The sequence below is a fragment of the Mucilaginibacter daejeonensis genome, assembly GCF_020783335.1.
Lineage (GTDB): Bacteria > Bacteroidota > Bacteroidia > Sphingobacteriales > Sphingobacteriaceae > Mucilaginibacter > Mucilaginibacter daejeonensis.
Window position 1 is genome coordinate 1,209,065 of the sequence record NZ_CP086068.1, and the last position, 461,373, is coordinate 1,670,437.

A 461,373-nucleotide genomic window follows, 5' to 3' on the forward strand; every position below is an offset into this window, starting at 1 on the left:
TGCTGCGGGTAAGATCCTGGCCGAAAAAGGTGTAAGCCCTCAGTCGGTAAGTGGTACCGGCGTAGGTGGCCGCATTACTAAAGAGGACGCACAGAACGCGCAAAAACCAGCTGCACCTGCTCCGGCAAAACCAGCTGCTTCAAGTGCTCCTGCTGCTGCACCAGCCCCGGCCGGTGCCCGCGATGAGAAACGCGAAAAAATGTCGAACCTGCGCAAGACCGTTGCCAAACGTTTGGTAGCTGTTAAAAACGAGACCGCCATGCTGACCACCTTTAACGAGGTAGATATGCAGCCGATCATGGAGTTGCGTGGTAAATACAAAGATAAATTTAAAGAGAAACACGGTGTAGGCTTAGGCTTCATGTCATTCTTCACCAAAGCGGTTTGCGTTGCCCTGCAAGAGTGGCCTGCCGTTGGTGCCCGCATAGAAGGCGAAGAGGTAGTATACAGCAACTATGCTGACATCTCGATCGCTGTATCGGCTCCTAAAGGTTTAGTGGTACCTGTTATCCGTAATGCTGAGAGCATGACCCTGGCCGAGATCGAGAAAGCTGTGGTTACGCTGGCCGGTAAGGCCCGCGAGAACAAGCTGACCATTGAGGACATGACCGGTGGTACCTTCACCATCACCAATGGTGGTATCTTCGGATCCATGATGTCGACACCGATCATCAATGCACCGCAGTCGGCTATTTTGGGTATGCACAACATTATCGAGCGCCCGGTGGCTGTTAACGGCCAGGTGGTAATCCGCCCAATGATGTACCTTGCCCTGTCATACGATCACCGCATCGTTGACGGTCGCGAGTCGGTAAGCTTCCTGGTACGCGTTAAGCAATTACTGGAAGATCCAGCACGTTTACTGTTAGGCGTTTAATACAAGCCTGTATAGATATGAAAAGCCTCCGAGTGATCGGAGGCTTTCTTGTTCTGAGGGGTCTGTAAATGATCATCCCGTCATGCCGATGCATATCGGCATCTCTCAGGACAAGTGAACGAATGGCTTACTTAGAGTGGGGGATGCTGAAAAAAGTTCAGCATGACATTGAATTTTTTATTTACTGCCAATTCACCACCCCTTCACGCCGATGCACATTGGCATCTCTCAGGACAAGCGAACGAGGAGTCATGACCGCTTCACTACTTAGCATGAGTGATGCTGAACCAAGTTCTGGATGACCGGATGGGTTAGATGTCAACCGAACCGCTCTCTCCAGCCCGTCATGCCGATGTATATCGGCATCTCTCAGGACAAGTGAACATTACGTCGCGACCGCTTTATTACTTTGCATGAGGGATGCCGATATGCATCGGCATGACAGCGCTGGGAATAATATGCTATATCTTCTCCAATCTCTCCAACAACAACCTGATCGCATTTTCCATGGAGCGCTGAGGCTGTTGGCTAAACTGATGCGTGGCGCGATTGGCTAGTATCACATTGAACGAGATGGTCTTGTGCCCCAGGTTTCCACCCAGGCCGTATATCCCGGCGGTCTCCATTTCCAGGTTGGTAATGCGTTGCCCATGCAGGCTAAAATTTTGGATGATAGACATAAGCTCGGGCGTAGAGGTACGGGTTCGCACTTGACGTCCCTGCGGCGTGTAAAAGCCCGGTGCGGTCACCGTGATGCCCTGTTGCAGATCAGCGGCAAGGCCGTTCAGTAGTTCGGCACTGGCCGAGGCGATGTATGGATGCAGCAGATAGGTGTCAGGCAGTCGGTCTTTGAACGCCTGAAGCAGTTCGTCCTCATCGGGGGTGAGCTCATGCTCGCAATAATGCATCAGCGGATCTAACCCGAATGCCGCTGCCGATACCAGCACACTGTCTAAAGGTATATCGGCCTGTACCGCGCCAGAGGTACCGATGCGGATGATATCAAGGCTCCGTAGCTCTTTATTTACCTTGCGGGTGCTTAGGTCAATGTTCACCAGGGCGTCCAGCTCATTGATCACAATGTCGATATTATCTGTACCGATGCCGGTAGATATCACCGTGATGCGCTTGTTGCCCAGGTAGCCGGTATGGGTAACGAATTCACGCTTTCCCTTTTGTAACTCTATGAGGTCAAAGTGCTTACTGATCTCGGCCACGCGGTCCTGGTCGCCAACGGTGATCACCGTGTCAGCTATCTCATGCGGTAACAGGTTCAGGTGGTAGGCACTGCCATCGGCATTGAGGATCAGGTCGGTCTCTGATATTTGCTCTGGATCGATCATATCGTTAGGTTCCATTGATGAACAAATATCGTGGATATTTTATGAGTTCAAGCAGCAGAAACTTTTATTACGATTCGCTATTTTCGTACAAGGAAAATATGATCTTCTCCTGAGTTTATGCGCGGCTTTATTGGCAAACTGTTTCCAGTTGCTGACCTCAGATCCTTCGGTAAGATTTTCTGTTACCGCACGTAACAAAATACAACTAAATAGAGTAGAAGATCATTACTACCCACTGCGCAATTGTCGTTTATGTTTTTATTCAATTTGCATTCGCTATGGCTCGGTCACCAGAACTATGTCAGGGAAGCTATGCCCACACCTGTTTATGATCGCGTAAAAAGTATCGAGTATTGGCAGGACCGCTTGTTCATTAACGTGATCATTTACGCGTTGCCCCTTAGCCTGCTTGCATTGATCCCAAGTGTGTACATTGAATATAAGGCCGGCGAAACTTCCCTCATCATTTTAGATCTGTTGGCCTTATTGGCCGTGACCTTTGTTGCCCTGAAAAAAGGTATTTCGCTACATACCCGTAAGGTGATCATTGTGGTGGTGATGCTGGTATTTACGGTGGTGGTAACGGCTATGATCGGAGCGTTCACTATGGGTTGCATATACCTTTTTGCGCTCAGTGTTTTCGTGGCCTTGCAGTTCCCCGATCGGGCAGCTTATGGTATGGTGATCTTCAACGTATTGTTCTGCGCGGGTTTCGAAATGGTGATCCGCTACCGGCTCATGAATATCCCATTGATACAGCACATCACGGCCGATCGCTGGCTCATCTTTTCCGTCAACTTCATTTTTATGGATATGGTAGTGGTGGGGCTGATCCGGCAGATACTGAACGGTCTGCAGCATACCATCCATAAAGAGGGTTGGCTGCATTCGGAACTCAGGAAAGAAATGGCTCACAAAGCCTCCTTGAACGATGACCTTAAGAACTCAGAAGAGGACCATCGCACATTGTTTTATAAAAGTCCGCTTTCCAAGGTAATTTTAGATACCGATACCTTGCAGATCCTACAGGTGAATTATGCGGCTACGCTCATCTACGGCTATACACAACAAGAGTTCACAAGGCTGAAACTGACCGATATATACGATGTCAACGAAGTGGAGCGTATGCTGAGCCACATGCATGAGGCCGAACAATCAGAACCTTACCGCAGCCAACACATTGATAAGGACGGCCGCACGATCCATACCGAGATACTGCACAGCAACATGACCTACCAGGGCAGAAAGGCGCGCATGATCGTGGTATCTGACATTACGCAACGCGTACAGCACCTGGCCGCTATTCAAGCTCAAAACGATAAGTTAAGAGAGATCGCTTACATGCAGTCGCACGTGATCAGGCTGCCGCTTGCCCGCATCATGTCACTTACCGAATTGATGGATATCGAATACGATGGCAAGTTCGACCGGCAACTGCTGGATCACCTGGTCACATCGGCTAATGAACTTGACCAGGTGGTGCGTGAGGTAGTGAACCGCAGCGCGGAGATCCTGGCCGATCAACATGCAGCGCGCTAAACCAGTGTGAGCCCTTCGGCGCCTAATACCGGCTGAGCCAACGGGAGTTCTACAAAAAAGGTGGTACCACTCTCGGCATCGCATTCGAACCAGATCTGGCCCTGCATGGCCTCCGTAAATTCCTTACAAAGCACAAGCCCGAGGCCCACGCCCTTTTCGTTGGAGGTGCCAGCGGTAGTGCCGCTATTGAGATAGAAGATGTTGGTCGGCAATTTCACCGGAGAGCCATTGCCGCTGTCGCGTACGGAGAATATGCAGCTTTCACCCATCACAGAGGCTACCACCTCTATGCGGCCGCCGACAGCAGTGAACTTGATGGCGTTGTTGATCAGGTTACGAACGATGAGCTGCACCATATTCTCGTTACCCACTATCCTGATGTCATGATCGATCGTGATCACTACGCTGATGCTCTTATTACTGGCAATATTAGTGAACAGCAGTAACTGCGGCATCAGCACATCATAGGCGTTCAGATCGGTCAGCTTGAACTTGAGACCTGTCATTTGCCCCTGCGACCACGACAGCACGTTGTTCAACATATCAAGCGTGGAGCGTGTGGAATCGAGCAGCTTACGTTTGATGTCGAGAGATTCCTCTTTGCTGATCTCCAGTTCGGTTAGCAACTCCAGGTAATTTTGAACGTTGGTGAGCGGCGCGCGCAGGTCATGCGAGATGATGGAGAACAGCTTGTTCTTCTCTTCATTCAATACCTTCATCAATTCGGCCTTTTGCTCGGCCGAGCGGCGCTCTATCTCATAATTGCGCCGCACGAAATAAAAGTTGAACAGTACCAATCCCATCACCACCCAATACGCCGACGTGATATCGATATAGCGGTTCTGCAGGTTGGTATACGAGTGCGGCACCAATTCGGGCGATAGATACTGCACCAAATGCAGTCCTGTCACTAAGAGCAGATTGACACTTACCAGTATCCAGTATTGCTTTACCGGTGCCACCGTGATCATGATCACCATCGTGAGCAGGAAGAACAGGTCGGTAGGTCCGTCGATCCCCGAATTGAGGAAGTAGTTGATCGTGAACAATAAGTTACCAGCGATCACAAAAAGGCCGAAGGCAAGCGAAGTAAGCCCTTTAAAGCGTGAAAGGTAATAGATCAGGATGTACAACAGTACATAACAGGCGCTCAGCAGCGCGATATCCTTCAAGCCCACCAGGTAATTGAACGGAACATTGTAAGCCAGAGCCACTATAATGATCAGGCACACCGAATGGAATACCCTCACATTTAGCGGGAGATCAGACGATCGCCCGGTGAGCCGGTACCACGCCCGCATCAAAAGTCTACTGTAACTCAAGGTTCAATTAATAGTGGTACAAATTACGCGATCGCGATAAAATAAGTTACAACAATTATACTAATTTAACCGTGATGTACAGTACTTATAGGTTATTGTGCTATACAAAAGTTGATGGTACGCTTTTTCGACAAGTGACGTGACCGTTCATCGGCGTTTGGCCAGATAGTAAATGGCCAGCCCGAGTGCAAAAGCACCTAAGCAAACCACGGTAGCATGAGGCGTAGCCATGAACACGCTGATGGTCACGAACCAGTATACCGCTATAAAGAATATAGGTACCAGCGGATACAATTTGATGGTATAGATGCCGGTGCCATCAAGCTCCTGCGTACGCTTGCGGAGTATAAAGATAGCGATAGCGGCCGTACTCAAACCAATGCACTCAAAGAACATGGCATAGTTAAGTACCTCCCCAAAGGAGCCTGCAAAAAAGAGGATGACGATAATGGCCGCCACAAAAAAGGTCATCCCGAATTCCTGAGCCTGGGTGCGCGGGTTTACCCGTTTAAATATCGGTGGAAGCACACCATCATCAGCCATGGCGTAAAACACCCGTGGTACTGACATGATGTTCACATTCACATAGGCAAGCACCGAGATGAACATCAGTACCGAGGTGATACGCGCACCCACATCGCCGAACACTACCGAAGCCATTTTGGCGGCCAGCCCGGTGTTCTGTTGCAGGCCACCCATGCCCAATACATGATAATAAGCAAAATTGACCGCCATGTAGACTGCGATCACAATGCTCATTCCCATCAATAGTCCGCGGGGTATATTGCGGCGGGCATCTACCACATCGCCCCCAAAGTTGATGGTTTGCTGGTAGCCGGTAAAGGTAAAAAAGACCGCCACCAAACTTAGGCCGAACGAGGCGATCGGCGAGCCGCCGGGCAAAACGGCCTGCGTGATCACAGTATGCCCGTTGCTTTTAAATATGGCCAGACAAAGGATCACGATCATGGTCACCTTAAATATGGTGAGCAGGTTTTGCACCCGGGCGCTCATTTTGATCCCTAAAAAATTGATCACGTACACAATGGCCACCAAGCCTATGGTGGTAATGCGGGTACCTGTTATGTTCTGCATGTGGGCAGGTAATAGCAACGGGTTCAGGTACTCGGCCCCGATGAGCGATACCGCCGCTACTGATGCGGTGGTGGCAATAATAGACGCCCAGTTGATCATGAATGCAAAGGCCGGGTGATAGCAATAAGAGAAGAGCTTGTAAAAGCCACCGGTATTTGGATACCGTGCACCGATCTCGGCAAAGGTAAGTGCTCCGCAAAGGGTAACCAATCCGCCAACCACCCACGCGGCAAAGAACAGGGCAGGAGTTCCCGTACGCAAGGCCACTTCGCCAGGTATCTTGAATATGCCGGTACCGATGATAAGGCTGATCACGATCATGGTAAGATCGAACCGGCTCAACTTGGGCTTAATGCTCATGCGTAGTAAGTTGGAATTTTGAATAATAATATTAGATTTGCTATGGCCATGTATTGGTGAGTAAGCAGATCAGTGTGCTAATATACACCACGGCCTCAACAATGAACCCCATCGCTAAGCAGTTCGAACGGTCCTTCTTAATTGTTTTAGGTGTATTATGCCTGAACTGTGCCGCCGTACACGCCCAGCGGCAAAGATATAAAAGGCCGCCGGCCTTAAAACCTGTTGAACAGACCAGTCGCCAACTGACCGATTTCTCGAAAGAGGCAGAGGAAGCAGGCATCGATTTTAACATGCCCGAGGATTTTAAGGAAGTGCCGATCACGGGGAACGATACCTTTTCATTTGATCATGCCATGGCCCTGCCCGGCCAGGACCTGGAGATATGGTTACAGGTGCGCTCGCTCAAGCAAAGTTGGGCCAGTTATGAACAGGTAAAGACCATCACCGGCAAAAATCTGCCTAATCCTGACTCTACCTACGTGGAAGCTGCCCGTGCGCATGCATCGGCCATGAGCGATGACGGTCGTTTTTTTACCCGCCCGCTCTCGCCCAAATTGCTGGATGCCTACAATGCCGATGCGGGCAAGACCTACATGTTCAGCCTGGCCGATACCCCCGAGACCAAGCATTACCGCTACGCCTTACTTTTCGCTTTACAAAAGGACCATACCGGCTACATGTTGGCCGTTTGTCTCACCAATGAAAAGGGTCCCGAGTTCTTCCGCAAGATCAGCAAAGTGCGCGACTGCATGAGGTTCAGGTAGGTACGTTTCACCGCTTGACGGTTGCCAATAATTTTAGTATGTTTGATCAGCCCCACCCCGACCCTCCCCGGAAGGGAGGGTGTTGGCTTTCGTTTCCTCCCTTCCGGGGAGGATCAAGGAGGGGCTACATGTTTGACACTTATGGCAGAAGTAAATTATAGTGAAGATAGTATCCGGTCGCTCGACTGGAAGGAACACATCCGCTTACGCCCGGGTATGTACATCGGTAAACTGGGCGATGGCTCAGCCTATGACGATGGTATATACGTGTTGCTGAAAGAGATCGTGGATAACTCGATCGATGAGTTCGTGATGGGAGCGGGGCGCAGTATCGATATCAGCATGAACGATCACCGCGTTACCGTACGCGATTACGGCCGCGGCATACCGTTGGGCAAGGTGATCGATTGCGTGTCCAAGATCAACACCGGTGGTAAGTACGATAGTAAGGCCTTTCAAAAATCGGTAGGTTTGAATGGTGTGGGTACCAAGGCGGTGAATGCTTTGTCTACCTCGTTCACCGTACAATCATACCGTGATGGCCGTACTAAGATCGCCGAATTTGCTAAAGGCGAGATCGTGCGCGATGAGGCCGAAAAAGAGACCACTCAGCGTAACGGTACCTCGATCAACTTTTACCCCGACGATACCATTTTCCGCAACTACCGGTTCATACCCGAATTTGTGCAGAACATGATCTGGAACTACGTGTTCCTGAACGCCGGCCTGACGATCAACTTCAACGGCGAAAAGTTCTTCTCACAAAATGGTTTGAAGGACCTGCTCGAGCGTAAGACCGATGCTGAGAATATTCGTTACCCGATCATTCACCTCAAGGGTGAAGATATCGAGATATCCATGACCCACGGCCAGCAATATGGTGAAGAGTATTATTCCTTTGTGAACGGTCAGCACACCACACAGGGAGGTACGCACCAGGCTTCCTTCCGTGAGGCTGTGGTCAAGACCATCCGTGAATTCTACAAAAAGGAGTTCGATGCTTCGGATATCCGGGCTTCTATTGTGGCCGCCATCGCCATCAAGGTGCAGGAGCCGGTGTTCGAATCGCAAACCAAGACCAAACTGGGTTCACAGAACGTAGGTCCTGATGGGCCTACCGTGCGTACCTTCATCAACGATTTTTTAAAGACCGAACTGGATAACTACCTGCATAAGAATCCGGCCACCGCCGATGCTTTGCTGAAACGTATCCTGCAATCGGAACGGGAGCGTAAGGACATTGCGGGTATCAAGAAACTGGCTAACGAGCGCGCCAAAAAGGCATCGTTACACAATCGCAAATTGCGCGATTGCAAGGTGCATTTTGACGATAATCACGAGCGCAAGCAAGAGACCACGCTATTTATCACCGAAGGTGACTCGGCCAGTGGCTCGATCACCAAATCGCGCGATGTGGCCACCCAGGCGGTATTCAGCTTAAAAGGTAAGCCCCTCAACTGCTTTGGCCTGACCAAAAAGGTAGTTTACGAGAACGAAGAGTTCAACCTGCTACAACACGCCCTTAACATTGAGGACGGTATCGACGGTTTGCGTTACAACAACATCGTTATCGCTACCGATGCCGATGTGGACGGTATGCACATCCGCCTGCTGATCATGACCTTCTTTTTGCAGTTCTTCCCCGATGTGGTAAAGGCTGGTCACGTATCCATTTTACAAACCCCATTATTTAGGGTGCGTAATAAAAAGGAGACCATTTATTGCTACAGTGATGAAGAACGCCGTAATGCCATTGCCAAATTAGGCAACAAGCCCGAGATCACCCGATTTAAAGGCTTGGGTGAGATATCGCCCGATGAGTTCGGACTATTCATCGGCAAGGACATGCGCCTGGATCCAGTGATCCTGAAAGATGCCAACATCAAAGGCTTGTTAGAGTATTTTATGGGCAAGAACACCCCGACCCGCCAGCAGCATATCGTACAGAACCTGCGCGTGGAAAAGGACGACGAGACCATCAACCCAACACTCACCGAAGCGGAAGCACTGGTGGCGTAAAGGTATATGACGGGATCAAGAATGATCTCTTATGTGATCCTGTAGCGTCGCGAAGCAAGATCTTACCATATCTATTTTATATATATAAAAAGAGCGCTCATCTGATCAGCAGATGAGCGCTCTTTTTTTTATTCAATGATCAGAACAGAGCAGGTGTGATAATGAATTTTTCCCAAGGGCCTGGAGACAGTCCTTGGCAATTGATCACTCCACCTCCATTGTCGTTATACTGGTTCACGCCACGAGCGTCCATGCGTAAATGCGTGCTGCCAAAATATGCTGAACTGATGGTGAAAGTACCATCACTTTGCTTATTGATGTTGAAGCGCTCATAATTACCCGCCGGGTTCTGCAAATTAACTGTTCCTCCGCCCGAGTTGTTATTGTGTGGAACATTGGTTCCATCCATGCGTAGGTAAAGATTAGGAAAATAATTAGATGATATAGTGTAAGTTCCATCATTTTGCTTTCTGAACACCATTTGCTCATAAGGGCCGGCAGAATACTGGCAATTTACGGTACCTGATCCGCTTGAGTTAGGAGAATAGTAGCGGCCATCCATCCTCAAGAATACATTATAAAAATTACTTGATTGTATGGTCGCCACGATCTCTGTCAAAAAGATCTGGTTAGCTTGTAGATACTGGATGATATAGCTTTCCAAAGCCGACTTCTTTGCTGGATCATCCACCAGATCAGACAACAGTACCAAGCCATTCTCTCCAATATCGATCAGCTCAGCGTTTTGAGGTGTCGAGCTGTTTTGCCATGCATCAGTATTTAACGTAGGTGCAGTGTTGGAGCCAAGTGTGACCTGCCCGATAAGGCTCAAGGCCGGATTTCCGCCAACTGTTTTGTAACGTAGGGTTTGAGAGAAGTTATTTTGGTTACTGGTAGTGTTGCTATTATAACCTGAGTTAAGATTAAATACTGTTGACACTCCAAGGTCTAAGCCCACGTTAGCTGCGGTTTTACGGTCCTGCTCCGTTGTTTCTGAACGGTATACTACGTCAAACTTTGCGCCAAGTGTCACGTCTAATAATACGTGGGTTCCATAGTGACTTACGATATATTCAGGACTGTAATTTTGTAGGTCTGATAGAAATTCTGGTGTTAGGTAGCTTTTTAGCAACGAGATAGATGAATTTATCTTAAGTCGCTTTTGCTTAATGATCCTGCTATAATTACCATAAACGTATTTGGAAGAAAATCTTGAAGAATCTGTATAATTTGCAGTGATAGTCGCTTTGAATAGTGGCAAAACGCTTGTGCTTATTGTAGTTTTCGTTCTTAATGACAAGCCTTTAGCAAAGCTCACAGCATCTTCGCCGGTCACAAAAAGATTGGTTTGAACCTTTGACTGGTCTAAGTCGATTCGACTTGGATAATCAGCTCTCAAACGTCCTACATCTATAACTTTAAAAGTTGCGGCGCTCGAATTGCCATACTCACCAAGTATGTCGTAACCATAGCCCAGAACGTCAAGGTCGCCGTCACCGGCTGAACTTGCTTTTTTTGTAGATTTTTGAATAGTGGCAGATCTGTCTTCAACGATCTCCTGCTTTTTACAGGACATAGCAAACGCTAAGAAACCACTCAATAGTAGTAGAGTTTTTTTCATGATAAGGTTTTATTTTCCTGCAAGTTTAGGATAAAATAACCGGTATTTCAAACATGTACATAACAATTAATATTTTATTAATTAATTAATCTTTAATATATAAAATTTCTTAATGTGGGTGGTGACCTGAAGTGTTATTATCGGTATTTCTTTTATTATGAAAAAGGATACGATAGAGAGCAAAATATTTAAAATAAACAGATCTTTGCATTCCCATTTCTTTTGATTATATTGTACGCCCCGCTTTTTGCGGGATCACCATATGATCAACCACGAGATAAAGATCGCTTTTGAAGAGTACAACACTTTTGAGGAGCTCAATGATCAAGATAAACACCTATGCCTGGAAGCGGTAAAAGCACTAAAGGGTTCACATTCACCATACTCAAACTTTAGTGTGGGTGCCGCGCTGCGCCTGAAAAGTGGCCGCGTACTGTATGGCAGCAACCAGGAGAACGCTGCCTATCCGTCAGGACTATGTGCCGAACGGGTAGCCCTCTTCAACTGGGGAGCCAACTATGCCGACGACCCCATAGAGGCGCTGGCCGTTACTGCGCATACCGCCAAGTTCCAGATCAGCAAACCGATCACCCCGTGCGGCGGGTGCCTGCAGGTATTGGCCGAGTATGAGAAGAAACAAGAGCAGCCTATCCGTACCATATTGTACTGCCAGGGCGGTGCGGCCTGGGTAACCAATGGTATCGAAAGCTTTTTGCCTTTCCTATTCTTTGAAGACAGGCTGGTGACCGTGCCGGTGTAAGTATCAAGCGTCCATGTCATGCTGATGTATATCAGCACCTCTCTTGCTCAGCCAACCGAGGTTTAGGACGATCACACCGCCGCGAGAATAAATTTGCACTTCTAACTCCTACAAAAACAAGCAACATCTACACTTGCTTGACAATATTAGTTTGAATTAAAACTATCAAGTATTTAACTTTGTTATGAAGTTGAATAACTGATACCAATGCAACCTGCAAATTCATTAGTGGAGTACGGCGCCCGGCGCGTGATCATTACCATTACGGCGGTGTTCTGTGCCCTGCTCGAGATCATCGATACAACCATTGTTAACGTGGCCCTCAATGATATGCGCGGCAACCTGGGCGCCACGCTGAACGAGATCAGCTGGGTCATCACTGCCTACTCACTGGCCAACGTGATCATCGTGCCTATGACCAGTTGGCTTTCGCAGCAGTTCGGGCGGCGTAACTATTTTGCCGCCTCTGTGGTGCTGTTCACTATCTGCTCATTTCTGTGCGGTAACGCTACCAATATATGGGAGCTGGTGGTGTTCAGGTTCATTCAGGGTTTGGGCGGTGGTGCCTTACTGGTCACCTCGCAAACCATCATTACCGAGAGCTGGCCTACCGAAAAGCGGGCCATGGCACAGGCCATTTACACACTGGGTGTGATCGTGGGCCCAACGCTCGGTCCGCCGCTGGGTGGATACATCGTCGATAACTTTTCGTGGCCCTTCATCTTTTACATCAACATACCTGTAGGTATCGTAGCGGCGATCCTGACCTTGCAATTCGTACGCAGCCCGCAATACGATGAGAAACGCCCCGCAAGCCAGGTCGACTGGTGGGGAATTGGTCTGCTCACCGTCGGTATATCATCCTTACAATACGTGCTCGAGAAAGGCCAGGAGGAGGATTGGTACAGCAGCGAGGTGATCACCATCCTGACCGTTACCGCGGTGTTGGGCATCCTGCTTTTCATCTGGCGTGAGCTGGAGTACGAGTATCCTATCGTGGAGCTGCGGGTGCTCAAGAATAGCAATCTACGCATTGGCGTGCTGCTGTCGTTCATTATGGGCTTCGGCCTGTTCGGGTCAACCTTTGTGATACCGTTATATACACAATCTTTGTTGGGGTGGACGGCCCAGCAGTCGGGTATGTTGCAGCTGCCCAGCACGCTCTTCGTGGCGTTCATGATGCCGGTGGTGGCGCAACTGATCCAGCGCGGGGTGGCGCAAAAATACCTGATCGCCATTGGTATGGTGGTGTTCTTCATCTATAGCTACCTGTCGTACGCGGTGATCACGCCTCACACCAGCAGCGGCGATTTCTTTTGGCCGCTCATCATCCGTGGTTTCGGCTTAGGCTTATTGTCAGTGCCGGTGAGCACGATGTCATTATCGACCTTGAAGGGTAAAGAGATCGGCCAGGGGGCGGCCTTTTCGGGAATGATGCGGCAATTGGGCGGCTCGTTCGGGGTGGCGCTGATCTCGACCTTTGTATCGAGGCAAACGCAGGTGCACCGCAGCAATTTGGTAAGCCACCTCAACGTGAATGACCTTAACGTACAGCAGCGTGTAGCGCAAATGGCAGGCAGTTTCAGAGGACGCGGCATAGATAGCCTCACCGCCACCAAAATGGCCTACACGGCGCTCGATGGCTCGGTGAACAAGCAGGCCACCCTGCTGTCATACATGGACGTTTTTTTGTGGGTAGGGGTGATGTTCCTGCTGTGTGTACCTGTAGTACTGCTGTTCATCAAAACAGCTAAGAACAAAGTGAGCCTGGCCGATGCCGCGCACTAACATTTATCATAGATTTGTTACTGATGGCACAACCAACTCTATCCAAAGCTGATCTGGCGCTCGAACTCGGGCGCTCCATGGCCGAACTGCGCAACATACTGAGGCAGCACATTCAGGTGAGGCTCAAAGAGAACGATATCAACCTCACCTTCGAGATGCTGGAGGTATTATCAGCCTTGTGGAAAAAGGACGGCGTTAACCAGCAGGAACTGGCCGACCTGACCATGCGCGACAAATCGAGCATGACCTACCTGATCGATAACCTGGTGAAGCGCGGCATGGTGAAACGGGTAGAGGACGATAACGACCGCCGCAACAAACTGATCCATATGACCGATGAGTGCATGGCGCTCAAAGAACGGTTATACCCCTGGGTGGCCGAGGTTTATGACAAAGCCACCCATGATATAGCGGCCGAACGCCTGCAAAGCGGCGTTGACCTGATCAATCAAATGGTCACTAACCTTAACACAGTCCAATAATTTAAAATGTGTGAATCATGAAGAACATTTTGATCCTTGCCGACCTGTCTGACACCTGTAACAACACCTTGCGCTATGCGGCCGATCTGGCCTGCGCGGCCAATGCCGAGCGCATTATCCTCCTGAAAAGTCAATATGTGTCATTATATGCGCAGCTGCTGCCCTCGGCAGATTTTGTGCAGCTAAGCGCCGATGCCATTGACGAGGAACGCCGTAAAGACGACGCTGCATTAAAGCAGATGGCCGATCGATTGACGACGAGTTGCGGAGCCAACATCAAAATAGAGGTGGCCACCAGCAGCGAACCTTTGTTACGCGCCGTGCGCCAAGTGATCGCCGACCACCAACCCGACCTGATCATGGTAGGTAGCGATGTGCCGGGCGGCGAGGAAAGTATAGTGGGGCAGCAGGTAGTGGCCGTGGCCAAGATCAGTACGGTGCCTGTGCTGGTGATACCGTGCGGTGCATCGCGCAAGCCGCTGAAGCGGGTGCTGGTGCCTGTGGACCCTAACGCCATCGAGCGCCTCAGCCTGATCGATCAGTTGAAACAGTTGCAGTTCACCACTGAGCCCGAGATATTGGTGCTATGCGTTGATCCTGAAGGCAAGCGCGTAGGCCACGAGGCTGAGAATGCGGGTAGCTTTAAACAGTTTCTGCAAGAATATGAATACGATGTGCAGTACACCGATGATGACGACACCGTAAAAAGCATCCTCAACTATGCATCGCAGAACGAGGTGCAGCTGATCGTTGCCCTGCCGGGCAAACACAGCTTTTTTTATAACCTTACCCACAGCAGTATCACCGAGGCGCTCACCACCAATTCGAGGTTGCCGGTGCTCATCCTTAAATAGCAACAAAAAAGGGCAGCCTGACGGTTCAGGCTGCCCTTTTTTGTGTATGATGAGCGAGGTGCTTACACCGCGTCAGACAATGAGCTGAATGTAAAGTCGCGGATACGCATCGGTGGGATTAGGGCGTTTTGGCCACTCTCGCCGCTTACGGTGCGTTCAGGTTTGCCCAAAGCATCCAGGTTGTTGAGCATGATCACCGGGCTTTCATTGAACCTGAAGTTCTTGACCGGGAACTTAATCTTACCATTCTCGATGTAGAACGTACCATCGCGGGTAAGGCCGGTGTAGAGCAGGGTTTGAGGGTCAACGGCGCGTATGTACCACAGGCGCGTTACCAGTATGCCTTTTTCGGTGCCTTTGATCAGGTCCTCCAGACTTTGGTCGGTGCCATCCATGATGATGCCATCAGGGCCAGGTATCGCCTTTACACCTTTCTTTTGGGCCCAATAGCGCGAGTAGCTCAGGTTCTTCACCACACCCTTTTCTATCCAGTTCACCTTTTCCTGCGGGCGGCCATCGCCGTTCCAGCGCGAAGTGGGCAGTTCGGGGTTGGCTGGGTCTGAGTATATGTTCACGCGTTCGTCAACCAGCTTTTCGCCCAGGCGTGTTTTGCCGCCCGGCATACTCAAAAAGCTACGGCCTTCGTCTGCGCTCCGGGCGTCAAGGCTGCCGTAAAGTTGCTCCAACAATACGATGCCTGCCGCAGGTTCCAGGATCACGGTGTATTTGCCGGGCTCCAGCGCCCTGGCCGTAGCCGAGCCCGATGCCTTTTGAGCCGCCACTTTAGATAGTTTCAGCGTGTCGAGTTTAGATGCATCGTTGTACGCCTTGGTGGCATAGCCTGAGCCTTTGCCATCATCGGTACGTAGTGTTACCGAAAAATTGATGTCGGTAGAGGTATTGTACGCGAACAGGCCTTTGGAGTTCATCATGGCCGAATAGCCGGCGCTGTTCTCCAAAAAGCCGGCAGCGGTCAGTTTGTTATCCTTGGCTACCTGCAGGCTTTGCGCCACCATATCGGCACGTTGCTTGGGGGTAAGGTCGGCCGTGGCCTTGACAAAGGTCGGCGTGTCTGGTCCGTAGGTTTGCGGGCCCAGGTAGGGCATAAATTCGGGATTCTCGGGAGCCAGCTGGGCCAGTTCCTCTGAGCGGCGAACGGCTTTCTCCAGCGAGGCATCATCAAACTCGTTGATGGTTGCCACGCCTTGCTTTTTGCCGAATGCCGATGAGATCACCATGCTGTTGCGGCTCACCGCACCACTGGTAGATACCGAATTGCGGGCGTAACGAATGTTAGATGAATCGCCGCCGCTTATGTTTATCTCGCACTGCTCGGCCTTTGAAAAGCTTAGGGCCTTTTTAAGTAGTGCGCGTGCTTGTTCTTCTGTTAAGATCGCCATGTCAGGTCTTATTATATCTTGCGTGATGTATTTAGTACGTTAACTCCATTGAAGCGTGCGGTGGCCGAACCGTGTGATACGGCGCTCACCTGTGTTGGCTGGCCCTTACCGTCAAAAAAGGATCCGCCCAAACGGTAATCGCTTTGATCGCATACTGCGGTGCACGAGTTCCAGAACTCCTGGGTGTTGGATTGATAGGCCACATCGTTAAGCATGCCCACGATCTTGCCGTTCCGTATCTCATAGTACAACTGCCCGCTGAACTGGAAGTTGTAGCGCTGCTGATCGATCGAGAACGAGCTGTCGCCGATGATGTAGATGCCTTTTTCCACGTTCTTGATCATGTCCATCGGTTTCATTGGTGTTTTGCCGGCCTGCAGACTCACGTTAGGCATGCGCTGGAACTGCACGCTCGCCCAACTGTCGGCGTAGCAGCAACCCTGCGATTCGTTCAGGCCAATGATCTTGCCCTGGTCGCGTATGGATTGATAGTTCACCAGCACACCATCCTTGATCAGGTCCCACTGCTTGGTCTTCACGCCCTCATCATCATAACCTACAGCACCTAATGAGCCGGGCTGTAACTTATCGGCCACGATGTTGACGTTCTTGCTGCCGAACTGGAATTTCTTACTTTCCCACTTGTCGAGCGTTAAAAAGCTGGTGCCTGCAAAGTTGGCCTCATAGCCCAGTACACGGTCAAGCTCCGTTGGGTGACCTACCGACTCATGTATGGTAAGCCACAGGTGCGATGGGTCCAGGATCAGGTCGTACTTGCCAGCCTCTACCGATTTGGCCTTTAATTTTTGACCAGCCTGCACGGCCGCCGCTTTGGCATCCTCGATCATATCATAACGGCCACGGTACAGCGTGGTAGGCAGTCCGTGTATCTTATCGCTCTCGCGCGGCGACAGGTACTCGTAACCCATGCCGCTTGGTGCACTCAGGGATTGGCGGGTCTCAAATTTGCCGGTCTTCTCATCGATCTTGGTCACGTAAAAGATCGGCCATATGCGGTGCACATCCTGATCGATGTATGACCCATCGGTGCTGGCAAAGTATTTTTGCTCGTTCACCAGGAACATGATCGAGTTCACGTAGTTGGCACCGGCCTTCATGGCGGCATCGTTCACGCCCAGTAATAATTCGGCCTTTTCTTTGATCGGCACCTCAAAGGCGTTCTTTTCGATCGGTGTTTTCCAGCTTACCTCGCCATAACCTTTTTGAGGCAGCAGTTGTACCGGCTCGCTTTGCAGGCGGGCGTTCTCTTTGGCAATGGCCACGGCCTGTGCGGCCGCTTTGGCAATGCTGTCGTTGTCCAGCTTATCGGTAGCGGCAAAGCCCCAGCAGCCATTGGCGATCACGCGGATGCCCATCCCGTACGATTCGGTGTTCACCACGTTCTGCACCTTTTCCTCACGGGTGACCACGTATTGGTTCAGGTAACGGCCTATGCGGCAATCGGCGTAAGTGGCGCCCTTGCTGCGAGCCGCGTTGAGCACCACATCGGCCATCCGTTTCTTCAAGGCCACATCAATGCCGCCTTCCAGCAACGCCTCGGGCGTTACCGGCGAGCCAAATACCGGTACCTGGCTCAGCATGGCCCCACCGATACCCATACCGGTGAGGTAAAGAAAGTTCTTTCTGTTCAATTGAGTGATGGTTTAGCCCCCCGCCCCCTAAAGGGGGAGTGGCGGTCAAGTTATATTAGTTTATCTGTTACTTTCGTCACGTCATCGCAAGGAACGAAGCGATCTCTGGACAGGTGCAGTGTTCGCTATGCCTCCGCAGGGTTTGCTTCGTTCCTCGCAATGACGGGTTGCTTTTCGTGCTCCCCCTTCAGGGGGCTGGGGGGTCATATCCTCCTCGCCGTACTGATCACATTCACCTTATCGAACTTGGTCGTTGAGCAGCCGTGCGACACGGAGCTGGCCTGTGAGGGTTCGCCTTTACCGTCGGAGAAGGACCCGCCAAAACGGAAGTCGCTTTCATCACAAATGGCCGAGCACGAGTTCCAGAACTCCTGGGTGTTGGCTTGGTAGGCCGCGCCTTTGGCCATGCCCACGATCTTGCCGTTACGTATCTCGTAACACAGCTGACTGCTGAACTGGAAGTTATAGCGCTGCTGATCGATAGAGTAGGAGTTACGCCCGAACATGTATAGGCCTTTCTCGGTGTTCTTGATCAGTTCGGCCGTTTTAAGCGGCACCTTGCCCGGTACCAGGTTCACGTTAGGCATGCGCTGAAATTGCACGCTGGCCCAGTTTTGCGCGTAGCAGCAACCGTGCGATGCCGTGTGGCCTAATATATGTGCCTGATCGCGTGTGGCCTGGTAATCTACCAGTACACCATCTTTAATAATGTCCCATTGTTTGGTCTTCACGCCTTCATCGTCATAGCCAACAGCGCCTAAGGAGCCTGGGGTTACCTTATCGCCCATAAAGTTGACGATGTTGCTGCCAAAGTTGAACTTTTTGCTTTGCCATTTATCCAGCGTTAAAAAGCTGGTACCGGCAAAGTTTGCCTCATAACCCAGCACACGGTCTAGCTCGGTAGGGTGACCTACCGATTCATGTATGGTAAGGAACAGGTTGGTAGGGTCCAGGATCAGGTCATACTTACCCGGCTCGATCGGTTTGGCTTTTAACTTTTCATCCAACTGGGCGGTGCCAATGCGCACATCCTCCATCAGGTCGTAGCGCTTTTTATAAAGCGGGAAAATGCCTTGTATCTTTTCTTTTTCGCTCGGCATCAGGTACTCATAACCCATACCCATTGGGGCGCTCAGCGCGTTGCGGGTCTCAAAGCCTCCTGCGCTGGGGTTAGTTTTGGTGATGGTGAAGGTAGGCCAAATGCGGTGCACATCCTGATCGATGTATGAGCCCTCGGTACTGGCAAAATACTTTTGCTCATTGATCATGAACAGGTTATTGCTGATGAAATTGGCCCCGGCCTTAAGTGCCAAGGCATTGGCGGCCAGTAGCAGGTCCACCTTTTCCTTTACCGGTACCTCAAAAGCGTTCTTTTCGATGGGTGTTTTCCAGCTGACCTCGCCGTAACCTTTTTGCGGGGCCAGCTTTACCGGCTCGCTTTGCAGGCGGGCGTTCTCTTTAGCTATGCTCACGGCAGTGGCCGCGGCACGGGCAATGCTATCGTTATCCAACCTATCGGTGGCGGCAAAGCCCCAGCAGCCGTTGGCCAGCACACGCACTCCCATCCCGTACGATTCGGAATTGACGATGTTCTGCACGCGGGTCTCCCGGGTGCTGATCACCTGGTTAAGGTAGCGGCCAAGCCTCACATCGGCATAAGTGGCGCCCTTGCTGCGGGCAGCGTTAAGTGCCACATCGGCCATTTTTTTTTGCAAAGCCACATCGATCGGCTTCAAGGCCTCCTCGGGTGTAATGGTTTTGGCCATGCCCGGCATACCCTGCAACATAGCAGCGCTCACACCCATACCGGTGAGGTATAAAAAGTCTTTACGTTTCAAGATAGTTAGAATTGATGGTTGTAATATAATGAACATCCACTAAAACATCACCCTGAAAGCACGCCTATTTTATCAAAAAGTGGCGTTTGTTGAGAAATGGTGAGGGTTGTTGACAATTGCGCCGAACACATCGGTTGCATCGATACTAATGATAAAGAAAGCTTACTGCTCGCTGATCACGCTATCGGGAGCGGCCTGCCGCCTTTCGGGCGATAGTTTCATGAACTTTTTGTATGACGTATTGATGTGATCGGTCATGGAAAAGGCATTGGACCGGTATTGGGCCAATGTGGGCCGGTAAAGGCTGACAAAGTTTTGCAACTCGACGCCTTGTAGGGGAGCTACCTGTGCTACCTTTTCGGGACTAAAAGCCTTGTCGATCTGAGCCAGGGTCTGTTGGTCGGCCAGCATGCGTTCACGCTTTTGGCGTTTGCGCTCATCTTTTTTCCAGTACCAAAAGCGGAACGACACACCGCCCTTAAAGTTGCCGTCCTTGTCGGTTTGGTAAGCGGTGGTTTGCCCATGAAAGTAGGGATCGTAAAAGACCATGCTGGGACCATCCATGCTTTTTACCTTCACATCTTTCAGCATGTGCTGCTGCGGCAATAGGAACACCTCAAAGCCGCTCAGGTTAGTGACCAGCATGGTATCAGGCTGGTAAGCAAAGCCGGTGAACACCAGCAGATCATTCAGTTTGGCGTTGATGATGAACTTGCCATTATTATCGCTCACGGTGGTTTGTTTGCCGGTCAGGTTCTGTATCCTGATATTGACCAGCCCCACGCGTGTCTTGTCCTCATAAATGCGCCCTTTGACCGGCTGCTGACCGAACGCCAGCAGAGGCCCGCAAAACAGCATCAGTAGAACAAGGTAAACGCGCATGGCTAAAGATATACAATGCGCATTGGACGGATCGTTAAATAATGTTAAATAAGCGAGGCGCTTGTTTTAAAAAGGGGGGGGCCATGGCAGACGATCATAGCTTGATAAGATCCGTATCGACCGGTCGAAAATACCGCCATCAAAATGCCCGTTTCACAACTTCAGGGAGTTACACGGGTGTAACACAATTCCCCAAATTTCCCCACTTTTTAGCGTTGCGAGATTCGTAAAAACCTAACTTTTTCCAGAAAAAACTGCATTTTCTCGTTTTGTAACACTAAATGTAACACCTGAAACGACAAATGTAACACCGTACCGGTCGCGTGTAAGGGTGGTCATAAAACAAAAAGATCTCATCACGGCCATTTTTACAAATTTGGCAATGATGAGATCTGGCAGCTGTTGAACGGTAGCTTACAGCTTTGGTGTTAGTATCTCTTCACGTTAAAGTCAGACACGCCGCCTTTCAGGTGGATGTAGATCTTGTTGGCAGCCTGCTCAAAACCCGGAGTGGTGTAGTGATCGCTGCTCACCTTGGTGAAGCTGTCAAAGTCGTTAGATGACAAGCCGCTTGATACCTTGATATCGCAGGCGGCGTTCTTAGGTACGCTGATCTCGACCTCTGACGCACCGGTGGCCACACTTACTTCGGTGACAGGCAGGTTGCTGGCCAGTTTGACCTTGGTAGAAGTTGCACCACCGCTGATGTTCAAACTGCGGATCTTGAACGGGGTCAGGTCGAACTTGGTCTCGGCCGCACCGCTTTTCAGGTTAATATCCCAAACAGGTATGGGGTTCAGGCTAATGCGGGCCTCGTTGTCATAGTCGCTGTTCCATTTAAAGTTGCGGTTATGGTTACGCATGCTGAAGTTCAGCGTGGTCAACGAGTCTTGCCTGTCCCAGGTCAGGTCATACTTTGAGAACGTTTCGTGAGTAGTGGCCCTGAACAGGCTGTCGGTAGTACTATCCAATATATAGGTGGTGGCACCGCCTTCGATGTTCAATTTGGCGCGTTTGATATCAGGATAATAAAGCTGCTGATAAACGTCGCTTTGTGCCTTGCGGTCATTCACGGTGATGTCGCCATCCTGATCGTTGTCATCATAGTCATCACCATTATCATCGGACCGATAGGTGAGGAACGGCAAGTTAGAGCGGTGACGATCGCCCGTACTGGCGAACAGTACGAACGCTATACCTGCTGCCAGCACGATCACCTTTACGGCCGTTGCCCATGCTGCCCGGGTGTTAGACAGGAGCAGATTCACGCCACCCACCACCAGGAACACCGGCCACAGGCGGAAGAGGTTGCCCCAGTGAAAATCGATCAAGCCGTAGTTATTTAGTAAAAATATCACGCCTATGCTTACCAGCACAAGGCCTGGAATTAGTCTGTCGCTTCTCATAACGTTTATTCAATAGGGTTCTTAGGTTCAGTTGGGTTCTTTTTAGCTGAGGTAAAGATCAGCACCAGGCCGATCACTACCAGTGGTATAGGCCACAGGTGCTCAAAGTCCCAATCGGGGATAAAGTCGAATTCATCTATCAGTAGTATGCCGCCAAAAAAGATGAGCAGGGCACCGGCGATCACCGCAGTGTTGCTTTTACGCGGAGGTACCGGTTGAAATGGCTGCTGCACAAATGGCTGTGATGCATCGGTTTGGAACGGTGGCACGTTAGGGTCAACACCCGGGGTGCGCATGCTCCATGGTTTTTTAGGCATCACGATCAATAACACGATGTAGATCAGTACACCGCCACCCTTTAAGATCAGGGTGAGCAGGAACAGGGCCCTTACCAGGGTAACATCTATCTCGAAGTAATCGGCTAAGCCTTTACATACACCGCCAATGACCTTGTTGAATTCATCGCGGTAAAGTTTTTTATCTTGGTACATTGTTTTAGTGGTTAAGTTATGTGTTATAACTGACCCAGAACCGGCTTGATCACTATCTCATCAACATTGGCGCCTATGCTCATGTTATATGCGCTAAGTACGGCGTTGGCTACATCGGTGGTACTTACAAAACGGTCGGGCGGTATGTCAGTTCCGGCCCATGACTCGGTGTAAGTTGATCCCGGCAGCACGGCAGTTACTTTTACGCTGTAAGCCTGCATTTCGAGCTTCATTACAATATTAAGACTACGCAGCGCAGCTTTTGTTACACTATATGTACCAGCATTTGCAGCAGGGTGTATAGCCGCCGCCGAGCAGATGTTAAAAATGTGCCCGCTGCGCTGCTCCTGCATGCTTTTTCCAAAAAAACGGTATAAATTGTAGGCAGGCCTCAGGTTGGTATCCATCAGCACATCATAGGTATCGTCGGCATCATCCAGCGTGGTGGAGGGGATAAATGTGCCGGCATTGTTAACCACTACTTTGATGAAGCCCAGCGCGGCCTGGGCCTGGCGTGCAAATTCGAGTAATTGTGCCTGATCGCTTACATCGGTGGCCAGGTGAAATACCCTGATCTGGGGGGCAATGGCCCTGAGCTCATCAGCCAGCGCTAACAGATCTTCATTATTGCGCGAACAAATTGCCATGTTCAATCCTTGTTTAGCAAAACCAAAGGCGATCGCACGGCCTATGCCTTGAGTGGCACCCGTTATCAGAGCGTTTTCCATAAGGTTTAAAAGTATTCAAATTGGCTTTGGCTGCAAAGCTTTAGTATAAAAATGTATTTTTAACGCACTTATTTATCACATCGCATGTTTGAGACCCTGGGACGGTATATCCTGCTTATACGTTTAAGTTTTAAAAGACCTGAGAAATTTTCGGTGTACTGGGCCGAGGTAATGCGCGAGATGGTATCCATCGGCGTAGGTTCGTTAGGGATCATCAGTATCATATCGGTGTTCATTGGTGCCGCCACCACCATTCAGGTCGCCTTCCAGTTGTCAAGCCCATTGGTACCCCGCAGTATAGCCGGCAGTATCGCGCGCGATTCAACTATCTTGGAATTCAGTCCCACCATCTCGTCATTGGTATTAGCCGGTAGGGTAGGATCGAGCATTGCCTCACAAATCGGTACCATGCGGGTCACCGAGCAGATCGATGCGTTGGAGATCATGGGGGTTAATGCCCCTGGGTACCTGATCGCTCCAAAGCTGATCGCCAGCATGATCATGGTGCCTATCCTGGTCATCTTCTCTATAGCACTGGCCATCACTGGTGGTTATATCGCTTGCTTAGCCAGTGGCGATGTTACTCCTGCCGATTACCTGAACGGTGTGCACGACGGTTTTATGCCGATCACCATTCAGGTGGCTTTGGTAAAGGCTTTTGTGTTCGGATTCCTGATCTCATCGATATGTGCTTACCAGGGTTTTTATACCTCGGGTGGCGCGCTTGAAGTAGGCCAATCGGCCACTAAAGGCGTGGTGTACAGTTGCGTGATGATCCTTTTTGCCGACCTTATGATAACCCGTTTAATGCTATGATCCAGATCAACGACATTTATAAGACCTTTGGCGATAACGAGGTACTCAAAGGCATCACCGCTACTTTTGAGCCGGGCAAAAATAACCTGATCATCGGTGGTTCGGGGTCAGGTAAAACAACACTTTTAAAGTGTATAGTGGGTTTGCACGAACCTACAAAAGGTACCGTGCAATTCGATGGCGAGGAGTTTACCGCCATGGACTTTGAACAACGCGTACCTATCCGTAAGCAGATCGGGATGCTGTTCCAAAACTCGGCCTTGTTCGATTCCATGACCGTAGAGCAGAATATCATCTTCCCGCTGAACCTGTTCAGCGACATGAGCGCGTCGGAAAAAAAGGACCGCGCCAACTTTTGTCTGGAACGGGTGAACCTGACCGGCAAGAACGACCTGTTCCCGGCTGAACTTTCGGGCGGTATGAAAAAACGTGTGGGCATTGCCCGTGCCATTGCCATGGAGCCTAAGTATCTGTTCGTGGATGAGCCGAACTCTGGTCTGGATCCCAAGACCTCGATCGTGATCGATGAGCTGATCAACGAGTTGACCCAGGAATATCAGATCACTACCGTGATCGTGACGCATGATATGAACTCCGTGATGGGTATCGGCGATCACATCATCTTCTTACATCAAGGTAAAAAAGCTTGGGAGGGCTCCAACAAAGAGATCGCCCATACCGATAACCAAGAGCTCAACGACTTTGTGTTCGCCAGCAAGTTCACGCAGGCGGCTAAGGAGAAGTTGTAGGTTGGTTGAATGGTGAATGGTTGAATGGTGAGAAGTTGGTTATGTGATCGCATGGTCTTCAAACTTCTATAAATAGTTATCTTTGCCGATCATTGATATTTAGGCATCCACTATTAACTATTCACCACTGACCATATGATCCAGCTTTTGACCCCTACACATTGGAAAGATTACGAACTGATCGATAGCGGTGATTTTGAAAAGCTGGAACGTTTTGGCAACGTGATCCTGATCCGTCCTGAGCCTCAGGCCGTATGGAGCAAGGCCCTGCCCGAAAGTGAGTGGCAAAAACAACATCATATCAAGTTCAAAGGCCGTTCGGCCACGGCGGGGGAGTGGGTTAAAAAGAACGCTAAAACACCTGACCGCTGGCACATCGAATACCAGAACGATGACGTGGCCATCAAACTGCGTTTAGGACTGACCTCCTTTAAACATCTTGGCGTGTTCCCTGAGCAGGCCGTTAACTGGGATTACATCGCCCAAAATATCAAGCGTTTTAAGACCCCTGAACCTAAGGTGCTCAACCTGTTCGCGTATACCGGCGGCGCCTCGCTGATCGCCCGTGCGGCCGGTGCCGATACCACCCACGTTGACTCGATCAAACAGGTGGTGACATGGGCCAACGAGAACCAGGAGCTGTCGGGCCTCAACAACATCCGCTGGATGGTTGAGGATGCGTTAAAGTTCGTGAAGCGCGAGATCAAGCGCGGTAAAAAGTATAACGGTATCATTTTGGATCCGCCAGCCTATGGCCACGGCCCTAACGGCGAAAAATGGAAACTGGAAGACCATATCAACGAGATGGTACATGATGTGGTCCAGTTGCTTGACCCTCAAGAGCATTTCCTGATACTGAACACGTATTCGCTTGGCTTTTCGTCAGTGATCGTCGAGAATTTGATCAGGAGCGCTTACCCACAGGTGCAAAATCTCGAGATAGGCGAATTATACCTTCAGGCCACTGCAGGCGGCAAGCTGCCACTGGGCGTTTTTGGTAAGTTCTACAAAATTTAAGGAATTTTTGGAGTTGCTATTATTATCGTAATAGTTATATTTACGAACGCTTGAACGCGCAAAATATTTTGATCTGACGTTTAAATATCTTACTATTCAAAAGTTGTACGCCTTGTTTTAAGGCATTCTGCCCTATATGATGAAATTAAAGACCCTGATGCTTACCTCTACCATGTTAGCATCATCATTGGTTCTGTTCGTGAACTGTACCGGTAACACCAAAGCAGGCGAGGCTAAAGGTAGTGGCAGCGCTGCCAAAGGTACTGATACCGCGCAGACCGATACCATAGCTAAAAAAGACCTTACCCCGATAGATACTGCCAAGTACGATAGCCTGCTGAAAAAGCTGGCCAATGGCGATACCACTGGCCGCTGGCCGGTAAAAAAACAACCTTACCCTGTTGCTGGTGCTATATTACCTTACAACCGCGTAGTGGCCTTTTATGGTAACCTATTCAGTAAACGGATGGGTATATTAGGTGAGTTACCACCGGCTCAAATGCTGGCTAAACTCGAAGGAGAGGTAAAAGCGTGGGAAAAGGCCGACCCGGGCATGCCGGTCAAACCGGCACTGCACTACATAGCTGTGGTAGCACAGGGCGATGGTGGTGCCGACGGTAAGTATCGTTACCGCATGCCGTTCAAACAGATCGATACCGTGCTGTCGATGGCTAAAAAGATAGATGCATTGGTGTTCTTGGATGTGCAGGTGGCCTTAAGTAATATCAGGGCCGAGTTGCCTTTGTTAGAAAAATACCTGGTGATGCCGCAGGTGCACTTTGGTATGGATCCCGAGTTCTCGATGAAGGACGGTACCAAACCGGGCAAAAAGATCGGTACTTATGATGCTGATGATGTGAACTACGTGTCGGACTATCTGGCCAAGCTGGTGAAAAAGAATAACCTGCCACCTAAGATATTGGTGGTGCACCGCTTTACCCGTAAAATGCTGACCAACTATAATAAGATCAAATTGCACCCTGAAGTGCAGGTAGTTATCGATATGGATGGCTGGGGCGAACCTGACCTTAAATTGGGTACTTATCGTAACTTTTTGTTCCCTGAACCGGTACAATTCACCGGCTTTAAATTATTTTATAAGAACGACCTGAAGAAGCCGCCGCACCGCATGCTAACGCCTCAAGATGTGTTGAAATACAAACCGCAACCTATTTATATACAGTACCAGTAAGATATTCTAAAAACAAACACTACTGGACGTGGCAAAGCCTGACCCTTAAAAGGTCGGGCTTTTGTTTTAATTGCCCTTGATGCGGCTTTGCTCGGCCGATGAGCCGTTGTCGCGTTCGCGTATGGCTTTGATCGTGCTGCTGCCGAAGTTGTAGCTGAAGGTGAGCCTGAATACTCTGGTCTCCTGCTTTTGCGATAGTTTGTAATCCTGCTGGGCAATGGCGCTGCGCACCTTGATGATCTGGTTATTGAACACATCACTTATCGCGAATTTCAGGTTGGCCCTTTTATTGGCGAACGACCGGCTGACGCCCATGTCAATGGAGTAGATGGGCTGGGCTACATACGTACCAAATACCTGCGCCGATGCATAATTGGCGGCCAGTTCGGCATTGGTAGATCCGTTGATAGTGAACGTTTGATCGCTCCTGAAATTCAATGTCGTTTTGCCGCTGTTGAAGGGCTGGCCCATCAAATTGGGCGACGAGAACTTGCTGTAGTAAAGGGTAACATCGTTACTGGTATTCCACCATTTGGTGATGGCCAATGGCCGGTTAAAGTTGATACTGGCGGTGCTGCGTGATGCCAGATTCTTTTCGTACAGGGTCAGGGTCTTCCTGATGGTGTCGGTCAATAAGGCCGCGGTGATCACATCGGTGGTGCGGCTGTACGAGAAGGTGAAATTATTTGACTTTTTGAAGCCGTACGAAAGCTCGATAGCATTGGTGTATTGCGGCCGTAGATTCGGGTTGCCCTGATTCAGGGTGTAAATATCCGCATAGTAAACGAACGGGTTGAGCGAGCCGTAATCTGGCCGCTGTATCCTGCGGCTGTAAGTAAGCCCCAGCTCATGGTCGGCGCCTAAATGCTGATTAACGCTAAAGCTCGGGAACAGGTCCAGGTACCGGCGGTCATTGATGCTTTGCAGAGTTACAGAGTTACCTGTAGACCGGGTAAGTTCGGCCCGTAAGCCAGCCTGTAAGGTAGTGGCGCCAAAGCTGTGTTGCAGGTTGGCGTAAGCCGCATTCACGTTCTCTTTATAAATAAAGCGGTTACTGCGCTGGAGGTTATTCACCCAATCGTTGTTCTTTCGGTCCTCAAATATCAGGTCGTTATCGGTATTCACAAAGCTGGTCTTGAGCCCGGTCTCAAGCTTAGTATGCGTATTAAAGGGATAAGTATGATCGATCTTAGCCGTGAAGATATTAACGTTGGACGGCATGGTATTACGGAAGATATACGTTAACGTGTTGACCGTACCCATGCCGTTAAAATACAGGTTGTTATAAGTGGTCTGTTGCTGGTTACGCACCCGCGAGTGGTCAACGTCGATGTTGAGTTCATGACCAGACGTATCGAGCACGGCTTTGTAATTGAGATTATAGGTGACGCTCTGGTTGGTGTGATAGGCAGGGTTCTGTGCCCGTACAATAGAATCTATCTTTTGCGGCTGGCTACCGATCAGGGTATTCACCTGGCTATTGGACTTGTACTCATTGTTGTACCCGCTTAACATGGCACCCAACACATGGTTCTCATCAAAGTAATAATCCATACCCACTTTGTAATTGCGGTTCTTGGATAGGTTCACGTCGCGTCCCTGCTGGTCAAAGTAGGTGTTCTCGGTACCGTTACTTGTGCTGCGGTCAAGCAGTAAGGTCTCGCGGCTTTTATCATTGCTCAGATCATAATTACCGTAAAGGTTCACGTGCTTGCTGCGGTTGTTGAGCATTAGTCCGCCGTTGGCCTTGTAGCCGTTGCCGTAACCAGTTCCTGCGGTAAGCGTGCCGTTGGTGCCGAAGGTGGTATTCTTTTTAAGTTTGATGTTGATGATACCACCACTGCCCGAGGCATCATAACGGGCCGATGGCTGCGAGATGATCTCGATACTTTGGATGGTATTGCCATCGGTAGAGCGCAGCAGGTTGGCCAGTTGCTGCCCCGACAGGTAGGTGAGCTTACCATCGATCATGATGCTTACGCCCGGCCGACCGCGAAGGTTCACATTACCTTCATTGTCAACCGTAATGCCGGGTGCTTTAGACAGGATCTGCAGCGCATTATTGCCTGCGGCCAGGGTGCTGCCAGCCACGTTGACGATCAGTTTATCATTACGCCGCTCGATCAAAGGCTTCTTTGCCGTAACGTTGACCGCTTTGAGCTGCCGGGTGCTTGGCTTCAAAGCTATGGTCTCTGCAGGAAAGTTGGGGTGGCTGGCATCGATGGTGAAGGCTTTGGTAAAAGTACTGTCGTAACCTATTGCCTGCACGCCGATGAGATAGGTACCGTATGGCACTTGTTCAAAACTGAACAAGCCGCTTTCATCCGTCAGGGTCGACCTGATGAGTGAGGTGTCTTTAGCTTGATAAATGCCAACGGTGGTATAGGAGAGGGCTATTTGCTTAAGATCAGTGAGCTTGCCTTTAACGCTACCGGTGGGCTGGGCTTGTGCAAATGAATACAAGTGCATCAAGCAAAGGCAAATGATGGTACAGCCCGATAGGCGCAGGTTGCTCATGAGTTAGGTTCAGTGTGCGTGGTTGAAGTATGGTACTAAATTAACCACCCCATGCATGACCGCCCCTATATTTAACATTGTTTAACCAAAGCGTTAAAAGATGTTAAATGCCTGAACTTTGTATAAACAAAAAGGCCGCCTTTTTTACAAGGCGGCCTTCGGTCATCATTATGATGAATATTATTGCTGCGTAGGAGCTGGGGTTGGCGTAGTACCGGTGGCACCAGGTGCTTTTTCAGGAGCCTTCTCGATCAGGTCCATGAACTGATCCAGTTTAGGCGTAATAATGATCTGGGTACGGCGGTTCTTTACCCTGCCGGCTTCAGTGCTGTTGTCAGCTATTGGGTTGTACTCGCCACGGCCACCAGCGGTCAAACGCTTAGGATCAACTCTGAACTGGTTCTGCAACGTTTGCACCACTGACGATGCCCGCAGGGCGCTCAGGTCCCAGTTGTTACGGATGTTGTTCGATTTGATCGGCACGTTATCGGTGTTACCTTCAACCAATACCTCGTAGTCTTTATAGTCGGTAATGATCTTAGCGATCTTGGTCAGGGTCGCATTAGCTTTGTCAGATATCTCGTAGCTGCCCGATTTATAAAGCATGTTGTCAGACAAAGAGATGTAAACCACACCTTTTAATACCTGTACGTTAACATCCTTCATTTCCGACTGACTTAACGAGCGAGTCAGGTTGTTGGTCAGTACCATGTTCAACGAGTCGCTCTTGTTCTTGCTATTCACCAGTTGCTGGATGTATTTGTTAGAAGAGTTGATCTCATCTACCAGTTTGCCGATGTTAGCATTACCCTGGCCCGAAGAGGTCAAACATTTATCCAATGCGTTCTGCAGGGCCTGCAGGTTGGCACGGCCGGCGCTGATCTGGTCCTCTAAACTCTTCACACGGTTATTGGCAACAGCCAGTTCTTGTTGACTGTTCAAAAATCTTACGTTAAGATCTTTGTTCTTGGCTTGCAAATCGTTGTGCTGGGTCTGTAATTCCTGGTACTTCTTATTGCTTACGCAACTTTGGGTAAGCAACAGTACTGCGCCTAAAGCCACAGGTAAAATGGTAAATTTCATTTGGTTAATGTTTAATTGAAAAAGGCTAAATCACGCTGCTAATGTATACAACTCAACGTTGTTTTGCGGTGGATATGGCCTTTTATTTAAAAAAATTCACACAACTTTAACAAAAGCAGTGCCGTTTGGTTTAATTGGGTCGGATCGATCGAACGGCATATGCACCTAAAAGTGCCCTGCGAGCGCTCAGACAATACAATTGCTTGGCTGACGGGCAGTGTTCCAGGTTTTAAGATGGATGCCATGCAAGTATCGAACTGTACGTTGTACGCTACGATCGTTCCTCGATAATGATGGCGGGGTTGATGGCCTTTAAGGCCGCAATAAACGCTGGCTTGTCTTTGGGCGACAGATATATCTCGTCGTAGGTATTGTAATGGATCACACAGCCATTGGTGCCTAATGCCGGTTTCAGTCCAACGAATTTGGTCTTGCCCACCTCGATCTTGCGGATGGTGCCGATATCGATCGAGCCATTTACCGGTCCCGAACGGTAGCGCAGCTCATCTCCGTCAATATCATAATAAGTGCCGAACCACATCCATAGCATAAAGGCACTCACGCCAGCCATTATCAGGATGTTCCATTGCTCCGCGCCGCCGTTACTTACCATTTGATAGCACAACACTGCCATCAACACCAATGCACCGAACAGGAGCAGCGTAACGAATGGGTTTTTATCTGACGAGTATCTCATATCCGTTTAAAAGCTGAAGCTGGCATTGGCATCAGGGTTATCGAGCTTGGTGCTCTGGCGTTTGCCGTTAACGGTCACGTGCAGCATGTTGATCTGCTCGGCATGTTCACTATACAGTAACTCATCATGTACTTCTATCTTTTGAACTTTCGGGATGCCCTTGACCTCGAGGTAGGCCCACGCGCCATCCTCTTGTATCTCGTAACCTAAGTAAGCCGGGTTCAGCACCTTGCCATCTACCTTAATGGTGAGGTGCTTGCGCACATAATCGGCAATGAACTGGTTAAGTTGCTCCTTGTTCTTGGGCTTAACGATATCCAGTTGAGTGTGGTACTGTTTCTCCAGCACATGCTCCAGGTCATCATAGAACATGCGGCAGCTGATCTGCACCGTGCGTTCTTTGGCGTTATGGTCGATCTCGGTCACGCTTACATAGAACGGGTGCAGCAAACTCAGGCAGGCCGCTGCCCAAAAGTGTAACATACTTATTAAGGTTGGTACCATGTGTACACAAAATAAGCTATTTTATCGCTAATTCAATAACTTGCGGGCCATGCATGACTTTCCACTATACTTTGAACTGGGATGGAAGCACATTTGCGATTGGCAGGGTTACGATCATATCCTATTTGTAACGGTGCTGTGCGGTACTTACCTGTTGGCTGATTGGCGTAAGGTGCTGATCCTGGTCACGGCCTTTACCATCGGGCATTCGGTGACCCTGGCCCTGAGTGCGCTCAATATCATCCGCGTTAATACCTCGCTCATCGAGTTCCTGATACCGGTCACGATCGTGATCACGGCGCTGATCAATATCCTTAAAAAGAAACGTTCGCCATCCACCGCCAAGATCATTTATGGTATGGCTTTGTTCTTTGGGTTGATACACGGGTTGGGCTTCTCCAACTACCTTAAAAGCTTATTGGGCAAAAGTACCAACATCACCTGGCAACTGCTGGCCTTTAACCTGGGCCTCGAGTTTGGGCAGGTGCTGATCGTCCTGGCTATCCTTATTTTGTCGTTCATTCTGCTTAATATCCTTAAATTACAGCGGCGGGAGTGGGTTTTATTCCTGTCTTCTGCTATATTTGGTATCGCATTGATCATGTGCATCGAACGTTTTACGCTCATCCATTTTAAATGAAAAAACTGAACTATTTATTGGCAGCCGCCATGCTGCTTGGGCATGCCGTTAGTGCCCAGCAGATCCAGTACAACCCGGGATCCAACCATGGTAACAAATTTGAGCAGTTGGGCAGTACTTACCTGGCCGACCCTAACATGTATCGGTCGGCATCGGGCGCACCTGGCCCTAAGTACTGGCAGCAAAAGGCCGACTATGTGATCAACGCCAAGCTGGATGACGACAAACAACGGTTAGATGGCACCGAGACCATCACCTACTACAATAACTCGCCCGACCCACTGACCTACCTGTGGTTACAGTTGGACGAGAACCAGCATAAAAAGGACGCCGAAAGCGCCAAATTTGATGAGAGCAAAATGCAGGACAAGATGACCCTGCGCCAACTGCAAACCATCATGGGCCATAACCTCGACCTGGGCAATCACATCGTGAGCGTGAAGGATGCTGCGGGCAACCCTTTAAAATATACCATTAACGAGACCATGATGCGTATCGAGCTGCCGCAAACGCTGGCAGCCGGTGCAAAATTCGCGTTCAAGATCGTGTGGTGGTACAACATATCTGACCGTTTGACCATTGGTGGTCGTGGTGGTTACGAGTACTTCCCGGAGGATAAGAACTACCTGTACACCATGGCGCAGTGGTATCCGCGCATGGCCGTTTACAGCGATTTTCAGGGCTGGCAAAACAAGCAGTTCACCGGTAGGGGAGAGTTCGCCCTGACCTTCGGCGATTTCAAAGTGAACATTGATGTGCCTGCCGACCATGTGGTAGATGGTACAGGCCAGTGCAGCAACTACGCCAGTGTGCTTACCGCCGCCCAGTACAAACGCTGGCAGCAGGCCCAAAATTCATACAAAGAACCGGTAGAAGTGGTGACGCTTGCCGAAGCTAAGAACGCTTTGAAAGGTCACGCTACTGCCCGCAAGACCTGGAGCTGGCATGCCGAGAACGTACGCGACTTTGCCTGGGTATCATCGCGCCGGGTGGTGTGGGATGCCATGGCCACCCAGATAGAGGGCGGCCGCAAGGTGATGGCCATGTCGGTATATGGTCCGGAAGCTTATGGCTTGTACCGCCGTTACAGCACCAAGGTGGTGGCGCATACCGTCAAGACCTATTCAAAATACACCATTCCGTACCCTTACCCATGTGCTACCTCGGTGGAGGCCAGCAACGGTATGGAGTACCCGATGATCTGCTTTAACTATGGCCGTACCGAAAAGGATGGTACTTATAGTGAGGCCACCAAGAACGGGATGATCGGCGTGATCATTCACGAAGTGGGGCACAACTTTTTCCCCATGATCGTGAACTCTGACGAACGCCAGTGGACCTGGATGGATGAAGGCCTGAACACCTTTTGCCAGTACTTGACCGAGCAGGAGTGGGACCCGGCATTCCCTTCTAATCGTGGTCCGGCTTACAAGATCGTTGATTACATGAAGCTGCCTAAGAACGAGCTTGAACCGATCATGACCAACTCAGAGAATATCCAGCGCTTTGGACCGAACGCTTACGCCAAGCCAGCCACTGCGCTGAATATCCTTCGTGAAACGGTGATGGGCCGGGAGTTGTTCGACTACGCCTTCAAGACTTACGCCAAGCGCTGGGCCTTCCATCACCCAACACCTACCGACTTTTTCCGCACCATGGAAGATGCCTCGGCCGTTGATCTTGACTGGTTTTGGAGAGGCTGGTTCTACGGCACCGACCCGGTAGATATATCGATCGATAGCGTGAAGTACTACCGCATGAACACCAAGAACCCGCAAGTGGAGGGTAATTACGACCGTGCGCAGTTCGACCGTAACCTGACCAACATCAGCACCACACGTAACAAGGCTGCGGGTACCCGTTTTGCCGTGGAAGCCGACACCGCCCTGCAGGATTTTTACAGCAAGTGGGATCGCTTTGCCGCCACACCGATCACCGAGCAAAGCTATAAGGCCATGTACAGCGCACTTACGCCAGAGGAGCGCAAAATTTACGAGAGCAAGAATTACTTTTACGAGATCAGCCTGAGCAATAAAGGTGGCCTGCCTATGCCGTTGTTCATCGAGTGGAACTATGCCGACGGTTCAAAAGAGCTGGAAAAGATATCGGCCTACATATGGCGCCACAATGAGTTGAACGTGACCAAGGTATTTGCTAAGACCAAAGAAGTGAAAAGCATTAAGCTTGACCCTTACCGCGAGACCGCCGACATTAACGAAGGCAACAACAGCTGGCCAAGAGAGTACACGCCAACCCGCTTCGAGCTCTTCAAACAGCAAAGCACCATACGCGGCGCCAGCACCGGAGGCAACCCCATGCAGGACGCAAGGAAAACGAATCCATGATCAAAAGAGCCGGTCGACAGACCGGCTTTTTTTGTTTAGATTTATGAGGTACCACAATAGCGGTTTTAAAAGATCAAACTATGTTTAACGGATGGAAGCTAACTAAATTTAATGCTATAAAAAGTATTATAAGTCTTGTACTGATTATTGGATTACTTATATGGCGCAAGCATGATCGTACAACAGGCGCGCAATTGGTCTTAGATGGTATTAAAGAAGACGAATTTTACGGCAGGGTCGATTCTGTTTTCAGAGATGCACGTGATCATAATATTCAGAAAGTAAAGTTGACCACTGGATATCAATATGGTCTTTATCCGGAATGGGAATCAATAGTTGAGAAAGGGGATTCTCTATCGAAGCCAAAGGGTTCTGTGATAGTTGTGGTATTCAAAAAAAATGGGACTAAGGTCAATTTTGATTATAGGGAATTAGTGAAGGATTGGAAAGATTAGTAAGCACAAGTGCTGACGCACGCGTGCCGCGTGTGACTCAATAACAGCGAACAAAACCCGCTTTCCTAACTCAATAATACAAACTTGAAATATATAGTAAAAAAGTGCGCCAGTGACACCTAACCACGAACAAACAATAAACAAGTGGAATGAGCTTGGCTTTTACTACGAATATGACAATGATTTAGGTCAATGGAGATTCATCGGAAGTAAAGATGGTCTTACTAAATTGGTCGATGTACTAATATTATATTCAAGCGATCCTAAAAATGGTGGTACGTCAGAACACTTGCATTTAGGACCCTATAGCTATTTAAAAATTATGACGTGGCACGAACCGGTTTTAACTTCGAGTCATATAGGGGGGACGCTTAAAGATCTGATGAGTCTTGGTAAATCGATCTCAGCGAAATTAGAGATTTGCAAGGTCGGGCAAATATTCAAAATAGGCAGAGAGTACTCACCATCCACTAAAACATCTCTGCTTTTTATTATTATGTCGAATGACTTTTTGCCGTCAAGCATAGAATTTGAAGGTTAGCTCCCAACGCTCCCGCAAGCATTCCGCTTGTGTAACTAGCTAAGTTTATAGTCGGTCCTGACCAGCCGGGCTATTGCTTTACCATCTATGTTGTACATTAAAGCACGAATTGTAAGCCAATCAAACCACAAGCGGGAAGCTTGAGGAGTGATGGTATCTCTAACTTAACAATGAAGATAGGTCCTAAAAGATAGGACAGATAAAACATGAAACTAAGTAAAGCAACTCTAATACGGTTGACCAGATCTGGTTTAGAAAGACTAGGATATAAAGCAATTAAAGATACAATTACTCCTGCCGAGGGATTATATCTCAAAGTGATCAACAATGACTATTATATTTCCCTTGGATTGACGATTTCTAGAAATTATGATCATCTTTTCACGGGTGCTTACTACCTATCAAGGAATACGACTTGGGCTACGATTGGGGCTGATGTTCCAAAAATGTCTTATCAAAGGATAGGTAATTTTTTAACTGAAGAGGAAAGACAAATGCTTTTAGGTGGTGAATATGCACAGCAAAAGAACGGAGATGCATGGTGGTGTTCCAACAGCGAAGCCAATTTGCTTGAATTTTTTGAAGCAGTGAGGCTAACTGAAAATCGATTTCTTAGACAACCGAATCTGATAGAACAGATCAACAGTAGTAACTTTATTAATGAGTTGTCTGATATGGCCAAAAAGACGATTTTGAGTGTTGAAGTAGTAGCGAAAAATAGCAACGAAGCATATCAATTTTCTCCTTCACGTCCAATTGATGGTATTCCAATAGCGTGGTTTAACGCAGCCGAAAAAGTAATAAGAGAAAGGAACGCTGTATTAAATGTTGATACGGTAAAGCGCTTAGCTGCTGATGCTTATCGTCAACATATACTTAACAGTTAAGTTCAGTTTTAAAAATTGTCGTTTACAAGGTAGCATCTTATTCATATATAATATTAAATTATATTTCGCTCCTGGTGATGGCGCACGCGGGCCGCGTGTGTCTTCTCTCATCGGCCGGCAACAATAAATAACCTTCCATGTTATGATATACGCAAGCGCCTCTATCTGACGGCACTGCAAGTATCACCATGAACATGAGCTTCAAAAAGATCCATTACACCTTTTTCGCGCTTTGGGCGGTTGTATGGGTGTTTATGGCTTTTCGTTTTGTGGCGATCATTAACGAGGTGAAGCCGCTAACCATTCATGATGTATATACAGATAGTTCGGGACCCAGTGGAGTGGTGAAAGGCTATTACATCAAACAGTATCATCACGGTGGGCCTGCACTGATCAGGCGCGGGTCAGACACCACACGCGATTATGCCGGTTTCACTTTAGCACGGCTATTATACCCAACCAGCCGGATCAACAACGCGCGCACCGTTACCTTCTATGCGGAGATCGCCGCTGATCATAAAAGCATCACACACTTCGCCGCAAAGGCAGGGACCAAACCCGCATCTAAACTGAGGCTGGTCATCGATATCATTGATCACTTATTGCTCAAGTTTAGTTTACTGAATACCGCATTCTTCATCGGCTCAACCTTGCTGGGCGACATTTACAAGCGGTTTAAAAAAGGGCAGGATGTGGGTGCTGAGGTGAAGGAAGTTTATGACCGATCTAATTTACAAATAGTAGGAATGTTTGCCTTACTAATGATGATCGTTATTTAAGCCTTTCTTGTTTTTGTATGCTGCAAGTTGGTTTTGCCATGTTCCAAGGAGGTTGTAAAATTTTCTGAAGAGATCTTTTACTATCTCGTCTTAGCAGTTTGTAGGAACGTGTACCTCTGATCGAGACGCATTACGTTTTGTAGATAGTTTCGCTTGTAATCGCAAAGCCATTCCTTTTAGTCATTCATATAAACAAAGGTCTTAGGTAATATTGATCTCAAGCGTGCTTTGTCTACCGCGCTAAAATTATTCCCATATATGTACAGTTGTGTTAGTACATCTGCTAAACCACTGAATTCTGTAGGAATGGTGCTAAGTTTGTTGTATGATAGCCAAAGTTTACTCAATTTGGGTAGTTTGAAGAGGCCTAAGGGGAGTGCTTGTAATTGGTTTTGATTTAAATTGATCTCGGTCAAGTTAGATAGATCTCCTATACTTTCAGGTAGTTCATTCAAACTCGAAAATTGGATGTCTAAGTAGGTCAGGGACTTGAGTCTTCCAAAATCTTTCGGTAGTTGCTCTATATGTCCACCAAGTATCAGATACTTGAGTGCGGTCAATTGAGAAAAAGAATTAGGCAATGTTTTGAATGTTCCACCTACCGTCAAGGTTATAAGTTCCTTCATATTACCAAAACTCTCGGGCAAAGAGGAAAGTTGAGGTGTAGTTAAAAGTAGTTGCTTTAACCTTAGATTTCCGAAGTTGGATGGTAGGCTCGTATATTTTCCGATCAGTGATAAAGTGTCTAATGAGGCCAAATTGCCGAAATCGTCCGGTAGCTTCACCGAGGTCGCGCCGCAATCCCATTCCATTCGGCGCAACTTGGAGAGTTTAGAGACCGACGCTGGTATACTCTCCTGTGTTGTTACCGTGATAAATTCCAAGTTCTCCATATTACCTAAATTGGCAGGTAGCTTTTCAACTGAATTGAGAGAGCAATCAAAGACCTTTAATTTTTTTAATCTGCTTATGCTTTCTGGGACATATTTAAGGCCGATAGAACTCAATTTCCAATATTCAAGACTTTCCAGATCACCTACACTTTCGGGTAGGGAATAGATCTGAGCCCCATACTGTGTATTACTCATTAACAATTTTTTTAGCTTTTTCAAGTTCCCGATGTTAGATGCAACAGATGATATACCAGTACCGTCGACATTCAAATATTCAAGATTCCGATATATTTCTCCAATAACTTCAGGAAATTTATTAATTGAGCTGCCTTGTAATCGCAATTCCTTTAAATGCTTCAAGGCTTGTACTGACGGGAAGGCTGCAGTATCTTGTAGTATCCAGCCAAATTTACTTGAGCTAAGGTCAAGTTTTGTAATGTGGCCATTTTCATAACTTACACGGTATGAACGAGAATCTAATTGTAATGCATCTAATGCTTCGCTCTCTAAATAGTCGCCGGTTTTTATGTTTAAAGTGGTTGAAGCATGTTTGCTGCCATAATAAGTGGTCCATGTGATCTTGTAGTTACGATTAGCGTAGCATTGCAATAGAATATTAGGTGAATTGATATCAGGTATCACAGTCCCACCAAAGTTCTGGGTATTTAGTGATGCATACTTACCATCTATTGACCATACACCTCCTTCATAATTTTTTGCGGTCAAATAAAGTCGGGTGGAAGTACCCGGCGCAGCATTACTTATTGACGCTTGAAGGGGCTTAAAACTAACCTTTACTGTTGATTCAGAGTATTTAGTGGTTCCTGACGTTACTGTCCATCGTAGTTCATAACTCTCCCCCGGCATACCATTGAATTTTGAATCAGGTCTGGTATCATTAGAGAAATAAACCTTACTTTCTATCAATCCTTTTGATATCGTCCATTTTCCATTTTGCCCGTCTTTGAGGGCATCTGCATTCAAGGTCACTTGAAAATCTTCTACATCAGTTTGATTAGTTCCAGCGGTCGAAAAAGGTTGAGCTGGCTTCTCGGTATGTAGGATCTCTTTTTTGCATGAAAAGAACATACATAGCGCCACCGAAAGAAATAGGTTCCTAAAAATGATCATGATAACTGCGATACGGTTTTGTGTATAAAAATACAAAGTCTATTTTAATATGGCCATTAAGGATCCGGCTGATTTTTCTACATAAAGAATTTGTTCGTATAGAATGATCACATATTTTTACAAGAATGACCGGCCGTATGAGACCTATTTTACTCTTATTAGTTATATTAATAATTTTCTCTGGCTGTAAAAAAACGCAGGTCATTGCAGATATTGAGCCTAGCTCGTTCAGAATTTCGATATTACCGATACGAACGGTAAGCTTGAATCAGTATAAAATTACTGGAACTTTAGAAGTTAGGAATGCTACAGCGGATATAAGTTACGGAGTATTGGTTGGTACAACGATCGATCCGACCATTGACAACGCAGTTAAATATCCAATAGGTAATGCTAAGAATTCAGTCGACTTCACACGCGACCTATCTGACCTGAACCCGAGTAATTTTTATTATGTCAGAGCCTACGCACAGATAGGGAAATTTGTAGAGTATTCTGCAAATCAAACTATCACCAAAAAGTCCCCCTGATATATGTATGGCTGTTATTATATAGATCATCTGCTATTTTATTGCTCGAACTAATACACTCGTTAACTTCATTACCTCGGGGTAGACTAGGGTATTTTGTAATGCTCCTTAAGCAAATAAAACTAGGTTATAATACCCTCGATTCATATGTCCTGAGTAGCACTGTAGTTAATTAGTTGCGACGTTGTTAAAATGTAAGCCTCTCCTGCATAAACGCCAGCATATAGGCGATATGTCAGAAGGCATTGATTATCAAATTGCAGCAAATAAAAGGAACTTAAAAGCAGTGTTGCGGGTAGGGCGGCTAAAATCAAAGTACAGGAACAGGTAGCAACAGGGCTTGGCCGCAAATTTTCTTATGCGTTGCTTTTTTTGTATGGAACTGACGTTCACAGGCGGACGTATACTCACTTCACCAAGCCTACTCGGCGCTGGAGGAGGTTACAGCACTGATAAAAGTCTGAATTTCCTCCGCAGAGGTTGCTTCGTGCCTCGCAATGACGAAAGTGGTGATACGTATCGCTGGTATAAATTAGTATAGGTCTGCCAAGCTATCGCTCGCAATGCCATGAGAAGTGGGCAGGTCAGCAAAAAGCCGGTGATCAACCGGCTTTTTGTAGGTCATATGGGTAACGTACGTTTTGGCTAATGGTATCTACCACGTTGCGGTCAAAAGGGACTCCCCATTTGATGCTGCCATGGCCGCTGTTGGGCTCGATGTTGAGCTGGGCCAGGTAAATGCCGTCAAAATATACTTTGTATTCGTTGTTGCCTTGAGGCTCTACGGTGCAATCTCTATGTTTACCGCCCCATTCCATCTGGAATCGTGTGGCGTTGTGGTTAGTTGTCGTTTCCATGCTTCAATCTATACAACAAATTTGCCAATAGGTATTCACATGGTTCAATAGCTATCGCTCAGGTCAGTGAGTGTTCATTGTAGCGATCAGTGAACGTTTTAATATCCCCATTTTTAGGATAGTAAAGTGTACACTGATCAGCGTACCTTGTTGAATACGAGGTATGACTGCCCGCAAAGTGCATTAGGTGGACAAAGGTAACCCATGGTTAGCACTGATGCATTATTAGTGACCGAGTAGGGGATGCTGGCCTCGGCAAAGGTGCCCTGTTGTAAGGTAAGTTCCTTTTCGTCGCGGTAATTGTCGGGACCCGTGTAATTGCCGTACTCCCTGATCTCGGTCAACTCCAGTATGTAAACGTATACTCAGATACCCAGGTCTGTGAGGGGGACGTCTTTAGTTCAGCTACCCAGGTGCCGGTAAGCGGCTCGTTTTGTAAAGGGTTCTACCTTGTCGTTGTGGCAGGCGCCAATGATCAGGCATGTAATGATGCTTAGGTACAGGTATGAGGTTCTCAGGTGTTGTTGTGATATACCGCCCATGAGTTGGATCGCCAAATGTTATAACACATCACAAAAACTTAATATTGATCACCGCCGCCACAACAAAAGCCGGCATTTGCCCAGCTTTAATTACTTTTGATCACACATTGTAAGTAACATGAAAAAGTATCTTTTCATTTCGCTGCTGGCATTGGCTGCCTGCAGCATCAATAAGCAGATGGCAAATACGGCACATACCTCTACCGTGAACAACGGTAAAGTGTGGGCATCGGTGTGGCAGCAACGTTCGGCAGAGTATAAGGCATTGTGCTTTCAGGCTTATAACACGGCTCGCTGGCATCTGGATGATGTGTTGAAGACCCCGTCATCAAAGCCTTTGGCCATCGTGACCGATATCGATGAGACCGTGTTAGACAATAGTCCGCATGATGCGCAGCGCGCCATCCATGATCAGGACTATGAGCTGGCCGCCTGGAAGGCCTGGACCGCTAAAGCTGCCTGCGATACCGTTGCCGGTGCACCGGCGTTCTTCAAGTATGCCGCCAGCAAAGGCGTCACCATATTCTACATCACCAACCGTGATGAGGACGAACGCCCTGGCACGTTACGTAACCTGCAAAAGTACGCCCTGCCCAATGCCGATAACGAGCATTTGTTGTTACGTACCAGTGGCTCGAGTAAGGAGGCCCGTCGCCAGCAGGTGTTGAGTAAGTATAACATCGTAATGCTTTGCGGGGATAACCTGGCCGATCTGGATAAAATGTATGATAACCACCCTGCCGAGGCCGGTCGCGATAACACCACGCGTCAGCTGGCTGGCCAGTTCGGTGCGCGATACATCGTGCTGCCTAACCCAAGCTACGGCGATTGGGAAGGCGCTTTATTCAACTTCAATTATAAGCTTACCCCTGCTCAAAAGGATTCGGTGATCAAAGCCAAAATGCGCTTTGATGATAAATAATTGTTAAGTTTTTGTTGGCGCCGAAATGCCCGGCTACTAAGGGTTATTTTTGGATGAACTTATGAAACGGACATCCATTAATAGAACTTTACGCCTGGGCATGGCGCTGCTCGTATGCTCATTGCCGGTGCTGGCGCAGCAACTGCCGGGCAAGTTACCTACAGGGCAGGTGTTGCTCCCCAACGGTTGGAAGCTGAGCCCCGCCGGCCGTGCGTTACCCTTGGGCGATCTGCCGTTAAATATTCAATTATCATCATCAGGGCATCTGCTGGCCGTTACCAACAACGGTCAAAGCAAGCAATCGGTACAACTGATCGATCCGCGCACCGAGAAACTGCTCGACCAGCAGGTGGTGGCCAAGTCATGGTATGGGTTAGCTTTCAGCAATGATGAAAAGCATCTTTATGCTTCAGGCGGCAACGATAACTGGATCTACCGTTTCAACATACATGATAACAAATTGGGCAAGCCTGATACCCTGCGCTTGGGTAAACCCTGGCCCAATAAGGTTTGCCCCACCGGCATAGCCGTCAATAAGGCCGATACGCGCCTGTATACCGTTACCAAAGAGGATAGCACTTTGTATGTGCTCGACCCCGCCGCCGGTAAGATCTTAAGTAAGACCAAACTTGCGTCCGAAGCCTACAGCTGCATCTTATCGGCCGATGAACGCACGCTGTATGTTTCCTTATGGGGCAGGGCACAGGTAGCTGTGTATGATGTGGCGTCGGGAAAGGTGGTCAGGACCATCGCCACCGGCAGCCACCCTAACGAGTTACTATTGAACAAGAAGAACACGCTGCTGTACGTGGCTAACGCTAACGACAACAGCGTATCGGTGATCGATACCCGCACCAACAAGGTGATCGAGACCATATCGGTAGCGCTTTACCCCACCAAACTTACCGGTGCCACCACCAACGGGCTCGCGCTATCGCCCGATAATAAGACGCTTTACATTGCCAATGCCGATAATAATTGCCTGGCCGTATTGGATGTGACCATGCCGGGCAACAGTAAAAGCCGTGGATTCATCCCGGTGGGTTGGTATCCCACTAATCTGAAAACGTTAGGCAACAAGATACTGGTGGCCAATGGTAAGGGTTTCACCTCTATGGCCAACCCTAACGGCCCGCAGCCTGTGCTCAAGACCGACGATAGCGGCCATCATATCGGCTCTACCAATAGCCGCAGCCAGTACATTGGCGGGTTGTTCAAGGGTACTTTATCATTCATCGATAGGCCCGATGCGGACAAATTAAAGACCTACACCAAACAGGTTTACGCCAACACGCCGTTCAACAACACCACAGAGAAGATAGCGCCGGGCGAGACCGATAACCCGATCCCGCGCAAGCTGGGTGATAGGTCGCCGATCAAATATGTGTTCTATATCATTAAAGAGAACCGTACATACGACCAGGTGCTGGGCGATGTGCCGCAGGGCAACGGTGACACCTCGTTATGCATCTTCGGTAAAAAGGTGACACCTAATCATCATGCCATTGCGGGCGACTACGTGCTGCTCGATAACTTTTACGTGAACGCCGAGGTAAGTGCCGACGGCCATAATTGGAGCACCGCCGCCTACGCTACCGACTATACCGAAAAGACCTGGCCTACCAGCTATGGTGGCCGTGGCGGAACTTACGACTACGAAGGCTCGCGCCAGGTAGCTTACCCGCGCGATGGTTACATATGGGACTACTGCAAACGCGCCGGTATCAGCTACCGCACCTATGGCGAGTTCGGCGCGTACGGCAAAACCGAGCTTAAGTCGCTTAAAGGGCATGTGGCGCCTAAGTCGCCGGGTTTTGATATGGACATCAAGGATGTGCTGCGTGCCCAGCTTTGGGCGCAAGACCTCGATTCGTTGCTGAAGATCGATGCGGTGCCGCGTTTCAACACGATCCGTATCTCTAATGATCATACCAGCGGCCAAAAAAAGGGAAAGATATCACCCATAGCTGCCGTGGCCGATAACGACCAGGGCATCGGCATGATCCTTGAACATTTGTCGCACACGCCCATATGGAAGGAATCGGTGGTGTTCATACTGGAAGATGACGCCCAGAACGGCCCTGACCATGTGGATGCGCACAGGTCGCCGGTATTTGTGGCCGGGCCATACGTGAAGCGTAACGCCGTTGTCCATCAGATGTACTCTACCTCTGGCGTACTCCGCACCATCGAGCTTATACTGGGCCTTCCGCCTATGAGCCAGTACGATGCCGCCTCTATACCGTTGTTCGAGTGCTTCACCTCAAAGCCTGATCTTACACCGTACACGTTGCGCCCAGCCCAGGTAGACCTGGAGCGCCGCAACGTGTCTAACAATGAAAGTAGCCGCCGTTCGGAGCTGTTCAACTTCGCAAGGGAGGACGCCATCCCTGACCTTGACCTTAACGAGGTGGTGTGGAAATATGTAAAAGGAGAAAATTCGGTGATGCCCGCACCAAAACGCAGTGCGTTTGTTATACTCGAAGCCAAAAAGAAACGCGACGATGATGATGACTGAGAAGTTGCTAACTTAGAGGCATAACCTTTTACACATAAACCATTATGATCATTATCGAGAACGATCGCCTTCGCGTGGCGATCAGCGGTAAAGGAGCGCAGCTAAGTTCGTTGTACAATAAAGGCACCCACATTGAGCATATGTGGCAGGCCGATCCCAATGTGTGGCCTTGGCATGCGCCTAACCTGTTCCCCATCGTAGGTGGGTTATACAATAACCAGTTGAATGTTGATGGCCAAAGCTATGAGCTGCCCCGCCATGGCTTTGCCCGGCAATCTGAATTTGAGCTGATCGGCTGCTCGGCAACGCATGCCGTGTTCCAGCTAACGGCCGATGAGGAAACATTGGCTGTGTACCCTTACCAGTTCGCATTCCAGGTGCTGTACGACCTTTTCGATAATACCCTGCGTGTTACCTACAAAGTGATCAACCTTGATGATAAGACCATTTACTTTTCGGTAGGGGGGCACCCGGCGTTCAACGTGCCTTTTGGCGTAGGCGAAAGATATGAGGATTACTACCTCGAATTTGAGGTGGACGAAGCGCTGCATACGCACATGCTATCGCCAGCCGGCTACTTCAATGGCGAGACCCGTCCGGTGATGACCGAAGGCGGCAAGCTGAAACTGACGCGCTCGCTCTTCAACGCCGATGCGCTGGTACTTAAAGACCTGAAAAGCCGTAAGGTGACCATTCGGTCGGCTCATAGTGAGCATTCACTTTCGGTGGAGTTCCCACACTTTAAACAGTTAGGCATATGGGCAAAACCCGGAGCTGATTTCGTTTGCATCGAACCTTGGCTGGGCTACGCCGATGCTGATGGCAGCGCTGTAGATATCAAAGATAAAGAAGGCATCCAAAAGGTAGACCACGGTCACGTTTTCGAAGCCGCTTACACCATCAGCGTGAGCTGATCATAGTATATACCATTTTCTTCAAAAGCCGTTCGGATAAACCTGAACGGCTTTTTTTAATTAATAATATTGCCTTTACGTTCAATACGATATCTTAGGGCTTTAAACCTTACACATTCCTATGCGGGTATTCTTCCTCTATGTCACGTTGTTGTTAAGCATCAACACCTACGGCCAAAAGATCAAATTTTACGATAACATCGATGCCGGTTTGGCCAAAGCTCGGCAAACCAAAAAGCCCCTATTTGTGATGGTAGGTCCGCTCGGACTGACCACTGAATTCAAACCTACAGGCACGGTCAAGTTTGAGCCGGGTTTCAATAACAAGGAAGTGGTGGAGCTGTATAACAGCAAATTTGTGAATGTCAACATTAACATAGCCGACTCCACCATTGTCGCCTTCCGCAAATTTTATCCGCAAAAGATCGACCCGTATCCCGCCTATCTGTTCTTCGATCACAAAGGCGGGCTTTTATATAAGGGCACTCCCGTTATCACCTCAACGGCAAAGCCCTATATCGATATGGCTAATGCCGCTTTGGCGGCCATATCAGGCAACACCATTAGCAAATATGAAGAATTGCGCAGCGCCGGTAAACTCACTAAGCAGGGTTTGAAGGATTACATACTGCTTAAAGAAAAGTTAGGGTTGTTCGATAACGCCAAACTGATTGACGAGTATGTGGAGCAAATGACCATTAAGGAGTTCGATAACTATAACGAGATCCTATTTATCATGAACGCCGGGCCTATCGCTTACGGAAAGACCTACAATTTATGCTATACCAATAGCCGCAAGTTGGTGGACAGCTTGTATAAAACTGAACCATTAGCAGCAAGAGTGGCGATAAACAACCATATCATGAGCAACACCCGCGCCGAGGCGATACGCACCAAGAACGTGAGCCTGGCACAGCAGTTGGCTGGTTTCAGTAGCCGCACTGTAAGGGCTATCAAGAATTATGACGTGATCAACAAGCGTTACTCATGGGAAATGGTGAATTACTATTACGAGGTGAAGGATACTGCCAATTACTTTAGGGAGGCCATACGATACTGCGATAACTTTTATATGCGTATCACTGCCGATTCGATCAAGAAACTGCGCGATAAAAGCATGGAGGATAGCCGAAAAGCAAGTATGGATCGACTAAGGTCGATGAACCCCAACGCCAAGGTAGGGACGGTAGTGACGGCCGATACGCAAGGTAAGGTGCGCCGCACCGTGGTGACCAGCATTGTTAGTACTGGCACGGTGGCTAATGATGTGCCCAGCGTGCTTAACAATGTGGCCTACAACTTTTATACACTGGGTACACGTGACCCGGCAAACCTCACCAAGGCATTATTGTGGGTAAAGCGCGCCATCAACCTGTCGCCCGGCAACCATGCCTATTATGATACCATGGCCCACCTGCTATACCGTTTAGACCTGATAGACGAGGCCATTATCAACCAAAATAAAGCGGTGCAATTAGCCCAAGATCAAAAGCCTGCCATGCCGGCAAGCTACGTAAGCAGGCTACGCCAGGAGCTTGACAAAATGAGGACGCACACCCTGTAAGTAATAGAAAAAGGGAGCTGATCTACACATCCTTCTTTATTCAGCGACTGAAGAATTTATAGCCTGGATAAAATAATGAATATTGTCATATGATATTACGTGTTGATGGTCAGTATGGAATGGGATTCTCGCTGCTTTATTACGGGTTGATCATCTTATTATATATTGCCTTTATGATCTTCATCATGAGCTATGTTATCCAATGGCTATTTTTTAAGTATAATAAGGTTGAGTATCTACGAGCAGCTCTTTTCTGTCTCATATTCGCTATTATACTTCATCTGAGCTATCCCAGTATGTTTAAGCTGTTCTGTAATTTTTAATAGGTTCTTTTCTGCCTGAGGTTGAGTTCCCCATTAGCCTGTGGTTGGTGTTGTCACCAACTACTTCAACAACAAAAAGGGAACCCGATGAAGCGTTCCCTTTTGTATGGTTTAGAACAGGCCCAGTTGTGGGCTGTCGTCGATATCGGTCTTGGAGTCTGAACGTTTGTTCTTGATCTCGATCTCGTTTGGGTCGTTGGTGATCTCGAAGCCTACATCCTTGGCGGCCTTTTCGGGCGTGGCATCAGGGATGGGTTTGGGTTCATTAGGTTCGGTCACATCGGCAATGAGCTGCGTGTCGGCCACCGAATCGGGTGCCGGGTCGGGTACATCTTCGGCGTCGTCATGCTCGGCGATCAGCTCAATGGTCTTCACCGTATGGGCCGATAGGCGGTTGCCCATAGCCTTCATGCCTTTCACGTCGATCAGGTCGGTCAGGTTGAGTTCTACCAATTCCTGGGTCTCGGCCTTGCCTTTCAATTGTTCCACCTTGACCACTGGCTGCGCCGCACCTGATATGATCATCAGTTTAGATCCGGGCTCCTCGCTAATAAAGCTCACCTGCTTGCCGATCACGATGTTCTCGAACACAAAGCGCTTCACCAAATAGTTCTTCGACTTACCATCGTAATGGATCACCGAGTATACTTTTTCGGGGTCATACTTCTCGATGATCTGCATACGGTCGTCAAAGTGGTTGCTCAGGTCAAAGCTCGTAAGCTCGTACGTACCGTTCGATAGGATGGTGATGATCTTGTCCTCGCCGTCAAATTCGCCCAGGTAACGGCCACGGCTATCGGCATTGAGGCGTTTGAGCACATCATCATACCAGATCTTGCGGCCCGCCAGGGTCGATACCCCTTTTGATTTGAGCACAATTTTTTTAACCGGGTACTTGGTCACCTGGTTACCCATTGATCCGCGACCCTTAATGGCTATATCGGCAAAGTTCTCATCGAACTGTAGTTTCTTGAGTTTAGAGTGTGGTTTCAATTGGATGTTCACCACTTCGGCCTCGCCGTTAGGATTGGCCGAGAAGTACGATACCCGGGTGCCTTTGGTACCCTTGGTTAGGTCGTACTCCTTATCGCGCGTAACGCCCACTACCGAGAAACGCTTGATGTAGGTGGTACCGCTTTCGCCGTCCTTGTACATCATGTTGTAAACGGTACGCTCGTCGTTCTTTTTAAACACGGCCACGTGCAGGATGTCCTTACCCACAAATACCTTGTCCTGCATTTTAGTGATCATACACTTGCCATCCTCGCGGAAAACGATGATCTCGTCAATGTCCGAACAGTCGCACACGTACTCCACGTTCTCATCACGTTTAATGCCCGAGCCAATAAAGCCGTCGCGGCGGTTCACGTACAGTTTAACGTTGGCCAGGGCTACCTGGGTAGCTTCTACCTTATCAAAGGTGCGCAGCTCGGTCTTACGTTCGCGGCCCTTGCCATATTTTTCCTTTAGCCTGGTGTACCAGCTAATGGCATAGTCGGTCAGGTGTTTCAGGTTGTGGTTCACCTCCTTGATCTCGGCCTCCAGGGCTTTCATCTGCTCGTCGGCCTTTTTAACGTCAAAGCGGGTGATGCTGCTCATCGGCTTATCGATCAGCTTCTTGTAGTCCTCAGGCATGATCGTGCGGTAGAACTGCGGGAAGAACGGCTCGAACAAGCGGTTCAACACCTCTACCACCGCATCAAAGTTACCCGAGCTCTCGTAGTCAGGGTGCTTGTACATGCCTTCCTGAATAAAGATCTTGAGCAGCGAACTGAAGAATATCTTTTCCTTTAATTCGAGCAAACGGATGTCCAGCTCCATTTTGAGCAACCCTTTGGTGTGGTTGGCGCTATGGATCAGGATGTCGTTCACACTCATAAAGTGTGGTTTATCATCTAAAATGATACAAGTATTGGGCGATATGGATACCTCGCAATCGGTAAAGGCGTAAAGCGCATCGATCGTCACATCGGGCGATATGCCGGGTGCCAGGTGTATCACGATCTCGACACTGGCCGCCGTGTTATCCTCGATCTTTTTGATCTTGATCTTGCCCTTATCGTTAGCGCTGATCACACTATCGATCAAACTGCCGGTGGTGGTGTTGTACGGTATCTCGGTAATGGCCAGCGTTTTTTTATCACGCTCAATGATCTTGGCGCGTACGCGTACCTTACCGCCGCGCTGCCCTTCGTTATAATTTGTGGCATCGGCCATGCCGCCGGTCAAAAAGTCGGGCAACAGGTTGGGGCGGTTACCGCGCAAGGCCTCAATGGAGGCATCGATCAGTTCGATAAAATTGTGCGGTAATATCTTGGTGGCCAAACCTACGGCTATACCATCGGCACCCTGAGCCAGCAACAGCGGGAACTTGACCGGAAGGGTGATGGGCTCGCGGTTACGACCATCATAACTGGCCTGCCATATGGTGGTGTCAGGATTGAATACCACATCGAGCGCAAATTTAGATAAACGCGCCTCTATATAACGTGGTGCAGCGGCCGCATCGCCGGTCACTGGGTCGCCCCAGTTTCCCTGGCGATCGATCAGCAGGTCCTTTTGGCCGATCTGTACCATGGCATCCCCAATGGAGGCATCACCATGCGGGTGATACTTCATGGTATTACCGATCACGTTGGCAGCTTTGTTAAAGCGCCCGTCGTCCATCTCTTTAAGCGAGTGCAATATGCGTCGCTGTACGGGTTTTAACCCGTCATTAATATGCGGAACGGCACGGTCAAGTATAACGTACGACGCATAATCAAGGAACCAGTTCTCGTAAAGCCCGTCGAGCGGGATCACGTTATGCATCGTTTCGTTAGGGTCTAAATTCTCTGACATATCTGTTCATCAAAAAGATAGAGCTATCTCTTATTATCAAGCTGGCACATAAAAGAAGTGTGCTAAAAATATTAGTCAAATATAGTAAAAACTACGCAAAAATGGATGCTCATGCGCCCACAGCGTTCCTATAAAGATGAAATAATTATGCAACATGGTCAAATGCATCGTCCCGTTCGCAACGGTCAGGATAGGGGGGGAGTTGGATAGGAAGCTTGATATGCCCGGCCGGCGCAGCGCGGATCACCACTTTTAGGAGTTACACAGATGTAACACAATTCCCCAACTTTCCCCACTTTTTAGCGTTGCGAAATTCGTAAAAACCCACCTTTTTCCAGAAAAAACCACAAAAAGCTAAAATGTAACACCAAGTGTAACACGGAAACAGCGAAATGTAACATCTGAACAGCAGCATGATATATCCGCTAAACCTAAAAGATCTGATCGTTCGCTTTTTTGCAAATTTGGTGATCGGCGCCGGTCACGATTCTGGTGCTACTTATTATCGCGTGCATGCCTGATCATTTGGCCGTAGTCCATCCGGTTAGCCATGGCGTGGCAGATCATGGCAATGCGTTTGGCGCGGGTCTCTACCGTTTTGGCGCTGTTAAGCCAGTTGACAAAGTACCGCCGGTGCGATTCCAGCAGGCTTTCAAAGAATTGCAAAGCGTCGGGGTCGTCGGCCAGGCAATCCAGCAGGTCATCAGGTACCACCAGTTTGAAGTCGGTATCCTCTTCAAGGCTTACCTTTATCATGGCGCCTTCGCCTTTGCGTACACCCTTACGTAAGGCAGCATTAAGGGTGAGGATGAAGTTACCTTGGCCCATGGGCATCACGGCTATGCCGGCAATGGCAAAATTATCGAGAGTACCCCTAACCCTGAACGAGCGGCGGTTATCAGGCTTGATCTGTTGGGCAACATCCGCCGGAATATCAATGTAGGTCCAGCCGGTCTTTTCGCCCTGGTCGCCAAATTTGAAGATCACCGCCGTGAATGTTACCATAATGCAAAGTATTGTGATGGTTAAGCTACCGATCCTGTATTTAAAGCGGTCAAATGTTAACGACTTGTTAAATAGTACAATTAATTAAAAATAGTTGTAACGTTTCGTGTAATGCCTGTGTCTTATGGATATAAAACAAAATAATTAACCACATACATTAACACTTAGTCCTTACCAATATGAAAACTTTAAGATCGATCGTAGCAGGCTTAGCCTTATTAGTAGTATCAAATGTAGTTAAAGCTGACGAACCAAAAGCAGTGAAACTGACCAAGAACCACGCCGTTGAGACCTACGTTAGCAGCATGACCCTTGGCAAAAGCGCCGGTTTAAGCGATGTGCTTGACCAGTCGGCCAAATTCAGCATCCTGCGCGGCAACAAAGTAATGAGCTTCGACAGAACACAGATGCTGGAGTTCGCAAAACAGAATAAAGACATCCAACAGGCATGTTCTACCTCAACATCAGTAGTTGAAAGTAACGATGATGTTAGTGTTGTGAAAGTTGACATGAAATATGAGAACTTTACCCGCACAAATTATGTGACCGTTGCTAACACCGGCGATGGCTGGAAGATAACCAACGTTTATTCTGTATTTAAATAAGAGTTTTTTTTATAAATAGTTTAGTTAGTCCAAGGAAGCGGTCGCTGCGAGAGAGACCGCTTTTTATCTTACTGTTGAAATTAAAACCTTTTTAAATAGATAAGCCCCCTCCAAAACGAGGGGGCTTCATCATTTATAGCCATTTATACGGCGTCAGACAGTGACGAGAAGGTGAAATCGCGGATCTTCATCGGCGGTATCATATAGCTGCGGTAGCTCTCCACGCTTATGGCGCGCTCGGGTTTACCCAAAGCCTCCACGTTATTAAGCATGATCACCGGGCTCTCGTTGAAGCGCATGTTCTTGATCGGGAACTTGATCTTACCATTCTCGATGTAGAACGTACCATCACGGGTGAGCCCCGTAAGGGCCAATACCTGAGGGTCTACCATGCGGATATACCACAGGCGCGATACCAATATGCCACGCTCGGTACTCTTGATCATATCCTCCAGGCTCATGTTGCCGCCTTCCATAATGATGTTGCTTGGGCCGGGCTGCGGTTTAACGCCTTTCTTCTCGGCCCAATAGCGCGAGTAGCTTAAGGTCTTTACCACACCTTTGTCGATCCAGTAAGTCTTTTCCAATGGCAAACCGTCGCCATTCCAGGTACCTGAAGGCAGGTCGGGGTTGAAAGGGTCAGAGTAGATGGTCACTTTGTCATCCATCAGTTTTTCGCCTAAACGGGTGCCGCCGCCTTTTTTGCTCATAAAGCTGCGGCCTTCATCGGCACTGCGGGCATCAAAACCTCTGAACATGTTCTCCATCATGTAAGCCGCAGCAGTAGGCTCCAGGATCACGGTGTATTTGCCGGGCTCGATCGCGCGTGCACCTACTGATCCGGTAGCTTTTTGAGCGGCTATCTTGGTAGCGGCGTAAGTATCCAGCTTGCTCACATCAGTGAAACCACGTGCGGCATAGCCTGATCCGGTACCTTCGGCGTTACGGGTGGTCACCGAAAAGGTCACGTCAGTGGACTTGTTATAGGCGAACAACCCTTTAGAGTTCATGACCGAACGGAAATCCGTAGAGTTCTCCAGGAATCCCGCTGCGCTCAGATTGGCCGCTTTGGTCACGTCCAAACTTTTGGCTACCAGGTCGGCGCGTACCTCGGGTGTCATGGCGGCGGTCTTTTCGTTATAGGTAGTAGCCTCTTTAAAGGTTTGCGGACCTAACAGCGGCATATACTCAGGATTAGCCGGCGCCAGTTGTGCCAGTTCCTCCGAACGGCGAACCACTTTTTCTAACGAAGCGTCATCGAACTCGTTGATGGTGGCCGTGCCGGTCTTTTTACCGTAGGTAGAACTTACGGCCAGGCTTAAGGTGCCGATATCGCCCGCGGTAGATACCGCATTGAGTGCATAACGGATGTTACCGCCTTCGCTCCCGCCGAGGCTGATCTCGCATTCGTCGGCTTTTGAATAACTAAGCACCTTCTTTAATAAAGCCTGTGCTTCTTCTTTACTAAGTATTGGCATATAATTATCCTATTCTTCGTTTGGTATTGATCACGTTAACTCCTGTAAATTTAGTGGTGGCCGATCCGTGCGACACGGCGTTCGACTGGCCTGGCTGGCCTTTGCCATCATTGAACGCTCCGCCTAAACGGTAATCGCGCTCATCACATACGGCAGCGCATGAGTTCCAGAACTCCTGGTTGGTGGCCTGGTAAGCTACATCGTTCAGCATACCTACGATCTTGCCGTTCTTGATCTCATAGAACAGCTGACCGCCGAACTGGAAGTTGTAGCGTTGCTGATCGATCGAGAACGAGCCGTTACCGATGATGTAAATGCCTTTTTCGACACCTTTGATCATGTCGTCCACGCTCATTGGGGTTTTGCCTGGTTTTAACGATACGTTTGGCATACGCTGGAACTGTACGTCAGACCAGGTTTGCGCGTAGCAGCAGCCTTGCGATTCTTTTAAGCCGATCACATGCGCCTGGTCACGAATGGTTTGGAAGTTAGTGAGCACGCCATCTTTAACGATATCGAACTGTTTAGGTGCAACGCCTTCGTCATCATAACCTACGGCACCCAAGGAACCTTTTTGGTTACGATCGGCTACGATGTTCATATTCTTGCTGCCGAACTTAAAGTTGCCCGATTTGAGTTTATCTACTGATAAGAAGCTGGTACCGGCATAGTTGGCCTCGTAACCCAGTACACGGTCAAGCTCGGTGGGGTGAGCTACCGACTCGTGAATAGTGAGCCACAAGTGCGACGGATCCAACACCAGGTCATACTTGCCCGGCTCTACCGACTTGGCCGATACCTTCTCGGTAGCGTTGCGGGTGGCGTTCTTCACGTCCTCCAGCATATCGTAGCGGTCCTTATACCGGGTCACCACGCCTTGTACCTTCTCACTTTCTGACGGGATCAGGTACTCATAACCCATACCCACTGGCGAGCTTAAAGCAGCGCGGGTCTCGAAAGCGCCTTTTGAGGCATCGATCTTGGTCACACCAAAGTTAGGGTACAGGCGGTGGATGTCCTGGTCAATGTAAGATCCATCGGTAGAAGCAAAGTATTTTTGCTCATTGATGGCCAGTATCATGGAGTTCACAAAGTTGGCTCCGCCAGCTAAAGCAGCACCGTTCACGCTCATGAGCAAGTCTACTTTTTCCTTGATAGGCACCTCGAAGGCATTCTTTTCGATCGGTGTTTTCCAGCTCACCTCGCCGTATCCTTTTTGCGGGGCCAGTTGTACTGGCTTGCCGCCGATCTTGGCGTTGGCCTTGGCAACTGCTACTGCACGTTCGGCGGTCTTGGCAATGCCATCCTTGGTCACATTGTTAGTAGCGGCAAAGCCCCAGCAACCGTTCACTAATACACGGATGCCTACTCCGTATGACTCGGCGTTGGCAATGTTCTGTACGCGGGTCTCGCGGGTGATCACCGCCTGATTTAGGTAGCGGCCAATGCGAATGTCGGCATAAGTGGCGCCTTTGGCTTTAGCCGTGTTGAGTGCCACATCGGCCAGTTCCTTTTTGATCCGTACATCCACCTGCTCCAGCGCCTGCGCCGGATCGATCGGTGTACCGAACGAAGGCAGGTTGGGTAGCATCATGGCTCCCGCACCTACACCCGACAGGTAAATAAAATTTCTGCGTTTCAAGGTTCGATCCTCCTTTTGGTTGGTAATAGTTCAGTTATAATTCGAGTTAGTTAAATTTTTAAGCTACGAACTTGCGTTCGACCCATAGGAATGTACAAGATGCCAAAAAGATCAAATAAAACCATGCTTCTGGCACCCGCATTTTGGTCGTTTGCTGTATTTGTTTTGTTACAACCGTATTTTTTAAGCTTTTTGATGCAAAAAGTAAGGTTTGTTTGGATCTATGCTGATCTTTTAAGCTTTTCCATTGATCTTTTGGATGAACATACCACTCGGAATGCTGGTCATTGCCCCATTGAACAGTTTGCCAGCCAGGGTTTGATGGGATGTAGGTCGTTCGCCATTCAAAAGGCAGGGAAGGGTCTTGTAGTGGCGATACTTTTACGCCGTTGATCATAATTCCGGTGGGAGGTGTCGAGCTCCTTAAGGTAAGCTCTGCCTTATCGTTAACTGATGTTAATGGTGAGTTGACATTCCACCTGGATGTGTAATTATTGTTCTTAACGGCTTTGCTGATCAGTAATGACCATAGGGCCGAATGGTCGCGCTCATTGCCGGCCAATACCCAGTTGTAGGTATGGTCAAGAGTGGTGAACACCAACTTGCCTGCGCCCGCCAGCGTGGTTGCCGATAATGTATGTTTCTGCGCATCGGTCACCAATGTTTGCGTATTACTTCGTGACGTAATGAACGATGGGGTAATACTAAGTTTTGAAGTGCGTGCTGTTTTGCCTTGCAACGATAAAGCCACTGAAAGCTCAGCTTTACTTGATGGCGAAGTTACCAGGAAGGCCGTTTGCAGCCAAGACGGCGCACTTTCAGAACTATCTGCACGAATGATCACACCCAGCCCTTTCTGCGTCACCTGCTGTCGCAAGGCCGATCCCTCGGCAGGTGTAAACGCCTTCAGTGCCGATAGGTCGCCGATCACCACATCGAACTTTTGCAGCACATTGCCCTGCAAGCGTTGAAGGTCCATTTTGTCCACGTTCACGAACTCCTGGCTGAACTTGTTCTTACTGATGAGCGCGCGTGAGGCTACGGCGTAACCATTTTTACCCAGCCAGTCCTTTAAAAAACGTGTCTCAAAATTGGGCGAGGCATTCAGCATCAGTACCTTCAATGGTCGTGAAGGCTCGATCCTGAACGGCACGTCATCGTTCGATAGCGTATCGCTCCCGCTAAGTGCTAACAGATGGTATACAAGAGCACCTGAACCTTTTGGGATGGTACTTAATTTGAATGGTAAGGTCTGGTTCGGCGCGACATTTACAGAATCGAGACCAGTACCGGCGCTTTTTAAGAACAGTTTGACAGCCTTGCTTTGGGTGTTATGATAGGTGCCTTGAAGCTCCAGCGGCTCACCGGACCGCACCTGATCCGGCCAACTGGCAGACGTGAATCCCGCAGGAGCAGGTGGCGCATTATAGCGTACCCTCACGTTGCCTAATTGCGAAAGTTGATATTGATCCAGACCGTAACCCAGTACCTTTATCTCGGCAATGGCCGGATCAGCCTTTGATGCTTGCGCAGTGCTGCTCCACCAAATGGCCTTGGGGTGGCTTTTTTGAATATCACGGTCGGTTGTGAACACACGGCTGCCTGCAGGAATGCTGTCTTTATCAAATCCGGTGGTGAGTAAAATAGCGGGATGGTCGGCAGGAGTGTAGGCGCTGCCGGTATAGTAGATCGGCAAGATGATGCACGCCAGTGACGCCACCAAGACCCAAACAGCGATGATGCGCCATGCCAAACGGGAGCGGTCGGCGCGCGTTACCTCTTGCCAGGTAAATAATATACCCGCCACGATGCAGATCACGATCACTATAATGGTCCAGTTCATGGTCAGATCACCTGTTCAAATTTTGATAATATCGTTGCGCCAGGCCCATATCTGCTGTGGTGCTACCGGCCGCAGGCATGGTCTTGTTTTGTGGCAATGTGCGTTGTATGGCTTGTTCTACGGCCACCCGGTCAGCAGGCGAGGGTATGCCATTCCCTGAAATGATGCGGCGCAGGGCACTCAATGCCTTTAAATACATGCCCGGGCGTGCCGAAGCCTGAGCGGCTAACTGTGGCGCAGATTGTTGTAATATCTTTTTGTCAGCCGCGTTCAATGATGCATATCGCGCACGTTGCAACACTACAGTAGCCTTTGTAAGGGCAGCGTATCGGTCGGCCGCAGGCTTGATGTCCTGCTGGCTGGTCGGGTTGCCGATCTTATCCAATTCGCCGGTAAGGCGTTTTTCAGGTTTGATGGGTGGCGGGTTGTAGTTGGTCTTGGCCACATATGAGCGCGACTTTTGCTGCAGATCTTTCAATAAACGGAGCGCCTTATATTCAAAAGGCAAGGCCTCCTGTGGTTTGTACAAACGCAACCGGAGTTCAGCCTTCCACATTTCGTTTAAGGTGGCCTTAAGCTGAGCTTTTACCGATGGCTCTAAGAACGTGGCATCCTCGGCATTGTCATGCTTATCAGTAAAGGCATCCATCACCATTTTGGCGTTGCCAAAGTTCTCGGCCTTACCGATCTCTTCGTTGCCCTCGGTCTCGTGGCCGCTTTCGTCCTCTTCGCCCAGGAACTTACCATAACGCAGGCGCAAGAGCTTTTGATCAGTACCCAGTTCATTAGCCCGGTTCTTGAAGGCGGTGGCACTGATGGTATCTTTTTCTTTCAGCAGTTTCTCGGTATCTAAAATGATCTGGCGCTCGCTCCTGAAATATTCGGGCTTGATGTTGGCCGCAGCCACCAGGCCATCCATGCTTAGCAGTTGAGCAGTATCCTGTATGGAAACGATCAGCACATCAGTGCGGCTTTTTTGCTGATGCGTATCCTGCGCCTGCACGTATAAGTAAAGTTCATCGCCAGGTTCCATACCCAGTTTAGGCAGGTCGATGGTGCGTTGCAGGTCATACTTCAGGCTACGAGAGCCAAAGGATGTGCCGAAGCTGAACGTGGTATCCTTGAACTTGACCGATTCGCCGCTGCCCTTGGCCACCGTGGCAAAGATCTGTGCGTTCGTGATGCCATGGTCGTCGGTTATGGTAGCGTTAACGTTCACACGCTGTGCTTCGCCGGCATCGATGTGAGTATACTGTTTTGGCGTTTTGACACGGATAACAGGTATAGCATCCTTGATCACCTGTACCTGGTACAGGTCAGATAATTTACCATCGATACTGACCTGGTAAAAGCCCGGCTTGGTGATCACCTTGCTGGTACTCCATTCAGTGCCTCGGCTGCCCTTCAGCGTGGTCTTTTCACCTTCATTAAATATAAGAGATACCTTATCCACAGGTACGTTCGTGCTGATCTTCCAGGTAACGGTGGCGCCTTCCTCGGCGTCGATTGTAAAGCGGTCCTGTGTGCGAGCAGGTCTACCAATGTAGGCCGGCGGGGCGATGGTGAGCGATACGCCATCGATCTGCGGCAGTATCTTTTCGGGAGGTGAACTGCTTTTAGAAGACACCGATCCTGCCTGTGTTGTATTTGCGATGCCATGTTTCCACCGCTGACCGAACATCAACAAAACAGCACCGATGAGGAGAGCCGCACCACAGACCCAAGCTGCCTTTTTCAAGCGTTGCGTAAAAACAGGTGGCTGTGCAGGGACCGATGTAAGTGCTGTCTCGATCTTTTGCAGCTGCAAGCGTTCCAGCAAATTGAGCTCATGCTCTGAGCGTAAGGTCAGTTGGCTGCTCTCTTCCAACTGCGGATACGAGATATTCAACGCGCGGCATACCGCATCCAGCGAAATACTCCACGGGCGACCGATCAGGGTAAACGCCCCGAACGCGATCACAAAGATGATCACAGCTGCCAGTAGCATAGTGACCGGCCAGATCAAATGGACAAGGCTACCCAGTATGATGGCACAACCCAGTGCCAGTAACGCATTGGCCAACATCTGCATGGCAATGTAACGGTGCCTTAGCTGTTGTATCTTGATGTTTCCGTTGGTCATATCACGAGTTGCTAAGGTTAGAAGTCCGGTGCGATAGCCAGCGTTCGGCCACGATCAGCAGTACCAAGGCAAGCCAAAAGTATCGGCTCAGATCTTGGTGATGAATGGGCGTCTTCTCGGCGATCGCTTTCTTGCCAGCGATCATTTGAGGCATGTATTGAGCAGGAGAGAGGATGCGTTGGTCGTAGCGGTCATTGTTCGCGCCGGCTGGTTCTTTTATTAGGTCAAGTAACCATGCCGGGAACTGATCGCTCCAAACCAGGTCGTTCCATTTAGGATCAAAGTGTGTGTACAGATCGTACACTCGTGTCTTCCCTTGTTGGGCGGACGTCAATATCGGTTGGCCATTGCCGTTGGTCCACAGTGCCTCCGCTTTATTGCTGGTAGAGCTGACCTGTTCGTAAAGCTTCACACGCTGTTCATCAGGCAACGCGGTACTTAATGGGCCTGCGTTACTGATCCAACTATCATTTTTAACGGCTTTACCTGGTCGATAAGCGACGATATTCGAAGTCTTATTGATGACAGAAACACCCGCGTTCTTGTCAGATAACCAGAAAAGCCGATCAACATTGGCTGGTATGGCCGATGGTGAACTTACTGTACGCAAGGTGAATTTACGCTGTCCAAATTGAGCTGCCGCCTGCAGGGCCGCTTTCAAGTATCTAGCATCCAAAGCATATTTCGCATCGGCATAGATCACCATATCGTTCACCGTGGTGTCGATGGTGACAGGCGTTTGGCCGTTACCTTTCAAGCTGATCTGTGCCAGGCCGTTGGTAGTGCTGATATTAAATGATGAATTGCCTGCGTCATCAGGCTTGATGTTGCTGTAAATATAAGTGGTGCCAGATGGGGTAGCCGTGCCTTTTTGAACCCTTACATCGCCGCTCGGAGTGAACCACGCATCCTGAATAAACGAGGTGACGGAGTCGGCGGTGGTGTAGGTCCTCCATTTAAGGTCGAGTGCCAATTGGGGGCGGCTGCCTTTAAAGTATTTGGCTTTGTTGGTCGTGAATAGGTATACCGGCATATCAGCAGGTAAACGCTGGTCAAGCTCGCGCACCAGTGCCCAATGGTCTGGCGATGTTGATGCGGTATCGCGTTTCAATGAATCGGTAGGGTGAAGAAATATCTGTTTCAGGTCAGATCTCTTAAAGCCATCGTTAAAGTAATGGAACTCGTAGCCTGCTTTGGTAAGGGAGTCGATCTGGGGCTTGAAAAGGTCATGAACGGTCTTTAATTCTTGTTCGGCTATCAGTATCCAGCCTTTGGCTTTTTTTGATCGCTGGTATTCTTTCCATACGGGGAGGGCCAGCAGCGCGGCCACTAAAAGCAGGAGCAAGCAACGTAGGATGAAAAGCAGTATATCCAGCAGCTTAAAGCTGCGGCTGCTTTTGCGCGATGCCGCATCCACCAGCGAGATACTGCCCACCTTGAGTACCTTGCCCGGCCTGATATTCCATAGGTGTATCAGTACCGGTATGATCAAAGCGGCAGCACCAAAAAGCCATATGGGGTTTAAAAAACTAAACATAATGCCCCACCCAAACCCTCCCCGGGAGGGAGGGCTTTTGATACACATGGTCAATATTGAAATTCGCGATCATTCTCATTTCATAAACTCCCTCCCTACCGGGGAGGGTCGGGGTTGGACTTTACTTGCTCCTTTGTACTAAAAACGCCCGCAACGCCTCATCCAAGGGTTGGGCGGTACTGATCATGCGGTGAACGATGTGTTTGCCCAGCAGTTGCATCCTGATATTTTCCTGGTGTGCGTGCAGCACTTCTTTGTAACGTTGTTTGGTTTGTGCACCTAATTGTATCACTTCGCCGGTCTCCAGGTCCTCTAAGGCCGAATAACCTTTAAAGTCGAGATCCAGTTCGTTCTGTGCCATCAGTTGAAATACGATGATCTCGTGCCTTAACGCGGCCAGCTGATCAAGCAGTTGCATGATCTCGCCGTTGGGCTGATACATATCGGTGATGAACACCAATAGTTCCTTACGCCCTGAGCCGCTGAACAATTCTTTGTAATGCGTAGGCTGGGTGAACCTACCCGCCGGATCGATGTTGGCCAGTTGATGGTAAAAGCGCTGTAAATGTTGCGGGTCCGGACGTGAGGCGAGCGAGAATAGTCCGCTATCCTTTAGCACATATAAGCCTACCGCATCGCCTTGTAAGTTGGCCAGGTAGCCCAACGAAGCGGCCAAAAAGCGCGCGTAGTCGATCTTGCTCAGCGTGCCGTCATGATGGTTCATGGAGTTGCTGGCATCGATCACGAACCTAACCGATATGCTGGTCTCGATCTCGCTTTCGCGGATATAGTATCTGTCGCTTCGGGCATACATGCGCCAATCAAGCCAGCGCAGGTCATCGCCCGGCTGGTAACTCCGGTACTGGCTGAACTCCAATCCCGGTCCCTTAACAGTGCTTTTGTTAAAGCCGTTCATAAATCCATCTATAACCGTTTTAGCCAGTAACGGCAGGTTCTTGATGGTCATGAGTACTTTAGGGTCGAGCATATCTTTGGGTTGCGGGGGTTTCGAATTACGGGTTTTGAGTTGCGGGTGGTGGGTTTGAGTTTGGGGGCTTTTGTCGTCAAGTCAGTCGCCTGGCAATATCACGCAACCCGCAACACAGAACCCGCAACCAACTAAACCTTCGGTCTTTCTATCAACTTGATCAGTTCGGCGGTGGCTTTGTCGGAGGTGATGCCTTCTGCCTCAGCCTTAAAATTCATTAATACGCGGTGACGCAGTACCGGGGTGGCCATGGCGTGTATATCCTCCATGATCACAGCAAAGCGGCCCTTCAGTAACGCGCGTGCCTTCGCGGTAAGGATCAGTGCTTGCCCGGCCCTTGGACCAGCACCCCAGCGTACCCATTCCTTTACATAGCTCAGCGTGGTAGTATCAGGGCGGGTGGCGCGGATCAGTTGGCTTACGTAACGTACGAGGTCTTCGCTTATGCTTACCTGCCTTACCAAGGCTTGTGCCTGTTGTATCTCTTCGGCGCTGATCACCGGGTTAACGGTGGCCTTGGCGGTACCCGTGGTGCGGTTCAGTATCGCAAATTCTTCCTGTTCGGTCGGGTACCCGATCTGCACCAGTAATAAAAAGCGGTCAAGCTGTGCCTCGGGCAGGGGGTAGGTTCCCGCCTGTTCGATCGGGTTCTGGGTGGCCAGGATAAAGAACGGCCTGTCCAACGGGTAGGTCTGCCCGCCGTAGGTCACCTCAAACTCCTGCATGGCCTCTAACAGCGCCGACTGCGTTTTAGGTGGCGTACGGTTGATCTCATCTGCCAGGATGATATTGGCAAATAAAGGTCCTTTATTGAACTTGAAGAAACGCTTGCCGGTAACATGGTCCTCCTCCAGTATCTCGGTGCCAACAATGTCGGTAGGCATCAGGTCGGGGGTGAACTGTATACGCCTGAACGACAGGTGCAGCGCTTGCGACATGGTTTTGACCAGGAGCGTTTTGGCAAGGCCCGGAACGCCTTCCAGCAGGCAATGGCCACCAGCCAAAAAAGCTACCAGTAGTTCGTCAAGAATATGTTCCTGCCCTACGATCACCTTTTGTATCTCGGTTTTGAGCTGCGGAAGCTTGCTCAGTATCGATCTAACGTGGGTCTCTGTTAATTCCAATGGTTAAAATTTGATCAGGTGTGCGTTATTCTATAAATATGCCCGTCCAGAATATGTGTTTTGGTTAAAAACGTTAAAAATGTTCCGTCGGGCATCCCAATATAGGGGCATTTGGCGTTAAAAAGTGTGGTTGATCGCAAAATATTGGATCAGGTATTCAAAAAATTACAAAACTGATAAGCGCTGCATCTATTAACCCATGTAATTTATACTACTTTTAGTTTTTCATTCATTATGTCATTCAGTTCAAAGTTCACGTTCACACGCTTCAGCTACCATTCAGGCGATTGGGATACCGATCAGCGTATGCCGTCGAACATCCTGAACTCATTGATGGAGTACACCACCATCCCTATCGATACCAAAGAAAAGGTAGTGGCCCTGAGCGGGCCCGATGTATTTAATTCACCTTTCTCGTACCTGAGCGGCCATAAACTGGTGCAGTTTGATGCACAGGAGCGCAACAACTTTAAAAAGTATGTGCAAAACGGCGGTTTCGTTTTTGTGGATGATTGTAACCATGATATCGACGGGCTTTTTGCCAAGAGCTTTGAAACGCAGATGTCGCAATTGTTCGGTCCGCAGGCTTTGAAAAAGATCCCCAACGACCATGAGTTGTACCGCTCATTCTTCACGTTCGAGAAGGGACCGCCCAACACGTCTTTTGAGTTGAACGGCTGGGGTGATGACCTTGTGCATGATTACCTGAAGGCGATCACCATCAATGGGCGCATCGCAGTGTTATACAGCAATAAGGATTACGGCTGTGAGTGGGATTACGATTTCAGGAACAAGCGTTTTTTGGCAGAAGATAATACCAAGTTCGGTATCAATATCATCATGTATGCTATGGGCTCCTGAGCTCAAATAGCTGTTTTGTATGGTTTAAAAACCACTATCTTTGCCATGCTGTCCCCGCAGTTATATATTCATGAACGACGAATTTTACGTTAAGGTCGACGACGAGGAAAAAGGTCCATACACCTTTGATCAACTGACCGATGGTAGGCTGGAGCCTGACGACGAGGTACGCACCCCTTTTAGCGACTGGCAAAAGGCAAGTGAGATACCCGACTTTTTAGAATATTTCAAATACGAAGGTTACTATTTTCCTACTGAAGAAACATTGGCCGGGTTTGGCATTCGCCTGGCAGCATACGTGATCGATTATGTGATCCTTGTGTTCTTGCTGGTGATCGGTTTGGCCACATATGTCAGTGTTACCGCGCCGGGATCTGATGTCAATGAGTTCATCCTCAAAAACGAAGAGCTGATCCGCACCATCGTAGCGCCGGTTTCGCTCATCGCTTACTTTGTGATCACCGCCATGCTTCCAATGAGCGCCAGCATCGGTCAGTATGCCTGCAAGCTGATCATCGTGAATGCCGAAGGGCAAAAGATCGGTCCGGGGCAAGCATTCCTGCGCGGGGTGTTCAAGTTCTTGTCAGGCGCGTTCCTGGGTGTTGGCTTCTTGGGCGTGATCTTTAGCAAGTATAAACAAGGCTTTCATGATGTGATGTCGCGCACTTATGTGGTGCGTAAAGACGTTTACTAGCATTATAATATTCAATATCCTGTGTAATGAAGATCCTGATCATGGGCGCTTCAAGTGCCGGTTCCACTACTTTAGGCAAAGCGCTATCGGCGCGTACAGGTTATCCATATTTTGATTCTGACGACTACTTTTGGCTGAGGTCGGCCGTTCCGTACACGTTAAGGCGCGACCGCGAGGAACGCGTGCAAATGCTCATTGATGACGTGAAAGCTACCCCTTGCCATATCGTTGGCGGGTCATTGGTGGGCTGGGGCGATCAGTGGACGGATCATTTTGACCTGGTGGTGTTCTTGCACCTTCCGCCTGAGGTGCGCATGCAGCGCTTAAAGGACCGTGAATACGAACGTTATGGCGATCTGATCTACACGGATCCCGAACGGATCAGGTTATATAACGAATTTGTGGCCTGGGCCGAATCATATGATACCGTGGCTCACACTGGCCGCTCCATTAAAGTGCATGAGGAATGGCTCAGCCGGGTGACCTGCCCGGTACTCCGGATCAACGGCGATACCACTGTGCAGGAAAGGGTGGACAGGGTATTGGAAAAGATCAGCGACATGGGTACTTTATACGCATGATCGATCACCCGGCTAAACCTATTCGGTTCGCGCTCAACTTTTGCCTTCTTATCTTATGTTTATGGATGAGTGCCTGCCAGCGGCACGACATCAAGCTTGAAGTGGTACACCATACATCCGACCAACTGGAATGTGACCGCGTTTTTGCTGAAAGCCGTAAAGCAATTATCGAGCTTAATGAAATCCTGATCCAAACGGGTGCATTAGATAGCAATGATCATATGGTAAGGGCCTGCATTATTCATGTGGGTGGCAAGGAGGTGGTATTGAAGTTGGAGAGGTCGGCCAAGCAGGATACTGACAAGATAGAGGAATTCGCAGGCGAGGGGTACGCATTAAAACTCACTTACCATCCACAACAAGCAGGCACTGACACCGTGTACCTGGGCAAAGCACACATCAGCTACGGCGCCGAGGTTACCGATATGGCGGTGGAAGGCGTCCGTAACCGGCTTTGATGAGCGTTGCCAGCTTACCTTTTATTAACGTTACGCTAAAACAAGGATAAGCCAATAATGCTTAACTTTGCAGTTCAATATTCTGGTGCATCATGATGATCAATGCTGAAGCTGCAAAAGCACTCCCCGGGCTTTACTGTAATTCGTTAACTCAATATTCGCGTTTTGTTACCCGTGAAGTGAAGATCGGCGATGTGCCAATGGGCGGTAGTAACCCCATCCGGATCCAAAGTATGACCACTACCGATACCATGGACACCATTGGTACCGTAGAGCAGACCATTCGCATGGTAGATGCAGGTTGCGAGTATGTACGGATCACGGCTCCCAGCATAAAAGAGGCCCAGAACCTGGCCGAGATCAAGAAGCAACTTCGTGCACGTGGATACACCGTGCCCTTAGTGGCCGATATCCATTTTACACCGAACGCTGCCGAAGTGGCCGCACGCATTGTTGAAAAGGTGCGGGTGAATCCAGGCAACTATGCCGATAAGAAGAAGTTTGACGAGATAGAATATACCGACAGCAAATACCAGGGTGAGCTGGACCGCATCTTCCAAAAGTTCACTCCGCTGGTGAATATTTGCAAGGAGTACGGAACGGCTATGCGTATCGGCACTAATCATGGATCGCTTAGCGATCGCATTATGAGCCGTTATGGCGATACCCCTCAAGGCATGGTGGAATCAGCCATGGAGTTCATTCGTATGTGCGAGGCACTGAACTATTATAACCTGTGCATATCGATGAAATCGAGCAATCCGCAGGTGATGGTTCAGGCTTATCGTTTATTGGTACAGACCATGGTAGCCGAAGGCATGAACTACCCGTTGCACCTTGGCGTTACCGAGGCCGGCGACGGCGAGGATGGTCGCATTAAATCGGCCGTGGGCATAGGCACCTTACTGGAAGACGGCCTGGGCGATACCGTTCGCGTGTCCCTGACCGAAGAACCTGAGGCCGAAGCCCCAGTAGCCATCGCCTTGGTGAACCGTTATAGCGCGCGGGGGGTGAGTGAGGCGTTGAGAGGTCTGAGTGGAGATACGGGAGATCAGAGGTCAGAGGCCGGAACCGATGTGCAAATTAGCTCCAATGAGCATCCCGCGACCCGCAACCCGCAACCCGCCACCCAACACTCACCTTATGAATACCAAAAACGCCACACCACCGAGGCCAACGCTTTTATAGGTGGCCACATGGTACCGCGTGTGGTGCTTGACCTGAGTAAAGCGAATCTGAAAGATCCGTCGGTTTTGAATGCTGCGGGCTATTTATATTCGCCCATACTGGACAAATATAACATGGCCGATCAGTCGGTGGATTTTGTGTACATGGCCGATACACTGCCCTCATTCACTTTCCCGGGCAACCTGAAACAACTATATAATTACAACACCTGGTTCACGTTGGCCAATAAAAAGAATTGTCACCCGGTATTCACGCTGGCACAATACACTGACTCGTCAGCTGATCGTTCGTCGGCACTTAGCCTGGTGACCATTGATGCCGCACAAGTGGATATGTCGCAGATCAAGCAATTGGCGCAAGACCCGAACTTGGTGCTGGTGTTAGAGACGACCGCTGCGCATGGCATGGCCCAGCAACGCAGTTTCTTTTTTGAGCTGATGCAAGCTGGTATAGAAACGCCTGTTATCATCAAAAGGTCATATGACCTTGGTGATGAAGGCAGCGAGCTGATCACTACCTCTACCGACTTGCGCCCTGAGGCTTCTGAACTTACGACGAAACTGCAACTTTATGCGGCAACCGATATGGGTGCGTTGTTGGTGGATGGTTTTGGCGATGGCGTTTGGATAGATGCGCCAGGTATGCCGGCCGCCGTGATCACCTCTACCGCGTTCGGGATATTGCAGGCCACCAGGTCGCGAATCTCCAAAACAGAATACATTAGCTGCCCGAGCTGCGGCCGTACGCTGTTCGACCTGCAGGAGACCACTCAAATGATCCGTAGCCGTACCAGTCACCTGAAGGGATTAAAGATCGGTATCATGGGCTGTATCGTTAACGGTCCGGGCGAAATGGCCGATGCCGATTACGGTTATGTGGGCGCTGGTCCGGGTAAGATCACGCTGTATCGTGGCAAAGAAGTGGTAAAGAAGAACGTGAACACCGCCAACGCATTGGACGAGCTCATCGGTATCATTCAAGAAGATGGTAACTGGGTCGAGCCGGCCGTTGTTGCATGAACATTTACACAGTATTCTCAAAAATAAAGAGCGGGACCTGCCTCGCGCAAGCCCCGCTCAACGTTCATAAAAAAAAAATTCTTACGGCTTCAGCTTGAATGAAGCGGCTAATACATTCTTGTTGTAGCTGCCCGGCTCGGCCTTAAGCAGGTTAGCCAACAGGCTATTCAGCGTCTTTTGCACCTTGCGTTTACTGATGTTAAGTCGCTTGTTAATGGTCTCGCTATAGATGAGCTGATTTTGGTCATTGTAAAAATTGATGGTCTGCACTTTTGGGGTGCGTTCGTTGCTCTCTACCACCCAGGTAGGTTGAGTTGAAGCTTCAACGGTTTGTGCTTGTGTGCTCAGAAAACTTACAGTGATCAAAGCAAAGGTCAATAAGGTCTTTTTCATGGTATGGGTTCTTTAGCGCTGTGTTATTCGTGTTGTGTTAATTTGTTGATCAAAAGTACCTGCTCGATTGACGCCTAAATAACACGTTCGTTGCATAGCGCTGAAGGAGTGTTCAGTGGTAGTTATCAGCCATCCAATTGCTTTCAAGGTCGTTTTTTTGCTAATAGGACATCGTGCGGTGACGTTCGTCGTCAAAACCCGGTAGTTGGTCTACAGGGTGTAGGTGATCTTGCTGCATTTAACTGTAGTGCAGTATATTAGTACAATGTTTCAGGACGGGGTAATGAAGTTGAAAAAGGTGATCAGCAACAGGGTGGTACAGCATGTGCTATTTTGGGCGATCGTCTTTGTGCTTTATACATTTTTGTACTCAGTAAAAAGCAGTTTTTGGATAGCGTTCCGGAATAACCTGTTCTACACACCGCTTCATATCACCTTTTATTATTTCATCACTGGCTATCTGATCCCCATTTACCTTTTTGAGGGGAGGTATGTCAGTTTCCTATCGTTATTGGTGCTGGTTATGCTCTTCTTGAGCTTCATCAGCAGGGTGATGGACATCTATATCGCTATTCCTTATATTATTAAATACATGCCGCTTGACAGCTGGGAAAAAGCTGAATTGACTCGTTCCGCTGTTTTTGACCGATTGTTCGATCTGGTGTTCTTCATGAACGCCCTCAAGGCCATGAACATGATCGTGTGGTTCGCGGTGGTGATCAAAATGTTCAAGCTGTGGTATGAGCGTAAGCAGGCTGCCCTGCAAGCCGAACTTAACGCGCTGAAGGGGCAGGTACACCCGCATTTTCTGTTCAATACGCTCAATAACCTTTATGCGTTAACGCTGGCCAACTCGCCGCGGTCATCAGAGGTGGTGCTGGGTCTGTCGGATCTGCTTCGGTATATGTTGTACGAATGTGATACAGACCTGGTGAGCCTGCAAAAAGAGGTGCAGATGCTGCAACGCTACATCACCCTGGAGCGCCTGCGTTACGAGGAACGCCTCGACCTGAATTTTACCATCAGCGGTAGGTTGGAGGATAAGCTGGTGACGCCGCTTATTATGCTCACCTTTATCGAGAACGCCTTTAAGCATGGTGCCAGTGATACCGTGGGAGAGGCCTGGGTCACGATCGATCTGCAAGTAGTGGGCGATAACATGAAGTTGAAAGTAGCTAATAGCAAGCCTGCCTCAAATGCTCTGAACGCCGGAAAGCATTTCGGTAACATCGGTCTCCAGAATGCCCGTAAACGCCTGGAGTTACTGTATCCTGCCGCCCACGAACTCAAGATCATGGACGACGAGGACACCTTCCTGGTGGTACTGGAATTAAAATTACAGACCGACCCCATATCCTCACCTAATCTTGCGTTGATCACCACATGAAGATACGTACCCTGATCGTTGATGATGAGCCTCACGCCATTGAGGTGATCGATACCTTCTTGCAGCAATTTACCGACTTGGAAGTGCTTGGGCGATGCAACAGCGCTATTCAAGCCTTCCAACTGCTGCAACAAAAACAGGTCGACCTCATGTTCCTTGATATCAAGATGCCAGGCCTCAACGGTAATGACCTGCTCCGAAGCTTGAAGAACCCGCCCAAGGTGATCTTCACCACCGCTTATAGTGAATACGCCCTCGAAGGCTTTGAGCTGAACGCGGTGGACTATCTACTGAAACCTATAGCATTCGATCGCTTTTTGCGCGCCATGGATAAGGTCTACCAAAGTTTCGATCAAAAGCATGCCTCGGCAGTACTGAGCCATGAGGCGCCAATAGGTGATAGCGAGACTTTCCTGTATCTGAAGGTTGAACGGAAAACGATCAAGCTCAACATCAATGACATTCTATGGATCGAGAGCCTGCGCGACTATGTGAAGGTCGTGACGGCCGACCAGGTGCACATCAGTAAGCAAAAGATCAGCTTTTTGGAGGAGATGCTCCCGGAGCGACGCTTCGTGCGCATACATCGCTCATTCATCGTGTCGTTACCAAAGATCGATTCTTTTTATGGAGCGGTGGTCGAGGTTAGCGGACACGAGTTGCCCATTGGCCGTAACTATAAACAGGATCTGCAAAAAAAGCTGAAGACGGAGAACCTGCATTTTAGCTGATCTGTCAACTTTATCCGGCCGTTGTGGTTTGTTAAAATATGAATAATATCAACAAACTCCTGTTAGCGATAGTGATCATGATAGCCACAACGGCCGCGGGTGCCCGTGCGCAAACTCAAGGTGCACTGACCGCCAACGCTGGTGCGGCCTACCAAAAGGCCGACAAGGAACTGAACCGCGTTTACCAAAAGATCTTGAAGGAATATGCGTCACAGCCGTTGTTCATCAAAAAGTTCAAGGTAGCCCAGCGGCTTTGGGTACAGCTACGCGATGCCGAACTGGCCGCGCGTTACCCTGCAAGAGGAAGTTACGGTTCTGCAGGCCCCATGTGCGAGAATATTTACCTCGAAGACCTGACCAAACAACGCACCAAGTTTTTAAAGCAATGGCTCGATGGTATTCCGGAGGGGGATGTATGTACAGGGTCGGTAAAGGTTAAGCGGTAGTTATTTGAAGATGATGGGTATCACATATGATATAGCTGCTGGTCTACCTGCTCTAACCCCTGGTCTAAACTTTGGCAGGATGCTTACAACTCTCACGGCTTCATCAGAGGCACCTTGATCACTGATACGGCCTATGGCTTTAACATCTGTCAAAGATCCGCCTCTGTCAATAATTACCGAAACGTTGATCCTGCAAGGAGCTTTAGCTTTACTTTGGTCAAGATACTTATCAATATAAGCCTTCATTTTTTCAGGTCCACCAATGAATTGTGGGTCCATATCTGACATAACGATGCCGAGTGTTACATTGGTGTCAGTAATTGCCTTAGGTTCTTCTATTACAGGGATATCGTTATGTGTAGTATCTATGCCTCTTACAAATTTTAGTGGATACCTGGCCTTCTGTTGTTTGGTCGGTTTCGGACTTTTTTGAGCATGTGTGGGTTCGTTCCACAAATTGATACCGATCACTAAAAGGGCCGCCGACAACCATTTTTTCCAGGATGGCAATGTAGGAGTATTTGTGATCAATTGGTCTTGCCTGAAACGGCCACATATAATGCCACCATTTTCAGCCAGTATCCTCCTGAATTCATCCGCCTTACTGTTGGTCAGGTCATACACGGTCTTGCTGCATTTAACACAATGCCGACCGCCCTCGGTTGAATGCATGTTGTTCCATTCCTCAGAACAGGCAAAGCTAAGGTTCACATCCTTGATAGGTTCACTCATATCATTTGAATACGATCGTTGTAGAAGCTTTAGATCCATAGGCGACCCCACTCTGCTTTGATGGTGTGAATTTGTAAGGATAAGACCTTACCGCTTTAACTACCTCAGCGTCGATCTGTTTATTTAAGCTTTTAAGTATCCTGACGTTCGATAGTGCACCATGCTCGTCTATAACAAACCCAACTTCAACGTTGCCCTTTGGTCCGGCTGAATGTTTTACATGCTTATGTACGTACTTTTCTAACGCGTCCATGTCGTCTAAAAAAGTATCGTCATCCATATCCACGGTTCGGGTCATAACCACTTCTTTGGTGGTCTTGTCGCCTTTACGTACGTTGGTCACCTTGGTGGTTACCTTGGGTTGGTACTGAGCGTGAGCGTTGTTGATAATAAGTATTAGCGAGAATGCAAAAAGAATAAGGTAGGGCATGGCAATGTTCTTGTAAGGTCGGTCAAAGGTCATTTACTAACTGCAATATAGAAAATTTAAAACTGCAACCATACAGCTTGGTTATGCAATAAACGATTTGACCATGGCTAAAAATGTAGCAGAACAACTGGTGGATATGCTGATCGCCGCCGGTATAAAAAGAATATATGCCGTTACCGGTGACAGTTTGAATGAAGTGAATGATGCGGTGCGCCGCAGCGAGGGGAAGATACATTGGATACATGTACGCCATGAAGAGGCCGGGGCCTATGCCGCAGCGGCAGAGGCCGAGTTGAACGGTTTAGCATGTTGTGCAGGCAGCAGCGGGCCCGGCCACGTGCACCTGATCAATGGCCTGTATGATGCTCACCGTTCGGGCGCACCGGTGATCGCTATCGCATCCACCTGTGCCACTATCGAGTTCGGCACCGAGTATTTTCAGGAGACCAATACCATCAAGTTATTTGATGATTGCAGCCACTATAATCAGATCGCCACCACGCCGGCGCAATTGCCGCGTATGTTGCAGGCGGGGATCCAGAATGCCTTAAGCAAAAAGGGTGTGTCAGTTATCGGTCTTCCGGGCGACTTGACCAAGATGGATTCAGAAGAGATCACCACATCGACCATCAATTATGCACCGACCCCGGTGATCCGCCCTACGGACTCTGACCTGCACCAATTGGCCGCTTTATTGAATGCCCATGAAAAGATCACCATCTTTTGCGGTATAGGCGCCAAAAAAGCACATGACGAGGTGGTGGAACTCTCCAAACGCTTGCAAGCCACCGTGGGCTACTCGTTCCGCGGTAAAATGAGCATTCAACATGATAACCCTAACGAGGTGGGCATGACCGGTCTGTTAGGATTACCATCTGCCTACCACAGCATGCACGAGAGCGACCTGATCCTGCTTTTAGGTACCGATTTCCCATATACCCAATTTGTCCCTACCGACTGCAAGATCGTGCAGATCGATACCAAGCCCGAGCGCATTGGCCGCCGCGCCAAGGTTGATATGGGTTTGTGCGGTACTGTCGAAGATACGCTACAGGCGCTGTTGCCACTCATCACCCAGAAGACAGACGATAGCTTTTTACAAGGCCAACTGGAGTTATACAAAAATGTAAAGGACAGCCTGCAAACCTACGTGGACGACAGGGGAGAGATGAACGCTATTCACCCAGAATTTGTTGCTGCCACCATTGATGCGCTGGCCAACCAGGATGCCATTTTTACGGTAGATACCGGTATGTGCTGTGTTTGGGGAGCACGTTACATCAGGAGTACCGGCAAGCGTGAGATGCTGGGCTCGTTCAATCATGGCTCAATGGCCAATGCTATGCCACAGGCCATTGGCGCAGCCTTGAGCAGCCCGGGCAGGCAGGTGATCGCTTTAGCGGGTGATGGTGGTATATCGATGTTGCTGGGCGATCTGGCTACCATCGTTCAATACAAGTTGCCGGTAAAGATCGTGGTGTTCAATAACCGCTCATTAGGTATGGTAAAGCTGGAGATGGAGGTGGCCGGCCTTCCTGATTGGCAAACCGAAATGCAGAATCCTGATTTTGCGTTGGTAGCCCAGGCCATGGGCATGAAAGGCATCACCATTGCCGATCCTGATCAGGTAGAGCAGGGCTTGCGCGAGGCACTGGCTTTCAATGGTCCGGTACTCATCAACGTCATGACCGACCCTAATGCTTTGGCCATGCCGCCAAAGATCGAATTTGAGCAGGTGAAAGGCATGACCGTTGCCATGAGCAAGCTGATCCTGAACGGACGCATGGGCGATGTATGGGATACCATCAAAGCCAACTACAAGCACATCAAAGATGTGATATAAGGCCATTAGGAGCTATCAGATAAAAAGGCAAAAAGCGCCGTCACAAGCATCGCTAAGATGATCTTTGACGGCGCTTTGCTTTTCATTCCTTTTTAAACTTCAGGGCCAGCATCACCGCTACCGATATCATGATGATCACAAAGTAGCTGTAAGCCAGGTTATGTGCGTCCTTTGCCGGAAAAGCTGCCACCACGCTGTAGCTCAGGAATGAGACGATCACATAGTTGATACCGCCGGTAAGTCCGCTGGCTATTCCCGCATTTTTAGGAAAGCGGCTCAGGCAAAAGGTAAAGAAGTTGTTGAACGTAAAGCCGGCGCAAACATGAATGATGAACGCGAAGAAGATGAGCGTGTACAACCCGGTGATGAACTTGAGGCAGGCCAGCATGATCAGTACAAAGGCTACTTGTACGCCCACATTAAGTGCTATACGGCTAAAGAAAGGCTTATTGATACTGGCCTTGCCGATCAGTCCGCCCACCATCCAGGCAAAGCCCAGAACCAGTGAACTATAACCTGCAGTAACAGGTGTAAGGTGCAAGCTATGCTCGATGATGAAAGGGCCGGTCATGTTGTACATCATCACCATGCTGTAAGCCAGCCCAAGCATCACGATTCCTAACGTAAAACTGGCCGTACCGATCATGGTAGCATATATGCCGGTGATCTTTTTGATCGCGAACTCTGAAAAATGCTGTAATGATTCGCCACTGTAAAGCATCTCTAACACGAGCACTAAAGCGCCAAAAAAGGCGAGGAAGTAGAAGTTGGACCTCCAGCCAAAGGCTTCCTGGAAATAACCACCTATAAAAGGTGCTACGATAGGCCCGGTACTCCAGATGATGCTGAACATGCTCAGGTAGTGCTTCAGCTTATCGCCGGTGAACATATCGACAAAGTAGGCTCGCTTGGCCACAATGATGGCCCCAACGGTGATGCCGTGAACTACCCGCATGGCATAAATGGTGTAAATGTTGCTGCTCATGGCAACGGCCAGGCTGGCCAGTATGAACAGGAAGGTGGCGATGAGGCTGATCTTGTAACGGCCAAAGCTATCGAGCAGGCTGCCCACAAAAAGCTGTGCCACGCCATAGCTGATAAGGAACACTGTAAGGGTAAATTGTACCTGCATACTGCCCACATGCAGCGATGAGGCCATGGAGGGTAACGATGGTATATAAATGTCGGTGGCAAAGCCCGACAAGGGAAGCAAAGCGAAGGCAAGCGTAGTGGCCATGCCCTGGTTCTCGGGCTTAATGGTTTTGGTTGATGTTATGGAATATAACATGATATATGAGGATAGTAAAGGTGGATAATGGTCCGCCAAAGCCGGTATTGACCGGTATCAGGAGTAGCGGACGGAAAAAAGAGAAGCATGTGTCCGGTGAAAACGGACGAACAGCCAAAATAGAAAAGTAGCTACAGAGTGCTAAATGAACACGGTGCCGTGAAGCAACAACATACAGGGCCTTTTACCAAATTTGCTCATTGCTGTGTGTATAGATGTGATCTTGCTATATGCGGATCAGTTGGTTTGGATCATGATCTCTTTGGCCATCACCATGGGTACGCTGATGTACTTCTTTTCCATATAATTGATCACCTTTTCCAGTATCTCTCTTGATTGATCATCTAACGACTGCACCTCGTCGGCAAATACCGAGTTCAACGCCTTTTCGCGGATCTGTTTGATCGCTTCAGGCACCTGGCGCATAGCTACCTCAATGCGGCGTTGTTTCAACAGAGGGACGAATTCGCCAATGTTCTGGTGAATGATGCGCTCGGCATGTACCAATTCCTGGTAGCGCTCTTGCAGGTTCTTCTTGGCGATCTCGTTCAAGGAGTTTACCTCGATGTATTGCACCTGGAACTGTTCCAGCACCTCAGGGGCGGTATCGTTAGGTACGGCAAGGTCAACAATGGTCTTGCGGCCTTCTTCGCCATTTAGTAAGGTCTTGTATATCTCGGCCGTAATGATCGGCTGTGTGGCCGATGTACAGGTGATGATCACATCAAAGCCCTTGTTATAGGTCTTCAAGGCCTCCAAATCGTATGCTTGTCCGTTAAGGTCGGCGGCGAGCGTTTCGGCATTGGCCAGCGTACGGTTGAACACGGCAAAGTTGGAGTACTTATGTTTTTGAAGATATTTGGAGATGTTGCGGTTGGTCTCGCCGGCGCCAATGATCAGCACACGTGAGTTGGAGCACTGCTTAAGATCTTTAAGCTTACGGTAGGCCAATGATACCACCGATATAGGATTGCGTGAGATGTTGGTATGAGTATAAACCTCTTTAGCGGTCTTGACCACGCAGTTCATCACCATGCGCAGGTAATCGCCGGTGAGGCCGGCCTCGCGGCATTCCTCGTAAGCGCGACGTAACTGGGCTAGGATCTCTTTTTCGCCAACCACCAGGCTCTCTAACGAGCATGAGGTACGCAGCAGGTGATTCAGGGCATCGTGGTCCTCATAAATAGAGGCAGCATCGATCATGGTATCCATATAGTAAGGACACAAACCCATACCGAACGACTGCAATAACTGCTGGGCGAATACCTTATCTACGTCTTGCGAAGTGGCCAGTACGAACTCTACGCGGTTACAGGTAGAGAGGTAGAACAATTCAGGTATATTGAACTGATCTTTGACCTGCTGGAGTTTCTCGGTCAAGTTCTCCTGGCACATCACCAGTTTACCAAGTTCTTTCAGCTCAATTTGCTTGTGCGTAAAGGCTATAACTTTTAAAAACTTCAAAGCCGTAGTTTTAATACAAAATTCCTATCCCACAAAAGTAGCATCTAAATAGCTGCGTATCTGTCAATCCTTTGTCAAACACCGCAATTTAGAATGAGTATAAATTGAATAGTAAATAGTGAATGGTGAGTGGTTGGATGGTGAGTGGTTATCAAATTAAATAAAGACCGGTTAGTTGCCTAACCATAATTTTATAATAGCTTTAGCCAACAACTAATCACTATTCAACCACTCTCTAGTCACCACTCACTTACTCACTATCATGCTCAGAAATATCAGTCTGGCTATCCTGGTGATCGCCTATGTGGCCGCCGGGGTCAACCATTTCATCCATCCCGAGGGCTATATCGACATCATTCCTGATTACTTACCTTACCCGGTACAGCTTAATTACGCGGCCGGCGTGTGCGAGGTCGTGTTTGGGTTGATGCTTATTTTCCCTACCACCCGTAACTGGGGCGCCTCGCTGCTCATCCTGATGCTGGCCGCCTTCCTGATCGTGCACGTCCGTATGGTACAGATCGCGCCGCTTCGGGTCGGTGGTTACTTTATTACGCCTTTCATCGCCTGGGTACGCTTGCTGTTGCAGCCGGTGCTGATGCTATGGCTGTACTGGCATATCAGGCGCGAACACTAATTTCGCCTTTTATTGTTAGCCACCTATGATCGTTACGCAACATTATACCTTGCCGGGCGCAAAAGGCCGCGTTATGGCCATCGATCTTACCTTCGATAATGCGCAGCCATACGCGCCACTCATCATATTTGCTCACGGGTTCAAGGGTTTTAAGGACTGGGGTTCACACCACTTGTTGGCCAAGTACTTTGCCGAACATGGCTTCCGCTTCCTGAAATTCAATTTCTCACATAACGGCATCACCGACCAGCCGCAAGAGCTGACCGATATGATCGCCTTTAGTGAGAACACGTTCTCGATCGAGTTGGAAGACCTGGGTTACGTGATCGATCTGGTGTGCGGTGGCTCAGTGATACCGGCCGCACGCAAAGTGATCCTGATCGGGCACAGCATGGGCGGGGGCATCAGCATCATTAAGGCCTCTGAGGACCCACGGGTAAGCCACCTGATCACCCTGGCCTCGGTGGCTACCTTCCGCAACCTGTGGCCGCCCGAGATCGAACCGCAATGGCGGTTAAGCGGCGTACTCAACTTTCCAAACCGTCGTACCGGGCAAAAGATGCCCGTGAAGGCCACGCTGCTGGATGATATAGAGCGCAACGCCGGCCGATTGAACGTGATGGCCCGGGCCGCATTCGTTACCCAGCCATGGTTGTTGGTTCATGGCACCGATGATATGGTGGTGCCGATCAGCCAGGCGCACGACCTCAAGAGCATGCAACCGAACGCGCAGTTACTGATATTACCGAACGCTGACCATGTTTTTGGTTCCACGCATCCATATTTGCAACACGAGCTCCCGCCTGATCTGCAACTATTATGCAGGAAAGCGGTGGAGTTCCTGAACCCCTCCTCGGTCCTCCCCGGTGGAGAGGAGAGTAAGTAATGATCTTCTACTTCGGAGAGGGTTAGGGGGAGGTTAACAACTTTACACTATGCAACTTAAAGGTTCCCGCAAGATCGGGAAAAAATTCCAGAACCCTATACCTACCGAAGAAGCCACCGCCGGTAAAATGCCGGCCATATTGTGGGAGTACATCATCAATAAGGCCGAAAGTGTGCCGCTTAAAAAGCTTGGCCCGTTCCATACCGATGCAAAAGTTTATGACACCCCACCGGCCAGTGGTTTGCGGGTGACCTGGATCGGTCACTCCAACCTGCTGATAGAGGTTGATGGTAAACGGCTGCTAACCGACCCGGTGTGGAGCCAGCGCGTATCCTTTACTCAACTAATGGGGCCGAAACGTTTTTTTGACGCACCGCTGCCCTTGGATCAGTTGCCTAAGTTGGATGGCGTGATCCTGTCGCATGATCATTATGATCATTGTGATATGAACACCATTAAATTTCTCGCCAAAAAGAACGTTCCCTTTTACACCTCTTTAGGGGTGGGCCAATACCTTAAAAAATGGGGTGTGCAGCCTCATCTGATCAATGAGATGGACTGGGGCGATACCGTTAGTTTAGGTGATCTAAGCATCACCACTGCGCCTACGCGCCATTTTTCGGGCAGGGGCATCACCAACCGTAACGAGACCTTGTGGAGCGCCTTTGTGATCAAGGGGCATACGCACAATATATTTTTTGGAGCCGATTCGGGCTGGTTCAATGGTTTTACCGACATCGGCGAAGCTTATGGCCCGTTCAATCTTACCATGCTGGAGATCGGCGCTTACGGCAAGAACTGGCCCGACATACACATGGGTCCGCTCAGCGCCATGAACGCCCACATCGCCCTTAAGGGCAAACAAATGATGCCGATCCACTGGGGTACCTTTAACCTGGCCCTGCATGCCTGGCGCGAACCGATAGAGATACTGCTTGAACTGGCCAAGAAACAGAACGTCACGCTATTTGCTCCTGAACCTGGCAAACCTACCGAGGTGACAGGCGAAAGTTCGATATCAAGATGGTGGGAAAGGTAATAGCAGCGATGCAACAGATCGGTTCAGCCGTCTGGTCAGCACATTGACCACCATGCTCTTTCGTCGATCTATCCTCACATTCCAATAAAAATTTAGGCAGGTAGGCTTTAAAAGTTAAATTTGCGTGCAGATCAAAAAAATACATTGGACAGGACAGTTATCATTGGTACTCGCGGCAGCGAATTGGCCTTATGGCAGGCAAATTTTGTAAAGGATAGTTTAGCCGCTATAGGCGTTACCGCCCAGTTAAAGATCATCAAAACACAGGGCGACCGCATCCTTAATCTCAGCTTGGATAAGTTAGAAGGCAAAGGTTTCTTTACCAAAGAGTTAGAGGAAGAATTGCTGGCCGGTACCATCGATATCGCCGTGCACTCGCACAAGGATCTTCCTACCGAGCATCCGGCCGGTTTGATCATCGCAGCTGTTTCGGAACGTGAAGACCCATCTGAACTGTTGATCATCCTGAAAGATTGTGTGGACGTTCATCAACGTTTGTCGGTCAAATTCGGTGGCCTGGTGGGTACCTCATCTAACCGTCGTAAGGCGCAATTACGTGCCCTGCGCCCTGATCTGGAAATGGATGATCTTCGTGGTAACGTGCCTACCCGTATCGATAAGTTACGTAAAGAGAATTACCATGCCATTATGCTGGCCAAGGCCGGTGTGGCACGTTTAGGCATTGACTTGAGTGAGTTCCATGTAGAGGAACTAACCCCGACTGAATTTGTGCCGGCGCCTGCACAGGGTGCACTGGCCATCCAGATACGGGAGACCAATACTGACCTGTACGAAGTATTGCAAAAACTGCATCACCCGGAGGTGGCCGAATCATTGGCTATCGAGCGGTCGGTATTAAAGACCTTTGGCGGCGGTTGCCATATGCCACTGGGTTGTTTTTGCCGTAAGCACGAGGGTAAATACCAGGTGTTCACCTCTAAGGCCGATACCGAGAATGACCTGCCAGATCGTTTCTTCATTAGTGCTGACAGCACTGAAGGACTGGTCGATCGCATCATAGCCAAATTTGATAAGCAACGTAAGCTCGCCGGCAAGGTGTTCATCTCACGTGAGTTGCCAGCTTCAAGTTATTTCCGCAGAGTGTTGGAGAAGCATGGTGTTGAGGTGGAGGCGCGTTCATTGATCCGTACTGTACCGGTGATGACCATACTGAACCCTTACGTGTTACAAGGGGTCGATTGGATCTTTTTCACCAGCAAAAATGCCGTCGAATACTTCTTTCAGCTTAAGCCACAATTCCCGCATCCGGTAAAATTTGGGGTGATGGGTAGTGGAAGCGAGGATATGCTGCGCCGCAACGGTCAATTTGCCGATTTTGTGGGCGAAAGTGGCGATACCACCGAGGTGGGCCGCGAGTTTGCCAAGCTGGCCAATGGCTATCACGTATTGTTCCCTGGTGCCGAAGGTGCCATGAAGAGCATACACCGGTCGCTATCGGCCGAGACCAAGATCGTGGACCTGCCGGTGTACGAGACCGTAATTGAAGAGAATGCAGAAGGTACCGACGCCAATGTGCTGGTATTTACCAGCCCAAGCAATGTGGAGGCCTATTTTAATATGAACTTATTAGACCCTGATCAAAAAGTGATCGCCATAGGTAATTCTACAGGCAATAAACTTAAAGAAGTGGGTGCCGCATACACGCTGCCGTTCTCGCCCGATGAGGTAGGACTGGCCGAGGCGGTGTTCGGGCTTGAATGATCCATGGTTAATGGGTCATAGTTCATAGCAGTGATAAATGATCGGTCGGTAATGAAAGGCATCAAAAGCCATGAACCAAATTACTGACCATGAACTAAACATATGTTACAACGACCAAGAAGGAATAGAAAAAGTGAAGTGATCCGCCAAATGGTACAGGAAACTCACGTGAGTGCGGCTAACCTGATCTTCCCGCTATTTATTGTAGAGGGTAACGATCAGAAGACAGAAGTGTCGTCAATGCCGGGTATCTTCCGGTATTCTATCGATCATTTGCTTCGCGAGGTAGAAAGCTGTATGAAGCTTGGGTTAAGGTCGTTCGATCTTTTCCCTAACATCGATGAAGCGCTTAAAGATAAATACGCCACCGAGAGCCATCGTGACGAGAGCCTTTACCTGCGTGCTATACGCGAGGTAAAAAAAGAGTTCCCTGAATCATGCGTGATCACCGATGTGGCTATGGATCCTTACAGCAGTGACGGTCATGACGGTATCGTTGAGAATGGCGAGATCCTGAACGATGAAACGCTGGAGGTACTGGGTAAAATGGCCCTGGCCCATGCGCGCCACGGTGCCGATATCATTGCCCCGTCAGACATGATGGACGGCCGAGTGGGTTACATACGCCAAGTGCTGGATGATGCAGGCTTTAGCCATGTATCCATCATGTCGTACACCGCTAAGTATGCCAGCGCGTTCTACGGTCCGTTCCGTGATGCGCTGAACTCGGCGCCAAAGTTCGGCGATAAAAAATCATACCAGATGAATCCCGCCAACCAGCGCGAGGCCCTGATCGAGGCCGGGCTGGACGAGGCCGAAGGTGCCGACTTTTTGATGGTGAAACCGGGCTTGCCATACCTGGATGTGATCAAACTATTAAAAGATAATACTGAATTGCCTATAGCTGCCTACAATGTAAGCGGCGAATACGCCATGATCAAAGCCGCCGTTCGCAACGGCTGGCTTAACGAACAGCGCTCGGTAACTGAGGTGCTCACCAGTTTCCGCCGTGCAGGAGCCTCAGCCATATTGACCTACCACGCTAAAGAAGTGTTGGAGAATAAGTGGTTGTAGTAAATTAGACGTCATTGCGAGGAACGAAGCAATCTCTGCGGAGGCCAGCCAGTTTGGTAGGCATAGTCCAGAGATTGCTTCGTTCCTCGCAATGACGATTTGAAACAAATAACAATGTCAGAGATAAAAGAAATAAGCCGCGAAAGATCGAATGAGTTATACGCTAAGGCTAAAACTTTCTTTCCGGGTGGTGTCAACTCGCCGGTAAGGGCTTTTAAGTCGGTATATGGCACGCCGCTGTTCATCAAAAAAGGAGATGGCGCTTACCTTTGGGATGCTGATGATAACCAGTTCATTGATTTTTGCTGCTCATGGGGACCACTTATTTTAGGGCACAACCACCCGGCCGTACGCGAAAAGGTGATCGAGGTGATGCAGAACGGGATGTCGTTCGGGGCGCCTACCGCCTTGGAGAACGAATTGGCCGAGCTCATCCTCAGCAATAACCCTTTTATTGAAAAGATACGTTTCACCAGCTCGGGTACCGAGGCGGTGATGTCAGCCATCAGGCTGGCCCGCGGTTACACTGGCCGCAACAAGATCCTTAAATTTGAGGGTTGCTACCACGGCCATACCGATGCTTTGCTGGTGAAAGCAGGTTCGGGCTTGGTCACTTTCGGCGAGACCTCATCGGCTGGTGTGCCTAAGTCGTTCGCCGAGGAGACCATCGTGATCGCTCTTGACGATCGCGAGGCGCTCACCAAAGCCTTTACCGATTTTAAGGACCAGATCGCTGCCGTGATCATTGAGCCGGTGCCGGCCAATAATGGTCTGCTATTGCAGCATAAAGAGTTCCTGCAGTTCCTGCGTGACGAGTGTACGGCCAATGGTACGCTGCTCATCTTTGATGAAGTGATCTCGGGTTTCCGGGTATCATTCACTGGAGCGGCAGGTCACTACCAGATCCAGCCCGATATCATTACCTACGGTAAGATCATTGGCGGTGGCTTGCCGGTAGGTGCTTATGGTGCATCGGCACAGATCATGAGCAACATATCGCCCGAGGGCCCCGTATACCAGGCAGGAACCTTATCGGGCAACCCGGTGGCCATGGCAGCAGGTATAGCTCAATTGAGCCAGCTGTTAAAACCCGGCTTTTATGAAGAATTAGCACAAAAGACCACGTCTTTTGTGAACGATATAGTAGCTTTTGCCAGCGAGCGCGGTTACCCTGTGCACCTGACTCAAATAGGTTCGATCTTCTGGTTCGCGTTCGATACCAAAGATATCACCCGTAAGGCCGAGGACATCGACCCAAAAAGCATGGACAAGTTCAAGCAGATGCACTTTGAATTGCTGAACCGTGGTGTGTATTTTGGCCCGTCGGGTTACGAGGTTGGCTTTGTATCAGCCGCTCACACAACGGAGATACTGGATCAGGCGAAACAAGCTATATTTGATAGTTTGGATGTGGTGTTCAACCCCACCCAACCCTCCCCGGGAGGGAGGGCTTTAGAAAGCCAAAACGACTTTAGAGAATAATCACTTAATTAAGGTCTCCCCTCCCGGGGGAGATCCAGAGGGGGCTTATGAAACGACCGTTCGTGATATTTTACGCGCTCATCATCTACACGCTGATGGAGCTGATCTGGTGGGGTTACATGCTGATGAGGCTGCAGCCCGATCGCACAGGCATGATCCTGGGCGAGGGTTCCATGTTCATTATCATCATCGCAACGGGAGCGATCTTGTTCCACCGTTCGTTGAATAAGGAACGCCGTTTGGTGCACCAGAAGAAGAACTTCCTGTTGTCGGTCACCCATGAGCTGAAATCGCCACTGGCCTCGATCAAACTATACCTCGAGACCATCCAAAAGCGCAGCCTCACCAAGCAACAGGTAGATGATTTTGTGGGCAAATGCTTACTGGATGTTGACCGCCTGAACGACATGGTGGAAAATATGCTACTGGCCGCCAAGATCGAGAACCAGTCGTACACGTTCCCTAAGCAGCAGTTCAACATGTCGGTACTGGTGGATGGTATCGTGAATCGTTTGCAGATCAACCGCTGCGACATGCACCAGCAACTGATCAACGCCGAGATAGAGCCTAAGGTAGAGGTGACCGGCGATAAATTTGCGCTTACGTCAGTGGTCACCAACCTGATCGAGAACGCCATCAAGTACTCTAAACCTTGCGAAACGGTCAACGTAAAGTTATACAGCAAGGCCGGCAAGACCTACCTTGAAGTGGCCGACCATGGCATCGGTATAGCAGATGCAGAAAAAAGCCGTATTTTTGAACGTTTCTACCGTGTAGGAAGTGAAGAGACCCGTAACACAAAAGGCACGGGCTTAGGTTTATACATAGTGAAACAAGTACTTGATAAACACCAGGCCGTGATCAGCGTGCGCGATAACCGCCCTGCAGGCAGTGTTTTTGAAGTTATATTTGGGTAAACCTAACATCTTAACGATACCTGTAATGACAAAAAAAAGGATACTACTGGCCGAGGACGAAGAACATTTGTTAGAGGCCATCAAATTGAACCTGGAGCTTGAAGGCTACAAGGTGACCACCGCTAACAATGGTAAAAAAGCGCTTCAAAAGTTCAAAGAGGAGCGTTTTAACCTGGTGATCCTGGATGTGATGATGCCAGAGGTTGACGGCTTTGTGGTGGCCGAGACCATCCGTCTGGAGAACTCGGAGGTGCCGATCATGTTCCTGACCGCTAAAAATACCAACGAGGACAAGATACAAGGCCTTAAAAAAGGTGCCGACGATTACCTGACCAAACCGTTCAATCTGGAGGAGCTGATCCTGCGCGTGAACAACCTGGTAAAACGCGGCCTTAAAGGTGAAGAACTGAAAGAGTTCAATAGCTATAAGATAGGCGAAAAGACCATCCATTTTAACTCGTTCGAGCTGATCAATGAGGATGGTTCGGTAACACCGCTCACCAAGAAAGAGACCATGCTGCTCAAATTGCTGATCGAGCGCCGCAACGAGGCCGTATCACGTGAGCAGATCCTCGAGACCGTTTGGAACTACGATGTGTACCCATCTACCCGTACCATCGATAACTTTATCCTCACGTTCCGTAAATATTTTGAACCAGACCCTAAGAACCCGGTATATTTTCACTCGATCCGTGGTGTGGGTTACAAGTTCACCGATAATCATTAATGTTCACTAACAAGGCACGTATAGGCGTGGCGCTGGCCTTCGGGATCATGGTGCTGTTCTTCATCTATCAGCGCAGCTATGAATTGGCTGCCGTTGCCTTTGTGTTCGTGGCCATGCTGGTGTGGGGCTACTTTAAAGAGGGTACCATCATTTTGGCAGCCAAACAGTTCCACGTTAAGGATTACGACAAAGCCGAGGACCTGCTGCTCCAGATCAGGAACCCGGAATGGCTGAGCAAGAACCGTCGTGGCTTTTATGAGTTCATGATGGGAGGGGTAAGCCTGCACAAGCAGGACTTTGCCGCTGCCGAGCAGCACTATGAGGCCGCTACCCAATACCCGCTACGCTCGGCGAACGATCACGTGGCCGCATTGGTGCACATCGTTAACATTAGCATACGCCAGGGTAATTATCAAAAGGCGCAGGCCTACCTGCAACTGGCCAAAGCCAAAGGTGATCAGGTGAACGCCAAGATGCGTGCAGTGATCCAAAAGCTGGAACAGGAGTTAGAGACCAACAACAAGTAAGCTATAGCAGGCCGCGGAGGTCATGCTTTTTTATATGGAAAATTCATTATTTATTAAAGCCGCATTCTCACAGCTTACCGAGCGCCCGCCGGTATGGATGATGCGCCAGGCCGGCCGTTTTATGCCGCAATACTGGGAGATCAAGAACAAGTACTCTTTTTTGGAGATGTGCAAAACTCCCGAGATAGCGGCCGATGTGACCATGCTGCCCGTTGACCTGCTCGACATCGATGCGGCGATCCTGTTCTCCGACATATTGGTAACCGGTGAGGCTATGGGTGGCGATCTGAGCTTTACCCAGGGTGTTGGTCCTAAATTCGCTAACCCTGTGCGCACCCAGGCCGATGTTGACCGACTGGAGGTAGATGTACAACCACGCTTACAATATGTGGCCGATGCGATCAAGGTGATCCAGCAACGCCTGAACGGCCGTATACCGCTGATCGGCTTTGCCGGTGCGCCATTTACCGTAATGAGTTACCTGGTGGAGGGTGGGTCATCACGTGATTTTAAGCTTACCAAGCTTATGCTGCACAACCAGCCTGAGCTGGCGCACCAGTTGCTGAGCAAGATCGCCAAAGTAACGGCCGATTACCTGAACCTGCAGATCGAGGCCGGCGTGAATGCCGTGCAGATATTTGATAGCTGGGCGCAGGCTCTTGCTTGGGATGATTACAAAGAATTTTCACATAACTACATCGCGCAGATCATTAGCCAATTGAAACGTAAGGATATCCCGGTGATATCGTTCTGCAAAGGCAGTTCGGTCTTCGCGCCGCTGATGGCCGAGGCCAAACCTGATGTGGTATCGATCGACTGGAACGTTGACTTACTGGATATGAAACATCGCCTGCCGCAAGGTGTGGCCGTGCAGGGTAACCTGGATCCGCACATCCTTTATGCCGATAAGCCGGTGATCAAAGAGCGTATACACCGCCTGTTCGAGCGTATGCGCAATGAGCCGGGCTTCATCTTCAACCTGGGCCACGGCATCATGCCTGATATCCCTTTCGACAACGTTAAGTACGCGGTCGAGGTGATCAAAGAGTTCAGGTATTAACCCTCAGGCCCCCTAAAGGGGGAGTGGGAAGAGTTAACTAACATACTCCGTTATCTCAAATTTTAACTTGAGATAACGGAGTTCATATTAAATAAAACATTTAAAAACTCCCCCTTTAGGGGGCTGGGGGTCATGTACTTCTACATCAAAGCCATACATATCATATTCGTGGTCAGCTGGATGGCGGGGCTTTTTTATGCTGTGCGCCTGTTCATTTACCATACCGAGGCACAAGACAAGCCCGAGGTAGAGCGTAACATCCTCACTGCCGAGTATGAGCGCATCGAGAAACGCCTGTGGAACATTATTGCCACCCCGGCCATGGTGCTTACCCTGGCGGCCGGTATCACCATGATGTTCCTCGATGGCTCACTGGTGCATGCTCATTGGTTGATGGTGAAGCTGAGCTTTGTGGTGGGCCTCATTGCCTATCACCTTAAATGTGCCAGCATGATGGAGGAGATGCGCAAAGGCGTTTTCAAATGGACCTCCTTCCAACTCCGCTTATGGAACGAGGTAGCCACCATTTTGCTATTTGCCATCGTGTTCCTTGCCGTACTTAAAGATGCTCTGAGCTGGATCTATGGCGTGATCGGCCTCATCGCCTTCGCCATGATCATTATGTCGGCCGTAAAGATTTACAAGAACTATCGCGTTAAGAAAGGCATCAAATAGTCTGTAAATTGCTTTTTAAGATCCCCTCTCGAGAGGGGCAGGGGTGTGTCTCTCAAAGCGAAAAGTTGATCATTACACACCCCCATCACATATCCCGGCCCGCCCCCTCTCAAAAGGCGAGTGAATTCCGTTGGCGCCGGCTACTTCCGATCACGAACATTCAATAAAGTCATGCTAAATTTGTTAGTATAGCTTATCTTTATTAATTTTCGGGCCATCGTTCCCATGTCGGCCAAGATCACTTTAAATGAAGAGCAGGAGCAGGCTTTTAAGGCCATCAAAAAGTTCCTGGAACATCCCGCTGCTAACACTTTTATACTAAAAGGCTATGCCGGCACCGGCAAGACCTTCCTGATGCAGCACCTGGGCAAGTGGCTCGAAGAGAACAACCTGTCTTTCCGTATGCTGGCCACTACCGGCCGTGCCGCCACCGTGCTACGTGGTAAAACAGGCTTCACCACCAAGACGGTCCATAGCGAAGTGTATAACTTTAGTAAGGTGGAAGGCATAGATGGCCCCGACTACAAGGCCGTGAAACCGGTAGACCGCAACATTAACCAAATGTTGTTACAGTTCCTCACCCGCCCACCCGATAATGAGGACCTTAAGGTGGTCTACATCGTCGATGAAGCTTCCATGCTCTCGGGGCACCAAAGCGCTGATAATAAATTTGCCACTTACGGCTCCGGTGTGCTGCTTGATGACTTGTTCGAGGTGGCGGGTAACAACAAAGTGATCTTTGTGGGTGATCCATGCCAGTTACCGCCGGTGAGACAAAGCATCAGCCCTGCGCTCGATGTTAACTGGCTGGCACAGCAACAACGGGTGGCCATAAGCTTTAGCCTCCAAAAGATCGAACGCACCGATGCTGGTAATGACATCCTTAAGCTGGCCACCGCCGTGCGGGAGATGAGTATGAAGCCGCAGTTAGATAAGTTGAAGCTGCCTGCTGCAGGATTGAGCAACGTTAACCTGTATCCGTCAGATAAAGAGTTGTTCCGCGAGTACCTGCAACGGTACCGCACCAAGGGCACTGATCACACGCTGGCCATTGCCCGCAGTAACAAAATGGTGCAGTACATCAACCGGGCCGTTAGGCGCGAGTTGTATGGTTCCTCGAAAAAGCCATTGCAGGAAGGTGATGTGCTGCTGGTAACGCAGAACAATTACTTTGTCCCGCTTACTAACGGCGATATGGTGAAGGTGATCTACCTGGGCGAGTTTCGCACGTCTATCGGTTACCGTTTTCAGGAGGCCATCGTAAAAGCTTTTGCTACTGGTAATGAGTATAAGGTGATGCTATCGCTCGATAGTATGGATCATGCCGGTACCGACCTGAACGACAAGATGCAGAACGAACTGCTGGCCGGCTTCAACATCCGCATGCGCGATGACAAGATCAAACCCAACGGCGAGGTATATCGCAAACGGATGCGCGAGGATCAGTTCCTGAATAGCTTACGCGTCAATTATGGTTACGCCGTTACCTGCCACAAGGCCCAGGGCGGCGAATGGGATGATGTATTCCTCTTCCTCGAGCACAACATGTACAGCATGAAACACCCCGAACTATGCAAATGGTGGTACACCTCGATCACCCGCGCCCGCAAGGAGCTTAATTTGGTAGAGCGGTGGTGTGAATGAGTTAGTGAGTAGTGAGTAGTGAGCAGTGACTGTTTTTTGCCTGATGTATCGCCTCCCCGTCATGCCGAGCTTGATTCGGCATCCCACGGATAGGTGAAGGCTTTGGTTACTTTGCAAGAGAGGTGCTGAAACGAGTTCAGCATGACAGTGGATGATAAGGCGGGCGTGTCCCACACTTACCAACCTGTCATGTTGAACGCAGTGAAATATCCTGTACAAGCGATGAGTCTGATCAGGGGCGTATAAGATCCTTCGCTATCGCTCAGGATGACAGGTTGGGAGGCATAATTGCCTACCCGTCATGCCGAACTTGTTTCGGCATCCCACTGATAGGTGAACCCTTTGGTTACTTTGCAAGAGAGATGCTGAAACGAGTTCAGCATGACAGTGGATGATAAGGCAGGGATGTCTCACGCTAACCAACCTGTCATGTTGAACGCAGTGAAACATCCTGTACAAGCGATGCGCTTAGCAAAGCGTATAGAATCCTTCGCTATCGCTCAGGATGACAGGTTGAGAGGCATAATTATCCTAACTGTCATGCCGCACTTGTTTCGGCATAGCACAGATAGGTAAACGCTTTGGTTACTTTGCATGAGGGATGCTGAAACGAGTTCAGCATGACAGGGCTCGTGAATAGGCATCATTTAAAAATATCAACCTGTCATGTTGAACGCAGTGAAACATCCTGTACAAGCGATGAGCATAGTAAGTTGTATAGGATCCTTCGCTGTCGCTCAGGATGACAGGTTGGGAGACATAATTAACCTCCCCGTCATGCCGAACTTGATTCGGCATCCCACGGATAGGTGAACGCTTTGGTTACTTTGCAAGAGAGGTGCTGAAACGAGTTCAGCATGACAGCCTCGTTAATAAGTACCACAGAAAAATATCAACCTGTCATGTTGAACGCAGTGAGACATCCTGTACAAGCGATGCGCTTAGCAAGGTGTATAGGATCCTTCGCTGTCGCTCAGGATGACAAAATGGGTATCAATTATTTAAAACTCCAGAAACTTCTTTACCCTTACGTTAATGTGGCTGTAGTGGTCGTACATGCCCAGTTCGTGGTTAATGAGATGTATCTCGATGGGGCCATACTCTAAGTGTATCTCTTCGTAAGCACCTTTGAACAGGATCTCTTTAACGGTCCAATCCAGGCTTTCGCCGGCGGTGGTGAGCGGGGTGATCCACTCAGGGTATATCACAACACGTTCCTTAGTACCTTTTATACGCAGTGCACGGGCCTCCTCGTTGAGTAGAATGTTGCAATGCGCCAGCAGGCGGGCGGTGTACAGGTTCTGCGGGTCGTTGTACATAGCCTTGGGGGCGTTGCGTTCCAGTATCGAGCCATCTTTTACCACGATCAGGTCGTCGGCCATCGAAAGTACCTCTGTAGGATCGTGCGATACGATGATCACCGTCAAGCCGCTTTCCTTAACGATCCGGCGAATATCTTGCTGTAAGCCGTCCCTAAAGGTGGTATCTACTTGGTTAAAGGGCTCATCTAACAAAAGTAGCTTAGGCTGCGTCACTAAGGCGCGGGCAATAGCGGTACGTTGTTTCTCGCCACCGCTCAGGTCGGCCACACGCTTATCGGCCAGGTGCATCATGTTGAGCTGGCGTAATATCTTCTCCGGGCGTTCTTGCTTGGCCTGCAGGTCGGTGTTGGGTAGTAGAATGGCTAAGTTATCCCACACCTTGGCGTACAGATTCAGGTCGTCGGTGTGCTGGGTCACCATCTTCATGGCATCATGACCGGGGATGAGTTTCTCATCCGGCCCCCAAACGCGTACCCCTTCAAAGATCACTTTGCCTTCATCGGGCGTAAGCAAACCAAATATGGAACGCAGGAGGGTGCTTTTACCACTACCGCTTTCACCAATGATCGCGGTGATCTTGCCCTGTTCAATATTCAGGTTGATATCCTGAATGCCTGAACGATGTTTGCCGGGATAGATCTTGGTAAGCCCAACGACCTCAATGAAGGGGGGAGTAGTTGCCATTGGGACAAATATACAGAGCCCCCTCTAAATCTCCCCCGGGAGGGGAGACTTTAATTACAACAGTTTTAAAGTTCAGCCTGCTAAAACTATCGAGATCTGTGCAAAAAGAAAATGCCTGTGATCCCACAGGCATTTTCTTTTTAAGCCCTCCCTCCCGGGGAGGGTTTGGGCGGGGCTGTTTAGAACCCGAACATCAATCCAAAGGAGAAGTTACGCAGACCCTCTTGTGCGGCGGTATCGAACATGTCGTTAAAGTAGTATTTGGCAAATACACCCAGCGCGCCGTAACCTAAACGGCCGGTAACGCCGTAGCGTACTTTGGCAAAGTGGTAGGTGTTGTTGAATTTTTCCTTACCGTTCTCGCCACTGATCTGTTTCACACGGCCATTGTACAGGAAGCCAACCATTGGTCCGCCAGTGATGTGGAAACGTTTGCCGGCGTCGTTCTGGCGGCTTCTCCAGTCAAAGGTAAGCGGTATACGGATGTAGCTCGAGGTAAAGCGGTTCTTGCTATAATTGATATTGTCCTGAGTGTAGCGCAGCGCATCATCTGGTCCATCCTGTTGTATGGTGATATTTTCGCGCAGGCGCAGGTGCGTCCAATCCAGACCGGCCGATACATAGATGCGGAATGCACTGTCAAAACGGTAGCCTGCCTGTAAGACGTCAAAACCCACGTTGCTGCTCTTCCATGAGCGGTAACGCAAAAAGTTGTTGGTAGGTGATAGGTTGAAGCTGCCATTATCCACCAGTGTGGCCAAACCCAGATCAAAGCGGGCAAAGGTGATACCCCATGAAAACCCCGGAGCTTTTGACGGCATTTCCTTTTCCGAACTATCGCTTTTGGCCGATGTACGCTCGCCGGTGTTGAGGCTGAACTTGATCAGCTTTTTGCGGGTACGTACGGTATCGGTACGCACCTCAACGGTGTCGCCCTTATCGTTAACGGTAACGGTGGTTTGGGTAGTGGTAGTAGTGGTTTTGGTTTGTGCGAATACAACTGCGGTTGCCGCACAAAGTATGGCGGTAAATATGTAGCGTTTCATGTTCGTATATGTAAAGGTCTGAATGTGTTATTTGTTCTCTTTTTTTACCCGAACGATGCCCAGGTTAAGGCCCGTTACGTTCGAGTCCTCATCGGTCTCGGTAAATTCGATCAATTTATCTTCGCGTTTATCCACTTTGGCTACCACCACGTTGATCAGATCACCCAAAGAGTGGATGCCGTGGCGCTTCTTTTGAACGGGACGATTGGCCGCCATCACCACCGGAGCCGTGGTGATCGGTTTGATCGCCGCAGGGGTAGTATCTATGCTGCGAATGGCGATCTGTCCATCAGGTACCACCGGCGTTAATACCGGCTGATCATTCACAGCTGCCAATACCGGCTGGCTTTCTATGGCGGTCTCTACAGCTGATCCAGAAGCGATTTCGTTGGCGGGCGTTTCGTTAGCTTCAGGGGTAAGTGACCTTGAACGGTCTTTATGCGTTTCGGCTAGTTGCGAGGATTGAGGTATAATAGCTGGTGATCCCACGTTAACCGCTACTCGCTGCTTCTCAACTTCTTTATGCTGATCTTTGGTTGTAAAAAAGTGGCCTTTCCCCGGTCTTTTAGTAGCCATCTGCTGTTCAACTTTGGCTGGCTTATCCATCAGGAACCATACGCCTGCGGTAAGCAAGATCAATACGGCGGCTGCTATGCGCATCACCGGTGCCCATGATCTTTTTTTAGTATCGATGTTGGCAGCGATGTTGTCCCAAACGTGCGCAGATGGTTCCATCTCCATGCCCGACAGCCGTGAGCGGAATAATTCATCTAATTCGTTATCCTGCATATTCATAATGCTTTCCCTCCAGTTGTTCGATCTTTTGTTTTAAAATGCCCCTTGCTCGTGATAGTTGCGATTTAGAGGCGCCCTCGGTGATGCCCGCTATATCGGCTATCTCCTTATGGCTGTAGCCCTCAATGGCATAAAGGTTAAATACCATGCGGTAGCCTGCGGGCAACTCGTGTATCAGTTTTAACAGGTCCTTGGTCTCCAGGCTTGATGATGCTATACCGTTCACCGGTGGCTCGTAGCCGCTATCGTCCATATCCACCTGTATCATTTTATGATGTTTGCGGTAGTACTCGATCGAGCTGTGCACCATGATGCGGCGCATCCAGCCTTCAAAACTCCCTTCGCCCCGGTACTCAGTGATCTTATTGAACACCCTGATAAAGCCATTCTGCAACATATCTTCGGCCTCCATCTTGTCCACCGCGTAGCGCATGCACACGGCCAGCATCTTTGGCGCGAACTGCTTATAAAGCAATTCCTGCGCTTTGCCGTGCCCTGATCTGCATTTGGTGATGAGTTCTTCGGTCGAATATTTATGTTTCAGGAACATCATTTGTAAGGTAGATGATGCTCCGGCTAAAATGGTTGCATGGCTTTATAAAAAAAAGTTCAAATGGGTCAATTACCGACTTTGATCAGGTATGTGTGGCCGGATTTAAGTTCGTTTCAAAGTGTTTCATCGATGTAACAAGATACCCCGTTTCACGGTGATATTGGTTGCTACAGATTTAAGAAAAACCTGACTTTTTCAAGAAATATCAAGAATTATCAATATAACGACTTCACGTCGAAGCCAGAAGTACGAAATGTAACACCATTTTTAACAGCGTTCAAGCGTAGCCAAATACTACTCGGGGGTGAGTATCTCTTCACCTTTCAGGTCGATCGATCCTGTGTCGGGTTCAAGCCTAAGGTCCCAATCAATGGTATCGAACGACCGGTTGTGAACATCCGAACAGGTGAAATGGTACTTCACTTCAAAACGGCACCTGAACCTGCCTTTCAGCTGGTCGGCATCGAAATTAAAGTTCTGTAATTCAAAGTTATGGACCTCTGGTGAACCACCGTCGTTACGGTGATATTCCCACAGAGCGGTGCACATCTGGCTGCGGTTGGTAGATATCTGAAATATATCGGTCAGAAACTGCTCATAGCTGATCTGTCCGTTCAGCAAAGAGGCAATGTGGTCAGGTTCGGTATGTAGTTGAAGTCTTTCGGCCATGATAGAAAATGTATATCGGTATTCAGCAAATATCTGGCCTGTGGACTGACTTTCAGCAAAAAAAGAAACGGCTCACTACTTATGGTAACGAGCCGTTGCTTATCTCAAAGAAAGGAAAATGCTTTTAAACCAGGTATTCGAACAGCGTTTGGTCGCGGTTCACCTCGATCACATCAAACTTGTGTTCTTCCATGCGTTGCAGCAGGGCAGGGTAGTCCTCTGCATTTTTAAGTTCGATGCCTACCAGGGCCGGTCCGCGTTCGCGTTCGGTCTTTTTAATGAACTCAAAACGGGTGATATCATCACCAGGACCTAATACTTCACTCACAAACAGTTTCAAGGCTCCCGGACGCTGCGGGAAACGTACAATGAAATAGTGCTTCAAGCCTTCATACAGTAATGATTGCTCCTTGATCTCGCCCATGCGGTCGATATCATTATTACCACCACTGATCACGCAAACCACCTTTTTACCGGCTATTTGATCTTTGATGAGGTCAAGTACCGCTACCGATAGTGCGCCTGCAGGCTCCACCACTATGGCGTCCTCGTTGTAAAGCTTCAATATAGTAGTACAAACCTTACCTTCAGGTACCGAGAGCATATCATCCAGCACCTCATTGCAGATCTGGTAGGTAAAATGGCCTACGCGCTTCACCGCCGCACCATCAACGAAACGGTTAATTTGCGACAGGGTATACGGCTGTCCACGACGTATGGCCTCGATCATAGAAGGTGCACCTTCAGGTTCAACACCGATCAGTTGGATGTTGGGGTTAAGCTGCTTGAAAAAGCTGCCTACACCAGCAGCCAAACCGCCGCCACCCACCGGCATCACGATCACCTCAGCATCCGGCAGGTCCTCATTGATCTCGATACCTACGGTACCCTGACCTTCAATGATCCGGTGATCATCAAAAGGGGGGATGAAGGTCATACCATTAGCCTCGGTGTACTTCAGGGCTTCCTGTAAGCAGTCATCAAAGGTGTCACCTACGAGCACGATCTCCACGTTGCCATTGCCGAACATTTCGGTCTGCTTCACTTTTTGGCGGGGTGTAATTCCCGGCATAAAGATCACGCCTTTGATGTCAAGTCGCTTGCAAGAAAAGGCTACGCCCTGAGCATGGTTACCTGCACTGGCGCAAACCACGCCTTTAGCTAACTGCTCGTGAGGTAACTGGCTGATCATGTTGTAGGCACCGCGCAATTTGTACGAACGTACCACCTGCAGGTCCTCACGTTTGAAATATATCTCGCAGCCGTACTTGTCCGACAGCCCCTGATTAAATTCCAGCGGCGTACGGCGTACCACTTTGCGCAGCCTTTCGCGGGCCGTAGCAAAGTCTAGCTGCATGTTGGTTTCGGTATCCATTATTGTTGTTTGACCAACCGGTGTGCCACTAACGACAGCAGGTCGGCATCATTTATATCCAATTTACTATCGGCCAGTTTCAAGAAGTTCTGGTAAACCACGGCTAACTCTTCTTTGTCCAGGTTATGGCCTAAGCGATCCAGGTGGAACTTCAATGCGTGGCGGCCACTGCGCGCGGTCAATACGATGGTGGCGCTTGGGAAACCCACATCCTCTGGGCGAATGATCTCATAGTTCTCGCGGTTCTTTAAAAAACCGTCCTGGTGAATACCTGAGCTATGGGCAAAGGCATTGGCACCCACGATAGCTTTATTAGGCTGTACCGGCATGCGCATTTGGCTGCTGATCATGCGACTCAGCTCGTAAAAGCTTTGGGTGTTGATGTTGGTATGCAGGCCAAGGCTTTGATGCGTTTTCAAGATCATGACGACCTCCTCGATAGAGGTATTGCCTGCACGCTCGCCGATACCGTTGATGGTGCCTTCGATCTGGCGGGCACCATTCTGCAAACCAGCTACCGAGTTGGCTGTGGCCAAACCCAGATCATTATGGCAATGTACCGAAATGATGGCCTTATCAATATTCTTAACGTTCTCTTTCAGGAAACGGATCTTGCTGCCATATTGGTCAGGTAGGCAGTATCCGTTCGTATCGGGGATGTTCACTACGGTTGCACCTGCACCGATCACGGCTTCTACCATTTTAGCAAGGTATTCGATATCGGCACGGCCGGCATCTTCAGCATAGAACTCGATGTCCTCTACCGACTTTTTAGCATACTTTACCGCTTCAACGGCACGCTCCAAAATCTCTTCGCGGGTGCTGTTGAATTTGGTCTTGATGTGCATATCTGATGAGCCAATGCCGGTATGGATACGCGGACGTTTGGCAAATTTCAATGCTTCTACAGCAGCATCGATGTCACCTTTGTGCGCACGGGTAAGCGCACACACGGTAGGGTTATTTACTGCTTTGGCGATCTCCACAACGCTTTGGAAATCGCCCGGACTTGAGGCCGGAAAGCCAGCCTCTATGATGTCAACGCCCAGCGCTTCCAGTTCGCGCGCTATCTCTATCTTTTCAGGCGTGGTCAACTGGCAGCCCGGTACCTGCTCACCATCACGCAAGGTGGTGTCAAATACATAAACTCGGTTTGGATCGTGTAACATATGTTTTATTTTTAGTATCAAGTAGTTAGTATCAAGTATCAAGACGAGACCCTTTTTGAGGTCTTACTACTTGATACTGTATACTTGCTACTATTCTTTTATCGCTATAAATCTTAATCTTTTATAATCGGCGTACCATTGGCCGTTCTCGTTGTAGGCGGGTTCGAGCAGGTCGGTCACCTCTTGCAGTATATCTGCCTGTTCGGCTTCAGGTATGCCTTTAAAGTATTGGCTGCCGAACATTTTGATCCACTTGGCTACGCCCTGGTCGCCGTCTTGCAGCGGTGTTTTGCGGTCAAAATGAGCCGCGTAGGTCACTCTGAAACCGCCACGTTCGAGCAGGTTGGTATACTCGCCCAATGAAGGGAAGTACCAGATCTGCGTTTCGGCCTGCATGGTGTAGCCGCGTTGTTGTAACACTTGTTTAAGCGCGGCTCGTAGTTTACCGACATTGCCCTTACCGCCCATTTCGGCCACAAAGCGGCCGCCTGGTTTGAGTGCCTCGAATACCGAACGGATCACGCCGGCTGAGTTGTGGATCCAGTGTAGCGCCGCGTTCGAGAATACGGCATCACAAGGATACTCTACTGTAAAGTTAGCGGCATCCTCCACCTCGAATCTCACATCAGGGTATTTAAAACGTGCCTGTGCGATCATTTCGGGTGAGTTGTCGGTCCCTATCACATCGGCGCCCTGTTCTTTGATCAATTTGGTGAGGTCGCCGGTGCCGCAGCCAATATCCAATATGGATTCGCCGGCTTTTACGTCCAGTAGCTCCAGCACGTTCTCGCCAAATTGCGATACAAAGCTGTGTTTATCGTCGTATAGATCTGCGTTCCATTTCATGATCGTTATTCGCTATGATTCGTTTGTAATTATTTCAATTCAGGTTTACCCAGGAACTGCAAGACCATCTCACCCATTTCTTTGGTGCCTAATATCTTTTCAGGCTGGGTCTGGCTGTCGGCAATGTCGCCGGTGCGGTAGCCTGCTTTAAGTACCTGGTCAATGGCCGAGGTCACACGCTTGGCTTCTTCTTTGAGGCCAAAGCTGATCTCGAGCATCAGAGCCACCGATAGGATAGAGGCAAGCGGGTTAGCCTTGTTCTGACCGGCAATGTCATGTGCCGAACCGTGGATTGGCTCAAAGAAGCCTGTACCATCGCCAACGGAAGCTGATGCCAGCATACCCATCGATCCCGCGATCTGAGAGGCCTCGTCGGTTAGGATGTCACCGAACAGGTTAGCGGTCAGAACCACGTCGAACTTTTTAGGGTTCTTCACCAGTTGCATGGCGGCATTGTCAATGAACATGTGCTCGGTCTCTACATCTGGATACTCAGGTGCCAGACCTTGTACCACTTCGCGCCATAAGCGTGATGATTCCAGCACGTTGGCCTTATCTACCGAGCAAAGACGTTTACTGCGTGCCTGAGCGGCCTCAAAAGCCTTGCGCGCTATACGCTCTACCTCATAACGATGGTAGATCATCAGGTCAGATGCCGTGTTACGGTCCTCGCTGCGGATCTTCTCACCAAAGTAAACGTCGCCGGTCAATTCGCGGAAGAAAAGGATATCAGTACCGCGCAGTACGGCCGGTTTTAGGCTCGATGCATCCAGCAGCTCATCGAACAGCATGATCGGGCGCAGGTTAGCATACAGGCCAAGTTCCTTCCGGATCTTCAATAAGCCTTGCTCCGGGCGTACCTTGGCCGATGGGTCATTATCATATTTGATGTGACCTATGGCACCGAACAGTATCGCATCGCTGGCTTTTGCTTTTTCAAGTGTTTCATCGGGCAGTGGGTTGCCTGTGGCTTCAATGCCGGCGTGGCCCATCAGCGCTTCGTCGTAAGTGAACTCGTGCTCATATGCCGAAGCGATGTGCTCCAGAACTGCTTTACCCCAGGTAGTTACCTCGGGGCCGATGCCATCACCAGGGATGACCAGGATATGTTTTTTGATTCCCATGTTTTATCAGTATCGTCATTGCGAGGCACGAAGCAATCTCTGAACGCGTTCGTCAGTTCGTCTCCGCAGGGATCGCTTCGTGCCTCGCAATGACGCGTGGGTAGTTAATTACTTATTTTCGTATTCCTCTACTAATTGTTTGTTGCTCAGGATGTAGTCGATATCATCATACCCGTTCAGGAGGCAGGCCTTTTTGTACGGATTGATCTCGAAGCTCTCCTGCTCGCCTGTGCTGGCGATCTTGATGAACTGGTTGTCCAGGTCTACCTCGATCTGGGCGTGTGCATCCTCGTAAACGGTATCGAATATCTTTTTCAAGAACTCGTCGCTCACCTGGATAGGCAGCAGGCCGTTGTTCAGGGCGTTGCCTTTAAATATGTCGGCAAAAAAGCTGCTCACTACCACATCAAAACCATAGTCAGATATGGCCCAGGCGGCATGCTCACGACTACTTCCGCAGCCAAAGTTCTTGCCTGCTACCAGGATCTTACCCGAGTAGGTAGGGTGATTGAGCACGAAATCGGCCTTAGGCTGATCATTCTCATCAAAGCGCCAGTCGCGGAACAAGTTGTTGCCAAAACCTTCACGAGTGGTGGCCTTCAGGAACCTTGCCGGAATGATCTGGTCGGTATCAATATTTTCGATAGGCAAAGGCACTACCGAGGTTTGTAAGTGTTTAAATATCTTGGTCGCCATGTCTTGAACCGGAATTTTAGGAATTTATAGAATTTACAGAATTCATTAAATTCGGGTTTATCTTTTTATTAAATAATCTTTTGAATTGAAGGCTGTTGCTGCCGAAGTTTATCAGCAAGCCCGTCCTAACCTGATAGGCCTCTAAATAGTTGATGGCTTGTGCCAAGTGAATATCCTCTAACTGACTCAGAGCTTTGAGCTCGACCATGATCTCACCTTCTACAAAGAAATCTACTCTTCTGGTGCCGATACATTCATCTCTATAAACGATCGGCATTGCCATTTCTCTTTCAAAGATCAATCCAGCCAATTTCATTTCTATCTCTAAAGCTCGTTGGTAGATGACTTCTTGAAATCCATTACCTAATGTAGCATGAACACGCATCGCACAACCAATGATCAGCCCAGTGCAGTCATTAAATTGTGTTGGAGTTATGTTCGCTGTAATCATCAGTTTCAGAAAGTCAATTCTGGTAATTTTATCAATTCTTAAAATTCCGGTTCAGATATTAACTCGCGTATATCGGTTATTTTGCCGGTAACGGCCGCTGCTGCTGCAGTGAGCGGACTGGCCAGGAAAGTGCGTGAGTTGGGGCCTTGGCGGCCTTCAAAGTTGCGGTTAGAGGTAGATACGCAGTACTTGCCTGCCGGTATCTTGTCCTCGTTCATGCCTAAGCAGGCACTGCAACCTGGTTCGCGCAGTGGGAAACCTGCTGCTTCAAATACTTTGTCCAAACCTTCTTCAATGGCTTGTAATTGTACTTGTTTACTGCCGGGTACTACCCAAACGGTCACATTCTCGGCTTTTTGCTTGCCTTTGATGAAGGCGGCCACCTCGCGCAGGTCTTCGATACGCGAGTTGGTGCAGCTACCGATAAACACGTAGTCGATAGGCTTGCCCAGCATCAGCTGATCATCATGCAGGCCCATGTAGTTCAGGGCTTTGGCATATGATCCCTGCTCCTTCGCCTCGAAGCTTGAGGTTTCGGGTACGTGTTGAGTGATACCTATACCCATACCAGGGTTGGTACCATATGTTATCATGGGCTCGATGTCGGCAGCGTCAAAGTAAAGTTCGCTGTCGAACTGAGCGTCTTGGTCAGAGTAAAGGGTTTGCCAATAAGCTACGGCTTTGTCCCACTCTTCGCCTTTAGGGGCAAATTCGCGGCCTTTTACGTAGTCGATGGTGGTTTGGTCAGGAGCGATGAGTCCGCCACGGGCACCCATCTCGATGCTCATGTTGCAGATGGTCATGCGGCCTTCCATGCTCAGGGAGCGGATGGTGTCGCCTGCATACTCCACAAAATAACCGGTACCGCCTGCGGCCGATATTTTGGAGATGATGTACAGGATAATGTCTTTTGCGCCTACGCCTTTTTGAAGTTGTCCGTTCACTTCGATCTTCATGCGTTTAGGGCGTTGCTGTAACAAGCACTGGGTAGCCAGTACCTGCTCAACTTGTGAGGTGCCTATACCAAAGGCTATAGCGCCGAATGCGCCATGGGTAGAGGTATGGCTATCACCGCACACATAAGTGCAGCCAGGGCGGGTGATGCCCAACTCAGGACCGATCACGTGCACGATACCCTGGTAGGGGTGACCTAAACCGTAAAGTTCGATACCGAACTCAGCACAGTTCTTGGTCAGCATATCTACCTGGTAACGTGAAAGCTCTTCCCTGATCGGCAGGTGCTGATCCCAGGTAGGTACGTTATGATCGGCAGTGGCCACGGTTTGTTTTGGCCTGAAAACTGGTAAACCACGCTCGCGCAAACCATCAAAGGCCTGCGGGCTGGTCACCTCATGAATAAAATGTGTGTCGATATATAAAATATCAGGGAAGCCTTCTTTGCTGCTCACCACGTGCGCATCCCAGATCTTATCGAATAATGTTTGTCCCATAAAAAATAACTATGTCATTGCGAGCGATAGCGTGGCAATCTTGCCGCTTTTAGATCTAAACGCGATGAGATTGCCACGTCGCTACGCTCCTCGCAATGACATATTTTAAAGTGTTTATCTTATGCTTCTACTTCCTGGTTCTCAGGGCGTAAGCTGCGTACAGTTTTGCCGGCTTGCCACAATTCACTTTCGCGAAGTTCACGCAGTTCTTCGTTCAGTTTTTCGCGGTAGTCAGGCTGGCTGTTGCTATCGATCGAGCGTTGCGACTCTTTACCGGTAGCTACGCTGTCGTACAGTTCTTCAAATACTGGTTTAGTGGCATCACGGAATTTTTTCCACCAATCTAAAGCACCGCGTTGTGCAGTGGTAGAGCAGTTGGCGTACATCCAGTCCATACCGTTCTCAGCAACCAGTGGCATTAATGATTGGGTAAGCTCTTCAACGGTCTCGTTGAATGCTTCAGATGGAGAGTGACCTTTTGCACGCAGTACCTCAAATTGTGCAGCGAAGATACCCTGGATACAACCCATCAAAGTACCACGCTCACCGGTAAGGTCGCTGTATACTTCTTTACGGAAATCGGTCTCGAACAGGTAACCGCTACCTACAGCGATACCTAAAGCGATCACACGCTCAAATGCTTTACCGGTAGCATCCTGGAAGATCGCGTAGCTTGAGTTCAAACCACGGCCTTGCAGGAACATACGGCGCAGTGAGGTACCCGAACCTTTAGGGGCAACCAGGAACACGTCAACATCGGCAGGAGGGATGATACCGGTCTGCTCGTTAAAGGTGATACCGAAACCGTGAGAGAAATAAAGGGCTTTGCCAGCAGTTAAATGTTTTTTAACGGTTGGCCACAGTTCGATCTGGGCGGCGTCACTTAACAGGTAGCAAATGATGGTACCTTTTTCAAGTGCTTCTTCGATCTCGAACAGGGTCTCGCCAGGTACAAAGCCGTCAGCAACAGCCTTATCCCAGGTCTTTGAGTTCTTGCGCTGACCAACGATCACGTTAATGCCGTTGTCTTTTTGGTTAAGCGCCTGGCCCGGACCTTGTACACCGTAGCCGATCACCGCTACAACTTCATTTTTAAGCACTTCCTGTGCTTTTGATAATGGAAATTCGTCGCGGGTAACTACGTTCTCTTCAGTACCGCCAAAATTTAATTGTGCCATTTCTATGTTATTAGTTATTGGGTTATTTGTATGTTTTAGTTTTTAAGTCTGTTAGACGGCCAGTCGGTTAGATGATCGTTATTAGTATTCACATTTAACTACTCACTACTCACTATTCACCTCGTTCAGCACCGCTCTTCTTAGCGCCAATGCATAGCCCAGGTGCAGGTTGTCATGCGTTGTAAAGTAATCTACCGCATGATCGATATTGCTCAGCGTTACCCCGAACATGGTGGTCACCGGCTCATAGTTGCTGAACAGGTCGGCAGCTATGTCGGCCTTCAGGTCATCAAGCAGGGTGAAGGCTTTGTCTTTGTAAAATGCCAGCTCTTCGGTGCTGATGAACGCTTCGGGGCGGGTGCCGCGTTGGTACTTGGTCACCTTCTCCAGGTCGATGCGGGTGGGTACCTGCCCCCTGATGTAGCAAAGCGTTTGTTGCGCCGCCACGATGTGGGCAAAGTTCCAGGCTATGTTATTGCTATACCCTTGCGGTATATGATTCAGCTGTTCGATGCTCAATCCATCCATCATTTTGATGAAATTCGAGCGGGTATATCGTGCTATCTCAAGTATGTTATCCATATCGCCCTTAAGCCTACATGGTAAATACCTTGTCGCGCTGATTCAGGTATTCATTCTCGATCACATCCTCGCCAGGCTCCATCTGCTCAAATTCGCGCAGCTTGCGGTTAAAGCCTTCGCTATCTTTAATGATGGCTATACGTGCACTACGCACAAATTCGATCAAGCCGAACGGTTGCAATACGCTGATCAGGTTATCGGTCTCTTCGCGGTGACCGGTGGTCTCAAATACGATGTAATCTTTACGGATCACCACCGCACGGGCACCGTTCTCGCGCAGTAAACGCTCTACCGAGGCTTTCTCGGCAATGATATCGGCCGGTACCTTGTACAGGGCCATCTCCTGCCAGATCACGTCGGCATTGGTATGGTAGTACACTTTCAGCACCTCTACCTGTTTCTCGATCTGACGGCAAAGTTTGCGCACCACATCCTCGGTCTCGTTGATCACGATGTTGAAGCGGTGGATGCTCTCGATCTCAGAAGGTGAGGTGTTCAGGCTGTCGATATTAATCTTACGACGGGTGAAAATGATAGCTATACGGTTCAGCAGACCGATCTGGTTCTCGGTATACACCGTGATGTTGAACTCTTGTTTACCCTCAGGTAATGTATTTTGATCACTCATGTTGATTTGTCTTTATACTCCCCCTCTAGGGGGCTGGGGGGTTATTTTAATCTGATCTCGCTTACACTGCAACCTTGTGGCACCATCGGGAACACGTTGTTCTCTTTGGTCACCATTACCTCTAATAAGAAGCTGCCTTTTGAGTTCAGCATCTCTTCAAGAGCGCCTTTAAGGTCGGCGCGCTCTTTGATCGAGCGGCCAGCGATGCCGTAACCTTTGGCTACCTGCACAAAATCAGGGCTCTGGATATCAACGAACGAATAACGACGCTCATTGAACAACTCCTGCCACTGGCGTACCATGCCCAGGAACTGGTTGTTCAGGATCAGGATCTTGACGTCGATGCCGGTCTGCATGATGGTCCCCATTTCCTGCAAGGTCATTTGGAAACCACCATCGCCGATCACGGCTACCACCGGGCGGTCCTTAGCGCCATACTTAGCGCCAATGGCTGCCGGCAGGGCGAAGCCCATGGTACCTAAGCCACCGCTGGTCACATTACTACGGGTCTTGTTGAACTTAGCGTAACGGCAACCCACCATTTGATGCTGGCCAACGTCGGTCACGATCACGGCGTCGCCGTTGGTCAAACCGTTCAGTTGATCGATCACCTCGCCCATGGTCATCTCGCCGGTTTGCGGATGTAGTTCCGCATTGATCACCTGCTCTTCTTCCTGGCGGGTAAATTCATTGAATTTGGCCAGCCATTCAGTATGTTGTTTAGCCTCTACGAATTGGGTAAGCAGCGGGAGGGTCTCTTTACAATCGCCCCAAACGGCCACATGTGTCTTTACGTTCTTGTCGATCTCGGCAGGGTCTATATCCAGGTGGATCACCTTGGCTTGCTTGGCGTATTTGTCTAAACGGCCGGTAACACGGTCGTCAAAACGCATACCTATGGCGATCAGTACGTCACACTCATTGGTAAGCACGTTAGGGCCGTAGTTGCCATGCATGCCTAACATGCCCACGTTCTGTGGGTGATCGGTAGGGATAGCGCCTGCACCTAAAATGGTCCATGCCGCCGGGATGCCGCTTTTTTCAACAAAAGCTTTGAACTCCTGCTCGGCCTTGCCCAAAAGCACGCCCTGTCCCCAAAGGATGAACGGCTTTTTAGCCTCATTGATCACCTGTGCCGCACGCTCGATGAAGCTTGGGCGGATGATCGGTTTTGGCCTGTAGCTACGGATATGGTTACAAGGTGTATAGCCCTTGAACTGGAACTTCTGTATCTGAGCGTTCTTGGTGATATCGATCAGTACCGGGCCGGGCCTGCCGCTACGGGCAATGTAAAAGGCCTTAGCGATCACTTCGGGTATCTCGTTAGCATCAGTGATCTGGTAGTTCCATTTGGTCACTGGGGTGGTAATGTTGATCACGTCGGTCTCCTGGAAGGCATCGGTACCCAAAAGGTGAGCGAATACCTGACCAGTGATACACACCAATGGCGTGCTATCGATCTGCGCATCGGCCAAACCGGTGACCAGGTTGGTAGCGCCTGGGCCGCTTGTTGCAAAGACGACACCGACCTTACCTGAGGTACGGGCATAGCCCTGACCTGCGTGAATGCCGCCTTGTTCGTGGCGGACCAGGATGTGGTCAAGCTTTTCTTTGTAATCATACAAAGCATCATAAATAGGCATGATAGCGCCACCCGGATAACCGAAAATGGTCTCAGTGCCTTCCACGATCAAAGCTTCCAGCAGTGCTGCCGAACCTGTAAGTTCTACGGCTGCCTGTTGTTCTGGTGCGGTTAGTACGTCTTGCTGTGCAACTTCCATTATTAGTATAATTAGTATTTGTTGTAGGTTTCGGGTTGTCTGTTGCCTATGATCTGTGCTGCATGATCAGGCACGCCACTGGCAACCCTTCACTCGTAACTATTGGTTTATTCTTCGTCGGTAACGCAGCCTTGGCTGGCGTCCTTAACGCTTTTGAAATATTTAAATAACAGGCCTTTGGTAACTGGTGGCTTAGGCTGTACCCATTGGGCGCGGCGCTGAGCCAGTTCCTCATCACTGATCTTGACATCAATGGTATTGGTGATGGCGTCGATAACGATCGTGTCGTTATCTTTCACCAGGCCAATGTTGCCACCGTCAAATGCTTCAGGGGTAATGTGGCCTACCACGAAACCGTGCGTGCCTCCTGAAAAGCGGCCGTCGGTGATCAGTGCTACCGAACTGCCTAAACCGGCGCCAAATATGGCCGAAGTTGGTTTCAGCATCTCGGGCATACCAGGAGCGCCTTTTGGACCTACGTTGCGGATCACTACCACGTCGCCAGCCTTAACACGGCCGCTCATGATACCGTTGATCAGCTCGTACTCACCATCGAACACACGGGCAGGGCCTTCAAAGCGTTCGCCCTCCTTACCGGTGATCTTGGCAACACTACCGCCGGTGGCCAGGTTACCGTATAATATCTGTAAGTGACCGGTAGCCTTGATAGCCTTTTCTACCGGCATAATGATGTCTTGTTTATCAAAGTCAAAGTCAGGAACATTGGCCAGGTTCTGGGCAAGGGTCTCACCGGTAACGGTCAAACAATCACCATGTAACCAACCTAACTTTAACAGGTATTTCATTACCGCCGGGATACCGCCAATGTTGTGGAGGTCTTCCATCATGTACTTGCCGCTTGGTTTCATATCAGCCAGTAACGGTATGCGGTTACTCACTTCCTGAAAATCATCCTGGCTGAGTGGAACACCAACGCTTTTCGCTATGGCGATCATGTGCAACACAGCATTGGTCGATCCGCCCATTACCATAATGGTGATAATGGCGTTCTCGAAAGCTTCGCGGGTCATGATGTCGCTCGGTTTGATGTCGCGCTCCAATAATTTATGGATAGCTTTACCTGCTGCTAAGCACTCATCCTGTTTTTCCTGGCTTAAAGCAGGGTTCGATGATGAATATGGCAAACTCATCCCCAAAGCCTCAATGGCTGCGGCCATAGTGTTGGCCGTATACACACCACCGCAGGCACCGGCACTTGGACAAGCATTTTTTACCACGCCCATGAAATCTTCAGGGGTAATAGTGCCGGCTATCTTTTTACCTAACGCCTCAAATGCTGAAACGATATTAAGATCCTCGCCTTTATAATGGCCAGGTTTAATGGTGCCACCATATACCATGATCGAAGGGCGGTTCAAACGACCCATCGCGATCAGCGAGCCTGGCATGTTCTTGTCGCAGCCTGGCAGGGTGATCAGTGCGTCATAATATTGAGCGCCACATACCGCTTCTATCGAGTCGGCGATCACGTCGCGGCTTACTAAGGAGTAACGCATACCTTCGGTACCGTTGCTCATGCCGTCGCTTACGCCAATGGTGTTGAATATCAAACCTACCAGGTTCTCGTCCCATACGCCTTTTTTAACCACCTTGGCCAAGTCGTTAAGGTGCATGTTACAAGTATTACCATCGTAACCCATACTGGCTATACCTACCTGTGCCTTCTTCATGTCCTCGTCGGTGAGGCCAATACCGTAAAGCATGGCCTGTGCAGCAGGTTGAGTTGGGTCCTGGGTAAGTGTCTTGCTGTATTTATTCATCTCTACAGCCGTGTTGGTATCAGTATGAGCACTCATTAGTTGTATATTGTACGGTTATGTTCCTGTTTCCGATCAGCCTTTTCAAAGTTGGCCGATGCTGTTGTTACCAGGTCGGGCTTTGTAAGGTTCAGCTTGAATAGGCTATTGGTCGGGTTAACAATTGTAAGGTAGGGATAAGGCCTTTAACCGACAATAAGGCAAATGAAAATTTTCATTTAGTTTATTATTTTATAAAATAGTTTTAAACAGAATTTTATTTCGTTTAATTTATTAATCAAAGAATAATATATGTATCGTTGTATACCAAAGTTGAAATCGGTATTTGGTATCGATGTTATGCATGCATAGCATCAGCTCGCATTTTCGGCGTAAAATGGATTGATAGCAGTGAAAAGCTCCACCCAAACCCTCCTCGGGAGGGAGGGCTTTAAGTAACTGAAATGGTGTTTAAAGCAGCTCTTATCAGAATTTAGTTATGGTCGGTTTTCTGTCGCGTTGGGTGTCTGCCTATCAAAGTTTGAATGGCTTGCAAGATCTCCTCCCCGTGGGAAATATGGAGGGGGTAAACGCAGAACGCCCGACCAAGTGGCCGGGCGTTCTGCGTTGTATATTATGTTGCAGCGAACTACGAACGGGTGGTAATGCCTTCGGCCAGTACCATCACTTTATTGTTATTCACTTCAACCACACCACCTTTGATAAAGAAATGCTCACTTTTGGCACCGCGAACGGTCAGTTTGCCATCCTCCAGTGTAGAGATGATAGGGGCGTGGTTATTCAATATCTCGAAAGAGCCCATAGTGCCCGGTACGGTAACCGAGGTCACCTCGCCTTCGAACACTTTTTTATCGGGGGTAAGAATTTCTAAGGTCATTTTCTTGTTGTGTGTTGTTATTTGCGGGTTGCGGGTTCATCAGGTGGATCTTCCATCTGGGTAACTCGCAACACGCAACTGACAACAATTTTAGTTATTGGCTTCAGCTAACAGTTTCTTACCTTTTTCGATAGCATCTTCGATGGTACCTACCAGGTTGAACGCCGCTTCCGGATATTCATCCACTGCGCCATCCATGATCATGTTAAAGCCTTTAATGGTATCTTTAATGTCAACCAGAACACCTTTTAAGCCGGTGAACTGCTCAGCCACGTGGAACGGCTGTGACAGGAAACGTTGTACACGACGGGCACGTGATACGGTCAGTTTATCTTCTTCAGATAACTCGTCCATACCCAGGATCGCGATGATATCCTGTAACTCTTTGTAACGTTGCAGGGTCTCTTTAACGCGTTGAGCAGTATCATAGTGCTCGTTACCTAAAACAGCAGCGCTCAGGATACGTGAGGTAGAATCCAGTGGATCCACCGCAGGATAGATACCCAACTCGGCGATCTTACGTGAAAGTACGGTGGTAGCATCCAAGTGAGCGAAGGTAGTGGCCGGCGCAGGGTCGGTCAAGTCATCCGCAGGTACGTAAACGGCCTGTACCGAAGTGATCGAACCACGTTTGGTAGAGGTGATACGCTCTTGCATGATACCCATCTCGGTGGCCAGTGTTGGCTGGTAACCTACGGCTGATGGCATACGGCCTAACAGAGCCGATACTTCAGAACCTGCCTGGGTAAAGCGGAAGATGTTATCGATAAAGAACAGGATGTCGCGGCCTTTACCGTCAGCATCACCGTCACGGAAATACTCAGCAATGGTCAAACCTGAAAGCGCAACACGTGCACGTGCACCTGGCGGCTCGTTCATCTGGCCAAACACGAAGGTAGCTTTCGAATCTTTAAGCTCCTCGGCGTTCACTTTTGAAAGGTCCCAGCCGCCGGCTTCCATCGAGTGCATGAACTCTTCGCCATATTTAATAATGCCTGATTCCAACATCTCACGTAAAAGGTCATTACCTTCACGGGTACGCTCACCTACACCGGCAAATACCGATAAGCCTGAGTATGCTTTAGCGATGTTGTTGATCAGCTCCTGGATCAATACGGTCTTGCCTACACCGGCACCACCGAACAGACCGATCTTACCACCTTTTGCGTAAGGCTCTAAAAGGTCGATAACCTTGATACCGGTGAACAGTACTTCGGTTTCGGTAGATAGATCTTCAAATCGTGGAGGAGTAGCGTGGATAGGACGACCAGTGGTAGTGTCAAGGTTAGCCAGACCATCGATAGCCTCACCCACCACGTTGAACACGCGGCCTTTGATATCGTCGCCGATAGGCATACGGATAGGTGCTTCAAGGTCAGTTACTGGCATACCACGCAGAAGGCCATCTGTAGAATCCATGGCGATGGCGCGTACGCGGTCCTCACCTAAATGCTGCTGTACTTCTAAAACAACCTTTTGTCCGTTGTTCTTGGTGATCTCCAGCGCGTGGTAAATTTTAGGAAGATGTGCATCATCGCTAAAGCTTACGTCAACTACCGGACCAATGATCTGAGAGATTTTTCCAATGTTTGGCATATATACCCTACGTAATTTTTAAAGAATTCTTTATTGTGCGAAATAGCAATGTAACAAGAACATGACGCTATTTCGGAGCGCAAAGTTAAGATATTTAATGACATTTTAATTGTATCTATGAAAGATCTTTTTAGTAAATATCATTTGATATTCAATACGCTTTATCGGGGGTATACGGTAGCATGAACCGTATGAATGATATATGTCGCAACAGTTGTCGCACCGGTCAGATATCGCTTGGGTCTACACGTCCCAATTCAATACGATCTTACCGGTGTGTGATCCTTCTTCCATGAGTTGATGCGCCTTAGCTGCGTCATGCGCACTTAAGGTGCGGTAGATCACCGGGCGAATGGTGCCGTCGGCCAACAGTGGCCATACGCGTTGTTCTAATGCACGGGCTATATCAGCCTTAAAACTTTCTTCGCGCGAGCGCAGCATGGATCCGGTGATGTATATGCGCTTACGCATCACTATGGAAAGGTCTATCTGCACATCTTTGCCCTGCATGGTATTGATCATCACCAGCCTGCCTTCGGTAGCCAGGGCCTGTAGATTGCGTGGTGTATATGAACCGCCGATCATGTCAAGTATCACGTCAACGCCTTTGCCGCCGGTCAGTTGGTCGATCCCCTCCACAAAGTCAGCATTTTTATAATTGACAGCTATAGTAGCGCCTAGCTGCTCGCACATACGGCATTTATCATCACTACCGGCAGTGGCGTATACCGTGCTGCCTAAAGCTTTTGCTATTTGAATGGCGGCCACGCCAATGCCGCTGCTGCCACCATGCACCAGCAAGCTCTCGCCGGGGCGCAGCCAGGCCCGTCCGAACACATTGCTCCATACGGTAAAAAAGGTCTCGGGTAATGAGGCGGCCTCAACAAAGCTCAGCTCACCGGGTATGGGCAGGCACTGACCCTCAGGAGCGGTGCAATATTCAGCATATCCGCCACCGCTAAGCAGTGCGCAAACACGGTCGCCCGGTCGCCAGCGGGTCACCTCTTCGCCAATGGCTTCAATGATGCCTGCCACCTCCAGCCCCGGAATATCTGGTGATGCACCGGGCGGCGGCGGGTAGTTGCCTTTGCGTTGAAATACATCGGGCCGGTTAATGCCCGATGCATGTACCCTGATCAGCACCTCATGGGCAGCAGGTGTTGGGGTGGGGCGGTCGGTAGGTTGCAATACCTCGGGCGCACCGGGGCGGGTGATCACTATGGCTTTCATCATCATTATCAACCTGTATTACGGCTTACGGTTTGTAAGTTGTAGATCATTTGATCGCCATTGGCTGAAATTTATGTGTTTGACCAAATAAACCGGTAGCTTTGAAAAAAAACGAACACATATGTCATTACAATCAGGCCAGCCTGCACCGCAGTTCACACTGGTATCATCAGAACTTAAAGAAGTATCATTGGCCGACCTGAAAGGCCAGAAAGTAGTGCTGCACTTTTTCCCGATGGCATTCACCGGGGTATGCACTACACAGCTTTGCACGTTGCGTGATCATTTTAGTTTTTACGAAGGGATCAACGCTCAAGTATTGGGTGTATCGGTAGATTCGCCGTTCACACTGGCCAAGTTCAAAGAAGAGAACGGCTACCAATTTCCGTTGTTGTCGGATTTCAATAAGACGGTATCAACCGCGTATGGCGCTATCTATGATGAATTCGTGCTCGGGTTAAAGGGCGTATCTAAAAGAGCGGCCTTTGTGATCGACGAAGAACAGAACATCATCTATGCTGAAGTGCTGGAGTCGGCCGGTGACCTGCCTAACTTCGAGGCTATAGAGGAACTGCTGAAATAAACGCTAAAAATTAATGCGCTGATAATGAATGCAGGTAGCTGTTGAACGTAACGATACCTGCATTTTTTTTCAAAAAATATTTGAGGGTAAAAGAGTAAATACTATCTTTGCACTCCGTTCAGGAAAGGACTTGTAGCTCAATTGGATAGAGCATCTGACTACGGATCAGAAGGTTAGGGGTTCGACTCCCTTCAAGTCCACTTTTAAATCTGAAAGCCTTTCCGTATCATTGCAGAAAGGCTTTTTTAATTTCATCACGATCACAAGGATGCTGAATTTAGTTCTGTTCGGTCCTCCCGGCGCTGGGAAGGGCACACAATCACAAAAACTTATCGAAAAATGTGGTCTGATCCACTTATCCACCGGCGATATATTGCGCGGCGAGATAGCACAGGGCACCACGCTGGGTTTAGAGGCTAAAAAGCTGATGGACGATGGCAAACTGGTACCTGATGAAGTGGTGATCGGTATGATCAGCAACAAACTGGACGCTAATCCAGAAGCTCCGGGCTTTATTTTTGATGGTTTCCCGCGCACAGTAGCTCAGGCCGAGGCCTTAGATACTTTATTGGAGGGTAAGAACACCGCTATCTCAAGCATGGTCGCTTTAGTGGTAGATGATGAAGAACTGGAAAAACGCTTGTTAGAGCGTGGCAAGACCTCTGGCCGTCCTGATGACGCCAACCCCGAGATCATCCGCAAGCGCATACACGAGTACAACAGCAAGACCACCCCGGTGGCCGAGTTCTACAAACAGCAGAATAAATACACCAGCATCAATGGCATTGGCCCGATCGATCAGATCTTTGCCGATATCGTTGAGGTGGTGGATGCTTGTTGAGTAATAAAGTAATTAATTACACGATTTCGGACCTGAGCAGATCGCCAAAGAACTGTTCAGGCCCGAAATTGTCGTTTTATAGAGTGAGTAAATAATTATCGTCATCTCTGTTCAGCCATTTGGCCGTTCTTGTTGGGTTGAGCTTGTGGAGGTCAGTCGAGGCAGCAGAGAGGATAAAGGACGTGATCTTGAAGTTAACTTTCGGGATCTGAAATACAACACTAATGAGTCAAGGGTCAAATTTCGTTGATTACGTAAAGATATGTTGCCGTTCAGGCAAGGGTGGGGCGGGTTCGGCTCACTTGCACCGTGATAAGCATACGGCCAAAGGTGGCCCCGATGGGGGCGACGGCGGTCGTGGCGGACACGTGATCGTAAAGGGTAATGCCCAATTATGGACATTGCTGCACCTGAAGTATCGTAAGCACGTGATCGCCGGCGACGGTGAGCGTGGCGGTAGCGCACTTTGCACCGGCAAGACCGGCCGCGACGAGATATTGGAAGTTCCACTGGGTACCATTGCCAAGGATGCTGAGACCGGCGAAGTGATCTTTGAGATCACTGAAGACGGCGAGACCAAGATCCTAACCGATGGTGGTCGTGGTGGTTTGGGCAACTGGCATTTTAAGTCGGCCACGCAGCAAACGCCACGCTTCGCACAGCCAGGCGAACCTGGCCAAGAGCACTGGAATATTCTGGAGTTGAAATTACTGGCTGATGTTGGTCTGGTAGGCTTTCCTAATGCAGGTAAGTCGACGTTATTATCCGTAGTATCGGCGGCCAAGCCTGAGATCGCAGATTACGCGTTCACTACGATCGTTCCTAACCTGGGCATTGTGGCTTACCGTAATAGCCGCTCATTTGTGATGGCTGATATTCCGGGTATCATTGAGGGGGCATCAAAGGGTAAGGGATTGGGGTTCCGTTTCCTGCGCCACATCGAGCGTAACTCGGTTTTACTATTCATGATCCCGGCCGATACCAACCGTACTATTAAGCAGGAGTACGAGATACTATTGCACGAGTTAAAAGAATACAATCCCGAACTGGTACACAAACCACGTGTATTGGCCATCACTAAAAGTGATCTTCTAGATGATGAGTTGCAGCAGGAAATGAAAGCTGAGCTACCTGAAGGCATCCCGGCGGTATTCATCTCAGCGGTAGCTCAACAGGGACTGGACCCATTGAAGGACCTGCTCTGGAAAGAGATCAACCAGCAATAAGCACTTATTCCATTTTATCTTTAGGCGGTACCTCGTCGTCGTTCTTAACGACGCCTTCTTTGGTCACCGCCTTTTTGTTGCGCTTTTGCCACATGTATGATATGCTGTGGGTAGGGATGTTATCGCCCAGTAATTTGCCCCATGGTTTCAACTCATCTATACGATCGAACACGATCTTAAGCACCGCAATGAATGGTATGGACAAGAACATACCCGATACGCCCCATAATGCATTACCCAATAATACCACCACGATCGATATCAGCGCATTGATCTGCACTTTGGATGATACGATACGCGGCACCAGAATATTATTATCAATGAACTGAATGAACAGGTAAGCGGCAACCACACCTAATTGGGTGCCGTAGCCATCGTGTGTTACAGTGGCCATTAAGATAGGTAAGGCAATGGCCACCAAACCACCGATGTAAGGGATCAGGTTCAATAAAGCGCCGATCACCCCGATCAGTATGGCGTAAGGCACGCCCAATAACAGTAAGGCTACCGAATTCATGATCGCTACCACCAGCGTTTCGGTTAGCAGGCCAATGATATAACTTTGAATAGCTGCCTTGGTCTCCTGCAGGATCTCGGCCACCTGGGCGGTCTTTTCTTCCGAAAATACCTCGAAAAGAAAATTCACGATCAGTGTTTTATACAACAACATCAGGAACACATACACCGGTATTAGGAAGATGATGCTCAAGGTGCCTAATACCGTATTGATGGTTCGGCCCACCAGCGCTTTACTGCTGTTCAACGCATCGTTGATGAACTTGACCTGCTTTTGTGTGTCTATGCCAAAATGCTGGTAGATCCATATTTTAAGGTCGTTGGTGATGTGGGCGAACTTGGCCTTAAGTGTAGGCAGCGTATCACCGAACGATACGATCTGTGATGATAAGAAGTAAAATATACCCGCCACCACGATCACCGCTAATAGCATAGATATGATAATGGCCGGGATCTGTGGTATCCTGGCCTTCATTAACCGGTTGCACAAGCGGTTAAGCAGCACCGCAATGAATGCGGCAAAAGCCAGGGGTATCAGTATATCGGCAAGCGAGTTAAGCACATATACCGACAGGATGAGCCCGAACAGTACAACGGTTGCCTGCAGGTAAAAGGGGTATTGTTTTTCTTTTTGCATGTAGATGGTTGAGCGATATTATCATAAGCAAAAATATATGGGAATGTTTCAAAACGCTCAACATAGATGTTGGCGCTGAGCCCCTCACGTCCCTTTGTTAAAAAACAAAAGCCCCGAACTCTTAATTCGGGGCTTCTTATGCTAACTCCTTCCCTTCAGGGGAGGGCCAGGGTGAGGCTGCTTATTTTAACACGTTCCTCCAGCTTACAAGATCACCAATGATCTTGTCGAGCTGGTCGGCTGGCACACGCTCTTGTGCCATGGTATCACGGTGACGAATGGTCACGGTGTTATCTTCCAGGGTCTGGTGATCCACAGTGATACAGAACGGCGTACCGATCGCATCCTGGCGGCGGTAACGTTTACCGATCGCGTCCTTCTCCTCGTATTGCAGGTTGAACTCCGTTTTCAGGCCATCCATGATCTCGCGTGCTTTTTCAGGCAGGCCATCCTTTTTGGTGAGCGGGAAGATGGCCGCTTTTACCGGTGCCAGGCAAGGATGCAGGCGCAACACGGTACGGCTATCCTGTTTCTCTTCAGTGCTCAGGTCCTCTTCCTCGTAAGCGTTGATCAACGTTAACAAAAACATACGGTCCAGACCGATCGAGGTCTCGATCACGTATGGCACATAGTTGCCATAAGGCTTATTGGTCTCAGGATCGACCTCAGGGTCAAAGTATTGCATCTTTTTGCCCGAGAACTGCTGATGCTGGCTCAGGTCAAAATCGGTACGGCTGTGTATACCTTCCACTTCTTTAAAGCCGAACGGGAAGTTATATTCGATATCATAAGCGGCATCAGCATAGTGTGCCAGCTTAGTGTGTTCATGGTAACGGTATTTTTCAGGAGCGGTACCCAGGGCAAGGTGCCATTTTAAACGGGTCTCTTTCCATTTATCGAACCACTCTTTTTGCGTACCAGGGCGCACGAAGTATTGCATCTCCATTTGTTCGAATTCGCGCATACGGATAATGAACTGGCGGGCGATCACCTCGTTGCGGAACGCCTTACCGATCTGTGCTATACCGAATGGGATCTTCATCCGGCCTGATTTCTGCACGTTCAGGTAGTTCACAAAGATGCCTTGAGCGGTCTCCGGGCGCAGGTATACCACATCGGCATCATCGGCCACGGCGCCCATCTGGGTGCTGAACATCAGGTTAAATTGGCGTACCTCGGTCCAGTTGCGGGTGCCACTGACCGGGCAGGCGATCTCGTGCTCGATCACCAGTTCGCGCAGGCGGGTCAGGTCATCGGCCTTCATGGCGTTGTCCAGTTCGGTCTGTAGTTGCTCGGCCTTGTCGGTCTTGCCGTCGGTATCATATTTGGCTATACGGTCTTCCAGTAACTGGTCGGCGCGGTAGCGTTTCTTCGAATCTTTGTTATCGATCATGGGGTCGCTAAAGCCGTCAACGTGACCGCTTGCTTTCCAGATCTTAGGGTGCATGAATATGGCCGAATCTATACCTACGATGTTCTCGTGCAGTTGCACCATGCTTTTCCACCAGTAGGTCTTGATGTTGTTCTTTAACTCGGCACCGTTCTGGCCGTAATCGTAAACGGCGCTTAGTCCGTCATATATCTCGCTCGATGGGAACACAAAGCCGTATTCTTTGGCATGTGCGATCACATTCTTGAACAATTCGTCGGTATTTTTACTCATAGCGCGTCAAAGATAAAATTTTTAGTTGTTTGTTCATGGTCCATCGTCGATGCAGCTAAGGTTCTGCCATGAACTATGAACTCACGAACTATCAGCCGAATAACTATCTTTGCCGGCGCTATGATAGAGCAGCAGATCAAGAACGCTATACGCGATATACCCGACTTCCCGAAACCGGGTATCGTTTTTAAAGATATCACACCCATACTAAAGGATCCCGGCCTGTGCGAGGCCATCGTTAACTCCTTTGCCCTGCATTTCCAGAATGTGAAGATCGATGCCGTGGCAGGTGTAGAAAGCCGTGGTTTCCTGTTCGGCCTGCAGTTGGCCGGTAAGCTGGGCGTGCCTTTTGTGCCGGTGCGCAAGGCGGGTAAACTGCCGTTCACCGTTCATCAGAAAGAGTACGATCTTGAGTATGGCTCGGCCACTATTGAGGTGCATACCGATGCCTTTAAACCCGGTCAGCACATATTACTGCATGACGACCTGCTGGCCACCGGCGGTACCGTTTTGGCCGCGGCCGACCTGATCCGCGAGATGGGCGGCATAGTTGCCGGTTTTAGCTTCATTGTTGACCTCAACTTTTTAGGCGGACGCAAAAAGATCGAACCTATTTGCAACAGGGTCGTGGTACTGGCCGAATACAAATAAGCCACGGATATCGATCGTCTGCACGTCGGGTATCAAAACACTTTGGGCTTTTTGTTGGTTATGAATAGCGTAGCACGAACATCATGCTGCATCAACGAACGCTAAATACAACCGCCATGAAGAACTACGAGACCTTAGTGGATGCCACTAATGACCTGATGAAAAGAGGATATACTGCCAACCTTAGTTTTGAGGATAACGGCGAGACCATTGACGATAAAAGTAATAACGTACATATGCACGCCGACGATTTTGAGGTAGATGAGTTCTTCCGTTTCGAAGGACCCAGCAACCCGTCAGATATGTCTATCGTGTACGCCATATCATCGGCCAAGTACAACCTTAAAGGTGTGTTGGTAGATGCTTACGGTACCTATGCTAACACAAGCACCTCGGCTATAGAAGCCAAATTGCATCACCACCAGGTAAGCGATAACCTACACGGAGAGGATCGCCCAAGCGCTAACTAAACGATATTGGGCTTCTTACTTCTGTAAGACCTTTAACAGGCGGCAGCCGGCCGATAATATCGCCGGGCTGCCGTTTTGCATTAGAGCCTTTAACTGAGTGATCAGTGGAGAGGTGATGAAAGGGTATCGACCGGTCAAATGGCAGAGCGTCTCGCCGGCACAAACCTTTACCGCTACTCTGGTGAGCGGGTCGTCCAGTTTTTCAAAGCACAAGCTGATCAACGGTTCCATATCGGTGTCTGCCAATTGCTCTTTCACTGATGCTGGGGCTTTGGGCCTGGTCAGGCAACTGAATATCTTCATATAGTGCCTGTGGCAACTGGGGTTAGTGGCCAGCGCACCGTAACGTAAAAGGTCAGGTAAATGCTCAATGAATTCCTCAGGATGCCGCGTTAATGCGATCTCCAATAGCCAGGCGGCATGAAAGGATACCTTTCTGTCACGATGCAGGGTAAGTTGTATTAGCTCGGTCGTGTCGATCTCGCCATTGCGCAACAGCAAAATAAGTTGCTCCATATTGCGGCGGAAGTCGGCCGCTTTGAGGTCATTGATCAAGGGACTGAGCAAAAGCATGATGAAGTTGTGATAAAGGACAGCTGATCAATTAACTGACGATCAACTGCCACGATGATACGAAATTATTGATCGGAACGCGATCTGTTATACAACTACCTATGGATAACGAACAAAAAAAACAATATAACGAGCTTACCCCGCAAGAGGAGTGGGTGATCTTACATAAAGGTACCGAACGCCCTTTCACCGGTGAGCTGTTGAACAACAAGGCACAAGGTGTTTATGTATGCCGTCGTTGCGATGCGCCGCTGTACCGCAGCGAGGATAAATTTGAATCGTTTTGTGGCTGGCCAAGTTTTGATGACGAGATACCGGGAGCCGTACACCGCGAAACGGATGCCGATGGTCGCCGGGTAGAGATACTCTGTTCGAACTGTGGAGCTCACCTGGGGCACGTGTTCACGGGCGAACGTTTTACTGCCAAAAATACCCGTCATTGTGTGAACTCAGTTTCGATGAAGTTCGTGCCGATAGACGAGTACGCTCAGCAAAAGTGATCCTTATAAACTAATAAAATATCGGTGAAGTGACCTTATTTCCACCGATAATTTTAAGGTTAAAGTTACCAACATTAAGGCCCGTTATCCACGGGCTTTTTTTATGATTTTCTTTATCAGTGTTTTAACGTTCACGAGGATGTCATTAAAGCTCATCCCCACAAAGCATCACTTGGTGTGAGTATGACGATCGAACACCGTTAAATATCTCAACCGGCTGTTTATCAATTGATTGTGTGTTAACTTATAGTAAACAAATTATTCAGAAAAAGTTTGATGTGGATAACTTTTACGGGGTGTGGAGAATGATCGCATGGTAGTTTAGGGCGTGCTCTGTACATTTGTTCATAGGCTTTTCGAACCCTGATGAGAGGGCCTTTACGGTAGCCCAAAACGATCTTTTTGAGCTGGCCACGAACAGGTGAGGTGGATGAACCCTAACCCGATACAGTGAATTATTGAGCCATTGCTTGCGCCCCGTCCGTATGGATCGGGTGGTTAGCGTGTCTCTAATGGTGTGCATATAACAAAACGATATAAAGTATTTTACTTATGAGCCAGGAAAACGAATTATTACTACGAGAGAACAAAGACCGCTTTGTTATTCTGCCGATCAATTATCCGGCTATTTGGGAGATGTACAAAAAGCATGAAGCCAGCTTTTGGACAGCCGAAGAGATCGACCTTAGCGATGACCTGAAACATTGGAACAGCCTAAATGATGGTGAAAGGCACTTTATATCGCACGTACTGGCGTTTTTTGCCGCCAGCGACGGTATAGTTAACGAGAACCTGGCCGTTAACTTTATGAGCGAGGTGCAGGTGCCCGAGGCCCGTTGTTTCTATGGTTTCCAGATCATGATGGAGAACATCCACTCAGAGACCTATGCGCTCCTGATCGATACTTATGTGAAGGACCCAGCCGAGAAGGACCGTTTGTTCCATGCCATTGATACCGTACCATGCGTAGGTAAAAAAGCTGAGTGGGCATTGAAATGGATCGATAACGGTACGTTCGCACAGCGTTTGGTGGCCTTTGCTGCGGTAGAGGGTATCTTCTTTTCGGGTAGCTTTTGCTCTATCTTCTGGCTTAAAAAACGCGGCCTGATGCCAGGTCTGACCTTCAGCAATGAGTTGATCTCACGTGATGAGGGTATGCACTGCGAGTTCGCTTGCTTGCTGTACAGCATGTTGGAGAACAAGCTGAGCAAAGAAGAAGCGACCGGTATTATCACCGACGCGGTAGAGATCGAAAAGGAGTTCATCACCGATGCGTTACCGGTAAAACTGATCGGTATGAACGCCGACCTGATGGGGCAATACATCGAATTTGTGGCCGACCGCTGGTTAGTGGAGCTGGGTTACGACAAAGTGTACAACACCTCTAATCCGTTCGATTTCATGGAAATGATCTCGTTACAAGGCAAGACCAACTTTTTTGAGAAGCGCGTAGGCGACTACCAAAAGAGCGGGGTACTGAACGCACAACCTGCAAGCCAGGCGTTCTCTCTTGACGAAGACTTTTAAGCTTCGATAGCATCATACATACTACCTACTGAAAACATATAATCAACAAGATCACTATTAACTACTCACGAAGATGTTTGTAATAAAAAGAGACGGCAGAACAGAGTCGGTGAAATTTGACAAGATCACCGCACGTATAGAGAAATTATGCTACGGACTTAACCCACACCTGGTGGACCCGGTGGACGTAGCTAAAAAAGTAATTGAAGGTTTGTATGATGGCGTGACCACCTCGGAGCTGGATAACCTGGCCGCTGAGACCGCTGCATCATTGACCACCAAGCACCCCGATTATGCTTTGCTGGCCTCACGCATAGCCGTGTCTAACCTGCACAAGAATACCGTAAAGTCGTTTAGCGAGACCATGCGTAAGCTGTATCACTATAAAGATCCCAAGACCGGTCGTAACGCGTCTCTGCTTGCGGATGATGTTTGGGAAGTGATCGAAGCTAACGCCGATATCCTGGATAGCAGTATCATTTACGATCGCGACTTCGGTTTTGATTACTTCGGTTTCAAGACCTTGGAGAAATCATACCTGTTGAAACTGGATGGCCGCATTGCCGAGCGTCCGCAACACCTGTTCATGCGTGTATCGGTAGGTATCCACAAAGAGGATATCGAGAGCGCCATCAAGACCTATAACCTGATGAGCGAGCGTTGGTTCACCCACGCTACCCCGACCTTGTTCAACGCCGGTACACCAAAACCTCAAATGTCGTCATGCTTCCTGTTGACCATGAAGGATGACAGCATCGAAGGTATCTATGACACCCTGAAACAAACCGCACAGATATCTCAAAGTGCCGGTGGTATCGGTCTGAGCATTCATAACGTGCGTGCTACAGGTTCATATATCAGCGGTACTAACGGTACCAGCAACGGTATCATCCCAATGCTGCGTGTGTTCAACGATACTGCCCGTTACGTGGATCAGGGTGGTGGCAAGCGTAAAGGCGCTTTCGCTATCTACCTAGAGCCATGGCATGCCGATATCTTCGAATTCCTGGATCTGCGTAAGAACCACGGTAAAGAAGAGATGCGCGCCCGTGACCTGTTCTATGCCCTTTGGGTGTGCGACCTGTTCATGCAGCGTGTGGAAGCCAATGAGGACTGGAGCTTGTTTTGCCCGCATGAGGCACCGGGCCTTGCCGATTGCTTTGGCAAAGAGTTCGAAGAATTGTACATCAAATATGAGAATGAAGGCCGCGCCCGCCGCAAGGTGAAAGCGCAGGAGCTTTGGTTCGCTATACTGGATGCCCAGGTAGAGACCGGTACTCCATACCTGTTGTATAAAGATGCTGCCAACAGCAAATCCAACCAGCAGAACTTAGGTACCATCAAGAGCTCGAACCTGTGCACCGAGATCATGGAGTACACCTCGGCCGATGAGGTGGCGGTTTGTAACCTGGCCTCGTTAGCGTTGCCACGTTTTGTGATCAACGGTCAGTTCGACCACCAAAAATTATACGAGGTGACCTACCAGGCTACCCTCAACCTGAACAAGATCATTGATGGTAACTTTTACCCGGTAAAAGAGGCCGAATACTCTAACCTGCGTCACCGCCCGATCGGTTTAGGTGTACAAGGTTTGGCCGATACCTTTATTTGCCTGCGCATGCCGTTCGAAAGTGACGAAGCCAAGCAACTTAACAAAGAGATATTCGAGACCATTTACTTTGCGGCCATGACCGCCTCTAAGGATCTGGCCGTTAAGGACGGACCTTACGAAACTTTCAAAGGTTCGCCACTGTCTGAAGGTAAATTCCAGTTCGACCTGTGGAATGAAAAACCAGCCAGCACCCGTTGGGATTGGGAGAACCTGCGCCTTGACGTCATGAACCACGGTGTTCGTAACTCGTTATTGGTAGCACCGATGCCTACTGCATCAACCTCGCAGATATTAGGTAACAATGAGTGCTTTGAACCATATACCTCTAACATTTACACCCGCCGTGTACTGAGTGGCGAGTTCGTGATCGTGAACAAACACCTGTTGCGCGACCTGGTGGATCTAGGCTTGTGGAACAGCCGCATGAAGGATATGATCATCAGCGCTAACGGTTCGGTACAGGATATTGCCGAGATACCACAGAACATCAAAGATCTGTACAAGACCGTTTGGGAGATCAAGATGCGTAACATCATTGACATGGCTGCCGACCGTGGGGCATACATTTGCCAGTCGCAGTCGCTTAACCTGTTCATCAACTCACCTAACGCTTCTAAACTGACCTCGATGCACTTCTACGCCTGGAAAAAGGGCTTGAAGACCGGTATGTACTACCTGCGTACCCAGGCAGCCTCACAAGCGGTTAAGTTCACCGTTGAGAATCAGGCCGGCAAGAACATGGATCCTGTTATCCCGGCTGAGGTAGCCCAAATGGCCGATGACGTGCCAGCAGGACCAAGCTGCTCAATGGAAGAAGGTTGTGTGACCTGCTCAGCATAAGCAAGCGCATTCCTTACCGGTATAAAAATTAATGACCAAGCCCTGAAGTTTCCTGCTTCAGGGCTTTTTATATTTGTACATGTCAACGCCACTCCAAAAGCATGAGACCGTAATGTGCGACCGCTGCCGGTCAACTTTTGAGTGCAAGGCCAACTCGTACACCAAATGCCAGTGCAGCGAGGTACACCTCACCATCAACGAGGTGCAATACGTAAGCGAGCTGTACGATGGTTGCCTTTGCGTGAATTGTCTGCGCGAGTTACAGAAAGAGTACCAGGAGCAATAAGATCAGGATAGCTCAGCTGTTTGTTATGATCCAGATGATGATGGGCCGTACCAGAGTGGGCTCAGTAAAAAGAAGGCGCGCCAGCGGCTCTTTCTGATCAAGGTAAAGTTCAAGCGCCGTTGAGCCGTTCGCAAGAACGTTTTTAGCATCAAGGCTTTTTCGGGATCTTTACTTTCGACAAAAGTAGCTTCCTGCAAGATCAGCGTTCCCCCGTCCCTAAAAAAGAACTTGATCGAGGTCATTGTCTTGGCACCGTTACGCTCGTAGTCGTAACTGTAGAAGCCTACCACATCACGGTTCAGGATCCTCTCGAACGCACCATTCCCTTTTTTAACATGCATCGAATCTCTGTCAAAGTAAATGGTGACCGTTTTGGAGAAAAGCGTAAGAATACCCAGTACAAGCGCAAAAGTAAGTACGGCGACCAAGGGTTTGCCGCCATACCCGAAGCGTGCATGCCAGTCGCCGGTGAACAATATGAACGCCGGTACGAACGCCAACAACGTGATCAAATAGGTCACATACGTTGGCCAGGTATTCACCTTTTTGAACGCGAACTCCGGCGTTTGATACTTTTGCATGATAGGATAACCAACGTACCCGGCACTTGGTTGTCAGGCCCTGTTGTTAGGTCGCCTACTTCTGATATTTCCAGTGTCTCGACTTACCTTCGTTCAGCCATTCCACGGCGGTGTTCATGCGTTTTTGACGGGTGGCTTCCGTCTTGGCTTCGGTTATCCATTCCACGTATTCTTTTTTGTGCGAGTAACCATACTCATTGAATTGCTTTTGAGCACGGGGATGCCGTTCGAGAAACTCTATTAAATAATCGGGGATGATCAATGCAACTTTATCGGATGTGGTGGGCTTGGCTTTTTGTACCTTGATGCCTTTATCGTTCAGGTCTGCCGCCTCGAGCAGGTAACGGATCAGCACGTCATTAGCTGGCAGATCGTTCAGGGAAGTGATGCGGCCCAGGCTGCCCATAGCATCGTTCACCTTCAAAATGCCATCCGGGTCGGCCAATAACGAACCCTTCCAAAATCCGAACGTGCAGTGCTGCTTAAAGGCGGCCATCTGGCATATCGGTCCTTTATACTCGTAAAAAGGCATGCTCCATTTCACGGTCTCCTCCACCTGAGGTAAGGTGTCATGTATCAGCTGACGCAAATGGATCAGGATAGGCTGCGCGAAATCGGCTGCTTTAGCGATGTACTCATCGTGTCGGGGATCAAAATGTGGCATGATCGATAGGTTATTGGTGAACCAAGTTAATGATCGGTATCGATAAGTACAAGAGGGTAGGTGCTATCAAAATGCTCGTCATCGCGAGGAACGAAGCGAATTCTGGTATAGTTCTTTGTGATCCTAAAGATGGAAATAGTTTTCGAGAGCTATCTATAATGTCCTCTCAGCGATAGGATATCAAGTACAATGATCTGGTTTCGTTCATTTACCTCGTACACCAGCCTGTGCTCCTGGTCGATCCGGCGCGACCATGCGCCTGAAAGGCCATACTTTAGAGGTTCTGGTTTGCCAATGCCTTTAAAAGGGTCTTGTTGAATAGCGACCAGCAGAGTAGTTATCTTTTTCTGTATAGCCTTGTTGCCGGAGCGTTTCCAGTATTCGAGATCTTCGATAGCCTTAGGGCTGAAGATCATTTCCATAGGTCGTCAACATTGATCTTTACGCCTTTTCCGTCCTGAATGTCCTTGCGGCCTTGTTCGATCTTTTTCACGAACTCAGGATCATAACCGTCTCTTTCGGAACGAAAATCGATCTTCAGCGCTTTTATCACTGCTTTTAATGCCGCCAGTTGTTCTTTGGTCTTTGGCTGTACGATCAGTGTTTCCATGTAGATATAAACTTACGAAGATCTATAATGTTGTGCAAGCAACTTTGCAACGGCAGGCTACGCATCAAATTTCCTATGTCCCTAAAAGGAAAGGCTGTTAGCCCCTACAACACATGCCCCAGCCTGTTCGAGTCCAATTTGATCAGGATGAACAGGAGGATGGTAAAGCTCCATAACGATGATCCGCCGTAGCTGATGAAGGGCAGCGGGATGCCGATCACCGGCACGAGGCCAATGGTCATCCCGATGTTGATCATCACGTGGAAGAAGATGATGGAGGCCACTCCATAGCCATACACCCGCGAGAAGGGCGATCGCTGTCGTTCGGCCATCATGATCACGCGTAGCAATAATAAGATGAACAGACCGATCACCACTACGGATCCAACAAAGCCCCATTCTTCGCCTATGGTGCAGAATATAAAGTCGGTACTTTGAGCTGGTACAAAGGAATACTTGGTTTGGGTACCCTGCAAATAACCCTTACCCCAAAGCTTGCCCGAGCCGATCGCGATCTTACTTTGGTTCACGTTATAGCCTGCACCTCTAAGATCTGATGATATACCCAGCAGTTCGTCCACACGTGATTTTTGGTGTGGCTTAAGCACGTGGCCGTAAATGAAGCCCACGCTGAAGATATAGCCGATGCATAATACCAACCCCACAACAAGGCCCACCATGGTATCGCGCCGTACCCTGAACAAAAAGATAATGCCCACGGTAATGATCACCAGTGCAGCGATCACATAGAACTGATTATACAGGAGCGAGGTGACGAACAAGGCCACCATCAAACCGGCAACGATCAAAAAGTATGGCGAAAGCCCTTCACGATAAAGTACGAAAATGAGCGAACAAAATACCAGCGTAGAGCCGGTATCGGGCTGCAGCATGATCAGCATCATGGGTAGTATGATAATGCCGGCAGCGGTCAGGAACGATCGTAATTCGGTGATGCGGATATTAACGCCGCTGAGGTAACGTGCCAACAACAAACAGGTACTGAACTTGGCAAATTCAGACGGTTGCAGCCTGAACGTACCCAACGGTATCCAGGCCTGGTTACCTCCTACGTTACGGCCGATCACCAATACCACCATGAGCAGCAGCACCGTGACCACATACAGCACCGGCGCAAGCCCGAAAAAGAAGCGGCTATCAAGCAATAGGATCACCCCGCCCAATATCACCGATGAGATAATGAAGATGAACTGTTTACCATAATTGGTATCCAGGTCGATGATGTGTGGATGCGTTTCATCAAATACCGCCGCATGGATGTTGAACCAGCCAATGGTACACAAGCACAGGTAAATGAACACCGTTAGCCAGTCCACATTAAAGAAAAAGCTGCGCTGGTTATTCATCTTCTTTGCGTTTAGGCTGGTAAGCTAATATGTGCTTCAGGGCGGTGTCCTTCGGGCTTTGGCGCGACGCTGACCTGAGTTCGGTACGTTTGCGGGTAGTATCGGCTTTGTACTTACGTGCACTGTCGCGGCGTATGCTGTCCAGTTTGGTGCTGTCCTTGCGGGTCAGTTTACGGGGCGGTTTGTATCCCGGAGGTGGCGGCAACAGGTTGGCATCTAAAATATATTGTACCTGAGCCTTTGGTTTGGTGATGGTATCGCGCAGATACTTCTCTACCAGATAGCTGGCAATGGGGGCCGCCCATGATGATCCGAACCCTGCGTTCTCTACCACCACCGCAATGGCTATGCGCGGTGTATCGCGCGGGGCAAAGGCCACAAATACCGAGTGGTTCTTGCCATGCGGGTTCTGTACGGTGCCGGTCTTGCCGCACATGATGATGCCCGGTATGCGTGCCTGTACGGCCGTACCGCGGTCCACAACATCCTGCATGCCATCGATAACCGGTTCGAAGTATTGCGGATCGATGCCGACCTCGTTCCGGACGGTATATTCTTTTTTGATCACCTTTTGATCGCCTATAGACTTGATCAGGTGGGGTTTGTAATAATAGCCTCGGTTGGCAATGATCGCCTCGATATTGGCCAGCTGCAATGGAGTGGCCAGTAACTCACCCTGACCAATGGCCAGCGATATGATAGATGATGACCGCCAGCGGTTCTTACCAAAAACGCGATCGTAGCGCAGGGGGGTAGGTACGTTACCTTTGTACTCAAAGGGTAGCTCGACATCCAGTTTGGTACCGAAGCCGAACTTATTCACTTTCACCTTCCAGTCCACCAGGGTTTGCCTGATATTTTTGGCCCCGCGCGCGTTCATCAGCTTGTCGAACACGTTACAGAAGTAGGTATTGCACGATTGTGATATACCCTTACGCAGGTCGGTGACACCGTCAAAGTGCTCACAATTCACCCGGTGATTACCCGCCATGTAATAGTGCGGACAAAAATAAGTGGTTTGCGGGGTAATGATCCCTTCCTGCAAAGCGATCAACGCATCCAACGGTTTAAAGGACGAGCCAGGAGGGTAGGTAGCCTGAATAGGCCTCACAAAGGTAGGCTTATAAGGGTCCTTATACATTTTGGCAATGTTGTTACCGCGCTCACGGCCTACCATGAGGTTAGGATCATATGTAGGGCTGCTCACGAAAGTGAGTATCTCGCCTGTAGAAGGCTCAATAGCCACGATACTGCCCACTTTGTTGCGCATGAGCTTTTCGCCCAGCTTTTGTAAACGCAGGTCCAGCGATGAGGTCAAACGCTCACCCGAGACGGCCAGCGTGTCAAATTCGCCGTTGGCGAAGCTGCCTTTGGCTACGTTGCGCGAATCCACCATCTCGTACCTCACACCTCGTTGACCACGCAGCACGGTCTCGTAAGATCGTTCAACGCCCGATATACCGATGTAATCGCCCCGGTTGTAAAAACCGTTCGACTTCTCGATCATTTTATCGTTCACCTCACCAATGTAGCCCAAAAAGTGAGCGGCCACCGAGTCGGGATACGTACGCACGGTACGGGGCTGTGCGGTAAAGCCGGGAAACTCATCCTGCAAGCGTTCCTGCAAAGGGGCATATACTTCTACCGATATTTGCTTTTCAAATATGGATGGACGGTAAGGAGAGTATTTTTTGGCTTTATCGAAGCGCTTGTCGAAGCCTGCTTTATCGATGCCCAGCATGCGGCAAAATTCAAGCGTGTCAAAAGGCTTTACCTTTTTAGGGGTCACCAATATATCGTACACAGGTACGTTCTGCACCAGTACCTTGCCATTACGGTCAAATATGGCCCCACGGGCCGGGTAAATCACCGTTTTACGGAGTACGTTCTTGTTGGCGAACAGCGCATAACGGTCATCAACGATCTGGATATAGTAAAGCCTGCCCAGCAATACCAACGCAATAACGATGAAGATGGTGGTAATGACGTATCGGCGCTCAAAAAAATTATTCATTTATCGTTCTTTCCTTCTGTAAAAAACAAAGCTGGAGATCAGTATCAAAAATAAGGTAAAAACCGAACTTGACAGAAAACGCAGCAAAGTAAATCGGATCTCAGTAAGGCTGAAAACTTCGAGGTTGAATAAAAAGAAGTGGTGGATGAGTGTCAGGATAAGCGAGTAGGTGAAGAACCAGCGAAAGCCCATGTTACCCAGCGTAGGGTCGGCCTCGTTGTCAAAACCATCGCGCTGTACGGTAACGCTAATGAAAAGCACGCGCACAAAGGCCAATAGGGTACAAGCCGCCGCATGCAGGCCAGGCGTATCATAAAAGGCATCGATAGTGAGACCCAGTATGAACGACAGCACGAATAGCACCAGGTTTGGTGTTTCGAGCGGTAGCAGCAGGATAAACAGGATGTACGGATATGGCAACGAGATGTTGTACAGCGATATGTTCTTTAACAAGAACACCTGCACCAGTACCAGTACCACAAAACGGATCAGGTTATAGATAAGTGTTCTACTCATCGTGTTTTTCCTGGGCCTCCAGTCCCGCCCGCTCCTGGGCCAGTTTATTGTTCACTACGTAAACGTATTGCAGTTTAGCAAAATCTACCGATAGATTCACTTCCATATTGAGGAAGAAACCGCCGCCTTTGGCATGCAGGTTACTTACCTTGCCCAGCGGTATGCCGGCAGGGTAAAGGTCAGAGTAAGTAGAGGTGACCACCCACTCGCCAATACGAGGCTTCACGTGATTGGGGACATCCATCAGCAAGCCTTTATGCGGGTCCATTTCTTCGCTCCACATCAAGCTGCCAATGTCTTTAGTGTCAGCCAGCATGGCACTCACTTTGGCATCTTTATGTAACAATGATTGTACGATGGCCAAATGGTCAGATACCAGCACCACCTTGCCTACCACACCACTGCCGCAGATCACGCCCATGCCTTTTTCGATACCGTCCTTACTGCCTTTTTGTATGGTGATGTAATTGCTGCGCCTGTTCACCGAGTTATTGATCACCCGGGCTTCGGTATAAGTATATTGTTGTTTGTAAACGGTATCGATCACTACATGACGGCCTACCGTATCTGCATAAAATGAGGTGCGCAACTGGTTGCGTAACCGGGCATTTTCGCGGGCAAGGCTATCGTTCACCTCGTTAAGGCGCAGGTAACTGTTCAGCTCATTGGCGCGGGCATACATAGTGCCGGTCACCTCGTTGGCGGTGTTCAGGTAAGTGGCCTTCTGGAAAGAGTTGTATTTAACGTAGATGATCAGCGCCGATATCTCAAATATCAGGAACAGGAAGAATGCGTTGTACTTACTGATAAATATCAAAAGGTTACGCATACTGTGAGTAGTGAATAAGTGAGTGGTGAGTAGTTAAGTAGTGAATAGTGAGTGGTGGGATCTGTTGGTCGTTCGACCGCTCACTATTCACCACTCACTGCTCACTAACCTATTGCATTAAGAACTTATAATTACCGATATTCTTGAGGGCGGTGCCGGTGCCGCGTACTACGGCGCGAAGCGGATCTTCGGCCACGTGTACAGGTAGCTTGGTTTTGGCGGCCACACGTTTATCTAAGCCGCGCAGTAAGGCACCACCACCGGTCAGGTATATACCGGTCTGGTAAATATCGGCCGATAGCTCAGGAGGAGTGATCTCCAATGCCTTCAGGATAGCTTCCTCTATTTTAGAGATGGATTTGTCCAGACAATGCGCGATCTCGGTGTATGATACGGTGATCTGTTTAGGCACACCGGTCATCAGATCACGGCCTTGTACGGCAAAATCAGCCGGTGGGTCTACCAGTTCAGGCAATGCCGAACCTACCTCGATCTTGATCTTCTCGGCGGTACGGTCACCGATCATGATATTGTGCTGACGGCGGATGTATTGTACGATATCAGAGTCAAAGTTATCACCGGCCACACGGATCGACTGATCACAAACGATACCCGAAAGTGCGATAACCGCGATCTCGGTAGTACCACCACCGATGTCGATGATCATGTTACCCATTGGCTCCTCCACATCGATACCGATACCTACCGCAGCGGCCATAGGCTCGTGGATCAGGTATACCTCTTTGGCGCCGGCGATCTCGGCACTTTGATGTACGGCACGTTTCTCCACCTCGGTAATGCCCGAAGGGATACAGATCACCATACGCAATGACGGGAAGAACCAGCCTTTGCCTTTGTTGATCATTTTGATCATGCCGCGTATCATATGCTCGGCCGCATCAAAGTCGGCGATCACGCCGTCCTTCAGCGGGCGTACGGTACGTATATTTTCGTGGGTCTTACCTTCCATTTGCATAGCCTGACGGCCGATCGCGATCACCTTGTTGGTCTTGCGGTCAAATGCTACAATGGATGGTTCATCGACCACCACTTTATCGTTATGTATGATGAGGGTATTAGCAGTGCCTAAGTCAATAGCAACTTCCTGCGTAAAAAAATTAAATAGACCCATTTATGTTCAGTTCAAATGATCTGCAAATATCAAAAAAATATATATAACCCTCTCTATAAGTCCACTTAACGGCGAAACTTTTTTGCAAGTTTCGCAATATTCAGCCCTCCCTTGCAGGGACGGGCCGGGATCAGGTGTTAGTGTTTAAAGTGCCTTACGCCGGTGGTCACCATGGCTATGCCTTTAGCGTTGGCCATATCGATCGAGTCCTGATCTTTGATCGATCCGCCCGGTTGCAATACGGCAGTTACGCCTGCATCGGCCGCTATCTCCACACAGTCAGGGAACGGGAAGAAGGCATCCGATGCCATTACCGATCCCTTAACATCAAAGCCAAAGCTGGCGGCCTTTTCAATGGCCTGGCGCAGGGCGTCAACCCGTGAGGTCTGTCCTACACCGCTGGCCACTAACTGGCCATTTTTCGCCAACACCACCGTGTTGCTCTTGGTGTGTTTCACCACTTTATTGGCAAAGTACAGATCCTTTAATTCCTGCTCGGTAGCGTGTTTGCTGGTCACGGCGGTCATTTGCGCCGGGCCTTCGATCACCAGATCCTTATCCTGCTCGATCACACCGTTCAGTAACGTCTTGAACTGTTTGTTAGACAACTCAACGTTTTGACGTATCAATATGATACGGTTCTTTTTGGCTTTTAGTATATCGATGGCCTCATTGGTGTAGGCCGGAGCGATCAGTACCTCGAAGAAAAGTTTGCTGATCTCGACAGCGGTCTCGGCGTTGATCTCGTCATTGGCAATGATCACACCGCCAAAGGCCGATACCGGGTCGCAGGCCAAAGCATCGATCCAGGCCTCTTTGATGAACGAACGTGTTGCGATGCCGCAGGCGTTGGTATGTTTTAGTATGGCAACGGTAGGCTCGGTGAACTCATCGATCAGGGCAACGGCGGCGTCAACGTCTACCAGGTTGTTGTATGATAGCTCTTTACCCGCCAGTTTGGTGAACATGGCATCCAGGTTGCCATAGAAGGTGCCCTTTTGGTGGGGATTCTCGCCATAACGCAGGCTCTGGCTGGTTTGTATGCTTTGTTTGAATACCGGCAGCGGTTCTTCCTGCTCGGTGTTGAAGTAGTTAAAGATGGCGCTATCGTAGTGCGATGAGATGTTGAAAGCTTTTTGTGCAAAGCTGCGGCGCTGATCATAGGTGGTGGTGCCTTCCTGCGTGCGCAGTAGCTCCTCAAGTAATTGATAGTCGTCCTTAGAGGCCACGATCACCACATCTTTGTGGTTCTTGGCCGCTGCGCGGATGAGTGATATACCACCGATGTCGATCTTCTCGATCACATCGTCCTGACCTGCGCCTGAGCGTACGGTCTCTTCAAATGGATAAAGGTCAACGATCACCAGGTCGATCTCAGGTATTTCATATTGGCTCAGCTGCTGCTCGTCGCTCTCGAAGTTGCGGCGGGCCAGTATGCCACCAAAAACCTTGGGGTGAAGGGTCTTTACACGGCCTCCTAAGATAGAAGGATATGAAGTAAGGTCCTCAACGGCTATAACATCGGCACTCAGGCTGCGGATGAAGGTCTCGGTACCCCCGGTCGAATAGATGTTTACCCCTAAACGCTTTAATTGGTGAATAACAGGCTCTAAATGGTCCTTATAATATACCGATATCAATGCGTTCTTGATCTTTACAGACTGGCTCATGTGACTTTATTTTTTGAGCCGCAAAGGTAGTCATTTTAGCGTACAGTAATGCCCGGCAAATGAAGTTGATATGTGGAGAACTCACAAACTTTTCAACCATTGGTCCATCACTCATTGCGCAAGCTCCTGACCGGAGTGTCAAGCGCTGCCTTTAACGTTTGCAAACCGATCAGCATGATGGTAAGCAAGGTGAGCAACCCGATCGATACCACGAAAGGAACGAATGTGATGTGGATACGGTACGCATAATCGGCCAACCACTTTTGCATGAGCAGATAAGCTATAGGACAGGCGATCAGTCCTGATAACAATACCGTCTTCAGGAAGTCTTTCACGAACAGCCCCATGATGGCCCGGACCGATGAGCCCAGTACCTTACGGATGCCTATCTCTTTGGTGCGTTGTTGAACACTTTGCGATATCAGCCCTAACACGCCCAGGAACGAGATAACAATGGCTAACGTAGTGGCAATGAACGACGCCTGTTTGAGCTGGATCTCGGTGCGATACAGTTTCTCAAGTGCGGTATCCATAAAGTTATATTCGAACGGCGCATCGGGCATGAGGGTCTTCCATTTGGTTTGAAGGGCCGCTAAGGTGCGTTCGGTATCGCCAGGGCGCAGCTTGAATGATAAGTAACGGTACAGGTGGATGTTATTGACGTTCAGGAAGGTGATAGGCTGTATCTGTTTTTGCATCGACCCTAAATGAAAATCGGCCGTTACGCCAATAACGTTCAGTACATCAGTAGAGCCCGGTGTATGCAGTTGGGCTCCTATGGCTTGTTCAGCGGACTTGAACCCAAGCGCTTTTGCATTGGCCTCATTGATGACCACATTGTTGGAATCAGCCTGAGTGTAAAGATCATTAAAGAACCTACCCGCTTTAAGCGATATGTTATACGTGGATGTGTAATGAGCATCCGTTGCCATTTGTTGGGTAGGGATGGCCACCGATGGGTCACCGCCGGTCTTGTAGATGGACAGGGTACCGGCGTTAGCGCCATTGGGGATCTCCCATGACAAGGTCACGTTACTGACGCCTGGCACTTGCGCCAATTGCTGGCGTATGCTTTCCATTTTTTGTACGCCCTCCTGGCTCCAGTTGCGCGGGGCCTGCGCGTATACTACGTGCTCCTTATCATACCCCAACCGTTTACTAAAGAACAGGTCGATCTGTCCTGAAACGACTATAGCTGTTATTAGGGCTACTGCCGCCAAGCCGAATTGAAATGACACCAGCACCTTGCGCAGCAAGGCGCTGCCTTTTACGCCGATGATCTTACCTTTTATAGAGTCGATAGCGTTCAGAGAGGATAGTACCAACGCCGGATAGATACCCGTTAACAGGCCAATGATCAGCGCTAAAGCTACCGGGATAACCCAATACCAAAGCGGGAAAGCGAACAGCGAACTGATCGGCATGCCCACCGTTTGGCTGATGTAGGGGCGCGCTGCGGCATAGAGCATCAATGCTACCGCAGTGGCCAGCAGCGTCATGATCACCGATTCGGTCAGGAACTGGTAGATGAGCTGCTTTTTGATGCCGCCCAAAACCTTGCGTATACCCATCTCCTTGACCCGCCCGGCCGACTGACTAATGCAGAGATTAATAAAGTTGATGGCGGCCATGATAAGGATAAAGAAGGCAACGGCCGAAAGGGTGAAAAGCATCTCTTTCACCAGCCCGTTATTGGCTTCCAGGTAATACGTCTTGAGCGGTCGCAGGTAAGGGGTCAGGTTCCTGGCGATCTGTTCGGGAGCGTTGCTCCTGATCAGCTGGCGCATGGGCGCATCAAGGTCCTCCGGTTTTACACCGGGCCGCAATTCGAGGTTGCCTACGATGTAGGCGTTATTCCAGCCGTCCATCACACGGCCCATAAATTTGGTGGCACTTGTGGGAATGAAAATACCTACATTGTTATCCTCGGTAAAATTGGTGATGGAGTTGCGCGGCTGATCGGCCAGCACGGCGGTAACGGTAAAGTCGTGCTTGGTGCCCGAAAAGTTTTGGATGGTAAGTGTTTGGCCCACCACATTGGTACTGCCAAAATATTTGTTGGCCGTAGCGGTGGTGATCACAGCCGTAAAGGGCTCATCGAGTGCCCTTGGCGTGCCGTAAAGCAGTTTGAGGCCGTACATGTTGATCAGCGTGCTATCGCCCAGTTGGATGCTTTCCCTGAATTGGGCACCGCCTTTGCTCACAATTGAGGTCACGCCGTCCCAGTGGTAGTAATTCGCCACCAGGTGGGGGTAATTTTCTTTAAGCGCTTGCGGCAATTGTGCAACAGTGGTAAAATCGATGCCCATGTCAGGATCTTTCCACTTGCTCGAGATCAGGTATTGCTGATCAACGTTACGCAGTCGGCTATTAACTTGTAACTCGCTCCAAACGTATGACGCCATGAGCAGCGTAAATGCTATCCCCACCGACAGGCCGGTGATGTTCAGCAACGTGTAGAGCTTGTTTTTGCCGATGTTGCGCCAGGCAATGATGATATAGTTCTTGAGCATGATAGCGGCAGTGGTATGATGTATTTCATACTACAATAGTTCAGCCACCTGTATATCGTATCATTAAGGTCTCAATAACGCGGTGATCCGCCAATGGATCGTCCGTTACCGAACGTGGAGGTGTTCGGTTTTGATACACGGGTCGTTGTTTTTTGCTAATAACCGTAGCCGACGTTATTAATCGCGGCATTGGTGGTCACTTTGCCTTTTACCGATACCGTGCTGGCCACCGCTTTGCCGTTAATGGTGGCCGGGATAAAGTGCGTGTAGTCCTGAGGCAGATCCTTGTCATCGGCTTTTACCGACAGCAGGTGTCCGTTCAAAGTATAAACGATCTGGTGGCTGGTGAGGTTGCCCTGGGCATCGATGTTGAACAGGTGAAGCAGGTCATAATTTCCATTGCCCATGCCGTTGGCGCGGTATAGGTGCGTTAAGGCAGGCCGGGCGCCCGACATAAGCGGAAAGATTGTATAAGCCTTCCCGCCCATTTTCACCGGTGGTACCACCACATCGCCGGGGTTAATATCCTGACCAAAGCTATAACCATCAAATTTGGCGTCCGTTGTATCGCTAAAGGTGAGCGACCGCTTGGTGTGGTCATAGATCTGGACCAGATCGCCTTTCAGGTTATAGAACTTCCATTCGCCCACCGGCTGTCCATTCTCATAATTGCCCGAGGCCAGCAACCTTTCATGGTTCTTAGCCTCATAAAGTCCGTGTTTAACGCTCTTTTGGCTTTTAAGCACCTGGTACTGCTCTTCGAACCAATTTCCCACTTTTTTCTTGCGGGTAACGGTCTCTTGAGCGTTCGCGTTCAGGAAAAGGAATAAGCTCAATACAGGGCAAAGCAGGGAGGCGGTAATGTTTTTCATGGTGAGGGTGTAGGGTTGACGTGTATTTAGACCGGTTGTGCCGGGAAAGGTTTAACCGAATTGATAGCTAAATGTATCAGATCAACAAGAGCACCGTTCCTTCGCCTTTGAAGGTCTAAGATGGCTCTTCATCACAGGCAAAGCAAAAGGAGACGAGCAGTGATCCTTTGATGTAGAATAGCATAGTGATAGGTCGGTTAACAGGTGTGATCGGATGATGGATGTTTAGTCGAAAGTAGCGATAATGGTCTCTACCGAAACTTTACACTCGGCAGGTTTGCCGTTTATAGTGCCTGGAATGAAACGCTTGTACTCGTCGGCGATATTATTATCGTTCAATTCGTACATCTTTTTTTGACCGCCCTGATCTACCAATACCTCGTGTTTCTTGATCTGTCCCTCTGTGCCCACGGTGAAAATGTGAAGGCAGCTGAATTTATTGCGGCCCGGTGATGATGCGTAAAGCGTGCGGGCCAACGCATCTACATTCAAGGTAAGTGGGCTAATGCCATACTGGAGACCGCCAATTTTAACGGGATACCGTATCTTGTCACCTACGGCCACGCTATCTGTGAACTCGTAGCCTAACTTAGCCACGTTGGCGGTGTCCTGATAGATCAATTGGTGGCGTGTATTATTGTAGGCCTGCACCATTTTATGGGTATGGTCATAAAATACCCAATGGCCTGAACGTTCGCCGTTTCGGTAATAGCCGTTGGCCAGCGTCGATGTATCACGATAGGCCTGATAGCTTCCGTGCTTTTTACGTTTGTCGTTCTTAAGCACCTCAAACTTTTCCTTGATACTCATACCAACGCTACTGGTGCGCATAGCCGTCTCCTGTGCGAAGCACCACGAAGTTAAGCAACCAAAGAGCAAGAAAGTGATCCAATGTTTACAGGTCAGCATGGCTAGGTGTGATCGTGGTATGATACAATAATAAGCATATGCATCCATGCTGGCAATGGTCAAAACACGGTTTGGATCAAAACCGGGGAGCTTTAGCTGGTCACGGGTTATATACGGCCACGCCGCTCAGGTAGGTGCTGATCCACTTGCGGCCATCGGCATCGGCCGTCATGCCTGAGATGTAGAGGTCTTTCACGGGGACCTCCACCAACGGGAGATCCTTGGCGCCAAAGCGCGAGAGCGTACTGCCACCCACCCAAACATCATCGTCCTGTAAGAGTAATGATCGTAGCCCGCGTGCCTTTTCAGGGCGTTCTAATTCGGTCCAACCTGAACCATCGAAGCGGATCACCGCCTTCACCACCGTGCCGGCCAGCACCGCCACCGGCCTGCCTTGGCGATCGATCTTGATATCATAAGGAAAGGCCGACGTATAGCCCAGCTGATCTAACCGGTAAGTGGTCCATTGCCCGTTAGCATACTTTTTGATCATGCCTATAAAGGCAAAGTCGTTAAAAAGGCCCATCCACAAAGCACCGCTGGCATCAGCGGCCATAGATAGTACGGTGTGGATGGTCTCCAGGTGTTCCCAACGGCCATTGCTGATCTTCACGATACCATCTTCGGTACCCACCCAGGTAGTGCCGTGCGCAGCGTCATGAATGAGGCATTTAATGCGATCATCGGTGAGTGCACTGTTCGTGGTGTTGTATATTGTCCAGTTGCCCGCAGCAAAACGCGCCAGTCCTTTATCGGTGCCTGCCCATACCGTGCCGTTCACTTCCACGGTAACGGCCTGTATATTGTTTGATGGGAGGGGAGAGTTAGCCATATTATATACCTTCCAATGGTCGCCCTCCAAACGGGCCAGTCCGTTGGTGGTGGCCATCCATTTGATATTGCTGCTGCTGATGGCCAGGGCGTTCACCTGGTCGGCAGGCAGGGCCGAATTGGTGGTGTTATAGGTGACCCATTCTGGGAATACCGGCTTGGGTGTTTCAGGTGACGGAGCCTGCGTTCGGTCCTTTTTGCAAGCACAGAGCGTGATGGCGAGTGCCGATAAAGTAACAAGGTGTTTCATGTTGATGATAAAGTTCAAGGTCATTGATGCAGACGTGACCATCGACCAAAACGTTACACTGGTAGTGTCTTTTGACCACAGGGAGTTGGGAAGGTAGGTGTATACTGGCGATGATAAGCTGAAACAACTTTCGGGATATAGGAACACTGAACGCCCGAAAGCCCTAAAAACAGCACGACCAGCTATCCGTTCAGGGAGCTGGTCGTACTGTTATAGGAGTGATATAAGCGGAATTAACCCTTAACGCCGCCTCTCATCTTTTCGGTCAGTTGCTCTACCACCTTGGGGAAGTACTGGTGCTCGAGGTGTTGTCCTTTAAGTTTGATGGCGTCCAGGGTATCGTCAGGTTCGATCTTGAAGCGGGCCTGTTGTATGATCTCGCCTTCGTCAAAGTTCTCGTTCACAAAATGGATCGTGATACCCGATTCGGCCTCGCCGTTGGCCAGTACCGCTTTGTGTACGTTATCGCCGTACATACCCTTGCCGCCATATTTAGGCAACAAGGATGGGTGTATGTTAATGATCTGGTTAGGAAAGGCCTTGAGCAGCGATGCCGGTACCAGCCATAAAAAGCCGGCCAGTACGATCAGGTCGATCTCCATCTTTTTCAGCAGCTTCACCACCTCATCGGTGTCAAAAAACTCCTGGCGGGTAAACACGTGCGTAGGGATCTCGAAATTGTCGGCCCGTTGCAGCACGTAGGCCTGCGGGTTATTAGTGAGCACCAGCGCCACTTCGGTTTGGCTGTGATGCTTAAAATGTTCCATGATCTTTTGGGCGTTAGATCCCGAACCCGAAGCAAAGATGGCGATCTTGGTCTTCAAAATAGCAGTAGCGTTTAAATAAGTGGGTAAATATATAGCTTTTTGCCTATGCCGCAAACCATTGGGAAAGCATGACCAGGCAACCAACGGACTTGATCTTAACGGAGGGTGTGCTTAATGCAGGAAACCGTAGCGGCTAACACGGCGCCTGATCAACAGTGGCCTGAGGCGTAGCGTGTCGCGTTTCACGGTCTGTAACACCAACGAGTTTTGGCCTAAGTTGACCACCTGCGTGTAGGCGAATGGGCGTATCTTAACCCCGTTTATATCGTCCAATAGAGCAATATTAGTACGGATGATCACCGAATCGCGATCGGTAATGGTCCAGTTGGCTGATTCGGTTTGTTTTATACAATAAAAGTTCTCGTAGGTGCACATGCCGCTCTTGTCGAAGATGAATTGCTGGCGTTCATTGCAATTCAGATTAAGCGTATCGGTCTTTTTCAACGTATCGCCGTTGTAAGTGGCCACTTGTAAGGAGGCAAGCGTCCAGGTACCGTTCGTTAAAAAGGTGTTCACGTACGATAGGTCGGCGTTCTTTTTACAGGAACCCATGAACATGGCCACCAGCATGATAGCCGGTATGACAAGTAGTATAGATCTTTTGCAATATGGATGCACGGCGTAAAAATACAATATCCGGTGATCAATCCGACCGGTCAGGTAAAAGTATAACGGCGGTGGGTGAAAAGTATTGCGGTTACCTTAGGTTCGGGGAGTTTTGAGTGGGCCGAGGGACGAGCAATGATTGGGTGGTCTTTGGATCAAAAAGCCGAACCTTAGTGTACTGAAGTTCTGTTACATCGGTGTAACAAAATTCCCCAAATTTCCCCACTTTTCAGCATTGCGAAATTCGTAAAAACCCAACTTTTTCCAGAAAAAACATACAAAAAACCGGAATGTAACACCAGATGTAACACTTTTACATCAAAATGTAACACCTGAAACAGTGGGTATTCGTGTTTCGGGAGGCATTAAAAGATGCTTTCTGTCCAAAAATTGCGAATTTGATAATAGCTGGATCGGCATGTGTTTCGCACCTTTGCTATCCAACATCTCTATCTATGCGTATACCATTTGAAACCCTCCGGGCCGAGTTCGAGCGTGTGCTCCTCAGTATCGGCTTCAGCGCCGATCGTGCCCGTCAATGTGCCGATATCTTCGCCAGCAACAGCCGCGATGGCGTCCACACCCACGGACTTAACCGTTTTCCGGTATTTGTACAATATGTAAAGGACGGCCTCATCGACCCCAATGCCACTGCAGAGCAAGTAGGCGGCTTTGGTGCCCTGGAGCAGTGGGATGGCCATTTGGCGCCGGGTATGCTCAGCGCTACCACTTGTATGGAAAGAGCTATGGCGTTGGCTGGGCAGCATGGCATCGGCTGTGTGGCCATCCGCAACACCAACCACTGGATGCGCGGTGGTACCTATGGATGGCAGGCGGCCAATGTGGGTTATATCGGTATCTGTTTTACCAACACCATAGCCAATGTGCCGCCTTGGGGTGGTACACAACCACGGTTAGGTAACAACCCGCTGGTGATCGCCGTGCCACGTAAAGATGGGCATGTGGTGCTGGATATGGCCATATCGCAATACAGCTTTGGTAAACTAATGCAATATGAGGCAGCAGGGGAGGAACTTCCATTTGCCGGCGGCTACAGTAAGGCCGGCAAACTGACCACCAAGCCTGGCGAGATCACCGAGTCGTGGCGGTTGCTGCCTATCGGTTTTTGGAAGGGTTCGGGCTTGTCGATGATGCTGGACCTGCTGGCCACAGTGTTGAGCCAGGGCCGCTCCACGGCCGAGATCACCAAAAGCAAGGCAGAATATGGCGTATCGCAGGTGTTCATCTGCATCAAACCAACCCAAGGGAACACGGAGCAGCTTATTGAACAGATATTGGAATTCTCACGGAGCAGCGAGTTGGTGGATGCCGAACAACCTATACGTTATCCGGGCGAAAGCACGCTCAGGACCCGTCAACGCAGCTTAAAGGAAGGCATACCCGTTGACGAGAAGATATGGGAGAAAGTAAAGGGGCTGTGATCTGTAAAGAGATGAGGTCAGCGCTTGTCGTTCAGTACCACCTCATCATCCTTTTCCTTTACCAGGTGATCGAACTTTTCCCAGAAACCATCTTTAGGTAGCGGTGCCAGAATATCGATAGGTTCTTTCTTGACCGGGTGGATAAACTGTAAACGACGGGCGTGCAGGCAAATGCTCTTCTTCAGGCTTCCGCGAGGATATCCATATTTGTTATCACCCACGATAGGGCAGTTCAAGGTAGATAACTGCACCCGTATCTGGTGCGGACGGCCGGTGATCGGGTTCACTTGGATCAGGTAGTATCCGTTGAGTTCACCTGCCAAACGGTAATGTAATTCGGAGCGCAGGCTGCCCTGCACCTCGCGGTCGTGCGCCTTGGTCACGTTCTTTTGCGGGTTCTTGACCAGCCAGTGGACCAGGTCGCCATAGGGCGGCTGCGGGCGATTGCGTACCACGGCATAATAGGTCTTGCGCATCTCGCGGGTCTTGAACATCTCGTTCACCCGCTCTAAGGCCTTGCTGGTCTTAGCGAATAAGATCACCCCACTCACCGGACGATCCAAACGGTGTACCACCCCTAAAAATGCGCCGTTGGGTTTATTGTATTTAGCGGTCAGATAACGCTTTACTTTCTCATCCAACGGCTCATCACCGGTGTCATCGATCTGCACGATATCGCCCGCTCGCTTGTTGATAGCGATCAGGTGATTATCCTCATATAATACGTCGTGGTCGGTAATGTCAGTATTGGCCATTGTTGATGTCGTTTGTCGGATGTTCTACTTAAGATCAAGAACAGCCGAACGCTGATCATAGTTTGAAAGAAGCGTTGAAGAGATGATGTGTTTAATATTGTTCTTTCTCATTAGGGAAATCGCTGGCTTTCACATCGCTTACGTAACCTTGTACCGCGCCGTGCATCACCTCATATAACGAAGCGTACTGACGCAGGAACCTTGGGCGGAAACCTTTGTTCATACCCAGCATATCGTGGATCACCAGTACCTGTCCGTCGCAATATTGCCCGGCACCGATACCAATGGTCGGTATCTGAAGGCTTTCGGTAACCTCTTTGGCCAGCATGGCTGGAATCTTTTCCAGTACTACGGCAAAGCAGCCCAACTCCTGCAGTTTGGCGGCATCCTCACGCAGCTTCTGAGCCTCGGCCTCTTCTTTGGCCCGAACGGTGTAGGTGCCAAATTTGTAGATCGATTGCGGCGTAAGACCTAAGTGACCCATCACTGGTATACCCGCGGTCAGGATACGGCTTACTGATTCGGCTATCTCGATGCCACCTTCCAGCTTAACAGCATGAGCGCCACTCTCTTTCATGATGCGGATGGCCGAACTCAATGCTTCCTTAGAATTGCCCTGATACGAACCGAACGGAAGGTCCACCACCACCAGCGACCGGTTAGCAGCCCGTACTACTGACGATGCATGGTAGATCATTTGATCCAGCGTGATGGGTAAGGTGGTCTCATGGCCAGCCATCACGTTCGAAGCGGAATCGCCCACCAGGATAACGTCCATACCCGCCTCATCAACGATCTTGGCCATGGTATAATCATAGGCGGTAAGCATGGCTATCTTTTCGCCCTGACCTTTCATGGCCTGTATGCTGTGTGTGGTTACGCGTTTGATCTCTTTATTTACTGACATGCCGTTAGTTTTAAGGTCGACAAAGTTAGGATATTTTTAATGACGATCAGGAGTAACAATTTTGACGCTTTGCCTCCAATTTATGATCAGGTAAAGTAAGGTGGCCATGGTCAGGGCGGTTATTATAGAAACTAACACACCGAAAGGATAGTTGGGCATTTGCCCGTCAAAAGCAAGCGTGTAAACAGCATTGCCTGCACCATCTAACCCTGTTATAGTGTGCAGTAGTACGTTTAGGGTCGCGTGCAAAAATATCGCGGTCCATAAGGAGCCCGTAAGTACCAAGGACAGGCCGAATATAAAGGAGAAGATAGTGGTACTTGCTACCAAACTCATACCTCCCGCTAAATGATAAAGACCAAATGGCAACGCCATGATCAAAAGGCCTGCACGCCATCCGAAGCGCTTTGTGAATATCAAAAATAGGAAACCCCTGAAAAGCAGTTCTTCCAGTATGGCGCCAAGGAAATAGGAATAACTTTCCTTTATAACGTACCCTACGCCCAGCGATCTGTATACAAAATGATAGGGTACGAACAGGTAAAGTACGACGGCCATTGTGGTGATCGTCGCTATGGCTATAGCCACTCCAATGAGTGCATCTGTAAATAAGCGCTTTTTAATATTAAGCCCCAAAGCCGCGGTTGGGATGTCGGTGCGCTTGAAAGAAGTGTAAGTAACGTAAAGCACCAGGGCATCAGCGATCAGTATAAAGGTGGTGCGGGGCCAAAAATGCATCAACGGTCCCCCGAGCATTTGCGGTGCTAAGTTGATCGCCCATGCTACAACGCCGGTAAGCAGGAAGATGACCATCGAACGAATATCAAGCTTGAGATTGGTCTCTTTCTGTAAATGTACCGTGTGTTCGGGATGCGCCATAAGGTTGGAGGGATGCTCATTCAGGTTGGCCTAATTTATCATAATTATGACTATTTGCAGATACAAGAAATTCAAAGATATAGGTCGTGGATACAAAATTAATGATTACTTTTGCGCCGTGAATACAGACGCACCATTCATGCTGCACCACTGCTTTTTTCACGGAGTTCCCCAAACGGCCGACCGGCTTAATTTTCATCCTTTTAATTTTTTCGTAAAATGACCAACTACACCAAATTACCGGCTGTATTGCTGCTTGCTGATGGTACCGTTTTTCATGGCAAGGCTGCCGGAAAGATCGGCACTACCACCGGCGAGATCTGTTTCAATACAGGGATGACCGGCTACCAGGAAATTTTTACCGACCCATCATACTTTGGGCAGATCATGGTGACCACCAACGCACACATCGGTAATTATGGTATCACTGGCGAAGAGGTGGAATCAGATAAGATACAGATCGCCGGTCTGGTTTGTAAGAACTATAACATCGCTTACAGCCGTAAACAGGCCGATGAGAGCATCCAGGACTACTTCCAACAGCAGAACATCACCTGTATCTCTGATATCGACACCCGTCAGTTGGTGCGTCACATCCGTGATAAAGGCGCTATGAATGCCATCATCTCTTCAGAGATACTGGATATCGAAGAATTGAAGACACGTTTGGCCGCTGTACCATCTATGGATGGTTTGGAGCTGTCATCGCAGGTATCTACCACCGAGACCTATACCTTTGGTAACGAGGACGCTAAGTACCGTGTTGCTGTGCTCGACCTGGGTGTTAAAAAGAATATCCTACGCAACTTTAGCGATCGTGATGTTTATGCCAAGGTATACCCGGCCAAAACCACATTCGCCGAAATGGAGGCTGACTTGAAGCCTAACGGTTTCTTTATCTCTAACGGCCCTGGCGATCCATCGGCCATGCCTTATGCTGTAGAGACCGTAAAAGACATCCTGGCTGCTGATAAGCCAATGTTCGGTATATGCTTGGGTCACCAATTGCTGGCTTTGGCCAATGATATCCCTACCAAAAAGATGTTCAACGGTCACCGTGGTTTGAACCACCCGGTAAAGAACATTTTAAAAGATCATTGCGAAGTGACCTCACAGAACCATGGCTTCGGTGTAGTACCGGAGGCTGTTCATGCGTCAGATAAGGTAGAGATCACTCACGTGAACTTGAACGATAAATCGATCGAGGGTATCCGTGTGAAAGGTAAAAAAGCCTTTTCCGTACAGTATCACCCTGAATCATCACCAGGCCCGCACGATAGCCGCTACCTGTTCGATGATTTTGTTGACCTGATGAAATAAGCTTTCAACATCTCTATATATAACTAAAAGCCGGTACCTGATCAGGTCACCGGCTTTTTATTTAGTGCTGCTGTCAGCACAAGGCAACTTTATAGATACAATGTGAACTAATGGCGCCCCGCCGGTTGCTATTATCAGAGCAGTAAGTTAGCTTTGTATCAAGCAAATAATAACGGCCCTTGAACAATGATCGTTAATTGTTGACGTTATAACGCTGATACCATGAATAAACGCTTATCTGTATTGATCTTATCACTTTCTATTATAGCTGCGTCTTGTCAAAAGTCGGAGCTGAAGGATGTGGTGAATACAGATAACTTTAAGACCGTTCAGCAAGCCAGTATCTCCAGTATCGATGGCCCAACCACCGCAGCGGCAGGCGAGGAGATCAATATCACCGTTTCATGGCCTTACAATGGCAACTGCGAGAAATTCAACAACTTTAAGATCGATACCCTGAGCGATACCACGCAGGTCAGGCTGTTCACCTCTACCAATACTGCTGAGGATTGCACCGGTAAGGAGGTAAAACATTCGCAGGTGTTCAAGTTCAAGCCGGCCAAGGCAGGTACTTACTATATTAAGTTCGCTGGCTCCAAAAATTCACGTGCCATAGTGGATACCTTGACCGTTAAATAAGCCGCTTTTCTTTCATTATCATTTTCATAATTTTTAGGCAAAAGTGCTGGTGCGCGGCTTGTTCCTGCGCTCCTGATACACGATAACAGTGTTACATATACGTGTTTCAGTGTTACATTTACTGTTACATATTGATCTTTTGTATGCTTTTTCTGGAAAAAGTTGGGTTTTTACGAATTTCGCAACGCTGAAAAGTGGGGAAATTTGGGGAATTCTGTTACATGGATGTAACACGTTTCAGTACACTAAGGTGCAGCTGGTCCGTCGATTTCAGGCATGCTGGCGCATACCTAATACAAGAAAGGCCTGCTGATCAGCAGGCCTTTCTTGTTCTTATCTTTTAAAGATCACTGCGCCTAACGGTGGCAGGGTGATATTGATCGAGTTGGCCTGGCCGTGCCAGCTATGAGCCTCTGATCGCAACGGGTAGGGATTATCCACACCGCTACCCCAGTACTCTTTACGGTCCGAGTTGTATATCTCTTTCCATTCGCCCTCACCGGGTACGCCTATGCGGTAATCGTAACGTACCACCGGGGTCATGTTCAATGCGATAACCACATCGTTCTCGCGGTCGTGGCCTTTGCGGGCATATACCAGTATCGAATCCTTGGCGTTTCCGCCGTCTATCCACTCAAAACCTTCGCCACTGAACGCTTTTTCGTACAGGGCAGGCTCGCTGCGGTATAAATGGTTAAGGCCTTTTACCGCTTCCTGCATACCGGAGTGGCAATCAAACTGCGTTACCCACCAATCTAACGACTTGCCAAAGTTCCATTCAGACGTTTGGCCAAATTCGGCACCCATGAACAGCAGCTTGGTACCCGGATGGGTGAACATGTAGCTGTACAGCAAGCGCAGGTTGGCATATTTTTGCCACTCGTCGCCCGGCATCTTGGTGAGCATGGAGCCTTTGCCGTATACCACCTCATCGTGCGAGAAAGGTAGCATGAAGTTCTCGGTAAAGGCGTAAATCAGGCTAAAGGTCAGCTGCTCATGATGGTATTGGCGATGGATAGGGTCAAGCTTAAAGTAATTGATGCTATCGTGCATCCAACCCATCATCCACTTCATACCAAAGCCTAAACCACCGTTGTATATGGGGCGGCTAACGCCCGGGAACGAGGTGGACTCTTCGGCAATGGTCTGAACATCAGGGAAGTGGCTGTATACCGCGGCGTTGAACTCCTTCAGGAAGTCTATCGCCTCCAGATTCTGGTTGCCACCGTATTTGTTCGGTATCCATTCGCCTTCCTTGCGCGAATAGTCGAGGTACAGCATCGAGGCCACTCCATCCACCCGCAGACCATCGGCATGGTAACGTTCCAGCCAGAACAACGCACTGCTGATCAGAAACGCTTTGACCTCGTTACGGCCGTAGTTAAATATATATGACGTCCAGTCAGGGTGATAGCCCTGGCGCATATCCTCGTGTTCATAAAGGTGCGAACCATCGAACTTGTAAAGCCCGTGCGCATCGCCGGGGAAGTGTGACGGTACCCAATCCAGGATCACGCCAATGCCGTTCTGGTGAAAACGGTCGATCAGCTCCATCAACTGCTGTGGCGTGCCGTAGCGCGATGTGGCGGCAAAATAGCCGGTAAGCTGATAGCCCCAGCTTGGGTAGTAAGGGTGCTCCATTACCGGCATGAACTCCACATGTGTAAAGCCCATTTCCTTCACGTAAGGCACCAGTTTATCGGCCAGTTGGCTGTAGGTCAAAAAGCTATCAGGACTTTCGTTATCACGCGCCCATGAGCCTAAATGCACCTCGTATACCGAGTACGGCTTATCTAAACCGTTGCGCTGGTAGCGGTCCATCATCCAGTTCTGGTCGGTCCACTCATAAAATGTGTGGGCCACTATGGATGCCGTGCGCGGAGCTTCTTCCCAACGCAAAGCGAACGGGTCGCTTTTTTCCAGCTTATCGTTATTATGTGATTCGATAAAGTATTTATATACCTCGCCATGGCCAATGTTGGGGATGAAACCTTCCCAAATACCCGAGCCATCCCAGCGGTGGTTCAGGGCATGACTGCCTTTATCCCAGCCGTTAAAGTTACCTATAACCGATACGTACTTGGCGTTTGGTGCCCATACGGCAAAGTAAGTGCCCACCACGTTCTGGTGTGTTACCACGTGTGATCCTAGCTTTTCGTACAGCTTAAAGTGCTTGCCCGACCGGAACAGGCTGATATCAAAATCAGTGAAACGGCTATATGGCTCAACCGCTTTCATCTGTTGCGGTAGGGCACTAACGGCCGGTGTATCAGGTATCACTGGTAAGGCATCGGCCTTTTTAGCTTTTGTTTTTTTGACGGCCGATACAGCGGCTTTGGCAGTTACGGCAGGCTCAGCCTTAGCTTTTACCTTACCCGATGCAGCTTTGGCCACCTTTACGGGTACCTGGGCCGGTATGGTCAGTTCCTCTTCGGCTGTCGTTGCCGATGATGCCGCGATCGGTTCAGATCCATTGATGATGTTAGCAGGAGCAGTTGATGCCGCAACACTTGTTTCGGCTGCGCCGGTCAAGGGTCGTTCCTCCGCTTTCTTTTTTCCCTTGGCCTTCATGGCCTTTACCGGCACCGACTCAGGGAATGGTTCATCGGCCTTCTTCTCTTTTTTTGACGATGCTTTTTTTGCCTTTACAGGTTTCGATTCGGGGAATGTTCCGGTCGATGCATCCGCCGGCGTTAATGCCGGGTCGGACGATACCGAAGCTTTGGAACTTTTATTTTTTTGGGCCATGTTTTGGAAGCCTTTTCAGGCGATAGATGTTATAATGAGTTAGTGCAAGCAATAATTCAGGCGAATGTTGAAGGCAGTATATTATGGTGCAACACGCCTGAGCCCTGCTTGTTTTGCTGTACGCAATACTAACTATTTTTGATCAAGTAATATGGACGTATCTTATCATCACATAAAAAAAGAGGCGCACCTGGCGCCTCTTTTTTAACATCGTGACATTGAACGCACTGACAATGGCGTTCGCTTTGATCAAATGATCTCGATCTGTTTAAAGTTCTTGGTGAATTTGAACTCCAGTACCTGGTCATTTAACTCCAGATCGGTGATCTCTTTACCGTCGGCAATGATCTTGGTAGGGGTGAACGGCAAGCCAGCCACCTTCATATGATAGTTCTCGTAACGTGGGGTGTACAGGCCTTCCATCGTTTGCTGTATGGTGAGCGATGTAGGTTTGCCAGTGACCACGAATTTCTTTTCAGAGTAGATGTCCTGCTCGTAGGCAAAGGTCTCGCCGTAATCTTCAAAAAAGAACGAGTTGGCAATGCTGTCGGTGTAATACACGTTCATGATCACCTCTTGTATCTCCTTTTCGCCTACGTACTGCATCACCTCGTACTCTGGGATCACCGAGCCCGCTTTCACGAACAAAGGTATGGTCTCCAGCGGGGTGCTTACTTCCACCTCGCGGCCACCCTCGGTAAGGGCGTTATCCCAATAGTAATACCAGTTGCCTTTTGGCAAGTATACTCTGCGGCTTTTTTGGCCGGGTTCCATTACCGGGCACACCAATATCTTGTCGCCATAGGTGAACTCGTCCTGGCGGGCCTGGTTGTTGATCTCGTCCTGTTCCTGCATCACTACCGGGCGCAGGATCGGGAAACCATATCGGTGGTGCTCCCAAAACGTAGAGTACAGGTAAGGAAGCAGTTTATAACGTAGCTCGATGAATTTACGGTTGATGGCGGTAAACGGCTCGCCAAAGCTCCAGGGCTCGCGCTCCTTGGTATCACCGGCCGAGTGGGCACGCATGAAAGGGGAGAAGGTACCCATCTGGATCCAACGGGTGAACAGTTCGCCATCAGGCTCGCCGCTAAAGCCGCCTATATCGGTTCCGCAGAATGGTACGCCCGACATGGATAAACGCTGGCACTGTACGTTACCTAAACGCAGGTGCTCCCATGAGGCCACGTTGTCACCGGTCCACATCGAAGTGAAGCGCTGAACGCCCGAGTACCCCGCACGGGTGATGGTGAAGGGGCGCTTGTTCTTCATCAGCTTGCGCATACCCTCGTAGGTGGCGCGTACCATTTGCATGCCGTACACATTGTGTGCCTTGCGGTGCGATCCGCGGTAGCCATCATACTGGTGGCGTACATCATCAGGGAAGGTGCCTGCACCAAATACGGCCGGCTCGTTCATGTCGTTCCACACGCCGGCCACGCCTAATTGCACCAGTTCGTCAAAAAGAGTTCCCCACCATTCGCGTACCTCAGGGTTGGTAAAGTCAGGGAACTGGCAGCGGCCCGGCCAAACGTGGCCTTCCATAAAGTAATCGTCGCTTCGGCGGCAAAAATAATGCTTATCCTTACCCTCTTTAAATACCCAGTAATTATCATCCACCCTGATGCCCGGGTCAATGATCACCACGGTCTTAAAGCCATCGGCCTTCAGTTCCTTGATCATCTTTTTAGGGTCGGGGAAATACTTGCGGTTCCAGGTAAAGCAGCGGTAACCGTCCATGTAGTCAATGTCCAGGTAGATACCGTCGCAAGGGATCTGGTTCTCGCGGAAACCCTTGGCCACCTTCATCACCTTCGATTCGGGGTAATAGCTCCAGCGGCACTGGTGGTAACCCAGGGCCCAAAGCGGTGGCATAGGGTGGGTGCCGGTAAGTAGGTGATAACGTTTCACTACATCCATCATGTTAGGGCCGTGGATGTAATAGTATTGCAGCTCGCCGCCATCAGCCCAAAAGCTCGTCTTGGTGCGGTCCTCTGAGCCAAAGTCGAAATGGGCTTTAAAAGTATTGTCGAAGAAGATGCCGTGAGCGATACCCTCGTTCAAACTGATGTAGAACGGGATGCTGCGGTAGATCGGATCTTGATCCCAGGCAAAGGAGTACGCATCAGTGTTCCAGTTCACAAAACGCTTACCACGCAGGTTCAGGTTGGTAGGCTTGTCGCCCAGGCCAAAAAAGGCCTCGGCGGGGTGGCATTCCTTGGTACCGAACACATAGTAACCGCCAAATTGCACGTTCTCTTCCCAGTGCATAGGGGTGGCATCCGCACTGGTCACGTGGTTCTGGCTGTCAGAGAACGAGATCAGGAAATCCTTTTTGCTCACATGGCAGTTCACGGTGCTGGTGCTGATCCGGAATTCGTTCTCATCTTCATGCAGATGAAAAACGGTGACCCTTTGCTCCAGCTTAGGCACCGCGTACGAGAATTCCTCAAGAAATACGCCGTGCGGTGCCAAACGAACGCGGATCACCTCATCGGTCACCACGATCACTTCTACACGGGCCACGTCGTCATAAAAATAAAAGCGGTTGCCTTTTTGCTCTACCCTTTGCGGGGCGTTCAGGTATTTTTTAACGATAGGTTTGAGGCCCAGCACCGGGTTATTAACGTGTTGAAATACCTCTTCTTCCTGTTCGATCAGTTTTACGGCAGGCGACCCGATGGTTGGGTCGGTGGGTGGAGTGTTTTGTTCCATTCAGCTAAAATGACTGTCTATTTGCGATACGTATCGAGCCCGATACGGCGATGTGTTACCGTTAAAGCATCAATTGTGAGACCACAATAAGGGCCTGCATATCCTTGAGACCGTTATACGTTAGTTATGTTGGAAAAGTAGCAAGAAATTTCTCAACACGGTAAAGTAATTCCAATTTTGCTGCCATTTAAGCTATAAAAGTTGCGTTTTATTGCTTTAATTAAATTCAAAGTGAAATTTTTGTTAATTTAAAAATAAAAAGGCCCCGCGATCGCGAGGCCTTTTTATAAAACATATCGTGGCGCACGCTACTTAAAGCGTGGATTTATATTCGCAGTTCGCGATCGCGCGTTTGTAATCTTCTATCGAATCAAAATTAAGGCAAAGTTTGATCGCTTGTTTGTAGAACTTGATCGCATCCTCAAAATTTTGTGCGTACTCTTCAATGATGCCCAGTCGGTAATGAACCAAAGCCTTATCTACAAGTGGGCGCATCAGGGCCTTGGCGGCAATATCGCGTGCTTTGTCCCACTGTTCAAGGTTGGTATACAGCACGATCAGGTTAATGTACGCGTGCGGGTATTTAGGGTCGCTTTTAATGGCGGCCTTGTAGTGGTTCTCGGCCCGGTGGTAATCATCAAATTGGGTGCGGTAAAGCCAGCCCAGTGAGTTGTGGGCCTGGGCGGTGCTGGGCTCTTCTAAAATGATGTTCTCCAGTAATTGCTTAGCCTGTAAATAGTTGGCATTGCGTATGGCCTCCTCGGCCTCCAGATAGATATCTTCCCAGTTGTGCATGTTGTTAAAGATCGGCATTGGTATATCAATGCAGTGAGCAAATATACGCCGTTATATATTAAGGTATATAACGATCGCCCAAACATAAATAGCATTGGCCCGGTTAAATTATTTCACTTAAAGCCCTGCGTCATGACACCAAAATTCTTTTACCTGTACCTGCTGGCTGGCACCGTGGCCCTGACCTTGGTGATCTACCAGCTGGCCACCGCGCCACAGCCGGTAAGCGCCGTAACGGTACTGTTGTACCTGATCCCTGCGCTGTTGCTGTATTATATGGCCTATAAAGTGTACCATGTAAAAAAGGATAATGAGCTCATGTAGGGCCACTAAATGCGGATGGTCTCAAAACAATACGCCGAGCTTGCAGGTTAGCTATATAACACCATTAACAACAGAACTTATGTTAGCATTTGATCAAGACACCTGGACCACGGAACAGGAGATACCGACCCAGCTGCGCCGCAACGCCGGTGCCGACGAACTGGAACGCAACAGGATATCAAGGGCTGCTGCTCCTGATCCGGAGGATGAAGATATTGAGGATGATGACCTGGATCTTGACGATGAGGATCTGGATTATGATGAAGAGGACGAAGATGATCTGGATGCCGACGTGGTACCTGATTATGATGAGGACCTTGATGATGAGGACGACGCTGATCTGAACGACCCGATCCGCGCGGAGATAGACGAGGATGACGACCTGTTAGACGGCGACACCGAATATGATCCTGCCAGCGTACCCGGTCGTGAAGAAGCAGCTGACGAACAATTAGGTGCCCCAAGCGAGCAGGAAGTGAACCCGCCGCAGGAAGGCAATGATGCCTCATACAGCGAGCAAACCGATGTAACGCCACCACGCCCGCACGAGTTCCCGTCAGAAGGTAGTCCGAAAACCGACTTTACCAGCCGCGACCACGGCCGTACTACCGGCCGCATGATCGGCCACGAGCCAGGTACCGAGGGTATCTAAAAATAAAGACCATAAAACAAGAACGGCCGCTAAGTAAGCGGCCGTTCTTGTTTTGGTCAAAATATCGTGTAGCTTTAAGATATGGATGTTCGTGCTCTCATGCCTAAAGATAAATTTGATGACAGTGGCATTGCTGACCTTAAGAAACTTTCATTTGATGACGTGAAGGATATGATCCCCGATCTGCTGGTGTGGCTTCAGGACATGAATTGGCCGGTGGCATTTTCGGTGGCGGAAGTATTAAGACCATTCACCGATAAAATAACCCCGCAGATCGTCGACATCCTCAGATCAAATGATGAAATGTGGGTCTATTGGATTTTGAACAATATCGCAAGATACTCATCAGATCCACTGGTGGTCGCGGAAATTGAGCGTATTAGGAAATTTCCTACCAAAGGCGAAATAGAGAATGGCATAGATGAACTCGCTACAGAGATTTTATTGGAATTAGATACTCGTGGGCTTGATCAAAAAATTGATAAGGTGGTGGCAGAATTAGGGTGTAATAAATAAGATCTTGATGACATGTTCAATGACGAAGGCTTAAGCACCCTCCCTGCACTTCAAATTAAACTGCTGCTTTTTACGGCATTTTTCTAATTTTGCGCTTTCATTCCATCAAAACATAAAATAGTGGAGCAAAACCAACTGACCACCGTTGAAACGGCCAAAGATCTGGGCCTGTTACCTGAAGAATTCGATCGTATCAAAGAGATACTGGGCCGCACGCCCAACTTTACCGAGCTGTCTATCTTCTCGGTGATGTGGAGCGAGCACTGCTCATACAAGAACTCGATCAAATGGTTAAAGACCCTTCCGCGCGATGGTTCACGTATGCTGGCCAAGGCCGGTGAAGAGAACGCCGGTGTGGTGGATCTGGGCGATGGTATCGGTTGTGCTTTTAAGATTGAATCACATAACCACCCTTCGGCACTGGAGCCTTACCAAGGTGCAGCAACTGGTGTGGGCGGTATCAACCGCGACATCTTTACCATGGGTGCCCGCCCGATCGCGCAGCTGAACTCATTGCGTTTCGGCAGCCTTGATCTTGACCGCACCAAATGGCTGATCAAAGGTGTGGTAAAAGGTATCGGTGATTATGGTAATGCTTTCGGCATCCCTACTGTGGGTGGCGAGCTGTTCTTTGATGAATGTTATAACGTTAATCCTTTGGTGAACGCCATGTCGGCCGGTATTTTGAAAGCTGGTGATATGGTGTCAGCCACCTCATATGGCGTGGGTAACCCGGTATACATCGTAGGATCGGCAACGGGTAAGGATGGTATACACGGTGCGGCCTTTGCTTCAAAAGATATCACCGAAGATTCGGTGAACGATCTGCCGGCCGTACAGGTGGGCGATCCATTCCAGGAAAAATTATTATTAGAAGCCAGCCTTGAGGTGATCAAGACCGGCGCTGTGGTAGGTATGCAGGATATGGGCGCCGCCGGTATCATTTGCTCCAACTCAGAGATGTCGGCCAAGGGCGAGCACGGCATGGTGATCTGGTTAGATAAGGTACCTACCCGACAGGAGAACATGAAACCGTTCGAGATCCTGTTGTCAGAATCGCAAGAGCGTATGCTGATCGTGGTGCACAAAGGCCGTGAGGCCGATGTACAGGCCGTATTTGATAAATGGGACCTAAACTGCGTACAGATCGGTGAGGTGACCGATACCAAACGCCTGGAATACTTCATGAACGGCGAGAAGGTGGCCGATGTACCTGCCGATGATCTGGTATTGGGTGGCGGTGCGCCGGTTTATGAGCGCGAGTACCGCGAGCCTGCTTACTACCAAGAATACCAAAAATTCAACATCAATGATGTGGCCGTTCCGCAAGATCTGGTGGCTGTTGCCGAACACCTGATATCGCACCCCAACATCGCCTCAAAACGTTGGGTGACCGATCAGTACGATAGCATGGTGGGTACCGCCAATATGACCACCAACCGCCCGAGTGATGCCGCCATCGTTGCCGTTAAAGGCACTAATAAGGCCATCGCCCTGACCGTTGATTGCAACTCACGTTACGTGAACGCCGACCCGCAAAAAGGCTGTGCTATTGCCGTAGCCGAAGCTGCCCGTAACATCACCTGTTCAGGTGGTGAGCCGGTGGCTATCACCAATTGCCTTAACTTTGGTAACCCATACGTGCCGGAGGTGTTCTGGCAATTCGTGGGCGCGATCAAAGGTATGGGCGAGGCCTGCCGCAAGTTCGATACCCCGGTCACTGGTGGTAATGTAAGTTTCTATAACCAATCGAGCGATGAAGGTCCGGTGTTCCCAACGCCTACTATCGGTATGCTGGGTGTGCTGGATGATATCGATACCATCATGACAGCCGACCTGAAACAACCGGGCGACCTGATCTACCTGGTAGGCGAATCACAAAACGATATCGCATCGTCACAATACCTGGCCTCATACCATAAGATACAAGCTTCGCCGGCACCATATTTTGACCTGGACAAAGAGTATGATATGCAGCAGGTGATCAAAGAGCTTATCCGCTCGAAGGCTATCCAGTCTGCACATGACGTGGCCGATGGTGGTCTGTACATCGCCTTGTTGGAGGCAGCCATGCCATTAGGCCTGGGCTTCGAGATATCTACCGATGCCGACATCCGTAAGGATGCCTTCCTGTTCGGTGAGGCACAGGGCAGGGTAGTGGTAAGCGTGTCGCCTGAAGAGCAGGAGCGCTTTACCGAGATCATGGCCACCAGCAATGTTGAGTACACCTTGTTGGGTAACGTTACCGGCGATGGTAACCTGACCGTTGACGAAGAATTGTACGGCAACGTGACCGACATTAAACTGGTTTACGATAACGTACTGCACGTAGCCCTGGGCGAATAATGCTTGCCCTGAAGCACATACACCACATTGCCATCATTTGCGCTAATTACGAGCAAAGCAAGATGTTCTATGTTGATGTGCTGGGCTTGCAGGTAGAACAAGAGATATACCGCGCCGAAAGGCGCTCATACAAGCTTGATCTGATGGTGGGCGACCGCTACCAGATCGAGCTTTTTTCATTTCCTGACCCGCCGACCCGTCCTTCGGGTCCTGAGGCGGCAGGCTTGCGTCACCTGGCCTTCGCCGTGGATGATATCGAAGCGGCTATTGCCCACTTGAACGCGCATGGAGTGGTCACCGAGCCCATCCGCGTGGATGAGCATACCCAAAAACGCTTTACCTTTTTTGCCGACCCCGATGGGTTGCCTCTTGAACTGTACGAGGAGTAGGCAGCATGTCGGTGTTCCGTTTCAAACAGTTCGACGTTGACCAAACGGGTTGCGCCATGAAGGTGAATACTGACGGCGTGCTGTTAGGCGCGATCACTGATGCCGCAAATGCTCAGCGCGTGCTGGATATCGGGGCCGGTACGGGCGTGATCGCCCTCATGCTGGCGCAGCGCTTCTCCAACTTAAGTGTCGATGCCGTTGAACTGGACGAGGTTGCCAGCAGAACGGCCACGACCAATTTTGCCGGATCGCCATTTGCCGATCGGTTACATAGTTATCATCAAAGTTTTCAAGACCATTTTAAGGATAACGCTGCAGAGAAGTACGACCTTATCGTATCTAACCCGCCGTTCTATATCAATTCTCTCCACTCTCCAGGCGCTACCCGCAAACTTGCCAAACATGCCGATCACGGCTTTTTTGAACAACTGATCACCCTGTGCCCGCAGCACTTGACCCATGAGGGCCAACTATGGCTTGTTTTGCCGATCGATACGGCTGCCCATGTAAAACGGTTGTTGAAAGACAGTAAGCTGAACGTACAACAAGTGTTCAATATCAGATCATTCCCTCATTCGGACCCTCACCGTGAGGTATTGTGTTTGGGTTTTACCAACGGCCAGATCGCTACGAGCGATCTGGCTATATATGCTGAACCAAAAGTGTATACTGATGCCTATCGCCAGTTGTTGAAAGAGTTTCTGACGATATTTTAAGCTTACTATCTCCGCTCACGATCCTAACTGCCTACTCAACACAGTAAAGTGTCTTATGGGCCGAAAAGATCGCCACCGTGCATGCGTACAGGATGCTTCACTCCGTTCAGCATGACAAGTTGGTTTAAAGAAGGCTTGTTTAAAATTTCTTATCGATCAAAGGGATCTTAATGTCTTTTCCTCTTACTGTCATACTGAGTGAAACGAAGTATCCTATACTCAATAACGGTCGCTACCATGCATGCATTCCAGATCCGATCAACCGGATAAAAGCAAAAGGCTTCCCCATGCAAGGAAGCCTTCAATATGCAGATCAAAAATGATCAGGCTTGCGGCATGGCCGACATATCCATGTACGAATATTCCCAAATATGGCCATCAAGATCGGTAAAGCCGTGTCCGTACATAAAGCCATGGTCTTGCGGGGCGCTCGGGGTGGTGGCCCCTGCGGCAACAGCCTTAGCCACTATGGCATCCACCGCCTCACGGCTATCGGCCGATAGGCAAGTGATACATTCATTGCACTTACTGGTATCGGCTATCTCGGCCTTGGTAAAGCCTTTAAAAAAAGGTTCTACCAGTAGCATCACATAAATGGTATCGCTAATGATCATGCAGGTGGCCTGCTCGTTAGTGAATTGCGGGTTAAAGGTATAACCCAGTGCAGTGAAGAAAGCCACGCTGCGGTCAAGGTCCTTTACCGGAAGATTTAAGAAGATAAGCTGTGCCATAATGTTCGGTGTTTTAGTATGATACAAACATACAGCACATTTACCGATGGTGTACTGTCCGCTACCGACAAACTAAAGGGTGTATTGCGACGATCATAACCATGATAATTTCGACATACACTTGTAGCTGACACGATCCAAAATATCCAATAGGTATTGACAGGAAGAATATTTTATATTTACTTTGTATTTGAAAGTACTTTCTAAAATTTAAAAATCAAATGTGATATGATAACAAGTAAGAATTGGATAGCATATTTTAAAGTGAACGCCGGCAAGCTGAGGATAGATTGGAGCATAGCGCCGCAATTGAGCATGAATGAGCGCTGTACCATTATCACGTCTATGCAGGCTTGGCAATTAGGAGAAACGTCGGAAGGGCGGAGCCTCATCAAAGCCGCTACACGCCACGCCGAAATGATAGGCGATGACCATTATATTGAAGCAGTACGCTTGTTCATGAAAGAGGAACAAAAGCACGGCGAGAATTTGGGCAGGTACCTGGACGCTATTGGCGAGCAGCGCATCAAAAAAAATTGGGATGATAGCTTGTTCAGGTGGGCAAGGCACATCAACACGAGTATGGAAAGCTTTACTTTGGCCGTGTTGCTGGCCGAAAGCACCGCACAGATCTATTACCAGGCTTTAAAAGATGCTACGCAGTGTACGCTTTTGAAGCAGATATGTACGGATATATTGATCGATGAAGCGCGGCACATTACTTTTCAAACCGAGCGTTTAGGCATCCTTTATGATAGCCGCAGCACTGTTGGCCGCCTATGGAGGCGTTCATTTTATCAGTTATTCTTTTACGGGGCGGCCGCATTGGTCTGGATTGCGCATCGGAAGGTTTTTAGCGCAGGAGGCAATACGTTCAAAGGGTATATGCGCAAGATCCATTATAAATATTTGCGTACGTTGCATGTGATCACTGCACCAAAGGTTTTGGCAACGCACATTAGTTTTTAGGGTCAGTAATTATGGAAAGATATTTTGTAGATGAGCGTTCGATCGTAAGGGAGATATGGGGCAAGGCCGATACCGTGCTGTTCATCTTTGCGGCTTCGGCGGCAGAGTTCGCCCTGAACAAGGCGGTGGATTGGTTGTATTTTACCGGCAAGCTGCCTGCTGATCCCTTGGGACGTTTGTTCAGCACGGTGACCTACTCAAGGCAGATCCTCTTTTCTGAATATACTGAAGCCCTTACAGCGATCGACCGTATAAGTAAGATACATGGGGCAGTGGAGCAGGCGCGTGGCAGCCAGATACCGCAATGGGCTTACCGCGATGTGCTTTTCATGCTTATCGACCATTCTATACGATCGTTTGAGGCGTTGGAGCGTAAACTTACCGATGAGGAGAAGGCTGAGGTGTTCAGCGTGTTTTACCGGGTAGGCCATCGTATGGGTATCACCGGCTTGCCTACCACCTACAGCCATTGGCGTACTATGCGAGAGGAACATTTGCAACAGAACATGATCCGCAGCCATTTTACAGTAGATCTGTACCGGCAATACCGCAAGCACTTAGGCTGGGTGCGTTACTTTTTATTGAAACAGGTACAGGTGATCATTTGCCCGCCGAGAGTGAAACAGCTACTGGGTTTACGGTCGGTCCCCATGATGAGGACGCTGCTTTGGTTGTACAAGGCAGGGCGGCAGTTCAGGTTCGATAGGCCGGTCAAACTGGTGCTATTGCCATCGGCCTATAAAGCGCAGATCGCGGCTATTGACAGTTCGCTTTAATGGAAGCTAAAGCTTTTGCATGCACCAGGTGGTCATGCAGCGCAGGTTCTGTACGTTGGTGGTCTTGATGGGTTCGTGCAAATAGGCGCCCAATTCGAGGGTATATTGCAGCAACATATCCTGGTCTACCAAATAACGTTCAGAGCCATCGGGCAACAGATAGCGTCCGTGGCCCAGATGTTCGATCAGCGGCTCGATACCCATGCTGGAGGCCAGCCGCGCAAAAAAGAAGCCGCCCCGCTTGAGCACACGCCACATGGAGCGCAACATGGCATCAAAGTGATCGTGTCCTTTGGCAAAGTGCAGCACGGCACTGCTGATCACCAGGTCAAAAGATGCGTCGGGGTAGGGTAGGTCCTCGGCATAAGCTACCTTAAAACGGTCGGCCGGGGCTTGGGGCGCTAACTGTGCGGCCAAGCCGCGCACAGCATCGATGGCCTCGGGGTTAGGGTCAATGCCATGCACCTCGAACTCGTTCTGCAAAAGATAGAACACATTGCGGCCTCCACCACAGCCTACGTCCAATACCTTGTGGCAACCTGCGTAGGTGCCTTTAAGCAACTGGTCGAACAGATAAATGTCGATGTTGCCGAACTGGTATTGGAGGCGGTTATCCATCACTACGGCTTACTGCACTTTGTAACGATACACGGTGCGGCCTACGTTGCCGTCCTTATCAAAACCTTCGATCACCACGCGATAGTTGCCTTTTCCATCAGCATTATAAAATTCAACAGATGTTGCCCCGGTGGCTTTGTCGGTCACCACACGCGGGTTCCAGTAAATGGTACTGCGCAGATCCTGACCTACCGGCTTAGGCACATCATATTTGGGCGAATAGAACTCCCGGGTGATATCATATCCTTTAGGAGTAAGCTTGGCCACACTCGGTTGCGGAAGCAGGTCCTGAAGCTCGGCCAAGCTGATCTTGTTGCCTTTTGGAGGGGTCTTGGTGTTCACCACCAGTACACCGTTGGTTTGGTTGGCGTTGTTGATCAAGCCAAGTTCGTCCTTCAAAAATATCTCTACCGATTCGATATCCTTTGCCGTAAGGCTGTTCAGGTAATTCACATCCACCGGCATACCACCAACAAATAGCGCCATCGGTACCTTACGTCCCTGGTTGTAATCGCGCGATACATAGAAGTTACCCTGGTCATAGGTAACGCCCATTAACTGTCCCTGAAAGCACATGAACAGGTTGGCGCAGGCTGAGAACCGATCGGCAGCCATCATGTGGTCAGGTATGTTGCTCAAACCCGTAAGCGCAGGATATTTGGAGTGGTCTACTGTTAAAGACGGTTTCTGCGCCTTCACGATGACCTCCTTCAGCACATGCATGGCCCCGAACTGTTTTTTGCTGTTGAGCAGGTATGGGCGCAGCGTGCTGTCGATATTGGCTACCTCGTCAGGATACAGCTTGTTCTTGTCGATCTTGGGGTATTTGTCGCCGTCCATCATCAGCATCAGGTTACGGGAGTTATAGTTGTTCTTGGCGGTGGCCACTACTTTCATCGAATCGGGGAACACCAGGTTGGTGAACTTGAAACGTCCCTCAGGATCGCTAATGGCGTTGGCCGAAAAGTATTTATCAGGGATCAGCAAGCGCACGTTACCACCTTTGAACGGCATCCCGTTGGTGGTACGCAAGGTGCCGCTGATCTCGATGCCTTGCTCGGGCAATGATTCGATAGCGGGCAGCTGACCGGCCAACACCTGGGTGTAGCTGAAACGGCGGTAGCCTTGGGTAAGCATCAATAGGTCGAGGTCGGCGTTGGTCTTGTCGCTTGGCTTGACAAAATAGTAGTTAGGCTTCTCAATGTAGCCTTTAAGGTCGGAGGTAAGCAGCAGGCTGCTCAGGATAGTGGTCTCGTTATTTTCATCCACAGGTACCTTGCTTTCATCGATCACGGCAACGGACAGGTCACCATCGACCGGTGCACCTTTTGACTTGGCGGTCACGTTCAGTTTCACCTTTTGACGGACTCCGTAGCTTGGCTTGTCGCTGGCGAGTGTCAGATTCAACGCATCATTACGGTTAACGAACACCAGGCGCTCGCTCAGCGGCAACCCAGCCGACGAGAACAGCGTGAATTGCACCACACCGGTAGGGAACTTGCTGGCCGGAATGTTGGCCGAATATACCTGCTCCCTTAAAGCGGTCTGTGCAGCAAAGCACACGGTACCCACGCTTTGCGCCATGATATAGAACGAGCGGCCTTTATTGGCCTCAAAGAACGCCGGCGAAGCCAGCATTTTGATGTTCAGGTTTTGCGGATCGATATTGCTCACACTGATGTTAAAGCCAGACGTCTGCGCTTTAGGCAGGTCATAGCTTCCTTTGGTACCATTGGCAAAGGTGAGGTTGGCCTTATAGGTCTTGCCCGCTTCGGCGGTTAACACGAATAAGCTCATACCTGCGTTCTGTGAGGTCAGTTTGGCTATCTCGGCGCCTGCATTATCTACTACAGATCCGGTATAGGCCATACCCAGGCCGCTTGAGGCTACCGCTTTGATCGCGATCTTTTGCCTTACCCCGGCCAGCAGTTCGCCCCCCTCAGGGAAGAATTGTACATCAGTATTACCCAGCACCGACCGCAAGGGAAAGGAGCGGCCCACACTTTTCTTATTCCCCAGATCGATCACCGCATTGATGTTGGCGCCGGTAAGGTCGGCCTGTTTACTGTTGGTAAAGCTGATGGTGAGCGCACCTGAGGCATCCGTAGTGCCACGGCCTTTAGCTATATCATCTGAGATGGTGGAGACCGTCCAGCTCACTTTTTTGCCGGCCTGCGGTACGCCATCCACATCTTTATAAACGATGCGCGAAGTGATCTGCAGTTGCTTGTCGGCACCGGTCTTGCTTGAGGTGATGTTCACATTCACCTCCTTATCGATTGCGCTGCCCACGGTAATGGTCTTGCTGAAAAAGTAGTCGGTGTCAAAGTTCGACATCCACTTGGTATACGCCCGCAGGTGATAATTGTCTTGGCGATAATTCAATTCTGGCAAGGGGAAGCTACCATAGGCCACACCATTACGTACAGGTAGTTTAAGCAGCTTGGTCAATGAATCGCGGCTGTTCATCAATTCCACGTAAACGACCTTACTCAACTGCGAAGGCTGCTTGAAATTATCGGTCACGTAGGCCTTGAACCAAATGGTGTCATCCACTGCATAATAAGGCTTATCAAAGTGCAGGTATACTTTTTCGACCGGCCGCGTTTTGGCCAGGTTGGATGTCTTTTCGATGATGCTGTTCAAGCTCACGCTATCGCGCTGTGCAAAAGCAGTTGAGCCAAATATAACGGACAGTAAAAGGGCAACGGTGTAACGGTATATCATTTAAAACAGTTATAGGGTGCGGTAAATATAGCATACCTGCGCATAGCAAGCCATAGGCAAGGCCCATGTTAACATATTTTTACATTAACCCTAAAGTGACAGGATTTATTGTGAGCAGAAATGATATCTGTTCGAAGGTGAGAAGCTTAGTGCACACCACGTTCGCATAAATGAAAAAAGCATGCATCTTCAGATACATGCTTTTTGTGCCCAAGACGAGATTCGAACTCGTACAACCTTACGGATGCCACCCCCTCAAGATGGTGCGTCTACCAATTTCGCCACCTGGGCTTTTTAATGCTCTTCAGCATCGGTGAAACTAAAACAGCACCCTGAAGTGCTGCTTTCTTATTCGGCGTTAACCAAGTTATAAACTTGTTTGGTGTGCCCAGGGAGAGACTCGAACTCTCAAGAGACAATTCTCAACGGCTTCTGAGACCGCAACGTTTACCAATTTCGCCACCTGGGCCGATGTTAGCTATGCTTCATTGCTGCTACACTGCTATCGGTATCGGGCTGCAAATATAGCAGTTTAGGGATACACTCCTAAATAAAAAATAAATTTTATTGGACACTGCCGATTACCTTTAATTTACGTTAAGTAACCAAAAGAAAACATGAGATACATCTTATTACTGATAGTTGGCAGCTTACTGAGCACTTCCAGCTTAAAGGCACAAACAGCTGATGCTATTTTAGGTAAATGGACCAACCCCACCGGAGAAGCACACATACTTATTTACCGCACCGGCAATACTTACAGTGGTAAACTCAACTGGTTAAAACCTTCGAACAATGAGAACCGACCGATAAACGATGTGAACAATCCAGATAAGAACCTGCGAAACAAACCGCTGCTTGGGTTGGAGCTACTGAAAGGTTTAGAGCACAAAGGGGGCGGCAGCTATGAGGAGGGCACCATTTATGACCCCAAGAACGGAAAGACCTACAGCTGCAAAATGACCCTTAACGGCGATAAGCTGAAGATCAGGGGCTACATTGGCGTATCGTTATTAGGCAGGAGTGAGGTTTGGACACGCGTTAAATAAATGGTTATGAAGCAGATCTTTCTTCTTGCGTTTATGCTCATCGCCCTCTCATTGAACGCACAAACGATCACGGTGACCGAGCAAAGCCGGTCGACCAGCATACGCGGGCTATCGGTAGTTGACGACCGTGTAGCTTGGGTAAGTGGCAGTAAAGGCAACATAGGTATCAGTACTGATGGAGGCACTACCTGGCAATGGCAGCAGGTCAAAGGATTTGAGCAAAGTGATCTTCGCGATATTGAGGCATTCTCTGACAAGGATGCCGTGGTCATGAGTTCGGGCACTCCGGCGGTGATCTTAAAGACCACTGATGGCGGCAAGACCTGGAAGGAGTGTTTCAGGAATAGTGACCAAGCTTGGTTTTTGGATGGTTTGGACTTTTACGATTCTAAGAACGGAATCGTAATGGGTGACCCGATCGATGGCAAGTTCGTGATCATGAGTACTACTGATGGTGGCGATACCTGGACGTCGCTAGATCACCGTCCCGAAGCACGGAAAGATGAAGCGGCCTTTGCCGCCAGCGGAACCACCATCAAAATGACCGGCAAGCGTTCCATTGCCATGATATCAGGAGGCTCATCGTCCAGGCTGTTCACTACTAAAGACCAGCAACATTGGTCGGTCAAAGAATTGCCTATCCTTCAGGGCCGTTCTACCACCGGAGCCTTTTCTTTCATTACGGTTAAAGACAAGTTCGTGTTCGTGGGGGGTGATTACCAGAAGAACATGCGCAAAGATTCGACAGCTTGTTACCTGCTTAAGGATGGTTCTATGCAGCTGTCCCAGCAAATGCCGGCTGGATTTCAATCGTGCGTGGAGAACTTAGATAAGAACATCCTTTTATCTACCGGTACCTCCGGCACCAACCTTAGCACAGATGGAGGCATAACTTGGAAACCGATCGACACCAATAGCTACAACGTTTGCCGGAAGGCCAAACATGGAAAACTTGTGTTGTTAGCTGGCGATAAAGGGAAGATCGCCCGGTTGAAACCATAGCATGCTGACAATAAAGTGCTTATGGTAAGTATTAAAATTTTTTGATCTTTGACTTGTACACAAAGGTTAAAAATTCTATATTTGCACCACTTTAAAGGAAACGGCAACGTTCCAATAAATGTGATGATTCCGTAGCTCAGCCGGTAGAGCATAACACTTTTAATGTTGGGGTCCTGGGTTCGAGTCCCAGCGGGATCACAAAGCCAACCCCAAGGCAGGTCAACAGCCCTTTAAAGTTATCGTTTAAAGGGCTTTTTCGTTCGGTAACTCTTCGAAGTATGTAGTTGAGCGTACGTACATAAATATGTCGCAAATAAGTTCACCACATAATTAAGATCACATAAGATCAGTGGTGGATCTTCTTTCGGGCTAAAAGCAGGTCTTCTTTATTTTCTATTGGTTTGTGGACCCAGGATCAGAGCAGCGAACAGCATCACCGGTCATAAAGAAGGAACTGCTATAAGGTCATTTGGATGACTAACGCGTACTCTCCACGGTGTAAACAAAACTACTGGCCTTGTAATATCCCAAGTTATATTCGATAGGGCGCTCTCCCTGGTCAAATACGAAGCGCTTGCGGAACAGTAGCGGACCCCCAGCGGTTATCCTTAGTTTCTCGGCAATGAAGGCATCTGAAGCCACCGCACTTATCTCTTCTTTTGATAAGGTCGCGACCACAGAATGTTCCTGCTCAAGCATCTCGTAAAGTGGACGTTTAAAATCTTCGTCACCGGTCAATCCCACACGTGGGTGAAAATAGGATACAAAGTAAACGAATGGTTCGTCAGGCCTACCTCTCACCCGTTCCATCTTGAGCACTTTACGGTCAGGCTTGATCTCGAAAAAATTGGCCAACTCCTCAGATGGATCCACCCAGGTGACATGCAATTCAAAATTACGAATGGGTATGCCTCGCAGTTTCATCTCTTGCGAGAACGATAGCCAGTTGTTCGACTTGGAACTTACCGCATTTTGAGCCACACGGGTGCCCGAGCGTTTTTTGCGGACCAGCAAGCCTTCAAAAACCAATTTGTTAAGCGACTGCCTCAATGTAGTGCGTGATATGGCAAGTTTCTTGGCCAGTTCTACTTCGTTAGGCAATACTTTACCGTTGCGATACTCATCCTCCTGGATAAGTTGTCTCAACAACATTTCTGCCTGTGCATGCAAAGGCATTGGACTTTTATGATCAATGCTGTAGTTCTTCATCATTTCGGAACACAAGTATAGCAAATTTATCTAAAAATCAATTGTACATACATAACTCAGGCATTAAGGTGCGTTCGGTCGTTAATGGTAGTAAATTAAATGTTTAAATAAATTTGTTTTATTATAAATTTATTTATGTTTGTACATATAAACTTAGCCAATTATTGACTTCTGTCAAAGTTTATAAACCGATATGCATCATGTTTGCCGATGTGTATTATGTACATACATTATAACAATATAAAATGAGTATATCTACTATCATTAGTGACACTGAGCGATCCGGCGTTTTGAACAGGAAGACCACCCAGTACCTGATGCCGCAACGCATACAAGCCGAAGAACTTGCTTCACATACCTATAATATATACCCGACCTATTCGCTGGGTAAGGGTAACATACATAACGGATATAAGACCCTTGCAGCATGGATAGCCGATCACAAAGCGGTAGTTATAGATGGTTACGTTGGGGTGCTCTGGGATGCGGTGAAGACTGGGCTGCAGCAAAACCTGGAAGCGATGGGGCTTAAGGTGAACTGGATCGAGACCGCAGACCATCTGAAAGAAGTTCAAGAAGTTGATCGCTTAGTGGAGCCCTTTATGGGTACTTATGAGTCGGTTTGGGGCACACGTTGCACCCTAAAATTGGCTGATCTTTACAACATAGATAGCTTGCAGCAGCAAGTGCCTGACGATAACGCCGATATCACTATCATATTGGGCACCGCAGCTGCACTGGCCGGTTGGGACGCGCCGCTGTTATACATCGATATGCCCAAAAATGAACTGCAGTTCAGGATGCGGGCAGGTTCCATCACCAACCTCGGTGCCGACAAGGTATTTGAGCCATTTTACATGTATAAGCGCTTTTATTTTGTGGACTGGGTACTGCTTAACGAGCACAAAAGATCCATTTTGCCGAGTGTAGCCGTGATGGCAGACGGCCAATGGCCTGACAGTATCAACTGGATGTTGGGCGAGACACTGCGCAGCGGATTGTATCGGTTAAGCCATAGCCCAGTGCGTGTGCGGCCATGGTTCGAGCCCGGTGCCTGGGGTGGGCAATGGATCAAGTCGAATATCAAAGGCGTAAATTCCGACGCGGTCAATTACGCTTGGTCCTTTGAGTTGATCGTTCCCGAGAATGGGTTAGTATTCGAAAGCGATGGTTGGTTGCTGGAGGTATCATTTGATACACTGATGTTCGGGCATGCAAAAGAAATGCTCGGCCGTCACGCGGCCGTCTTTGGCGAAGAGTTCCCGATCCGCTTCGATTTTCTCGATACGGTAAAGGGTGGAAATCTATCGATCCAATGCCATCCATCGCTTAACTACATACAAAAGCATTTTGGCGAACGGATCACGCAGGATGAGACCTATTACATTTTAGACTGTGAACCCGGTGCGCAGGTTTACCTGGGTTTTCAGGAAACGATCGATCCGGAAGAGTTCAGAAAGGCATTAGAGACCAGTCAAGCGCAAGAACAAGCATTGGTGATCGAGGACTATGTGCAGGCTCACGCCGCTCAAAAGCACGACCTGTTCCTCATCCCTAATCAAACCATTCATAGTGCCGGCGCAGGCAACCTGGTGCTCGAGATCAGTGCCACGCCTTACATATTCACCTTTAAAATGTACGATTGGCTAAGGCTTGACCTTGAGGGTAACCCACGGCCGATCAATATAGACCACGCTTTCAATAACCTTGATCTTACACGTAAAGGAGAGAAGGTGAAGGACGAGCTTATCTCAAAACAGGTGGTCATAAGTCAAGATATCGGAGCTACCGTTGTGCATTTACCTACCCACGAGCAGCATTTTTATGACGTACACCGCCTTGAGTTCGACCACCAGGTAGTGGTGAATTGTGAGGATAGCTGCCATGTGCTGATGGTGGTGGAAGGGAGGTCGGTGACCGTAAAAACGGCCGAAGGAGCAAAACAGACCTTTGCCTATGCTGAAACCTTTGTGATACCTGCCGCATGCGGCTCGTACACCCTTACCAACGACGGTCAGGAACCTGTTAAAGTGATCAAAGCATTTTTAAAATAGCGATAGGTCACTACCGGCTTGAGCTGAGGGGACGCCTGTTGTGATGCTGATATATAAGCATATAACCACCAATTATATTAACCATATGAGACCAAAATTACTTCAGAAGCTGTCGCCGCTCAAGCTGCGGGGACGTCCATCAGGCGTCGGGCTGCTCCTCTTACTGGCTTGTTGCGGCGCCAACGATGCAAGCGCGTTCAACATATCCGGCCGCACACCGATCGTAGTGACCAAAGTATTTGATACGGTGATCACGGGTCAGGTGAACGATGAAAAAGGCCAGCCTTTGCCGGGCGTTACCGTGCGGCTGCAAAACTCCCAATTAGGTACAGTGACCGATGTGAACGGCAAGTTCAGGATATCGATACCTGATGGACAGACCAACAGGAGCTTGACCTTTACTTTTATTGGCTTTGTCACGCAAACCGTGAACATTGGGCAGCAGGCGCAGGTCACGGTCACTCTTAAAGCTGATATGTCCAAAGCACTTAATGAGGTAGTGGTGGTAGGCTACGGTACACAGCGCCGCGCGACCATCAACGGAGCGATCGGTACGGTGGGCGCCCGAGACATCAATGAGAAGCCGGTGCTCAATGCAGTTCAGGCACTCCAAGGCGAATCGCCCAATCTGATCATTCAGCAAAGCACACTCGATCCGGGGGCAACACCGCTCATTAACATCAGAGGTGTGTCCACCACCGGTAACAACGATCCGTTATTGGTCATTGATGGTATCATCTCTCAATCACCGGCCGACCTTAGTTTACTTAACCCCAATGACATAGCCAGTGTTACGGTTTTGAAGGATGCTGGTGCAGCGGCCATTTATGGTTCACGTGGTGCCAATGGGGTATTGCTGGTGACCACTAAAAGCGGTAAACTCAATCAAAAGCCTACCGTTAATTACAACGGCAATTATGGATGGCAAAAGCCTAACGTATTGGTCAAAAAGGTGAACGCTGCTGATAATGCTTATTACAAGAACGAATCGCTGATCAATTCGGGGCTTCCGCCTTCGTTCACACCGGCGCAGATACAGGAATTGGCCGCTCAAGGCAACGGGACCTGGGATGTGAACCATTTGTTGTATGATGCTCCTCAACTTTCGCAGAATGTGAGTGTAAGCGGCGGGGGAGAGACCAGCACCTACTTTTTGTCGGCCGGCTACCTGAACCAGTTAAGCAACTTTATTGGTAACGGCGGCAGTGGTAACAAGTTCGGGTTTCAAAAATATAACCTGAGGTTGAACCAGTCAACTATCATTGGCCGTTTCAAATTGACGGGCATACTCGAGTACACCAAATCACGCAACAAGACGAACAGCGTAGGCAACAATAACATTTTTGCTGATGCCAACCGTGTTCCTTATAACTACAATTGGCAAGACGAGAACGGCAACTACCTGACCAACCCCATCGCATCGCAGTATAACGAGTATGGTGTATTAGAGAAAGGTGGTTTCAACCAGGCAGATAATGACCGTATTTTCGGTAACCTTACCGGTGCACTCAATATCACCAAAGCACTCACGTTAACCGGTGTGTTCGGCGGTACCATCCAAAACAACGGCAACTTTTTCAGAAGGACGCAGGTCAACTATTTGCCTGCAGGTGTTTACGGTAACGATCTTACTACGTTCGATAATAACTCCAAATCACATTCTTTCAATACACAGTTATATTTGAACTATAACAGATCGTTCCAGCAGCATAATTTAAGCGCAACGCTGGGCGTATCGAGCGAGATCAATAGCCAGCGCGGATTTCAGCTACAAAAAACGTTGACCGACCCATTCTTTGGCAACGCAACTACCGGTACGCTGATCGATGCTACCAACTCCTACAACAGTATAGCCATCCAGGCCAACAGCCTTCAATCAGCTTTCGGCAGGGTGAGTTATGATTATAAGAGCCGCTACTTCCTCGACTTCGTCTTCCGTAATGACGTATCGTCCAAATTTGCCAAAGGCGAGCGCAGTGGCTTCTTCCCGTCGGTCAATGCAGGTTACCTCATATCTGACGAGGATTTTATGGAGCCATTACGCAAAACGTTGAACAGTTTAAAGATAAGGGCCACCTACGGTGTAGTGGGTAACAACCAAACAGCTGGGAATTATACCTACCTGACCACATACTTTAATTACCCCGGAGCTTATGGTTATAATGGCGTTATCCAAGGCGGTGCAGGTACCAATCTATCCAATCCGATATTGACCTGGGAGCGGGCCGCTACCATTAACGCAGGTGTCGACTTTGGGTTGTTCCAAAATAAGTTGACAGGTTCCTTTGACTATTTTGATAAGACCACCCGCGATATACAGCAAACCCCACTTGATGTGCCCAGCATTTTTGGCGCAGCGCCACCTACGGCTAATGTTGCCAAGGTACAGAACCGGGGATGGGAAGCGCAATTGACCTATACTTTGAGGTCGGCCAAGGTGGTACAAAGTTTTAGTGCCAACATTGGTAATACCCAGAACAAGTTGCTGCAACTTACCGGAAACACTCAACAGATCATTTATAACCAGGATGTTTACCAGTTGATACGCCGTGTTGGTGAACCTCTCACCCAATACTACGGCTATCAGACCGACGGTTATTTCCAGAATCAGGCCGATGTGAACAATTTGCCTAAGCCCGCAGGCGCGATCGTAGGTCCTGGCGATATCAAGTTCAAAGACCTTAATGGCGATGGTAAGATAGATGATAATGATAAAAAGGTGATCGGTAACCCGTTCCCGCACTACACTTTTGGCTTTACTTACCGTATCGCCGTGGCCGGATTTGATGCGACCGTATTCATACAAGGTGTGGGTCAGCGTGATGCATTCATCAGGGGCGAACTGGTAGAGCCCTTCCATTACAATTACGGCCAAACGCTTTACGAGCACATGACCAACTATTGGACCCCTTCTAACACCGATGCACGGTATCCGCGACTGGCCGCCATCGGGTCACCGTCGAACACGAATAACTGGCGCAACGGGTCAGACGTGTATCGGTACAATGCTGCTTATGCAAGACTTAAGAACGTAAATATCGGGTACACATTACCGGCCGAGTTGACCCGTAAAGCTGGCATACAGCGCGTAAGGGTGTCTGCCATTGGCCAGAACCTGTTCACGCTGTCAAAGCTCAAATTCATCGACCCTGAGACCACTGAGTTCGGGAACAGTGTAAGCCCGACCACCAACAACGGTACCACAGGCTCTAATAGTGCAAGAAACTACCTGCTGCCAATATTCATAGGAGCCGGTCTTGACATCACCTTCTAACTATTACAAAAAGGATCATGAAACACCTTACAAAATACTTTGCGATCACAACACTGATATTGGTCAGCAGTTGCCGCAAGCTGGATGTAGCACCAACTGACGCCTACTCGATACTTAATTTCTGGACGGCCGATGCCAACGTTTATAATGCCTTGAACAACAACTACAGCCTCATGTACAACAGCGGTCTGTACTTTGGTGCCGAAGGCCTGTCAGATAACGCTTACTCGCAGAACAATAACGACCTGATACAGATCGCCAGTGGCAATGCCAATTCGTTGACATCTAAATTTGCCGGCGATTGGGCCTATTACTACAGCACCATCAAATCATGTAACCAATTTCTGGCCAATGTTGATCAGAACACCACACTTGGAGCGGCCACCCTTGACCGCCTGAAAGCCGAGACCCGATTCATTCGTGCTTTCGAGCACTTCAATCTGACCAAATGGTATGGTGATGTGCCGCTCGTAACCAAAGATATTACCCAAGAGGAGGCCAAGACCATCAGTAAAACGCCAAAAGCGCAAGTGATCGAGTTCGTGCTGAACGAGCTCAAAGCCATCGTACCAGCGCTACCATCTAAAGATCAATTACCTGCGGCAGAGAATGGGCGCATCACCAAGGGTGCCGCACTGGCGCTTCAAGCACGCGTGTTGCTATACCAAGGCAACCGTATGGCCGAAGTGGTCACTGCTTGCGAAGCCTTGATGAATAACGCGGGCACTAACGGCACTTATTCACTGGCATCTAATTACGGCAGCATTTTTAGCGATCCCAACGTTAGTCGCAATAATTCGGAAACCATACTGTCCCTTCAATATGTGCCAGCGACCACCCGCACCTGGACCGACTTTTGGGACTTTGCGCCTAACAGTGTGGGCGGTCGTGTGAATGCGCTTGCACCTACGCAAGAACTGGTAGATGATTACATTATGCTCAACGGCCGTGGGATCACCGAGGCTGGTTCGGGTTATGATGAGAATAACCCTTATGCCAACCGTGACCCTCGATTGACCGCTACCGTGGTGTACGACCGTTACAATTGGAACAATGGCGGTGGGGTAAATGGCACCAGTAAGGTGATCTACATCAAGCCTGGAAGCGATCCCACCCGTCCGGGTCCCGACGAATATTCGGCCGGGAGGCAAAGCTCATCGCCTACGGGGTATTACTGGCGCAAATATTTTGACCCGTCAGCATTGACCGGCTTTACATCAGGTAATAACCTGCATCTATTCCGTTACGCCGAAATATTGCTTGACTATGCCGAAGCCAAGAACAGCTTAGGACAAATGACCGCCACCGTATGGAACCAGACCATTGGCGCGTTACGCACCCGGGCAGGTTTCACAGATCCGGGCGCTTTAAGTTATCCGGGTGGAGATGTTACCAACATCATCAGGCGTGAACGCCGTGCTGAGTTAGCCTTAGAAGGCATCCGTATAGATGACATTCGCCGCTGGCGTACTGCCGAGACGGTGTTGAACAGGTATGTGCATGGCGCTAAATTTTCGGGTGACCCTACTACCGATAACGGTTACATCAGGGTACAGCTACGGCGCTTCAACCCAAGCCGCGATTACTTATGGGCCATACCCAGCGGTGATCAGAGCCTGAACGCACAACTCACCCAAAACCCAGGGTACTAAACTTGAACCACCAATTACCTAAAACCAAAAATGAGAAGAATAAGCTTTACCACCATGATGGCCTTGCTGGCCGTCATGGCTATCGTATCCTGTAAAAAGGATACCCGTGCGCTGGATGATCAGCTTACCGCAGTAGGCACGCTATCTGCTCCGGCTAACGCCACAACGCTTAAGTTACAACCCGGCGGCAGCAGTGTTCCATTCAGTTGGAGCGCTGCGAGTGCGGCCAGCGGTGGCGTAGTGCTATATGAAGTGGTGTTTGATAAGGCCGATGGCAACTTCAGCAAACCTGTGTACCGGATACTCGCCGATGGCTCGGGCGCGCAAACGCAGGCCACCATCCCCCAAGATACATTGAACAAGATCGCCTCACTGGCCGGGATCGGTTCTTTAGGTACGGGCACGCTCAAATGGACCATTATGGCGTCAAAAGCCACCAACGTACAGGTCACTGGAAGTGCCAATACAATCCAGATCACAAGGCCCGCCGGTTTTGCCGTACCACCCAATACCTTATACTTAACAGGCTCGGGTACCGAAGCAGGCGCGACCGACCTGTCGAAGGCAATTACCTTTAAACAAACCGCTCCGGGAGTGTTCGAACTGTACACCTCACTACAAGCCGGTACATACCAGTTCAGTGACAAGGCGGCCGATGCTGGTGCGCGTTATTATCTTGATGCAAGCGGTACCATACAACAGGGTAACCAAACTATCACTGTCGGCACGGCAGGCCCTTATCGCATCAGATTGAATTTTAACGTGGCTACAAGTAACGTTGTAAGTATCCAGTCGATGGGGTTATTCATGTCGGCTTATAATACCGAGATAGGGCAGCTAACATACACTGGTAACAGTACCTGGAGCAACGCCCGTATCCCGGTCGAGTTCTACCAGTTCTCGTGGGGACGTGACGAGCGTTACAAGTTCGTGATGCACACATCAGCCGGGTTAGAATACTTTGGAAGTGTTAACGTCAACAACGTAGCGCCATCAGGTCAGCCTGCCAGCTATTTCAACCTGCTTCCGGTCAGTAACGCACAATGGGATAATACTTTCAAATTCGATCCATCTATTGATAAGCGTAACGCAAAGGTGGATGTTTATTTTAAACCGAACAGTACTTACACCCACACCGCGACAGCGGTCAATTGATACAGCTATCTGATCTTTAAACAACAGCATGATGCTTACAATTGCCTTATGGTGATGGTAAGCATTGATCAATATCTTAACCTATGAGAACAAAGTATTACAACTGGGTCTTGGCGCTAAGCCTGCTATTGGCATCGTGCAGCAAGTCAGATAATGGCGCGCCCGAAGGCAGTGGGAACGGAAGTGGCAACAATGGCGGTTCAGGGGGCAACCCGGTCACCGAGTCGGTATATCTGACCAATGCAAAAGCTACCCGCGCATATATAAAAGCGGGTTATGCTACATCCTTTGGTAGCTACCGGGTAAACACCACTACTAATACCAACAGCGCTTTCGAATGGTATGTGGCCAGTCACTTATATGCTGATGCGTCCATGGTAGCCGCCGGCGATGCAAGTTACCTTGAGCCGATGAACGGTACCTTCGCCTGGCTGACCAAATTGGAAGACAAGGCCGACCCCAATGGCGGATACTTTGCTTACGCCAACCTGGATGGTTCAGGGGCGGCAGGCGTAAAATATGTTGATGATAACGCATTGACAGGTATGGCGTACTTAGACGCCTATAATGTGACGACAGGAACCACCAAAGCCAGTTATTTAAGCGCTGCTGAAGCCTGTGCCCGATGGTTGATCAAAAGCGGACAGTGGGACAACACCTTTAACGGTGGATTTTGGTGGACCACCGAAAAGACCGTGAAGCCGACCCAATCGAATGCGCTGGCCATGCAGCTTTTTGCGCGGTTATATAAACTTACTGGCATCGCGCAATACAAAGAATGGGCAGTAATGGTGGATAATTGGCTTAACGCGCAGATGTACGATAGCACAACAGGGCTTTACATTTGGCAGATCGAAAAGAACGGCGTGAAGAACGCTGTAAAATTCACTTACGATAACGCCATCATGGTAGAAGCCGAATTACTTTTTGCAGATGCCATGAATGATAACACGTACAAGACCAAAGCCCAGGCTTTGGGTAATGCCATGATCAGGGGGCTTTGGGACAAAAGCTACAACGTATTCATCTTCAATACCAGCGACCTGCGCGTTAACGGTTGTTACAGCAGTTGGGCTACGCAAGCCATGATCAAGCTCTATGAGCTGGACAATAACAGCAATTGGCTTACCTATGCCAAGGCGAACGTTGATGCCATCAATGTGATCTTGAAGAATACCGCCTCCAATGGTTATTATCAGTATGCAGGCCTCAACGGTGCCGGTAGGTATACCAATTTAGAAGGGGTAGATCAGGCATGGATGCAACGCGTACAGGTCATGTTATCAAAATACAGATAGTCACATCAGGAAATTCATAGTAATTATTGCACAAATAAATGGTTCAAAGATATTTTCAAAAGGCCGCTCTGGTCGTTGCTCTATTAGCTGGTGGCCGGGCAAAGGCGCAAGATGTTTTGCAGTACGTTGACCCGGGGATCGGCACCGCGCACAGCCGTTGGTTCTTTTTTACGCCGGCCGCTGTACCGGGTGGTATGGCCAAACTGGCACCATCAACTAATGGGCATTATGGAAATGCCCAAGGGTGGGAGGCTGTAGGATATGATGTAAGGCACAAGTCAATTGAGGGCTTTGTACACTTTCATGAGTGGCAGGTAGGCGGTGTCAGCTTTATGCCCACCACCGGCCCGCTAAAGGTTGTTCCCGGGCAACTGGACGAGCCTGGAAGTGGATACCGTTCGGCTTTTGATCATAAAAATGAGATAGCGCAAGCAGGTTATTACAAGGTAAAGCTTGATGATCACCAGATCACAGCAGAATTGACCGCCACCAAGCGTGTCGGTTTTCACCGCTACACTTTTCCAAGTTCAACTCAGGCGCACGTGATCTTAGATATCGGACGTAAGCAAGGGGAAAGTGGCGAGGTCACTGATGCGAAGGTTCGCATGGTCGACGCTACCCATTTTGCGGGCTATGTGATCACCTATCCAAAATACGTTGCCAGCTATGACCCGCAAGGGAAGGTGGCCATGTACTTTTACGGTCAGTTAGATAAGGCTCCTGCATCGGTAACGGCCTTTACAAAGGAAGGTACGCGTGCAGGTGAAAGAACAGCAAAAGGTGAAGGCGCAGGTTTAGCATTGAATTACAGCACCTGGTCAGGCGAAAAGTTGGAGATCAAGGTAGGCTTGAGCTATACCTCTATCGCTAACGCCAGGACGAACCTGGCGGCCGAAGCGGCTAACCTCAACTTTGACGGCGCATTACAACAGGCGCGCACGGTTTGGCGCAGAGAGCTTGGCAAATTACAGGTAGAAAGCCCGGTAAAAGCTAACAAGATGAAATTTTATACCGGATTGTATCATGCCTTGTTAGGACGTGGCCTGGCCAGTGATGTGAACGGCGCTTATCCTAAACATCCCGCAACGGTTGGTCAGCTTGATAAACAAGAGCAGAGATACGGCTATATTAACACGGATGCTATCTGGGGCGGATATTGGAACCTTACTCAGCTATGGTCATTATCCTACCCTGAGTGGTACGCACGTTTTGTGACCACGCAACTACGGCTTTATAAAGACAAAGGGTGGTTCGGAGATGGTTTAGCCAACAGCGAATACGCATCGGGTGTGGGTACCAACTTTGTAGGCTTGGCCATAGCTGGCGCCTATCAGGCAGGTATACGCGACTATGATGTGTCATTAGCCTACGAGTCAGTGAAGAACAATGAGTTAGGATGGAAAGGCAGGCCGGTAGGGTCAGGTAAAATGGATACCAAAGCGTTCATTCGCTACGGCTATATCCCGCACCTCGATGGTGATGGAAGGAACTTTGTAACAGACTCAACAGGTTCCAATTTTTCGGCCTCACATACATTGGAATACAGTTTCAGCGCGTTTGCAGCCGCTCAAATGGCCAAAGCATTGGGCAAGAACAATGAGTACCAAGAACTTATCAAGTATGCCAGCGGTTGGCAGCACTTGTTCAACCCTGCCAACAAACTAATTCAACCCAAAACCGCCGAAGGTAAATTCATTGACAAATTTGATCCGTTACAGCCGTGGCGTGGTTTCCAGGAGGGAAATGCCACACAGTATACCTTTTATGTACCTCAAAACCCCAAAGCACTGATCAAGGCGGTAGGCGATTCAAGTTTTAATAACAAGCTCAACAGCATATTTGAAGCATCTTCAAAAAATGATTTTGGCGGTGGTAAAACGATCGATGCTTTTGCCGGGATCAACGCGCTGTATAATCAAGGTAATCAACCTAACCTTCATATAGGCTGGCTATTTAACTTTTCGGGCAAACCGTGGCTAACGCAAAAGTGGATACGCCAGATCTGTGACAACTTTTACGGCACCGAACCTATTCACGGTTATGGCTATGGGCAGGATGAAGACCAGGGGCAGTTAGGCTCATGGTATGTACTGGCCTCGCTTGGGCTGTTCGATGTTAAAGGCTTTACCGACCTGCGCCCGATCGTTCAATTTGGGGGGCCACTGTTCAGCCGGGCAACGATACGATTAGGCAACGGTAAGGTGTTGCAGATCGAAGCGACAAATACCTCTGAAAAGAACTGTTACGTACAGAGCCTCACCTTTAACGGAAAGCCCATAAAAAACTGTTGGATGTACCTTGATCAGCTTAAAAATGGTGGCAAGCTGACCTTTGTAATGGGCAGCCGACCCAATAAGAACTGGGGAGTTGCCGAACCGCCACCATCGATACAATAACCTATGAAGCATCACCTATCGTAAAACCATATTGATCATTTGATATGCTTTATAAAAAATTAGGCTTTGTATTGTGTTTGAGCGTTGGTTTAGCACTTTTCAACTACGCTAAAGCGCAGCAGGCAGATGGGGAAAAGTACCTTCAACGCGCTGAGCAAATATATCATATCGTGTGGCAGCGCTACCGCGTTCCGGCTTACACAGGTTTGTTCAAAGAGAATTATCCGGATAATAAAAGGGATTCGTTAAGCTATATGCAGGGTGGTGGCGTAGCTGAAAAGAGGGTGAGTTTTTTATGGCCTCTTTCAGGCGTACTATCATCCACTAATGCACTTATGCATGTTTCGGAAAGTTTCCGTAGCAAGTACAAAAAGCATCTGGATACCTTGATACAAGGTGTTGAGTTGTACGGCGATGCCAAGCGGCAGCCTTTCGGTTATCAGGCCTATCCCACCCAGTTCGAAAAAGCTGACCGTTATTATGATGACAACGGGTTGGTAGGCATCGATTATATGGAGGCTTTTTTTGTTACACACAACCCAACTTATCTTGAACGTGCCAAGCAGGTGTTCAAATTTATTGAAAGCGGCTGGAACAACGAAGCAGGTGGTGGTGTGACCTGGCTGGAGGGTCATAAAGACCAAAAGCCGGCCTGTTCTAACGGCATGGCTACTTTAACGGCACTGAAGATCTATCAAGGCTGTAAGGAGAAAGCATACCTGGACGCAGGTAGGCGCTATTATAATTGGATGTACACGGCCCTAAGGGATACCAACGGCATCATCGCCAACGATATCAAAACCAAGGATGGTAAGATCAACCCTGTTTACTGGACGTATAACACCGGGTCGATGATCGAGGCCGCAATTCTGCTTTACAGATTTACCGGCGATAAAAAGTATCTCATGCAAGGTAAGCAGCTGGCGGCCGACAGTTACAGATACTTTTCTGCACGGTCAAAAGATGCCAATTTACCTATCGCTATCGACCTGCCATGGTTCGTTACGGTACTGTTTAGAGGGTATGCTGCCCTTTATCAAATTGATAGTGACTATCGATATATCGGCGCCATCGAGAAGGCGTTGAACTATGCCTGGGAACACTCACGTGACCAGTATGGATTGCTCACGCATACTTGGCTACCCGATGCAGAAGGTCTCAGGAAACCCAAGTGGCTACTCGATGAAGCTTGTATCGCCGAATTATATACCCGGCTCGGTATGCTTAGGCCGAAGGTAAGTGGTCACAAAGCTCACAACTAATACGAACGATAATGAAAGATAAACGCATAAGCCTTACGGCGATAACCATAGTAGCATCACTTGGTGGGTTCTTATTTGGCTTTGATATGGCCGTGATATCAGGTGTCCTGCCGCTCATTAAGGTACAGTTCGGTCTATCGGCGGTACAGGAGGGGTGGTTCGTATCGTCAGCACTCATAGGTTGTATATTGGGCGTGGCCTTATCAGGCGAGCTAAGTGACAGGTTCGGTCGTCGTAAGCTGATGTTGCTCTCGGCAACGCTATTCCTGCTGTCTGCCTTGGGTTGCGCTTTAATGCCTAATTTATCGCTCATTGTTGTCTCACGGTTGATCGGCGGGACAGGCATTGGTATCGCCAGCAATGTTGTTCCTTTATATATCTCCGAAATAGCGCCGGCCAACATTCGCGGCCGGCTGGTCACCTATTATCAACTGGCCATAACCCTTGGCATACTGGTGGCATATTTGACCAACGCCTTGCTGGTCAACTATGCCGCCGATAGTGTAACACAGACATTATTGATCAGGGAAACATGGCGTGCCATGCTCGGATTAGGCGCTATACCAGCCGTTGCTTTCTTAAGTGGTTTGTTCACGGTACCTGAAAGTCCTCGATGGCTTATGCAAAAGGGCCGAACCCATGAAGCGCTGCAGATATTGAACGCAATTGCGGGTCATGAACCCAGCGAAGCCCAAGGGAATAAAGGTGACGTATCGCCTCAAGGCACTTATAAAGAATTGTTCGCGCCTGGTATGCGGAAAGCATTGCTGATCGGCATTTTGTTACCATTGTTCTCACAATTCAGTGGCATCAATGCGATAGTGTATTATGGCCCGAGTATATTAAGTAGTGCAGGGATCTCATTAAGTAACTCATTGATCAGCCAGATCATTTTTGGAGCTGCTAATATGTTATTCACCTTATTCGCGATATGGAAGGTGGATAGCTGGGGGAGAAGGCCCTTATACCTGTACGGAACGGCCGGTGCTGCTATTACGCTAGCTGCAACGGGTTATTGTTTTTATGCTGGCCACACCAACAGTGTCTGGTTGTTGATATGCGTGTTATCATTCCTTGCCTTCTTTGCTTTCTCGATAGGCCCGTTGAAATTTGTAGTGGCCTCAGAGATATTTCCTAACGCTATTCGTGGCCGTGCCTTAGCGATAAGTATCATGACCATGTGGATAGCCGACACCATCGTAGGCCAGCTAACGCCCGTCTTACTTAAGGATCTTGGCAGCGCAGGCACGTTCTGGTTCTTTGCCTTTTTCTGTATAGTTGCTTTTATGGTAGTTTATAAATTACTGCCTGAAACAAAAGGACGGTCACTTGAGCACATCGAGAACTACTGGAGATCAAAAGGACTGAACGCCAGTGAACAACAAAGCCCTGACCAGCACATTCCTATACATTGATGGCAATATTCGGTTATTAGCCTTTGCTAACATGTATATTCTTATTATTCAAGTATTCGGAATCTTTAAACACCATACTTGATCGTTTTACCGCGAATTATTCAGTAGTAAACTAGAATAACGCATGATCAGGTCGTTATTAATACAACGTTATAATTACGGAATGATCACTGCGTCACCTGATCTTGATATGGTCTAAGCTTCATTTCCGACCCACCTCACTCAAACTCCTCTTTTTTCATTATCATTGTATACCAATATTTGAACTGACCGTTCGGTGTACCCCTGATGATGAGAGTTTTGAGGCTCGTGCTTTTCCTTTGGCTGATCAGCTTTTGGCTGTCGGGTGGTTATTGTTTCGCTACGCAAGCTGTAAAATATCTGGGTATCGAACAGGGGCTGTCTAATAATGCGGTTACCTGTATCTACAAAGATCATTATGGTTTCATGTGGTTCGGCACATATGATGGACTGAACAGGTATGATGGCGAAAAATTTAAAGTGTTCCGCGGTCAATGGGGAAACCCAAATTCGCTCAATTCTGACCATATCACTGCTATTACCGAGGGCTTTAACAAGATCTTTGTAGGGACCTTTAAAGGGGTGGTCTTTTACGACGAAACATCTGCCAACTTCACTTCTCTATATTATAAAGATACAAAAGGGCAATATCGCAAGGTTAGCTCGGGCATCAATGCATTAGTTACTTCAAATGCAGGAACGGTATTCATTGCAACGGAGAGCAATGGCTTGTTGGCCTATAAGGGACAACGTAACCTTTGTGATCAGGTCCAATTTGCCGGCACTACATCGTATACGGTACAAGCATTGACCGTTGGTAAGGATGGTCAACTATGGCTTTTCATCAAGGATGTGGGGCTTTGCAGGTATGACAAGCGCAATGGCAGGATCCAATTGGTCAACGCTCAATTAAAATTAGCCAATTGCCTATCGCTAACCGAAGATGCAGATATGCTGATCGGGACCGAGGGGGGGCTGTTCGTTTATCATAGTAACACTGGGAAGCTTGAAAAGGCATTCAACGGTACACTTAAATTATCTAACAATAATGTATTTGATCTGAAGGCGGATAAAAGTGGCGACCTCTGGATCGCTACTAACGGAGGTGGGGTCAACATCAGGAACAAGCGCACCGGCAATATCACTTATTTGACGCCAGGGCAGGGGCAGGGCTCCTTACGCAGTGGCGCTATCAGTGCCATTTACGAGGATGAGATGTCGAGGAAGTGGGTCGCTACGTTGCGTGGCGGGGTGAACATGATCGAAAGTAATGATGATCACCCGTTCGAGGTATACCGTCATGACCCCTTCAATAACAACAGCGTGATCAACAACTTTATCATTTCCTTTTGTCAGGATGGGCCCAACGGTGTGTGGATCGGTACTGATGGAGGAGGTATGAGCTATTGGGGCCGCCAAGCTAATACATACAAGAGTTATGTTCACACCGGCTCGGCTAATTCATTGAGCAGCAACTTTGTAGTAAGTGTATTGAAAGATTATACGGGTAAGCTTTGGGTAGCAAGTTATAATGGTGGCATTGATCTGCTTGATAAAGCTTCAGGAACTTTCAAACATTACACCTGCTACAACACCGCTGCCCGAACCGTAGATAAGAACTTATGGAAGCTGTATGAAGATCAGCAAGGAGAGCTGTGGGCAGGCACCACCAGGGGAGGGGCGCTGTACCGTTACGACCGGACCGCTGATCAGTTCGAACTTTTTGATAAGAACATCACGAACATCCATGCGCTTGTAGCGGATAAAAATACATTGTGGGCAGGTAATTACACTCAACTGTTCAAGATCGACCTACAGAGCCATAAATACCGAACGATCCCTATCGGCAATGCGATACGTACGCTGGCTATTGACAAGCGAGATCGATTATGGATAGGTACAGAAGGAGGAGGCTTACTACTTTATAACACAGGCACAAATACAAGTAAACGCTATACACAGGCCGACGGCTTGCCGAGTAATGCCATACTCAATATCCTGATCGATGACAACGATGATCTTTGGTGCAGCACCTACAATGGCTTGAGCCAATTTAAGCAAAGGACCGGCAAATTTGTTAATTACAAAGCCTCCGATGGGTTGCAAAGCGATCAGTTCAACTATAATGCTGCACTCAAACTAAGTTCGGGCGATATGCTTTTTGGTGGGATCAATGGGTTCAACCTATTCAACCCTGACAGCGTAAGCTCGGTGAGTCACACGCCATCCTTACGGCTTACTGAACTAAAGATCAACAATACGGTGGTCAGCGGGAACAGCCGGTATACCCACGGTCGACCGATAGCTGATGTTCAGCAGATCAACATTCCTTACAATGAGGCTACGCTTGCGGTAGATTACAGTGCGTTGGAGTATTCACTCCCCGATAAGATCAACTACGCTTATTTTTTAGAAGGATGGGATAATGGATGGAACGAGGTAGGGAAGCTGAAGACGGCTTATTATACGCGTTTGAACGAAGGACACTACACCTTGAAGATCAAGGCTACCAACACACAAGGCGTGTGGGATGGCAAAATGTTGATCATCCAGGTGAACGTGCTGCCGCCATGGTATCGTACATGGTGGGCTTATTTGTTGTACGTCACTTTCGCTTCCTTATTAGGATATAAGTTATGGTCGTACCGTTCAAGGCAGGCAAGGCTGAAATTCGAGATCGAGGTGGCCAATATGGCGATCGAACGCGAAAAGGAGTTGAATGAGAAGAAGCTATCTTTTTTCACCAATGTCTCTCACGAGTTCCGCACTCCGCTTACACTGATCATCAACCCGATAAAGGACCTTTTGAATAAAAGTAAGGAAGGAACCGAGGAGCTTAATGTGGTATATCGCAACGCCAGGCGTTTGTTAGGGTTGGTAGATCACCTTCTGTTGTTTAGAAAGGCCGAAAGCGACAACGCACAAATGAAGATAAGCAAGGTCGACTTCGTGACCCTTTGCAACGAGGTCTTTCTGTGTTTTACTCAGCAGCTTAAAGCTAAACGACTGACCTACGAGCTAAAATGTGACAAAGACGACATCGAACTCTACCTCGACCATGAAAAGATCGAGATCGCGTTATTTAACCTGATCTCAAATGCTGTCAAGTTCACTCCGGAAGGTGGGAACATCAGTATCATGATCGAGGAGGACGAGCAGAATGCATTTTTCAAGATAACGGATAATGGTATCGGTATAGCTATTGATGTAGGCGATAAGCTGTTCAGTAAGTTTTATCAGGTGAGGGAGAAGAACTACTTCAAGACAGGTTTCGGCATTGGCCTTTACTTGGTGAAAGTGTTCATCGATCAGCACAAGGGGAATATTAGCTATCATAACAATCCGACAGGCGGTACAACATTCGTATTGTCGATACCCAAAGGTAAGGCGCATTTTGCTGGAGAGCAAGTATGTACGGATATCTCCTTTGATAAAGAACATGTGACCGCTTTAATAGATCAGGATCAGAAAGAAGTGGTCACCAAAGAGGAGGAGATGATAGACCTTGGCTTGATGCTTTCCAACAAACGTTCGGTAGTGATCATTGATGATAACGATCAGATGCGTACGTACATTAAAAAGCTCTTCTCATCAGACTACAAGGTATTCGAAGCTAATACTGCGTTAAAAGGCCTGGAGCTGATAAGAGCGCATTTGCCAGACGTCATTATTAGCGATATCGTGATGGAGGAGATGGACGGGTTGGAGCTTTGTAAAGCTGTAAAAGGAGATATGACGATCAATCATATCCCGATCATATTGCTAACTGGCGACGCCACGCCTGAGATCATGCTGCAAAGTATGGAGGGAGGTGCGGTAGACTTCATCAGTAAGCCATTCCAAAGCGAGGTGCTGATGGCGCGTGTTAAGAGTGTGCTCAGGAGCAGATCAGAGCTACAAAACTACTTCTATAAGGAGGTAACGCTCAATAACACGACTCGTAACGTATCAGAAGAGAACAAAGATTTCCTATATCATTGTATTAGTATCATCGAGGCGCATTTGACCAATGAAAGATTTGATGTAGAGACCCTGGCCAAACAGGTCAATATGAGTTATCCTACGCTTTTGAAAAAGATCAAGGGGATAACCGGTCAATCGGTCAATCATTTCATACGCTTTGTGAGATTGCGCAAAGCAGCGGAGCTATTGATCCATACCAATTGCAACGTAAATGATGCAGCCTATCGTACTGGTTTTGTCGATATCAAATATTTTAGAGAGCACTTCAACAAGCAGTTCGGCGTCAATCCTTCCGAGTTCATTAAGAAGCATCGCTATAACTTTCAGACCGCCTATAAGCTTCAAAAATAAGGCCCCGGTCGTCATGTTGACTTGACATAAATAGCGTCTCATCGCATTCTTCGCTGTGATTCTTCTAAACCTCAAAAAAGCCTGTTTTTGAGCCGAATTAAAGTATGCTGATGAAAATACACCCCTTAAATTAACAATTTAGCCCCCTACTACGGGTGCCATTTTCAGCGTTCTTTGTTGCTGTCCGGCAGGTATTCAAGCTGATCGGTCAACTGATCTTAAACCCAATTTAATTCATGAGAAACACTGAACGCAGCTGCCCGCCCCGGGTCGGCATTACCCTGTATTGCTACGGATAAACCACATCCGTCCCCCAGCACCATTTAAAGACCAATAACAAACCAATTCATTATTATGAGTAAAAAATTTACCCTGATCATTTATTTGATACTAATCTTCACTGCTGTAATGAGCGGCGCCAGTATCGATCTGCAAGCCCAAACTACGTCCTATACCGTTAAAGGTACCGTTACGGATGACAAGGGTGCCGCATTACCAGGAGCCACTGTAAAGGTCAACGGATCATCATCGGGCTCTGTAACAGATGTTAACGGCGTATTTAGCATCAACTTGAACGGTCCGGCCACACTGACCGTATCGTTCATTGGCCTTGCTTCAAAAGAGGTACAAGTTACCAGTGCTACCAAGACCATCACCGTGGCCTTGTCTGACAATGGCAAGCAATTGAACGATGTAGTGGTAGTAGGTTACGGTACACAGAAAAGATCTGATATCACCGGTTCGGTAGCTTCAGTGCCTAAGCAACGTTTAGGACAATTACCTGTAACCAACGTACTGCAAGCCATCGAGGGTACAGTGCCAGGTGTGAACATCACCACAACCTCTTCTGTTCCTGGCAGGCAGCCATCTGTGACCATCCGTGGCCAGAACTCGATAACGGCTTCATCTGGTCCGTTCATCGTAGTGGATGGTATACCACTAAGCAAGAGCGGTGGCTCGTTGAATGATATCAACCCTAATGACATCGCGTCTGTCGAGGTGTTGAAAGATGCGTCGGCCGCAGCTATTTACGGTGCTAACGGTTCGCAAGGTGTTATCTTAGTGACCACCAAACGTGGTACTACCGGTAAGCCAGTGATCAGGTACACCGGATATGCAGGTTTCGAGAACCTTGGCCACATCCTTACGCCACGTGACCCGGCTTCATTCACTCAAAAATATCTTGATTACCTGTCGCAGAACAAGTTGCCTCAGCAGTTCCCGGAGCCTGTGTATAACAACACCGAAAGAGCGAATTATGCCGCAGGACGTACCATTGATTGGGTAAAAGAGACCACCCAACAAGGTATCATGCAAGATCACAACTTAAGCGTAAGTGGTGGTTCGCCAGACGTGAAATATTTTGTATCCGCCGATTACCTGAAACAAAAAGGTGTGATCAAAGGCTATCAATACAACCGGGTGAGCGTTAGATCTAATCTTGATGTGAACGTAACGGACTTTTTGACCGTAGGCACTAACCTTTATTTGGCTAATAACAACTACGACGGTGGCCGTGCTAATTTGCTTAATGCTACAGCGATGAGTCCTTACGGTAACTTGTACAATGCCGATGGCACCTACGTGATCTACCCGATGGCGCCAGAGCAACTGTACGTAAATCCATTGTTAGGTTTGACCACCAGCCAGATCAACCGTAGTGTGAACCTAAGCGGTAATGGCTATGCTGATGTGAAATTTGGTGGAATCTTTAAAGGACTTAGATATCGTTTGAACGCAGGTTATAATTACATTCCTACTCGCGTTAATAGTTATAGCGGTCGTTTGGCCAATACCCCTCTTGGTGCAGCTACAGCTTCCAACTCAGAGACCAATAGCTACACCATCGATAACCTGCTTTATTACACCCGTGATTTTGGTAAACACCACATCGACTTCACTGGTCTTTATACAGCTACGCAACGTAAATACTACGTTTCAGGTATCTCAGGTGTAGGTTACATCAACGATGAGCTATTATACAACCAGATCGGTATCGGTGCTACAGTATCAGGTTTGACCGTTAACAATAGCTATTCAGGCAGCTATGCAGATCGTTACGGCCTAAACTCTCAAATGGCCCGTTTGCTATACTCTTATGACGGTCGTTATGTGTTCACTGGTACCATCCGTCGTGATGGTTCATCAGTTTTCGGATCGAACACCTCAAAAACTGGTTACTTCCCTGCAGCAGCCTTAGCGTGGAATGTGAGCAACGAAGGCTTTATGAAAGGCTCTAACTTATTCAGCAACCTGAAGTTGCGTGCATCGTTCGGTAGAACAGGTAACGAGGCGATCGGTGTATATAGCACCATCACCACCGACGGTACCGTGCGCTTTCCATTCAATGGCACCAGCTATGTTGGTGTAGTGGCCAGCAACCTGGGTAACGGGAACTTACACTGGGAATCAACCTTACAGACCAACCTGGCCGCTGAGTTCGGTATTTTGAAGGACCGCATTAGTGGTGTGATCGAGGTTTATGACTCACGCACTTCAGGCCTGTTATTGAACAGGGCACTGCCACGCATCACTGGTTATGGTAGCATTGTTGACAACTTGGGTAAAGTAGGCAACAAAGGTATCGAGGTTACCCTGAACACCCGTAACGTTAACGGTCGTGATTTTAAGTGGGAGAGTGCCATCGTTTTCGCATCTAACAAGAACCGTATCATTGATCTTTATGGCGATGGTAAAGACGACCTGGGTAACAGATGGTTCATTGGCAAACCGATCAGTGTGATCTATGATTACAAAATGACCGGTGTTTGGCAAACAGGTGAGGATGTTTCTAAACAAGATCCTACAGCCAAACCAGGCGATCTTAAATTTGCCGACCTTAATGGAGATGGCAAGATAAGTGCAGAGTCTGACCGTATGATATTAGGGCAAACAGCTCCAAAATGGACCGGTGGCTTTACCAACACCTTCCGTTACAAGGACCTGAGCCTGGTAGTGTTCATACAGACCGCACAAGGCATGTTAAAGAACAACCCAGACTATAACTATGCTGATGAGTCGGGTCGTAGAAATACACCTGCCGCTATCGGTTACTGGACCCCGACCAATGGCAATAACGAATTTCAATCATTATCTTATACCAACACACGTGGTTACGGCTATCCGCACAATGCAAGCTATACCAGGCTGAAGGACGTCACGCTGACCTATAATGTACCGGTAAGGTTCATTGAAAAGGCCCACATCTCTGGCCTGAGCGTTTACTTGAGCGGTCGTAACTTGAAGACCTTCACCAATTGGATCGGCTGGGACCCAGAGAATAACTTCTCGACCAGGGGTTCAGGCGATTGGGTGAACAACTATCCACAAACACGCACCATTGTGTTCGGTGCTAACATTTCTTTAAAATAAGATAAACTGAAAAGACATGAAAAAATACTCGATCATATCCATATCAGCTATACTGGCCATATCGGCGTTCACTTCTTGTAAAAAGAGCTTTTTGGATGAAAAACCATATTCTTCTTATACTCCGCTTACACTATCCGATTCGTTGGGTGTGGAAGCTTCTGAAATAGGATTATATAATTTAACTACGGGTACGCTCACTTATTCGAGTGCACAAGGCTGGCCAAGTGTATGGCAGGTAGGTACCGACGTTGCCAACGCCACCGCCCAGCAACAAGGTATCGAGGTGCCTTACTATGATTATAATCAGCTGGGTTCTAACGATGGTGCAGCATCATTTATATGGCAACGTAATTATTCACTGATCAATAACACCAACGCGATCATTAGTGTGACCAGTAACTCGGCCAATACTAAGTTAGGTCCGGTGGGTAAAAGGCAAGCTGAGGCCGAAGCCAAGTTCTTCAGGGCTTATGCTTATAACAGTTTGGCTACACTTTTCGGACGTGTGCCGATCATCACGCAGCCATTGACCACGCCAAAGCTTGATTTTACCAGGGCATCTCTTGATGAGGTCAACACTCTCATCGTAAATGACCTTACCTATTCCATCACCAATCTGGCTGATCTTAATGCAGGTACTGGTCGCACCAACACGCAGGGCAGACCAGTGAGCAGAGCTAATAAGTATATGGCCATGCAATTACTGGCAGAGGCCTACCTGCGTATGGGCAAAAATGATCTGGCCGAAGCTCAGGCACAGGCGGTGATCAACAGCGGTAAGTTCAGCCTGATCAGGAACCGTTACGGCGTACGCGCCACTGGTGCCGGTGATTACTACTCAGACATGTTCGTATATGGTAATCAACGCAGATGGCAAGGTAACTCAGAAGCGATCTGGGTACTGGAGCAAGAGAACCCATCTACCGTGGTTGGTGGTAACGTTGATGCCGCTCAACAGCGTCGCGTTTGGACACCTGCTTACTACGCGATCCCAGGCATGCTTCCAGTGGATTCGTTAGGTGGACGCGGCATTGGTCGTTTGCGTTTGAGCAACTGGGTGTTGTACCGATTATATCAAAGCGGTGACATTCGTAACTCCCAATACAGCATCAGAAGGCGTTACTATTACAATGACCCCGCATTCCCGGCCTTGCTGGGCAAGCAGGTGCCATTCTCGGGTGCCGATACCTTGTTCCGGATCTGCCCGGCAACCACCAAATGGGGCGCTTTTGACCCGAACGATACATTTGGTTATGCCATGATCAAAGATTTTATCATGATGCGTTTAGGCGAGACCTACTTGTTACTGGCAGAGGCGCAGATCAAACAAGGTAAAACAGCTGAGGCTGCTAACACCATTAATGTACTGCGTACTCGTGCCAACGCACCACAAGTGACCGCCGCACAAATGAATCTGGACTTTTTGCTGGATGAGCGTGCACGTGAGCTGATCGGCGAAGAGAACCGCAGGATGACGCTAATGCGTACCGGTACGCTGGTGGATCGTGCGTTAAGACTTAACTCCAACGATGCGGCACGTCCTATAGCAGGTCTCACCTCAAAGAACTTGTTATTACCTATACCGCTTAGCGAGATACAGTTGAATAAGGACGCTGTTCTTGAACAAAATCCAGGTTATTGATAATACTTTATAAAGAAGGGGCAATGCCCCTTCTTTATATTTGATAAATGAAAGCATACCAACGATCCTTCTTTTTCTTCATGGCGTTACAGTTCTACGTAACGTCGTTGTGGGCTCAATCCGTAAGCACCATAGCCAGTGATGGCTGGGCCAATAACTCCGTCAATACGGTCATCTTTCGTCGTAATTCATTGGATACATTTGGTGGATGGCAGTATGCGGCCTATTATGACAAAGATCAGTATGTGATTTTAGCAAAAAGACGTACAGGTAGTAACAAGTGGACCGTTTCACGCACCAGTTACCAAGGTAATGCTACTGATGCACATCGCTCGATCAGTATGATCGTGGATGGGCATGGGTACATACATGTGGCCTGGGGACATCACAACGATCCGCTTAATTATGCTGTAAGCGTGGCGCCCGGTTCATTAAAGTTGAGTGCAAAGCGCGCTATGACCGGTGTTAGAGAAAACAAGCTGACCTATCCTGAATTTTACCATTTGGCGAACGGTGATGTATTGTTCACCTACCGTGACGGAGGTTCAGGCAATGGCAATTACTTGATGAATAAGTATAGCGTGGGCGCAAGGAAATGGAGCCGTGTGCAAGAAGACCTTATAGACGGTGAGGGGAAGCGAAATGCTTACTGTCAATTAGCGGTCGATCATAAAGGCGTTATAAACCTATCGTGGGTATGGCGTGAATCGCCTGATGTAGCCAGTAATCATGACCTGGCTTACGCTTGCTCAAAAGACGGGGGAAGGACCTGGCAACGCAGTAACGGTGAGAAATATCAGTTGCCTATCACGGCAGCCAATGCCGAGTATGCCTGTAAGATACCTCAACGTAGCGAGCTGATCAATCAAACCTCTATGACCACCGATGGTGATGGACATCCTTACATCGCTACCTATTGGCGTGATAGTGCTCGTACAATACCGCAGTATCATTTGGTATATCACGATGGGATGAAATGGAATATTAAGGATTTGACATTCCGTAGGTCCGCGTTCTCTCTAAGTGGTGGCGGTACCAAAAGCATACCCATTTCGAGGCCGCAGATCATTGCTTGGAAAAGGGGTAAGACCACAGCAGCGGCATTGATCTTCAGGGATGAAGAACGCGGCAGTAAGGTCTCATTGGCGGTAAATAAAGATCTGAAGAAAGATGTATGGAAGTTAGAGGATCTTGGCGGCGGGTCAGTAGGAGCATGGGAGCCTACCTACGATACCCGACTTTGGGATAATGATCGTATATTGAACCTTTTTGTACAAAAGGTTACCCAGATCGATGGTGAGGGTGTGGCCAATAGTACAGTTGAACCAGTACAGGTATGGCAGTGGATGCCACCTAAAACTAATTGACCGATCATGTTGAAAAGAAAAGTTTTATGGGTAGCTGGTATAGCTGCCTTCGCAATGGTGACCCTTGCCAATGCACAAACCAAACCGACGTTCAAGGCAGACAAGGCCTTACTAAAGACCATTGCGGCCGACATCCGTTTGGGTGATGAGCAGTACAAGCTGATGGCAAAAGAACTTGGACCCGACCGTTTCCCGAAGACCTATGACCCGAAGACCGACAGTTTAAAAACAAGCGGATCTGACTGGTGGTGCAGTGGTTTTTATCCTGGAACTTTATTGTACTTGTATAAGGAGACAAAGGATGAGGTACTGCTAACTGAGGCGGAGCGCATCATGAAAGTGCTTGAAAAGGAACAGTACAACAAAACTACCCATGACTTGGGCTTTATGATGTATTGTAGTTTTGGCAATGCACAAAAGATCGCGCCCAAGGCGGAATATAAGGATATCCTGTTGAATAGTGCCAGGTCACTGGCCAGCCGCTTCGACCCCAAGGTGGGGTGTATCAGATCGTGGGATTCCAAGCGTTCGGAGTACCTGGTCATCATCGATAACATGATGAATTTGGAACTGCTGTTCTGGGCAAGCAAAGTATCCGGTGATCCCACTTTCCGCAACATCGCGATCACGCACGCCAACACCACCATGAAACATCACTTCCGTCCTGACTTCAGCTCATACCATGTCATCAACTATGACCCGCAAACAGGCGCGGTACAGCAAAAGCGTACCGCTCAGGGTTATTCAGATGCATCAGCCTGGGCGCGTGGACAAGCTTGGGGGCTTTACGGTTACACCGTTATGTATCGCGAAACAAAGGACAAAAAATATTTGGATCAGGCACAACACATCGCTGAGTTCATCTTAACCAATCCCAACCTTCCAAAAGATAAGATACCGTACTGGGACTTCAACGCGCCTAATATACCTAATGCCTTACGGGATGCTTCGGCAGGTGCGGTGATGGCATCGGCGTTATTGGAGCTTTGTACTTATGTTCCAAAGGCGTCAGGTCAAAAATACTTCAATACTGCACAAACCATGGTACGTTCGTTGTCAGGTGCGCCGTATATATCCAAGCCGGGTACTAATGGAGGCTTTTTGTTAGGGCATAGCGTGGGTCACATTCCGCAAGGAACCGAAGTGGATGTGCCCCTTACTTATGCTGATTATTACTTTGTGGAATCAATGATCCGCTATAAAGCATTTGCCAAATAGATGAATAACGCTTTTAAAAGCTTATTGGTGATAGGGTGGTTGAGTTGTGTTTTAGTGCAACAAGGGGTCGCGCAAAATAAGAAAGGAAGTGTCGCAGCCACTCGCAAGATCTGGTTGAACTACCTAGATAAAGTAGCCAGACCAGTGATGCAAAATATCGCTGAAGGCAAATTAAAAGCAAATATGCCTGTATCGGTCGCGGCCAATTCTGATAACAAGGATGGTCGAAGCAAGGTAGCGTACTTAGAGGCATTCGGACGTACCATGAGTGGCATTGCTCCTTGGCTTCAGTTGGAAGGTGGTAATAAAGAGGAGATCAAGCTCAGGAACCAATATCGTGAATGGACATTGAGGGGTTTAGCCAATGCCACTGACCCGTCGAGTAAAGATTTTTTGGAGTGGAACGGCGGACAGCCTTTAGTGGATGCTTCGTTCCTGGCCATAGGGCTGATCAGATCGCCCTGGCTGTGGGAAAATTTAAATGATAAAGTGAGGCAACAGGTAGTCAACGCGTTTTTGATCACCCGTAATACACTCCCTGTTTACAGTAATTGGTTGCTGTTTAGCGGAGCTATTGAAGCTTTTTTTGATAGGTATGATATCCCCTATGATAAGCTCCGTATCGATTATGGTATAAAGGAGTTCACCCAGCACTGGTATGTGGGCGATGGTATGTACTCTGACGGCAATAGCTTTCACCTGGATTATTACAACAGTATCGTGATCCAGCCCTACTTAAGCGACATTTTAGGTGTTTTGGTGCTTAAACAAAAGGCTTATCAACGTGAGTCTGAAGATGTCAAGTTGATCGGTCAGCGCTACGCTCAGATATTGGAACGAATGATCAATGCCGATGGCTCTTATCCAGCTATCGGTCGCTCGATCGTTTATAGGGGAGGCGTTTTCCATCACCTCGCCAACGTCGCCTACAAAAAGCAGTTACCGGCGTCGTTGACTCCGGCACAGGTAAGAGATGGGCTTACTGCAGTGATCGAACGTACACTAAGTTCGACCACCACATTTACAAAAGAAGGATGGTTGAACGTAGGCCTTTACGGTCAGCAACCTGGTCTGGCCGATTTTTACATCACCACCGGGAGTTTGTACATCTGTGCCGACATTTTTCTACCGCTTGGACTTCCTGAAACCGATGAGTTCTGGTCGGCCGCACCACAACCCTGGACGGCTGTAAAGATCTGGAGTGGTCAGGATGTTGCCGCGGATCATGCACTCGAACTGAAAAAATAATATCCTGATATCAATGAGAACGTCAAAGCTGTTAGCCCTGCAACTCCTGATCTTAGTAAGCCTGTTCACAAGCGTTCGCATCGCATGTGCGCAACAGGCTCCTGCTAAGTTTACTCAATTTACGCCGGGCGCTATTTGGCCTGATAATAATGGTGTGCATATCAACGCTCATGGCGGCGGTATACTATATCAAAAAGGGAAGTATTATTGGTTCGGCGAACATAAGATAGAAAGTGGTGCGGGTAACCGGGCTATGGTGGGGGTACACTGCTATTCATCCAATGATCTTTATAACTGGAAGGATGAAGGTATAGCGCTGAAAGTATCGAACGATACCACTAGTGATATTGCTAAGGGTTGCATACTGGAGAGACCCAAAGTGATCTATAATGTCAAAACCAAAAAATATGTAATGTGGTTTCACCTCGAATTGCGTGGAAAGGGCTACAGTGCAGCCCGTGCTGGTGTGGCTACAGCCGATAAGGTTACCGGACCGTACACATTTATAAAAAGCTATAGACCGAACGCCGGGCGGATGCCCTTCTACCCAGCTGAAACGCTGGATAATGAAAGAGTCGATTGCACGCATCCAGCAAACAAGAGCGATGGCTTCTTCTGCCGAGACCTCCCAGGTGGACAAATGGCTCGGGACATGACCGTGTTCGTGGATGATGACCAGAAAGCTTACCATGTTTTCTCGTCTGAGGAGAACTTTACACTGCATTTGGCTGAACTGACAGATGATTATACCGGGCATACCGGCAAATTCATTCGTATCTACATCAACCACCAAACTGAAGCTCCTGCATTGTTCAAGCGTAAAGGACTTTATTACATGGTGGGTTCTGGTTGTACAGGTTGGGATCCCAACGCGGCACGCTGGTTCACCGCAAAGTCAATTTGGGGGCCATGGACCTTTCATGGTAATCCATGCAAAGGCGCTGGTGCCGATATCACTTATGGCGGCCAGAGCACACACGTGCTACCCGTAGCCGGCAAAAAGAACGCTTTCATTTTTATGGCCGACAAGTGGACACCTAAAAATGCCATCGACGGGAGGTATCTCTGGTTGCCGATCACCTTTAAAGGGGATGAAATGGAGATTAATTGGTCAGATAAATGGGGACTTAATGTTTTTGATAAGTAATATGAAGAAGATCCTTACGGTCGTCGCTTTAGCATTCACGTGTTCTTGCTCGTACGCGCAGGACAGCCTCATTACCAACGTTGGTGCACGAAAGAGTATAAGCTTAAACGGAACGTGGCAATATATCGTAGACCCATACGAGACGGGTTTTTACGACTATCGTTATAAAGAATTGAAGGAAGATAATGCTGAGGCATATTGGAATACTGATAAACAAGCTGATAAGACGGAGAAGAAGGAGCATGGTTACACTGCTAAGTATAGCATACAAGTACCTGGCGACTGGAACCATCAGAAGCCTGAATTCACTTATTATGAGGGAACGCTGTGGTACAAGAGGTCGTTCGATCATGAACTTGTATCTCCTGACAGAAGATACTTCCTATACTTCGGTGCAGTAAATTATCGTGCTGATGTGTATCTGAATGGCAAGAAGCTTGGAATGCATAAAGGTGGATTCACACCGTTCAACTTTGAGGTGCCTGCTGGTCTGTTGAAGCAAAAAGATAATTTCCTGGTGGTGAAAGTTGACAATAAACGTCACGCCGATGAGGTCCCGACACTCAATACAGATTGGTGGAACTATGGAGGTATCACTCGTGATGTCAAGTTGATAGAGGTGCCACAGAGCTTTATTCAGGATAAGATGATCCAGCTGAAAAGACCAACGCCGGGAAAAGCTCCATCTGCAACGCCTGAAGCCGGAGGATGGGTCAGGATAAACAACTTTAAACAAGGAGATGTGATCTACATCGAGATACCTGAATTAAAGTTCAAGAAGCAAGTACCAGCTTCAGGTACGATGACCAACATCGGTTTCAAGCTACCAAAAGTTCAGTTATGGGATACCGAACACCCGAAGCTGTATAAAGTGATTGTGTCGACCCGTACCGACAGGGTAGAGGATAAGATCGGGTTTCGTACTATCGAGGCCTTTGGCAAACAGGTATTGCTAAATGGTAAACCTATATTTATGCGAGGCATCAGCGTACACGGAGAGATAGCTCAGGAAGTGCGACGTGCAGCAGGATCGGAAGATGCCAAGAAATTAATCGGCGAGGCGCGTGAGTTAGGTTGCAACATGGTGCGTTTGGCTCACTACCCGCATGACGAGGCCATGACACGACTTACTGACTCTTTAGGAGTGCTGGTTTGGTCAGAGATACCGGTGTATTGGACCATCGATTTCAAGAATAAAGCAGTATTAGAAAAGGCTAAAGTTCAATTGAATGAAATGATCACTCGCGATCATGACCGGGCAAGCGTAATCATCTGGTCGGTAGGAAATGAGACACCGATCAGTCAAACCCGTACTGATTTCATGCACGAACTCATCAATGAGGCGCATAAGCTTGACCCAACACGGATGGTATCAGCGGCTTTGGAGGTCAATTACGCAGCGCTGAATAATGAGAATGTTATTGATGATCCGTTGGGCGCCTTTGTTGATCTGGTAGCCTTTAACGAATATTTAGGATGGTACGGTGGTTTACCCGATAAATGTAGAACTACTAATTGGAGTACTCCATATAATAAACCCTTGTTCATTAGTGAAACAGGAGCCGGTGCAAAAGGTGGGTTCCATGCTGACTCACTGACACGTTTTAGTGAGGAGTATCAAGAATGGTATTACAAGGAGCAGGTGGCCATGCTGAAGCGTATGCCTGACAATTACGTTGGTATCTCACCTTGGGTTCTCACCGACTTTAGGTCGCCTAAACGGAATAATCCGCTTTACCAAGAGGGGTGGAACCGTAAAGGTCTATATGACGATAAAGGAAATAAAAAGAAGGCATTTTATATCCTTCAGTCTTATTATAACGAGATCAAAAGAGCAAAGGCAATAAAGAAAAAATAACAGTTCTATAATATGCAAATTAAAATGAAATGGGTGTTGCTTTTAGCAGGTGCACTTGCATCGAACGTATTCAATAGCAACGCACAGACCAAACATGAGTTCAGCCTGGGAGATAATGCTTTCATGCTGGATGGAAAGCCGTTCCAAATGATCTCGGGCGAGATCCACTATCCTCGTGTACCTCGCGAAGCTTGGCGCTCACGATTGAAGATGGCGAAAGCAATGGGTTTAAATACGATAGGTACCTACGTGTTCTGGAATCTACACGAGCCACAAAAAGGAAAGTTCGATTTCACCGGTAACAATGATATCGTAGAATTCGTGAAGATCGCTCAGCAAGAAGGCTTATGGGTCATCCTTCGCCCCAGTCCTTACGTTTGTGCCGAATGGGAGTTCGGGGGCTATCCGTACTGGCTGTTAACTGAAAAAGGTTTAGTTGTGCGTAGCAAAGAGCAGCAGTACTTAAAAGAGTATGAAAGCTATATTAAAGAGGTGGGTAAACGATTAGCCCCGCTACAGGTCAATCACGGCGGTAATGTACTTATGGTACAGATCGAGAATGAGTATGGATCTTACGGTAGCGACAAGGAGTATTTAGCCATCAATCAGCGAATGTTCAAAGATGCCGGTTTCGATGGTCTATTATACACTTGTGACCCAGCGGACGACGCTAAGAATGGTCATTTGCCTGGCTTGCTTCCGGCTATCAACGGCTTAGATGATCCGAAGAAGGTAAAAGAACTTGTTAATAGCCTGCACAATGGCAAGGGTCCCTATTACATTGCTGAATGGTATCCGGCCTGGTTCGATTGGTGGGGAGCACCCCATCATACCATACCTGCCGAAAAATATGCTGGCCGTTTAGATTCGGTACTGTCAGCTGGTATATCTATCAACATGTACATGTTCCATGGTGGCACCACCCGCGGTTTTATGAACGGTGCGAATTATAAAGATACTTCCCCTTATGAACCACAGATCAGTAGCTACGATTATGACGCTCCACTGGATGAGGCTGGTAATCCTACTCCAAAGTTCATGAGCTTCAGAGACGTGATCGCCAAGCACTTGCCGGCAGGCGTCAAACTTCCACAAGTGCCTGCGAGTAAACCATCAATGAGTATTCCAACTATCAGTATGGGTCGTTCCATATCATTGATGAGTGTGCTACCTAAACCGGTAACAAATGTCACTCCACTTACGTTTGAAGATCTGAAGCAAGATTATGGTTACGTTCTGTACCGTACGAGGATCACAGGTGGTCGCAAAGGAATGCTCAAGTTAAGTGAACTTCGCGATTACGCCGTTGTGATGGTCAACGGAAAGATGATCGGCACGCTCGACCGTCGTTTGAAGCAAGATAGCCTCGAAGTTACTCTACCTAAAGGACCGGTGACGCTTGACCTTATGGTGGAAAATATGGGTCGGATAAACTTTGGCAAATATCTGCTGCAAAACAAAAAAGGTATAACCGAAAAAGTATTATTCAATCATAAAGAACTGAAAGGTTGGGAAATGTTCAGCTTGCCATTCGCAGACACGAAAGCTATCAAATTCAATTCACCATCCAAAATTATCGAAGGGCCGAGTATAAAGAAGGGAACTTTCACAGTGACCAAGCTTGACGATACCTATCTGGATATGACCAAATGGGGTAAAGGGGTTATTTGGGTGAACGGACATAACTTAGGTAAGTATTGGAGCATCGGTCCTCAACAGACCCTTTACCTGCCCGCTGAATGGCTTAAGAAGGGTGCGAATGAAATAATTGTTCTCGAGCTTTTGAAACCAGAAGCATCAATATTATCCGGCATCGAAAAGCCGATACTTGGCAAGCTTCAATGATCCAATTCGCCAGGCGATCATGAGAGAGTTATGATCTCATCATGATCGCCTGGCGGATCAATTATAATAATTCGGGGTCAGTTCCGCCCGAGTTTGGAACTGTGATCTTACTCAGGTCGTATGTGACCTCGCCGTCTTGTTCAGAGCCTTTGATAAGTCCTTTCTCATAAAGGCCTGTCAAAATTTGTTCAGCATGCCGATGCAACTCTTGAGGAGCTGTGTCTGGCTCGTATTCCATAAGTTTTGCAGCCACATCAGGTGCGGTGCCGCTTCCTAGCTGTGCGAGCACATATAGAACCTTATCCTGCCATTCACCGTCTGAACTATATGAGCCCGGGGGCGCTATCGGTTTGAAATCCTCATTGAAGGGTTGATCTGCTTTGTTCATAGTTCATGAATAACATGAACAGAAAGCCGAAAGTTTGGACATCTTCCAGACTATTATCGTAATGATAAATTTATCTTGTTTATCATTGCATATGATCAAAGCATATAAGCTATATACCGGTCCGGACGGACACTCTTATTTTAAAGTTGGCAATGTGTCAGAGGCGGTCATCACACGTGCAGAGTCGATCAGGTTTCAGGAATCAGCGCCCGGGTCTGTTTACGATTGGCATCCGGCTCCAACTCATCAGTTCGTTATTAACTTAAAAGGCACTTTAGAATTCACGACCTTCAAAGGCGAAACCTTTATACTTGAACCAGGCCAGGTGCTGGTCGCTCAGGACACCGCTGGTACAGGCCACAAATGGAGATTACTTGGCTCAGACCCGTGGCAACGAGCGTACGTTGTCTTCAGCGATATTACGGACGTCAACTTCATACCAGATTCGATAAAGGATGTATGAGTTTTAAGAAAGATATGATGACGGATGTGGCGCCTATCATGTTTTTGTACCTTTAAATTTTTTTTGATAGTACCATTCGATCACATAAGCGCCATCATCCCAAGTTAAACGCCCGTCTGACGCGATATTTGCAATTAAAACCGAGAGGCTGTGAAAGAAAGCATTTTTAGAGTTTTTGGTCAATGTCCCCAAGGTTTGAATACCTTGTAACGTTATCTCCTCGGGGGTCGATCGTTCTGATGCGACATCGATCAGCCTCAATTCGGCGAGAATTTTAGGTATAGCAGAGCGAAGAATGATCTTTATGCGATCGTCTATCTCCCCTGGAATAATCGCTGTTAACACATCCGCCACAGGTGAGTCGATAAATCGTTTGATATTCTCTGTGATCGATACGCCGGTATGTATTGCACTTTGAAGTTCGGCAGGTATCTTACTGAATATGGACTGTAGCGCTTTCCATATTTTTTTTAACCAATTAGGTATTTGTATCATTGTTTTTAGATTTATTAATAAAAGACTTAACCCAGTAAATAGCTCTGACCATCCAAGACAGAGCCGTAGCACAACCAACAAAGCAACCAGCCAATGAAGAAACAGCCGCTATAGCTTTAAGAGATTCGTCTGTTAGCATCAAGCCGGTGATGGCTATAATATAGCTACCTAATGAAGATAATATGCCAAGTTGAGAATTACAGCTAAGATCTTTTAAAAAGTGTTTGTTCATAATGGGGCCGTTTTTGACTACATTCTATAGCATTATTATTTTAATTACATAAGGCCTTATTAGGAAAGCCATAATTCAAGTTGCTCGGTATGCCCATAAATGATTATATTGATTGACCAGCACCCATATCTTTTCGCGGTGAGTGGCCGGGTTGCCGTTACTTGAACCTTGCACGTAAGGTTGTGATAGGGTCGCCGATGCAGCTGCTCCAATAGCACTGGTGTCGGCTTGATCGGGCGTGAACACGATTGTTGGCACTGAGCCATAATCATAACCGCTGTAGGTCAGCGTGATCGCGGTGACCTTGCCTCCTGATACTACCGCCGTGGCCGTGGCCGATGTGCCGTTAGTGTTCAAGCCACCATTAAAACTGACAGTTGGAGCCTTGGTGTACCCGCTGCCGCCATTGGTAAGGGTGATGGTTTGCACGTTCACCTTTGGGTCGCGGTAAACACCCTGGGCTATGGCATTAGCGTTACCACCCACAGACGATGACGCATCGATAGTAAGGTTCCTGAACTTTGTCGCGCCCGGCACCATCGATGCATTGGCCTGTATGAACAGAAAAAAATTATTGATAAAGTTGCTCAGCTTCGCATCAGTGCTTAATGACCCTTGAAAACTCATGGTTTGCAATAGGGTGCAATTTTGCAAGCCGACCGGCACTTCACCTTGCCACCCAGTCACGTTGTTGAAGTTCATTGCCTTTAGGTTTACGTTCGCTGAAATATCGCCGGTACGGTTATAGCTCGTAGCATACGAAATATCATAGCGCTCAATGGATGCCATAGCCCTGATCACAGCAGGAAGCTGGCTATAGGTGCCACCCACGTTGTAGTGCCCGAACATCTTAAGGCCCGTCAGCAACGAGAAATTTGAGGGCAACCCTTGCGCATCGGTGAACGCTATCTGCATAGTAAATGAAGTTAGCGCAGCTCCGAACACCGGCCCAATCCTATCAAATTTTGACTCCGCAAAGGTCTTTTGATGATGGTTACCACCCAACCCGAGACTTGTAAGCGGCATCGTAAATACCACATCCGGTATCACCGTGTTATAGATAGATGCTGTGACAAATACCGTAACCGCGCTGAACGTGGTCAGGTTAGATGGTACAAAGTTGTTAAAGTCGATACCTGTCAATGCGCCTGAAAGCTGACTTGCCGCATTGCTCAAATTTGAAAGGTTCAGATTAGCCAGGTTCGGCGCATTAGCCAATGCAAGGCTCTGCGTATTGATCTTGATCGTACTTATCTCCAATCCTACCAACAGGTTGGTGTCAAAGTAAAAGATCACCGTGCGCAAAAGGCTGCTATTATTGTCCGCGTAAGCTTTTCTGTTCGTCCAACCTGCCGGTACTGTAAAACTGGTCGACGGGCCTTTCTTGTAAAGGGTGAACGAATGAACGCCACTATCCAAGAACGTGTTGTAAGTATCGAACGACCCATCACCCCAACTGATCCGCACAGTAGTGGCCTGTGAGAACCTCAACGTAAGTGTACTCACGTTGTTGGAATAGATATTCTCCGGGAAGTTATTACCCGTATGAAGTATCCTTAACGAGTAGATGCTACCCACTATCTTGTTATTGACATTGCGGGTCATCCACCCGTTAACGGCCCTCCTGATCGACATGCCTATTTTATTTTAAAAATGTAATTGTCAGCGATGGCCACATATAGCGCACCACTTGCCGGGTTAGCGAACTGACCCTCATAAAATATCTTGTTATTAGCAGGCGTGATGCTTGCCAAACCGCTTGATGGGAATGTGGTAGCGTTAAGCGCATTCGCCACATCAGTATCAACGTTCATGAACGGGATAATACCAGTAGAGGTATTGAGCGTACCGTCATCAACGACCGAAACGACACGTTCACCCGAGCCAATGAATGAAGGGTTGGTCTGAACTGTGAGTAGCGTTTTAGTCAAGCCGTTGATCCTTGCCCGTAAAGTATTAAGCGTGCTGTTATACCATACATCGCCGTTCGATGGTGTTCCAGGATCAGCTCCTGGTACAAGGTTCAATAAGCTGAAATTCCAACGGGTAGTAATGCTTTGCGCCTGCCCTTTTATCCAGGTAAACCAGTTTTTGATCCGTAATGGTGTAGCTGCATTGGTGTTATTAGCACCTGCTTGCATCTCCTCATCAGTAGTTATATTGACTGGGCCGGGAATGCCTTGTATGCCCTGAATCCCCTGGTCTCCTTTAGCACCTTGAATACCTTGATCTCCCTTTACCCCTTGTGCACCGGTCGCTCCTGTATCTCCCTTGACGCCTTGAATACCTTGTATGCCTTGGTCTCCTTTTGGCCCCTGCGCACCATCAACTCCGGGGTCTCCTTTATCACCCTTCGCGCCGGTCGGGCCTTGCATGCCTTGAACTCCCTGATCACCTTTTGGCCCCTGTGCGCCGTCAACTCCGGGGTCTCCTTTATCACCCTTCGCGCCGATTGGGCCTTGTATGCCCTGGTCTCCTTTCGGGCCGGTGGAACCCGGAGGCCCCAACACCGGCTTTTTGACCAGTCCAGAATTGCTCGTATCCATATGCCATATATACTCTACAATCTCTCCATTTTCCCAAACCCCGACCGTCTTACCCTCTCTGATGGCCAACGGCACGAATGCGCAGGCCGCTGCAGGGCTTGCATAGGCAACTGAGCCACCTCCGTAGTATTCATCAACGTTGCCTTTCTCTGTGCGTTTATGCGCGCCCGCTATCTCTAATGGTGCTCCCATGGTTAATTCAATGCTATTTGATGACGGTGATTGGCGGTGTAGGGCACACCCATTTGCTTGACGTAGATCTTGAAGCCTGCTACAGCTACGCCGTCCGCGTCGTTAACGCTCATAGTGCCCTGATAAACGTACTCTGAGGTGATGACCGCGTTGAGCGCGTCAAGGTCAATTACGCTGGCCAGTGAACGGTTCGGTGCGGTGATGATCACCAGCGTGGTCTGCGCTGTTCCACTGTTCAACACGAACGAATTGCCCGAGCTCGTCAGTTGCTTTCCTGAAAGCGAACGTGGCGCGGCAGCGGTGGATGGTACCGAAGCGGCAGGTCCGTACCAGGTTGCATAGGTGCCGCTGAAGCTGATGATATTTGAATCCTTGCTACCGGCCGATATACGGCCTACCGGGTCATCTAGAAAGATGATGTTCTTTTGTATCGGCCCTTGCTCATAGCCCACGGTGCCTTGATAACTGATGGACGCGATAGCTAGCTTAATAGTATCGTTATAAGACGCCGTGTTTGTCACCTGTGTTCCGTTCTTGCGAATGCTGTAGGCGTTAGCCAGACCTGCACTTTTCTGATTAAAACTGAGGGTTATTGTGAGCAATCTTGATTCACCCACCTCGCCGGTCGTTGTTACATTGGGCGTCAAGGTCGCTACTGGTTGGTCATAAGTAGGATGCGGCACTAATGCGCCCACCAGAACATCGAAGTCCGTACGTGATGTCACCTTCATAAGGTTTACACCTAGCTTCTCATCCGTGTTAATTTTTAGAGTATCGTCTATATCACCCGCATCGATACCATTATCGGCCAGTTCTTTGATAGCTGCAACTATGTTGATCTTATTGGTAGTAGGTAGGTCGTTCAGGTCGCCAATAACTTCTTCTCCAGGTACCATGTCAACTCCTGCTCCCCAGTCGCCGTTGGTTTTGGGGCCAAATAGTTTGTGTGTGCTGGTATTGATGTAATGGTCGCCGTTCGATCCATCGCTCTGATTGGATGGATTTAAAGGGCCGCTAAGTATCGTTCGTCCATTTACGCCAGGGGAACCTGGGTCGCCTTTAGGTCCGGGGGGACCCGCTGGGCCATTAAGCATCGAAAAGACGAGACGCCAACCTGACGGGCCTTTCTGATAGAAATTACCATTAGCAGTATCTACATAGCTGGCGTTTAGTGTTCCGCTTGAGGCAGCAGGGATGCCGACACCATAGATGATTTCACTTCCTGAGGCACTTGTTGCAGGCGTATAGGCTTCCGTCCAGGTCCCGCTGCGCTTTTGATACAACTTTCCGTTAGTGCTGTTGATCGCTACATCGAGGTCCTTGCCAGTAAGGTCTTGGGGCTTGTCGGTCACGAAAGTGATCTGGGCGCCAGTAGATATTTGATCTGCGATAAAGCTTCTCAGTTGGGAGAAATTGAATTGCTGGTCGGTGCCGTTCCTTACCAAAACGCTCACGTCGTCGCCATTGACCGAGGTCACGGCAGGAAGCTCACTTATTCTTTTATCGGGCATGCTTAATATAAATTGTCAAAGGGTAAATAGTTGTCGATCTCTGCGATGCCGGTAGGCCCATTAAATTCGGTACGATCCACAGCTCGTATCCGTGGCCCTGATTGGCGGGCACTTTTATTGCGCTCATTGTAACGCCATAATGGGTAGTCGACCTGCTTTTCCTGTAAGAACTTTTCTACTTCGTTAGCATGAGCATTGGCGATACTGCGCTGCTGCTGCACCAACCTGATCACGTCTTGCGTATTCACGGCTTGGGCATTGTCATATTGCTTGATCACCGGACCGGTCGCTGTGTAATGAACACCATTGCCTTCAATGAAACGTGCAAAGGTGAAATATGCCAATGTGGGTATCAGTCCCTCGTATACTAAGCTGTAACCGTAGCTGTCGGTATACTCACAGCCGTTGAATAGCTTTTTATAAACTTGAGGAGCGTCGGCTGTCATCGCTCCATCTGTATCGAAATATTTGATCAACTGGTAGTAAAGCGGGTAGCCTAAAAAGGGCTTGAGGTCCAGCTCCTGAGCTTTTTTAATGTATACCTGCAGGCGTTCAGGTTTTACGTTGATCGAGATATCTTCAAATTGCTGTAAAAGGGAAGGAGTAAGCATTAACGAGGTGCTGGCCGGAGGTGTGGAGGTTATATTTTCAGACATAGCTGTTAAGCGAAATAGATGTTAGTTATTGAATGCGACCATGGCCTCCGCTTCGGCTTGCTTGAAACCATAAGCATGTACCAGGACGGCTGTTTTGTTGACTGACGGCAGGTCAGAAAGTAGGATCTGATTGATACTGCTTCCGGCCGACATGCCCGCGCTATCATCGGCCACGTTGCCGGGTACAGGTAGTATGTTCCAATTTTCCGCAGGGTTCAGTGTGATGTGATAATGGCTAAAGATCTCTTTGAATATCTCGCTTAGTTCAAGCCTGTCAGGTGCAGTGTTATCGTTAAACTCTCGTATGGCCTCTTTCTTTTCACCTCCATTGCTTAAACCTGACGCTTTATCAGCATTGATCAGTTCCTTTGGGACAGAGAAGCCTTTGATGATCCGGGCTTCTACCGATCGTTCAGTGGTCTCAAAAAGCTTGTCATTGTTTTGGATGGCGTAGGGTTTGAACTCTGGCTTGGAGGCCTCATCCTCATATTCGATCACGATAATTTTTTGAGCGCTTTTTGCACCTTGAAATGCTCCCAGGTCCTTTTCCAGTTGTGAAGGAGCGTTGCTTAGGCCTAACGGACCGTTGTCCGGTGTCGAGTTATCGGCCTCCTCACGTCGGGCCTGCATGAATAACATGGTGGATGGAAGAAAGCCGGTCGTTACCTCACGATTGTTGAAGGTCTTGATGCCGGCTTCGGTCTCGAAATCCTCCCAAACGCTGTCGGCCTCGATCAGTGGATAGTCATCAACCTCCGGATTGAAGTAATAAAGCTGGCCTTTGTATTGGTCCCATCCGCCGGCTTTGATCACTTGTTGATCGATCACCTCGGGGGTAGGGTCATACGAATCAATGAAGTGTATCTTCGAGCGCATGACATGCTTCCAGCTTTTGCGCCCCCAATCATTGTAGATCGCGTACTGGCCAGCGGTCTCGGCAATGTCGGTGTTACCCATGCGGATGTCCTCAAATCTTACATAATGAGCAGAGCATATCTGGTAGTTAGCATTGTAGTTCACGTGGATGCCAAAGCCTGAGAACAAGGCCTTATCGGTAGCTACGGCTTTGAGCAGCTTGGCAAGGGTCAGTCCTTTGCTGTTGATCACCTTGGAAGCAAGTTCGGCACATTCAAAGCCGTTGCCGGCTATAAATTTGGCGCGTTTGTTCCAGCAATCTTTTGCCGTTGGCGATGCGGCCACCAACTCCAGCATACGTTGTGGATAGGCATTGTCGCTATCATAATTCAGTATACCGTAAGTTTGGTTGGGCCGCACCTTTATACGGCGTTCTATTTGTGGTAGGTAGGTCTTCATTATTATCACCTCATCCCAAGCCCTCCCGCGTAAGTGGGGGCTGTAAGGGTAGCTTGTTAGATAGTTAAAAGGTCAGTGTAAGCCCTCCTTTGAGCAGGAGGGTTGGGAGGGATGTTTTAAGCGGTCAACGCTTCCAGGGCTGCTAACGTGCTGTCATAGGTAGCTGAGCCGCCACCTTCAGGAGCGATGGACACAGCACGTGGTGGATACGGCTCACGAAGTTTATCAGGGTTGGTAAGCTTCAGTTTATAGCCACCTTCCAGACCCTCGTCGGCCGCGTTACGCTCCGCCTCGGTCAAGATCAGGCTATTCACGGCGCCGAACAACTCGATGGCCGAGTCGCTGCCTTTGTAATTGTTGACCACCACGGCTTTAACACGACCGTAACCCATGGCTCGTAGTTGCGCTTTCACGTCCACCGACAGACCGGCGATGTTGAAATCGATCTCCTCGGTGTAGCGTGGACCTACCTGCGTTTTGGCCAGTTTAGACATGGCGTTGAAGCTGTTATTGGTGCCTTCAAATTTGAACACCTTGCCGCTACCCACTTTGTCCAGGTCGTCGATGATCAATGGATTTGCGGTGTTGTAAGTGATCTTGATCTCATCTTCATTGAAGATATAGATCACATCTTCGATACCGGAAGTAACGGGCGTTGCTGTACCGAGACTGAACCCGGCGTTTATCTTATTAAAAACAGATGTTGGCATATTTGATTATTTGTTTGATCGGTATAATGCAGTTTTGCGATCGGATAAAGAATAGAGTTTATGCTGAATATGCTTTTTGGCATATAAGTTAGCATGTATTATACAGCTGACAGGTAAAATATCTCGTTAAAGAATTTGGCGTTGACCGCGGCCTTCATACGTGCTTTCATGCGCACCACGTTGTCGTTAGTGTAAGGCTTCATGTATACGGTCGATAGTTCGCTCTGATCGCCCAGCAGATCCACACCCAGGAACAGGTTAGATGACCTTGCACCGAGGATGGTATTGGCTTGCCAATGGTTCATCAGTTGAAGTGGTACGCCCAGGTAGTCCATCTTCTTTTTGTCGGTAAAGGCGTTCAGTACGTTAGTAGCACTGTTGGCTTGTGCCTGAGCATAAGCGTAGCCCACGTGTAACGGGATCTGCAGGTTGAAATCTTCCTGAGCACGGTCGGCCGGGTCAAGTTGGGAGAACACGCCGCTCAATACACCTAATACGTTGCTGGCATTGATAAAGCTGATGGTCGCGGTGCCCGATGTGCCGCTGAATGTTGCTGCCTTGCGGGTATTGATCTCGTTATAGTTACGCACCAACTGGAAGGTTGTGGCATTAAGCACCTTGATAAAGTAAGATTGACCTACGATGCTTACACCAGCGCCATTGGTAGTATCGGTGATGCTACCTGCAGCTGATACGGTCACCACGTCCCCATCGCTTAGTGCTGAAGTACTTGTGACGGTCACCACGCCGGTATTGCTAATGGCTGCGGCCGACATGGAGGTGCTGCTTTTGCCAAGCCCAACTTTATAAGTGCCTGAATTGGCTGCGATAGTTGGTAACAGACCACTGAACGCTGAAGTGAAAGTTGCCTCTTTAGTGGCGCCTTTGCCCAACCAGTATAAACGCTCGTTGGCGATCTGGATCTTGGTAAGGTAGCGTTGTACCATAAAGTCTGATAGGTCCACCACGCCTTCATAATCGCTGAACGCGCCCGGTGCCAGTCGCTGTGATTCCCAGCTTTGTACCAGTTTGTCCCATTGTTCCTGCTTCATGAACTCGTAAGTAACAGGATCAAGATACATCTCATCTTGTTTGGCGGTGGTGCCCTGGTCATTGAAAATGCCCGATGGGTCTTGTAGCTTCACGTCGTCGTCAACATCAAGGATCACGCGTTTTGATTTTACATCGTTGATCACCGTGAGCAGACCACGTTTCACTGAGTCGGCCTCAAGCAACGTGCTGGCCATGAACCCGGCCAGCGCTTCGCCGGCGTAGGTGTTGTTGGTAAAAGTAAATTGAGCCATAGATTGGTACCCCTCAGCCCCCTAAAGGAGGAGTGATCGATAGGTTGTGACTTTTTTTAGGGATAAAAGTGCCCTGACGGACGGTTAAGTAGTGATAAGGTTGAGGTGCGACCGGTAGTTGGCCGGCCGTATCGTATGATATGTGTTGTGAGGTTATTTGTTGGAGATGGCCTGCTTTACCGCATTTTTAGCAACTGTACTTTGCGGGGCAAAAAAGGCTTGTGATTCGGCCTGTGCTTTATGGCTGCGTTTGGATCCCTCAGGAACGAAGGTCGAACGGATCTCATTCTTGACCTCGGTGCGGGTACGTTGCAAACGGTCTTGAGCATTTTGCAGCGCAGTTCGGGCCTCCGCAAGCAAATTGTTCTGAGCATGTATCTTGGCCTTTAAAGTCGCGATCTGGTTCTGTACCTCGCGTGGCGCTTTTTTGGTCTTTGAACTTACTTCCTGCTCGTCTGCCTGCTCATCATCTGACTCTGCAGCATCTGCATCAACTTTCTTTACTTTGCCTTTTTCAACGGTGAGCTGTTTACCATCGGAGGTAGTGTAAACATCATCCACCGCTGGTGTGGTGAGTTCTTCATCCTGGTAAACCTCAGTGTCACGGTCCAGCTCGCCGGTGTGATGCAGGGCACCTTTATCGGTCACGGTCTGTTTGTTCATTACCTTTTTGAAAAAATTCATCATCTTATCCAGTACGGATGTTGTACGCTCGATGAGGTCGTTGTTTTGCATGTTCATTGGTTTTTTTGATGATCTGTTATGGTCCATTAATAGTTTGTTGATGCAGCGTTGGTATACGGCAGGGGCAGTGTTGGTGCACTTCTTCAGCAGGTCGCCGTTGGTCACCATGGCTTGGTGGTCCTCGATCCGGTCAATAAAGCCCAGCGAAAGGGCCTGATCGGCGGTCATCCAGGTCACGGCATTGATCAGGCTGTTGATGGTCACCTCGTCAAGGCCGGTGCGGTCGGTGTAGATCTGTGCCAAACGTTCCTGAACGGTGTTGAGCATTTGTACATCCTTAAGCAATTGATCAGCGTTACCGCCATTCCCGGCCATTGGCTTGTGGATCATGAGTAAGGCATACTTGCTCATTACGATCTGGTGGCCACCCATGGCTACGATGGAAGCAGCTGAGGCAGCCAATGCGTCGATGTAGGTGATCACCTGGCCCGGATATCTTTTCAGAAGATCGTAAATGGCTATGGCATCAAAAGCTGAGCCCCCGGCCGAGCTGATGTGCAGTTCCACATCCTGACCGGCAGCCTGTACCAGTTGTTGCTGCAGATAAGCAGATGACAGGCTGCCCGAACCGATACCATCATGTTCGGTATCATATAGATAGATGTTGTAAGGCATTATAAATTGTAGGTATTAAAGTGAAGCATGGGAGATGCCTAGTGCATCTTGTGTAGTGGGCAGATGGCAGAGTGTACTTTTTGATCAATGCCTTGGTCTGCAATTGACCTTGATATCATCGTAGCGAAGAAGACCTTCTCTGAATGGGCGTTGTAACGCTTGAAACCTAATGTGCGACCAGTAGTAGGCTTGGTGAAAGTGATACCAATATCGGCAATTTTATGATCGCCGATGGTGGCGTTGGCGTGTCAGTAGGTTATAAATCTGCTTGAAAGCAATGCCGATCGGCATAGAACAAAGGTGCATTATTTTATTGGTTCATTTGGTGACAACGCTGTGTCAGTGCCTGAAAAACTATTTAGTGCACGCCAAATAGTGCGCTCATCCTTGCCAAATTTTACTTCGGCCTCCAACACCGCTTTGTTCTTGGTCACGCCTCGGGTGTTGATCTGGATGTTCACCCAAAGGTATATTTCGCGGTAAGTGAATATCTTATCGGTAATAAAACCCGAACGGTACATTTCGCTGAAGGTGCCATTGTTAAACAAGGCGTTAACGGTCTCGATGTTCATGACTTAGAAAAAGTTGTTTTATTGAAGATGCGGTCCAATGGCATCATGCTTAAGCATTAAATTGATCGGTATGCGAAAGAAAGTGATCTTTACAGCGTTACCCGGTTCACGGTTTGAGCAAGGATATTTTGCTGATTGTTCACGTCCTTCACATCCACGTAGATAGGAGGGAAGTTGTTGATCATTTGATACGCCAAGGTGTTGGCCAGGTCCTTTTGATCATTCACCGGAGCGCTATAATACCGGTTAGCATTGCCACCATCAGTGAATATACCGCCGATAGCATAGCCACGCCCACCATTAGGCACCGAAAAATCGCGCCCACCATGCGCCACATTGATTGCGCTTACCAGATTACGCGCCCAGGGGTTACGCATAGCCTCACTCACTACCACGGCCTCACCTGATCGCAAGTAAGCGTTAGTATCATCAGTACGGCTATAACCTGGCAGCACTGCACCCCTTCCGTCCGAAATGAACTGCCCACCACGGGCCATACCAGGTTTTTGTTTAACAATGCTGGCAATAGACGACGCACCTTGTGCGGCCATAAAGGCCGCTTGTGCTATGCCGAGTGCTTGCCCTATAAAAGGAAATCCAGAATAAGCACCGAAAGACTTCATAACGGCTTCGCTTGTCGTGACTATGGTGTCAGATATCGCTGTCGCTTTCTTCGCAATGAACGCAGCCTTATAGATAGCAGACTCTTTTTTGGTGTTTTTCAGTACCGCATCTATGAATCCGTCGGCCTTGTGCATCTTCGCACTGATCAACTGAGCCTCTAAATTTATCTTCATCACTGCAAATTTGGCCTCCACATCGAATAGCGATTGATGCTTAGCTGTAGCGGCTTCAACTGCTAAACGCTTTTCTTCTTTCCAGTTTTTTTGCTGTTGAAGGATCTTTGCTATCGCAGGGTCAGTTTCAGAATTATTTGCCTCATTTGTATTTTTATTTTCTTCATTGTTGCTGACCACGCCAGGGTCTTTACCGTCCTTAATAGCTTGCTCTTTCTTACGCTGTTGGATTTCGAACGCTATTCTGGTGTCTCCTGCTTTTTGAAGTATAAGTTGCTGTAATTTTATCGAATTTTCCAATGACCGAATCTCTTCAATGCTACCGGTCTTTCTCAACTCCATAAGTTGAAGCTCTTGAAACTTTATTTTATCCGTGATCGCCCCTTGTTCTTCGTCCATCTGGGCAAGTTTCTGCCTAGTATCTTCTTGTAATTGAAGAATGGCTTTTTCTTTGGCGTCAGCAGTATTATCGATAGCGATCTGATTTAGTTCGTGTGTATACCGCTCCAATTTGGCTTTATCTTCATTTTGGTACTTTTCAGACAATTGCCTTAAGGCGCTCAAGCGAGCCTCCTCTATTGCCTCGAGCTCTTTAGCAGAATTCTGATGCTTTTGCTTCAAAGCATTGAAGTATCGCTCCGTGATATTTACGTTCTTGTTGTACTCGTTAAAAATTGTCTGTGAGTCCTGTGCAATGATGTTCACTTCCAATTCGGAATTGACGGTGGTGCTTCCAGAAGTCCTTCGACGAGAACTCCTTGGCCTTTTTGTTTTTGGCTTTTCTGTAGGCTTGCCCTTTCCTGCTACATCATCACCAGTTTTTATTGGCTTATCATAGCCTTCCTGATAGATCTTTTGCACGTTGCCGATCACTTCTTTAGTCAAGCTTTTCGCTTTCGACATCAGGTTCTCTGCACTCTTTGTAACCTTATCCGTTACATTAGTTATACCCATCCCCACCTGAGCTACGCCATCAGTCATCTTTCTAAAATCAAGATGAAAAACGCCGTCCAATAAAATTTTTATTCCTTTGAACCGGGTGACTAAATTATCAATGATCAGGTTCCAAATCTTCTTTAACGCCTCGCCAGGATTTTTAAATGCATTACTGATGGTATCACTGATTGTGGTGAACACAGCGAACTTGTCTTGGATGTACCCGCTCAACGCACCCCAGATCTTTTTTGCAGTATCTACCGGATTCATTAAAGCGTCTATAATGACGTCTTTTACCGCGCTTAGAGCATCTTTTATAAAACCAATAACCTTTTGCACGACAGCCAAACCACCTTGGAACTGCCTTATGCCTTCTTCATTTTTAGTGAAATATTCATACACCTTTTCTAAAACCATCTGCAACAACCACAGTCCTGAACTTTTGATGGCTTGGCCGATACCGGTAAAGCCAGTCTTAACTACGTCAAAGCCTGACCTCATCATGTTAAATCCGGTGGTCACATCGGAAACGGCGCCAGCTAGATCGCCGTTACTTTTCTCAAGATCTTCGAAAGTCTTTCCTATCGCTTTACTAGCCTCCGCAACGAGATCAATGTCACCTGCACTTTTTTGCGTTCTCTCGCCCGAGTCGGTGATAGTATCCGCTAGATCTTTTGTAGAGGCTTTTAAGTCCTCGGTAACCTTTGCACTTTCGGTCTCGGCCTTTGCTTGTTCTTTCAATGCCTTCGTACCAGACCTTGTTTTTTCAGCCAAACTTTCCTGGGACTTGGCTAGGCTTGCAAGCCGATCGTCAAGTTCTTTTGCCGTTGAGGCACTCTTTTCAGATTTTGCTTCAACTGTGTCCACATCGCTTTCAACACTTTCTTTCTTCTTTCTTTTTGCCGGTTTTTTACCTTCGTCTGCTGTCGCGCTCAGCTCTTTATTCTCTTTTAGTTTTTTGTTGGCAGCATCGATCTTTTTTGCTAGGGTTTCGTAAGCTTTCGCATTGTCAGTAATAGCTTTTTTGTTTTTGGTATATGTGGTCGTTAGCTCTTTTAATCCCTTGCTTAGCTCTTTTACCTTCGTAGAAGCTTCCTTGATCTTTGATGCAAGTTCTTTTGCTTGTTCGCTTAATTTTGAGATCTTTTCTTCGCTCTTCTCCGCCTTTTTCTCAGTCGCCTCAAGAGCTTTGTTGAACTCTTTGATCTTTTTATTGATCTCGCCAAAACGTTTATTCAACGCTTTTACTTTGTCATCATTTTTCTTTAAAGTATCTGTGGTCTTCTTGCCACTTTTTATCAATTCCTCTTGCTCCTTGACAATGCCCGCAATGGCGTCTGCTAATTTTACGGCTTCGCTCTGGAGCTCGGTCACCTCTTTGGTTACTACCCCTATATTTTCCTGTGTTAAATTTAAAGCACTCATGAAATTCGTGTGTAATGCCTTGGTTTAAAGTGTTTTGTTTCTCTTGGTATATTATTCGAGATCACCCTAGCCTAATCAGCTCAACCTTAGTGGGTTGTCCTTTGCGCCAGCTGTCGATCTTGTTGATGTAGTAGTAGCAGCCGTCTTGCTTTAGGTAAACCGGAACCAGCAGGTCAAGCTCGAGAATGTCGCGTGGGCTGAGCATGAACCAGCGCACCACTTTTTTACAGTTCTTAAGTATGCGTTGCAACTCGCTGTAGTACTGTAAGCGTAGCTTATCGAAGTTTAGGCTGAAGGTGCCGTTGTTCTTCTCAAAGTAGGGTACGCAGATCACATCGTTCACCTTGCGCTCCTTACCTGCACCATCTATAAATTTGACGCTACGGCCGTTCTGAAGCAAGTTATAGGTGTCATGAATAAGCAGGCGGGGTTGCGTGCTTACGCTCATGTCGACAGCGGCCGCATCGCCGCTGGTGTCGATCTTTTTGATCTGGGCAATGCTGCCGCCAATGTAGGGCCGGTTAAGCGTAGCCGCAAATTGGCTTTCAATTAGGGTGCCAGTAACCGGCAGTGTTTTATCTTCGACCAATAGCTGACCATCGCCAAAGCCCTTGGGTAGTATGCCATCGTCCTCTTTATACTTCAGGTAATTGATCTGTGCATATTCACCCAGCTTGAAGGTAATATTCTTCCCTTGGTCGAGGCAGCGCGATGTCCAGTCGTGAGCACGGGGGATGTTGTTCACAATGTCATTGAATGACGCAAAGGTGACCTGCTTGCGGGTTGCATCGGTTTGGCAAATGATCCCAAAGCGTTGTAAGGTGTCTTTAAGCAGGTCTTTCAAGCCAATGTCGGGGAATATTCTCTCGCATTGTACCTTTTGGCCGTAGATCACATTCCCTTTCTTTTCGGTGACCGTGAATGTGGCGCCACGACGTAATTGAAACTCTACGTTTTTCTTTACCCCTTGGTCAATATCGTAACAAAATCTTACACTCTGTCCGGTGGTAAGTGATTGCGAAAAGTTCATCTGACCTGTATAGGTCTGCGTCCAATTTCCATTTTGCTTGGGAAGGTTCTCTGCGCTATACACCTGGCTGGTAAGTACCTCACCGATACTATTACCCGGCTTAAATAGCTTAAGTGATATCGTTACAGCGCCGTTCGACTTATCCGACTTGAAATAAAGAGTGTAATTCATCGCAATATCAATGTCCAGGTCGGTCTTGGCTATGTACGCCCTTCCGTCAAATACATCATGCGAGCCTTTGATGAGGTTCGTGAAGCTCATATCCTCATTGGCACCATTTTCCCTGTATTTGTAACCCTGATCGAACGTGCTCACGGCTGATGACGAGTAGGTGCTGCTACTGTAGTCGTAATTGGGGCCATGCTCAAAATTATCGTTGGCGAACTGCACGATCAGCTTTTTATAAAGGTCTTGCTTCAACAAAAAGCTATCAGGGTTAATGGTGTAGCCCGTGGGTTTAATGAAAAGATCCATGGCCGTATGCAGGAAGAAGCCTGGACGCAGGTAGCGCACATCTATCTCTGGGGTGCCAGAAAAGTCTTCGGGTATGCGACCGTAGTCGATCACTGGCCAGATCCAACCTTCGGTATGTGTTTGGGAGGCTACGATGCTGTCCAGGGTCCAGGCGTGCTCATAGTTGGTCCAATCTTTATTGTACCAGGTTTGTTGCTTGCTGTCACCGGTATCGTATATCTTGCCATCAATGGCATCAAAAAAGTCAACATTGCCCGATAGTACGGTGATGGCCGCTGTATCCTGCTCCACGCCATTGATCTCTGCCACGCCATACGGAATGATCTCCATGCCATCCTGCACCACCTTGGCCGTATATTGCTGGTAGGGGAGGTTATTGGTAAAGGCAATATCATCCGGAAAGCCAAGCACTTGCCGGTTGAGTTGTGTGAGCGGCAGTTTGAACTGGTTACTGGTATTGCCCTGCTGGTTCTTGACATCAGCCAGGTTGTTGATCTGGAACGTCAGCGCGATCGGACTATCGTCGGTTAAGTCGACCAGTGTATCGTTAAGGAAAAGTTGAAGCATAGTTTTTGAGGGGAGGGATTTGAGTTCTGAGGTGGGAGAGAGACGCCTCGTTCGGTTGGAGTCAATAAACATCGGCCGTCGCATCACAGACCTCACACCTCATATATCACTGCGTTTGTATGTTGATACCCGGCAGGTTAAAGGTGATGCTGAAAGGTGCCTGGCCATTACGCGTTTCATATTCGGCAAAGGTGGCGCTGTTGATCACGATGGTTTGCCACTTGGCAGGGTTGCGGGCCATAAGCATCTGCACCTTGGGCGAGAACTTGATCGACCGTAATCCGTTGATATCGGACACGCTCAGGTCTTCGGCCATCACCTTCATTTTCAAGCCTGCACTTTTGCTGATCACATCTTCCATGCTGTCCTGGTCGGCCCAGTTCAGGATATGGTTCTTCACTATCACGGCGTTCTGCACATCAAGCGTCACCTCTTGGTTATACACAAAGCGGTAGTAGTTCCATGATCCGTTAAGACCGATCCAGCGCAGGTATACCGAATTTTCATCACCGGTATGATCAACCCTCACGGTCTGCTTTTGGGTCACGGTGTGTGTCACGCCCGCACTGTCCTTATACTTGATCTCGAGGTCAAGGTAGTGCACCTCATCATTCAATTCGGTATCGATCTTTAGTCGGTTAAGCCCGATGTGTTGCGCCAAACCTGTTGTTACAGTACCACTGCTCACCGGCGAGCGGTAGATGACAAATTTACTGCTATCTTGCTGCAAAAGGAACGAACGGTCCTCTTTGAGTAAATAGGTGGTTCGTAAGCTATCGGCCAGCGGCTGCCGGTTAATATCCAGCAGGGTCATTTCCGCATAAAGATCAAGGCCGGCAAGGTTCTCACTGTAAATGAACCCAATGTCGAATGGATAACCTACGCTGTATGCAGGTTCAGTAAGGTCGGTTATCCAGCGGGCCCGTTTGCTCGGTGCGTCAACGGTCTTGAAGGGCACGTAAGCGGCCATGTTGCCACCATAGGCATCGCCCAATTGCCGGGCCGAGTAGGTAACGTAGTACGGGTGTTGGATATTGATATAAGACGGCGGCACATCTTTACCGGTAGCGGTGTCATACCAGGTCTCGGCATAACTTACGGTATAGCTGGCACTCAGGTCATCATCACGATAGTTCACCTGTGATCCGTCGCTACTGTCCTTTGCCCTTAATAGGCTTTGTAAAAAGCTGGAAAGGTCGGCTTGGGTCAAACCCTTTTGATTTGGCCGATGCGTGCACGTGATGGTGCTGTTGATGCCGGTCAGCTTATCCTGATAAGCGATCTTGGTACAGATCTGATAGTAGGGGCGTAATTTGTTGATGTTGGTGAAGCCGGTATGGTTAGTTGAACTGACATACGGCTGATCAATAGTGAAGGTTCGGTTACTTATATCCACACTCTCCACATCATACACGCCGTTGTAAGCGCCGGCGTTGACATACACCTTATCTTTAGCAGCGAGTGCTACGCTGCCGCTGCTGAGCGTTCCATTCACGGCAAAGGTGGTCTTGGCCCAAAAAGCATCGGCAGTGATGTTAGTGATGCTCATATCGCGTCGTTGATAGCTGAACACGATCGGGTTGAACGCAGCGCTCCAGCGGCTTAAGCGGCCGTTGCCTAGGTCAATGGTAGGGTCATCTACCAACAGGTCGATCACCGTTTCAACCGTGAATATCATTTGACGACCGCCATTGTAAGCATCACGTATGTAAGCCGTATAGGTTCCGCCTGCAAGGCCGCTGAAATTAGCAGAGTCCTGCCACGGGCCATCGTTGATCTTATACTGGATATAGCCATAGCTCGATACCGCATTGATCGTGATCTTTCCATCGGCAGCACCCATGCCACTTTCCTTTTGGTCAATGGTAACAGATGTGATCTGTAGGGAAGGGTCGGTTATCGGTGCGGTAGGAACATCACCTGCACCTGGCTGCACGATCTCGCCGGTCAGGAATATGGCGAAGGTATAGCTATTCCCATAGCCATTGACACCTTCTATAGGCTGCTGATACCTGATCTGTGCCCTGGCACCGGTCATGACCTGCGAATATTCTGTAGTATCTAGTTGGCCGTTGATCACCTCGTTATATTTGACCGATACGTTACTACCGTACACTAGCTCATTGTTTTCATCGGTGATCTCTATGTAGATGTCGGCATATCTGGTGTAGTTCCATACGGTTGGGTCTGTAGGGTCATATACCGGCATGTCAACAGCATATGGAGGCAGGATGTTGCTTATAAGTCTGGCGTGTAAGCCCATGATAATGGTTTTTTAAAATGTTTTCGTCAGTTGCCGTAGGTCTCGAAGTTGAGTGCTTGTAAATTGAGGGTAAGCCCCACTCCGGTGGTGTTCACATCATATTTGTTGTACACCGGCAGGCACTTGGCCTTGCTTCCACCCATCACCCTGAAATATCTTGATGGCCCTTCAGTGTATTTTGACGCTTTGACAATGAACTCATTCGCCAGGCGTAGGGCCTTGCCTATATACACCTCGTTGTCGGAAGTGTATTGTCCAAAATCCGTCCTGAATAAAAATTCGAGGTAGATGCTGAACGTATTGGTGACGGAGCCGTTCACTGCGGGCGATAGCTCGATGTTTTGAAGCGGGTACATGAACACGCACGGGAACGAGCCATCATCGGCCAGTTGATTAAGTTCGTTAGCGGTACCGTACACAAAGCCGGGGGCTCCGTTCAAGGTTCGGGTGATATTATGGATATGATCGCTGATGGGCATAAGCAAAGTGAGTTTGGACCATCACAAGTGGTCAGGTGTGTTAATAAAGCGTACCTTCCGCAAGGTGAATTGTAGGGGATCGATCCTTGCCTTTATCGTTGAGCCTGCAATAGGTCGGAGTAACGTTTTTGGAATGCGGCCTCTGTTTTGTTAAGCAGTAGCTTGGTAAGTACACGTTGGTAGGGGAGGTTGAGTATCGTGTCCCATTTGGTCACATCACCCCCTGCCAATGCGTTAACAGTGTTGATATATCTGAACTTCTGGAACTCGGCGATACCGGCCCTTTTCTCCAGCTCCGAAACAGGCGACGCCAAAAGCCGGTCCTCGGTTTGGATAAGCTTGGATAGCTCAAAAAAAAACACTTGGCAATGGGCAGCGCTTGGGTGATCGGCAGCTTTTCTACCTCTTCGGCAAAAGCGGTGGCTTTTTCTTCGTTGTAAAGCTCGCCGGTGGCCCTGCAATAAAAGTAATGGGCAAGTATTTGGCTGCAGATCCGTAGCGATGGGTCAAAATGCTCCTGCCAGTCGTCACCGTAAAGTTCGGCGTGGCGGGCTACCTCTTCGGCAATAATGTCGCGGGCGGCCATGAACGCGCCGGCCGGCTCCATCGATAGGTTGGCGCTCACATTCACTTTTCTTGTTTTGCCCTTGATGTGGAAGCTGACCGTCTTAGGCACGTTGTCGCTGTTATAAAGCGAACGGATCTGTTGGGCCAGGGCAAGGATATGATCATTGAAGACCTGCAATTCATGAAAGCTCCTGACCTGTTGTAACTCGGCCATGGGCACACCCGATAGTATCTGAATGGCCTGAATGTCGGTCATATTGTCGGTGGCCTGCATGGCCATCAATTGACCGAGGGTGAGTTCATGAAGGTCTTGCGGAATGCTTACCTGTAGTTTGCCGTTTAAGGTCGATAGGGTCTTTTGGATCATTATAGCTTTACAGTTATTTGATGAGATGTATGAAAATGCGTGATATTTGAAGAATTGGGTGCGCCGGTCGAGCAGCTTATCGATTATATCAGTTCAGCCATCGGGTCGCCACTGGCTTTCTGGCTTTTCCAGGGCATGCGCGAGCGGGTGGTACCTGTGCTATTGATCTGCAACTTATTGAGCGCCACATAGCGTAACGGGTCGATCAGGTGGTTCCAGGTATCAGTAGGCTGGTTGGTGGACCGGCCTGCAGCATCGGTACGCCACTGATAACGTTCCAGTTCGCGGCGCAAATGAACGCTGTTGCGGGTCACGTTGATATGGTAACGCCGCAGAATATCGATAGAGTGTTTGATACTGTCGGCTCCCTTTTTAGCGGGAGTGATGTACCAACCCATCCGCCTTAATTCCTCAATAGATTTGGGTTCGGCACTGTCAGCTATGATCTCGCTTTTTTTGCTTACTCGTGCGGCCTGCATATATTCTGAAAGGTCGGTATTGGTAAGCCCGGTGCGATAGAGCAATTCGTTCACCCATAGTTGGCCGTTTTGCAGGTATACTTCCAGTAAGCCGGTCTCGTCATTGCTAAAGCCAAAGTCAAGTCCGTAAGCCAGCCTTTTGGCTTCGGGGGGTATGGCGTCACAAACAGACCAATCGCTCAGTACCTGCCCGGTCACCTTGCCGGTAATGCCGCGGGCATACACTTTCCAACGCTCCGGGTCAGTGTCGCTCAATTCCTCGATCTTTTGCCGCGTTCGGTCGTCAACAAAAGGGTTGTGGCGGTGATCTGATATGATCAGTTGAACATCGGGCCGGCCGATCAGCTGATCATGCACCCAAAAGGCAGCATTTGGATTGTAGTCGAGGAACACCCGCTTACGTGTTCTTAAGGCAAGCTCATGGTAGATCTCTACCGCTATGCCATTGGCCTCGTTGATGAAAAGATAGTCGCGTTTGCCACTCTTGGCGTCCTGCGCGCTTTCGTAACTTTTAAACTCGATCAGTGATCCATTCAATAGCTTGTATACCCGGTCGGTATTGTTGAATGAACTCAGCATGGCCTGCAATTCAGGTGCGCTGCTCATGATATTGTGTGCGTCGCGCATGGCGCCGGCCTTTAAATTAGGGATGTCTTGCCCAACAACGGTGATCACTTGCTTAGCCTCTGCACAAGCCAGTGTGAAAAGCACTTGTAATATGGCGTAGGTCTTCCCGCTGCTGGTACCACCCTGATTGACCACCACATTGGCGGTGGAGTTGTAGTTATGTTGGAATAGTACAGAAGTTCGCATGGTGCTGAGTGTTGTTAAAAGCGCTAAGTTTTATACTGGGCCGACCTGTGCATCAGGTTATGCCAAAGCCAAGTTGATGGATCGATCAGGCATACCCCTTCCTGACCATCCGGCGAGGAGGTTAGACACGAAGGCTAAAAAAAATTGATACGGCCGCTAATGATCCGGGCTTACAAAGCCACTTGTTGTTCGCTACCGGCAGGAGAAGGGCCGGTACTGATGATCTCGATCTTTAGTGTGGTGTCCGTAGCGGGCGGTTCCACGGTTTTGCTGCCGGTGGCGCGGTCGGTCCAACCCAGGCATTTCAGCGCAAAGATGGCCCCAGTAGAAGGTTGCGATAAGAGCAGCTTTTCATATTCTGACTCGATCTTTAATCGAGCACGTTTAAGGGTCTTTTTAAAAGCGCCATCGATCTCATACGCTTCGAATGCCTCCCGGCTATCGAACCCCAGGTAGTGAGCCAACCCGGTAAGCGTTGCAGGTTGAGGTTCGCGGTCCCAAACGCGTTGCTCGCGCATTTCAGGTGGTGCTTTGGCGGTCGGTTTAAATGGTAGAACTTCGGTATGGTATACGCCTTGTATCCATTCAAAATACTCGGCAATGCGGGTCTTGATCTCGCCCACGTTTCTAAATAAGGCGTGTTTATTCTTCATTATGATAGGTTTGCCGGTTGGCATATCGGAAGTATAAAGATAGGAATAAATTCTGAGGATTGCAAATATTTTTAGCATTTTGAAGCCCTCGGCACCGGAGGTATGGGATGGGTATTTTTAAGGCAGCTATACAACGCTGAACATTAGTAGCGAAGATCTTTAAGCACTCTATCAACGATGAGCGCTCCAAAATAAATAAGATCCTGTGTATACCATTCGCTTTTGCCATATTTGCACTCATGAGACCGGGAGATAAAGTGATCTGCATTAATGATAAGATCGATGCCGATAAAGCCGAAGAGATACGCCGCGACTTTGAGATCTGGGTGACCAAGGACAAGGAGTACACCATACGCGAGATATTGGACAATAACGGCATCGTTACCGGACTTTTACTGGAGGAGATACACAATTTTCCTAAATTCTTTCACCTCATCAACCGCCATCAAGAACCGGCTTTTGCTACCTGGCGTTTCCGCAAGCTGAGCTACGCCACCAACGAGCAGGCTGAAGAGCATAGCGAGGAGCTGGCGGAGGTTGGGCAAGCCGGTAAAGAGGACGAAGGTACTTTTTAACCATTGACCGTTCATGGCTTAATGTGTTGAGGTCTTTGTATCGCTCATCATTGTATCTTTTAATTTGTCCTTTACTATGATCCAAAATAATGTTAGCGTGCGTAAGGCTATCCAAACCGATGTGGATGCCATCATGGCACTTATTGCTGAAGTGGTGCCTGTTATGCAGCAGCAGGGTAACTTCCAGTGGGCGGCCGACTACCCTAACGCACAAATATTCACTACCGACATACAACACGAACGCCTATGGGTGGCCGTGTACGATGAACAGGTCGTTGGCGTGATCGCCATTTGCGAGGGACAAGAACCCGAATATGCGCAGATCACTGATTGGGATGTTACTGAGCCGGCCATCGTGGCGCACCGCCTTGCGGTAAGTCCGCATATGCAGGGTAAGGGTATAGCTGCAGCCCTGTTACATCAATGTGAGGTGGTGGCCGCTGAACGGAACGTCGGTTTAGTACGTCTGGATACCAATTCGGTTAACCGTCCTATGCAAAATCTATTTTTGAAGATCGGTTATAACCTTGGCGGAGAGATATTGCTTCCTAAGCGCCCGGGCCTTACTTTCTTGGCATTCGAGAAGCGCCTGAATTTGTCCTGATCAACTCGTTCGATATGCTCACGACTGCAAGCACAGGTCATGCGCATGTACGTCGGTCTCTACCAATTGAGTGAGTAGCTGCTTTAACAAAGCCTCGCGTGCCCAGTGTTGCTCGTTAGGCGTGGCATCGTACAGGTACCATTGCAAAGGCTCATTGATGTTTATGCGCGTATTGTAAACGTACTTTTTCTGCGGATGTACGCGAGTGCCTTCGTAGCTGTTCAAGCCCTCTTTCTTGATCAGTCGGGTAAAGTGTTTTACCGGTATGTGCAACTGTAAGCACTCGTCAAGTGTGTTCTTGAAATCCTGCTTGTCTTCCAGCCATAGGGTAAGGGTCTGTCCGTTCAGGTCATGGTCGGCTATCGCAATGCGGCTGTAATTGTAATCTACCGATATAATGAGCCACCAAAGCTCATTACGTGTTTTAAGGTTCATCGGGATCATATATGGTCAATAATTAAGTGTTGTGGGGGTATGGTCGATCAAAGGCAGGCATCCATCCGGGGATGTACCTTTGTATGGCCGCGATCTCGGCTTGGTACTTTTGACAGGCTGCCCGGTATCCTTTATACCGTAAGCGTTGCCTTTTGCCATTACGCTTTTGAGATGCCTGCTGTTGTGTAGCGGAGTTCAGGGATGAATGTGCAATGTACATGGTGTTGGATTATCTTTCGGTCGTATTGGTTTTAAAGCGTCTTGAGATGCTGTGATTTGTAAAATTCAAAACTTTTGTATTTCTTTGTATTTATTACAGAACAAAAATACAGAAATATCTGTATTAATCAAGAGAAAGTTATCCACAACTTATTGACAAATGGAAAACATCAAAGCATCGAAGATAAAAAGTATACGTCCTGAAACGCTGGAGTTCATTATCTTATATAATCAGCTTAAAGGTAGGGCCTTCAATGGAAATGCTGAATTAGCGGAAGCGCTTGGTTTCAATTCGCCTAGTTCCATTACAGAAATAATCAAGAGTAGGCAGAATATTGATACAGAAAAACTGCGTATCTTTAAAGAAACGTACGCGTCGTTTCTTGCCAAAAAGGACGTTTCTTCTACGCAAACGTCGCCTGCCGCTGCTGCGAGCAAGCCTTACTTAGGTATACCCATGTATGAGGTCACGGCAACGGCATCAGGTGTGGAAGTGTATAATGATATTAACGACTCAACCCCAATTGGACATATGTATTTCCCGGGTATAGAGGACTGTGATTTTGCGCTACCTGTATGGGGACACTCTATGTATCCTTATTTAGAGAATGGCTGCTGGGTGGCCCTAAAGATCATCAAGGACAATAAGATATTGCCAGGGGAGGTATATTATATTGAATGGGGTGACTACCGCATGTATAAGCGTTTGTTACTTACCGATAATGCTGACGAGGTCCTAGCCCACTCTGACAATACCACCGAGATGGTGGCCGGCCGACCTAAGTATGCTCCTTTTACCATTAAAAAGGAAGAGATCAAACGCTTGTGCCTGGTAAAGGACATCCATAAAAAGCACAACCACTAACTCCTGTAGGGTAACAGGCAGTTAATGGTCGTTCATAAAGTTCTGTAAATTTCTTACTTGTTGCAGTCTGCCGGTTTCAAGGCTATGTTATAAGCTGCACTCTCATCGGTCATTTGTCTGCCCGTCTTTTCATCAAATTTGAATGGTTTGATCAGTAGACCGGTATGGTCCATTTTGAGGGCCACGCTCATGGTGTCGGTCATACCTTCCTGCATAAAGGTCCATACAGCTTTTATGGTCTTATTCGGCAGCAAGGTTCCTTTAATATCTCCTTTGCGGCTATCCTTTTCCCAAATGGCGTCGATCATTTTGCCGGTCACCTGATCTTTTTCCACATGCAGTTTCACGTATAGGGTGTCACGCAGGTCCTTGCCGCTTACATGAACGTAGCAGCCGTCTTGGGTGCGTTTGGTGATGTTACCGCGCTTAGGCTTGCGATTAGACGTGTCTGCGCCTTCAGTATTTTCCTTAGGCGTTGAACTTTGGCAGGCTGTGAATGAGGCCAGTATGATGGCTAAAAACCCAGTATAGAGTGGTTGTTTCATTTTGATCATGGTTGATGAAAGGAACCATGATCAATGAGATTTGTTCTGTTAAGCAACTGAAAAAAAGATACTTGACCTTTTACAGCTCCGTACTATTACTTGCGAAGTTTTTCAGCGAAGTCCTTGATCAGTGCGCTTAAACTACTGATATTGAACGGTTTTTCTAAGAAACCATCAGCGCCGCTCTTTTCGGCAAGTTGCTCCAAATTAGGCATGGTCGATACCAGGATCACCGGGATGTGTTTGATCGCATCGTTATCTTTGATGCTTCTGCACAATTCACTTCCACGTTTGCCAGGGAGAAGCTCGTCCATCAGCACCAGATCTGGTTTGATGTCGACGAACTTGTTCGTTATCGAACCGTCCTCTGATGAGATGACCTCGTAGCCATCGTCCTTTAAGATATAATCCATGATCTCTGTTATCTCCGGATTATCTTCTATTACTACGATCTTCACCCTTTATTATTAATTAAATAATTATTATGCAAGGACAAAGATAAACTTAATTCTTTGAGTTTCGAATTGTGTATGAAGTATTACAAAATTGTAGATCTTATGCATCGAGCTTCGTCACTTCGATCTTTAATGGGTTGTCGTTTTAATTAATATTTGGTTTAACGTTTTAAGAAATAAAAAAGGCCATTGCATTAATGCAATGGCCTTTTTGGGTGATCGTTGTGCTGTGATCTTTATTTAATATCAGCCGACTTTTTCTTTGAAAAGTCGCCAGCCTTAACTATGCTGATCTTGCTATTATCATAATATTTTTTTGCAGCAGCATTGATCTGAGCGGTGGTCAGCTTGCTAATGGCATCGTCTAACTTTTGCCAAAACGCGATGTTCTCACCGTAATAATTATAAGTGTTAAGCGTGCTTGCCAGGGATTGATCCTGTGCAAGGGTCACACTGCGCGATTGTAGGTAGCCCTTTTTAGCTTCAGCCACTTCTTGGTCGGTAAAGCCTTGCTTGATCACTTTGTCTATCTCTTCCTTGAAAGCCACGTCTAATTTGCCCACGTTCTCTGGTGCATATATCGCATAGAACTGGAACAGACCGGTGTTCTGGTCAAAGTAGCCTGCACTCATACCCGAACCTACGCCATAACTGATACCCTCTTTTTGACGGATACGGCTGGCTAATCTTGAGTTCAGGAAGCCGCCACCTACAATGTAATCAGCCATGAGCAATGCCGGATAATCGGCATCCTTCATGCTTAATTTAAGCGGTTGTATACCAATAAAGAAGGCATTGGCTTTGTCCGGGGTCTCGATGTTCTTGTTGATCGCGGCCACATCCTTGCGCTTAGGGATCAAGCGAGAGAACTCTTTAGGGCTTTTCCAGCTGCCATACTCTTCGGTGAGAAGTGTTTTGGCTTGAGTGGCATCAAAGTCGCCAATGATGCTGATGTATGCGTTAGATGCGCCATAGAAGTCCTTATAGAAGCTTTTTACGTCACCATCGCTCACGGCCTTGGTCATCTCGATGGATTCGTCAATGGTAGGGGTGTAGCGTGGGTCGGTCTTGTCGTATGCGTTCAGGTAACGTTGCAATTCGTTCACCGCTATGCTGGTAGGTTCGCTACGGCCTTGTTCGATGCCGGCGATACGTTGTTGCTTCAATTTCTCCAACTCGTCAGAAGGGAAGGTGGCCTCTTTCAGTATCTCGTTCACCAGTTTTAAAACGGCCGGGAAGTTGGCTTTTGTGGTCTTGATGCTTACTGACAAAGAGTTAGCACTGCCGCTGAAGCCCAAGTTGGCTTTCAGTTTATCCAACTCGTCTTGGATCTGTTGGCGTGTCTTGTCTTTGGTGCCTTTGTTAAGCATCGCAGCTGTAAGGGATGCCGTGGTTCCTTTGCCTTGTAATGAAGCCTCATTACCAAAGAAGAAGATCATGTTAGCCACCACTTCTTCGCCGCGGGTTTGCTTGGCAAGCATGTTCAAGGTAACGCCACCCACCTTGGTGGTGGTCAACCGTTTTTGAATGTTGGTCGGGGTGGCATCAAATGCTTCGCCCTGAGCTATCGTTTGTGAGCCGGTGTAGCCCTTCAGCATAGCGGCCAGATCAGGCGTTGCGGGTACTTCGGCACGGTCAGGTTTATCGGTAGGGATGAACAGACCTAAAGTACGGTTGCTTGATTTGAAGTATTTATTGGCTACGCGTACCACATCTCCAGGGGTCACCTTTTTAAGCTGGTCACGCTGATAGAACAGCAACCGCCAGTCGCCTTGTGCGATGTATTCGCTCAGTTCCAAACCTACACGTTCAGACGAGTTAAGGCCCAGTTCAATGTTCTTTAACTGTTTGTTGATGATGCGCTCAACCTCTGGTGCAGTAGGTTTCTCTTCAGAGAAGGTTTCCACCGTACCGATCATGATGTCCTTTGCTTCGTTCAGGTTCTTATCTTTAGGCACTTCGATACCAAAGAAAGCCATGCCTGGGTCGGCGGTCTCATAGTCGTAACCATACACCTCGGTAGCCTTTTTGGTCTCCACCAGTTTTTTATATAAACGGCCCGACGGCTGATCTGTAAGCAGACCGATCAGTACATTGGTAGGCTGGGTGTCAGGGTGAGGGCCAGACGGTACGTGATAACCGGCAATAGCGGCTTGCACATCGCCTACGCGGCGAAGGGTCACCTGGCGCTCGCCATCTTGTGTAGGTTCAACGGTGTACACCGGAGGCAGCACACGGGTAGGTTTAGGAATAGCGCCGAACTTCTCGTTGATCTTAGCCAATACCTTAGCCGGGTCAAATTTTCCGGATACCGTAAGCACGGAATTATCAGGCTGATAGTATTTATGGTAGAAAGCTTGCAGGCGATCGATAGGCACTTTCTCCACGTCGGCACGGTTACCAATGGTCGATTTACCGTAGTTGTGCCACAGGAACATGGTCGAGGTAACGCGCTCGTTCAGGATGCCGGTCGGGTCATTCTCGCCGCTTTCCATCTCGTTACGTACCACGCTGAACTCTTTATCCAGTTCTGCTTTGGCAATGTAAGAGTTCACCATACGGTCGGATTCCAGGTCCAATGCCCAATCCATGTTCTCGTCGGTGGCCGCAAAGGTCTCATAATAGTTGGTACGATCCAGCCAGGTGGTGCCGTTAGGGCGCGCACCGTGCGCTGTTAGTTCCTGAGGGATATTTTTGTGCTTTGGCGAACCCTTGAACACCATGTGCTCAAGCAAGTGGGCCATACCGGTCTCACCATAATTCTCGAACTTGGAACCCACCAGGTAAGTGATGTTCACCGTAGCGGTCTGTTTGGTTTGATCAGGGAATAACAGCACTCTGAGGCCGTTAGCAAGTTTGTATTCGGTGATACCTTCAACGGTGGTCACTTTTACCGGGGCGGGTAAGGTTTTGGTGGCAGATCTTTTGGCGGGCGCTTTTTGAGCAAGCACGGGGCTTACGCAAAAGGCCGACAATGCACAGATCAGCATCGTTCTTTTGATTGTTACCATAGTATTGTTAGGGAATAGATCTTTTTGTGCACCTAATATAATAGTTATTACATCAATAAATGGTCAGGTGCCCTGCTCTGTAACAATTATGTGTCTTTATAAAAGGTATGTAGCTGACCAGTAGTATCAATAGCGTTATAAAAAACGCATCTGAATGCTCTCATTTGATGTGTTTGTTAACGAAATGATAATATTTATACCTGATTAGCATTCATGTGCTGGTTTATTTAGTGGTAATTAAATTTATTTTTTTTTACCGCATTAAATATTGGATAAATGCAGAATATTTTATGTTAATTGCGATGCTAAGCAACTATGCTTAAAATGATAATTTAAAATTGATGAATATTTTTGTTGGAAGCCTTCCTTATCGCTTACAGGAAGCAGAATTAAAAGAACTCTTTGAAGCATACGGAGAAGTAAGCTCAGTAAAATTGATCATTGACAGAGAGACCGGCAGAAGCAAAGGTTTCGGCTTCGTAGAAATGGAAGACGACGAGGCTGCTCAAAAAGCTATCGCTGGCCTTAACGGTGTTGAAGTTGCCGGCAGAAGCATCGCTGTAAGCCAGGCCGAAGAAAGAAAACCAAGCGGGGGTGGCCGTAGCGGCGGCTTCGGTGGTGGTAACCGTGGTGGCGGTGGTTTCGGTGGCGGTAACCGCGGTGGCGGTGGCGGCGGTTATCAGCGTGATAACAACCGTGGCGGCGGCCGTTGGAACTAAGATATATAAGATAACGCCGGGTAATCATTGATCACCCGGCGTTACTTTTTTATAGCATAGGTGTACCTGTGCTCCTGAGCTTCTTTCTCCTTTACAGCTTTAACAGCTGATCATATTTTCAGACGTTCCTGATGTCTGTCAGGCTTTTTATTGGCCTTCTTTCACCTTATTTTCTTCCTCAAAATTTCAGCGATAGCGGAAGCCTAACTCATTCTTGTGCGCTTTTGTAACGTAATTGTTAATCGCTAATGTAACGGTCGGTTAAACCCGGCATCGTTTTGGTCGTCTCATCATTATAAAGCCGGTATCGATATGCCGGCCAACAAAAATGAGCACAACTATGAAACGTATTACATTTTTAGCGGCATTTATACTTGCCATCGCCACATTCGATACTGCAAAAGCACAGGTAGGGGTACACATTGGTGTTAACGTGGGTGCACCGGTACGCCATTATTATGCACCGGCACCGGCCTATTACGCACCAGCCCCTGTTTACTACGCCCCGCGCAGAGCGTACTACGGACCACGCCGCGTGATCGTTGAACGCCGTTACCGTCCGGTTCCGCCAAGAGTGGTAGTGGTGCGCGACCGTTATTATGGTGGCAGAGGCCACGGTTGGGGTCATGGTCATGGCCGCGGCAGATGGTAGTTAACCGATACATACCGTATTGATATGATAACTAAAAGGCCTGCGGGGTTTATCCGTAGGCCTTTTGTTGGTTATAGTGATAGCCGCCCGTAACGCGCGCATTTTGGCTTTAATGATAAATCGCTACCTTAGCCCACTTTAAAGCCATTTACCATGATACGATACCGTTCCCTTATATTAGGCCTTGCTGTGGCGGCCACTTTTTCGGCCTGCCAGTCTTCAACTCAAAAACAGGAGAGTAGCGCCGCTACCGAAAACACATCCTCAACTGCCCTGTCTGACACGGCAAAGGTGTATAATGCTTACCTGAAGGTAAAAGATGACCTGGTGAGAACGGACGGTAAAGCAGCCAAGGCATCTTCGGCCGATCTGGCTAAAGAGTTGGGCGCCATTAATGGATGTACCGAAGCTGCCGGGGTTGCAGGCAAGATGGCCGCCACTGACGACATCGCCGCACAGCGTAACCTTTTCCTGCAATTGAGTCACGACCTGATCCCGTTAGTTAAAGGCATGAAAGTTAAACAAGCACCTATATATGTGGCTTATTGCCCAATGGCAGGTGATGGCAAAGGCGGTTACTGGCTGTCAGCCCAAAAAGAGATCCGCAATCCCTACTATGGTGATCAGATGATGGAATGCGGTGAAGTAAAAGAAGAATTAAAATAAACAGTTAACACTCCTTTGGAGTTACTCATGACACCACATTTGATACCTGATCAATATAGTATTAAAATTTGGTAAATTTTGAGTTATATGGTACGCCGCAAATGTGATCAATGAGATATTTAATTACATTTGTTGCAGATACAACTAATCATTTCTATGTCGGAGACAGCACAACTTAAGATCGGCGATAAGACCTACGACCTTCCTGTAATTGAGGGTACGGAAAATGAAAAGGCCCTCGATATCTCTAAACTTCGCGACCTTACCGGTTACATAACTTTAGACATTGGATACAAGAACACCGGCGCTACCAAAAGCGCGATCACCTTTTTAGATGGTGAGGTGGGTATCCTTAAATATCGTGGCTATCCGATCGAACAGTTGGCCGAAAGATCTACCTTCATCGAGGTGGCTTACCTGCTGATCTACGGCGAATTACCAACTCAAGAACAGTTGGCCAAGTTCCAGGCCGATATCAACAAGCACACACTGGTGCACGAGGATATGAAGAAATTCTTTGACGGTTTCCCGTCAAGGTCACATCCTATGGGCCAGTTGTCATCACTGATCGGTGCTTTGGCGGCTTTCAACCCTGAATCATTAGAGCCAGGCTTGAGCCCCGAGATCGTTGATCTGGAGATCCATAAGCTGATCGCCAAAATGAGCACGATCGTATCATGGATCTACAAAAAGTCACTGGGTCACCCGGTGAACTATCCGCAAAATAAGTATGATTACGTGACCAACTTCATGTACATGACCTTTGGTCAGCGTACTGAAGAATATCAGGTGAACCCAGTGGTGATCAGCGCCATGAACAAGTTGCTGATCCTGCATGCCGATCACGAGCAAAATTGCTCGGCCTCTACCGTACGTATCGTAGGTTCATCAGATGCTAACCTGTACGCTTCTATCTCGGCAGGTATCTCGGCACTTTGGGGCCCGCTGCATGGCGGTGCTAACCAGGCAGTTATCGAAATGCTTGAAAAGATCAAAGCTGATGGTGGCGATACCGACAAATGGATCGCGAAGGCTAAAGATAAAAATGACCCTTTCCGTTTAATGGGCTTTGGTCACCGCGTGTACAAAAACTTTGATCCACGTGCCAAGATCATCAAAAAAGCTTGCGACGATATTTTAGAAAGCTTAGGCGTAGAGGACGAAGTGTTGGCGATAGCTAAACGCCTGGAAGAAGTTGCGTTGAAAGACCCTTACTTTGTAGAGCGTAAACTGTATCCTAACGTCGATTTCTATTCAGGTATCATTTACCGCGCATTAGGTTTCCCTACCGATATGTTCACCGTGTTGTTCGCATTAGGCCGTTTACCGGGCTGGATCGCACAGTGGAAAGAAATGAAAGAGAACAAAGAGCCGATCGGCCGCCCGCGTCAGATCTACACTGGTGCTACCGATAGAGATTATACCGACATCAGCAGCCGCTAAGCCGTTGCGTACATACTTAAAGGCCGATAGAGATATCGGCCTTTTTTGTTACCTTGCTCATAACATCAACACACAACCTCAACTTCGGCCGTTCGTAATGGAAAGGGCCTTCATCCAATACCTATGCGTTCTATCCCAAACTATCTTTACATCCTTCTGTTAGCGCTGATCACAAGGTCGGCCGCTGCGCAGCATAACCCGGTGATCAGTGGTTATTACGCCGATCCTGAAGGCATCAAGTATGGCGATACCTACTGGATATACCCGACGTACTCGGCCAAATATGAGGATCAGATATTTATGGATGCTTTTTCGTCAACGGACCTTAAGACCTGGACCAAGCATCCACGCATCATTGATACCAGTGCGGTGAAATGGGCTAAGAAAGCCATGTGGGCGCCAGCGGTATTGAAAAAGGATAGTAAATATTACCTGTTCTTTGGTGCCAATGATGTGCACCAGGGCGAGGTAGGTGGTATAGGTGTTGCCGTTGCTGACAAGCCGCAAGGGCCTTACAAAGACCTGATCGGCAAGCCGCTCATTAATGAAATCGTTAACGGCGCACAACCGATAGATCAATTCGTTTTTAAAGATAAGGATGGCAGCTACTACATGTATTATGGAGGCTGGGGCCATTGCAACATGGTAAAACTCAAGGATGATCTGACCGGTATTGAACCCATGGCCGACGGCACCCTGTATAAAGAGATCACGCCCGAAAAGTATGTAGAAGGTCCTTATATGTTCATCCGCAACGGCAAGTACTACTTCATGTGGTCAGAAGGAGGGTGGACCGGACCGGACTATAAAGTTGCTTACGCCATTGCCGATTCGCCTTTCGGGCCATTCAAGCGTTTATCTACCGTTCTGGAGCAGGATAAGGACATTGCTACCGGTGCCGGTCATCATTCGGTGATCTACTCCAAAAAGGATGACAAGTATTACATCGTTTATCATCGTCGTCCGTTGGGTAAGACCAGCGCTCACGACCGTGTGGTATGCATCGATGAAATGAAGTTTGATGCAAACGGACATATCCTTCCTGTTAAGATGACCAAATAAACCGTCACAGCTACCGCATCGGTATATAAGATATCAGGCGTTTATAATACGCAAGGTGCGCTCATCTTCCTGGCCGTTATAGAACTTGTTTAACACCTCGCTGAAAACAGGATCCGCACCGGGAACTTTGGAGAAAAGCGTCATACATGACCGAAGTTTCATGTCATCTGGACTTCCCAGTATGGTATATGCATCGTTACCGGGCAGGGACAGCATCGCTTTGCTGATCTGCATCAATCGAGGGCCAAGCGTGGGATGGGCGAGGTAAGCTTTGGCTTCTTCCAGGTCGGCTATGGCATAACGGCGAGCCATCTCGCTATTGCCCAAACCCTGTACCTGCGGAAATACATACCACATCCAATGCGTGGTCTTCCTTCCGTTCTGTATCTCCTTTAGCGCATCATCGTAGTTGATCGCTTGTGCGCTAACAAATCTTTCTAAGTTCTTATTCTGTGACATGATCTTACTTGATGATCTGTTTGACTACTAACATCTCTTACTTCAATACTGCTTTGATAACGGGCTCCAATAGGTACCTGATGATCACTGTCCTGGCCGATGGTGATCTGCTGATCAAAGTGGCGATAGATGGTGAAACGAAATAATATGCTTTGACGAATGCCCGTCCATAAGGCGAGCTTAGCAAGCGCTCATCACGGTATTGGCGTAGCAGCCATACCTCCGGTGCATCATAACTTTTGTAACAGGCTGTGGCAATGAAGCACCCTGATCCTAGTTTAGTATCGCCTTGCTGTTGTAGCATCTCATCAATGGAGGTTTGCCGCTTATCTTTCGCTGCATCGGTGCCACCACTTCCTGATCGTTCCAAATTATCGATATAAGCCTTGCAGGTGGCCAGGTCCTGACCTGTGGTGTCCTTGTACAGTTTGATCGCTTCTAACTTGCGGTCAGCGGCTAAAAGCATCAGTAATTCGTTATCGATAAGCAACGGAACTTTACCGCGTGCGGATGGGGCCTGTACCGGCATTTGTTCCGGGTCGTCAGGAAAGTTGTCGATATGGTCTTTCGCTTCCTGAAGACTACAACCAGTAGCATCCCTGAGCTTCTTGATGGCCTCTATTTTGCGATTCTGTAAAATGAGTACTTGTAGAGCGGCTTCCAGTTCGTTAGAGATGTTCATTTGAAAAGCATTGGATACCAATTATTACAGGCCGGTCATCGCTTTTGTTTGGCGTCAAGGTACCAGTCATGCGTAGTGTTTGCATCGCAGTAGAACCCCTCGAATCTATAGCGGGCAACAATGTGGGCTAACAGATCATGGTCAGCACATATCAAAAAGAAAAAGCTATCCCATTCTATTGTGAAGAGTACCGTCCGGTCTTCGGTAAAGTAATACATGTAGCCATGCACCTCAGTAACGAACTGGGTCAAAGACATTAGCCCGATGTCTATGACCTTTCGGTCCTCAAAGAACTCGTCAGTTACAACGAGTGTCGTTTTATGGAGGTCTTTCAGGCATTCATACATCTGCATTAGGGAAAGTACGTTGATCCGGCCTTCGATCGGGTGGTACACGGATAGATCGGACGTCTGATCTATCAAGATGTCTCGAAGGTCGGTTCGCTCGTATTCTCTCCTCAGTGCGCCTATGGATGTTCGTAAGGCCAGGCTCATCTCGGCAAAGTTGCTGATCAAGGTATGGTCAATGATCTGCTGCCATTTAACGGGTTTGGCTGAACTGACGATCGCTGTATTATCAGGATACTGTGGGTCTCTCACATAAATGGCCCGGTTCTCATTGGGTGACAGTTCAACAGCTTCAGGTAACAGCCTGTACTCTTCATCGCTTACAAGTTTGGCACTCGATACACTATTGAAAGCATCGCTGTTAGCGATGGTGAAAAATGGTGAAAAGCTGACATATACGCTGTCAAAATACCCTTTGAAGTGATCTTTGATCGGCTCTTCGTAATCTGGATATAGTTGGTTAGTGTCAAAGATGTTCTCCATGGTGGTGGTAGAGATGTCAAGATAGCTTTTGGGCAAACATTTATGTGGCCTTTATTGATCCACCCTCAACTGTTTGGCTTAATTCTCCCCATCACTGGTACCGAACAGATAAGTTTCGGTGCTGCCCACCGGCAAGCTCACCATCTCTCCGCGGTTAAGCTGCCACCAAAAGCGCATACGTGGCTTTTCGGTGTTGCCGATCTGGTTCATGGAGTCGGAGTCGTACAAACGGCCGTTCACCATCACATATTTGATGTTGTCACTATGTCGGATATCGTCCAGCGGGTTTTGGTTCAGGATCACCAGGTCGGCCAGTTTGCCAACCTCTAATGAGCCGATCTCTTTATCCATGCCTAAGTAAGCCGCACCGTTAATGGTTGCACAGCGCAGTGCCTGCATGGGAGTAAAGCCGCCCTGTCCCAGCATCCACAGTTCCCAATGCGCACCCAATCCTTGCAGTTGACCGTGTGCACCTAAGTTGACACGTGTGCCACCATCGGCAATGTATTTGGTGGCTTTAGCCGCATCGATGTGGCCGTAGTCACCATACTCGGAGGTACTGCGCCTGCGCGACCTTGCATCAATGATGGACGGCGGTGTAAAGCTTAGTAAATGTTCATTCTTCCAGACCTCATTGCGGTCGTACCAATAATTCTCACCGAACTGGCTGCCGTAGGTCACGATCAGCGTAGGCGTGTAACCGGTTCGGCTGGCGTTCCAAAAGCTTTTCACATCCTTATAGACCGGCCAAACGGGTATATTGTGTTCGATGCCGGTATGGCCGTCGGCGATCATACTCATATTGGTAAAAAAGGTAGAACCGCCCTCGGGCACCACTTCCATTTGCAGTTGGCGGGCCGCCTCAATGATCTGCTGGCGCTGTTCGCGTCGTGGTTGATTATAACTTTTCACAGAGAACGCGCCTACTGCCTTGAGCCGGCGCAAATGTGATAACGCGTCGTCAACGCTATTGATCACCGCTTTAAAGTCGCCATCGGCGCCGTAAAGTATCGTACCTGTCGAGTATACCCTTGGGCCCACCATATTGCCCGCCTTCAACATTTCCGACTGGCTGAACACCATCTCGGTGTTACTGGATGGGTCGTGCGAGGTGGTCACACCATAGGCCAGGTTGGCAAAGTAATGCCAGTCCTGCTGGGGCGATATGCCGTCAGGACTTACCCCTAAATGCCCGTGCACGTCCACCAAGCCAGGGATGATGGTCTTGCCTTGCATATTGTACACCTTAGCATCAGCAGGTGGTGTCACATCCTTGCCCAATGCCATGATCACGTTCTGATCGATCACAATGGTACCTTTGTCGATCACTTCTTCGCCCTTCATGGTAATGATACGCACGTTCGTGAACGCTATCTTCCCGGCCGGTACATCGGTCCTCAGCCTCAGGCCAATATCGGTCCCGGCGGTATCGGTCGATGGCTTTTCCTTATCGTTATCCATGTCAGTGAACGGAAACGCCTGGCGAATGCTGCGTTTGTAATATTTTGGGCCAAGGGTCCACATCAATTGCTCACTGTTACGGCTCCAATGCAGGTAGGTTCCGGCATCTCGCGTAAGACGGCTTAGGGGCAGTGCTTTGTTGGTAGACGATAGCTCCTGCGCATTACCGGTCATCGTCATGGGTGTGATATAGCAGTTGTACAGCTCAGTAAAGGCCATCCACTTACCATCAGGACTCGGGCTGAACTGCGTAGCATACTGCGATGTATATAATGTCTTTGGCGAAATTCCCGGCTTTAACAGGTCAAGCATCTTAAAGGCCTTTTTATCGGCTTCGGTGCTCTGGTAAAATATCTTGCTGTCGTCACTGCTGAACTGTGGACGCACCCCGTTATTCAGGATCAATTGAGGCGAACCGCCGGTAGCAGGTGCGATATAGATGCCCGGTTCTTTTCCAAAAGCATAGCCTAACACATCATTGCCCTCACCTTTGCGGTAAATGATCTTATCACCCTTGTTGGAGAACTTGGGTGAGTAATACAAGCCCCTTTCAGTAGTAACGCGGGTAATGCGTTTGGTGGTTAGGTCTACCATGCTGACGGTCCCTTTGTTCTCATCGCTCCAGGTGGTGTAAACCAATTGCTTACCATCGGGGCTGAAGGATGGCTCATACTCGAATTCGCGCGAGGTGGTGACACGTTCAGGCTTGCCTGAAGGAAGGTCTTTCAGATAGATATAGCCGGCGGCGTTGAACGCCACGCGCTTACCATCGGGCGAGGTGGTAAGCTGCCTGATCATCTTTACCGTGAACTCTTCTTGAAATACCTTTTGCTGGAAGTGCAGCGCATCGGTTATGCTTTGCTGCGAGGTGACCTCGAATGGGATATTGGTGGCATTAAGCGTGGAGATGTCCACATTCCAGATCTTGCCGTTAGCGTAAAAGATGATATGCTGATCATCGGGCAGCCAGTTGAAATTCGGATAAGTGCCGAAGATCGCCCAGGTCTCTTGCTGGTCATGCGACAAGTTGTTATAAACCGGCCATTCCTCGCCTGTGCCAAGGTTATGGATGTACAGCACTGACTTTAACCGAACGCGTTTCACAAATGCTAACAGTTTGCCATCATGTGATAGCTGCGGACGACAGGCGCCGCCTGCACCTCCGGTCACGGTCTCGGTCTCGCCGGTGTTGCGGTTCAGCCTTTTAATGGCGTAGATGCCTTGATTAGGGTCTTTATTGTATTGAAAGTTAGGCCCCGGCGTAACATCCTCGCTCCAGTAAACAAAGGTGCCTTTGGGCGATACCACCGGTTCGCCTGCATCCTGCTGGTCGTTCTTGCGTTTGGTGAGTTGTACGCCTTCGCCACCAATTTTATGGTACATCCACAACTCTCCCGCACCCAGTGAACGAGTGGCGGTAAAGTGCTTACGTGCTACGATGTACTGGCCATCCGGCGTCCAGGCTGGATTGTTGAGTAGTCTGAAGTTCTCCTTAGTGACCGGATGTCGGGCGCCACCGTCGGCATTCATGATCCAGATATTGTCGCCACCATCGCGATCACTGGTAAAAGCGATCTGCTTACCATCTGGGCTAAAGCGGGGCTGTACCTCCCAGGCCTTACCGCCGCTGATCAATGTGGCCTTGCCGCCAGTTATAGGCATGATGTATATGTCGCCAAGCAGGTCGAAAGCGATGGTCTTGCCATCTGGGCTAACATCAAGATTCATCCAGGTACCTTCGTTGGTATTGATGGTCACTTTTTTGGTATTGCCTTGCGAGGTCTCTACATTCCAACGCTGCGCCCATAGTGGTATGGTGATCAGCGTAAAGAGCACGCCTAAGTAAGCTTTTTTCATAGTAGTTCAGTAGCTGGCTAAAATAACGAAAAAAGCGCCGAAGAGTTGGCTGAGCCGCAGTACCGGACCAAGCCAAGCGTCTTTTGACGTTACGTTGATCTTAGCATGCCACGATCACTATGGCTCCTTTACCCGGCCGCTTTTTTTCTTACTTTTAACTTTTACCCATGAAAGATCTTTACAAGAATTACAGCGGCATTATCTGGCTTTTGACCGGCATCCTGTTAGGCAGCCTGGCCGGGTCCATTTTCGGCAAAAAGATAGAAGTGCTGAAACCCATCGGCGACATCTTTCTCAACCTGCTGTTCACCGCGGTGATACCCTTGGTCTTCTTTGCCATCGCATCGGCTATAGCCGGGCTGGAGAGGGGCAACAAGCTGACCAGGATCATGGGAGTGATGTGCGCCGTGTTCTTAGGAACAGTCTTGGTATCGGCCATGGTGACGATCATAGCAGTATGGCTTTTCCCGATACATGAAACGCTTACGGGTGTTAAGCTTATAGAAGCTACCAGCGATCGATCGGTCGGTGATCAGATCACCAATATATTCACCACGGGGGAGTTCTATCAGCTTTTATCGCGTAAAAGCATGTTGGCCATGATCATCTTTTCCGTTATCATTGGTTTTGCCACCTTACGGGCGGGGGAGAAGGGAGAGGCGTTCCGTCGGTTCCTGCAAGCCGGTAACGAGGTGTTCAAACAAGTGTTCATCCTGATCATGAAGATGGGGCCGTTGGGCTTGGGCGCTTACTTCGCTTACCAGGTGGGCGTGTTCGGCCCACAATTATTTGGCGCTTATGCGCGGTCGTTAGGCTTATATTACAGCGTTGGTGCCGTTTATTTTGTGGTGGGATTTAGTGCCTACGCGTTCATAGCCGGTGGCATCAAAGGAGTTCGTAAATTCTGGAAGAACAATATCGTGCCATCGGCCACGGCCGTGGGCACTTGCAGCAGCATAGCCACCATCCCGGCAAATATGGATGCGGCCAAGAACATCGGCATCCCCGACGTGATCACCAACGTGACCATTCCTTTAGGGGCGACCTTGCACAAAGACGGCTCCAGCATATCATCCATCATCAAAATGGCGGTAGTATTTGCCCTGTTCGGCAAGAGTTTTAATAGTGTGGATGTGATCGTGCTCGCTTTGGGCATGACCGTGCTGGTAAGCCTGGTGGAAGGTGGTATACCGAATGGCGGTTATGTAGGCGAGTTGCTATTTATATCGGCTTATGGTTTCCCGCCCGAGGCATTGCCACCGGCCATGATCATTGGTACCTTAGTGGATCCCATGGCCACCCTGTTGAACGCAACAGGTGACACGGTAGCGGCTATGCTCATTGCCCGTTTTACCGAAGGAAGGGGTTGGATGGATAGGGCAAATGAACCGCTGACCTCGCCAAGCGTAAGCACTGCCTAAGCGCTAAATATGCTCATTATGATATCATTGAGCGGTTTTTTGCCATGATCGATGTATATTTAGCCATCAATACGCTGCCCCGACCATGTTGATGACCTGCCGCTCCGAAAATCGCTATCGTGTGATCAATTGCTTAGTGATCGCTATACTCATAACGTCATGCCGGCCCGCTCAAAGGCCAGATCATGACGCTTACTTCGCTCGGCATATCGCCCATGCACGTGAAATACGGTCCAGCCGCGTTCACCCTAAGGCCATAGCTTATATCGACTCTGTATACCGCAACGTTGATCGGCCCGGGATAGGTGACCTGGCGCAGGTATATGACTTTAAAAGCAACTATTACTTATATGAGCAGGCCAATTACGAAAAGGCAGAGCTATATGCCGATAGCCTGCTTGACCTGCTAAGGCCTTATTATGGGCATGACCGTTACCGTGAGCAGTATGTGATGGCCTACATAGATAAGGCAAGCGCCTTGTATAAGCAAAAGTATTATTCATCGGCCTATGAATGGTACTTTCTGGGTAAGAACATGCTGAATGGTAGTGATACGGCTTCCTGCAACAAGTACATGGCGCGCTTGAACAACAGCCTCGCCCAGGTAAGCTACGAACAGGGACGCTACAAAGCGGCCATACGTTGTTACCACGAATGCCTGAACAGAATAAGAGATCATCACGACCGCGAATCGTTCAAACTCAAGCAAGGTCTACTCGATAATATCGGCATCTGCTATAGCAAACTTGACCGCCCCGATGACGCGATCAAATATTTTGAACAAGCGCTAAATGTGCTCGAGGCAGGTCATAAAAAGCACCCACAAATGGAGCTGTTCATCAATTCCGCCATCGGTATCGTACAGGGGAATGAGGGAGACGCGTATCTGCAAAAGAAGGATTTTCAAGAGGCGGAAAGGTTGTATCGTTCAAGTATAGCGATCAACTCACAAAAAGACCACTTTAACATAGATGCACGTTACACCAAGGTCAAGTTGGCTGCGCTGTACATCATAGCCAGGCGCTATGCCGAAGCCCGAAGGCTGCTTGATGAGGTTCGGCCTGATATAGACAAGAATTATAAGCCTGAAATGATGCGCTGGTTAATGACCAACGCCGAATATTATCGCCATGCACCCGACGGTAACATGGTAAAGGCCTTTGATGATCTGCGCCGATATGTTGCGATAAATGATTCTGCACAGGCTGAGGTCAGGGTAGCTGCCAATGCCAATTACAACGAACAATTTGCCCTGCTGCAAAGACAATATGAGTTAAAGGCCGATGAAAAGCGCGATAAACTTAATGACCTTATTATTTTCTCGATAGCGCTGATCGGGGTGCTCATTGCAGCCATCACCGGGTCCATACTCTTGAAACGAACACTGAGCGGCAGATCCACTATGGTGCGCAAAGCGGCTGACCTTCCCTGACACTTTTAATTTAACATACCGATCACTATATTACACTCCTCAACACGTTCAACATGAAAAAGATAGCACTATTTATCATCGCCATGGTCATAGCGACCGTGACCTTCGCCCAAATCAACATCACGCCTGCGGCCCCAGGCGTTAGCTACGGCAAAAAGATCACTAAAGACCACGCTATAGACCTGGCATCGTTAAATAAGCATCTGGCTAAGGACACCGTTTATAGTGGCAAGATCACTGGCCAGGTGGTAGAGGTTTGTAAGAAAAAAGGCTGCTTCATGACGCTTAAGCAGGCTAATGGCGAGGACATTATGGTACGCTTCACTGACTACGCCTACTTTATGCCGCAGAACATCGTGGGTAAAAAAGTAGTAGTTGAGGGCACCGCAAAAGTGAAAGAGACCTCGGTAGAACGCTTACGCCACTATGCTGCTGATGCGGGTAAAACCAAAAGCGAGATCGCCAAGATCAGCAAGCCAAAAAAAGATATCAGCATTATGGCTGATGGCGTGCTGGTGACAGAGTAACCTCGAGTCCATCTTAACAACGATCACTTATTGATCATACGACAAAGCGCCATGACCGATCGGTCATGGCGCTTTGTCGTAAATTAGACCTGGACGAGCGTTTATTCATTTACACCGTACAGCTAGGGCTGCATGGTGGCACATGAACAATTGGTGGTGTCCTTTACGCCCAATTTGCCCAGGAAGTATTGGTAGAACTTCATGCGGTCCTTCATACTATAGTTGTTCTCGCCTTTATTGCACTCTACCTCACCGTTCACGATATTGATGGTCATACCGAAGCCCGGCGCTCTGCCTTTTGCTTTGTCTTTAGGCTTAGGTTGCCAAACGCCTATCATCACATCATGTGCCGATGGTTTGTGCGTTTGCGGTGTCATCCAAAAATAAATAGCGGTCTTGAAGGCCAGCACCGCATCGGTCTGGATGAGGTCGGGGTTCTTTAATAAGATGTTGTGGTCACCCAATATCACATCGCCTGCATAACCATAATTACCATTATAGCTTAACTGTACCGGTCCGCGGCCGTAATATTTTTTGCCGGGCACAGGTGGGTACTCGTCATTCTCGGCCACATAAGCATTGGTAGTATCCTTTTCATGGATGTACATTAATCCATCGGTAAAGGTGTCATCCTCGCCGCCGCGTGTTTCATGAGCGATATTGGCAAAAAAGGCTGCCAGTTCTTTTTTATTGGTGGCCGGGTCCTTTTCAGCGCAAAATTTGCCAAAGTCCACCTCGTAAACACTGTCGGGCTTTACCTTGGCCCAGCTTTCGTTCCAGTCCACGTCCTGGCGTACCACTTTGCTTTGTCCGGTACGTTTATCGGTACGAGTGATCTGATACACTGAGGTGGCCCTGCGTGCTACCCTGATCTTAATATCGCCTAACTCTTTAATTGCCCTTACAAAGCTTTGGTAGGTATAGAATTTTTGGCGTTGGGGGAATAGTTCATTGAATTGTTTTTCGCCGATCAGGCTTGATGCGTCGGCTGCAGGTCTCATTGCGCTTGCTTGGGTTTGGACACTATCAGCGCTATTGTCGGCATGGCCCGCATTAGTGTTGCCACAGCTTAGGCTCAGTAGGGCCGAGGCGAATAGTATACTTAAAGTTATTTTGGAGCGGGTACGTATTTTACTGGATATGTGCGCAGACATGTTGGTTATTTTAGGTATCAATGTATATAACGGTAAACATCAAAATTTATTCACAATGCCGCAAACACCATTCATAATTATTTAATTGCAGGCCAATGAAGATATATACTAAAACCGGGGATAAAGGTTTTACCTCGCTCATAGGCGGCAGTCGGGTGCCTAAGTACCATATCCGCATCGAAAGCTATGGCACTGTTGATGAGCTGAACAGCTGCCTGGGCATGATCGCCTGCCAGCCCGATGTTGACCTGCATGACCGCGAGGTGCTTAAGCAAGTACAGGACCGGCTTTTTGATATGGGGGCCGTACTGGCCGCTGATTCGCAACGCTTGGTAATGGAACTACCCGGTATCATACCTGCCGATATAACCTTGTTGGAGGCGGAAATGGATGCAATGGAGAAAGAATTGCCGGCATTGAAACATTTTATACTGCCCGGTGGTAATACCACTATATCGTACTGTCACCTGGCGCGCTGCGTATGCCGCCGGGCCGAAAGGTTAACCGTACAATTGGCGCAGGATGCACCCGTTGATGAGCACATCCTCATCTATTTGAACCGGTTGAGCGATCACCTGTTCATGCTGGCCCGTAAGATCGGTCATCAGCAAAATATAGAAGAGATCAGGTGGATGCCGCGGCGCGATACCGTTTGAAAAAATAATTGGCCCTTGCGAAAAAAAATGTTATATTTTTGCGAAAATTGATAAATTAACAACAATAACAAAAATCACAAATATGTACTGGACCCTTGAATTGGCTTCACATCTGGAAGATGCACCATGGCCTGCCACCAAAGACGAACTGATCGATTATGCTATACGTTCTGGTGCACCTGTTGAGGTGATCGAGAATCTCCAAGCCTTAGAGGACGACGGAGAGCCATACGAGAGCATTGAAGAGATATGGCCTGATTACCCTACTAAAGACGACTTCTTTTTTAACGAAGACGAATACTAAGCATAATGAAAAGACCCGCCATCAAGCGGGTCTTTTTGTTTCTGATCTTCACCTTGTCCGCTAAGCAGGCCGCCATTTAGTATGTTGACCATGCCTCCGTGGTGTTATTTGCGTGTCCCCATCTAATATTAATAAGGTCGTATTAGTCGTGCGCATGCCGCTTCTAAAGCACAATTGAGCGTGCTATAACGCAGGTTTTTTAATTTTATTACAACATTTTAGAATTGCGTTGGTTAGCATATTAATAAATAACTCAACTAACACACTACTATTATGAGAGGGCTATTATACATTATCGCCGTTATCCTGGTCATCGGCTGGGTGCTTGGATTCTTTATGTACAATGCAGGCGGCATCATTCATATTCTCCTTGTGATCGCGATCATAGCATTGCTGCTTGGCGTTATCCGCAGGGCTTAACTGAACTTAATTTTTCATCATTTACCTTAAAAACAAATTACCATGAGAGGCTTATTGTATCTTGTAGCAGTGATCTTAGTGATCCTTTGGGTTGTCGGATTCTTATTCCACGGTTTAGGCTCGTTCGGCGATGGTGGTATCATCCACGTATTACTGGTTATCGCTATTGTAGCTATACTATTGGGCGTGATACGCCGCGCATAAGTAGCACCGCTACCATATCATTAGCCGCTTGTTATGTTAACAAGCGGCTTTTTGCTTTAACAACAATTCGGCTATAGCTATATCCTCAGGGAAGGTTATCTTGAAATTTTGGTAGCTGCCGTCAACCACATGCACCGACTGCCCGGCATGCTCCACTACGCTGGCATCGTCAGTAAAGCTTTCGTGATAAGCGCTTTCATAAGCCTGCTTTAACAAGCTTGAACGGAAGGTTTGCGGGGTCTGCACCAGATAGATCTCGTCGCGCAAAAGTGCTTTGGTGTGTACGCCCTGTACCTGTCGTATGGAATCTCTGCTTTTTACAGCAACAACAACAGCGCCCTGTCGAGAAGCGTGCAGGTACGCTTCATCAATGATCGCAGTGCTTACCAATGGCCTTACCGCGTCATGTACGGCCACCAGTGCATCAGCAGGCACAAGCTTCAATCCGTTTTTGACCGAGTGGAACCGGGTAGGACCGCCACTAACTAATTGATGCGGTAATTCAAAGTTATGTTGAACGCACAGCTGCTGCCAATACTCATGGTGAGTATCAGGCAGTACCACTATCAATTCAGGATGTCCGCTGCTATCATGAAAGGCTTGTAACGTGTGCATCAGCACCGGTAAACCATTCAACAGCAGAAACTGTTTAGGAACTGCGCTACCCATTCGTGTGCCTGATCCGCCGGCAACAATAATGGCATACTTGGGTAGTGAGTGGTGAGGAGTGAATGGTGAGTAGTGAGTAGTTGTATCGCTAATGCCTGACATGGGTTCAAATATCTGCAAAATAGTATTTAACAAAAAACGCCCTGCATATCGCAAGGGCGTTCTCTATAATAGTTTATCGATCTAATATTATCATCAACTACTTAACTGCTCACCATTCAACCATTCACTAAATGATCAGCATGGCATCGCCGTAGCTGTAAAAGCGGTATTTCTCTTTTACAGCGATCTCATAGGCATTCATCACGTTCTCATAACCACCAAATGCACAGATCATCATCAATAAGGTCGACTCTGGTGTGTGGAAGTTAGTGATCATGCTGTTAGCGATGCTGAACTCGTATGGAGGGAAGATGAACTTGCTGGTCCAGTCGTTAGCAGCTTTCAAGGTCTTATTGGCCGATACTGCAGACTCGATGGTGCGCATTGAAGTGGTACCTACCGCACAAACGCGTTTTTTACGCTCGATGGCACGGTTCACGATATCGGCTTGTTTCTGCTCGATAATGAATTGCTCCGAATCCATTTTATGTTTGGTCAGGTCCTCAACCTCTACCTGGCGAAAGGTTCCTAAACCTACGTGCAGTGTAACCTCCGCAAATTCAACACCTTTTAGCTCAAGGCGTTTCATCAGCTCACGGCTAAAGTGCAGGCCGGCAGTGGGAGCAGCAACAGCACCTTCATTTTTGGCGAAGATGGTTTGGTAGCGCTCTTTATCGTTAGCGGTAGCTTTACGTTTGATGTATTTTGGAAGTGGCGTCTCACCCAAGATCTCCACATTACGGCGGAATTCCTCGTCGGTGCCATCGAACAGGAAGCGGATGGTACGTCCACGTGATGTAGTGTTATCTACAACCTCAGCCACCAGCAGGTCGTCATCGCCAAAGTATAACTTGTTGCCTACGCGGATCTTACGGGCGGGATCTACCAGCACGTCCCAAAGGCGTAGTTCTTTATTCAACTCGCGCAGCAGGAAGACCTCGATGGTAGCACCGGTCTTTTCCTTGTTGCCGTACATACGGGCAGGGAATACCTTGGTGTTGTTCAGGATCATCACGTCCTTATCATCAAAATAATCCAATACGTCCTTGAATATCTTATGCTCTATCTTGCCCGAATCGCGGTGAAGCACCATCAGGCGCGACTCGTCACGAACGTCAGAAGGATCATGAGCAATGAGTGATTCGGGAAGATCGAACTTAAATTGAGATAATTTCATATTTTCTTCAAATAGAATTTTAGGGCGCAAATGTACGTATTAATTGCGGTAATTAACAACAGATTAGCTTGCGTTTTGTGTCAGTGCAAAGCAAACAAATTTAGCCGGAGGCCTGCTCATTAGGCAAGTTGAACAGGACCGGTTAGGTATATCGAATGCTAAGTGCCTTGCCTAATGTTGTGGCAGCGCCGAACACTGATCGTTCGGAATCGTACGGTGGATGAATGTGAATTGAGTTTAAGATATTGATAATCAATTAATTAAATAAACGGCATATTTTTCTCTGTATTTACAGAAATTTGTACTGTAAATGCTGAAAAATCATCTAATAATTGCCTGGCGTAACCTGTTTCGGAACAGGTCGTTCACCATCATCAACATTTTGGGCTTGGCAGTAGGTATGGCCGGCACCATACTGATCTACACCTGGATCCAGCGGCAATATAGCTACGATGATTTTCATGCCAACAAGGACGTTTTGTTCGAGGCCTGGCAAACGGCAAGTGACCAGGCGGGCAACACCTGGTCGTTCGAGGAAACGCCCGGCCCACTGGCCGCTACCTTGAAAGATGAATACCCGGAGGTTCAGGACGCCGCGCGGATCTATTGGCCGGTGCAGCGCCTGTTCAACTACCAGGGCAAGCTCATCAAGGCCGACGGCCGCGATGTGGACAAACCTTTCCTGACCATGTTCAGTTTTCCGCTTATTGAGGGTGATGCCAAACATGCGCTTGATGGCGTGAACGATATCGTGATCACACGTGCATTGGCAGACAAATTATTTGGCCATGAGAGTGCGCTCAACAAAATGGTATCCATCGACAGTAAGCAAAATTACCGCATTACCGGTGTGATGGATGATCTGCCGTCCAATTCGGTGTTCCAGTTCGATTACTTGGTGTCACTGGCCGCTAACGAGAAGTATTATACCGCAGGCAACACCTGGAATAATTTCAGCTATCATACTTACGTGCAATTAAAGCCAGGTGTAGACGTCGCCCAGTTCGATCAGAAGTTGCAAGATCTGTACGCCCGCCACACTAAGGACAGTAAGACCGAAGTGTTTCTACATCCTCTAAGCAAATGGCATCTATATAACAAATTCAACAAAACGCAGCCGACCGGCGGACTGATCGATGTTGTGCACCTCGTCACGCTGATCGCCGCACTGATCCTGTTGGTGGCCTGTATCAACTTCATGAATTTAAGCACCGCCCGCAGCGAGAAACGCGCCCGCGAGGTCGGGGTACGCAAGGTGATGGGAGCAGGCAGATTGAGCCTCGTTTGGCAATTCCTGAGCGAGTCGGTACTGATCGCTTTTTTGGCCGGGCTGCTTTCACTGGTCATTGTTCAGTTATGTTTGCCTGCCTTCAATAGCTTTACTCACGAGCATTTATCCATCAGGTACACTGACCCGGTGTTTGTGATAGGTTTCATCGCCTTCATTCTGATCACCGGGGTCCTGGCCGGAAGTTATCCCGCGTTCTTTTTATCGGCGTTCAGGCCGGTAAAAGTATTGAAGGGTAGCTTAGGCAGTGGTGGGCGTAGCCTTTTCACACCACGTAAGGCGTTGGTGGTGGTGCAATTCAGCGTAGCGATCGTGATGGTGGTGGCCACAGTGGTGATCTACCGGCAGATCATGCATGCACAACAACGTGATAGCGGTTACAGCATGAACGGGCTCATTGATGTGGCCATAGAAGGGAATATCAATAAGGACTTCAACGCCATCCGTAGCGAGTTGGTGAGCACAGGGGCGGCAACCTCGGCCGCTAAGCTGGCGTTCTCTGTCACTCAGCAGGTGAGTACGTCGTCCAATTACCGGTGGCCCAATGGTCAGGGGAAACCACCAGAGGTGTCGTTCACTCGTTTCAATACCACGGGCGACTTTGTGCGTACTGTAGATGCCGGTCTGTTGAGTGGCCGCGACATCGACTTGGAGCGTCATCCGACCGATACGAACGCTGTGATGTTGAACGAGGCCGCTGTAAAACGTATGCAGCTTAAAGACCCGGTAGGGGCCACCATTTACTATAACGATAAGCCGCTCACTGTGGTGGGCGTGTTCAAAGATTTGATCATCGGGTCGCCGTACAGCCCGGTCGAGCCTATGGTGATCCACGGTTACCGCGACTGGAATTATAACATGGTGATCAGGTTGAACCCGCAGCTACCAGTAAAGGAAAGCTTACAGCGTACCGAGGAAGTATTCAAAAAATATAATCCTCAATATCCGTTCGAATACAAATTTGTTGATGAGCGTTATACCGAGAAATTTGCCGACGAGGTAAGAACAGGCACACTGGCGGCATTATTTGCCGGTCTTACCATCTTTATCTCTTGTTTAGGTCTGTTCGGACTGGCCGCATACATGGCAGAGAGCCGCGCCAAAGAGATCAGCATACGCCGTGTGCTGGGCGCCAGTATTGGCAATGTGATCAGGCTGCTTACTTCAGAGTTCGTGATGTTGGTGGTCATTGCCTTAGCTATTGCCACACCTATAGGTTGGTGGCTGATGGATAATTGGTTGCAAGGTTACACTTACCGTATTAACCTGAGCTGGGTAACCTTTGTACTGGCAGGCTGCATCGCCTTGATGTTAGCGGTGCTCACGGTTAGCGCACAGGCCTTTAAAGCGGCCAGGGCAAACCCGGCCAGGAACATGCGCAGCGATCAATAGCGCTCTCAGTAGGTGATTAAAAAGCAAAGGCCGGGTCTCGCACCCGGCCTTTGTGATCTAATATACTTATGAAAACAACAACCCAAGGCTGCTATTTCAAGCACTAATATATTCTTATTAGTTTTAAAAACCAAATTCCTTACGTGTTTTGAACTTGGATCGACACGGGCGTGTGGCCATGACTTGGACGCCTGCATCAGCTCTTTTTGTTATAATTGCATCAAATTGAGGTAGTGATGAAAAACGTAAAAGTTATCGCTTTTGACGCCGATGACACGCTTTGGGTGAACGAGCCCTATTTCAGGCGAGCCGAAGAGCGTTTCTGCAATATGTTCAGCGATTTTATGTCGGTACATGATGTTGAGCGCGAATTGTTCAAGACCGAGATCGATAACCTTAAGTTGTATGGATATGGCATCAAGGGGTTCGTACTCTCACTCATCGAGACCGCTTTGCGGATCACTGACCACCGGATCGATGTATCGGCCATTGATAAGATCCTTGAGATCGGCAAAGAGATGCTCAATGAGCCGATCGAGCTGCTGGACGGGGTAGAGGAAGTGTTACAAGCTTTACAGGGGCATTACCGTTTGGTGGTGGCCACTAAAGGTGATCTGCTTGACCAGGAACGGAAACTTAAACGCTCGGGCCTTGCCAAATACTTCCACCACATCGAGATCATGAGCGAAAAGGATGAGGCTGCTTACAGCAAGCTGGTCAAGCATCTTGACATCCACCCTGATGAGTTGTTAATGATCGGTAACACGCTTCGGTCTGACGTGCTGCCGGTGCTGGCCATAGGCGGGCATGCCATTCATATCCCATATCACATCACCTGGATACATGAGACCGTTGAACACCAGGTAGAGCATCCTAATTTTATAAGTGCCGTACACGTGAAAGATGTACTGCCGCATTTGTTACCATGAAACACCAACTTGACCTTGAAAAGTGGCCGCGCAAGCACCACTTTAACTTTTTTAAGCAATTTGAGGAGCCATACTTCGGCGTTACCGTCAACGTTGACCTTACACTCGCCTACGAGCACGCCAAGGCCAGCGGAGTATCGTTGTTCATATACTACCTTTATCAATCACTCAATGCCGCCAACTTGGTGGAGCCGTTCCGGTACCGGATTGAGGATGATGGTGTGATGGTGTATGATGTGGTGAATGCTTCGCCTACCATAAACCGGCCTGACGGCACCTTTGGCTTTGGATACTTTAGCTACAGTGCCGATTTTGAGACCTTTTTAGAAGGTGCCGAAAAAGAGATCGAGCTGGTACGCTCTACCACCGATCTGATGCCTACTGCCGAAGGTACCGCGCAAAATACGATCCATTACTCGGCTTTGCCGTGGTTAAATTTCACCAGTATGTCGCACGCCCGCATGTTCAGTTACCGCGACAGTGTACCTAAGATCAGCTTCGGACGCATAACCGACGTTGATGGCCAAAAGATCATGGCCGTTTCTATCCACGTTCACCATGCCTTGATGGATGGTATGCATGTAGGGCAATACGTACAGGTTTACCAGGACCTGCTGAACATGGGGTTGTGAGGTTAATTGAGGGGTGAGTGGTTGAATGGTTGAGTAGTTGAATGGTTAATAAGTGAGTAGTTGAATAGTCAAGCAGTAGCGATAACGGCCGAAGCAGGTCACTCGAACTCATCAATCACTTTACTTAGTCAACCATTCAACTTACTCAACTACTCAACCAGTCAAAACCTACTCATTCCGTAAACTTTTCACCGGGTTAGCTACGGCAGCTTTGACGGTTTGGAAGCTCATGGTCAATACGGCGATGCCAACAGTGATCACAATGGTGCCAACAAAAAGCCAGATGTTGATCGTGGTGTGATAAGCAAAGTTCTGTAGCCACTGGTTCATGGCGTACCACGCAATGGGCATGGCGATCACGAAGGCCAGTACGATAAGTTTGACCATATCCATGCTCAGTAACGATACGATCTGGGTAACCGTGGCACCCATCACCTTGCGTACACCTATCTCCTTGGTGCGTTGGTTGGTGGTGTAAATGGCTAAACCTAACAACCCCAAACAACTGATCAGCACCGAGAGGCCGGTAGCCCAGTTCAATAGCTTGCCGGTGTTCTGCTCCGCTTCGTAGAACCGGGCAACGGAGTCATCCACAAAATTGTATTCAAATTCTTGCTCGGGGTAAAGCATTTTCCAATCTTTTTGCATTTGGGCTATGGCCGTGCTCCACTTTGTGCTCTGATCCGCATCGCTCCTTAAAGCCACGTGGATCACCCGGTTGTAATTAGGGTCAGTACTGCACACCAGCGCCAATGGCATGATGCCGGCATGTAACGATAAAGCATGAAAATCATGTACCACACCTATGATCTGTACCTGCTTGTCGTTGGCGTTAGAGAACACGCTTTTACCCACGGCCCGTGCCGGGTCTTGAAAGCCCAACTCATGGGCATAGGTCTCATTGATGATGATCGCGCTGGATGAATCGCTGTTTTGCAGAGGTCTGCCTGCTACCAGTTTAAAGCCATACAGTTTAAAGTAGTTGTCATCACCATACTTCAGGAATACGCGGCTTTCGATCTCTTTTTTGCCATCCATATATTTCATCAAGGTAGACATGCTGCCCTTGGAAGATGGCGCTGCCGACCCAAGGCTCACATTAGCTACCTGTGGTAATTGCCTGATCTTGTTCAGCAATACGCTGGCGGTGGCGCCTTGCGGGTGCGTTCTGGGTGTCTCGATCGTTAGTACCGCGTCCTTTTTAAATCCCAGGTCTTTACGAAGCAGGTACCGCATTTGGCCGGCAACGAGCAAAGTGCCCATCACAAATATTTGGGCGATCACAAATTGAGCCACCGTTAGGCCTTTGCGCAGGTATTGTTTATTGCCTTTGCCCGTCGTAATGACGGCCTGACCCTTGATAATCTGCACCGGCTGATAACGCGACATCACCACTGCCGGATACAGACCTGACAACAGCGTGATAGCGATCACCAAAAGCACGATAAATATGAATACCGGCAGCGTGAACATGCTGGCATAAGTAACGCCCGGCGGAATAAAGCTGACAAATAATTTGAGCAAGATGTTGACCATGAACACCGATAGGATGGTAGCGGCCACGGTAAGCAAAAGTGTTTCGGTCAGGAACTGGCTGATGAGTTGACCGCGGGTGCCGCCAATGGTCTTGCGTATCCCTATCTCTTTGGCACGCTGTACCGACTGTGCAGTACTCAAGTTGATGAAATTGATGCAGGCCAGTAAAAGCAGGAACGCCCCAATCCCTAACAGTCCGTAGAGTACTTTTTTGTTGGCCAGCCGTTGGTCAAAGTTGTCATAGTTAGCATTGAAGTGCACATCGCTCAAGGGTTGCAGGTTAAATGACTGGCTGTTGCTCCATTCACCTTTACTATGACCGAGGTATACCGCTTTGATCTTTTTGGCGATCGCATCAGGTGATGCTTTTGGATCGAGCCTGATAAAGAGTTGGTGAGATGAGTAGGTACTATTCCAACTGTTTGCATCATAATAAGCTATCGGGTCGCGATCGCGGTAGGCAGTGGCAAAGCTGATGAAATCGTGAAAGGTAAGGTCGGTGTTCTCTTTAAGGTCCTGAACGATGCCAGACACAGTAGCGCGCAAAGTGTCGGCATAGATCACCTGTTTGCCGATCACATCGGTATATGATAGCGTAGGGAAGTATAGCTTTGCACGGCTTTCCGTTAACACCACCCGGTCGGGCTGATCAAAGGCCGTCTTTGCCGAACCGGCGAGCCACTTGTACTGGAACAGGTCAAAGTACGAACCATCAGTGATCATGATCTGGTTCTGTTTGCGCAACACGGCACTTTCCTTTGAAGGCTGAGGTATCTTTACGGTAACATTGGGTCCATAAATATAAAATGGGGCCGATAGTTCTATCCCAGGCACCGTTTTGCGGATAGCCTGCCCCAAGGGTGCTTCTACACCTGAATTATAGGCCACCTGTCCTTTAAGATCAAGCTGCCCCACCACGCGGTAGATCCGGTCACCATCGGCATGGAACTTATCAAAACTCAGATCGTACTGCACCACCAAATAGATCACGATCGCGGCACTGATGCCAATGGCGAGGCCGATGATGTTGATCAGGGTGAACGCCTTATTCTTGAGCAGGCTTCTGAAAGCGGTCTTGAAATGATTTTTTAACATGACGGCAAAGTGGGTGTTCTACCTGGTCTAAACATCATGCCATGTGTTCAAGTAATTGTTATTCAGTGTTTTGTGTAAATATAGTGAAGGTGAAATGTTCATATTCGTACACCTGATGTTCGGTATGGATCAATGTGCTTTGAGGAACGCGAACGGAACGGGCTTCACCACAAAGCCTTTTTTACGCAGTAAGGTGATCAGGCCGTCCTTGCCACCCAAATGTCCTGCCCCTACGGCGAACATGGTGCTTTGCGAACCCATGGCCTTGCTCATACGGTCGGCCATTACCTTGTTGCGATCAATGAGCAAGGCCTTGTTAAAGTCGGCATCAAGCGGTGCTCCTTCATTCATCTCCTCCAGTAAGTGGTCCGTATCCTGCTTCACATAGGTGGCGGTCATTTTTTTGATCAGTGGATCAGCCCCGGTATAGGTCTTTAAAAAGTCGGTAAGCATTTGTGCCTGCTTGGTTATGGTCACGGTATTGATCGCGTTCATCTGTTCGGCGACCGTCTCCAGGCCCTCTATCGCGATCTTTTGTGCCGCCGCTTGCTTGTACATCTCCATATCAATGGTCACGGTCTTTCCGTTATTCAGGAACATTGGCATAATGAACATGGGCTTGAACCGGTAAAGGGCACCATTCATGGCCAGTAACGATAGCGTAGGTTGATCTTTAGCGGCACGCTTCAGTTTGGCCAGCATAACGGTATCCAGTAATTTGTTCAGTTGTTGGGCCGAGTCGGTCACCATGGCGTACTTAACGATCTCGGCAGGGTTCAAATGGCCAAAGTCGAGCTCAAAATATACCTTTTTCACCTGAGCCAGTTTAGCCATTACCGGCGCAGGCAGCTTGTACAAGGAAGTATCATAGATATGAATGGTACCGAATAGGTAGGTCGGCTGCTTGATGTTCTTGCCGCTTATTTGCCAAAGAAGCCCCTTATTTTGTGCATTGGAAACAGTAGGGTAAAGCAATAGGAAAAGACCCTGTAAAAGGCAGATCAAAAGCATCGAGAACTTACGCATGGTGAAATTGTTATAGAGTTAAGATTATGCAAGGTAGATAAACAACGGCTCAATTGTAAAATAATTGACACTACCGGCCTTGCGGTTCACTATATTTGAGATCGATGCTTACACCCACCACTCATACGCTCGAAAAACTTGAAACACTGCTTAAAAGTGCAGGGTACAAGGTGAGGTATGAAAAAGGCAACTTTAAAACCGGTGCCTGTTTGTTACAGAACAGCCAGATGATCGTGGTGAACAAATTCTCGAACATCGAAAGCAAGATACGATCAGTGGCCGAACTGATCAGGCAGTTGGAGATAGATGCCCGTCATCTTGATGATAAACAACTGGCCTTTTACCACCAGATCAAACAAACCGAACTGCAATTGTGATCATTACTTTTTTAGGCACCGGAACATCACAGGGCGTACCCGTTATTGCCTGCGAGTGCGAGGTATGTACCTCCACTGATAAGCATGACAAGCGCCTGCGCACCTCTATCATGATAGAGGATGAGGGTAAGGTGATCGTGATCGACAGTGGACCCGATTTCAGATACCAGATGCTGCGCGAGAAGGTGATGCACCTCGATGCGGTGGTATTCACTCATGCGCATAAGGATCACACCGCTGGTTTGGACGATGTGCGCGCGTTCAATTACAAACAGCAGGAAGCGATGTCGGTGTATGCCACCGAGCAGGTGCAGGAGTCGCTTAAACGGGAGTTCGAGTACATCTTCGCAGCGTACAAATATCCGGGTATCCCGCAACTGGATCTGCATACCATCACCACAGATCCTTTCCACATAGGTCCGGTAGCGTTCACGCCAATACCCGTGTTGCATTACCGGTTGCCGGTCATGGGCTTCAGGGTAAAGGATGTGAGTTACATAACCGATGCCAAGACCATAACGCCTTTGGGTATGGAGCGCATTAAAGGTAGCCGCATCCTGATCGTTAACGCGCTGCAAAAAGAACCGCACATCTCTCACTTGACATTTGACGAGGCTATCGCCCTGGCCAACGAGGTAGGCGCCGAGACCACTTACTTCACCCACATCAGTCACCGTTTGGGTAAACACGCCGATGTATCAAAGGAGTTGCCTGCCAACATCCAGTTGGCATACGACGGTTTGAAGATGGTGCTCTGATCATACCTTAGCGGTATTATTGTAACTATTCCGTGAAAGCAGATGGTCGTATCTGCCCTTCCGTGCGGTGCCGTTCTCATTAACTTTTAATGAAAATATCTTTACCTTGCGGCCATCTACACTACTTTATGGAAAACACAGACGTACTGATCATTGGAGCAGGTGCGGCGGGTTTAATGGCAGCCTATACGCTTGCCAAGGCAGGTAAAAAGGTCACCGTGCTTGAAGCGCGCGACCGTACCGGTGGCCGCACGAACACCATCTACCGTTCACATTTTTTTGAGCGTGCCGAATTAGGTGCCGAGTTCATTCACGGCAACGTACCGATCACCTTAGGCTTGGTGGCCGAGGCCGGCCTGAGCTATCATCATGCGGGTGGTGAGATGTGGCGATTTGACGGAGGTAAGTTTCAAAAGGACACCGGCATGATCGAGGGCTGGGATGAACTGATGCAAAAATTGGATGAGCAGCAGGAGGAGGTTACGCTGAACCAGTTCCTGGATACTCATTTTGTTAATGAAAGCTACAAGGAACTTAAAGATCAGGTACGCCGCTATGCTTCAGGCTATGACACCAGTGACCCCGACCGCGTAAGCGTGCTGTCCTTGCGCAAGGAATGGCAAGCCGAGGACGATGACGCTCAATACCGCATTGATGACGGCTACTGCGCATTGATCAGGTATTTGACCGGCGCGATCAAGGCAGCCGGGGGCGTGATATATCTTAATGCCGCGCTTCAGCGCCTACAGTGGGAAAAAGGTAGCGTGACGGCTCATACGGCCGACGGTAGCGTTTATGAGGCTAAACAGCTATTGTTCGCTGTACCGTTGGGCGTTTGGCAAGCGCCCGAAAAGGCCCACGGCAAGTTCCAGATCGAGCCGCCGATCACTGAACAGGCGGCCGCGCTGGATAGGATGGGCTTCGGCTCGGTCATCAAAGTTTTGCTGCAATTCAAAGAAGCTTTTTGGGTGGACCAGCCCACCGGAGATGCGGACCAGGGGAGCATGCGCGATATGGGCTTCCTGTTCACCGAAGAGGTCATACCCACCTGGTGGACCCAAGCTCCCGCGACATCGGAGTTGCTTACCGGCTGGTTAGGCGGACCGGCTGCTGATGATTGGAAAGATAGGACCGACGAGGAGATATTGATGCAGGCCCTCACCTCGCTCGGTAACGTCTTTTCCCATGATGCGGAAGGATTAAAGAATGATCTTATTGCCTGGCATGTGGCCAATTGGTCGGCCGAACCTTACACTTACGGATCTTATGCTTATGATACAGTAGATACTGTTCGTTCACAGCAAATATTGAATACGCCGGTACAGGAAACTTTGTATTTTGCAGGAGAATTTATGTACCAGGGCACTGCCATGGGTACGGTAGAAGCAGCCCTAACGAGCGGCAAGCTCGCCGCTGAAAAAATGATCTGACACATTAAAAAGAGACCTGACCTTTATGACAATGACGTATCGTCCCATGTGTATCATCATGGCCTTAGCGGCTATGGTGTCCACCTCCAATATCTATGCTCAAAGTTCGCCAAGTATCGACTTCAGTGTCAGGTATACGCCCGAAACCACGTATGCTATGAGTAACGTGACCATCAATACGATGAGCATGACCAGTACCGGTACCACGTCTGAGGCTAAAAAGAGATTGGGCGCCAACAATGGGAAAACGGTGACCACTACCAGCACCAAGGAGATGACCGGCAAGATCATTATTGGTAAGCGCGGCAGCGATCAGCAATGCCCGCTGGAATTCAATATCGAAAAGATCGCTGCCCGGCAGGGTGCTACCACGCCATCTGCCGCTAATATCCTGCAGGATATTAGAATGACCGGTAAATACACGGCCAATGATAAGATCGTGTTGGACTCGGTAATGAGCACTTCATTGCCGGCCAATGCACGGACGATGATGCTTAACATGATGAATACCGTGCTGGCACAGGTGCAGGTGCCAGGCAAAACGCTAAGCATCGGCGATTCGGTGGTTCAAAACAATACGCTCAACATGCCGATCGGGGCCACCACCATGACGGTGGCCATGCAGATCAGTTACACCCTCCGGAGGGTGGAAGGGAAGCTGGCTTATCTGGATATCCATACTAACGCCAAATTCAGCTATGAGGGTGGAGCAGTGGACGGGTTGAAGGCAACAGGCGGGGGCAACGGGAAAATGGTGTACAATGTTGACACTCATTATCCCGAAAACGCCGATAACGAGCTGAACATTGGCATTGACCGGATGCAGGACAAGGTCAAGACACATCTCAAAGTGACCGTGCACAGCTTGCAAAAGGTGACCGTAACACACTGACCTCATCACATCAATAGGTAAATACTTACCTATTTGTCACGGCAGCGTCTGCTACAAGCAACATTACCATTACATTAGATATTAAACTGTTATCGGGTTTTTAAATATTATAATAGAACTTACATTTGTCTATCTCTATCGTAATATTTCCTCCTGATGTTTAGCAGAATATCGATCAGCGTATATGTATTTGCCGCCTGCATGGCCTCTGCCATACCCGCCCTTGCGCAACAGACCGTTGCGCTGAGTATGAAAGAGGCTGTTGATCTGGGGGTGAAAAACTACCCGGCCATCCTGGCCAAAAAGAATCAGGTCAACTCTTCGAAAGCCTCGTTGCAGGCAGCCCGAAATGAATATCTGCCCGATGTGACCTTTTCGGCACAGAACGCCTATGGAACGATCAATGGGCAGAACGGTCCGCTGGTAGGTTACCGAGGTCTGGCCGTTTCGTCATCTGGCCCGGCCTTGCCTAACCAAAGCTGGGATGCGGCCTTCGGTGCCTTATATCTAACCAACGTCAACTGGGACTTTTTTGCGTTCGGCCGTGCTAAAGAACGCATTAAAGTGCAGAAGCAAACGGTAGGGCGCGATGAGGCCGACCTTGGTCAGCAGGAGTTTCAGCATAAGATCAGGGTGGCATCGGCTTACCTGGGTGTACTGGCTGCTCAACGGCTGGTCAAGGTGCAGCAAGACAATTTGAACCGCACCATGGAGATCCGCCGCGTGATACGGGCGCGTGTCACCAATGGGCTAAACCCTGGCGTTGATTCGTCGTTAGCTTTAAGCGAGGTTTCCAACGCCCGCATCCAGCTGACCAATGCTCAGCAGAACGAGAAGGAGCAGGTGAACCAGCTTTCGCAGTATCTGGGTTATGATACCCCGCCTGCTGATTTTGTGCTCGATAGCACCTTCGTGATCCGTAACCCAACAAATCCTAACCCGTCCACTACGCTTGCACAGGGCGATCACCCATACCTACGGTTCTATAAGGACCGCATACAGGTAAGCGACGAGCAGGCGAGGTATCAAAAGACCTTCGCGTTGCCTACCTTCTCGCTCATCGGCGTTTTTCAGGGTAGGGGTTCTGGATTTGGCTTGCCGCCTGCCATTAACAGGCCTGTGGCGGTCAATAGCAGTTATATCGATGGCATCAACCCTACACGGGCCAATTACCTGGTAGGGGTGGCAACCTCATGGAACTTTGCCAGCCTGTTTCGCACCAAGCAACAGGTGCGTGCCCAAAAGTTCATCTCGGCGCAATATCAAAATGAATATGATCTGGTTGATCAGCAATTGCGCAATCAACAGGCACTTGCCGACAGTCGTATCACCAATGCGCTTAAGAACTCGCAGGAAGCACCCATACAAATAAAGACGGCCAATGAGGCCTACATCCAAAAGGTGACCCTTTACAAAAATGGGCTGGCCACCATCACCGATTTCCAACAGGCATTATACACCCTTTACCGGGCCGAGACCAATAATTACATCGCCTACAACAATGTATGGCAAGCCCTGCTGTTCAAAGCGGCCTCCACCGGTGATTTCGACCTGTTCATCAATAATTTTTAAGCTATTCATTAGCCACATCCATAAATGGGACTTATAAGATTCGCACTCCGCAAACCCATCACCATCCTGGTACTCGTAGCCGGGCTGTTCTTCTTTGGCCTGAATGCCATCCGCAGTATCAAGATCGATATATTTCCCGATCTAAACCTGCCGGTGATCTATGTATCGCATCCGTACGGCGGTTACACCCCTACGCAAATGGAATCGTACTTTGGTAAGCAGTACGTTAACCTGCTGTTGTACGTGTCGGGCGTAAAAAGTATCGAAACAAGGAACATCCAGGGTCTTACGCTGATCAAGCTTTCCTTTTACGAGGGCACCAATATGGCACAGGCCGCTGCGGAGGTGTCGGCCTATACTAACCGTGCACAGGCGATATTTCCGCCGGGTTCGCAGCCACCGTTCATTTTGCGTTTTGATGCCTCTACTTTGCCGGTAGGGCAGTTGGTACTCACCAGCCCCAAACGTACCAATAACGAATTGCTCGATCTGGCCAACGTTTACGTGCGGTCGTCGTTCACCTCGGTACCTGGATTGGTCTCTCCGGCACCGTTCGGCGGTAACACCCGTTCGATCCTGATCAAAGTAGATCCGTCATTATTACGCTCGCACAACCTTACTCCCGACCAGGTGGTTACAGCCATCCGCGAGAACAACCTGAACTCGCCCGCCGGTAACGTGCGCATAGGCGACCTCAATTACCTGACGCCTGCCAATACCTCTATCAAAAAGGTGCCCGAATTTGGCGATATACCTTTGTACCGAAACGGCATACAGACCGTGTTTTTGCGAGACGTGGCCACGGTGGAGGATGGTGCCGACATTACCAGCAGTTATGCGCTCGTGAACGGCAAGCGTTCGGTATACCTGCCCATCACCAAATCGGCCGATGCGTCGACCTGGGAAGTGGTGCAAAACCTTAAAAAAGCGATCCCGCGTTTCCAGGCACTGTTACCTGAAGATGTCAAGCTGTCATACGTGTTCGACCAGTCGGTATATGTGATCAACGCGGTAAAAAGTTTGGCCGAAGAAGGGGCCATTGGCGCTGTACTGACCGGCCTGATGGTACTCCTGTTCCTGGGCGACAGGCGTGGCGCTTTGATCGTGATCCTGACCATTCCTGCATCGATCGTTTCAGGTATCTTGTTCCTTTCACTGTTCCATCAAACGATCAACATCATGACGCTGAGCGGCCTGTCACTGGCCATTGGCATCCTGGTGGATGAATCGACGGTAACGATCGAGAACATTCACCAGCATTTTGCTATGGGTAAACCCAAGGCCCTGGCCATTTGGGATGCCTGTAAGGAGATAGCCTTCCCTAAGTTGCTCATCCTATTCTGTATACTCGCCGTATTCGCTCCGGCATTTACCATGAAGGGCATACCGGGTGCATTGTTCCTGCCGTTGGCACTGGCCATAGGTTTCAGCATGATCACATCATACTTTTTAGCGCAAACCTTTGTGCCGATCATGGCCAACTGGCTCATGAAGAACGACCATGAGAAGCCTGGTTTTGCCCGCGATGATGACAACCCCGATGAAATGAAGGAGATGGCCGCTCATGCTGCTTTAGAGGAGCATGGTGCTAACGAAACCAAGTTCGACAAGTTCAGGCATAAATTCATGCACCTGATGGACAGCATGCTGCCCAAAAGTAAATGGATAGTAGGTGTATACGCGATCGTGGCCTTAGGCCTGGCCTTTTGGATGTTCAACACCATCGGGCGCGACGTTCTGCCTAAGGTGGAGTCAGGCGCGTTCCAGGTGCGGCTACGCTCACCCGATGGCACCCGTTTGGAACGTACCGAGGTAGTGACCATTAAAGCCCTGGATGTACTAAAGAAGATCATCGGGCAGGACAAGATCGCGGTAACATCGGCCTTTGTGGGTAGTCACCCTTCGCAGTTCTCCACCAGCCCGATATACCTGTTCATGGCCGGCCCGCACGAGAGTGTGATCCAAGCCGCCGTTACCGAGGAGTACAAAGGCAAATTGGATGACCTGAAGGATGAGTTTAGGCACGAGATGAAAAAGATATTGCCCAACGTGCGCGTGTCTTTCGAGCCGATAGACCTTACCGATAAGATCCTGAGCCAAGGATCACCAACGCCGGTAGAGGTGGCCATCACCAGTAAGAATAAGAAGCAGAACGTTGTTTATGCCTACAAGATATTGCGCGAGCTGAACAAGGTAGGGTATATGCGCGATGTGCAGATCGCACAATCGTTCAAGTATCCGGCCATCAACATCAACATCGATCGTATACGTGCGGCGCAGTTGGGCGTAGGGGTGGGAGATATATCGAGGTCGCTTACGGCATCTACCTCATCATCACGTTTCACCGAAAAGAACGTTTGGCTTGATGAGAAGGTAGGGTTGAGCTATAACGTACAGGTACAAGTTCCTGAATACCAGATGGCCAGCATAGATGACATCAAAGAGATACCGATCATGGCTAACCAGCGTCGGCCGGTATTGAGCGATGTGGCCAGCATCAAGATGGATACCACCTATGGCGAGAACGACAATATTGGCGCCATCCCGACCATATCGGTAACGGCCAACCTGGACCATAAAGATCTTGGTTCGGCCAACAAAGACGTACGCAAGGCCATCGCCTCATTAGGCGAGTTACCGCGGGGTTTGAACATTGAGCAACGCGGCCTGGGCCAAACGCTTGATGATACACTGGACAGTTTGCAGACAGGCCTTTTGGTGGCCATTGTAGTGATATTCCTGATGCTTACCGCCAATTTCCAATCGTTCAAGGTGTCGTTCGTGGTGCTGTCTACCGTTCCGGCGGTGATCTTTGGTTCCCTGTTCGTGGTGTGGGCCACGGGTGCTACGCTTAACCTGCAATCTTACATGGGTATGATCATGGCAGTAGGGGTGGCCATATCCAACTCGGTATTGCTCATCACCAACGCTGAGGAATTACGTTTGTACAATGGCGATGCGCTTAAAGCGGCACGTGAGGCTACGGCTCTACGTTTACGCCCGATCTTGATGACCAGTTTGGCCATGATCGTGGGCATGATCCCTATGGCATCAGGCTTGGGCGAAGGTGGCGATCAAACCTCTCCACTGGGACGTGCGGTGATCGGCGGACTGATCTTCTCTACCTTTGCATCATTGCTTATACTACCACTGGTATTCGCCTGGGTACAAGGTAAGACCGGTACCGCATCCGTATCACTTGACCCTGAAGATGAGGAGAGCAAATACTTTGTACCGCAACACCACACTAATAACTGATCACTATCATTCATATAGCTATCGAATAATACCCAATGAGAACGCTTAAACATCATATCACCATAAATGTATCATTGATCGGCCTGGCTGGCGTACTGGCCCTGAGTGCCTGCCATAACGAAGAAAAAGAGAAAGAAGAAAAGGCTCGCGCACAACAAGAACAGGCCGACATTGAGGTGCCGCCTGTAGAGACGGTAGCCTTGGAAAAAGCTAAGTTGGCGTCGGTGCTGCGGATACCCGGCGAATTGCAGCCTTATCAGCAAGTGAGCCTTTATGCCAAGGTGAACAGTTATGTAAAAAAATACCTGGTGGATGTGGGCTCTGAGGTGCATGCCGGTCAATTGATGATCATTTTAGAAGCACCCGAGATCAACTCGCAACTGGCATCAGCTCAAGCACGTATCAAGCAACAGGAAGCGATATACCTGGCCAGCAAGGCCACTTATGACCGCTTGTTCAATACCGCTAAAACGCCGGGTACCATCGCTCAGAATGACATTGACCAGGCCGAGGCACGAATGAAGGCCGATAAGGCCAACATGCAGGCGGCAAAGGCATCGTATCAGGAGGTATCCTCGACCTTGCAATACTTACAGATACGCGCCCCCTTTGACGGCGTGGTGAGCGAACGTAACGCCAGTATGGGTGCTTATGTGGGTCCGGGTGGAGGTGGCGCACAGCCGCCGTTATTTGTGGTCCAGCAGCAAAAGAAGTTACGTTTGGTGATATCGGTACCTGAACTGAATACCGGTGCGCTTAACGGCAAGGAGGAAGTTGATTTTACCGTTCGTGCTTTACCTAATGAGCAGTTCAAAGCACGTGTAGTACGTTCGGCAGGTGCACTTGACGCCCGCTTGCGCTCAGAGCGTTTAGAGATGGACGTGCAGAACCCTAAGAAGATCTTATTACCGGGCATGTACGCGGAGGTGAGCGTGCCCATGCGATCACATGACAGCACATTTGTGATCCCGCAAACGGCACTGGTACAATCGACCGAAAAGGTATTTGTGATCCGGGTGACCAACGACCATAAGGCTCAATGGGTAGATGTGCAAAAAGGCATGCAGGGGAAAGAAGGAGTGGAGGTGTACAGCAAAGAGCTTGCCCTGGGCGATAAGCTGATCAAAGTAGCCACTGACGAGATCCGCGACGGACAGCCTGTTAAAGACGCTGTGGCCAAGAAGGAAGAGGAAAAGAACTGAGTAACCCTCAGTTCGTGTGTGTTGTGTGTATGAAAGACGGTCAAGAAGGCCGTCTTTTTATTTGGTAGGCTCGATGTTATTGAGCACGCTGATCAGCCCGTCCTTTAAAGCCTTCGCATCTATACTTCCCACGTTCTGCTCCTTCACCCAAATACTGATCTGATCGTTGGTCTTGCTGATCTGCAGGCGGCCTTTGAACAATTGTTCGTCCTTACTGTAAAGAAACTCGAGCAGTTGATTGATACCTTCTTTGCGGCATACCAATTCTTTACCCATTTGCTTCACGATAAGGCGCACACGGCTTGGCCTGAACTTTTCGGGCTCGATCTTTAATACATGGTTATCCTGTAGCCTGAACTGCATAGCTTAATTTTGACCGGCCAGCAAGTAAAGCACGGCCATACGCACGGCCACGCCATTCTCTACCTGGTCCAATATGATCGATTGTTTACTATCAGCCACATCGCTGGTGATCTCGACACCTCTATTGATAGGTCCAGGGTGCATCACCACGATCTCTTTGTCAAGGTTGTCCAGTATCTCTTTATTGAGGCCATACAACATCGTATACTCACGCAGCGACGGAAAATACTTGATGTCCTGACGCTCTAACTGGATGCGCAGCATGTTGGCCACATCGCACCAGTTCAAAGCTTTCTTAAGATCGTGTTCCACCTTAACACCTAATGAACTGATGTATTTTGGGATAAGTGTGGTAGGGCCGCAAACCATCACCTCGGCACCCAGTTGCTTTAAGCAAAGTATATTAGATAAAGCCACACGTGAGTGCAGGATATCGCCAACGATAGCCACTTTCTTGCCTTCAACACTACCCAGTCTTTCACGGATGGAGAATGCATCTAACAAAGCCTGTGTCGGGTGCTCGTGCGCACCGTCTCCGGCGTTCACGATCTGCGCTTTAACATGTTTGGAAAGGAACACACCGGCACCGGCATAGGGATGACGCATCACTACCATATCCACCTTCATGGCTAATATATTGTTCACGGTGTCGATTAACGTTTCGCCTTTGCTTACCGATGACGACGAGGCGGCAAAGTTCAAAGTATCAGCAGATAGGCGGCGCTCGGCCAATTCGAACGACAAGCGGGTACGGGTAGAGTTCTCGAAGAAAACGTTAGCTATGGTCACATCGCGCAATGAAGGCACTTTCTTGATCGGACGGTTGATCACATCCTTAAAGGTATCAGCCGTGGTGAATATCTCTTCGATATCGTTCCGGTTCAGATCTTTAATTCCCAATAAGTGTCGTGTGCTTAGTGCCATATTTTATTTACGGTATCGAATTTTGATTTCGAATTAATACTTTTTTAGCTATTCAGGGATGTTCGGTATAAGTCATCAGACATCCGAACTGCGGCATCATTCAATTCTCTGAAATCAGGACCACTTTGTCTTCACCATCTGTTTCTTTCCAGCTTACCACCACTTTTTGCGAGGCAATGGAATCGACCTCGATACCGGTGTAGTTAGCATTCACTGGCAAGTGGCGCGAGTAGCGGCGATCCACCAGCGCTAGCAGCTCAACCTTTGCAGGGCGCCCAAAAGCCAGTAATGCATCCATAGACGCGCGGATGGTGCGGCCTGTCCATAACACGTCGTCCATGAGGATCACGTTCTTGCCTTCTACAATAAAATCGATACGGGTCTGGTTAGGTACCAGCGGACCTTCACGCCTCCTGAAGTCATCACGGTAAAAGGTGATGTCAAGGTCGCCCTGCATAATGGAACTGTCCAAAATAGCTCTGAGCTCCTCAGCTATACGACGAGCCAAATAGATACCACGCGGTTGTATACCGATCAATATGGCATCCTTAAAGTCGTTATGATTTTCGATCAACTGCCTGCACAGGCGTTGTATGGTTATTTGGAATTTTGGACCGTCAAGCAAAGTGAGATCTTGCATCGCATCAGTAGGTTTGGGCAAAGTTAAAAAAACTTTCGAAAAATTGCCGGTCACGAGTAGTTACAAGCGGTATTCAGTCGAACTTACTTTCATGGATTATTTATACTGAACTAACAATATCGCACAAAAAAGGCAGATACTGGTATATCTGCCTCGGATCTTACACGCTTTGCGGGGTGAGTATATTGTTGTAGTTCCACTCGGGTTTGTAACCTTTCATACGCCCTATAGCGGCCAATAATTTGAATCCTGCTTTTTTAAGTAAGGTCCATTTTCCGGCCACTACATAAATGTCGCTATAGTGATCGATCATGACCGCCAAATGCAACAGGTTGGGTGCTTCGGGCGAGTCAGAAGTTCGGGCTTGGGCAAGTGCGCAGGCCGCTTCATAAAGCTTCTGAGTGCTTAAAGCTGGCCTTATCTCTGTGGTCACATGTAACTGTTCTTTCTTGCTGGCATTCCACCACTGGTGCGCATCACCCGGTTTGATCACGATCATTTCGCCAGCCTCATAGCGCACTTTTTTTCCGTTCACCACGGTCATCATGCTTCCTGATATCACGTTGATGATCTCGGTTTGGGTAGGGTGCTTATGAACGAATCCACTTTTTTGATCACTGTCCACGTCTGCTACACATTTCATTCTCACATACTCACCATCAGTATCTTCAGCAGTATTTAAAAAGATAAAGGTTTTTTTGGTCAGCGGGTTGTGGATCTGCTCTCCTGCTTTTCTCATAAATGTATTATCAATAAGGATAGGTCGCTTAGTACTTAAATGGTACTACGGCGACAAAGTTATACTTATAATACGTTAAAACCATCCCTGTTGATACAATGTTTTGAACCATTATAAATAAAAAAAGCCCTGTGCTTTGATACACAGGGCTTTAAAAGGAAATTATTTAATGTATTATTTGGTCTCCTCGTTAGACTTGCGCGCTTTGTTCTCAGCACCTTCCATCTGCTCTTTCAATTGGGCCAATACGCTCAGGTCGCCAAGGGTCGATCTTTCAACCGAATCTTTAACTTTCTTCACCGCGCTGTTAGCAGCTTTCGCTTCTTTCTTACGGTTCTCAAAGTCTTGAACTCTTGCTTCTGCACGTACATCTTCCCAAATGCGAGAGTGAGAGATAACGATACGTTTGTTGTCCTTACCGAACTCAATGATCTTGAAGTCAGCGGTCTCTTCGGCTTTCAAAGATTTGCCGTCCTCTTTAACCAGGTGTTTGGTTGGCGCAAAGCCTTCAACACCGTATGGAAGGGCAACAACAGCACCTTTATCGGTCACTTTCAATACAGTACCTTCGTGTACCGAATCAACAGTGAAGATAGTCTCGAAAGTATCCCAAGGGTTCTCTTCCAGTTGTTTGTGACCTAAGCTCAGTTTGCGGTTATCAACGTCAAGTTCTAAAACGATAACGTCAAGTTTCTCGCCAACTTTAGTGAACTCGTTAGGGTGGTTCACTTTCTTAGACCATGAAAGGTCAGAGATGTGGATCAAACCATCGATGCCGTCTTCCAGTTCAACGAACACACCAAAGTTGGTCATGTTCTTAACGGTAGCAACATGCTGAGTGCCTACAGCGTAACGCTCGGCAGCATTTTGCCATGGATCAGGAGTAAGTTGTTTGATACCTAATGACATTTTGCGCTCTTCGCGATCCAATGTCAATACTTGAGCTTGAACCTCGTCGCCAACTTTCAGGAATTCCTGAGGGTTGCGCAGGTTTTGTGACCATGACATTTCTGATACGTGGATCAGGCCTTCAACACCAGGAGTGATCTCCAGGAATGCGCCATAATCAGCCACAGTAACGATCTTACCTTTGACGATCGATCCAACCTGGATGTTCTCGTCAAGGCTTTGCCAAGGGTGTGGAGTAAGTTGTTTCAAGCCCAGAGCGATACGTTTTTTCTCGTCATCGAAGTCAAGAACAACAACGTTGATCTTTTGATCCAATGCCAATACTTCTTTCGGATGCTCGATACGGCCCCAAGAGATATCAGTGATGTGCAGTAAGCCGTCAACGCCACCAAGGTCGATGAATACACCGAAGTCAGTGATGTTCTTAACGGTACCTTCCAATACCTGACCTTTTTCAAGGCGAGCAACGATCTCGATCTTTTGGTTCTCCAGGTCGTCCTCGATAAGTACTTTGTGAGATACCACAACGTTCTTGAATTCGTGGTTGATCTTAACAACTTTGAATTCCATGGTCTTACCTACATAGATATCGTAATCGCGGATAGGCTTGATATCGATCTGTGAACCAGGTAAAAAGGCTTCTACGCCCATTATATCTACGATCAAACCACCTTTGGTACGGCTCTTTACAAAACCGGTGATGATCTCATCGTTAGTTAATGCATTATTGATGCGCTCCCATGATTTTTGAGTTTTTGCACGTTTGCGCGATAATACTAACTGACCGTTAGCATCCTCTTGCGATTCAACGAATACGTCAACCTCATCGCCGATCTTCAGATCAGGCATGTCACGGAACTCTGACAATGATACCATACCATCAGATTTGAAACCGATGTTCAATACCACGTCCTTGTTATTGATGTTCACTACGGTACCGGTAATGATCTCGCCTTGGTTGATCGAGTTAAAGGTACCATCGTACATTTGCTCGAATTTAGCGCGATCAGCATCGCTGTAGTTACCAAATTTCTTGTCGTCAGCATCCCAATCGAAATCGGCGTTGCTTGCTGCAATCTTAGATTTGATCTCATCAATAGATATCGAATCAGCTTCTGATTCAATGTTCTCTTTCTCTTTTCCAGCGCTAACTGTCCCCAGTTCAGCCTGTTTAGATTTTAATTCTTTTTCTGCTTCTTGTTTTTTTGCCATTAAATAATGTGTCTCCTTTTCCCAATTAATTGGGACTGCAAAGGTAAGGATAAATATTTTGGAAATAAAAATAAAATAGGTTCATTTTTAGCAAGATGTGGTTTAATTATCAGGATGTTGGATGATCTCAAGGCTATTTTGCAAGTGAAAAAACAATGTTCCGGCCAACGAAGTTGCACCTCACACCTCACACCTCACACCTCACACCTCACACCTCACACCTCACACCTCACACTAGCGCCCGCTCTATCTCATCGAACACTTCCATAAAGGTTTCACTGGTCTTGTTGCGGTAATTGATGATCACGTTGGTCATTGCTGCTTCTTGCTCAGGAGTGAACGGGGAAGGCCATATGCGCATACAGATGCGCTTGAGCGCGTAAGCTACCTTGGAGGCATCGGCATAGGTGTGCAAATAGCGCTCGGTCCGGAATTTGTCGAAAAAGCGGCTGAACACCTCGGGCTCGGTCATGCCACTAACGGCCAGGAACTCATTGATCGACTGGTGATCGCATGAGCTTAAGTGGTCATAAAAGTCATCGGCCTTCACGCGCCCCGTGGTGAGTAATAAGCTGTCAAGAATAAGCTCAATAGCGATGTGCCCTAAAAAGAATGGCTTCACCGGCGAACCGCTGATCACTTCACGCAGTTCGAGCTTGAGTTGATGGGAGTGGGTCTTAAAGAAGTCGGAATTGTGGAAGTGCCTATCGATCTCTAAATGTTTGAGCCATCCATTATAAATGTGATGGGTATCGCCGTCGGGGTAATGATGCTTTTCGGGATGGAGAATGATCGACTTATCGGCATTTTTTAGCAGGTCGGGCAATACCGTGCCCAACACATGATAACAGTTGCTGGTATGACGATCAAAATAATAGTGCGATAGAAAATTCATAGGAGCGATGTACTGCAAAATACATAACATCGGCCGTAAGCCGAAATCATTTCGGCCGTTCAGGTCAAATTTGTAGAGTTGTGATCAATTGAATGGTCTACGAACCAGCTACATTTTAGAGAAGAGCGTTACATGCAAAGAGATGTACAAGCAGCCAATAAGCATGGTGACGGCGATGGTGTAAGGAATAAGGTCCGGCCATTCAAATGGTTTGAATAGCACGAACGTGCGCGGCTCGATAACAGGTCTGTCCATATGTGTCAATATACGCAACGGTCGTTTTAAAGGAGAATATCGTTACAGTATACCATTACTTTTGTAGCATCATGAGCGATCATCGTTACGGTCATTTCGATACACTTGAATATTTAGCCAATGGCAACCCGAGGCAACAGGATGCCTATACCGTGTTAAGCCATCATTGTGTTTTCCAAAAGTTAACCAGGTACGGGCCGATATTGGTAGGTACCGTACCCATATGTGTAGACATTGAAGGCAGCGATCTGGACATAATTTGTTGCTTTGAGGATGCCGTGCGATTCAGTGAGGAAGTGAAGGCAGCCTTTGGCCAATACCAGGCGTTCAATGTGGAGACGGTGGTCGTTAACGATCAGTCATCGGTAGTGGCTAACTTTACATTAGGTGGCCAGCTGATCGAAGTGTTCGGCCAGGCAATGTCTGTTAAAGAGCAGAACGGTTACCGGCATATGATCGCCGAGTATGAGTTGCTTCGCGTGCATGGTGAGTCGCTTAAGCAGCAGGTCGTCCATTTGAAGCGTCAGGGCATCAAGACAGAACCTGCTTTTGCCCAAGCGCTCGGCCTGTCTGGCGATCCATACCAGGCCTTGCTTGACCTTTATCCGCTGTAACAGATAAACGGTTAATAAAAGTCTTTTTAGCAGATCTTAACTGATCTGCTATCTTTGCCAACCTTAAAATATTGTATCAAAATGAGTTTTGTTGAAGAATTACGCTGGCGCGGCATGCTGCACGATATTATGCCCGGTACTGAAGAGTTACTGAATAAAGGCATGACATCGGGCTATATCGGTTTCGATCCAACGGCCGATTCATTGCACGTTGGCCACCTGACCCAGATCATGACGCTGATCCATTTTCAGCAGGCGGGTCATAAGCCATATGCCTTAGTAGGAGGTGCTACCGGTATGGTGGGCGATCCTTCTGGCAAATCGGCCGAGCGTAATCTGCTTTCAGAAGAGGTACTGCAGCACAACCTGCAAAGCATAAAAGTGCAATTAGAGCAATTCCTTGATTTTGATCGTGGTGCCAACAGTGCGCAAATGGTCAATAACTATGATTGGTTCAAGGATTTTTCGTTCCTTGATTTTATACGCGAGGTAGGTAAGCACATCACCGTGAATTACATGATGGCCAAAGACTCCGTAAAGAACCGTTTAAGCGGCGATACGGGTATGTCATTCACTGAGTTCACCTACCAATTGGTTCAGGGTTTTGATTTTTATTACTTGTGGAAACATCACAACTGTACCCTGCAAATGGGCGGCAGCGATCAGTGGGGTAACATCGTTACCGGTACGGAGCTGATCCGTCGTAAAGATGGGGGAGAGGCTTTTGCGCTGACCACTCAGCTGATCAAAAAGGCCGACGGTACCAAGTTCGGTAAAACCGAGAGCGGCGCCGTATGGTTAGATCCTGCCCGCACCACACCTTACCAGTTCTACCAGTTCTGGCTTAACGCCAGCGACGAGGATGTGAAGAAATTCATCCGCATATTCACTTTGCTTGACCGTGCCACCATTGAAGCGTTAGAAGTTGAGCATGATGCTGCTCCACATCAGCGTGCTCTACAAAAGGCGTTAGCCAAGGATATCACCATACGTGTACACGGCGAGGATGCTTACAATAAGTCCATCCGTTCGTCAGAGTTCCTGTTCGGTAACACAGGCATCGAGTTCCTGAACGAGTTGACCGACGCTGAGGTATTAGGCATATTTGAAGGGGTGCCCAACTATGCGATCGCTCGTGCTGATCTGGAAGCCGGTATAGGCGTACAGGATCTTTTGGCGGTCAAAACATCGGTGTTCTCATCAAAAGGCGAAGCTAAAAAGATGATCCAGGGCGGTGGCACGGCGATCAACAAAGCCAAGATCGCAACTGCTGATGATAGCTATAGCAGCGACAACCTGATCAATGGCCGTTTTTTGGTAGTGCAGAAAGGTAAAAAGAATTACTTTTTGATCATTGCCGAATAATTTGGAAATACGACAAATGTGTTGTATTTTTGGATAAATGTCGTACAGTAAAAAACAAAATATAGTAAATGAGGTTCATGAACCAATGGCTGCTTATATAGCCACTGATCATGTGGCCTCATTTTTTCATTTACTGGCCGGTGTAGAACCTGGCCGCTCATCTTCTGATTTTGACATCGTGAGGTTGGCTCGTCAGGGCTTGCCTAAGCGGGTATTAACCACGCTTGCGCAAAAGATATCCTTAACGCTACAGGAGCTTGCAGGCATTATGCACATGAGCGAGCGTACCTTGCAACGCTACGAGGATGATGCCCTGGTAAAAACCGAATATGCCGAAAAGGCGGTGGAGTTGGCTCGTTTGTATACACGGGGCGAGGAAGTGTTCGGCTCGCTTGATAAGTTCAAGCTTTGGATGAAAACGCCAAGCCATGCTTTTAAAGGCGAAACGCCCGTTTCATTACTGGATACCTCCATTGGTTTTGATCTGGTGCTGCGTGAGCTTGGCCGTATGGAACACGGTATATTTGCCTGACGTTATGCAGCTTTACCGCATCGCCAAATGCCAGTACATTGAAGACCTGAGCGGTACCGGTGCACGTTTATACGGGGGCCGTTGGAATAACGTTGGTAAACCGATGGTTTACATGGCCTCATCGCGTTCGTTGGCCGTACTGGAGGTGCTGGTACATTTGCCGCCGACCCTCATACCCGATCAGTTTTGCCAGGCCACTTTTGAAGTGCCTGACGACGTCAAAGTACTTGACGTAAAAAAGCTACCTACCAACTGGCAGGAATACCCTGAACCTTCCATCCTTAAGACCCTTGGTGACACGTTTTTGAAAGCCAGTAAGCACTTATTACTAAGAGTGCCATCGGCCATCGTTACTGACGAGTATAACTATCTGCTCAACCCTTTGCACCCGCTCGCGGCTTCCGTAAAAAAGATCGAACGCAAGAAGTTCAGCTTTGATGAGCGATTGCTTTGATAGATGTATTTGACCGACACTCGTATCAGACCAAACTTCCTCCTGCCTACGCACTAAAAATTATAATAACTTGTCAATGAGTGTTTTATTGATTTGAATTTTAACGTAAGCCTTTTATTTTGTCCTGCTTATCCTCCCCAATACTGTTAAATTTTGTTAAATAACTAATTTATTAGTTTTAAAACTAAATAGTTAGTTATATTTGTGTCGTTGAAGATGCATGCGGCGTCGTGCATACGAACGAATACCTTAACTCAATTTAACGTTATGAAACTTAAAGCTTACTTAGCCGCCTTTTTACTCATCTCTGCATCAACTGTTCAGGCTCAAAAGGCCGACACTGCTCAGGCTATCATTCACTACAAATTTACCCACGTACGCGATACACTGAACCGAGATCAGCCACTGGTGGAGAATATGATGCTATCGGTAGGGCGTAGCGCCAGTTGGTACCGCAGTTATGACCGTAAACAACGCGAGGAGCAGGTGCGCAAGGCCGCTATGGCTCAGCTTAACTCAGGGATGACCAACCTCAATCTTCAGGGTTTGGGAGCAGCCAAATTCGGTCCCAACATCGAATATTACCAATTTCCTAATGAGAACAAGTTCTTCAGCAAAGAGCGCTTGTTCACTAACTATCTTGTTGAGGAAAAGATGCCGGCCATTGCCTGGAAGATCAGCACCGATACCATGACCATCAAAGGGCTGGCCTGCCAAAAAGCAACTGCACATTTTAAAGGAAGAGATTATACCGCCTGGTTCTGCGCTGACCTGCCTTATCGCGTAGGTCCATGGAAGTTGGGCGGTTTGCCCGGCCTCATCGTAGAAGCATATGATGCTAAAAAGGACGTGATATTCCAATTTGACGGGGTAGAAAAGATCGACCCAAGCGAGCGCAACAAACCGGCAGACGCTGCACCGTCACCAGCCAGCGGACGCACCATGGTATTGATGGGGCCTGGTGGCGATAGCAATGCTAACCCTTACGTGATCGAGCTGCCTAAAAGCGCCGTAAAGGTGAGTGTAAAAGAATTGGATGATCTGAAAGAGATCCAACGCAAAGATCCGGAGGCATTTTTACAAGCGCAAATGGCCTCTATGCGTGCTCAGGCACCTGCAGGAGCAAATGTATCGTTCAAAATGAACGTCGGTAGCGCCACTGCCAGCGGTAACGGCATCTCCAGCGTAAATATACAAAGTAGTGGCGGTCCGGCTAAAGTGGTGACCAATAACCCGATCGAGCTTCCTGAAAAGAATGCTAAAAAATGAAGCAGTTGATCATAGCGGTCGCTGTTGGTATAGCCGCCTTGCTGTGTTCTGGCAGGATGACCGCTCAAACCATAAAGGGGGCCGTTACTGATAGCACGGGCAAACCGGTGGCTTATGCCAGTGCCAAATTACTTTCGCAGGCGAACCTGATCGTCGCCTTCAGCACTACTGACCCCAAAGGTAATTACAGCTTGTCGGTGCCCGCAGGCACTGATCAGAACGGCCTAAAGGTGGAAGTTAGCTCAGTAGGGTATAAAAAGGACAGCAAAGTAATCACCAGCCTGTCGGTACCTTACGATTTCAAACTGCATTCATCTACCAACCAGTTGCAGGCCGTGACGGTGAAGAACACCACGCCACGCCTCAAAGTGCGCGGCGACACACTGGCGTATAGCGTGGCCGAGTTCAGCGCACCGCAAGATCGGGTGATCGGCGATGTGATCAAGCGTTTGCCTGGTGTTGATGTGGACGCCAATGGCAAGATATCTTACAATGGCAAGGCGATATCCAACTTGTACATTGGTGGTGATAACTTATTGGATGATAAGTACAACATCGCCACCAAGACCATACCCAACGGCGTGGTGGATAAGGTAGAGATCATGGAGAACCATCAGCCGGTAAAAATGCTGCAGGATAAAGTGGTGAGCGATGATGTGGCTATTAACCTGACCATTAAGGATGGCGCCAAGCTGCAGATGAGTGGGCAGGGTAACGCAGGCGGAGGTTTGCCGGGCAAGTACGATGGCGAAGTGAACTCGATGATGTTCAAAGATAAGTACAAGGCCATCAATTACCTGAAAGGCAACAACACAGGTGTGGAGGTGCAGAACGACCTGATATCGCACAATCTGAGCACTTATTTGACCCGTTTGGATAACAATAAACCCGACGAACTACTTTCATTAGGGGCAGCAGGAAATCCTAACCTGCCTACCAACCGATATTTGTTCAACCAGTCGGCCCTGTTAAATTTGAATAACCTGGTGAATGTTAAAAAGGATGTACAGGTGAAGGCCAATGTATCATACCTACGCGACAGGCAGCTGCAAAATTACACCAAGATACGTGAGACCTATTTGCCAAATGATACCATAAGATTGTTGGAGATTCAGGATAATCGCCGCAGGCCTGACCTGTTGCACGCGCAAGCCACGTTGAATATCAATAAGCCTAAATACTACCTCAATAATATCTTCATGAGCGACTACGAGCACAACTCGTCTTACTCCGGGCTGAACGCTAACGGCGTTGGCTCTGATCAAACCTTGAAGAACAGCAGGTTCGATATCTCCAATGAGTTCAACATCATGAAGACCTCCGGTTCAGGAAATATCTTTGAAGGGTACTCGTATATCGACCGCATCAATAACCCCGAGAACCGCCTGCTACAGCCGGGGATCAATCAAGATGTTTTCAACGGTAACCAACCTTATGCACAGCTGATCCAAACGGCCAATATACCAACGTTATTCACTAACAACTACGTGTCGTTCAGGCACCCGGGTAACAAGGTCACCCAGTCGTACAAGGCTGGTTTCAGTTTGCAGTCGCAGCAGTTAAGGTCAGCTTTGTCGGTGGTGCAGAACAGTGGTAGCACCGTTGCCGCCAGTAGTACCGCTGCTAATGATCTGGATTGGTTCAAGTCGAAGATATTTACCGAGGCGGCTTATGATATACCGGGCGACAACTTCAAATTGAACATCCGCCTGCCGCTAAGCTGGCAGCATATCAATTATAATGACCCATTATACGCTTTGGATAAGTCGCTGACGCGCGTTTACTTCGACCCATACATCAGCGCACGATATAATACGGCACCTGAGCAATACATTGCCGCCAACTACACACTCAGAAATACCATCGGCAGTATCACCGAAGCATATCGCGGCGATATACTCACCAATTACCGCACGCTTATGGCCAACAACGCCGACCTAAGTGAACGCCGGACACAGAACGTGGGTTTGGGCTACAACTATCGCCGGGCTATCAAAATGTTCTTTTGGGGCGTGAACGCTTCTTACTCGCACGTGAACATGAACAACATCACCTCGGGTGTGATCACCGATAATTTTCAACGCCAGATCGTGTTGCCATACGCTAACGAGATGAACACGTGGATGGTGAACGGCAGCATTAGTAAGTATGTGTACAGCTTGCATACCACCTTTGGGGCGGGCTATTCATGGCAAAGTACCAAGCTCAATCAGTTCTTGAACGGCCAGTTGTTGCCATACACTACCAATGCCAACAGTGCCAACGGTAGTGCCGAGACCAAGATCAGCAACAGGGTGAATACCAGCTATCGCATCACCGCCACGCATACCAACAGCCGTAGTTCAGTGAACAACGCGGCGAGTGCCGGCATCTTACAATTACAGCACCAGTTAGCGATCAACTACAACCCAAGTAATAACCTGTTCCTGAAATTATCGGGCGACCATTACTATACTGATCAGGCCATCGGTAATGATCTCAACTATTCCTTCGCCGACCTGTCGGCCCGTTACAAGATCAACAGCGCCAAGACCGATATAGAATTGAACGTGCTAAACATGCTCAACACTAAAGATTACAGCGCACCATACCTGACCGCTAACAACTTTACCAACAGCGTTTACCGTTTGCCCGGACGCATGGTGACCATGAAAGTTTCCTTTACGTTTTAACAAGATATTTGAACCTGAACCTTTATTAGCAAATAGTTTAGTTAAGTGCAAAAGGACGTCTACGCGAGGTAGGTGTCCTTTTTTATTCAGATATCAGGGTGAGGTATGACCTTGCCGGTAGTTTAAATCTTACCTGGCCATTCTCCACTTTTTTTACTTCCAACTCCTTATTGCTGTGCTCGGCATTGGTGATGTAAACGCGGAATTTGGTCACGCCGGCAGGGATGCCTTTAATAGTGGTCTGTCTTTCAGCACTGTTATTGACCACATGCAAAGCGTATTTGTTCAACTCTTTATCACCCAAGGCAGCAAAGGTGACGCCTGGGCGGTCAGCGCTGGTGGACAATGCCGAAAGGCCGGCAGGGGAAGAGGCCAGTTGTTTTAAATTGAAAAAGCGTTGCGTAGGTCGTAAGGTCGAATTATCACCAAAGATGCCACCGCCCGCTAAAGGCGAATAGTCGGCGGTCAGTTGCCACTGCAGGATGGATGCCGGTTGGCAAACGTTAAGCAACTTGGTGTAAAGGTCTATCTCATGCAGGGCATAGCTGGTCTCCTGGAACACCGCAGGGTACTGCCATGCTGCCGCATCTATGCTTCCCTCGGTCACCAATAGTGGTACTTGCAACTGATCAGCTGCCTTTGCCCATTTTTGAAGGGTCTCGGTCTCCCAACCCCGCCATGAGTGGAACGATATGGCACCGATGTACGGCTTGCAAGCTGGGTCGGCCATGGCTGGCTTAATGAAGTCGAAGCTGTTGGCGTCGGAGTTGTCGCCCAGCAGGAGCTGCGTTTTAAGGCCTTTGCTGGCCATGTACGAGCCAAAACCTTTAATGAAGTTGGCATGTTCCTGTGCGGTCATGCGCACGTTAATGCCGAGGTCCGATTCGTTGAAGGAAAAGTACTTCACCTCCACACCGTAAGCATCTTTTAAATGCAAAAGATACCTCGCCAGCGAGCGGTATATATCGGTTGACAGATCATTGTTCAGCGGGTTACCCCAAACGTTGTTCACCGGTTCGGGATGGTATTCGCCCTGAATGGCCCAATCAGGTGCCGTCCATGCCGAAACGATCACAGGCATGCCGGTCTTGTACAGGCGTTGAGCCATCAGCAGCGCCTCAGTTACCGCTTTTGGCAGTTGGTTCTGCTGGGCGATGTCGAGCGGATTGGTGTCCTTTTGTGGCTGCCATAAGCGCCATGGCATCTCTACCCGCCCCCAGGCCACGCGCAGATTGCTCAAGCTATAGTCGATCACCTGCGGGTCGGTCGTTGGATTCTGTAAACGGAAATTGCCACCCAAGCCATCGAACTTATGTCCTTGCTGGGTCGCATCTATGGTTAGCGTTACAGGGGCCTTATCAACTGGGCCATGAGCTTCCAGTTCGTAGCTCCGTTGGATGATCTCACCTTTTTTGAGCTCACCTGCACGGATGGTAAAGTACACCAGTACTTCGCCCGTGTTCTCGTCCTTGCGCAATAAGATACTGTCAGACTGTTCGGTCCTGATCTTAACTTCCAGACCGGCCGACCGGTAATCAAAACCTTGGGACATCACGCCGACCAAACCTTTCACCGGGGCGGTTGTCAGGGTGGCAATATCGACCGGTGTTTTATTGCCATCCAGTTTAAGCTGGGTTTGGCTGTCAAAGGTCTTAGGAAGCTTGACCACAAAGTAGGAGCCAACCAAAGTAGTATCGCTATGGGCTGTCAGCTTGATGTCGATTTTAGCCTTGCCGCCCGTACCTGTCAGCGTTTTCTCAAAATACAGGCTATCCAGGTTGGTGTTCACGATCTGCTGATCGCCGTTGCGCTTAAAGTTGGGGCGTTGGCGCTCATGTGCCGTGGTGAGGATCTGTACCCCATCGCTTTTCACATATTGGAGGGCGGTCTCAAATGGTAATAATTGCCCCTGTTTACGAACGCCGGTGATGTTGCCCCAAGGCGCCAGTTCGGCCTGACCAAAAACCTCTCCACCGAACATTGTGATCGCCACCATCACCATAAAGATATATCTCATAAACGCCCTAAAAATATGAATTCTGAGACACTTATACGGAAGGGGAGTTTAATGGGTTGTGAAGCGGGTGAAGCAGATCTTAAAGAGTGAGTGAAGCTATTAAAACAATATTATCTGTTTCAATAGCGTTAACGCAAGGCTCTGCCTTGTGTGATAACCTCGTGGCATTAAGGTAAGGTTAGCCACAAGGCAGAGCCTTGCGGCAGCAGGGTTATTAATATGAAAGTTACTCAGATGAAAAGATTTCAATAAATACACTTTCAATTTCATCTTGAACATTCTTAGGCAACCCATCTTCTTTTAAGAATCATATAGTTGCAGAACCGTCGTGTCGCCCATCTATAATAAAGTAATTATAAATTTTTGCAGGGTATTCTGTGCTGTACCTATTATCGATATTGGAAAATAAATCAATATACTTGAGTTCTATTTCTGCTACGCGTTCATAGAACTGTTTTCTTTTGTCCAAACTTTGACTACTCATGACACTAATTTACAGTTCTAATGAAGTTCAGAAGAATCATTGTGATTTTTCGTTTAGAGTGTAACTGGCCAAAGTTGATACCGATGGGATTTTCTACATATAAAAAGTGGCTGGTGAAACTCCTTTGCTGGCGCAAGCGTGTCGCGTGTGCCTTACCCCATCTTCAAAAGATCGTGTTCCAACTAATAATAAACTTTTATGAATCAAGCTACTCATAAGGTGCTTACCTTGCTAGAGTGACACACGCGGCATGCATGGGCACGCAAGACAAAGCCTTGCGGAGTTAGATGTAACCTATTCAGCCTAAGGTTGGTGTTATCACCAACCTTAGGCTGAATATAAGATGAAGTACTGTAGCAAAAGATGACTAAGACCTTGACATAGCACGGTCGAACACAAGGCAAAGACTTATCGTAGATGCTTGCTTGAGTTCCATCTGGAAAGGTGGTCGGTGACAACACCAACCACAAGCTTCAAAAGTGCAGTGTCAAAAGATCACTACGACCTTAACATAGCACGGTCAACACAAGGCAGAGCCTTGCGGTAGCCGCTTGCTCGAGTTCGTTAATTCTTCGCTTCCGTTGATTCCGGTTTAGACAACTTTTCCAGTCTTTTCTCCTCACGTTTGCTTTCGCGCCAGCCGCTGTAGAGCAGGTTGCGGTCGAGGTCGGGTTTGGGGAAGAATAGGCTGGCCAGTGAGCCTACCACGATCACTACCACATGGCTGTAAACGCCCAGCATTAATTTGTCGTGGGTAAAGTTAAAGCGACCCAGATCAAGCAGTAAGGTCTTGTGATCACCTAAGCCGATAGGGGTGGAGGTCAGGAAAGCGTACGAGGTGAAGATCACGCATACTACAATAGCGATATTGATGCCCTGGCGGTTAGCGCGGGCATTGAACAAGCCCAGCAGAAAGATACCGACTATGCCGCCCGAAAAGATGGCGTAAAGCGTAAAGATCACACCCAGCACACCCTCGTTACCTAAACTGGTATACAGTATACCAATGCCCATGGAGAGCAGGCCGGATAAGATCACGGTAATGCGTCCGCTTTTTAGGTATTCGCTGTCGGGGCGGTTGGGACGCAACTTTTTGTAATAATCCTCCACACATACCGCAGCTAAGGAATTAAGATCAGCACTAAGGCTACATACTGCGGCCGATATCATGGCCGAAAGAATAAAGCCTACTACGCCCACCGGTAGTTGGGTAATGATGAAGTAGGGGAAAACCCCGTTGGCGGTGATACCTTCAGGAAGAGGATTCTGCTTATAAAATACGAACAAGGCGGTACCGATCAGCATAAAGATGGTCCAGGCCGGCACAGTGAGGATGATGCCCAATAACGAGGCGCGGATGGCGGCCTTATCGCTGCGGGCGGTCAGGTAACGTTGCACCACGGTTTGGTCGGTTCCATATTTTTGAATGGCGTAGAACGCGCCGTTGATGGCCATCACGATAAAGGTGAGCTTGGTGAAGTCCACATCATACGGACCAAAGCCGGTATGGCCGCCTTCGGAAGCCACCCGCCATATCTCGGGCAGTCCGCCCTTGATCGAAAAGTAGAGGACGCCAATACAAATGATCCCGCTGGCAAAAAGCATAAAGCCCTGGAACACATCGAGCCAGATCACGGCCTCTATACCGCCCATCAAATTCACGGCAATGATAATGAGCCCTACCACCACAATGATCATGGTGGTGTTGCCACCGGTCATGCTGCTCAAAGCCACCGCCAGCAAAAAGAACACGGTACCCATGCCCGAGAACTGCCTCAACACAAAGGCTATAGAACTGTAGTAGCGGGCCAGCGAACCAAAACGTTTCTCGAAATATTCATAAGTGCTAAGCCCGATAACCTTTCGGTAGAGTGGTACGATGAACCATATCGCACCTAACAGAACGATGGGGACCATAAGTCCCTGCACCAGTTTTAGCCAGTTGGAGGCATAGCCCTCACCGGGGTAGCCTAAAAAAGTGACACTGCTAATGAGCGTGGCCAGTAATGACATACCGATAGCCCATGCAGGAACACGGCCCTTGGCGGCAAAGTATTCTTGTGTACTGTTCTGGTTACGGGCGTAGCGTAAGCCAAAGTATAGCGTAAGCAGCAGAACAGCAATAATGATCGAATAATCGATCACACCTAATACCGGCTTCATCATTTAAATTGGTTTATAACGGTTCAAAACGCCCACACCTCATTGCTCCACTTATAGCTGCCGGGCTTAAGGGTGATGTGCAGGTCGGGATAGGTAGGTGCCGCATTGCGTATCACACCCGCCGTCAATTCCTGGGTCGGAAAAATAGAATTAATATTCAACTCTTCCAAAATGGCCGCCGCAGTTGATCCTCCCTCGATCACCAGTTCACGAACGATCATTTGATCGAATACCGCTTTTACCGCAAGCGCCATTTGTATGCGCAATTGTTTGGCGCTGTAAATTTCTTCGCCGGTTTGCGGTATGGCCATTACTGCCTTGCCATGTTGTTGCAGCATGACGGCTACTTCGCTGGTCCATTCCTGTAGTAGATCAGTGTTCGTATCGCCGTGGTTGTGCATCAAAGCAGCTGGCATGTAACAAACCAAGCCTTTGTCGGCGTGCAGCTGGCTGATCAGCTGGGCGCTTTGCTCAAAAGTGCTCCCGCTTACATATAATATTGGCGACCGTAGGGCTGCTGGTTCCGTGTCGTTAACGGTCTTCTCACCGAACGATTGGTCCATGCAGGCGGTAAAAAAAGCCGCGGCCCCTGCCAGCAACACATCATTCTGCATATGGTGTGTCCACTTATCTATATCATCCATCGTGGCTGCTTCACCTACCACTACGCCTGTTGAGGGCAGTGGTTCGGTATAAGACTGCACGATCACTTCATTATTGAAACGGCTTGCCACATGCGCATCCGTAACCGGGAACTCAGGATCATACCCAAAGCTGGTGCTATGCAAAGGCTCACCATGCACATAGTAATGACCGCCTACCAGCGTACGGCCCAAGGCCGGGTTAGCCGGAACGACCAATGTTTTTTGTAGCTGCATGGCCTCGCATTGTGCCTTGATCTCGGCCAGTACGTGCCCGCGCATCACCGAATCTATCTTTTTGTACCATAACTGCGGATGCAGGGCCTTCAATGCGTGGCTAACCTCGCTAACCTTGGCAACCGCCTCGGCTTGAGTGATAGAGCGTGCATCGGTATCGATCACCACCATGTCGGCCTTGGTATCGGGGTCAACTGTTTTGGCTATCTCTACCTTGAGGCCGTAACGCAAACCAATGCCGCCGATCTCGGCCGCGCCGGTCAGGTCATCCGCGATCACGGCTACCTTCATGCAGTAGCGGTGGTTTTATGGTGAGCCAGTTGTACGGCCGACTCAATGGCCAGCACCATAGCATCGGCACTGGCAATGCCTTTGCCGGCTATCTCGAAGGCGGTACCATGATCCACCGAGGTACGAATGATCGGTAATCCCATGGTGATGTTCACGCCTTTCACGCTGTCCATTTGTTTCTTTTCCGGATTCCATTTAAAGCCTGAAAGCTTGAACGGAATGTGGCCCTGGTCATGGTACATGGCCACCACACCACCGTAATAACCGGTGGCCGCTTTGGAGAACATGGTATCGGCCGGTACGGGGCCTTCCACATCATAACCCAAAGCTAAAGCCTCTTGTACGGCTGGTAGGATCTCCATATCGTCTTCGGTACCGAACAGGCCGGAATCGCCGGCGTGCGGGTTCAAACCGGCGATGCCGATCTTTAGATTCGTCTCGCCCAGGCTTTTCATGCCATTGTATAGCAGTTCGGTAACTTCAAGAATGCGCTCTTTTTTCACCAGATCACAAGCCTGGCGCAACGATACGTGGGTAGATACGTGGATCACTTTCATGTTATCCTCCACCAGCAGCATGGCGTATTTCTTGGTGCCGGTGTATTCAGCATATATCTCGGTGTGGCCGGCGTAATGGTGCCCGGCCTCGTTCATCGATTTTTTGTTAAGCGGACCAGTGACCGTAGCATCGATCTCGCCTTTCATGGCCAGCTCGATCACTTTGGTAACCGAGGTAAAGGCCGCATTACCCGCCATGGCCGATACTACGCCGAACTCCAAATTCTCGAGGTCAACGTTCTTGAGATCGTATACATCGATATTGCCGTACTCAAAACGAGCTTCCTGCACGCTTTGGATCGGGTTGATGGTCACGTCCAAATTCAGTTTCTGGATGATGTGCTCAAAGGTAGCAGCATCGCCCACCAGCAGGGGCTGGCATATATCGTAAATATGTTTATCGGTAAGCGCTTTGATCGCGATCTCGGGACCAATGCTGGCCGGATCGCCCATGGTGATACCTATAACGGGTCTGTTAGACATGACTTGGTTGATTAAGTGATGATCTTTCTTGTTGTAGCAATTTATGATAGGCCAGGATGATGTTCTTCTCATCCTGCTCATGCATGGCGGTAAGCGGCGGCATCATGTGATGTTCGCATAAGCCCTGATCGTGCATTAAGGTCTTTAACGCAGCCAATGATTCACCCAGTGTGCGGCCTGATTGATAGAGGTTGCCTACGGCATCACTCAGGTGCTGATAATGGTCGGCCTTTTTCGTATCGCCTGCGTTAACGGCCTTTGCCATTTCGCAATAGATCTCGGGGGCCAGGTTGCCGGTGCTTGGGATCAGTCCGTCGCCACCGTTGAACAGGGCATGAGCCGATCGCGCTGCCCAACCTAAAAAGTGACTAAAATCCGCACGGCCCGACCATAGTTGCAACGAACGGTCGAGGCGGCTCTCGCTGCGCTCCGAATCTTTGGTGCCCACGATGTGTTCATGATGGCTTAACTCATCGATCAGCTCGAGAGGGATCGACATATGCGTGGTGGCCGGTATGTTGTAAATGATGAGCGGACCTTGTATGACATCGGCCAGTTGGATGAAATAGGTCTTCATCTGCTCCTCGCTCAAATGGTAGTACGTTGGCAGGGTGGCGGCCACGGCATCGGCGCCGGCATCAAATGCACGTTTGGCCAACTCCACACTCACGCTGAACACGTTGCTGGAAATGCCCACGTACAGGTGCGAGGCCGGGTTACGGGTGGCTGCGGCCTTTTTGATATAAGCCTGTTTAATATCGGCCGAAATGGAGGCCGACTCGCCTGTGGTACCTAATATAAAAGGCAACGCCTGGTTCTTTTCAAGGTTGGCGAAGATCCGCTCCACCGCGCCTTCATCTAACTGATGGCGGGCCGTTAACGGCGTGATCACCGGAACAATGGTGCCTTTATATTTCTTCTGTATCTTCATTGATATGTTTTGTTCCGGCAAGGGCCGGTAGTGTTCGTTCTAATCTCCGTAAGCTGCGGTAAAAATGGCCACAGCATCATCGAGCGTTACAGGGCGTGGGTTGTTGACCAGTAAGCGCTGGATCAGCATGGCCTCCTGCGCCATTTGTGGTATCGAGTCTTTGGATATACCAACCTCTTTCAGGGTCGATGGGATGTTACAGGCCGCAATGATCTCCCGGATCTTTTCGATGCCTGCTTTGGCCGTGCTTAAATGATCGGCCTGGCGCTCGCAACCTAAGGCTACCGCCACACCGGCATATTTTTCTGGCGCTGCCGGTACGTTAAATTCCATCACATAAGGCAGCAGCAAGGCGTTCGATAGCCCGTGTGCTAAATGGAAGGTACTACCCAGCGGGTATGATAAGGCATGCACCGCGGCCGTATTCACCGGGCCTAAACAAAAGCCACCCAGCATACTACCCATGGCCACCTTTTCGCGGGCATCGGCGTTGCTGCCATTGGTCACGGCCTCGATCAGATTATCGGCAATAAGGCGCATACCTTCAAAGGCATACATGTCGATGAATGGCTGCGCAAACTTATTGGTATAAGCTTCAAGGCAGTGCGTTAGGGCATCTAACCCCGTAGCGGCGGTGATGGCCGGTGGCACGCTGATGGTCAGCATAGGATCCACATAAACCACATCAGGTACTAAGTAAGGGCTGATGATACCTTTCTTTTGATGCTCATCATCTACCAAAATAGCGTTGGGTGATACCTCGCTACCTGTGCCCGAAGTGGCCGGCACACAGATCAGTTTGATGTTGCGGCCTTTCAACAACCCGTTACCCACGATCTGTTCAAGGGTTTGGTCATTGTCCAATTGAGCGGCCACCAGTTTAGCGATGTCCAGCACGCTTCCTCCACCAATACCTAAAACCACTTGTGGGATGGTGGTACTAAGTTGGTTCAGTAAATTCTTGAGGTCGGCAAATGAAGGTTCAGCTACGATGCTGGTATCGGTACGTACGGTGATGCCCGCACTTTGCAATTGGCCTATGAATGGTGCCAAAGCATCAAGCAGCGGCGTGATGGTGATCACCAGCACTTCCTGAACGCCGGGGCCGATCACCTCGGTGGCCAGATCGTTCAGGCAGCCGTTACCAAATACCAGTTTACCCGGGAAGTGGATCTTTAAATGTTGAAGTTGAGCCATATATCAAGTATAAGCGTACAGGATCTGCTTTGCGGCACCCTTTAATGGATCAAAGGGCAGCGCTGCAGTACATGGCCATAGCATATCCATCAAAAAGCGGCCGCCAGCGTTATTGGGGCGCTTTGTAACTTATATCATGTACGGTGTGTAGTTAGACCTATTGGTTACGCTTACCACAAAACTATCAAAGGTTGAGGCTTGAACTTTGTATTATTTTTTCTACAAATGATAGCATTTTAGCATAGATCAGCGCTTAGAGTTCGATTTAATGAATAATTTATATAATATTGACTTTTATTTGTAGTTAAAGGTTTTAACAGCACCAGTTATGAAACCCCTGTACCGGAAACTTCCTGGAAAGATAGAAAGTTCGTTCAGCGTAAGGCACGATGTTGCGCCCAACTATGGCAATATATGGCATTACCATGCCGAGTTAGAACTGCACTATAATATACAGGGGGAGGGGGTACGCTTTATCGGGGACAACATCGGCAACTTTGCCCCGGGCGAACTTATTTTATTGGGCGAGAACCTGCCGCATGCCTGGCGCTGTCGTGAAGAATATTATCAGGCTAACGCGGGCCTTAACATCGAGGCGGTGGTGATGCACTTTTTACCTACCTGCCTGGGCAAGGATATACTGGCCTTACCCGAGACCTATATGATCCCCAAGCTTTTCGAGCGGGCTAAAAGCGGCATGATCATTACCGGGCAAACCAAGGAGCGGGTGGTCGACCTGATGAAGGCGGCTCTTGATGCCACCAACATTGACCGGCTGATCATTATGATGAGCATCCTGAAGCAGTTGGCCGAGACCCAAGAGTACAAGCCGATCGTTAATGAGATCAGCGCCTTTCAACAAAATACCGATCTTGATGATAAGCGTTTAAGCAATATATACACTTACACGCTGTCAAATTACAAGCGCGATATCACTCTTAAAGAGATATCGGCCCTGAGCAATTTGAGCGTCACCTCGTTTTGCAGGTACTTCAAGCTCATGACCAACAAAACGTATTACGACTTTTTGACCGAGATACGCATCAGCCATGCCTGCAGGCAACTGGTTGAGAACAAGCTCACCACCGAGCTCATCTGCTTCAACTGCGGCTTCAACAACATCTCCAATTTTTATCGCCACTTTAAGAAGATAAAAGGTGTTACACCGGTGGAGTACAAGCGCAAGTATTTAAATTATTGATCAAGATCTTTAAACATCCAGTCATGCCGAACTCGTTTCGGCATCTCACATGCTAAGTGGCCAGTCGTTCACTTGTCCAGATAGATGCCGATATGCATCGGCATGACGTGGGATAAGGTGTTTTAATATAGTCAATTGTCATGCTGAGCGTAGGCGAAGCATCCTATAAGACTGGCTGGCTCATCGCGTATTGAAGATGTTTCGACTACGCTCAACATGACAGGATTAGGGGATGAATTCAAACAGTACCGTCATGCTGAACTTGTTTCAGCATCTCACATGCTAAGTGGTCCGCGTGCTCACTTGTACTGAAAGATGTCGATATGCTCAACATGACAGGGGCGAGTTGATGACGATACTACATGCAAATAATATGCAAGGTCCACTTGTCCAGAGAGATGCCGATATACATCGGCATGACAGGAGGGCGCAAGATCCAAGTGTAACTTTACTCACCCCAAACCGTTACCATCACACTTCTGCTGCCGCCATGGTCGCGGTGCTCGCATAGGTAAATGCCCTGCCAGGTGCCTAAGGCCAATCGGCCGTTGGCGATGGGGATCATCACGCTAAAACCCAATAATGAAGCTTTCAGGTGGGCCGGCATATCATCCGAGCCTTCATAGTCATGCAGATAATCGGGGTCATTCTCTGGTACCACTTTGTTAAAGTACATCTCAAAGTCCTGCCTTACGGTAGGGTCAGCATTTTCGTTAATGGTAAGCGATGCCGAAGTATGCTGAATGAATACCTGGCACATGCCCGTGCGGATATCATGAACGGGTAATGCTTGCAGCACCTCGCTGGTAATGAGATGAAAACCTCTTGAACGGGCTCGTAACTGTATTTGACGCTGATAGATCTTCATCATTTTTTTGCAAAGTTTAAAAATAGCGAATTCTGGAGTTGAAAATATGAAACCTTTTTACTGATCTTTAAGTAAACAGCCTCGACTATTTTTGTAACCCTTTTAATTATTAGCTAAATTATGAACGGTGTAATGCCCATGCCTGCCAACGAGTTAGAAAGGCTTAAAGCGCTGGCCGACCTGGATCTTGATTATTCAAGTTTGAATGACAATCTGAAAAATCTGAGTAAACTGGCGGCTAAAATAGCCGGAACGGATATCTCCATGATCAACCTGATCGACTCGTTCACCCAATGGACGGTTTCGAATTACGGGCTCGATCTTGACCAGATGGACCGCGAAGACTCCATATGTCAATATGTAGTAGCCGGTGGTCAGGACGTGGAGGTACCTGATCTGCAATTGGACGAGCGCTTCCGTGAGAAGGACTACGTAACAGGCGACCCACAGGTGCGTTTCTATTATGGCGTGCCTTTACAGGCGGGTAACGGCGTGCATTTGGGTGCATTATGTGTCATGAACAAACAGCTGCACCAGCTATCGCCCGAAAAGATCGAGATGCTGCGCATCATAGCCGACGAGATAGTGAACCGCCTGAAGGCCATGAAAGTGATCGAGAATATGCGCGTGAAGATCAGCGAGGCCAATGAGAATCAGCGTCGTGTCGCACATGACATTCGTGGTCCGTTGGGTGGCATTATTGGCTTGGCGCGCATCATTAGCGAGCAGGGCGATGAGAATACCATGGACGAGGTGTTGGAATTTATTGACCTGATCCAAAAAAGCGGTCACTCGATATTGGAACTGGCCGACGAGATACTGAGTATAGATGCCAAAGCCAACGAGACCAAACTGGCGGCCAACGAGTTCAATCAGATCACACTGAAAGAGAAACTGATCAAACTTTATACACCGCAGGCGGTCAACAAAAAGATCAATTTTTCGGTTGGCACTTGTGCCAATACGCAAACCATACCATTCCTTAAAAATAAGCTGTTGCAGATCGTGGGTAACCTGGTTTCCAACGCGATCAAGTTCACCCCGGCTGATGGTTTTGTGAAAGTAGAATTACTGATCGGCGGGCAGGAAGGGAAGCAGGATCTCAAGATAGCCGTCACCGATTCGGGGGTGGGTATAGGCAACGAGAAGATACAACAGATCCTGAGCGGTAAAGGCGAATCGACCGATGGTACAGGGGGTGAAAAGGGTTACGGGTTTGGCCTGGCGCTGGTGAAACACCTGGTTGAAGGACTTAAAGGCGAACTTACCATCATATCGCAGCCTGGTACAGGCACTACCTTTGAGGTGAGCCTCCCTCAGGGGGCAAAGCCTGCGAAATAATATACATAGCTAACGCCAGCTGTGACCACCCTGCATCAGGCGGGGAGGAGGTCATAGCTGGCGTTATTCTTTAACTGATCAGGCCTCATCATAGGCACGTTGCAGTTCTGCAATGTCCAGTTTAACCATTTTCATCATGGCCTGCGTGGCCGCCGCAGCTTTCTTAGGATCTTTAGCGCCTATCGCACTTAACAGCATTTTAGGCGTGATCTGCCAGGTCACCCCGAACTTATCGGTAAGCCAACCGCATTGCATGGCCTTGCCACCGTCCAGCAAATGATCCCAGTAATGATCGATCTCGTCCTGTGTTTCGCACTCGATCATGAACGATACTGCGGGCGTGAATTGTGTATATGGACCGCCGTTCATGGCAATAAAGTCCATCTCATTAAGCCTGAAACTGACAGTGAGCACCGTGCCGGCTGGTAAGGGCATGTTCTCGCCATAACGTTGTATGTGTTTGATCTGCGAATCCTTGAAAATAGACACATAATAGTTGACCGCCTCTTCGGCGTTTTGGTCGAACCATAAAAAAGTGGTGATCTTTTGCATATCCCTGTGTGTTTGGTCGGTGTTTGGTATATCACAAATATACCTTGACGAGGCTTATAGCGTATGGGTCGATCGCGACAATGTGTAGGGCAAAATGCGAAGTGAACATGCCTTTTGGTGATAAGGGCGCTATAAATAGGGTGTTTTAACGGTGATAGCCCAACACCCTCAAGGTGTATCTTTACGGCACCAACCTAATTCTTACACAGTATGTGAACACGAGCTTAAGCGTAATGCTTAGGCTTTGTTTTTTTATACCAGTACCGCCCCGCCATCCACAATGATCACCTGCCCGGTGCCAAAGCGCTGTTTCATCAGGTACAAGTAGGTCAACGCGATATCATCGGCTTCGCCCACACGCTCTACTAACAGAGAATTGCCCACCGTGTTGTAATATCGCTCACGTTCATCTTCTGGTATGCTATCCCACAAATTGGTACGAACCACACCTGGCGATACGGCGTTCACTCTTAACGGGGCCAGCTCCACCGCCATGGCCCTCATATAGCCTTCCATTGCGCTTGTGATGCTTGATCCCAACCACCATCCTTTACCCGGCCTGCAACTGGCTATACCACTGGTGAGGGTTATCGACCCGGCTTTATCCAGATAAGGTGTTGCATACTTTACGGCGGCAACAGCTCCCCAATAGCGGATCATAAAATACCGCTGCGCCCTTTTAAGGTCTGTATCCTTTAGCTGATCAAGTACGATGTTCTCACCGGCGGTGTACACAAGGTGGTCAAAGGCCCCGTTCTGCTCAAAGAATGTTTTGATATGCTCTTCATTACTCAGGTCGACCACTTGCGCTGCGCTATTTGCGGGCAGTTGTGTCAAGGCCTCATTGAGGCGTTGTGCATTGCTGGATACGATGGTCACTTGCGCGCCCTCATTGGCCACGGCTTTAGCGGTGGCCAAGCCTATGCCTGAGCTTCCGCCCATGATCACTACCTTTTGGTTCGTCAATGTGTTCTCTGTTTGCTCTTTCATCATGTTATATTATATATATCGATGATGCAAAATTGCGGCGGAGCAGAGGCACATCAACTTAACAAATGGTAAATACGAACGCGGCTAACGCAAATTTTTGCGAATGCGGCTGAGCGACTGTGGCGTGATGCCCAGGTAGGAGGCGGTATCGGCCATTGACACGCGTTGAGCGATGTCAGTTTGCCGTTCTACGAATAAGCGGTAACGCTGGGCCGAAGGGTGACCAAGGTACAAATTGCGTATGGCGATCTTATCGATCAGCGCTTGCTGCGTGATCTGGTCGATCAGCGTTCGCAGGTATGGCAACTGTTCGTAAAGCTTCAGCAGCGCCGTGCGGCCAATGGCCAATACTTCAGCATCACATGCGGCCTGTATGCTTTCCATTGCGATCACCTGGTTATGAAAGCTGTTGAGGATGGTGCAAAATTGATCCTCTTTCAAAAAGTAATGCGTGATCTCGACACCCTTTTCATTGGTCACCATGATGCGTAGCACGCCCTTTACAATGAAGAACAAGTTGTTACTGATATGACCAGGTTTCAACAGTACCGATCCTTCGGGATATACATGCTGCTCAAAAGCACCGTTGATCAGCTCCTGATCAGGTAACGGGATGTGGCGATAATGCTGCAAAAAAGCGATCAAAGCGTTGGCGGCCATGGCGCTAAATTAATCATACTCACTTTCATAACATTGTCATCTATCAAATGATCATAGGTATATCGGGAAATCCCGATATATATTTGCATCATGGAGCAACACCTAGAGGTCTTCAAGGCCCTATCCAACAAGACCCGCTTGCAGATCCTGTGCTGGTTAAAAGATCCTGAACTGAACTTTCCGGATCAAAAGCAATATGGCTTTGATCACGGCGTATGCGTGGGGCAGATACAGAACAAGGCCGGAGTAACGCAATCTACCGTGTCGGAGTACCTGTCGGTGTTGCAACGCGCCGGGTTGGTCAAGTCTACCCGCGTTGGGCAGTGGACCTACTACCAGCGCAACCCCGAAGCATTTGAAACAATCGGCCAACTGATCGCCCACGAACTTTAATTATAACAACTACTACAAATGGAAACTAATAGCTTATTCAGGCCGTTCAGCCTCAAAACATTGAACATACGTAACCGCATCGTGATGGCGCCCATGACGCGTTCATTTTCACCCAATGGGGTGCCTACCGATCAGGTGGCGGCCTACTATCAAAAACGTGCCGAAGGCGAGGTGGGTCTCATCCTGTCTGAAGGTACCGTGATCGATCGCCCGGCATCATCCAACGACCCTAATGTACCTCACTTTTATGGTGAACAGGCTTTGGCCGGATGGCAAAAAGTGATCAACGGTGTACACCATGCAGGTGGCGCCATGGGCCCGCAGATCTGGCATATGGGCGTGATGGACGGACATGCATCAGGCTGGGTACCGCCAACACCTTTTGAAGGTCCGTCGGGTTTAAATGCGCCCGGCTCACGCAAAGGTGTGGCCATGTCCGATTCTGACATAGCCGATACGATCGCTGCTTTTGGCCGTGCTGCTGCGGATGCCAAACGTTTGGGTTTTGATACCGTTGAGTTACATGGTGCCCACGGTTATTTGATCGATCAGTTCTTTTGGGACGGTACCAACGAGCGTACCGATAGCTGGGGCGGCAATACACTGGCCGAGCGTACGCGCTTTGGCGTAGAAGTGATCAAAGAGGTGCGCAGGCAGGCCGGCGACGACCTGGCGCTGATCATCCGCCTGTCGCAGTTCAAGCCATCTAATTACGAGAATAAAACGGCTAAAACACCTCAGGAAATGGAAGAGTGGCTTACCCCGTTAATCGATGCGGGTGTTGACATTTTGCACTGCTCACAGCGCCGTTTCTGGGAACCGGAGTTTGAGGGTTCGGACCTTAACTTTGCGGGTTGGGCTAAAAAGCTCACAGGTAAGGCCACCATCACTGTGGGTTCGGTAGGCTTAAGTAACGATTTCTTTAACGCCTTTGCCGGCCAAAGCGCCGAGCCAAGCTCGCTTGACGAGTTGCTGCGCCGCATGGACCGTGGCGATTTTGACCTGGTGGCCGTTGGCCGTCCGTTGCTGTCAGACCCGTCATGGGCCCAAAAGATCAAGGCCGGACAAATGGATGATCTTAAAGGCTTCAGCAAGGAAGCCCTGAGTGAATTGGTTTTAGGATAACGCTTTAACTATACAAATAAAACCAAGAACGGCCACCCGAAAAGGTGGCCGTTCTTGTTTAGTTCAGCCTGTGCAAGTTCTCTAATCAATGATCTGTTTCACATGATGCTGCAAATGGTCCACATAATCAGTGAATAAATACTCGAGCGTTAATTCCTCATTATGGCTACCAATGTAGATCTTACTCCAGGTATCCTTATCAGCATGTAGGGCTAAATGCAAGAGGTGTTTGTTCAGCGAGTGCCATAGGGTGACCAGTTCCTGCATATCATAGCTTTGATATTGCTGTATCGCTACAAATCGGTCCTGATCGTAACTGATGCGAGGTGGAACGTCGGCTTGCGCACGTACGAACCTTTGTATGTTCACCATAGCTGAATCACACAAATGACCAAGTATCTCCAACTTTGACCATTTGCCTTCCGGTCTGTCCAAAAGCAACGATTGGGGCACGTTATTCAGCTCATTGGGCAATTGATGACAGATCGATCTTAGGGTGTTGATCACCTTTTCCATGCTGGGAACTAAATGTATATGTCACCTTTCAAATAGGTCACCGCTTTTCCACTCATGAGCACGCGGTCGCCCTTAAGTTGGCACCACAGCTCGCCGCGGCGGGCTGATACCTGGTAAGCATGCAACTCGGTCTTACCCAGTTTATCGGCCCAGTAGGGGATGAGGTTACAATGTGCCGAACCGGTCACCGGGTCTTCGGCTATGCCGGCTGACGGGGCAAAAAAGCGGGATACAAAGTCGGCCTGATCACCGGGTGCGGTAACGATAACGCCTACTGTATCAACCTTGGCAAGGGCCATAAAGTCGGGCTTCATGGTAGTGATATCATCCTCGCTACCGTAAACCAGCATATAATCACGGCCACGCAGCACATCGATCGGGCGTTGATCGCCCAAAGCCTCGAATAAACCCTCCGGCAGTTCGGCAGGGTTGGCTGGGCGCGATGGAAAGTCGAGCGTGTAGCGATCACCTTCACGGCTTATCACCAGGGTTCCGGCTTTTTCGGTGCTGAAGTGTATCTCTTGTTCTTTGTAATTCAGTTCAGTGAACAGGATATGGGCGCTGGCCAGCGTTGCATGGCCGCAAAGGTCGATCTCATATTCAGGGGTGAACCAGCGCAGGTGATAGCCTTGGTCGGTCTTGACGAAAAAAGCGGTCTCGGCCAGGTTGTTCTCGGCGGCTATCTTTTGCATCAGGGTATCAGGCAGCCATTCGGTAAGCGGACAAACAGCCGCCGGGTTGCCGCCGAACAACTGATCGGTAAAGGCATCGGCCTGATAAATGGATATTGTGGTCATATAAAGTAAGGTAAATGTGGGTTACTTACCGCTAATATAGCCATATGTGATCAACTCGTCCGCATCGGTCACTGATCTTGTGGCACCATTTTGCAGTAATACGAGTTGGTCGCTGATCTCGAGTATGTTCTGGTATTGGTGGTCGGTCACGATAAAACCTTTGATTCGGCAGCGTTCACGGATAATCGCCTTGATCTCGTCGGCCTGTATGGGTGATACGTGAGTGAACGGCTCATCGAGCAGTATGTACGGCGCTTTGCTGTACAATATCATCAGCGTTTCCAACTTGCGGAGCTCACCGCCGGAGAGTTGCCCCGGCTTATTAAGTCGGAATTTTTGATACACCTCGTGCCGGGCAAAGTTGTCCCAGTCATTCACATCCACCAGCATGCGGGCCGATCGCTCGATGGTCTGGTGTGTTGGTAAATAACCATGCTGTGGCAAGTAGGCGATGTGCCCACCGGCGTAGCCCTTTTTTACATGCTGACCATCTATATTGATGTATTTATAATGCGGTTCCAGCGTGCCAAAGATCACCTTTAACAGGCTTGATTTACCACTGCCATTGCGCCCCAAAAGTCCCGTTACCTTGCCCGGTTCTGCTTCAATGTAAATGCTTTGCAGCACCTTGCGGCCATCGAACTCGAGGTATATACTATCGGCCTTAAGCATTATTTGGTGAGGAGGAGACAAACGGTAGCCACTGTGACGAACGCCAATAGGTCGGCCGCTAAGGCCAAGGCGTATACCCTGCGCATGGACGTGCCGGCATTACGGTAATAAAAGTATTCCTGCGGATGAAGATAGTGCTGGTAGAATACCATGCCGCCATAGCTTAATAATTTAGTAGGCAAGGCCAGAAATATCGCATCAGCTGTGCCCACTATCAGGAACAGGCCAAATGCCGTGAAGATCAAATGATAATACAAGAATGGCCGGTAAAATTGCCAGGTAAGCGTAAGGCTGCGGTGCATAAAGTAAGGTCAATGATACAAGAACTTACATTGGACCATAAAAGTATAACGGCCATGCATAAAAAAGCCGGGCTAGTGTTAAGCCCGGCTATGTAATAGGTATCAGTAGAGTAACTTATTGACGGAATGCAGAGTAGGTACCTGCGAATACCAGCACGCCGATGATGATCAAAGCATAAAGCGACAGGAATACGATGGCCACGATACCAAAGAACTTAAAGAAAGATTTAAGCTTACCCATGGCCGTAGCGATATCATCGTTACGATAGAACAGGATACCGCTTTTGGCCTTCTCGCTGAACTGGTAAAGGTATAATGAAGGCATCAGGTATATCAAACCCAAAACCACATAAATACCACCCAGGAAACCGCCTGCTGAGGGTGGCATAGCTGGCTGACCGGTCATAGCTGCCGACATAGTGCTCATTCGTGCGATAAAACTGCCGGCAAATATGCCGCCCAGTACCATAAGTGCTGTGCCGATGAAGCCTAAAATGCTGAGGAACTTGCTCCATTTGGCAGCGATCTGTAAATAGTATTGTGCCTCCTCGGTGAAGAGCATGTTCTTTTCGGGTTCAGGGGTAAAGTGTTCGGGTGTTACCGGTGTTTCTTCCATTGTTGAGTGTTGTTAGGGTGATGCCTTAAAGCTAAACAACAATAGGTTAGGAAACAATAGCCGCCCGCCAGCCGCTAAATATTCATGATGGATACGGCGATGGAGAAGTAAATGATCAGGCCGGTAACATCTACCAGTGTGGCCACAAAAGGGGCCGATGAGGTTGCCGGGTCCAGACCGATACGTTTCAGGAAAAGCGGAAGCATGGCGCCCGCCAGCGATCCCCATAGCACGATGCCTACCAGTGCAAGGCTCACGGTGAAGGCCACCGCCACCCAATGCGGGCCGTACATGGTGCTGAACAGCGTTAATACCCAGATCCTGAAAAAGCCGATCACGCCCAGGGTGAGGCCCAGCATCAGGCCCGATATGATCTCGCGGCGCATCACACGCCACCAATCGGCAATGGTGACCTCGCCCAGTGCCATGGCCTGTATGATCAGGGTGGAGGCTTGCGATCCGCTGTTGCCACCACTTGAGATGATGAGCGGGATGAATAGCGCCAACACCACTGCCTTAGCGATCTGTCCTTCAAAATAACCCATGGCCGTAGCGGTTAGCATCTCTCCTAAAAAGAGGATAACCAGCCAACCCACGCGTTTTTTGACCAGCCGGAATAGCGAAATGTCGAGGTATGGCTCATCCAAGGCTTCGGTACCACCGATCTTCTGGATGTCTTCAGTGTATTCCTCGTTAGCTATCCACAGGATGTCATCCACCGTAACTATACCCAGCAAGATTCCGTTGTTGTCGGTCACCGGCAGGGCCACGCGGTTGTTCATCCTAAACACGTTGATCGCTTCCTCCTGCGGGTCATTCACGTTCAGGGATATCGGGCGGTCGTCCATCAGGTCGCTCACCTTGGTGGCCGGGTCTACCAGTAATATCTCACGTATACGAATATCATCCAGCAGCACGCCGTTATTGTCGATCACGTAGATCACATCGATCGTCTCGGAGTTCTTGCCATAGCGGCGAATATGCGATAGCACCTGCACCACATCCCAGTCCTTTTTTACCACCACGTAATCGGGCGTCATCAAGCGGCCTACGCTGTCTTCCTCGTAACCTAACAGGGCAAGGGCTTCCTTACGATCATCGGGTGGAAGGTGCAGGATCAGCACTTTAACGGTCTCGCTGTGCAGTTCAGAAAAAAGTGCGGTACGGTCATCGGGCGGAAGCTCGTTGATCAGTTCGGCGATCTTAACGCCTGAAAGTTTTTTGAGCAGTCGTTCCTGTGTAGGGAAATCGAGGATCCTGAACACGTTGACCGCCCGGTTGAGCGATAGGATCTCGATGAAGTGGGGGGCATGCTCGGGCAGTTCGTCTATCAGTTCTTCAACTTCTGATATGTTAAGGTCGTTCAAATAGTCACGTAACTGCTGTTCATCATTGTTTTCCAGTAACAGTTCTACTTGATCCACCATTTCTTGCATATCCCGACCCTCGTGTTTACATTTTTATACTTCAAATAGGCTTTTTGCCAACGCCGCAAAAGTCGTTTATTTTTTCAAATTTCGAGGCCGTTTTTATATTATCTTTGCGGGAATTTTTAGTGGTGGTTAAGTAGTTGACCGGTTAAGCTGTTAAGTGGTTATTAAACCGTACTTAAAGCTTCAAAGTTTTAACTTATTTAACTTAATGAACCATTTCACTCAGTCAACTACAACTATAACATGGGCTTACAATGCGGCATAGTAGGTTTACCCAACGTAGGTAAATCAACACTTTTTAACTGTTTATCTAACGCTAAGGCACAGGCTGCCAACTTTCCTTTTTGTACCATTGAGCCCAACGTAGGGGTGATCACCGTGCCTGATGAGCGCCTTACCAAGTTGACCGAGCTGGTTAACCCTCAGCGTGTGGTGCCTAACGTGATCGAGATCGTTGATATTGCCGGCCTGGTAAAAGGTGCCAGCAAAGGCGAGGGTTTGGGTAACCAGTTCCTGGGTAACATACGTGCCACCAACGCGATCATACACGTGCTGCGTTGCTTTGATAACGATAACGTGATCCATGTGGATGGTTCGGTAGATCCGATCCGTGATAAAGAGATCATTGATACCGAGTTGCAGTTGAAGGACCTGGAATCGGTAGAGAAAAAGTTGCAAAAGGTAGAGAAAGCTGCCAAGACCGGCGACAAAGAAGGCAAAAAAGCCTTTGAAGTGCTGAGCGTGTATAAAGATCACCTGATGAGCGGACTATCTGCTCGTACGGCTCCGGTAAGCGAAGAAGATAAAGAATACGTGGCCGACCTTTGGTTGCTGACCGCTAAACCCGTGATGTACGTTTGTAACGTGGGCGAAAGCGAAGTGAACACCGGTAACGCCTATGTAGAGAAGGTACGCGAGGCTGTTAAGGCCGAGAACGCCGAGGTACTGATCATATCGGCCCAGATCGAGTCGGAGATCGCGCAACTGGAAAGCTTTGAAGAGCGCCAGATGTTCCTGGACGATCTTGGTTTGACCGAATCGGGTGTAAATAAGCTGATCAAAGCCGCTTACCGCTTGCTGGACCTGTACACCTACTTTACGGCCGGTGTGCAAGAAGTTCGTGCCTGGACGATCAACAAAGGCTTCACGGCCCCACAAGCTGCCGGCGTTATCCACACTGATTTTGAAAAAGGTTTTATCCGTGCCGAGGTGATCAAATACGATGATTTTGTAAAATACGGCTCAGAGAACGCTTGTAAAGAAGCCGGTAAACTAAGCGTTGAAGGCAAGACCTACGTAGTAGAGGACGGCGACATCATGCACTTCCGCTTCAACGTGTAAGTATATTTAACATTAATATTAAAACAGCCATGCTAAGCGAGAGTTGAGCATGGCTGTTGTGTTTTAGAGAAGATGGGTCTTGATCATTCGCTCCGCGCAGTCATGCCGATGCATATCGGCATCCCTCAGGACAAGTGAACTTGTGGGCTACTTTGCAGGTGAGTTGCTGAAACGAGTTCAGCATGACAGGTATTTTGAAAAGTAAGTGCGATCATCAGGCCCACCACCAGTCATGCCGATGCCTATCGGCATCTCTCAGGACACGTGAAAGACCTTGCATGTGAGATGCTGAAACGAGTTCAGCATGACCAGCTGTTTAACTATATACTCTCCATCCTGTCATGTTGAGCGTAGTCGAAACATCCTATACGAAGCGATCATCATGGCGTATAGGTTCCTTCACTTCGTTCAGGATGACAGTGTTTTAAAAGATATGGCGGAGCACCTCGCAAATTAGTAAGTGGGATGCTCTAACAAGTTCAGCACGACTAATGAAATCATCCCTCACTCTTCATGGCTGTATACTGGTTCACCAGCACATAGCTCACCGCTACGGCCAATCCAAGGCGTAGCAAACTTGACAGAAGTACACAAAATTCGATATGCATAATGGTAATATTGAATAGGTGATCATTATTATGACGGCAGTGTGCGCTTATTGTTACACCGCCGTTAGTAAGAAGAAAAATATTAAGCTTGCTGATCAACGTTGGTAACTGAGGCCGGTCTTTCCACTTGTCCAGCCCGGCTCTATTGGCTTCGATATGGGCATCGGCCACACCCATTAAGCCCCAAACTTATTGATGCTCCTCCGGTCCCTAACCAAACCTTTTGTCGCTTGTCCATGGATAATAGGTCGTTGTGTATTTGATCGTGATAAGTTTAGGTTGATGTACACGTTCCAGCAGACGGCAGATCCGGGGACTTGTGCAGGGCCTTATCCGTGGTAGGCCATCGACCTCGACAATTCCTCGTTGAGGCTGAACTCACGCACCAGGTACTCCAGTTTGCTCATTGCACGATCGTACGCATCACCGCCTAACAGCAGGTATAACGGTGGGTTCTCGTCATGCGCCAGATCGATCATAGCCTTGGCCGCCTTAGCCGGATCGCCAGCCTGTTTGCCATCCATTTGCAGATAGCGGGCATGGCTTTCGCGCACGGCCTGGTAGGCACCGATGGGGTTCTCGGTCATGATGAGCGAATCCGGTGTTAAAAAGCTGGTACGGAAGGCGCCGGGGGCTACTACGGTGACGTGGATGCCAAAGTCTTTAACGTCGTTGGCCAGTACCTCGCTCAGCCCGATCACCGCAAATTTGGTTGCGGCATATATAGCCCAGCCGGTACCAGGTGCTATGCCCGCGATAGACGACAGGTTGATGATGTGCCCGCTTTTTTGCTCGCGTAGGTAAGGCATCACTTTACGGATCACGTTCAGGGTGCCAAATACGTTGACATCGAAGCTATTGCGGGTCTCAGTGTCGGTGAGTTCTTCAATACTTCCGCCTATGCCATATCCGGCGTTATTCACCACTACGTCTATACGGCCAAAGGTTTGGTGTGTTAGGTCGATGGCTTTGGCTACGCTGGCCTCGTTGCCCAGATCTACTTCTAAAGGAAGGAAGCTGGCCGATGCCTGGCTGCCTACCGCATCGGTAAGGTTTTTAATGTTGCGTGAGGTGGCGGCCACCTGTTGGCCCTGGCTAAGTAACTGCTGTACCATCAGCAAACCGAAGCCTTTGGAGGCACCGGTAACGAACCATACTTTGTTTGTTCTCATAGCTTGTTGTGTTTGTATGATACAAAGGTAGTATGGCGCCGAGAGGGAGCGTTTGCATAATTCAATCTAATGATTGCAAAATTCAAACCAAGTGCATGCTGTCGCTATTTCAGCCTGGAAATATTAGTGTTGTCGGAGGTGCAAATAATGCCACCAACTATTTCCATAAATATCCAACTTTTTCGAAAAATATCTGCAAATATCAAGCAGAACGAACAGTGCGAAGGTGCTCTATTTTAAGCCCAAATAGCCCGCGGTCTCTAACTATGTAGCTCATGAGCCAGCACAAAACGTCCCTTGGCCTGACCGGCTAACAAGGTGTCAAGGGTCTCCGGCAGTTGTTCAAGACTGATCTGTTGGGTCAGTTGGCTTAAGTTGGAGGGCTTCCATTCGTTGGCGAGGAATTGCCAGATCTGTTGGCGTAACTCCATAGGTGCCGATACCGAATCGATACCTAACAGGCTGACGTTGCGCAAGATGAATGGAAAGATGGTGGTGTCCAGGTCGCCGGTGGAGACCATGCCGCAGCAGGTGACCGCACCGCCATAGCGCGTCGCTTTAAGCATGCCGGATAGTATGGGTCCTGCAACGGTATCAATGCCGCCGGCAAAGGCAGGAGCGGTGATCGGGCGGCTATTATGCTTGTCAATGAAGATGTTACGGTCTATCACCCCAGTGGCGCCGAGGGTTTTGGTGAGGAAGCCATCGTCAGGTTTGCCAGATATAGCCATTACGTGGTAGCCTAATTTGCTCAGGATGGCCGTGGCTACACTGCCCACACCACCTGTAGCTCCACTCACCGCAATAGGGCCTTGCTGGGGCTGTACGCCGGCTTTGATAAGCGCATGCACCGATAGGGCGGCCGTAAAGCCGGCTGTGCCATAAGCCATGGCCTCGTAAGCGGTAAGGCCATCGGGCAGGTGGAGTGCCCAATCGGATGGTACACTAATATATTGGCCAAAGCCACCCCAGGTATTCATACCCAGATCGAACCCGGTGATCAATACCTGGTCGCCTTGTCTAAAAGCGTCTGACCTTGAATGTATTACCTCACCCACGGCATCGATGCCCGGAACATGAGGGTATGCTTTGGTAACGCCCTTGTTCCCTGATGCGGAAAGGGCATCTTTATAATTGACCGATGAATAACGCACCCTGATCAGCAGGTCGTTATCAGGTAATTGGCTGATGTTAAGCTGTTTGATCTCTTTCGTGAACTGTCCGTTCTGTTCGGTGATCACTAAGGCGTTAAAGGTGGTATCCATGGCGAGAGTGGTGACTATATATGCAAAATGCGGTTATCTACTATATAAGCAAATAACCGCACTTTTGTTGAAGTGTTGATCCAAAGGTCGTCTTATGCGCTTAGCCTGAACTTGGTCGGCGTGATCTGCATCTGCTTCTTGAAAAAGTTATTGAAGTGTGCAGGTTCCTCGAAACCAAGGCAATAGCTGATCTCAGACACGTTCCAGTCAGTGTGGCGCAGCAGGGAGCGGGCCTCGGCGGCGACCCGTTCAGCGATCAGGTGGGTGGTGGTCTTGCCGGTGGTCTCCTTGATGGCGCGGTTCAAATGGTTCACGTGTACAGCCAGTTGTGAGGCAAAGTCCTTAGCTGATCGCATGGTGAACCGCTGTGATGGCGCCTCGATCGGGAACTGCCTCTCCAATAGCTCGGTAAATACTGCCGTGATACGCGATTTGGCATCCGGGTGCTGGTACAGCTCTTCTGACGGGCGTGTTTTGAGCGCGAAATGGGTCAGCTCGGTCACATAGTTGCGGATCAGGTCGTACTTGAAGGCATAGTCGGAGCGTATCTCTTCAAGCATGCGTTCAAATATGTGTACTACGTGGCTTTCCTGCTCAGCGTCAAGTATATAGGCTGGTTTTCCACCCGGCATGAACATCGGTAGGTCACTCAACCGGCCCCTTAGGTTCTCGGTAAAGAACGACTTGGAGAAGATACAAAAGAAGCCTGTACGCGGCTCAGACAGCGATTCGAACGTGTAAGGCACCTGCGGATTAAAGAAGATTAAGGTAGTGCCGTTCACCTCCAGGCTTTTATCGGCATAGTGGTAGCGGTTATGGCCGCGTACCAAGCCAACTTTATAAAAGTCGCGGCGGGTATACACCACCGGTTTGGCATTGGGACCCACGCAATCCTCGGTACGGAACACATTGAAATGACCGATATCATTCTGTAAATTCGACGGTAGGTAGTTGAATTTATGTTGATAAAAGTCTTCTAAAGTTTCAATTTTCTCCATTTTTCTTGAAAATTCTTGAAAACAAAAATAAGCGCTAAAGTCAAGGGTAAATTGCAAATTTCAAACACATGATTGCAAAATTCAAACATGGCTGATCAGGTAACTTGTAAATACAGGCCGGGTCAGACCATGGTAGGGCTTACGCCATATACTTTCTTGAAGGCGAACGAGAAGTGAGACAGGTCCTTGAAGCCTACCTCAAGATACACATCAGACACTGGCTTGCCCTTTTGCTTGATCAAAAAGTAAGCATCGTTCAATCTTTGCTGTTGCAGCCAGCGGCTGGGGCTGGTATGGTAGATCCGCTCAAAATCGCGTTTGAAGGTGGCCAAACTGCGACCCGTCAAGTAGGCAAAGCGGCTGATATCCACGTTAAAACGATAATTGGCGTTCATGAAGCTTTGCAGGTCGATCTTGCCAGGTTCGCTCAGGTCGAATAGTGCATTTTTGAGGTCCGGGTTGGTCTGTAACAGCAACATGACCGCCTCGCGTACTTTCAGGTTAGTAAGCGCGGGGTCGATGGCGGTATCGCTGCCATGCAAGTAGGGCGATAACGAATCGATATAGTTTTGGAGCAGCTTATTGGGCGCCAACCTTTTGATGGCGTCGCCCGTGTAAGGGCCATCAGCATGAAGATCTAGCTCAATACTCATGGCTCTGAGGGTGTCCTTACTCAGAAACACTGATACAGACAAGAATTCGCCTCCCGGAGGCGGTTCTTTCTCAAAACGGCATAGTTGGTCCTTCCGAAAGAAGCGCAAATCACCCGGACCGAACTCGTAAGTTTCTCCATCCACAAAAAGCTTTTGAGTGCCAGAAATGATCACGCCGAACACGTGCTCGGCAATGAACTGCTCGCCTTCACGGCTGCGTTGCTGGTAGCACGAGTAAAGGATAGAAGTGCGGTCGAGTGTTCTCATACTTATCTACACAAATCTACAAGATCATACCTACAGCACGAAGCATTCAACTGATCCGTGCTGTAGGTGAACTCTGTGTTATCGTTTGTAATAACTTTTGCCCATTTCGGTATCCAGAAAATTCTCTGCCTCGTCATGGTCAGTAGAGGTGCTTACCTGCAGCCATTGTTCCATTTCACGATCGCGAGCTTCGTTGGCGTTCTTCAACATCCCTATCGCCTCACTACCCAACACCAGGTGCACAGGTGGCTCGGGATGGCCAGCCAAGTCGATCATTACACGGGCGGCCTTGTCGGGGTCTCCCATAGGTACAAATTTGCCGCTTGCAAAAAAGTCGGCCCTGGTGTCTACTGTATGTTCGTAGCCCTCTACACGCGGGGCATAGGTCATGGAAGCGCTTGCCCAATCGGTACGGAAACCGCCCGGCTCAACGCAGGTGACCTTAATGCCCAGCGGTGCCACCTCGCGGCTCAAGGCCTCGCTAAAGCCGCTCAGGCCAAACTTGGCTGCCTGGTAAATGGTGACACCGGCATTACCGACACGGCCACCTATGGAGCTGATCTGCAATATGCGTCCGCTGCGTTGCTTGCGCATGTAAGGCAGCACGGCACGGGTAATCTCAATAGGGGCGTGCAAATTGGTCTCCAATTGGCTGCGTACCTGTTCGTCAGTATAAGCTTCGGCAGCGCCGGTGATGCCAAAGCCCGCGTTGTTCACCAGCACATCAATGCGGCCAAAGCGCGCAATGGTATCGGCCACGGCACGATGAACCCCGGCATGATCATTCACATCTAAAGCGATAGGCAGCAGCTGATCAGGATAACGGCTTGACAGATCTTGTAATGATGAAACATTGCGTGCGGTGGCGGCCACCTGATCACCGCTGGCCAGTACAGCTTCGGTAAGGCTGCGGCCAAGGCCACGTGAGCTACCGGTTATGAACCAAACTTTTGTCATGATATCTTGAATTAATGATAATTCAAAGATATCGGCACGGCGCTCAGGTCGCTTTGTTGTAAAGCTCGATCTGTTTTGTTGAAAAGCTCAAGGTAGGTCCACACCCGCGGCCAGTTGAGCTTTCTTGAGGTTCATAGGTTTGACATAAAGTTCATCTACCAATATAAAAACGATCGCCAGCAACGGCACCGCCATAATGATTCCCAGCACGCCCGATAGGGTACCCATAATGATCTGGCTAATGATGGTAAGGGCAGGGGGCAGGTTGATCATCTTGTTCTGTATGATGGGGGTAATGATATTACTTACGATGGTTTGCGATACGATGTAGATGAGCGATACAATGATGGCCGTTTGCGTACTGATAGTGAGCGCCAGCAACACACCCGGGATCATGGCCGCCAGCGATCCAAAGTTAGGGATGATCTTGAGCATGCCGGCAATAAGTGCCAGTACGATAGCTACTGGTATATGCATGATGCTTAGCCCGATGAACAGCATAATGGTAATGAGCACGATGGACAACATCATTCCCTTTAACCAGCCTTTAAGTGCCAAACTAATGCGGTTGATGATATAGCGGCCGGTGAACTTGCGGTTTTCGGGCAGCAGCAGTAAAATACCATTCTTGTACAGGTCGGGATCAGAGGTAAAGAAGATGCCCAGAAAGAAGATAATGTAGATGTTGCCCAATACGCCAAAGCTGGTATTAAAGAAAGATTGAGCGGTAGCCATCAGCTTTTTGGAGCTATCGTCATCATCACCTGCAAAGTACTCAAGCACCTTTTGCCCAACGGGCGATTCAGATAGCTTGGCCTTGAAGTTGTTGATGGTGCCGGGCAGGGAGTTACTTAATTGCGCGATCTGGGTTTCGAGTGTATTGCCCATGAACCAGAGCACAAGGCCCAGCAATATGAACGAACCACCCACCGAAATGGTCATGGCCCATTTACGGCTGAGCGTGGTATTGCGCTCGATCAGGTCGCCCAGGCCATGGAAGTATACAGATATCAAGGTACCGCACATCACCATGAGTAATACATTGAAAGCCACTCGGGCGATCAGTATAGTGATCACCAGCAAGGTAACAATGGTCACGGTTTGCCATACCTTTTGTACGTAGGTCAATTCATCTTTAGGAGTGGTGGCCTGTGGTTTTTTTTCGGGCGTTAACATGGATATAAGGCAGCAGAGCAGTTAATAATATGCTTATGTTACCTTAATATTCTTTTTTTGTTTGCCCGTGGCAAATGTATTATCAGTTCAGCAAGGTTCGTTTGAACTCGGTAGGGGTAATGCCCACTTCTTTTTTGAACAGCCTTGTAAAGTACGGCGGATTCTCGAACCCTAGTTGATAGGCCACCTCTGCGATGCTCACATCGGCCGATCGCAGCCTGTTCTTGGCCTCGGTCATCATGTGGATGTGGATCAGTTCAAGGGCTGTTTTGCCGGTCTCCTGCTTCAGCATATCGCTCATGTAACGGGCCGATACATTGAGTTGTGATGCCAGGCTCTGTACCGTAGGTAATCCCCTTTGAGCCAATGACCCGCTTTCAAAATAACTTTTAAGCACGTGGTCAAAGCGGGTGACCGTATTGCCCGACAGACCGGTACGATCAATGAACTGCCGCTTATAAAAACGCTGGGCATATTTGAGGATCGAGCCTATGTAGCTCAGCATGATCTCGCGGCTGTACTCGTCGGGGTTGTTATCGTACTCGGCTATGGTCTTATTATAAAGGTCCCAAATGATCTCTTCTTCCTTGGGCGACAGGTGCAATGCTTCGTTCGATTCATATTCAAAAAATCCGTACAACCTTATTTCGGCCAGCAGTGGGTGACCGGCCAGATAATCCTCATGGATGAAGATGAGGAAGCCATCCTCTTCAAATTCGAGGTTGTTGAACTCGATGATCTGCCTTGGTTTCATGAACGACATGGAACCGTTCTCGTGATCGTACTTGGTGCGGCCATACTTGATCATGCCCGCCTTTAGCTTTTTAAAGCCGATCATATACATATCGGTAGTGAACTCACGATCGCCCAATGGGCAGGTGTTATTGCAGCGCGCAAAGCTGATTAGCGGATGTTCGGGTGGCACAAAGCCGTTCTCGCGATGCAGTTCGGTAATGCTGCTGTAGTGTTTCATAACCATATACAATAATAACAAGTTGCGCACAGCGATGCATGCGCAACTTGTCAGTTCGATCCCATTTTTTATTACTTGCCGTGTGCAGCGTTAGATACGTCCTGCCACTCGTGCCATTCGGCCAGTTTTTGTTCATACACCTGTTTGGCGAATGGCAACGCCACCTTACCCAGGAACAAACGTAACGGAGGTTGAGGGGCATCGATCAGTTTAAGGATAGCCGGTGTGGTAGCTTCAGGGATACCGAAGGTGTCGGGGTTCTCCATGCCTTTTGCAAATGCTGCACGTACACCATCATAAGCAGGCAATTGAGTGCTTTGAACGGCCGATGCGCCTGCCCAGTCGGTAGCAAAGCCGTTAGGCTCTACCAGGGTGATGTTGATGCCCATGTCCTTTACCTCGCTGGCCAGGGTCTCGCTCAAACCTTCCACCGCAAATTTGGTGGCGTTGTAAATACCGAGGTTCGGTAGTGTCACCACACCTAATATGCTCGATACCTGGATGATGTGCCCATGGCCTTGCTGGCGCATGATCGGCAGGGTAGCTTGTGTTACCCAAAGCAGACCGAATACGTTGGTCTCGAATTGCTGACGAACCTCGGCCTCTGTGTTCTCCTCAATAGTGCCGAACAAGCCGTAACCTGCGTTATTGATCAGTACATCGATATGGCCAAAATGGTCGGCCGCTTTTTGTACCGCTGCAAAGCTGGCGGCGCGGTCGGTAACATCTAACTGGATAGGGAGGATCTTGCTGCCATACTCGGTCACCAGATCGTTCAGATGGTCGAGGTTGCGTGCAGTAGCAGCCACCTGATCGCCGCGATCTAAAAGGGCTTTTGCCCATATTTTGCCAAAACCGCGCGATGCGCCGGTTATAAAAATAGTTTTTGCCATCGTTAGTGATATTTAAATTGTGATAGCAAAACTACAGCGGCAAAGCCACCTGGCACTTATACAGAAGTAGGGACTACTTGCACGTTTTTACGAGTTTTGTATAAAACGGTAATAGAAGTGTCATCAAGGTCAACTCAGGCCTTCCAATCGGCATGAGCAACAAAGGATCTTACTTGATCAGCCAATGATGCTCTCTGCTTAAAGGGGTAAACTAAAATAAAAGGTCGAACCCTTGCCATACTCGCTCTCGACCCAAATGCGACCATTATGACGTTGGATGATCTCTGCCGAGAGGTATAGACCGATACCGAAACCCGAGATGGTGTGCGTCATCTCACCCTCTACGCGGTAGTAGCGATCGAACAATTTTTCAATGTCCTGCTCTTTGATACCCATGCCATTATCACTCACGCTGATCACAGCCTGATCATTAACTGCTGCACATTTGACCTCGATATGCGAGCCGTTGGGCGAGTACTTCACCGCGTTGCTGACCAGGTTGTTGATCACCTGCCCGATCTTGTCACGGTCGGCCTCCACGATCAGTTCTTCGGTGCACTCAAAGATCACCGTATGGCCTGATACCGTAGCGCTGATCTCTTCGTCGGTCTCTTTGATCAGCTCGCCTAAAGCAAAATGCTGTTTATCGATATGGATCTTACCCGATTCGAGCCTGGTCACGTTCAGGAAGCCGTTGATGATGCCGGTCATCTTTTTGACCTGGTTGTCGGCCTTTTCCAGTGCGCCCGATGTAAAGCTATCATTAGCCTTCAATGCTCTGGCCTGCAAGATCTGCAAATAGGCTTTTAGCGAGGTGAGTGGTGTTTTAAGCTCATGGCTTACCATGCCAATGAAATCGTTCTTGCGTTGCTCGTCCTTTTTGCGTTCGGTTATATCGAGCAAGGTGCCGTTAAGGCTTAATGCGGTATGGTCGTGTTCGTCAAATAAGGTCTTGCCTTTGGCCTTCACGATACGATGCTCCTGTGTTAACGGGTTCACGATAGTGTACTCGATATCATATTTGCCGCCTGAGGCCGGGTCGAGTGCGTAGGTAATGGCATCTATCACCCGTTGCCGGTCGGTGTCCAGAATACAGTCAGTGGCTATATTAAGGTCAAAGTTCTCCTCAGGCTTCAGCCCGAACCATGACCGGAGTAATTCGTTGCCCGAGAAACGGTTGGTCAATGGGTCGTAATAGAATGTGCCCAGTTCGCCTGCCTCCACCGCGATGCTGAACATTTCCTGTACCCGTTGAGCTTCCAATCGTGCCTTCACCTTGTCGGTGATCTCATCGATCAGCACCATGATACCGATCACCTCATCGTTAGCGTTGCGTAGGGGTTGATATATAGAGTTCACATAGGCCTCGCGCAGCGTACCGTGGTTATATAGCATCACCCTGAACTCGTTATTCACTTTGGTGATACCGGTATGGTATACGGCATCCAGCCACTCGTAAACGGGTTGTCCGTCCAGCTCGGGGCGTGCCAGGTGATGCGGTTTGCCCAATACCTCTTCTTCGGTGCGGCCCCATATCTTCAATATACTCTCATTAGCGATCTCGATCATATGCTCAGGGCCGCTAAGCACGCACATGCCCAGTGGAGCTTGCTCAAGGATGCTACGAATGCGGTTCTCGCTCTCGATCAGTTTATTATTAAAGCGTTGTATCTCGTGCTGTGCAGCGGCCAGCTCCTCGTTGGTGGCCAGTAATTCCTCGTTGGCGGCTTCCTGTTCCTCGTTAACGGCTGACAGCTCTTCATTGAACTGTTGCAAGGCCGCCTCACTTTCTTCCAGCTTTTGGCGGGTCTCCACGATCTCGGTGATATCGATCACCGCCGCAACTATGGCCTCCACGTTACCGTCCTCGTCCAACATTGGGTCGTACGTAAAGTTGACGTATATCTTGCGTATGGAACCGTCCAGGTCACTGATGTCAACCGGTATCTCGCTGATAGCGATGCGTTCACCTGTCTCGAAGATAGAAGCCAGCATTTGAGGGAACGGCTGATCAAGCAGCTCAGGGAAAACGTCAAGTATTTTATGACCTATCGTTTGTTCACGGGTGCGGCCCCATATTTTGAACATGGGTTCGTTAGCCACCTCGATGATCAGGTCGCGGCTTTTTAAAATGGTCATGCCCAACGGGGCAGTACCGATCATTTGAATGAGGCGCTGCTCGCTGTATTGGATCTGCCTTTTTAGCTTGCTTTGCTCGGTAATGTCATTAGCTACCACCATAATGTTGTACACCTTGCCCTTACTATCTTTTAAGGGTTGATACACAAAGTTGTGATAGCCAGCCTCACGCTGCTCGTTATTGCCACGAAGGGTGTCGATCTCATAACCGTAAACAGGGGCGCCGGTGGTCTTCACCTCCTCAATAATAGACAATAGATTCTCTGCCGTTGCCGGCGGTAAAATGTCGGTCAACGGCTTGCCGATATCCTGGCGGGTAAGATCCCACAGGTCGATCATAAGTTCGTTGGCCGATAGCATGGCGTAACTTGTAGCATCGATCAGTCCTATGGCCACGGGGGCCTGTTCCAGCAGCAAACGTGCGCGCGCTTCGGTAAGCTTCAGGGTGTCAGTTGTATCATTCAGCTGCGTATACGCGTCGTTCAGCTGTTTATTGGTGGCAGCCAGTTCGCTGTTGGCCGTCTGGTATTCTTCGTTAAGGGCATACAACTCTTTGTTGACCGTGAAATAATCATCATTAACAGCCTGGAGCTCTTTATTGGTAGCAGCAAGTTCGGTGTTCAGCTCCTGCTCTTTGCGCTCGCTTATCTTGACCCGTTCCAAAGCCTTTAAACGTTCAGTAACTTCAGTAGCTGTATGAAGCAGCGCATAAGTTTTGCCGTCCGCATTTTTGATGGCCCTATATTCAAAGTCAAAATAGAAGGTCTGCAAGTGGCCGTCTCTAAGCAGCTCGGCCGGTGTGTCCTGCGCCTGATAGGTCTCGCCCGTGATCCACACGTTACGCAGCAGGTCCAAAAAAGGCTGTCCCTTTAGCTCAGGCACAGCATCGCCCAGCGGCATGCCTATAATGCTGCGGTCCTTGCCCCAAAAAGCGATCATGGTATCAGTGGCGAACTCAATGGTCAGCTCCGCAGAACTGTACACAGCAGTGGCATCTTTTGATAGTGCGAGAACCTGGAGTAGTATATCTTTATTAAGCAGCTGGGTATCGTTGGTCATTTTTGGATAGAAACATCGCTAAAGTAAGCTTTTTTACTATAACGATAAATAGCCTAAGAAAGATGTTTTGATCTGATCATCGGAACGAAACAACAAATGATGAACAGGCTATCCAACTTATGTAAAACGGCTAAATAACAGCTGAGCTAAGCCCGGGTCATGAGCGGTCAGCCCGTTCTTCTAACTTGGCCCGTAACTCCTCCAGTTGGAAGGGCTTGTGCAAATAATCGTTCATACCGCAATTGATCACGCGTTTTTGGATCTGATCAGAAACGGATGCCGTTAAGGCGATGATATAAATGTTGGCTTTTGCCGGATCGATCATTTGCCTGATCTTTTGTGTGGCTTGCATGCCATCCATTACCGGCATGTGCATGTCCATCAGCACCAGGTCGTAATCTTTTTGGTCCAACAGCTCTAAAACTTCAGCGCCGTTCTCGGCAATATCAGCAGTGATATCCCAACGTTTGAACAGCTGCTTCATGAAGTAAATGTTCATCATATTGTCCTCTGCCAACAGGATACGCAGACCGCTCAAGTTCTTTTCGGTAGGAGTAGTGGCGGTGCTTAAGGTGGTAGGTGCCTGCTGTTCTACTTGTTCCAACGAGAGGTCGAAATAGAAGCTTGTGCCTACGCCCAACTCGCTTTCTAATTGGATCTGGCTGCCGAACATCTCGGCTAGTTGCTTCACGATCGCCAATCCCAGACCTGTTCCACCAAATTTGCGGGTGGTGCTTGCCGTAGCCTGCTGAAAAGGCTCGAATATCAGCTTTTGCTGCTCCGGGGAAATGCCTATACCCGTATCGGTCACCCTGAACCTCATTTGGTGGGTCAGCTTTTCAGCCTTCAGTAGTTCGACCTTAAGGGTCACCTCGCCTTTTTCGGTGAATTTGACCGCGTTACCGACCAAGTTATACAAGATCTGGCCTAAACGCGCCGGGTCTCCCTGAAAGGTCTTGTTCTTTAGAGAGGCGTCCACATCGCTCTTGAACTTCAATCCTTTTTCGTGCGCCTTGAACTCCATGCCCTGGGCAATGCCGTTCAGGAGCAGGTCGAGCGAGAAGGGAGTGGATTCCAGCTCCAGTTTGCCGGCATCGAGCTTATTGATATCTAGGATGTCGTTGATAAGCGTCAACAATCCCTCGGCCGAGAACTTAAGCACATCGAGCTGTTCCTTTTGCTTGGCATTGGCCTCATCACTGATGAGCAGTCCTGCTATACCGATCACCGAGTTAAGAGGCGTACGCAACTCGTGCGACATGGTCGATAAAAAGTTGGTCTTGGCCTGGGCAGCCTCTGCCAGTTGCAAACTCAACGTCTTGCTGGCGCGCAGGTTACCGTAAAGTACGCCATGAAAGTAGATATGCGAGAACAGAATCACCAGCCAGTTGACCACGATATAAATATCGTTTAGGTTTTGAGGCAGTGGGTGGAGTCCGGTGAAACGAAACGAGATGAAATGAACAGCTATGGATGCCGCCGCCGCAATAATGGTGTAAATGGTGCCCCACAATTTGCCGAGGCCGTAAAATGCCGAGATGATCACCATGATGATCGCTTGCAGGGTCACCACATCTAACCCCACCGACCGGTTGAACGTGCGGTAATACACGTGGGCAATGGTAGCGATGACCGCATAATGGATGCCCCATTTCAGGATCTTGGGGAACCGGCGCAGCACCAGTATGATCAGCATGGAACTAACCATTAAACGGATGGCCCGGCCGCTACCATCACCGTTGTAACGGGTCATGGCATCATATAAATAGATGCCACCTTTTACCACATTGGCGGCCAGCATTAAGGTAAATAGCTTAAGCTGAGCATTCAGCAAGGTTTGGCTGCCCGACCAGTCGTTGAGGTACCGGGTCGCACTCCTGATCTTCATATGATAGTGTTAGCGTTCAAGTTGATCAGGCGCAAAGTTAACAAAAACGCTAAAATGGCCATTAAGGGAGTTTTGACCGAATTATATGCAGCCTTAGCAAGCCCGGATCGATAAGGACGGAGTTCGATCGTCCTCGATGAAGCATAAGTAATTGTATTACCTTGGTATATGCATGATCTCAAAGAGGCCACCGGAGCAAATGGCGAACCATCTTCAAAGCTCGAAGATAACCCCTATGCACAAAGCAACCTGTGGAAGGTGGTCATCACATTCGTTATCCTGCTGCTGATCTTGATGGTTGGCGCGGTCAAATACCTGATGCGTTAAGTCGCTTTCTTGTGGATAAGGTAATATAGCAGGCCCATTCAGTTTAACGGGTCACATATTTCTTTACATCCATAAGCGCGACAATAGCGTCCTGATTTTTGTTTCTCACCGCATTTTGTCACCTTTGGGCTGTTCAAGCCGCCGTTGTTGCACTTGAGCCTTTTAAATCACTTTTAATATGAATCATTGGCTCGTTAAGTCAGAACCTTTTAAATACAGTTGGGAAAAGTTCAACCAAGATGGTCGCACCTTTTGGGATGGCGTGCGTAACTACCAGGCCCGTAATAACCTTAAAGGAATGAAGGAAGGCGACCTGGTGCTGTACTACCATAGCAACGAGGGTAAGGCTGTAGTGGGCGTGGCCAAGGTGGTGAAGGAGTTTTACCAGGACCCTACCACTGACGATGCCAATTGGGTGGTGGTCGATCTGGTGCCTGTCGAATCATTAAAGAACCCGGTAACGTTGGAGCAGATCAAGGCCGATGAGCGTTTGAAGGATATATCGCTGGTGCGGCAGGGCCGCCTGAGCGTGATGCCGTTAAAGGCCGAGGAGTTCGACCGCATTATCGAGTTGGGCAGCTGATCATTTACCGGGCACCATTATTGCGACCATTCTACTTATGATATACAGGAATTTTAAAGATACACAGATAGCTGAGGTCGGGTTGGGCACCTGGCAGTTGGGCAGTGCCGACTGGGGCACCGTGAATGAGGATGATGCCTTACAGATCCTACAAGCCTATGTGGACGCGGGCGGCAATTTCATTGACACCGCTGACGTATACGGCATGGGTGTGAGCGAGACCATCATTGGCAAGTTCCTCAAAACCTCGGCAAAGGAATTATACGTGGCCACTAAACTGGGCCGCCGCCATGACGGCAGCAACGGCTGGCCGCAAAACTTTAGCTACGAGGCAATGGAGCGCCAGGTGACGGATTCGTTGAAGCACCTGGGACAAGAGCAGCTATTTTTAGAACAGCTGCACTGCATCCCTACCGAAGAGATGCGCTCCGGGCAAGTGTTCGATCACTTGCGCACGCTGCAGCAAAAAGGACTGATCCGTCATTTTGGCGCCAGTGTTGAAACGTCGGAAGAAGCTTTGATCTGTTTGGAGCAGGAAGGATTGGCCTCGTTGCAAATCATCTTTAATTTGTTCCGGCAGCATGTGGCCGACGAGGTATTTGCCAAGGCCAAAGAAAGGGGCGTGGCCCTGATCGTACGTGTGCCGCTGGCCAGTGGTTTGCTGAGTGGAAAGTTCAATAGCAACACCAGTTTTGGAGCTAACGATCACCGTAACTTTAATGCCAATGGCGAGGCATTCAATGCAGGAGAGACCTTCTCGGGTATCGACTTCAAAGAGGGAGTGAAACTGGCCGGCCAGATCAAGACCTTGCTGCCTGATGAGCGCATGGCACAATGGGCTATCCGCTGGATATTGGATCACCCTGAAGTGACCACCGTGATACCGGGTGCATCCAAGATCAGCCAGGTGAACAACAACGTAGAGGCATCCGCATTGCCACCTTTACCACCCGAAACACACCAAAAATTGCGTGAGTTGTACGATCAGCAGATCTGCCAGCAAATTCGAGGACATTTTTAATGTGAAAAGGAAGCTTAAGGCTTCCTTTTCTTTGTTATATAGATACAGGCTAAGCCCTATACATCATGTTTGGCCGCTTCGAACAACGCCCTGATCTCGGTAGCATCGTTAGGTTCCATGCGCCCGCTCAGGATAAGCCTTAACTGGCGACGGCGCAGGGCGCCTGCAAAAAGCAGTTTGTCATCTTCGGTCTCAGGTACGATCTCGGGCACAAAGGTGGGTTTGCCATCTTCATCCAGCGCCACAAAGGTGTAAAAGGCCTCGTTGCTTTTTTCCTTGGTACCAGTAGGAATGTTCTGTGCCCAGACGTCCAAACGAACTTCCATCGATTTATTGAAGGCACGGGTCACCTTCGCCTCAATGGTAACGGCATCGCCCAATTTGATCGATCGCTGAAAGGACACATTATCGACCGAGGCGGTCACCACTAAGCGGTTACTATGTTTTTGCGCGCTCATGGCGGCAGCGATATCCATCCAGTAAAGCAAGCGCCCACCCATCAGGTTGTGCATCATATTGGTATCATTGGGTAACACCAATTCGTTCATGATCACTAAAGAATCTTGAGGCTTTTTTACTTGCATAGGGCAAATATAGGTTTTTGGGAGGAGTTAGTAGCAGTGTTGAGTGGCAGTGGCACCATCACGGGTTATTGACCGCTGCTGCCACTCCCAAACTGCCTCTACTTCGTCCTCACCTCCTGATATCCCACCAGTTCTTCCCAGCGGGAACCGGGTTGGCGGTAATATACCAGGATCTGGTAGGTGTTCTCGGTCTCGAAGTAGCTGCCTTCGATAGGTGCGCTATCAGCCTTTTTGGTGTCGGCGTTCACTAATACGTATTGATAATCATATATGCCCTGTTTAAGCAGGCAGGATAGGGTGTAGCGGTCACGGGTGGCATCGTAAGTCATCCGGTTGGCATCTGTCAGCTCAAAGTTGTTAAAGCGACCTACTACGTACACGTCACCGTTGGGCTTGCTGTTGAGGCCAAGGTTAAAATACACATTGGCATAATCGGCATCAGTGCGCGGGTCGCGGCCGTCCTGGTTGCGGATCAGGAACTCGCCATTATTATCATACTCGAAAAGGTATGAGCTGCGGTTACGCGCTTCATCACTGGTGAGTAGTACCGTGTTGGCGGTGTCTCTGAATATGCGGGCCACTCGTTGCGAGTTTAGCTTCAATGTACGCAGGTCGAACAGGCGATATTCATTACCACCGGCAAAGTCGTTGATGGTCGGGTCGGTGTAAATGAGCTGCGAATTACGGATGAACGTAGGCCGTGTATTCATTTGTGCCGTACGCTGCTGTCCGTTCTGCATCACCACCACTTTGATATCGCCGTAAGGGTTCTGCACGTTCAGGCCGCCGTAATTGACCGTAAAATTGATCTTTTGATCGCGGTCACGGAGCTGCACATTGTTGGACGGAACCACCTGGGCACCTACACCTACGGCAGAGGTAGCCACGTACACCCGGCGGGTGATGATCATTTTGCTTTGGTTGCCATCCTCGTAAACTTTAAGCAGGTAGTTGCCAGGCAATTTAGGGGCAATGGTCTGATTAGGGATCTTGACCTCGTAATGAATGTACTTTTGGATGGTACTGCTGGAATAATTATAATCCATGATGCGGTCCTCCACAAAGCCGGTCAAATATTCGGTTGGAGAAAGGCGCGACGGTTGCCACTGCGCGTCACAATGTTCCAGGCTGTAGTAGTACTGACGGCTATTGCCTCCAAGGTCATCAAAGGCCAGTTGCAGTTGTTCCCCCGAACGTAGCTGGATGAGTGGGAACGAGCCTTCCTTGCTGGTGTTATAGCACTCGACGCTTTTGATGTTGGGCAGGTAGATGTGATCGTTGTATTGGATCACTTGCTGGGCTTGTGAGGGCAGATAGAGGAGGAGCGATGCCAGCAGCATCAAAAAAAACACGTCATTGCGAGCCATAGCGCGGCAAACTCGTTGCGGAAAAGTGCGACGATCGTATCGGTCCAGAGATTGCTTCGTTCCTCGCAATGACGTGGTGGTTGAATTATGCTTCCAGTTCCATGATCTGCTCGGCAAGGGTCTCCCATTGCTGTTGCAGTTGTTTGAGCTGGGTCTGCTTTTGCTTGTACTGTTCGTTGGTGGCTTTCAGTTTGGCAGCGTCGTTGTAAACTTTCTCATCGGCCAGTTCGGCTTCTGATCTTTTTACCTCTTTTTCCAGATCTGCGATCTGCTGCTCCATTTTGCCCAGGTCCTGGTTCAGTTTTTTTAGCTGTTTGCTTTTATCTTCTGACGGCTGCTGCTTAACAGGCTCCTTCTTTTCTTCTACTTTTGGCTTTGGGGCCGGTGCGGCTTTAGGTTGAAGCTTGCGCTTGCTGTTCCATTCCTCATACTCCTGGTAGGTGCCCGGGTATTCTTTGATCTTATGGTCTTCGATGAACCAGATCTTATTGGCGATATTATCAAGGAACCAACGATCGTGCGATACCGCGATGAAAGTTCCCTGGAACTGCTGCAAGGCCTGGATCAGGATATTCACCGACTGCATGTCAAGGTGGTTGGTGGGCTCATCCAGGATCAGGAAGTTGGCATCGGCGGTAAGGGCCTTGGCCAGTGCCACGCGTGATTTCTCACCACCCGACAATACCTTGATTTTTTTGAACACATCATCACCCGTGAACAGGAACGAGCCCAGTACTGAACGTAGCTCCGTATCGGTATGCTTAGGTGCGAAGGCCTGTAACTCGGCCAGTATCTCGTTGTCGAGATGTAATGATTCCAATTGGTGCTGGGCAAAGAACGTTTGTGTCACGTTGTAGCCCGTTTCACTTTTGCCAGTAAAGTTCTTATCGGCGCCGGCTATGATGCGCAGCAAGGTCGATTTACCGCGGCCGTTGGCACCGATCAGCGCGATCTTGTCGCCTTTCTCAATAATGGCATCGGCAGCGTCCAGGATCTCCAGGTTAGGGTAGCTTTTGCTCAGCCCTTCAATGTTGATCACGTTACGTCCACTTTGCTTGGTGAACTTAAAGGTAAAGTTCACGGTCGGGTTATCGTCGTCCACGTCGTCAACACGCTCCATCTTGTCGAGCATTTTGATACGCGATTGCGCCATTTTAGCTTTAGATGCCTTGGCACGGAAACGCTCGATCAGGCGTTCTTCCTGGCGTATCTTAGCCTGTTGGTTCTTGAACTCGCCGCGTTGTATCTCTTCGCGTAGGCCTTTTTCTTCCAAGTAGAAGCTGTAATTACCTGCATAAACGGTCAGTTTACCTTTGCGCGATTCTACCGTACGATTGATCACCTTATCCAGGAACCACCTATCGTGCGATACGATCACCACCGCACCCTCGAACTTACCTAAATAATCTTCCAGCCATTGGATCGATGGAAGGTCCAGGTGATTGGTAGGCTCATCCAGCAGCAGGATGTCAGGTGCTTGCAGCAGGATCTTGGCCAGCATCACCCGCATACGCCACCCACCCGAAAAGGTGTTCAGCTTGCGCTCCTGGTCCTCATCGGCAAAGCCAAGGCCTGCCAATATCTCATGTGCTTTATATTCGATGTTGTAACCGTCAAGCGCGTCAAATTCGCTTTGCTTATCACTCAGTTTGTGCAAGAGGTCCTCGCTGTAATCGGTCTCCAGCTTTTTAAGCAGTTCCTCGATCTCGTCATGTAACTGGTTCTGACGCTCAAAGGCTTCCATGGCCACGTGTAGTATCGACTTATCGGCCGAGTACGACAACAGGTCCTGGTTAAGGTAACCGATGGTGAGGTCCTTTGATTTGGATATGGTACCCGATGTAGGCGAGTAATCGCCCACAATGAGCTTTAAAAGAGTGGTCTTACCGGTACCGTTGGCACCGATCAGGCCGATCTTTTCACCTGGTTTGATGTGCCAGTTGGCCTCATCATAAAGCGCGCGCGCACCTATCTCGAACGTAAGATCGTTTATAGCTATCATTTCGGCGCAAAGATACCGAATTATGGCGAAAGGGTAAAGGCCAAGGCGGGGCTATTTAAAGGCAGAATGACGAGCTGATAACGCTTAAGGACAGACTCTTTCGTTAGGTCTGGCTTAAGTCCAACATCCTACTGACTAAAAGTGGTGGCCTTTGTTGGTTTTATGGTGACCGAATGCCGGCAAAATGGCTATCTTGCTCTGCCGAAATTAATCACTATTATCACATGAAACGTGTTTGGATCTTACTGTTTTTGTTAGGGATGATGTTGACCGGGGCTACATTCGCCGCCCACGCCAACGAGCCCGACTCGATCAAACAGTTGCTTCAAAAAAAGCTTACCGCTAAAAAAAGGTTCAGTCTGCTCACCGAGCTGTTCTCCTATTATTATAAGACAGGACAAGTGAAGGGACTTGAGGAACTCACCCGCGAGATGCTGATGGTGGCTCAACGATCTAAGAACGACACGTTGTTGATACAGGGGTATTTGAACGTAGGCAATTACCTGGTAGGCCGGGCCGACTTTGAGGCCGGACTGGAGTTCTATCTTAAAGCCCTCCATTTGGCCGAAGAGCTTAAGCTCAATAAGATGATGATCCTGCTCAATAACAACATTGGCGGCGAATACGAGGATCTTAAGAATTATGCCGAAGCGCTCAAGTATCAGAACAAAGCCCGGCAACTGCTTGCTGCCGAATCGAAAAAAAGCGAGATGCATGTTTACAGCTCATGGCACATGGCTTACAACTACATCAACCTGAAAGATCCGAAAGCTGGCTTGCGTTATCTTGACGAGGCATCCAATATCATGCGTACTTATAACCTTTCGGGTGGCGATAAAAGTAACTTCATACAAGCGCACATTTATTGGAGCTATGGCCAGGTATATGAACAATTGAAACGTACCGATAAGGCGGGCCGTGCTTATCAGCGCGCGATAGCCTACAGTGATTCGGCCCATATCGTTACGCCATTGATCTTATCCTTAAATAGCTATAGCTGGTTCCTGTACAGGCAGGGGCAGTTGCAGCAGGCCAAGCTTAATGCTTTGCAGGGCTTCAATAAAGCAGAGAAGGCCGACTTTGGGATCGAGATCATTAACGCCGCCTCGGCATTGAGCCAGATCTACACGGCCTTGAAGATGCCTGACAGCGCCAATCATTATTACAAGGTCAAGGATACTTACCAGGCAAAGATATTTGACCAGCAGCGCTTGAGTCGTTTGCAGGACATCACCTTTACCGAACAGCTACGCCAGGCCGAAGAGCAGGCCCGACTGGCCGAACTGGAGGAACAGCGCCATCACAACATTCAATATGCGGCAATAGCTATCGCGATCATCAGCTTTTTAGTGATCTTCTTGCTGTTAAGCCGTAGTTCGGTGGCGGGCCCAAAAGTGATCGAGTTTTTAGGTGTGGTAGGATTGCTGATCTTGTTCGAGTTCGTTAACCTCCTGATCCACCCGGTGGTGGGCAAGTACACGCATCACTCACCACTACTGATGCTGTGTGTAATGGTGGGCATAGCGGCACTATTGGTACCCATGCACCACAAACTGGAACATTGGATCAAGCACAAGTTCGTGCATGCCAAACATTGAGAATAAAAAAAGGCGTAAGCTGATAGCACCTTACAGGGTGCCAGCTTACGCTTTCCTTTTTATAACACGTAATTACTTTACGGTCTTCAACCAGGCCTGTGCCATCAGGTTGGCACCTGCTATGCTCGGGTGTACGCCATCGGCGGTCCAATAGCTGCCCGGAGCAACTTTTTGTGCCTCATCAAAAACAGATTGGTAGGGGATGAAGGCAGCATCAAAGTTATCGGCTATCTCACGCGATGCCGCGCGGTACTCATTGAATTTAGGGAACCAATTATCGTTCACCGACTTCACGCCGTTCACCGCAAATGGCTCACCGATGATAAGCTTTAGCTCGGGCATGGCCTGTTTGGTGGTGTCCAGTAGTTTTTTCAAGTCGTTGCGGTAGGTCTCGATGGTGCCGGTATAACCGTTGGAAAGTGTGTGCCAAAAATCGTTCACACCGATCATAATGCTCAATACGTTAGGTTTGATCTGCAGGCAGTCGGCATTCCACCGCTCGGCGAGTTGGTATACTTTGTTACCGCTGATGCCGCGGTTCCAGATCTTGAGGTCCTTGGTGGGGTTCTTCAACAACAGATCGGCCGAAGCCAGGAACGCGTACCCGGCGCCAAGCATTGGGTTGCTGTTAGGTGTGGTGTTGGTACGATTACGGCCTGCATCGGTAATGCTATCACCCTGAAAAAGGATGGTATCGCCCTGAGATAGGCTTACTTTCTTTTTGGCGCTGCTCTCGCTAATGGCGGCCTCAACGATGTTGGGTATCGATACCGATGCCACAACGGCCACGGCGGCACTGGTAATGAAGTTACGACGGTTAAATTGGTTGCTCATAGGTTTTGTTCAGTTCACTAATGTATCAGGTTTGCATCAAAACTACAAACTCAGGATATAAACTATAAATTTGCGCCATGTATCAACTGCTCAAGCCAATACTCTTCAAATTTGACCCCGAGAACGTTCATTATTTTGTGACCCGCAACCTGAAGCGCTTTAATCGTGTGCCTGGTGGCGCAGGCTTAAGTCGTGGACTATGGTCGGTAAATGATGTACGCATGGAGCGTGAGGTGTTTGGCCTGAAGTTCAAGAACCCGGTCGGTTTGGCTGCCGGTTTCGACAAGAATGGTGATGTGATCGCCGAAATGGCCAACCTGGGTTTCGGTTTTGTGGAACTGGGCACCGTTACACCTTTGCCTCAGCCGGGTAATCCTAAACCACGCATGTTCAGGCTGCCTGCCGATAGTGCGCTGATCAACCGCATGGGCTTTAATAACCTGGGTGTAGACGTGCTGGCACAGCGCATAGCCACTTACCGTAAAAGCGCTGAGGCGGCCAGGAATCCGGTGATCATTGGCGGTAACATAGGCAAGAATAAGGTGACGCCTAACGAGGACGCGGTGAGCGATTACATCAAATGCTTTGACCGGTTGTTCGATGTGGTTGATTACTTTGTGGTGAACGTAAGCTCACCCAACACTCCGGGTTTACGGGCTTTACAGGAGAAAGAACCGTTGATGCACATATTGAACACCCTGCAGCAGCGTAACAACAAGAACGGCATCAGCCGACCGATCCTGCTTAAGATCGCGCCAGATCTCACCAATGAGCAGCTGGATGATATTGTGGAGATCGTGACCGGCACCGGCATCGCTGGCGTGATCGCCACCAATACCACTATCAGCCGCGAAGGCTTGCACACCGCTAAACACATTGTTGAAGAGACCGGCGGCCTCAGTGGCAAGCCGTTGACCCAGCGCTCTACCGAGGTGATCCGCTATCTGTCGCAACGTTCCAATGGTGCGTTCCCGATCATTGGGGTGGGGGGGATTCACTCGGCTGAAGATGCCGAAGAAAAACTTAAGGCCGGTGCAGCGTTAGTGCAATTGTATACGGGCTTTATTTATGAAGGCCCGGACCTGATCACCAGGATATGCAGACGCTTGCTGGGTAAGTGATAATGTTAAATGTTTTTCTTTACCTGTCATCCTGAGCGATAGCGAAAGATCTTATACGCTTGGTAGACCTAACTTAATGCCTGCTTAGCGTATAAGATATTTCACTGCGTTCAACATGACAAGGTGGAAGGGAATCGACTTGGGTCCTCTGAATCTTTAACCAAAAATAATTCAACAAAAAAAGCTCCTGCCGGAATGACCTGCAGGAGCTTTTTGTTTACGGTGCGTGTACCGTTTATTATTTGCTTAATTGAGCTAAAACCTCGTTGTTCTTAGCAATCTGGCTTTTTTTAGGCTCAGCCGAACGGCTTCCTGGCTCAATGTTGGTAGCTAATTTCAAAAATTGTACTTCTAAACGAGATACAGTTTTATTTCTTCTGTCTTTTCTTTTTAAACGTGTAACGCCCATGATGATATTCTTTTACGGTTAACCCTTTAGAGGTCGAGAGCGGATTCGAACCGCTGTAGAAGGTTTTGCAGACCTCTGCCTAGCCACTCGGCCACCCGACCATTATTTTTTAATGGAGCGCAAAAATAATAATTAATTTATTGTACGGCAATTTTTATTGAACCTTTTTTCCACATATCTCCGAGCAGAACAACGCCGTTGCGATCGCCACGTTCAATGACTCGGCCTGGCCAATGCGCGGTATGGTAATGGCGCGGTCCACTAATGCCTGTATATCAGGCCGTATGCCGTTGCCTTCGTTACCCATTAAAATCAATCCCTCGTTGCCAAAGTCTGTTTTGTAAATGTTCTCACCATTTAATAAAGCACCAAAAACAGGCATACCAAGTTTAGGCAGTAGTTCGGCCAGGTCGGTATAGTGGATATTGGTGCGAGCCAGCGAACCCATCGTAGCCTGTACCACCTTAGGGTTATATGCATCCACCGTATCTTCCGAGCAAATAATGTTTTGAATGCCGAACCAATCGGCCGTGCGGATGATCGTGCCCAGGTTGCCGGGATCCTGAACGCCATCCAATACTAACGTGAACTTTTTTTGAAGGTCGGTGTTATTAAGCGTTCGGGGAGCAGGTATGCTTATCACGGCCAAAACCTCTTGCGGGGTGGTCAGTCCGCTCATTTTTTCAAGTTCGGCAGCGGTAATCGGTTCAAGATCGGTATTGTATGGTAATTTGTTTAAATTTGCAGAGGCAGATGGGGTGTGGTACACGGTTTTAACGCTGTAGCCTGAGTTAATGAACTCCGAAACGGTTTTTAAGCCCTCGGCCACAAAGAGCCGGTGCTCTTTGCGAAACTTTTTTTGTTGTAAGGATCTAATTAAACTTATTTGCGACTTTGAGATCATTTTACCCTGAAACTAAGCTATACAGCCTTGCAATATTAAGTATTCTTTTAGTTTTTGTGGTAAGCAGCTGCAGTTTAACACGCGGGTTAAAAGAAAACCAGTACCTGGTGCGCGGCGTTAAAGTGGATAGCGTTGACAAGGAGTTCTCGGAGTCGGCCCTGCTTTATGTGGATCGTTTACAGCAACCCAACAGCTGGTTCAACCTCCAACTTTACTATCTCTTTAATAAAAAAGGAAACAAAGATCTTGGCGAGGCCCCTGCCATACTTGACAGTAACTTAGTAGAGTTCTCGCGACTGCAGATCCAAAAGTTCCTTCGAAACAAAGGTTACCTCAAAACACAGGTGATCAGCGATATCAAGACCAAGAACAAGAAAGCATACCTCACGTTCACCGCCCGCCAGGGGCCGCTTTTTAGGATACGCAATGTGCAGGACAGTATTGGTGACACCAATGTGCAGGCGCTGTACCGGGTGAATCGCAGGCGTTTCTCGCACGTACAACCCGGTGGCCGTTTTGACATGGACAGTTTGGCCTATGATCGCGACGAGTTCTACCAGGTGATGAAGCAGAACGGCTATTACGACTTCTATCGTCAGTACATGAACTATAACTATGATACCACCTTTAATAACAGTGTGGTGGATATCAAAGTAATGATCGATAGCCCGCCAGGACGTAAATTTCACCCCATATACAAGATCAATAATACACTGATCACCATTGCCACCAGCAACGGACGCACCAGCGGAAATGCCGACACCCTCAAGGTCGATTCACAGTTCACTTTTGTGGATTACTCGCACCGGTTCAAGCCTGATGCAGTAACGCGCTATATATTCCAGCACAAAGGCGATATCTATAACATCGACCAGCAAACGCTTACCACCTCGCGACTCTCAGAGTTGAACGTGTTCCGTAACGTGCCCAACCCGATATACTTCAAGGTGCCCGATAGTACCAACCGACGGCTCAATACGCGGATCGATATCATTCCGCTCAAAAAGATGTCGGACCGGGTGGAGGTCGAGTTCCTGCACTCCAGTCAGGGTTTCCTCGATTTCTTTTCGGGGTCGGGGTATGGTTTCAACGTAGGTAATACCTTTACGCACCGCAACGTGTTCAAGCATGCAGAGATATTGCAGGTCAAGTTCAATTACAGCGTGCTGTTGGGTAACTCGGCCAACCAGATCAGCCGCGGCGGGGTACAGAACCAGGATTTTAAGATAGGGGTGAACCTGGCGTTCCCTCGTATCATCGCGCCTATCGATCTGCCGGTGTTGGGTAAATACGGCGTGCCGCACACCACGTTCTCTTCAAACTTCCAGTTGTTCTATCAGAATGGATTAGTGAAACGCCGGAGTTTCATCAACTCCATCACTTATGATTGGATGGAGACAAGCCGCAAGCAACATTCCTTTACCCCGATCAGCTTTGAGTTCTCGAATGGTACAATCGACCCTGCCGCCCGCGATGCGTTATTAAAGCAAAATCGTTTCTCGTATATCTACCTGATCGGCCGCACGGTTTATACGATCAGTACACAGTACACCTATCAACTCAACTTCAACAAGCTGAACTCGCTGGACGACTTCGTGTACTTCAGGGGATCGCTCGATATTGGTGGGAATACTATGAGCTTGCTGGCCAAGGCACTGAACACACCGCGTGACACTACCGGTGCACGCACGTTGTTCGGCTATCCATTTGCGCAGTATAGCAAGGCCGAAGTAGATCTGCGTTTTTATCGTACTTTGGGTGGCGAGCGCCAATTTATATTCAGGATCAATGCCGGCGCTGGTGTGCCTTATGGCAATAGTAACCAGTTGATATTCGAAAAGAACTATTACGCCGGTGGTGCCAATGATATGCGTGCGTGGTTACCGCGAACATTGGGCCCGGGCCAGTTCAACCGTGATTTTTATGGTACCGACACCACCACCCGCGACCGACTGAAATATCTTGATCAGTTCGGCGAGATCAAAGTGGTGAGCAACCTAGAATACCGTAGCAAGCTGATCAACAACTTCTACGGCACCAAGGTAAAGGGGGCGTTGTTTATGGATATGGGTAACATCTGGCGTATCAAAGATGCTCCTGAAAATCCAGGCGGTAAATTCACGTTCAACAACTTATATAAGTCTACCGCGATCGGCATCGGTGCTGGTCTGCGGTTCGACCTTCAGTTCTTCGTATTCCGTTTAGATGCAGCGTTTAAATTCAAAGACCCTCAGTTCGATGGGGCTGATCAGTATGTATTGCTGAAAAATTTTGGCGAGCTGTTCAAGAAAGGGCAGTTCAAGTCAGACTACCAGGATTCGCATGGCGAGCCATACCGCTTCATGCAGTTGAACTTCGCGATCGGGATGCCGTTCTAAGAGTAGGGTCGTTGGGGTAATAATAGCCCATGTGAATGCGTATACGAGTAGCTCTAAAGGCATGGCCCATGGGATGCATCTCTCTCAGCGTGACAAAAAGCTTTAGAGTTCTTTAACCGCGTAATTTATCCAGCAGGTCACTTAGCGTGGCGGCCTCGTCCTCGGTGAGGCTATGCTTTAATAGGTCGGCTGTCTTAAATTCCTGATCGATCTTTGACAGTACGTCGAGCCCCTTTTGACTGATGTGAATATCAACGGCCCTACGGTCGATGTTGTTGGTACAACGTGATACCAATTCTTTTTGCATCAGGCGGTCAACGATGCGCGATGCATCAGACATTTTGTCGAGCATGCGCTCCTTGATCATATTGATGGTGGCCGGTTTGGGACTTTGACCACGCAGGATCCGCAGCACGTTGAACTGCTGACTGGTAAGGTCATATCTCTCAAAGTTGATACGCAAAAGATTGTTCAGCCAGCTGTAGGTGTAGCTGATGTTGATCACCGCTTTGTGGTAATTATCTTCAAATTTGCTGCTTTGTATCTCGTCCTCGATCTTCATATCAGTTACAATAATAGTAAATAAGACGAAAAAACGCTTACTTTTTGATCACCAGTTTTTCGGTCTTGGGCCGTCCGTAGTGCCACGGGCAGTGTTTGCAACGGTTCTTACAGCAGTGTCCGCGCTTCAAATGGTACTCGCGGGTGAATACCATCATGCCGTCCTCATTCATATAAAAGTCTATGCCTTCGGTCAGCATTTCTTCAATTCAAAGCTTTGGTGAATAGGGTGCCGGCAAAGTGTTGTTGCAGTGCGCTACCGTCGCCATGCAGTGTCCATAGCTGTTTGGGAGCCACTTTTTCCACGGTGATCAGCACGTCGTTCCAGTCCACATGGTCAGAGATGAACAGGGTATCCTGGTCATTGACCTGCAGGTTCTTCCAGCCCGAGGCAAATAGTCGTTTAACACCCACGGCACGTTGGTAACTATCAAAAGTAAAGGGTGGCACCAGGTACACGTACTCCTTTTGCTCCTTCATGAGCTTACGGTTATATAATTGGTTACGGCCAAGCGTATAGCCATGCCGCTCATATACCGCATTGATCGGGGCTACCCTGAAGTGCACCAGAACCTGCTTTTCCGGAACATGATCATTAATGAGCCTGATGATGCGTTGTGCCTTGCCCAAGCTATAAGCACCAAGCAGGATGTTGATCTTAATATTATTCAGCTTTTTGATCTCGGCCACCGGGTCGGGGTGTTGAGTGGCCGGGTCGGCAAAGGTGCTCTCGGTAATGAGTACATCGGCCTGCACAAATTCGATCGGCTCGCAGGTCGCATCGGGTTGTAACTTGTAATCGCCGGTGTATAAATAGGTAGTGCCCTGATGCTCAATCAATACCTGCGCCGAGCCCAATATGTGACCGGCCGGGATGAAGCTGACGGTCACGCCGTTGATCTTAACCTCTTGCCGATAGTCGAGGAGCTGCAGGTTCTTCCCGGCGTTCTTACCATATCGCAGTCGCATCAGGTCGGCAGTAGGAGTGGTGCAGTATACGTTCCTGTTGCCCGGTACGGCATGGTCGCCGTGAGCATGGCTGATCACCGCGTGTTCTACAGGCTGCTGGGGGTCCAAGTAGAAATTGCCGTAACGGCAGTACAGACCGTTGGCGTCGTAAGCCAAAAAATCGTCTAAGATCATGCTTTCGCGGCGGCCAGTTCTAAAAAGTGTTGATGCATTTTCAGTACCTGTGGGATCACCAGTTGGGTATTGTCGTTCACTACTTCAAAAGTAGCCAGTTGACGTTTTTCTTTTTCAGGCATTTGGCGAGCATTGCGGGCGGCGGCCTCATCAAGACTAATGCCATCGCGCTTAGCCACCCGTTGCAGGCGAACGTCGGTAGGGGCGGTCACTAATATGGTATGATCACAATCTTTATAGGAGCCGCTCTCGAACAGGATAGCAGCCTCTTTCATTACATAAGGCGCAGCATGGTTGCTGCCAACCCATGCATCAAAGGCTCTGAAAACCGCAGGATGCACTAAGCCATTCAGCCTGGTTAATGCGGCTTGGTCATTGAATACTATATTGGCGATGTATTTACGGTCAAGTGCTCCGCCAGGCAAGTATGCCTGCTCTCCGAAGGCAGCTTTGATCCCGCTGATCAGTTCCTGATCGGTGGTCATTACGGCCTTGGCCTGGTCATCAGAGTTGAACACCTGTATATCTAAAAGTTCGAACAGGTGGCTTACGGTGGTTTTGCCGCTGCCAATGTTACCGGTGATGCCTATCTTGAGTTGGCTCATTTTCGTACTAAAAAATCAATGTTACGTGGCTCAATGTTCACCACCTTGCAGTAGGCGGGTACCCGATTCACTGTTACCGGTAGGACCGAATAGCCATCGTTCTCCCACGAGCCCAGATCCACCGTGGCCTCAAAGAACTCCTCATCGATCTCGGTGTAACGGCTCAACGGAGTAGTGAAGGTAATGGTGACGTACTGCGGATATAGCTTTACATTGTAATAATGTGGGTTATTCACCACTTTTACAGGTATTCTCAGCTTTTTCTCGGTAAATTCCTCGACCGGTATATTTACCTGAACTGACTTAGGGTAAACGCTCATATTCCCTTCTTTCACCGGCTGTAGTTGCAGGCCGGTGCGTATGCGCGAATTCACGTTGCTGAGCTTAAGGGTGTCGGTCTTCCAACTTTTTATGGCATTCACCACGTTGGCCGGGCCGTTGAGTGTAACATAGGCCGGTTTGATATTGATCTTTCCCGATACCTGGTATTGCGGCAGGTAACCTATCTCGAGCACTGGCTCAACTGGTACCTTCTTGATCACCCGGTTGGTAAAATCAAAGTACAGCGTATCAGGGTCAAAGGCGATGATCTTATGCTTTTTGTCCCTGAATTTGTTCACTTGGTCAAGTTGGGTGTTCAGGGCTATAAAGTTGGCATGTTCGAGCGTGTGCAGGTCAATGGTGACCGGCTGCTCATCGTTCACCTTCGAAAATACCATTTGCCAGCCTGTGCCTTGTACGGTAGCATCTACCGTATCAGGTTGCAGGGCATGGTAGGCGCGCCGCTGAGGCGCGTTCTTGAACGTGAGCGTTTGTTTGGTGGTAAAGCTATACGTACCCGAGAGCGTGGCCAGCAGCCAGGCTATCACTGCAAGCAACAAACAAGTAAAAAATACTGATAAGCGCCTGCGTTCAGCAGCTGATAGTTTGATTATTGCCATGATCGGGGGTAAATGTAAAATGCCGTTCCCTTATTTACAAAAGGAACGGCATTTTAGTGTTCTTGATCGCTAATTATGCTTTTACCTCTGCAGGTGGGGTGTTCAAAGCTTTTGAAGCGTCAAGAGAGATCGAACCTTTGTCGAAACGGATGCGGCCGTTCTCTACTTCGATCAAAAAGGTGGTATCGTTCATGTCAACGATGCGGCCATGTATACCGGCGGTTGTTACCACGCGGTCACCTTTTTTCAACTCTTCAACGTATTTTTTCTGATCTTTTTGCTTCTTCATTTGCGGGCGGATCATAAAAAAGTAGAAGACCACGATGATCAGGATCATCGGTATCATGCCGCCTATGCCGCCGCCGCCGAAAAGACCGCCAGAAGCGGCCTGTAATAAAATTGCTGTTGTCATTTATCTGAATAAAAGTTTTTGATACTTATTTAACGTCAGGTTTAGCTGCTTTTGCCAATACCTCGCCCGTAAGATGTACGCGGTTGTTGGCCGGTACGGTGTTACCCACAATGGTGATCACCTTATCTTGCAGGCCTTGTTTTCCAGCGCTGTTAAAGGTCACCTTAACGGTACTTGCGGCACCCGGAGCGATCGGGTCTTTAGATATCTCGGGTGTGGTGCAACCACAGGTAGCGTAAGCATCTGAAATGATGAGCGGCGTTTTACCGGTGTTGGTGTACTTGAACTCATAGGTCACGTTATCGCCCTCTTTGATCTTGCCAAAGTCGTGCGTTTCGGTCTCGAATTTCATTACCGGCGCATTGGCGCTATCCACTGGTGCATTGGATGCGGTCTTGGTGCTATCGGCACCGCTTTGGGTTCCGTTGCTTGATGGGGTGCAGGCTGCTATGGTGGCGGCCAGGCAGATCACTGCGGCTAATTGCTTGATCATAGTTACTCTATTAAACCTCGTCCGGTCTTGCGGATACGGTTCTCTTCTTTAAGGTCGGCTAATATTTTGTCCAATATACCATTTATGAACGAGTTACTCTTTGGCGTACTGAATTCTTTAGCGATCTCCAGGTACTCGTTAATGGTCACCTTTACCGGTACCGAAGGGAAGTCAATGAACTCGGTGATAGCCATCTTCATCAGTAAAGTATCCATCATAGCAATACGCTCAGGCTCCCAGTTCTGGGTCTTTTGACCGATCAGTTCCTGATACTCGTCGTTATGGCGGATGGATCTTTTAAATAGGTCAACAATGAACTCGCGGTCCTCGGTCCAGTTACCGGTAACTTCAGCCAGCTTGTTCTGTTGAGGCTCGTCGTAAGAAAAGTTCTTGAACGTTTTGGCGATAAGGGCTTGCAATACGTCCTTATCTACCGGCCAAGAAATGAATTTATCTTCAAATACCTGCTCAGCAAGGGTCGATTTTAAGATGACCTTCTTAAAAATGAACTTGATGATGTCCTTATCGGTCTGCAAGGTGTCATCTGTTTTTTCCAGATAGGCCTTGTACTCGTCAGAATTTTTGAGGATGATGAATAATGATTTAGCCAATTCCGGCTCGAAATCCCACGATATCTTGTATTTTTTGAGTGCCGCGATGTACTCCTTGTTCACGTGGAGTGAGGTGATGAAGCGGTTCTCTAAGATCTTGAGGTTGGGGTTGAGGTCCTCAGCAGTACGGATGTGTTTGTTGGCGCGTTCCTGGGCATCATTGGCCGAGAATTGGATCACTTCGTCAATAAGCGAGAGCATCCAGATATACATCTCATAAACACGGTCAATGTTCTGTAACATTAACTTTTCGTGGGCCTGCACTTCCTTTTGGTCGCTTTGATGGTAGGCGTATAAAGCCTGTAGAACTTTAACCCTGAGGTGCCTTCTGTTTAACATGGGTAAGAACGTTTTTTGTTAGATATACCTTAATTGTATGTTGATCGTATCACTAATTACTGAACTTGGTTTTTTGTTGACGAAACATTTAAAAAGCGTTCCCATCATTTGCCACCCGTTCAATGTATCGGTCATACATACCAACAGAACGCCGCAAAAGTAGGGAAATTTTTAACGGGCATAAAACTTTTATATGTAAAAAAGCTATTGTAACAAGGGCTGCCCGGTAGTGGGCGACCATAGGATCTGCTGCCCATGTGCTTATTGATCCAATAACGATTACCTTTGCCCGCAAGCAATGAAGAGTCTCGCTTATCTCAACAAATTCTTTTACAAATACCGCTGGCGGTTGGTACCGGGCATTCTGTTCGTGATCATCTCCAATATATTTGGCGTGTTACCGGCCCAGGTGATCAGGGTGGCCTTTAACCTCGTGTCTGACAACATCCAGATATATCACCTGTATGCAGGGTTCGACAGGCAGCAGGTCATTTATGATATATTCGGGTCGAGCCTGTTGCTGTTCGGCGGTTCGGTGCTTTTGCTGGCATTGCTGCGGGGCATGTTCCTGTTCTTCATGCGGCAAACCATTATTTTGATGTCGCGCCATATCGAATACGACCTTAAGAACGAGATCTATGCGCACTATCAACGCCTGTCGCTGGCATTTTATCGCCGCCACAATACAGGTGACCTCATGAACCGCGTGACCGAGGATGTTAGCCGCGTGCGGATGTACCTGGGGCCGGGCATCATGTATGCCATCAACACCATCGTGCTCTTCATACTGGTGGTATATGCCATGATGAGCGTGAACGCCCGTCTGGCTTTCTTTTCCCTGCTGCCCATGCCGCTGCTGGTTTGGGGTATCTATTATGTCAATAACATCATCGAACACCGGAGCGAGAAGATACAACAGCGCCTGTCGGCCTTGTCGAGTTTTGTGCAGGAGAACATATCGGGCATCAGGGTCATCCGCTCTTATGTACGCGAGGGTTTTGTGAACGCCCGGTTCAAGGCCGAAAGCGAGGATTACAAGACCAACTCCATGGAGCTGATCAACGTGCAGGCCTTGTTCTTCCCCATGATGTTGCTGCTGGTGGGCTTGAGTAATATCCTGATCATTTACATTGGTGGGGTAGAGGTGATGAAGGGCAATATCACTTCGGGTAACATCGCCGAATTTGTGGTGTACCTTGGGCAACTTACCTTCCCGGTCATGTCGTTAGGATGGGTAAGCTCGCTGATCCAACGGGCCGCAGCATCGCAAAAGCGCATCAATGAGTTCCTGTTCGAGCAGCCCGAGATCATATCGCCGGCCGTAGCCCCTAAGCACGTAAAAGGGCAGGTGGTGTTCGACCAGGTGAGTTTTACTTACCCGGATACCGGGATCGAGGCGTTGAGGTCAGTGTCGTTCACCATTGAGCCGGGGCAACTGGTGGCTATTATAGGCCGTACGGGGTCAGGTAAATCGACCATCGCTAACCTGCTGATGCGGATGTATGATACCACCGGCGGAGACATTTTGATCGACGGCGAGACCATCAAGCAACAACAGCTCGAGAGCTTCCGCTCGCAGGTAGGTTTTGTGCCGCAAGAGGTGTTCCTCTTCTCCGATACTATCGCCAACAACATCGCTTTTAGTGCCGATAAGCTGGACATGCCTGCCGTGGAGCAGGCCGCCAGGGATGCTGCCGTATACAATAATATCATGGACCTGGAGCAAGGCTTCACGACGTTGATCGGTGAGCGGGGCGTGACCCTATCAGGCGGACAAAAGCAGCGTGTGAGCATTGCAAGAGCGATCTTTAAACGCCCGCAGATACTGATCTTTGATGATTGCCTTTCGGCCGTGGATACCCGTACCGAAGAAGAGATATTGGGTAACCTGGGTCGGGTAATGAAGGGAAAGACCAGCGTGATCATCGCTCACCGGATATCGACCATACGTAACGCCGACAAGATACTGGTGATGGACGATGGCCGTATTGCCGAACAAGGCGACCATCAGCAGCTAATGGACCTTAAAGGCGTATATTTTGACCTTTATGAAAAGCAATTGCTTGAAGAAGCCGACGAGGATCTCCCTATCGATGATAATATATCGCCTATTAATTTATGATATCATAAAAGTGGCGTAACTAATTGTAGTAAAACCCCGTATACTTTCACTTTAGTTATTATAACACTTATGATATTGCAAATTTTGATCGTTAGTTAAGCACTTTATTGTAAAAGATGCTTGTGAAATTAAAATTTGTTTATATTTAGACGATCAAACTATACAACACTTTAGCAATGGGAGATTTTGACAACAGAGAGCGGGATGAGGTTTTCTCGAAAAAGGTAAGAGCAGGTAAAAGGACCTACTTCTTTGATGTAAAGGCAACGCGTTCGAACGACTATTACATCACCATAACCGAGAGCAAGAAGCGTTTAGAGGACGGCTCTTTTGTTAAACACAAGATCTTTTTGTACAAAGAGGACTTCGAGAAATTTGCCGAAGGGTTGAAAGACACTGTTAACTACATCAAAGCTAACCAGGAAGTTGTTGAGAAACGCTACGAATTCAGCGAATTGAACGAGATCACCAAAGCTGCCGGTGTTGCTGCCACCGATGAGGATTTCTCCTTTTAAGCACACCGCATAGATATAGAAGAGGCCGTCTTTTTATACAGGGCGGCCTTTTTGTTTGCCGGGATCAGCGCGATGTCCTCAATTTAAGAGATCCGCAATTTTAGGACGAAATGGTATGGTCAGGGGCGTGCAAGCCATGCAGCCGCGCCTGACCAAGTGTTACATTTGCATTAAAAAGTGTTACATCCGGTGTTACATTTCGGCTTTTTGTATGCTTTTTCTGGAAAAAGTTGGGTTTTTGCCAAATTCGTAATGCTTAAAAGTGGGGAAAGTTGGGGAATTTTGTTACATCGGTGTAACATCTGTAGCGACAGTTCACAGCGCATCGAAGGTGGATAACACGAGACAAGATCAGGACATTTATTCGGTAAGATAGCCATCGATATCTAAAACGACAAAGGCTCCGCATGACCAATGCGGAGCCTTTGTCGTTTATTTTATCTTGATGCTGATCAGCTGCCGGTGCCGGTCAATTGCATCGAGCTATCGGCTGCCGTCGGTGCGGTAAATTTGCTGATGAAGGTGTCGTCCAGATATTTTGACGTGTAGTCAGTAGCGTTGGCATTGATGAAGATCATGTTCTTGCCTTTGATCAGGTCAATGATCTTGTTCGATACCTCTGGCGAGACAGCAGGGCAACCCTGGCTGCGACCCAAACGACCGGTCATTTGAATCGTCTTTTCGCATACATAGTTGGCCGCATGCAATACCACCGCGCGCGAACGGGCATTGGTGTTAAAGCCGGTATCTAGTCCGTCAAGCTTTAGTGAACGGCCGTGTTTACCGTAATAAACCTCGTTGGTCACATAAAAGCCTAAGCTACTTTGGTTAGAGTTGTTCTGGTTAGAGAACTGAGTGGCGTTCAACTCGCCGCTGCCACGGCCGTGAGCTACCCAGGTGTTCAGCAGCAGTTCCTTTTTGGCCAGGTCAACGATCCACATACGTTTCTCGGAGCTTGGCTTATTGAAGTCTACCACAGTGATCACGTCACTGTGTGCCGAAAGCTTGTTATTCTGTTTTAAGTTATAATAGCCGGTAAGCGCTTTTTCAAATACGTTGAATTCAAGGCCGGCCATTTTCAATTTGGCGGTACCGTACACATCGGCCGCATAGCTGGCAAATGCTGTGGTAACTGTAGCCTTGGCTTCTTTTTTGGTCACTACAACAGCCTTTTTAACAGTGGCCGAACGTGAACTTAAAATAGCGCTTGTCAATATGACCGCCAGGGTCATAGCTGCCCAAATGGTTCTCTTCATATGTCTGTTGAGGGTTGTGATCATATAGTTCAAAAAGATCAACAGGCTTGGCTGATGTTATAATTGTTACTTACAAAAATAATCAAAAACCCTGCCTAAAGGGTCACCGGTATATCATTAATTAATTAGGGGTTAATATTATGTTTCACATAATATCAAGCAGTTAAGGCCGGGGAGCCTTAACTGCTGTCAAATATACTAAAAAGGCCTTATCAGGTAAAGGCCACAGCGCTATCGTTGGGGCGATGGGTGTTGCTTTAACATCATTTATGCAGCGCCATAAAGCGCTCAATGCCTAATTCAAGGCCACGCAATTCGGCCAGACCACGCAAACGGCCAATGGCCGAGTAGCCAGGATTGGTCTTTTTGTGCAGGTCATCAAGCATCTTGTGGCCATGATCCGGACGAAATGGCATACGCAGGTGTTTATCGCCAGCTGCTTTGCGTTTTTGCTGCTCGGTCACCAATGCCTTCATCACACCGAACATATCTACATCGCCATCCAAATGATCAGCCTCGTGGAAGTTGCCCTGCTCATCGCGGCGGGTGGCACGCAAGTGTATAAAGTGTATGCGGTGGCCTAAACGCTCGGCCATGCCGACCAAGTCGTTATCGGCACGTACCCCGAACGAGCCGGTGCAAAATGTAAGGCCGCTGTTATAGCTTGGTACAGCATCATACAACTGCTGTATATCTGCCTCGGTACTTACCACGCGGGGTAGGCCCAGGATAGGATACGGTGGATCGTCGGGGTGGATGCACATCAGCACGCCGGCCTGCTCGGCCGCCGGTATCACCTGCTCTAAAAAGTAGTAAAGGTTGGCTTTTAGTGTATCAGCGTCGATACCGTCGTATGTGGCCAGTATCTGCAGGAATTGTTCAGTGGTATAACCTTCTTCAGATCCTGGCAAACCGGCAATGATGTTCCTGATCAGCTTGGTCTTTTCTTCCTCGCTCAGGCCATCGGCGTAGGCTTTGGCTTCTTGCTTTTGCTGTTCGCTGTAGTTCTGCTCGGCTCCGGGGCGTTTAAGCAGGTAAAGTTCAAATGCCGCAAATGCCGTTACGTCGAAGCGCAGGGCGGTAGAACCATCAGGCAGCAGATAGTCCAGATCGGTACGGGTCCAATCCAGTATAGGCATAAAGTTGTAGCAAACGATATCGATACCGCACTGGCCTAGGTTGATCAGGGTTTGCTTGTAGTTCTCGATATACTGGGCGTAGTTGCCGCTGCGTTTCTTGATATCCTCATGCACGGGCACACTTTCCACCACCGACCATACCAGGCCGGCCGCTTCAATGATCGCCTTGCGTTGCTGTATCTCTTCTACAGGCCACACCTGCCCGTTAGGGATATGGTGCAGGGCCGACACGATGCCTGTTGCACCTGCCTGCCTTACATCTGACAGTGATACCGGATCATTAGGGCCGTACCAGCGCCATGTTTGTTCTAAGCTCATAAGTTGGATCGATTATTTGCCGCCTAAAGTAATAAATATGGTGGGTAATCGAGGTGATCCAACGCTCAAAACGCTATGCCCTTGTTGTAATTTTACCTTTACCATGGCCCGGCCGTTATAAGCCTGCAACTTGCGCGACCCGGTAGATGTGCCCAGATCGGCAAGCAAGTCGCCATCGCCGGCAAGGCCAAAGCTGATCCAGTTGGCCGCATCAAGGCAGGGTACGCCTTTTGCGTCGGTCAGCTGTACCTCAATGGTGGCCACATCCTGATCGGTGCTGATCACTTTAGCGGTCATGGTTGCAGGGGCGGCCCACTGGCGAGTCTCGTACTGCTGCTCGATCTGGTCGGTCAGGGTCACCTTGCCTTTTTGGGCCACCACCCTGATCAGGTTGTTGCCTGTATTGAACGGCACATCCCAATGCAGCCCGGCAGCGGGAAAGTCCTGCACGTTACGCTTTTTAACGCCGTAGCTTTTGCCGTTCACATAAAGCTCGGCTTCATCGGCGTTCGAGAATACTTTGACCTGTTTCAACTCGCCTGGCTTACCCCAGCGTACCGGCCAGTTGTGCCCAAATATGTGCACCATAGGCTTTGCCGACCAATACGATTGAAAGATGTAGTACGATTCTTTCAAACTCATATCGCGCTCCACCACGCCTTTTTGGTTCACATAGGGAATGGGATTATCGGCCCTTAGCGGGGTCGAAAAATCTTTAAACGTCCAAAACGCCGAACCGGTCAACCACGGCATGCTCTCCTGTTCTTTAAGGTGCCAGTCAAAAAGTTCGGCAATGTAGCTCTCGCTCCAGTCGCCGTCGCGGGCCACTTGTACATCGCGCTTTTTACCGGTGGTGGGGTCGGTAGTACGTTTAGCTTCCAGGTAGCCCAGCGGGTCTTCGGCAAAGCGGCGGGCATGGCTGTCGCCGCCCCATTCGGCATGGAAAAAACGTTTCACTTTGCCTACTTCGTCCTGGGTCAACTGCTTGTAGTCGGTATATTTGGCCTTATACCAGCCCGCCCAAATGGAGGGCGAATAAACATCGGGTATATCGGCACAAAAATCGCAGCGGCGTATGCTGGTGAGGCGGGTAGCGTCTAACCGGTGGGTCAGATCATGCTGCTGCTTCATGAACTTGCGTATCTTTTGCTTATCAAATTCGGCGAAGTCGCCCTCCCAGTCGTTCTCATTACCCAAGCCCCACAGTATGATGGAGGGATGATTGTAATGCTGTTGGATCATGTTGGTCATCATTTGGCGGGCCATGGCCTGGTAGGCTTCGCCACCCAAACCGCCGCGGCACCAGGGCTCTTCTTCCCACACCAAAATGCCCAGGCTATCGCACAGGTCCAGCACAATGCGCGATTGCTGGTAGTGCCCCAGCCTGATAAAGTTGGCGCCCATATCCTTGATCAGCTGCATCTCCTGGCGCATCATGGCTTCGGTCATGGCCGCGCCCACCCCGGCATGGTCCTCATGGCGGTGTGTGCCGCGCAGCAGGAGTCGCTTACCATTTAAAAGGAAAGGTCCTTTCTCTTTGAACTCAAAATTGCGAAAGCCAACCTTTTGGGTGCTGGTAAAGGTTTGCCCGTCGGCCGTTGCCGTTACCTGCACGGTGTACAAATAAGGGTCGGCAGGCTGCCAGGCGTGTGGCTTGCTGATCTTGAAGCGGGTGGTCTGGCCGTCCGTTGCTGGTGCATCTACTTTATAGTTCTTGTTGGCCACCATCTTTCCATTGGCATCTATGACCTTGATCTGCCCGGTCACGTTGCCTTGCGTGTGCTGGGCCAAGATGGTCTTTACTTCGAGCGTTCCCTTGGTCAGGGTACTATCCAACACCGGAGTGATCATTAGCCTATCGATGGATACCGATGGCTGGTATACCAGGTTGAGGTAACGGTAGATGCCGCCGTAAACGTTAAAGTCGGACATGCGCGAGGGGATGGTCTCCAGGTCGCGCGAGTTATCGCACCGGATCGATACCGGGATGCGTCCTTTGAACTGTTTTTGATAAACCTCGGTATGTTTAAAGGCTTCTATGGCATCGGTCAGGTCGGCCGTCCACTCATCATAACCACCCAAATGCGAGGCCACTTTGGTGGTATACACGTAAACGTCGGTACGCTGACCGGCGCCTTCAAAATGAAGTAGCGTGCGGCCATTGGCGTAAGGGTTATTGATGTTGAGTTGAGTGCGATACCATCCCGGCCCCTGGTAGTAGTTCACATCAGGATCCACGGCATCGCGATCGTTGAAGCAGTGCGGTAGGGTCACTTTTTGCCATAGCGGTACGCTTTCGGGCTGTCCATCGCGCACGGGGCGTACGGCTTCCCATATGCCGCCAAGGTCCTGCCGTATGTATTCCCAACCGGTGTTCAGCCGGATGCTTTGCTGCGCATAGATGGGGGAGATGATGCCAACGAAGGCGATCAGTAAAAGTAGTTTTTTGATCATGAAGCAAGTGATGATATGGCCTTTGGAGTGAGCCATGGCCTTTATAACTGGTTATTCTACCGTAAATATAGCTCGCACCAAAGGGCATTTCAAAGGGTGTAAAATGGCCTTTGGTAAGCCATGCGGGAGGTTTGATACGCTTGATGCACAGGTCCGTTCATTCAACTGAACGCCTTGAAAAAGCTGAGTTATTGCATCAATAGCGTTCGTTACGGGAATCGCAAAGGGCCATAGGCATTCATCAGCCTGCCCCGCTATACGCTTAAGCCCTGATCAACTTTTTTCAAATAGTTGCGTGATCACAATACCAGCGTGCTCCAGCCTTGCGGCGCATCCTTTTTGCGCGAGCGTTTTTGCTCCTGCATGGCTTTTTTTATGCGGATGGCATAAGCCCAGCAGGTGCTTTGACGGATCCCCAGCTTTTCAGACAATTGGTGCGACGAGATGGTTCCTTTGCTGCTGTAGATCAGGTAAACCAGATAGAACGCCTTATTGATCGGGATGCGGTTGTTTTGGAAGATGGTGTTGTGCAGGGCCGATTCTTCGTAACTGCATTTGGTGCACCGCCTGCTGTACGGTACGCGGCCTGCACAATAGGAGGTATGCTCGCAGCGGGTGCAGTGGTAGCCCGAGGCCCATTTCAGGTCGGACAGGAACTTATAGCAGGTCTCCTGATCGGGGTACTTGGCACTGAACTCCTCAAAGTTCAACTCAGCCGATAATGCCCGGGCGTTGGTCACCACATCGATATTGGTCTTCAGCTGCAGGTTGTCCTTCTCGAGGAGGATATTCATGCGGGTGATCTCGGCAGCTTGTTGTTCGAGCAAATGGTTGATGCTCATGAGCTGCTCGTTCTGCTGCTCGATCACTCTGGATTGCAACAGGATCTCTTCCGACTTTTCCACCACTTCTTTGGTGCGCACCTTTACCTGGTGTTCCAGTTCCTGGTTCAAGGAATCTTTCAGGTCGTTGTTCACCTGCATCTGCCTGATGGTCTCGTCCTGCGCCTCGTCCTTCTCCTTACGTAAAATGCGCACCTGATCGCCAATGGCGAACGACAGTAGCACCATCTCGATCACAAAGCAAAAGCTGATGGCGTAATAGCGGAAGAACTCGGGCAAAAAGTAAGCATAACCCATGGCCGCCGCCACCTTGATCACAAACCCGCCGAACAACACCGCGTAGGCCAGTACGAAGAAACGGGCAGGCTTAAAGCCCCTGCGATAGATGTTGATACCTGCCGCAAAGGCCACCGACAAGGGGAACACCTCCACGAACTTGTACAGGAACAGATCCTTGTTAAAGAACAAGCAGTACAGGAAGAACACGGTGCGCAGGGCGATGGTGAGGTTGATGAGCTTGTAAAAGCGCCCCGAGCGCTGCTTCACCTGCAACAATTCCTGGGTAAAAATGAGCGCGAACAGGCTGACCAGGTACAAGCCGATTCCATAGGCGTAGTAATTAAAATCGGGCGAGTTGGGCCACAGGTACTGGAACGCGATGCCGTCCACACACATCTCATACAAGGCCACGCTCAGGATGTAGAACACATAGTACAAGTATTGCTTCCGCTTCACCGCCAGGAACATGAGCAGGTTATGGAAGCAAAAGATCAGGATCATGCCATAGAACAAGCCGAACGTGATGTACTCATTGAGCGCGTAATGCACAAAGTAATCGATGGTGCGGTACACGATGATCACGTTGATCAAATTGCGCGCCTTTACCCTGAAGTAGTAGGTGTACTGACCAGGCACCGGGTCCTTGATCAGGAACTCGAAGTTCTTGTGGCGATACAATCGCGAATTGAAGGCCATGTCGGCACCCGAGCGGCTGGCGGTGTAATGGCCATTTTGATCGGGTATGTACGCGGTAATGTCGTTGGTGGTCTGGTCAAAGAACTCGAACACAGCGCCCTTACCAGCGGCAGAGGGCTGCAGATCCAGCTTGATGCGGTACCAGTAGGCGCTGCTCACATTCTTGTTGCTGGGATAATATTGCTTGTTCTCTTTGAAGCGGTCGTTCGCGTGCAGTATATCGGCAAAGGTGAGGTCGCCGGTGGGGTCTTCCAGCACCTTGATCTCCTCGTGCTTGAATTTGTGTTGCTCGATCGAGCTATCCACACGGAAGGGCACCTGCGCGTACGCAAAGTTCACCGCAAATAGTAACGACAAGAATAAAGGCAGCGTTCTGTTGAACGATGACCGGTATAAGCTGCGTAAAGATGACAGCATAAGCAATTCAGTATAGTTCGTTGGTCAATTGGTCATGGCGCCAGTGGGCGCGGTCGGTTTACTTAAAGTGTGGCCGTATCAGAACAAATATAGCATTGTGCATCGATCGCTGCGTATCTTATTGTTCTACGATCTGATCCTTGGTATTGGTGAAGTGATTGTTCTTCACTTTATTATTACCCGGTGGCACATCCTGCATCGTGCGCGACGGGTAACGCTTGGTGTCGAACTTGCCGGTCCAGTCCTCGTTCTTTTGCCCGCCGATCAGGATGCCCGTTTCGGCATTGTTGATCGTGTTATCAGTAATGCGGCAATCGGTAGCGGCCACGTAAAAGCCGGTCTCGGTGCGGCCCTTGGCCATACCGTAGTTGAGGCGTATAGCGGTGGCCACGTTGTTGAACTGGTTACGGGTGATCGTATGGCCGCTTCCATTGATCCTGATGCCCATGCCGCCTTTAAAGCGGTTACTGTCGATCACGCAGTCATGGCCGCCACGCATCACCAGTTCGGCGTTGCAATCTTCAAAATAATTGGCCTGGTAGGTGTTCTTACTGCTTTTGTTGCTGATCACCTCCGGCTCGGCGCTGCAGGCGATGAAGCGGTTATGGGTCACCATGGTGTTGGACACCATATTGCCGAGTAGGATAGGATCTTGCCCTACCTGTACGCACTCGCCACCGTTATCATTGGCCCAGTGTACGCGTTTCTTGTTCAAAAAGGTGTTATGGTCGATAAGCGTGTGTTGCGGCGATACCTCTTTGGTCACCTTTACCTGCACGTCCTGGTTATCGATGTTGGCCTCGAAGGTGCAATGGTCTATCCGGGCGGCTTCGCTGTTGCCACCGATCAGCACCAGCGGCATGAATTGCATTTTAGCCATGTTACGCTCAAAGGAGCAGTCGGTCACACGGCTCTGGCGCACGCTATCCATCTGGATCAGCATACCCGACCGGCCGTTGGCCTTGTCCAGCTCGCATTCCCTGAAGGTAAGGCCGCTGATGGTCACGTGGCTGGCTTTGACATTGAATAACGGCTGAGCCACCTTACCGGTAAAGACCACCTGGCCTTTGGTTTGCGCCGTGATCACCACCGGGCGCTTCTGATCGCCGCCGTTATTGATCCTGACCGACCATGGCGTATAGGTGCCGTTGGCGATCACCACGCTGTCGCCGGGCGCGGCCTTGGCTACGGCCTGGTCAAATTGAGACTGGTCATGCACCAGGTAGCGCTTTTGGCACCAGGCAGGGCAGGCCAGCGTTAACAGCAGTAATACGCCGTAAAAACAATGTTCCATGATAGCGGATCTGATAATTGGTGCAGTAAAGTTAATTACAAGTTATCATCGGCAAAAATGGGCGGCGGCCGCTAACGGCCTTTGTAACGGTGTTTTGATGCGAAAAGTGATCATTCGTCAAGCGTATCGATCAGCGTCTGGAGGAGAGTATAACAACGGTTCTCAGTAATCTGGTAATGAGCTACTTGTAAGATCTGTGCTAATTGTGCTCAAGCGTATCAAAATCGACATAAAGAACTGTTAATCAATTATTTGTAAATAATTTAATTATTTTTTTCGAGGTGCTTGATGTACTTTTGGGCTTTCACCTATTTCTATACTTAAAACCGTTCCGCGCCTGCGGATACCGTACACCATCATGACCAATAGTAAACCTATCGTTAAAAGCATTTGCAAAGTATTACTGTCGGTGCTCGTCGCCAGCAGCACCCATTTTGCCATGGGGCAAACCTATCTAAAAGCCAGTGGCCGCATCATCACCGATGCAAAAGGGAAAAAAGTGATCTTGCGGGGCATGGGTCTTGGCGGCTGGATGCTGCAGGAAGGCTACATGTTCCGTTTGGGCAACGTAGGGCAGCAATATCGCATCAAGGAAAAGATCGTGGGCGTGGCCGGACAGGAATATGTCGACCGTTTTTACGACAAATGGCTGAACATGCACACCCGCAAGATCGATGTGGATTCGATGGCCTCGTGGGGTTTCAACTCCATCAGGTTACCGATGCACTACGCCTTATACACCCTACCGGCCGACAAGGAGCCTGTACCAGGCAAAGACACCTGGATCGAGAAAGGTTTCGCGCTGACCGATAGCTTATTAAAATGGTGCAAGGCCAACCACATCTACTTGATCCTCGACCTGCACGCCGCACCGGGCGGCCAGGGCAATGATCTGCCTATCTCTGATCGTGATGCCTCAAAACCATCGCTTTGGGAAAGCAAGGCCGACCAGCAAAAGATGATCAACCTTTGGCGCAAATTGGCCCAGCGTTATGCCAATGAGCCGGCCATAGGTGGTTACGACATCATTAACGAACCCAACTGGGGTTTTGAAAGCGCCGATGACAAGCGCGGCACCAAGGAGACCAAGAATGTGCCCCTGCGCCAGTTGATGGTGGATATCACGAAGGCCATACGTGAGGTGGACAAAAAGCACATCATCATTATCGAGGGTAATGGCTTTGGAAATAACTATAGTGGCATCTTCCCGCTGTGGGATAAGAACATGGTGCTGAGCTTCCACAAGTATGGCAACTTCAACACCCAGGCCACCATTCAGAACTTTTTGACCATGAGCGAGCAGAACAACGTTCCGCTTTGGCTGGGCGAATCGGGCGAGAACTCGAACACCTGGTTCACCGATTGTATCAGGTTGGTGGAGAGCCATAACATTGGCTGGAGTTGGTGGCAGGAAAAGAAGATCGGTATCAACAACCCGCTCGAGATCAAACTTACGCCATCGTACCAAAAGCTGCTTGATCACTGGACCGGCAAAGGACCTAAGCCAAGCCAAGCAGAGGCCATCGCCGCGCTGGATGAGTTCTTGCAGAACGTGAAACTGGAGAACAACATCTACCATAAGGACGTGACCGATGCCATGTTCCGCCAGGTGCGTACCACGGCCACAGTGCCTTTTAAAAAGTTGACCACCGGCACCGTGATCCAGGCGGTGGACTACGACCTGGGCCGCCAGCGTTACGCTTATTACGACCGCGACACCGCCCGCTACCAATATACGCCGGGTGTGAATACCGACGGCAACCGTGGCCACAGCTACCGCAATGATGGGGTAGACATTAAACACGATGCCACTGGTCACTATGTATTCAACATTGAGGACACTGAGTGGATGCAGTATACCGTGAACAGCCCTGCGGCGAACGCCTATACGCTGAAGTTGATGGTGCGCTCGGCAGAGGGAAAAGGAAAGGTTTCGGTGATGGTCGATGGTAAGGCTGTTGTGGCGGACGCGGCACTAGGTAAGGCCAGCGCTGAGTGGTATCCGATCGAGGTTAAAAATGTGGTGCTGAAGAAGGGCGCTAATGCCATTAGGCTTATGGCCAACGAGGGCGGCTTTGAATTGAAGAGCCTCGAGCTGAATAAGTAATATCACCATACCATCAAAAGCCCTGATCATCACGACCGCCAGCCGGACGTTGTGATCGGGGCTTTTTGCTATAAAAGTGCCTCATTAGTGGCAGATCTTTTTATATTGTTCGTACAAAGATCAACAATGCCTGCTACACCTACGCTCCAACGAACGCTCAAACCCATCCACCTATGGTCGATAGCCGTAGGGTTGGTGATATCGGGCGAGTATTTTGGTTGGAACTATGGATGGGGCGTGGCCGGTACCGTAGGCTTTTTGATCGCTACGTTGGTGATCACGGTCATGTACGTCACTTTTGTATTTAGCTATACCGAATTGACTGCCGCCATACCACATGCCGGTGGCGCGTTCGCTTATGCCTACCGGGCACTTGGGCCGTGGGGAGCGCTAATAGCCGGATACGCTACGCTGATCGATCTGCTGCTGGCCACTCCGGCCATCGCCTTTGCATTGGGCAGTTACCTTCATTTTTTATATGCTGATATACCGGTGGTCGGCTCGGCGCTTTTCTTTAACGCGGTATTCATTGTCATCAACATTAGGGGTGTTAAGGCATCGGCAGCGTTCTCGGTGGTGATCACCATGCTGGCCGTAGCCGAACTGCTGGTGTACATGGGCGTCATTGCGCCGCATTTTAAGGCTGCCAACTTCATGACCGATCCTATGCCTTATGGATGGTCTGGCGTTTTCGCAGCTCTGCCTTACGCCATTTGGTTCTACCTGGCTATAGAAGGGGTGGCCATGGTGGCCGAAGAGGTGACCGACCCGGTCAGGAACATTCCCAAAGGTTACATTTCCGGCCTGTTGACACTGGCCTTGTTGGCCCTCGGTGTGATGGTGCTCACCGGCGGCGTTACCAACTGGCACCGCCTGTCGCAATTGGATCATCCCTTGCCCGAGGCCCTATCAGTGGTGCTGGGTAAGGGTAGCAGCATCACCAAGCTATTTGCCAGTATAGGCCTGTTCGGGCTTGTCGCTTCGTTTCATGGTACCATACTGGCTTCGTCCAGGCAAGTGTTCGCTATGGCCAGGAGCGGCTATCTGCCACGCGCATTATCGGCCGTGGGACAGCGTACCCGTACGCCCCATTGGGCCCTGATGGCCAGTGGCTGCGTAAGTGCTGTGGCCTTGTTAACAGGTACCACCAGTCAGGTGATCGTGCTATCGGTATTTGGTGCCGTTACCATGTACGGGTTGTGTATGGTGAGTTTGCTGGTGCTCCGTAAAAAAGAGCCGCGACTGCAAAGACCCTTCCGCGCACCGCTATATCCCTACTTCCCGGTAGTGGCGTTACTGCTATCGGCAGTGTGCCTGGTGGCCATGGTGAAATATGACCTGATGCTTAGCCTGATCTTTTTTGCAGGAATGCTGATCGTATCTTTGGTGTTCCTGATCACCGGTAAATACCGGTCGGCAGTAGTGGAAGATGAGTTATCTGCAGATGCGGAAGATCAGCATCGAACTCAATAGCACTGCATAAAACTATATTTCATTAATTTCCCATCCACAATACCGAGTTGCCGGTGGCATGCTCGTTCTGTTCCCATTGTTTATTGCCCGGGTCCAGGATCCAATCGTGCCCGTTGATCACGAATTTGTAAAGGTGTTTACCGGGCTTGAGGTTGAGGCTGATCACCCAGTCGTTACCTACACGCTGCATGGCGTAGCCGGGCTCGTTCCAGCCGTTAAAGGTGCCTGATAGTGATACACTGCGGGCATTATTGTAACCCCTTAGCACAAAGGTGTGGTTGGGGCGCACGGCTAATACGGAGTTGGTCTCATCGGTAGTGATGGTGTGTGGGTTGGAAGGGTCGGTCATCCAGTTACCATCCACCACAAATTTGTATTCGTAGTTACCACCCGGCAAGGTATAGGGCAACACCCAGCCATTAGCGGTGCGCTGCATCCGCATAACATTGGGGCGCCAATTGTTAAAGCTACCGGCCACATAAACGTTGTGTGCATCGGTATGGCCGGCAAGTTTGAAATTGGTGTTCTCGCCAAAGGATAGTACCGAATTAACTTCGTTGTTACGAACGCTGGTGGCTTTGTTGGCCGGATCTGATATCCATTTTCCATCAACCATAAAGCGGTATAGGTGCGTGCCCTCGTGCAGGTACAGTGGTAGTTGCCAGCGGTTGTCTTTGTATGCCATGATCAGCTGGTTGGCATTCCAGTTGTTGAAGCTGCCCGCCACGATCACCCGGCTGGCACCATTGTAACCGGCCAGTTTAAAGGTGTAATTGTACCTAAAGTAGATGGAATTGTAGCCACCCCAGCCATCGTGCTCTTTCAGGTTATTGCTTTCGTCACGTGTCCAGCGGCCGTTAATGATGTATTTGTAAGCGTACGGCCCCGGGTCTAATTTCAGGTCGCTCACCCAGCCGCTATCGGTACGGGTCATGAGCCCTTTCATGGTGGTCCAGTTATTAAAGCTGCCTGACAGCTGCACACGGCGTTTGTCGGTTTGCCCCGGCAAAAAGAAGCGGGTTAAGCCCGACGGCAATTCGCGCACGGTGATGCGGGCAAAGTTGTTCACGCCGAAGGCCACATCGGCCGGGTAACCGGGCTGACCTCCGGTTTGTAATACATTGTCATCGCTCACGTCAAAAGGTGAAACCTTACTATCGGCGGGCTGGGCATCGGCTGGCAGATCGATGCGGACGGTGTGATCATTCACACGCGACAGGTGCCAGCCAAATCGATTTTCAGGAAGGGTTTGGCGATCCAACAGCATGCCGGCATTAAGCCCGATCAAGTTGGCCCGGCTCAGTACACGGTCTATATCGGCACGTGGCGAACGGGTATCTACCAACACCAGCTTATGCCCCGACATGGAATACAGTCGTACATGGTTGATGGATGCCCACGTCATCAAACAGCACAACACAAAAAGCAAAATGATATAGTTCTTAAGCCGCGCCATCCTTATCAATGCTTGTAAATGTACATTTCAAATTCTTTTTTAGCGAAGTTTATGGTGAAAATACCCCTCGCAAAAAAGTCGTAACCCAGCACCCCATCCACCGAGCCGCCGTAGGCCTTGCCCAGGTGACCCAGATCGGTAATGAGTATACGGTTATTACTGAACAAGTAGTTGCCGATCACCAGCCTGTCAAAGTTGGCATAGATCAGTTCGGCACCGCCTTTGCCGCCTACGCCTACCATTTTGCTGCGGCTTACCACGGTCATAGGTTTGATCACGGCCTGTGGTGCCTCATTGCTTAACAAATTGCATTCGGCACCGGTATCGAAGGCTAACCAGAACGACCTGTCGGCGATCTGCCCTTTAATGAAGATCACATCGTTCATATACTTGAACGCGGTGCGCATCTCAGGTTGGTTGAATACGCGCTCGGCAGGAGCGATCTCGCCTTTAGCATCAAGCTTGTGCAGGTACAACACGTTATGAAAATGGTCGACCGTGATGGCCATTTTACGGAATACCTGCGTACCCAGAAGGCCCAGTATCTTGATGCCTTTGCTGTTCTCGATGGATGAAAGGTCGGTCACATCGGCCGCAAGGCGGTTGAACCGAAGGTCGAAGCCCAACGAAAGGTTGCGCACCTGCGTACGGAACGTGCCTGACGAAGTGCCATTAACCCCATTGGCTTCCTGCTCGCCAAGGTGAGGCATATCGCGAAAATAGGTGGCATTAAGCACCAGGTAAGGTGCGCCGGTATCTAACACAAAGTTACCCACCATGGTATCGACCTGCGCCTCGATGATGATCAGGTTGCCCGCCTTTTTCATAGGGATGGTCACCGTGTTGGAGCCGCCTTCAAATACAGGGTCGTCATCTATTACCGGAAAGCTGATGCGGGGAACATGCGGAGCAGGATGCGGCTTTGTGGCAGCGCCCATACAGGCGAACCACCCCAATAAAAGCAAGAATAATCCAACTGAACGCATGTTAGCTAACTTGTGACACCAGTAAGACGCCATAGGTTATGCGAGCGTTACAGCCGATAGTAATTATTTGTCATGCTAAATTCATGCAGTAGTCGCGAGGCACTGCAATAGCTTTTATAATAAGCTGGTTTGTCCGCTTTGATCTCCATGAGCTTTTCTTACCGCGTTCACATAATTGTGGGCCTGGCGGGTGGGTTCGGGAATGCGGTATCCACGTATGCAGTTCTGGATGATCTGAATGCTTTGCTCCATACTCACATGGTGGCCGGGCGACACATAGATGGGATTACTTTTGACTTTGCTGCGCAATGAGATACCGATCAGCTCGTTACCATCGCACATGGGGCTTTGGGCAAATGGCTTGTTAGCCGGTTCCTCGAACTTGCCGTAGAGGGGCTTTTTAGCAGTGCCGATGGTCGGCACATTGACCAACTGGCCAAAGTGAGTGGCTATACCCATCCGTTCTTCATGGGCAATGCCCTGGCCGTCGAGTACCACTAGGTCTGGCTTTATCTCCAGTTTATCCCAAACCTCGAGCAAAGAGGGTACTTCCCGAAAGGCCAGCAAACCCGGTATGTAAGGGAACCGCGTGCTGCTCACTACCGATGCATGACCGATCACTTCTAATGTTGGATACCTGAATAGTACCATACCGGCGTACACTGTCTCTTCATACTTATTGTTGGATACATCAGCCCCGGCAATGATCTGTATGGGTTTATCTAACGGGCGCACGTCCACTTGCTTCCGCATTTGCCTGTGGATGGCAAAGGCTTGGGCGGGAGTGAGGTCCTGGTAGAGTGATGGATGCATACCGGTAGCAACAAAAAAGCCTCTCCGTTGTGCGGAGAGGCTCTATGTTTTGGAAGCCTTTATGGCTTAACCTAAGTATGATTTTAAGATCTTGCTACGTGAGGTGTGGCGTAAACGTTGTAAAGCCTTGTCTTTGATCTGGCGCACACGTTCGCGGGTCAGGTTAAATTTCTCACCGATCTCCTCTAATGATAGCGGGTGGTTGGTACCCAAGCCAAAGAACAATACGATGATCTCGCGCTCACGCTCAGTTAAGGTTGAAAGCGAACGTTTGATCTCTTCAGACAATGACTCGTTGATCAGTATAGAGTCAGTGTTAGGCTCCTGGTTCTCCAGTACGTCCAACAGCGTATTCTCTTCACCTTGTACAAAAGGCGCATCCATCGATACATGACGGCCTGAATTGCTTAGCGTGTCAGATATCTTGTCAACAGTGGTCTCCAGAATGTCGGCCAGTTCCTCAGGTGAAGGCTCGCGCTCGTATTCCTGCTCCAGCTTGCTGAATGCCTTGCTGATCTTGCTTAACGAACCTACCTGGTTCAATGGCAAACGCACGATACGTGACTGCTCAGCGATAGCCTGCAGGATCGACTGACGGATCCACCATACGGCGTATGAAATGAATTTGAAACCTTTGGTCTCGTCGAAACGCTTTGCAGCTTTGATCAGGCCGAGGTTACCCTCGTTGATCAGATCACCTAATGTAAGTCCTTGATTTTGATATTGTTTAGCGACCGATACCACGAAACGCAAGTTGGTCTTGGTCAGTCGCTCCAGAGCAGCTTGGTCGCCTTCGCGTATCTTTTGGGCTAATATTACTTCTTCTTCGGCAGTTATCAGGTCAACCTTACCAATTTCGTGAAGGTACTTATCTAACGATTGTGACTCACGATTGGTAATGGATTGTGTTATTTTGAGTTGTCTCATCTATTTTATTACCTCGATCCTTGTTTTAGAATTGAACGTGCAAAGGTACAAAAATCTTATTAAATATCTTAATTGGATTTGATAATTACAATTAAATTATTATTGCAAATGCCTACTGTACGTTCAGTTTATTGCTATCTACTCTACATCAATTGTACCAAACCCTTGTCCGATAATTAAATATCGGTCAGCTTGAACACATCTTTTAGTCGCACACCTTTATCCGTATGTTGCACGGTACAACATTCGTGCACGGCGTCATGTTCCAAATACAGGACAAGGTCGTTATCTGCCGCTATTTGCAACCAATGCCGTTTTTCGTTCATAGCTTCTAGCGGGAACAGGTCGTAAGAGGCCACGTAAGCGATAGGCAAATGACCCGTAGTGGGGAACAGATCGGCCACATAGAGTATTTGACGCTCTTTGTACTGCAATAATGGCAGCATCATGCCACGTGTATGTCCGTTCACGAATCGCACCTGCATATTGGTCGAGAACTGCATGCCTTCCGCCGCTTCAACGAATTTCAGTCGACCGCTTGCCTGTAACGGTTCCAGGTTCTCTTTCAGGAACGAAGCTCGCTCACGATCATTCGGGTTGATGGTCGCCCATTCCCAATGTTGCTGGTTGGTCCAGTAGGTTGCATTGCGAAAGGTAGGCCTTAACTCCTCGCCATCACGGATCACCGCTCCCCCCACATGGTCCAGGTGTAAATGGGTCAGGAAAACGTCGGTGATATCGTCAGCGGTAAAACCGTGACTTTTTAAGGAACCTTCAAGGGTGTCGTCGCCGTGCAAGTGATAATAGGGGAGTACCTTTGGGCTCAATTTGGTGCCTATACCCGTATCGATCAGGATCAGGCGGTCATCATCCTGTACCAGGAGGCAGCGCATGGCCAGTGTGCAGAGGTTCTGCTCATCGGCCGGGTTGGTCTTGCTCCAGATGGTCTTAGGCACCACGCCGAACATAGCCCCGCCGTCGAGTTTAAACAGGCCGGTGTTGATGGTGTATAGCTGCAAATCGTGAATTTTAGGTAGATCATCTTCACTGGCTTTGAGGCCAGTGGTTCAAAAGCAAATAGACCATAGCTGTTGGGCTATGGTCTATTTTGATGGGTATCTTTTATAAGTGGATCACTTCATCGTAAGCTGCTGCTGCAGCTTCCATGATGGCCTCACTCATGGTAGGGTGAGGGTGAACCGACTTGATCATCTCATGACCGGTGGTCTCCAGTTTACGGGCCACCACGATCTCGGCGATCATTTCGGTAACGTTGTAACCAACCATATGTGCGCCCAGTAATTCGCCGTATTTAGCATCAAAGATCAGTTTTACAAAGCCATCTTTAGCACCGGCGGCAGATGCCTTACCTGATGCCGAGAATGGGAAACGACCGATCTTTAGTTCATAACCAGCTTCTTTAGCTGCTTTTTCGGTGTAACCTACTGAAGCTACTTCCGGAGAGCAGTAAGTACAGCCCGGGATATTGTTATAGTTCAACGGCTCAACGTGCTGACCGGCAATCTTTTCAACGCAAATAATACCTTCGGCAGAGGCCACGTGTGCCAGTGCCTGGCCTTTAACGATATCACCGATGGCGTAAACACCTTCAATGTTGGTCTTGTAGTAATCATCTACCAATACTTTGCCTTTGTCGGTCTTCACGCCAACCTCTTCAAGGCCTAAGCCTTCCAAGTTAGTAGCTATACCTACTGCCGAAAGTACGATCTCGGCTTCGAGGGTCTCTACACCTTTAGCGGTCTTCACGCTTACTTTGCAAAGTTCGCCGGTGGTATCAACCGACTCAACAGTAGATTGGGTCATGATGTTGATGCCGGTCTTTTTCAGGCTGCGGGCCAGTTGTTTCGAAACTTCCTCATCCTCCAGAGGCACGATATTGTCTAGGAACTCCACAACGGTCACCTGGGTGCCCATGGTAGCGTAGAAGTAGGCGAACTCGATACCGATAGCGCCTGAACCTACTACCACCATTGACTTAGGTTGTTTAGGCAGGTTCATTGCCTGACGGTAGCCTATGATCTTTTGGCCATCCTGTTTCAGGTTAGGCAACTCGCGAGAGCGGCCGCCGGTAGCTAAAATGATATGTTTTGCGGTGTGCTCAGCGGTCTTGCCATCGGCGGCGGTAACAGTTACCGCACCTTTGCCTTTAAGCTTGCCAAAACCCATGATCACATCGATCTTGTTCTTCTTCATCAGGAACTGAACGCCTTTGCTCATGCCTTCAGCCACGCCGCGGCTGCGTTTGATCACGGCCGAAAAGTCGGCCTCGCCTTTTACATCAACATTGATACCGTAATCGGCAGCGTGGTTAATGTACTCGAACACCTGGGCGCTTTTTAACAAAGCTTTGGTAGGGATACAACCCCAGTTAAGGCAGATACCACCCAATGATTCTTTTTCAATGATGGCTGTTTTTAAGCCGAGTTGTGAAGCGCGTATAGCAGCAACATAACCACCAGGACCAGATCCGATAACAATTACGTCGTAGTTCATTATGTTTTCTTTTTCAAGTTGTGCGCCAAAGCTAATTAAAAAGGCTGATACAATGAAACCTGGTGCCGGGGGAGAGAATGGCCCGATCTGTCATGCGATCGTAAGAAATATTGGCCTTAATATAAACTTAACCATTCAAATTGACCAAAAATATCTTGTTCACCCGATCTTTTTGCGCAGAATGCAATATATTAAGTGTATTAGTGATGTTTATTTCCGCTATGGATCGTAAAATTTCTGAAATGTGAAAAATTTACCGTCTTTATTAACATTAACTTAACACCACATCTGCGGTACTTGATTATCTTTGTGCTTGAATTTAAAACTATTTTAAACGTTCATTAAAAACAAACAAAAGTATGAGGAAAGTTCTACTTCTCAGCATGATGTTCTTGTTAGCCACGGTGGCTGCGTTCGCGCAGGTGACCACCAGTAGTTTAACAGGGGTGTTAAAAGACTCAAAAGGTGAAGCATTGGTAGGTGCTACCGTTAAAGCGACCCACCTCCCAAGTGGATCGAACTATTCGACCGCTACCAACGCCGATGGTCGTTACACTATCGCCAACATGCGTGTAGGTGGTCCGTACCGAGTGACCATCAGCTACATCGGTTTCGAGACCAAGACCGTGAATGACATTACCCTTACCCTGGGTCAGCCTTATGTGCTTAATACCACTATGGCCGCTACCGGTACTGTACTTACCGATGTGGTAGTTACCGGCACAGCTAACAAATTGCTGAGCAGCAACAGACAAGGTACTTCTACAAACATCAGCACCCGTGAGATCAACACTTTACCAACGATCACCCGTAACCTGAATGACCTGACCCGTATCACACCTCAGGCTACTTCTACTAACAACGGTGCTATAGGTGGTGGTAACTCTCGTCAAAACCAGGTAACTGTTGATGGATCTAACTTTACCAACCGTTTCGGTATCGGTAGCAACCTGCCAGCAAGCGGTTCGCCAATATCATTGGACGCGTTGCAGGAGATCTCGGTCAATGTTACTCCATTTGACGTTAAACAAGGTGGTTTCATTGGTAGCTCGGTGAACGCGATCACCCGTTCAGGTACTAACCAGATCGAAGGTTCGGTTTACACCTACTGGAGAAATGATAAATTGCAAGGTAACAAGGTAGGTGATAACACCCCTTTCACTAAGCAAAGACTTCAGCAGAACCAAACCGGTTTCCGTATCGGTGGCCCGATCATTAAAGACAAATTGTTCTTGTTCGTGAACGGCGAGTTCATGAAACAGACCTCTCCAGGTCAGCAATTCGTTGCCGCTACTACTGCTAACCCATTTGTTATCGGTAACACTGCAAATATCAAACGCCCAACTGAAACTCAGTTGAATGACATCCGCAGCTACCTGCAATCAAAATACGGTTATGAGACCGGTCCATACCAAGGATATGATTTTAAAAGCAAGAACAACAAGTTCCTTGCCCGTTTAGACTGGAACATCAATGACAACAACAAGATCAACGTACGTTACAGCCAAGTAGAGAGCTCATCTCCAAGCTTTGTAAGTACTTCACGTAGTCCATTGTCAGCTTTTTCGCAAACTCGTACCAGTCAGTACGCTTTACAATTCGCTAACGCTAACTACGCTCAAGATCAAAACTTATACTCAGGTGCTTTGGAATGGAACTCTAACAACCTATTCGGTTCTAAGGTATCTAACACTTTACGTGTGACCTACGATCACCAAAACGATCCACGTAGCTCACAAAGCTCATTGTTCCCATTTGTTGACATCTTGCAAGATGGTCTTCCGTTGACCTCATTTGGTTACGAGCCATTTACTTATGGTAACTTGCGTGACGTAAAGACCACCACTGTGTATGATTATGTGACCCTTACCGCAGGTAAACACAACATCACCGCAGGTGTTCAAGGTGAGTTCAGCAGAACCACCAATGGTTTCCAACGTTTCGGTACCGGTTACTACACTTTTGCTTCATGGGCTGATTTTGTGAACGGTGCAAAACCTCAAGACTTTGCGATCACTTACCCGCTTAACCAAGGCTTTAACCAAGCTTTCCCAAGCTTCAAATTCGCTCAGTACTCTGTATATGGTCAGGATGACATCTCCATTAGCGACAGATTCCACGTTACTCCAGGTTTACGTATCGACATCCCTACCTTCCCAGGTACTGACGAGATCAAGACCCATCCATTAGTAGCAGGCTTAGCTTTCAACAATGGTGTAAGAGTGAACACAGGTGCTTTACCAAAAAGCCGTGTGATGTTCTCGCCACGTGTTGGTTTCAACTACGATGTGAACGGCGACCGTTCAGTGGTATTACGCGGTGGTACCGGTATCTTTACTGGTCAGATCCCATTTGTATGGATCGTTTCACAATCAGGTGACTCAGGCTTACTGCAATTTACTCAAACTTATGTAGGTCAGGCTAACACTCCTGGTCCGTTCAACCCAGATCCAACCGCTTACCGTCCAACAACATTGCCAACCGTAGGTGGTGCTATCCCGAGCGCGATCAGTGCTATGGATCCTAACCTGAAATTCCCTCAGGTATGGGGTAGCAGCTTAGCTGTAGATGCTAAGTTACCTTGGGGCGTAGTAGGTACGTTAGAAGGTATCTATAAAAAAGATATCAATAACGTTTACGGTACTAACGTGAACTTGGTTACCCCAACTGCTTTGGCTATCTCGGGTTATGCTGACACCCGTGAGATCTATCCATCATCTAACGGTTCTAAATTCGTTAACCCAATATCAAGCACTGGTCAGCCTTTGGCTAATGGTACTGCTACTGGCGCAAATGCGTTCAACACTATCGTGTTGACCAACGGTAAAGGTGGCCACTACTACAACGTGACCGCTAAGTTAGAGAAGACCTTCAGTCATGGTTTTGCCGGTATGGTGGCTTACAGCCGCAGCGGTGCTAAGAACATATTTGACGGTAGCGGTGATCAGCTGATCAACACCTGGTCACTTACTCAGGTAGTTAATAACGCTAACACTCCTCCGTTAAGCTACGCTAACTACGTGGTGCCTAACCGTGTGATCGCCAGCGTGCAATACCGCCAAGAGTATTTGAAGCACTTAGCAACAACTATCTCATTGTTCTATGAAGGTTCGATCACTGGTCGTTTCTCTTACATCTATTCGAACGACTTTAACCGTGACGGTCAAACCAATGACCTGATCTACGTTCCTAAGGATGCAAGCGAGATCACTTTCGTACCGGTTACTTATGGTGGTGTAACTTATACTCCACAACAACAAAGCGATGCTTTCTTTGCTTACGTTTCTCAAGACAAATACCTGAGCAAACGCATGGGTAAATACGCTGAACGTAACGGTGCCCAATACCCATGGAGAAATCAGGTTGACTTTAAGTTCCTGCAAGACCTGTTTGTTAACGTAGGTGGCAAACGCAACACGATCCAGTTCTCGTTCGACGTGTTCAACTTTGGTAACCTGTTGAACAAGAAATGGGGTTCTTACAAATTAGTGAACAACTCATCTATCCTGGTGCCTACTAACACCAGCTCTTTGAGTGCTAACGGTACTACCAAACCGACCTTCCAATTAGGTCAAGACAGAGGTTCATTGATCACCAACACCTTCAGAGATGACGTGAGCTTGAACTCAACTTACTATATGCAGTTCGGTCTGCGTTACATTTTTCAATAATAGTTAAACCTATTATATAGCAAGGCTGCCCCACTATCGGGGCAGCCTTTTTTGTTGACTTAAATTCTGCTCAACAAAAAAGGGTGAACGGTCATGCCGTTCACCCTTTTCACAAATGTTGTATCATGTTAGTTGTAAATGAACTCGCCGAACTCTGATCTAACGGTCACTTGCTTTTTATCGGCAGCTTCCACGCGGCCAATGATCTGCGCCTCGATGCCGAAACTTTGCGAGATGGCGATCACCTCCTGCGCGATCTCCTGAGGTAAGTAAAGCTCCATACGGTGACCCATATTAAACACCTTGTACATTTCCTGCCAGCTGGTGCCTGATTGCTCATGGATCAGCTTGAATAACGGAGGTACAGGGAAAAGGTTGTCTTTGATCACATGCACATCATCTACAAAGTGTAAGACCTTGGTTTGTGCGCCACCGCTGCAATGTACCATGCCGTGGATCTGGCTGCGGTAAGCGTCGAGTATCTTTTTGATCACCGGTGCATAGGTACGGGTAGGAGATAGCACCAGCTTGCCCGCGGTTGTGGTTCGCCCGTTGCCGATATCGATGAGGTCGGTCAGGTTCTTGTCACCCGAAAATACCAGGCTTTCAGGTACTGCAGGGTCAAAGCTTTCAGGGAACTGTTGTGCGATGCTTTTGTTGAACACATCATGACGGGCGGAGGTGAGTCCGTTCGAACCCATGCCACCGTTGTACTCATGCTCGTAAGTAGCTTGACCATAAGAGGCCAGGCCTACGATCACATTGCCGGGTTGTATGCGGTGGTTCGAGATCACGTCCGCGCGCTTTAAGCGGCAGGTAACGGTACTGTCCACAATGATGGTGCGTACTAGGTCGCCCACGTCGGCCGTTTCGCCGCCGGTGCTGTAAATGCCAATGCCGTGGTCGCGTAATTCCTGTAATATCTCTTCAGTACCATTGATGATGGCGGCGATCACCTCGCCCGGTATCAGGTTCTTGTTACGGCCAATGGTGGATGAGAGCAGGATATTATCAGTAGCTCCCACGCAAAGCAGATCATCCAGGTTCATGATAATGGCATCCTGAGCGATCCCGCGCCAAACAGAAAGGTCGCCGGTCTGTTTCCAGTACACGTAAGCCAGTGATGACTTAGTGCCGGCACCGTCGGCATGCATAATATTGCACCATTCAGGGTCGTTAGTTAATATATCAGGGATTATCTTGCAAAATGCTTTTGGGAAAAGTCCTTTGTCGATGTTCTTGATAGCGTTATGAACATCATCCTTAGAGGCTGATACCCCGCGCTGGTCATATCTTTGGTCAGAGATCATGGTCAAATATACAGCTTACTGTTTTAAGATCATTACTTTTGCGTTACATCAGCACCTTGCCATGTTCAAAAAGCTTAACATTTACATTAACCATTGGCGTGCCCGTCAAACCAATAGTCGTACATTTTTATTGTACAGCAGTGTATATGTAGGCATTTTAGGCGGTCTTGCGGCAGTAGTATTGAAATACCTGGTGCATTTTATGGAGGAACTGAGCCGCGAGTTGGCGGCACGTGTTCCTTATCATTACAGCTTTTTGTTATTGCCCGCCGTGGGTATATTGCTTACGGTAGCGTACCAGCACCTGATCAATCGGGACAGTATGCAAAAGGGGATAGGCAACCTGCTGATGAACATCAAACGTAACAAAGCCAACATCAAGCATGATAACGCTTATGCGCATTTGATCAGTAGTTCGCTTACGGTGGGCTTCGGCGGTTCGTCAGGCTTGGAGGCGCCTATCGTGGTCACCGGTGCGGCCATTGGATCTAATACCGGGCGTTTCTTCAAGTTGAGCACTTACGAAAAGACCGTGTTGCTGGCCGCCGGATCGGCTGCGGGTATTGCGGCGGTATTCAACAGCCCGATAGCAGGTGTACTGTTCGCACTCGAGGTGATCATTGGCGAGATCACTATCCCAACCTTTATTCCGCTGCTCATTGCCTCGGCAACAGGTGCAGTGGTGGGTAAATTACTCAACCCACGGCAATTGTTCCACCTCGTTACCGAAGGTTGGCTTGTGCAGGCCTTGCCCTTTTATGCTTTGCTGGGGATATTTAGCGGTTTAGTGGCCGTGTACATCAATAAGGTAGGGCATGACCTGGAGAGGGGTATCTTCACTAAACAGAACCGCTATGTGCGGGCCATTGCAGGTGGCTTATTATTAGGTGTGCTGATCCTGCTCTTCCCGCCGCTTTTCGGCGAGGGGTACCATTACATGCAAGCTATCTTGAATGGTAATATCGAAGCCTTAAAAGAGGAATCCTTATATGCCGACTGGCTGTCGAAGCCACTCATCATGCTTTTGTTTATCGGTGCGTTGGTGTTCATCAAGATCGTGGCTACAGGTATCACCCTTGGGGCCGGTGGTAACGGCGGTACTTTTGCGCCCACCATGTTCACCGGGGCTTTTTTGGGTTTACTTGTAGCATACGGCATAAATCAGACCGGCCTGATCCACTTGAACACCAGTAATTTTATAGCAGTCGGGATGGCGGGGGCGCTAAGCGGGGTGCTGCATGCACCACTGACGGCGATATTCCTTATTGCCGAGATAACTGGCGGTTACCTGTTATTCATCCCATTGATGGTGGTATCGGCCATCTCTTACATCATATCCCGATACTTCAAGTCGTACAATGCTTACTGGGAGTCGCTTATCCACGAAAAGGATATTCATCCTGATCAGGACCATAGTATGCTGAACGAGATGCGGCTGGATACGCTGATCAATAAAAAGTATGTGGCCGTAGACCCTGACATGTCCCTTGACGACCTGTATCATATCCTTGCTACCACAACAGCCAATATATTCGCCGTGGTAGATGCCGACCATCAATTAAAAGGAGTGATCTGGATGGACGCGATCCGCAAGGAATTCTTCAACACCGACCATGCCCAAACCACCGTTGCTGATGTGATGGTGGCCCCGCCTGCACTGATCAGCTACAACCAGCCTGTAAGCAGCGTGATGACCGTATTTGATAATCTGGATGCCTGGCAGCTGCCCGTAGTGCGCGATGGAAAGTTCGTTGGCTTCGTATCCAAATCGGTACTGCTCGACCAGTACCGCCAGGTGTTCATCAAACAGCACAAACACGCCGACTTTTTTGCTAAGTAAGCAACATGCCGTAACTAAGGATCAGCATCATAGAAGCTACAAAGACTATGAAATATAACGATGATCTTATGTAGGCGAATGAATGCTCTTGCTTCATGAGGATCTGGCGGATCTTTTGACTAAATAGGAGCAGTAAGCAGACGGTCCATAAAAAGCTTAAATCTACAAAACTAAGTGGCCCTGATCTGCCACTTTCATGGCCGAATATACCTGTGATATCGGCAAGGATCAACAGGTTCCAAACACCCACAACGAATATGGCAGGCCATTTTTTGATAGGGAAGTAACCTGATCGCTGTATGGCATTGATCGTTTCTTCCTGTTCAGGATCCCGCTCGCACCTGTCTTTATCTAAAAAACCAGTGCGTTCGATCCTCGATAATAATTCTCTCGAGCTTCCCGAATACGAAAAATAGATCCTCTTAGGGTAATGGGACACATTATGTATGATCTGGATAGTGCCTGCAGTAATATTTAGGAAAGAGCCTTGTGGTACGATCCTGATCACGTCCGTTGGTTTGAAAACTACCGTTCCAGCCAAGCCGCCACTGACCTCCATTCTGTTCTTGCTCACAAAAAGCTCCCCGAACGGCCATGTTGAGCGTATGAGACCTATACGAGTCCCTCCTGTTTCCTTTACCTCATACATAAAAAACGATAATGGTTTAGATCGACCGTAAATATATAAAGCTTACTTAATAAAAAGCCCCCGCTTTTGGCGAGGGCTTGAATGCTTATTTAATGAACAGGAGTTCTCTGAATTTGGGCAGCGGCCATAAAGAGTCGTCCACCAGTTGCTCCAGTTTGTCAACATGATAGCGGATGCCATCAAAGTAAGGCTTTACCTTTTCGTCGTACGCGATAGCCTTTTCACGAGTATCGTCGATGGCGTTGGCTTTCTTGCGCTCTTCAACCATCTCCTCGGTATTGGTCTTGATGAAGTTGATGTGATCAGCGATCCGTTTGATGATGTCTACCTGAGCACTGTAGGTCGATTCGTCAAGCCCGATCTCTTTCAAGCCCCGTACGTTCTCTACCAGTTTGCTTTGGTAAGTGATACCTGCCGGGATGATCACGCTGTTCACCAGTTCGCCCATTACGCGGGCCTCGATCTGTAGTTTTTTGTAAAAGTCGTCGAGCAGGATCTCGTGGCGGGCATGTGCCTCTCTGCGGCTGAACACACCGGTGGTCTCAAATACGTTCTGAGCCTTTTCGGTGATCAGGGCGTCAAGCGCTTTAGGTGTGGTCTTTATATTAGGCAGGTCGCGCTCGGCGGCCAGTTTCTCCCACTCTTCGCTATAACCGTTGCCTTCAAAGCGAATAGCTTTCGATTCTTTGATATAACGCTTGATGATGGTAAGCAGGGCAACGTCCTTTTTCTCACCTTTTTTCAGCAGCTTATCTACATCTACCTTGAACTTTTTGAGCTGATCGGCAACGATCAGGTTCAGGATGGTCATCGGGTTGGCCGAGTTGGCCGATGAACCTACAGCACGCAGCTCGAACTTATTACCGGTGAAGGCAAAAGGAGAGGTGCGGTTACGGTCGGTATTGTCCTGTAGGATCTGCGGGATCTTCGGGATACCTTGCCACAGCAGCGCTTCTACCTTGGCTTTTTTGCTGATACGCGAGGTCTCGATCTCGTCGAGCACATCGCTTAGCTGGCTGCCCAGGAAGATAGAGATAATGGCAGGTGGAGCTTCGTTAGCACCTAGGCGGTGATCGTTGTTCACGGAGGCTATCGATGCACGCAAGATGTCAGCATGCTCATATACCGCCTTGATGGTGTTTACAAAGAAGGTCAGGAACATCAGGTTGCTCTTGGGCGTTTTACCCGGCGATAATAAGTTCTTACCGGTATTGGTCACCATGCTCCAGTTGTTGTGCTTACCTGACCCGTTCACGCCGGCGTAAGGCTTTTCGTGCAGCAACACTTTAAAGTTATGGCGCTTGCCCACGCGGTCCATAATATCGGTCAATAACTGGTTATGGTCAATGGCCAGGTTGATCTCTTCAAATATAGGGGCGCACTCAAATTGAGATGGTGCTACCTCATTATGGCGGGTCTTCACAGGGATGCCCAGTTGCAATGCTTCGTTCTCAAAATCCTGCATAAAGGCGTACACCCGGGTAGGGATCGATCCAAAATAGTGATCTTCCAACTGCTGGTTCTTGGCCGACATATGGCCGAACAGAGTACGGCCGGTCAAATACAGGTCGGGGCGGGCGTTGAACAGTGCCAGATCCACCAAAAAGTATTCCTGCTCTATACCTAATGAGGCATGTACCTTTTCAATGCTCTTGTCAAAGTACTGGCAAATGTCTACCGCGGCCTTATCGAGTGCATGCAATGCCTTTAATAAAGGAGCTTTATAGTCGAGGGCCTCTCCGGTATATGATACGAACACGGTAGGAATACATAAGGTGCGACCCATGATGAACGCCGGTGATGACGGATCCCAGGCAGTGTAGCCGCGGGCCTCGAAAGTATTACGGATGCCGCCACTCGGGAAGCTCGATGCATCGGGCTCTTGCTGGGCCAGTGCGTTGCCACTGAATTTTTCCATGGCGCCATCGGCGGTCATTTCAAAAAAGGCGTCATGTTTTTCGGCAGTGGTACCGGTAAGCGGCTGGAACCAGTGAGTATAATGGGTAGCATCTTTGCTGATGGCCCATGCTTTCATGGCCGAGGCTACCTGGTCGGCCACCTCACGCTCGATCGGTACACCTTGTTCTATCGACTCGATGATGCTTTCGTAAGCTTCAGTCGATAGATATTGTTTCATTTTCTTTTTATCGAACACATTTGCGCCAAAAAAGTCAGAGATCTTGGGCGACGGTGGCTTTATTTCAGGAATTGTACGGCTGAGTACCGTTTGTAGAGCATTAAAGCGAATGTTTGACATACTTTTTATAGAATATTTGATCGGATCGTGGGTTCAAGTACCGGCAAAGATAGGCTTATACCTTATTATATATAGAACTATGCAGTGTAAATTTACGATCGATGCCTCTGTAAGTGTCTCCAGCGCTCCTAAAAGCGCATAATTGTGGGAGCCGTCAATAAAATATGCTAATTATTTGGCAATTGCTGCTAATAGAATATACATATCAGAACTGTGCTAAACTTTGGAGAAATAAAATTAGGGTAGATGATAAGCTGAGATATAAAATTGTGCGAAATGCATGTTTTGCAGAATTTTATTAAAATTGTTTGAGGTTTTTTGATTTTTTAATGCTAATTTTAGAAAAACTAATTGAAATAATCACTTAATGATCAAAATCTAACCCAAAAGACACAAAACAATGGAAAATTCGTTCAAAAGGTTCCTGCCATTTCTCATTTTGCTCGCGATAGCCGTCGCGGCCATCTTTGTCCCGGCACTGCCCGACTTTGCAGATGCTACCAAGTATAACGGTGCGGATATCGCATGGGTTATAGTGGCAGCTGCTTTGGTGTTCTTAATGACCCCAGGCCTCGCGTTCTTTTATGGTGGTATGGTTACCCGTAAGAACGTACTTTCTACCATGATCAAAAGCGTTGTAGCAGCTGGTGTTGTTACCGTATTATGGATCGTTGTAGGTTACAGCCTTTGCTTTGGTGATTCGATCGGTGGATTCATCGGCGACCCAAGAACTCACCTGTTCTTTAAAGGCGTGAACTCAAGCGGTCCATGGGATCTGGCACCAACTATCCCACGTTCATTGTTCTCGGTATTCCAACTGATGTTCGCGATCATTACCCCAGGTCTGGTGGTAGGTGCCATTGCCGAGCGTATCCGTTTTACATCTTACATCCTGTTCACTGTACTGTTCAGCCTGTTGGTATATTGCCCATTGGCACACTGGAGCTGGCATCCGAAAGGCTTTTTGGCCGTAATGGGTGTTTGGGATTTCGCCGGTGGTACCGTTGTACACATCTCGGCCGGTTGCGCTGCTTTGGCTGGTGCATTGGTTTTAAAACGTCGTAAAGCTCATATCGAAGGCTTGAGCGTTCCTCCAGCTAACATACCTTATGTATTGATCGGTACCGGTCTGCTTTGGTTCGGTTGGTTCGGTTTCAATGCCGGTTCGGCTTTAGGTGCAAATGCCCTGGCAGTATCAGCTTTCCTGACAACTAACACCGCTGCTGGCGCTGCTGGCCTGTCATGGATGTTCTTTGACGTGGTTCGTGGTAAAAAGCCTTCAGTATTAGGTTTCTGTATAGGTGCGGTGGTAGGCTTAGTAGCTATCACTCCGGGTGCAGGTTTTGTGGCCATCCCACAAAGTATCTTCATCGGCTTCATCGCGGCTATCATCTCTAACCTGGTAGCTCACTGGAAAACCACTACCAGCCTTGACGATACACTTGACGTGTTCCCTTGCCATGGTGTAGGTGGTGTGGTAGGTATGATCCTTACCGGTGTGTTTGCCACCAAGACCGTTAATAGCGCAGGCCCTAACGGTTTACTTTACGGTGATCCGGGCTTTTTCTTCACTCAGTTGAAAGCCTTACTGATCGTGGTTCCGTTCAGCTTCATCGTTTCATTCCTGATCTTTAAACTGGTCAACCTGATCGAACCACTTCGCGTAACTGCCGAAGAAGAAGAAGTTGGTTTGGATTACAGCCAGCACGACGAGCGTTACACTTCACAACGCTTAACTGTATAATAATTGATAAGAGCACTGCGCGCCTCACTATACGCGCGGTGCTCTTATTTCAAAGTTCCCTGCCGAACATTTTTACTGCTTACAAGTTCTCCGAGAGGCTGTTGCCTGCACCGGATAGCCATAGCTACGTTCGGTCGTTATTAAACAGAAGCTCCTTAAAAGCGCTGAACAACAACAACGCGCTGGTAGGCCCTCTGTTGCGTGTTATGATGTTAACGCCGATGTCAATGCAATTAACTGCTGCTTGTTCATAAGGTCTTAACAGCGATCCTCCGTACCAAAGTATTCATGTCCTGATCCGTGCCGGCAAAAAGCAAAATTTTACCGGATGGCCAAAGGTATGCCCTTTAAGGAATGATGATCTTGGCACGTAAAAACCTAAAAATCAAACTAATAGATCAATTATCACACACAACACTCTCATGAAAAAGAAATTTTTACTCGCAGGCGCATTCGTGTTAGCTACGTTAGCATCAAAGGCGCAACAAGACACCTCCAGGACGGCCGACCCGGGCCTTACTTTTTTTGGCTCGGTGGATACTTACTACAAGCTTGACCTACAGAACCGTAAAGCGTCCAACATTGGTACCAGCTTTGCCAGTGATCCAAATTCGGTATCGATCGGTATGGTAGATCTGGGTGTTAAAAAGAAATATCAGCGTGCCTTGTTCGTGGGTGAATTGTCGTTCGGTCCGCGGGGTCAGTACCAATCGATCCCTAATGGCGAGGACGGCAACAGCTTCCACATCCAGAACCTGTACGTAGGCTATGATCTGACCGATCAGTTGAACGTTACGGCCGGTTACATGTCAACCTTTGTGGGTTACGAGGTGATATCGCCTGTGGGCAACTTCAACTACTCTACATCATACCTGTTCACTAACGGTCCGTTCCAGAACGCGGGTTTGAAACTGACCTATGTCTTTAGCGATAAAGTAAGCCTGATGGCCGGTATCTTTAACGATACCTGGAACGTTTACCGTTCGGTGAGCGATGTTTCTACCTTTGGCGCACAGTTAATGGTGTCTCCTGTTAAAGGATGGACCGCTTATTTGAACGTATTGAGTGGCAAGCGCTCAGGTACCGAATTGGACCTGACCAGTGCTTACCAGATCACCGACGCCTTTAAATTGGGCCTGAACGCGGCCGATTTCTCGGCACCTAATGATGGTGGCGGTTTCGCAGGCGCGGCCTTGTACCCACAACTGGCCGTTTCAAAGGCGGTTACCCTGGGCTTACGCGGCGAGTTCTTCAAGAACAAAAGCAAGACCGGTGGTGCGTTCTCGAACATTAACCCGGGCGATAATGTTAAGGCCTTCACTTTTACGGCCAACGTAAAGGCAGGTGGTTTGACCTTTATCCCTGAGGTTAGGTTAGATAACGCCAGCAAGGCCTCTAACTTCCTGAAAAGTAATGGTGCAGTTACCAAGACCGCTTCACAATTCGTGTTAGCGGCAGTGTATGCATTTTAATAATTACTGAGCTATATTTACAGGCCGCTGCACTTGCGCAGCGGCCTTTTTTATGATGAAACGTCAAATATTGTTATTCGCCACCTTGTTATGGGCAGCCATAGGCATGGCCCAAACCGATGATCGTTTGGTGATCAGCGAGCAGAACAAGTACACCTATATGCAGGTACGCCCGCTGAAGCAAGACATCGACCTGCCTAAACTGGCCAAAGAGCTTAAAAAGAACGCCGTTGGGGTAAAGACCGCAGTGGCGGGCGCCAATGGGATCACCGGTACGGGGCAGATCCTGATCTACAAAAAAGGACTGATCACCGCCCAGGAGCAGGCATCCATCACTTACGACCTGAGTGTTGATGTGAAGGAGGGCAAGTACCGTTTGCTGCTAACAAATATGGTGTATACCCCATACCAGCGTAACCGTTACGGCGTGTTCGCGCCTGTGGATGGCGCAGGCACTGATCTGGAAAAAATGAAAGCCAAACTTGCGGTGAAACCTTTTAACGAATTGTTGAGTACGGTGACCACTTATGGCGCCAAATTAGAGCGGACGGTGAACGAAGAGGTGAACAATGCGCCTGCGCAAAAAGCTAAGGCCGATACCTTGAAGCGGGTGAATACCCGTGACTGGTAGTCGAAATGTTAAATAATGTTAAAATACTGAAATTCAGTGTTTTGTAATTATAAATTTATCAAAAGAATGCTTCAAATAAAGCACTAATTTGCAGCATTCTTCGCTTATAAATGCGATCATTGATGTTATAACGCATAAACTCCTATCAAAGTTGGAATTGTGATAGTACGCGAAATATATAGGTGGTGTTAGTGTTATATTAGAAAATATAATTCTAATCACCATGCTCAACTCAAAATTTGACCTTTACAAGAACGAGTGGCTCGATCTTGTATTCACCGACAGGAACAAAAGTTACGGCGCCTACGATCTCCGGGCTCATTACGGAGATAACATGATGAAGGCCCTGGCCATCACGCTTACCGGTTTTACGATCGCCGCCATCTCGCTCACTATTGCCTTCAGGCATGATATCGTGCCTGCTGATTGTCCTCCAATTTTAAACAAGGTAGATGTGGAATTACCTAAAACGCCTCCAAAATTTGAAGAGATCAAAGAAGCTAAACTGAATACCAAGAAGGTCGATCTTCCTAAAACATCAACAGTTAAGCAAACCAACGTGTCAACCACAAAGTTCGTTGTACCAAAAATTACCAGCGAAGAGGTGAAGACGGACTTTAAGATGCCGGATCCTGATCCGCAGATAGCCTCAGTGGACAATAAAGGTGATGCTTCAAAACCATCGACCACGATATTTGACGGTGGCACACCTGGCAAAACGGATGTTGGCGTTAAAGGTGAAGACAATGGTGAAAGTACCAAGATATTTGATGGTGTGGAAGTAATGCCCGAGCCGGTCGGTGGTGCTGCTGCCTGGAGCAAATTTTTGCAACGTAACCTGCGTTACCCTGATACCGAGGTAGAGGGCCGCGTGATCTTGAGTTTTGTAGTAGAGAAGGACGGTCACCTGACCGATATACAAGTGGTCAAAGGCGTACTGGCAGAATTGGACCGCGAAGCTTTGCGCGTGCTCAAACTGGCCCCGGCCTGGAAGCCAGGCAAGCAGAATGGTCAGCCGGTGCGTGTTAAGTACACCATCCCGATCGTGTTCATGCTCAACCAATAACGTGTGCTGATCATAATATAGCAAAAAGGCATCCCCAAAAGGATGCCTTTTTGCATGTAAGGCGTACTTGCTGCCTGATCTGGCCACTTAATTACGCCAAAATATTATTTTTGTGAACTATGAGTATTTCGAAGACCTACCAGTTCAGTGAAGTTGAAGATAAATGGTACAGCTATTGGCTACAGCATAAATTTTTCCGTTCGGTGCCTGATGAGCGCGAACCCTATACGATCGTGATCCCTCCGCCCAATGTGACCGGTGTGCTGCACATGGGCCACATGCTAAATAACACTATACAGGACGTGCTGATCCGCCGTGCACGTATGCGCGGCAAGAACGCCTGCTGGGTACCCGGCACCGATCATGCCAGTATAGCTACCGAGGCCAAGGTGGTGGCCATGCTTAAAGAGCGTGGTATAGCCAAGGCTGATCTTACCCGCGAGGAGTTCTTGAAATACGCCTGGGAGTGGAAAGAGAAATACGGCGGTATCATCCTTGATCAATTGAAAAAACTGGGCGCCTCTTGCGATTGGGACCGTACCCGTTTCACCATGGAGGATGATATGTCTGAAGCGGTGATCGATACCTTTATCCATCTGGCCAAAAAAGGCCTGATCTACCGCGGCGTGCGCATGGTGAACTGGGACCCTAAAGGCCTCACCGCCGTGTCAGACGAGGAGGTGATCCGCAAAGAGGTGAACCAGAAGCTTTATTACATTCGCTACATGATCGCGGGCGGTGAGTTGCCGGTAGAGGAAGCTCAGGCAACTGAGAACGCGCAATCCGCAAGCTATATCACTATCGCCACCACTCGCCCGGAGACCATCATGGCCGACAGTGCGATATGTATCAACCCTAACGATGAACGTTACACACATTTGCATGGCAAAAAGGTGTACGTACCATTGATAAACCGCGAGATACCGGTGATCCTGGACGAGTACGTGACCATGGACTTTGGTACCGGCTGCTTGAAAGTTACTCCAGCGCACGATCTGAATGACTATGAGCTGGGTCAAAAACATAACCTGCCGGTGATCGACATTTTGAACGACGACGGTACCTTGAACGACAAGGCCGAGATACTGATCGGCGAGGACCGCTTTGCAGCCCGTAAAAAGATCGCCGTGATGCTGGAAGAAGCAGGTGCGTTAGATAAGGTAGAAGAATACCGTTCGCAAGTAGGTTTCTCAGAACGTACCGATGCGGTGATAGAGCCTAAACTATCGATGCAGTGGTTCTGCAAAATGGGAGAGATGGCCAAACCAGCCCTCGACTATGTGTTAAACGGTGAGGTCAAGCTCATTCCCGACAAGTTCATTAATACGTACCGCCACTGGATGGAGAACGTACGCGACTGGAACATTAGCCGCCAGTTATGGTGGGGCCAGCAGATACCGGCATGGTACCTGCCTAATGGCCAGTACGTGATCGCCAAAACGGCTGAAGAGGCATTGGAAGAAGCCAGAAAGCTTTCGACCGACAATGCTAACTTGACCACTGCCGACCTTCAGCAGGATCCGGACGTGGTTGATACCTGGTTCTCATCGTGGTTGTGGCCTATATCGGTATTCGATGGTTTTAAGGATCCTGATAATGCCGACATTAATTACTATTACCCGACCAATGATCTGGTTACCGCTCCTGAGATCCTGTTCTTCTGGGTGGCTCGTATGATCATGGCCGGCCATGAGTTCAAAGGTCAGGCACCATTCAAGAACGTGTACCTGACCGGTATCGTTCGTGATAAACTTGGCCGCAAAATGTCCAAGTCATTAGGCAACTCGCCCGACCCGATCGACCTGATCAATAAATACGGGGCCGATGGTGTGCGCGTAGGTATGCTCATGTGCTCGCCTGCCGGCAATGATCTCATGTTCGATGAAAGCTATTGCGAGCAGGGGCGCAACTTTGCTAATAAGATCTGGAATGCATTCAGGCTGGTAAAGGGCTGGGAGGTAGATGAGAACCTGGAGAACAAGAACGAGACCGCGATCACCTGGTTCAAAGCCCGTTTTGAGCAGGCCTTGTTGGAGATAGACGAACTGTTCGGCCAGTACCGCCTGTCGGAAGCGATCATGGCGATCTACAAACTGGTATGGGACGACTTTTGCGCCTGGTACCTGGAAATGGTAAAGCCGGCCTATCAGCAACCGATCGATGCGGCGAGCTTCAAAGCAACGGTAAGCTTTTTTGAGGACATCCTGAAAGTACTCCATCCATTCATGCCGTTCATTACTGAGGAGTTATGGCACGACGAGATATTCGGTCAGCGTGACGAGAAAGACTGCTGTATAGTGGCTCAACAACCCGTCGGTTCACAACCTGAAGGAGTGTTGGTAAATACTTTCGAGAACGTTAAACAAGTTGTGGCAGAAATTCGTAATATTCGCAGCAGCAAGCAGTTATCGCCTAAAGAGAGCCTTGACCTTTACATCAAAAGCAACTCGGCGATCAGCTTCGACGCATTTTTGCCGGTACTGACCAAACTGGCCAACCTTGGAAATATAACACATACGGATAGCAACATAGCCGGAGCGGCCAGCTTCATGGTATCTACCGACGAGTTCTTTGTACCTCTGGGTAATAACATCGATGTTGACGCCGAACGCGCACGGATACAAAAAGAGATCGAGTATCTGAATGGGTTCCTTAAGTCGGTGAACGCAAAGCTGTCTAACGAGAAGTTTGTGAACAACGCCAAGCCAGAGGTCATTGCCAACGAACGCAAAAAACAGTCAGATGCTGAATCTAAGCTAAAGGCACTGGAAGAGAGCTTACAATTCTTGGCAAATTAATTGTAATTGCTTCGTTGCCTGAGCTTATGCATGCTGCATAGCTGGTAATAAACAGGACGACCGAACTAATGAGTAATAAAGCTGGTTTTTTGAACCTATCCATAGCGAATATATTGTCAGATGAGCAATCGATGCTTACTCAGGCACGTATTCGCTTGCTTTTTTACGGCCTGTGGGTGGTATTCGCCTGTGTAGGCGCGGTTTTCTTAAGTGTGCTGTATTCGCATGAAGGTGCACTGGTGGCTATGTCAGGCGGCATACTGGTCACGGTGGTTATGCTATTTAAATACCTAACCTGGAAGGGAGATTGGAAGCTGGTAGCGCACATTTTGCTGGTGATGGGCACCTTGCTGAACCTGGCCGATGCGTTCATCATCTTCCAAAAGATAGATATCATTTCTATTCAACTGGTATTACTGATCATCATATTCAGTTTCTACATGTTGGGGCAAAACTGGGGACTATTATACTCACTCGCCAACCTGTCGCCGGTGCTGATGTTCATGGTATATACTTATAACAATATTTATATCATCAACATCAGGCCGGTACATCTGGACCAGTTCACACTTATATTGTGTGTGCTGGCTAACTTCGTGGTCATGGTGTTCATACACAACCACTTTTATAACGCATTCCTGAAAAATATACTCGAGCTCAAGCGTACCAGTGAGGAGCAGACCCGCCTAAACGAAACACTGGAAGTGGCGATCGATAAGGCAGAGAAATCATCGCACGCCAAGTCGGAGTTCTTGTCGACCATGTCGCATGAGATACGTACACCGTTGAACGCGGTGATCGGGATGAGTAATCTACTTATGATGGGCAACCCGCGTAAGGATCAGGAAGAGAATCTCGAGATCCTGAAATTCTCCGCTAATAACCTGTTGGCCATCGTGAACGATGTGCTCGACTTCAACAAGATCGAGTCGGGTAAGGTGGTATTCGAGAATATACGGCTCGACCTACCTGAGCTGCTGAACAACATTTGCGGTGGGCAGATCATCAAGGCTAACGAAAAGGGCCTGGTGTTCAAGCTTAAGATAGATGATGTGCTGCGTAACAAAACGCTGATCGGTGACCCTACCCGGATCACACAGATCATTTTTAACCTGGTGAGCAACGCCATTAAGTTCACCCGCCAAGGCTTTGTGGAGGTGAAGGCAAGCTGCCAGGAGCAACGCGAAGATCAGGTGACCGTCAGGTTCTCGGTACGCGACTCAGGCATCGGTATCGAGCAGGACAATTTGAAAGCGATCTTCGAGCCTTTCACGCAAGAGTCTATCACAACCACCCGTAAATATGGTGGTACTGGCTTAGGCCTGGCTATCGTTAAGCGTTTGCTCGAATTGAAAGGAATCCAAATGCAGGTGACCAGTAAGCCGGGCCAAGGCTCTGAGTTTTGGTTCGATATGGTGCTGCCACTCATCAATGAGGTAGCCCAGGAGCCTGTTGTGGCCAAAGTAAAGGCCGTATCGGCCGAAGAGCAGGAGATGAGCGATCTGCACATCCTGGTGGCCGAAGATAATATGGTGAACACCATGTTGATGAAGAAATTTTTTTCCAAGTGGCATGTACGGTCCACCTTTGCCGAGAATGGGGAGCGCGCCGTAGAAATGATGAGCTACGGTAACTTCGATATCGTGCTTATGGACCTCCAGATGCCCGTATTGAATGGCTTTGATGCCGCCATGGAGATACGTAAGATGGCCGACCATCAAAAGGCCGCCGTGCCGATCATCGCGCTAACAGCTTCGGCCCTAACCGATATTCGTGAAAAGGTATTTAGCGCCGGTATGAACGATTATGTGGCCAAACCTTTTAAACCCGATGAGTTGAAGGAGAAGATCTTGAAACTGGTACACCACCGCAGTGCCCGCAGGCATCAGCCTGTCGAGTGATCACCGTAGGCAGGTAATTCCTGTATAAAGCGGTAGTTGCGTGCTTCCAGATCAATATCGCAATAGTAATGCTGCAGCCCGTTGCTCACGGCCAATAACCGTATCCGGTGGGTGATGTTATAACGGGCGATCTGGTCAAATACCTTTTGATCAATGGCTACTCCGGGGGCCTTACATTCCACCATCAATATCTTTTGGCCGTGCGGATCGTACACTACAATGTCGGTACGTTTAGGCATCCCGTGCAGTCGCATACCACCTTCCAGTTTGATCAGTGAACGCGGATAGTTCTTTACCCTGATCAGGTATTGCACAAAATGCTGGCGCACCCATTCCTCTGGTGTGAGCATGATCTTGCGTTTTCGTATCTCGTCAAAGATGAAAAGCTGCCCGTTCTGGTCAGTAAGTTTGAAAGGGTAGGGCGGCAGGGCCAGTGGCTGCAAGAGGTCCATTGGTGTCAAAGATCATTAATTTTGGGCACATCCTAACGCTTATTTGTAAATTGCCCATCGTAAACGATGACCGCGAACGATATCCTCAAAGACCTTAAAAGCCGTAAGTACCGCCCCTTGTACCTGTTGCACGGCGAAGAGCCTTACTTTATTGACCGTATAGCTAACTATATGGAAAGTAATATCCTGACCGATGGCGAAAGAGGCTTTAACCAGACCGTACTGTACGGCAAGGATACCGATATCATGACCATCATCAACGCGGCGAAACGCTACCCCATGATGGCCGAATACCAGGTGATCATCGTTAAAGAAGCACAAGATCTGAAATGGGGAAAAGAAGATGCCGATAAAAAAGGTATCAACCCAGTATTAAGCTATTTGGATGCTCCACTGAAAAGCACTATTCTGGTGTTCTGCTACAAGTACGGCAAGTTCGATAAACGTAAAAAGGCTTATAAGGCGATCGAAAAGAACGGGCTGGTTTTCGAATCAGCCTCGTTATATGATAACAAGGTACCGGGGTGGATCGAGAGCCATGCTTCTGAAAAGAATTACCGCATCAGCGCGCAGGCGGCGGCCATGCTGTGCGAATATCTGGGTAATGATCTGTCGAAGATCGCCAATGAACTGGATAAGTTGATGCTGAACATTCCGCAGGGGCAGGAGATAGGCTTGAAGGACATTCAGGATAACATTGGCATCAGCAAGGAATACAATGTTTTTGAGCTGCAATCGGCACTGATCCGCAAGGATGTAGTGAAAGCCAACCAGATCATCAATTACTTTGAGGCTAACCCGAAGGCCAATCCTATTGTACTCATACTGGGTAACATGCACAACTTCTTTAGCAAAGTGCTCATGTACCATTACGTACGCGATAAAACACCGCAAACACTCGCCAAAGAGTTAGGCGTCAACCCGTATTTTTTGAAGGATTATGAAATGGCATCGCGCAGTTTCGACTACTATAAAAGCATGCAGATCATTGGCTGGCTGCGCGAGTATGACCTTAAAAGCAAGGGTATGGGCTCTACCGCATCACACGGCGAGCTGTTGAAGGAACTTGTATTCAAGATCCTCCATTAAGCTCACCTGATAATTATTCGCCGGTATCGGGCTGGTAGTCCTCGTCAAAAGCCAGCTCGTCCTCATTGTACTGTTTCACCTCGCCGCTGGTCAGCTCCACCTCTACAGGCTCGCCATCTTTAAGCTGGTTGCTGTTCACTGTTCCCTTTTCGTCGGTGGCATTTATCACCACCTGATCGCCGTATTCAAATAGTCCGTTCTTCATGCTATCGTCTGTTATCTATACATCAAAAACATCAAGGCGTGGTCAATGTTTTTGAAGATAAGAGAGGTGCCTATAGCCCGGTCAAAAAAATAGCGAGTATCCTGCAAAATGGTGTTATTTGTTAACATTATTATATAATTGTTGTAACTTTCCGACATTACCCTTGGTCAATAACGTTCAACCGATGACTTTTCATTTACTGCTTGATCCAAAAGGTCGGGTCAATTTTTTTGGAGATGATCTTTTGGAATGGAGCGGTCATAACACCTCACAGCTGCGAGGTAGTTCAATAACCGAATTCCTTGATACAGGCGATGGAGCTACGGTTCAGAGGTTCTTGGATGATCGCTCGGCCAAGCTTGAGGTCCGGTCGGCAATATTATTTCCTGACCGTGACGAGCCACACTACGCCGACATTACCTTAACAAGGACGGATCAGCAAGGCGGTATGATCATGGTAAGCCTTACTATATTGGACCAACAAGCCCAAAAGTTAAAGGAGGTCAACGCTGATCTTTTTGCCGGGCAATTATCAGGTGTGATACATTTGGATGCTTCGGGCAAGGTGACCAGTATAAATAAGCAACTTACGGCCGACACTGGACATACGTTAAGCACCCTGCAACAAGGTGCCTTAACGCTGATACCGCCGAGGTACCGTTACAAAGTGTTAAAGTGCTTTGCCGAGGCCCGCACCAAAGGGCAGGCTTGTACATTCGATATGGAAGCTGTTACAGACCGTATCAAGCTGTTACATGTTAACTTGACCATTATACCGGTGCTGCTCAATGGTAGGGCCATTGAGTACTACTTGATGGTGAGCAATATCACTGAGCGGGTATCGCTACAAAAAAATCTTAAAAAGCTTTCTCTTGTTGCTGATAAGATCACTGATGGGGTGATGGTGTTGAACAGCACGTTCGAGATCGAGTTCATCAACGATGGTTTTACCCAGATCAGCGGATTCACTTTTGATGATGCCATTGGGCGCGGGCTCAACCAGGTGCTTTCGCTGGGTAACGAAGGGGCTGAACGTACCGCCGAGGCACGCGACAACCTGACCAACGGCCGCTCGATGGAGCTGGAGATGCAGTGCGAGAAAAAGGACGGCGCCGGCTATTGGAACTTGCTCAGATTAACTCCCATAATGAACGAGCAGGGCAAAATGGAAATGTGCGTGGTGATCCATACCGACATTACCGAGAAAAAGATGGCCGAATTGGAGTTGCGCCTCCTGGCCGATGACCTCTATCGGCAAAACAAGGAGCTGCACCAGTTCGCCTACATCGTATCGCACAACATGCGGTCGCCGGTGGCTAATATCGTGGGCCTGGCCAATCTGCTCGAGATATTTAAAGACGATCCCGAAACGCAGAGCCAGACGCTGGCCGAGCTCACCAAGTCGGTCAATAACCTTGACACGGTGATCAAGGACCTGAGTTACATACTCACCGTTAATAATGCCAGTAAGGATCTGCTTAAGGAGCCAGTGAACTTTCAGGACATGCTGCAACAGGTACTGATCGATCTGCAGCAGCCGATCCTGCTTAACGATGCCGAGATCACCATATCATCTAAGCCACTCATCATCCGCACCAACAGGGCATACCTGCATAGCATCTTTTACAACCTGATCAGCAACGGCATCAAATACCGATCAAGGCAAACGCCATACATTAAGATCGATCATTACCAAACCAATGAGCATACGGTGATCTACGTGGCCGATAATGGTAAGGGCATCGACCTGAATAAACACGGGCACGAAATGTTCAAGCCGTATAAGCGTTTTGATTTTAAGGTAGAGGGCAAAGGCTTGGGCCTGTTCCTGGTCAAAAGCCATATAGAGGCCCTTGGCGGACACTTGACCGTAAAGAGTGAGCTACAGAAAGGCTCCACCTTTTATGTGAAGATACCGCTCCTGTAAAGATCAGTAACCATGAACAACGAACGGTCGCCACACATCCTGAACGCTTCATCCAACTTGTTGGGTATATGCTTTGTGGTACTTACCTCGCTCAAGTTCCTGGATCTTGCCGCACGCAGTGTGATCGATGAACTGGTGGCCATAGCCATCGTGTTTTTCATGGCCAGTTGTATATTATCCTTCCTTTCCATACGGGGCAGCATTAAGGTCGGTAGCCGTTATGAGCGTGTGGCCGATGTGATGTTCATCGGCGGGCTCATCATTCTTTTTGCCACTGCGCTACTGTTCCTGTTCGACTTTATCAATTAACAGGATCTTCACCTTTCAGGAATGTTTATTTATCATTTCTGATGCAACTTTTGGGAGCAAGTGGTCGTATCTTGCAGTAAATTATCATCCATAAAATGTTGAAAAAAAATAAGTTACAGTACCTTGTTTGTTCGTTGATGCTGGTGCTTTTCACCGCAAGCTGCAGCAAGGACAACGATACCGACAACGGTGGCAGCGAGCAGGGGAAAGAGCAGTACGTTTCGGTAGCGCCAGCGGCAAGTCTTACCAAGGCGCAATTACAGGTCGCTGCTTCGGCATCGGGATTTGGCGCCTTCACTTCTGCGCTGCAGTACGATGTGGACTACTTCAAACTGACCTACAACACCACCTTTAACGGTAAGACCATCCAGGCGTCGGGCCTGGTGGGTATCCCTAAAAACATGACGGCAGCGCCGGCTATCCTGAGCGCCCAGCACGGCACCATGTTCGCCGATGCTGATGCACCGTCTAACTTTCCGGCCTCGTCGACCGGCTTTGAGTTGTTCGCTTCTGCGGGTTTCGTGACCGTTATACCTGACTTTATCGGCTTTGGCGTATCAAAGGATATCATTCATCCATATTATGATATGCAGTCATCAGGTATTGCGGTGGTGGACATGATCAAGGCGGTCAAATACTATTTAAAGTCGCAGAGCAAGAGTGTGAGTAGTAAGTTGTTCCTGATCGGCTATTCGGAAGGTGGCTATGTGACCATGGCCGCCCAGCGCGAGATCGAGACCAACTCGAGCCACGGACTTACCGTTACCGCAGCAGCCGAAGGCGCAGGTGGGTACGATATCACTGGCATGCTGGCCAAAATAGGTACGGCCACCACTTATCCAAGCCCTTCATTCTTCTCCATCTTTATTCAAAGCTACAACAGCCTGTACGGCTTTAACCGTCGATTGGACGAATACTTCAACGACACTTATGCGGCCAAGATCAATAGCCTGCTTGACGGATCGAAGAACGGTACTCAGATCAACAACGAGCTGACCACCAACCTGACCGGCACCAACGGCCTGTTCAACCCTACCTTTTTTGCGGCCCTGAACAATGCCAGCGCCGAGCCCGCTTTTAAGGCCAAGGTAGCAGCGAACAGTTTCCCTAACTGGGCACCTAAAAGCCAAACGCGCTTGTACCACGGCACCGCGGATGCCGACGTGTTCTATGAGACCACCCAAAACACCTACAACCGTTTCATTGCAGCAGGCGCCACCAGCGTAACGTTGAAGCCAATAACCGGCGGAACGCATGCTACATCGGTAGTACCCATGATCAGCGATGCATTGCCTTGGTTCATTTTGCAAGCACAATAAGTACAGACCGACCACATAACAAAAAAGGCTTGTCACGCATTGTGGCAAGCCTTTTTGTATGTTGACGAAATGATCTTACACCACCACCGCAGTAGGGCAGATGTAGGTGGGGACGATGCCCGATGAATTGATACGTACCTCTGCATCCTCGGGTAGGGTATTGCCCGAAAGTACCAGCACCGTATCGAGGCCGAACTTGTTGCCGCCTAAAATGTCGGTCTGCAGGGTATCGCCCACCATTAAGATGTCTTGTTTGGTCACCTCGCTTTTGGCCCGGGCCAACTCATAGGCGAACATGAACATTTGCGAATCGGGCTTGCCGAACCTGATAAAACGTTTGCCCACGATGTGCTCGATCATATTAGCCAGGGCGCCTACAGCTATGGCCACCTCGTTCATGCTGCGCGGGTAAGCGTAATCGGTATTGGCCACTATAGCCGGTATGTTACGCAGGCGCATCAGGTTCACTACTTTGTTCAGGTCATTGAACCAGTCAAAACCTTCGTCGTCCATGAATACCAGGCCGTTCACGCGGTCAATATTCTCCGGCGTAATGTCCCGCACGGCGATGGTGTTACGGCCGGCGCTCTCAATGTAGTGTGCCGAATCATCGGTGCCCAGGTAAGCCACCATGCCATCATGTACCTTCAGCTCCAGATATTCTTTGGCCAGCATGCCCGACGAAATGATGCTTTCGGGCGTGATCATGTGTAAGCCCAATCTATGGAACGAATCGGCCAGTTGTTGCGGACTGCGCGAGGCATCGTTGGTCACGATGTAGTATTCCTTTTGCATGCGGTCCAGGTACTCAAAGGTCTCGAGCATGCCTGGCACCAGTCCATTGTAATTTTTGATCACCCCGAACGAGTCGAAGAAGATGACCTTATACTGGTCGACAACGTTTTTGAACTCGGTGATGTTTAGCATGGATAGTATAGCGTTGTTATTTCAATTTTAAATGTTTGATGATCTTTTCGGCATCAAAATCACGGTCTACCGATGGCAGGTAGATGTCGTAGGCCTCCTGCTGTAGTTTTACCGCGTACTGCTCGTGGAAAAAATGCTTGCCATCCTTGATCACATAGTTGAGGATGAAGAAGCGGTAGCATTCTTTCATGAAGTGTATCTCGTTCACGGTGAGCGGGTTCAGCTTGTGATACTCTTCAAGGAAAAGCATAAAGCGGTTCTCCATCAGCGTGGTGATATAATAGCTGAACACCGTACGGTCGCCCACGTCAGATACCACCCGGCTAAAAAAGTAGAAGTCCATGATGCGGTTGCTCATCCTGAACCAGTCGTAATCCCAGCGTGAGTAAAGTTCCTGTTTATGGGTGATGGAGAAGTTGCCGATGTTCCAATCGATAAAGACCGGTATGGTCTCGAAGGTGTTGGCGGCGTATTTGGTGCGTGCCTTAAGATACAGGTCGCAGTGGTAGCGCAACAGGTCCACCTGGCTGCGGGTACCGAACTGGCTCTCGTCCTTATTCACCTGCTCCAATAAGTTGTTAATGTCGGTGCGCATCGTTTTTGACGACTTAGGCAACACCTTGCTGGCTCTTGAGCAGGCCTTGTGGAACTTGGCCGCCTGCTGCGCGAACTTACGGATATTGCTATCCTCTAAACGGCGTGGCAAACGCTCCAGTATGCGGGTAGGGTTGTAGAATACCACCCAGGCGTCCACACCATTTTGACGGTGGCGATAGATGTATACCCGGTTGTTCTTAAGCAGTGATTTGGCTAAAAAATTCTCGTACGGGTAAAGGAGGTTATTACCCAGCATCTGGATGATGCGGTGGTCCTCTTTAAAATAATCGTATTTGCCAAAGTTGGATAGCTTGGCGATAATGATGTCATCATCCTCGAAGGTGATGCGGTAAACAAAGTTGGTAGAAACGTTGGCGCTGATGTCGTCGATGCTGCGGATCACACGGGAGGCATCATAGCCTTCCCATGCTTTCCTGACGATCAGCTTGCTTAATTCGTGGTCCATAATTGGTTGGTCCTGACCCTTGGTCTAAGGTCAGATGATCTCAAAATATCTTTTTAGTTCCCAGTCAGTAACATGCTGGCTAAACTGCCGCCATTCCCAGATCCGGGTATTGGTGAAATGCTCGGTAAAGGCACTGCCAAAAAGCTCCTTGGCTATAGCCGAGTTCTTCATGGTCATGGCCGCCTCATACAGGTTGCCCGGTATGTTGCCGTTGCTTTTATGCGTGTAACCATTGCCACTGACCGGTGGTAAGGCCAAAGGCAGCTTGTGCTTGATACCATACAAGCCTGATGCCAGCGATGCCGCAAGGGCCAGGTAAGGGTTGCTGTCAGCTCCCGGTATGCGGGTCTCGAGCCGGGTATACTCGGGTGCATGATTGAGCACACGTAACGAGGTGGTGCGGTTATCGACGCCCCAGGTAATGGTGGTAGGTGCCCAGGCGCCTTCCACTAAACGCTTGTAACTGTTCACGGTAGGCGCATACATAGGGATGAGATGCGGAAGGCAATACAGCTGACCGGCCACATAATGCTTCATGAGCTCGCTCATGTTCAGCTCATCCGCCTCATCGTAAAATAGGTTGGTGGCCTTGTCGGCGCTCCATAGGCTTTGGTGGATGTGGCCGCTGCAGCCGGGCAGTTTCTCGCTCCATTTAGCCATGAAGGAGGCCATGATGCCGTACATGGAGGCGATCTCCTTTACAGAATTCTTCAGCAGCGCAGCCTTATCTGCCGCGGCCAAAACATGGTCATGAATGATGGCCGCTTCATATACACCCGGACCGGTCTCGGTATGCAATCCCTCGATCGGGATATCGAACTGGGTCAACAAGTTCACCAGGTCATAGTAATAGGAGTTCTGCTGCGATGGCCTCAGGATAGAGTAGCCGTACATGCCTTGCGTCAAAGGCTCTATGTTGGTGAACTTCTTTTGCTCTAACGAGCGCGAAGTTTCACTGAAATTGAACCACTCGAACTCCTGTGCAAATTCAGGATGGAAGCCCATGGCCTCGCACTCGGCGGCGATCTTTTTAAGCAAGGTACGCGGACAAGGCACGTTCTCATTTCCTTCGCCGCTAAAATCGGCCAGGAAGAACGGCATATCATTTTGCCAGGGTATGGTACGGAAGGTGGACAGGTCTATACGGCAGGGCTTATCCGGGTAGCCGGTATGCCATCCCGTGAAAGAGGTATTATCATACCCCTGATCCTGGCTATCCCACCCGAACACCACATCGCAAAAGCCATAGCCCTGGCTCAAGCCAGCCTCGAACTTTTTGAGGTGGATCACTTTGCCCCGTAAGATACCGTCTATATCAGCAAAGGCAAATTTAATGTGCGTATTGCCGTTCTGCTTCAATTGATCAAGTATCTGCTGTTGGTTCATGGGCAAAGGTGTTCAGTTGCGTGGTACGCAATTTAGGCAATAAGGGTTACAATAGCCAAAAAAGATGTTAAGACAGCGACAGGCCGTTGGACGGATGAAGGGGATGCATCTTAAAATAAAAGACCCTTTCATGCCGGTACATATCGGCATTGAAAGGGTCTATTCAGAGGTATTTTTGAAGCTACAAGCTTACTATACCCACTTTACTTTCTCGGCAAGTGGGGTCTTGCGTACGCCTTCTGGTTTGGCTTCGCTGTAACCTAAGTATAACAGGCCTAATACCTGGTCTTCATTACCCAGGTGCAGGAACTCTTTCATTACCGGTTTCAATGTAGCGCCACCTGTGCTCCAGAACGAAGCGATGTTCAAGGCTTGCGCACCCAGTAAGAGGTTTTGGATCGCGCATGATGCTGCGGCCACTTCCTCAACGGCTGGTATCTTAGAGGTTTCGGCGCGGTGCATGTAAGCAATGATCACGTGCGACACGTTAGCACCCATGTTTTGCAGGTTGCTGTAAGTTGCCGCATTGAAGTTACCGGCCACTTCAGCAGCTTGTTTGTAAAGTTCGGCGTGCTGCGCGCAAAATTTAGGTGCGTCCTCATACACCACAAAGCGCCAAGGCTCAGTATATGCATGAGTAGGGGCCCAGTCGGCCAGTTCAAGCAAAGCGGCCACATGGCCGTTAGGTATCTTTTGTCCGTTCATCATAGCGGGTTTGATGGTACGGCGGTTCTTGATGATGTTGGATATGATCGACAGATCTTGTTCGTTGGTCATGAGAATAATGGAGTATTGATGTGGGGCAAAAGTAGGGAATTGTAGTGAATGGTGGGTAAGTCAGTGTGAATAGTTCAAGAGGAAATATATCCTAAGGCCTTCGTCTTAATTGCCCAGCAATAACTCCTCAACAAAGTTCCTTAGATCAGGTACTTCCAGATGATAACTAATAAGCATGATCGCATAACCGGCAAGTGCCATGCCCAAAGGTGCCAATACGGTCATCGACCAAGCGTTACTTGATATCTGTTCTATTAGGCAAATCAAGAACAATGATAACACTATGCCTATCCACAACAACAGAAAACGCCGCCCCATAGTATTTACACGAATTTTCACTTTTACTTCGGCTTGAGGCATATGCTTAACGAATATCAGATCGGCTTCGGGATAGGCACCATTGCGGTAATTGCATATCGGAGCAATCTTTAGGTCACAACCATAAAAATTACCGCTGTAACCGCTATTGGTCTCATTCTTTTCAGAAGATGTATCAATATGGGCCTTTCGCAAAAATCGTTCAATGACCTCGTCTCGAGTGTATTTGCTCTTTATCAGATAGGATTGATATGGTAAAAGGTTCATGGTTTTGTTTGATAGTAGAAAGCATGATGGTCACTGTTTTAACTGAACAATATACTTACACCAAAATTTAGTGGAGGGTGAGGATATAAAAAATGTCATCACGAGCGATAGTGTGGTGACCCTATACGTCGGAACAATTCGCTCGTATAAGATCCTTCGCTATAGCTCAGGATGACAAAAGACGGTCAGTTATCTACTTCCTGACCCTCTAAAATATAGCCGGGAATTTGGCCGGATAACTTTCGTGCATGATGTTATACACCGCCTCGATGATGTCATCGGCCGATGGTTTGGTAAAGTAATCACCATCAGATCCGTAAGGCGGGCGGTGCTCTTTCGCACATAGTGTTTTGGGCGCTGTGTCAAGGTAGCGGTAGCCGCCTTGTTTCTCTACCACGTGTTGTAAAATGTAGGCCGAACCTCCGCCGGGTACATCCTCATCTACCACCAATAGTCTGCTGGTTTTTTGCAGTGATCGTACACAAGCCTCATCCAGGTCAAAAGGATATAACGTTTGCGGGTCAATGATCTCGATGCTGATGCCCATTGAGGCTAATTCGTCCGCCGTCTCCTGCACTATGCGCAAGGTCGATCCGTACGATATCACGGTCACATCCGTTCCCTGGCGTAACACCTCGGCCTTACCCAACGGTACGGTGAACTCACCGATGTTGCTCGGAAGTTTCTCCTTTAGTCGGTAACCGTTCAGGCTCTCGATCACGATCGCTGGTTCATCGCCCTGTAGCAGGGTGTTGTACATACCGGCGGCCTGGGTCATGTTACGTGGCACGCAAATGTGCATACCGCGCAGGTTAGCCAGTAAGGAAGCCATTGGTGATCCTGAATGCCAGATGCCTTCCAGGCGATGGCCACGCGTACGTACGATCAGCGGTGCTTTTTGTCCGCCGCGGGTACGGTAGCTCAAGCTGGCTATGTCATCGCTCAATACAGTGATTGCCCATATCCAGTAATCCAAATATTGTATCTCGGCGATAGGTTTCAGGCCGCGCATGGCTAAGCCCATTCCCTGGCCAATAATGGTATTCTCGCGTATGCCGGTATCGGTGATGCGCAGGTCGCCGTATTTGGCCTGCAGGCCGGCAAAACCCTGGTTCACGTCGCCTATGGCGCCAACATCCTCGCCGAAGGCCACGATGCGTTCATCGCGTTCAAAGGCGGCGTCAAAGCAGGCGTTCAATATCTCGCGGCCATCAAGCATGCGGGCATCGGCATCATAACGGGCCGGTACCAAAGGCACTCTGAGGGGCGATAGGGGAGTATCACTAAATAATTTGCTGTTGTAGCGTTCGGCGTTCAGCTCGTTCTCGTGCATCAGCCTGTCGATCAGGTGCTGGCGTTCTGGATGGTCCTCGGTAGCGGTGAGGCGCAAGGTCTTGCGGATCGCGCTCACGATGTCGCGGCGACCCGGATCAACACACGAGCGTAGCTCGGCAGCGATCTCGCCCAGTTGTTTCACGCTTGAGTGACGGGCGTACTGCTCGATCAAAGCGGCGGCCTCATCCAGTTCTGACTTTATCTCGGTCGAGTACTCGTTCCAGGCCTCACGCTGGCTGTTACGCACATGCTTTTTGGCCGTCTCTTCCAGCTCGTCCAGTTCCTGCTCACTAATAATGGCCGAATTGATCATCCAGCGGCGCATCTGCTGCAAGCAGTCGTGCTCGGCCTCCCAGGCCAAACGCTCCGATGGTTTGTAACGCTCGTGCGATCCTGAAGTGGAATGGCCTTGCGGCTGCGTGATCTCGGTCACGTGGATCAGTACCGGTACGTGCTCCGTGCGGCAAAGTTCAATGGCGGTGGCATAGGTCTCTACCAGTGCCACATAATCCCACCCGCGTACTTTGAATATCTCGTAGCCGTTGGTGCCTTCCTCGCGCTGAAAACCGCGCAGAGCCTCTGATATGTCTTCTTTGGTGGTCTGTAAGCTGGCCGGTACCGATATGGCATACGCATCATCCCAAATGGAAATGGCCATTGGAACCTGCAATACACCGGCGGCATTGAAGGTCTCTAAAAATATACCTTCGGACGTGGCACCGTTGCCGATGCTGCCAAAGGCCACTTCGTTACCATTGATCGAGAATTGCTTCAGCTCCTCCAGTTCCTTGTTTTGGCGGTACAGCTTTGATGCGTAGGCCAAACCCAGCAAACGGGGCATATGCCCGCCCGTGGTGGAAATGTCTGACGAAGAGTTCATGGTGTTCACCTGATCCACCATGGTGCCATCAGGATTGGCAAAACGCGTAGCGTAATGGCAGTTCATCTGACGGCCGGCCGAAGCAGGGTCCTTTTCGATATCTGGATGCGCGTACAATTGCGCAAAGAATTCTTTCAGCGTACTCATGCCCGTAGCGAACATGAAGGTCTGGTCGCGGTAGTAACCGGCACGCCAGTCACCCTTTTTGAAAGCCTTGGCCATCGCCAACTGCGCCACCTCTTTCCCATCGCCAAATATCCCGAACTTGGCCTTACCGGTAAGCACCTCGCGACGGCCCAACAAACTGGCCTGACGGCTCTCAAAGCCAATGCGATAGTCGTTTATAACGATGTGTCTGAAATCGTTAAAACTGAGCTCGTGTTCGGTAAAATTGCCGGTAGCCGGTAATGTGCTTTCTGGCATAGATCTTCAAATTTAGGCCTCAAAAATAAAAAATTATGGGCGAATTGCTGCTCAGCCCACTATTGATTCAAATGTAAACAAAGTAAGCACGGTTTTTGCATCGCTTTTTAAACTATTGGATTATATTTGTGTCATAACCGCAACTAAATATGAAAAAACTGGTCATACTATTTGCTATGGTGCTGGGTATCAGCATTACCGCTTCTGCACAGGACAGTCAAAAACCTGAGTTCAAATTTAACGAGGAGAAACACGACTTTGGTAAGATACCCAAAGGCAAACCTGTAACTACCGTATTTGAATATACTAACGTTGGGGTAGAGCCGCTTATTTTAACGGAGGTTAGGCCTACCTGCGGTTGCACCATTGCCGACTATACCAAAACCCCGGTTTTAAAAGGTGCAAAAGGTACCATATCGATCACTTACAATGCTGCTGTGGCATCGCCGTTCAGCAAGACCATCGTGGTGACCTCTAATGCCAAGACCCCGGTAAAGAACCTGATCATTTTGGGTGAGGTGGTTGAAGGACCGGCCACACATAGCCGTTAATTAGCTGTACAACCACATACTGATATTAAAAAGGGCGCAAAACTGCGCCCTTTTTTGTTTGGCGGTTTTCATAGATTTGCACCATGCCAAATATCTCTCAAAAAGGTGTGCATATGCCCGCCTCGCCCATACGTAAGCTAACCCCATTTGCCGATCAGGCCAAGCAGGCCGGTAAAAAAGTATACCACCTCAACATAGGCCAGCCCGACATCGAGACACCTGAAGGAATGCTCAATGCCGTTAAGAACATCGACTTTAAGGTATGGGCCTACACGGCATCAGAGGGTACATTATCGTACCGTAAAAAACTGGCCGAATATTATAACAAACTTAACTATAACATCACCCCCGAAAATATCATTGTGACCACCGGCGGATCGGAAGCGATCACTATTGCCATGATGGCCTGCTTTGACCCGGGCGATGAGGTGATCATCCCTGAACCGTTCTACGCCAACTATAATGGCTTTGCCTGCCAGAGCGATGTGGTAGTAAAACCGATCCTGTCCACTATCGACAATGGTTTCGCGTTGCCGCCGATAGCTGAGTTCGAGAAACTGATCACGCCAAAGACCAAAGCGATCATCATTTGCAACCCTAACAACCCGACCGGCTACCTGTACTCAAAGGAGGAGATGCTGGCCCTGAAGGAACTGGCGTTAGCGCATGATCTGTACCTGTTCTCAGATGAGGCTTACCGTGAGTTTTGCTATGATGGCCGTGAGTTCATTTCGCCTATGCACATGGATGGCATTGATGATAACGTGATCGTGATGGATACCGTGAGCAAGCGTTACAGCGCCTGCGGTGCCCGTTTGGGTTGCCTGATCACCAAGAACAAAGAGGTGTTAAAAGCTGCACTGAAATTTGCCCAGGCGCGTTTGAGCCCAGGCATGGTAGAGCAGATCGCCGGTGAGGCTGCGGTAGATACCCCGGACGCTTACTTTGAGACCGTTAATAAAGAATACACCCACCGCCGCGACGTACTGGTTAATGCCCTGAACAAAATGGAGGGTGTGTTTTGCCCCAACCCGGGCGGTGCTTTTTACGTGGTAGCCAAATTCCCGATCGATAATGCCGACAAGTTTTGCCAGTGGATGCTGGAAAGCTTTAGCCACAACAACGCCACCGTGATGATGGCACCGGCCACCGGTTTTTACAGCACACCAGGCGCTGGCACCAACGAAGTGCGTATGGCCTATGTGCTCAACAGCACTGACCTGGAAGCCGCCATGACCTGCCTGGAAGAAGGTTTGAAAGCTTATCCGGGACGTGCGATTTAGTTAGTGGGTTATTGAGTTATTGGATGGTGACTTGATCAGCCGCCATCGCTACTCTAGTATATAGTGTCATATTGAGCGATAGCGAAATCTTATACGCTTTCAACGTGTATAGGATGCTTCGCTATCGCTCAGCATGACATTTTTTGTTTGTGGTTGGTGGTCAGGCATGTTAATGTTATCCCTCCACCTTGTCATATTGAGCGATAGCAAATATCTTATATACATGGTAAGTGTATAGGATGCTTCGCTATCGCTCAGCGTGACATTTTTTGATCGTGAGTATCCTTTAAGAAGACGCTACCTAATAACTCAATAACCCACTAACCACTAACTATGCCCCAATAGAGTCGAAGAACTTGTGGGTAACGAGCTTGTCGAAGATGACGAAGGCGGCGATGATGAGCGCGGCACCGGCCACATAGTTGAGTTTGTGTACCAGCTTCACAGATATCTTGTCGCGGAGTTTGTTGGCATAAAAGGCCTTTAGTATATCCATCCCAAATTGTACCGATAATACCGTGATGAACATGACCGCGATCTTAAGCTGGCGGTTGTGCACCCCTTCGTGATAGGCGGTACTGGCCGTGCCGATCACCGTGATCCAATGGAAAAGCAGGGTAGGATTGAAAATGCACATCAGAAAGCCTTTAAAGAAGTAGCCTGCACGGTTCACCTTGGCTGGGGTATGAGAGTCGTAATCGATCTCGGCCTTTTTAGTAAGGTAGTGAGTACCGATGATGAGCAGGATGATGCTACCGATCACGCCCAGCCAGATCTTGGCCTTTTCGGGCACTTCGAAGAACTGCGACCCAAAGATGATCGCGCCAACAAATACCACATCGCTGCACACTACGCCAAAGGCAAGGGCGGCACCTGCGTGGAACCCCTTTTCGATGCTGGTCTTGATCAGTGCGAAGAATACCGGTCCGGTAATGAAAGTAAGCACCAATCCAACACCGATCCCCGAAATAATAGCTTCGATCATTTGATACAGTTAGTTCGCGCGGCGAATATGCAACTAATCTACTTAAAACAAAAAAACAGGAAATTGTTGCTGCGCTTATTTTAAAAGATCGTTAAAAATCCGAAAAAATTAGGTTATGTTAGTGTTCTAAAAACACTAGTTATAACTAACTCATATGCAGGATAATAAGACAAAAAGTTACGGTTCGGCACTATATACGCTGATCACCGTATTCTTTTTTTGGGGCTTTTTGGCGGCCAGTAACGGTATCTTCATCCCATTTTGTAAGACACATTTCAGCCTCACCCAGTTCGAATCGCAACTCATCGACTTTACTTTTTACGGTGGTTATTTCATCGGGTCGCTGATCCTGTATTTTGCCTCACAAGCCAGCCGTATCGATATCCTGAACAAGATCGGTTATAAGAACGGTATCGTTCTCGGATTGGTGATCTCGGCTATCGGTGCCTTAGGAATGGTGCCTGCCATCGGTTCAGGAGCGTTCGGGTTCATCCTGGCGGCGTTCTTTGTGATCGCTGTCGGTTTCTCGTTACAGCAAACCGCAGCTAACCCATTCGTGATCGCGCTTGGCCCGCCCGAAACAGGCGCCAACCGTTTGAACTTCGCAGGCTCGGTGAATAACGTAGGTGCCTTATTAGGTCCGGTTATCGTGGGTGTGATGCTGTTCGGTACCACCAAAGGTGAATCGGCCGCTAAGGTGGAGATATCATCAGTGAATAACCTGTATTATGCATTGGCAGGCTTGTTCCTGGCGGTGGCGGCGTTCTTTTGGTTCTCTGACCTTCCTAAAGTGACCAGCGACGAAGAGATCGAACAAAGCACCAAGGCCAACAGACCATTATTGGTGATCTTTGTGGCCTTCCTGCTGATCTTGCTTGCCGGCCCGTTAAGCAATGCTACCGGTGTACCGCAACCTTATATCGTATACGCCTCGTTGTTCATTATATTGGTAACGCTGATCGGTTCGTTGTCTTCGGCCTCTAAAAACAAGGAAGGTTGGGGCGCCATGCAGTATCCACAGCTGATATATGGTATGATCGCCATTTTTACCTACGTAGGTACTGAGGTGACCATCCAAAGCAACATGGGTGCCTTATTGCAATTGCCACAATTTGGCGGTTACAACGAAAAGGACATCGCGCCGTTCATTTCCCTTTATTGGGGTAGTTTGATGATCGGTCGTTGGGCCGGTTCGGTAGGGGCGTTCAACCTTAAAAAGAGCACTACTCAGATCCTGACCGTAGTAGTACCTTTCGTAGCTTTCGGCTTTGTGTTGTTAGCTAACTATGTAAGTGGTGGCACCATTTCGCATTTGTATCCTTACGCCATCTGTGTGGCCATATTGGTAGTAGCCTTTTTTATGGGTCAGCAAAAGCCTGCCCGTACGCTCACCGTGTTCGGTATATTGGGTGTGATCTTCATGCTGGTCGGCCTGTTCACTACCGGCATCGTGGCCACTTTCGCTTTCATTAGTGGTGGCTTGTGCTGCTCGATCATGTGGCCTTCGATCTTCGCGTTATCGATCACTGGTTTGGGTAAATACACCAGCCAGGGTTCGGCATTTTTGATCATGATGATCCTGGGTGGTTCGATCATACCGCCGGTTCAAGGTATTCTGGCGGATAGCGCCGGTATACACTTGTCGTACATCGTACCAGTTATCGGATTTGCCTACCTGGCCTTCTTTGCCTGGAAGGTAAGCAAGGAGTTAAGGAAACAAGGCATTGACCTTGACCACGTGGAGGCCGCGGCCGGGCACTAATACCTTATGAGTAAACTATCGTTCGATCAAATATTCATGAACCTGGCCAATGACCTGGCCAAACGCTCGCACTGTGTTAAAGCGCAGGTGGGAGCGGTGTTAACTAAAGATACCCGTATCATATCGGTGGGCTATAATGGCCCACCGGCTGGTACCCACAATTGCGACGAGGAATGGCCAGAGACCGGCTGCCCGCGCGATGCCCGGGGCAGCTGCTCATTAGCCCTGCATGCCGAGGAGAACACCATACTGTATGCAGTAAAGAACGGTGCCCGTTTAGAAGGGGCTACCATGTACACCACGCTATCGCCATGCCTGCCTTGTGCAAGGCTCATCTATTCGGCCGGTATAACTAAGGTGTATTACGAGCATTCATATGCTCAGTACAAAGATTTGGTGAGCGATGAAGGCGTCGACTTCCTGAACCGTTTTGGGGTAGAAGCCATCAAATTTGAGCCCGAGGGCGATACCGTTACTTTTTAAGGAACGGCTCGATCTTGCTCAGGGCAAAGGCTAATTGCTCGTCAGGGGTAAGGTTGGTGTTATCTAAAATGATCGCATCTTCGGCACGCACCAGGGGGCTTTCCTTGCGGGTGGTGTCGGCATAATCACGATGGGCCAAATTCTCAAATACATCCTCTAAAGTGATATCCGGGTTCTTGGGGGCTAACTCTTTGTAGCGACGTTCGGCGCGGATCTTAGGGTCGGCGGTCATGAATAGTTTTACCTGTGCATGCGGGAATACTGCCGTACCGATGTCGCGGCCATCCATGATCACATTTTTAGAGCGGCTCATTCGCTGCTGCTGGGCCACCATCTCCTTACGTACCTCGCGTATGGCCGATACGGCGCTAACGTTCTCCGACACGGGCATCAAACGGATCTCGTCCGATACTTCTTCATCATTGAGGGTAATGTGGGTCTCGTAATCACGTGAGTGAAAGTTAAGGTGGATGTTCTGCAAGGCCTCATGCACCTGCTCCTCGTTGTTCACATCGATCTTATTGCGTAAAAAATACAAGGTAACGGCACGGTACATGGCCCCGCTATCAACGTAAATGAAATGAAGTTTTTTAGCTAAGGCCTTGGCCAGGGTACTTTTTCCGCACGACGAGTAACCGTCAATTGCCACTACAATGTTTTTGCTCATGGTGGCCCAAATTTACAAAAATGAACCCACATTGCCGCGCGCCGGGCGGGTTGTTGAAAAATGTACGCTGTATCACAGCTGTGTACTTTTTTAGTTTTAGTTTTGACAAATGGAATTCAACAAAGCTGCGCTGCAACGGGAGGTGATCTACAAGACCTCGCGCAGCAGTGGCAAAGGCGGGCAAAATGTGAACAAGGTATCTACCAAGGTGGAACTGCTGTTCGATATACGGTCGTCGCTTTTGTTTGATGATGAACAGAAGGAGCTGCTCGCCGCCAAACTACAAAGCCGCCTCAACCGCGACGGACTTGTGCAAGTGGTGTGCGAGGAGGAGCGAAGCCAATTGCTGAACAAAGAACGCGCGATCGATAAGCTGACGAGCCTGCTGTCAGGTACCTTGCATCGCCCTAAGGTACGCAAACCTACCAAGGTGAGCAGGCAGGCCAAAGCACGCCGGCTCGAACAAAAGCGCCTGCTATCGGTGAAGAAGCAGCTGCGCCGCGGCGACATTTAGTTTAATTTTTCATCCTGACCGGTCGGCCGCCTTTCGGGTCGGTCACATCGAAACGGTTCTTGTGCGAGTTGAAACGGTACAGCAGGGTGATCGAACCCCATGCATGGCTGTTGTACACTTGTGTCTTCACCTCTTTGCCACGCAGGTTAGCGGCCAGGCCAACCACAAATCGTGAGGAAGCGAACGCCGCACCGATCTGGTGCGTTAATACCACAGGCTCGGGTTCGCTGGTGATCTGTCTTGGGTCATTCTCCTTTTTTAATAGGTTGCCTTGCACGGTAACATCATAAGCTACGTAGTTGATTATGGGCTGGTAGTAGGCGAAAAGCTCGAAGTTGTGGAGCGGTGCTATGCTGTTCTTGGTAGCAGTAGCTTGTGTACTTACCGAGTTGAACAGGTGGTTGATTGCACCTGCCCTTAATAACACCCCTGCACCAGCACCATTGAAGCCGGTACCGCCGTTAGCATAACCGCTAAAGGTAAGATCGCCCCACGCATTAGGGCGCACGATCAGCTTATTGTAATCAACACGCAGGTTGATCTGCGGACTGTTCTTGATCTGGTTTTGCCAGCCATTAAGTTTGTAAAAGCCAAAGGTATTGTGGATCACTTCCTGCGCTTGTTTGCCTTGTGCCGATGGGCCGACCACACCCACCTGAACACCGACCTTCAAATTGCTTTGATCACGGTACAGGTAATTGATATTGACGCCTGCGTACAGGTAACCGGCGAAAGGACGGTCGATATAAGTGGAGTCGGGCACGTAGCCGCTTTGCGGGTTGAAGATCTTTTGCCCCACCTCTATCCCTAACACCTTATTGGCCAGTTTGGGATTCCTGAAGTCCATACCCTTTCTGAAAAAAAGGAAAAGTCCGTTGGTGTAATACCGATCAACGCCCTGGCCCAGGAACGAATCGTTATCCGACTGAAAACCGATCTCCATAGTGCGGTTCTGTGCAAGCAAGGGCAGGGTAGTGGCACTCATCAGCGCCACAAGTATCAATAGTTTGAACTTCATTTTTTTGGACAGGACTTTTAGACGGCTAATGTAACAAAAAGCGACAGTATAAGTTTGTGCGATCGAGTGATGATGCGCGGGGCGAATGGGCCCACCTCTGACCCCTCTCGGAGGGGAAGCAGAACAAACATCAATTAACAAAAAAGCCACCTTGAAAGGTGGCTTGTATACGTTGCGTTGTTATCGGCTTACTCGACCATTGTGATCACCGGTCTCTCTTCCAGGCGGATGCTCAGATCTAAGGGTTCATCAACCAACTCGTTAAGCAGGGCCAGGTCGATCACCTCACGCATTTCCTTGACGTAGTGGAACTGCAGGTCCTTAATGTAGTCTTCCTTGATCTCGAGGATGTCCTTCTGATTGCTTTGGCACAAAATGATCTGCTTGATATTGGCGCGTTTGGCAGCCAGTATCTTCTCTTTGATACCACCAACCGGCAGCACGCGGCCGCGTAGGGTGATCTCGCCGGTCATGGCCAAATTAGGGCGAACTTTACGTTGGGTAAAGGCCGAGGTAAGCGCCGTTAACATGGTGATACCTGCCGATGGACCATCCTTAGGGGTGGCACCTGCCGGTACGTGCACGTGAATATCCCAATGCTCGAACAGTTTATGATCGATGTTAAATTGGGCAGCATGCGCACGCAAATAAGCTAACGCGATGGTGGCCGATTCTTTCATCACATCACCCAAACTACCAGTGAGCGTTAAGCGGCCCTTGCCGGGGCTCAGGCTGGCCTCAATGAACAATATATCACCACCTACCTGGGTCCAGGCCAGGCCGGTCACTACACCGGCCACGTGGTTGCCCTCGTACAGGTCTTTGTCAAATATAGGGGCGCCTAAAAAGCGTTCCACGTCCTTTTTACTTACGGTGGGGTTGTATTCCTCTTCCAAAGCGATGCTTTTGGCTATGCCACGCACTACCGAGCCTACCTGTTTCTCCAGGTTACGCACGCCCGATTCGCGGGTATAATCCTCGATCACCTTTTCCATCACATCGTTCTTGATCACCACGTCCTTAGGTTTTACACCATGGGCCTCGCGCTGCTTAGGCAGCAAATGCTGCTTGGCGATCTCGATCTTCTCTTCAATGGTGTAACCATTCACCTCTATGATCTCCATACGATCCAACAGGGCAGGCTGTATGGTGCTCAAAGAGTTGGCCGTAGCGATGAACATCACGTTAGACAGGTCAAAGTCCAGTTCTACGTAATGATCATAGAACGAGCTGTTCTGTTCAGGGTCCAGCACCTCCAAAAGGGCCGATGACGGATCGCCACGGAAATCGTTACCCACCTTATCGATCTCGTCAAGAATGAACACCGGGTTAGCGGCTCCAGCCTTTTTGATCGACTGGATAATGCGGCCCGGCATAGCGCCGATGTATGTTTTACGGTGACCGCGTATCTCGGCTTCATCGCGTACGCCACCTAAGGCCATGCGCACATACTTACGGCCCAAAGCTTTGGCTATCGATTTACCTAATGATGTTTTACCAACCCCCGGAGGACCTACCAAACAAAGGATAGGTGCCTTCATATTGTGTTTAAGCTTCAGCACCGCCAAATACTCAATGATGCGGCGCTTCACTTTGTCCAGGCCAAAGTGGTCCTTATCCAAGGTCTTTTGAGCGCGTTTGAGGTCAAAGTTATCTTTGGTGAACTCGCTCCATGGCAGGTCAAGCAGTAATTCCAGGTAGTTGATCTGCACCGAATAATCGGCCGCGGCCGGGTTGATGCGCTGTAGCTTCTCTAACTCTTTATTGAAATGCTCACTTACTTGCTTGCTCCATTTCTTTTTTAACGAACGGGTGCGCAGGTTCTCGATCTCGAGGTCGGGCGTATTGCCACCCAGCTCTTCCTGTATGGTCTTGAGCTGTTGGTTCAAAAAGTAATCGCGCTGCTGTTTGTCAAGGTCGGTGCGTACCTTGGTCTGGATCTGGTTCTTAAGCTCCAGCATTTGCAGATCAGTGGTCAAATGCTCCAGCACGATACGGGCACGATCGCGTACGCTTGGGGTTTCCAGCAAACGTTGTTTGGCCGCCATGTCGGCGTTCATGTTAGAGGCAATGAAATTGATCAGGAACGAGGTGCTCTCGATATTACGGATAGCGATACCGGCCTCGCTCGGGATATTGGGCGATAGCTGGATAATGCTCATGGCCATATCCTTTACCGAGGATACCATGGCCTTGAATTCTTTATCTTCTTTAACAGGCTGCTCGCTGAACGGCTCAATGCTGGCGCGCAGGTAAGGTGAGCTTTGCAGTTCTTCCTTTAGCACAAAGCGCTTTTTGCCTTGAAGGATAACGGTAGTGTTACCATCAGGCATTTGCAGCATCTTCACGATGATGGCCGTAGTGCCTATGCTGTGTAACTGGTCAAATTCAGGATCTTCAAGGTTGGGGTCCAACTGGGCCACCACGCCGATCAGGCGCTCGCCTTTGTTGGCATCCTTGATCAGTTTGATAGATTTATCGCGGCCAACGGTTATAGGGATCACTACGCCCGGGAACAATACGGTGTTGCGCAGTGGTAATATGGACAATACTTCAGGAACTTGCTCATTGTTCATCTCCTCCTCATCCTCTGATGACATGAGCGGAAAGAACTCTGAGTCCTCATTGATCATTGGTAGTACATTTTTTGGATCGAACAGATCGTAACTCATCAAATACCCTTTCTAAATATGATACGGTGGCAAAAACGTCATGTTGTCAGTCATTATGACCGCAACGGCTTGATGCAACGGCAAAAATACATTTTAAACTTCAACCACACTTAAATTCAATAGCCATGCCAATAACGGTGGTAGTGACACATTTCCATTGATCCATATGGCCAACGAAAATTTATTTCCAATTATTGGTTATATGGTGGCAATGCTTTAATATTGCCTTTAACGCACTCAGCCGCATACAGTTCGTGTTTTTGCTTAGCGTGCATCCAAAAGTATATCATAAAGTTTTGAACATTTGTTATTCAACATACAATAAACGTTAGGCTAATAAGTTAATGTATTTGTTGGTTAGATAGCAACGATCTGTATTCAATGATGAGACTGTCGGTCATATTATCGTTTTTGATCATTTCAACCGTAGAGAGTTCGGCACAAAATGCCTATGTGAAGTTGGGCTATCAGGCCATGATGGACAAGGACTTCAAGACCGCGGTACGTCAGCTGGAAAAGGCCTGCATGGTCGATTCCAACAGCACCAACGCACTCTGGATGCTCGGTTACTCTTACTTTCATTCTGGTAATTTCAAAAGATCGGTAGGGGCCTATACCCGCGTGATCAACATTGACAAGACCAATCGCGAAGCTTATTATTTCAGGGCCATAGCCCGCCTCAATATGGCTAAGGATCAGCTGCTGGCCGGTAATGACCGTGAGAAGTGCATGCTGGGCGCCATCAATGACCTGAACAAGGCTATCCTCATCAAACCGGAGGATAGCTACTTCCAGAACCGTGGCCTGGCCTACAAGGAGTACGCGGCATTGAAAATGAAGGCCGCGGGCTCGTACGACAAAACTGCTGTAGCATCGGCCCTCAAAGCAGCCATTGCCGATTTCGAAAAGTTATTATCATCCAACCCAAGCCGTACCGACATCGCCTCCCTGCTTGATGTATCGAAAGAGAAACTGGCTACTGTGGTAGGTCATCACTAAGAGGTCGAGGCAAGAGCACCATTACCAAAATTTCCGATCCCCTTATTTAACTCGTCCCAGCGATCAGAAGGGATGCTGTTTGCGCGCGTTACAAGTGTTACACCGATGTAACAAAATTCCCCAACTTTCCTCACTTTTTGGCGTTGCGAAAATCGTAAAAACCAAGAAATTTCAAGAAAAAGCTGCAAAAAACCGGAATGTAACACCAAATGTAACACTGTTTTAGTCGAATGTAACACTTAGATGTCCGTTACAAATGTCGTGAATGGTCCGGTTCGGGCTTGCTATTTTAAGGTATTAGGAAATCAATACGAACAGGTTTTTCCGGAGATAGTAAATTATTGTAACTCGGCTTTACAGTTCTTCAAGATAACTGAGAATATTTTTCTTGCTACCCTCCTTTGATAAATTGTATGATAGGTAAAATAGCCAATTAGTAATGCAGCGATCATCAATCCTTGCGGAAATCCAAGAACGCCTATAGTGATGGGGATAATCAATATAAAAAACTCTGTCGCGTAATTTATATAATATTTGAATTTTAAAGTGTGTTGGTCAGAAGTGGTCAATTCAAATAGACCCTCGTCTATGTAATTGATATATTCATGCCTTGAAACAGGCTTGATGGTCCCCTCGAACCTAATAGATGTAGCTGTAAGGCTAATGACCTTGTAATTATTCTCGGTCAGAAGATCTTTAATGATGTCGATAATGTCGACGTCCTCTAATTTATTGGAACCTAAACGTTCCTCCAAAATAAAGCTTTGGCTTAGCAAAGGAGTCATATAAGAACATTTTAAGCTATTTAGAGCTCCTTCTTAGCGTATCACGCCACTGATCTCGTAAACGTTCTCGCCAAGCAGCCTTACCTTTTGCCACTTATTGATCACGTATAACGAATCTGGATACCAAATCAATCGTTCTGAATTGTTATAAAGGAGGTTGTGGGTGGCATTGTCGATAGCGATCTGGCTCACGTGACCATCTTGCTGGTGTATCACGATGCGGCGGGTATTCAGTTCATGCTGCAACGCGGTATAAACGGTGGAATCGCCTTTCTGCTCCGTGCTATAGCTTTGACGCCAGGCCGGTTTATTGATATCGGAGGATACGAAAGGCGCCAGCTCCTGCTCCCAGTTGATGGTGCTGATTGTTTTGGTCTGTTTGCCGGTGCGGTTGTGCTGTACCGTTTTGGTCACGCCGGCATTCCTACGCGCTAAACGCGATATATCGGCACTTACGTAGCCTTTCAGGTCAAAATACTTATTCTCTGAAGTGCTTTCATGTACATCCGGCCGGCAAGCTACCAAGCCGGATGCACATAATAACACGCTGCTTAGCAGCTTAAAATGTTTGGAACTATACCAATACATCCCCGGTCATGGCGGCTGGTATCTCTACACCCAGCATGGTCAATACGGTAGGGGCAATGTCGCCCAGCTTACCATCTTTAATGGTCGTAAGGTCTTTATCGATCAGGATGCAAGGCACCAGGTTAGTGGTATGCGCGGTGTTCGGCGAACCATCATCATTGATCATATAATCAGCATTGCCATGATCGGCAATGATGATGAATGAATAACCATTCTGTGTACCGGTCTCAACCAGTGTCTTCACACAGCTATCAACGGTCTCAGCAGCTTTTACCACCGCCTCGAACACGCCGGTATGACCAACCATATCGGTATTGGCAAAGTTAAGGCATATGAAATCGGCCCAGCCGCTTTGCAGTTCAGGTAAAATGGCATCACGGATACCTTCGGCGCTCATTTCGGGCTGCAGGTCATAAGTGGCCACCTTAGGTGAGGGAACCATCAGGCGTTTCTCATTATCAAATTCACGCTCACGACCACCTGAGAAGAAGAAGGTCACGTGCGGATATTTCTCGGTCTCCGCTATACGGATCTGATTCTTACCAGCGTTCTGCAATACCTCGCCCAGGGTTTGGGTCAGGTCCTCTTTATTGAAGATCACTTTAACGTTCTTAAAGGTCTCGTCATAAGGGGTCATGGTGATGTAGTGCAGCTGCAGGGCGTGCATGTTCTGCTCTGGGAAATCCTTTTGGCTAAGCGCCTGTGTGATCTCGCGGCCACGATCGGTGCGGAAGTTAAAGCAGATCACCACATCGCCGTCCTTAATGGTAGCGATCGGGTTATTATCGGCATCCACCCTCACGATCGGTTTAACGAACTCGTCGGTAACACCATCTGCATACGATTCACGGATAGCCTCGATCATGTTCATGGCGGGTGTACCGGTACCATTCACCATCAGGTCGTAAGCCAATTTTACACGCTCCCAGCGGTTATCGCGGTCCATAGCATAGTAACGACCGATGGCTGATGCCAGCTTTACTGGTTGTTGCGAAATAGCCAGTTCAAGATCAGTGATGTAAGTGATACCCGAGTTAGGGTCAGTATCACGACCATCTAAAAAGGCATGGATGAAAATGCGCTCCAAACCAAATTCGGTAGCGGCATCGCACAAGCCTTTCAGGTGTTTGGTATGTGAGTGTACACCTCCGTCAGACACCAGTCCGATGAAGTGCACATCTTTATTATTCTCTTTAGCATAGTCGAACGCCTCTTTCACTACAGCGTTCTGTGGTAGCTCGTGGTCATCGACCGCCTTGTGTATGCGGCCCAGTTCCTGGTACACGATGCGGCCGGCACCCAAATTCATGTGACCAACCTCTGAGTTGCCCATTTGCCCTTCAGGCAAACCCACGGCCGTACCCGAAGTTACCAGCTTGGAGTTTGGATACTTTTGCAGCATCTCGTCAAAAAATGGAGTGTTGGCCGTGTAAATGGCGTTCGATGCGTCCTGGCGGCCGTATCCCCAGCCGTCAAGTATAAGTAAGGCTATCTTTTTGTTTTCCACGTTGCAAATATAGTTTTTTGAGTGAGTTGTAACACAGCACGCGATCAGTAGTTGAGCCGGGATAGTGTCACAATTACGCTAACCGGCGCTTAATGCCTTTACACTATAAGTGTTACAACCAATTTCCCCAAGATCAAAACCAAATCCTCGTTAAATGTTTTACTTTTGACGCGTAAATATTGAAGTTTTGAATAAAGAGATCGTAGATGAACTGATCGTTCGCACGCTGGCCGAAGATGTTGGCGATGGCGACCATACCTCATTAGCCACCATACCTGGCGATACCCAAGGCAAGGCTCGTTTGCTGGTAAAGGATACCGGTGTGCTGGCCGGCGTTGAGTTGGCAGTAGAGATATTCAAGATCGTAAGCCCCGACCTGAAGGTGAACGTGCTGATGAACGATGGTGACCTGATCAAACCTGGGGATGTGGCACTTGAGGTAGAAGGCAGTGTACAATGCATCCTGCGTGCCGAGCGCTTGGTGTTGAACTGTATGCAACGCATGAGCGGTATAGCCACCAAGACCCGCCACATCATCGATTTACTGAAAGGTACCAATACTCGGGTATTGGACACCCGCAAGACCACCCCCGGCTTGCGTTACCTCGAGAAATGGGCAGTGCAGATCGGTGGGGGCGTGAACCATCGCTTCGGTCTATACGATATGATACTCATCAAAGACAATCATGTGGACTATTCGGGAGGCATACGCCAGGCCTTGCGCAATACGCACGAATACTTAAAAACCAACGGCAAGAAACTGCCGATCGAGATAGAGGTGCGTAACCTTGACGAACTGGAGCAGGTACTTGAGGTGGGCGGTGTGGACCGCATATTACTCGATAACTTTAGCCTATCTGACCTAAGCGAGGCAGTGAACATCGTATCTGGCCGTTACGCTACCGAGGCCTCGGGCGGTATCACCGAAGATAATATCAAAGACTATGCAGCTTGCGGTGTTGATTATATATCAGTTGGCGCTTTAACCCATTCGGTCAAAAGTTTAGACCTTAGTTTAAAGGCTGTTAAGCAATAAAGCCTGATTTTTATACCGATTTAAGTATACTTGTGGCAAAATGATAACGGTTTACTCTATCCTTGTGCTCATTCTGGCCTACCTTTTTGGCTCTATACCTACCGCGGTATGGATCGGTCAGGCATTTTATGGGATAGATGTACGCGAATACGGAAGCGGAAACGCCGGTGCCACCAATACTTTCAGGGTTTTAGGTAAGCAGGCTGGCATACCCGTCATGCTCATCGATATCTTAAAAGGGTGGACGGCCACCAATCTGGCCTATTTGTTGGGAACATCCACCATTGGTAATCATAATTCAGTAGCGTTCGTTAACCTGGAGCTTGCTTTGGGTATAGCGGCCGTAATGGGACACCTGTTCCCGATATTTGCGGGCTTTAGAGGCGGTAAAGGTGTAGCCACTTTGTTTGGAATGGTTTTGGCTATTAATCTTCAAGCTGCCTTGCTTTGCGTGCTTGTATTTATAATAGTGCTACTTATTACTAAATATGTATCATTAAGCTCCATGGTGGCCAGTTTTACATACTTAGCCGGAGTTACCGTAATATTTCCGGTGTATATAAGATCGGTCGTCATATATGCGATGTGTATATGTGTATTAATATTAGTTACGCACCAAAAAAATATCGAGCGTTTGTTGAAGGGCAAGGAGAGCAAAGTTAATTTGTTTAAAAGTAAAGTAGCCTGAATTATCTATGAGAATCACCAAACCTATTTTCGCGCTTATTGCAGCGTTCATTATCTCCTCATGCTCAACTGTGCCGCTAACCGGACGCAAGCAATTACTTGCTGTTAGCGATGCCCAGATCAACCAATCAGCAGCGGCAAGCTATCAACAATTATTAAGTGACCCAAAAACGAAAGTGATCAGCTCATCGGCTGATGCGCAGCGTGTGAAACGTGTTGGTTCACAATTGGCCTCAGCCATTGAGCGTTACCTGAAACAGAACGGTTACGGCGACCAGTACAATTTTAATTGGGAATTCAACCTGATCGATAGTAAGGAAGTGAATGCCTGGTGTATGCCTGGTGGTAAGGTAGCGGTATACAGTGGTATATTGCCTATCACCCGCGATGATGCCGGTTTAGCTACCGTAATGGGCCACGAGATCGGTCACGCCATTGCCCGCCACTCGGCAGAGCGTATCTCACAAGAGTATGTAGCACAAGGTATAGGCGCGGGTTTAGGCGTAGCTGCTGGCACCTCTAATAATAAATCATTGGGCATCGTCAACGCCCTGTATGGTGTGGGTAGCCAAGTTGCGCTATTGCACTACAGTCGTTCACAAGAAACAGAAGCCGATCGTTTAGGATTGACCTTTATGGCCATGGCCGGTTATGATCCTAACAATGCTGTTGCTTTTTGGCAACGTATGGCAGCTCAGAATAAAGGCGGCGCTCCGCCAGAGTTCCTGAGCACTCACCCAAGCGATGCTACCCGTATCCGCGACATACAGGCCCGCATACCAGAGGCAATGAAATATTACAGGAAATAACCTAAACAACCCCGCTCAAGCGGGGTTTGTTGTTTACTATCACACCTGTATATGCCCCATAACCGTTTCCTTCGCGCCGAATGGCGCGACCTGCTGATGCTGAACTACGAGGTAGACCCTGCAATTTTGCAGCCTTATCTACCCGCCTACACCGAGCTCGACCTTTGGGAAGGGAAGGCGCTGGTCAGTATGGTGGGGTTCATGTTCATGAATACTCGGGTACTGGGCGTAAAGTGGCCCGGGCATGTCAACTTCGAGGAAGTTAACCTCAGGTTCTATGTCCGTTACTTCGACGGTTCAGAATGGAAGAGGGGAGCGGTGTTCATAAGCGAGATCGTACCGAGGGTGTTCATCCCTTTGGTGGCCAATAGTTTGTATAACGAACACTATAAGGCCATGCCCATGCGTCATTCGGCGGTACCGGTGGCCAGTGGCAAAACAGAATATTTGTACGAATGGCGTTACAAAGGCAATTGGAATAAGCTTGGAGCTACGGTAAGTAACGCGTTCACTTCCATTGAGCCGGGCAGTGCCGAAGAGTTCATCTTTGAGCATTACTGGGGCTACAACCTCATCAATCCGGCCGTAACGCTCGAGTACGCGGTGGAGCACGTGCCCTGGCAGATCGCTGCCTGTACAGACCCTATTTTTACGGCCGACATAGGTGCGCTATATGGCGAGCGATTTATTCCATATCTCAAACAAGAACCAGTATCAACCTTTTTTGCGCGAGGATCAGATGTGACGGTCCGTATAGCACAAAAGATCAGGGCCAAGCCCTGATCTTTTGTTTTTTATGGGTATTAGATACAGATCTAAGCGGTCACGCTGATCGCCTGCAAAATGCCATCCCATAAGGCTATGCGTGCTTCTAAGGCCGCTTCAACGGCGTGTGTTGCCTCTGCCCACTTCTGTTCGTCGTCTCCGCAAAGTTCGGCGGTCATTTGATAAGCCAGGTGCGAGTGGTGGTCGCCATCTACCTCAATGTGGCGCTCCAGGTAATAGATCAATTGATCTACTTTACCCGGGAATTGTTCGCCTATCTCTTTCACCATGCTAATGAACATGTCGGGGATCAGGTCCTCGCGGCCAAAGGTGAACACTGCGGCCTGAATGTGGGGCTTGTTAGTGGCGATCACATCAAAGGTGTGCTGTACAAAACGGCGGGCGGCGTCAGGTATATCGGCACTTTGTAACGCTTCATTGATGTTCTTACCGTTCTGCAGCTCATTGAACAGGGCATGAATAGAGGTGGCTGCACCACCGGCCTGTTCCATGGCCTGCAGGTACAGTTCAAAATGGCTGGTGCGGTTGCCTTCCTGATCCACGTCGCTTTCCTCGCCGGTCACTATCTCGTTGATCAGGTAACAGGTATTCGTATTGGCCACCGGCATCCAGGGTAGTTGCACGCAGGTAAGCGTTTGCTGTAATGCTTTCAGTAATGACATGAAATCCCACACCGCGAACACATGGTGCTGCATAAAGGTATTCAGGTCGGCTAGTGAGGTGATCTGCTCGTACAGGCCGTGCCCGATCAATTGGGCTCGTAACGGCTGTATATGTTGTTTTAATGTCGCTATGCGCTGATCGGCTACGTTCATGCTCTTGTTAAAATTTTTCAAAAATAAAGTTCGTAGGTAAAACACCGAACTATACCATGGTTTATGACCAAAATGTGATCACTTTATCGTATAGATCCCGAATAATATGTACGTATAGCATATTAGCTAAGTTTTTTTCCTAATTTTATAAGTGATTTTTGTTCCCCTACATTAATGCATAAAGTGAAGATCGATGACCCTCAGTTACCTGTTGGTAATGCGGTGTTAGTGGCGCGAGCGCTGTATTATCGTTACAGCAGCTGGTTGTTAGGTTACCTGTTGGAAGTGCTGAAAGATCACCGGTTGGCCGAGCAATACCTGGTGGAGATATTTAAAGAAGTACCGGCCCGGCTCACTGATCTTAACGAGCATCCGTGGATCGGTCTTAAAGCATTGGCCAAAGCCAAATTATTAGGCCATTTCAATGGTTTGCGGATCAAAGATATGGTAGATGACCTGTCCAACACGGGCGACCGTTTAAAGTTCGATAGCTTTATCAGCACCATGAGTACAGAACAACAGATCGTTTTTTGCGGCGTTTACTATTACCAGAGGTCTACCCAGAACCTTGCCGAGGAAATGGGGATAACGGACCAGGAAGTAAAAAGGATTTTGAAGGAAGCTTTTGTAATGATCAAAAATGGATAACAGGGTAGACGAATTTATGGAAAGCGGCTTATTAGAAGCTTTTGTGATGGGCGCTACATCTGAGGATGAAGATAGGGAAGTGTTGCGCATGAAGAAGCAGCATCCGGCGGTAGCGCAGGAACTTGACCGGCTTGAACATGACCTTGAATTGCTGGCTAACAACATGGCCGTACCGCCGCCACCGGCGTTATGGGCACGCATAGAGGATGAGATCAATGGTCTTGCTGTGATTGGAAGGACCATGCCTGAGCGGCCAAGACCGGATACACATCAGCGGAAAGTACACGAGGAGCCGCTTAAAGGTCCCGATTATATAGAGGTGGAAGGCGCGAACACCCACATGCGCATACACAAAGCATGGCGATGGGCATTTGCGGCAGTATTTGTGTTGGGTAAGATATTCTTAGGTTTTGCGATATACTATTACCTGGAGAACCGCCAGGCCAAACAGAACATTCAGGACCTGAGGGAAGAGATCAGGGTGCTCAAGGGCGTCAAATAACAAGAAGGCCGATGGTTGATCATCGGCCTTTTTTGTATTACATCAGCGATCAATAACCGTCGCCATCAAGGAGGTTGCCCAGGCCGCCTAAAATGCTGCCTTCTTCACGGCGCCCGCCTACCGAACCATAGGTGAGGATACGGCTGGCCAGCCTGCTTACCGGCAGGGTTTGTATCCAGATCTTACCCGGACCACGCAGCGTAGCAAAGAATATACCCTCGCCACCAAATACCTTATTACGGATGCCGCCTATGAACTCGATGTCAAAATCAATACCCATGGTATAACCTACCAAACAACCCGTATCGATCTTGATCATTTCGCCGGCTTGCAGGTTACGCTCGAACACGTGGCCACCAGCATGCATAAAGGCCATACCGTCGCCCTGTAGTTTCTCCATAATAAAACCTTCGCCACCGAACAGGCCGGTACCCAGTTTACGTTGGAACTCTACGTTAATGGCCACGCCCTTAGCCGCGCACAAGAACGCGTCCTTTTGGCAAACCACCGCTCCGCCCAGTTGCGACAGGTCAAGCGGAATGATCTTGCCCGGGTAAGGAGAGGCAAAGCTCACTCGCCTCTTGCCGTGCCCAACGTTAGTGAACGCGGTCATGAACAAGCTTTCGCCCACCAGCAGTCGCTTGCCGGCGCTGAAGAGTTTGCCCATTAGTCCGCCGCCTTGTTGCTGACTGCCATCGCCAAAAATGGTCTGCATTTGTACGCCTTCGTCCATCATCATGAACGCGCCCGATTCGGCGATCGCGGTCTCGCTTGGATCAAGCTCGATCTCAACGTATTGCATCTCTTCGCCAAATATCTTGTAGTCTATCTCGTGATTCTGCATATGTATCTTGTTATCGTTGTTTGATGTTTAGATGTTGCCACGGAGCTAAAATTACAGATTAGCGCAAAAAAATGTGAACCTGTTGGTGTGCCGATCTCAAATAATCGAAACCAGCGCTCATTGCATAGGTTAAACATATACACCCATACTTACAGCCATGGAAGCATTCACCATCAAATGTCATATTGACGAACTGGAAACAGGATTGATCGCCTATCCGCTTGATGAGAGTTACACCCGCTTTAAGCTGGAGAACATAACCGGTGAACCCGATCCCATGTTCATTAACAAGGACGAGAGCGGACATTGGACGATCGAGAAAAGCGGCTCCATTTCGTTACCTGAACATGTTTTTGAGCAATGTTGCAACGAGCTGCAAAGGCAGTTATCTCAACATAAAAAATAAGTTCATCTGTTATTTGCGTCTGCCTTTATCGCTGACCTCCTCGTTGTCATTTGCCTGTAACGGGAACTTTTACTAATATTTTTATCAAAAATTACTGTTACCTTTAACTCTGGTTAAACGATATGGCAACAGAAGTAAAATGTCCTAATTGCGGTCATGGATTCCCGATAGAGGAAGTAATGACCGAAGAGTACAAGAAGCAGCTGCGCAACAAGATGCAGCAGTATACTCAGCAAAAGGAAGAAGAGTACCGCAAGAACATCCAGCAGCGTGAGGATGAGTACCGCAAAAAGGAGGACGAGTTCAACGCCAGGCAACGTCAGCAACAGCAGCAATTTGACCTGAGACTGGCCGATGAAAAGCGCAAGGTACAGCAGGAGATGGAAGAGGCGTTGCGCCGGTCGATACAGGCCGATGTGGAGCACCAGATGCGTTTGTTAGAGAACTCGGTAAAGGAGCAGGATGAAAAGTTACGTGCTGCCCGCCAAAAAGAGCTCGAGTACATGCAAAAAGAGCGCGACCTAAAACAACGCGAAGAAGAACTGGAGCTGATCACCGAGCGCAAGCTACAGGAGCAACGCGAGGCATTGGCCGAGAATATTCGCAAGCAGGAGGCCGAGAAATTTTCGGTACGCGATAGCGAGTACCAGTTCAAAGTACGTGAGCTGGAAAAGCAATTGGACGACCAAAAACGTTTGGCCGAAGAGATGAAACGCAAGGCCGAGCAGGGCTCTATGCAATTACAGGGGGAGGTACAGGAGTTGATGCTCGAAGAGCAGCTTCGTGGTTACTTCCCGTTCGATATGGTGAACGAGGTAGGCAAGGGTATCCGTGGTGCCGATTGTATTCAGACCGTTCGCAACCAATTCGGCCATGAGTGCGGCAAGATCATTTACGAGAGTAAGCGCACCAAGGAGTTCGGTGGCGACTGGATCGAGAAACTGAAAAAAGACATGCGCCATATGGGTGCCGATATAGCCGTGATCGTGACCCAATGCTACCCAAAAGATATGGAGTGCTTTGGCGAGAAGGATGGCGTTTGGATCTGCTCATTCAATGAGCTTAAAGCGGTATCGTATGTGCTCCGTGCCGGCATCATGAAAACCTCGGCCATTTTAAAGGCCCAGGAAGGCAAAGGCGATAAAATGCATCTGCTGTATGACTACCTTATGAGCAGCGAATTTAACGAGCAATGGAAGGCCCTGCGCGAAGGTTTTACTGCTATGCGTCTGTCCATCCATAAAGAGCGTGAGGCCATGGAGAAACTTTGGAAAATGCGCGAGAAACAACTCGAAAAAGTACTCCTTAGCGCCGTGCACATCCAGGGCTCTATAGAAGGTATTGCCGGTAGTGATAACATCAGCCTGAGCCTTACTGATGATGAGGATATGCTGATGCTGGGATAGGGTAGGAGAGGCCCTGTGGGCCGCCTGTGCAAACAATACGGGTAGTTGGGTTGTCAGTTCATGAACATACCACCCAACTCCCGCCTATGCATATACGCTATATCCTGATCATTGCATTGCTTTTTTGCGGCCGGGTGGCGTTGGCTCAACTCAATGATACGGTTCACTATCATGTCACCTTCAATGCGTCGGGATCCGCCAACCGAACGCGCGATGGGAATTCTTACCTGCTCAACAATGGCCTTCGTTTCGAGATGAAGAAGAAAACCATTAGCCTTAATGCCAGCAATAGCTGGGTATACGGTAAAGCCGACAGGTCGCTCACCAACAATGACTACTCCTCATCCGTCGACTTCAATTTGTACAAAGCCATACCGCACGCCTACTACTGGGGTTTGGCCAATTATAATACCAGCTACTCGCTTAAGATCAACAGCCAATTACTGACCGGGCTTGGCGTGGCTTACAGCATTTACGACCGGCCTAATGCCTACCTGAATGTGAGCGATGGGGTACTATATGACCTGAGCGACATCAACACCTCCGATACCACCCGCGAGGTTTACCACACTTACCGCAACTCGCTAAGGGTACAGTTCCACTTTGTGATCCGTGACCTGGTCACATTGGATAGTGGTAACTTTATCCAGAACTCCTTTACCCGCAAAGGCGATTACATCTTGCGTACCAGCTTTGCCCTGGGCTTCAAGCTTAGCAATTGGCTAAGCCTGAACAGCTCATTAGCCTACAACAAGATCGCCCGTACTGACAGCGAGAACCTCCTGCTGACCTATGGTCTTAAGTTTGAAAAGTTCTTTTGAAAGAACGGCCCGTCAGACTGGATCCTCTATTTCCCGAACATATTATTGAACGGTTATGCACTTGCATCACTTGCACACTTTTGCGTATCAATTCGTGCGTTTCTTTGGTCAAAATGATGTTCTAAGCACTATAACCAAAAGTAATATTGATGTGTAAGAATTTATAAATGAACGATTTGTGGCAATCAAATAAACTATGAGTTTATTAAAGTTCGTTTAGCAAGCCATCGATATCCAAACGCTTGGTGTACATGGTCAGCTCGCCTTTTTCGTCTACTGGCCACTGCTCTTTGGGGCGGTCCCAGTAAAGTTCCACCCCGTTCAGGTCAGGGTCGTTCAGGTAAATGGCCTCAGATACACCATGGTCAGATGCGCCGGTGATCTGCGGATACTTCTCATCGATCAGCCGTTGCATAATGGCGGCAAGGTCGCGGCGCTCGGGGTAGAGGATAGCCGTGTGGTAAAGCCCGGGGTAGCGGTCGGGAGCAGGGTCGGAGCCGAGGCTGTGCCAAGTGTTCAAACCAATGTGATGGTGATAGCCACCGGCAGAGATGAAGGCCGCCTGAGTGCCATACTTCATCATCAGTTCAAAGCCTAACAGGCCGCAGTAAAAATCAAGAGAACGTTGCAGGTCGCTTACTTTGAGGTGCACATGGCCTATGCGGGTATGTGCAGGTATTTGATAATCGCTCATGTTAAAATAAATGTTTAAACATCAAATATAGAAAGGGCAATTCGTACCTTTGTATCATGAATGTAAGATCTGCCGAGTTCATATGCAGTAATACACAGATTTCCAAACTGCCGCCACCCGAAAAGCCGGAATACGCTTTCATTGGCAGATCCAATGTAGGGAAATCGTCTCTCATTAATATGCTCACTGCCAAAAAGGGTTTAGCTAAAACATCGCAAACCCCTGGTAAAACGCAACTTATCAATCACTTTTATATTAACGAAGAGTGGTATTTGGTCGATCTTCCTGGCTATGGTTATGCCCGCATCTCTAAAAGCAAAAAGGAGGATTGGAACAAGTTCATCCGCACTTACCTGGATAAGCGTGAGAGTTTGCAGTGCGTGCTGGTGCTGATCGATAGTCGCCTGGAACCACAAAAGATAGACCTGGAGTTCTGCAACTGGTTAGGGAGCAAAGGGCTGCCCTTCGTATTGATCTTCACTAAGGCCGATAAGCAGTCGAACGTGAAGACCGACCAGAACGTAGCCAAATTCAAGAAAGCCTTGAAGGCCTCGTTCGAGGAAATACCGCAATACTTTATCACTTCCTCAGAAAATAAACTGGGACGCGATGAGGTGTTGAATTTTATTGACGAAGTGAACAAGGGCTTTGTGAAGAACTGGTAACCTATCCAGGCAAGATAAGAGATACAGCATGAAAAAATACTTTTCCTTAGTAACATTTTCGCACACCATATTCGCCATGCCTTTCGCCTTTATCGGCTTTTTCTTGGCGGTCAGTACCACCCCGCATCCGTTCGATTGGCTTAAGCTGTTGCTGATGTTGTTGTGCATGGTATTTGCCCGTAACTCGGCCATGGCTTTCAACCGTTACCTCGACCGCGACATCGATGCCATGAATCCGCGTACTAAGGTGCGCGATATTCCTGCCGGCCGTATATCACCTGCTTCGGCATTAACTTTTACTTTAGTTAATTGCGCTTTGTTCGTGATAACTACATGGTTCATTAATCGCATTTGCTTTTACCTTTCGCCTGTGGCGTTATTAGTGGTGCTGGGATATAGTGCTACCAAACGCTTCACCGCGCTTTGTCACCTGGTGCTTGGGTTAGGCCTTTCGTTAGCCCCCATCGGTGCGTACCTGGTGGTGGCAGGTGAGTTCGCCATGTTGCCGGTGTTCTTCTCGCTGGCAGTGGTTTGCTGGGTGAGCGGTTTTGATATCATCTACGCTTTGCAGGATGAAGGCTTCGACCGGGAGAACCGTTTGCATTCGATCCCAAGTGTGTTGGGTACCGAACGCGCTTTGGCCGTGTCCACCTTCTTGCATGTACTGTCGGCGGTGTTCGTGATCATGCCGGCCATCTACACGGAGGTAGGGGTACCATACTACATCGGTATACTGGTGTATTGCAGTATGTTGGTGTATCAGCATCGCCTGGTAAAACCCAATGATCTGAGCCGCGTCAACTTCGCCTTCATGACCACCAATGGAATAGCCAGTGTGGTGTTCGCCGTATTTTTCCTGATCGATCGGTTATGGATCCGCAAGTAAAAGCTCACTTTGATACCTTTAGGTTCGAGCTCGAGAAGCTGGTCATCTTCACCAATGAAGAGTGGGCGCTTTTTGAACCTCATTTAAAGCTGCGTAGGTTGAAGAAGAAAGAGCTTTTTACCGAGGTGGGCAACGTATGCACCGAGGTAGGCTTCATCGTGTCAGGTTCGATACGTTTTTATCACGTGAAGGACGGACAGGAGATCACCAACTACTTTTGCCTCGATAACGAATTTGTAAGCTCCTATAAAAGCTTTTTGGTACAGCAGCCAAGCAATACCTACCTGCAGGCATTGGAGGACTGTACGCTCGTCGTATTCACCTACAACTCGATGCAGCGGTTACTGGATGACCCACGCATAGCCCTAAAGATGGAGCGCTTTGGCCGAAAGATAGCGGAGTATCTCATTTGCTGTTATGAGGATAGGGTATTGGCCTTTGTGGTACAAACTCCCGAGGAACGCTACATGGCCCTGCTTAACAGTAACTCTCGCATATTGCAACGCATCCCTCAGCATTACCTGGCCAATTACCTGGGCATTACCCCAGTGTCACTATCTCGCATCCGCAAGCGCATGTTCGAGCCAGCAAAGTGAGCTGAGCCGTTTTCTTATCTTTTGTTAACGTTTTGGCTGTCAGCCGCCACCTACTTTTGGATTAACAACATCTAAAAGCTATGCATATCATTTTAGGAGCAGGCGGCCCGGTAGCCAATGCACTTACCGCCCAATTACTACAAAACAATATTCCCGTGAGGCTGGTAAGCCGCAGGCCAATCCAACCCAACGATCCACTGGCCCAGTGGCATCGTGCCGACCTCACCAACCCCGCTGAATTAATGGAAGCCACCAAAGGCGCCACGGTGATCTACCTTTGCGCCGGGCTGGTTTACGACAAGGATATATGGCGCCAGCAATGGCCTATCATCATGACCAACGTTATCAACGCAGCCAAACAGGTCAATGCCCGGGTCATATTCTTTGATAACGTGTACATGTACGGACTGGTGAACGGCCCCATGGTGTAGACCACACCCTACAACCCATCAAGTGTGAAAGGGGAGGTTCGCGCCAAGGTAGCAACTCAACTAATGGATGAGGTAAAAGCAGGTAACTTGCAGGCTACCATAGCAAGGGGTGCCGATTTTTACGGTGCCGAAAGCTTGAACAGCTTCTACGATAGCATGGTGCTGGCCAAATATGCCAAAAAGGAAAAGGCGATGTGGTTAGGTAAGGCTGATACGTTGCACAGCTTCACTTACGTGCCTGATGCGGGTAAGGCCATGTACCTGTTAGGCCAGCACCCGGAGCATGATAAACAGATCTGGCATGTGCCCACCGCCGCACCGCTCACCGGCAAACAATTTATCGAACTGGCGGCAAAGGTGTTCGAAACCAAGCCCCGATATACCTCGGTCAATAAGTTCATGTTGCAGATCATGGGCATGTTCAGCAAAGTGATCGGTGGTACGGTAGAGATGTATTACCAGTATGACCATGATTACCATTTCAATTCGGATAAGTTCGAGAGGGCGTTCGGTGTTAAGCCAACCACTTATGAGGACGGTGTAAGGCACCTATCTCGCACTTTGTTCAGCTTATGATCGGTCAAGGCATGAGGCGTTCGGCGTGCATCATGGGAGTATAATTATTTCCTTTTCATTTGGTTTATCATCGGCTCATCCGCATATTCGCACTTCTACATTTTAATTGGAAAGAGCATGATAGCCGCTAAAGAAAGAAAATATATACCCACTCAACTGGAGATCAAATGGGAGAATCTGGAACCTATATACCAGGAATTGAGCGACAGGCAGATCAGCAACGTGGCCGAATTGGAGCAATGGCTACGCGACCGTAGCGAACTGGAAGCCGCTTTAGAGGAAGATTTCGCCTGGCGATACATCCGCATGACGTGCGATACCGCCAGCGAAGAACTGTTGCAGAACTTCCAATACTTTGCTACCGAAGTGGAGCCTAAGATAGCGCCGTTCAATAACAAGCTCAATAAAAAACTGGTTGATAACGAATTTGTTGACCAGCTTGACGAGGAGAGATACTTCATATACTTGCGAGGCATCAGGAAGGCCATCGAGCTGTTCCGCGAAGAGAACATACCAATACAGACCGAGCTTCAAGTAGAGCAGCAAAAATACCAATCGATGACCGGTGCCATGTCGGTCGAGATAGATGGTAAAGAGCTTACTCTGGAGCAGGCTGGTGCGTTGTTAAAAGATACTGATCGCGCCAAACGTCAGGCCGCCTGGGAAAAGATCACCGCCCGCCGCTTGCAGGATAAGCAGGCCATGGACAAGCTTTTTGACCTGCTATTGGTGTTGCGTCACAAACTTGCTCTTAACGCAGGTTTTACCAACTACCGCGACTACAAGTTCCAGGAACTGGGCCGTTTTGATTACACCCCGCAGGATTGCTATGCCTTTCATGAGGCCATAGAAACGGAGGTGGTGCCCATCCTGCGTGAGCAGGCTCAAAAGCGCCAGGAAGCTTTAGGCTTAGATAGCCTGAAGCCATGGGATATGGATGTTGACATTACTGGCAAAGCACCATTGAAACCATTCCAGAACGGCGAGGAGCTGATCGACCGCTCGATCGTTTGTTTTGACCGCATTGGCTCATACTTGGGTGACCGCTTGCGAGTGATGAAAGAGAACGGATTGTTCGATGTGGAAAGCCGTAAAGGTAAAGCTCCAGGAGGCTATAACTATCCACTGGCCGAGACCGGTGCGCCGTTCATCTTCATGAATTCAGCCAATACCTTTCGTGATCTGACCACCATGGTACACGAGGGCGGCCATGCCATCCATACCTTCCTGACCGCCAACATTGAGCTGAACGACCTGAAGCATTGCCCAAGCGAGGTGGCCGAACTGGCTTCCATGTCTATGGAGCTGATATCGATGGACCAATGGGATGTATACTTCAGCAACGAGGAGGAATTGAAACGTGCCAAGCGTGATCAGCTGATCGATGTGTTAAAGACCTTGCCTTGGGTGGCCGTGGTGGATCAGTTCCAGCACTGGTTATACACCAACCCCGACCATACCGATGCGCAGCGTACCGAGGGTTGGGTGCAGATCTATGAGCGTTTTGGCGCTGGTTTTATTGACTGGAGCGAACACCGCGAAGCGGAGGCCAACCTGTGGCAAAAACAATTGCACATCTTCGAGGTGCCGTTCTACTACATCGAGTACGGCATGGCTCAGTTAGGCGCTATTGCCGTTTGGAAGAACTACAAAGAGAACCCTGAAAAAGGGTTGCAGCAATATCTTGATGCATTAAAGTTGGGTTACACTAAAACTATCAAGGAGATATACGAAACCGCCGGTATCAAATTTGATTTCAGCGCCGGTTACGTGAAGGACCTTGCCGAATTCGTGAAAAGCGAGTTAGACAAGATCTGATCCCCGGCTCGTAGCCCAATTTCAAACCTATTTCATCACGCGATCATGAGGGCATATCGTGCCTTCATGATCGCGTTAAAGTTACTGCCCATGAAGCGCATCATCTACCTTTTTGCAGCATGGTTACTGACCGGCCTCATCGCCTGTAACAGCAACGAACAGCACACTCAGCAAGATAGCCCTACACTACCCAACGGCATACCAAAACAGGTAAGTCCTATATTAAGGGAGGGGTTTGAAACGGGTGCCAAGCCGTCATATACAGCGGAGACCATTCAACTCAAAAGTGGACGCTGGTATTTGAAGGATGCGTTGATCGCGGCGAGCGAACAGGACGCGAAGGACGGGGATCATTCAGTGCGCATCCGCAACAAGGGCACGCTACGCATGGAACAGGATGTAGATGGTGTTTCAAAGGTCACTATCAAGCATGCCGCCTACGCCGGTAATAAAACATCGGCCTGGCAGTTGCAAATGTCGGTAGACGGGGGGAATACTTACACCCAGGTAGGGGCCAGTATGGTCGCATCAACAGGGCCACTGCAAAAGGTCACTTTTCTGGTGAACCATAAGGGGCCTATCCGGTTCGCCATTGTGAAGACCTCCGGCAGAAGCAACCGTATCAATATCGACAACATCGTGCTTTATGGTTATGATGCCAATGCACCGATCCATACAACTGGTGATACCGCAGCAGCTGCAATGACCGATTCGGCCGTGGCCGGCGATAATGGTGACATGCTGATGGGGAACCCCAGTAATGCAAAAACCGATGTAAAGGATCCCAACAATTACCTCATCGAACGTCCGTACTACACCATGAGTTACAACCGCAGCCGCAGCACGCCCAACTGGGTAAGCTGGTACGTAGGGGAGGAGAGCATGGGAAGGGCCAAACGGCAAAATGATTTCAGACCTGATGACTCGCTACCCAAAGGTTGGTACCGTGTGCAAAGCAACAGCTACTATGGCAGTGGTTTCGAGCGGGGTCACAATTGTCCTTCGGCCGATCGCACCAGTTCGGTAAAGGCCAATTCGGCCACTTTCCTGATGAGTAACATGATACCGCAGGCACCCGCCAATAATGAGTATACCTGGAGCAACCTGGAGAGTTACGAGCGTTTACTGGTCAAAAAAGGGAACGAGGTGTATGTGATCATGGGGAGCTATGGCAATGGCGGCTATGGTACCCAAGGTTATCATACCACAATAGATGGTGGCCACATCGCTGTTCCGCAGTACATCTGGAAGGTTTTGGTAGTGATACCAAGCGGTTATAATGACCTGTCGAGGGTCAATGCCAACACCCGTGTCATAGCGGTGATCACACCTAATAATAACTCGGTAAGTCCTGATTGGACCAGGTATCTATGCACGGTGCGCGATATTGAAAAGGCCACAGGGTATGACCTCTTATCGAAGCTTCCTAAAGCCATACAAGATGCTATCGAAACTCGTAAAGACGCGGGCATGGCCTATGAGGACGCTTACATCAACCGCTCGTGACCGTCATTTTTAGATAAACGATAATGTCGACTTGATGCGATTGTAAAACAATTGTAAATTTCCAGTGGTTTAATGCTTAACTTGTTATACGTTTTGCATCATGATCAGGAGAAGTTCGGCTTTTGTTTTACTATTAACGCTAATGGGCTCGGCGCTTAGTGCTAATAACGCGTTAATAGAGCCTTGCGACAGGATATGTGGTAAATGGGAATCGGAGAAAAGGAACTGCGTAGTGCAGGTATTTCACGACGGTGACGACTTTGGCGCCAAGCTGGTTTGGTTCAATGATGATGACGACCCGTCGCGCCCGATGGAGACCCGTACTGACCACAAGAACCCCGACCCGAACCTGCGTAACCGCAAACTCATTGGCATGAATGTGTTGGAAGGTATGACCTATTATCCCAAGACCAACAGCTGGGAGAACGGCAAGATATACGATGCGCAGACCGGTAAAAAATGGAGCTCATCTGCCGTGATCGCACCTGACGGCTCACTAAAGGTCACCGGCTACTGGAAATTCAAGTTCATTGGCCGCACCATGGCCTTCCATCGAGTGCAGTGATCCTAAACATATTGCTGGATGATCTGCTTGAGCTGACCGGCCTGCATCACGCCACTTTGACGCCATTTGTTGTCGCCGTTCTTGAATAGGATCAATGTAGGAACGCCCTGAATGCGGTAAGCTTGTGCCACAGCAGGATTCTTATCAATATCTATCTTTACGATCTTCACCTGGTCGCCCATTTCATCTTTTACTTGTTTTAGTATGGGGGCCATCATTTTACAGGGTCCGCACCATTCGGCCGAAAAGTCTACCAACACGGGTTGTGATGAGTTGATGATATCTTGAAAACTTGCCATGATCTTATGATTTAAAGTTTAACAAACATAAGGCAGATCCGTTTTTTGCACCTTATTTTTGAGCGTAATATTCATCCCATGAAAAGGTATCTCATCAATACGGTATTTGCCTTAACGTTCGTTATTTGCGGCTTAGCGGCTTGTGCACAAGTAAAGGTACAGGAGCCGAATGATACGCCGGGGGAATGGTCAAAACCATACCCGCCGTTCCGTATAGCCGGTGATCTTTATTATGTAGGTACCGAGGACCTGGCGTGCTATCTCATCACCACCAACAAAGGAAACATCCTGATCAATACCGGCCTGGCCAACTCTGCCGACATCATCGCCAATAATATCAAAACTTTAGGATTCAAATTAAGCGACACCAAGATATTGCTCACCACCCAAGCCCATTACGACCACATGGGCGCCATGGCTGCGATCAAAGCTCGTACAGGTGCCAAAATGCTGGTTGATGCCGCAGATGCACAGGTGATGAAAGACGGCGGCGCGTCAGACTATGCCTTAGGTAATGGCAAGCCCACCTATACACCGTTGAAACCCGACGGCCTTTTGCACGACAGGGATGTGATAGAGCTTGGGAATGTAAAGCTGACGATGCTACATCACCCCGGCCACACTAAGGGCTCGTGCAGTTACCTATTTGATGTGAAGGATGACCAACGGACCTATCGGGTGCTGATTGCCAATATGCCTACAATAGTGGCCAGCAAGCCGTTCGATCAGGTGACTGCTTATCCGCAGATCGCACAGGACTATGCCTACACCCTGAAGGCTATGGCGGGGCTTAAATTCGATATCTGGCTTGCTTCACACGCCAGCCAGTTCGATCTACAAGGCAAGCACAAGCCGGGCAGTGCCTATAACCCATCAGCATTTATTGACCAGGGTGGGTATGATGAGCTCCTGTCGGACCTTAACAACGCCTATCAGCAAAAGCTGAAACAGAAATAATTCAACTCATATTTTACAATAGAACCCTTTATGGACACTTCGATATTCAGACAGTTCAGCGATATACAGGCCAAGCAAATGTCGCCGGGCTACATGGCCAAATTGATACACACGGATGTTAACACCCTTAACTTTTTAGAGGTGGAGGCGGGCGCTGTATCAGCCATCCATACCCACCCGCATCATCAGTGCGCTTTTGTGCTGGAGGGGCAATTTGAGCTGACCGTGAACGGTGAGGCGCAGATATTGGATGCTAATACCTTTGCCGTGATCCCGCCCAATGTGCCGCATGGCGGGAAGGCCATCACCAACTGCAAACTGCTGGACATCTTCAGCCCGATACGTGAGGACCTGCGCGCACTATAAATACAGAGATCATCAAAATTTGCATCTGTGTTAAATATCATTTAATTTAGGTTTACCTAATTAATTGATACAGAGATGGAACACAACAAAGATGCGTCATCGGTACTTGGATTTTACGCTGCCGACGGAACTTTTACACCGGTGACCAACCTAACCGCCCGTACCCTCGAATATGCCAACCGCTCCAAAAGTGAGTTGGAGGCGTTATTGGAAGAGAATATCGATGCTGAGCGTTATGAGCAATGCGCGGTGATCCGTGATGAGCTGATCCGCCGAAGTGCCATAGTAAGAAAATAGTTACGATCGGTTTTGAAGCATGAACTATATTAGGTTTGTAGCCTCTTAAAAAGTTTATGCCTTACAAGGTCACTAAAGCGGTACGTGCCGATGTGCCGCAGATAGTTGCACTGGTGAATAGTGCATACCGTGGCGAAAGAGCCAAACAAGGATGGACCAGCGAAAGCCATTTGCTGGAGGGTATCCGTGTGGACGAGCCGGAGATGGATGGTTACTTTGACCGCCCCGAGGTCACCCTGCTAAAATACGCCGACGAGAATGACCACATCGATGCCTTCGTATACCTCGAGCAAGTGGCTCACGAGCGCTTGTACCTGGGCATGCTTACCGTTAACCCAACCAGCCAGGCCGCAGGTATAGGCCGCCAACTACTTGCCGCCGCCGATGAGGTAGCGCGTGATAAGGGCTGCAAGGCAGTCAAAATATCAGTGATCACTACCCGTACCGAACTTATTGCCTGGTACGAGCGCCGGGGATTTAAGGCCACCGGAGAGACCTACCCGCTTATAACCGAAAAAAGCGTGGCCCGGCAACCGGTCACGCTTATGGTCATGGAAAGAGCTTTGTAAGATATTAACGGCCGGAGCAAAGAACCAGGAGCCAGGATAAACCAATTTAGCGGTCTTGGCTCCTGTCTCTTAACTCTTACTTCTATTTCAAAGCTTCATATATCTCGGCGGTCAGTAGTCCGCTGCCGCCGCCGTAGTGCTGTATGATAGGCACGTTGGGGCGGTGAGCGCTGAAATATTCGCGAAGATCAGCCTCTGAGGTATGGTCGATGCCTGCGCACAGCATGATGAGCCCGATCACCTGGTGGTCAAAGTGCTGAATGGCCTCAGCATTGCTGAGGGCCGTTAGCGCTTCCCACTCAGGGTTGTTGTTGATCAGCCGCTCTACGGTGGCCATGATCTCGGCATTGCGGCCAATGGCCAGTATCTTCGTTCTCTCCATTCAATTATCGTTAAAAGATCATCGGTACCTCCATCAGCAATACTTCGGCATCGCTGTCGGCGTTGATGGTCAGTTCATCTACACCCCATATGCCAAAGCCATCGCGGGTGTTCAGTTGCTGGCCATTTATGGTAACGTCGCCTTTTAATACAAAGGTGTATACCCCTTGGTTCTTGCCGCCTTTTATTTTGTAGGAAGTATTGAAGCCTTTGTCAAGGTTACCCATGCTGAAGAACGCGTTCTGGTAGATCCAGATACCCTCATCATCCTTGTTTGGTGATAGTACTTGTTGCAGCTTGTTATGCCTGTCGTCAAGGTTCAAGGTAAGCTGGTCATAACGGGGTTCAACGTTCTTTTGGTTAGGGTATATCCAGATCTGTAAGAACTTCACCTGCTCGTTGTGGTGAGCGTTCTTTTCACTGTGGAATATGCCTGTACCGGCGCTCATGGCCTGTATATCACCTTTGCGGATCACCGCGGTATTGCCCATACTGTCCTGATGCTCCAGGTCGCCCTCTAACGGTATGGAAATGATCTCCATATTGTCATGCGGGTGACGGCCAAAGCCCATGCCTCCACTCACGGTATCATCATTCAGTACGCGCAGGGCACCAAAGTTCATGGCTTTTGGGTTATAGTAACCGCCAAAGCTAAAGGTGTGATAACTTTTCAACCAACCATGATCAGCATGACCGCGATCGGCTGCTTTGTGTAAGATAGTGTTCGACATGATATTTATTTTTCTGATGTTGATACAAAGATACCGTGGCCTCGTCCGGTGGCGCTTAATGTAGGTTAAGAAAGCATCGCACCCTCCGAAAAAAAAGTGTTGCGACACCTGCTTACTCTTCATTACGGATCTCATAATTGATCGGCGGTATCGGCCCTCATGAGGTGCGATCGCGACCGATCAGGGTGCTTCCATCAGTGTTACATTTGGGCAAAAGCGTGTTACACTTGGTGTTACATTCTTGAAAAATGTCGTTTTTTTCTTGAAAAAGTTGGGTTTTTACAAATTTCGCAACACCAAAAAGTGGGGAAAGTTGGGGAATTCTGTTACATCGGTGAAACACTTTTAATCAGATCGTAACAGCTCGTTTTGCCATATCTCCCTACTGTCAAAAGCGTATTTTAAATACTTACAATATGGTGCTGCCGAGGGATGAGATCTTGCTTTTCACTTCGTCGTAGGTCTGTTTCACGGTCACGTACGAGCCACTGTCGCCGATCACGTAGATGTGTACCATTGGGTCGGGGTCGGTGTACACCACTATCGAGGTGATATTATTTACGTTGATAAGGGCCGGACGGCCATTTTTGTCGGTCAGTTCAATAAATTTTGCATCCATGCTGGTATAACGATGGAAGAGGGATTTGGTTCGGTAGGTGCAAGGTGATAACCTTTTTATATCGGCTACTGATCGCCTAATGTGGCTCATTGCCGTTTAGAATGCATCATCTTGCCTTTTTCCCCTTCACCTTTACCCTTTCACCCCAAATTACTTGTCCGACGGATTCTTTTTACCGTTGAGGAGCTTATCCACCATTTTGGTCAGGCGTTCGGCGCGGGTCTTATCCTGTTTGGCGGTCAGTATCCACAGTACATACTCTTTTTTGTTGGAGTAGGAGAGCCGCTCGTAGTTATCCATAGCCAATGGATGTTGTGCCAGGGCAGCAGCGGCATCAGGTGGGAGGGCGACCTTTTTGTTCGTTACGTCCACATATTCGGCGTAAGGGCTATCGGTCAAAGCTTCATTGCGGGTGTCGGATGCTTTGCTCAATTCCTGTGGGCGAAAGCGCATGGCGGTCCAGGTGGCATCGATAGAGGCTGCGCTCACACCGGCGAGTCCGTAGCGGGCGGGCTCATCCCAACTGCTCATCATGGTCAGGTCGGTAGGGATGCCCGAGCTCTTTTTGGGGTAGATGACCCATAGCACCGTCTCTGGCTTAAGCAGCGACTGAATAAGCTGCAGGCCCAAGGCCAGGTCAGCACTGTTGGTCACGAACAACTGTATACCATCAAAACTACCTGTGGCCTCGTGCCTGATGCTGATCCCATCCGGTAGTGGTTCCAGCAAGGGCAAGTAATTGGCCGGCGCGTTAAAGAGCAGCCAGCTTTGGCCGGTCTTCATCAGTAGTTTTTTGGCAACTGCGCTCATGATCAAAGTATTTAAGCGGTCGGGCGTATTTTGGCGAACAGGTCCCACAGTACGATCCCGGCCGATACGGTGATGTTGAAAGAATGCTTGGTTCCGAACTGTGGTATCTCGATACAGGTATCGATACGCTGCATGGCCTCATCGCTCACGCCGTTCACCTCGTTGCCAAATATCAAGGCATATTTTTGGCCGGGTTCGGGTGTAAAGGTGTTCAGCATCACGCTGTTCTCGGCCTGCTCAATAGCTATGATCTGGTAGCCCATGGTGCGCAGTTCGTCAACGGCATCAACCACTTGCTCATGGTATGTCCAGCTTACCGACTGGGTGGCACCCAGGGCGGTCTTTTCGATATCGCGGTGAGGAGGCTGGCTGGTGATGCCGCACAAACAAATGTGCTCAATGGCAAAACCATCACCGGTACGGAACACCGAGCCTACGTTGTGCATGCTGCGCACACTATCCAGCACCACCACGATGGGTAACTTTTCCTGTTCCTTAAATTCTTCTACCGTTGCCCGGTTCAGCTCGTCTAATTTGAGTTTACGCATTCGTTCTATTTCAGTGCGCCGTGCATGGGTGCATGCAACGGCAGGGCAAAGTTAGCGGTTAAGTTGACTTTTTATCAAACACAATGGCCGATGTACCCGGGCAATTACTTTAACGCGCTGCCAGGGCTCATCGGCCATTAATAGTTGTAGTATTATGAAATTATTCGCCGGTCAGTTCGTGCACACCATCGCTAATGTTGGTGGCGTAAACGTCGGGTGCGTAGCCGATCTTGTCGGTATAGTACGCGATCAGTTCTTTACGGTAATCCTCAAAAGCATCGGCCTTAACGATCGCAATGGCGCAGCCACCAAAGCCGGCACCGGTCATGCGGGCACCGGTAACGTTCGCGTTGGTCAGGCTGTACTCCACTACGGCGTCCAGTTCGGCACCGCTAACTTCGTAATCATGTTGTAATGAATGGTGCGAGGCATACATTAACCTGCCAAACTCTGTCAGATCATGGTCGGCCAGTGCTTTGGCGGCCAGTTTAACGCGGTCATTCTCGCTTACTACGTGGCGGGCGCGTTTGAGTACCACCGGATCGGTGATCAGGTGCTGGTACTGCTCAAAAGTAGCGGTATCGATATCGCAAAGGTGCTCGATATTAAGCTCCTGTTTTAATGCGGCTAAGGCTTGCTGGCATTCTTCCACGCGCTCGTTGTACTTGCTCTCGGCCAGTTTACGGGGTTTGTTACTGTTGATGATCGCCAGTACATTATCGCCCAGGTGAGCATCAACGGCTTGGTAGTCCAGCGTGCCGCAATTCAGCATCAGGGCCTTGCTGTCCTCGCCAAAGGCAACGGCGAACTGATCCATGATACCGCTGCTCAAACCGATAAAGTTGTTCTCGACCGATTTGGCCATTTTTACCAGTTCCAGTTTGCTGTAGCCGGTGTTAAAATATTTGTTGAAGGCAAATGCCGTAGCGATCTCGATAGAGGCCGATGATGACAGACCCGAACCGATCGGTACGTTACCATAGTAAAGCACATCAAGCCCTTTCACGTTCTTGCCATCTGCCACAAAATGATGCAACACACCCAGCGGATAATTATACCATTCGCGGCCGGTCTTCTCGTACGCGTCCTGTACGCCAATGTCGTAAGTGTCCTCAAAGTTCACGCTCCTGAAACGGAAAACGTTATCCTCGTTAGGGGCAAGCAGCATCCAGGTGCCAAAGTTGATGGCGCAAGGCATTACCAGTCCTCCGTTATAATCAATGTGTTCGCCTATCAGGTTAACACGGCCAGGGCAAAAATATACCTCCAATGCCTGCTGATCAAAAGCGGTGGCAAAGTGTTGTTTTAATTGGTCGGTCGTCATGGAAGGCAAAAATATAAAAGCTTTGCACATAACGCTTATTTATACGTGTATTTTATACACTTAATTTTAGATGACCGTTAAAATAATATTTACCGCGTAGATGACCGCAAGTGTATTATTTATAGGTTTGTTGCATCTACCTTTTTATTGAAAAACTTAAAGACCAGTTACTGCCATGAAACAATACGTGCTTACAGCTTATGACCATACCGATGCCGAAGCCTTGCAGCGCAGGATGAACGTGCGCCCGCATCACCTCGACGGCGTACGCGAGCTAAAGGCCAATGGCAATTATATTGCCGGCGGCGCTATATTGGACCATGAAGGCAAGATGGTAGGTTCGGTAATGATGGTGCAATTTGAGACCGACGAGCAAATGGAGGCCTGGAAGAACAACGACCCCTATGTGACGGGCGGCGTATGGGAAACCATCGATGTGAAGCCTTTTAAACAGGCGGTGGTAGAATAGTGCTTGCTGTAGGATTGGACCGCCGATCATCTACCACCCTTGACCGTTACCGCTAAACCTGCTACATTTATAGCCATGATGAGTATGCGTTACTTTCGTGGGTTGTTGATGTTGCTGTTGGCGGTAGTGGTGTTCTCTTCATGCCGTTCCAAAAAAGCCGTGCTAAAAGGTTCGCCTGGCGATGTGGTGAAGCCGCAGGGCTTTATCGCCGATAAGTATGCCGGGATGATGGGTGTGGATACACGCGACATCACTAACGGCCGTTTATACAATTTTATTGAGCAATGGTACGGCACGCCTTACAAATTTGCCGGGTTGGATCATGATGGTATCGATTGTTCGGGATTGGCCTTTTTGCTGGAGCAGCAGGTGTTCGGCATTAATATACCGCGCAATACCGGCAGGCAGATCAACGTGATCAAGCGCAAGTACGAGGACGAATTGCAGGAAGGCGACCTGGTGTTCTTCGATTTTGACGGTAAAAAGTTCAGCCATGTGGGCGTTTACCTGCAAAACGGTTATGTGGTGCATGCCAGTACCCGTAAGGGCGTGATGATCGCCCGCCTGCGCGACCCATCGTTATACAAATACTTTTCACGGGCCGGCTCCATCAACACCGAGATCGCGCAGAATAACTAAGCATCGGCCAACTCCGCTATAAGGATCAGCGGCTTATCGCTATCTTTGCCGCATCATGACCAAGCCCAAGAACGACTATTCCTTTTGGACCAAATACAAACAGTTCGCCCGTAACGAGATACTCCTTTACGTGATCATGGTGGTAGGCGTGATTCTCGGCATCATTATCTTTAGTTAGCCTTTACCGTGCGGACCTTGAACCGGTCGGCATCGGCCGCGGCCTGGTACAGGTCTACCAGATCCTGGTACTGCTCTTTAGGATAGGTACCATCAATGATCTGCAATTTGCGCTTGTATACCACCTGCCCCTGGTCGTTCATATAGGCCGAAGCCTGGTAACTGCCAAATGGCTTATCGATCCTGATGTGGTAAGGCGCGTTCTCCATTTTATAACCGGCCGGCAACTGGTAAGTGATCTCGTCAATGTCGGTATAGCCCCTGTCAATATAAACGTTGAGGGTACGGTTGCGTACCTCGCGCGGTATGTAAGTGTTACGCCCGGCCAGGTTAGCCATAAACTCGATCTTATTGTTCTCGGCTAAAGCATAATCGCGCGCGGTAAGGTCCATTTGCTCCTGGTTAACAGGGTGCGGGCTTTTGGTGGCCTTGTAGGTCAGCTTACCGATCTCGAGGTTGTTGATCCGGTAGCGCTCCTTGCTTTTGCGGATCTCTTCCTGCATGTCGCCGGGGTTAGTGGTGCGGTTATCATACTGCCAGCCTTCAAAGGTGGTGGTCATGTTTCCGGCCAATTCACCTTCGGCATTGATGGCGACGATGGCCTTACGGTTCTGTACACTTTCCTTTGCCGTATACTTGGGCGTATGCAGTAGTTTGCCGCCGGTAGGCGTGCAGGCCACCACCAGGCGGTCGTCGGTGAAATCGCCCAAAAAGCCGAAAGGGATATCCTTGTTGGTGCATTCGAGCCAGGTGGTGTCATTTTTGAATGGCAGGCACAAAATAATGTGGTTACCTTGCGTCATGCTGGCCATATCGGGCATCAGGCTTTTCTTGAGCTTGTCGCCAGCCTCTACCACGCAATAGTATGAGTCGATGTTGACCGCCTTCAATAGTGCCTGAGTGTAATTCACCAGCCCCTTGCAATCGCCATAACCAAATTCATCCACCTCGGCCGCTTTGAACGGCTGGAAACCGCCTATGCCTATCTGTATGCTTACATATCGCGTTTTGCGTTGCATATACTCATAAATGGCCTTGGCCTTAAGCTTTTGATCGGTAATAGTATCAGTAAGGGAGTGCATGGCCGCTACCGTTTGTGGCGACAGGGCAGTGCGATCGCTCAGCAGTTTGTCATATACCCATTTACCCATCTCGTTCCAGTTGGTGAAGCTGCCGGTGTAACCCTCGTAACCAAAACGCTCGGGCACGATCTTCACTGCGGTGCGGTAGGTCTCCGGGTCGGGCGAGAACGGTTCGGCGCGTAGCGCTTTCTGGTTTCTGATCTCCCAGGTGTAGGTCTTCATGCCTGCGGCGTTGGTGCCGGTCACCACTTTGCCGGGGTAATTCAATTCTTTATAACGGATGTTCAGGTCAGGCTTGCAGGCGAACTGGTATATACTGTGTTCTACCGCCGTGCCGTTCAAATCGGGCTCCCAATCCTCAATATTGAGCGATTGCTTGCTCAACACCTCGTACTCGTACTCCACGGTGTAAGGATAATTGGTCACTGCCGGTTGGAAATATTTGTACCGCAGGTCGAGGAACATGGAGAAACCATCGGCCGTGCTGTGGTCGTTAAAATTCTTCTCGCTGAATTTGCTCAGCGGTTTGCCCATGGCATCATACACGGTACCGCGGATATATCTGATCTTGCGGCTCTTATTATGGTACACCACGATGCTGGCATCACCATCGCCATTTTTATTTAAAACGGTGACCACCATTTTACGGCGGTAAACGGTGTTGTCAAGGTCCTTTACCTCGGCGCTCACCACTTCGTCACGGGTAACGGCGCTGGCGTAGGGCAGTAGGTCTTTAGGAATAGAGGCCGCGTCGTACTGGTTCTGCGCATAGCTGCCTGGGGCCAACAGGCTAAAGGTCAATAAGAGCCAACAAAGTTTCATGATCTCTTTTTAAATACGATACCGGCCTTTTGTGCCTGTATGATCTTGTTGTATAATTCTTTCAGGTAAGGGTACTCTTCGGTTGAGTAGATCGGCTTTTTAAGCTCGATGATGTGCGAAAAGGTGAAGCCGTTGGGCGTGGCCTCATACTCGGTAAGGAAGCGCCCGCCATTGGCCGGAAGACCAAGCAACAGGTTCTTGGGCGCATCTTCGATGGTGTAATTAGGAGGCAGGGTCATATTGAGGGTGATGCGTACATCGCTCGCGGCCCCCAGGTCCACCGGGTAAGTGCGGTCGGCCAGTTTGAACGGGTTATCAGTGATCTGGTTGAACAGGTACGGATCGAACGAAAGGCGGTCGGCCTTCAGGTTATCATAAACATTGATCTCGACCTCGTACACCTCGGCCAGTACTCGGTCCAGGCTATCCAGGTTGGTGATCTTGGCGTTCAGGATCTTGATCTTGGGCATTTTGTTGTCCAGGTCTTCCACATACTCATCAATGCTGTTGAACTTTTTGATAGCGCGGCGTTTATCCAAGGCCTCATAACCCGAGCTGAAGTTGGAGATGGTGCCGGTCAGCTTACCGTTGTCATTTAGCTTGAGGTCCATCATGTACATGCGGTTGCGTTTTTGCGAGGCCACCATATCCACCCAATAAGACGGTTTGTTAAGGCTCACCACGCGGCCCTGATCGTTCATACACTTTACAGGTAACAGGCCGAAGGGCAGCAGTGGGTCGGTTGCATCGAGCATATAACTGGTGCCGCCTACGTTGGCCTTGGCGATCACGTAATTAAAATCGCTCACCACCGGGTAAAGCTTATTGATGAAACCATGATCGCGGGTTGACAGCAACACCGCCTCGGTAGGGATGCCCGCCGCATTAAGTGCGGCGATCAGCGACAGGTTAACATCGGCCACGCTGCCGGTATGCCCTTCCAAGGTTCGGCGGATACCATTATCGGTATAAATTCCGGTGAAGTTATTGAACTTAAGCTCTTTTTGTATGTAATTGTAGATAGATCTGGCTTTATCAAGGTCGGTGGTCTTGCCGGCGGTCATGGCAGCCACACGGTCCTTGAATAGGCTGGTCTTGCGCATCTGTCCGCCAAAGTCCTCGTGCTGTTTGAGCGCACGGTCAATATCATCCCATGTCTGGGTCTTGATGTGTTTGATGCCGCTGAAAGGGTCGGTAAAATCGTTCAGCTCAAAGTCAATGGCCGATATAAAATTCTTGGGGGCGGTCATGTATTGCTCTTCCACGAAGGCCGGTATATCGGCCATTACGAATACCAGTTTGGAGCAGTCGCACTTAGCGCCGCGGGCCTCAAAGCAATCGCGGTCAATGTCGGCCTTGTTCTCGGTCAGTTTGTATGGTCCGCGCAGGGTAGCCTTGTAGTTGAAGAAAGCCGGGATGCGTACCTCATATTCTGACCGCATCTTAGGCATGCTGCTTTGAAAGGTCCAGTCCTTCATGCCCAGCGTGTTGGGCGATTCGAGCGTATACTTGTACTCGATGATGCAGCCTGGCCTCAGTCCGGGCATGGCAAATTTCACCTCGTCCCAGTATTTATTATGGTTCTCGGTGATCACCTGGCGCGGGTCAAAGGTTATGCGCTGCACGTTGCCGTTCTCGTCGGTGTAGGTGGTGATGCCTTCTACGTCGCGTATACGTTCCACGCGGTTGTTGTCAAAACGATATACAGGTATGTGCACGTTGCCCTCGTTGAGGGCCTTGCTATCTATCAGTTTGATCTTGACGTGGTATTCATGAATTAGGGGCAATCCATCAACGCTCGATATCCAGCTTTTGCCGTACTCTTGTAATACAACGGCGTGGGCGGTGGCATCTTTAGCATAGCTTTTCATGGCCAGCTCATCAACAGTGAAGTTACCAAACGGGAAATCAGCGGCTTTAGCGGTGTTAATAACGCATAACAGCGATAGGAGGGCGATCAGTGCTCGGGGCATTTAACAATAGTTTAGGGTCGTTATTGAGCATAAATATAAAAACTTAATACGATATTGTTAAAGCTTTTACGACCTTTGCTTTTAATGACATTGAACCTCAAACGCCCGCTCGCCTTTTTTGATATTGAAGCCACGGGCGCCAATATCGGCACAGACAGGATCATCGAGATCGCGATCATTAAGATGTTACCTGACGGAACCGAGCAAAGTAAGACCTGGGTAGTGAACCCCGGAATGCCTATCCCACTCGAGACCTCGCTTATACATGGCTTTTATGATGAGCATGTAAAAGACGCGCAGTTATTTGCGGCCGTAGGTACCGAGATAGCCGAATTTATCGGTGATGCCGACCTGGCCGGTTACAACTCCAACAAGTTCGACATACCGATGCTGATGGAAGAGTTCCTGAAAGCAGGTGTATCATTTGACCTAAGCGCACGCCACTTTGTTGACGTACAAAACATATTTCACCAGATGGAACAGCGTACGCTGAAAGCAGCTTACCAGTTCTATTGCCAAAAGGACATCGTTAACGCACACTCGGCCGAGGCTGATGCCCGCGCCACCATGGAAGTATTGCTTGCCCAGGTAGAGCGTTACAAGGACTCCGAATTTGTGGACAAGAAGGGTAATAAGACCATCCCTGTACAGAACGAGGTGGCCGCCTTGCACGAGTTCACCAACATGCAACGTGCTGTGGATTTTGTAGGCCGTATGGTGTATAATGAGGCTGGTGAGGAAGTATTTAATTTTGGCAAACACAAAGGCAAACGCGTTACCGACGTATTTGATGTGGAGCCCAGCTACTATGCCTGGATGATGCAGGGCGATTTTCCGCTTTATACCAAGCAAAAGCTTAAAGAGATATACGACCGCTGGATACAGGCCCGTCCGCCGCGCCCGGCTCAGCCCAAACCTGCCCCGGCCGATGGTGGCAATCAGCAGGGTGAAAAAAAACCTTTTCAAAAACCCTTCAATAAACAGCAGCCTTACAACAAGCCGCCACAACAACAGCAACAGCGCCCATATAAAAAGCCTGATGAACCTGCAAAGCCGGTAAATGAGGACATGCTGCAGGCTTTAGCCAACAAGTTCAAAAAGAGCTGATAGAGGTAGAAAGCTGAACTTTGCTACCGCTGATGCGTTATGTTATACATGAGGGCTAAGCGGCAAGGCAAATATTTTTCGGGAACGAGTAACGTGGTAGTGCCGGTGCGTAACAAGCTGGCCTACCCACCGGAATTTCAGGAGGGCACCAAGCTTACCTATTATGCCTCGCTGTTCAACAGCGTAGAGGTGAACAGCACCTTCTACAAGCTGCCCATGCCACGCACCATCGAAAAGTGGTGTGCCGAGGTGGAGCCGGAGTTCCGGTTTACCTTTAAGTTATGGCAGGAGATCACCCATACCAAAGGCCAACCGTTCGACCCCGAAAAGCTTGCCCGCTTTATGCACGTGATCGGCCATGCCGGTGATCATAAGGGTTGTTTGCTGATCCAGTTCCCGCCGAGCGTTACCTTTGCGCCCATGATGCTGAATGCCTTGCTGAGCGAGGTGGTGATGCACGACACATACCGCAGTTGGGCGATCGCCGTAGAGTTCAGGAACCGGTCATGGTACCAAGACACTACCTACGAGATGCTGGCCGCTCACCATGCCATCATGGTACGACACGATCTGCCCGCATCTTCCACACCACCTTTTGATAATGAAGATGAAGTGGTGTACTTGCGTTTCCATGGACCTGAAGGTGGTTACCGGGGTAGCTATGAGGATGATCACTTGTATGAATATGCCGGATACATCAATGAGTGGATGCAGGAGGGAAGGGATGTATACGTTTACTTTAACAACACCATGGGCGCTGCCGTACATAATCTGATCACGCTTGATCGGTATGTGAAACAGCTTAGCGGGAAGTGATGATATCAACCCGATCGCTCAGCGTGCCTTAGGTCAGGAACTCGATATTCCTTTTCAGCCCCGCAAATTTGGTACGCTTAACGGCCGACCGGCGAAAAACTTCCTGAAAGGTCTCTTGAGTAATGTCCTGCCAGTCGCGCTCGCTCATGCCCAGCAGATCAGGGTGGGGGTCGAAGGCCGGTTCCTGATGTGCGATCGAGAAGCGGTTCCATGGGCAAACGTTCTGACATACGTCACACCCGAACATCCAGTTATCGGTCTTCCCTTTGAATTCTTCCGGGATATTATTCTTCAACTCAATGGTGAGATAAGAGATGCAGCGGCTTCCATCAACGATATAAGGCGCCACAATGGCATCAGTAGGGCAGGCATCTATGCAGCGGGTGCAGGTGCCACAATGGTCTTTAGTGGGTTCTATATCATAGGCCAGTTCCGCATCCACGATCAGCTCGGCCAAAAAGAAGAACGACCCGCTTTGTTTATTGATCAGGTTGGCATTCTTGCCCACCCATCCCAACCCGGCACGTTTGGCCCAGGCCTTATCCAGCACCGGGGCCGAATCCACAAAGGCGCGGCCGCCTACATCGCCAATGTTCTCCTGAATAAAGTATAGTAACTCTTTAAGCTTGCCCTTGATCACGTCATGGTAATCGAGCCCGTAGGCATATTTGGATATTTTGGGGGCCAGAGGGTCTACTTGTTGCTGATCGGTATAATAGTTCAGGGCCAATGAAATGACCGAACGGGCACCATCTACCAGCAAACGCGGGTCAAGGCGTTTATCAAAATGGTTCTCCATATACTGCATCTCGCCATGGTTACCCTGCTTGAGCCAGCTCTCCAGCCGTGGGGCCTCTTCCTCCAAAAAATCGGCCTTGGCAATGCCACAGAACATGAACCCGAGGCGCTTGGCCTCCGCCTTGATCAGCTGACTGTATCTGAGCAGGTTCTGTTCCATTTCAGTTACAAATATAAGGGATTTGTTGCGGGGTTTGGGTCGTGTGTTGTGGGTTGTTGGAGGTTAGGAGTGAGGGAGGAGGAATGAGGTGTGAGGCCAGAGCTCGGTCAGGGAAAAGGTACTTTGGATAATATAGGTGATCAACTTGCTGGTCACCCTTTAAGGTAGTGTTCCTTGCCACTCATAACTCACACATCATTCCTCCTCCCTCATAACACGGCCCTCGGTCCTAACACTTCCTCCCGCGACCGATCCATCCAAACTTAATCCTCTCCGTAGCGTTGTATCATTAACAATAACATAGATATGCTTCAATTTATTAACGATATACCTGACCATGTGGTAGGCATTCACGCCATAGGCGAGGTGACCAAGGCCGATATAGACGAAGTGCTGATCCCACGTTTGGATGACCTGGTGAAACGGCAAGGCGAGATCAATTACCTGCTGGTGCTGGAGACCGAGGTACAGAATTTTACTGCCGGTGCATGGCTTGACGATGTGAAGGCCGGCCTGAAGCATTTTACCAAATGGAAGCGTGTGGCTGTGGTGACCGATCAAAAAAGCGTGGAGTGGTTCACCTCGCACGTATTCAAATTTTTGATACCTGGTACGGCAAAAGGCTTTTCGTTAGATAAGCTTGATGAGGCCGTGAAATGGATAGCCGAAGAATAGTTCATTTACCTTAATAAACATAATACCTATGAATACTGATCCAAAAGAAGACCAATTAGGCGAGAACGTTGGTGGCGATACCGGCCTTGAAAAAGGTAAGATGCCAACTGAGCATAAGAATGAGGACGACGAGCGCGTACATACAGTGGTACCTGATAACGACAGCGGGATCCCCGGCCCACCCAACGAGGAGGACAAAGCCGACACTGCAGGCGACAACGACGAGGCATCCAACAAAGATGGCGGCCCTAAAGAAGAAGCGCTCTAAAACAGAAGCGGCCCTTTCGTAACGAAAGGGCCGCTTTTATTTTGTATTTTAAAATACCCACCGTCATGCCGATGGATATCGGCATCTCTCAGGACAGGTGAATCTGCGGACCACTTTGCATGTGGGATGCTGAAACAAGTTCAGCATGACCGTTCTGTTGTTTGAACCACACTTTCCCACCCCGTCATGCCGATGAATATCGGCATCTCACGGATAGGTCAACGCTTTGGCAGGCGTCGTTCGACCTGTCGTTGTCCTTAGAATTCCTACCGTCACGGATAGGTGAACGCTTGTACAAGCACGGTGGGTTACCTGTCCGCGGGATGCTGAAACAAGTTCAGCATGACCGTTCTGTCGTTTGAACCACACCTTCCCAAAATGTCATGCCGATGCATATCGGCATCTCTCAGAACTGGTGGACAGACGTGCGAATAAATATCATCGTTAAACATGTCCTTCTAATCCTGATCCCACTCCGTCATGTCGATGGGTATCGGCATCTCAAGGATGGATTGACATTTGACTTAGCATTGGTGTCACCTGTCCGTGAGATGCTGAAACAAGTTCAGCATGACAGTTCAGTTCGATCAGTAAACTTAGAAACTGTTCTTGATACTGTTATGCAATGTTTTAGCGCTCCAGTAACCACTGTCCAGTATACGGCGGATGGTCATGAGCGGATCGTTGGCGTCACGCTTCTCGGCCAGTTGGAAGGCTGCTTTAAAGCCGCGTTTGTGTAGTTCGGGCAGATTCTGCTCGTTCCACAAGCCAAACGGGTAGGCAAAGTATTCGATCTTTTTGCCGGTGATCTCTTCAAGTTTCTTGGTTGGTTTATCTAATTGTATCTCCCAGTCCTTACCGGTCAGCTTTTTAAAATTGTGGTGATCCCAGGTATGGCTGCCGATCACGTTGCCCTCGTCGCTCAGTTGTTTGATCTGTTCCTTACTCATGTAATGCGGCCTACCGATGGATACCGTCATGATAAAATACACAGCCTTAAAACCGTACTTCTTTAACTCCGGGTTGGCTACCGTGAACTGGTCAAGGTCGGTATCATCAAAAGTAAGCATGATGGGCTTGCTGGGTAAGGCCGCGCCAGTGGTCAGGTAGGCATACAATTGATCTGGCAGTATGGTATGATAACCGCTATCGGCCAGCATTTTGATCTTCTCTTTAAAACTCGCTACCGGTACGATATAGTCCTTTGCTGTTTTTGAATCTTTAGGGCGCCAGTCGCGGATCTGGTGGTAGCACAGTACAGGCACCTGCTTGCGGGCCATGATCTCGGCATTGCTGGCTTTTTTGCCAGGTGCTGCGGCTACTTCACTGGTGGTACTGGTGGTGGTTTGGGTGGTAACGGTAGTATCGGCCACCTTGTTTTCGGCTTTGCCGGAGTTGCAGGCTACAAGGCAAAAAGCGCATGCCGCAGCCACTGACGAATAAATGTTGAACATAGAATGAGCTGGATGTAAGAACAACGAAAATAGAATAATTGGTTGTAAACCGGCAAGCAAAAATTTTTATTTGATGGCCAGAAAATAAGAAGGCCGGTGATAAGCTATATCACCGGCCTTCTTATGAATAATGTTATCTGGTCTATTGAGCTGTCGACATAGAAAATGGCTCGTCGGCAGGTTTAATGCCACGTAGCTTGTTGGGTGTGGCCTGCATCTTCACATCGATCACGGCACCTTTCAGCAAGTTTTGGTGGCTCAGCCAGTTCTTGCCATAAGCAGTTCCGTTATAATTCAGGCTGTTCACATAACGGTTCGCATCGCTGTTTTGCGGAGCATTGATCACGATGGTCTTTCCATTCTCGAGGCTCAGGGTCATTTTTTTGAACAGAGGGGCACCTAACACATATTGATCCGACGCGGGGCATACCGGGTAAAAGCCCATAGCGCTGAACACGTACCAGGCCGATGTTTGTCCGTTATCCTCATCGCCGCAATAACCATCGGGCGTGCCCTTGTACAGACGGTCCATTACCTCGCGGGCCCAGTATTGGGTCTTCCAGGGTTGGCCGGCGTAGTTATATAAGTAGATCATATGCTGGATGGGCTGATTGCCGTGCGCATACTGGCCCATGTTCATGATCTGCATTTCGCGGATCTCGTGGATCACGCCACCATAATAGCTATCGTCAAAAATAGGGGGAAGGCTAAATACCGAGTCCAGCTTGTTAGCGAACTTTTCGCGTCCGCCCATCAGAGTGGCCAGTCCGTTAATGTCCTGGAACACCGACCATGAGTAATGCCAGCTATTGCCCTCGGTAAAGGCATCGCCCCACTTTAAAGGGCTGAACGGCGACTGAAAACTGCCATCCTTGTTTTTGCCACGCATCAGACCCGTTTGCGGATCGAACAGGTTACGGTAGTTCTGGCTGCGCTTACGGTACAACTCCACCTCGGCCTTAGGCTTGTTCAGGGCCTTGGCCAATTGATAGATGGCAAAATCATCATAAGCATATTCTAATGTTCGGGCGGCACTTTCATTGATCTTGACATTGTAAGGCACATAGCCCAGATCGTTATAATACTTTACGCCGTAACGGCCGGTGGCTGTAACTGGTCCTTCATTGTTAGCGCCATGGATCAGCGCCTCGTATAGTTTCTCGATGTCGTACCCGCGCAGGCCTTTCAAATAGGCCTCCGCCACTACTGATGCCGAGTTGTTGCCCACCATAATGTCCGCATAACCGGGGCTGCTCCACTCAGGCAGCCATCCGCCTTCTACGTAATCGCTGATCAGGCCCTGCTGCATCTCCTTGTTAATAGATGGATACATCAGGTTCAGGAACGGGTACAGCGCACGGAAGGTGTCCCAAAAACCGGTGCCGGCAAATTTATAGCCGGGCATGGTCTTGCCGGTGTACGGGCTATAGTGTACCACCTTGTTCTGCGCATCTAACTCATACAGCTTATTCGGGAACATCACGGTACGGTACAGGCAGGAATAAAAAGTACGGGTCTGCTCGGCGCTGCCGCCTTCTACCTTTAAGCGACCTAACACCTTGTTCCAGGCAGTATGTGCTTTTTGTACGGTGGTGGCAAAGCTATCGGTACCTACCTCGCGCTGCAGGTTCAGTTCGGCCTGCTCAAAACTAATGAGCGATGAGGCCACTCGCAAGTGTACCTTTTCGCCTTTATTGGTCTTGAAACCGATGATGGCGCCTGCATGGTCAGTGGTGAGCTCGAGCGAATCCTTACCGGCCAGTGTTTTGCCATGCCAAGCCTTGGCCAGCGCAAAAGGCTTATCGGTATAGATCACAAAATAATTTTTGAAGTTGACCGGCTTGCTGCGGGCGGCACGGGTGGTGTACCCAATGATCTTATTCTGTTTAGGAAATACCTTGATATACGAACCTCGGTCGAGCGCATCGATCACGATGTATGAGCTATCCGTTTTAGGAAAGGTGAATTGGAACTGGGCCGCACGCTCGGTGGTGGTCAGTTCGGTGGTCACATCATGATCGGCGAGGTAAACGCTATAATAGTATGGTTTTGCTATCTCGGCCTTGTGGCTGAACCAACTGGCCCGTTCATCCTGCGTAAAACGCATGCGGCCGGTCAACGGCATAATGGCAAATTGGCCATAATCGTTCATCCATGGCGAAGGCTGGTGCGTTTGTTTAAAGCCGCGGATCTTGTCGGCCGCGTACTGGTACATCCAGCCGTTACCCATGGTGCCCGTTTGCGCCGACCAGTAGTTCATGCCCCATGGCAAGCCTATAGCCGGGTAGGTGTTGCCATTGGAGAGGTCGGGTTTGGAGTCGGTTCCCATGAGCGGGTTAACCCAGGCGGCCGGGTCGGTCACACGGTCCACCTGTTGTGCAAATGCGGTGGTGCTGAGCAGAAGTGATAAGAAGTAGCACAGTTTTTTCATGAAGTTGAGCGATGTTGTAGGACAAATATAACGTAGTTCACTAACTTGTCCCGTCACAATATCGTTAGCTATATCGCATGTTGCAAGTGATGATATCACCAGTGACCGACACCTATTATATACCATGAAAAGACCTTATTTGATCGCCTTAATGGCTGCAGTTGTATTTTGCTCGTTCATAGCCAAAGAAAAACCAAAGCTTGACCTGATTTTCATTGGCGACAGTATCACCCAGGGTAACCGTGTACCAGGCGATACCCCGCCCGATCATACTGCCAAGTACCTGCGCGCCACTGACAAATTCAGCCGCGTGCGTGTGGCTAACTGTGGCGTAAGCGGACGCACCACATACAACTTTTTGCCCGGCACAGATCTGTACAAAAAAGTAAAGGCCGCTGCCGATACGATGTATACCGATGCGCAAAGCACGCTGGTGTTCTCGGTCATGATCGGTACTAACGACAGCGCCATCAAAGGTCCTAAAGGAGCGCCGGTAGCCCCCCAACAGTACCGCACCAATGTGAAGACCATTGCCGATAGCCTGCTGGAGCGTTATCCGCGTGCGCGTATCGTGCTCAATTACCCGATCTGGTACAGCGACAACACGCACAATACCTCTTTATACATGAAGGAGGGGCAAGACCGCGTGAACCTATATAAGCTGCAGATCGATACCTTGGTGAGCATCTACAAAAAGGCCAACCCCCACCATGTATATAAAGGCGATACGCAGGCTTACGATTACTTTAAGCAGAACTACCTGACCGACCTAAAACCGGAAACAGGCGGCGATGGCACCTTTTACCTGCACCCCAACCACAAAGGCGATCTGGTATTGGCTGAGTACTGGGGCAAGGCGATCTTAAAGGCGATCAAATAGCGGGCTCTATCGATACATAACAGATATGTCATGTTGAACGTAGTGAAACATCCTCTATATCCAGCAAGCGGCAACGGCGTATAAGATCCTTCACTACGTTCAGGATGACAATTGTTAAAAGTTATCAGATATCTAAAAAAGCGTCGGCCCAACACCCGGCTTGGTAAAACCTAAATGCTTATAAGCGTTCTCGGTAGCTTCACGGCCTCGCGAGGTACGCATCAGGTAGCCTTCCTGGATCAGGAAAGGTTCGTATACCTCTTCGATGGTACCTTCGTCCTCGCCAACCGCGGTGGCAATGGTCTTTAGGCCTACCGGTCCGCCTTTGAATTTTTCAATGATGGTGAGCAGGATCTTATTGTCCATCTCATCTAAGCCGTGCTCGTCAACGTTCAGGGCGTTCAAGGCGTATTGGGCTATCGGGGTATCGATCTCGCCATTGCCTTTGATCTGGGCAAAATCGCGGGTACGGCGTAACAGGGCATTGGCTATACGTGGGGTACCACGGCTACGGCGGGCGATCTCATAGGCGCCCTCGTCGGTGATAGGAGTACGCAGGATGGATGATGAACGCAATATGATAGTGGTCAACAGCTTAGCATCATAATACTCCAATCTCGAGTTGATCCCGAAACGTGCCCTCAACGGAGCCGTCAGCAATCCCGACCGGGTAGTAGCACCCACCAGCGTGAACGGGTTAAGCGACAATTGTACCGACCGCGCATTAGGGCCACTCTCCAGCATGATATCGATCTTAAAATCTTCCATGGCCGAGTAAAGGTATTCCTCTACCAGGGGGCTCAGTCGGTGTATCTCATCAATGAACAAGATATCGCCCGGCTCAAGGTTGGTGAGCAGACCGGCCAGATCCCCGGGTTTATCCAGCACCGGCCCCGAGGTGATCTTGATGCCCACACCCATCTCATTGGCAATGATGTGTGATAGGGTGGTCTTGCCTAGTCCCGGAGGGCCGTGCAGCAATACGTGGTCAAGCGCCTCGCCCCGTAAACGGGCCGCCTGTACGAACACGCGCAGGTTGGCCAAGATCTTATGCTGACCGGTGAAGTCCTCAAAAGCCTGCGGACGCAAAACCTTTTCTATATCGCGCTCGGTGGTGTTCAGGCGCTCGGCATTAGGGTCTAAATGCTCATTCATTTGCCAACAAATTTAGCATATTTTATCGGCGTGGCAAGAGCAGTGCAAGGGCAACTCATGTACTTATAGATAGCGTTACAATAGAGTCATTAAAGTGACGAGCTTAGGTAAATGTTGATCTTTCTTGTTTTTTCTGGAAGATCGCGATCATTTACAGGTTTCGTTGAGCTTGAACAGCGCAAAAACGGGCTGAGAGTGTTACACTGATGAAACACTTTGAACGCCTTTTTTCCAAAAGCTCTAGTAAGGGTGAACGGTCGTCTGCATCACCCTGGTATGCAGTTAAATAGCCCATTAAAATATTTAATGTGTTGGTGCTTTTCCTGCAACAATACAACGGGCATGTCCGTTATACTCATACAACCAATTTATTCACCTTTAAACTTTATTATTATGGCTGAGCTCAATGCAACTCCTGCTGGCAATGCTGGCAAAAAACCTGTACGCAAAACTCAGAGCCTACGGGTAGATCTGACCGCCATGGTAGATCTGGCTTTCTTACTGGTCACCTTCTTTATGCTGACCACCACCCTGAACAAGCCCAAGGCCATGGACCTGGCCATGCCCGACCAGTCTGATGATGGCAGGATCGCCGTGGCCGATAGCCGTTCGGTGACGCTTTGCCTGGGTAACAACGCCAAATTGTTGATGTATCAGGGTCTGGAACGTACGCCACAGGTGCTTACCTATAATAAGGAGAGCTTGCGTAAGGCACTGGTAGAGGCCAAGCAAAACATATATGCCAACACTGGCAAAGATGCGGTGATACTGGTAAAGCCAAGCGACCGCTCTAAATATGGCGATCTGGTGAACGTGCTCGATGAGCTGAACATCACCCAGAACACCCGCTACGCCGTGACCGATATCACCGACCAGGATATTGACCTGCTTAAAAAGCGATCGATCTACTGATCGCTACAACGTGTAGTGATGAACAAAAGCAGCCCGGTAATGCCGGGCTGCTTTTGTTTTATAATGGGCCAATGAAGGCTGCATGATCATGCAACATCAACAGCGTCAATACAAACGCTATTTCTTTTTGTTTCCACATACTAAAAAGATTCAAGGATAGTTTTACCTTTGTACCCTGAAAAAATTGACTTTAGGCAAGTTATTGGCTGGCCTAAGGCCCTTTTGGTATGCCCTTTTTTGGGCATGACACAGGCCGCCGAAACAGCGATGTGCCGCGGCCAACATCAGGCAAGGTGTACGCATTAAGCGTCGCACCATTTATTACCAAGGGCTGTAAGTAACTAAGTTATGGGGTATAAAGATAAGATCGATCTTACACGGCTGCCTGAGCATGTGGCCATTATCATGGATGGTAACGGCCGTTGGGCAAAGGGCAAAGGCAAGCTGCGCGTATTTGGGCATCATAACGGTGTGCTATCGGTACGTGACGTGGTAGAGGGCGCCGGCGAGATCGGCGTGAAGTATCTTACCTTATATACCTTCTCCTCTGAAAATTGGAACCGCCCCAGCTTTGAGGTGACCGCCATTATGGAGCTGCTGATCAGCACCATTAATAAGGAGATCAAAAAACTGATGGAGAACAACGTGAGATTGAACGCCATTGGTGACCTGGATATGCTGCCGGGTAAATGTAATAAGGAGTTGAAAGGCGCTATCGAGCGTACATCAGGAAATACAGGCTTGGTGCTTACGCTGGCCCTGAGCTACAGCTCGCGCCGCGAGATGGTACAGGCCACCCGCAACATCGCACTTAAAGTGAAAGCCGGCGAACTTGATCCGGCCGACATTACCGAAGAGCTTTTTGCCCAGAACTTATATACGCATAACATGCCCGATCCTGAGCTGCTGATCCGCACCAGTGGCGAGCACCGCATCAGCAATTACCTGCTTTGGCAGATCGCTTATGCCGAGCTGTATTTCACCAACAAACTGTGGCCCGACTTTAGGCGCGACGACCTTTTTGAGGCCATTTACGACTATCAGCACCGCGAACGCCGCTTCGGTATGACCAGTGAACAGGTGAACTAATTTTTCTTTTAACAAATTTTAACAAACGTTTAAATTACTTTAGCGGCACAAAATATTCGGATGAATAAACTCTTTTTTGCTATTCTTTTTTCTCTGATAAGCACGGCAACGATGGCCCAGATACCAGGTGGTGGCGGCCAGCGCACAATGCGGTCGGCTATCCCTGCTGATAGTTTGAGTTACCTAAACCCTAAAGATTATATCATAGGCGATATCACCGTTTCAGGAACCAAGTACCTGGATAAGGACGTGCTGATCCAGATCGCCAAGATCAACAAAGGGGATAGGATCAACCTGCCGGGTGAGGCATCGGCCAACGTGTTGAAGAATATGTGGTCGCAGGGTTTGTTCGATGATGTGAAACTTTACATCACCAAGATCCACATGGACACCGTTTACTTGGATCTGAACGTGACCGAGCGCCCACGTTTATCACGTATGCGTTTAAGCGGTATACGCAAGGGGGAGATAGAGGACGTACAAAAGAAATTGAATGATAAGACCGGCAAGATCGTCAACGAGAACTTGCTGAGCACTACCACAGCGATCATCAAAAAGCACTTCAACGAGAAAGGCTACATGAACGCTACGGTGACCATGAAGCAACAACGTGACCCGGCTGACTCAAACAGTGTGATCCTGAACGTGGCCATCGATAAAAAGAAGAAGGTCAAGATCAATGAGGTGATATTTGAAGGTAACCAGGCCTTCAGCTCAAAAAGGCTGAAAAAGTTCCTGCCCAAGACCCGCGAAAAGAAATTCTATAACATCTTCGGTTCTAAAAAATTCAAGCAAGACCAGTACGAAGAGGACAAACAATCGCTTGTTGACAAAATGCAGGCGAAGGGTTACCGTGACGCCGAGATCGTGAGCGATTCGGTATGGCGTCATGATGATAACACCGTGAACGTAAAGATCAAGGTGTACGAAGGTCCTAAGTATTACTTTGGTAACATCACCTGGACCGGTAATGCCCGTTACTCTACTCAGGTATTGAACCGCATCCTGCGTATCAAAAAAGGTGATGTATTTAGCGAAGAGGAGTTGAGCAAACGCCTGAACGGTGGTGGCCCTGACGGTAACGACGTGAACACGCTTTACCTTGATGATGGATACCTGACCTTTAACTCTGAGGCCGTACAGACCAGCATTTACAATGATACCATTGATGTGAACATCCGTATCTACGAGGGTGCACAATACACCATCAACCGTGTGATGGTAAAAGGTAACGAGGTGACCAACGATCGCGTGATCATTCGTGAACTGGCTACCAAACCAGGTCAAAAGTTCTCCAAATCATTGATCATGCGTAGTACACGCCAGATCACGCAGCTGGGTAACTTTGACGAGCAAAAGATCGAGCCAAAACCGACCAACATCAACCCGACCGATGGTACCGTAGACATATTGTATAACGTGGTAGAAAAACCATCTGACCAGATCGAGTTATCGGGTGGTTTTGGTGGTGGCCAGCTGGTGGGTACACTGGGTTTAACCTTCAACAACTTCTCGTTGCGTAATCTGTTCAATGGTAAAGCTTACAAACCACTGCCTAAAGGTGATGGCCAAAAGCTAAGCTTACGTGGTCAGGCCAACGGTAAGAATTACCAGAACTTCTCGTTCACTTTCTCGGAGCCTTGGTTAGGTGGTAAAAAACCTATCTACTTCAGCTTATCGGCTTATACACAGTTAAGCTCTACCGGTCAGTTCTATGCCAAGTCTGACCCGCGTTACAACTTTTTACGCATCAACGGTGTGGGTGTTACTTTGGGTAAGCGTTTGAACTGGCCTGATAACTATTTCCAGTTGAACTACTCGCTTAACTTTGACCACTACAAACTGGATAACTTCAGGGGCTACCTTCTTACTGATGGTACCTCGTACAACATCAAGTTAACACAGGAGTTCAGCCGTAATTCGGTAGATGCGCCTATCTTCCCAACAAGTGGTTCTAACATACGTTTCACCATACAGGTAACGCCGCCATACTCGTTGCTGAACAATACTAACTACAGCATCGCTACTCCGGCCGAGCGTTACAAGTTTGTGGAGTACCATAAATGGAAGTTCGATGCACAGTGGTTCACTAAGATCGCCGGTAAACTGGTGCTCATGTCGCAAACCCGTTTCGGTTTCCTGGGCACGTATAATAAATTGGTAGGCCAATCGCCGTTCGAGCGTTTCAAACTGGGTGGTGATGGTATGGCAACTTACCAGTTCCTGCAAGGTAGCGAGATCATTGGTATGCGTGGTTACCAGAACTTCACCGTAGTACCGGTAGGTTCAGGTTATAACCCTAACAGCCAAACCAATGACAACATCGGTAGCCCGATATACAACAAATTCACCATGGAGCTGCGTTACCCGGTGATCGCCAGCCAGTCGGCCACGATCTTCCTGTTAACATTTGCTGAAGGTGGTAATACCTGGAACAATTTCCGCGATTATAATCCGTTCAATATTCGTCGTTCAGTAGGTGTGGGTGCAAGGATATTTCTTCCTATATTTGGCCTCCTTGGTCTGGATTACGGTTATGGTTTCGACCAGATCCCGGGTATACCAGGAGCCAACAAAGGACAGTTCCACTTCTCGATCGCACAGAGCCTGAACGGTGGTTTCAATTAATGAGCAATTTGAGCATGAAAAAGATATTGATCGCATGTTTTTTAACACTGATAAGTGTTACCGCATTTGCACAACGCTTTGCCTATGTTGATTCAGATTATATACTGAAACACATACCGGAGTACGCCTCATCACAAAAGCAACTGGCAGCCTTGTCGGAGCAGTTCCAGCGCGATGTTGACGGCCGCTTTCAGGAGATAGACCGTTTGTACAAAGCTTACCAGGCCGATCAGGTACTCATGACCGCTGATATGAAGAAGCGCCGTGAGAACGAGATCGTAGAGAAAGAGAAAGCCGCAAAGGACTTCCAACGTTCGAAATTTGGACCTGATGGCGAATTATCAAAACGTAGCGGTTTGCTGGTTAAACCAATTCAGGATAGAGTGTCTAAAGCTGTACAGGCCGTAGCCGAGAGCGAGAACCTGGACATGATATTTGACAAGAACAGCGAGGTGATGATGTTATACGCTAACCCACGTTACAACAAAAGCGACGCCGTGATCACCCGCCTTGGATTAAAACCAGGAACTTTTGCCAGATAAGTTTAAAATCATTAAAATAGCACACGATTAAACACAGAACAACAAGAAGAATGAAAAAGTTATTTACAGTTGCTTTAGTTGCAGGTATAATGTTGGTGACGGCTAATTTTGCTAAAGCACAGACCAAGATCGCTTACGTTGATTTCAACAGCGTTATTGAGTCGATGCCAGGCCTGAAGCCTATACAGACCCAGCTGCAGAACTACCAAAAGACCTTTATGGATCAGTTGCAGTCAATGCAGACCGAACTGCAAACCAAAGCTAAAGCTTACGAGACCAACAGCAAGACCATGACCGATGCGACCCGTACAGCTACTGAGAACGAATTGAACGACATCAACAAACGTATACAAGAGTTCCAGAACAGTGCACAACAACAAGTTCAGGCTAAAAGCGCTGAGCTGTTCAAACCACTGAGCGATCAGGCAAAAGCTGCCATCAACACCGTAGCTAAAGAAAAAGGTTACACTTACGTATTCGATTCAGGTTCTACCGGTATGATCGTATCACCTGCAGGTGATGATCTGATGCCAGCTGTTAAACTGAAATTAGGTATCAAATAATAACCGAAAGGTCATTACACAAAAAAGCGAGGAGCATATGCCCTCGCTTTTTTTATTTTTGAGCCATGCATAACACGCGGCCGATAGGGATATTTGATTCAGGAATAGGAGGATTGACCGTGTTCAGGTCTATTGCAGGGCAGCTGCCCGGTCATGACCTGTTGTACCTGGGCGATAACAGTCGGGCCCCTTACGGTAACCGCTCGTTCAATACCATACACCAATATACCTGGGAGTGTGTGCAATGGCTGCTGGCACAAGGCTGCCCGCTGGTGATACTGGCTTGCAATACGGCATCGGCCAAGGCGTTGCGCACCATCCAACAAAAGGACCTCCCGGTAACGCATCCTGACCGCCGGGTATTGGGTGTGATACGCCCTACGGCCGAGGTGATCGGTGAGTATACGCACACCGGCAACATAGGCGTACTGGGTACGCAGGGCACCGTTGCATCAGGTTCTTATCTGCTGGAGATAAAGAAGTTCTTTCCTGAGATCTCTGTGCATCAGCAAGCCTGCCCGTTATGGGTGCCGCTGATCGAAAGCGGGGAGTACGATAAGCCCGGCGCCGACCATTACGTGAAACTATATTTGGATGAGTTGCTGCAACGATCCGATCAGATAGATACCATATTGCTGGCCTGCACCCATTACCCGCTGTTGCAGCACAAGATAGAAGCGCACTTGCCTGAGGGGGTCAAGGTAGTGGCCCAGGGCGACATCGTGGCCAAAAGCCTGACCGACTACCTGCAGCGCCACCCCGAGATCGATCAGCAGATCACCCGCCAGGGCACCCGCCGCTTTTGCACCACCACCGACGACACCACAGACCTTGACCAACATGCCTCCATGTTCATCTCCGAAGAAGTGGAGTTCGAGTTCATCGGGCAGATGTGAGGTGTGAGTGCTGAGGTGTGAGGACCGTGGCGAGGGAACTGAGAGGACAAAATTGTACGCCAAAGATTATAATCGTCCTCCTCCCTCAGTGCTCACACCTCACACCTCCGTCCTCAAAAGCGCATTGCCCACTTACTTACTGGATAAAAGAATTATTCTAAATAGAGCGTTCATCATTGTGCGTAGAAATAGCTAAGTTTGCACGCTCAACGAAAGTGTATCCGTCTTGAACTTTTACATCGTTTATATCTTGGTGGCCGTGGGGCTGTTCGCATTCGCGGGGCTGTTCGCCTTGTTCGGGGTATATGCCGAGCGCAAGGTCTCAGCCTTTATACAAGACCGCCTTGGACCTACCGAAACGGGTAAGTTCGGCCTGTTGCAAACGCTGGCCGATGCACTAAAGTTGCTCCAAAAAGAATCCATCATCCCCGCCGCGGCCGATAAGGTATTGTTCGTGCTGGCACCCATCATCATCTTTGTATCGGTGTATATGGGTTTTGCCTGCCTGCCCTGGGCGCCGGAGGTCATCCCCTCCGATACTAACCTTGGCTTATACTATGTGTTCGCTATTTTGGCGATCGAGACGCTGGGCATACTCATGGCGGGTTGGGGATCCAACAACAAATATTCTATCTTAGGTGCCATGCGTTCGGCCGCGCAGATCATCTCGTATGAGATACCGGCCGGTTTCGCGATCATTGCCGTGGTGATGGTGAGCCAAACGCTTGACCTGCAACAGATCGCCATACAGCAAGGGACACTATCGGCCGAGAAGGTCAAGTTCCTGGGCGTATGGGATGTGACCCACATTGGCGGCTTGTTAAGCTGGAACGTTTTTAAGGCGCCGCATCTGATCGTGGCCTTTGTGATCTACTTTATCGCATCACTGGCCGAGAGTAACCGTGCGCCGTTTGATATACCCGAGGCGGAGTCGGAATTGGTAGCGGGCTTTCATACCGAATTTACGGGAATGAAGTTCGCTTTCGTGTTCCTGGCCGAGTACTCGATGATGTTCCTGGTGTCCATGATCGCCGTAGTGCTGTTCCTTGGTGCCTGGAACTCGCCGTTGCCCAATATCGGCAGCGTTAAGCTGGCCGACTGGACCACCGGTCTGGTGTGGGGCATAGCCTGGACCTTCATCAAGACCCTACTGTTAGTAGGTGTACAGATGTGGATCCGTTGGACGCTGCCCCGCCTGCGTGTGGACCAGCTGATGAACCTGTGCTGGAAAGTGCTAACACCACTGGCCTTTTTATGCATGGTGATATCAGGCGTATGGCGGCTATGGGTAATGTGATAGTATTCTGATATCGAGTTTCGGTATCGGATGTAGAAATTAAGAATGTTAGAACGGTAGGCGCAGGTCGATCGATCCGAATAAGTGAACATTAGTGTTAGTGACCAACACATATAAAGCTTTTGTAACAGCCATTAAAGGGCTGGGTCTAACGCTGCGCCATCTTTTCACCGGTAATTCTGAACGTAAGGTGCAGCCGGTGCAAGCGCCCAACTACTTTAAAGAGTTGGAAATAGGTACTAACACGATCCAATATCCCAAGCAAAAGCTGCCCATACCCGAAGTGGGCCGTTATCAGTTAGATGTGGTTATCGACGATTGCATCGTGTGTGACCTTTGCGCCAAGATATGTCCGGTGGATTGCATCGACATTACCTCGATCAAGGCCACACAGTCTTACGGCCAAACGTCTGACGGTTCGAAGAAGATGCTATATGCCGAGAAGTTCGATATCGATATGGCCAAGTGCCTGTATTGCGGACTTTGTACGGTGGTTTGCCCAACCGAGTGCATTACCATGACCAACGAGTACGACCGCAGCGTATACCAACTGGGCGACCTTACCTACAGCTTCTCTGACATGAGCCCCGAACTGGTGGCCGAAAAGAAAGCTGAATACGAGCAAGCGCAAGCCCAAAAGCTGGCGGCCAAGCAAGCCGCCATGAAGGCAAAGGAGGGAGGCGCTACGTCATGAACCTGATCACCGTTATGTTCTATTTAATGGCAGTGATCGCCATTTGCTCGGGGCTATATGTGGCCGCCAGCAAAAACCTGGTGCGCTCGGTGTTCATGTTCTTCATTACGCTGTTCGCGCTGGCGGGGATCTATGTGCTTTGCCTGGCCGACTTTGTGGCCGTTACGCAAGTAGTGGTGTATGTGGGTGGCATATTGGTGCTGATCCTGTTCGCGTTCATGCTGTCGGGGCGGGAGTCGCTGGCCGGTGTGGAGGGACAGGAGAATAAACTCATCAACCTGAGCAAAGTGCCTGCACTGCTGCTTTCAGCTTTGTTCTTGATCGTATTGGTCAACATATACTTCAAAGCCGATGTGGATGGTTTGCCGTGGATCGCTAACGCGGTGAGGACAGGCGACACCTTCGCGCCCACAACGGTGGTGATCAACAATTTAGGCGTTACCCTCATGACTCGTTACTTGCTACCTTTCGAGGCGGTATCAGTATTGTTGCTGATGGCTTTGGTGGGCGCTGCACACTTATCACGCAAGGAGGAGGGCGCTACATCGTGATCACACTTACTCATTACCTGGTACTAAGTGCCGCATTGTTCTGCATTGGGTTATTCATTATCCTGAGCAAGCGCAACGCCATACAGATATTGATCGGCATCGAACTGATGCTGAACGCTGCTATATTGAACCTGGTGGCCTTTGGCCGTTTTGATAAGATGAACAATGGTGGCCAGACATTTGCCTTGTTCGCTATCGTGCTGGCAGCTGCCTCTACTGCCGTGGCATTGGCCATTGTGTTGAACGTTTACCGCCGTTACCGTACCATCGATCCGGGTAAGATCGATCAGTTAAAGGACCGATAAGATGAGAGCTTTGTTGACCAGCATATTCATATTGATCAGTGTTATCACGCATGCACAAGGTATTCCTGTTAAAGGTGGGGTCACTGATACGTTGCTGTCTAAAAGTGTCAACGTACTGGATCAGCTCTCTCATAAGAAAAAGAAGCAGACCCTATCACAGATCATTTCCCTTGAAAAAGGGAAAAGGCCATTGGTGAAGATCGATGACAAGGAATACAAAGGCTCATTAGATGACATCGATACTGACGAGGCCATCCAGATCACCTTTATGAAAGGGGAGGACGCGGTCAAGGTATTTGGTGATAAAGCTAAGGACGGACTTGTTGAGATCACGACCAAAGCAAGTATGCCTGATCAAGGATCACAAGTGATCGAAACAAAGAAAGAGCCGTTGCTATTCATCAACGATACGTTGCAGAAAGATCTGAGCTCAATGAAGCAGCTCGATCCCAATGATATCGCCTGGATGGATGTGATCAAAGATGCAAGTGCTAATGGCGATGCAGCAAAAGCCCCCGGAACCGTCAAGATCTACCTTAAACGCTACGTTAAACGCTTGAATCACGAAAGGTTAAGCAAGCTATCCGCACCATACAGCCAATACGTAAAGGAACATCCTGAGAAGAATATCATTTTAATGATCAACGGCGAAATGTCGAGAGATGGGCGAAAGCTTTTTGATACGCCTATAGAGAATATCAAGGAGGTGAGCTTCAAGCCATCTGACGTAGTACCAACCGTAACCATTATCACCCAAAATTGACCGCTGCACTTTCACATATCGACTCTCAAACGATCGGTTATGCGTTGGCAGCCGTGGGTTTGCCGTTGGTGGCCGCACTGATCAACCTGCTGTTGCCTGCCAAAAGCGGCCGTGTGTCGGGTTGGATATCGGCTGTTGCCATATTATTGAGTGCGGTATTGGCAGCTATTGTATTCGGACGGGTATGGAACTTTAAGCAACTGCAAGAGCAGCAACTGTGGTTCATGGTCGGCAGTACGCCGGTGTATGCGGGCGTATTGCTCAACAACCTTTCGGTGTTCATGCTGCTGCTGGTCACGGTGATCGCTTTGCCGGTACATATTTACTCCACCGGTTACATCAAATCTGCCGAGCAGAACCGCTACTTTACCTACCTCAGTTTCTTTTGCTTTAGCATGATGGCGCTGGTATTGGTAGATAGTACGCTGCTGTTCTACGCCTTTTGGGAACTTGTGGGCTTTTCATCTTACCTCTTGATCGGCTTTTGGTTCACTAAGGATAGTGCCGTGCAGGCTAATAAGAAGGCCTTCATCATGAACCGTATAGGTGATATCGGTTTGCTCACGGCCATCATCATTCTGTTCGCACAGTTTCACACTTTTGATCTGGTCAGGCTGTTTGGCGAAAAGGGTTTGGTCAGGTTCGCGATCATCGATCATGGCTTTTGGGTATCTCCTGTGGGTAGCCTGCCGCAGGTATGGCAATACGTGGCCTTTGTAGGTATACTGTTGGCGGTGGCGGCCAAATCGGCCCAGTTCCCGCTGCACACCTGGCTGCCCGATGCTATGGAAGGGCCCACCTCGGTATCGGCACTGATTCACGCAGCTACGATGGTGGCCGCTGGCGTATTCCTGCTGGGCAGGGTATACCCCTTGTTCAATATCTACGAGCTGAACACATTGGCCATCATCGGCTCGTTCACGGCCTTACTGGCGGCCACTATAGCCCTCACTCAAAATGATCTGAAACGCATCCTGGCGTACTCTACCATATCACAGCTGGGATACATGATCGCGGCCATGGGCATCAATGCCTATGCGTCAAGCCTGTTCCACTTGGCCACGCATGCGTTTTTCAAGTGTTTGCTGTTCCTGTGCGCGGGAGTGATCATTCACGAGGTGCAGCACATTAAGGATGAGCACCAGTTAGATATCGACCCACAGAACATCCTATACATGGGCGGCCTGCGTAAAAAGATGCCTATCACCTTTATTGCCACACTGGTGGGTTGTTTGGCACTGGTAGGTCTACCGCTTACGTCGGGTTATCTGTCTAAAGACGGTATATTAATACAGGTCTTTGAGTGGGCCGAGAATAAGCCCGGCGTATATATGATCATTCCGGTGAGTATCATGCTGACCAGTTGCCTGACCGCATTTTATGTGGCCAGGCTGATCTTTAAGGTATTCTTTGGCGAGTTCAGGCTGAAAGAGATACTGCCCGATATACATTTGCATATCGGCGATGGAGGCTTTGTCTTCAGCATACCGCTCATCTTCCTGAGCATTTGCAGCTTGTTTCCGCTGTTCTCATTCAACCCATTGGTTTATGAGCATGCCTGGCTTTTCGAGGGCTTCAGTCCATCGCAAATGATGGCGCGTGCTAACAATTACCATACGATCATTCCGGTGCTGATCAATATCCTGTGCGTGTTCGTGGCGTATTGGGCATATGCGGTATACATCCAGCAGCGTAAACTGGTATTTACTCAAAATAGCCTTTGGTTCAGGTTATCCTACAACCAATGGTATATCGATACTTTTTACAGAAAAGCTGTAGTAGGAGGGGTGTTGTGGCTGAGCCGTACGTTGTTCGCTTTCGATAAACAAGTGATAGATGGGGGCATTGACAAGCTGCAGGCGCTCACCCGGTCGCTTGCCGGCCTGGCCGCCTGGACCGACCGCTACATTGTTGATGGTGTTTTACATTTGACCGCCTGGACCGTACGCGTGATCGGCGGCTCGGTGCGCAGCTTCCAAAACGGACGTGTGCAATATTACCTGTTCAGTATGCTGGCCGTGGTGTTAGCCGTACTGGTATTTAAATTACTGATCTGAACCCTGAAATGAACATACTCACCCTATTCATATTCATCCCCGCGTTATTTGGCTTGCTCATACTAGCCTTACCGGCCAGCCTTAAACAAAGCTTCAAGTACCTTACACTGGTGGCTACACTGGTGCAGTTGGCGCTGAGCGTGTATATGTACCTCAACTTTAATACCGGGGCTAACTTTGGCGGCGTGGCACACGAGGAGCAGTTCCAGTTCATGCAAAAAGTGCCCTGGATACAGCTTGAATTGGGCAATGCCGGGCGCATGCAGATCGATTACTTTGTCGGTATCGATGGCCTGTCGGTGATGTTGTTAGTAATGAGTGCCGTGGTGATGGTGATCGCCGTGCTGGCCTCATGGAACATCACCCACAACGTAAAAGGCTATTTTGCCCTGTTCCTGCTGTTGGATATGGCCGTTGCCGGGGTGTTCAGTGCGCTCGACTTCTTTTTGTTCTACCTTTTTTATGAACTGATGCTGCTACCACTATACTTCCTGATCGGGATGTGGGGTGGCGTAAGGCGCGAATATGCGGCCATCAAATTCTTCCTGTATACGCTGTTCGGCTCGGTATTTATGCTGCTCATCATGGTGGGCCTTTACCTATCGGTAACTGACCCTGCCACCGGTAGCCATACCTTCAATATCATTAAAATGATGGATCCGGCCAACTACCGGCCGGGGTCGATATTTGCGGTATTGAGCGAGCACACCTTGTTCGGGGTACCGGCACGTACCTTAGGCTTCGTGGTATTGTTCATTGCCTTCGCCATCAAAGTGCCGGTAGTGCCGTTGCACACCTGGCTGCCTGATGCGCACGTTGAGGCGCCTACACCGGTATCGATCATACTGGCGGGTGTACTGCTCAAGATCGGTGGTTATGGCATCATCCGTATCTGTATAGGCATCTTCCCTGAGGTGGCCATGAATGCGTCCTGGTGGCTTGGTCTGTTGGGTGTGATATCCATTTTGTATGGTGCACTTAATGCACTTGCCCAGCGCGACCTTAAACGTTTGATCGCTTATTCGTCCATCTCCCACATGGGCTTCGTGCTTTTGGGGCTGGCTTCCCAAACGGCCGAAGGTATCAGCGGTGCCATGCTGCAAATGATCAGTCACGGTTTCCTTTCATCCATGTTGTTCTTCCTGGTAGGGGTGATCTACGAGCGTGTGCACGATCGCGATATCTATCATTTCCGTGGCCTGGCTACGGTGAACCCAACTTATACCACTTACGTGATGATCGCGTTCTTTGCGTCGCTTGGTCTGCCTGGCTTTTCAGCTTTTGTGGCCGAGGCGTTTTCGCTCACCGGCGCGTTCAGTTCATCGGTATTGCCTAAGTGGATGGCGGTTTGCGGTTCGGTAGGTATACTACTGAGCGCGGCCTACTTTTTATGGACGCTGCAGCGCATGTTCTTCGGTAAGGAACTGCTCAAAGGTGGCGACGCCTGGAGGGCTTCGTTAAGCACACTCAACATTCGCGAGAAGATCGCTTTGTTCCCGTTAGCAATACTGGCTTTGGTGTTAGGCATCATGCCATCATTGGTACTGGGTAAGATCAATACCTCTGTGCTGGCCTTTATCGAGTTCACTAAACATATTGCCCGTTAACATGCAGCAATGGCCATACATATCGGCACTGTTAAGTGATGTGATGCAAAGCCTGCCGCTGTTCAAGCCCGAGCTTTGCCTGACGGGACTGTTCCTGATGGTGTTGGCCATTGACCTGATCTACCGTAAGAACGGCGTGAACGGAAGCCGTACACTGGCTTGTGCAGGCATCTTACTGGTCATGGTGGCCAACTGGGGTCAGTATATCTTGCTTGATGACCGTACCGAAATGCTATTTGCCGGCAGCCTCATATTGGACCACGGCACTATCGTGCTCAAAATGACCATCGATGTTGCCGCTTTTATCCTTCTATTATACTTTACCTGGGATGATGACCTGAAAGCTCATAAAAAGGGGTTGGGCGATGCCTACAGTATCATTGTTGCATCGGTACTTGGGCTGCACCTGATGGTGATGTCGGGTACGCTGCTGGTGGTGTTCCTGTCGGTAGAGATGGTTTCAATAGCCTCATACCTATTGGTGGCTTATCGTACCGGTAACGGTCAAAGCGCTGAGGCCGGGCTCAAATATGTATTGTTCGGTATGGCGGCATCGGCAGTTATGCTGTATGGTATATCGCTGTTATATGGGTTGAGCGGTACGCTCAGCTTTGCAGGTCCGCAAATGGCGCAACAACTCATGCTGGCACATCCTGCCGCAGTGATGCTGGCCATGCTGCTGGTGCTGGCAGGCATCGGCTTTAAACTGTCATTCGTGCCCATGCATTTTTGGGTACCCGACGTGTATCAAGGAGCCAGTACTCCGGTCACGGCCTATTTATCAACGCTGCCTAAGATCGCGGGCTTTGGTTTGCTTGCGGCGTTGGTTCGGCCTTTTGCTGCCGGCCAATTGGGTGGCGATATCAGCGCTATACTGGCCGTTGCCGGTGTGGTGACCATGATCGCGGGTAATTTTGCGGCCATATGGCAAACCAACATTAAACGCATGCTCGCTTATTCGAGCATTGGTCATACTGGTTTTGCGTTGATGGCCATCCTTACCTTCAATGCGCAGGGAGCAAAAGCCCTGAACTTTTACCTGGGCGCTTATGCGGTGGCCAATCTTGGTGTACTCGCCTTAGCCAGTTACTTTGCCAACGCACGCAACGCGCACACGCTTGATGATCTTAAAGGACTGGGCAGCAAATATCCCATCGCTTCGGTTTGCTTCGTGGTGTTGCTGGTGTCATTGACCGGTATCCCGGTATCTGCCGGCTTTAATGCCAAGGTGCTGGTGTTCTCGGCGGTGTACAACGTTTATGAGCAGGCGCATTCGCCGTTCATGCTGGCGTTGCTGATCACGGGTGCGGTCACTACGGTGGTGTCGTTGTTCTACTACATCAAAGTGCCATTGTACCTTTTCCTGAAACGGCCCGACGATGCCAATGTGGTGCACCCTGCCACCTCACGCAAACTGCTTACGTTGATCGTGGTGCTTACCGTTGTGGTGTTGCTTTTGGGCTTATTCCCTGATGTTGTGGCCAACTTTATGTAGCCTTAACGGTGCCGTAACAATAACATTTTAATGACGATCGCCCCGCGGAAGAAACGCGGAAAAAGCTTACCTTCGTGGCTTCATTTCAAATCATGAGCGATCAGATCAAGCATGAATGCGGTGTAGCCTTTATACGCCTGCGAAAACCCCTCTCATACTATCAGCAAAAATATGGTACGGCACTTTATGGCTTAAATAAGCTTTACCTGCTGATGGAAAAACAACACAACCGTGGACAGGACGGCGCCGGTGTTGCCACCATTAAACTCGACATTGAACCAGGTAAGCGCTACATCAGCCGGCACCGATCGATGGCAAGTAACGCGGTGGCCGACATTTTTGAATACATTCAAAAGAAGTTCGCCGACGTTGAAAAGGAGCACCCTGAAAAAATGAAGGATGCTGAATGGCTCAAAGAGAATATAAGCTTTACCGGCGAAGTTCTGTTGGGCCATTTGCGTTATGGTACACACGGTAAGAACAGCATCGAGAACTGTCACCCGTTCCTCCGCCAGAACAACTGGATGACCCGTAACCTGGTTATCGCCGGTAACTTCAACATGACCAATGTTGACGAGCTGTTGAAGCAATTATACGAGTTAGGTCAGCATCCAAAGGAGAAAGCCGACACCGTTACCGTGCTGGAAAAGATCGGTCACTTCTTGGACACCGAGGTTCAGGGACTGTTCGACCAGTTCAAACGAGAGGGTAACGACGACAATATCCAGATCAGTAAAATGATCGCCGATAACATGGACGTGGCCAAGATCTTGAAAAAATCGGCCAAGAACTGGGATGGTGGTTACACTATTGCCGGTATACTGGGCCATGGTGATGCCTTTATCATGCGCGACCCATCGGGCATTCGTCCGGCGTTCTACTATATTGATGATGAGGTGGTAGTGGCCACTTCTGAGCGCCCGGCCATACAAACGGCGTTTAATGTACCGTTTGAATCGATCAAAGAGATACAACCTGGTCATGCCCTGATCGTGAAGAAAGACGGCAGCGTAGCGGAAGAGCAATTTAGCGAGCCGCGCGAAAAGAAAGCTTGCTCTTTCGAGCGTATCTATTTCTCGCGTGGAAGTGATTCGGCCATTTACCGTGAACGTAAACAATTAGGCCGCCTGCTTTGCCCGCAAATATTGGACGCCGTTGGGCACGACATCAAGAACACTGTACTATCATACATCCCTAACACCGCCGAGATCGCTTTTTACGGCATGGTGGAAGGCATGAACAAATACGTTAAGCAATACCAGCGCGAACGCCTCCTGAACCGCGACGACAAGATCAGCGATGAGGAAATGAGCGAGGTATTAAGCCTGGCCCCACGCGTGGAGAAGATCGCCATCAAAGATGTGAAGCTTCGTACCTTCATTACCCAGGATGCCGACCGCAGCGAGATGGTAGCCCACGTATATGATACCACCTATGGCTTAATTAACCGTGGTGCCGATACCCTGGTGGTATTGGACGACTCGATCGTACGTGGTACTACCCTGAAGCAAAGTATACTAAAGATACTGGACCGTTTAGGCCCTAAAAAGATCGTGGTGGTGTCATCAGCACCGCAGATCCGGTACCCTGACTGTTACGGTATCGATATGTCGCGCATGGGCGAGTTCGTGGCCTTTGAGGCAGCCGTTAGCTTGCTGAAAGAGACCGGCCAGGAAGATATCCTGCTGGATGCTTACCAAAAGGCCAAGGCCAGCGGTGCATTGCCTAAGGAAGAGGTAGAGAATTATGTGAAGGCCATTTACGCGCCATTCACTGATCAGCAGATATCTGACCGTATAGCCAAGATCATCACCCCTAAAGAGATCAATGCCGAGGTTCAGGTGATCTACCAAACCCTCGACAACCTGCACATTGCCTGCCCTGATCACCTGGGCGACTGGTACTTTAGCGGTAACTACCCGACCCCTGGCGGTAACAAGGTAGTTAACCGTGCCTTTGCCAACTGGATGGAAGGCAAGAACCAACGTGCATATATGTAATTGATCGTTATTAAGTTATTACTAAGCCCTCCGGTATAGCCGGAGGGCTTTTTTTGTGCCTTGATGTTTAGGTGTAGCGACTCGTTTTGTGCCTGCTGACCTTACACATCCACCTTCCGTTCTGGAAATGCACCCTTCCATTTTGGTAGGGTTTTAAAATGGCATACTGATTTTCGGAAATGTAAGTCGTTGTAAATGTGTGGTTTATTGAGTTTGTGCCATAGCGGCACTGCATTTGGCTATAGGTGTTCAAATAATATCTATTTCAAATGTTAACTGCATTACTCTTCCTGGCCATCATCGTGTGTATGTGGCTTTTCTTCAGATCCGTTGACTGGTTCGAAAAAATCTAAAAGATCATGATCGCTTTATTTATCATCTCTATCGCCGTATTCATCTATATGATCTACGTGCTGCTCAAACCCGAAAAATTTTAAACTGTACAACAAATGAACTCAGAGATCTTAGGCGTGGTCGCCTCCTTCCTGATCACCTTGCTTATTGCCGTTCCTCTGGGCCGCTACTTGGCCAAGATGTTCGCTGGTGAGCGGGTATGGACCGACTTTTTAAAGCCACTCGAAACCGGACTATACAAAGTGTCGGGCATTGACCCTAATGAGCCCATGGACTGGAAGCAATTCCTGAAAGCCATGCTCACCATAAACCTGCTGTGGCTGGTATACGGTTTCTTTGTACTGATCTATCAAGACAAATTGCCGCTTAACCCCGACGGCAACCCGGGCATGACACCCGACCTGGCCTTCAATACCATCATTAGCTTTGTGGTGAACTGTAACCTGCAGCACTACTCAGGCGAAAGCGGTGTTACTTACCTTACCCAGCAATTCATACTGATGTTCTTGCAGTTCACGACTGCCGCTACAGGTATAGCCGCAGCTGTTGCACTGTTCAAGGCCTTCAGAGACAAGACCACCAATGACCTGGGTAACTTTTGGGTGTTCTTTGTAAGATCGATCACTCGTTTGCTGTTGCCTTTATCTATTGTGATCGCGTTGGTACTGGCCTTTAACGGTATGCCATCAGGCTACGCTGGAAAAGATCAATTCATGTCATTGCAGGGCGATACCGTGAATGTTTCTCGCGGTCCGGTGGCTCAGTTCGTGGCCATTAAGCACTTGGGTACCAATGGTGGCGGCTGGTTCGGTGCCAACTCAACCCATCCGCTCGAGAACCCGAACTACATCACTAACATGACCGAGGTAATTTCGCAAATGATCATCCCAATGGCCATGATCCTGGCGTTCGGCTTTTTCATCCGCCGTGAAAAATTGGGCTGGGTCATATTCGGTGTCATGACGGTAGGTATGTTCATGCTCATGATACCTACTATTAGCAGTGAGCTGGGAGGCAATAGCTACATAGCTAAAATGGGAGTGACCCAGGCCACCGGCGCCATGGAAGGCAAAGAGGTACGGATAGGACCAATAGCTACCGGTTACTGGAGTACGTTGACCACTATCGTATCTACCGGGTCGGTAAATGGTATGCATGATAGTACTATGCCGCTCACCGGCGCCTGGCAGCTGTTAGGTATGATGATCAACGGTTTCTTTGGCGGTTGCGGCGTAGGTATCTTGAACTACTTCGTATACCTCATCATCGCCGTGTTTATCTCCGGCTTAATGGTCGGTCGTACACCTGAGTTCCTTGGTCACAAGGTAGAGGCGAGGGAAGTGAAGATCGCCGCGTTGGTGACGCTGATCAGCCCGTTCCTGATCATGTCAGGCACTGCTTTGGCGGCATATGTATACCTGCACTTTGGCAATGCCGATTGGGCCGTTAAGCCGTCCAACTGGTTAAATAACCCGGGCTTCCATGGTTTCTCAGAGATGCTGTACGAAATGACCTCATCCAATGCCAACAATGGTTCAGGTTTCGAGGGCTTGGGCGATAATAACATCTTTTGGAACGTAAGTACAGGCTTTGTGCTCATACTGGGCCGTTACCTGCCGATCATTGGTCCGGTGGCTATAGCCGGCCTGCTGGCCAAAAAGAAATACATCCCTGAATCGGCCGGTACGCTGCGTACCGATACCGTGACCTTTGGGGTAATGACCATGGCCGTGATCCTGGTGCTTAACGCACTTTCTTACTTTCCGGCCCTGGCGCTTGGTCCACTGGCCGAATTTTTCTCTATGCCTAAGTAATTGAACAAATGAAAAACAGATCTAATAAATTATTCGAACCTGCGCTGGTCAAGACCGCCCTGCGCGAATCGTTCGTTAAACTCGACCCTCGGGTAATGCTGCGCAACCCGGTGATGTTCACCGTGGAAGTAGGTACAGCAGTAATGGCTTATGTAAGTTTTTACAGCCTTACCCACAAAGATCAGGGTTCATTCGCTTATAACTTCTTTGTGTTCATCATACTGCTGCTTACCGTATTGTTCGCCAACTTTGCCGAGGCCATTGCCGAAGCACGCGGTAAGGCTCAGGCCGATAGCTTGCGTAAGACGCGTGAAGAGACACCAGCCAACGTAGTGCTGGAGGATGGCTCGGTAGTATCAAGGTCATCAAATGAGCTGCGCAAAGGGGATATGTTCGTTTGCGAGGCAGGTGATACCATCCCTACCGATGGCGAGATCGTTGAGGGTTTAGCTACCATTGATGAATCGGCCATCACTGGCGAATCGGCTCCGGTGATCCGGGAGGCCGGTGGTGATAAATCATCAGTGACCGGTGGTACCAAGGTACTGTCAGACCGTATCAAAGTGGTAGTGAGTACCCAGCCGGGCGAAAGCTTTTTAGACAAGATGATCGCACTGGTTGAAGGTGCATCACGCCAGAAGACCCCTAACGAGATCGCGTTGACCATTTTGCTGGCCAGCTTTACGCTCATCTTCGTGATCGTGTGTGTTACGCTGAAACCATTTGCTGATTACGCCAACACGCCGATCACTGTAGCTGCACTGATCTCATTATTCGTGTGTTTGATCCCGACCACTATCGGCGGTTTATTATCGGCCATCGGTATAGCTGGTATGGACCGTGCACTACGTGCCAATGTGATCACCAAATCAGGTAAGGCCGTGGAGACCGCTGGCGACATCGACGTGTTGTTGTTAGATAAGACCGGTACCATTACCATAGGTAACCGTAAGGCCACCCAATTTTGGCCAGCACCGGGTGTTGAACCTGATGCACTCGTTACCGCTGCGGTACTATCATCACTGGCCGATGAGACCCCAGAAGGTAAGTCTATCGTTGAACTTGCCGCCAATCATATCAAACTGCCTACAGTCCCCGAAGGCTCAGAGTTCATCAAATTCACTGCCGAGACCCGTTCAAGCGGGGTGGATACTCCTGATGGCCGTTCGATACGTAAAGGTGCGTTCGATTCGATGCGCAACCTGGCTCACCGTGCCGATAAGCAAGTGCCTCACGAGGTAGAAGAGCGTGTGAAAGCCATCTCATCTAATGGTGGTACGCCACTGGTAGTTGCCTTGAACAGCAATGTGATGGGTGTGATCGAATTGCAGGACATCATTAAACCCGGCATAGCCGAACGCTTTGAGCGCCTGCGCAAAATGGGGGTAAAGACCGTGATGGTGACTGGTGATAACCCACTGACCGCCAAATTTATTGCCGAGAAGGCCGGTGTGGACGATTTTATAGCCGAGGCTAAGCCTGAGGATAAGATGAACTACATCAAGCATGAGCAAGCCAATGGTAAATTGGTAGCCATGATGGGCGACGGCACCAATGATGCACCTGCCTTGGCCCAGGCCGATGTTGGCGTAGCCATGAACAGCGGTACACAAGCCGCCAAAGAGGCCGGTAACATGGTGGATCTGGATAACGACCCTACCAAACTGATCGAGATCGTGGAGATTGGCAAGCAGTTGCTGATCACCCGTGGTACGCTTACCACCTTCTCTATCGCTAATGACGTGGCCAAGTACTTCGCCATCGTTCCTGCGCTGTTCATCGCCTCTATACCGGCGCTGCAAAGCCTCAACATCATGGGCTTGCATAGCCCCGAGAGCGCTATCCTGTCGGCCGTGATCTTCAACGCCGTTATTATTCCGTTACTGATCCCACTGGCACTTAAAGGTGTTGAATACAAACCGGTAGGGGCAAGTGCACTGTTGCGCCGCAACCTACTTATCTATGGTTTAGGTGGCGTAGTAGCACCATTTATCGGCATCAAACTGATCGATGTGGTCATAGCCCTCTTTATGTAATAATTATCAAAGTTAAGATCATGAAAAAATATATTGTACAGTCTATCCGCCTCACCATAGCACTAACCATTTTGTTGTGCGTACTGTACCCGGTGTTGGTAGCCTTTATAGGTAAATTCGCTCAAGGCGGCGGCAACGGCGAGACCATTGCTTTTAACGGTAAAGTAGTGGGTTATGCCGCCATAGGTCAAAAGTTCGATAAACCGGGTTACTTCTGGAGCCGTCCATCGGCCGTGGGTTACAATGCAGCCGGTTCGGCCGGATCTAACAAAGGCCCAAGCAACCCCGACTACCTGAAGCAAGTGAGCGATCGCATAGATACCTTGCTGAAGTATCATCCATATCTCAAAAAGAGCGACATCCCTGCCGATATGGTCACGGCATCAGGCAGTGGTTTGGATCCTGACATTTCAGCTCAGGGTGCCACCATACAAGTGGAGCGTGTAGCCAAAGAGCGCGGTTTGAGCACGCAGCAGGTAAGCCAACTGGTAGCCCAGCACATTGAAAAGCCAGCACTTGGGCCCGAAAAAGTGAACGTTTTGAAATTGAACATCGCGCTGGACGCGCTTAAAAAATAGTCAGCCAACTGCGGCTATCATTCTATCAAATAATATCATGAGTGTGGCCCACCGCGGCCACACTTACTGACCCTATCCATACCCATGAAAATAACTCTACTGGCTGCTGCAATGTTAGGCAGCACCGCATTATACGCCCAGGATACTGTTAAGACCGCAAGCCATTTGACGATCAGTGGCTACGCCGAGCTTTATTATGGGTTCGACTTTAACCGCCCGGCCAACAACACCCGCCCGAGCTTTGTGTACTCACACAACCGCCATAACGAGGTGAACTTGAACCTTGGCTTCATTAAAGCCAATTATGACAATGGCAATGTGCGCGCTAATCTGGCTTTAATGGCGGGCACCTATGCTAACGCTAACCTGGCCGCCGAGCAAGGTGTACTAAAAAATGTGTTCGAGGCCAACGCTGGCGTCAAACTATCCAAAACAGCCAACCTTTGGTTGGATGCGGGTATCTTTGCCTCACACATTGGCTTTGAGAGCGCCATCTCTAAAGATTGTTGGGTACTCACCCGTAACATCTCTTCGGAGAATACGCCTTACTATGAGTCGGGCGCAAAGCTGACCTATACGACCAACGACGGTAAATTGACCCTGACCGGCCTATACCTGAATGGCTGGCAGCGCATCAACCGCCCCGATGGTAACAGCAAACCGGCCGGAGGCCTTCAGGTGTACTACAAAGCCACTGACGCCATCACCCTGAATTATAGCAATTACCTGGGCATGGAGGGCGCCGACTCGGTACGGGTACGCAGGTTGTATCATAACTTCTATGGCATCTTTCAGCTCACACCAAAGTTTGGGCTTACCGCCGGGTTCGATTACGGTACGCAGCAACGATCAAAGGGTAGCGACCAAACGAATCACATCATATCGCCGGTGGCCATTGCCCGCTACCAATTGGCCGATCAGTGGGCCATTGCCGGACGCTTTGAATATTACCAGGACAAGAACGGAATGCTGATCGCCACCGGGACACCCAACGGATTCGATACTAAAGGCTACTCGCTCAACCTCGACTTTGCACCGATGAAAAATGCCCTGATCAGGCTGGAAGGTAAGGTGTACGATAGTAAGGACGAGATATTTACCCGACCAAGTGGCCTCACCAACCACGGACCGCTGATCACTACCAGTTTTGCGGTCTCTTTTTAATAGAAACTAATACCTGATAACGGGCCAGCTGAGCTGCCCGTTATTGTTGTTCAATACCAATGACCAATTATGGACCAGGGAGGAGAAAATAAAGACAGTTCAGTAAAGGACTTTATTGAACTAGTAAAGAAGTCGCGCAGAGGTAAACTCAAAGTTTACATAGGCATGAGCGCGGGGGTAGGGAAGACCTACCGCATGCTGCAGGAAGCGCACGCTTTGCTTAAGAACGGCATCGATATACAGGTAGGCTACATTGAAACACATATGAGAGCCGAGACCCACGCCCTGATCGATGGCGTGCCCATGATCCCTCGGCGTACCACTTTTTACAAAGGCAAGGAGTTGGATGAGATGGACCTGCAAGCCATTTTGAACCGCCACCCGGAGGTGGTGATAGTGGATGAACTGGCCCATACCAACATCGAGGGTAGCAAGAACGCCAAACGCTGGCAGGACGTGGCGGATATATTGGACGCCGGAATCAGCGTGATCACGGCAGTGAACATTCAGCACCTTGAGAGCCTGAACGAAGAGGTAGAGGACATCACCGGCATCTCCATTACCGAGCGCATCCCCGATAAGTTGCTGGAACAGGCCGACGAGATCGTGAACATTGACCTAACCGCCGACGAACTGATCGAGCGGTTAAAGGCAGGCAAGATATACGATAAGGCTAAGGTGGCCCGTGCGCTCGAGAACTTTTTCAGGAATGACAAGATCCTGCAATTGCGCGAACTGGCGCTTAAGGAGGTGGCCCACCACCTGGAGCGCAAGATCGATATCGAGATACCTAAACAGATCAAGCTGCGGCCCGAGCGTTTTTTGGCTTGCATATCCTCTAACGAGGAAACGGCTCGCACAGTGATCCGTAAAACGGCCAGGCTGGCATCGTACTACCGGTCGCCCTGGATCGTGTTGTACGTGCAAAGCAGCAGCGAGAGTATGGACAAGATTAGACTCGACAAGCAGCGCCACCTGATCAACAACTTCAAGTTGGCCACCGAGTTAGGCGCCGAGCTGCTCAAGATCAAAAGCGACCAGATCACTCAAACCATTATGAAAGTGACCGAAGAGCGCGAGATCACTACCATTTGCATTGGCAAGCCACACCTTAACCTTTTCCAGGTGATACTGCGCACCGCCATATTTAATCAACTGCTGACCAAGATCGCAACCACAGAAACTGACCTGGTGATACTATCATGAAAATAAAAACAAAACTCCGTTTAGGCTTTGGCTTCCTGTTCACTGTCGTGATATTTTTTGGAGCCCTGTCGTTGTTCTATATCAACGAGATAGCCAAAAGTTCGAGGGTGATCCTCAAGGATAACTATGAAAGCTTACGCTATGTGCGCGAGATGCGCAAGGTGCTGGATGAGGAACCATTTCCCTTATATGCGGCCAACATCAGTTCCTTCAAAGTATACCTCGAAAAAGAACATCAGAACATTACCGAACCCGGCGAGCAACAAGCAGTAGCTGCATTGACCAGCGCATTTAAAGCGCTCACTAGGCCGGGCATGGCATTGGCTAGCGTGCCGGGGCCGTTAAGGGCGGTACGTTCGGCTTTGCTTAAGATAGAGGACGTGAACATGAAGGCCATCGTGCGCAAAAATGATGCTGCCCAGGCCTCGGTGCAACGAACGATCTTACTGCTGGGGCTGGCCGGCACGTTCACCTTTTTGTTATTATTTAGCTTTAGTGTTAATTTTCCCACGTTCATTTCAGATCCGTTGCGCAAACTGCAGGATGGCATAGCCGAGATCACCAAACAGAACTATTCGGCGCGGTTAGACCTACCGCAAAATGACGAGTTCGCTGACGTGGCACGGTCGTTCAATAGCATGGCCACTCGCCTTACCGAGTGGGAGAACAGCAACCTGGCCAATGTGCTGTCAGACAAACGCCGCATAGAGGCCATCATTGAGCAAATGAACGATGCCATTATAGGGGTGGATGAAATGCGCGAGATTTTATTCCTTAACTCTTCGGCACGGGAGATACTGAACCTTGGCGATAAGAAGACCGAAGGACAGAACATTGATGAGCTAAGCAAGGGCAACGATCTGCTAAAAAGCATGATCGGGCAAACTACTGCCGGCAAGCCGTTCAAGATCGTGATCGGTGGCAAGGAGGCGCACTTCCGCCTGGAGACCCGCGAGATCAGCGTGCCCAACATGAACATTGACCGCACTGAAGGCTTGGCTGTGGCCAGCAAACCGGCAGGTAAGGTTTACATATTGGAGAACATTACCGAATTTAAGGAGCGCGATCTGGCCAAGACCAATTTCATCGCCACTATATCGCACGAGTTGAAGACGCCTATATCCTCCATCAAAATGAGCTTAAAGCTGCTTACTGATGAACGCGTAGGCCCACTTAATCCCGAGCAGCAGCAGCTGATGGATCACATTGCCGAGGATAGCGCCCGGTTGCTGAAGATCACCAGCGAGTTGTTGGAACTATCGCAAGTGGAGACGGGCAGCATTCAATTGAACTACGTACCTGCAGAGCCACGAAAGATCGTTGACCACGCGGCAGAAGCGATCAGGTTTCAGGCTGAGCAAAAGCGTGTGGAAATAGAAGTAAGGAGTGACGCCGATATGCCTAAGGTTCAGGTGGACGTGGAGAAGACCGCATGGGTTTTGGTCAATTTCTTGTCGAACGCTTTACGCTACAGCCCCGAACGCTCCAAAGTGCTCATCGAATTAAAAAAGTTAGGTGGCATGATCGAGTTCTCGGTACGTGATCAGGGCAAGGGCATTGAGGAGCAATTCCAGAAACGCCTGTTCGATCGCTATTTCCAGGTACCTACCGATGGGCAGAACCGTTCGGGTTCAGGTTTAGGCCTGGCCATTTCCAAAGATTTTATTGAGGTGCAACAAGGCACCATAGGCGTACAAAGTGCACTGGGCGAAGGTAGCCGGTTCTATTTTACTTTACCCGCAGTGCAAGCCTAAAACCCTTCCATTTTGAAAAAACAGGTGACCATATCGATAAGGATGGTCACCTGTTATTTTTATGGATGATACGTAACATGTTGACGATGAGCACAGTGTCGATATAGGTATTCTTTTGGTAATGAAGTGTTCACTGGTCGGGTAAATGTTGCATCAAGATCAAGATAAAGGATGCCCCCCGAACAAGAATTCTACACTAACATGGAAAAAAGAGCTAAAGAGGAGCCCGACCCTGCGCGGCGGGCTAATGACAGGATCACTGTTGAAAAGATAGGCGGCACCTCGATGAGTGCCCTGGGCGATGTGATAGAGAACATCATTTTGTATCCCAATGATCAGGAGGTGAGGTATGGCCGCGTTTTCGTGGTGT

At 49.0% G+C, this 461,373-nt stretch carries 403 protein-coding genes, 5 tRNA genes and 1 pseudogene (2 of these 409 only partly in view); 201 read left to right on the top strand and 208 right to left on the bottom strand.

The window, feature by feature from the left end:
* Positions 1-877 carry the 3' portion of a 2-oxoglutarate dehydrogenase complex dihydrolipoyllysine-residue succinyltransferase gene (odhB, locus tag LLH06_RS05230; protein ID WP_228172208.1) on the top strand. Its footprint begins 713 nt before the window's first position, so the window shows 877 of its 1,590 coding nt (coding positions 714-1,590); its start codon lies beyond the left edge, outside the window; its stop codon occupies positions 875-877.
* 461 nt (positions 878-1,338) lie between these two features.
* Here the strand turns inward: odhB and LLH06_RS05235 are convergent, their stop codons facing one another.
* Entirely contained in the window at positions 1,339-2,235 is an 897-nt protein-coding gene (locus LLH06_RS05235) for a nucleoside phosphorylase (RefSeq protein ID WP_228172209.1), read from the bottom strand.
* A 297-nt stretch (positions 2,236-2,532) separates the two neighbouring features.
* Here LLH06_RS05235 and LLH06_RS05240 point away from each other — a divergent pair, with 297 nt between their 5' ends.
* Entirely contained in the window at positions 2,533-3,759 is a 1,227-nt protein-coding gene (locus LLH06_RS05240; protein ID WP_228172210.1) for a PAS domain S-box protein, read from the top strand.
* Here the strand turns inward: LLH06_RS05240 and LLH06_RS05245 are convergent.
* A complete protein-coding gene (locus tag LLH06_RS05245) occupies positions 3,756-5,081 on the bottom strand; it encodes a sensor histidine kinase (RefSeq protein ID WP_228172211.1) in 1,326 nt (441 codons plus the stop codon). The genes LLH06_RS05240 and LLH06_RS05245 overlap by 4 nt on opposite strands.
* A 147-nt stretch (positions 5,082-5,228) precedes the next feature.
* A complete protein-coding gene (locus LLH06_RS05250) occupies positions 5,229-6,536 on the bottom strand; it encodes an APC family permease (protein ID WP_228172212.1) in 1,308 nt (435 codons plus the stop codon).
* Positions 6,537-6,637: 101 nt separating this feature from the next.
* Between LLH06_RS05250 and LLH06_RS05255 the strand changes: the two genes are divergently transcribed.
* Together LLH06_RS05255 and LLH06_RS05260 are read left to right on the top strand one after the other, a co-directional pair.
* Complete coding sequence (locus tag LLH06_RS05255) at positions 6,638-7,303, top strand: hypothetical protein (protein WP_228172213.1); 666 nt, start codon at positions 6,638-6,640, stop codon at positions 7,301-7,303.
* 141 nt (positions 7,304-7,444) lie between these two features.
* On the top strand, positions 7,445-9,322 hold the full coding sequence (locus LLH06_RS05260; protein ID WP_228172214.1) for a DNA topoisomerase IV subunit B: 1,878 nt from the start codon (positions 7,445-7,447) through the stop codon (positions 9,320-9,322).
* A gap of 139 nt (positions 9,323-9,461) precedes the next feature.
* On the opposite strand, the gene LLH06_RS05265 is transcribed toward LLH06_RS05260, so the two are convergent.
* Entirely contained in the window at positions 9,462-10,943 is a 1,482-nt protein-coding gene (locus LLH06_RS05265; protein WP_228172215.1) for an MAC/perforin domain-containing protein, read from the bottom strand.
* A gap of 262 nt (positions 10,944-11,205) precedes the next feature.
* Between LLH06_RS05265 and LLH06_RS05270 the strand changes: the two genes are divergently transcribed.
* The 4 genes from LLH06_RS05270 to LLH06_RS05285 all read left to right on the top strand — a co-directional run bounded on the left by LLH06_RS05270 (position 11,206) and on the right by LLH06_RS05285 (position 14,827).
* Entirely contained in the window at positions 11,206-11,703 is a 498-nt protein-coding gene (locus LLH06_RS05270; RefSeq protein ID WP_228172216.1) for a cytidine deaminase, read from the top strand.
* A gap of 207 nt (positions 11,704-11,910) precedes the next feature.
* A complete protein-coding gene (locus LLH06_RS05275; RefSeq protein ID WP_228172217.1) occupies positions 11,911-13,491 on the top strand; it encodes a DHA2 family efflux MFS transporter permease subunit in 1,581 nt (526 codons plus the stop codon).
* 23 nt (positions 13,492-13,514) lie between these two features.
* Positions 13,515-13,973 (top strand): MarR family winged helix-turn-helix transcriptional regulator, encoded by a 459-nt coding sequence (locus tag LLH06_RS05280; RefSeq protein WP_228172218.1) that lies wholly within the window; start codon positions 13,515-13,517, stop codon positions 13,971-13,973.
* Positions 13,974-13,990: 17 nt separating this feature from the next.
* On the top strand, positions 13,991-14,827 hold the full coding sequence (locus tag LLH06_RS05285; RefSeq protein WP_228172219.1) for a universal stress protein: 837 nt from the start codon (positions 13,991-13,993) through the stop codon (positions 14,825-14,827).
* A gap of 62 nt (positions 14,828-14,889) precedes the next feature.
* On the opposite strand, the gene LLH06_RS05290 is transcribed toward LLH06_RS05285, so the two are convergent.
* The 7 genes from LLH06_RS05290 to LLH06_RS05320 all read right to left on the bottom strand — a co-directional run bounded on the left by LLH06_RS05290 (position 14,890) and on the right by LLH06_RS05320 (position 23,224).
* On the bottom strand, positions 14,890-16,227 hold the full coding sequence (locus LLH06_RS05290) for a TldD/PmbA family protein (protein ID WP_228172220.1): 1,338 nt from the start codon (positions 16,225-16,227) through the stop codon (positions 14,890-14,892).
* 11 nt (positions 16,228-16,238) lie between these two features.
* Positions 16,239-17,879, bottom strand: coding sequence for a TldD/PmbA family protein (locus LLH06_RS05295; protein WP_228172221.1), 1,641 nt, complete (start codon positions 17,877-17,879; stop codon positions 16,239-16,241).
* A gap of 203 nt (positions 17,880-18,082) precedes the next feature.
* Positions 18,083-19,717: a TldD/PmbA family protein gene (locus LLH06_RS05300; protein ID WP_228172222.1), complete on the bottom strand. Its 1,635-nt coding sequence runs from the start codon at positions 19,715-19,717 to the stop codon at positions 18,083-18,085.
* A 162-nt stretch (positions 19,718-19,879) separates the two neighbouring features.
* A complete protein-coding gene (locus LLH06_RS05305; RefSeq protein WP_228172223.1) occupies positions 19,880-20,599 on the bottom strand; it encodes a hypothetical protein in 720 nt (239 codons plus the stop codon).
* Positions 20,600-21,027: 428 nt separating this feature from the next.
* Positions 21,028-22,005: a LiaI-LiaF-like domain-containing protein gene (locus LLH06_RS05310; RefSeq protein WP_228172224.1), complete on the bottom strand. Its 978-nt coding sequence runs from the start codon at positions 22,003-22,005 to the stop codon at positions 21,028-21,030.
* A 5-nt stretch (positions 22,006-22,010) separates the two neighbouring features.
* Positions 22,011-22,496, bottom strand: a complete 486-nt coding sequence (locus LLH06_RS05315) for a PspC domain-containing protein (protein WP_228172225.1) — start codon at positions 22,494-22,496, stop codon at positions 22,011-22,013.
* Positions 22,497-22,519: 23 nt separating this feature from the next.
* Positions 22,520-23,224: an SDR family oxidoreductase gene (locus tag LLH06_RS05320; protein WP_228172226.1), complete on the bottom strand. Its 705-nt coding sequence runs from the start codon at positions 23,222-23,224 to the stop codon at positions 22,520-22,522.
* A gap of 84 nt (positions 23,225-23,308) precedes the next feature.
* On the opposite strand from LLH06_RS05320, the gene LLH06_RS05325 reads away from it, so the two are divergent.
* The 4 genes from LLH06_RS05325 (at position 23,309) to LLH06_RS05340 (ending at position 26,998) form a co-directional block, all read left to right on the top strand.
* Positions 23,309-24,040 carry an MlaE family ABC transporter permease gene (locus LLH06_RS05325; protein ID WP_228172227.1) on the top strand — a complete coding sequence of 244 codons (732 nt, stop codon included), beginning with the start codon at positions 23,309-23,311 and terminating at the stop codon, positions 24,038-24,040.
* Positions 24,037-24,789 (top strand): ABC transporter ATP-binding protein, encoded by a 753-nt coding sequence (locus tag LLH06_RS05330; protein ID WP_228172228.1) that lies wholly within the window; start codon positions 24,037-24,039, stop codon positions 24,787-24,789. Before LLH06_RS05325 ends, LLH06_RS05330 begins: the two co-directional genes overlap by 4 nt.
* 135 nt (positions 24,790-24,924) lie before the next feature.
* Positions 24,925-25,806 (top strand): class I SAM-dependent methyltransferase, encoded by an 882-nt coding sequence (locus LLH06_RS05335; RefSeq protein WP_228172229.1) that lies wholly within the window; start codon positions 24,925-24,927, stop codon positions 25,804-25,806.
* A 139-nt stretch (positions 25,807-25,945) separates the two neighbouring features.
* Positions 25,946-26,998, top strand: a complete 1,053-nt coding sequence (locus LLH06_RS05340) for a hypothetical protein (protein ID WP_228173269.1) — start codon at positions 25,946-25,948, stop codon at positions 26,996-26,998.
* A gap of 66 nt (positions 26,999-27,064) precedes the next feature.
* Here the strand turns inward: LLH06_RS05340 and LLH06_RS05345 are convergent, their stop codons facing one another.
* The 4 genes from LLH06_RS05345 to LLH06_RS05360 all read right to left on the bottom strand — a co-directional run bounded on the left by LLH06_RS05345 (position 27,065) and on the right by LLH06_RS05360 (position 31,778).
* Entirely contained in the window at positions 27,065-29,515 is a 2,451-nt protein-coding gene (locus LLH06_RS05345) for an outer membrane beta-barrel protein (RefSeq protein WP_228172230.1), read from the bottom strand.
* 180 nt (positions 29,516-29,695) lie between these two features.
* Positions 29,696-30,598 (bottom strand): OmpA family protein, encoded by a 903-nt coding sequence (locus tag LLH06_RS05350; protein WP_228172231.1) that lies wholly within the window; start codon positions 30,596-30,598, stop codon positions 29,696-29,698.
* A gap of 271 nt (positions 30,599-30,869) precedes the next feature.
* Positions 30,870-31,295 (bottom strand): PH domain-containing protein, encoded by a 426-nt coding sequence (locus tag LLH06_RS05355; protein ID WP_228172232.1) that lies wholly within the window; start codon positions 31,293-31,295, stop codon positions 30,870-30,872.
* Positions 31,296-31,301: 6 nt separating this feature from the next.
* Positions 31,302-31,778, bottom strand: coding sequence for a DUF6702 family protein (locus LLH06_RS05360; RefSeq protein ID WP_228172233.1), 477 nt, complete (start codon positions 31,776-31,778; stop codon positions 31,302-31,304).
* A 70-nt stretch (positions 31,779-31,848) separates the two neighbouring features.
* Between LLH06_RS05360 and LLH06_RS05365 the strand changes: the two genes are divergently transcribed.
* From LLH06_RS05365 to LLH06_RS05385, 5 genes are all read left to right on the top strand, one after another.
* Positions 31,849-32,439 (top strand): HupE/UreJ family protein, encoded by a 591-nt coding sequence (locus LLH06_RS05365; protein WP_228172234.1) that lies wholly within the window; start codon positions 31,849-31,851, stop codon positions 32,437-32,439.
* Positions 32,436-34,784 (top strand): M1 family metallopeptidase, encoded by a 2,349-nt coding sequence (locus tag LLH06_RS05370; protein ID WP_228172235.1) that lies wholly within the window; start codon positions 32,436-32,438, stop codon positions 34,782-34,784. Before LLH06_RS05365 ends, LLH06_RS05370 begins: the two co-directional genes overlap by 4 nt.
* An 80-nt stretch (positions 34,785-34,864) precedes the next feature.
* Entirely contained in the window at positions 34,865-35,239 is a 375-nt protein-coding gene (locus LLH06_RS05375) for a hypothetical protein (RefSeq protein WP_228172236.1), read from the top strand.
* Positions 35,240-35,986: 747 nt separating this feature from the next.
* A complete protein-coding gene (locus LLH06_RS05380; protein ID WP_228172237.1) occupies positions 35,987-36,667 on the top strand; it encodes a hypothetical protein in 681 nt (226 codons plus the stop codon).
* Positions 36,668-36,855: 188 nt separating this feature from the next.
* Positions 36,856-37,446, top strand: a complete 591-nt coding sequence (locus tag LLH06_RS05385) for a hypothetical protein (protein ID WP_228172238.1) — start codon at positions 36,856-36,858, stop codon at positions 37,444-37,446.
* Between the two features lie 176 nt (positions 37,447-37,622).
* Here the strand turns inward: LLH06_RS05385 and LLH06_RS05390 are convergent, their stop codons facing one another.
* The 4 genes from LLH06_RS05390 to LLH06_RS05405 form a co-directional block, all read right to left on the bottom strand.
* Positions 37,623-39,506, bottom strand: a complete 1,884-nt coding sequence (locus LLH06_RS05390) for a leucine-rich repeat domain-containing protein (RefSeq protein ID WP_228172239.1) — start codon at positions 39,504-39,506, stop codon at positions 37,623-37,625.
* A 1,096-nt stretch (positions 39,507-40,602) separates the two neighbouring features.
* Positions 40,603-40,857, bottom strand: coding sequence for a hypothetical protein (locus LLH06_RS05395; RefSeq protein ID WP_228172240.1), 255 nt, complete (start codon positions 40,855-40,857; stop codon positions 40,603-40,605).
* Positions 40,858-40,994: 137 nt separating this feature from the next.
* Positions 40,995-41,201, bottom strand: a complete 207-nt coding sequence (locus LLH06_RS05400) for a hypothetical protein (protein ID WP_228172241.1) — start codon at positions 41,199-41,201, stop codon at positions 40,995-40,997.
* A 57-nt stretch (positions 41,202-41,258) separates the two neighbouring features.
* Positions 41,259-41,414 carry a hypothetical protein gene (locus LLH06_RS05405; protein WP_228172242.1) on the bottom strand — a complete coding sequence of 52 codons (156 nt, stop codon included), beginning with the start codon at positions 41,412-41,414 and terminating at the stop codon, positions 41,259-41,261.
* Positions 41,415-41,517: 103 nt separating this feature from the next.
* Here LLH06_RS05405 and LLH06_RS05410 point away from each other — a divergent pair, with 103 nt between their 5' ends.
* From LLH06_RS05410 to LLH06_RS05425, 4 genes are all read left to right on the top strand, one after another.
* Positions 41,518-42,321, top strand: coding sequence for a 5'-nucleotidase, lipoprotein e(P4) family (locus tag LLH06_RS05410; protein WP_228172243.1), 804 nt, complete (start codon positions 41,518-41,520; stop codon positions 42,319-42,321).
* 61 nt (positions 42,322-42,382) lie between these two features.
* Positions 42,383-44,839, top strand: a complete 2,457-nt coding sequence (locus tag LLH06_RS05415; protein WP_228172244.1) for a beta-propeller fold lactonase family protein — start codon at positions 42,383-42,385, stop codon at positions 44,837-44,839.
* Between the two features lie 44 nt (positions 44,840-44,883).
* Positions 44,884-45,753, top strand: coding sequence for an aldose 1-epimerase family protein (locus LLH06_RS05420; RefSeq protein WP_228172245.1), 870 nt, complete (start codon positions 44,884-44,886; stop codon positions 45,751-45,753).
* Between the two features lie 121 nt (positions 45,754-45,874).
* Positions 45,875-47,317, top strand: a complete 1,443-nt coding sequence (locus LLH06_RS05425; protein WP_228172246.1) for a thioredoxin domain-containing protein — start codon at positions 45,875-45,877, stop codon at positions 47,315-47,317.
* 434 nt (positions 47,318-47,751) lie between these two features.
* Here the strand turns inward: LLH06_RS05425 and LLH06_RS05430 are convergent, their stop codons facing one another.
* Both LLH06_RS05430 and LLH06_RS05435 read right to left on the bottom strand, forming a co-directional pair.
* Positions 47,752-50,481, bottom strand: a complete 2,730-nt coding sequence (locus LLH06_RS05430; protein WP_228172247.1) for a DNA gyrase/topoisomerase IV subunit A — start codon at positions 50,479-50,481, stop codon at positions 47,752-47,754.
* A 495-nt stretch (positions 50,482-50,976) separates the two neighbouring features.
* Positions 50,977-51,486 (bottom strand): YdeI/OmpD-associated family protein, encoded by a 510-nt coding sequence (locus tag LLH06_RS05435; protein WP_228172248.1) that lies wholly within the window; start codon positions 51,484-51,486, stop codon positions 50,977-50,979.
* Positions 51,487-51,665: 179 nt separating this feature from the next.
* Here LLH06_RS05435 and LLH06_RS05440 point away from each other — a divergent pair, with 179 nt between their 5' ends.
* Positions 51,666-52,091, top strand: coding sequence for a nuclear transport factor 2 family protein (locus LLH06_RS05440; RefSeq protein ID WP_228172249.1), 426 nt, complete (start codon positions 51,666-51,668; stop codon positions 52,089-52,091).
* A gap of 143 nt (positions 52,092-52,234) precedes the next feature.
* Here LLH06_RS05440 and LLH06_RS05445 read toward each other — a convergent pair whose 3' ends face one another.
* The 7 genes from LLH06_RS05445 to LLH06_RS05475 form a co-directional block, all read right to left on the bottom strand.
* Positions 52,235-53,569, bottom strand: a complete 1,335-nt coding sequence (locus LLH06_RS05445; protein WP_228172250.1) for a TldD/PmbA family protein — start codon at positions 53,567-53,569, stop codon at positions 52,235-52,237.
* Between the two features lie 4 nt (positions 53,570-53,573).
* Complete coding sequence (locus LLH06_RS05450; RefSeq protein ID WP_228172251.1) at positions 53,574-55,211, bottom strand: TldD/PmbA family protein; 1,638 nt, start codon at positions 55,209-55,211, stop codon at positions 53,574-53,576.
* Between the two features lie 58 nt (positions 55,212-55,269).
* Positions 55,270-57,054, bottom strand: a complete 1,785-nt coding sequence (locus tag LLH06_RS05455; protein ID WP_228172252.1) for a hypothetical protein — start codon at positions 57,052-57,054, stop codon at positions 55,270-55,272.
* A 7-nt stretch (positions 57,055-57,061) separates the two neighbouring features.
* Positions 57,062-59,176 (bottom strand): hypothetical protein, encoded by a 2,115-nt coding sequence (locus LLH06_RS05460; protein ID WP_228172253.1) that lies wholly within the window; start codon positions 59,174-59,176, stop codon positions 57,062-57,064.
* 1 nt (position 59,177) lies between these two features.
* Complete coding sequence (locus LLH06_RS05465; protein ID WP_228172254.1) at positions 59,178-60,713, bottom strand: BatA domain-containing protein; 1,536 nt, start codon at positions 60,711-60,713, stop codon at positions 59,178-59,180.
* A gap of 121 nt (positions 60,714-60,834) precedes the next feature.
* Entirely contained in the window at positions 60,835-61,701 is an 867-nt protein-coding gene (locus LLH06_RS05470; protein ID WP_228172255.1) for a DUF58 domain-containing protein, read from the bottom strand.
* 131 nt (positions 61,702-61,832) lie between these two features.
* Entirely contained in the window at positions 61,833-62,825 is a 993-nt protein-coding gene (locus LLH06_RS05475) for an AAA family ATPase (protein WP_228172256.1), read from the bottom strand.
* Positions 62,826-63,059: 234 nt separating this feature from the next.
* Here LLH06_RS05475 and LLH06_RS05480 point away from each other — a divergent pair, with 234 nt between their 5' ends.
* The 5 genes from LLH06_RS05480 to ispG all read left to right on the top strand — a co-directional run bounded on the left by LLH06_RS05480 (position 63,060) and on the right by ispG (position 67,626).
* The gene (locus LLH06_RS05480) at positions 63,060-63,686 is read left to right on the top strand and encodes a DUF4159 domain-containing protein (protein WP_228172257.1); all 627 of its coding nucleotides are present in this window, start codon (positions 63,060-63,062) and stop codon (positions 63,684-63,686) included.
* Positions 63,687-63,756: 70 nt separating this feature from the next.
* Entirely contained in the window at positions 63,757-64,380 is a 624-nt protein-coding gene (locus LLH06_RS05485; RefSeq protein ID WP_228172258.1) for an RDD family protein, read from the top strand.
* A gap of 26 nt (positions 64,381-64,406) precedes the next feature.
* Positions 64,407-64,961 carry an AAA family ATPase gene (locus LLH06_RS05490; RefSeq protein WP_228172259.1) on the top strand — a complete coding sequence of 185 codons (555 nt, stop codon included), beginning with the start codon at positions 64,407-64,409 and terminating at the stop codon, positions 64,959-64,961.
* Positions 64,958-65,419 carry a hypothetical protein gene (locus LLH06_RS05495; RefSeq protein WP_228172260.1) on the top strand — a complete coding sequence of 154 codons (462 nt, stop codon included), beginning with the start codon at positions 64,958-64,960 and terminating at the stop codon, positions 65,417-65,419. Before LLH06_RS05490 ends, LLH06_RS05495 begins: the two co-directional genes overlap by 4 nt.
* A 95-nt stretch (positions 65,420-65,514) precedes the next feature.
* Entirely contained in the window at positions 65,515-67,626 is a 2,112-nt protein-coding gene (gene ispG, locus LLH06_RS05500; protein WP_228173270.1) for a (E)-4-hydroxy-3-methylbut-2-enyl-diphosphate synthase, read from the top strand.
* A gap of 81 nt (positions 67,627-67,707) precedes the next feature.
* On the opposite strand, the gene LLH06_RS05505 is transcribed toward ispG, so the two are convergent.
* A complete protein-coding gene (locus LLH06_RS05505) occupies positions 67,708-68,019 on the bottom strand; it encodes a hypothetical protein (protein ID WP_228172261.1) in 312 nt (103 codons plus the stop codon).
* Positions 68,020-68,302: 283 nt separating this feature from the next.
* Between LLH06_RS05505 and LLH06_RS05510 the strand changes: the two genes are divergently transcribed.
* From LLH06_RS05510 to LLH06_RS05520, 3 genes are read left to right on the top strand one after another with little or no spacing between them, the layout of a single operon-like run.
* On the top strand, positions 68,303-69,406 hold the full coding sequence (locus LLH06_RS05510) for a sensor histidine kinase (RefSeq protein WP_228172262.1): 1,104 nt from the start codon (positions 68,303-68,305) through the stop codon (positions 69,404-69,406).
* The gene (locus LLH06_RS05515; RefSeq protein ID WP_228172263.1) at positions 69,403-70,137 is read left to right on the top strand and encodes a LytR/AlgR family response regulator transcription factor; all 735 of its coding nucleotides are present in this window, start codon (positions 69,403-69,405) and stop codon (positions 70,135-70,137) included. The genes LLH06_RS05510 and LLH06_RS05515 overlap by 4 nt, the downstream gene beginning before the upstream one ends.
* Before the next feature lie 38 nt (positions 70,138-70,175).
* Positions 70,176-70,583 carry a lysozyme inhibitor LprI family protein gene (locus tag LLH06_RS05520; protein ID WP_228172264.1) on the top strand — a complete coding sequence of 136 codons (408 nt, stop codon included), beginning with the start codon at positions 70,176-70,178 and terminating at the stop codon, positions 70,581-70,583.
* Here LLH06_RS05520 and LLH06_RS05525 read toward each other — a convergent pair whose 3' ends face one another.
* A complete protein-coding gene (locus LLH06_RS05525; protein WP_228172265.1) occupies positions 70,584-71,315 on the bottom strand; it encodes an energy transducer TonB in 732 nt (243 codons plus the stop codon).
* Position 71,316: 1 nt separating this feature from the next.
* Positions 71,317-71,778 (bottom strand): energy transducer TonB, encoded by a 462-nt coding sequence (locus LLH06_RS05530; RefSeq protein ID WP_228172266.1) that lies wholly within the window; start codon positions 71,776-71,778, stop codon positions 71,317-71,319.
* Between the two features lie 70 nt (positions 71,779-71,848).
* Between LLH06_RS05530 and LLH06_RS05535 the strand changes: the two genes are divergently transcribed.
* Positions 71,849-73,588 (top strand): thiamine pyrophosphate-dependent enzyme, encoded by a 1,740-nt coding sequence (locus tag LLH06_RS05535; protein ID WP_228172267.1) that lies wholly within the window; start codon positions 71,849-71,851, stop codon positions 73,586-73,588.
* Positions 73,589-73,670: 82 nt separating this feature from the next.
* On the opposite strand, the gene LLH06_RS05540 is transcribed toward LLH06_RS05535, so the two are convergent.
* Positions 73,671-74,876, bottom strand: coding sequence for an MFS transporter (locus LLH06_RS05540; RefSeq protein ID WP_228172268.1), 1,206 nt, complete (start codon positions 74,874-74,876; stop codon positions 73,671-73,673).
* Positions 74,877-74,881: 5 nt separating this feature from the next.
* On the opposite strand from LLH06_RS05540, the gene LLH06_RS20685 reads away from it, so the two are divergent.
* Complete coding sequence (locus LLH06_RS20685; protein WP_262909370.1) at positions 74,882-75,007, top strand: hypothetical protein; 126 nt, start codon at positions 74,882-74,884, stop codon at positions 75,005-75,007.
* Between the two features lie 106 nt (positions 75,008-75,113).
* On the opposite strand, the gene hemA is transcribed toward LLH06_RS20685, so the two are convergent.
* Complete coding sequence (gene hemA / locus LLH06_RS05545; RefSeq protein WP_228172269.1) at positions 75,114-76,340, bottom strand: glutamyl-tRNA reductase; 1,227 nt, start codon at positions 76,338-76,340, stop codon at positions 75,114-75,116.
* 262 nt (positions 76,341-76,602) lie between these two features.
* Between hemA and LLH06_RS05550 the strand changes: the two genes are divergently transcribed.
* The 12 genes from LLH06_RS05550 (at position 76,603) to LLH06_RS05605 (ending at position 88,730) form a co-directional block, all read left to right on the top strand.
* Positions 76,603-76,977: a DoxX family protein gene (locus LLH06_RS05550; RefSeq protein WP_228172270.1), complete on the top strand. Its 375-nt coding sequence runs from the start codon at positions 76,603-76,605 to the stop codon at positions 76,975-76,977.
* 25 nt (positions 76,978-77,002) lie between these two features.
* Positions 77,003-77,863: an alpha/beta hydrolase family protein gene (locus LLH06_RS05555; protein WP_228172271.1), complete on the top strand. Its 861-nt coding sequence runs from the start codon at positions 77,003-77,005 to the stop codon at positions 77,861-77,863.
* 49 nt (positions 77,864-77,912) lie between these two features.
* Positions 77,913-78,902: an MBL fold metallo-hydrolase gene (locus LLH06_RS05560; protein WP_228172272.1), complete on the top strand. Its 990-nt coding sequence runs from the start codon at positions 77,913-77,915 to the stop codon at positions 78,900-78,902.
* 144 nt (positions 78,903-79,046) lie between these two features.
* Positions 79,047-80,624 (top strand): hydroxymethylbilane synthase, encoded by a 1,578-nt coding sequence (hemC, locus tag LLH06_RS05565; RefSeq protein ID WP_228172273.1) that lies wholly within the window; start codon positions 79,047-79,049, stop codon positions 80,622-80,624.
* Between the two features lie 102 nt (positions 80,625-80,726).
* Positions 80,727-81,698 carry a porphobilinogen synthase gene (hemB, locus tag LLH06_RS05570; protein WP_228172274.1) on the top strand — a complete coding sequence of 324 codons (972 nt, stop codon included), beginning with the start codon at positions 80,727-80,729 and terminating at the stop codon, positions 81,696-81,698.
* A 114-nt stretch (positions 81,699-81,812) separates the two neighbouring features.
* Entirely contained in the window at positions 81,813-83,180 is a 1,368-nt protein-coding gene (hemL, locus tag LLH06_RS05575; protein ID WP_228172275.1) for a glutamate-1-semialdehyde 2,1-aminomutase, read from the top strand.
* A gap of 47 nt (positions 83,181-83,227) precedes the next feature.
* A complete protein-coding gene (locus LLH06_RS05580) occupies positions 83,228-84,097 on the top strand; it encodes a sensor histidine kinase (RefSeq protein ID WP_228172276.1) in 870 nt (289 codons plus the stop codon).
* A gap of 25 nt (positions 84,098-84,122) precedes the next feature.
* The gene (locus tag LLH06_RS05585; RefSeq protein ID WP_228172277.1) at positions 84,123-84,824 is read left to right on the top strand and encodes a response regulator transcription factor; all 702 of its coding nucleotides are present in this window, start codon (positions 84,123-84,125) and stop codon (positions 84,822-84,824) included.
* Positions 84,824-85,351, top strand: a complete 528-nt coding sequence (locus LLH06_RS05590) for a tetratricopeptide repeat protein (RefSeq protein WP_228172278.1) — start codon at positions 84,824-84,826, stop codon at positions 85,349-85,351. Before LLH06_RS05585 ends, LLH06_RS05590 begins: the two co-directional genes overlap by 1 nt.
* A gap of 34 nt (positions 85,352-85,385) precedes the next feature.
* Positions 85,386-86,411: a uroporphyrinogen decarboxylase gene (gene hemE, locus LLH06_RS05595; RefSeq protein WP_228172279.1), complete on the top strand. Its 1,026-nt coding sequence runs from the start codon at positions 85,386-85,388 to the stop codon at positions 86,409-86,411.
* A gap of 132 nt (positions 86,412-86,543) precedes the next feature.
* Positions 86,544-87,086, top strand: a complete 543-nt coding sequence (hemJ, locus tag LLH06_RS05600) for a protoporphyrinogen oxidase HemJ (protein WP_228172280.1) — start codon at positions 86,544-86,546, stop codon at positions 87,084-87,086.
* 225 nt (positions 87,087-87,311) lie between these two features.
* Complete coding sequence (locus LLH06_RS05605) at positions 87,312-88,730, top strand: ATP-dependent DNA helicase (protein ID WP_228172281.1); 1,419 nt, start codon at positions 87,312-87,314, stop codon at positions 88,728-88,730.
* A gap of 1,001 nt (positions 88,731-89,731) precedes the next feature.
* On the opposite strand, the gene LLH06_RS05610 is transcribed toward LLH06_RS05605, so the two are convergent.
* From LLH06_RS05610 to LLH06_RS05705, 20 genes are all read right to left on the bottom strand, one after another.
* Positions 89,732-90,736, bottom strand: coding sequence for an ABC transporter ATP-binding protein (locus tag LLH06_RS05610; RefSeq protein WP_228172282.1), 1,005 nt, complete (start codon positions 90,734-90,736; stop codon positions 89,732-89,734).
* Positions 90,737-90,915: 179 nt separating this feature from the next.
* A complete protein-coding gene (locus tag LLH06_RS05615) occupies positions 90,916-91,782 on the bottom strand; it encodes an outer membrane beta-barrel protein (protein ID WP_228172283.1) in 867 nt (288 codons plus the stop codon).
* Positions 91,783-91,809: 27 nt separating this feature from the next.
* Positions 91,810-92,577 carry a hypothetical protein gene (locus LLH06_RS05620; RefSeq protein WP_228172284.1) on the bottom strand — a complete coding sequence of 256 codons (768 nt, stop codon included), beginning with the start codon at positions 92,575-92,577 and terminating at the stop codon, positions 91,810-91,812.
* Positions 92,561-93,130, bottom strand: coding sequence for an RNA polymerase sigma factor (locus LLH06_RS05625; protein WP_317206720.1), 570 nt, complete (start codon positions 93,128-93,130; stop codon positions 92,561-92,563). Before LLH06_RS05625 ends, LLH06_RS05620 begins: the two co-directional genes overlap by 17 nt.
* Positions 93,131-93,424: 294 nt before the next feature.
* On the bottom strand, positions 93,425-93,799 hold the full coding sequence (locus tag LLH06_RS05630) for a hypothetical protein (protein ID WP_228172285.1): 375 nt from the start codon (positions 93,797-93,799) through the stop codon (positions 93,425-93,427).
* A gap of 124 nt (positions 93,800-93,923) precedes the next feature.
* Positions 93,924-95,174 carry a threonine ammonia-lyase IlvA gene (gene ilvA, locus LLH06_RS05635; RefSeq protein ID WP_228172286.1) on the bottom strand — a complete coding sequence of 417 codons (1,251 nt, stop codon included), beginning with the start codon at positions 95,172-95,174 and terminating at the stop codon, positions 93,924-93,926.
* A complete protein-coding gene (locus tag LLH06_RS05640; RefSeq protein ID WP_228172287.1) occupies positions 95,174-96,343 on the bottom strand; it encodes a 2-isopropylmalate synthase in 1,170 nt (389 codons plus the stop codon). Before LLH06_RS05640 ends, ilvA begins: the two co-directional genes overlap by 1 nt.
* 90 nt (positions 96,344-96,433) lie before the next feature.
* Entirely contained in the window at positions 96,434-97,189 is a 756-nt protein-coding gene (locus tag LLH06_RS05645) for a methyltransferase domain-containing protein (RefSeq protein ID WP_228172288.1), read from the bottom strand.
* Positions 97,190-97,218: 29 nt separating this feature from the next.
* Positions 97,219-98,307, bottom strand: coding sequence for a 3-isopropylmalate dehydrogenase (leuB, locus tag LLH06_RS05650; RefSeq protein WP_394800328.1), 1,089 nt, complete (start codon positions 98,305-98,307; stop codon positions 97,219-97,221).
* A gap of 114 nt (positions 98,308-98,421) precedes the next feature.
* Positions 98,422-99,009 (bottom strand): 3-isopropylmalate dehydratase small subunit, encoded by a 588-nt coding sequence (gene leuD, locus LLH06_RS05655; protein ID WP_228172290.1) that lies wholly within the window; start codon positions 99,007-99,009, stop codon positions 98,422-98,424.
* A 16-nt stretch (positions 99,010-99,025) separates the two neighbouring features.
* Positions 99,026-99,460 (bottom strand): GxxExxY protein, encoded by a 435-nt coding sequence (locus LLH06_RS05660; protein ID WP_228172291.1) that lies wholly within the window; start codon positions 99,458-99,460, stop codon positions 99,026-99,028.
* Between the two features lie 38 nt (positions 99,461-99,498).
* On the bottom strand, positions 99,499-100,911 hold the full coding sequence (gene leuC, locus LLH06_RS05665; RefSeq protein WP_228172292.1) for a 3-isopropylmalate dehydratase large subunit: 1,413 nt from the start codon (positions 100,909-100,911) through the stop codon (positions 99,499-99,501).
* Between the two features lie 119 nt (positions 100,912-101,030).
* A complete protein-coding gene (ilvC, locus tag LLH06_RS05670) occupies positions 101,031-102,089 on the bottom strand; it encodes a ketol-acid reductoisomerase (protein WP_228172293.1) in 1,059 nt (352 codons plus the stop codon).
* A gap of 105 nt (positions 102,090-102,194) precedes the next feature.
* Entirely contained in the window at positions 102,195-102,671 is a 477-nt protein-coding gene (locus LLH06_RS05675) for a DinB family protein (RefSeq protein ID WP_228172294.1), read from the bottom strand.
* Positions 102,672-102,684: 13 nt separating this feature from the next.
* Entirely contained in the window at positions 102,685-103,299 is a 615-nt protein-coding gene (gene ilvN / locus LLH06_RS05680; RefSeq protein WP_228172295.1) for an acetolactate synthase small subunit, read from the bottom strand.
* Positions 103,300-103,340: 41 nt separating this feature from the next.
* Positions 103,341-105,080, bottom strand: a complete 1,740-nt coding sequence (gene ilvB / locus LLH06_RS05685; RefSeq protein ID WP_228172296.1) for a biosynthetic-type acetolactate synthase large subunit — start codon at positions 105,078-105,080, stop codon at positions 103,341-103,343.
* Positions 105,081-105,187: 107 nt separating this feature from the next.
* Positions 105,188-106,897 carry a dihydroxy-acid dehydratase gene (gene ilvD, locus LLH06_RS05690; RefSeq protein ID WP_228172297.1) on the bottom strand — a complete coding sequence of 570 codons (1,710 nt, stop codon included), beginning with the start codon at positions 106,895-106,897 and terminating at the stop codon, positions 105,188-105,190.
* 589 nt (positions 106,898-107,486) lie between these two features.
* Complete coding sequence (gene atpC / locus LLH06_RS05695) at positions 107,487-107,735, bottom strand: ATP synthase F1 subunit epsilon (protein ID WP_228172298.1); 249 nt, start codon at positions 107,733-107,735, stop codon at positions 107,487-107,489.
* A gap of 90 nt (positions 107,736-107,825) precedes the next feature.
* The gene (atpD, locus tag LLH06_RS05700; protein WP_228172299.1) at positions 107,826-109,331 is read right to left on the bottom strand and encodes a F0F1 ATP synthase subunit beta; all 1,506 of its coding nucleotides are present in this window, start codon (positions 109,329-109,331) and stop codon (positions 107,826-107,828) included.
* Positions 109,332-109,574: 243 nt separating this feature from the next.
* Positions 109,575-110,567, bottom strand: coding sequence for an NAD(P)H-quinone oxidoreductase (locus LLH06_RS05705; RefSeq protein WP_317206721.1), 993 nt, complete (start codon positions 110,565-110,567; stop codon positions 109,575-109,577).
* A gap of 115 nt (positions 110,568-110,682) precedes the next feature.
* Here LLH06_RS05705 and LLH06_RS05710 point away from each other — a divergent pair, with 115 nt between their 5' ends.
* The 4 genes from LLH06_RS05710 (at position 110,683) to obgE (ending at position 113,211) form a co-directional block, all read left to right on the top strand.
* The gene (locus LLH06_RS05710; protein ID WP_228172300.1) at positions 110,683-111,144 is read left to right on the top strand and encodes a redoxin domain-containing protein; all 462 of its coding nucleotides are present in this window, start codon (positions 110,683-110,685) and stop codon (positions 111,142-111,144) included.
* Between the two features lie 126 nt (positions 111,145-111,270).
* Positions 111,271-111,344: transfer RNA gene (locus LLH06_RS05715), tRNA-Arg, on the top strand.
* 68 nt (positions 111,345-111,412) lie between these two features.
* A complete protein-coding gene (locus LLH06_RS05720; RefSeq protein ID WP_228172301.1) occupies positions 111,413-111,985 on the top strand; it encodes an adenylate kinase in 573 nt (190 codons plus the stop codon).
* A 224-nt stretch (positions 111,986-112,209) separates the two neighbouring features.
* Positions 112,210-113,211 carry a GTPase ObgE gene (obgE, locus tag LLH06_RS05725; RefSeq protein ID WP_228172302.1) on the top strand — a complete coding sequence of 334 codons (1,002 nt, stop codon included), beginning with the start codon at positions 112,210-112,212 and terminating at the stop codon, positions 113,209-113,211.
* Between the two features lie 4 nt (positions 113,212-113,215).
* Here the strand turns inward: obgE and LLH06_RS05730 are convergent, their stop codons facing one another.
* Together LLH06_RS05730 and LLH06_RS05735 are read right to left on the bottom strand one after the other, a co-directional pair.
* Positions 113,216-114,364, bottom strand: coding sequence for an AI-2E family transporter (locus LLH06_RS05730; RefSeq protein WP_228172303.1), 1,149 nt, complete (start codon positions 114,362-114,364; stop codon positions 113,216-113,218).
* Between the two features lie 181 nt (positions 114,365-114,545).
* Positions 114,546-116,027, bottom strand: a complete 1,482-nt coding sequence (locus LLH06_RS05735) for a glycine--tRNA ligase (protein ID WP_228172304.1) — start codon at positions 116,025-116,027, stop codon at positions 114,546-114,548.
* Between the two features lie 120 nt (positions 116,028-116,147).
* On the opposite strand from LLH06_RS05735, the gene LLH06_RS05740 reads away from it, so the two are divergent.
* Both LLH06_RS05740 and LLH06_RS05745 read left to right on the top strand, forming a co-directional pair.
* Positions 116,148-116,678, top strand: coding sequence for an adenine phosphoribosyltransferase (locus LLH06_RS05740; RefSeq protein WP_228173273.1), 531 nt, complete (start codon positions 116,148-116,150; stop codon positions 116,676-116,678).
* Between the two features lie 116 nt (positions 116,679-116,794).
* Positions 116,795-117,148 carry a phosphoribosylpyrophosphate synthetase gene (locus LLH06_RS05745; protein WP_228172305.1) on the top strand — a complete coding sequence of 118 codons (354 nt, stop codon included), beginning with the start codon at positions 116,795-116,797 and terminating at the stop codon, positions 117,146-117,148.
* Between the two features lie 15 nt (positions 117,149-117,163).
* Here LLH06_RS05745 and LLH06_RS05750 read toward each other — a convergent pair whose 3' ends face one another.
* Positions 117,164-117,721: a hypothetical protein gene (locus tag LLH06_RS05750; protein WP_228172306.1), complete on the bottom strand. Its 558-nt coding sequence runs from the start codon at positions 117,719-117,721 to the stop codon at positions 117,164-117,166.
* Between the two features lie 101 nt (positions 117,722-117,822).
* Here LLH06_RS05750 and LLH06_RS05755 point away from each other — a divergent pair, with 101 nt between their 5' ends.
* The 4 genes from LLH06_RS05755 to LLH06_RS05770 all read left to right on the top strand — a co-directional run bounded on the left by LLH06_RS05755 (position 117,823) and on the right by LLH06_RS05770 (position 122,486).
* Complete coding sequence (locus LLH06_RS05755) at positions 117,823-118,221, top strand: methionine-R-sulfoxide reductase (RefSeq protein ID WP_228172307.1); 399 nt, start codon at positions 117,823-117,825, stop codon at positions 118,219-118,221.
* Between the two features lie 552 nt (positions 118,222-118,773).
* Entirely contained in the window at positions 118,774-119,748 is a 975-nt protein-coding gene (locus LLH06_RS05760; protein WP_228172308.1) for a ribonucleoside-diphosphate reductase small subunit, read from the top strand.
* A gap of 73 nt (positions 119,749-119,821) precedes the next feature.
* Entirely contained in the window at positions 119,822-122,200 is a 2,379-nt protein-coding gene (locus LLH06_RS05765) for a ribonucleoside-diphosphate reductase subunit alpha (protein WP_228172309.1), read from the top strand.
* 79 nt (positions 122,201-122,279) lie between these two features.
* Positions 122,280-122,486, top strand: a complete 207-nt coding sequence (locus tag LLH06_RS05770) for a cysteine-rich CWC family protein (protein WP_228172311.1) — start codon at positions 122,280-122,282, stop codon at positions 122,484-122,486.
* A 23-nt stretch (positions 122,487-122,509) separates the two neighbouring features.
* Here the strand turns inward: LLH06_RS05770 and LLH06_RS05775 are convergent, their stop codons facing one another.
* The 16 genes from LLH06_RS05775 to LLH06_RS05850 all read right to left on the bottom strand — a co-directional run bounded on the left by LLH06_RS05775 (position 122,510) and on the right by LLH06_RS05850 (position 138,689).
* A complete protein-coding gene (locus LLH06_RS05775; protein ID WP_228172312.1) occupies positions 122,510-123,067 on the bottom strand; it encodes a hypothetical protein in 558 nt (185 codons plus the stop codon).
* 55 nt (positions 123,068-123,122) lie between these two features.
* Positions 123,123-123,731, bottom strand: coding sequence for a YdeI/OmpD-associated family protein (locus LLH06_RS05780; protein WP_228172313.1), 609 nt, complete (start codon positions 123,729-123,731; stop codon positions 123,123-123,125).
* 149 nt (positions 123,732-123,880) lie between these two features.
* Positions 123,881-124,153: a Txe/YoeB family addiction module toxin gene (locus LLH06_RS05785; RefSeq protein WP_228172314.1), complete on the bottom strand. Its 273-nt coding sequence runs from the start codon at positions 124,151-124,153 to the stop codon at positions 123,881-123,883.
* Positions 124,144-124,341: a DUF2683 family protein gene (locus tag LLH06_RS05790; RefSeq protein WP_228172315.1), complete on the bottom strand. Its 198-nt coding sequence runs from the start codon at positions 124,339-124,341 to the stop codon at positions 124,144-124,146. The genes LLH06_RS05785 and LLH06_RS05790 overlap by 10 nt, the downstream gene beginning before the upstream one ends.
* Positions 124,342-124,445: 104 nt before the next feature.
* On the bottom strand, positions 124,446-125,708 hold the full coding sequence (gene rodA / locus LLH06_RS05795; protein WP_228172316.1) for a rod shape-determining protein RodA: 1,263 nt from the start codon (positions 125,706-125,708) through the stop codon (positions 124,446-124,448).
* Positions 125,701-127,722 carry a penicillin-binding protein 2 gene (mrdA, locus tag LLH06_RS05800; RefSeq protein ID WP_228172317.1) on the bottom strand — a complete coding sequence of 674 codons (2,022 nt, stop codon included), beginning with the start codon at positions 127,720-127,722 and terminating at the stop codon, positions 125,701-125,703. Before mrdA ends, rodA begins: the two co-directional genes overlap by 8 nt.
* The gene (mreD, locus tag LLH06_RS05805; protein ID WP_228172318.1) at positions 127,723-128,238 is read right to left on the bottom strand and encodes a rod shape-determining protein MreD; all 516 of its coding nucleotides are present in this window, start codon (positions 128,236-128,238) and stop codon (positions 127,723-127,725) included.
* A complete protein-coding gene (gene mreC / locus LLH06_RS05810) occupies positions 128,231-129,067 on the bottom strand; it encodes a rod shape-determining protein MreC (protein ID WP_228172319.1) in 837 nt (278 codons plus the stop codon). Before mreC ends, mreD begins: the two co-directional genes overlap by 8 nt.
* 109 nt (positions 129,068-129,176) lie before the next feature.
* Positions 129,177-130,199 carry a rod shape-determining protein gene (locus tag LLH06_RS05815; RefSeq protein ID WP_228172320.1) on the bottom strand — a complete coding sequence of 341 codons (1,023 nt, stop codon included), beginning with the start codon at positions 130,197-130,199 and terminating at the stop codon, positions 129,177-129,179.
* A 137-nt stretch (positions 130,200-130,336) separates the two neighbouring features.
* On the bottom strand, positions 130,337-131,869 hold the full coding sequence (gene purH / locus LLH06_RS05820; RefSeq protein ID WP_228172321.1) for a bifunctional phosphoribosylaminoimidazolecarboxamide formyltransferase/IMP cyclohydrolase: 1,533 nt from the start codon (positions 131,867-131,869) through the stop codon (positions 130,337-130,339).
* 107 nt (positions 131,870-131,976) lie between these two features.
* On the bottom strand, positions 131,977-134,382 hold the full coding sequence (locus tag LLH06_RS05825; protein ID WP_228172322.1) for an ABC transporter permease: 2,406 nt from the start codon (positions 134,380-134,382) through the stop codon (positions 131,977-131,979).
* A gap of 155 nt (positions 134,383-134,537) precedes the next feature.
* Positions 134,538-135,254: a toxin-antitoxin system YwqK family antitoxin gene (locus tag LLH06_RS05830; RefSeq protein WP_228172323.1), complete on the bottom strand. Its 717-nt coding sequence runs from the start codon at positions 135,252-135,254 to the stop codon at positions 134,538-134,540.
* Positions 135,255-135,479: 225 nt separating this feature from the next.
* Positions 135,480-136,163: a hypothetical protein gene (locus LLH06_RS05835; RefSeq protein WP_228172324.1), complete on the bottom strand. Its 684-nt coding sequence runs from the start codon at positions 136,161-136,163 to the stop codon at positions 135,480-135,482.
* Between the two features lie 100 nt (positions 136,164-136,263).
* The gene (locus LLH06_RS05840; RefSeq protein WP_228172325.1) at positions 136,264-137,244 is read right to left on the bottom strand and encodes a ligand-binding sensor domain-containing protein; all 981 of its coding nucleotides are present in this window, start codon (positions 137,242-137,244) and stop codon (positions 136,264-136,266) included.
* A gap of 233 nt (positions 137,245-137,477) precedes the next feature.
* Positions 137,478-138,068: a phosphoribosylglycinamide formyltransferase gene (gene purN / locus LLH06_RS05845; protein WP_228172326.1), complete on the bottom strand. Its 591-nt coding sequence runs from the start codon at positions 138,066-138,068 to the stop codon at positions 137,478-137,480.
* Positions 138,069-138,182: 114 nt separating this feature from the next.
* Entirely contained in the window at positions 138,183-138,689 is a 507-nt protein-coding gene (locus tag LLH06_RS05850) for a hypothetical protein (RefSeq protein ID WP_228172327.1), read from the bottom strand.
* A 443-nt stretch (positions 138,690-139,132) separates the two neighbouring features.
* On the opposite strand from LLH06_RS05850, the gene yiaK reads away from it, so the two are divergent.
* On the top strand, positions 139,133-140,119 hold the full coding sequence (gene yiaK, locus LLH06_RS05855) for a 3-dehydro-L-gulonate 2-dehydrogenase (protein ID WP_228172329.1): 987 nt from the start codon (positions 139,133-139,135) through the stop codon (positions 140,117-140,119).
* 17 nt (positions 140,120-140,136) lie between these two features.
* Here yiaK and LLH06_RS05860 read toward each other — a convergent pair whose 3' ends face one another.
* From LLH06_RS05860 to LLH06_RS05870, 3 genes are all read right to left on the bottom strand, one after another.
* Entirely contained in the window at positions 140,137-140,874 is a 738-nt protein-coding gene (locus LLH06_RS05860; RefSeq protein ID WP_228172330.1) for an RluA family pseudouridine synthase, read from the bottom strand.
* Positions 140,875-140,965: 91 nt separating this feature from the next.
* Positions 140,966-141,781: a 3-methyl-2-oxobutanoate hydroxymethyltransferase gene (panB, locus tag LLH06_RS05865; RefSeq protein WP_228172331.1), complete on the bottom strand. Its 816-nt coding sequence runs from the start codon at positions 141,779-141,781 to the stop codon at positions 140,966-140,968.
* 36 nt (positions 141,782-141,817) lie between these two features.
* Positions 141,818-142,660, bottom strand: coding sequence for a CPBP family intramembrane glutamic endopeptidase (locus tag LLH06_RS05870; RefSeq protein WP_228172332.1), 843 nt, complete (start codon positions 142,658-142,660; stop codon positions 141,818-141,820).
* Positions 142,661-142,879: 219 nt separating this feature from the next.
* Between LLH06_RS05870 and carA the strand changes: the two genes are divergently transcribed.
* Together carA and LLH06_RS05880 are read left to right on the top strand one after the other, a co-directional pair.
* Positions 142,880-143,980, top strand: a complete 1,101-nt coding sequence (gene carA / locus LLH06_RS05875; protein ID WP_228172333.1) for a glutamine-hydrolyzing carbamoyl-phosphate synthase small subunit — start codon at positions 142,880-142,882, stop codon at positions 143,978-143,980.
* A gap of 222 nt (positions 143,981-144,202) precedes the next feature.
* Positions 144,203-144,619: a hypothetical protein gene (locus LLH06_RS05880; RefSeq protein WP_228172334.1), complete on the top strand. Its 417-nt coding sequence runs from the start codon at positions 144,203-144,205 to the stop codon at positions 144,617-144,619.
* 333 nt (positions 144,620-144,952) lie between these two features.
* Here LLH06_RS05880 and glgB read toward each other — a convergent pair whose 3' ends face one another.
* The 3 genes from glgB to LLH06_RS05895 all read right to left on the bottom strand — a co-directional run bounded on the left by glgB (position 144,953) and on the right by LLH06_RS05895 (position 150,895).
* Entirely contained in the window at positions 144,953-146,857 is a 1,905-nt protein-coding gene (gene glgB / locus LLH06_RS05885; RefSeq protein WP_228173274.1) for a 1,4-alpha-glucan branching protein GlgB, read from the bottom strand.
* Positions 146,858-147,616: 759 nt separating this feature from the next.
* The gene (locus LLH06_RS05890) at positions 147,617-150,082 is read right to left on the bottom strand and encodes a glycoside hydrolase family 31 protein (protein WP_228172335.1); all 2,466 of its coding nucleotides are present in this window, start codon (positions 150,080-150,082) and stop codon (positions 147,617-147,619) included.
* Positions 150,083-150,394: 312 nt separating this feature from the next.
* Complete coding sequence (locus LLH06_RS05895) at positions 150,395-150,895, bottom strand: tetratricopeptide repeat protein (protein WP_228172336.1); 501 nt, start codon at positions 150,893-150,895, stop codon at positions 150,395-150,397.
* 114 nt (positions 150,896-151,009) lie between these two features.
* Between LLH06_RS05895 and LLH06_RS05900 the strand changes: the two genes are divergently transcribed.
* The 6 genes from LLH06_RS05900 to LLH06_RS05925 all read left to right on the top strand — a co-directional run bounded on the left by LLH06_RS05900 (position 151,010) and on the right by LLH06_RS05925 (position 155,820).
* Positions 151,010-151,201 carry a hypothetical protein gene (locus LLH06_RS05900; protein WP_228172337.1) on the top strand — a complete coding sequence of 64 codons (192 nt, stop codon included), beginning with the start codon at positions 151,010-151,012 and terminating at the stop codon, positions 151,199-151,201.
* Between the two features lie 79 nt (positions 151,202-151,280).
* Complete coding sequence (locus tag LLH06_RS05905; protein ID WP_228172339.1) at positions 151,281-151,853, top strand: hypothetical protein; 573 nt, start codon at positions 151,281-151,283, stop codon at positions 151,851-151,853.
* A gap of 81 nt (positions 151,854-151,934) precedes the next feature.
* A complete protein-coding gene (locus LLH06_RS05910) occupies positions 151,935-152,369 on the top strand; it encodes a DUF5071 domain-containing protein (RefSeq protein WP_228172341.1) in 435 nt (144 codons plus the stop codon).
* A 120-nt stretch (positions 152,370-152,489) separates the two neighbouring features.
* A complete protein-coding gene (gene purL / locus LLH06_RS05915) occupies positions 152,490-154,715 on the top strand; it encodes a phosphoribosylformylglycinamidine synthase subunit PurL (RefSeq protein ID WP_228172342.1) in 2,226 nt (741 codons plus the stop codon).
* Entirely contained in the window at positions 154,715-155,104 is a 390-nt protein-coding gene (gloA2, locus tag LLH06_RS05920; protein WP_228172343.1) for an SMU1112c/YaeR family gloxylase I-like metalloprotein, read from the top strand. Before purL ends, gloA2 begins: the two co-directional genes overlap by 1 nt.
* Before the next feature lie 5 nt (positions 155,105-155,109).
* Positions 155,110-155,820: a tRNA1(Val) (adenine(37)-N6)-methyltransferase gene (locus LLH06_RS05925; protein ID WP_228172344.1), complete on the top strand. Its 711-nt coding sequence runs from the start codon at positions 155,110-155,112 to the stop codon at positions 155,818-155,820.
* A gap of 323 nt (positions 155,821-156,143) precedes the next feature.
* On the opposite strand, the gene LLH06_RS05930 is transcribed toward LLH06_RS05925, so the two are convergent.
* Entirely contained in the window at positions 156,144-156,551 is a 408-nt protein-coding gene (locus LLH06_RS05930) for a VOC family protein (protein WP_228172345.1), read from the bottom strand.
* 228 nt (positions 156,552-156,779) lie between these two features.
* Here LLH06_RS05930 and LLH06_RS05935 point away from each other — a divergent pair, with 228 nt between their 5' ends.
* Positions 156,780-157,520, top strand: coding sequence for a ferritin-like domain-containing protein (locus LLH06_RS05935; protein WP_228172346.1), 741 nt, complete (start codon positions 156,780-156,782; stop codon positions 157,518-157,520).
* An 11-nt stretch (positions 157,521-157,531) separates the two neighbouring features.
* Positions 157,532-158,296 (top strand): oxygenase MpaB family protein, encoded by a 765-nt coding sequence (locus tag LLH06_RS05940; protein ID WP_228172347.1) that lies wholly within the window; start codon positions 157,532-157,534, stop codon positions 158,294-158,296.
* 6 nt (positions 158,297-158,302) lie between these two features.
* Here LLH06_RS05940 and LLH06_RS05945 read toward each other — a convergent pair whose 3' ends face one another.
* The 4 genes from LLH06_RS05945 to LLH06_RS05960 all read right to left on the bottom strand — a co-directional run bounded on the left by LLH06_RS05945 (position 158,303) and on the right by LLH06_RS05960 (position 162,110).
* The gene (locus LLH06_RS05945; protein ID WP_228172348.1) at positions 158,303-158,914 is read right to left on the bottom strand and encodes a class I SAM-dependent methyltransferase; all 612 of its coding nucleotides are present in this window, start codon (positions 158,912-158,914) and stop codon (positions 158,303-158,305) included.
* Positions 158,915-158,923: 9 nt separating this feature from the next.
* Positions 158,924-161,641 (bottom strand): carboxypeptidase-like regulatory domain-containing protein, encoded by a 2,718-nt coding sequence (locus LLH06_RS05950; protein ID WP_228172349.1) that lies wholly within the window; start codon positions 161,639-161,641, stop codon positions 158,924-158,926.
* A 207-nt stretch (positions 161,642-161,848) separates the two neighbouring features.
* Positions 161,849-161,932 (bottom strand) — tRNA-Leu (locus LLH06_RS05955).
* 94 nt (positions 161,933-162,026) lie between these two features.
* Positions 162,027-162,110 (bottom strand) — tRNA-Leu (locus LLH06_RS05960).
* A 148-nt stretch (positions 162,111-162,258) separates the two neighbouring features.
* On the opposite strand from LLH06_RS05960, the gene LLH06_RS05965 reads away from it, so the two are divergent.
* The 3 genes from LLH06_RS05965 to LLH06_RS05975 all read left to right on the top strand — a co-directional run bounded on the left by LLH06_RS05965 (position 162,259) and on the right by LLH06_RS05975 (position 163,890).
* On the top strand, positions 162,259-162,690 hold the full coding sequence (locus LLH06_RS05965; protein WP_228172350.1) for a DUF2147 domain-containing protein: 432 nt from the start codon (positions 162,259-162,261) through the stop codon (positions 162,688-162,690).
* Between the two features lie 33 nt (positions 162,691-162,723).
* A complete protein-coding gene (locus LLH06_RS05970) occupies positions 162,724-163,692 on the top strand; it encodes a WD40/YVTN/BNR-like repeat-containing protein (RefSeq protein WP_228172351.1) in 969 nt (322 codons plus the stop codon).
* Positions 163,693-163,817: 125 nt separating this feature from the next.
* A tRNA-Lys gene (locus LLH06_RS05975) sits at positions 163,818-163,890 on the top strand.
* 279 nt (positions 163,891-164,169) lie between these two features.
* Here the strand turns inward: LLH06_RS05975 and LLH06_RS05980 are convergent.
* Positions 164,170-164,904, bottom strand: coding sequence for a GntR family transcriptional regulator (locus LLH06_RS05980; protein ID WP_228172352.1), 735 nt, complete (start codon positions 164,902-164,904; stop codon positions 164,170-164,172).
* A gap of 242 nt (positions 164,905-165,146) precedes the next feature.
* Between LLH06_RS05980 and LLH06_RS05985 the strand changes: the two genes are divergently transcribed.
* The 17 genes from LLH06_RS05985 (at position 165,147) to LLH06_RS06065 (ending at position 197,439) form a co-directional block, all read left to right on the top strand.
* Positions 165,147-166,955 carry a class I mannose-6-phosphate isomerase gene (locus LLH06_RS05985; protein ID WP_228172353.1) on the top strand — a complete coding sequence of 603 codons (1,809 nt, stop codon included), beginning with the start codon at positions 165,147-165,149 and terminating at the stop codon, positions 166,953-166,955.
* An 85-nt stretch (positions 166,956-167,040) separates the two neighbouring features.
* On the top strand, positions 167,041-170,229 hold the full coding sequence (locus tag LLH06_RS05990) for a SusC/RagA family TonB-linked outer membrane protein (RefSeq protein ID WP_228172354.1): 3,189 nt from the start codon (positions 167,041-167,043) through the stop codon (positions 170,227-170,229).
* Between the two features lie 17 nt (positions 170,230-170,246).
* Positions 170,247-171,881, top strand: coding sequence for a RagB/SusD family nutrient uptake outer membrane protein (locus tag LLH06_RS05995; protein ID WP_228172355.1), 1,635 nt, complete (start codon positions 170,247-170,249; stop codon positions 171,879-171,881).
* 30 nt (positions 171,882-171,911) lie between these two features.
* Positions 171,912-173,036, top strand: a complete 1,125-nt coding sequence (locus tag LLH06_RS06000) for a SusE domain-containing protein (RefSeq protein ID WP_228172356.1) — start codon at positions 171,912-171,914, stop codon at positions 173,034-173,036.
* Positions 173,037-173,119: 83 nt separating this feature from the next.
* Positions 173,120-174,334 carry a glycoside hydrolase family 76 protein gene (locus LLH06_RS06005; RefSeq protein ID WP_228172357.1) on the top strand — a complete coding sequence of 405 codons (1,215 nt, stop codon included), beginning with the start codon at positions 173,120-173,122 and terminating at the stop codon, positions 174,332-174,334.
* Positions 174,335-174,372: 38 nt separating this feature from the next.
* Positions 174,373-176,730: a GH92 family glycosyl hydrolase gene (locus LLH06_RS06010; protein ID WP_228172358.1), complete on the top strand. Its 2,358-nt coding sequence runs from the start codon at positions 174,373-174,375 to the stop codon at positions 176,728-176,730.
* 44 nt (positions 176,731-176,774) lie between these two features.
* Positions 176,775-177,992, top strand: coding sequence for a glycoside hydrolase family 76 protein (locus LLH06_RS06015; protein WP_228172359.1), 1,218 nt, complete (start codon positions 176,775-176,777; stop codon positions 177,990-177,992).
* 11 nt (positions 177,993-178,003) lie between these two features.
* Positions 178,004-179,407, top strand: a complete 1,404-nt coding sequence (locus LLH06_RS06020) for a sugar porter family MFS transporter (protein WP_228172360.1) — start codon at positions 178,004-178,006, stop codon at positions 179,405-179,407.
* A gap of 288 nt (positions 179,408-179,695) precedes the next feature.
* The gene (locus LLH06_RS06025) at positions 179,696-183,742 is read left to right on the top strand and encodes a two-component regulator propeller domain-containing protein (RefSeq protein ID WP_228172361.1); all 4,047 of its coding nucleotides are present in this window, start codon (positions 179,696-179,698) and stop codon (positions 183,740-183,742) included.
* A 354-nt stretch (positions 183,743-184,096) separates the two neighbouring features.
* Positions 184,097-187,114, top strand: a complete 3,018-nt coding sequence (locus tag LLH06_RS06030) for a SusC/RagA family TonB-linked outer membrane protein (RefSeq protein ID WP_228172362.1) — start codon at positions 184,097-184,099, stop codon at positions 187,112-187,114.
* Positions 187,115-187,130: 16 nt separating this feature from the next.
* Positions 187,131-188,756 (top strand): RagB/SusD family nutrient uptake outer membrane protein, encoded by a 1,626-nt coding sequence (locus LLH06_RS06035; RefSeq protein WP_228172363.1) that lies wholly within the window; start codon positions 187,131-187,133, stop codon positions 188,754-188,756.
* Between the two features lie 47 nt (positions 188,757-188,803).
* Positions 188,804-190,123 carry a BNR repeat-containing protein gene (locus LLH06_RS06040; RefSeq protein ID WP_228172364.1) on the top strand — a complete coding sequence of 440 codons (1,320 nt, stop codon included), beginning with the start codon at positions 188,804-188,806 and terminating at the stop codon, positions 190,121-190,123.
* A gap of 6 nt (positions 190,124-190,129) precedes the next feature.
* A complete protein-coding gene (locus LLH06_RS06045; RefSeq protein ID WP_228172365.1) occupies positions 190,130-191,341 on the top strand; it encodes a glycoside hydrolase family 88 protein in 1,212 nt (403 codons plus the stop codon).
* Entirely contained in the window at positions 191,342-192,589 is a 1,248-nt protein-coding gene (locus LLH06_RS06050) for a DUF2264 domain-containing protein (RefSeq protein ID WP_228172366.1), read from the top strand.
* Between the two features lie 13 nt (positions 192,590-192,602).
* The gene (locus LLH06_RS06055) at positions 192,603-193,736 is read left to right on the top strand and encodes a glycoside hydrolase family 43 protein (RefSeq protein WP_228172367.1); all 1,134 of its coding nucleotides are present in this window, start codon (positions 192,603-192,605) and stop codon (positions 193,734-193,736) included.
* Between the two features lies 1 nt (position 193,737).
* Positions 193,738-195,594, top strand: a complete 1,857-nt coding sequence (locus LLH06_RS06060; protein ID WP_228172368.1) for a glycoside hydrolase family 2 protein — start codon at positions 193,738-193,740, stop codon at positions 195,592-195,594.
* Between the two features lie 12 nt (positions 195,595-195,606).
* Entirely contained in the window at positions 195,607-197,439 is a 1,833-nt protein-coding gene (locus LLH06_RS06065) for a glycoside hydrolase family 35 protein (protein WP_228172369.1), read from the top strand.
* Between the two features lie 61 nt (positions 197,440-197,500).
* Here the strand turns inward: LLH06_RS06065 and LLH06_RS06070 are convergent, their stop codons facing one another.
* Positions 197,501-197,827, bottom strand: coding sequence for a hypothetical protein (locus LLH06_RS06070; protein ID WP_228172370.1), 327 nt, complete (start codon positions 197,825-197,827; stop codon positions 197,501-197,503).
* A gap of 91 nt (positions 197,828-197,918) precedes the next feature.
* Here LLH06_RS06070 and LLH06_RS06075 point away from each other — a divergent pair, with 91 nt between their 5' ends.
* Entirely contained in the window at positions 197,919-198,290 is a 372-nt protein-coding gene (locus LLH06_RS06075; RefSeq protein WP_228172371.1) for a cupin domain-containing protein, read from the top strand.
* 36 nt (positions 198,291-198,326) lie between these two features.
* Here the strand turns inward: LLH06_RS06075 and LLH06_RS06080 are convergent, their stop codons facing one another.
* The 18 genes from LLH06_RS06080 to LLH06_RS06165 all read right to left on the bottom strand — a co-directional run bounded on the left by LLH06_RS06080 (position 198,327) and on the right by LLH06_RS06165 (position 220,031).
* Positions 198,327-198,785 (bottom strand): hypothetical protein, encoded by a 459-nt coding sequence (locus tag LLH06_RS06080; protein ID WP_228172372.1) that lies wholly within the window; start codon positions 198,783-198,785, stop codon positions 198,327-198,329.
* Complete coding sequence (locus tag LLH06_RS06085; RefSeq protein WP_228172373.1) at positions 198,769-199,017, bottom strand: hypothetical protein; 249 nt, start codon at positions 199,015-199,017, stop codon at positions 198,769-198,771. The genes LLH06_RS06080 and LLH06_RS06085 overlap by 17 nt, the downstream gene beginning before the upstream one ends.
* A 75-nt stretch (positions 199,018-199,092) precedes the next feature.
* Entirely contained in the window at positions 199,093-200,652 is a 1,560-nt protein-coding gene (locus LLH06_RS06090; RefSeq protein ID WP_228172374.1) for a hypothetical protein, read from the bottom strand.
* 2 nt (positions 200,653-200,654) lie between these two features.
* On the bottom strand, positions 200,655-201,755 hold the full coding sequence (locus tag LLH06_RS06095) for a collagen-like protein (RefSeq protein ID WP_228172375.1): 1,101 nt from the start codon (positions 201,753-201,755) through the stop codon (positions 200,655-200,657).
* Between the two features lie 2 nt (positions 201,756-201,757).
* Entirely contained in the window at positions 201,758-203,266 is a 1,509-nt protein-coding gene (locus tag LLH06_RS06100; protein ID WP_228172376.1) for a hypothetical protein, read from the bottom strand.
* 2 nt (positions 203,267-203,268) lie between these two features.
* On the bottom strand, positions 203,269-203,922 hold the full coding sequence (locus tag LLH06_RS06105; RefSeq protein ID WP_228172377.1) for a DUF6712 family protein: 654 nt from the start codon (positions 203,920-203,922) through the stop codon (positions 203,269-203,271).
* A gap of 21 nt (positions 203,923-203,943) precedes the next feature.
* The gene (locus LLH06_RS06110; protein ID WP_228172378.1) at positions 203,944-205,236 is read right to left on the bottom strand and encodes a hypothetical protein; all 1,293 of its coding nucleotides are present in this window, start codon (positions 205,234-205,236) and stop codon (positions 203,944-203,946) included.
* A gap of 116 nt (positions 205,237-205,352) precedes the next feature.
* A complete protein-coding gene (locus LLH06_RS06115; protein ID WP_228172379.1) occupies positions 205,353-205,946 on the bottom strand; it encodes a hypothetical protein in 594 nt (197 codons plus the stop codon).
* A gap of 98 nt (positions 205,947-206,044) precedes the next feature.
* Positions 206,045-207,250 carry a hypothetical protein gene (locus LLH06_RS06120; RefSeq protein WP_228172380.1) on the bottom strand — a complete coding sequence of 402 codons (1,206 nt, stop codon included), beginning with the start codon at positions 207,248-207,250 and terminating at the stop codon, positions 206,045-206,047.
* A gap of 153 nt (positions 207,251-207,403) precedes the next feature.
* Complete coding sequence (locus tag LLH06_RS06125) at positions 207,404-208,609, bottom strand: head maturation protease, ClpP-related (RefSeq protein WP_228172381.1); 1,206 nt, start codon at positions 208,607-208,609, stop codon at positions 207,404-207,406.
* A gap of 305 nt (positions 208,610-208,914) precedes the next feature.
* Positions 208,915-209,181 carry a hypothetical protein gene (locus LLH06_RS06130; RefSeq protein WP_228172382.1) on the bottom strand — a complete coding sequence of 89 codons (267 nt, stop codon included), beginning with the start codon at positions 209,179-209,181 and terminating at the stop codon, positions 208,915-208,917.
* 89 nt (positions 209,182-209,270) lie between these two features.
* Positions 209,271-212,339 (bottom strand): hypothetical protein, encoded by a 3,069-nt coding sequence (locus LLH06_RS06135; protein ID WP_228172383.1) that lies wholly within the window; start codon positions 212,337-212,339, stop codon positions 209,271-209,273.
* A gap of 61 nt (positions 212,340-212,400) precedes the next feature.
* Positions 212,401-214,410, bottom strand: coding sequence for a hypothetical protein (locus LLH06_RS06140; RefSeq protein WP_228172384.1), 2,010 nt, complete (start codon positions 214,408-214,410; stop codon positions 212,401-212,403).
* 106 nt (positions 214,411-214,516) lie between these two features.
* A complete protein-coding gene (locus LLH06_RS06145; RefSeq protein ID WP_228172385.1) occupies positions 214,517-216,673 on the bottom strand; it encodes a hypothetical protein in 2,157 nt (718 codons plus the stop codon).
* 26 nt (positions 216,674-216,699) lie between these two features.
* Entirely contained in the window at positions 216,700-217,152 is a 453-nt protein-coding gene (locus tag LLH06_RS06150; protein ID WP_228172386.1) for a hypothetical protein, read from the bottom strand.
* Positions 217,153-217,363: 211 nt separating this feature from the next.
* The gene (locus LLH06_RS06155; protein WP_228172387.1) at positions 217,364-218,086 is read right to left on the bottom strand and encodes a hypothetical protein; all 723 of its coding nucleotides are present in this window, start codon (positions 218,084-218,086) and stop codon (positions 217,364-217,366) included.
* Between the two features lie 83 nt (positions 218,087-218,169).
* Positions 218,170-219,378 (bottom strand): PBSX family phage terminase large subunit, encoded by a 1,209-nt coding sequence (locus LLH06_RS06160; protein ID WP_228172388.1) that lies wholly within the window; start codon positions 219,376-219,378, stop codon positions 218,170-218,172.
* A gap of 170 nt (positions 219,379-219,548) precedes the next feature.
* On the bottom strand, positions 219,549-220,031 hold the full coding sequence (locus tag LLH06_RS06165; protein WP_228172389.1) for a DNA-packaging protein: 483 nt from the start codon (positions 220,029-220,031) through the stop codon (positions 219,549-219,551).
* A gap of 239 nt (positions 220,032-220,270) precedes the next feature.
* Here LLH06_RS06165 and LLH06_RS06170 point away from each other — a divergent pair, with 239 nt between their 5' ends.
* Both LLH06_RS06170 and LLH06_RS06175 read left to right on the top strand, forming a co-directional pair.
* Positions 220,271-220,606, top strand: coding sequence for a hypothetical protein (locus tag LLH06_RS06170; protein ID WP_228172390.1), 336 nt, complete (start codon positions 220,271-220,273; stop codon positions 220,604-220,606).
* A 76-nt stretch (positions 220,607-220,682) separates the two neighbouring features.
* Positions 220,683-221,210 (top strand): GNAT family N-acetyltransferase, encoded by a 528-nt coding sequence (locus LLH06_RS06175; RefSeq protein ID WP_228172391.1) that lies wholly within the window; start codon positions 220,683-220,685, stop codon positions 221,208-221,210.
* Positions 221,211-221,228: 18 nt separating this feature from the next.
* Here LLH06_RS06175 and LLH06_RS06180 read toward each other — a convergent pair whose 3' ends face one another.
* Positions 221,229-221,645, bottom strand: coding sequence for a hypothetical protein (locus LLH06_RS06180; protein WP_228172392.1), 417 nt, complete (start codon positions 221,643-221,645; stop codon positions 221,229-221,231).
* Positions 221,646-222,024: 379 nt separating this feature from the next.
* On the opposite strand from LLH06_RS06180, the gene LLH06_RS06185 reads away from it, so the two are divergent.
* Positions 222,025-222,729, top strand: coding sequence for a S24 family peptidase (locus LLH06_RS06185; RefSeq protein ID WP_228172393.1), 705 nt, complete (start codon positions 222,025-222,027; stop codon positions 222,727-222,729).
* 53 nt (positions 222,730-222,782) lie between these two features.
* On the opposite strand, the gene LLH06_RS06190 is transcribed toward LLH06_RS06185, so the two are convergent.
* The 3 genes from LLH06_RS06190 to LLH06_RS06200 all read right to left on the bottom strand — a co-directional run bounded on the left by LLH06_RS06190 (position 222,783) and on the right by LLH06_RS06200 (position 226,740).
* Positions 222,783-223,274, bottom strand: coding sequence for a hypothetical protein (locus tag LLH06_RS06190; RefSeq protein WP_228172394.1), 492 nt, complete (start codon positions 223,272-223,274; stop codon positions 222,783-222,785).
* Positions 223,275-223,369: 95 nt separating this feature from the next.
* On the bottom strand, positions 223,370-223,732 hold the full coding sequence (locus LLH06_RS06195; RefSeq protein ID WP_228172395.1) for a response regulator: 363 nt from the start codon (positions 223,730-223,732) through the stop codon (positions 223,370-223,372).
* Positions 223,733-223,965: 233 nt separating this feature from the next.
* The gene (locus tag LLH06_RS06200) at positions 223,966-226,740 is read right to left on the bottom strand and encodes a M16 family metallopeptidase (RefSeq protein WP_228172396.1); all 2,775 of its coding nucleotides are present in this window, start codon (positions 226,738-226,740) and stop codon (positions 223,966-223,968) included.
* 341 nt (positions 226,741-227,081) lie between these two features.
* On the opposite strand from LLH06_RS06200, the gene LLH06_RS06205 reads away from it, so the two are divergent.
* From LLH06_RS06205 to LLH06_RS06225, 5 genes are all read left to right on the top strand, one after another.
* On the top strand, positions 227,082-227,459 hold the full coding sequence (locus LLH06_RS06205) for an RNA recognition motif domain-containing protein (protein ID WP_228172397.1): 378 nt from the start codon (positions 227,082-227,084) through the stop codon (positions 227,457-227,459).
* A 340-nt stretch (positions 227,460-227,799) separates the two neighbouring features.
* The gene (locus LLH06_RS06210; RefSeq protein WP_228172398.1) at positions 227,800-228,111 is read left to right on the top strand and encodes a hypothetical protein; all 312 of its coding nucleotides are present in this window, start codon (positions 227,800-227,802) and stop codon (positions 228,109-228,111) included.
* Between the two features lie 153 nt (positions 228,112-228,264).
* Positions 228,265-228,777, top strand: coding sequence for a DUF3347 domain-containing protein (locus tag LLH06_RS06215; RefSeq protein WP_228172399.1), 513 nt, complete (start codon positions 228,265-228,267; stop codon positions 228,775-228,777).
* A 156-nt stretch (positions 228,778-228,933) separates the two neighbouring features.
* Positions 228,934-230,220, top strand: a complete 1,287-nt coding sequence (locus LLH06_RS06220) for a citrate synthase (protein WP_228173275.1) — start codon at positions 228,934-228,936, stop codon at positions 230,218-230,220.
* 123 nt (positions 230,221-230,343) lie between these two features.
* A complete protein-coding gene (locus tag LLH06_RS06225) occupies positions 230,344-231,282 on the top strand; it encodes a glycoside hydrolase family 43 protein (RefSeq protein ID WP_228172400.1) in 939 nt (312 codons plus the stop codon).
* A 33-nt stretch (positions 231,283-231,315) separates the two neighbouring features.
* Here the strand turns inward: LLH06_RS06225 and LLH06_RS06230 are convergent, their stop codons facing one another.
* The 4 genes from LLH06_RS06230 to LLH06_RS06245 are packed head-to-tail and all read right to left on the bottom strand — an operon-like array spanning position 231,316 to position 236,571.
* Entirely contained in the window at positions 231,316-231,741 is a 426-nt protein-coding gene (locus LLH06_RS06230; protein ID WP_228172401.1) for a DUF1810 domain-containing protein, read from the bottom strand.
* 37 nt (positions 231,742-231,778) lie between these two features.
* The gene (locus tag LLH06_RS06235; protein WP_228172402.1) at positions 231,779-232,423 is read right to left on the bottom strand and encodes a CFI-box-CTERM domain-containing protein; all 645 of its coding nucleotides are present in this window, start codon (positions 232,421-232,423) and stop codon (positions 231,779-231,781) included.
* Positions 232,424-232,458: 35 nt separating this feature from the next.
* Complete coding sequence (locus tag LLH06_RS06240; protein WP_228172403.1) at positions 232,459-233,289, bottom strand: DUF2711 family protein; 831 nt, start codon at positions 233,287-233,289, stop codon at positions 232,459-232,461.
* A 42-nt stretch (positions 233,290-233,331) separates the two neighbouring features.
* On the bottom strand, positions 233,332-236,571 hold the full coding sequence (locus LLH06_RS06245) for an amidohydrolase family protein (protein ID WP_228172404.1): 3,240 nt from the start codon (positions 236,569-236,571) through the stop codon (positions 233,332-233,334).
* 167 nt (positions 236,572-236,738) lie between these two features.
* Here LLH06_RS06245 and LLH06_RS06250 point away from each other — a divergent pair, with 167 nt between their 5' ends.
* The 3 genes from LLH06_RS06250 to LLH06_RS06260 all read left to right on the top strand — a co-directional run bounded on the left by LLH06_RS06250 (position 236,739) and on the right by LLH06_RS06260 (position 239,951).
* Positions 236,739-237,992, top strand: a complete 1,254-nt coding sequence (locus LLH06_RS06250; RefSeq protein WP_228172405.1) for a dicarboxylate/amino acid:cation symporter — start codon at positions 236,739-236,741, stop codon at positions 237,990-237,992.
* Between the two features lie 85 nt (positions 237,993-238,077).
* Complete coding sequence (locus LLH06_RS06255; protein WP_228172406.1) at positions 238,078-239,424, top strand: tetratricopeptide repeat protein; 1,347 nt, start codon at positions 238,078-238,080, stop codon at positions 239,422-239,424.
* A 53-nt stretch (positions 239,425-239,477) separates the two neighbouring features.
* Complete coding sequence (locus LLH06_RS06260) at positions 239,478-239,951, top strand: DUF4920 domain-containing protein (RefSeq protein WP_228172407.1); 474 nt, start codon at positions 239,478-239,480, stop codon at positions 239,949-239,951.
* Positions 239,952-240,073: 122 nt separating this feature from the next.
* Here LLH06_RS06260 and LLH06_RS06265 read toward each other — a convergent pair whose 3' ends face one another.
* Positions 240,074-240,952, bottom strand: coding sequence for a chitinase (locus LLH06_RS06265; protein ID WP_228172408.1), 879 nt, complete (start codon positions 240,950-240,952; stop codon positions 240,074-240,076).
* A gap of 248 nt (positions 240,953-241,200) precedes the next feature.
* On the opposite strand from LLH06_RS06265, the gene LLH06_RS06270 reads away from it, so the two are divergent.
* The 4 genes from LLH06_RS06270 (at position 241,201) to LLH06_RS06285 (ending at position 242,689) form a co-directional block, all read left to right on the top strand.
* Positions 241,201-241,761, top strand: coding sequence for a cob(I)yrinic acid a,c-diamide adenosyltransferase (locus LLH06_RS06270; RefSeq protein WP_228172409.1), 561 nt, complete (start codon positions 241,201-241,203; stop codon positions 241,759-241,761).
* Between the two features lie 82 nt (positions 241,762-241,843).
* Positions 241,844-242,065 carry a DUF2795 domain-containing protein gene (locus LLH06_RS06275; RefSeq protein ID WP_228172410.1) on the top strand — a complete coding sequence of 74 codons (222 nt, stop codon included), beginning with the start codon at positions 241,844-241,846 and terminating at the stop codon, positions 242,063-242,065.
* A 273-nt stretch (positions 242,066-242,338) separates the two neighbouring features.
* A complete protein-coding gene (locus LLH06_RS06280) occupies positions 242,339-242,485 on the top strand; it encodes a lmo0937 family membrane protein (RefSeq protein WP_228172411.1) in 147 nt (48 codons plus the stop codon).
* 42 nt (positions 242,486-242,527) lie between these two features.
* On the top strand, positions 242,528-242,689 hold the full coding sequence (locus LLH06_RS06285; RefSeq protein WP_228172412.1) for a lmo0937 family membrane protein: 162 nt from the start codon (positions 242,528-242,530) through the stop codon (positions 242,687-242,689).
* 36 nt (positions 242,690-242,725) lie between these two features.
* Here LLH06_RS06285 and LLH06_RS06290 read toward each other — a convergent pair whose 3' ends face one another.
* Positions 242,726-243,460, bottom strand: a complete 735-nt coding sequence (locus LLH06_RS06290; RefSeq protein ID WP_228172413.1) for a 2-C-methyl-D-erythritol 4-phosphate cytidylyltransferase — start codon at positions 243,458-243,460, stop codon at positions 242,726-242,728.
* Between the two features lie 127 nt (positions 243,461-243,587).
* Positions 243,588-244,637 carry a tRNA preQ1(34) S-adenosylmethionine ribosyltransferase-isomerase QueA gene (gene queA, locus LLH06_RS06295; protein WP_228172414.1) on the bottom strand — a complete coding sequence of 350 codons (1,050 nt, stop codon included), beginning with the start codon at positions 244,635-244,637 and terminating at the stop codon, positions 243,588-243,590.
* A 310-nt stretch (positions 244,638-244,947) separates the two neighbouring features.
* Here queA and LLH06_RS06300 point away from each other — a divergent pair, with 310 nt between their 5' ends.
* The 3 genes from LLH06_RS06300 to LLH06_RS06310 all read left to right on the top strand — a co-directional run bounded on the left by LLH06_RS06300 (position 244,948) and on the right by LLH06_RS06310 (position 248,878).
* Positions 244,948-247,317, top strand: a complete 2,370-nt coding sequence (locus LLH06_RS06300) for an ABC transporter permease (RefSeq protein WP_228172415.1) — start codon at positions 244,948-244,950, stop codon at positions 247,315-247,317.
* A 236-nt stretch (positions 247,318-247,553) separates the two neighbouring features.
* Positions 247,554-248,246, top strand: a complete 693-nt coding sequence (locus tag LLH06_RS06305) for an HAD family hydrolase (RefSeq protein ID WP_228172416.1) — start codon at positions 247,554-247,556, stop codon at positions 248,244-248,246.
* Positions 248,243-248,878: a chloramphenicol acetyltransferase gene (locus tag LLH06_RS06310; RefSeq protein ID WP_228172417.1), complete on the top strand. Its 636-nt coding sequence runs from the start codon at positions 248,243-248,245 to the stop codon at positions 248,876-248,878. Before LLH06_RS06305 ends, LLH06_RS06310 begins: the two co-directional genes overlap by 4 nt.
* 168 nt (positions 248,879-249,046) lie before the next feature.
* Here LLH06_RS06310 and LLH06_RS06315 read toward each other — a convergent pair whose 3' ends face one another.
* Complete coding sequence (locus tag LLH06_RS06315) at positions 249,047-251,509, bottom strand: ABC transporter permease (protein WP_228172418.1); 2,463 nt, start codon at positions 251,507-251,509, stop codon at positions 249,047-249,049.
* Positions 251,510-251,638: 129 nt separating this feature from the next.
* Positions 251,639-252,535 carry a TraB/GumN family protein gene (locus LLH06_RS06320; protein ID WP_228172419.1) on the bottom strand — a complete coding sequence of 299 codons (897 nt, stop codon included), beginning with the start codon at positions 252,533-252,535 and terminating at the stop codon, positions 251,639-251,641.
* Between the two features lie 104 nt (positions 252,536-252,639).
* Here LLH06_RS06320 and LLH06_RS06325 point away from each other — a divergent pair, with 104 nt between their 5' ends.
* From LLH06_RS06325 to LLH06_RS06355, 7 genes are all read left to right on the top strand, one after another.
* Positions 252,640-252,912, top strand: coding sequence for a hypothetical protein (locus LLH06_RS06325; protein ID WP_228172420.1), 273 nt, complete (start codon positions 252,640-252,642; stop codon positions 252,910-252,912).
* Entirely contained in the window at positions 252,909-253,670 is a 762-nt protein-coding gene (locus LLH06_RS06330) for an MBL fold metallo-hydrolase (RefSeq protein ID WP_228172421.1), read from the top strand. The genes LLH06_RS06325 and LLH06_RS06330 overlap by 4 nt, the downstream gene beginning before the upstream one ends.
* 128 nt (positions 253,671-253,798) lie before the next feature.
* Positions 253,799-255,100: a flavin monoamine oxidase family protein gene (locus LLH06_RS06335; RefSeq protein ID WP_228172422.1), complete on the top strand. Its 1,302-nt coding sequence runs from the start codon at positions 253,799-253,801 to the stop codon at positions 255,098-255,100.
* Positions 255,101-255,125: 25 nt separating this feature from the next.
* Positions 255,126-255,992 (top strand): hypothetical protein, encoded by an 867-nt coding sequence (locus LLH06_RS06340; protein WP_228172423.1) that lies wholly within the window; start codon positions 255,126-255,128, stop codon positions 255,990-255,992.
* Positions 255,993-256,148: 156 nt separating this feature from the next.
* Positions 256,149-257,564, top strand: a complete 1,416-nt coding sequence (locus tag LLH06_RS06345; RefSeq protein WP_228172424.1) for a TolC family protein — start codon at positions 256,149-256,151, stop codon at positions 257,562-257,564.
* Positions 257,565-257,588: 24 nt separating this feature from the next.
* Positions 257,589-260,822: an efflux RND transporter permease subunit gene (locus LLH06_RS06350; protein WP_228172425.1), complete on the top strand. Its 3,234-nt coding sequence runs from the start codon at positions 257,589-257,591 to the stop codon at positions 260,820-260,822.
* Between the two features lie 35 nt (positions 260,823-260,857).
* Entirely contained in the window at positions 260,858-262,024 is a 1,167-nt protein-coding gene (locus LLH06_RS06355) for an efflux RND transporter periplasmic adaptor subunit (RefSeq protein ID WP_228172426.1), read from the top strand.
* A 57-nt stretch (positions 262,025-262,081) separates the two neighbouring features.
* Here the strand turns inward: LLH06_RS06355 and LLH06_RS06360 are convergent, their stop codons facing one another.
* The 7 genes from LLH06_RS06360 to LLH06_RS06390 form a co-directional block, all read right to left on the bottom strand.
* Positions 262,082-262,387 carry a hypothetical protein gene (locus LLH06_RS06360; RefSeq protein ID WP_228172427.1) on the bottom strand — a complete coding sequence of 102 codons (306 nt, stop codon included), beginning with the start codon at positions 262,385-262,387 and terminating at the stop codon, positions 262,082-262,084.
* A gap of 3 nt (positions 262,388-262,390) precedes the next feature.
* Entirely contained in the window at positions 262,391-263,311 is a 921-nt protein-coding gene (locus LLH06_RS06365) for an aspartate carbamoyltransferase catalytic subunit (RefSeq protein ID WP_228172428.1), read from the bottom strand.
* 100 nt (positions 263,312-263,411) lie between these two features.
* Positions 263,412-263,951: a bifunctional pyr operon transcriptional regulator/uracil phosphoribosyltransferase PyrR gene (gene pyrR, locus LLH06_RS06370; RefSeq protein WP_228172429.1), complete on the bottom strand. Its 540-nt coding sequence runs from the start codon at positions 263,949-263,951 to the stop codon at positions 263,412-263,414.
* Positions 263,952-264,111: 160 nt separating this feature from the next.
* Positions 264,112-264,690, bottom strand: a complete 579-nt coding sequence (locus LLH06_RS06375; protein ID WP_228172430.1) for a cupin domain-containing protein — start codon at positions 264,688-264,690, stop codon at positions 264,112-264,114.
* 174 nt (positions 264,691-264,864) lie between these two features.
* Positions 264,865-266,811, bottom strand: coding sequence for a 30S ribosomal protein S1 (gene rpsA / locus LLH06_RS06380; protein ID WP_228172431.1), 1,947 nt, complete (start codon positions 266,809-266,811; stop codon positions 264,865-264,867).
* A 229-nt stretch (positions 266,812-267,040) separates the two neighbouring features.
* Positions 267,041-267,706, bottom strand: coding sequence for a hypothetical protein (locus LLH06_RS06385; RefSeq protein ID WP_228172432.1), 666 nt, complete (start codon positions 267,704-267,706; stop codon positions 267,041-267,043).
* A gap of 108 nt (positions 267,707-267,814) precedes the next feature.
* Complete coding sequence (locus LLH06_RS06390; RefSeq protein ID WP_228172433.1) at positions 267,815-267,961, bottom strand: hypothetical protein; 147 nt, start codon at positions 267,959-267,961, stop codon at positions 267,815-267,817.
* Between the two features lie 71 nt (positions 267,962-268,032).
* On the opposite strand from LLH06_RS06390, the gene LLH06_RS06395 reads away from it, so the two are divergent.
* The 6 genes from LLH06_RS06395 to LLH06_RS06420 all read left to right on the top strand — a co-directional run bounded on the left by LLH06_RS06395 (position 268,033) and on the right by LLH06_RS06420 (position 274,867).
* The gene (locus LLH06_RS06395) at positions 268,033-268,575 is read left to right on the top strand and encodes a DUF4269 domain-containing protein (protein ID WP_228172434.1); all 543 of its coding nucleotides are present in this window, start codon (positions 268,033-268,035) and stop codon (positions 268,573-268,575) included.
* A gap of 81 nt (positions 268,576-268,656) precedes the next feature.
* Positions 268,657-269,940 (top strand): tyrosine--tRNA ligase, encoded by a 1,284-nt coding sequence (gene tyrS / locus LLH06_RS06400; RefSeq protein ID WP_228172435.1) that lies wholly within the window; start codon positions 268,657-268,659, stop codon positions 269,938-269,940.
* A gap of 85 nt (positions 269,941-270,025) precedes the next feature.
* The gene (gene parS / locus LLH06_RS06405) at positions 270,026-270,472 is read left to right on the top strand and encodes a type II RES/Xre toxin-antitoxin system antitoxin (RefSeq protein WP_228172436.1); all 447 of its coding nucleotides are present in this window, start codon (positions 270,026-270,028) and stop codon (positions 270,470-270,472) included.
* A gap of 4 nt (positions 270,473-270,476) precedes the next feature.
* Positions 270,477-270,926: an RES family NAD+ phosphorylase gene (locus LLH06_RS06410; RefSeq protein ID WP_228172437.1), complete on the top strand. Its 450-nt coding sequence runs from the start codon at positions 270,477-270,479 to the stop codon at positions 270,924-270,926.
* Positions 270,927-271,193: 267 nt separating this feature from the next.
* Complete coding sequence (locus tag LLH06_RS06415; protein ID WP_228172438.1) at positions 271,194-272,195, top strand: GLPGLI family protein; 1,002 nt, start codon at positions 271,194-271,196, stop codon at positions 272,193-272,195.
* The gene (locus LLH06_RS06420; RefSeq protein ID WP_228172439.1) at positions 272,192-274,867 is read left to right on the top strand and encodes a TonB-dependent receptor; all 2,676 of its coding nucleotides are present in this window, start codon (positions 272,192-272,194) and stop codon (positions 274,865-274,867) included. Before LLH06_RS06415 ends, LLH06_RS06420 begins: the two co-directional genes overlap by 4 nt.
* Before the next feature lie 82 nt (positions 274,868-274,949).
* On the opposite strand, the gene LLH06_RS06425 is transcribed toward LLH06_RS06420, so the two are convergent.
* The 6 genes from LLH06_RS06425 to LLH06_RS06450 all read right to left on the bottom strand — a co-directional run bounded on the left by LLH06_RS06425 (position 274,950) and on the right by LLH06_RS06450 (position 283,868).
* Positions 274,950-276,884, bottom strand: coding sequence for a glycoside hydrolase (locus LLH06_RS06425; protein ID WP_228172440.1), 1,935 nt, complete (start codon positions 276,882-276,884; stop codon positions 274,950-274,952).
* Positions 276,885-277,932: 1,048 nt separating this feature from the next.
* Positions 277,933-279,534, bottom strand: coding sequence for a sodium:solute symporter (locus LLH06_RS06430; protein ID WP_228172441.1), 1,602 nt, complete (start codon positions 279,532-279,534; stop codon positions 277,933-277,935).
* 20 nt (positions 279,535-279,554) lie between these two features.
* Positions 279,555-280,700: a four-carbon acid sugar kinase family protein gene (locus LLH06_RS06435; protein ID WP_228172442.1), complete on the bottom strand. Its 1,146-nt coding sequence runs from the start codon at positions 280,698-280,700 to the stop codon at positions 279,555-279,557.
* Positions 280,697-281,740 (bottom strand): 4-hydroxythreonine-4-phosphate dehydrogenase PdxA, encoded by a 1,044-nt coding sequence (gene pdxA, locus LLH06_RS06440; RefSeq protein ID WP_228172443.1) that lies wholly within the window; start codon positions 281,738-281,740, stop codon positions 280,697-280,699. The genes LLH06_RS06435 and pdxA overlap by 4 nt, the downstream gene beginning before the upstream one ends.
* Positions 281,733-282,671 (bottom strand): dihydrodipicolinate synthase family protein, encoded by a 939-nt coding sequence (locus tag LLH06_RS06445; RefSeq protein ID WP_228172444.1) that lies wholly within the window; start codon positions 282,669-282,671, stop codon positions 281,733-281,735. Before LLH06_RS06445 ends, pdxA begins: the two co-directional genes overlap by 8 nt.
* A gap of 39 nt (positions 282,672-282,710) precedes the next feature.
* Positions 282,711-283,868, bottom strand: a complete 1,158-nt coding sequence (locus LLH06_RS06450; RefSeq protein ID WP_228172445.1) for an iron-containing alcohol dehydrogenase — start codon at positions 283,866-283,868, stop codon at positions 282,711-282,713.
* A 328-nt stretch (positions 283,869-284,196) separates the two neighbouring features.
* Here LLH06_RS06450 and LLH06_RS06455 point away from each other — a divergent pair, with 328 nt between their 5' ends.
* The gene (locus LLH06_RS06455; protein WP_228172446.1) at positions 284,197-285,069 is read left to right on the top strand and encodes an AraC family transcriptional regulator; all 873 of its coding nucleotides are present in this window, start codon (positions 284,197-284,199) and stop codon (positions 285,067-285,069) included.
* Positions 285,070-285,517: 448 nt separating this feature from the next.
* Here LLH06_RS06455 and LLH06_RS06460 read toward each other — a convergent pair whose 3' ends face one another.
* A complete protein-coding gene (locus LLH06_RS06460) occupies positions 285,518-285,937 on the bottom strand; it encodes a secondary thiamine-phosphate synthase enzyme YjbQ (RefSeq protein WP_228173276.1) in 420 nt (139 codons plus the stop codon).
* Between the two features lie 120 nt (positions 285,938-286,057).
* Here LLH06_RS06460 and LLH06_RS06465 point away from each other — a divergent pair, with 120 nt between their 5' ends.
* Entirely contained in the window at positions 286,058-287,278 is a 1,221-nt protein-coding gene (locus LLH06_RS06465; RefSeq protein ID WP_228172447.1) for a GAF domain-containing sensor histidine kinase, read from the top strand.
* A gap of 78 nt (positions 287,279-287,356) precedes the next feature.
* Here the strand turns inward: LLH06_RS06465 and LLH06_RS06470 are convergent, their stop codons facing one another.
* From LLH06_RS06470 to LLH06_RS06480, 3 genes are all read right to left on the bottom strand, one after another.
* The gene (locus LLH06_RS06470; protein ID WP_228172448.1) at positions 287,357-287,830 is read right to left on the bottom strand and encodes a VOC family protein; all 474 of its coding nucleotides are present in this window, start codon (positions 287,828-287,830) and stop codon (positions 287,357-287,359) included.
* Positions 287,831-288,082: 252 nt separating this feature from the next.
* Positions 288,083-288,823, bottom strand: coding sequence for an SDR family oxidoreductase (locus LLH06_RS06475; RefSeq protein WP_228172449.1), 741 nt, complete (start codon positions 288,821-288,823; stop codon positions 288,083-288,085).
* A gap of 81 nt (positions 288,824-288,904) precedes the next feature.
* A complete protein-coding gene (locus LLH06_RS06480) occupies positions 288,905-289,480 on the bottom strand; it encodes a Crp/Fnr family transcriptional regulator (RefSeq protein ID WP_228172450.1) in 576 nt (191 codons plus the stop codon).
* Between the two features lie 90 nt (positions 289,481-289,570).
* Here LLH06_RS06480 and LLH06_RS06485 point away from each other — a divergent pair, with 90 nt between their 5' ends.
* Positions 289,571-289,873 (top strand): ArsR/SmtB family transcription factor, encoded by a 303-nt coding sequence (locus LLH06_RS06485; protein ID WP_228172451.1) that lies wholly within the window; start codon positions 289,571-289,573, stop codon positions 289,871-289,873.
* Positions 289,874-289,891: 18 nt separating this feature from the next.
* A complete protein-coding gene (locus LLH06_RS06490; protein ID WP_228172452.1) occupies positions 289,892-290,998 on the top strand; it encodes an NADH:flavin oxidoreductase in 1,107 nt (368 codons plus the stop codon).
* Between the two features lie 81 nt (positions 290,999-291,079).
* Here the strand turns inward: LLH06_RS06490 and LLH06_RS06495 are convergent, their stop codons facing one another.
* The 6 genes from LLH06_RS06495 to mgtE form a co-directional block, all read right to left on the bottom strand.
* A complete protein-coding gene (locus LLH06_RS06495) occupies positions 291,080-291,514 on the bottom strand; it encodes a DinB family protein (protein ID WP_228172453.1) in 435 nt (144 codons plus the stop codon).
* Positions 291,515-291,522: 8 nt separating this feature from the next.
* On the bottom strand, positions 291,523-292,311 hold the full coding sequence (locus tag LLH06_RS06500; RefSeq protein WP_228172454.1) for a PhzF family phenazine biosynthesis protein: 789 nt from the start codon (positions 292,309-292,311) through the stop codon (positions 291,523-291,525).
* 21 nt (positions 292,312-292,332) lie between these two features.
* A complete protein-coding gene (locus LLH06_RS06505) occupies positions 292,333-292,983 on the bottom strand; it encodes an ATP-binding cassette domain-containing protein (protein ID WP_228172455.1) in 651 nt (216 codons plus the stop codon).
* Complete coding sequence (locus LLH06_RS06510) at positions 292,983-293,285, bottom strand: hypothetical protein (RefSeq protein ID WP_228172456.1); 303 nt, start codon at positions 293,283-293,285, stop codon at positions 292,983-292,985. The genes LLH06_RS06505 and LLH06_RS06510 overlap by 1 nt, the downstream gene beginning before the upstream one ends.
* Before the next feature lie 115 nt (positions 293,286-293,400).
* Entirely contained in the window at positions 293,401-293,901 is a 501-nt protein-coding gene (locus LLH06_RS06515) for a hypothetical protein (RefSeq protein ID WP_228172457.1), read from the bottom strand.
* Positions 293,902-293,975: 74 nt separating this feature from the next.
* The gene (gene mgtE, locus LLH06_RS06520; RefSeq protein ID WP_228172458.1) at positions 293,976-295,337 is read right to left on the bottom strand and encodes a magnesium transporter; all 1,362 of its coding nucleotides are present in this window, start codon (positions 295,335-295,337) and stop codon (positions 293,976-293,978) included.
* 240 nt (positions 295,338-295,577) lie between these two features.
* On the opposite strand from mgtE, the gene ychF reads away from it, so the two are divergent.
* A complete protein-coding gene (gene ychF / locus LLH06_RS06525) occupies positions 295,578-296,675 on the top strand; it encodes a redox-regulated ATPase YchF (RefSeq protein WP_228172459.1) in 1,098 nt (365 codons plus the stop codon).
* Positions 296,676-297,612: 937 nt separating this feature from the next.
* Here ychF and LLH06_RS06530 read toward each other — a convergent pair.
* The 10 genes from LLH06_RS06530 to LLH06_RS06575 all read right to left on the bottom strand — a co-directional run bounded on the left by LLH06_RS06530 (position 297,613) and on the right by LLH06_RS06575 (position 310,723).
* The gene (locus tag LLH06_RS06530) at positions 297,613-298,455 is read right to left on the bottom strand and encodes an SDR family NAD(P)-dependent oxidoreductase (protein ID WP_228172460.1); all 843 of its coding nucleotides are present in this window, start codon (positions 298,453-298,455) and stop codon (positions 297,613-297,615) included.
* A 260-nt stretch (positions 298,456-298,715) separates the two neighbouring features.
* Positions 298,716-299,720, bottom strand: a complete 1,005-nt coding sequence (locus LLH06_RS06535) for a YhdH/YhfP family quinone oxidoreductase (protein ID WP_228172461.1) — start codon at positions 299,718-299,720, stop codon at positions 298,716-298,718.
* Positions 299,721-299,812: 92 nt separating this feature from the next.
* Positions 299,813-300,718 (bottom strand): helix-turn-helix domain-containing protein, encoded by a 906-nt coding sequence (locus LLH06_RS06540; RefSeq protein ID WP_228172462.1) that lies wholly within the window; start codon positions 300,716-300,718, stop codon positions 299,813-299,815.
* 122 nt (positions 300,719-300,840) lie between these two features.
* Positions 300,841-301,638, bottom strand: coding sequence for a helix-turn-helix domain-containing protein (locus LLH06_RS06545; RefSeq protein ID WP_228172463.1), 798 nt, complete (start codon positions 301,636-301,638; stop codon positions 300,841-300,843).
* Between the two features lie 78 nt (positions 301,639-301,716).
* Positions 301,717-302,595 carry an oxidoreductase gene (locus LLH06_RS06550; RefSeq protein ID WP_228172464.1) on the bottom strand — a complete coding sequence of 293 codons (879 nt, stop codon included), beginning with the start codon at positions 302,593-302,595 and terminating at the stop codon, positions 301,717-301,719.
* Positions 302,596-302,682: 87 nt separating this feature from the next.
* Positions 302,683-303,771: an AI-2E family transporter gene (locus LLH06_RS06555; RefSeq protein WP_228172465.1), complete on the bottom strand. Its 1,089-nt coding sequence runs from the start codon at positions 303,769-303,771 to the stop codon at positions 302,683-302,685.
* An 82-nt stretch (positions 303,772-303,853) separates the two neighbouring features.
* Positions 303,854-304,744 (bottom strand): helix-turn-helix domain-containing protein, encoded by an 891-nt coding sequence (locus LLH06_RS06560; RefSeq protein WP_228172466.1) that lies wholly within the window; start codon positions 304,742-304,744, stop codon positions 303,854-303,856.
* 71 nt (positions 304,745-304,815) lie between these two features.
* A complete protein-coding gene (locus LLH06_RS06565) occupies positions 304,816-305,637 on the bottom strand; it encodes an SDR family NAD(P)-dependent oxidoreductase (protein WP_228172467.1) in 822 nt (273 codons plus the stop codon).
* Between the two features lie 198 nt (positions 305,638-305,835).
* Positions 305,836-308,835 (bottom strand): PAS domain S-box protein, encoded by a 3,000-nt coding sequence (locus LLH06_RS06570; protein ID WP_228172468.1) that lies wholly within the window; start codon positions 308,833-308,835, stop codon positions 305,836-305,838.
* A 157-nt stretch (positions 308,836-308,992) separates the two neighbouring features.
* Positions 308,993-310,723, bottom strand: coding sequence for an ATP-binding protein (locus tag LLH06_RS06575; protein ID WP_228172469.1), 1,731 nt, complete (start codon positions 310,721-310,723; stop codon positions 308,993-308,995).
* 168 nt (positions 310,724-310,891) lie between these two features.
* Between LLH06_RS06575 and LLH06_RS06580 the strand changes: the two genes are divergently transcribed.
* The 3 genes from LLH06_RS06580 to LLH06_RS06590 all read left to right on the top strand — a co-directional run bounded on the left by LLH06_RS06580 (position 310,892) and on the right by LLH06_RS06590 (position 312,654).
* Positions 310,892-311,050 (top strand): hypothetical protein, encoded by a 159-nt coding sequence (locus LLH06_RS06580; protein ID WP_228172470.1) that lies wholly within the window; start codon positions 310,892-310,894, stop codon positions 311,048-311,050.
* 178 nt (positions 311,051-311,228) lie between these two features.
* Entirely contained in the window at positions 311,229-311,633 is a 405-nt protein-coding gene (locus LLH06_RS06585) for an EVE domain-containing protein (protein ID WP_228172471.1), read from the top strand.
* A 37-nt stretch (positions 311,634-311,670) separates the two neighbouring features.
* Positions 311,671-312,654: an aldo/keto reductase gene (locus LLH06_RS06590; protein ID WP_228172472.1), complete on the top strand. Its 984-nt coding sequence runs from the start codon at positions 311,671-311,673 to the stop codon at positions 312,652-312,654.
* A gap of 56 nt (positions 312,655-312,710) precedes the next feature.
* Here LLH06_RS06590 and LLH06_RS06595 read toward each other — a convergent pair whose 3' ends face one another.
* The 3 genes from LLH06_RS06595 to LLH06_RS06605 form a co-directional block, all read right to left on the bottom strand.
* The gene (locus LLH06_RS06595; protein ID WP_228172473.1) at positions 312,711-313,238 is read right to left on the bottom strand and encodes an acyl-CoA thioesterase; all 528 of its coding nucleotides are present in this window, start codon (positions 313,236-313,238) and stop codon (positions 312,711-312,713) included.
* A 98-nt stretch (positions 313,239-313,336) separates the two neighbouring features.
* Complete coding sequence (locus tag LLH06_RS06600; RefSeq protein ID WP_228172474.1) at positions 313,337-314,605, bottom strand: type IX secretion system plug protein; 1,269 nt, start codon at positions 314,603-314,605, stop codon at positions 313,337-313,339.
* An 85-nt stretch (positions 314,606-314,690) separates the two neighbouring features.
* The gene (locus LLH06_RS06605) at positions 314,691-316,607 is read right to left on the bottom strand and encodes an ABC-F family ATP-binding cassette domain-containing protein (protein WP_228172475.1); all 1,917 of its coding nucleotides are present in this window, start codon (positions 316,605-316,607) and stop codon (positions 314,691-314,693) included.
* Positions 316,608-316,831: 224 nt separating this feature from the next.
* Here LLH06_RS06605 and LLH06_RS06610 point away from each other — a divergent pair, with 224 nt between their 5' ends.
* Positions 316,832-318,205 carry a tetratricopeptide repeat protein gene (locus LLH06_RS06610; protein WP_228172476.1) on the top strand — a complete coding sequence of 458 codons (1,374 nt, stop codon included), beginning with the start codon at positions 316,832-316,834 and terminating at the stop codon, positions 318,203-318,205.
* 72 nt (positions 318,206-318,277) lie between these two features.
* Here LLH06_RS06610 and LLH06_RS06615 read toward each other — a convergent pair whose 3' ends face one another.
* The gene (locus LLH06_RS06615) at positions 318,278-319,039 is read right to left on the bottom strand and encodes an SGNH/GDSL hydrolase family protein (RefSeq protein WP_228172477.1); all 762 of its coding nucleotides are present in this window, start codon (positions 319,037-319,039) and stop codon (positions 318,278-318,280) included.
* 77 nt (positions 319,040-319,116) lie between these two features.
* Between LLH06_RS06615 and LLH06_RS06620 the strand changes: the two genes are divergently transcribed.
* Positions 319,117-320,160, top strand: a complete 1,044-nt coding sequence (locus LLH06_RS06620) for a quinone-dependent dihydroorotate dehydrogenase (RefSeq protein WP_228172478.1) — start codon at positions 319,117-319,119, stop codon at positions 320,158-320,160.
* A 238-nt stretch (positions 320,161-320,398) separates the two neighbouring features.
* Here LLH06_RS06620 and LLH06_RS06625 read toward each other — a convergent pair whose 3' ends face one another.
* The 3 genes from LLH06_RS06625 to LLH06_RS06635 form a co-directional block, all read right to left on the bottom strand.
* Positions 320,399-320,569 (bottom strand): spore protein, encoded by a 171-nt coding sequence (locus tag LLH06_RS06625; protein ID WP_228172479.1) that lies wholly within the window; start codon positions 320,567-320,569, stop codon positions 320,399-320,401.
* A 30-nt stretch (positions 320,570-320,599) separates the two neighbouring features.
* A tRNA-Cys gene (locus LLH06_RS06630) sits at positions 320,600-320,670 on the bottom strand.
* A gap of 53 nt (positions 320,671-320,723) precedes the next feature.
* Positions 320,724-321,473, bottom strand: a complete 750-nt coding sequence (locus LLH06_RS06635) for a TrmH family RNA methyltransferase (protein ID WP_228172480.1) — start codon at positions 321,471-321,473, stop codon at positions 320,724-320,726.
* On the opposite strand from LLH06_RS06635, the gene tamL reads away from it, so the two are divergent.
* Positions 321,464-323,851, top strand: coding sequence for a translocation and assembly module lipoprotein TamL (tamL, locus tag LLH06_RS06640; protein ID WP_228172481.1), 2,388 nt, complete (start codon positions 321,464-321,466; stop codon positions 323,849-323,851). The genes LLH06_RS06635 and tamL overlap by 10 nt on opposite strands.
* 112 nt (positions 323,852-323,963) lie before the next feature.
* Here the strand turns inward: tamL and LLH06_RS06645 are convergent, their stop codons facing one another.
* The 8 genes from LLH06_RS06645 to nusB all read right to left on the bottom strand — a co-directional run bounded on the left by LLH06_RS06645 (position 323,964) and on the right by nusB (position 328,956).
* Complete coding sequence (locus LLH06_RS06645; protein ID WP_228172482.1) at positions 323,964-324,413, bottom strand: MarR family winged helix-turn-helix transcriptional regulator; 450 nt, start codon at positions 324,411-324,413, stop codon at positions 323,964-323,966.
* A gap of 37 nt (positions 324,414-324,450) precedes the next feature.
* Entirely contained in the window at positions 324,451-324,612 is a 162-nt protein-coding gene (locus tag LLH06_RS06650) for a DUF5522 domain-containing protein (protein ID WP_228172483.1), read from the bottom strand.
* Positions 324,613-324,616: 4 nt separating this feature from the next.
* Complete coding sequence (locus tag LLH06_RS06655; protein WP_228172484.1) at positions 324,617-325,555, bottom strand: MBL fold metallo-hydrolase; 939 nt, start codon at positions 325,553-325,555, stop codon at positions 324,617-324,619.
* Positions 325,552-326,160, bottom strand: coding sequence for a dephospho-CoA kinase (coaE, locus tag LLH06_RS06660; protein ID WP_228172485.1), 609 nt, complete (start codon positions 326,158-326,160; stop codon positions 325,552-325,554). The genes LLH06_RS06655 and coaE overlap by 4 nt, the downstream gene beginning before the upstream one ends.
* On the bottom strand, positions 326,157-327,101 hold the full coding sequence (locus LLH06_RS06665) for a CdaR family protein (protein ID WP_228172486.1): 945 nt from the start codon (positions 327,099-327,101) through the stop codon (positions 326,157-326,159). The genes coaE and LLH06_RS06665 overlap by 4 nt, the downstream gene beginning before the upstream one ends.
* 73 nt (positions 327,102-327,174) lie before the next feature.
* Complete coding sequence (gene yajC / locus LLH06_RS06670; RefSeq protein ID WP_228172487.1) at positions 327,175-327,513, bottom strand: preprotein translocase subunit YajC; 339 nt, start codon at positions 327,511-327,513, stop codon at positions 327,175-327,177.
* A gap of 25 nt (positions 327,514-327,538) precedes the next feature.
* A complete protein-coding gene (locus tag LLH06_RS06675; RefSeq protein ID WP_228172488.1) occupies positions 327,539-328,006 on the bottom strand; it encodes a DUF1573 domain-containing protein in 468 nt (155 codons plus the stop codon).
* A gap of 2 nt (positions 328,007-328,008) precedes the next feature.
* Complete coding sequence (gene nusB, locus LLH06_RS06680; RefSeq protein WP_228172489.1) at positions 328,009-328,956, bottom strand: transcription antitermination factor NusB; 948 nt, start codon at positions 328,954-328,956, stop codon at positions 328,009-328,011.
* Positions 328,957-329,254: 298 nt separating this feature from the next.
* Between nusB and LLH06_RS06685 the strand changes: the two genes are divergently transcribed.
* Both LLH06_RS06685 and LLH06_RS06690 read left to right on the top strand, forming a co-directional pair.
* A complete protein-coding gene (locus tag LLH06_RS06685; RefSeq protein WP_228172490.1) occupies positions 329,255-331,078 on the top strand; it encodes an ABC transporter ATP-binding protein in 1,824 nt (607 codons plus the stop codon).
* A 176-nt stretch (positions 331,079-331,254) separates the two neighbouring features.
* A complete protein-coding gene (locus tag LLH06_RS06690) occupies positions 331,255-331,593 on the top strand; it encodes a DUF3276 family protein (RefSeq protein ID WP_228172491.1) in 339 nt (112 codons plus the stop codon).
* Between the two features lie 452 nt (positions 331,594-332,045).
* Here the strand turns inward: LLH06_RS06690 and LLH06_RS06695 are convergent, their stop codons facing one another.
* The 5 genes from LLH06_RS06695 to LLH06_RS06715 all read right to left on the bottom strand — a co-directional run bounded on the left by LLH06_RS06695 (position 332,046) and on the right by LLH06_RS06715 (position 340,288).
* Complete coding sequence (locus tag LLH06_RS06695; protein WP_228172492.1) at positions 332,046-332,849, bottom strand: murein L,D-transpeptidase catalytic domain family protein; 804 nt, start codon at positions 332,847-332,849, stop codon at positions 332,046-332,048.
* Positions 332,850-333,112: 263 nt separating this feature from the next.
* The gene (gene uxuA, locus LLH06_RS06700; RefSeq protein WP_228172493.1) at positions 333,113-334,306 is read right to left on the bottom strand and encodes a mannonate dehydratase; all 1,194 of its coding nucleotides are present in this window, start codon (positions 334,304-334,306) and stop codon (positions 333,113-333,115) included.
* 12 nt (positions 334,307-334,318) lie between these two features.
* Complete coding sequence (locus tag LLH06_RS06705; protein ID WP_228172494.1) at positions 334,319-336,760, bottom strand: glycoside hydrolase family 2 protein; 2,442 nt, start codon at positions 336,758-336,760, stop codon at positions 334,319-334,321.
* Between the two features lie 299 nt (positions 336,761-337,059).
* Entirely contained in the window at positions 337,060-338,994 is a 1,935-nt protein-coding gene (locus tag LLH06_RS06710; RefSeq protein WP_228172495.1) for a 7TM diverse intracellular signaling domain-containing protein, read from the bottom strand.
* 118 nt (positions 338,995-339,112) lie between these two features.
* Positions 339,113-340,288: a chondroitinase-B domain-containing protein gene (locus LLH06_RS06715; RefSeq protein ID WP_228172496.1), complete on the bottom strand. Its 1,176-nt coding sequence runs from the start codon at positions 340,286-340,288 to the stop codon at positions 339,113-339,115.
* 358 nt (positions 340,289-340,646) lie between these two features.
* Here LLH06_RS06715 and LLH06_RS06720 point away from each other — a divergent pair, with 358 nt between their 5' ends.
* Positions 340,647-342,395 carry a cellulase family glycosylhydrolase gene (locus LLH06_RS06720; RefSeq protein ID WP_228172497.1) on the top strand — a complete coding sequence of 583 codons (1,749 nt, stop codon included), beginning with the start codon at positions 340,647-340,649 and terminating at the stop codon, positions 342,393-342,395.
* A gap of 126 nt (positions 342,396-342,521) precedes the next feature.
* Entirely contained in the window at positions 342,522-343,868 is a 1,347-nt protein-coding gene (gene eat, locus LLH06_RS06725) for an ethanolamine permease (protein WP_228172498.1), read from the top strand.
* 22 nt (positions 343,869-343,890) lie between these two features.
* Here the strand turns inward: eat and LLH06_RS06730 are convergent, their stop codons facing one another.
* The 6 genes from LLH06_RS06730 to lpdA form a co-directional block, all read right to left on the bottom strand.
* The gene (locus LLH06_RS06730) at positions 343,891-345,324 is read right to left on the bottom strand and encodes a hypothetical protein (protein ID WP_228172499.1); all 1,434 of its coding nucleotides are present in this window, start codon (positions 345,322-345,324) and stop codon (positions 343,891-343,893) included.
* A 5-nt stretch (positions 345,325-345,329) separates the two neighbouring features.
* Complete coding sequence (locus LLH06_RS06735) at positions 345,330-346,310, bottom strand: aspartyl protease family protein (protein WP_228172500.1); 981 nt, start codon at positions 346,308-346,310, stop codon at positions 345,330-345,332.
* Positions 346,311-346,424: 114 nt separating this feature from the next.
* Positions 346,425-347,123, bottom strand: coding sequence for a deoxyribonuclease V (gene nfi / locus LLH06_RS06740; RefSeq protein WP_228172501.1), 699 nt, complete (start codon positions 347,121-347,123; stop codon positions 346,425-346,427).
* A gap of 66 nt (positions 347,124-347,189) precedes the next feature.
* A complete protein-coding gene (locus LLH06_RS06745) occupies positions 347,190-348,050 on the bottom strand; it encodes a sigma-70 family RNA polymerase sigma factor (protein ID WP_090466905.1) in 861 nt (286 codons plus the stop codon).
* A 176-nt stretch (positions 348,051-348,226) separates the two neighbouring features.
* Positions 348,227-349,069, bottom strand: coding sequence for an MBL fold metallo-hydrolase (locus tag LLH06_RS06750; RefSeq protein WP_228172502.1), 843 nt, complete (start codon positions 349,067-349,069; stop codon positions 348,227-348,229).
* 103 nt (positions 349,070-349,172) lie between these two features.
* A complete protein-coding gene (gene lpdA, locus LLH06_RS06755) occupies positions 349,173-350,564 on the bottom strand; it encodes a dihydrolipoyl dehydrogenase (protein WP_228172503.1) in 1,392 nt (463 codons plus the stop codon).
* A 359-nt stretch (positions 350,565-350,923) separates the two neighbouring features.
* Here lpdA and LLH06_RS06760 point away from each other — a divergent pair, with 359 nt between their 5' ends.
* Positions 350,924-354,235 (top strand): TonB-dependent receptor, encoded by a 3,312-nt coding sequence (locus tag LLH06_RS06760; RefSeq protein WP_228172504.1) that lies wholly within the window; start codon positions 350,924-350,926, stop codon positions 354,233-354,235.
* Between the two features lie 128 nt (positions 354,236-354,363).
* Here the strand turns inward: LLH06_RS06760 and LLH06_RS06765 are convergent, their stop codons facing one another.
* Positions 354,364-355,542 (bottom strand): AIR synthase related protein, encoded by a 1,179-nt coding sequence (locus LLH06_RS06765; protein WP_449560085.1) that lies wholly within the window; start codon positions 355,540-355,542, stop codon positions 354,364-354,366.
* A 1-nt stretch (position 355,543) separates the two neighbouring features.
* Between LLH06_RS06765 and LLH06_RS06770 the strand changes: the two genes are divergently transcribed.
* Positions 355,544-357,385 carry a chloride channel protein gene (locus LLH06_RS06770; RefSeq protein WP_228172506.1) on the top strand — a complete coding sequence of 614 codons (1,842 nt, stop codon included), beginning with the start codon at positions 355,544-355,546 and terminating at the stop codon, positions 357,383-357,385.
* On the opposite strand, the gene LLH06_RS06775 is transcribed toward LLH06_RS06770, so the two are convergent.
* Together LLH06_RS06775 and LLH06_RS06780 are read right to left on the bottom strand one after the other, a co-directional pair.
* The gene (locus LLH06_RS06775) at positions 357,378-357,959 is read right to left on the bottom strand and encodes a hypothetical protein (RefSeq protein ID WP_228172507.1); all 582 of its coding nucleotides are present in this window, start codon (positions 357,957-357,959) and stop codon (positions 357,378-357,380) included. The two genes, LLH06_RS06770 and LLH06_RS06775, sit on opposite strands and share 8 nt — an antisense overlap.
* A 160-nt stretch (positions 357,960-358,119) precedes the next feature.
* Complete coding sequence (locus LLH06_RS06780; protein ID WP_228172508.1) at positions 358,120-360,291, bottom strand: glutamine synthetase III family protein; 2,172 nt, start codon at positions 360,289-360,291, stop codon at positions 358,120-358,122.
* A gap of 400 nt (positions 360,292-360,691) precedes the next feature.
* Here LLH06_RS06780 and LLH06_RS06785 point away from each other — a divergent pair, with 400 nt between their 5' ends.
* The 6 genes from LLH06_RS06785 (at position 360,692) to LLH06_RS06810 (ending at position 369,903) form a co-directional block, all read left to right on the top strand.
* Positions 360,692-362,035: an ammonium transporter gene (locus tag LLH06_RS06785; protein WP_228172509.1), complete on the top strand. Its 1,344-nt coding sequence runs from the start codon at positions 360,692-360,694 to the stop codon at positions 362,033-362,035.
* Between the two features lie 422 nt (positions 362,036-362,457).
* Positions 362,458-363,507 (top strand): porin, encoded by a 1,050-nt coding sequence (locus tag LLH06_RS06790; protein ID WP_228172510.1) that lies wholly within the window; start codon positions 362,458-362,460, stop codon positions 363,505-363,507.
* A gap of 52 nt (positions 363,508-363,559) precedes the next feature.
* Entirely contained in the window at positions 363,560-364,138 is a 579-nt protein-coding gene (locus LLH06_RS06795; RefSeq protein ID WP_228172511.1) for a DUF4468 domain-containing protein, read from the top strand.
* 223 nt (positions 364,139-364,361) lie between these two features.
* Positions 364,362-365,204, top strand: coding sequence for an energy transducer TonB (locus tag LLH06_RS06800; RefSeq protein WP_228172512.1), 843 nt, complete (start codon positions 364,362-364,364; stop codon positions 365,202-365,204).
* Positions 365,205-365,323: 119 nt separating this feature from the next.
* Positions 365,324-368,002, top strand: coding sequence for a valine--tRNA ligase (locus LLH06_RS06805; protein ID WP_228172513.1), 2,679 nt, complete (start codon positions 365,324-365,326; stop codon positions 368,000-368,002).
* Between the two features lie 68 nt (positions 368,003-368,070).
* Positions 368,071-369,903, top strand: coding sequence for an ATP-binding protein (locus tag LLH06_RS06810; RefSeq protein WP_228172514.1), 1,833 nt, complete (start codon positions 368,071-368,073; stop codon positions 369,901-369,903).
* Here LLH06_RS06810 and LLH06_RS06815 read toward each other — a convergent pair.
* Positions 369,888-370,355 carry a type I restriction enzyme HsdR N-terminal domain-containing protein gene (locus LLH06_RS06815; protein WP_228172515.1) on the bottom strand — a complete coding sequence of 156 codons (468 nt, stop codon included), beginning with the start codon at positions 370,353-370,355 and terminating at the stop codon, positions 369,888-369,890. The genes LLH06_RS06810 and LLH06_RS06815 overlap by 16 nt on opposite strands.
* A 66-nt stretch (positions 370,356-370,421) precedes the next feature.
* Between LLH06_RS06815 and holA the strand changes: the two genes are divergently transcribed.
* Positions 370,422-371,444 carry a DNA polymerase III subunit delta gene (gene holA / locus LLH06_RS06820; protein WP_228172516.1) on the top strand — a complete coding sequence of 341 codons (1,023 nt, stop codon included), beginning with the start codon at positions 370,422-370,424 and terminating at the stop codon, positions 371,442-371,444.
* 13 nt (positions 371,445-371,457) lie between these two features.
* On the opposite strand, the gene LLH06_RS06825 is transcribed toward holA, so the two are convergent.
* A complete protein-coding gene (locus LLH06_RS06825) occupies positions 371,458-371,649 on the bottom strand; it encodes a hypothetical protein (protein ID WP_228172517.1) in 192 nt (63 codons plus the stop codon).
* A 184-nt stretch (positions 371,650-371,833) separates the two neighbouring features.
* Here LLH06_RS06825 and LLH06_RS06830 point away from each other — a divergent pair, with 184 nt between their 5' ends.
* The 3 genes from LLH06_RS06830 to LLH06_RS06840 all read left to right on the top strand — a co-directional run bounded on the left by LLH06_RS06830 (position 371,834) and on the right by LLH06_RS06840 (position 375,204).
* A complete protein-coding gene (locus LLH06_RS06830; RefSeq protein WP_228172518.1) occupies positions 371,834-373,576 on the top strand; it encodes a PAS domain-containing sensor histidine kinase in 1,743 nt (580 codons plus the stop codon).
* A gap of 12 nt (positions 373,577-373,588) precedes the next feature.
* Positions 373,589-373,885, top strand: a complete 297-nt coding sequence (locus tag LLH06_RS06835) for a hypothetical protein (protein ID WP_228172519.1) — start codon at positions 373,589-373,591, stop codon at positions 373,883-373,885.
* A 95-nt stretch (positions 373,886-373,980) separates the two neighbouring features.
* Positions 373,981-375,204 carry an alpha/beta hydrolase gene (locus LLH06_RS06840; RefSeq protein WP_228172520.1) on the top strand — a complete coding sequence of 408 codons (1,224 nt, stop codon included), beginning with the start codon at positions 373,981-373,983 and terminating at the stop codon, positions 375,202-375,204.
* 75 nt (positions 375,205-375,279) lie between these two features.
* Here LLH06_RS06840 and LLH06_RS06845 read toward each other — a convergent pair whose 3' ends face one another.
* The 6 genes from LLH06_RS06845 to LLH06_RS06870 form a co-directional block, all read right to left on the bottom strand.
* Positions 375,280-376,131, bottom strand: coding sequence for a TIGR01459 family HAD-type hydrolase (locus LLH06_RS06845; RefSeq protein ID WP_228172521.1), 852 nt, complete (start codon positions 376,129-376,131; stop codon positions 375,280-375,282).
* A gap of 16 nt (positions 376,132-376,147) precedes the next feature.
* Positions 376,148-377,194, bottom strand: a complete 1,047-nt coding sequence (locus LLH06_RS06850) for a hypothetical protein (RefSeq protein ID WP_228172522.1) — start codon at positions 377,192-377,194, stop codon at positions 376,148-376,150.
* 30 nt (positions 377,195-377,224) lie between these two features.
* Positions 377,225-378,580 (bottom strand): glutamine synthetase family protein, encoded by a 1,356-nt coding sequence (locus LLH06_RS06855; protein ID WP_228172523.1) that lies wholly within the window; start codon positions 378,578-378,580, stop codon positions 377,225-377,227.
* A gap of 192 nt (positions 378,581-378,772) precedes the next feature.
* Positions 378,773-379,357, bottom strand: coding sequence for a nitroreductase family protein (locus tag LLH06_RS06860; protein WP_228172524.1), 585 nt, complete (start codon positions 379,355-379,357; stop codon positions 378,773-378,775).
* Positions 379,358-379,462: 105 nt separating this feature from the next.
* A complete protein-coding gene (locus LLH06_RS06865; protein ID WP_228172525.1) occupies positions 379,463-379,942 on the bottom strand; it encodes a hypothetical protein in 480 nt (159 codons plus the stop codon).
* 208 nt (positions 379,943-380,150) lie between these two features.
* Positions 380,151-382,580 carry an alpha-ketoacid dehydrogenase subunit alpha/beta gene (locus LLH06_RS06870; RefSeq protein WP_228172526.1) on the bottom strand — a complete coding sequence of 810 codons (2,430 nt, stop codon included), beginning with the start codon at positions 382,578-382,580 and terminating at the stop codon, positions 380,151-380,153.
* Positions 382,581-382,729: 149 nt separating this feature from the next.
* On the opposite strand from LLH06_RS06870, the gene LLH06_RS06875 reads away from it, so the two are divergent.
* Both LLH06_RS06875 and LLH06_RS06880 read left to right on the top strand, forming a co-directional pair.
* Positions 382,730-383,131: a DUF1573 domain-containing protein gene (locus LLH06_RS06875; protein ID WP_228172527.1), complete on the top strand. Its 402-nt coding sequence runs from the start codon at positions 382,730-382,732 to the stop codon at positions 383,129-383,131.
* Between the two features lie 83 nt (positions 383,132-383,214).
* A complete protein-coding gene (locus tag LLH06_RS06880) occupies positions 383,215-384,414 on the top strand; it encodes a pyridoxal phosphate-dependent aminotransferase (RefSeq protein WP_228172528.1) in 1,200 nt (399 codons plus the stop codon).
* A gap of 331 nt (positions 384,415-384,745) precedes the next feature.
* Here the strand turns inward: LLH06_RS06880 and LLH06_RS06885 are convergent, their stop codons facing one another.
* The gene (locus tag LLH06_RS06885; protein WP_228172529.1) at positions 384,746-385,399 is read right to left on the bottom strand and encodes a LysE family translocator; all 654 of its coding nucleotides are present in this window, start codon (positions 385,397-385,399) and stop codon (positions 384,746-384,748) included.
* Between the two features lie 154 nt (positions 385,400-385,553).
* Here LLH06_RS06885 and LLH06_RS06890 point away from each other — a divergent pair, with 154 nt between their 5' ends.
* Both LLH06_RS06890 and LLH06_RS06895 read left to right on the top strand, forming a co-directional pair.
* Complete coding sequence (locus LLH06_RS06890) at positions 385,554-387,161, top strand: MFS transporter (RefSeq protein ID WP_228172530.1); 1,608 nt, start codon at positions 385,554-385,556, stop codon at positions 387,159-387,161.
* A gap of 6 nt (positions 387,162-387,167) precedes the next feature.
* Positions 387,168-387,644 (top strand): deoxycytidylate deaminase, encoded by a 477-nt coding sequence (locus tag LLH06_RS06895; RefSeq protein WP_228172531.1) that lies wholly within the window; start codon positions 387,168-387,170, stop codon positions 387,642-387,644.
* Here the strand turns inward: LLH06_RS06895 and cmk are convergent.
* On the bottom strand, positions 387,634-388,311 hold the full coding sequence (gene cmk / locus LLH06_RS06900) for a (d)CMP kinase (RefSeq protein ID WP_228172532.1): 678 nt from the start codon (positions 388,309-388,311) through the stop codon (positions 387,634-387,636). The genes LLH06_RS06895 and cmk overlap by 11 nt on opposite strands.
* Before the next feature lie 109 nt (positions 388,312-388,420).
* On the opposite strand from cmk, the gene arfB reads away from it, so the two are divergent.
* Positions 388,421-388,825, top strand: a complete 405-nt coding sequence (arfB, locus tag LLH06_RS06905) for an alternative ribosome rescue aminoacyl-tRNA hydrolase ArfB (RefSeq protein ID WP_228172533.1) — start codon at positions 388,421-388,423, stop codon at positions 388,823-388,825.
* 1 nt (position 388,826) lies between these two features.
* Here the strand turns inward: arfB and LLH06_RS06910 are convergent, their stop codons facing one another.
* Positions 388,827-389,843, bottom strand: coding sequence for a lipid A deacylase LpxR family protein (locus LLH06_RS06910; RefSeq protein WP_228172534.1), 1,017 nt, complete (start codon positions 389,841-389,843; stop codon positions 388,827-388,829).
* A gap of 188 nt (positions 389,844-390,031) precedes the next feature.
* Complete coding sequence (lon, locus tag LLH06_RS06915; RefSeq protein ID WP_228172535.1) at positions 390,032-392,515, bottom strand: endopeptidase La; 2,484 nt, start codon at positions 392,513-392,515, stop codon at positions 390,032-390,034.
* 411 nt (positions 392,516-392,926) lie between these two features.
* Here lon and LLH06_RS06920 point away from each other — a divergent pair, with 411 nt between their 5' ends.
* Complete coding sequence (locus tag LLH06_RS06920) at positions 392,927-393,514, top strand: tetratricopeptide repeat protein (protein WP_228172536.1); 588 nt, start codon at positions 392,927-392,929, stop codon at positions 393,512-393,514.
* Between the two features lie 818 nt (positions 393,515-394,332).
* Here the strand turns inward: LLH06_RS06920 and LLH06_RS06925 are convergent.
* Together LLH06_RS06925 and gpmI are read right to left on the bottom strand one after the other, a co-directional pair.
* A complete protein-coding gene (locus LLH06_RS06925) occupies positions 394,333-394,887 on the bottom strand; it encodes a hypothetical protein (RefSeq protein WP_228172537.1) in 555 nt (184 codons plus the stop codon).
* Positions 394,874-396,394, bottom strand: a complete 1,521-nt coding sequence (gene gpmI / locus LLH06_RS06930; RefSeq protein WP_228172538.1) for a 2,3-bisphosphoglycerate-independent phosphoglycerate mutase — start codon at positions 396,392-396,394, stop codon at positions 394,874-394,876. The genes LLH06_RS06925 and gpmI overlap by 14 nt, the downstream gene beginning before the upstream one ends.
* Positions 396,395-396,581: 187 nt before the next feature.
* On the opposite strand from gpmI, the gene nadC reads away from it, so the two are divergent.
* The 4 genes from nadC to LLH06_RS06950 are packed head-to-tail and all read left to right on the top strand — an operon-like array spanning position 396,582 to position 399,709.
* The gene (nadC, locus tag LLH06_RS06935) at positions 396,582-397,430 is read left to right on the top strand and encodes a carboxylating nicotinate-nucleotide diphosphorylase (RefSeq protein WP_228172539.1); all 849 of its coding nucleotides are present in this window, start codon (positions 396,582-396,584) and stop codon (positions 397,428-397,430) included.
* Positions 397,431-397,470: 40 nt separating this feature from the next.
* A complete protein-coding gene (gene plsY, locus LLH06_RS06940) occupies positions 397,471-398,118 on the top strand; it encodes a glycerol-3-phosphate 1-O-acyltransferase PlsY (RefSeq protein ID WP_228172540.1) in 648 nt (215 codons plus the stop codon).
* Positions 398,119-398,125: 7 nt separating this feature from the next.
* Positions 398,126-398,926, top strand: a complete 801-nt coding sequence (locus tag LLH06_RS06945) for a M48 family metallopeptidase (protein WP_228172541.1) — start codon at positions 398,126-398,128, stop codon at positions 398,924-398,926.
* Between the two features lie 51 nt (positions 398,927-398,977).
* Positions 398,978-399,709: a YqjF family protein gene (locus LLH06_RS06950; RefSeq protein ID WP_228172542.1), complete on the top strand. Its 732-nt coding sequence runs from the start codon at positions 398,978-398,980 to the stop codon at positions 399,707-399,709.
* A 32-nt stretch (positions 399,710-399,741) separates the two neighbouring features.
* Here LLH06_RS06950 and LLH06_RS06955 read toward each other — a convergent pair whose 3' ends face one another.
* Positions 399,742-400,548: a DUF3050 domain-containing protein gene (locus tag LLH06_RS06955; RefSeq protein WP_228172543.1), complete on the bottom strand. Its 807-nt coding sequence runs from the start codon at positions 400,546-400,548 to the stop codon at positions 399,742-399,744.
* 153 nt (positions 400,549-400,701) lie between these two features.
* Here LLH06_RS06955 and LLH06_RS06960 point away from each other — a divergent pair, with 153 nt between their 5' ends.
* Positions 400,702-401,175: a sigma factor-like helix-turn-helix DNA-binding protein gene (locus tag LLH06_RS06960; RefSeq protein ID WP_228172544.1), complete on the top strand. Its 474-nt coding sequence runs from the start codon at positions 400,702-400,704 to the stop codon at positions 401,173-401,175.
* Complete coding sequence (locus tag LLH06_RS06965) at positions 401,168-401,677, top strand: hypothetical protein (protein WP_228172545.1); 510 nt, start codon at positions 401,168-401,170, stop codon at positions 401,675-401,677. Before LLH06_RS06960 ends, LLH06_RS06965 begins: the two co-directional genes overlap by 8 nt.
* Positions 401,678-401,726: 49 nt before the next feature.
* Here LLH06_RS06965 and LLH06_RS06970 read toward each other — a convergent pair whose 3' ends face one another.
* On the bottom strand, positions 401,727-402,521 hold the full coding sequence (locus LLH06_RS06970) for a TIGR00266 family protein (RefSeq protein WP_228172546.1): 795 nt from the start codon (positions 402,519-402,521) through the stop codon (positions 401,727-401,729).
* A gap of 157 nt (positions 402,522-402,678) precedes the next feature.
* Between LLH06_RS06970 and LLH06_RS06975 the strand changes: the two genes are divergently transcribed.
* The 3 genes from LLH06_RS06975 to LLH06_RS06985 all read left to right on the top strand — a co-directional run bounded on the left by LLH06_RS06975 (position 402,679) and on the right by LLH06_RS06985 (position 405,154).
* Entirely contained in the window at positions 402,679-402,927 is a 249-nt protein-coding gene (locus tag LLH06_RS06975; protein WP_228172547.1) for a hypothetical protein, read from the top strand.
* Positions 402,928-403,049: 122 nt separating this feature from the next.
* Positions 403,050-404,333 (top strand): DUF2130 domain-containing protein, encoded by a 1,284-nt coding sequence (locus tag LLH06_RS06980; RefSeq protein ID WP_228172548.1) that lies wholly within the window; start codon positions 403,050-403,052, stop codon positions 404,331-404,333.
* A gap of 86 nt (positions 404,334-404,419) precedes the next feature.
* Positions 404,420-405,154 (top strand): DUF481 domain-containing protein, encoded by a 735-nt coding sequence (locus LLH06_RS06985; RefSeq protein WP_228172549.1) that lies wholly within the window; start codon positions 404,420-404,422, stop codon positions 405,152-405,154.
* Between the two features lie 205 nt (positions 405,155-405,359).
* Here LLH06_RS06985 and LLH06_RS06990 read toward each other — a convergent pair whose 3' ends face one another.
* Complete coding sequence (locus LLH06_RS06990) at positions 405,360-405,848, bottom strand: VOC family protein (protein WP_228172550.1); 489 nt, start codon at positions 405,846-405,848, stop codon at positions 405,360-405,362.
* A gap of 56 nt (positions 405,849-405,904) precedes the next feature.
* Between LLH06_RS06990 and yihA the strand changes: the two genes are divergently transcribed.
* The 7 genes and pseudogenes from yihA (at position 405,905) to LLH06_RS07030 (ending at position 412,891) form a co-directional block, all read left to right on the top strand.
* A complete protein-coding gene (gene yihA / locus LLH06_RS06995) occupies positions 405,905-406,513 on the top strand; it encodes a ribosome biogenesis GTP-binding protein YihA/YsxC (protein WP_228172551.1) in 609 nt (202 codons plus the stop codon).
* 28 nt (positions 406,514-406,541) lie between these two features.
* Positions 406,542-407,399, top strand: a complete 858-nt coding sequence (locus tag LLH06_RS07000; RefSeq protein ID WP_228172552.1) for a UbiA-like polyprenyltransferase — start codon at positions 406,542-406,544, stop codon at positions 407,397-407,399.
* Positions 407,384-407,995, top strand: a complete 612-nt coding sequence (locus tag LLH06_RS07005) for a Crp/Fnr family transcriptional regulator (protein ID WP_228172553.1) — start codon at positions 407,384-407,386, stop codon at positions 407,993-407,995. The genes LLH06_RS07000 and LLH06_RS07005 overlap by 16 nt, the downstream gene beginning before the upstream one ends.
* Before the next feature lie 80 nt (positions 407,996-408,075).
* Positions 408,076-409,002, top strand: a pseudogene (locus LLH06_RS20730) (NAD-dependent epimerase/dehydratase family protein).
* Positions 409,003-409,119: 117 nt separating this feature from the next.
* Positions 409,120-410,820, top strand: coding sequence for a M3 family oligoendopeptidase (locus tag LLH06_RS07020; RefSeq protein WP_228172556.1), 1,701 nt, complete (start codon positions 409,120-409,122; stop codon positions 410,818-410,820).
* 45 nt (positions 410,821-410,865) lie between these two features.
* On the top strand, positions 410,866-412,326 hold the full coding sequence (locus LLH06_RS07025) for a DNA/RNA non-specific endonuclease (protein ID WP_228172557.1): 1,461 nt from the start codon (positions 410,866-410,868) through the stop codon (positions 412,324-412,326).
* Between the two features lie 100 nt (positions 412,327-412,426).
* Positions 412,427-412,891, top strand: coding sequence for a DUF2147 domain-containing protein (locus tag LLH06_RS07030; RefSeq protein WP_228172558.1), 465 nt, complete (start codon positions 412,427-412,429; stop codon positions 412,889-412,891).
* Positions 412,892-412,893: 2 nt separating this feature from the next.
* On the opposite strand, the gene trxA is transcribed toward LLH06_RS07030, so the two are convergent.
* A complete protein-coding gene (trxA, locus tag LLH06_RS07035; RefSeq protein WP_228172559.1) occupies positions 412,894-413,190 on the bottom strand; it encodes a thioredoxin in 297 nt (98 codons plus the stop codon).
* Positions 413,191-413,268: 78 nt separating this feature from the next.
* Between trxA and bla the strand changes: the two genes are divergently transcribed.
* From bla to LLH06_RS07055, 4 genes are all read left to right on the top strand, one after another.
* Positions 413,269-414,147, top strand: a complete 879-nt coding sequence (bla, locus tag LLH06_RS07040) for a subclass B3 metallo-beta-lactamase (RefSeq protein WP_228172560.1) — start codon at positions 413,269-413,271, stop codon at positions 414,145-414,147.
* Positions 414,148-414,177: 30 nt separating this feature from the next.
* Positions 414,178-414,513: a cupin domain-containing protein gene (locus tag LLH06_RS07045; RefSeq protein ID WP_228172561.1), complete on the top strand. Its 336-nt coding sequence runs from the start codon at positions 414,178-414,180 to the stop codon at positions 414,511-414,513.
* 75 nt (positions 414,514-414,588) lie between these two features.
* Positions 414,589-414,810 (top strand): hypothetical protein, encoded by a 222-nt coding sequence (locus LLH06_RS07050; protein ID WP_228172562.1) that lies wholly within the window; start codon positions 414,589-414,591, stop codon positions 414,808-414,810.
* 56 nt (positions 414,811-414,866) lie between these two features.
* Positions 414,867-415,379 carry a GNAT family N-acetyltransferase gene (locus LLH06_RS07055; protein WP_228172563.1) on the top strand — a complete coding sequence of 171 codons (513 nt, stop codon included), beginning with the start codon at positions 414,867-414,869 and terminating at the stop codon, positions 415,377-415,379.
* Between the two features lie 82 nt (positions 415,380-415,461).
* On the opposite strand, the gene LLH06_RS07060 is transcribed toward LLH06_RS07055, so the two are convergent.
* The 6 genes from LLH06_RS07060 to LLH06_RS07085 form a co-directional block, all read right to left on the bottom strand.
* Complete coding sequence (locus LLH06_RS07060; protein WP_228172564.1) at positions 415,462-415,761, bottom strand: hypothetical protein; 300 nt, start codon at positions 415,759-415,761, stop codon at positions 415,462-415,464.
* Positions 415,762-415,771: 10 nt separating this feature from the next.
* Positions 415,772-416,491, bottom strand: coding sequence for a pirin family protein (locus tag LLH06_RS07065; RefSeq protein ID WP_228172565.1), 720 nt, complete (start codon positions 416,489-416,491; stop codon positions 415,772-415,774).
* A gap of 409 nt (positions 416,492-416,900) precedes the next feature.
* Positions 416,901-417,110 carry a hypothetical protein gene (locus tag LLH06_RS07070; protein ID WP_228172566.1) on the bottom strand — a complete coding sequence of 70 codons (210 nt, stop codon included), beginning with the start codon at positions 417,108-417,110 and terminating at the stop codon, positions 416,901-416,903.
* A gap of 150 nt (positions 417,111-417,260) precedes the next feature.
* Positions 417,261-417,920 carry a YdeI/OmpD-associated family protein gene (locus LLH06_RS07075; RefSeq protein ID WP_228172567.1) on the bottom strand — a complete coding sequence of 220 codons (660 nt, stop codon included), beginning with the start codon at positions 417,918-417,920 and terminating at the stop codon, positions 417,261-417,263.
* 11 nt (positions 417,921-417,931) lie between these two features.
* Positions 417,932-418,468, bottom strand: a complete 537-nt coding sequence (locus LLH06_RS07080; protein WP_228172568.1) for an RNA methyltransferase — start codon at positions 418,466-418,468, stop codon at positions 417,932-417,934.
* A 160-nt stretch (positions 418,469-418,628) separates the two neighbouring features.
* Positions 418,629-419,822: a galactokinase gene (locus LLH06_RS07085; protein ID WP_228172569.1), complete on the bottom strand. Its 1,194-nt coding sequence runs from the start codon at positions 419,820-419,822 to the stop codon at positions 418,629-418,631.
* Between the two features lie 145 nt (positions 419,823-419,967).
* Between LLH06_RS07085 and LLH06_RS07090 the strand changes: the two genes are divergently transcribed.
* From LLH06_RS07090 to LLH06_RS20690, 3 genes are read left to right on the top strand one after another with little or no spacing between them, the layout of a single operon-like run.
* Complete coding sequence (locus LLH06_RS07090; protein WP_228172570.1) at positions 419,968-420,261, top strand: YciI family protein; 294 nt, start codon at positions 419,968-419,970, stop codon at positions 420,259-420,261.
* Positions 420,262-420,300: 39 nt separating this feature from the next.
* On the top strand, positions 420,301-420,900 hold the full coding sequence (locus LLH06_RS07095) for a C40 family peptidase (protein WP_228172571.1): 600 nt from the start codon (positions 420,301-420,303) through the stop codon (positions 420,898-420,900).
* A gap of 55 nt (positions 420,901-420,955) precedes the next feature.
* Positions 420,956-421,078 carry a hypothetical protein gene (locus LLH06_RS20690; protein WP_262909383.1) on the top strand — a complete coding sequence of 41 codons (123 nt, stop codon included), beginning with the start codon at positions 420,956-420,958 and terminating at the stop codon, positions 421,076-421,078.
* On the opposite strand, the gene LLH06_RS07100 is transcribed toward LLH06_RS20690, so the two are convergent.
* Together LLH06_RS07100 and LLH06_RS07105 are read right to left on the bottom strand one after the other, a co-directional pair.
* Positions 421,071-422,981 carry a DUF3857 domain-containing protein gene (locus tag LLH06_RS07100; RefSeq protein WP_228172572.1) on the bottom strand — a complete coding sequence of 637 codons (1,911 nt, stop codon included), beginning with the start codon at positions 422,979-422,981 and terminating at the stop codon, positions 421,071-421,073. The two genes, LLH06_RS20690 and LLH06_RS07100, sit on opposite strands and share 8 nt — an antisense overlap.
* Positions 422,978-424,954: a DUF3857 domain-containing protein gene (locus LLH06_RS07105; protein WP_228172573.1), complete on the bottom strand. Its 1,977-nt coding sequence runs from the start codon at positions 424,952-424,954 to the stop codon at positions 422,978-422,980. Before LLH06_RS07105 ends, LLH06_RS07100 begins: the two co-directional genes overlap by 4 nt.
* Before the next feature lie 84 nt (positions 424,955-425,038).
* Between LLH06_RS07105 and LLH06_RS07110 the strand changes: the two genes are divergently transcribed.
* Together LLH06_RS07110 and LLH06_RS07115 are read left to right on the top strand one after the other, a co-directional pair.
* Positions 425,039-426,061, top strand: a complete 1,023-nt coding sequence (locus LLH06_RS07110) for a 3'-5' exonuclease (RefSeq protein ID WP_228172574.1) — start codon at positions 425,039-425,041, stop codon at positions 426,059-426,061.
* A 39-nt stretch (positions 426,062-426,100) separates the two neighbouring features.
* Entirely contained in the window at positions 426,101-426,877 is a 777-nt protein-coding gene (locus tag LLH06_RS07115) for a DUF72 domain-containing protein (protein WP_228172575.1), read from the top strand.
* Between the two features lie 28 nt (positions 426,878-426,905).
* Here the strand turns inward: LLH06_RS07115 and queG are convergent, their stop codons facing one another.
* Positions 426,906-427,835: a tRNA epoxyqueuosine(34) reductase QueG gene (gene queG, locus LLH06_RS07120; RefSeq protein ID WP_228172576.1), complete on the bottom strand. Its 930-nt coding sequence runs from the start codon at positions 427,833-427,835 to the stop codon at positions 426,906-426,908.
* A gap of 306 nt (positions 427,836-428,141) precedes the next feature.
* Here queG and LLH06_RS07125 point away from each other — a divergent pair, with 306 nt between their 5' ends.
* A complete protein-coding gene (locus tag LLH06_RS07125) occupies positions 428,142-428,510 on the top strand; it encodes a SpoIIAA family protein (RefSeq protein WP_228172577.1) in 369 nt (122 codons plus the stop codon).
* 28 nt (positions 428,511-428,538) lie between these two features.
* A complete protein-coding gene (locus tag LLH06_RS07130) occupies positions 428,539-428,778 on the top strand; it encodes a hypothetical protein (protein WP_228172578.1) in 240 nt (79 codons plus the stop codon).
* A gap of 596 nt (positions 428,779-429,374) precedes the next feature.
* Here the strand turns inward: LLH06_RS07130 and LLH06_RS07135 are convergent.
* Both LLH06_RS07135 and LLH06_RS07140 read right to left on the bottom strand, forming a co-directional pair.
* On the bottom strand, positions 429,375-430,232 hold the full coding sequence (locus LLH06_RS07135; protein ID WP_228172579.1) for a polysaccharide deacetylase family protein: 858 nt from the start codon (positions 430,230-430,232) through the stop codon (positions 429,375-429,377).
* Positions 430,233-430,374: 142 nt separating this feature from the next.
* A complete protein-coding gene (locus LLH06_RS07140) occupies positions 430,375-432,663 on the bottom strand; it encodes a GH92 family glycosyl hydrolase (RefSeq protein WP_228172580.1) in 2,289 nt (762 codons plus the stop codon).
* A gap of 124 nt (positions 432,664-432,787) precedes the next feature.
* Between LLH06_RS07140 and LLH06_RS07145 the strand changes: the two genes are divergently transcribed.
* Complete coding sequence (locus tag LLH06_RS07145) at positions 432,788-433,543, top strand: GDSL-type esterase/lipase family protein (RefSeq protein ID WP_228172581.1); 756 nt, start codon at positions 432,788-432,790, stop codon at positions 433,541-433,543.
* A 132-nt stretch (positions 433,544-433,675) separates the two neighbouring features.
* On the opposite strand, the gene ruvB is transcribed toward LLH06_RS07145, so the two are convergent.
* Complete coding sequence (ruvB, locus tag LLH06_RS07150) at positions 433,676-434,698, bottom strand: Holliday junction branch migration DNA helicase RuvB (protein WP_228172582.1); 1,023 nt, start codon at positions 434,696-434,698, stop codon at positions 433,676-433,678.
* Positions 434,699-435,091: 393 nt separating this feature from the next.
* Here ruvB and LLH06_RS07155 point away from each other — a divergent pair, with 393 nt between their 5' ends.
* The 23 genes from LLH06_RS07155 to LLH06_RS07260 all read left to right on the top strand — a co-directional run.
* Positions 435,092-435,610 carry an ExbD/TolR family protein gene (locus LLH06_RS07155; RefSeq protein ID WP_228172583.1) on the top strand — a complete coding sequence of 173 codons (519 nt, stop codon included), beginning with the start codon at positions 435,092-435,094 and terminating at the stop codon, positions 435,608-435,610.
* Between the two features lie 348 nt (positions 435,611-435,958).
* Positions 435,959-436,699, top strand: coding sequence for an isoprenyl transferase (locus LLH06_RS07160; RefSeq protein ID WP_228172584.1), 741 nt, complete (start codon positions 435,959-435,961; stop codon positions 436,697-436,699).
* 60 nt (positions 436,700-436,759) lie between these two features.
* A complete protein-coding gene (bamA, locus tag LLH06_RS07165) occupies positions 436,760-439,327 on the top strand; it encodes an outer membrane protein assembly factor BamA (protein ID WP_228172585.1) in 2,568 nt (855 codons plus the stop codon).
* A 14-nt stretch (positions 439,328-439,341) separates the two neighbouring features.
* Positions 439,342-439,869, top strand: coding sequence for an OmpH family outer membrane protein (locus tag LLH06_RS07170; RefSeq protein ID WP_228172586.1), 528 nt, complete (start codon positions 439,342-439,344; stop codon positions 439,867-439,869).
* 50 nt (positions 439,870-439,919) lie between these two features.
* Positions 439,920-440,432: an OmpH family outer membrane protein gene (locus LLH06_RS07175; protein ID WP_228172587.1), complete on the top strand. Its 513-nt coding sequence runs from the start codon at positions 439,920-439,922 to the stop codon at positions 440,430-440,432.
* Positions 440,433-440,497: 65 nt separating this feature from the next.
* Positions 440,498-441,328: a glutamate racemase gene (gene murI, locus LLH06_RS07180; protein ID WP_228172588.1), complete on the top strand. Its 831-nt coding sequence runs from the start codon at positions 440,498-440,500 to the stop codon at positions 441,326-441,328.
* Positions 441,329-441,554: 226 nt separating this feature from the next.
* The gene (gene nuoH / locus LLH06_RS07185) at positions 441,555-442,625 is read left to right on the top strand and encodes an NADH-quinone oxidoreductase subunit NuoH (protein WP_228172589.1); all 1,071 of its coding nucleotides are present in this window, start codon (positions 441,555-441,557) and stop codon (positions 442,623-442,625) included.
* 100 nt (positions 442,626-442,725) lie between these two features.
* A complete protein-coding gene (locus tag LLH06_RS07190) occupies positions 442,726-443,319 on the top strand; it encodes a NuoI/complex I 23 kDa subunit family protein (protein ID WP_317206723.1) in 594 nt (197 codons plus the stop codon).
* Positions 443,316-443,870 (top strand): NADH-quinone oxidoreductase subunit J family protein, encoded by a 555-nt coding sequence (locus LLH06_RS07195; RefSeq protein ID WP_228172591.1) that lies wholly within the window; start codon positions 443,316-443,318, stop codon positions 443,868-443,870. The genes LLH06_RS07190 and LLH06_RS07195 overlap by 4 nt, the downstream gene beginning before the upstream one ends.
* Entirely contained in the window at positions 443,867-444,175 is a 309-nt protein-coding gene (nuoK, locus tag LLH06_RS07200; protein ID WP_228172592.1) for an NADH-quinone oxidoreductase subunit NuoK, read from the top strand. The genes LLH06_RS07195 and nuoK overlap by 4 nt, the downstream gene beginning before the upstream one ends.
* A 1-nt stretch (position 444,176) precedes the next feature.
* The gene (locus tag LLH06_RS07205) at positions 444,177-444,938 is read left to right on the top strand and encodes a hypothetical protein (protein ID WP_228172593.1); all 762 of its coding nucleotides are present in this window, start codon (positions 444,177-444,179) and stop codon (positions 444,936-444,938) included.
* Complete coding sequence (locus LLH06_RS07210; RefSeq protein WP_228172594.1) at positions 444,935-446,995, top strand: NADH-quinone oxidoreductase subunit 5 family protein; 2,061 nt, start codon at positions 444,935-444,937, stop codon at positions 446,993-446,995. The genes LLH06_RS07205 and LLH06_RS07210 overlap by 4 nt, the downstream gene beginning before the upstream one ends.
* A gap of 8 nt (positions 446,996-447,003) precedes the next feature.
* Entirely contained in the window at positions 447,004-448,602 is a 1,599-nt protein-coding gene (locus LLH06_RS07215) for a complex I subunit 4 family protein (protein ID WP_228172595.1), read from the top strand.
* Position 448,603: 1 nt separating this feature from the next.
* A complete protein-coding gene (locus tag LLH06_RS07220; protein WP_228172596.1) occupies positions 448,604-450,097 on the top strand; it encodes an NADH-quinone oxidoreductase subunit N in 1,494 nt (497 codons plus the stop codon).
* A 92-nt stretch (positions 450,098-450,189) separates the two neighbouring features.
* Positions 450,190-452,097, top strand: coding sequence for a class II glutamine amidotransferase (locus LLH06_RS07225; protein ID WP_228172597.1), 1,908 nt, complete (start codon positions 450,190-450,192; stop codon positions 452,095-452,097).
* A 359-nt stretch (positions 452,098-452,456) separates the two neighbouring features.
* A complete protein-coding gene (gene kdpF / locus LLH06_RS20760) occupies positions 452,457-452,534 on the top strand; it encodes a K(+)-transporting ATPase subunit F (protein ID WP_157540818.1) in 78 nt (25 codons plus the stop codon).
* A 12-nt stretch (positions 452,535-452,546) separates the two neighbouring features.
* Positions 452,547-454,265 (top strand): potassium-transporting ATPase subunit KdpA, encoded by a 1,719-nt coding sequence (gene kdpA / locus LLH06_RS07230; protein ID WP_228172598.1) that lies wholly within the window; start codon positions 452,547-452,549, stop codon positions 454,263-454,265.
* 8 nt (positions 454,266-454,273) lie between these two features.
* On the top strand, positions 454,274-456,301 hold the full coding sequence (gene kdpB / locus LLH06_RS07235; protein ID WP_228172599.1) for a potassium-transporting ATPase subunit KdpB: 2,028 nt from the start codon (positions 454,274-454,276) through the stop codon (positions 456,299-456,301).
* 20 nt (positions 456,302-456,321) lie between these two features.
* On the top strand, positions 456,322-456,879 hold the full coding sequence (locus tag LLH06_RS07240; protein ID WP_228172600.1) for a K(+)-transporting ATPase subunit C: 558 nt from the start codon (positions 456,322-456,324) through the stop codon (positions 456,877-456,879).
* An 84-nt stretch (positions 456,880-456,963) separates the two neighbouring features.
* Positions 456,964-458,043: a porin gene (locus tag LLH06_RS07245; protein ID WP_228172601.1), complete on the top strand. Its 1,080-nt coding sequence runs from the start codon at positions 456,964-456,966 to the stop codon at positions 458,041-458,043.
* 69 nt (positions 458,044-458,112) lie between these two features.
* On the top strand, positions 458,113-459,249 hold the full coding sequence (locus LLH06_RS07250; RefSeq protein WP_228172602.1) for a sensor protein KdpD: 1,137 nt from the start codon (positions 458,113-458,115) through the stop codon (positions 459,247-459,249).
* A complete protein-coding gene (locus tag LLH06_RS07255; protein ID WP_228172603.1) occupies positions 459,246-461,003 on the top strand; it encodes a sensor histidine kinase in 1,758 nt (585 codons plus the stop codon). Before LLH06_RS07250 ends, LLH06_RS07255 begins: the two co-directional genes overlap by 4 nt.
* A gap of 201 nt (positions 461,004-461,204) precedes the next feature.
* Positions 461,205-461,373: the beginning of an aspartate kinase gene (locus LLH06_RS07260; protein ID WP_228172604.1), read on the top strand. The gene runs 1,283 nt beyond the window's last position; only the first 169 of its 1,452 coding nucleotides appear in the window; its start codon is at positions 461,205-461,207; its stop codon lies beyond the right edge, outside the window.

What these genes read in the sequence shown, in the direction of transcription:
- LLH06_RS06655 (WP_228172484.1), bottom strand. Translation starts at nt 325,555, where the DNA reads ATGATCTTAGACGATTTTTTGGCTTACGACGCCAACGGTCTGTACTGC.
- ilvD (WP_228172297.1), bottom strand. Translation starts at nt 106,897, where the DNA reads ATGAGTGCTCATACTGATACCAACACGGCTGTAGAGATGAATAAATAC.
- LLH06_RS06245 (WP_228172404.1), bottom strand. Translation starts at nt 236,571, where the DNA reads ATGAAAAAAGCTTACTTAGGCGTGCTCTTTACGCTGATCACCATACCA.
- LLH06_RS06535 (WP_228172461.1), bottom strand. Translation starts at nt 299,720, where the DNA reads ATGGATACCACCTTTAACGCCTTAGTGATCACCGAACAGAACGGACAG.
- LLH06_RS07115 (WP_228172575.1), top strand. Translation starts at nt 426,101, where the DNA reads ATGTTATACATGAGGGCTAAGCGGCAAGGCAAATATTTTTCGGGAACG.
- pyrR (WP_228172429.1), bottom strand. Translation starts at nt 263,951, where the DNA reads ATGCAAGATCTCACTTTGCTTGACGGTCCAAAATTCCAAATAACCATA.
- LLH06_RS05840 (WP_228172325.1), bottom strand. Translation starts at nt 137,244, where the DNA reads ATGAAACACCTTGTTACTTTATCGGCACTCGCCATCACGCTCTGTGCT.
- LLH06_RS07130 (WP_228172578.1), top strand. Translation starts at nt 428,539, where the DNA reads ATGAATACTGATCCAAAAGAAGACCAATTAGGCGAGAACGTTGGTGGC.
- LLH06_RS07195 (WP_228172591.1), top strand. Translation starts at nt 443,316, where the DNA reads ATGAACCTGATCACCGTTATGTTCTATTTAATGGCAGTGATCGCCATT.
- LLH06_RS06595 (WP_228172473.1), bottom strand. Translation starts at nt 313,238, where the DNA reads ATGCAAGTAAAAAAGCCTCAAGATTCTTTAGTGATCATGAACGAATTG.
- LLH06_RS05270 (WP_228172216.1), top strand. Translation starts at nt 11,206, where the DNA reads ATGATCAACCACGAGATAAAGATCGCTTTTGAAGAGTACAACACTTTT.
- LLH06_RS06145 (WP_228172385.1), bottom strand. Translation starts at nt 216,673, where the DNA reads ATGGGCTTACACGCCAGACTTATAAGCAACATCCTGCCTCCATATGCT.
- LLH06_RS05860 (WP_228172330.1), bottom strand. Translation starts at nt 140,874, where the DNA reads ATGGCCAATACTGACATTACCGACCACGACGTATTATATGAGGATAAT.
- LLH06_RS05485 (WP_228172258.1), top strand. Translation starts at nt 63,757, where the DNA reads ATGAACGACGAATTTTACGTTAAGGTCGACGACGAGGAAAAAGGTCCA.
- LLH06_RS06965 (WP_228172545.1), top strand. Translation starts at nt 401,168, where the DNA reads ATGGATAACAGGGTAGACGAATTTATGGAAAGCGGCTTATTAGAAGCT.
- LLH06_RS05630 (WP_228172285.1), bottom strand. Translation starts at nt 93,799, where the DNA reads ATGGCCGAAAGACTTCAACTACATACCGAACCTGACCACATTGCCTCT.
- LLH06_RS05365 (WP_228172234.1), top strand. Translation starts at nt 31,849, where the DNA reads ATGCATGACTTTCCACTATACTTTGAACTGGGATGGAAGCACATTTGC.
- LLH06_RS06275 (WP_228172410.1), top strand. Translation starts at nt 241,844, where the DNA reads ATGTACTGGACCCTTGAATTGGCTTCACATCTGGAAGATGCACCATGG.
- LLH06_RS06250 (WP_228172405.1), top strand. Translation starts at nt 236,739, where the DNA reads ATGAAAGATCTTTACAAGAATTACAGCGGCATTATCTGGCTTTTGACC.
- LLH06_RS07220 (WP_228172596.1), top strand. Translation starts at nt 448,604, where the DNA reads ATGCAGCAATGGCCATACATATCGGCACTGTTAAGTGATGTGATGCAA.
- LLH06_RS07155 (WP_228172583.1), top strand. Translation starts at nt 435,092, where the DNA reads ATGGCTGAGCTCAATGCAACTCCTGCTGGCAATGCTGGCAAAAAACCT.
- LLH06_RS06055 (WP_228172367.1), top strand. Translation starts at nt 192,603, where the DNA reads ATGAGAACGTCAAAGCTGTTAGCCCTGCAACTCCTGATCTTAGTAAGC.
- LLH06_RS05370 (WP_228172235.1), top strand. Translation starts at nt 32,436, where the DNA reads ATGAAAAAACTGAACTATTTATTGGCAGCCGCCATGCTGCTTGGGCAT.
- LLH06_RS06985 (WP_228172549.1), top strand. Translation starts at nt 404,420, where the DNA reads ATGCATATACGCTATATCCTGATCATTGCATTGCTTTTTTGCGGCCGG.
- LLH06_RS05605 (WP_228172281.1), top strand. Translation starts at nt 87,312, where the DNA reads ATGTCGGCCAAGATCACTTTAAATGAAGAGCAGGAGCAGGCTTTTAAG.
- LLH06_RS05235 (WP_228172209.1), bottom strand. Translation starts at nt 2,235, where the DNA reads ATGGAACCTAACGATATGATCGATCCAGAGCAAATATCAGAGACCGAC.
- LLH06_RS05935 (WP_228172346.1), top strand. Translation starts at nt 156,780, where the DNA reads ATGATAACAAGTAAGAATTGGATAGCATATTTTAAAGTGAACGCCGGC.
- LLH06_RS06435 (WP_228172442.1), bottom strand. Translation starts at nt 280,700, where the DNA reads ATGAAGGTAGCCGTGATCGCGGATGACCTGACCGGCGCGGCCGAGATC.
- mgtE (WP_228172458.1), bottom strand. Translation starts at nt 295,337, where the DNA reads ATGCAAGAAATGGTGGATCAAGTAGAACTGTTACTGGAAAACAATGAT.
- LLH06_RS06505 (WP_228172455.1), bottom strand. Translation starts at nt 292,983, where the DNA reads ATGCTTAAGGCCGATAGTATATACCTCGAGTTCGATGGCCGCAAGGTG.
- LLH06_RS06255 (WP_228172406.1), top strand. Translation starts at nt 238,078, where the DNA reads ATGTTGATGACCTGCCGCTCCGAAAATCGCTATCGTGTGATCAATTGC.
- LLH06_RS06810 (WP_228172514.1), top strand. Translation starts at nt 368,071, where the DNA reads ATGAGTAATAAAGCTGGTTTTTTGAACCTATCCATAGCGAATATATTG.
- LLH06_RS05910 (WP_228172341.1), top strand. Translation starts at nt 151,935, where the DNA reads ATGGATGTTCGTGCTCTCATGCCTAAAGATAAATTTGATGACAGTGGC.
- LLH06_RS06855 (WP_228172523.1), bottom strand. Translation starts at nt 378,580, where the DNA reads ATGAACCAACAGCAGATACTTGATCAATTGAAGCAGAACGGCAATACG.
- queA (WP_228172414.1), bottom strand. Translation starts at nt 244,637, where the DNA reads ATGAAATTATCTCAATTTAAGTTCGATCTTCCCGAATCACTCATTGCT.
- LLH06_RS06180 (WP_228172392.1), bottom strand. Translation starts at nt 221,645, where the DNA reads ATGAACCTTAAAACACGTAATGAGCTTTGGTGGCTCATTATATCGGTA.
- LLH06_RS05990 (WP_228172354.1), top strand. Translation starts at nt 167,041, where the DNA reads ATGAGACCAAAATTACTTCAGAAGCTGTCGCCGCTCAAGCTGCGGGGA.
- LLH06_RS05360 (WP_228172233.1), bottom strand. Translation starts at nt 31,778, where the DNA reads ATGTTACACTTTTGGGCAGCGGCCTGCCTGAGTTTGCTGCACCCGTTC.
- kdpA (WP_228172598.1), top strand. Translation starts at nt 452,547, where the DNA reads ATGAACTCAGAGATCTTAGGCGTGGTCGCCTCCTTCCTGATCACCTTG.
- LLH06_RS05675 (WP_228172294.1), bottom strand. Translation starts at nt 102,671, where the DNA reads ATGGATAACATACTTGAGATAGCACGATATACCCGCTCGAATTTCATC.
- LLH06_RS05345 (WP_228172230.1), bottom strand. Translation starts at nt 29,515, where the DNA reads ATGAGCAACCTGCGCCTATCGGGCTGTACCATCATTTGCCTTTGCTTG.
- LLH06_RS06960 (WP_228172544.1), top strand. Translation starts at nt 400,702, where the DNA reads ATGCATAAAGTGAAGATCGATGACCCTCAGTTACCTGTTGGTAATGCG.
- ispG (WP_228173270.1), top strand. Translation starts at nt 65,515, where the DNA reads ATGATCAATGCTGAAGCTGCAAAAGCACTCCCCGGGCTTTACTGTAAT.
- LLH06_RS05505 (WP_228172261.1), bottom strand. Translation starts at nt 68,019, where the DNA reads ATGAAAAAGACCTTATTGACCTTTGCTTTGATCACTGTAAGTTTTCTG.
- gloA2 (WP_228172343.1), top strand. Translation starts at nt 154,715, where the DNA reads ATGCTTGCCCTGAAGCACATACACCACATTGCCATCATTTGCGCTAAT.
- LLH06_RS07005 (WP_228172553.1), top strand. Translation starts at nt 407,384, where the DNA reads ATGGATCCGCAAGTAAAAGCTCACTTTGATACCTTTAGGTTCGAGCTC.
- LLH06_RS05380 (WP_228172237.1), top strand. Translation starts at nt 35,987, where the DNA reads ATGAAACTAAGTAAAGCAACTCTAATACGGTTGACCAGATCTGGTTTA.
- LLH06_RS06975 (WP_228172547.1), top strand. Translation starts at nt 402,679, where the DNA reads ATGGAAGCATTCACCATCAAATGTCATATTGACGAACTGGAAACAGGA.
- LLH06_RS06500 (WP_228172454.1), bottom strand. Translation starts at nt 292,311, where the DNA reads ATGACCACAATATCCATTTATCAGGCCGATGCCTTTACCGATCAGTTG.
- LLH06_RS05315 (WP_228172225.1), bottom strand. Translation starts at nt 22,496, where the DNA reads ATGTACCAAGATAAAAAACTTTACCGCGATGAATTCAACAAGGTCATT.
- ilvN (WP_228172295.1), bottom strand. Translation starts at nt 103,299, where the DNA reads ATGAGTGATCAAAATACATTACCTGAGGGTAAACAAGAGTTCAACATC.
- LLH06_RS06840 (WP_228172520.1), top strand. Translation starts at nt 373,981, where the DNA reads ATGTTGAAAAAAAATAAGTTACAGTACCTTGTTTGTTCGTTGATGCTG.
- LLH06_RS07255 (WP_228172603.1), top strand. Translation starts at nt 459,246, where the DNA reads ATGAAAATAAAAACAAAACTCCGTTTAGGCTTTGGCTTCCTGTTCACT.
- LLH06_RS06870 (WP_228172526.1), bottom strand. Translation starts at nt 382,580, where the DNA reads ATGCCAGAAAGCACATTACCGGCTACCGGCAATTTTACCGAACACGAG.
- LLH06_RS05965 (WP_228172350.1), top strand. Translation starts at nt 162,259, where the DNA reads ATGAGATACATCTTATTACTGATAGTTGGCAGCTTACTGAGCACTTCC.
- LLH06_RS05350 (WP_228172231.1), bottom strand. Translation starts at nt 30,598, where the DNA reads ATGAAATTTACCATTTTACCTGTGGCTTTAGGCGCAGTACTGTTGCTT.
- LLH06_RS05440 (WP_228172249.1), top strand. Translation starts at nt 51,666, where the DNA reads ATGAAAACTTTAAGATCGATCGTAGCAGGCTTAGCCTTATTAGTAGTA.
- LLH06_RS06045 (WP_228172365.1), top strand. Translation starts at nt 190,130, where the DNA reads ATGTTGAAAAGAAAAGTTTTATGGGTAGCTGGTATAGCTGCCTTCGCA.
- atpD (WP_228172299.1), bottom strand. Translation starts at nt 109,331, where the DNA reads ATGCCAAACATTGGAAAAATCTCTCAGATCATTGGTCCGGTAGTTGAC.
- LLH06_RS06560 (WP_228172466.1), bottom strand. Translation starts at nt 304,744, where the DNA reads ATGAAACACTACAGCAGCATTACCGAACTGCATCGCGAGAACGGCTTT.
- LLH06_RS06970 (WP_228172546.1), bottom strand. Translation starts at nt 402,521, where the DNA reads ATGCAGAATCACGAGATAGACTACAAGATATTTGGCGAAGAGATGCAA.
- LLH06_RS06650 (WP_228172483.1), bottom strand. Translation starts at nt 324,612, where the DNA reads ATGCTGACCGAAGGCATAGACTTTTATATGAATGAGGACGGCATGATG.
- LLH06_RS05610 (WP_228172282.1), bottom strand. Translation starts at nt 90,736, where the DNA reads ATGGCAACTACTCCCCCCTTCATTGAGGTCGTTGGGCTTACCAAGATC.
- LLH06_RS06365 (WP_228172428.1), bottom strand. Translation starts at nt 263,311, where the DNA reads ATGGCACTAAGCACACGACACTTATTGGGAATTAAAGATCTGAACCGG.
- LLH06_RS06925 (WP_228172537.1), bottom strand. Translation starts at nt 394,887, where the DNA reads ATGTATTGGTATAGTTCCAAACATTTTAAGCTGCTAAGCAGCGTGTTA.
- LLH06_RS05510 (WP_228172262.1), top strand. Translation starts at nt 68,303, where the DNA reads ATGAAGTTGAAAAAGGTGATCAGCAACAGGGTGGTACAGCATGTGCTA.
- LLH06_RS06345 (WP_228172424.1), top strand. Translation starts at nt 256,149, where the DNA reads ATGTTTAGCAGAATATCGATCAGCGTATATGTATTTGCCGCCTGCATG.
- LLH06_RS05550 (WP_228172270.1), top strand. Translation starts at nt 76,603, where the DNA reads ATGCTCAGAAATATCAGTCTGGCTATCCTGGTGATCGCCTATGTGGCC.
- panB (WP_228172331.1), bottom strand. Translation starts at nt 141,781, where the DNA reads ATGTCAGTAAATAAAGAGATCAAACGCGTAACCACACACAGCATACAG.
- LLH06_RS06100 (WP_228172376.1), bottom strand. Translation starts at nt 203,266, where the DNA reads ATGCCCGATAAAAGAATAAGTGAGCTTCCTGCCGTGACCTCGGTCAAT.
- murI (WP_228172588.1), top strand. Translation starts at nt 440,498, where the DNA reads ATGCATAACACGCGGCCGATAGGGATATTTGATTCAGGAATAGGAGGA.
- LLH06_RS07100 (WP_228172572.1), bottom strand. Translation starts at nt 422,981, where the DNA reads ATGAAACTTTGTTGGCTCTTATTGACCTTTAGCCTGTTGGCCCCAGGC.
- LLH06_RS07125 (WP_228172577.1), top strand. Translation starts at nt 428,142, where the DNA reads ATGCTTCAATTTATTAACGATATACCTGACCATGTGGTAGGCATTCAC.
- LLH06_RS06210 (WP_228172398.1), top strand. Translation starts at nt 227,800, where the DNA reads ATGAAACGTATTACATTTTTAGCGGCATTTATACTTGCCATCGCCACA.
- LLH06_RS05710 (WP_228172300.1), top strand. Translation starts at nt 110,683, where the DNA reads ATGTCATTACAATCAGGCCAGCCTGCACCGCAGTTCACACTGGTATCA.
- LLH06_RS05515 (WP_228172263.1), top strand. Translation starts at nt 69,403, where the DNA reads ATGAAGATACGTACCCTGATCGTTGATGATGAGCCTCACGCCATTGAG.
- mreD (WP_228172318.1), bottom strand. Translation starts at nt 128,238, where the DNA reads ATGAGTAGAACACTTATCTATAACCTGATCCGTTTTGTGGTACTGGTA.
- LLH06_RS06305 (WP_228172416.1), top strand. Translation starts at nt 247,554, where the DNA reads ATGAAAAACGTAAAAGTTATCGCTTTTGACGCCGATGACACGCTTTGG.
- LLH06_RS06135 (WP_228172383.1), bottom strand. Translation starts at nt 212,339, where the DNA reads ATGAGTGCTTTAAATTTAACACAGGAAAATATAGGGGTAGTAACCAAA.
- LLH06_RS06860 (WP_228172524.1), bottom strand. Translation starts at nt 379,357, where the DNA reads ATGACCAACGAACAAGATCTGTCGATCATATCCAACATCATCAAGAAC.
- LLH06_RS06575 (WP_228172469.1), bottom strand. Translation starts at nt 310,723, where the DNA reads ATGAAGATCAGGAGTGCGACCCGGTACCTCAACGACTGGTCGGGCAGC.
- LLH06_RS05880 (WP_228172334.1), top strand. Translation starts at nt 144,203, where the DNA reads ATGAATAAACGCTTATCTGTATTGATCTTATCACTTTCTATTATAGCT.
- obgE (WP_228172302.1), top strand. Translation starts at nt 112,210, where the DNA reads ATGAGTCAAGGGTCAAATTTCGTTGATTACGTAAAGATATGTTGCCGT.
- LLH06_RS07085 (WP_228172569.1), bottom strand. Translation starts at nt 419,822, where the DNA reads ATGTGCAAAGCTTTTATATTTTTGCCTTCCATGACGACCGACCAATTA.
- LLH06_RS07170 (WP_228172586.1), top strand. Translation starts at nt 439,342, where the DNA reads ATGAAAAAGATATTGATCGCATGTTTTTTAACACTGATAAGTGTTACC.
- LLH06_RS06785 (WP_228172509.1), top strand. Translation starts at nt 360,692, where the DNA reads ATGGAAAATTCGTTCAAAAGGTTCCTGCCATTTCTCATTTTGCTCGCG.
- LLH06_RS05555 (WP_228172271.1), top strand. Translation starts at nt 77,003, where the DNA reads ATGATCGTTACGCAACATTATACCTTGCCGGGCGCAAAAGGCCGCGTT.
- LLH06_RS06875 (WP_228172527.1), top strand. Translation starts at nt 382,730, where the DNA reads ATGAAAAAACTGGTCATACTATTTGCTATGGTGCTGGGTATCAGCATT.
- LLH06_RS05790 (WP_228172315.1), bottom strand. Translation starts at nt 124,341, where the DNA reads ATGGAAACACTGATCGTACAGCCAAAGACCAAAGAACAACTGGCGGCA.
- cmk (WP_228172532.1), bottom strand. Translation starts at nt 388,311, where the DNA reads ATGAGCAAAAACATTGTAGTGGCAATTGACGGTTACTCGTCGTGCGGA.
- LLH06_RS06885 (WP_228172529.1), bottom strand. Translation starts at nt 385,399, where the DNA reads ATGATCGAAGCTATTATTTCGGGGATCGGTGTTGGATTGGTGCTTACT.
- ilvA (WP_228172286.1), bottom strand. Translation starts at nt 95,174, where the DNA reads ATGGATACCGAAACCAACATGCAGCTAGACTTTGCTACGGCCCGCGAA.
- arfB (WP_228172533.1), top strand. Translation starts at nt 388,421, where the DNA reads ATGGAATTCAACAAAGCTGCGCTGCAACGGGAGGTGATCTACAAGACC.
- holA (WP_228172516.1), top strand. Translation starts at nt 370,422, where the DNA reads ATGACCGCGAACGATATCCTCAAAGACCTTAAAAGCCGTAAGTACCGC.
- LLH06_RS06280 (WP_228172411.1), top strand. Translation starts at nt 242,339, where the DNA reads ATGAGAGGGCTATTATACATTATCGCCGTTATCCTGGTCATCGGCTGG.
- LLH06_RS06415 (WP_228172438.1), top strand. Translation starts at nt 271,194, where the DNA reads ATGAAACTTAAAGCTTACTTAGCCGCCTTTTTACTCATCTCTGCATCA.
- tyrS (WP_228172435.1), top strand. Translation starts at nt 268,657, where the DNA reads ATGAGTTTTGTTGAAGAATTACGCTGGCGCGGCATGCTGCACGATATT.
- LLH06_RS06000 (WP_228172356.1), top strand. Translation starts at nt 171,912, where the DNA reads ATGAGAAGAATAAGCTTTACCACCATGATGGCCTTGCTGGCCGTCATG.
- LLH06_RS05905 (WP_228172339.1), top strand. Translation starts at nt 151,281, where the DNA reads ATGTTAGCATTTGATCAAGACACCTGGACCACGGAACAGGAGATACCG.
- LLH06_RS06715 (WP_228172496.1), bottom strand. Translation starts at nt 340,288, where the DNA reads ATGGAACATTGTTTTTACGGCGTATTACTGCTGTTAACGCTGGCCTGC.
- LLH06_RS05870 (WP_228172332.1), bottom strand. Translation starts at nt 142,660, where the DNA reads ATGGCGCATCCCGAACACACGGTACATTTACAGAAAGAGACCAATCTC.
- LLH06_RS06910 (WP_228172534.1), bottom strand. Translation starts at nt 389,843, where the DNA reads ATGAAGTTCAAACTATTGATACTTGTGGCGCTGATGAGTGCCACTACC.
- LLH06_RS06385 (WP_228172432.1), bottom strand. Translation starts at nt 267,706, where the DNA reads ATGAATTTTCTATCGCACTATTATTTTGATCGTCATACCAGCAACTGT.
- nfi (WP_228172501.1), bottom strand. Translation starts at nt 347,123, where the DNA reads ATGCATCCATCACTCTACCAGGACCTCACTCCCGCCCAAGCCTTTGCC.
- LLH06_RS05730 (WP_228172303.1), bottom strand. Translation starts at nt 114,364, where the DNA reads ATGCAAAAAGAAAAACAATACCCCTTTTACCTGCAGGCAACCGTTGTA.
- LLH06_RS06850 (WP_228172522.1), bottom strand. Translation starts at nt 377,194, where the DNA reads ATGGACCACGAATTAAGCAAGCTGATCGTCAGGAAAGCATGGGAAGGC.
- carA (WP_228172333.1), top strand. Translation starts at nt 142,880, where the DNA reads ATGACCAACTACACCAAATTACCGGCTGTATTGCTGCTTGCTGATGGT.
- LLH06_RS05640 (WP_228172287.1), bottom strand. Translation starts at nt 96,343, where the DNA reads ATGTTACACGATCCAAACCGAGTTTATGTATTTGACACCACCTTGCGT.
- LLH06_RS05325 (WP_228172227.1), top strand. Translation starts at nt 23,309, where the DNA reads ATGTTTGAGACCCTGGGACGGTATATCCTGCTTATACGTTTAAGTTTT.
- lpdA (WP_228172503.1), bottom strand. Translation starts at nt 350,564, where the DNA reads ATGAACTACGACGTAATTGTTATCGGATCTGGTCCTGGTGGTTATGTT.
- ilvC (WP_228172293.1), bottom strand. Translation starts at nt 102,089, where the DNA reads ATGGCACAATTAAATTTTGGCGGTACTGAAGAGAACGTAGTTACCCGC.
- LLH06_RS06730 (WP_228172499.1), bottom strand. Translation starts at nt 345,324, where the DNA reads ATGGCGCGGCTTAAGAACTATATCATTTTGCTTTTTGTGTTGTGCTGT.
- LLH06_RS06320 (WP_228172419.1), bottom strand. Translation starts at nt 252,535, where the DNA reads ATGCGTAAGTTCTCGATGCTTTTGATCTGCCTTTTACAGGGTCTTTTC.
- ilvB (WP_228172296.1), bottom strand. Translation starts at nt 105,080, where the DNA reads ATGGAAGTTGCACAGCAAGACGTACTAACCGCACCAGAACAACAGGCA.
- LLH06_RS07205 (WP_228172593.1), top strand. Translation starts at nt 444,177, where the DNA reads ATGAGAGCTTTGTTGACCAGCATATTCATATTGATCAGTGTTATCACG.
- LLH06_RS06265 (WP_228172408.1), bottom strand. Translation starts at nt 240,952, where the DNA reads ATGAGACCTGCAGCCGACGCATCAAGCCTGATCGGCGAAAAACAATTC.
- LLH06_RS07065 (WP_228172565.1), bottom strand. Translation starts at nt 416,491, where the DNA reads ATGTCGAACACTATCTTACACAAAGCAGCCGATCGCGGTCATGCTGAT.
- LLH06_RS06675 (WP_228172488.1), bottom strand. Translation starts at nt 328,006, where the DNA reads ATGATCAAGCAATTAGCCGCAGTGATCTGCCTGGCCGCCACCATAGCA.
- pdxA (WP_228172443.1), bottom strand. Translation starts at nt 281,740, where the DNA reads ATGTCTAACAGACCCGTTATAGGTATCACCATGGGCGATCCGGCCAGC.
- LLH06_RS05465 (WP_228172254.1), bottom strand. Translation starts at nt 60,713, where the DNA reads ATGTTTAGTTTTTTAAACCCCATATGGCTTTTTGGTGCTGCCGCTTTG.
- kdpF (WP_157540818.1), top strand. Translation starts at nt 452,457, where the DNA reads ATGATCGCTTTATTTATCATCTCTATCGCCGTATTCATCTATATGATC.
- LLH06_RS05415 (WP_228172244.1), top strand. Translation starts at nt 42,383, where the DNA reads ATGAAACGGACATCCATTAATAGAACTTTACGCCTGGGCATGGCGCTG.
- LLH06_RS06475 (WP_228172449.1), bottom strand. Translation starts at nt 288,823, where the DNA reads ATGATGAAAGAGCAAACAGAGAACACATTGACGAACCAAAAGGTAGTG.
- LLH06_RS07000 (WP_228172552.1), top strand. Translation starts at nt 406,542, where the DNA reads ATGAAAAAATACTTTTCCTTAGTAACATTTTCGCACACCATATTCGCC.
- LLH06_RS06895 (WP_228172531.1), top strand. Translation starts at nt 387,168, where the DNA reads ATGAGTAAACTATCGTTCGATCAAATATTCATGAACCTGGCCAATGAC.
- LLH06_RS06465 (WP_228172447.1), top strand. Translation starts at nt 286,058, where the DNA reads ATGAACGGTGTAATGCCCATGCCTGCCAACGAGTTAGAAAGGCTTAAA.
- LLH06_RS06665 (WP_228172486.1), bottom strand. Translation starts at nt 327,101, where the DNA reads ATGGCAATAATCAAACTATCAGCTGCTGAACGCAGGCGCTTATCAGTA.
- LLH06_RS05310 (WP_228172224.1), bottom strand. Translation starts at nt 22,005, where the DNA reads ATGAGAAGCGACAGACTAATTCCAGGCCTTGTGCTGGTAAGCATAGGC.
- glgB (WP_228173274.1), bottom strand. Translation starts at nt 146,857, where the DNA reads ATGAAAGCGGTTGAGCCATATAGCCGTTTCACTGATTTTGATATCAGC.
- LLH06_RS05815 (WP_228172320.1), bottom strand. Translation starts at nt 130,199, where the DNA reads ATGGGTCTATTTAATTTTTTTACGCAGGAAGTTGCTATTGACTTAGGC.
- LLH06_RS06015 (WP_228172359.1), top strand. Translation starts at nt 176,775, where the DNA reads ATGCTTTATAAAAAATTAGGCTTTGTATTGTGTTTGAGCGTTGGTTTA.
- LLH06_RS07050 (WP_228172562.1), top strand. Translation starts at nt 414,589, where the DNA reads ATGGAACACAACAAAGATGCGTCATCGGTACTTGGATTTTACGCTGCC.
- LLH06_RS05765 (WP_228172309.1), top strand. Translation starts at nt 119,822, where the DNA reads ATGTTTGTAATAAAAAGAGACGGCAGAACAGAGTCGGTGAAATTTGAC.
- hemJ (WP_228172280.1), top strand. Translation starts at nt 86,544, where the DNA reads ATGTACTTCTACATCAAAGCCATACATATCATATTCGTGGTCAGCTGG.
- LLH06_RS06445 (WP_228172444.1), bottom strand. Translation starts at nt 282,671, where the DNA reads ATGAAGATACAGAAGAAATATAAAGGCACCATTGTTCCGGTGATCACG.
- LLH06_RS07045 (WP_228172561.1), top strand. Translation starts at nt 414,178, where the DNA reads ATGGACACTTCGATATTCAGACAGTTCAGCGATATACAGGCCAAGCAA.
- LLH06_RS06235 (WP_228172402.1), bottom strand. Translation starts at nt 232,423, where the DNA reads ATGAACATCTCTAACGAACTGGAAGCCGCTCTACAAGTACTCATTTTA.
- LLH06_RS07080 (WP_228172568.1), bottom strand. Translation starts at nt 418,468, where the DNA reads ATGCGTAAACTCAAATTAGACGAGCTGAACCGGGCAACGGTAGAAGAA.
- LLH06_RS06030 (WP_228172362.1), top strand. Translation starts at nt 184,097, where the DNA reads ATGAGTAAAAAATTTACCCTGATCATTTATTTGATACTAATCTTCACT.
- LLH06_RS05430 (WP_228172247.1), bottom strand. Translation starts at nt 50,481, where the DNA reads ATGTCAGAGAATTTAGACCCTAACGAAACGATGCATAACGTGATCCCG.
- LLH06_RS05970 (WP_228172351.1), top strand. Translation starts at nt 162,724, where the DNA reads ATGCTCATCGCCCTCTCATTGAACGCACAAACGATCACGGTGACCGAG.
- LLH06_RS05770 (WP_228172311.1), top strand. Translation starts at nt 122,280, where the DNA reads ATGTCAACGCCACTCCAAAAGCATGAGACCGTAATGTGCGACCGCTGC.
- LLH06_RS06425 (WP_228172440.1), bottom strand. Translation starts at nt 276,884, where the DNA reads ATGAGATATATCTTTATGGTGATGGTGGCGATCACAATGTTCGGTGGA.
- LLH06_RS06690 (WP_228172491.1), top strand. Translation starts at nt 331,255, where the DNA reads ATGGGAGATTTTGACAACAGAGAGCGGGATGAGGTTTTCTCGAAAAAG.
- LLH06_RS06065 (WP_228172369.1), top strand. Translation starts at nt 195,607, where the DNA reads ATGCAAATTAAAATGAAATGGGTGTTGCTTTTAGCAGGTGCACTTGCA.
- LLH06_RS06460 (WP_228173276.1), bottom strand. Translation starts at nt 285,937, where the DNA reads ATGAAGATCTATCAGCGTCAAATACAGTTACGAGCCCGTTCAAGAGGT.
- LLH06_RS06140 (WP_228172384.1), bottom strand. Translation starts at nt 214,410, where the DNA reads ATGCTTCAACTTTTCCTTAACGATACACTGGTCGACTTAACCGACGAT.
- LLH06_RS07105 (WP_228172573.1), bottom strand. Translation starts at nt 424,954, where the DNA reads ATGCCCCGAGCACTGATCGCCCTCCTATCGCTGTTATGCGTTATTAAC.
- LLH06_RS05745 (WP_228172305.1), top strand. Translation starts at nt 116,795, where the DNA reads ATGAAGAACTACGAGACCTTAGTGGATGCCACTAATGACCTGATGAAA.
- LLH06_RS06510 (WP_228172456.1), bottom strand. Translation starts at nt 293,285, where the DNA reads ATGCACCGCAGCCTTACGCTTACCTGGCAATTTTACCGGCCATTCTTG.
- LLH06_RS06550 (WP_228172464.1), bottom strand. Translation starts at nt 302,595, where the DNA reads ATGACAAAAGTTTGGTTCATAACCGGTAGCTCACGTGGCCTTGGCCGC.
- LLH06_RS05330 (WP_228172228.1), top strand. Translation starts at nt 24,037, where the DNA reads ATGATCCAGATCAACGACATTTATAAGACCTTTGGCGATAACGAGGTA.
- LLH06_RS06625 (WP_228172479.1), bottom strand. Translation starts at nt 320,569, where the DNA reads ATGGGCGTTACACGTTTAAAAAGAAAAGACAGAAGAAATAAAACTGTA.
- LLH06_RS06080 (WP_228172372.1), bottom strand. Translation starts at nt 198,785, where the DNA reads ATGATACAAATACCTAATTGGTTAAAAAAAATATGGAAAGCGCTACAG.
- LLH06_RS06105 (WP_228172377.1), bottom strand. Translation starts at nt 203,922, where the DNA reads ATGTCTGAAAATATAACCTCCACACCTCCGGCCAGCACCTCGTTAATG.
- LLH06_RS06835 (WP_228172519.1), top strand. Translation starts at nt 373,589, where the DNA reads ATGAACAACGAACGGTCGCCACACATCCTGAACGCTTCATCCAACTTG.
- purH (WP_228172321.1), bottom strand. Translation starts at nt 131,869, where the DNA reads ATGAGCCAGTCTGTAAAGATCAAGAACGCATTGATATCGGTATATTAT.
- LLH06_RS07060 (WP_228172564.1), bottom strand. Translation starts at nt 415,761, where the DNA reads ATGGAGAGAACGAAGATACTGGCCATTGGCCGCAATGCCGAGATCATG.
- LLH06_RS06160 (WP_228172388.1), bottom strand. Translation starts at nt 219,378, where the DNA reads ATGCGAACTTCTGTACTATTCCAACATAACTACAACTCCACCGCCAAT.
- LLH06_RS07135 (WP_228172579.1), bottom strand. Translation starts at nt 430,232, where the DNA reads ATGTTCAACATTTATTCGTCAGTGGCTGCGGCATGCGCTTTTTGCCTT.
- LLH06_RS05930 (WP_228172345.1), bottom strand. Translation starts at nt 156,551, where the DNA reads ATGGCACAGCTTATCTTCTTAAATCTTCCGGTAAAGGACCTTGACCGC.
- LLH06_RS05940 (WP_228172347.1), top strand. Translation starts at nt 157,532, where the DNA reads ATGGAAAGATATTTTGTAGATGAGCGTTCGATCGTAAGGGAGATATGG.
- LLH06_RS06605 (WP_228172475.1), bottom strand. Translation starts at nt 316,607, where the DNA reads ATGATAGCTATAAACGATCTTACGTTCGAGATAGGTGCGCGCGCGCTT.
- bamA (WP_228172585.1), top strand. Translation starts at nt 436,760, where the DNA reads ATGAATAAACTCTTTTTTGCTATTCTTTTTTCTCTGATAAGCACGGCA.
- LLH06_RS05785 (WP_228172314.1), bottom strand. Translation starts at nt 124,153, where the DNA reads ATGGAAATGATCTTCAGCCCTAAGGCTATCGAAGATCTCGAATACTGG.
- LLH06_RS20690 (WP_262909383.1), top strand. Translation starts at nt 420,956, where the DNA reads ATGACCAAGCCCAAGAACGACTATTCCTTTTGGACCAAATACAAACAG.
- LLH06_RS06005 (WP_228172357.1), top strand. Translation starts at nt 173,120, where the DNA reads ATGAGAACAAAGTATTACAACTGGGTCTTGGCGCTAAGCCTGCTATTG.
- LLH06_RS05285 (WP_228172219.1), top strand. Translation starts at nt 13,991, where the DNA reads ATGAAGAACATTTTGATCCTTGCCGACCTGTCTGACACCTGTAACAAC.
- LLH06_RS06085 (WP_228172373.1), bottom strand. Translation starts at nt 199,017, where the DNA reads ATGAACAAACACTTTTTAAAAGATCTTAGCTGTAATTCTCAACTTGGC.
- LLH06_RS05580 (WP_228172276.1), top strand. Translation starts at nt 83,228, where the DNA reads ATGAAACGACCGTTCGTGATATTTTACGCGCTCATCATCTACACGCTG.
- LLH06_RS05250 (WP_228172212.1), bottom strand. Translation starts at nt 6,536, where the DNA reads ATGAGCATTAAGCCCAAGTTGAGCCGGTTCGATCTTACCATGATCGTG.
- LLH06_RS06355 (WP_228172426.1), top strand. Translation starts at nt 260,858, where the DNA reads ATGAGAACGCTTAAACATCATATCACCATAAATGTATCATTGATCGGC.
- LLH06_RS06300 (WP_228172415.1), top strand. Translation starts at nt 244,948, where the DNA reads ATGCTGAAAAATCATCTAATAATTGCCTGGCGTAACCTGTTTCGGAAC.
- LLH06_RS06155 (WP_228172387.1), bottom strand. Translation starts at nt 218,086, where the DNA reads ATGATCCAAAAGACCCTATCGACCTTAAACGGCAAACTACAGGTAAGC.
- LLH06_RS06780 (WP_228172508.1), bottom strand. Translation starts at nt 360,291, where the DNA reads ATGTCAAACATTCGCTTTAATGCTCTACAAACGGTACTCAGCCGTACA.
- LLH06_RS06165 (WP_228172389.1), bottom strand. Translation starts at nt 220,031, where the DNA reads ATGAAGAATAAACACGCCTTATTTAGAAACGTGGGCGAGATCAAGACC.
- LLH06_RS05620 (WP_228172284.1), bottom strand. Translation starts at nt 92,577, where the DNA reads ATGAATATGCAGGATAACGAATTAGATGAATTATTCCGCTCACGGCTG.
- rpsA (WP_228172431.1), bottom strand. Translation starts at nt 266,811, where the DNA reads ATGGCAAAAAAACAAGAAGCAGAAAAAGAATTAAAATCTAAACAGGCT.
- LLH06_RS05385 (WP_228172238.1), top strand. Translation starts at nt 36,856, where the DNA reads ATGAACATGAGCTTCAAAAAGATCCATTACACCTTTTTCGCGCTTTGG.
- coaE (WP_228172485.1), bottom strand. Translation starts at nt 326,160, where the DNA reads ATGAGCCAACTCAAGATAGGCATCACCGGTAACATTGGCAGCGGCAAA.
- LLH06_RS07245 (WP_228172601.1), top strand. Translation starts at nt 456,964, where the DNA reads ATGAAAATAACTCTACTGGCTGCTGCAATGTTAGGCAGCACCGCATTA.
- eat (WP_228172498.1), top strand. Translation starts at nt 342,522, where the DNA reads ATGCCTGCTACACCTACGCTCCAACGAACGCTCAAACCCATCCACCTA.
- LLH06_RS06600 (WP_228172474.1), bottom strand. Translation starts at nt 314,605, where the DNA reads ATGGCTCGCAATGACGTGTTTTTTTTGATGCTGCTGGCATCGCTCCTC.
- LLH06_RS06610 (WP_228172476.1), top strand. Translation starts at nt 316,832, where the DNA reads ATGAAACGTGTTTGGATCTTACTGTTTTTGTTAGGGATGATGTTGACC.
- LLH06_RS07075 (WP_228172567.1), bottom strand. Translation starts at nt 417,920, where the DNA reads ATGAGCGCAGTTGCCAAAAAACTACTGATGAAGACCGGCCAAAGCTGG.
- LLH06_RS07240 (WP_228172600.1), top strand. Translation starts at nt 456,322, where the DNA reads ATGAAAAAATATATTGTACAGTCTATCCGCCTCACCATAGCACTAACC.
- uxuA (WP_228172493.1), bottom strand. Translation starts at nt 334,306, where the DNA reads ATGAGCTTAGAACAAACATGGCGCTGGTACGGCCCTAATGATCCGGTA.
- LLH06_RS05540 (WP_228172268.1), bottom strand. Translation starts at nt 74,876, where the DNA reads ATGTTATATTCCATAACATCAACCAAAACCATTAAGCCCGAGAACCAG.
- LLH06_RS05995 (WP_228172355.1), top strand. Translation starts at nt 170,247, where the DNA reads ATGAAACACCTTACAAAATACTTTGCGATCACAACACTGATATTGGTC.
- LLH06_RS06585 (WP_228172471.1), top strand. Translation starts at nt 311,229, where the DNA reads ATGAATCATTGGCTCGTTAAGTCAGAACCTTTTAAATACAGTTGGGAA.
- LLH06_RS06090 (WP_228172374.1), bottom strand. Translation starts at nt 200,652, where the DNA reads ATGTCGATCAGGAGGGCCGTTAACGGGTGGATGACCCGCAATGTCAAT.
- LLH06_RS07110 (WP_228172574.1), top strand. Translation starts at nt 425,039, where the DNA reads ATGACATTGAACCTCAAACGCCCGCTCGCCTTTTTTGATATTGAAGCC.
- LLH06_RS05340 (WP_228173269.1), top strand. Translation starts at nt 25,946, where the DNA reads ATGAAATTAAAGACCCTGATGCTTACCTCTACCATGTTAGCATCATCA.
- LLH06_RS06040 (WP_228172364.1), top strand. Translation starts at nt 188,804, where the DNA reads ATGAAAGCATACCAACGATCCTTCTTTTTCTTCATGGCGTTACAGTTC.
- LLH06_RS06335 (WP_228172422.1), top strand. Translation starts at nt 253,799, where the DNA reads ATGGAAAACACAGACGTACTGATCATTGGAGCAGGTGCGGCGGGTTTA.
- LLH06_RS05425 (WP_228172246.1), top strand. Translation starts at nt 45,875, where the DNA reads ATGCGGGTATTCTTCCTCTATGTCACGTTGTTGTTAAGCATCAACACC.
- LLH06_RS07225 (WP_228172597.1), top strand. Translation starts at nt 450,190, where the DNA reads ATGAGCGATCAGATCAAGCATGAATGCGGTGTAGCCTTTATACGCCTG.
- LLH06_RS05460 (WP_228172253.1), bottom strand. Translation starts at nt 59,176, where the DNA reads ATGACCAACGGAAACATCAAGATACAACAGCTAAGGCACCGTTACATT.
- LLH06_RS06360 (WP_228172427.1), bottom strand. Translation starts at nt 262,387, where the DNA reads ATGCAGTTCAGGCTACAGGATAACCATGTATTAAAGATCGAGCCCGAA.
- yajC (WP_228172487.1), bottom strand. Translation starts at nt 327,513, where the DNA reads ATGACAACAGCAATTTTATTACAGGCCGCTTCTGGCGGTCTTTTCGGC.
- LLH06_RS06325 (WP_228172420.1), top strand. Translation starts at nt 252,640, where the DNA reads ATGCTTACACCCACCACTCATACGCTCGAAAAACTTGAAACACTGCTT.
- LLH06_RS05410 (WP_228172243.1), top strand. Translation starts at nt 41,518, where the DNA reads ATGAAAAAGTATCTTTTCATTTCGCTGCTGGCATTGGCTGCCTGCAGC.
- LLH06_RS05420 (WP_228172245.1), top strand. Translation starts at nt 44,884, where the DNA reads ATGATCATTATCGAGAACGATCGCCTTCGCGTGGCGATCAGCGGTAAA.
- LLH06_RS06555 (WP_228172465.1), bottom strand. Translation starts at nt 303,771, where the DNA reads ATGTTAACGCCCGAAAAAAAACCACAGGCCACCACTCCTAAAGATGAA.
- LLH06_RS05980 (WP_228172352.1), bottom strand. Translation starts at nt 164,904, where the DNA reads ATGATGAAGAACTACAGCATTGATCATAAAAGTCCAATGCCTTTGCAT.
- LLH06_RS06565 (WP_228172467.1), bottom strand. Translation starts at nt 305,637, where the DNA reads ATGGCAAAAACTATTTTTATAACCGGCGCATCGCGCGGTTTTGGCAAA.
- LLH06_RS05490 (WP_228172259.1), top strand. Translation starts at nt 64,407, where the DNA reads ATGAAGATCCTGATCATGGGCGCTTCAAGTGCCGGTTCCACTACTTTA.
- LLH06_RS06720 (WP_228172497.1), top strand. Translation starts at nt 340,647, where the DNA reads ATGACCAATAGTAAACCTATCGTTAAAAGCATTTGCAAAGTATTACTG.
- yiaK (WP_228172329.1), top strand. Translation starts at nt 139,133, where the DNA reads ATGCGTATACCATTTGAAACCCTCCGGGCCGAGTTCGAGCGTGTGCTC.
- nusB (WP_228172489.1), bottom strand. Translation starts at nt 328,956, where the DNA reads ATGTTAAACAGAAGGCACCTCAGGGTTAAAGTTCTACAGGCTTTATAC.
- LLH06_RS06230 (WP_228172401.1), bottom strand. Translation starts at nt 231,741, where the DNA reads ATGTCACAGAATAAGAACTTAGAAAGATTTGTTAGCGCACAAGCGATC.
- LLH06_RS05520 (WP_228172264.1), top strand. Translation starts at nt 70,176, where the DNA reads ATGAATAATATCAACAAACTCCTGTTAGCGATAGTGATCATGATAGCC.
- leuD (WP_228172290.1), bottom strand. Translation starts at nt 99,009, where the DNA reads ATGGCGACCAAGATATTTAAACACTTACAAACCTCGGTAGTGCCTTTG.
- LLH06_RS05735 (WP_228172304.1), bottom strand. Translation starts at nt 116,027, where the DNA reads ATGAGTAAAAATACCGACGAATTGTTCAAGAATGTGATCGCACATGCC.
- LLH06_RS06530 (WP_228172460.1), bottom strand. Translation starts at nt 298,455, where the DNA reads ATGAGAACAAACAAAGTATGGTTCGTTACCGGTGCCTCCAAAGGCTTC.
- hemB (WP_228172274.1), top strand. Translation starts at nt 80,727, where the DNA reads ATGTTACAACGACCAAGAAGGAATAGAAAAAGTGAAGTGATCCGCCAA.
- LLH06_RS06705 (WP_228172494.1), bottom strand. Translation starts at nt 336,760, where the DNA reads ATGATCAAAAAACTACTTTTACTGATCGCCTTCGTTGGCATCATCTCC.
- atpC (WP_228172298.1), bottom strand. Translation starts at nt 107,735, where the DNA reads ATGACCTTAGAAATTCTTACCCCCGATAAAAAAGTGTTCGAAGGCGAG.
- LLH06_RS06635 (WP_228172480.1), bottom strand. Translation starts at nt 321,473, where the DNA reads ATGATCTCAAAGTCGCAAATAAGTTTAATTAGATCCTTACAACAAAAA.
- LLH06_RS05925 (WP_228172344.1), top strand. Translation starts at nt 155,110, where the DNA reads ATGTCGGTGTTCCGTTTCAAACAGTTCGACGTTGACCAAACGGGTTGC.
- LLH06_RS05395 (WP_228172240.1), bottom strand. Translation starts at nt 40,857, where the DNA reads ATGGAAACGACAACTAACCACAACGCCACACGATTCCAGATGGAATGG.
- LLH06_RS05535 (WP_228172267.1), top strand. Translation starts at nt 71,849, where the DNA reads ATGGCTAAAAATGTAGCAGAACAACTGGTGGATATGCTGATCGCCGCC.
- LLH06_RS07145 (WP_228172581.1), top strand. Translation starts at nt 432,788, where the DNA reads ATGAAAAGACCTTATTTGATCGCCTTAATGGCTGCAGTTGTATTTTGC.
- LLH06_RS06805 (WP_228172513.1), top strand. Translation starts at nt 365,324, where the DNA reads ATGAGTATTTCGAAGACCTACCAGTTCAGTGAAGTTGAAGATAAATGG.
- LLH06_RS06120 (WP_228172380.1), bottom strand. Translation starts at nt 207,250, where the DNA reads ATGGCTCAATTTACTTTTACCAACAACACCTACGCCGGCGAAGCGCTG.
- LLH06_RS06695 (WP_228172492.1), bottom strand. Translation starts at nt 332,849, where the DNA reads ATGAAGAGAACCATTTGGGCAGCTATGACCCTGGCGGTCATATTGACA.
- LLH06_RS07070 (WP_228172566.1), bottom strand. Translation starts at nt 417,110, where the DNA reads ATGGATGCAAAATTTATTGAACTGACCGACAAAAATGGCCGTCCGGCC.
- LLH06_RS06010 (WP_228172358.1), top strand. Translation starts at nt 174,373, where the DNA reads ATGGTTCAAAGATATTTTCAAAAGGCCGCTCTGGTCGTTGCTCTATTA.
- LLH06_RS05755 (WP_228172307.1), top strand. Translation starts at nt 117,823, where the DNA reads ATGGATAACGAACAAAAAAAACAATATAACGAGCTTACCCCGCAAGAG.
- LLH06_RS06340 (WP_228172423.1), top strand. Translation starts at nt 255,126, where the DNA reads ATGACAATGACGTATCGTCCCATGTGTATCATCATGGCCTTAGCGGCT.
- LLH06_RS06490 (WP_228172452.1), top strand. Translation starts at nt 289,892, where the DNA reads ATGGAAACTAATAGCTTATTCAGGCCGTTCAGCCTCAAAACATTGAAC.
- LLH06_RS05705 (WP_317206721.1), bottom strand. Translation starts at nt 110,567, where the DNA reads ATGATGATGAAAGCCATAGTGATCACCCGCCCCGGTGCGCCCGAGGTA.
- LLH06_RS05260 (WP_228172214.1), top strand. Translation starts at nt 7,445, where the DNA reads ATGGCAGAAGTAAATTATAGTGAAGATAGTATCCGGTCGCTCGACTGG.
- mreC (WP_228172319.1), bottom strand. Translation starts at nt 129,067, where the DNA reads ATGCGTAACCTTTTGATATTTATCAGTAAGTACAACGCATTCTTCCTG.
- LLH06_RS06990 (WP_228172550.1), bottom strand. Translation starts at nt 405,848, where the DNA reads ATGAGCGATTATCAAATACCTGCACATACCCGCATAGGCCATGTGCAC.
- LLH06_RS06220 (WP_228173275.1), top strand. Translation starts at nt 228,934, where the DNA reads ATGTCGGAGACAGCACAACTTAAGATCGGCGATAAGACCTACGACCTT.
- LLH06_RS06410 (WP_228172437.1), top strand. Translation starts at nt 270,477, where the DNA reads ATGCAGCTTTACCGCATCGCCAAATGCCAGTACATTGAAGACCTGAGC.
- LLH06_RS06070 (WP_228172370.1), bottom strand. Translation starts at nt 197,827, where the DNA reads ATGAACAAAGCAGATCAACCCTTCAATGAGGATTTCAAACCGATAGCG.
- mrdA (WP_228172317.1), bottom strand. Translation starts at nt 127,722, where the DNA reads ATGAATAATTTTTTTGAGCGCCGATACGTCATTACCACCATCTTCATC.
- LLH06_RS06455 (WP_228172446.1), top strand. Translation starts at nt 284,197, where the DNA reads ATGAAACCCCTGTACCGGAAACTTCCTGGAAAGATAGAAAGTTCGTTC.
- LLH06_RS06310 (WP_228172417.1), top strand. Translation starts at nt 248,243, where the DNA reads ATGAAACACCAACTTGACCTTGAAAAGTGGCCGCGCAAGCACCACTTT.
- LLH06_RS06115 (WP_228172379.1), bottom strand. Translation starts at nt 205,946, where the DNA reads ATGCCAACATCTGTTTTTAATAAGATAAACGCCGGGTTCAGTCTCGGT.
- LLH06_RS05255 (WP_228172213.1), top strand. Translation starts at nt 6,638, where the DNA reads ATGAACCCCATCGCTAAGCAGTTCGAACGGTCCTTCTTAATTGTTTTA.
- LLH06_RS06620 (WP_228172478.1), top strand. Translation starts at nt 319,117, where the DNA reads ATGTATCAACTGCTCAAGCCAATACTCTTCAAATTTGACCCCGAGAAC.
- LLH06_RS06815 (WP_228172515.1), bottom strand. Translation starts at nt 370,355, where the DNA reads ATGGACCTCTTGCAGCCACTGGCCCTGCCGCCCTACCCTTTCAAACTT.
- LLH06_RS06170 (WP_228172390.1), top strand. Translation starts at nt 220,271, where the DNA reads ATGAGACCGGGAGATAAAGTGATCTGCATTAATGATAAGATCGATGCC.
- LLH06_RS05895 (WP_228172336.1), bottom strand. Translation starts at nt 150,895, where the DNA reads ATGCCGATCTTTAACAACATGCACAACTGGGAAGATATCTATCTGGAG.
- yihA (WP_228172551.1), top strand. Translation starts at nt 405,905, where the DNA reads ATGAATGTAAGATCTGCCGAGTTCATATGCAGTAATACACAGATTTCC.
- LLH06_RS06200 (WP_228172396.1), bottom strand. Translation starts at nt 226,740, where the DNA reads ATGGTAACAATCAAAAGAACGATGCTGATCTGTGCATTGTCGGCCTTT.
- LLH06_RS06540 (WP_228172462.1), bottom strand. Translation starts at nt 300,718, where the DNA reads ATGGAGAAAATTGAAACTTTAGAAGACTTTTATCAACATAAATTCAAC.
- LLH06_RS06945 (WP_228172541.1), top strand. Translation starts at nt 398,126, where the DNA reads ATGAGAATCACCAAACCTATTTTCGCGCTTATTGCAGCGTTCATTATC.
- LLH06_RS06545 (WP_228172463.1), bottom strand. Translation starts at nt 301,638, where the DNA reads ATGAGAACACTCGACCGCACTTCTATCCTTTACTCGTGCTACCAGCAA.
- LLH06_RS05740 (WP_228173273.1), top strand. Translation starts at nt 116,148, where the DNA reads ATGATAGAGCAGCAGATCAAGAACGCTATACGCGATATACCCGACTTC.
- kdpB (WP_228172599.1), top strand. Translation starts at nt 454,274, where the DNA reads ATGAAAAACAGATCTAATAAATTATTCGAACCTGCGCTGGTCAAGACC.
- LLH06_RS05525 (WP_228172265.1), bottom strand. Translation starts at nt 71,315, where the DNA reads ATGAGTGAACCTATCAAGGATGTGAACCTTAGCTTTGCCTGTTCTGAG.
- LLH06_RS06825 (WP_228172517.1), bottom strand. Translation starts at nt 371,649, where the DNA reads ATGAAGAACGGACTATTTGAATACGGCGATCAGGTGGTGATAAATGCC.
- LLH06_RS06890 (WP_228172530.1), top strand. Translation starts at nt 385,554, where the DNA reads ATGCAGGATAATAAGACAAAAAGTTACGGTTCGGCACTATATACGCTG.
- LLH06_RS06035 (WP_228172363.1), top strand. Translation starts at nt 187,131, where the DNA reads ATGAAAAAATACTCGATCATATCCATATCAGCTATACTGGCCATATCG.
- LLH06_RS06710 (WP_228172495.1), bottom strand. Translation starts at nt 338,994, where the DNA reads ATGCTGTCATCTTTACGCAGCTTATACCGGTCATCGTTCAACAGAACG.
- LLH06_RS05265 (WP_228172215.1), bottom strand. Translation starts at nt 10,943, where the DNA reads ATGAAAAAAACTCTACTACTATTGAGTGGTTTCTTAGCGTTTGCTATG.
- LLH06_RS05320 (WP_228172226.1), bottom strand. Translation starts at nt 23,224, where the DNA reads ATGGAAAACGCTCTGATAACGGGTGCCACTCAAGGCATAGGCCGTGCG.
- LLH06_RS05750 (WP_228172306.1), bottom strand. Translation starts at nt 117,721, where the DNA reads ATGCTTTTGCTCAGTCCCTTGATCAATGACCTCAAAGCGGCCGACTTC.
- LLH06_RS05660 (WP_228172291.1), bottom strand. Translation starts at nt 99,460, where the DNA reads ATGATTACAGCGAACATAACTCCAACACAATTTAATGACTGCACTGGG.
- ychF (WP_228172459.1), top strand. Translation starts at nt 295,578, where the DNA reads ATGGGCTTACAATGCGGCATAGTAGGTTTACCCAACGTAGGTAAATCA.
- LLH06_RS05470 (WP_228172255.1), bottom strand. Translation starts at nt 61,701, where the DNA reads ATGCTCGACCCTAAAGTACTCATGACCATCAAGAACCTGCCGTTACTG.
- queG (WP_228172576.1), bottom strand. Translation starts at nt 427,835, where the DNA reads ATGGAACAGAACCTGCTCAGATACAGTCAGCTGATCAAGGCGGAGGCC.
- LLH06_RS06760 (WP_228172504.1), top strand. Translation starts at nt 350,924, where the DNA reads ATGAGGAAAGTTCTACTTCTCAGCATGATGTTCTTGTTAGCCACGGTG.
- trxA (WP_228172559.1), bottom strand. Translation starts at nt 413,190, where the DNA reads ATGGCAAGTTTTCAAGATATCATCAACTCATCACAACCCGTGTTGGTA.
- LLH06_RS06185 (WP_228172393.1), top strand. Translation starts at nt 222,025, where the DNA reads ATGGAAAACATCAAAGCATCGAAGATAAAAAGTATACGTCCTGAAACG.
- hemE (WP_228172279.1), top strand. Translation starts at nt 85,386, where the DNA reads ATGGAAAATTCATTATTTATTAAAGCCGCATTCTCACAGCTTACCGAG.
- LLH06_RS05585 (WP_228172277.1), top strand. Translation starts at nt 84,123, where the DNA reads ATGACAAAAAAAAGGATACTACTGGCCGAGGACGAAGAACATTTGTTA.
- LLH06_RS06645 (WP_228172482.1), bottom strand. Translation starts at nt 324,413, where the DNA reads ATGAAGATCGAGGACGAGATACAAAGCAGCAAATTTGAAGATAATTAC.
- LLH06_RS06075 (WP_228172371.1), top strand. Translation starts at nt 197,919, where the DNA reads ATGATCAAAGCATATAAGCTATATACCGGTCCGGACGGACACTCTTAT.
- LLH06_RS06375 (WP_228172430.1), bottom strand. Translation starts at nt 264,690, where the DNA reads ATGAGAAAAGCAGGAGAGCAGATCCACAACCCGCTGACCAAAAAAACC.
- LLH06_RS06285 (WP_228172412.1), top strand. Translation starts at nt 242,528, where the DNA reads ATGAGAGGCTTATTGTATCTTGTAGCAGTGATCTTAGTGATCCTTTGG.
- LLH06_RS05900 (WP_228172337.1), top strand. Translation starts at nt 151,010, where the DNA reads ATGACACCAAAATTCTTTTACCTGTACCTGCTGGCTGGCACCGTGGCC.
- LLH06_RS07020 (WP_228172556.1), top strand. Translation starts at nt 409,120, where the DNA reads ATGATAGCCGCTAAAGAAAGAAAATATATACCCACTCAACTGGAGATC.
- LLH06_RS06880 (WP_228172528.1), top strand. Translation starts at nt 383,215, where the DNA reads ATGCCAAATATCTCTCAAAAAGGTGTGCATATGCCCGCCTCGCCCATA.
- LLH06_RS06795 (WP_228172511.1), top strand. Translation starts at nt 363,560, where the DNA reads ATGATGAAACGTCAAATATTGTTATTCGCCACCTTGTTATGGGCAGCC.
- LLH06_RS06615 (WP_228172477.1), bottom strand. Translation starts at nt 319,039, where the DNA reads ATGAGCAACCAATTTAACCGTCGTAACTTCATTACCAGTGCCGCCGTG.
- LLH06_RS05825 (WP_228172322.1), bottom strand. Translation starts at nt 134,382, where the DNA reads ATGCTCAAGAACTATATCATCATTGCCTGGCGCAACATCGGCAAAAAC.
- LLH06_RS07250 (WP_228172602.1), top strand. Translation starts at nt 458,113, where the DNA reads ATGGACCAGGGAGGAGAAAATAAAGACAGTTCAGTAAAGGACTTTATT.
- LLH06_RS06950 (WP_228172542.1), top strand. Translation starts at nt 398,978, where the DNA reads ATGCCCCATAACCGTTTCCTTCGCGCCGAATGGCGCGACCTGCTGATG.
- LLH06_RS05775 (WP_228172312.1), bottom strand. Translation starts at nt 123,067, where the DNA reads ATGCAAAAGTATCAAACGCCGGAGTTCGCGTTCAAAAAGGTGAATACC.
- LLH06_RS05355 (WP_228172232.1), bottom strand. Translation starts at nt 31,295, where the DNA reads ATGAGATACTCGTCAGATAAAAACCCATTCGTTACGCTGCTCCTGTTC.
- LLH06_RS06450 (WP_228172445.1), bottom strand. Translation starts at nt 283,868, where the DNA reads ATGGCTCAACTTCAACATTTAAAGATCCACTTCCCGGGTAAACTGGTA.
- leuC (WP_228172292.1), bottom strand. Translation starts at nt 100,911, where the DNA reads ATGGGACAAACATTATTCGATAAGATCTGGGATGCGCACGTGGTGAGC.
- LLH06_RS07030 (WP_228172558.1), top strand. Translation starts at nt 412,427, where the DNA reads ATGATCAGGAGAAGTTCGGCTTTTGTTTTACTATTAACGCTAATGGGC.
- LLH06_RS07160 (WP_228172584.1), top strand. Translation starts at nt 435,959, where the DNA reads ATGGGGTATAAAGATAAGATCGATCTTACACGGCTGCCTGAGCATGTG.
- LLH06_RS06130 (WP_228172382.1), bottom strand. Translation starts at nt 209,181, where the DNA reads ATGAACATCGAGACCGTTAACGCCTTGTTTAACAATGGCACCTTCAGC.
- LLH06_RS06485 (WP_228172451.1), top strand. Translation starts at nt 289,571, where the DNA reads ATGGAGCAACACCTAGAGGTCTTCAAGGCCCTATCCAACAAGACCCGC.
- LLH06_RS07025 (WP_228172557.1), top strand. Translation starts at nt 410,866, where the DNA reads ATGAGGGCATATCGTGCCTTCATGATCGCGTTAAAGTTACTGCCCATG.
- LLH06_RS05625 (WP_317206720.1), bottom strand. Translation starts at nt 93,130, where the DNA reads ATGATGTTCCTGAAACATAAATATTCGACCGAAGAACTCATCACCAAA.
- LLH06_RS06770 (WP_228172506.1), top strand. Translation starts at nt 355,544, where the DNA reads ATGGTCAAATATACAGCTTACTGTTTTAAGATCATTACTTTTGCGTTA.
- bla (WP_228172560.1), top strand. Translation starts at nt 413,269, where the DNA reads ATGAAAAGGTATCTCATCAATACGGTATTTGCCTTAACGTTCGTTATT.
- LLH06_RS05780 (WP_228172313.1), bottom strand. Translation starts at nt 123,731, where the DNA reads ATGCCACATTTTGATCCCCGACACGATGAGTACATCGCTAAAGCAGCC.
- LLH06_RS05435 (WP_228172248.1), bottom strand. Translation starts at nt 51,486, where the DNA reads ATGGTAACATTCACGGCGGTGATCTTCAAATTTGGCGACCAGGGCGAA.
- LLH06_RS06830 (WP_228172518.1), top strand. Translation starts at nt 371,834, where the DNA reads ATGACTTTTCATTTACTGCTTGATCCAAAAGGTCGGGTCAATTTTTTT.
- LLH06_RS05290 (WP_228172220.1), bottom strand. Translation starts at nt 16,227, where the DNA reads ATGGCGATCTTAACAGAAGAACAAGCACGCGCACTACTTAAAAAGGCC.
- LLH06_RS05835 (WP_228172324.1), bottom strand. Translation starts at nt 136,163, where the DNA reads ATGCTGACCTGTAAACATTGGATCACTTTCTTGCTCTTTGGTTGCTTA.
- LLH06_RS05985 (WP_228172353.1), top strand. Translation starts at nt 165,147, where the DNA reads ATGAGTATATCTACTATCATTAGTGACACTGAGCGATCCGGCGTTTTG.
- LLH06_RS20685 (WP_262909370.1), top strand. Translation starts at nt 74,882, where the DNA reads ATGAGGATAGTAAAGGTGGATAATGGTCCGCCAAAGCCGGTATTGACC.
- LLH06_RS06190 (WP_228172394.1), bottom strand. Translation starts at nt 223,274, where the DNA reads ATGAAACAACCACTCTATACTGGGTTTTTAGCCATCATACTGGCCTCA.
- LLH06_RS06150 (WP_228172386.1), bottom strand. Translation starts at nt 217,152, where the DNA reads ATGCCCATCAGCGATCATATCCATAATATCACCCGAACCTTGAACGGA.
- LLH06_RS05335 (WP_228172229.1), top strand. Translation starts at nt 24,925, where the DNA reads ATGATCCAGCTTTTGACCCCTACACATTGGAAAGATTACGAACTGATC.
- LLH06_RS06095 (WP_228172375.1), bottom strand. Translation starts at nt 201,755, where the DNA reads ATGGGAGCACCATTAGAGATAGCGGGCGCGCATAAACGCACAGAGAAA.
- LLH06_RS05455 (WP_228172252.1), bottom strand. Translation starts at nt 57,054, where the DNA reads ATGAACTGGACCATTATAGTGATCGTGATCTGCATCGTGGCGGGTATA.
- LLH06_RS06020 (WP_228172360.1), top strand. Translation starts at nt 178,004, where the DNA reads ATGAAAGATAAACGCATAAGCCTTACGGCGATAACCATAGTAGCATCA.
- hemL (WP_228172275.1), top strand. Translation starts at nt 81,813, where the DNA reads ATGTCAGAGATAAAAGAAATAAGCCGCGAAAGATCGAATGAGTTATAC.
- LLH06_RS06745 (WP_090466905.1), bottom strand. Translation starts at nt 348,050, where the DNA reads ATGAGACAACTCAAAATAACACAATCCATTACCAATCGTGAGTCACAA.
- LLH06_RS06865 (WP_228172525.1), bottom strand. Translation starts at nt 379,942, where the DNA reads ATGAACCTTTTACCATATCAATCCTATCTGATAAAGAGCAAATACACT.
- LLH06_RS06205 (WP_228172397.1), top strand. Translation starts at nt 227,082, where the DNA reads ATGAATATTTTTGTTGGAAGCCTTCCTTATCGCTTACAGGAAGCAGAA.
- LLH06_RS06790 (WP_228172510.1), top strand. Translation starts at nt 362,458, where the DNA reads ATGAAAAAGAAATTTTTACTCGCAGGCGCATTCGTGTTAGCTACGTTA.
- LLH06_RS06215 (WP_228172399.1), top strand. Translation starts at nt 228,265, where the DNA reads ATGATACGATACCGTTCCCTTATATTAGGCCTTGCTGTGGCGGCCACT.
- LLH06_RS07055 (WP_228172563.1), top strand. Translation starts at nt 414,867, where the DNA reads ATGCCTTACAAGGTCACTAAAGCGGTACGTGCCGATGTGCCGCAGATA.
- LLH06_RS05375 (WP_228172236.1), top strand. Translation starts at nt 34,865, where the DNA reads ATGTTTAACGGATGGAAGCTAACTAAATTTAATGCTATAAAAAGTATT.
- plsY (WP_228172540.1), top strand. Translation starts at nt 397,471, where the DNA reads ATGATAACGGTTTACTCTATCCTTGTGCTCATTCTGGCCTACCTTTTT.
- LLH06_RS05720 (WP_228172301.1), top strand. Translation starts at nt 111,413, where the DNA reads ATGCTGAATTTAGTTCTGTTCGGTCCTCCCGGCGCTGGGAAGGGCACA.
- LLH06_RS06390 (WP_228172433.1), bottom strand. Translation starts at nt 267,961, where the DNA reads ATGGACAGACCTGTTATCGAGCCGCGCACGTTCGTGCTATTCAAACCA.
- LLH06_RS06125 (WP_228172381.1), bottom strand. Translation starts at nt 208,609, where the DNA reads ATGCCTTACAACATCTATCTATATGATACCGAACATGATGGTATCGGT.
- LLH06_RS05890 (WP_228172335.1), bottom strand. Translation starts at nt 150,082, where the DNA reads ATGGAACAAAACACTCCACCCACCGACCCAACCATCGGGTCGCCTGCC.
- LLH06_RS06515 (WP_228172457.1), bottom strand. Translation starts at nt 293,901, where the DNA reads ATGGAAGAAACACCGGTAACACCCGAACACTTTACCCCTGAACCCGAA.
- LLH06_RS06110 (WP_228172378.1), bottom strand. Translation starts at nt 205,236, where the DNA reads ATGAAGACCTACCTACCACAAATAGAACGCCGTATAAAGGTGCGGCCC.
- LLH06_RS05615 (WP_228172283.1), bottom strand. Translation starts at nt 91,782, where the DNA reads ATGAAACGCTACATATTTACCGCCATACTTTGTGCGGCAACCGCAGTT.
- LLH06_RS06580 (WP_228172470.1), top strand. Translation starts at nt 310,892, where the DNA reads ATGCATGATCTCAAAGAGGCCACCGGAGCAAATGGCGAACCATCTTCA.
- LLH06_RS05445 (WP_228172250.1), bottom strand. Translation starts at nt 53,569, where the DNA reads ATGCCAATACTTAGTAAAGAAGAAGCACAGGCTTTATTAAAGAAGGTG.
- LLH06_RS06315 (WP_228172418.1), bottom strand. Translation starts at nt 251,509, where the DNA reads ATGTTAAAAAATCATTTCAAGACCGCTTTCAGAAGCCTGCTCAAGAAT.
- LLH06_RS05950 (WP_228172349.1), bottom strand. Translation starts at nt 161,641, where the DNA reads ATGATATACCGTTACACCGTTGCCCTTTTACTGTCCGTTATATTTGGC.
- LLH06_RS06470 (WP_228172448.1), bottom strand. Translation starts at nt 287,830, where the DNA reads ATGCAAAAGATCACCACTTTTTTATGGTTCGACCAAAACGCCGAAGAG.
- LLH06_RS06270 (WP_228172409.1), top strand. Translation starts at nt 241,201, where the DNA reads ATGAAGATATATACTAAAACCGGGGATAAAGGTTTTACCTCGCTCATA.
- LLH06_RS06395 (WP_228172434.1), top strand. Translation starts at nt 268,033, where the DNA reads ATGAGCGATCATCGTTACGGTCATTTCGATACACTTGAATATTTAGCC.
- LLH06_RS07215 (WP_228172595.1), top strand. Translation starts at nt 447,004, where the DNA reads ATGAACATACTCACCCTATTCATATTCATCCCCGCGTTATTTGGCTTG.
- LLH06_RS06025 (WP_228172361.1), top strand. Translation starts at nt 179,696, where the DNA reads ATGATGAGAGTTTTGAGGCTCGTGCTTTTCCTTTGGCTGATCAGCTTT.
- LLH06_RS05945 (WP_228172348.1), bottom strand. Translation starts at nt 158,914, where the DNA reads ATGGATAACCGCCTCCAATACCAGTTCGGCAACATCGACATTTATCTG.
- parS (WP_228172436.1), top strand. Translation starts at nt 270,026, where the DNA reads ATGGCTGCTTATATAGCCACTGATCATGTGGCCTCATTTTTTCATTTA.
- LLH06_RS06845 (WP_228172521.1), bottom strand. Translation starts at nt 376,131, where the DNA reads ATGCTAAACATCACCGAGTTCAAAAACGTTGTCGACCAGTATAAGGTC.
- LLH06_RS06980 (WP_228172548.1), top strand. Translation starts at nt 403,050, where the DNA reads ATGGCAACAGAAGTAAAATGTCCTAATTGCGGTCATGGATTCCCGATA.
- LLH06_RS06495 (WP_228172453.1), bottom strand. Translation starts at nt 291,514, where the DNA reads ATGGAAAAGGTGATCAACACCCTAAGATCGATCTGTCATCAATTGCCC.
- LLH06_RS06225 (WP_228172400.1), top strand. Translation starts at nt 230,344, where the DNA reads ATGCGTTCTATCCCAAACTATCTTTACATCCTTCTGTTAGCGCTGATC.
- LLH06_RS06735 (WP_228172500.1), bottom strand. Translation starts at nt 346,310, where the DNA reads ATGCGTTCAGTTGGATTATTCTTGCTTTTATTGGGGTGGTTCGCCTGT.
- LLH06_RS06590 (WP_228172472.1), top strand. Translation starts at nt 311,671, where the DNA reads ATGATATACAGGAATTTTAAAGATACACAGATAGCTGAGGTCGGGTTG.
- rodA (WP_228172316.1), bottom strand. Translation starts at nt 125,708, where the DNA reads ATGAATAACCAGCGCAGCTTTTTCTTTAATGTGGACTGGCTAACGGTG.
- LLH06_RS05760 (WP_228172308.1), top strand. Translation starts at nt 118,774, where the DNA reads ATGAGCCAGGAAAACGAATTATTACTACGAGAGAACAAAGACCGCTTT.
- LLH06_RS06050 (WP_228172366.1), top strand. Translation starts at nt 191,342, where the DNA reads ATGAATAACGCTTTTAAAAGCTTATTGGTGATAGGGTGGTTGAGTTGT.
- LLH06_RS05830 (WP_228172323.1), bottom strand. Translation starts at nt 135,254, where the DNA reads ATGAAAAACATTACCGCCTCCCTGCTTTGCCCTGTATTGAGCTTATTC.
- LLH06_RS06290 (WP_228172413.1), bottom strand. Translation starts at nt 243,460, where the DNA reads ATGTCAGGCATTAGCGATACAACTACTCACTACTCACCATTCACTCCT.
- LLH06_RS07175 (WP_228172587.1), top strand. Translation starts at nt 439,920, where the DNA reads ATGAAAAAGTTATTTACAGTTGCTTTAGTTGCAGGTATAATGTTGGTG.
- LLH06_RS06350 (WP_228172425.1), top strand. Translation starts at nt 257,589, where the DNA reads ATGGGACTTATAAGATTCGCACTCCGCAAACCCATCACCATCCTGGTA.
- LLH06_RS05530 (WP_228172266.1), bottom strand. Translation starts at nt 71,778, where the DNA reads ATGACCTTTGACCGACCTTACAAGAACATTGCCATGCCCTACCTTATT.
- ruvB (WP_228172582.1), bottom strand. Translation starts at nt 434,698, where the DNA reads ATGAATGAGCATTTAGACCCTAATGCCGAGCGCCTGAACACCACCGAG.
- LLH06_RS07090 (WP_228172570.1), top strand. Translation starts at nt 419,968, where the DNA reads ATGAAACAATACGTGCTTACAGCTTATGACCATACCGATGCCGAAGCC.
- LLH06_RS06685 (WP_228172490.1), top strand. Translation starts at nt 329,255, where the DNA reads ATGAAGAGTCTCGCTTATCTCAACAAATTCTTTTACAAATACCGCTGG.
- LLH06_RS07140 (WP_228172580.1), bottom strand. Translation starts at nt 432,663, where the DNA reads ATGAAAAAACTGTGCTACTTCTTATCACTTCTGCTCAGCACCACCGCA.
- LLH06_RS05590 (WP_228172278.1), top strand. Translation starts at nt 84,824, where the DNA reads ATGTTCACTAACAAGGCACGTATAGGCGTGGCGCTGGCCTTCGGGATC.
- LLH06_RS05280 (WP_228172218.1), top strand. Translation starts at nt 13,515, where the DNA reads ATGGCACAACCAACTCTATCCAAAGCTGATCTGGCGCTCGAACTCGGG.
- LLH06_RS06480 (WP_228172450.1), bottom strand. Translation starts at nt 289,480, where the DNA reads ATGGCCGCCAACGCTTTGATCGCTTTTTTGCAGCATTATCGCCACATC.
- LLH06_RS06175 (WP_228172391.1), top strand. Translation starts at nt 220,683, where the DNA reads ATGATCCAAAATAATGTTAGCGTGCGTAAGGCTATCCAAACCGATGTG.
- LLH06_RS06430 (WP_228172441.1), bottom strand. Translation starts at nt 279,534, where the DNA reads ATGATGAAGCCGGTATTAGGTGTGATCGATTATTCGATCATTATTGCT.
- LLH06_RS06260 (WP_228172407.1), top strand. Translation starts at nt 239,478, where the DNA reads ATGAAAAAGATAGCACTATTTATCATCGCCATGGTCATAGCGACCGTG.
- LLH06_RS05305 (WP_228172223.1), bottom strand. Translation starts at nt 20,599, where the DNA reads ATGCGCGTTTACCTTGTTCTACTGATGCTGTTTTGCGGGCCTCTGCTG.
- LLH06_RS06060 (WP_228172368.1), top strand. Translation starts at nt 193,738, where the DNA reads ATGAAGAAGATCCTTACGGTCGTCGCTTTAGCATTCACGTGTTCTTGC.
- LLH06_RS05645 (WP_228172288.1), bottom strand. Translation starts at nt 97,189, where the DNA reads ATGAAATGGAACGCAGATCTATACGACGATAAACACAGCTTTGTATCG.
- LLH06_RS05240 (WP_228172210.1), top strand. Translation starts at nt 2,533, where the DNA reads ATGCCCACACCTGTTTATGATCGCGTAAAAAGTATCGAGTATTGGCAG.
- LLH06_RS05275 (WP_228172217.1), top strand. Translation starts at nt 11,911, where the DNA reads ATGCAACCTGCAAATTCATTAGTGGAGTACGGCGCCCGGCGCGTGATC.
- LLH06_RS06420 (WP_228172439.1), top strand. Translation starts at nt 272,192, where the DNA reads ATGAAGCAGTTGATCATAGCGGTCGCTGTTGGTATAGCCGCCTTGCTG.
- LLH06_RS06570 (WP_228172468.1), bottom strand. Translation starts at nt 308,835, where the DNA reads ATGACCAACGATACCCAGCTGCTTAATAAAGATATACTACTCCAGGTT.
- LLH06_RS05560 (WP_228172272.1), top strand. Translation starts at nt 77,913, where the DNA reads ATGCAACTTAAAGGTTCCCGCAAGATCGGGAAAAAATTCCAGAACCCT.
- LLH06_RS05495 (WP_228172260.1), top strand. Translation starts at nt 64,958, where the DNA reads ATGATCGATCACCCGGCTAAACCTATTCGGTTCGCGCTCAACTTTTGC.
- LLH06_RS05480 (WP_228172257.1), top strand. Translation starts at nt 63,060, where the DNA reads ATGTCATTCAGTTCAAAGTTCACGTTCACACGCTTCAGCTACCATTCA.
- LLH06_RS06800 (WP_228172512.1), top strand. Translation starts at nt 364,362, where the DNA reads ATGCTCAACTCAAAATTTGACCTTTACAAGAACGAGTGGCTCGATCTT.
- lon (WP_228172535.1), bottom strand. Translation starts at nt 392,515, where the DNA reads ATGAGTTACGATCTGTTCGATCCAAAAAATGTACTACCAATGATCAAT.